Annotated in this window: 446 protein-coding genes, 4 tRNA genes and 3 pseudogenes (1 of these 453 cut by a window edge); 231 read left to right on the top strand and 222 right to left on the bottom strand. The window is 64.1% G+C overall.

What is annotated here, in order from left to right; all coding sequences use genetic code 11:
• Window positions 1-6 precede the first annotated feature (6 nt).
• Window positions 7-618 carry a LysE family translocator gene (locus tag IHE39_RS10090; RefSeq protein WP_184768070.1) on the bottom strand — a complete coding sequence of 204 codons (612 nt, stop codon included), beginning with the start codon at window positions 616-618 and terminating at the stop codon, window positions 7-9.
• Between the two features lie 205 nt (window positions 619-823).
• On the opposite strand from IHE39_RS10090, the gene IHE39_RS10085 reads away from it, so the two are divergent.
• A complete protein-coding gene (locus tag IHE39_RS10085) occupies window positions 824-1,138 on the top strand; it encodes a YciI family protein (protein ID WP_192566368.1) in 315 nt (104 codons plus the stop codon).
• Between the two features lie 72 nt (window positions 1,139-1,210).
• Here IHE39_RS10085 and typA read toward each other — a convergent pair whose 3' ends face one another.
• From typA to IHE39_RS10070, 3 genes are all read right to left on the bottom strand, one after another.
• The gene (typA, locus tag IHE39_RS10080; protein WP_184768072.1) at window positions 1,211-3,040 is read right to left on the bottom strand and encodes a translational GTPase TypA; all 1,830 of its coding nucleotides are present in this window, start codon (window positions 3,038-3,040) and stop codon (window positions 1,211-1,213) included.
• 132 nt (window positions 3,041-3,172) lie between these two features.
• The gene (locus tag IHE39_RS10075) at window positions 3,173-4,132 is read right to left on the bottom strand and encodes a small ribosomal subunit Rsm22 family protein (protein WP_184768073.1); all 960 of its coding nucleotides are present in this window, start codon (window positions 4,130-4,132) and stop codon (window positions 3,173-3,175) included.
• 19 nt (window positions 4,133-4,151) lie between these two features.
• Window positions 4,152-6,206, bottom strand: coding sequence for a M3 family metallopeptidase (locus IHE39_RS10070; RefSeq protein ID WP_192566367.1), 2,055 nt, complete (start codon window positions 6,204-6,206; stop codon window positions 4,152-4,154).
• 131 nt (window positions 6,207-6,337) lie between these two features.
• On the opposite strand from IHE39_RS10070, the gene IHE39_RS10065 reads away from it, so the two are divergent.
• Both IHE39_RS10065 and IHE39_RS10060 read left to right on the top strand, forming a co-directional pair.
• The gene (locus IHE39_RS10065; protein ID WP_192566366.1) at window positions 6,338-6,814 is read left to right on the top strand and encodes a MarR family winged helix-turn-helix transcriptional regulator; all 477 of its coding nucleotides are present in this window, start codon (window positions 6,338-6,340) and stop codon (window positions 6,812-6,814) included.
• Window positions 6,811-8,067 (top strand): multidrug effflux MFS transporter, encoded by a 1,257-nt coding sequence (locus IHE39_RS10060; RefSeq protein ID WP_192566365.1) that lies wholly within the window; start codon window positions 6,811-6,813, stop codon window positions 8,065-8,067. The genes IHE39_RS10065 and IHE39_RS10060 overlap by 4 nt, the downstream gene beginning before the upstream one ends.
• On the opposite strand, the gene IHE39_RS10055 is transcribed toward IHE39_RS10060, so the two are convergent.
• From IHE39_RS10055 to IHE39_RS10040, 4 genes are read right to left on the bottom strand one after another with little or no spacing between them, the layout of a single operon-like run.
• Window positions 8,064-8,468 (bottom strand): nuclear transport factor 2-like protein, encoded by a 405-nt coding sequence (locus IHE39_RS10055; RefSeq protein WP_312880729.1) that lies wholly within the window; start codon window positions 8,466-8,468, stop codon window positions 8,064-8,066. The two genes, IHE39_RS10060 and IHE39_RS10055, sit on opposite strands and share 4 nt — an antisense overlap.
• 27 nt (window positions 8,469-8,495) lie before the next feature.
• Window positions 8,496-9,245, bottom strand: a complete 750-nt coding sequence (locus tag IHE39_RS10050) for a DUF429 domain-containing protein (protein WP_192566364.1) — start codon at window positions 9,243-9,245, stop codon at window positions 8,496-8,498.
• Window positions 9,242-10,147, bottom strand: a complete 906-nt coding sequence (pdxY, locus tag IHE39_RS10045) for a pyridoxal kinase PdxY (RefSeq protein ID WP_192566363.1) — start codon at window positions 10,145-10,147, stop codon at window positions 9,242-9,244. Before pdxY ends, IHE39_RS10050 begins: the two co-directional genes overlap by 4 nt.
• Before the next feature lie 5 nt (window positions 10,148-10,152).
• Window positions 10,153-10,410, bottom strand: coding sequence for a hypothetical protein (locus IHE39_RS10040; RefSeq protein WP_192566362.1), 258 nt, complete (start codon window positions 10,408-10,410; stop codon window positions 10,153-10,155).
• 103 nt (window positions 10,411-10,513) lie between these two features.
• Between IHE39_RS10040 and IHE39_RS10035 the strand changes: the two genes are divergently transcribed.
• The 5 genes from IHE39_RS10035 to ppa all read left to right on the top strand — a co-directional run bounded on the left by IHE39_RS10035 (window position 10,514) and on the right by ppa (window position 14,135).
• Window positions 10,514-11,149 carry a LemA family protein gene (locus IHE39_RS10035; protein ID WP_184768080.1) on the top strand — a complete coding sequence of 212 codons (636 nt, stop codon included), beginning with the start codon at window positions 10,514-10,516 and terminating at the stop codon, window positions 11,147-11,149.
• 180 nt (window positions 11,150-11,329) lie between these two features.
• The gene (locus tag IHE39_RS10030; protein ID WP_192566361.1) at window positions 11,330-12,211 is read left to right on the top strand and encodes a TPM domain-containing protein; all 882 of its coding nucleotides are present in this window, start codon (window positions 11,330-11,332) and stop codon (window positions 12,209-12,211) included.
• Window positions 12,212-12,217: 6 nt separating this feature from the next.
• Window positions 12,218-12,856: a TPM domain-containing protein gene (locus IHE39_RS10025; protein ID WP_192566360.1), complete on the top strand. Its 639-nt coding sequence runs from the start codon at window positions 12,218-12,220 to the stop codon at window positions 12,854-12,856.
• A gap of 131 nt (window positions 12,857-12,987) precedes the next feature.
• A complete protein-coding gene (locus IHE39_RS10020; protein WP_067956474.1) occupies window positions 12,988-13,494 on the top strand; it encodes a GNAT family N-acetyltransferase in 507 nt (168 codons plus the stop codon).
• Window positions 13,495-13,598: 104 nt separating this feature from the next.
• Entirely contained in the window at window positions 13,599-14,135 is a 537-nt protein-coding gene (ppa, locus tag IHE39_RS10015) for an inorganic diphosphatase (protein WP_067956472.1), read from the top strand.
• Between the two features lie 62 nt (window positions 14,136-14,197).
• Here the strand turns inward: ppa and IHE39_RS10010 are convergent, their stop codons facing one another.
• The 3 genes from IHE39_RS10010 to IHE39_RS10000 form a co-directional block, all read right to left on the bottom strand.
• The gene (locus IHE39_RS10010) at window positions 14,198-14,806 is read right to left on the bottom strand and encodes a hypothetical protein (RefSeq protein WP_192566359.1); all 609 of its coding nucleotides are present in this window, start codon (window positions 14,804-14,806) and stop codon (window positions 14,198-14,200) included.
• Between the two features lie 93 nt (window positions 14,807-14,899).
• Window positions 14,900-15,211 (bottom strand): DUF167 family protein, encoded by a 312-nt coding sequence (locus tag IHE39_RS10005; RefSeq protein ID WP_343070085.1) that lies wholly within the window; start codon window positions 15,209-15,211, stop codon window positions 14,900-14,902.
• 8 nt (window positions 15,212-15,219) lie between these two features.
• A complete protein-coding gene (locus IHE39_RS10000; RefSeq protein ID WP_184768084.1) occupies window positions 15,220-15,510 on the bottom strand; it encodes a YggT family protein in 291 nt (96 codons plus the stop codon).
• 455 nt (window positions 15,511-15,965) lie between these two features.
• On the opposite strand from IHE39_RS10000, the gene IHE39_RS09995 reads away from it, so the two are divergent.
• From IHE39_RS09995 to IHE39_RS09955, 9 genes are all read left to right on the top strand, one after another.
• Window positions 15,966-16,041 (top strand) — tRNA-Ala (locus tag IHE39_RS09995).
• Between the two features lie 414 nt (window positions 16,042-16,455).
• Window positions 16,456-17,667 (top strand): ROK family transcriptional regulator, encoded by a 1,212-nt coding sequence (locus tag IHE39_RS09990; protein ID WP_184768128.1) that lies wholly within the window; start codon window positions 16,456-16,458, stop codon window positions 17,665-17,667.
• Window positions 17,667-18,926, top strand: a complete 1,260-nt coding sequence (locus IHE39_RS09985) for a M20 family metallopeptidase (protein WP_192566358.1) — start codon at window positions 17,667-17,669, stop codon at window positions 18,924-18,926. Before IHE39_RS09990 ends, IHE39_RS09985 begins: the two co-directional genes overlap by 1 nt.
• A gap of 36 nt (window positions 18,927-18,962) precedes the next feature.
• Window positions 18,963-20,024, top strand: coding sequence for a substrate-binding domain-containing protein (locus IHE39_RS09980; protein ID WP_192566357.1), 1,062 nt, complete (start codon window positions 18,963-18,965; stop codon window positions 20,022-20,024).
• 62 nt (window positions 20,025-20,086) lie between these two features.
• Window positions 20,087-21,151, top strand: coding sequence for a substrate-binding domain-containing protein (locus tag IHE39_RS09975; RefSeq protein WP_184768131.1), 1,065 nt, complete (start codon window positions 20,087-20,089; stop codon window positions 21,149-21,151).
• Window positions 21,152-21,200: 49 nt separating this feature from the next.
• Window positions 21,201-22,178: an ABC transporter permease gene (locus IHE39_RS09970; protein ID WP_184768132.1), complete on the top strand. Its 978-nt coding sequence runs from the start codon at window positions 21,201-21,203 to the stop codon at window positions 22,176-22,178.
• Between the two features lie 12 nt (window positions 22,179-22,190).
• On the top strand, window positions 22,191-23,390 hold the full coding sequence (locus IHE39_RS09965; RefSeq protein WP_184768133.1) for an alanine racemase: 1,200 nt from the start codon (window positions 22,191-22,193) through the stop codon (window positions 23,388-23,390).
• A gap of 9 nt (window positions 23,391-23,399) precedes the next feature.
• Complete coding sequence (locus IHE39_RS09960; RefSeq protein WP_184768134.1) at window positions 23,400-24,161, top strand: ATP-binding cassette domain-containing protein; 762 nt, start codon at window positions 23,400-23,402, stop codon at window positions 24,159-24,161.
• A gap of 50 nt (window positions 24,162-24,211) precedes the next feature.
• Entirely contained in the window at window positions 24,212-25,243 is a 1,032-nt protein-coding gene (locus IHE39_RS09955; RefSeq protein ID WP_312880732.1) for an SIS domain-containing protein, read from the top strand.
• Window positions 25,244-25,414: 171 nt separating this feature from the next.
• On the opposite strand, the gene IHE39_RS09950 is transcribed toward IHE39_RS09955, so the two are convergent.
• The 12 genes from IHE39_RS09950 to IHE39_RS09895 all read right to left on the bottom strand — a co-directional run bounded on the left by IHE39_RS09950 (window position 25,415) and on the right by IHE39_RS09895 (window position 37,842).
• Window positions 25,415-26,092, bottom strand: a complete 678-nt coding sequence (locus tag IHE39_RS09950) for a class II aldolase/adducin family protein (RefSeq protein WP_192566356.1) — start codon at window positions 26,090-26,092, stop codon at window positions 25,415-25,417.
• A gap of 3 nt (window positions 26,093-26,095) precedes the next feature.
• Complete coding sequence (rhaM, locus tag IHE39_RS09945; RefSeq protein ID WP_184768136.1) at window positions 26,096-26,413, bottom strand: L-rhamnose mutarotase; 318 nt, start codon at window positions 26,411-26,413, stop codon at window positions 26,096-26,098.
• A 13-nt stretch (window positions 26,414-26,426) separates the two neighbouring features.
• On the bottom strand, window positions 26,427-27,716 hold the full coding sequence (rhaI, locus tag IHE39_RS09940; RefSeq protein WP_192566355.1) for an L-rhamnose catabolism isomerase: 1,290 nt from the start codon (window positions 27,714-27,716) through the stop codon (window positions 26,427-26,429).
• Window positions 27,717-27,738: 22 nt separating this feature from the next.
• Window positions 27,739-28,575: a TIGR01459 family HAD-type hydrolase gene (locus IHE39_RS09935; RefSeq protein WP_192566354.1), complete on the bottom strand. Its 837-nt coding sequence runs from the start codon at window positions 28,573-28,575 to the stop codon at window positions 27,739-27,741.
• On the bottom strand, window positions 28,575-29,852 hold the full coding sequence (locus tag IHE39_RS09930; RefSeq protein WP_192566353.1) for an FGGY-family carbohydrate kinase: 1,278 nt from the start codon (window positions 29,850-29,852) through the stop codon (window positions 28,575-28,577). Before IHE39_RS09930 ends, IHE39_RS09935 begins: the two co-directional genes overlap by 1 nt.
• Before the next feature lies 1 nt (window position 29,853).
• Window positions 29,854-30,915 carry a class II aldolase/adducin family protein gene (locus tag IHE39_RS09925; RefSeq protein ID WP_192566352.1) on the bottom strand — a complete coding sequence of 354 codons (1,062 nt, stop codon included), beginning with the start codon at window positions 30,913-30,915 and terminating at the stop codon, window positions 29,854-29,856.
• A gap of 111 nt (window positions 30,916-31,026) precedes the next feature.
• Window positions 31,027-32,133, bottom strand: coding sequence for an autoinducer 2 ABC transporter substrate-binding protein (locus IHE39_RS09920; protein WP_192566351.1), 1,107 nt, complete (start codon window positions 32,131-32,133; stop codon window positions 31,027-31,029).
• 59 nt (window positions 32,134-32,192) lie between these two features.
• Window positions 32,193-33,140, bottom strand: a complete 948-nt coding sequence (locus IHE39_RS09915; RefSeq protein ID WP_192566350.1) for an ABC transporter permease — start codon at window positions 33,138-33,140, stop codon at window positions 32,193-32,195.
• Window positions 33,141-33,150: 10 nt separating this feature from the next.
• Entirely contained in the window at window positions 33,151-34,152 is a 1,002-nt protein-coding gene (locus IHE39_RS09910) for an ABC transporter permease (RefSeq protein WP_184768143.1), read from the bottom strand.
• Window positions 34,149-35,663 (bottom strand): sugar ABC transporter ATP-binding protein, encoded by a 1,515-nt coding sequence (locus IHE39_RS09905; RefSeq protein WP_192566349.1) that lies wholly within the window; start codon window positions 35,661-35,663, stop codon window positions 34,149-34,151. Before IHE39_RS09905 ends, IHE39_RS09910 begins: the two co-directional genes overlap by 4 nt.
• Window positions 35,660-37,069 carry an FGGY-family carbohydrate kinase gene (locus IHE39_RS09900; RefSeq protein WP_192566348.1) on the bottom strand — a complete coding sequence of 470 codons (1,410 nt, stop codon included), beginning with the start codon at window positions 37,067-37,069 and terminating at the stop codon, window positions 35,660-35,662. Before IHE39_RS09900 ends, IHE39_RS09905 begins: the two co-directional genes overlap by 4 nt.
• Complete coding sequence (locus IHE39_RS09895) at window positions 37,066-37,842, bottom strand: DeoR/GlpR family DNA-binding transcription regulator (RefSeq protein WP_184768146.1); 777 nt, start codon at window positions 37,840-37,842, stop codon at window positions 37,066-37,068. The genes IHE39_RS09900 and IHE39_RS09895 overlap by 4 nt, the downstream gene beginning before the upstream one ends.
• Before the next feature lie 233 nt (window positions 37,843-38,075).
• Between IHE39_RS09895 and IHE39_RS09890 the strand changes: the two genes are divergently transcribed.
• Both IHE39_RS09890 and IHE39_RS09885 read left to right on the top strand, forming a co-directional pair.
• Window positions 38,076-40,178, top strand: a complete 2,103-nt coding sequence (locus IHE39_RS09890) for a bifunctional rhamnulose-1-phosphate aldolase/short-chain dehydrogenase (protein WP_184768147.1) — start codon at window positions 38,076-38,078, stop codon at window positions 40,176-40,178.
• Between the two features lie 93 nt (window positions 40,179-40,271).
• Window positions 40,272-41,288 carry an Lnb N-terminal periplasmic domain-containing protein gene (locus IHE39_RS09885; RefSeq protein WP_192566347.1) on the top strand — a complete coding sequence of 339 codons (1,017 nt, stop codon included), beginning with the start codon at window positions 40,272-40,274 and terminating at the stop codon, window positions 41,286-41,288.
• Between the two features lie 5 nt (window positions 41,289-41,293).
• Here the strand turns inward: IHE39_RS09885 and IHE39_RS09880 are convergent, their stop codons facing one another.
• On the bottom strand, window positions 41,294-41,545 hold the full coding sequence (locus IHE39_RS09880) for a hypothetical protein (RefSeq protein ID WP_192566346.1): 252 nt from the start codon (window positions 41,543-41,545) through the stop codon (window positions 41,294-41,296).
• A 124-nt stretch (window positions 41,546-41,669) separates the two neighbouring features.
• Entirely contained in the window at window positions 41,670-42,764 is a 1,095-nt protein-coding gene (locus IHE39_RS09875; RefSeq protein ID WP_184768150.1) for a fatty acid desaturase, read from the bottom strand.
• Window positions 42,765-42,985: 221 nt separating this feature from the next.
• Here IHE39_RS09875 and IHE39_RS09870 point away from each other — a divergent pair, with 221 nt between their 5' ends.
• Window positions 42,986-44,251 carry an AGE family epimerase/isomerase gene (locus IHE39_RS09870; RefSeq protein WP_192566345.1) on the top strand — a complete coding sequence of 422 codons (1,266 nt, stop codon included), beginning with the start codon at window positions 42,986-42,988 and terminating at the stop codon, window positions 44,249-44,251.
• Between the two features lie 28 nt (window positions 44,252-44,279).
• On the opposite strand, the gene IHE39_RS09865 is transcribed toward IHE39_RS09870, so the two are convergent.
• Window positions 44,280-46,262, bottom strand: a complete 1,983-nt coding sequence (locus tag IHE39_RS09865; RefSeq protein ID WP_192566344.1) for an acyltransferase family protein — start codon at window positions 46,260-46,262, stop codon at window positions 44,280-44,282.
• Between the two features lie 212 nt (window positions 46,263-46,474).
• On the opposite strand from IHE39_RS09865, the gene IHE39_RS09860 reads away from it, so the two are divergent.
• Both IHE39_RS09860 and IHE39_RS09855 read left to right on the top strand, forming a co-directional pair.
• Window positions 46,475-47,809 carry a sensor histidine kinase gene (locus tag IHE39_RS09860; protein ID WP_192566343.1) on the top strand — a complete coding sequence of 445 codons (1,335 nt, stop codon included), beginning with the start codon at window positions 46,475-46,477 and terminating at the stop codon, window positions 47,807-47,809.
• Between the two features lie 150 nt (window positions 47,810-47,959).
• Complete coding sequence (locus IHE39_RS09855; RefSeq protein ID WP_434781301.1) at window positions 47,960-48,727, top strand: metallophosphoesterase family protein; 768 nt, start codon at window positions 47,960-47,962, stop codon at window positions 48,725-48,727.
• 3 nt (window positions 48,728-48,730) lie between these two features.
• Here the strand turns inward: IHE39_RS09855 and IHE39_RS09850 are convergent, their stop codons facing one another.
• From IHE39_RS09850 to IHE39_RS31125, 7 genes are all read right to left on the bottom strand, one after another.
• The gene (locus IHE39_RS09850; protein WP_192566342.1) at window positions 48,731-51,109 is read right to left on the bottom strand and encodes a polysaccharide biosynthesis tyrosine autokinase; all 2,379 of its coding nucleotides are present in this window, start codon (window positions 51,107-51,109) and stop codon (window positions 48,731-48,733) included.
• A gap of 171 nt (window positions 51,110-51,280) precedes the next feature.
• A complete protein-coding gene (locus IHE39_RS09845; protein ID WP_184768596.1) occupies window positions 51,281-52,174 on the bottom strand; it encodes a UTP--glucose-1-phosphate uridylyltransferase in 894 nt (297 codons plus the stop codon).
• A 64-nt stretch (window positions 52,175-52,238) separates the two neighbouring features.
• Entirely contained in the window at window positions 52,239-53,189 is a 951-nt protein-coding gene (locus IHE39_RS09840) for a glycosyltransferase family 2 protein (RefSeq protein WP_192566341.1), read from the bottom strand.
• A complete protein-coding gene (locus IHE39_RS09835; RefSeq protein WP_434781294.1) occupies window positions 53,179-54,102 on the bottom strand; it encodes a glycosyltransferase family 2 protein in 924 nt (307 codons plus the stop codon). Before IHE39_RS09835 ends, IHE39_RS09840 begins: the two co-directional genes overlap by 11 nt.
• Window positions 54,099-55,088 carry a glycosyltransferase family 2 protein gene (locus IHE39_RS09830; protein WP_192566340.1) on the bottom strand — a complete coding sequence of 330 codons (990 nt, stop codon included), beginning with the start codon at window positions 55,086-55,088 and terminating at the stop codon, window positions 54,099-54,101. Before IHE39_RS09830 ends, IHE39_RS09835 begins: the two co-directional genes overlap by 4 nt.
• A 26-nt stretch (window positions 55,089-55,114) precedes the next feature.
• Window positions 55,115-56,272 carry a glycosyltransferase family protein gene (locus tag IHE39_RS09825; RefSeq protein ID WP_192566339.1) on the bottom strand — a complete coding sequence of 386 codons (1,158 nt, stop codon included), beginning with the start codon at window positions 56,270-56,272 and terminating at the stop codon, window positions 55,115-55,117.
• A 126-nt stretch (window positions 56,273-56,398) separates the two neighbouring features.
• Complete coding sequence (locus IHE39_RS31125; protein ID WP_353527909.1) at window positions 56,399-56,497, bottom strand: pentapeptide repeat-containing protein; 99 nt, start codon at window positions 56,495-56,497, stop codon at window positions 56,399-56,401.
• Here IHE39_RS31125 and IHE39_RS09820 point away from each other — a divergent pair.
• On the top strand, window positions 56,454-57,869 hold the full coding sequence (locus IHE39_RS09820; RefSeq protein WP_353527910.1) for a polysaccharide pyruvyl transferase family protein: 1,416 nt from the start codon (window positions 56,454-56,456) through the stop codon (window positions 57,867-57,869). The two genes, IHE39_RS31125 and IHE39_RS09820, sit on opposite strands and share 44 nt — an antisense overlap.
• On the opposite strand, the gene IHE39_RS09815 is transcribed toward IHE39_RS09820, so the two are convergent.
• The 8 genes from IHE39_RS09815 to IHE39_RS09780 all read right to left on the bottom strand — a co-directional run bounded on the left by IHE39_RS09815 (window position 57,771) and on the right by IHE39_RS09780 (window position 65,896).
• A complete protein-coding gene (locus IHE39_RS09815) occupies window positions 57,771-59,231 on the bottom strand; it encodes a lipopolysaccharide biosynthesis protein (protein ID WP_192566337.1) in 1,461 nt (486 codons plus the stop codon). The two genes, IHE39_RS09820 and IHE39_RS09815, sit on opposite strands and share 99 nt — an antisense overlap.
• The gene (locus IHE39_RS09810) at window positions 59,228-60,409 is read right to left on the bottom strand and encodes a glycosyltransferase (protein WP_192566336.1); all 1,182 of its coding nucleotides are present in this window, start codon (window positions 60,407-60,409) and stop codon (window positions 59,228-59,230) included. The genes IHE39_RS09815 and IHE39_RS09810 overlap by 4 nt, the downstream gene beginning before the upstream one ends.
• Window positions 60,410-60,448: 39 nt before the next feature.
• A complete protein-coding gene (locus tag IHE39_RS09805; protein ID WP_192566335.1) occupies window positions 60,449-61,528 on the bottom strand; it encodes a glycosyltransferase in 1,080 nt (359 codons plus the stop codon).
• The gene (locus IHE39_RS09800; protein WP_192566334.1) at window positions 61,525-62,892 is read right to left on the bottom strand and encodes a UDP-glucose dehydrogenase family protein; all 1,368 of its coding nucleotides are present in this window, start codon (window positions 62,890-62,892) and stop codon (window positions 61,525-61,527) included. Before IHE39_RS09800 ends, IHE39_RS09805 begins: the two co-directional genes overlap by 4 nt.
• Window positions 62,893-62,956: 64 nt before the next feature.
• Entirely contained in the window at window positions 62,957-63,778 is an 822-nt protein-coding gene (exoK, locus tag IHE39_RS09795) for an endo-1,3-1,4-beta-glycanase ExoK (RefSeq protein ID WP_192566333.1), read from the bottom strand.
• A gap of 127 nt (window positions 63,779-63,905) precedes the next feature.
• Window positions 63,906-64,310: a hypothetical protein gene (locus IHE39_RS09790; RefSeq protein WP_192566332.1), complete on the bottom strand. Its 405-nt coding sequence runs from the start codon at window positions 64,308-64,310 to the stop codon at window positions 63,906-63,908.
• Between the two features lie 4 nt (window positions 64,311-64,314).
• On the bottom strand, window positions 64,315-65,325 hold the full coding sequence (locus IHE39_RS09785) for a glycosyltransferase (RefSeq protein WP_192566331.1): 1,011 nt from the start codon (window positions 65,323-65,325) through the stop codon (window positions 64,315-64,317).
• A gap of 301 nt (window positions 65,326-65,626) precedes the next feature.
• A complete protein-coding gene (locus IHE39_RS09780) occupies window positions 65,627-65,896 on the bottom strand; it encodes an exopolysaccharide production repressor protein (protein WP_192566330.1) in 270 nt (89 codons plus the stop codon).
• 613 nt (window positions 65,897-66,509) lie between these two features.
• Here IHE39_RS09780 and IHE39_RS09775 point away from each other — a divergent pair.
• From IHE39_RS09775 to IHE39_RS09745, 7 genes are all read left to right on the top strand, one after another.
• Window positions 66,510-67,184: a sugar transferase gene (locus IHE39_RS09775; RefSeq protein ID WP_192566329.1), complete on the top strand. Its 675-nt coding sequence runs from the start codon at window positions 66,510-66,512 to the stop codon at window positions 67,182-67,184.
• Between the two features lie 88 nt (window positions 67,185-67,272).
• Window positions 67,273-68,523 carry a polysaccharide biosynthesis/export family protein gene (locus tag IHE39_RS09770; protein WP_246485440.1) on the top strand — a complete coding sequence of 417 codons (1,251 nt, stop codon included), beginning with the start codon at window positions 67,273-67,275 and terminating at the stop codon, window positions 68,521-68,523.
• Window positions 68,524-68,541: 18 nt separating this feature from the next.
• The gene (locus IHE39_RS09765) at window positions 68,542-69,837 is read left to right on the top strand and encodes an O-antigen ligase family protein (protein ID WP_192566327.1); all 1,296 of its coding nucleotides are present in this window, start codon (window positions 68,542-68,544) and stop codon (window positions 69,835-69,837) included.
• 59 nt (window positions 69,838-69,896) lie between these two features.
• Window positions 69,897-70,103 carry a hypothetical protein gene (locus IHE39_RS09760; RefSeq protein WP_184768170.1) on the top strand — a complete coding sequence of 69 codons (207 nt, stop codon included), beginning with the start codon at window positions 69,897-69,899 and terminating at the stop codon, window positions 70,101-70,103.
• A 294-nt stretch (window positions 70,104-70,397) separates the two neighbouring features.
• The gene (locus IHE39_RS09755) at window positions 70,398-70,829 is read left to right on the top strand and encodes a hypothetical protein (protein ID WP_184768171.1); all 432 of its coding nucleotides are present in this window, start codon (window positions 70,398-70,400) and stop codon (window positions 70,827-70,829) included.
• A 187-nt stretch (window positions 70,830-71,016) separates the two neighbouring features.
• The gene (locus IHE39_RS09750) at window positions 71,017-72,258 is read left to right on the top strand and encodes an MFS transporter (RefSeq protein ID WP_184768172.1); all 1,242 of its coding nucleotides are present in this window, start codon (window positions 71,017-71,019) and stop codon (window positions 72,256-72,258) included.
• A gap of 150 nt (window positions 72,259-72,408) precedes the next feature.
• Window positions 72,409-72,864, top strand: a complete 456-nt coding sequence (locus tag IHE39_RS09745; RefSeq protein ID WP_192566326.1) for an SgcJ/EcaC family oxidoreductase — start codon at window positions 72,409-72,411, stop codon at window positions 72,862-72,864.
• A gap of 3 nt (window positions 72,865-72,867) precedes the next feature.
• Here IHE39_RS09745 and IHE39_RS09740 read toward each other — a convergent pair whose 3' ends face one another.
• The 6 genes from IHE39_RS09740 to hemC form a co-directional block, all read right to left on the bottom strand.
• The gene (locus IHE39_RS09740) at window positions 72,868-73,578 is read right to left on the bottom strand and encodes a glutamine amidotransferase (protein ID WP_184768174.1); all 711 of its coding nucleotides are present in this window, start codon (window positions 73,576-73,578) and stop codon (window positions 72,868-72,870) included.
• A gap of 7 nt (window positions 73,579-73,585) precedes the next feature.
• Window positions 73,586-74,065, bottom strand: coding sequence for a tellurite resistance TerB family protein (locus IHE39_RS09735; protein ID WP_184768175.1), 480 nt, complete (start codon window positions 74,063-74,065; stop codon window positions 73,586-73,588).
• 47 nt (window positions 74,066-74,112) lie between these two features.
• On the bottom strand, window positions 74,113-75,684 hold the full coding sequence (locus IHE39_RS09730; protein WP_192566325.1) for a heme biosynthesis protein HemY: 1,572 nt from the start codon (window positions 75,682-75,684) through the stop codon (window positions 74,113-74,115).
• 10 nt (window positions 75,685-75,694) lie between these two features.
• On the bottom strand, window positions 75,695-77,071 hold the full coding sequence (locus IHE39_RS09725) for a COG4223 family protein (protein WP_184768177.1): 1,377 nt from the start codon (window positions 77,069-77,071) through the stop codon (window positions 75,695-75,697).
• 121 nt (window positions 77,072-77,192) lie between these two features.
• On the bottom strand, window positions 77,193-77,909 hold the full coding sequence (locus tag IHE39_RS09720) for a uroporphyrinogen-III synthase (protein WP_192566324.1): 717 nt from the start codon (window positions 77,907-77,909) through the stop codon (window positions 77,193-77,195).
• Window positions 77,910-78,839 (bottom strand): hydroxymethylbilane synthase, encoded by a 930-nt coding sequence (gene hemC, locus IHE39_RS09715; RefSeq protein ID WP_192566323.1) that lies wholly within the window; start codon window positions 78,837-78,839, stop codon window positions 77,910-77,912. It lies immediately after the preceding gene.
• Window positions 78,840-78,937: 98 nt separating this feature from the next.
• Between hemC and tsaD the strand changes: the two genes are divergently transcribed.
• From tsaD to IHE39_RS09690, 5 genes are all read left to right on the top strand, one after another.
• A complete protein-coding gene (tsaD, locus tag IHE39_RS09710) occupies window positions 78,938-80,023 on the top strand; it encodes a tRNA (adenosine(37)-N6)-threonylcarbamoyltransferase complex transferase subunit TsaD (protein WP_192566597.1) in 1,086 nt (361 codons plus the stop codon).
• A complete protein-coding gene (locus tag IHE39_RS09705) occupies window positions 80,020-81,003 on the top strand; it encodes an NAD(P)H-dependent glycerol-3-phosphate dehydrogenase (RefSeq protein ID WP_184768180.1) in 984 nt (327 codons plus the stop codon). The genes tsaD and IHE39_RS09705 overlap by 4 nt, the downstream gene beginning before the upstream one ends.
• Before the next feature lie 76 nt (window positions 81,004-81,079).
• Window positions 81,080-81,376, top strand: a complete 297-nt coding sequence (locus IHE39_RS09700) for a YciI-like protein (RefSeq protein ID WP_184768181.1) — start codon at window positions 81,080-81,082, stop codon at window positions 81,374-81,376.
• Window positions 81,377-81,397: 21 nt separating this feature from the next.
• Window positions 81,398-81,832, top strand: coding sequence for an EVE domain-containing protein (locus tag IHE39_RS09695; protein WP_184768182.1), 435 nt, complete (start codon window positions 81,398-81,400; stop codon window positions 81,830-81,832).
• Between the two features lie 11 nt (window positions 81,833-81,843).
• Complete coding sequence (locus IHE39_RS09690; protein ID WP_343070075.1) at window positions 81,844-82,500, top strand: class I SAM-dependent methyltransferase; 657 nt, start codon at window positions 81,844-81,846, stop codon at window positions 82,498-82,500.
• A gap of 11 nt (window positions 82,501-82,511) precedes the next feature.
• Here IHE39_RS09690 and gcvA read toward each other — a convergent pair whose 3' ends face one another.
• A complete protein-coding gene (gene gcvA / locus IHE39_RS09685) occupies window positions 82,512-83,468 on the bottom strand; it encodes a transcriptional regulator GcvA (protein ID WP_184768183.1) in 957 nt (318 codons plus the stop codon).
• A gap of 134 nt (window positions 83,469-83,602) precedes the next feature.
• Between gcvA and IHE39_RS09680 the strand changes: the two genes are divergently transcribed.
• Complete coding sequence (locus IHE39_RS09680) at window positions 83,603-83,851, top strand: hypothetical protein (protein WP_192566322.1); 249 nt, start codon at window positions 83,603-83,605, stop codon at window positions 83,849-83,851.
• Between the two features lie 139 nt (window positions 83,852-83,990).
• On the opposite strand, the gene IHE39_RS09675 is transcribed toward IHE39_RS09680, so the two are convergent.
• Window positions 83,991-84,458 carry a L,D-transpeptidase family protein gene (locus tag IHE39_RS09675; RefSeq protein ID WP_184768600.1) on the bottom strand — a complete coding sequence of 156 codons (468 nt, stop codon included), beginning with the start codon at window positions 84,456-84,458 and terminating at the stop codon, window positions 83,991-83,993.
• Between the two features lie 211 nt (window positions 84,459-84,669).
• Here IHE39_RS09675 and IHE39_RS09670 point away from each other — a divergent pair, with 211 nt between their 5' ends.
• Together IHE39_RS09670 and IHE39_RS09665 are read left to right on the top strand one after the other, a co-directional pair.
• Window positions 84,670-85,353 (top strand): response regulator transcription factor, encoded by a 684-nt coding sequence (locus IHE39_RS09670; protein ID WP_067956144.1) that lies wholly within the window; start codon window positions 84,670-84,672, stop codon window positions 85,351-85,353.
• A gap of 128 nt (window positions 85,354-85,481) precedes the next feature.
• Window positions 85,482-85,937, top strand: a complete 456-nt coding sequence (locus IHE39_RS09665; protein WP_184768185.1) for a cyclic nucleotide-binding domain-containing protein — start codon at window positions 85,482-85,484, stop codon at window positions 85,935-85,937.
• A 147-nt stretch (window positions 85,938-86,084) separates the two neighbouring features.
• On the opposite strand, the gene xth is transcribed toward IHE39_RS09665, so the two are convergent.
• From xth to IHE39_RS09650, 3 genes are all read right to left on the bottom strand, one after another.
• The gene (xth, locus tag IHE39_RS09660) at window positions 86,085-86,891 is read right to left on the bottom strand and encodes an exodeoxyribonuclease III (protein WP_184768186.1); all 807 of its coding nucleotides are present in this window, start codon (window positions 86,889-86,891) and stop codon (window positions 86,085-86,087) included.
• A 189-nt stretch (window positions 86,892-87,080) separates the two neighbouring features.
• Window positions 87,081-87,740, bottom strand: coding sequence for an outer membrane lipoprotein carrier protein LolA (locus IHE39_RS09655; protein WP_184768187.1), 660 nt, complete (start codon window positions 87,738-87,740; stop codon window positions 87,081-87,083).
• A gap of 118 nt (window positions 87,741-87,858) precedes the next feature.
• Complete coding sequence (locus IHE39_RS09650) at window positions 87,859-90,516, bottom strand: DNA translocase FtsK (RefSeq protein ID WP_192566321.1); 2,658 nt, start codon at window positions 90,514-90,516, stop codon at window positions 87,859-87,861.
• A gap of 252 nt (window positions 90,517-90,768) precedes the next feature.
• On the opposite strand from IHE39_RS09650, the gene IHE39_RS09645 reads away from it, so the two are divergent.
• The 3 genes from IHE39_RS09645 (at window position 90,769) to IHE39_RS09635 (ending at window position 92,574) form a co-directional block, all read left to right on the top strand.
• A complete protein-coding gene (locus IHE39_RS09645) occupies window positions 90,769-91,020 on the top strand; it encodes a DUF1344 domain-containing protein (protein ID WP_083948380.1) in 252 nt (83 codons plus the stop codon).
• Window positions 91,021-91,155: 135 nt separating this feature from the next.
• Window positions 91,156-91,575, top strand: a complete 420-nt coding sequence (locus IHE39_RS09640) for a hypothetical protein (RefSeq protein WP_192566320.1) — start codon at window positions 91,156-91,158, stop codon at window positions 91,573-91,575.
• Window positions 91,576-91,767: 192 nt separating this feature from the next.
• Window positions 91,768-92,574, top strand: a complete 807-nt coding sequence (locus IHE39_RS09635; RefSeq protein WP_192566319.1) for a sulfotransferase family 2 domain-containing protein — start codon at window positions 91,768-91,770, stop codon at window positions 92,572-92,574.
• A 173-nt stretch (window positions 92,575-92,747) separates the two neighbouring features.
• Here the strand turns inward: IHE39_RS09635 and IHE39_RS09630 are convergent, their stop codons facing one another.
• The 3 genes from IHE39_RS09630 to IHE39_RS09620 form a co-directional block, all read right to left on the bottom strand.
• Window positions 92,748-94,133: an ammonium transporter gene (locus tag IHE39_RS09630; protein ID WP_192566318.1), complete on the bottom strand. Its 1,386-nt coding sequence runs from the start codon at window positions 94,131-94,133 to the stop codon at window positions 92,748-92,750.
• A gap of 29 nt (window positions 94,134-94,162) precedes the next feature.
• Window positions 94,163-94,501 (bottom strand): P-II family nitrogen regulator, encoded by a 339-nt coding sequence (locus IHE39_RS09625; protein ID WP_055975214.1) that lies wholly within the window; start codon window positions 94,499-94,501, stop codon window positions 94,163-94,165.
• Between the two features lie 221 nt (window positions 94,502-94,722).
• Window positions 94,723-95,595 (bottom strand): acyl-CoA thioesterase, encoded by an 873-nt coding sequence (locus IHE39_RS09620; protein WP_184768192.1) that lies wholly within the window; start codon window positions 95,593-95,595, stop codon window positions 94,723-94,725.
• Window positions 95,596-95,688: 93 nt separating this feature from the next.
• Between IHE39_RS09620 and IHE39_RS09615 the strand changes: the two genes are divergently transcribed.
• Window positions 95,689-96,951, top strand: coding sequence for a ubiquinone biosynthesis hydroxylase (locus tag IHE39_RS09615; protein ID WP_192566317.1), 1,263 nt, complete (start codon window positions 95,689-95,691; stop codon window positions 96,949-96,951).
• A gap of 142 nt (window positions 96,952-97,093) precedes the next feature.
• Here the strand turns inward: IHE39_RS09615 and IHE39_RS09610 are convergent, their stop codons facing one another.
• Window positions 97,094-97,450 carry a YciI family protein gene (locus IHE39_RS09610; RefSeq protein ID WP_184768194.1) on the bottom strand — a complete coding sequence of 119 codons (357 nt, stop codon included), beginning with the start codon at window positions 97,448-97,450 and terminating at the stop codon, window positions 97,094-97,096.
• Between the two features lie 191 nt (window positions 97,451-97,641).
• Here IHE39_RS09610 and IHE39_RS09605 point away from each other — a divergent pair, with 191 nt between their 5' ends.
• Window positions 97,642-98,067, top strand: coding sequence for an OsmC family protein (locus IHE39_RS09605; RefSeq protein WP_184768195.1), 426 nt, complete (start codon window positions 97,642-97,644; stop codon window positions 98,065-98,067).
• Window positions 98,068-98,160: 93 nt separating this feature from the next.
• Here the strand turns inward: IHE39_RS09605 and IHE39_RS09600 are convergent, their stop codons facing one another.
• Complete coding sequence (locus IHE39_RS09600; protein ID WP_192566316.1) at window positions 98,161-99,135, bottom strand: AraC family transcriptional regulator; 975 nt, start codon at window positions 99,133-99,135, stop codon at window positions 98,161-98,163.
• Between the two features lie 184 nt (window positions 99,136-99,319).
• Between IHE39_RS09600 and IHE39_RS09595 the strand changes: the two genes are divergently transcribed.
• The 4 genes from IHE39_RS09595 to IHE39_RS09580 all read left to right on the top strand — a co-directional run bounded on the left by IHE39_RS09595 (window position 99,320) and on the right by IHE39_RS09580 (window position 102,171).
• Window positions 99,320-99,472: a hypothetical protein gene (locus IHE39_RS09595; protein ID WP_192566315.1), complete on the top strand. Its 153-nt coding sequence runs from the start codon at window positions 99,320-99,322 to the stop codon at window positions 99,470-99,472.
• Between the two features lie 279 nt (window positions 99,473-99,751).
• A complete protein-coding gene (locus tag IHE39_RS09590) occupies window positions 99,752-100,870 on the top strand; it encodes a Glu/Leu/Phe/Val family dehydrogenase (protein ID WP_192566314.1) in 1,119 nt (372 codons plus the stop codon).
• A 331-nt stretch (window positions 100,871-101,201) separates the two neighbouring features.
• Window positions 101,202-101,660, top strand: a complete 459-nt coding sequence (locus tag IHE39_RS09585) for a hypothetical protein (RefSeq protein ID WP_192566313.1) — start codon at window positions 101,202-101,204, stop codon at window positions 101,658-101,660.
• 7 nt (window positions 101,661-101,667) lie between these two features.
• The gene (locus IHE39_RS09580) at window positions 101,668-102,171 is read left to right on the top strand and encodes a MarR family winged helix-turn-helix transcriptional regulator (RefSeq protein ID WP_192566312.1); all 504 of its coding nucleotides are present in this window, start codon (window positions 101,668-101,670) and stop codon (window positions 102,169-102,171) included.
• Window positions 102,172-102,256: 85 nt separating this feature from the next.
• Here the strand turns inward: IHE39_RS09580 and IHE39_RS09575 are convergent, their stop codons facing one another.
• The 7 genes from IHE39_RS09575 to sdhC all read right to left on the bottom strand — a co-directional run bounded on the left by IHE39_RS09575 (window position 102,257) and on the right by sdhC (window position 107,839).
• Window positions 102,257-102,895 (bottom strand): YceH family protein, encoded by a 639-nt coding sequence (locus IHE39_RS09575; RefSeq protein WP_192566311.1) that lies wholly within the window; start codon window positions 102,893-102,895, stop codon window positions 102,257-102,259.
• Between the two features lie 93 nt (window positions 102,896-102,988).
• Window positions 102,989-103,768 (bottom strand): succinate dehydrogenase iron-sulfur subunit, encoded by a 780-nt coding sequence (locus tag IHE39_RS09570; protein WP_184768200.1) that lies wholly within the window; start codon window positions 103,766-103,768, stop codon window positions 102,989-102,991.
• Between the two features lie 10 nt (window positions 103,769-103,778).
• Window positions 103,779-104,228 (bottom strand): DUF3052 family protein, encoded by a 450-nt coding sequence (locus tag IHE39_RS09565; protein WP_192566595.1) that lies wholly within the window; start codon window positions 104,226-104,228, stop codon window positions 103,779-103,781.
• Entirely contained in the window at window positions 104,228-105,088 is an 861-nt protein-coding gene (locus IHE39_RS09560) for a glycosyltransferase family 25 protein (RefSeq protein ID WP_192566310.1), read from the bottom strand. The genes IHE39_RS09565 and IHE39_RS09560 overlap by 1 nt, the downstream gene beginning before the upstream one ends.
• A 97-nt stretch (window positions 105,089-105,185) precedes the next feature.
• Entirely contained in the window at window positions 105,186-107,021 is a 1,836-nt protein-coding gene (gene sdhA, locus IHE39_RS09555) for a succinate dehydrogenase flavoprotein subunit (protein ID WP_192566309.1), read from the bottom strand.
• A 4-nt stretch (window positions 107,022-107,025) separates the two neighbouring features.
• A complete protein-coding gene (sdhD, locus tag IHE39_RS09550) occupies window positions 107,026-107,421 on the bottom strand; it encodes a succinate dehydrogenase, hydrophobic membrane anchor protein (protein WP_192566308.1) in 396 nt (131 codons plus the stop codon).
• A 1-nt stretch (window position 107,422) separates the two neighbouring features.
• Complete coding sequence (gene sdhC / locus IHE39_RS09545; RefSeq protein WP_184768204.1) at window positions 107,423-107,839, bottom strand: succinate dehydrogenase, cytochrome b556 subunit; 417 nt, start codon at window positions 107,837-107,839, stop codon at window positions 107,423-107,425.
• Window positions 107,840-108,255: 416 nt separating this feature from the next.
• Here sdhC and IHE39_RS09540 point away from each other — a divergent pair, with 416 nt between their 5' ends.
• A complete protein-coding gene (locus IHE39_RS09540) occupies window positions 108,256-108,609 on the top strand; it encodes a hypothetical protein (protein ID WP_184768205.1) in 354 nt (117 codons plus the stop codon).
• 18 nt (window positions 108,610-108,627) lie between these two features.
• On the opposite strand, the gene IHE39_RS09535 is transcribed toward IHE39_RS09540, so the two are convergent.
• The 3 genes from IHE39_RS09535 to IHE39_RS09525 all read right to left on the bottom strand — a co-directional run bounded on the left by IHE39_RS09535 (window position 108,628) and on the right by IHE39_RS09525 (window position 112,560).
• Entirely contained in the window at window positions 108,628-109,845 is a 1,218-nt protein-coding gene (locus tag IHE39_RS09535; RefSeq protein ID WP_184768206.1) for a GGDEF domain-containing protein, read from the bottom strand.
• Window positions 109,846-110,010: 165 nt separating this feature from the next.
• The gene (gene leuC, locus IHE39_RS09530) at window positions 110,011-111,420 is read right to left on the bottom strand and encodes a 3-isopropylmalate dehydratase large subunit (RefSeq protein WP_192566307.1); all 1,410 of its coding nucleotides are present in this window, start codon (window positions 111,418-111,420) and stop codon (window positions 110,011-110,013) included.
• A gap of 246 nt (window positions 111,421-111,666) precedes the next feature.
• Complete coding sequence (locus tag IHE39_RS09525) at window positions 111,667-112,560, bottom strand: haloalkane dehalogenase (RefSeq protein ID WP_192566306.1); 894 nt, start codon at window positions 112,558-112,560, stop codon at window positions 111,667-111,669.
• A 67-nt stretch (window positions 112,561-112,627) separates the two neighbouring features.
• Here IHE39_RS09525 and IHE39_RS09520 point away from each other — a divergent pair, with 67 nt between their 5' ends.
• Window positions 112,628-113,104 carry a MarR family winged helix-turn-helix transcriptional regulator gene (locus IHE39_RS09520; RefSeq protein ID WP_210327529.1) on the top strand — a complete coding sequence of 159 codons (477 nt, stop codon included), beginning with the start codon at window positions 112,628-112,630 and terminating at the stop codon, window positions 113,102-113,104.
• On the opposite strand, the gene IHE39_RS09515 is transcribed toward IHE39_RS09520, so the two are convergent.
• The 6 genes from IHE39_RS09515 to IHE39_RS09490 all read right to left on the bottom strand — a co-directional run bounded on the left by IHE39_RS09515 (window position 113,105) and on the right by IHE39_RS09490 (window position 116,360).
• The gene (locus IHE39_RS09515; RefSeq protein WP_192566305.1) at window positions 113,105-113,650 is read right to left on the bottom strand and encodes an MgtC/SapB family protein; all 546 of its coding nucleotides are present in this window, start codon (window positions 113,648-113,650) and stop codon (window positions 113,105-113,107) included.
• A 94-nt stretch (window positions 113,651-113,744) separates the two neighbouring features.
• Window positions 113,745-114,161, bottom strand: a complete 417-nt coding sequence (locus IHE39_RS09510; RefSeq protein ID WP_192566304.1) for a CopD family protein — start codon at window positions 114,159-114,161, stop codon at window positions 113,745-113,747.
• Window positions 114,158-114,487, bottom strand: a complete 330-nt coding sequence (locus IHE39_RS09505) for a DUF3817 domain-containing protein (protein WP_192566303.1) — start codon at window positions 114,485-114,487, stop codon at window positions 114,158-114,160. The genes IHE39_RS09510 and IHE39_RS09505 overlap by 4 nt, the downstream gene beginning before the upstream one ends.
• Window positions 114,488-114,562: 75 nt before the next feature.
• The gene (locus IHE39_RS09500; protein WP_192566302.1) at window positions 114,563-115,198 is read right to left on the bottom strand and encodes a class I SAM-dependent DNA methyltransferase; all 636 of its coding nucleotides are present in this window, start codon (window positions 115,196-115,198) and stop codon (window positions 114,563-114,565) included.
• A complete protein-coding gene (locus IHE39_RS09495; protein WP_192566301.1) occupies window positions 115,195-116,004 on the bottom strand; it encodes an amino acid ABC transporter permease in 810 nt (269 codons plus the stop codon). Before IHE39_RS09495 ends, IHE39_RS09500 begins: the two co-directional genes overlap by 4 nt.
• Entirely contained in the window at window positions 116,001-116,360 is a 360-nt protein-coding gene (locus tag IHE39_RS09490) for a winged helix-turn-helix transcriptional regulator (protein ID WP_246485439.1), read from the bottom strand. Before IHE39_RS09490 ends, IHE39_RS09495 begins: the two co-directional genes overlap by 4 nt.
• 76 nt (window positions 116,361-116,436) lie before the next feature.
• Here IHE39_RS09490 and IHE39_RS09485 point away from each other — a divergent pair, with 76 nt between their 5' ends.
• On the top strand, window positions 116,437-116,820 hold the full coding sequence (locus IHE39_RS09485) for a YybH family protein (RefSeq protein WP_246485438.1): 384 nt from the start codon (window positions 116,437-116,439) through the stop codon (window positions 116,818-116,820).
• Window positions 116,821-116,865: 45 nt separating this feature from the next.
• Here IHE39_RS09485 and IHE39_RS09480 read toward each other — a convergent pair whose 3' ends face one another.
• The 3 genes from IHE39_RS09480 to rplS all read right to left on the bottom strand — a co-directional run bounded on the left by IHE39_RS09480 (window position 116,866) and on the right by rplS (window position 118,955).
• Complete coding sequence (locus tag IHE39_RS09480; protein ID WP_192566299.1) at window positions 116,866-117,663, bottom strand: basic amino acid ABC transporter substrate-binding protein; 798 nt, start codon at window positions 117,661-117,663, stop codon at window positions 116,866-116,868.
• Between the two features lie 157 nt (window positions 117,664-117,820).
• Complete coding sequence (locus tag IHE39_RS09475; RefSeq protein WP_192566298.1) at window positions 117,821-118,336, bottom strand: GNAT family N-acetyltransferase; 516 nt, start codon at window positions 118,334-118,336, stop codon at window positions 117,821-117,823.
• 70 nt (window positions 118,337-118,406) lie between these two features.
• On the bottom strand, window positions 118,407-118,955 hold the full coding sequence (gene rplS, locus IHE39_RS09470; RefSeq protein WP_115730189.1) for a 50S ribosomal protein L19: 549 nt from the start codon (window positions 118,953-118,955) through the stop codon (window positions 118,407-118,409).
• A gap of 356 nt (window positions 118,956-119,311) precedes the next feature.
• On the opposite strand from rplS, the gene IHE39_RS09465 reads away from it, so the two are divergent.
• A complete protein-coding gene (locus IHE39_RS09465) occupies window positions 119,312-120,067 on the top strand; it encodes a sulfite exporter TauE/SafE family protein (RefSeq protein WP_184768217.1) in 756 nt (251 codons plus the stop codon).
• A 73-nt stretch (window positions 120,068-120,140) separates the two neighbouring features.
• On the opposite strand, the gene trmD is transcribed toward IHE39_RS09465, so the two are convergent.
• Together trmD and rimM are read right to left on the bottom strand one after the other, a co-directional pair.
• The gene (trmD, locus tag IHE39_RS09460) at window positions 120,141-120,842 is read right to left on the bottom strand and encodes a tRNA (guanosine(37)-N1)-methyltransferase TrmD (protein ID WP_192566592.1); all 702 of its coding nucleotides are present in this window, start codon (window positions 120,840-120,842) and stop codon (window positions 120,141-120,143) included.
• Window positions 120,839-121,435: a ribosome maturation factor RimM gene (gene rimM, locus IHE39_RS09455; protein ID WP_184768218.1), complete on the bottom strand. Its 597-nt coding sequence runs from the start codon at window positions 121,433-121,435 to the stop codon at window positions 120,839-120,841. Before rimM ends, trmD begins: the two co-directional genes overlap by 4 nt.
• 69 nt (window positions 121,436-121,504) lie before the next feature.
• Here rimM and IHE39_RS09450 point away from each other — a divergent pair, with 69 nt between their 5' ends.
• A complete protein-coding gene (locus IHE39_RS09450) occupies window positions 121,505-122,443 on the top strand; it encodes a tyrosine recombinase XerC (protein ID WP_184768219.1) in 939 nt (312 codons plus the stop codon).
• A 69-nt stretch (window positions 122,444-122,512) separates the two neighbouring features.
• Window positions 122,513-123,583 carry a TraB/GumN family protein gene (locus IHE39_RS09445; RefSeq protein ID WP_192566591.1) on the top strand — a complete coding sequence of 357 codons (1,071 nt, stop codon included), beginning with the start codon at window positions 122,513-122,515 and terminating at the stop codon, window positions 123,581-123,583.
• 33 nt (window positions 123,584-123,616) lie between these two features.
• Here IHE39_RS09445 and IHE39_RS09440 read toward each other — a convergent pair whose 3' ends face one another.
• Window positions 123,617-124,015, bottom strand: coding sequence for a DUF2867 domain-containing protein (locus IHE39_RS09440; RefSeq protein ID WP_343070084.1), 399 nt, complete (start codon window positions 124,013-124,015; stop codon window positions 123,617-123,619).
• Between IHE39_RS09440 and IHE39_RS30610 the strand changes: the two genes are divergently transcribed.
• Entirely contained in the window at window positions 123,959-124,252 is a 294-nt protein-coding gene (locus IHE39_RS30610) for a hypothetical protein (RefSeq protein ID WP_246485463.1), read from the top strand. The two genes, IHE39_RS09440 and IHE39_RS30610, sit on opposite strands and share 57 nt — an antisense overlap.
• Before the next feature lie 48 nt (window positions 124,253-124,300).
• Window positions 124,301-124,651 carry a hypothetical protein gene (locus IHE39_RS09435; RefSeq protein ID WP_192566296.1) on the top strand — a complete coding sequence of 117 codons (351 nt, stop codon included), beginning with the start codon at window positions 124,301-124,303 and terminating at the stop codon, window positions 124,649-124,651.
• A gap of 83 nt (window positions 124,652-124,734) precedes the next feature.
• On the opposite strand, the gene lpdA is transcribed toward IHE39_RS09435, so the two are convergent.
• The 11 genes from lpdA to mdh all read right to left on the bottom strand — a co-directional run bounded on the left by lpdA (window position 124,735) and on the right by mdh (window position 136,495).
• Entirely contained in the window at window positions 124,735-126,141 is a 1,407-nt protein-coding gene (lpdA, locus tag IHE39_RS09430) for a dihydrolipoyl dehydrogenase (protein WP_192566295.1), read from the bottom strand.
• A 26-nt stretch (window positions 126,142-126,167) separates the two neighbouring features.
• Entirely contained in the window at window positions 126,168-126,923 is a 756-nt protein-coding gene (locus IHE39_RS09425) for an SDR family oxidoreductase (protein ID WP_192566294.1), read from the bottom strand.
• Window positions 126,920-127,414 carry a hypothetical protein gene (locus tag IHE39_RS09420; RefSeq protein ID WP_184768224.1) on the bottom strand — a complete coding sequence of 165 codons (495 nt, stop codon included), beginning with the start codon at window positions 127,412-127,414 and terminating at the stop codon, window positions 126,920-126,922. The genes IHE39_RS09425 and IHE39_RS09420 overlap by 4 nt, the downstream gene beginning before the upstream one ends.
• Complete coding sequence (locus IHE39_RS09415; protein WP_192566293.1) at window positions 127,414-128,058, bottom strand: LysE family transporter; 645 nt, start codon at window positions 128,056-128,058, stop codon at window positions 127,414-127,416. Before IHE39_RS09415 ends, IHE39_RS09420 begins: the two co-directional genes overlap by 1 nt.
• Window positions 128,055-128,501, bottom strand: coding sequence for a VOC family protein (locus tag IHE39_RS09410; protein ID WP_192566292.1), 447 nt, complete (start codon window positions 128,499-128,501; stop codon window positions 128,055-128,057). Before IHE39_RS09410 ends, IHE39_RS09415 begins: the two co-directional genes overlap by 4 nt.
• 36 nt (window positions 128,502-128,537) lie before the next feature.
• Entirely contained in the window at window positions 128,538-128,951 is a 414-nt protein-coding gene (locus IHE39_RS09405; protein ID WP_192566291.1) for an MAPEG family protein, read from the bottom strand.
• A gap of 80 nt (window positions 128,952-129,031) precedes the next feature.
• Entirely contained in the window at window positions 129,032-130,285 is a 1,254-nt protein-coding gene (gene odhB, locus IHE39_RS09400; protein ID WP_184768228.1) for a 2-oxoglutarate dehydrogenase complex dihydrolipoyllysine-residue succinyltransferase, read from the bottom strand.
• Between the two features lie 22 nt (window positions 130,286-130,307).
• Window positions 130,308-133,298 carry a 2-oxoglutarate dehydrogenase E1 component gene (locus tag IHE39_RS09395; RefSeq protein ID WP_184768229.1) on the bottom strand — a complete coding sequence of 997 codons (2,991 nt, stop codon included), beginning with the start codon at window positions 133,296-133,298 and terminating at the stop codon, window positions 130,308-130,310.
• 118 nt (window positions 133,299-133,416) lie between these two features.
• Window positions 133,417-134,313, bottom strand: coding sequence for a succinate--CoA ligase subunit alpha (gene sucD / locus IHE39_RS09390; RefSeq protein ID WP_184768230.1), 897 nt, complete (start codon window positions 134,311-134,313; stop codon window positions 133,417-133,419).
• A 4-nt stretch (window positions 134,314-134,317) separates the two neighbouring features.
• A complete protein-coding gene (gene sucC, locus IHE39_RS09385; RefSeq protein ID WP_192566290.1) occupies window positions 134,318-135,514 on the bottom strand; it encodes an ADP-forming succinate--CoA ligase subunit beta in 1,197 nt (398 codons plus the stop codon).
• A 12-nt stretch (window positions 135,515-135,526) separates the two neighbouring features.
• A complete protein-coding gene (gene mdh, locus IHE39_RS09380) occupies window positions 135,527-136,495 on the bottom strand; it encodes a malate dehydrogenase (protein WP_192566289.1) in 969 nt (322 codons plus the stop codon).
• 229 nt (window positions 136,496-136,724) lie between these two features.
• On the opposite strand from mdh, the gene IHE39_RS09375 reads away from it, so the two are divergent.
• On the top strand, window positions 136,725-137,168 hold the full coding sequence (locus IHE39_RS09375) for a GNAT family N-acetyltransferase (protein WP_192566288.1): 444 nt from the start codon (window positions 136,725-136,727) through the stop codon (window positions 137,166-137,168).
• Between the two features lie 152 nt (window positions 137,169-137,320).
• Here the strand turns inward: IHE39_RS09375 and IHE39_RS09370 are convergent, their stop codons facing one another.
• Window positions 137,321-137,998, bottom strand: a complete 678-nt coding sequence (locus IHE39_RS09370) for an outer membrane protein (RefSeq protein WP_184768234.1) — start codon at window positions 137,996-137,998, stop codon at window positions 137,321-137,323.
• A 472-nt stretch (window positions 137,999-138,470) separates the two neighbouring features.
• Complete coding sequence (gene acnA / locus IHE39_RS09365) at window positions 138,471-141,161, bottom strand: aconitate hydratase AcnA (protein ID WP_192566287.1); 2,691 nt, start codon at window positions 141,159-141,161, stop codon at window positions 138,471-138,473.
• Window positions 141,162-141,445: 284 nt separating this feature from the next.
• Here acnA and ccmA point away from each other — a divergent pair, with 284 nt between their 5' ends.
• The 5 genes from ccmA (at window position 141,446) to IHE39_RS09340 (ending at window position 144,817) form a co-directional block, all read left to right on the top strand.
• On the top strand, window positions 141,446-142,057 hold the full coding sequence (gene ccmA, locus IHE39_RS09360) for a heme ABC exporter ATP-binding protein CcmA (RefSeq protein ID WP_192566286.1): 612 nt from the start codon (window positions 141,446-141,448) through the stop codon (window positions 142,055-142,057).
• Window positions 142,058-142,276: 219 nt separating this feature from the next.
• Window positions 142,277-142,942 carry a heme exporter protein CcmB gene (gene ccmB, locus IHE39_RS09355; RefSeq protein ID WP_184768237.1) on the top strand — a complete coding sequence of 222 codons (666 nt, stop codon included), beginning with the start codon at window positions 142,277-142,279 and terminating at the stop codon, window positions 142,940-142,942.
• A 120-nt stretch (window positions 142,943-143,062) separates the two neighbouring features.
• Window positions 143,063-143,227, top strand: coding sequence for a heme exporter protein CcmD (ccmD, locus tag IHE39_RS09350; protein ID WP_192566285.1), 165 nt, complete (start codon window positions 143,063-143,065; stop codon window positions 143,225-143,227).
• Complete coding sequence (locus IHE39_RS09345; protein ID WP_184768239.1) at window positions 143,224-143,799, top strand: DsbE family thiol:disulfide interchange protein; 576 nt, start codon at window positions 143,224-143,226, stop codon at window positions 143,797-143,799. The genes ccmD and IHE39_RS09345 overlap by 4 nt, the downstream gene beginning before the upstream one ends.
• Window positions 143,800-143,923: 124 nt before the next feature.
• On the top strand, window positions 143,924-144,817 hold the full coding sequence (locus IHE39_RS09340) for a bile acid:sodium symporter family protein (protein WP_192566284.1): 894 nt from the start codon (window positions 143,924-143,926) through the stop codon (window positions 144,815-144,817).
• A gap of 128 nt (window positions 144,818-144,945) precedes the next feature.
• Here IHE39_RS09340 and IHE39_RS09335 read toward each other — a convergent pair whose 3' ends face one another.
• From IHE39_RS09335 to dapF, 8 genes are all read right to left on the bottom strand, one after another.
• The gene (locus IHE39_RS09335; RefSeq protein ID WP_184768241.1) at window positions 144,946-145,113 is read right to left on the bottom strand and encodes a hypothetical protein; all 168 of its coding nucleotides are present in this window, start codon (window positions 145,111-145,113) and stop codon (window positions 144,946-144,948) included.
• Window positions 145,114-145,245: 132 nt separating this feature from the next.
• Complete coding sequence (locus IHE39_RS30605; protein WP_343070074.1) at window positions 145,246-145,566, bottom strand: NADPH-dependent FMN reductase; 321 nt, start codon at window positions 145,564-145,566, stop codon at window positions 145,246-145,248.
• A 9-nt stretch (window positions 145,567-145,575) separates the two neighbouring features.
• Window positions 145,576-145,797, bottom strand: coding sequence for an NADPH-dependent FMN reductase (locus tag IHE39_RS30600; RefSeq protein ID WP_246485437.1), 222 nt, complete (start codon window positions 145,795-145,797; stop codon window positions 145,576-145,578).
• 38 nt (window positions 145,798-145,835) lie between these two features.
• Window positions 145,836-146,450, bottom strand: coding sequence for a pyridoxamine 5'-phosphate oxidase family protein (locus tag IHE39_RS09325; protein WP_192566283.1), 615 nt, complete (start codon window positions 146,448-146,450; stop codon window positions 145,836-145,838).
• A gap of 8 nt (window positions 146,451-146,458) precedes the next feature.
• The gene (locus tag IHE39_RS09320; RefSeq protein ID WP_184768243.1) at window positions 146,459-147,112 is read right to left on the bottom strand and encodes a septation protein A; all 654 of its coding nucleotides are present in this window, start codon (window positions 147,110-147,112) and stop codon (window positions 146,459-146,461) included.
• A gap of 3 nt (window positions 147,113-147,115) precedes the next feature.
• A complete protein-coding gene (gene ftsY, locus IHE39_RS09315; protein ID WP_192566282.1) occupies window positions 147,116-148,870 on the bottom strand; it encodes a signal recognition particle-docking protein FtsY in 1,755 nt (584 codons plus the stop codon).
• A 13-nt stretch (window positions 148,871-148,883) separates the two neighbouring features.
• Complete coding sequence (gene mtaB, locus IHE39_RS09310) at window positions 148,884-150,167, bottom strand: tRNA (N(6)-L-threonylcarbamoyladenosine(37)-C(2))-methylthiotransferase MtaB (protein WP_192566281.1); 1,284 nt, start codon at window positions 150,165-150,167, stop codon at window positions 148,884-148,886.
• Entirely contained in the window at window positions 150,167-151,051 is an 885-nt protein-coding gene (dapF, locus tag IHE39_RS09305; protein WP_192566280.1) for a diaminopimelate epimerase, read from the bottom strand. Before dapF ends, mtaB begins: the two co-directional genes overlap by 1 nt.
• A gap of 220 nt (window positions 151,052-151,271) precedes the next feature.
• Between dapF and IHE39_RS09300 the strand changes: the two genes are divergently transcribed.
• Window positions 151,272-151,817 carry a protease inhibitor Inh/omp19 family protein gene (locus IHE39_RS09300; RefSeq protein WP_184768247.1) on the top strand — a complete coding sequence of 182 codons (546 nt, stop codon included), beginning with the start codon at window positions 151,272-151,274 and terminating at the stop codon, window positions 151,815-151,817.
• Window positions 151,818-151,952: 135 nt separating this feature from the next.
• A complete protein-coding gene (gene zapE / locus IHE39_RS09295) occupies window positions 151,953-153,134 on the top strand; it encodes a cell division protein ZapE (RefSeq protein ID WP_192566279.1) in 1,182 nt (393 codons plus the stop codon).
• Window positions 153,135-153,157: 23 nt separating this feature from the next.
• Here zapE and IHE39_RS09290 read toward each other — a convergent pair whose 3' ends face one another.
• Window positions 153,158-153,865, bottom strand: a complete 708-nt coding sequence (locus IHE39_RS09290) for a ceramidase domain-containing protein (protein ID WP_192566278.1) — start codon at window positions 153,863-153,865, stop codon at window positions 153,158-153,160.
• A gap of 200 nt (window positions 153,866-154,065) precedes the next feature.
• On the opposite strand from IHE39_RS09290, the gene IHE39_RS09285 reads away from it, so the two are divergent.
• The 4 genes from IHE39_RS09285 to IHE39_RS09270 all read left to right on the top strand — a co-directional run bounded on the left by IHE39_RS09285 (window position 154,066) and on the right by IHE39_RS09270 (window position 157,410).
• On the top strand, window positions 154,066-154,839 hold the full coding sequence (locus IHE39_RS09285; protein WP_184768250.1) for a DUF1223 domain-containing protein: 774 nt from the start codon (window positions 154,066-154,068) through the stop codon (window positions 154,837-154,839).
• 487 nt (window positions 154,840-155,326) lie between these two features.
• Window positions 155,327-155,713, top strand: a complete 387-nt coding sequence (locus tag IHE39_RS09280) for a DUF2794 domain-containing protein (protein WP_184768251.1) — start codon at window positions 155,327-155,329, stop codon at window positions 155,711-155,713.
• Window positions 155,714-155,866: 153 nt separating this feature from the next.
• Window positions 155,867-156,385 (top strand): GNAT family N-acetyltransferase, encoded by a 519-nt coding sequence (locus tag IHE39_RS09275; protein WP_246485436.1) that lies wholly within the window; start codon window positions 155,867-155,869, stop codon window positions 156,383-156,385.
• A complete protein-coding gene (locus IHE39_RS09270; RefSeq protein WP_192566277.1) occupies window positions 156,382-157,410 on the top strand; it encodes a histone deacetylase family protein in 1,029 nt (342 codons plus the stop codon). The genes IHE39_RS09275 and IHE39_RS09270 overlap by 4 nt, the downstream gene beginning before the upstream one ends.
• A gap of 51 nt (window positions 157,411-157,461) precedes the next feature.
• On the opposite strand, the gene IHE39_RS09265 is transcribed toward IHE39_RS09270, so the two are convergent.
• Window positions 157,462-158,013, bottom strand: a complete 552-nt coding sequence (locus IHE39_RS09265) for a DUF308 domain-containing protein (RefSeq protein WP_184768253.1) — start codon at window positions 158,011-158,013, stop codon at window positions 157,462-157,464.
• A 234-nt stretch (window positions 158,014-158,247) separates the two neighbouring features.
• Here IHE39_RS09265 and IHE39_RS09260 point away from each other — a divergent pair, with 234 nt between their 5' ends.
• Window positions 158,248-160,314 (top strand): putative bifunctional diguanylate cyclase/phosphodiesterase, encoded by a 2,067-nt coding sequence (locus IHE39_RS09260; protein ID WP_192566276.1) that lies wholly within the window; start codon window positions 158,248-158,250, stop codon window positions 160,312-160,314.
• A gap of 12 nt (window positions 160,315-160,326) precedes the next feature.
• Here the strand turns inward: IHE39_RS09260 and IHE39_RS09255 are convergent, their stop codons facing one another.
• The 6 genes from IHE39_RS09255 to IHE39_RS09230 all read right to left on the bottom strand — a co-directional run bounded on the left by IHE39_RS09255 (window position 160,327) and on the right by IHE39_RS09230 (window position 165,421).
• Window positions 160,327-161,190 (bottom strand): SDR family NAD(P)-dependent oxidoreductase, encoded by an 864-nt coding sequence (locus IHE39_RS09255; RefSeq protein WP_192566275.1) that lies wholly within the window; start codon window positions 161,188-161,190, stop codon window positions 160,327-160,329.
• 147 nt (window positions 161,191-161,337) lie between these two features.
• On the bottom strand, window positions 161,338-161,781 hold the full coding sequence (locus tag IHE39_RS09250) for a nuclear transport factor 2 family protein (protein ID WP_184768256.1): 444 nt from the start codon (window positions 161,779-161,781) through the stop codon (window positions 161,338-161,340).
• A 26-nt stretch (window positions 161,782-161,807) separates the two neighbouring features.
• Window positions 161,808-162,713: an NAD-dependent epimerase/dehydratase family protein gene (locus IHE39_RS09245; protein ID WP_192566274.1), complete on the bottom strand. Its 906-nt coding sequence runs from the start codon at window positions 162,711-162,713 to the stop codon at window positions 161,808-161,810.
• Between the two features lie 76 nt (window positions 162,714-162,789).
• Window positions 162,790-164,421, bottom strand: coding sequence for a copper resistance CopC/CopD family protein (locus IHE39_RS09240; RefSeq protein ID WP_192566273.1), 1,632 nt, complete (start codon window positions 164,419-164,421; stop codon window positions 162,790-162,792).
• Window positions 164,422-164,425: 4 nt separating this feature from the next.
• Complete coding sequence (locus tag IHE39_RS09235) at window positions 164,426-164,956, bottom strand: copper chaperone PCu(A)C (RefSeq protein ID WP_184768259.1); 531 nt, start codon at window positions 164,954-164,956, stop codon at window positions 164,426-164,428.
• A gap of 144 nt (window positions 164,957-165,100) precedes the next feature.
• Window positions 165,101-165,421, bottom strand: a complete 321-nt coding sequence (locus IHE39_RS09230) for a hypothetical protein (RefSeq protein ID WP_192566272.1) — start codon at window positions 165,419-165,421, stop codon at window positions 165,101-165,103.
• A gap of 256 nt (window positions 165,422-165,677) precedes the next feature.
• Here IHE39_RS09230 and IHE39_RS09225 point away from each other — a divergent pair, with 256 nt between their 5' ends.
• Complete coding sequence (locus IHE39_RS09225; RefSeq protein ID WP_192566271.1) at window positions 165,678-166,622, top strand: acyl-ACP thioesterase; 945 nt, start codon at window positions 165,678-165,680, stop codon at window positions 166,620-166,622.
• Between the two features lie 93 nt (window positions 166,623-166,715).
• On the opposite strand, the gene amaB is transcribed toward IHE39_RS09225, so the two are convergent.
• Window positions 166,716-168,230 (bottom strand): L-piperidine-6-carboxylate dehydrogenase, encoded by a 1,515-nt coding sequence (gene amaB / locus IHE39_RS09220; RefSeq protein ID WP_192566270.1) that lies wholly within the window; start codon window positions 168,228-168,230, stop codon window positions 166,716-166,718.
• A 562-nt stretch (window positions 168,231-168,792) separates the two neighbouring features.
• Here amaB and IHE39_RS09215 point away from each other — a divergent pair.
• A complete protein-coding gene (locus IHE39_RS09215) occupies window positions 168,793-169,431 on the top strand; it encodes a protein-L-isoaspartate(D-aspartate) O-methyltransferase (RefSeq protein WP_192566269.1) in 639 nt (212 codons plus the stop codon).
• A 4-nt stretch (window positions 169,432-169,435) separates the two neighbouring features.
• Here the strand turns inward: IHE39_RS09215 and IHE39_RS09210 are convergent, their stop codons facing one another.
• The 4 genes from IHE39_RS09210 to IHE39_RS09195 all read right to left on the bottom strand — a co-directional run bounded on the left by IHE39_RS09210 (window position 169,436) and on the right by IHE39_RS09195 (window position 174,382).
• Window positions 169,436-170,011: a GNAT family N-acetyltransferase gene (locus IHE39_RS09210; RefSeq protein WP_192566268.1), complete on the bottom strand. Its 576-nt coding sequence runs from the start codon at window positions 170,009-170,011 to the stop codon at window positions 169,436-169,438.
• 154 nt (window positions 170,012-170,165) lie between these two features.
• Complete coding sequence (locus IHE39_RS09205) at window positions 170,166-170,945, bottom strand: Bax inhibitor-1/YccA family protein (RefSeq protein ID WP_184768265.1); 780 nt, start codon at window positions 170,943-170,945, stop codon at window positions 170,166-170,168.
• 180 nt (window positions 170,946-171,125) lie between these two features.
• Window positions 171,126-173,669 carry an ABC transporter permease gene (locus tag IHE39_RS09200; RefSeq protein ID WP_192566267.1) on the bottom strand — a complete coding sequence of 848 codons (2,544 nt, stop codon included), beginning with the start codon at window positions 173,667-173,669 and terminating at the stop codon, window positions 171,126-171,128.
• Between the two features lie 5 nt (window positions 173,670-173,674).
• Window positions 173,675-174,382, bottom strand: a complete 708-nt coding sequence (locus tag IHE39_RS09195) for an ATP-binding cassette domain-containing protein (RefSeq protein WP_192566266.1) — start codon at window positions 174,380-174,382, stop codon at window positions 173,675-173,677.
• A 64-nt stretch (window positions 174,383-174,446) separates the two neighbouring features.
• On the opposite strand from IHE39_RS09195, the gene IHE39_RS09190 reads away from it, so the two are divergent.
• A complete protein-coding gene (locus IHE39_RS09190; RefSeq protein ID WP_184768268.1) occupies window positions 174,447-175,079 on the top strand; it encodes an arylesterase in 633 nt (210 codons plus the stop codon).
• A gap of 139 nt (window positions 175,080-175,218) precedes the next feature.
• A complete protein-coding gene (gene thpR / locus IHE39_RS09185) occupies window positions 175,219-175,815 on the top strand; it encodes an RNA 2',3'-cyclic phosphodiesterase (protein ID WP_192566265.1) in 597 nt (198 codons plus the stop codon).
• Here thpR and IHE39_RS09180 read toward each other — a convergent pair.
• Window positions 175,719-176,237 (bottom strand): low molecular weight protein-tyrosine-phosphatase, encoded by a 519-nt coding sequence (locus tag IHE39_RS09180; protein WP_192566264.1) that lies wholly within the window; start codon window positions 176,235-176,237, stop codon window positions 175,719-175,721. The two genes, thpR and IHE39_RS09180, sit on opposite strands and share 97 nt — an antisense overlap.
• 49 nt (window positions 176,238-176,286) lie before the next feature.
• Here IHE39_RS09180 and IHE39_RS09175 point away from each other — a divergent pair, with 49 nt between their 5' ends.
• From IHE39_RS09175 to IHE39_RS09160, 4 genes are all read left to right on the top strand, one after another.
• Window positions 176,287-176,583: a 4a-hydroxytetrahydrobiopterin dehydratase gene (locus tag IHE39_RS09175; RefSeq protein WP_184768271.1), complete on the top strand. Its 297-nt coding sequence runs from the start codon at window positions 176,287-176,289 to the stop codon at window positions 176,581-176,583.
• 122 nt (window positions 176,584-176,705) lie between these two features.
• Complete coding sequence (locus IHE39_RS09170; protein WP_192566263.1) at window positions 176,706-177,071, top strand: YkvA family protein; 366 nt, start codon at window positions 176,706-176,708, stop codon at window positions 177,069-177,071.
• A gap of 240 nt (window positions 177,072-177,311) precedes the next feature.
• A complete protein-coding gene (locus tag IHE39_RS09165) occupies window positions 177,312-177,815 on the top strand; it encodes an invasion associated locus B family protein (RefSeq protein ID WP_115730135.1) in 504 nt (167 codons plus the stop codon).
• 78 nt (window positions 177,816-177,893) lie between these two features.
• Window positions 177,894-178,385 carry a GNAT family N-acetyltransferase gene (locus tag IHE39_RS09160; RefSeq protein WP_192566262.1) on the top strand — a complete coding sequence of 164 codons (492 nt, stop codon included), beginning with the start codon at window positions 177,894-177,896 and terminating at the stop codon, window positions 178,383-178,385.
• 6 nt (window positions 178,386-178,391) lie between these two features.
• On the opposite strand, the gene IHE39_RS09155 is transcribed toward IHE39_RS09160, so the two are convergent.
• Window positions 178,392-178,724 carry a DUF1294 domain-containing protein gene (locus tag IHE39_RS09155; protein WP_192566261.1) on the bottom strand — a complete coding sequence of 111 codons (333 nt, stop codon included), beginning with the start codon at window positions 178,722-178,724 and terminating at the stop codon, window positions 178,392-178,394.
• Window positions 178,725-178,868: 144 nt separating this feature from the next.
• Between IHE39_RS09155 and rlmN the strand changes: the two genes are divergently transcribed.
• Window positions 178,869-180,104 (top strand): dual-specificity RNA methyltransferase RlmN, encoded by a 1,236-nt coding sequence (rlmN, locus tag IHE39_RS09150; RefSeq protein WP_184768275.1) that lies wholly within the window; start codon window positions 178,869-178,871, stop codon window positions 180,102-180,104.
• A complete protein-coding gene (locus IHE39_RS09145; RefSeq protein WP_184768276.1) occupies window positions 180,101-180,562 on the top strand; it encodes a hypothetical protein in 462 nt (153 codons plus the stop codon). The genes rlmN and IHE39_RS09145 overlap by 4 nt, the downstream gene beginning before the upstream one ends.
• On the opposite strand, the gene IHE39_RS09140 is transcribed toward IHE39_RS09145, so the two are convergent.
• Both IHE39_RS09140 and IHE39_RS09135 read right to left on the bottom strand, forming a co-directional pair.
• Window positions 180,543-181,184, bottom strand: a complete 642-nt coding sequence (locus IHE39_RS09140; RefSeq protein WP_184768277.1) for a LysE family translocator — start codon at window positions 181,182-181,184, stop codon at window positions 180,543-180,545. The two genes, IHE39_RS09145 and IHE39_RS09140, sit on opposite strands and share 20 nt — an antisense overlap.
• Before the next feature lie 195 nt (window positions 181,185-181,379).
• Window positions 181,380-182,645, bottom strand: a complete 1,266-nt coding sequence (locus IHE39_RS09135; protein ID WP_192566260.1) for a Glu/Leu/Phe/Val family dehydrogenase — start codon at window positions 182,643-182,645, stop codon at window positions 181,380-181,382.
• 339 nt (window positions 182,646-182,984) lie between these two features.
• Here IHE39_RS09135 and IHE39_RS09130 point away from each other — a divergent pair, with 339 nt between their 5' ends.
• The 7 genes from IHE39_RS09130 to IHE39_RS09100 all read left to right on the top strand — a co-directional run bounded on the left by IHE39_RS09130 (window position 182,985) and on the right by IHE39_RS09100 (window position 189,989).
• A complete protein-coding gene (locus IHE39_RS09130) occupies window positions 182,985-184,043 on the top strand; it encodes a dipeptidase (RefSeq protein WP_192566259.1) in 1,059 nt (352 codons plus the stop codon).
• A 38-nt stretch (window positions 184,044-184,081) separates the two neighbouring features.
• On the top strand, window positions 184,082-185,719 hold the full coding sequence (locus IHE39_RS09125) for an ABC transporter substrate-binding protein (RefSeq protein ID WP_192566589.1): 1,638 nt from the start codon (window positions 184,082-184,084) through the stop codon (window positions 185,717-185,719).
• 115 nt (window positions 185,720-185,834) lie between these two features.
• Complete coding sequence (locus tag IHE39_RS09120) at window positions 185,835-186,893, top strand: ABC transporter permease (RefSeq protein ID WP_184768608.1); 1,059 nt, start codon at window positions 185,835-185,837, stop codon at window positions 186,891-186,893.
• Window positions 186,890-187,807: a nickel transporter permease gene (nikC, locus tag IHE39_RS09115; protein ID WP_184768280.1), complete on the top strand. Its 918-nt coding sequence runs from the start codon at window positions 186,890-186,892 to the stop codon at window positions 187,805-187,807. Before IHE39_RS09120 ends, nikC begins: the two co-directional genes overlap by 4 nt.
• Window positions 187,804-188,637 carry an ABC transporter ATP-binding protein gene (locus IHE39_RS09110; protein WP_192566258.1) on the top strand — a complete coding sequence of 278 codons (834 nt, stop codon included), beginning with the start codon at window positions 187,804-187,806 and terminating at the stop codon, window positions 188,635-188,637. Before nikC ends, IHE39_RS09110 begins: the two co-directional genes overlap by 4 nt.
• Window positions 188,634-189,383, top strand: a complete 750-nt coding sequence (locus IHE39_RS09105; RefSeq protein ID WP_192566257.1) for an ATP-binding cassette domain-containing protein — start codon at window positions 188,634-188,636, stop codon at window positions 189,381-189,383. Before IHE39_RS09110 ends, IHE39_RS09105 begins: the two co-directional genes overlap by 4 nt.
• Window positions 189,384-189,548: 165 nt before the next feature.
• A complete protein-coding gene (locus tag IHE39_RS09100; protein WP_184768283.1) occupies window positions 189,549-189,989 on the top strand; it encodes an RbsD/FucU family protein in 441 nt (146 codons plus the stop codon).
• 41 nt (window positions 189,990-190,030) lie between these two features.
• Here the strand turns inward: IHE39_RS09100 and IHE39_RS09095 are convergent, their stop codons facing one another.
• Window positions 190,031-190,813 (bottom strand): IclR family transcriptional regulator, encoded by a 783-nt coding sequence (locus IHE39_RS09095; protein WP_192566256.1) that lies wholly within the window; start codon window positions 190,811-190,813, stop codon window positions 190,031-190,033.
• Window positions 190,814-190,931: 118 nt separating this feature from the next.
• Between IHE39_RS09095 and IHE39_RS09090 the strand changes: the two genes are divergently transcribed.
• The 9 genes from IHE39_RS09090 (at window position 190,932) to IHE39_RS09050 (ending at window position 200,652) form a co-directional block, all read left to right on the top strand.
• Window positions 190,932-191,681, top strand: a complete 750-nt coding sequence (locus IHE39_RS09090; RefSeq protein ID WP_192566255.1) for an SDR family oxidoreductase — start codon at window positions 190,932-190,934, stop codon at window positions 191,679-191,681.
• 13 nt (window positions 191,682-191,694) lie between these two features.
• A complete protein-coding gene (locus tag IHE39_RS09085; protein WP_192566254.1) occupies window positions 191,695-192,579 on the top strand; it encodes an amidohydrolase family protein in 885 nt (294 codons plus the stop codon).
• The gene (locus tag IHE39_RS09080) at window positions 192,576-194,120 is read left to right on the top strand and encodes a sugar ABC transporter ATP-binding protein (protein ID WP_192566253.1); all 1,545 of its coding nucleotides are present in this window, start codon (window positions 192,576-192,578) and stop codon (window positions 194,118-194,120) included. Before IHE39_RS09085 ends, IHE39_RS09080 begins: the two co-directional genes overlap by 4 nt.
• Entirely contained in the window at window positions 194,117-195,112 is a 996-nt protein-coding gene (locus IHE39_RS09075) for an ABC transporter permease (RefSeq protein WP_184768288.1), read from the top strand. The genes IHE39_RS09080 and IHE39_RS09075 overlap by 4 nt, the downstream gene beginning before the upstream one ends.
• 104 nt (window positions 195,113-195,216) lie before the next feature.
• Window positions 195,217-196,164, top strand: a complete 948-nt coding sequence (locus tag IHE39_RS09070; RefSeq protein ID WP_192566252.1) for an ABC transporter substrate-binding protein — start codon at window positions 195,217-195,219, stop codon at window positions 196,162-196,164.
• Between the two features lie 63 nt (window positions 196,165-196,227).
• Window positions 196,228-197,082 (top strand): fumarylacetoacetate hydrolase family protein, encoded by an 855-nt coding sequence (locus tag IHE39_RS09065; protein WP_184768290.1) that lies wholly within the window; start codon window positions 196,228-196,230, stop codon window positions 197,080-197,082.
• 120 nt (window positions 197,083-197,202) lie between these two features.
• On the top strand, window positions 197,203-198,480 hold the full coding sequence (locus IHE39_RS09060; RefSeq protein WP_192566251.1) for an L-fuconate dehydratase: 1,278 nt from the start codon (window positions 197,203-197,205) through the stop codon (window positions 198,478-198,480).
• Window positions 198,481-198,491: 11 nt separating this feature from the next.
• On the top strand, window positions 198,492-199,268 hold the full coding sequence (locus IHE39_RS09055; protein ID WP_192566250.1) for an L-fucose dehydrogenase: 777 nt from the start codon (window positions 198,492-198,494) through the stop codon (window positions 199,266-199,268).
• Window positions 199,269-199,368: 100 nt separating this feature from the next.
• The gene (locus tag IHE39_RS09050) at window positions 199,369-200,652 is read left to right on the top strand and encodes a glycosyltransferase (RefSeq protein ID WP_192566249.1); all 1,284 of its coding nucleotides are present in this window, start codon (window positions 199,369-199,371) and stop codon (window positions 200,650-200,652) included.
• Between the two features lie 28 nt (window positions 200,653-200,680).
• On the opposite strand, the pseudogene IHE39_RS09045 reads toward IHE39_RS09050, so the two are convergent.
• Window positions 200,681-200,869 (bottom strand): annotated as a pseudogene (locus IHE39_RS09045) (hypothetical protein); the annotation flags it as partial.
• 1 nt (window position 200,870) lies between these two features.
• Here IHE39_RS09045 and IHE39_RS09040 point away from each other — a divergent pair.
• Window positions 200,871-201,165, top strand: a pseudogene (locus IHE39_RS09040) (MurR/RpiR family transcriptional regulator); the annotation flags it as partial.
• A 3-nt stretch (window positions 201,166-201,168) separates the two neighbouring features.
• On the opposite strand, the gene IHE39_RS09035 reads toward IHE39_RS09040, so the two are convergent.
• On the bottom strand, window positions 201,169-202,002 hold the full coding sequence (locus IHE39_RS09035) for a helix-turn-helix transcriptional regulator (protein ID WP_192566247.1): 834 nt from the start codon (window positions 202,000-202,002) through the stop codon (window positions 201,169-201,171).
• Window positions 202,003-202,132: 130 nt separating this feature from the next.
• On the opposite strand from IHE39_RS09035, the gene IHE39_RS09030 reads away from it, so the two are divergent.
• The 4 genes from IHE39_RS09030 to ocd all read left to right on the top strand — a co-directional run bounded on the left by IHE39_RS09030 (window position 202,133) and on the right by ocd (window position 205,579).
• Window positions 202,133-203,239: an aminotransferase class I/II-fold pyridoxal phosphate-dependent enzyme gene (locus tag IHE39_RS09030; protein ID WP_192566246.1), complete on the top strand. Its 1,107-nt coding sequence runs from the start codon at window positions 202,133-202,135 to the stop codon at window positions 203,237-203,239.
• A gap of 76 nt (window positions 203,240-203,315) precedes the next feature.
• The gene (locus IHE39_RS09025) at window positions 203,316-203,552 is read left to right on the top strand and encodes a type 2 periplasmic-binding domain-containing protein (protein WP_192566245.1); all 237 of its coding nucleotides are present in this window, start codon (window positions 203,316-203,318) and stop codon (window positions 203,550-203,552) included.
• 51 nt (window positions 203,553-203,603) lie between these two features.
• On the top strand, window positions 203,604-204,524 hold the full coding sequence (rocF, locus tag IHE39_RS09020) for an arginase (RefSeq protein ID WP_192566244.1): 921 nt from the start codon (window positions 203,604-203,606) through the stop codon (window positions 204,522-204,524).
• Between the two features lie 2 nt (window positions 204,525-204,526).
• The gene (gene ocd / locus IHE39_RS09015) at window positions 204,527-205,579 is read left to right on the top strand and encodes an ornithine cyclodeaminase (RefSeq protein WP_192566243.1); all 1,053 of its coding nucleotides are present in this window, start codon (window positions 204,527-204,529) and stop codon (window positions 205,577-205,579) included.
• Between the two features lie 329 nt (window positions 205,580-205,908).
• Here ocd and IHE39_RS09010 read toward each other — a convergent pair.
• Window positions 205,909-205,983, bottom strand: a tRNA-Gly gene (locus IHE39_RS09010).
• A 209-nt stretch (window positions 205,984-206,192) separates the two neighbouring features.
• Between IHE39_RS09010 and IHE39_RS09005 the strand changes: the two genes are divergently transcribed.
• The 4 genes from IHE39_RS09005 (at window position 206,193) to IHE39_RS08990 (ending at window position 208,734) form a co-directional block, all read left to right on the top strand.
• Window positions 206,193-206,705 (top strand): prolyl-tRNA synthetase associated domain-containing protein, encoded by a 513-nt coding sequence (locus tag IHE39_RS09005; protein ID WP_192566242.1) that lies wholly within the window; start codon window positions 206,193-206,195, stop codon window positions 206,703-206,705.
• A 73-nt stretch (window positions 206,706-206,778) separates the two neighbouring features.
• Window positions 206,779-207,747, top strand: a complete 969-nt coding sequence (gene trxA, locus IHE39_RS09000) for a thioredoxin (RefSeq protein WP_192566241.1) — start codon at window positions 206,779-206,781, stop codon at window positions 207,745-207,747.
• A gap of 66 nt (window positions 207,748-207,813) precedes the next feature.
• Window positions 207,814-208,485, top strand: coding sequence for an LON peptidase substrate-binding domain-containing protein (locus IHE39_RS08995; protein ID WP_192566240.1), 672 nt, complete (start codon window positions 207,814-207,816; stop codon window positions 208,483-208,485).
• 21 nt (window positions 208,486-208,506) lie between these two features.
• Window positions 208,507-208,734: a Trm112 family protein gene (locus IHE39_RS08990; RefSeq protein WP_192566239.1), complete on the top strand. Its 228-nt coding sequence runs from the start codon at window positions 208,507-208,509 to the stop codon at window positions 208,732-208,734.
• A 90-nt stretch (window positions 208,735-208,824) separates the two neighbouring features.
• On the opposite strand, the gene IHE39_RS08985 is transcribed toward IHE39_RS08990, so the two are convergent.
• Genes IHE39_RS08985 through IHE39_RS30595 form a run of 3 tightly spaced genes read right to left on the bottom strand, consistent with a single transcriptional unit; the run spans window position 208,825 to window position 214,572 of the window.
• A complete protein-coding gene (locus tag IHE39_RS08985; RefSeq protein WP_192566238.1) occupies window positions 208,825-212,172 on the bottom strand; it encodes an error-prone DNA polymerase in 3,348 nt (1,115 codons plus the stop codon).
• On the bottom strand, window positions 212,169-213,653 hold the full coding sequence (locus IHE39_RS08980; RefSeq protein WP_246485435.1) for a Y-family DNA polymerase: 1,485 nt from the start codon (window positions 213,651-213,653) through the stop codon (window positions 212,169-212,171). The genes IHE39_RS08985 and IHE39_RS08980 overlap by 4 nt, the downstream gene beginning before the upstream one ends.
• A complete protein-coding gene (locus IHE39_RS30595) occupies window positions 213,580-214,572 on the bottom strand; it encodes an ImuA family protein (protein WP_246485434.1) in 993 nt (330 codons plus the stop codon). Before IHE39_RS30595 ends, IHE39_RS08980 begins: the two co-directional genes overlap by 74 nt.
• Window positions 214,573-214,763: 191 nt before the next feature.
• Here IHE39_RS30595 and IHE39_RS08975 point away from each other — a divergent pair, with 191 nt between their 5' ends.
• Window positions 214,764-215,186 (top strand): metallopeptidase family protein, encoded by a 423-nt coding sequence (locus IHE39_RS08975; RefSeq protein ID WP_184768314.1) that lies wholly within the window; start codon window positions 214,764-214,766, stop codon window positions 215,184-215,186.
• Between the two features lie 18 nt (window positions 215,187-215,204).
• Here IHE39_RS08975 and IHE39_RS08970 read toward each other — a convergent pair whose 3' ends face one another.
• Both IHE39_RS08970 and IHE39_RS08965 read right to left on the bottom strand, forming a co-directional pair.
• The gene (locus IHE39_RS08970) at window positions 215,205-215,414 is read right to left on the bottom strand and encodes a DUF1737 domain-containing protein (protein WP_184768315.1); all 210 of its coding nucleotides are present in this window, start codon (window positions 215,412-215,414) and stop codon (window positions 215,205-215,207) included.
• The gene (locus tag IHE39_RS08965; protein ID WP_192566236.1) at window positions 215,411-216,310 is read right to left on the bottom strand and encodes an HpcH/HpaI aldolase/citrate lyase family protein; all 900 of its coding nucleotides are present in this window, start codon (window positions 216,308-216,310) and stop codon (window positions 215,411-215,413) included. The genes IHE39_RS08970 and IHE39_RS08965 overlap by 4 nt, the downstream gene beginning before the upstream one ends.
• A 96-nt stretch (window positions 216,311-216,406) precedes the next feature.
• On the opposite strand from IHE39_RS08965, the gene IHE39_RS08960 reads away from it, so the two are divergent.
• Window positions 216,407-217,576, top strand: coding sequence for an NAD(P)/FAD-dependent oxidoreductase (locus IHE39_RS08960; RefSeq protein ID WP_192566235.1), 1,170 nt, complete (start codon window positions 216,407-216,409; stop codon window positions 217,574-217,576).
• Between the two features lie 1,167 nt (window positions 217,577-218,743).
• Here the strand turns inward: IHE39_RS08960 and IHE39_RS30425 are convergent.
• The 5 genes from IHE39_RS30425 to IHE39_RS08945 all read right to left on the bottom strand — a co-directional run bounded on the left by IHE39_RS30425 (window position 218,744) and on the right by IHE39_RS08945 (window position 222,876).
• Window positions 218,744-219,055, bottom strand: coding sequence for a hypothetical protein (locus tag IHE39_RS30425; RefSeq protein WP_210327528.1), 312 nt, complete (start codon window positions 219,053-219,055; stop codon window positions 218,744-218,746).
• Between the two features lie 4 nt (window positions 219,056-219,059).
• Window positions 219,060-219,869, bottom strand: coding sequence for an RNA-directed DNA polymerase (locus tag IHE39_RS30420; RefSeq protein WP_210327527.1), 810 nt, complete (start codon window positions 219,867-219,869; stop codon window positions 219,060-219,062).
• 21 nt (window positions 219,870-219,890) lie between these two features.
• Complete coding sequence (locus tag IHE39_RS30415) at window positions 219,891-220,334, bottom strand: hypothetical protein (RefSeq protein WP_210327526.1); 444 nt, start codon at window positions 220,332-220,334, stop codon at window positions 219,891-219,893.
• Window positions 220,335-220,612: 278 nt separating this feature from the next.
• Window positions 220,613-221,866: a peptidase T gene (gene pepT, locus IHE39_RS08950; protein ID WP_192566234.1), complete on the bottom strand. Its 1,254-nt coding sequence runs from the start codon at window positions 221,864-221,866 to the stop codon at window positions 220,613-220,615.
• A gap of 149 nt (window positions 221,867-222,015) precedes the next feature.
• Entirely contained in the window at window positions 222,016-222,876 is an 861-nt protein-coding gene (locus IHE39_RS08945) for an alpha/beta fold hydrolase (protein WP_192566233.1), read from the bottom strand.
• 203 nt (window positions 222,877-223,079) lie between these two features.
• Here IHE39_RS08945 and IHE39_RS08940 point away from each other — a divergent pair, with 203 nt between their 5' ends.
• Together IHE39_RS08940 and IHE39_RS08935 are read left to right on the top strand one after the other, a co-directional pair.
• Entirely contained in the window at window positions 223,080-224,096 is a 1,017-nt protein-coding gene (locus tag IHE39_RS08940; protein ID WP_192566232.1) for a GlxA family transcriptional regulator, read from the top strand.
• Window positions 224,097-224,171: 75 nt separating this feature from the next.
• Complete coding sequence (locus tag IHE39_RS08935; protein WP_184768324.1) at window positions 224,172-224,846, top strand: permease; 675 nt, start codon at window positions 224,172-224,174, stop codon at window positions 224,844-224,846.
• 73 nt (window positions 224,847-224,919) lie between these two features.
• Here IHE39_RS08935 and IHE39_RS08930 read toward each other — a convergent pair whose 3' ends face one another.
• Window positions 224,920-225,162, bottom strand: a complete 243-nt coding sequence (locus IHE39_RS08930; protein ID WP_184768325.1) for a YjiS-like domain-containing protein — start codon at window positions 225,160-225,162, stop codon at window positions 224,920-224,922.
• A gap of 187 nt (window positions 225,163-225,349) precedes the next feature.
• Here IHE39_RS08930 and IHE39_RS08925 point away from each other — a divergent pair, with 187 nt between their 5' ends.
• Window positions 225,350-226,135, top strand: a complete 786-nt coding sequence (locus IHE39_RS08925; protein WP_192566231.1) for a DUF2189 domain-containing protein — start codon at window positions 225,350-225,352, stop codon at window positions 226,133-226,135.
• A 58-nt stretch (window positions 226,136-226,193) separates the two neighbouring features.
• Here the strand turns inward: IHE39_RS08925 and IHE39_RS08920 are convergent, their stop codons facing one another.
• On the bottom strand, window positions 226,194-226,652 hold the full coding sequence (locus tag IHE39_RS08920) for a carboxymuconolactone decarboxylase family protein (RefSeq protein ID WP_115730090.1): 459 nt from the start codon (window positions 226,650-226,652) through the stop codon (window positions 226,194-226,196).
• 143 nt (window positions 226,653-226,795) lie between these two features.
• On the opposite strand from IHE39_RS08920, the gene IHE39_RS08915 reads away from it, so the two are divergent.
• Complete coding sequence (locus tag IHE39_RS08915; protein WP_192566230.1) at window positions 226,796-227,668, top strand: sigma-70 family RNA polymerase sigma factor; 873 nt, start codon at window positions 226,796-226,798, stop codon at window positions 227,666-227,668.
• On the opposite strand, the gene IHE39_RS08910 is transcribed toward IHE39_RS08915, so the two are convergent.
• Window positions 227,665-228,243: a LysR substrate-binding domain-containing protein gene (locus IHE39_RS08910; protein ID WP_246485433.1), complete on the bottom strand. Its 579-nt coding sequence runs from the start codon at window positions 228,241-228,243 to the stop codon at window positions 227,665-227,667. The two genes, IHE39_RS08915 and IHE39_RS08910, sit on opposite strands and share 4 nt — an antisense overlap.
• A gap of 310 nt (window positions 228,244-228,553) precedes the next feature.
• On the opposite strand from IHE39_RS08910, the gene IHE39_RS08905 reads away from it, so the two are divergent.
• From IHE39_RS08905 to IHE39_RS08895, 3 genes are all read left to right on the top strand, one after another.
• Complete coding sequence (locus tag IHE39_RS08905; protein ID WP_192566229.1) at window positions 228,554-229,993, top strand: FAD-binding oxidoreductase; 1,440 nt, start codon at window positions 228,554-228,556, stop codon at window positions 229,991-229,993.
• Between the two features lie 204 nt (window positions 229,994-230,197).
• Window positions 230,198-230,539 (top strand): ArsR/SmtB family transcription factor, encoded by a 342-nt coding sequence (locus tag IHE39_RS08900; RefSeq protein ID WP_192566228.1) that lies wholly within the window; start codon window positions 230,198-230,200, stop codon window positions 230,537-230,539.
• Between the two features lie 25 nt (window positions 230,540-230,564).
• Window positions 230,565-231,053, top strand: a complete 489-nt coding sequence (locus IHE39_RS08895) for an SRPBCC family protein (RefSeq protein ID WP_192566227.1) — start codon at window positions 230,565-230,567, stop codon at window positions 231,051-231,053.
• Between the two features lie 113 nt (window positions 231,054-231,166).
• Here the strand turns inward: IHE39_RS08895 and IHE39_RS30590 are convergent, their stop codons facing one another.
• Together IHE39_RS30590 and IHE39_RS08885 are read right to left on the bottom strand one after the other, a co-directional pair.
• On the bottom strand, window positions 231,167-231,574 hold the full coding sequence (locus IHE39_RS30590) for a hypothetical protein (protein WP_246485432.1): 408 nt from the start codon (window positions 231,572-231,574) through the stop codon (window positions 231,167-231,169).
• Window positions 231,564-232,466 (bottom strand): LysR family transcriptional regulator, encoded by a 903-nt coding sequence (locus IHE39_RS08885; RefSeq protein WP_192566226.1) that lies wholly within the window; start codon window positions 232,464-232,466, stop codon window positions 231,564-231,566. Before IHE39_RS08885 ends, IHE39_RS30590 begins: the two co-directional genes overlap by 11 nt.
• Window positions 232,467-232,622: 156 nt before the next feature.
• Between IHE39_RS08885 and IHE39_RS08880 the strand changes: the two genes are divergently transcribed.
• From IHE39_RS08880 to IHE39_RS08850, 7 genes are all read left to right on the top strand, one after another.
• A complete protein-coding gene (locus IHE39_RS08880) occupies window positions 232,623-233,804 on the top strand; it encodes an MFS transporter (protein ID WP_192566225.1) in 1,182 nt (393 codons plus the stop codon).
• Between the two features lie 122 nt (window positions 233,805-233,926).
• Entirely contained in the window at window positions 233,927-234,760 is an 834-nt protein-coding gene (locus IHE39_RS08875) for an aldo/keto reductase (protein ID WP_184768333.1), read from the top strand.
• 211 nt (window positions 234,761-234,971) lie between these two features.
• Window positions 234,972-235,412: a glyoxalase superfamily protein gene (locus IHE39_RS08870; RefSeq protein WP_184768334.1), complete on the top strand. Its 441-nt coding sequence runs from the start codon at window positions 234,972-234,974 to the stop codon at window positions 235,410-235,412.
• Between the two features lie 466 nt (window positions 235,413-235,878).
• Entirely contained in the window at window positions 235,879-236,673 is a 795-nt protein-coding gene (locus IHE39_RS08865; protein WP_192566224.1) for an ABC transporter substrate-binding protein, read from the top strand.
• 79 nt (window positions 236,674-236,752) lie between these two features.
• Window positions 236,753-237,430: an amino acid ABC transporter permease gene (locus IHE39_RS08860; protein WP_192566223.1), complete on the top strand. Its 678-nt coding sequence runs from the start codon at window positions 236,753-236,755 to the stop codon at window positions 237,428-237,430.
• Between the two features lie 30 nt (window positions 237,431-237,460).
• Window positions 237,461-238,591, top strand: coding sequence for an aminotransferase class V-fold PLP-dependent enzyme (locus IHE39_RS08855; RefSeq protein WP_192566222.1), 1,131 nt, complete (start codon window positions 237,461-237,463; stop codon window positions 238,589-238,591).
• 65 nt (window positions 238,592-238,656) lie between these two features.
• On the top strand, window positions 238,657-239,013 hold the full coding sequence (locus IHE39_RS08850) for a potassium channel family protein (protein ID WP_207904364.1): 357 nt from the start codon (window positions 238,657-238,659) through the stop codon (window positions 239,011-239,013).
• A gap of 215 nt (window positions 239,014-239,228) precedes the next feature.
• On the opposite strand, the gene IHE39_RS08845 is transcribed toward IHE39_RS08850, so the two are convergent.
• The 4 genes from IHE39_RS08845 to IHE39_RS08830 all read right to left on the bottom strand — a co-directional run bounded on the left by IHE39_RS08845 (window position 239,229) and on the right by IHE39_RS08830 (window position 243,800).
• Window positions 239,229-240,776 carry a phospholipase D family protein gene (locus IHE39_RS08845; protein ID WP_192566221.1) on the bottom strand — a complete coding sequence of 516 codons (1,548 nt, stop codon included), beginning with the start codon at window positions 240,774-240,776 and terminating at the stop codon, window positions 239,229-239,231.
• Between the two features lie 177 nt (window positions 240,777-240,953).
• Window positions 240,954-241,769, bottom strand: coding sequence for an ABC transporter ATP-binding protein (locus IHE39_RS08840; protein ID WP_192566220.1), 816 nt, complete (start codon window positions 241,767-241,769; stop codon window positions 240,954-240,956).
• Window positions 241,762-242,814, bottom strand: a complete 1,053-nt coding sequence (locus IHE39_RS08835) for a FecCD family ABC transporter permease (RefSeq protein WP_192566219.1) — start codon at window positions 242,812-242,814, stop codon at window positions 241,762-241,764. Before IHE39_RS08835 ends, IHE39_RS08840 begins: the two co-directional genes overlap by 8 nt.
• A complete protein-coding gene (locus tag IHE39_RS08830) occupies window positions 242,811-243,800 on the bottom strand; it encodes a FecCD family ABC transporter permease (protein WP_312880736.1) in 990 nt (329 codons plus the stop codon). Before IHE39_RS08830 ends, IHE39_RS08835 begins: the two co-directional genes overlap by 4 nt.
• A gap of 116 nt (window positions 243,801-243,916) precedes the next feature.
• Here IHE39_RS08830 and IHE39_RS08825 point away from each other — a divergent pair, with 116 nt between their 5' ends.
• From IHE39_RS08825 to leuB, 6 genes are all read left to right on the top strand, one after another.
• Window positions 243,917-244,837, top strand: a complete 921-nt coding sequence (locus tag IHE39_RS08825; RefSeq protein ID WP_343070073.1) for an ABC transporter substrate-binding protein — start codon at window positions 243,917-243,919, stop codon at window positions 244,835-244,837.
• Window positions 244,838-244,933: 96 nt separating this feature from the next.
• Entirely contained in the window at window positions 244,934-245,539 is a 606-nt protein-coding gene (leuD, locus tag IHE39_RS08820; protein ID WP_192566218.1) for a 3-isopropylmalate dehydratase small subunit, read from the top strand.
• 193 nt (window positions 245,540-245,732) lie between these two features.
• Window positions 245,733-246,566, top strand: coding sequence for an Ivy family c-type lysozyme inhibitor (locus IHE39_RS08815; protein ID WP_192566217.1), 834 nt, complete (start codon window positions 245,733-245,735; stop codon window positions 246,564-246,566).
• Window positions 246,567-246,577: 11 nt separating this feature from the next.
• Window positions 246,578-246,958 (top strand): RidA family protein, encoded by a 381-nt coding sequence (locus IHE39_RS08810; RefSeq protein WP_184768344.1) that lies wholly within the window; start codon window positions 246,578-246,580, stop codon window positions 246,956-246,958.
• 14 nt (window positions 246,959-246,972) lie between these two features.
• Entirely contained in the window at window positions 246,973-247,776 is an 804-nt protein-coding gene (locus IHE39_RS08805) for an endonuclease/exonuclease/phosphatase family protein (protein ID WP_192566216.1), read from the top strand.
• A 104-nt stretch (window positions 247,777-247,880) separates the two neighbouring features.
• Window positions 247,881-248,984 carry a 3-isopropylmalate dehydrogenase gene (leuB, locus tag IHE39_RS08800; RefSeq protein ID WP_192566215.1) on the top strand — a complete coding sequence of 368 codons (1,104 nt, stop codon included), beginning with the start codon at window positions 247,881-247,883 and terminating at the stop codon, window positions 248,982-248,984.
• A gap of 65 nt (window positions 248,985-249,049) precedes the next feature.
• Here leuB and IHE39_RS08795 read toward each other — a convergent pair whose 3' ends face one another.
• Entirely contained in the window at window positions 249,050-249,787 is a 738-nt protein-coding gene (locus tag IHE39_RS08795; RefSeq protein ID WP_184768347.1) for a DUF805 domain-containing protein, read from the bottom strand.
• A 304-nt stretch (window positions 249,788-250,091) separates the two neighbouring features.
• Between IHE39_RS08795 and IHE39_RS08790 the strand changes: the two genes are divergently transcribed.
• Window positions 250,092-251,993 carry an ABC transporter ATP-binding protein/permease gene (locus tag IHE39_RS08790; protein WP_192566214.1) on the top strand — a complete coding sequence of 634 codons (1,902 nt, stop codon included), beginning with the start codon at window positions 250,092-250,094 and terminating at the stop codon, window positions 251,991-251,993.
• 19 nt (window positions 251,994-252,012) lie between these two features.
• Here IHE39_RS08790 and IHE39_RS08785 read toward each other — a convergent pair whose 3' ends face one another.
• Together IHE39_RS08785 and IHE39_RS08780 are read right to left on the bottom strand one after the other, a co-directional pair.
• On the bottom strand, window positions 252,013-252,468 hold the full coding sequence (locus IHE39_RS08785) for a hypothetical protein (RefSeq protein WP_192566213.1): 456 nt from the start codon (window positions 252,466-252,468) through the stop codon (window positions 252,013-252,015).
• Between the two features lie 14 nt (window positions 252,469-252,482).
• Window positions 252,483-252,869 (bottom strand): DUF6152 family protein, encoded by a 387-nt coding sequence (locus tag IHE39_RS08780; RefSeq protein ID WP_192566212.1) that lies wholly within the window; start codon window positions 252,867-252,869, stop codon window positions 252,483-252,485.
• A 148-nt stretch (window positions 252,870-253,017) separates the two neighbouring features.
• Here IHE39_RS08780 and IHE39_RS30905 point away from each other — a divergent pair, with 148 nt between their 5' ends.
• From IHE39_RS30905 to IHE39_RS08760, 5 genes are all read left to right on the top strand, one after another.
• Window positions 253,018-253,152 carry a hypothetical protein gene (locus IHE39_RS30905; protein ID WP_280959920.1) on the top strand — a complete coding sequence of 45 codons (135 nt, stop codon included), beginning with the start codon at window positions 253,018-253,020 and terminating at the stop codon, window positions 253,150-253,152.
• 110 nt (window positions 253,153-253,262) lie between these two features.
• Window positions 253,263-254,297, top strand: a complete 1,035-nt coding sequence (locus tag IHE39_RS08775) for an aspartate-semialdehyde dehydrogenase (protein ID WP_184768351.1) — start codon at window positions 253,263-253,265, stop codon at window positions 254,295-254,297.
• A 4-nt stretch (window positions 254,298-254,301) separates the two neighbouring features.
• A complete protein-coding gene (locus IHE39_RS08770) occupies window positions 254,302-254,778 on the top strand; it encodes a GNAT family N-acetyltransferase (protein ID WP_192566211.1) in 477 nt (158 codons plus the stop codon).
• A gap of 72 nt (window positions 254,779-254,850) precedes the next feature.
• Complete coding sequence (locus tag IHE39_RS08765; RefSeq protein WP_184768353.1) at window positions 254,851-256,086, top strand: glycosyltransferase; 1,236 nt, start codon at window positions 254,851-254,853, stop codon at window positions 256,084-256,086.
• 155 nt (window positions 256,087-256,241) lie between these two features.
• On the top strand, window positions 256,242-257,147 hold the full coding sequence (locus tag IHE39_RS08760; RefSeq protein ID WP_192566209.1) for a bestrophin family protein: 906 nt from the start codon (window positions 256,242-256,244) through the stop codon (window positions 257,145-257,147).
• Here IHE39_RS08760 and IHE39_RS08755 read toward each other — a convergent pair.
• The 5 genes from IHE39_RS08755 to ffh all read right to left on the bottom strand — a co-directional run bounded on the left by IHE39_RS08755 (window position 257,138) and on the right by ffh (window position 262,966).
• Window positions 257,138-257,659, bottom strand: a complete 522-nt coding sequence (locus IHE39_RS08755) for a cupin domain-containing protein (protein ID WP_192566208.1) — start codon at window positions 257,657-257,659, stop codon at window positions 257,138-257,140. The genes IHE39_RS08760 and IHE39_RS08755 overlap by 10 nt on opposite strands.
• A gap of 67 nt (window positions 257,660-257,726) precedes the next feature.
• Window positions 257,727-260,261 carry a putative bifunctional diguanylate cyclase/phosphodiesterase gene (locus tag IHE39_RS08750; protein WP_192566207.1) on the bottom strand — a complete coding sequence of 845 codons (2,535 nt, stop codon included), beginning with the start codon at window positions 260,259-260,261 and terminating at the stop codon, window positions 257,727-257,729.
• 332 nt (window positions 260,262-260,593) lie between these two features.
• A complete protein-coding gene (rpsP, locus tag IHE39_RS08745; protein WP_184768357.1) occupies window positions 260,594-260,989 on the bottom strand; it encodes a 30S ribosomal protein S16 in 396 nt (131 codons plus the stop codon).
• A gap of 56 nt (window positions 260,990-261,045) precedes the next feature.
• Complete coding sequence (locus tag IHE39_RS08740) at window positions 261,046-261,372, bottom strand: chorismate mutase (protein WP_184768358.1); 327 nt, start codon at window positions 261,370-261,372, stop codon at window positions 261,046-261,048.
• Window positions 261,373-261,382: 10 nt separating this feature from the next.
• Window positions 261,383-262,966 carry a signal recognition particle protein gene (gene ffh / locus IHE39_RS08735; protein ID WP_192566206.1) on the bottom strand — a complete coding sequence of 528 codons (1,584 nt, stop codon included), beginning with the start codon at window positions 262,964-262,966 and terminating at the stop codon, window positions 261,383-261,385.
• Window positions 262,967-263,358: 392 nt separating this feature from the next.
• Between ffh and IHE39_RS08730 the strand changes: the two genes are divergently transcribed.
• Window positions 263,359-265,062, top strand: a complete 1,704-nt coding sequence (locus IHE39_RS08730; protein WP_184768360.1) for a putative bifunctional diguanylate cyclase/phosphodiesterase — start codon at window positions 263,359-263,361, stop codon at window positions 265,060-265,062.
• Between the two features lie 47 nt (window positions 265,063-265,109).
• Here IHE39_RS08730 and IHE39_RS08725 read toward each other — a convergent pair whose 3' ends face one another.
• Together IHE39_RS08725 and IHE39_RS08720 are read right to left on the bottom strand one after the other, a co-directional pair.
• Window positions 265,110-265,721, bottom strand: a complete 612-nt coding sequence (locus IHE39_RS08725) for a DUF1236 domain-containing protein (RefSeq protein WP_184768361.1) — start codon at window positions 265,719-265,721, stop codon at window positions 265,110-265,112.
• Between the two features lie 125 nt (window positions 265,722-265,846).
• Window positions 265,847-267,085, bottom strand: a complete 1,239-nt coding sequence (locus tag IHE39_RS08720) for a flavin monoamine oxidase family protein (RefSeq protein ID WP_192566205.1) — start codon at window positions 267,083-267,085, stop codon at window positions 265,847-265,849.
• Between the two features lie 167 nt (window positions 267,086-267,252).
• Here IHE39_RS08720 and IHE39_RS08715 point away from each other — a divergent pair, with 167 nt between their 5' ends.
• Window positions 267,253-268,071, top strand: coding sequence for a lytic murein transglycosylase (locus tag IHE39_RS08715; RefSeq protein ID WP_192566204.1), 819 nt, complete (start codon window positions 267,253-267,255; stop codon window positions 268,069-268,071).
• A 131-nt stretch (window positions 268,072-268,202) separates the two neighbouring features.
• On the top strand, window positions 268,203-268,721 hold the full coding sequence (locus IHE39_RS08710; protein WP_184768364.1) for a hypothetical protein: 519 nt from the start codon (window positions 268,203-268,205) through the stop codon (window positions 268,719-268,721).
• 65 nt (window positions 268,722-268,786) lie between these two features.
• On the opposite strand, the gene IHE39_RS08705 is transcribed toward IHE39_RS08710, so the two are convergent.
• The 3 genes from IHE39_RS08705 to IHE39_RS08695 form a co-directional block, all read right to left on the bottom strand.
• Window positions 268,787-269,314, bottom strand: a complete 528-nt coding sequence (locus IHE39_RS08705; protein WP_192566203.1) for a hypothetical protein — start codon at window positions 269,312-269,314, stop codon at window positions 268,787-268,789.
• 4 nt (window positions 269,315-269,318) lie between these two features.
• Entirely contained in the window at window positions 269,319-270,539 is a 1,221-nt protein-coding gene (locus IHE39_RS08700; protein WP_184768366.1) for an argininosuccinate synthase, read from the bottom strand.
• A 125-nt stretch (window positions 270,540-270,664) separates the two neighbouring features.
• The gene (locus IHE39_RS08695) at window positions 270,665-272,968 is read right to left on the bottom strand and encodes a Tex family protein (RefSeq protein WP_192566202.1); all 2,304 of its coding nucleotides are present in this window, start codon (window positions 272,966-272,968) and stop codon (window positions 270,665-270,667) included.
• 194 nt (window positions 272,969-273,162) lie between these two features.
• On the opposite strand from IHE39_RS08695, the gene IHE39_RS08690 reads away from it, so the two are divergent.
• Window positions 273,163-273,519, top strand: coding sequence for a DUF423 domain-containing protein (locus tag IHE39_RS08690; RefSeq protein ID WP_192566201.1), 357 nt, complete (start codon window positions 273,163-273,165; stop codon window positions 273,517-273,519).
• Between the two features lie 3 nt (window positions 273,520-273,522).
• Here the strand turns inward: IHE39_RS08690 and IHE39_RS08685 are convergent, their stop codons facing one another.
• Window positions 273,523-274,935 (bottom strand): helix-turn-helix domain-containing protein, encoded by a 1,413-nt coding sequence (locus IHE39_RS08685; protein ID WP_184768369.1) that lies wholly within the window; start codon window positions 274,933-274,935, stop codon window positions 273,523-273,525.
• 165 nt (window positions 274,936-275,100) lie between these two features.
• Between IHE39_RS08685 and IHE39_RS08680 the strand changes: the two genes are divergently transcribed.
• From IHE39_RS08680 to scpA, 4 genes are read left to right on the top strand one after another with little or no spacing between them, the layout of a single operon-like run.
• The gene (locus IHE39_RS08680) at window positions 275,101-275,682 is read left to right on the top strand and encodes a biotin transporter BioY (protein ID WP_192566200.1); all 582 of its coding nucleotides are present in this window, start codon (window positions 275,101-275,103) and stop codon (window positions 275,680-275,682) included.
• Window positions 275,682-277,214 (top strand): acyl-CoA carboxylase subunit beta, encoded by a 1,533-nt coding sequence (locus IHE39_RS08675; protein ID WP_192566199.1) that lies wholly within the window; start codon window positions 275,682-275,684, stop codon window positions 277,212-277,214. The genes IHE39_RS08680 and IHE39_RS08675 overlap by 1 nt, the downstream gene beginning before the upstream one ends.
• 11 nt (window positions 277,215-277,225) lie before the next feature.
• A complete protein-coding gene (locus IHE39_RS08670) occupies window positions 277,226-279,229 on the top strand; it encodes an acetyl-CoA carboxylase biotin carboxylase subunit (protein WP_192566198.1) in 2,004 nt (667 codons plus the stop codon).
• 8 nt (window positions 279,230-279,237) lie between these two features.
• Entirely contained in the window at window positions 279,238-281,379 is a 2,142-nt protein-coding gene (gene scpA / locus IHE39_RS08665; RefSeq protein ID WP_192566197.1) for a methylmalonyl-CoA mutase, read from the top strand.
• 50 nt (window positions 281,380-281,429) lie between these two features.
• On the opposite strand, the gene IHE39_RS08660 is transcribed toward scpA, so the two are convergent.
• Both IHE39_RS08660 and hemN read right to left on the bottom strand, forming a co-directional pair.
• Window positions 281,430-282,761 carry a UDP-glucose dehydrogenase family protein gene (locus IHE39_RS08660; RefSeq protein WP_192566196.1) on the bottom strand — a complete coding sequence of 444 codons (1,332 nt, stop codon included), beginning with the start codon at window positions 282,759-282,761 and terminating at the stop codon, window positions 281,430-281,432.
• A gap of 72 nt (window positions 282,762-282,833) precedes the next feature.
• Window positions 282,834-284,183: an oxygen-independent coproporphyrinogen III oxidase gene (gene hemN, locus IHE39_RS08655; RefSeq protein WP_192566195.1), complete on the bottom strand. Its 1,350-nt coding sequence runs from the start codon at window positions 284,181-284,183 to the stop codon at window positions 282,834-282,836.
• Window positions 284,184-284,334: 151 nt separating this feature from the next.
• On the opposite strand from hemN, the gene IHE39_RS08650 reads away from it, so the two are divergent.
• Window positions 284,335-285,060 (top strand): Crp/Fnr family transcriptional regulator, encoded by a 726-nt coding sequence (locus IHE39_RS08650; RefSeq protein WP_192566194.1) that lies wholly within the window; start codon window positions 284,335-284,337, stop codon window positions 285,058-285,060.
• Here the strand turns inward: IHE39_RS08650 and IHE39_RS08645 are convergent.
• On the bottom strand, window positions 285,057-285,548 hold the full coding sequence (locus IHE39_RS08645; RefSeq protein ID WP_184768377.1) for a hemerythrin domain-containing protein: 492 nt from the start codon (window positions 285,546-285,548) through the stop codon (window positions 285,057-285,059). The genes IHE39_RS08650 and IHE39_RS08645 overlap by 4 nt on opposite strands.
• Window positions 285,549-285,701: 153 nt before the next feature.
• On the opposite strand from IHE39_RS08645, the gene ccoN reads away from it, so the two are divergent.
• The 9 genes from ccoN (at window position 285,702) to holA (ending at window position 294,889) form a co-directional block, all read left to right on the top strand.
• The gene (gene ccoN, locus IHE39_RS08640; RefSeq protein WP_192566193.1) at window positions 285,702-287,318 is read left to right on the top strand and encodes a cytochrome-c oxidase, cbb3-type subunit I; all 1,617 of its coding nucleotides are present in this window, start codon (window positions 285,702-285,704) and stop codon (window positions 287,316-287,318) included.
• Between the two features lie 10 nt (window positions 287,319-287,328).
• Window positions 287,329-288,060, top strand: coding sequence for a cytochrome-c oxidase, cbb3-type subunit II (ccoO, locus tag IHE39_RS08635; RefSeq protein ID WP_192566192.1), 732 nt, complete (start codon window positions 287,329-287,331; stop codon window positions 288,058-288,060).
• 10 nt (window positions 288,061-288,070) lie between these two features.
• Window positions 288,071-288,220, top strand: a complete 150-nt coding sequence (locus tag IHE39_RS08630; RefSeq protein WP_067955824.1) for a CcoQ/FixQ family Cbb3-type cytochrome c oxidase assembly chaperone — start codon at window positions 288,071-288,073, stop codon at window positions 288,218-288,220.
• A gap of 3 nt (window positions 288,221-288,223) precedes the next feature.
• On the top strand, window positions 288,224-289,087 hold the full coding sequence (ccoP, locus tag IHE39_RS08625; RefSeq protein ID WP_192566191.1) for a cytochrome-c oxidase, cbb3-type subunit III: 864 nt from the start codon (window positions 288,224-288,226) through the stop codon (window positions 289,085-289,087).
• Window positions 289,088-289,262: 175 nt separating this feature from the next.
• A complete protein-coding gene (ccoG, locus tag IHE39_RS08620; RefSeq protein ID WP_184768381.1) occupies window positions 289,263-290,819 on the top strand; it encodes a cytochrome c oxidase accessory protein CcoG in 1,557 nt (518 codons plus the stop codon).
• Entirely contained in the window at window positions 290,816-291,313 is a 498-nt protein-coding gene (locus IHE39_RS08615) for a FixH family protein (RefSeq protein WP_192566190.1), read from the top strand. The genes ccoG and IHE39_RS08615 overlap by 4 nt, the downstream gene beginning before the upstream one ends.
• Window positions 291,310-293,583 carry a cation-translocating P-type ATPase gene (locus IHE39_RS08610; RefSeq protein ID WP_192566189.1) on the top strand — a complete coding sequence of 758 codons (2,274 nt, stop codon included), beginning with the start codon at window positions 291,310-291,312 and terminating at the stop codon, window positions 293,581-293,583. Before IHE39_RS08615 ends, IHE39_RS08610 begins: the two co-directional genes overlap by 4 nt.
• Window positions 293,580-293,720 (top strand): cbb3-type cytochrome oxidase assembly protein CcoS, encoded by a 141-nt coding sequence (gene ccoS / locus IHE39_RS08605; protein WP_184768384.1) that lies wholly within the window; start codon window positions 293,580-293,582, stop codon window positions 293,718-293,720. The genes IHE39_RS08610 and ccoS overlap by 4 nt, the downstream gene beginning before the upstream one ends.
• Before the next feature lie 119 nt (window positions 293,721-293,839).
• Window positions 293,840-294,889 (top strand): DNA polymerase III subunit delta, encoded by a 1,050-nt coding sequence (holA, locus tag IHE39_RS08600; RefSeq protein WP_192566188.1) that lies wholly within the window; start codon window positions 293,840-293,842, stop codon window positions 294,887-294,889.
• 54 nt (window positions 294,890-294,943) lie between these two features.
• Here holA and IHE39_RS08595 read toward each other — a convergent pair whose 3' ends face one another.
• The 5 genes from IHE39_RS08595 to mnmE all read right to left on the bottom strand — a co-directional run bounded on the left by IHE39_RS08595 (window position 294,944) and on the right by mnmE (window position 300,689).
• Window positions 294,944-295,825: a ParB/RepB/Spo0J family partition protein gene (locus tag IHE39_RS08595; RefSeq protein WP_184768386.1), complete on the bottom strand. Its 882-nt coding sequence runs from the start codon at window positions 295,823-295,825 to the stop codon at window positions 294,944-294,946.
• A gap of 33 nt (window positions 295,826-295,858) precedes the next feature.
• The gene (locus tag IHE39_RS08590) at window positions 295,859-296,656 is read right to left on the bottom strand and encodes a ParA family protein (protein WP_184768387.1); all 798 of its coding nucleotides are present in this window, start codon (window positions 296,654-296,656) and stop codon (window positions 295,859-295,861) included.
• A gap of 39 nt (window positions 296,657-296,695) precedes the next feature.
• A complete protein-coding gene (gene rsmG, locus IHE39_RS08585) occupies window positions 296,696-297,328 on the bottom strand; it encodes a 16S rRNA (guanine(527)-N(7))-methyltransferase RsmG (RefSeq protein ID WP_192566187.1) in 633 nt (210 codons plus the stop codon).
• Entirely contained in the window at window positions 297,325-299,199 is a 1,875-nt protein-coding gene (mnmG, locus tag IHE39_RS08580) for a tRNA uridine-5-carboxymethylaminomethyl(34) synthesis enzyme MnmG (protein WP_192566186.1), read from the bottom strand. The genes rsmG and mnmG overlap by 4 nt, the downstream gene beginning before the upstream one ends.
• A gap of 170 nt (window positions 299,200-299,369) precedes the next feature.
• Entirely contained in the window at window positions 299,370-300,689 is a 1,320-nt protein-coding gene (gene mnmE / locus IHE39_RS08575) for a tRNA uridine-5-carboxymethylaminomethyl(34) synthesis GTPase MnmE (protein ID WP_192566185.1), read from the bottom strand.
• A gap of 61 nt (window positions 300,690-300,750) precedes the next feature.
• Between mnmE and IHE39_RS08570 the strand changes: the two genes are divergently transcribed.
• Window positions 300,751-302,769, top strand: coding sequence for a thioredoxin domain-containing protein (locus IHE39_RS08570; protein WP_192566184.1), 2,019 nt, complete (start codon window positions 300,751-300,753; stop codon window positions 302,767-302,769).
• 10 nt (window positions 302,770-302,779) lie between these two features.
• Here the strand turns inward: IHE39_RS08570 and rho are convergent, their stop codons facing one another.
• From rho to hemE, 3 genes are all read right to left on the bottom strand, one after another.
• Window positions 302,780-304,045: a transcription termination factor Rho gene (gene rho, locus IHE39_RS08565; RefSeq protein ID WP_115730026.1), complete on the bottom strand. Its 1,266-nt coding sequence runs from the start codon at window positions 304,043-304,045 to the stop codon at window positions 302,780-302,782.
• Window positions 304,046-304,214: 169 nt separating this feature from the next.
• Window positions 304,215-304,754: a protoporphyrinogen oxidase HemJ gene (hemJ, locus tag IHE39_RS08560; protein WP_192566183.1), complete on the bottom strand. Its 540-nt coding sequence runs from the start codon at window positions 304,752-304,754 to the stop codon at window positions 304,215-304,217.
• The gene (hemE, locus tag IHE39_RS08555; RefSeq protein WP_192566182.1) at window positions 304,751-305,785 is read right to left on the bottom strand and encodes a uroporphyrinogen decarboxylase; all 1,035 of its coding nucleotides are present in this window, start codon (window positions 305,783-305,785) and stop codon (window positions 304,751-304,753) included. The genes hemJ and hemE overlap by 4 nt, the downstream gene beginning before the upstream one ends.
• Before the next feature lie 399 nt (window positions 305,786-306,184).
• On the opposite strand from hemE, the gene IHE39_RS08550 reads away from it, so the two are divergent.
• The 5 genes from IHE39_RS08550 to dnaQ all read left to right on the top strand — a co-directional run bounded on the left by IHE39_RS08550 (window position 306,185) and on the right by dnaQ (window position 309,858).
• Window positions 306,185-307,006, top strand: coding sequence for a pyruvate, water dikinase regulatory protein (locus IHE39_RS08550; RefSeq protein ID WP_067955797.1), 822 nt, complete (start codon window positions 306,185-306,187; stop codon window positions 307,004-307,006).
• Between the two features lie 53 nt (window positions 307,007-307,059).
• On the top strand, window positions 307,060-307,659 hold the full coding sequence (locus IHE39_RS08545; RefSeq protein ID WP_192566181.1) for a Maf-like protein: 600 nt from the start codon (window positions 307,060-307,062) through the stop codon (window positions 307,657-307,659).
• Window positions 307,652-308,491, top strand: coding sequence for a shikimate dehydrogenase (locus IHE39_RS08540; protein WP_192566180.1), 840 nt, complete (start codon window positions 307,652-307,654; stop codon window positions 308,489-308,491). The genes IHE39_RS08545 and IHE39_RS08540 overlap by 8 nt, the downstream gene beginning before the upstream one ends.
• Complete coding sequence (coaE, locus tag IHE39_RS08535) at window positions 308,488-309,078, top strand: dephospho-CoA kinase (RefSeq protein WP_184768396.1); 591 nt, start codon at window positions 308,488-308,490, stop codon at window positions 309,076-309,078. The genes IHE39_RS08540 and coaE overlap by 4 nt, the downstream gene beginning before the upstream one ends.
• A gap of 66 nt (window positions 309,079-309,144) precedes the next feature.
• On the top strand, window positions 309,145-309,858 hold the full coding sequence (dnaQ, locus tag IHE39_RS08530) for a DNA polymerase III subunit epsilon (RefSeq protein WP_192566179.1): 714 nt from the start codon (window positions 309,145-309,147) through the stop codon (window positions 309,856-309,858).
• 64 nt (window positions 309,859-309,922) lie between these two features.
• On the opposite strand, the gene secB is transcribed toward dnaQ, so the two are convergent.
• Both secB and IHE39_RS08520 read right to left on the bottom strand, forming a co-directional pair.
• On the bottom strand, window positions 309,923-310,417 hold the full coding sequence (gene secB, locus IHE39_RS08525) for a protein-export chaperone SecB (protein ID WP_067955790.1): 495 nt from the start codon (window positions 310,415-310,417) through the stop codon (window positions 309,923-309,925).
• Window positions 310,418-310,528: 111 nt separating this feature from the next.
• Window positions 310,529-311,002, bottom strand: coding sequence for an FxsA family protein (locus IHE39_RS08520; protein WP_192566178.1), 474 nt, complete (start codon window positions 311,000-311,002; stop codon window positions 310,529-310,531).
• 216 nt (window positions 311,003-311,218) lie between these two features.
• On the opposite strand from IHE39_RS08520, the gene IHE39_RS08515 reads away from it, so the two are divergent.
• Genes IHE39_RS08515 through IHE39_RS08500 form a run of 4 tightly spaced genes read left to right on the top strand, consistent with a single transcriptional unit; the run spans window position 311,219 to window position 313,970 of the window.
• Complete coding sequence (locus tag IHE39_RS08515) at window positions 311,219-311,929, top strand: Tim44/TimA family putative adaptor protein (protein WP_192566177.1); 711 nt, start codon at window positions 311,219-311,221, stop codon at window positions 311,927-311,929.
• Window positions 311,930-311,950: 21 nt separating this feature from the next.
• Window positions 311,951-313,057, top strand: coding sequence for a murein transglycosylase A (gene mltA, locus IHE39_RS08510; RefSeq protein ID WP_184768400.1), 1,107 nt, complete (start codon window positions 311,951-311,953; stop codon window positions 313,055-313,057).
• Window positions 313,054-313,599 (top strand): Smr/MutS family protein, encoded by a 546-nt coding sequence (locus tag IHE39_RS08505; protein WP_184768401.1) that lies wholly within the window; start codon window positions 313,054-313,056, stop codon window positions 313,597-313,599. The genes mltA and IHE39_RS08505 overlap by 4 nt, the downstream gene beginning before the upstream one ends.
• On the top strand, window positions 313,596-313,970 hold the full coding sequence (locus IHE39_RS08500) for a helix-turn-helix domain-containing protein (RefSeq protein WP_184768402.1): 375 nt from the start codon (window positions 313,596-313,598) through the stop codon (window positions 313,968-313,970). Before IHE39_RS08505 ends, IHE39_RS08500 begins: the two co-directional genes overlap by 4 nt.
• Window positions 313,971-313,979: 9 nt before the next feature.
• On the opposite strand, the gene IHE39_RS08495 is transcribed toward IHE39_RS08500, so the two are convergent.
• The 6 genes from IHE39_RS08495 to hslV form a co-directional block, all read right to left on the bottom strand.
• Window positions 313,980-314,939 carry a DUF1402 family protein gene (locus tag IHE39_RS08495; protein WP_192566176.1) on the bottom strand — a complete coding sequence of 320 codons (960 nt, stop codon included), beginning with the start codon at window positions 314,937-314,939 and terminating at the stop codon, window positions 313,980-313,982.
• Window positions 314,940-315,114: 175 nt separating this feature from the next.
• On the bottom strand, window positions 315,115-316,422 hold the full coding sequence (gene hslU, locus IHE39_RS08490) for an ATP-dependent protease ATPase subunit HslU (protein WP_184768404.1): 1,308 nt from the start codon (window positions 316,420-316,422) through the stop codon (window positions 315,115-315,117).
• Window positions 316,423-316,451: 29 nt separating this feature from the next.
• Entirely contained in the window at window positions 316,452-317,522 is a 1,071-nt protein-coding gene (locus IHE39_RS08485) for a hypothetical protein (RefSeq protein ID WP_343070072.1), read from the bottom strand.
• Window positions 317,522-318,109 (bottom strand): DUF2585 domain-containing protein, encoded by a 588-nt coding sequence (locus tag IHE39_RS08480; protein WP_192566174.1) that lies wholly within the window; start codon window positions 318,107-318,109, stop codon window positions 317,522-317,524. The genes IHE39_RS08485 and IHE39_RS08480 overlap by 1 nt, the downstream gene beginning before the upstream one ends.
• The gene (locus tag IHE39_RS08475) at window positions 318,106-318,627 is read right to left on the bottom strand and encodes a GNAT family N-acetyltransferase (RefSeq protein ID WP_192566173.1); all 522 of its coding nucleotides are present in this window, start codon (window positions 318,625-318,627) and stop codon (window positions 318,106-318,108) included. The genes IHE39_RS08480 and IHE39_RS08475 overlap by 4 nt, the downstream gene beginning before the upstream one ends.
• Window positions 318,617-319,165: an ATP-dependent protease subunit HslV gene (gene hslV / locus IHE39_RS08470; protein WP_184768408.1), complete on the bottom strand. Its 549-nt coding sequence runs from the start codon at window positions 319,163-319,165 to the stop codon at window positions 318,617-318,619. The genes IHE39_RS08475 and hslV overlap by 11 nt, the downstream gene beginning before the upstream one ends.
• Before the next feature lie 191 nt (window positions 319,166-319,356).
• Here hslV and hisB point away from each other — a divergent pair, with 191 nt between their 5' ends.
• The 8 genes from hisB (at window position 319,357) to coaA (ending at window position 324,330) form a co-directional block, all read left to right on the top strand.
• Window positions 319,357-319,956 carry an imidazoleglycerol-phosphate dehydratase HisB gene (gene hisB, locus IHE39_RS08465; RefSeq protein WP_192566172.1) on the top strand — a complete coding sequence of 200 codons (600 nt, stop codon included), beginning with the start codon at window positions 319,357-319,359 and terminating at the stop codon, window positions 319,954-319,956.
• A 2-nt stretch (window positions 319,957-319,958) separates the two neighbouring features.
• Window positions 319,959-320,441, top strand: a complete 483-nt coding sequence (locus tag IHE39_RS08460; protein WP_192566171.1) for a DUF2628 domain-containing protein — start codon at window positions 319,959-319,961, stop codon at window positions 320,439-320,441.
• A gap of 1 nt (window position 320,442) precedes the next feature.
• Entirely contained in the window at window positions 320,443-321,093 is a 651-nt protein-coding gene (gene hisH, locus IHE39_RS08455) for an imidazole glycerol phosphate synthase subunit HisH (protein ID WP_192566170.1), read from the top strand.
• Complete coding sequence (locus IHE39_RS08450) at window positions 321,090-321,383, top strand: DUF1330 domain-containing protein (RefSeq protein ID WP_184768412.1); 294 nt, start codon at window positions 321,090-321,092, stop codon at window positions 321,381-321,383. The genes hisH and IHE39_RS08450 overlap by 4 nt, the downstream gene beginning before the upstream one ends.
• 2 nt (window positions 321,384-321,385) lie before the next feature.
• Complete coding sequence (gene hisA / locus IHE39_RS08445) at window positions 321,386-322,150, top strand: 1-(5-phosphoribosyl)-5-[(5-phosphoribosylamino)methylideneamino]imidazole-4-carboxamide isomerase (RefSeq protein WP_192566169.1); 765 nt, start codon at window positions 321,386-321,388, stop codon at window positions 322,148-322,150.
• A complete protein-coding gene (gene hisF / locus IHE39_RS08440; protein ID WP_184768414.1) occupies window positions 322,147-322,932 on the top strand; it encodes an imidazole glycerol phosphate synthase subunit HisF in 786 nt (261 codons plus the stop codon). The genes hisA and hisF overlap by 4 nt, the downstream gene beginning before the upstream one ends.
• A 79-nt stretch (window positions 322,933-323,011) precedes the next feature.
• A complete protein-coding gene (locus IHE39_RS08435) occupies window positions 323,012-323,338 on the top strand; it encodes a phosphoribosyl-ATP diphosphatase (protein WP_192566168.1) in 327 nt (108 codons plus the stop codon).
• Between the two features lie 29 nt (window positions 323,339-323,367).
• Window positions 323,368-324,330, top strand: coding sequence for a type I pantothenate kinase (coaA, locus tag IHE39_RS08430; RefSeq protein ID WP_184768416.1), 963 nt, complete (start codon window positions 323,368-323,370; stop codon window positions 324,328-324,330).
• A gap of 20 nt (window positions 324,331-324,350) precedes the next feature.
• Here coaA and IHE39_RS08425 read toward each other — a convergent pair whose 3' ends face one another.
• The 4 genes from IHE39_RS08425 to IHE39_RS08410 form a co-directional block, all read right to left on the bottom strand.
• A complete protein-coding gene (locus IHE39_RS08425) occupies window positions 324,351-324,974 on the bottom strand; it encodes an alpha-ketoglutarate-dependent dioxygenase AlkB family protein (protein WP_184768417.1) in 624 nt (207 codons plus the stop codon).
• A gap of 93 nt (window positions 324,975-325,067) precedes the next feature.
• Window positions 325,068-325,583 carry a peptidoglycan-binding protein LysM gene (gene lysM, locus IHE39_RS08420; RefSeq protein WP_184768418.1) on the bottom strand — a complete coding sequence of 172 codons (516 nt, stop codon included), beginning with the start codon at window positions 325,581-325,583 and terminating at the stop codon, window positions 325,068-325,070.
• An 80-nt stretch (window positions 325,584-325,663) separates the two neighbouring features.
• Window positions 325,664-326,101, bottom strand: coding sequence for an alternative ribosome rescue aminoacyl-tRNA hydrolase ArfB (gene arfB, locus IHE39_RS08415; protein ID WP_184768419.1), 438 nt, complete (start codon window positions 326,099-326,101; stop codon window positions 325,664-325,666).
• A gap of 87 nt (window positions 326,102-326,188) precedes the next feature.
• Window positions 326,189-327,799 carry a phosphoenolpyruvate carboxykinase gene (locus IHE39_RS08410; protein ID WP_192566167.1) on the bottom strand — a complete coding sequence of 537 codons (1,611 nt, stop codon included), beginning with the start codon at window positions 327,797-327,799 and terminating at the stop codon, window positions 326,189-326,191.
• Window positions 327,800-328,156: 357 nt separating this feature from the next.
• On the opposite strand from IHE39_RS08410, the gene IHE39_RS08405 reads away from it, so the two are divergent.
• From IHE39_RS08405 to trxA (IHE39_RS08350), 12 genes are all read left to right on the top strand, one after another.
• The gene (locus IHE39_RS08405) at window positions 328,157-328,858 is read left to right on the top strand and encodes a response regulator transcription factor (protein ID WP_109578295.1); all 702 of its coding nucleotides are present in this window, start codon (window positions 328,157-328,159) and stop codon (window positions 328,856-328,858) included.
• A 28-nt stretch (window positions 328,859-328,886) separates the two neighbouring features.
• The gene (locus tag IHE39_RS08400) at window positions 328,887-330,647 is read left to right on the top strand and encodes a sensor histidine kinase (protein ID WP_184768613.1); all 1,761 of its coding nucleotides are present in this window, start codon (window positions 328,887-328,889) and stop codon (window positions 330,645-330,647) included.
• A 3-nt stretch (window positions 330,648-330,650) separates the two neighbouring features.
• A complete protein-coding gene (locus IHE39_RS08395) occupies window positions 330,651-331,097 on the top strand; it encodes an HPr kinase/phosphorylase (protein WP_343070071.1) in 447 nt (148 codons plus the stop codon).
• Between the two features lie 162 nt (window positions 331,098-331,259).
• Complete coding sequence (locus IHE39_RS08390; protein WP_184768421.1) at window positions 331,260-331,661, top strand: PTS sugar transporter subunit IIA; 402 nt, start codon at window positions 331,260-331,262, stop codon at window positions 331,659-331,661.
• Window positions 331,658-331,960 carry an HPr family phosphocarrier protein gene (locus tag IHE39_RS08385; RefSeq protein ID WP_192566166.1) on the top strand — a complete coding sequence of 101 codons (303 nt, stop codon included), beginning with the start codon at window positions 331,658-331,660 and terminating at the stop codon, window positions 331,958-331,960. Before IHE39_RS08390 ends, IHE39_RS08385 begins: the two co-directional genes overlap by 4 nt.
• 151 nt (window positions 331,961-332,111) lie before the next feature.
• The gene (ahcY, locus tag IHE39_RS08380; protein WP_184768423.1) at window positions 332,112-333,512 is read left to right on the top strand and encodes an adenosylhomocysteinase; all 1,401 of its coding nucleotides are present in this window, start codon (window positions 332,112-332,114) and stop codon (window positions 333,510-333,512) included.
• 196 nt (window positions 333,513-333,708) lie between these two features.
• Window positions 333,709-336,258: a sensor histidine kinase gene (locus IHE39_RS08375; RefSeq protein ID WP_192566165.1), complete on the top strand. Its 2,550-nt coding sequence runs from the start codon at window positions 333,709-333,711 to the stop codon at window positions 336,256-336,258.
• 4 nt (window positions 336,259-336,262) lie between these two features.
• Entirely contained in the window at window positions 336,263-337,771 is a 1,509-nt protein-coding gene (gene tsaE, locus IHE39_RS08370; RefSeq protein WP_192566164.1) for a tRNA (adenosine(37)-N6)-threonylcarbamoyltransferase complex ATPase subunit type 1 TsaE, read from the top strand.
• A 36-nt stretch (window positions 337,772-337,807) separates the two neighbouring features.
• On the top strand, window positions 337,808-338,512 hold the full coding sequence (locus tag IHE39_RS08365; protein WP_192566585.1) for a nucleotidyltransferase family protein: 705 nt from the start codon (window positions 337,808-337,810) through the stop codon (window positions 338,510-338,512).
• Window positions 338,509-341,634, top strand: coding sequence for a double-strand break repair protein AddB (gene addB, locus IHE39_RS08360; RefSeq protein WP_192566163.1), 3,126 nt, complete (start codon window positions 338,509-338,511; stop codon window positions 341,632-341,634). The genes IHE39_RS08365 and addB overlap by 4 nt, the downstream gene beginning before the upstream one ends.
• Window positions 341,631-345,155 (top strand): double-strand break repair helicase AddA, encoded by a 3,525-nt coding sequence (gene addA / locus IHE39_RS08355; protein WP_192566162.1) that lies wholly within the window; start codon window positions 341,631-341,633, stop codon window positions 345,153-345,155. Before addB ends, addA begins: the two co-directional genes overlap by 4 nt.
• A gap of 74 nt (window positions 345,156-345,229) precedes the next feature.
• Complete coding sequence (gene trxA, locus IHE39_RS08350; protein WP_067955731.1) at window positions 345,230-345,550, top strand: thioredoxin; 321 nt, start codon at window positions 345,230-345,232, stop codon at window positions 345,548-345,550.
• A 77-nt stretch (window positions 345,551-345,627) separates the two neighbouring features.
• Here trxA (IHE39_RS08350) and IHE39_RS08345 read toward each other — a convergent pair whose 3' ends face one another.
• Genes IHE39_RS08345 through IHE39_RS08325 form a run of 5 tightly spaced genes read right to left on the bottom strand, consistent with a single transcriptional unit; the run spans window position 345,628 to window position 350,737 of the window.
• Window positions 345,628-346,959, bottom strand: coding sequence for a bifunctional folylpolyglutamate synthase/dihydrofolate synthase (locus IHE39_RS08345; RefSeq protein ID WP_192566161.1), 1,332 nt, complete (start codon window positions 346,957-346,959; stop codon window positions 345,628-345,630).
• A 34-nt stretch (window positions 346,960-346,993) separates the two neighbouring features.
• Window positions 346,994-347,917, bottom strand: a complete 924-nt coding sequence (gene accD, locus IHE39_RS08340; protein ID WP_184768429.1) for an acetyl-CoA carboxylase, carboxyltransferase subunit beta — start codon at window positions 347,915-347,917, stop codon at window positions 346,994-346,996.
• A gap of 36 nt (window positions 347,918-347,953) precedes the next feature.
• The gene (gene trpA / locus IHE39_RS08335) at window positions 347,954-348,796 is read right to left on the bottom strand and encodes a tryptophan synthase subunit alpha (RefSeq protein ID WP_184768430.1); all 843 of its coding nucleotides are present in this window, start codon (window positions 348,794-348,796) and stop codon (window positions 347,954-347,956) included.
• Between the two features lie 2 nt (window positions 348,797-348,798).
• Window positions 348,799-350,049 (bottom strand): tryptophan synthase subunit beta, encoded by a 1,251-nt coding sequence (gene trpB, locus IHE39_RS08330; protein ID WP_192566160.1) that lies wholly within the window; start codon window positions 350,047-350,049, stop codon window positions 348,799-348,801.
• A gap of 28 nt (window positions 350,050-350,077) precedes the next feature.
• Entirely contained in the window at window positions 350,078-350,737 is a 660-nt protein-coding gene (locus IHE39_RS08325) for a phosphoribosylanthranilate isomerase (protein ID WP_192566159.1), read from the bottom strand.
• A gap of 289 nt (window positions 350,738-351,026) precedes the next feature.
• Here IHE39_RS08325 and IHE39_RS08320 point away from each other — a divergent pair, with 289 nt between their 5' ends.
• Window positions 351,027-351,938, top strand: a complete 912-nt coding sequence (locus IHE39_RS08320) for a LysR family transcriptional regulator (protein ID WP_246485431.1) — start codon at window positions 351,027-351,029, stop codon at window positions 351,936-351,938.
• A gap of 38 nt (window positions 351,939-351,976) precedes the next feature.
• On the opposite strand, the gene IHE39_RS08315 is transcribed toward IHE39_RS08320, so the two are convergent.
• From IHE39_RS08315 to IHE39_RS08300, 4 genes are all read right to left on the bottom strand, one after another.
• Window positions 351,977-352,735: a M48 family metallopeptidase gene (locus tag IHE39_RS08315; protein WP_192566583.1), complete on the bottom strand. Its 759-nt coding sequence runs from the start codon at window positions 352,733-352,735 to the stop codon at window positions 351,977-351,979.
• Window positions 352,736-352,838: 103 nt separating this feature from the next.
• Window positions 352,839-353,279 carry a DUF2852 domain-containing protein gene (locus IHE39_RS08310; RefSeq protein ID WP_184768433.1) on the bottom strand — a complete coding sequence of 147 codons (441 nt, stop codon included), beginning with the start codon at window positions 353,277-353,279 and terminating at the stop codon, window positions 352,839-352,841.
• 120 nt (window positions 353,280-353,399) lie between these two features.
• Window positions 353,400-354,542 carry a benzoate/H(+) symporter BenE family transporter gene (locus IHE39_RS08305; RefSeq protein ID WP_192566158.1) on the bottom strand — a complete coding sequence of 381 codons (1,143 nt, stop codon included), beginning with the start codon at window positions 354,540-354,542 and terminating at the stop codon, window positions 353,400-353,402.
• A 4-nt stretch (window positions 354,543-354,546) separates the two neighbouring features.
• Window positions 354,547-355,320 carry an alpha/beta hydrolase gene (locus IHE39_RS08300; protein WP_184768435.1) on the bottom strand — a complete coding sequence of 258 codons (774 nt, stop codon included), beginning with the start codon at window positions 355,318-355,320 and terminating at the stop codon, window positions 354,547-354,549.
• A 199-nt stretch (window positions 355,321-355,519) separates the two neighbouring features.
• Between IHE39_RS08300 and infC the strand changes: the two genes are divergently transcribed.
• The 12 genes from infC to IHE39_RS08240 all read left to right on the top strand — a co-directional run bounded on the left by infC (window position 355,520) and on the right by IHE39_RS08240 (window position 365,480).
• The gene (infC, locus tag IHE39_RS08295) at window positions 355,520-356,056 is read left to right on the top strand and encodes a translation initiation factor IF-3 (protein ID WP_109578358.1); all 537 of its coding nucleotides are present in this window, start codon (window positions 355,520-355,522) and stop codon (window positions 356,054-356,056) included.
• 131 nt (window positions 356,057-356,187) lie between these two features.
• Window positions 356,188-356,814: a methyltransferase family protein gene (locus IHE39_RS08290; protein ID WP_184768436.1), complete on the top strand. Its 627-nt coding sequence runs from the start codon at window positions 356,188-356,190 to the stop codon at window positions 356,812-356,814.
• A gap of 209 nt (window positions 356,815-357,023) precedes the next feature.
• Complete coding sequence (rpmI, locus tag IHE39_RS08285; protein ID WP_184768437.1) at window positions 357,024-357,227, top strand: 50S ribosomal protein L35; 204 nt, start codon at window positions 357,024-357,026, stop codon at window positions 357,225-357,227.
• 35 nt (window positions 357,228-357,262) lie between these two features.
• On the top strand, window positions 357,263-357,664 hold the full coding sequence (gene rplT / locus IHE39_RS08280; RefSeq protein WP_184768438.1) for a 50S ribosomal protein L20: 402 nt from the start codon (window positions 357,263-357,265) through the stop codon (window positions 357,662-357,664).
• Between the two features lie 114 nt (window positions 357,665-357,778).
• Window positions 357,779-358,864 carry a phenylalanine--tRNA ligase subunit alpha gene (pheS, locus tag IHE39_RS08275; protein WP_184768439.1) on the top strand — a complete coding sequence of 362 codons (1,086 nt, stop codon included), beginning with the start codon at window positions 357,779-357,781 and terminating at the stop codon, window positions 358,862-358,864.
• Window positions 358,861-359,292 carry an ASCH domain-containing protein gene (locus IHE39_RS08270; protein WP_184768440.1) on the top strand — a complete coding sequence of 144 codons (432 nt, stop codon included), beginning with the start codon at window positions 358,861-358,863 and terminating at the stop codon, window positions 359,290-359,292. Before pheS ends, IHE39_RS08270 begins: the two co-directional genes overlap by 4 nt.
• Window positions 359,289-361,694: a phenylalanine--tRNA ligase subunit beta gene (gene pheT, locus IHE39_RS08265; protein ID WP_192566157.1), complete on the top strand. Its 2,406-nt coding sequence runs from the start codon at window positions 359,289-359,291 to the stop codon at window positions 361,692-361,694. The genes IHE39_RS08270 and pheT overlap by 4 nt, the downstream gene beginning before the upstream one ends.
• An 18-nt stretch (window positions 361,695-361,712) precedes the next feature.
• Window positions 361,713-362,312, top strand: coding sequence for a nucleotidyltransferase family protein (locus IHE39_RS08260; RefSeq protein ID WP_192566156.1), 600 nt, complete (start codon window positions 361,713-361,715; stop codon window positions 362,310-362,312).
• A gap of 57 nt (window positions 362,313-362,369) precedes the next feature.
• Window positions 362,370-362,948, top strand: a complete 579-nt coding sequence (locus IHE39_RS08255; protein WP_210327523.1) for a cytochrome b — start codon at window positions 362,370-362,372, stop codon at window positions 362,946-362,948.
• Window positions 362,949-363,017: 69 nt separating this feature from the next.
• On the top strand, window positions 363,018-363,596 hold the full coding sequence (locus IHE39_RS08250; RefSeq protein ID WP_184768444.1) for a YceI family protein: 579 nt from the start codon (window positions 363,018-363,020) through the stop codon (window positions 363,594-363,596).
• A gap of 90 nt (window positions 363,597-363,686) precedes the next feature.
• Window positions 363,687-364,673, top strand: coding sequence for a Gfo/Idh/MocA family protein (locus IHE39_RS08245; RefSeq protein ID WP_192566154.1), 987 nt, complete (start codon window positions 363,687-363,689; stop codon window positions 364,671-364,673).
• A gap of 108 nt (window positions 364,674-364,781) precedes the next feature.
• Window positions 364,782-365,480 (top strand): spermidine synthase, encoded by a 699-nt coding sequence (locus IHE39_RS08240; protein ID WP_184768446.1) that lies wholly within the window; start codon window positions 364,782-364,784, stop codon window positions 365,478-365,480.
• 27 nt (window positions 365,481-365,507) lie between these two features.
• On the opposite strand, the gene IHE39_RS08235 is transcribed toward IHE39_RS08240, so the two are convergent.
• Complete coding sequence (locus tag IHE39_RS08235) at window positions 365,508-366,617, bottom strand: zinc metalloprotease HtpX (protein ID WP_192566153.1); 1,110 nt, start codon at window positions 366,615-366,617, stop codon at window positions 365,508-365,510.
• Between the two features lie 214 nt (window positions 366,618-366,831).
• Between IHE39_RS08235 and dnaK the strand changes: the two genes are divergently transcribed.
• The 9 genes from dnaK to IHE39_RS08190 all read left to right on the top strand — a co-directional run bounded on the left by dnaK (window position 366,832) and on the right by IHE39_RS08190 (window position 376,233).
• The gene (gene dnaK / locus IHE39_RS08230; protein WP_184768448.1) at window positions 366,832-368,748 is read left to right on the top strand and encodes a molecular chaperone DnaK; all 1,917 of its coding nucleotides are present in this window, start codon (window positions 366,832-366,834) and stop codon (window positions 368,746-368,748) included.
• 168 nt (window positions 368,749-368,916) lie between these two features.
• Window positions 368,917-370,041: an acyltransferase family protein gene (locus tag IHE39_RS08225; RefSeq protein ID WP_192566152.1), complete on the top strand. Its 1,125-nt coding sequence runs from the start codon at window positions 368,917-368,919 to the stop codon at window positions 370,039-370,041.
• 141 nt (window positions 370,042-370,182) lie between these two features.
• A complete protein-coding gene (dnaJ, locus tag IHE39_RS08220) occupies window positions 370,183-371,316 on the top strand; it encodes a molecular chaperone DnaJ (protein WP_184768450.1) in 1,134 nt (377 codons plus the stop codon).
• 98 nt (window positions 371,317-371,414) lie between these two features.
• Window positions 371,415-372,020, top strand: coding sequence for a phospholipid N-methyltransferase PmtA (pmtA, locus tag IHE39_RS08215; protein WP_192566151.1), 606 nt, complete (start codon window positions 371,415-371,417; stop codon window positions 372,018-372,020).
• A 90-nt stretch (window positions 372,021-372,110) separates the two neighbouring features.
• Window positions 372,111-372,707 carry an NADPH-dependent FMN reductase gene (locus IHE39_RS08210; RefSeq protein ID WP_184768452.1) on the top strand — a complete coding sequence of 199 codons (597 nt, stop codon included), beginning with the start codon at window positions 372,111-372,113 and terminating at the stop codon, window positions 372,705-372,707.
• Entirely contained in the window at window positions 372,704-373,405 is a 702-nt protein-coding gene (gene pyrF, locus IHE39_RS08205; protein ID WP_184768453.1) for an orotidine-5'-phosphate decarboxylase, read from the top strand. Before IHE39_RS08210 ends, pyrF begins: the two co-directional genes overlap by 4 nt.
• 79 nt (window positions 373,406-373,484) lie before the next feature.
• Window positions 373,485-373,772 (top strand): DUF1330 domain-containing protein, encoded by a 288-nt coding sequence (locus IHE39_RS08200; RefSeq protein WP_184768454.1) that lies wholly within the window; start codon window positions 373,485-373,487, stop codon window positions 373,770-373,772.
• A gap of 260 nt (window positions 373,773-374,032) precedes the next feature.
• Window positions 374,033-375,304 carry a polyhydroxyalkanoate depolymerase gene (locus IHE39_RS08195; RefSeq protein WP_192566150.1) on the top strand — a complete coding sequence of 424 codons (1,272 nt, stop codon included), beginning with the start codon at window positions 374,033-374,035 and terminating at the stop codon, window positions 375,302-375,304.
• Between the two features lie 299 nt (window positions 375,305-375,603).
• Window positions 375,604-376,233, top strand: a complete 630-nt coding sequence (locus tag IHE39_RS08190) for a transglutaminase-like cysteine peptidase (protein ID WP_184768456.1) — start codon at window positions 375,604-375,606, stop codon at window positions 376,231-376,233.
• Window positions 376,234-376,450: 217 nt separating this feature from the next.
• On the opposite strand, the gene IHE39_RS08185 is transcribed toward IHE39_RS08190, so the two are convergent.
• The gene (locus tag IHE39_RS08185; protein ID WP_192566582.1) at window positions 376,451-377,983 is read right to left on the bottom strand and encodes a YifB family Mg chelatase-like AAA ATPase; all 1,533 of its coding nucleotides are present in this window, start codon (window positions 377,981-377,983) and stop codon (window positions 376,451-376,453) included.
• 371 nt (window positions 377,984-378,354) lie between these two features.
• Between IHE39_RS08185 and IHE39_RS08180 the strand changes: the two genes are divergently transcribed.
• On the top strand, window positions 378,355-379,335 hold the full coding sequence (locus IHE39_RS08180; RefSeq protein ID WP_246485430.1) for a sensor domain-containing diguanylate cyclase: 981 nt from the start codon (window positions 378,355-378,357) through the stop codon (window positions 379,333-379,335).
• Window positions 379,336-379,613: 278 nt separating this feature from the next.
• Window positions 379,614-380,804 carry a CmlA/FloR family chloramphenicol efflux MFS transporter gene (gene cml / locus IHE39_RS08175; RefSeq protein WP_192566148.1) on the top strand — a complete coding sequence of 397 codons (1,191 nt, stop codon included), beginning with the start codon at window positions 379,614-379,616 and terminating at the stop codon, window positions 380,802-380,804.
• Window positions 380,805-381,267: 463 nt separating this feature from the next.
• Here cml and gshB read toward each other — a convergent pair whose 3' ends face one another.
• Window positions 381,268-382,212 carry a glutathione synthase gene (gene gshB, locus IHE39_RS08170; RefSeq protein ID WP_184768477.1) on the bottom strand — a complete coding sequence of 315 codons (945 nt, stop codon included), beginning with the start codon at window positions 382,210-382,212 and terminating at the stop codon, window positions 381,268-381,270.
• A 138-nt stretch (window positions 382,213-382,350) separates the two neighbouring features.
• Complete coding sequence (locus IHE39_RS08165) at window positions 382,351-383,004, bottom strand: TetR/AcrR family transcriptional regulator (RefSeq protein ID WP_192566147.1); 654 nt, start codon at window positions 383,002-383,004, stop codon at window positions 382,351-382,353.
• 105 nt (window positions 383,005-383,109) lie between these two features.
• On the opposite strand from IHE39_RS08165, the gene IHE39_RS08160 reads away from it, so the two are divergent.
• From IHE39_RS08160 to IHE39_RS08130, 7 genes are all read left to right on the top strand, one after another.
• Window positions 383,110-383,751 (top strand): ferric reductase-like transmembrane domain-containing protein, encoded by a 642-nt coding sequence (locus tag IHE39_RS08160; protein WP_192566146.1) that lies wholly within the window; start codon window positions 383,110-383,112, stop codon window positions 383,749-383,751.
• Between the two features lie 191 nt (window positions 383,752-383,942).
• Window positions 383,943-385,286 carry a putative bifunctional diguanylate cyclase/phosphodiesterase gene (locus IHE39_RS08155; RefSeq protein WP_184768480.1) on the top strand — a complete coding sequence of 448 codons (1,344 nt, stop codon included), beginning with the start codon at window positions 383,943-383,945 and terminating at the stop codon, window positions 385,284-385,286.
• Window positions 385,287-385,538: 252 nt separating this feature from the next.
• The gene (locus IHE39_RS08150) at window positions 385,539-386,306 is read left to right on the top strand and encodes an SDR family NAD(P)-dependent oxidoreductase (RefSeq protein ID WP_184768481.1); all 768 of its coding nucleotides are present in this window, start codon (window positions 385,539-385,541) and stop codon (window positions 386,304-386,306) included.
• Window positions 386,303-387,244 (top strand): 2-dehydro-3-deoxygalactonokinase, encoded by a 942-nt coding sequence (locus IHE39_RS08145; RefSeq protein ID WP_192566145.1) that lies wholly within the window; start codon window positions 386,303-386,305, stop codon window positions 387,242-387,244. The genes IHE39_RS08150 and IHE39_RS08145 overlap by 4 nt, the downstream gene beginning before the upstream one ends.
• A complete protein-coding gene (locus IHE39_RS08140; RefSeq protein WP_192566144.1) occupies window positions 387,241-387,876 on the top strand; it encodes a 2-dehydro-3-deoxy-6-phosphogalactonate aldolase in 636 nt (211 codons plus the stop codon). Before IHE39_RS08145 ends, IHE39_RS08140 begins: the two co-directional genes overlap by 4 nt.
• Before the next feature lies 1 nt (window position 387,877).
• Complete coding sequence (locus IHE39_RS08135) at window positions 387,878-388,747, top strand: SMP-30/gluconolactonase/LRE family protein (protein ID WP_192566143.1); 870 nt, start codon at window positions 387,878-387,880, stop codon at window positions 388,745-388,747.
• 176 nt (window positions 388,748-388,923) lie between these two features.
• Window positions 388,924-389,982, top strand: a complete 1,059-nt coding sequence (locus tag IHE39_RS08130) for a D-alanine--D-alanine ligase family protein (protein WP_192566142.1) — start codon at window positions 388,924-388,926, stop codon at window positions 389,980-389,982.
• A 12-nt stretch (window positions 389,983-389,994) separates the two neighbouring features.
• Here IHE39_RS08130 and IHE39_RS08125 read toward each other — a convergent pair whose 3' ends face one another.
• The gene (locus tag IHE39_RS08125; RefSeq protein WP_184768486.1) at window positions 389,995-390,354 is read right to left on the bottom strand and encodes a septal ring lytic transglycosylase RlpA family protein; all 360 of its coding nucleotides are present in this window, start codon (window positions 390,352-390,354) and stop codon (window positions 389,995-389,997) included.
• A 308-nt stretch (window positions 390,355-390,662) separates the two neighbouring features.
• Here IHE39_RS08125 and IHE39_RS08120 point away from each other — a divergent pair, with 308 nt between their 5' ends.
• Both IHE39_RS08120 and IHE39_RS08115 read left to right on the top strand, forming a co-directional pair.
• Entirely contained in the window at window positions 390,663-390,842 is a 180-nt protein-coding gene (locus tag IHE39_RS08120) for a hypothetical protein (protein WP_192566141.1), read from the top strand.
• A gap of 238 nt (window positions 390,843-391,080) precedes the next feature.
• Window positions 391,081-391,455: an SPW repeat domain-containing protein gene (locus IHE39_RS08115; RefSeq protein WP_246470583.1), complete on the top strand. Its 375-nt coding sequence runs from the start codon at window positions 391,081-391,083 to the stop codon at window positions 391,453-391,455.
• A gap of 265 nt (window positions 391,456-391,720) precedes the next feature.
• On the opposite strand, the gene IHE39_RS08110 is transcribed toward IHE39_RS08115, so the two are convergent.
• From IHE39_RS08110 to IHE39_RS08060, 11 genes are all read right to left on the bottom strand, one after another.
• Complete coding sequence (locus IHE39_RS08110) at window positions 391,721-392,212, bottom strand: YbjN domain-containing protein (protein WP_192566140.1); 492 nt, start codon at window positions 392,210-392,212, stop codon at window positions 391,721-391,723.
• A gap of 285 nt (window positions 392,213-392,497) precedes the next feature.
• Window positions 392,498-392,582, bottom strand: a tRNA-Leu gene (locus IHE39_RS08105).
• Window positions 392,583-392,860: 278 nt separating this feature from the next.
• A complete protein-coding gene (locus tag IHE39_RS08100; protein WP_192566139.1) occupies window positions 392,861-393,478 on the bottom strand; it encodes a 2,3-bisphosphoglycerate-dependent phosphoglycerate mutase in 618 nt (205 codons plus the stop codon).
• Window positions 393,479-393,578: 100 nt separating this feature from the next.
• Window positions 393,579-394,388, bottom strand: coding sequence for a 4-hydroxy-tetrahydrodipicolinate reductase (gene dapB, locus IHE39_RS08095; RefSeq protein ID WP_192566138.1), 810 nt, complete (start codon window positions 394,386-394,388; stop codon window positions 393,579-393,581).
• Window positions 394,389-394,420: 32 nt separating this feature from the next.
• Entirely contained in the window at window positions 394,421-396,283 is a 1,863-nt protein-coding gene (locus IHE39_RS08090; RefSeq protein ID WP_192566137.1) for an ABC transporter ATP-binding protein, read from the bottom strand.
• A gap of 51 nt (window positions 396,284-396,334) precedes the next feature.
• Complete coding sequence (locus IHE39_RS08085; protein WP_192566136.1) at window positions 396,335-397,357, bottom strand: glucokinase; 1,023 nt, start codon at window positions 397,355-397,357, stop codon at window positions 396,335-396,337.
• Between the two features lie 26 nt (window positions 397,358-397,383).
• Window positions 397,384-397,767 (bottom strand): methylglyoxal synthase, encoded by a 384-nt coding sequence (locus IHE39_RS08080; protein ID WP_192566581.1) that lies wholly within the window; start codon window positions 397,765-397,767, stop codon window positions 397,384-397,386.
• Between the two features lie 90 nt (window positions 397,768-397,857).
• On the bottom strand, window positions 397,858-398,952 hold the full coding sequence (mepA, locus tag IHE39_RS08075; protein ID WP_192566135.1) for a penicillin-insensitive murein endopeptidase: 1,095 nt from the start codon (window positions 398,950-398,952) through the stop codon (window positions 397,858-397,860).
• Window positions 398,953-399,139: 187 nt separating this feature from the next.
• Window positions 399,140-400,054, bottom strand: a complete 915-nt coding sequence (locus IHE39_RS08070) for an SDR family oxidoreductase (protein ID WP_192566134.1) — start codon at window positions 400,052-400,054, stop codon at window positions 399,140-399,142.
• The gene (gene queG / locus IHE39_RS08065; RefSeq protein ID WP_184768495.1) at window positions 400,051-401,214 is read right to left on the bottom strand and encodes a tRNA epoxyqueuosine(34) reductase QueG; all 1,164 of its coding nucleotides are present in this window, start codon (window positions 401,212-401,214) and stop codon (window positions 400,051-400,053) included. The genes IHE39_RS08070 and queG overlap by 4 nt, the downstream gene beginning before the upstream one ends.
• Window positions 401,195-401,887 (bottom strand): glutathione S-transferase family protein, encoded by a 693-nt coding sequence (locus IHE39_RS08060; RefSeq protein WP_184768496.1) that lies wholly within the window; start codon window positions 401,885-401,887, stop codon window positions 401,195-401,197. The genes queG and IHE39_RS08060 overlap by 20 nt, the downstream gene beginning before the upstream one ends.
• A gap of 160 nt (window positions 401,888-402,047) precedes the next feature.
• Between IHE39_RS08060 and IHE39_RS08055 the strand changes: the two genes are divergently transcribed.
• The gene (locus IHE39_RS08055; protein WP_192566133.1) at window positions 402,048-402,854 is read left to right on the top strand and encodes an undecaprenyl-diphosphate phosphatase; all 807 of its coding nucleotides are present in this window, start codon (window positions 402,048-402,050) and stop codon (window positions 402,852-402,854) included.
• A gap of 47 nt (window positions 402,855-402,901) precedes the next feature.
• On the opposite strand, the gene IHE39_RS08050 is transcribed toward IHE39_RS08055, so the two are convergent.
• The 3 genes from IHE39_RS08050 to IHE39_RS08040 all read right to left on the bottom strand — a co-directional run bounded on the left by IHE39_RS08050 (window position 402,902) and on the right by IHE39_RS08040 (window position 405,307).
• Window positions 402,902-403,669 (bottom strand): TSUP family transporter, encoded by a 768-nt coding sequence (locus tag IHE39_RS08050; RefSeq protein WP_192566132.1) that lies wholly within the window; start codon window positions 403,667-403,669, stop codon window positions 402,902-402,904.
• 14 nt (window positions 403,670-403,683) lie between these two features.
• Window positions 403,684-404,658, bottom strand: coding sequence for a complex I NDUFA9 subunit family protein (locus tag IHE39_RS08045; protein WP_192566131.1), 975 nt, complete (start codon window positions 404,656-404,658; stop codon window positions 403,684-403,686).
• Window positions 404,659-404,848: 190 nt separating this feature from the next.
• Window positions 404,849-405,307 carry a DoxX family protein gene (locus IHE39_RS08040; protein WP_192566130.1) on the bottom strand — a complete coding sequence of 153 codons (459 nt, stop codon included), beginning with the start codon at window positions 405,305-405,307 and terminating at the stop codon, window positions 404,849-404,851.
• Between the two features lie 204 nt (window positions 405,308-405,511).
• Here IHE39_RS08040 and IHE39_RS08035 point away from each other — a divergent pair, with 204 nt between their 5' ends.
• On the top strand, window positions 405,512-405,709 hold the full coding sequence (locus tag IHE39_RS08035; protein WP_184768501.1) for a CsbD family protein: 198 nt from the start codon (window positions 405,512-405,514) through the stop codon (window positions 405,707-405,709).
• A gap of 227 nt (window positions 405,710-405,936) precedes the next feature.
• Here IHE39_RS08035 and IHE39_RS08030 read toward each other — a convergent pair whose 3' ends face one another.
• The 6 genes from IHE39_RS08030 to IHE39_RS08005 form a co-directional block, all read right to left on the bottom strand.
• Window positions 405,937-406,317, bottom strand: a complete 381-nt coding sequence (locus tag IHE39_RS08030) for a hypothetical protein (protein ID WP_067955616.1) — start codon at window positions 406,315-406,317, stop codon at window positions 405,937-405,939.
• A 503-nt stretch (window positions 406,318-406,820) separates the two neighbouring features.
• On the bottom strand, window positions 406,821-407,846 hold the full coding sequence (locus IHE39_RS08025) for an Ldh family oxidoreductase (RefSeq protein ID WP_192566129.1): 1,026 nt from the start codon (window positions 407,844-407,846) through the stop codon (window positions 406,821-406,823).
• 5 nt (window positions 407,847-407,851) lie between these two features.
• The gene (locus tag IHE39_RS08020) at window positions 407,852-408,658 is read right to left on the bottom strand and encodes an ABC transporter permease (RefSeq protein ID WP_184768503.1); all 807 of its coding nucleotides are present in this window, start codon (window positions 408,656-408,658) and stop codon (window positions 407,852-407,854) included.
• The gene (locus IHE39_RS08015; RefSeq protein WP_192566580.1) at window positions 408,655-409,407 is read right to left on the bottom strand and encodes an ABC transporter permease subunit; all 753 of its coding nucleotides are present in this window, start codon (window positions 409,405-409,407) and stop codon (window positions 408,655-408,657) included. The genes IHE39_RS08020 and IHE39_RS08015 overlap by 4 nt, the downstream gene beginning before the upstream one ends.
• 95 nt (window positions 409,408-409,502) lie before the next feature.
• A complete protein-coding gene (locus IHE39_RS08010) occupies window positions 409,503-410,282 on the bottom strand; it encodes a transporter substrate-binding domain-containing protein (RefSeq protein WP_184768504.1) in 780 nt (259 codons plus the stop codon).
• A gap of 70 nt (window positions 410,283-410,352) precedes the next feature.
• Window positions 410,353-411,165, bottom strand: a complete 813-nt coding sequence (locus IHE39_RS08005) for an ABC transporter ATP-binding protein (RefSeq protein ID WP_192566128.1) — start codon at window positions 411,163-411,165, stop codon at window positions 410,353-410,355.
• A gap of 234 nt (window positions 411,166-411,399) precedes the next feature.
• Here IHE39_RS08005 and IHE39_RS08000 point away from each other — a divergent pair, with 234 nt between their 5' ends.
• The 3 genes from IHE39_RS08000 to IHE39_RS07990 all read left to right on the top strand — a co-directional run bounded on the left by IHE39_RS08000 (window position 411,400) and on the right by IHE39_RS07990 (window position 414,446).
• Entirely contained in the window at window positions 411,400-412,047 is a 648-nt protein-coding gene (locus IHE39_RS08000; RefSeq protein WP_192566127.1) for a TetR family transcriptional regulator C-terminal domain-containing protein, read from the top strand.
• Window positions 412,044-413,621 carry a 5-guanidino-2-oxopentanoate decarboxylase gene (locus IHE39_RS07995; RefSeq protein WP_192566126.1) on the top strand — a complete coding sequence of 526 codons (1,578 nt, stop codon included), beginning with the start codon at window positions 412,044-412,046 and terminating at the stop codon, window positions 413,619-413,621. Before IHE39_RS08000 ends, IHE39_RS07995 begins: the two co-directional genes overlap by 4 nt.
• A 117-nt stretch (window positions 413,622-413,738) precedes the next feature.
• The gene (locus tag IHE39_RS07990) at window positions 413,739-414,446 is read left to right on the top strand and encodes an SDR family NAD(P)-dependent oxidoreductase (RefSeq protein WP_192566125.1); all 708 of its coding nucleotides are present in this window, start codon (window positions 413,739-413,741) and stop codon (window positions 414,444-414,446) included.
• A 59-nt stretch (window positions 414,447-414,505) separates the two neighbouring features.
• On the opposite strand, the gene IHE39_RS07985 is transcribed toward IHE39_RS07990, so the two are convergent.
• The 5 genes from IHE39_RS07985 to aroA all read right to left on the bottom strand — a co-directional run bounded on the left by IHE39_RS07985 (window position 414,506) and on the right by aroA (window position 420,475).
• Window positions 414,506-415,648: an alpha/beta hydrolase gene (locus IHE39_RS07985; protein ID WP_184768509.1), complete on the bottom strand. Its 1,143-nt coding sequence runs from the start codon at window positions 415,646-415,648 to the stop codon at window positions 414,506-414,508.
• A gap of 219 nt (window positions 415,649-415,867) precedes the next feature.
• Window positions 415,868-417,565 (bottom strand): 30S ribosomal protein S1, encoded by a 1,698-nt coding sequence (gene rpsA / locus IHE39_RS07980; protein WP_184768510.1) that lies wholly within the window; start codon window positions 417,563-417,565, stop codon window positions 415,868-415,870.
• Between the two features lie 171 nt (window positions 417,566-417,736).
• Window positions 417,737-418,375 carry a (d)CMP kinase gene (gene cmk, locus IHE39_RS07975; RefSeq protein WP_192566124.1) on the bottom strand — a complete coding sequence of 213 codons (639 nt, stop codon included), beginning with the start codon at window positions 418,373-418,375 and terminating at the stop codon, window positions 417,737-417,739.
• A gap of 17 nt (window positions 418,376-418,392) precedes the next feature.
• Entirely contained in the window at window positions 418,393-419,094 is a 702-nt protein-coding gene (locus IHE39_RS07970; protein ID WP_192566123.1) for an SDR family oxidoreductase, read from the bottom strand.
• Window positions 419,095-419,122: 28 nt separating this feature from the next.
• Window positions 419,123-420,475 (bottom strand): 3-phosphoshikimate 1-carboxyvinyltransferase, encoded by a 1,353-nt coding sequence (gene aroA / locus IHE39_RS07965; RefSeq protein ID WP_192566122.1) that lies wholly within the window; start codon window positions 420,473-420,475, stop codon window positions 419,123-419,125.
• A gap of 174 nt (window positions 420,476-420,649) precedes the next feature.
• Between aroA and IHE39_RS07960 the strand changes: the two genes are divergently transcribed.
• Together IHE39_RS07960 and IHE39_RS07955 are read left to right on the top strand one after the other, a co-directional pair.
• Window positions 420,650-421,036: a TIGR02300 family protein gene (locus tag IHE39_RS07960; RefSeq protein ID WP_184768514.1), complete on the top strand. Its 387-nt coding sequence runs from the start codon at window positions 420,650-420,652 to the stop codon at window positions 421,034-421,036.
• 146 nt (window positions 421,037-421,182) lie between these two features.
• Window positions 421,183-421,258: transfer RNA gene (locus IHE39_RS07955), tRNA-Ala, on the top strand.
• A gap of 116 nt (window positions 421,259-421,374) precedes the next feature.
• On the opposite strand, the gene IHE39_RS07950 is transcribed toward IHE39_RS07955, so the two are convergent.
• Window positions 421,375-422,334 carry a heme/hemin ABC transporter substrate-binding protein gene (locus tag IHE39_RS07950; RefSeq protein WP_192566121.1) on the bottom strand — a complete coding sequence of 320 codons (960 nt, stop codon included), beginning with the start codon at window positions 422,332-422,334 and terminating at the stop codon, window positions 421,375-421,377.
• A 174-nt stretch (window positions 422,335-422,508) separates the two neighbouring features.
• Here IHE39_RS07950 and IHE39_RS07945 point away from each other — a divergent pair, with 174 nt between their 5' ends.
• Both IHE39_RS07945 and IHE39_RS07940 read left to right on the top strand, forming a co-directional pair.
• Window positions 422,509-424,596, top strand: a complete 2,088-nt coding sequence (locus tag IHE39_RS07945) for a TonB-dependent hemoglobin/transferrin/lactoferrin family receptor (protein WP_343070070.1) — start codon at window positions 422,509-422,511, stop codon at window positions 424,594-424,596.
• 30 nt (window positions 424,597-424,626) lie between these two features.
• On the top strand, window positions 424,627-425,703 hold the full coding sequence (locus IHE39_RS07940; protein ID WP_192566119.1) for a siderophore-interacting protein: 1,077 nt from the start codon (window positions 424,627-424,629) through the stop codon (window positions 425,701-425,703).
• An 11-nt stretch (window positions 425,704-425,714) separates the two neighbouring features.
• Here IHE39_RS07940 and IHE39_RS07935 read toward each other — a convergent pair whose 3' ends face one another.
• Together IHE39_RS07935 and IHE39_RS07930 are read right to left on the bottom strand one after the other, a co-directional pair.
• Window positions 425,715-426,092 carry a hypothetical protein gene (locus IHE39_RS07935; RefSeq protein ID WP_192566118.1) on the bottom strand — a complete coding sequence of 126 codons (378 nt, stop codon included), beginning with the start codon at window positions 426,090-426,092 and terminating at the stop codon, window positions 425,715-425,717.
• A gap of 82 nt (window positions 426,093-426,174) precedes the next feature.
• Window positions 426,175-427,080, bottom strand: a complete 906-nt coding sequence (locus IHE39_RS07930) for a LysR family transcriptional regulator (RefSeq protein WP_192566117.1) — start codon at window positions 427,078-427,080, stop codon at window positions 426,175-426,177.
• A 117-nt stretch (window positions 427,081-427,197) separates the two neighbouring features.
• On the opposite strand from IHE39_RS07930, the gene IHE39_RS07925 reads away from it, so the two are divergent.
• Together IHE39_RS07925 and IHE39_RS07920 are read left to right on the top strand one after the other, a co-directional pair.
• Window positions 427,198-428,052 carry a pirin family protein gene (locus IHE39_RS07925; protein ID WP_192566116.1) on the top strand — a complete coding sequence of 285 codons (855 nt, stop codon included), beginning with the start codon at window positions 427,198-427,200 and terminating at the stop codon, window positions 428,050-428,052.
• Window positions 428,053-428,152: 100 nt separating this feature from the next.
• Window positions 428,153-428,842, top strand: a complete 690-nt coding sequence (locus tag IHE39_RS07920; RefSeq protein ID WP_192566115.1) for a hydrolase — start codon at window positions 428,153-428,155, stop codon at window positions 428,840-428,842.
• Between the two features lie 107 nt (window positions 428,843-428,949).
• Here the strand turns inward: IHE39_RS07920 and IHE39_RS07915 are convergent, their stop codons facing one another.
• The 3 genes and pseudogenes from IHE39_RS07915 to IHE39_RS07900 form a co-directional block, all read right to left on the bottom strand.
• Window positions 428,950-430,173: an alanine racemase gene (locus tag IHE39_RS07915; protein WP_192566114.1), complete on the bottom strand. Its 1,224-nt coding sequence runs from the start codon at window positions 430,171-430,173 to the stop codon at window positions 428,950-428,952.
• Window positions 430,174-430,221: 48 nt separating this feature from the next.
• Window positions 430,222-432,101, bottom strand: a pseudogene (locus IHE39_RS31230) (ABC transporter ATP-binding protein).
• A gap of 261 nt (window positions 432,102-432,362) precedes the next feature.
• Complete coding sequence (locus IHE39_RS07900; RefSeq protein WP_192566113.1) at window positions 432,363-433,316, bottom strand: LysR family transcriptional regulator; 954 nt, start codon at window positions 433,314-433,316, stop codon at window positions 432,363-432,365.
• 122 nt (window positions 433,317-433,438) lie between these two features.
• Between IHE39_RS07900 and IHE39_RS07895 the strand changes: the two genes are divergently transcribed.
• The 8 genes from IHE39_RS07895 to IHE39_RS07860 form a co-directional block, all read left to right on the top strand.
• The gene (locus IHE39_RS07895) at window positions 433,439-435,370 is read left to right on the top strand and encodes an ABC transporter substrate-binding protein (protein WP_246470586.1); all 1,932 of its coding nucleotides are present in this window, start codon (window positions 433,439-433,441) and stop codon (window positions 435,368-435,370) included.
• A 97-nt stretch (window positions 435,371-435,467) separates the two neighbouring features.
• Window positions 435,468-436,478 (top strand): ABC transporter permease, encoded by a 1,011-nt coding sequence (locus IHE39_RS07890; RefSeq protein WP_246485428.1) that lies wholly within the window; start codon window positions 435,468-435,470, stop codon window positions 436,476-436,478.
• Window positions 436,475-437,347, top strand: coding sequence for an ABC transporter permease (locus IHE39_RS07885; protein ID WP_184768527.1), 873 nt, complete (start codon window positions 436,475-436,477; stop codon window positions 437,345-437,347). The genes IHE39_RS07890 and IHE39_RS07885 overlap by 4 nt, the downstream gene beginning before the upstream one ends.
• 36 nt (window positions 437,348-437,383) lie before the next feature.
• Window positions 437,384-439,060 carry a serine hydrolase domain-containing protein gene (locus tag IHE39_RS07880; RefSeq protein WP_192566112.1) on the top strand — a complete coding sequence of 559 codons (1,677 nt, stop codon included), beginning with the start codon at window positions 437,384-437,386 and terminating at the stop codon, window positions 439,058-439,060.
• 6 nt (window positions 439,061-439,066) lie between these two features.
• Window positions 439,067-440,158, top strand: a complete 1,092-nt coding sequence (locus tag IHE39_RS07875; protein ID WP_192566111.1) for an aminotransferase class I/II-fold pyridoxal phosphate-dependent enzyme — start codon at window positions 439,067-439,069, stop codon at window positions 440,156-440,158.
• 17 nt (window positions 440,159-440,175) lie between these two features.
• Window positions 440,176-440,973 carry a M55 family metallopeptidase gene (locus IHE39_RS07870; protein ID WP_192566110.1) on the top strand — a complete coding sequence of 266 codons (798 nt, stop codon included), beginning with the start codon at window positions 440,176-440,178 and terminating at the stop codon, window positions 440,971-440,973.
• Window positions 440,974-441,182: 209 nt separating this feature from the next.
• Window positions 441,183-442,223, top strand: coding sequence for an ABC transporter substrate-binding protein (locus IHE39_RS07865; protein ID WP_184768531.1), 1,041 nt, complete (start codon window positions 441,183-441,185; stop codon window positions 442,221-442,223).
• A gap of 195 nt (window positions 442,224-442,418) precedes the next feature.
• Window positions 442,419-442,427, top strand: partial view of an ABC transporter permease gene (locus tag IHE39_RS07860; RefSeq protein WP_192566579.1) — the start only. 816 nt of this gene lie beyond the right edge of the window; 9 of the gene's 825 nt are visible here — the first part of the coding sequence; it begins with the start codon at window positions 442,419-442,421; the stop codon falls past the right edge of the window.

Genomic DNA, 442,427 nt, shown 5'->3' with positions numbered 1-442,427 from the left:
TCGCCTTTACCGTGCGGCAATCGCCGCGGCAGCCCCCGCCATCGTCGTCGCGCTCACCCGATTCGCGATTCGCATCGCCCGCGTGCTGCGCAAAAGCTTGCGCGCCTGCGCCGCCGCGAACACCCAGGCAAGGTCGATGGCGATCAGCACCGCCGCCATTGTCAGCGTCAGTTCCATCCAGCCGACAACGGTCACCGAGGCGAGGTCGATGATGGTCGGAAGCAGCGCCAGGTAGAACATCATGATCTTGGGATTGCCGAGCGTCACGGCCATGCCGGCGGCAAACAGCTTGAGCGGGGAGTCCTGGCTCGGCATCTCGCCCTCGCGTGCCTCGACGGGCGCAGTCCACATTTTCCAGGCGAGATAGACGAGATAGGCGACACCTGCCCATTTGACCACGACGAAGGCCATGTGGAACGACTGCGCCACGAAGGCGAGGCCAAACACCGCCAGGGACAGCCAGATCGCCTCACCGATCCACATTGCCGCCAGGAACGGCAGCACGTCGCGGAAGCCCTTCGAAATGACCCGTGCCACGAGCGCGGCAATGGAAGGCCCGGGCGAACCGGCGGCAACAAGCAGAGCACCGGCAAAGATCAGAAGCGAGGTCGGTTCCATCGTCATCCCCGATTGGCTGTTTGCGGAAACTTACGGCATGCGTCGCAACTTGCAACCACCAGCCGAAACGGACGCCTGTGCCATCAACTTTGCGAGATCGGACGTGAAATCAGATTGCCCGTGACCGGCTCTCGGCAAATGAATAGCCCGCGCGCTGGCTTCATGCCGGATGGCCGGCATGTCGGCACGCCATGGAGGAGATGTCATGGCCAAGTTTCTCTTCGTCTATCACGGCGGTGCGATGCCGCAGTCGGAAGAAGAAGGCGCCAAGGTGATGAAGGCCTGGATGGACTGGTTCGGCGCGCTGGGTGCGGCCGTCGTCGACGGCGGCAATCCGGTCGGCAAGTCACAGACAGTCGCCGCCAACGGCACGGTCACCAATGACGGCGGCGCCAATCCGGTCAGCGGCTACTCGGTGGTCGACGCGAAGGACCCCGCCGACGCCGCCCGCATCGCCAAGGGATGCCCGATCCTTGTCGCCGGGGGGTCGGTCGAGGTCGCCCCGATCATCGAGATGTGAGTCTGCCAGTCCGCCGCAAACAAAAAGGGCGCCTCCGGCGGAGACGCCCTTTTTAGGTTCCTGCCGCGAAGCTTATGCCGCGCCGGCGGTCTTCGAGGACTTCTCGAAGCGCTTGCGCTCGTTCGGGTCGAGATAGAGCTTGCGCAGGCGGATGGTCTTCGGCGTCACTTCGACCAGCTCGTCGTCCTGGATCCAGGCCAGAGCGCGCTCCAGCGTCATGCGGATCGGCGGCGTCAGGCGCACCGCTTCATCCTTGCCGGCGGCACGGATGTTGGTCAGCTTCTTGCCCTTCAGCACGTTGACCTCGAGGTCGTTGTCGCGGCTGTGGATGCCGATGATCATGCCCTGATAGACCTTGACGCCGGCGTCGATGACCATCGGGCCGCGATCTTCAAGGTTCCACATGGCGAATGCCACCGACTCGCCCTGCTCGTTGGAGATCAGCACGCCGTTGGTACGGCCGGGCAGCTCACCCTTGTAGGGCTGATAGGAGTGGAACAGGCGGTTCATCACTGCCGTGCCACGCGTATCGGTCAGAAGCTCCGACTGATAGCCGATCAGGCCGCGCGTCGGCGCATGGAACACCAGGCGCTGGCGGTTGCCGCCCGAAGGACGCAGCTCGATCATCTCGGCCTTGCGCTCCGACATCTTCTGCACGACGACGCCGGCATGCTCTTCATCGACGTCGATGACGACTTCTTCGACCGGCTCGAGCAGTTCGCCGTTCTCGTCCTTCTGCATGACCACGCGCGGACGCGACACGGCGAGCTCGAAGCCCTCGCGGCGCATCGTTTCGATCAGCACGGCCAGCTGAAGCTCGCCACGGCCGGAGACGTAGAACGAATCCTTGTCGGCCGATTCCTCGATCTTGAGGGCGACGTTGCCTTCGGCTTCCTTGAGCAGACGGTCGCGGATGACGCGGCTGGTGACCTTGTCGCCTTCGGTGCCGGCCAGCGGCGAGTCGTTGACGATGAAGGACATGGTCACGGTCGGCGGATCGATCGGCTGCGCATGCAGCGGCTCGGTCACGGCCGGGTCGCAGAAGGTGTCGGCGACGGTGCCCTTGGAAAGGCCGGCGATGGCGACGATGTCGCCTGCCTGCGCTTCTTCGATCGGCTGGCGCTCGAGGCCACGGAAAGCCAGGATCTTGGAGACGCGGCCGGTTTCCAGCAGCGAACCGTCATGGTGCAGCACCTTGACCGGCATGTTGGACTTCAGCGTGCCGGATTCGATGCGGCCGGTGATGATGCGGCCGAGGAACGGGTTTGCCTCGAGAATGGTGCCGATCATGCGGAACGGGCCGGGGTGAACCGTCGGCGCCGGAACGTGCTTGAGCACGAGGTCGAACAGCGGCGCGAGGCCCTGGTCCTTGGGGCCTTCCGGATTCTCGGAGACCCAGCCATCGCGGCCCGAACCGTAGAGGATCGGGAAGTCGAGCTGTTCGTCGGTGGCGTCGAGCGCTGCAAACAGGTCGAACACCTCGTTGATGACTTCCTGGTGGCGGCCGTCTGGACGGTCGATCTTGTTGATGACGACGATCGGCTTCAGGCCGACCTTGAGCGCCTTGCCGACGACGAACTTGGTCTGCGGCATCGGGCCTTCGGCGGCGTCGACCAGCACGATCGCGCTGTCGACCATCGACAGGATACGCTCGACTTCACCGCCGAAATCGGCGTGGCCAGGGGTATCGACGATGTTGATGCGGGTATCCTTCCAGTCGACCGAGGTCGCCTTGGCCAGGATGGTGATGCCGCGTTCCTTTTCGAGATCGTTCGAATCCATCGCGCGTTCGGCGACGCGCTGGTTTTCGCGGAAAGAGCCGGATTGCTTGAGAAGCTGGTCGACGAGCGTGGTCTTGCCATGGTCGACGTGCGCGATGATCGCGATATTGCGGAGGTTCATATGTCTACTCGGGAGCGTTGCGGGCACAGCCTGTCGACGCGCCGCGTTTCGTGTGGCCGGGCTCATACAGCTTTTTTCGCAAACGCGAAAGGGGGGCGGGCAAATCGGCTGATTTTCCGAGGACGGACAAGCCTACAAAACGTCGCCCCAGTCGGCCCGACGCGCCGCCTTGAACAGATCTCCGTCGCGCTTGGTCAAAAGCTTTTCCTCGACCGAGCCGTTTTCCAGGCACAGTTTGAGCAGGATCTTCCCCGATCCGCCGCGCGCTGGCGCCAGCACCCGGGCGCGGAATGTTTCAGCCGGCAATCGCGAGGCAGCCAGGAAGATGTACTTTTCGTCTTCCCACGGCACCTCGCCGCGCTTGGTCAGCCGATGCAGCCGCGAGCGCGCCACCCGCCGCGAGAAATGGCACCAGTCGGGTTCGACGATCGGACAGGCATGGCTGTGCGGACAAGGGGCGGCCAGATGCGCGCCAAGCTCGATGAGGCGCGACCGCACTGCCATCATGCGTCGCCAGCCGGCAGGCGTACCCGGCTCGACAACCACCAGCAGACCACCGGTGGCTGCCCACAACCGTTCGACAAGCGCGAGCCCTTCCGCCGGCGACAGCTCGTCCAGCACATAGGCCAGCGTCACAAGGTCGGCCTTGTCGGCCTCGAAGCTCTTGGCGGCATCCGCCGCGCGCCAATCGACATGCGCGACAGCGGAATGCGCCGACAGCGCCAGGCCGACCTTGCGGATCGCCTGGCTCGCCTCGATCATCGTCGCGGAGTCGATCGTCGGCCAGCAATCCGAAGCCGCCCATAAGGCCGTACCGGGACCGGCACCAACGTCGAGCAGGCTTTTCGGCTCGAAGTCAGGCATCAGCTCGGCGGCACTTCCGAGGCTTGCCCGCACGGCGGCAAACGTCGCCGGCAGCCGCGTCGCCAGATAGGCGTTGGCGAACATCTCGTCGGACAGATGCAGCCTGCCATCGCGCAACTCGGCGCGATAGCGGCTCGACAAAGTGTCGGCAGCACGCTGCAGCTCGGCGAGCGGCACGCCTTCCAGCGCCCGGTCGACCGCTGCTCGCAATGCTGCCGGTAGTTCCATCTGCCTGCCCGTCCGCGGCCTAGACGAGGCCGCGCTTTTCCATCATCGCCTCCGGCGACGGCATCTTGCCGCGGAAGGCCTTGTAGAGCTCTTCCGGATCGGCCGAGCCGCCTGCCGCATAGATGTGCTTGCGCAGCTTCTCGGCCATCTCGGCGTTGAACGCGTCGCCCGTCTCCTCGAAGGCAGCGAAGGCATCGGCATCGAGCACCTCCGACCACATGTAGGAGTAGTAACCGGCCGAATAGCCCTCGCCCGAGAACACGTGCAGGAAATGCGGCGTGCGGTGGCGCATGACGATCGCCTCGGGCATGCCGAGCTTCTCCAGTGTTTCCGCCTCGAAGGCGGCGGGCTCCGCCGGCGCGTCGGGACGGGCATGATAGGCCATGTCGACAAGCGCCGACGAGGTGAACTCCACCGTCGCGAAGCCGGCGCCAAAAGTCTTGGCCGCCAGCATCTTGTCGAGCAGCTCCTTCGGCATCGGCTTGCCGGTCTTGTAGTGCAGCGCGTGCTTTTCCAGCACCGCCGGCACCGTCAGCCAGTGTTCGTAAAGCTGCGACGGCAGCTCGACGAAGTCGCGGCTGACCGAGGTGCCCGCCACCGACGGCCAGGTGACATCGGTCAGCATGCCGTGCAGCGCGTGACCGAATTCATGAAACAGCGTCTTGGCCTCGTCGAGCGACAAGAGCGCCGGCTCGCCTGCCTTAGGCTTGGCGAAGTTCATGATGTTGTAGATGACGGGCGTCGAGCCCTCGCCGAGCTTGTAGCCCGACTGCAGCGCGCTCATCCATGCGCCCGAACGCTTCGACTGGCGGGCGAAGTAGTCGGCCAAAAACAGCCCGCGCTTGCTGCCGTCGGCGTTGAACACCTCGAAAACACGCGCGTCGGGATGCCAGGCTGGAATGCCGGACACCTCCTTGAAGGTGATGCCGAACAGCCTGGTGGCGACGTCGAAGCAGGCATCGATGATCTTTTCGAGCTGGAGATAGGGCTTCAGCTCGGCCTCGTCGAAGGCGTATTTCTCGGCCCGCAGCTTCTCCTGGTAGAAACGCCAATCCCAGGCGGCGAGCTTGTCGTTGCTGCCGGCGCTTGCTGCCAGCCGCTGCAGGTCGGCCTCGTCGGCCGCGGCCTTCTCGCGGGCCTTGTTCCACACCGGTTCGAGCAGTTCCATCACCGCCTTGGGCGTCTTGGCCATGGTGTCGTCGAGCTTCAGCGCCGCGTAGCTACCATAGCCGAGCAGCCTGGCCTTTTCGGCGCGCAGGCTGAGTGTTTCGCGCACCACACCGGCATTGTCGGTTTCGCCGCCTGTCTCGCCGCGCCCGGCAAAGGCCTTGAACGCCTTTTCGCGCAGATCGCGGCGCTCGGAAAAAGTCGTGAAGGGTTCATAGATCGAGCGCGACAGGGTTACAGCATACTTGCCCTTTTGCCCGCGCGTCTCCGCCGCCTGCGCCATCGCGCCACGCACGAACTCCGGCAGGCCGGCGAGATCGCCCTCGTCGAGGAACAGCACCCATTCCTTTTCGTCGGCGAGCACATTCTGGCCGAACCTGGCGCCAAGCGAGGCAAGCTCCTCGTTGATTGTTGCAAGCCGCTTCTTGCCCTCGGGGTCGAGCCTGGCACCCGAACGGACGAAGCCTTTCCAGGTCTTTTCCAGCACCCTCAGCGTCTCAGGGTCGAGACCGAGCGCGTCGCGACGCAAGTAGAGGTCATTTATGCGCGCAAACAGCTTGTCGTTCATCGAGATCGCCGAGAAATGCCTCGCCATCTTCGGCGAGATCTCGCGCTCCATCGCCTGGATCGCGTCGTTGGTGTGCGCGCCGGCGCGGCACCAGAAGATCGACGATACGCGGTCGAGCGGCTGGCCCGCCAGTTCCAGTGCCTCGAGCGTGTTGGCAACCGTCGCCTGCTCCGGATTGGCGGCAATCGCCTCGACCTCGGCGGCATGCGCGGCAAGGGCGGCATCGAACACCGGACCGAAATTGCTGTCTTCGATCTTGTCGAATTCCGGCAGGCCAAGCGGCCCGGCCCAATGGGTCAGCGGATGACGCGCGAGATCGATGTTCTGGCTGGCGGACATGGAATGGCTTCCTCGATTGGCATTCGGTTCGGACAGCCTCGATGTAGGGCCGGACCGAAAGCTGTGCAACCGCATTGACTCTCCGCCAACGTCAAACTAAGTAAGCCATATAATAAGGATTACTTACTAAAATGCCTTCGCCCCCTGAAACCGACACGTTTGGCTTCATCGTCAATGATCTCTCGCGCATCATCCGCGCCGAGATGGACCGCCGCACCACCGAAGCCGGCCTCGGCCTCACCACCGGCGAGGGTCGCGCGCTACTCAATGTCAGCCGCACCGGCCCCATCCGCCAGACGGTATTGGCCGAACGTCTCGGCGTTGAAGCGATGACGCTGAGCGGTCTTGTCGACCGGCTCGAAGCCAAGGGTTTTGTCGAGCGCCAGCCCGATCCGGCCGATCGCCGCGCCAAGCTGGTGACCCTCACCGAAGCCGGTTCGACCGTCGTCAGGCAAATCGAGCCGATGGCCGCCGCGATCCGCAGCGAGGCAGCCCTTGGCATCGATCCCGACGACTGGCAGCGCCTTCTGGTTTCGCTACGGGCCGCCCGCGCCAACCTGCTTGCCGTCCGCAGCGATGCGCTTTCTGGCGAGGATGCGGCAGCATGAACATGCGCTCCGACCTAAGCCAGGCGCTCGACCTCGTTGAAACCGCGCCGATCATGAGCGAGCGCCGCGTGTCGCTGATCGGCGGCCTGATGGTCGCCATCGGCCCGATCTCGCTGGCGCTGTTCACCCCTGCCATGCCCGAGATCGTCCAGGCCTTCGACACCACCGAAGCCGCGGTCAAGATGACGCTGTCACTCTATTTCGGCGGCTTCGCCTTCGCCCAGCTGGTCTGCGGCCCGCTCTCCGATGGCTTCGGCCGCCGCCCGATCACGCTCGCCTTCATGGCGATCTATCTTGCCGCAAGCGTGCTGGCGCTGATGGCGCCGAACATCGAAACGCTTGTCGTCGCGCGCTTCCTCCAGGGCGTCGGCGCCGCCGTCGGCGTTTCGGTGGCGCGCGCCGTTGTTCGCGACGTCTTCACCCATGAACGCTCCGCCCGCATCATGAACATGATCGGCATCCTTTTGGCGCTCGGCCCGGCCATCGCCCCCACGCTTGGCGGCCTGACCATGGAGTTGTTCGGCTGGCATGCCATTTTCGTGGTGATGGTGCTGCTCGGCATCGTGGTCATGCTGGTGGCGATCTTTGCCTTGCGTGAAACGGTGACACGCGATCTGAGCCGTATCCGGCCGGCGGCACTTATCACCTCCTACGGCTCCTTGTTCCGCAGCCCCTATTTCGTGCTCTGCTGCCTGGTCATCGCCGGCACGACAGGCGCGATCTATACCCAGGCCACGGTGCTGGCCTTTATCCTGATGGAGCGCGTCGGCCTCACACCGACCCAGTTCGGCGTCGGCATGCTGATGCAGACCGCCAACTTCATGGCAGGCGCAATTGTCATGCGCATCTGCATGAAGCGTTACGGTGCCGCGCGAATGGTGCCGGTCGGCCTGACCTTCGTTGCCATCGGCTCGATCGCCCTGGCCATCTTGCTCAGGTCGTATGAGCCGACCTTCCTGCTCGTCATGGTTCCGGTCGGCATCTATGCCTTCGGCATCGCTATGATCTCACCGGCAATGATGACGGCAGCGATGGCGCCTTTCCCGGAAAATGCCGGGGCTGCATCGGCCATGATGGGCTTTTTCCAGATGGGCGCCGGCATGGTCGGCGGCGCGGCGGCAGCATTGATGGGTGATCCGGTCAACGCGCTCGCTACCGTCATCCCGATCATGGGCCTCATCGCCATCCTGTCATGGCTGGTCTGGCGCCGGCTGCCGGAACCGTCGCTGATGACGCGCCTGAAACAGGCCTAGAAACCGTCGCAGTTCTCGCCGATCGTCATCTGCGTGTTGGCGACGATCACCCCACCCTTAGTGGTGAAGGTTTCGCGCGTCGTCATGTCGTTGTTGGGAAAGTCGTAGCAGGTCCGCACCACGATCGTTTCGCCCATTTCCGTCTCGATCTTGTGGCGGATCTTGGCGCCTTTCACGGCTGCCTGCCATTCGTCCATCGAGGCAATGAACTCGGCCTTGCTCTGGGTCACGCCGATGTCGTCGAGCCTTATCGTCGCATCGTTGGACAGCAATTGCGAAAGCGCTGCCCCGTCCGCCTTGAGCAGCGCCGCATACCAGCGGTCGACGATGTTTTCCTGCGCGACGGCACTGACAGTTACCAGCAGCGCCAGGACCACCGCCATCGTACGAATAGGCATCATCGCACGCCTCCATCTCGGACAGAGGCATTAAACCCAGATCGCGACGGGAATACCATTGATATCGCGCGCCGGCGGCGACGGAAAACTCGTGGTTTGTCCGCGACTGTGCCGTTCGGCGATCAGCATCATCGCGCAGGCGTCGAGGAAATCGTCCGCCGCCGCGCCGCGCGGTGCCGGCTGGTCGAGGAAGCTGCGATCATGGCCGACGCGCGCCAGCAGCGACTTGCGCTCCTCCATACCAGCGGGATTGACGCTGCCCTTGATCTTCTTGGGCAGGCTCATCGCCTGCCCGCCATTGAGCCGCCAAAACGCCACTTCGGGATGCGATTCAATCACCCGTTGGCGCAGTTCGGGCTGCGCCATCATCAGCGCGTCGATCTCGCGGATTTTGGCAAAGATGCCGAATGCCTGGATCGACACGCCGCGCGGCGGCTCAGATGTCTGCATCGCCACCTCGCTCGAGCGCCGATGCGCCGCGTACCATGTATCGAGGTCGGCGAAACCAGCTGAGTCAGCGTGAACCGCCGCCCGTGATGGGATCGAAAAGACGCTCGACTGGCGCTGCCCGAGCAATGGCCGCACCAGTGCTTCCGGCCCACGCCCGCCCTTGGTCGTGAAGTCGGGCAGGCCGATCGGCATGTCGACCGCCACCACCGCATCGTCAGGCATCGCCGCCAGCAAGTCTGCGAAGCTGCCGAAGACCTGGGCCTTGGTCCCGGCGTTGCGGATCACGGCGATCCAGCCGGCCTTGCAGCCGTCGACGCCGGCAACCGTCACGCCCCGGAATCCTGACCGGGTTTTCGGCTCCGCGAGGGATGGATGAGCGTGCGCAGCTCGACCAACGCCATCGGGTGCGACAGGCTTTGGGCATCGGTTTCGAGCTGCAGCTCGTCGCCACCACGCTTGGAGGTGCGTGCCAGGATCTCGTAGACCGCGGCCGTCGTCGACTGCAGCGCCTTGGCAGGGGTATGGCCGGCGAGCAGTCGCGCCAGGAAGACAGCGGCACTGAGATCGCCGAGCCCGTTCGGCGGCCGCTCGACAGTGCGATGTTCGGCCAGCAGCGCCTGCGTCTGGGTAACCAGCATGTTGCCGGTGCCATTGGCCATCAGCGCATGCGCCGAGGTCACCAGCATCGTTGCCGGCCCGAGCCCGAGCGCTGCCGCCATGGTCGCGCGCATGTCGTCGACCTTGGCGCCCGACAGCCACTCCAGCTCATAGCGATTTGGCGTGGCGATATCGGCCAGGGGCAGCAACCGGTCGCGAATGCCGGCAGCCAGGGCCTCGGCAACGTAGAGCCCGCCGGAATCGCCGATCACCGGATCGCAGACATAGAGCGCTTGTGGGTTCTTCGCCTTCACAGTCTCGACCAGCGAAGCCACGGCCTCGACCTGCCCGGCCTCGCCGAGATAGCCCGACAGCACCGCCGCGACTTCCCCCAGCCACGGCGCCCGCTCGAGATCGGCCATGAAGGCGGCGAACTGTTCGGTCGGCGGTACGATGCGTGTCGCGCGGCCATGGCCGGGATGCCACGGCAACATCACCGTCGGCACGGCCCAGACCGGGTGGCCAAGCGTCTCCAGGGCAAACACCGCGGCGCGATTGCCGACCGAACCGCGCGCGACATGGCTCGACACGACGATGACCGCGCGTGGCGCGGCTGTCCCGGCTTCAGATGTCATGGAACTTATCCGCCTCGAACGAGATAATTGATCAGCCACAGCATCAGGCCGACGGTCAGGACAAAGCCGAGGATGCGGCCGATGCGCGTGCCGATATGCTCGATCGGGTCGGCCTTGTCGACGTCGGCGGCGCCGAGGTGCTTGCGCATCTTGTCTGTATTGCGCGACACGAAGGAAGCACCGCCCGGCTCGCTCTCACGCGCAATGCGGTCGAGGATGCGGCGTGATTCCTTTTCGCTGTCGCTGTCTCTTGGCGACGCCATCGTCACAGTTCTCCCGGCATCAGCGCCAAATCAAACGCCGGTTTTCTCCGGCCATGTTTTTCGATAATGCTGTCGCATCAGTTGCTTTGTCGAGGACAATCAGATGCGCATGCAAGCTTCGTCGGCACTTCCTGCTTTCCGCCTGCTCCCGGCTTTCGTCTTCCTGACGATTGTCGTGCCGTTGCTTTCGGCCTGCGGCTACAACACCATCCCGACGCAGGAAGAGCAGGCCAAGGCTGCATGGAGCGAAGTGCTGAACCAATACCAGCGCCGCGCCGACCTCATCCCCAACCTGGTCGAGACGGTGAAGGGTTATGCCTCGCACGAAAAGGAGACGCTCGAAGGCGTCGTCGAGGCCCGCGCCAAGGCAACCCAAGTGACGGTGACGCCCGAAACGCTGACCGATCCCAACGCCTTCAAGGCTTTCCAGGACAACCAGGCCGGTCTCACCAGCGCACTGTCGCGCCTGCTCGCCGTCGTCGAGAACTACCCCGACCTCAAGGCGAACCAGAACTTCCTCGCGCTTCAGGCCCAGCTCGAAGGCACCGAAAACCGCATCGCTGTCGCCCGCCGCGACTACATCGAGACTGTGCGCGTCTACAACACCTCGCTCAAGACCTTCCCCGCCATGATCTGGAATTCGCTCTGGTTCCGCAACCAGCCGTTCCAGAACTTCACCGTCGCCGAAGACAAGCTTGAGGCGCCCAAGGTGAATTTCGGCACGGGCCAGGGCGGGTGAGGACGACAGCCACAGCTGGGCCGCACCGGTAAAGTTGCAGGGATGACCTTGAGCGCGGGCGTCTGGACACTCCCCTCTGGCCTGCCGGCCGTCTCCCCCGCGAGGGGGGAGACGCACGGCCTCTATTCATCGCAAACATTGAACGTCCAGCACCAAGGCCGACGCTGCCATTCTCTCCCCATGCGGGGGAGATGGCCGGCAGGCCAGAGGGGGGTGTTCAAGCACTTCCCTGCGGTTCTCGCACTTCTGCTTCTGCTGTTCGCGGCCCCCGCCTTCGCCGCCGAACTGCCCGCCCTCACCGGCCGCGTCGTCGACAATGCCGGCATCATCGACGCCGCCACCGAAGCCGAGCTGGTGCAGAAGCTTGCAGCATTTGAACAGAAATCCTCCGACCAGATCGTCGTCGCCACCATCCCTAGCCTCGACGGCGAGGAGATCGAACCCTACGCCAACCGCCTGTTCCGCGCCTGGAAGCTCGGCCAGGCCGGCGAGGACAATGGCGTGCTGCTGATCGTGGCGCCTAACGACCGGCGCATGCGCATCGAGGTCGGCTATGGTCTCGAAGGCGTGCTGACCGACCTGCACACCAAGCTGATCATCGAAAACACCATGGTGCCGGCCTTCCGCGCCGGTGATTTCTCGGGCGGCATCTCCAGCGCCGTCGATGACATCGTCATGGTCGTCGAGGGCGAAGGCGCCGAGCTCGAGGCCCGCGCCAAGCGCAACGAGCAGACCGGCATCTCCGGCATGAGCGAAGACGACATCATCTTCTTCGTCTTCATCGCGCTGTGGGCAACCCTGTTTGTCGGCGGCATCGCCATGGCGATCCTGCCGCGCATCTATGGCCGCAAGCTCGGCCCCGGCCGCTACACCTGGCTCGGCATGACCTTCAACTACAACCAGCGCTCGGGCTCGTCGTCAGGCGGCTGGTCCTCGGGCGGTGGCGGCGGAGGCTGGTCCTCGGGCGGAGGCGGCGGTGGCTGGTCCTCGGGCGGAGGCGGCGGTGGCTTTTCCGGCGGAGGCGGCTCCTCCGGCGGCGGCGGCTCTTCAGGAAGCTGGTAGGACGACATGACCCAAACCACGCTCAACGCCGGCGACCACGAACGCATCGCAGCGGCAATCCGTACCGCCGAAGCCGAAACATCGGGTGAGATCTATTGCGTCGTCGCCCACCGCAGCGACGGCTATTTCTTCGCAGCCGCCTTTGCCGTCATGACAGGCATCCTGCTGGTCAGCCTCGCTGCTGCTTTCGCGCTTGAATACTGGTGGGTCGCAGTCCGGCTGCCGCATTTCGTCATCGTCCAGATGCTCGCGCTTGCCGCTGCCTGCGCATTGTTGTGGTCGATGCCCGGATTGCGCATCTGGCTGGTGCCGCGCAACCTGCTCTACCGCGCAGCGCATGACAACGCGCTCAGGCAGTTCTACGCCCGCAACGTTCATCTCACGATGGCGCGCACCGGGGTGCTGATCTTCGTTTCCCTGGCCGAACGTTATGCCGAAGTCGTTGCCGATGCCGGCATCGACGCCAAGGTACCGCAGGACAAATGGGACGGCATTGTTGCCGACCTGATCCGCCATGCCGGCGAAAACCGTCTTGCCGACGGCTTCGTCGCTGCCATATCAACTGTCGGCAACCTGCTCTCGGCGCATTTCCCGGTGTCCGAGCACGATGCCAACGAACTCGACGACCACCTCGTCGAAATCTAGCGCGCGCATCTCCCGGTGAGTCCATTTGGACACACTGCGTCCTGATCTTCATTCCCGATCATGTGAAAGGCCAGCGGCAACGTTCGCGGACACTTTGCAACTGTCGCGACGCGGTTTATGGTTAAAAAACTATGAACACGCTGACGATAGACATCAGGAAAGCCGAACCCCGCGATGCCGATGCCATCGCCGAGGTTCACCATGAGGCTTGGCGCGGTGCCTACTCCGGCATCATCCCGCATCGCGCGCTGACCACCATGATCAACCGCCGCGGCGGCGAATGGTGGGCCAATGCCATCCGCCGCGCCGCGACGGTCCTTGTCATCGAGATCGGCGGCAAGATCGCCGGCTACGCCACGCTCGGCCGCAACCGCGCCCGCGAGCTCAAGCAGCAGGGCGAGATCTACGAACTTTACCTGCGCCCCGAATGCCAGGGCATCGGTCTCGGCAGCCGGCTGTTCGCCGCCGCCCGCCAGCGCCTCGCCGACCACGGCCTCAAGGGCATGGTGGTCTGGGCGCTCGAGGAGAACGACAACGCGCTGGCCTTCTATTCCGGCGCCGGCGGCCGCGACATCGCCGAAGGCGTCGAGGTTTTCGACCACAAGGCGCTGAAGAAAGTCGCTTTCGTCTGGGAATGATCCCCAAGCCAAGCCTTTCGTCGCACGCGCCTGACATCAATATTGCATTGCACACGCGGCCCAAGGCGTTTATCGGGAGGCACCTTTAATTCTGGAGCTTCCCCATGCGCATCGATGCGATTTCGATCGGCAAGAATCCGCCTGAAGACGTCAACGTGATCGTCGAAGTGCCTGTCGGCGGCCAGCCGATCAAGTACGAGATGGACAAGGAAGCCGGCACGCTCGTCGTCGACCGCTTCCTCTACACCCCGATGCACTATCCGGGTAACTACGGCTTCGTGCCACACACGCTCTCCGGCGACGGCGATCCGATCGACGTCCTGGTCTGCAACACCCGCCAGCTCATCCCCGGCTGCGTCATCAATGTGCGCCCGATCGGCGTGCTGGTCATGGAAGATAATGCCGGCCAGGACGAAAAAGTCATCGCCGTGCCGTCGCCCAAGCTGACCCGCCGCTATGAGAACGTCTTCAACCACACCGACCTGCCCGAGATCACGCTGCAGCAGATCGAGCACTTCTTCGGTCACTACAAGGATCTCGAGCCCGGCAAGTGGGTCAAGATCGGCGGCTGGCACGATGCCGCCTATGCCAAGAAGATGATCGTCGAGGCGATCGAGCGCGCCAAGGCCCTCAAGGCCTGAGGCTTCCAGCTTCAAGCGTTTCCGAGCGCATACAGGGCGCGGTTGGCTTTGCCGGCCGCGCCCTAGTTTTTGGTCTTGCCTTGCGAGTCGAACACCGGCATCGGGTCGCCGACCATCACCCTCTCGTCCGAGCCGCAGGCAAAGTCCCGCACCTGTTCGTCGGCAATCTTGCGCGCCAGCTCGTTGGCCTTGGGCTCGCCCGTCGCCAGCACAAGCGCGACGACGCAGCCGTCGGCCTTGCCCGGCTGGCCGACCTTCGCCACCACCAGCACCTCGATTTCCTTGTCCCCCTCTGCGGGGTCCGACTGCACGTACCAACGGCGGATGGTGGCGAACGGGATCACCTTGCCGTCATGGCTCGAAATACGCCACTCGGCCTTGCCGGCATTTCTGTTGAACGTCTCGAAGCTCTGCCAGGGGATGTCGGCGAAATCCGCGGGCGGAAAGCCGTAGAACACGGATACCCGGAGATCGGCTGAAAACACCAGCACCGGATAGCCGCGATATCCCGGGCAGACCATGTTGGCATAATCGCCGTCATCGGCGCCGGCCTTGTCGAAGACCACGCAGTCCGCCTCGGTCCTGGTCTCTACATAGACGCTCGAGATCTCTTCCGCTACGGCCTGGTGCAACGGCATGGCAAGCGCCAGTGCCAAGACAAGCTTCCGCATTCCGGGCCTCCCTCCAAATCGGCGATGCGCGCAACATGCTGCGCGCATGCAACCGGAGTATGTCGCGCCCGAACTGCGCAATCCAGAGCGCGCTCAGCGCCTGGCAAGCTCCGCCATCAGCCTGGCCAGTTCACCAGTGTTGCCTGTGATACGGATGGTCTTCAGCCGCGACGTTGCGCCTGCGACCACTTTTATGGATTTTTTGGGAATGCCGAACTCGGCGGCAAGCAACCTCTCAAGCGCCGCGTTGGCCTCGCCTTTTTCTGGCACGGCGCGCACCCGTGCTGCGAGGTGGCAACGTTCGTCAGCCGCCTGCTCGACACCTTCGATAGCGTCCTTCGAAGAACGCGGCGTCAGCCTGACAAAAAGCTCGACGCCGTCGTCACGCTTTCGGAAGAAGCTCAGTACGTCGCTCAGATGACGAGCGGCGCCACCGTGGTCAGAATGAACTGCCTGACGAAGAACAGTGCGAGCAAAAGGACGATCGGCGAGATGTCAATGCCGCCGAGATCCGGCATCAGGCGGCGGATCGGCTTGAGCGCTGGTTCGGTCAGCCTGAACAGCATGTTGCCGATGGTGCCTACGACCTGGTTGCGCGGGTTGACCACGTTGAACGCATAGAGCCAGGAGAAGATCGCCGAGGCGATGATGATCCACCAGTACAGGTCGAGGGCCAGAATGATGGTCTGAATGAGGGCGAGCATGCCGTTCTCCAATGAATTGCCGACATTTAGCCATTGCACGCCTGAGCGGCAAGCCCCGCGTCGCCGAACCGGCTCCTTCGCCATCCGTCTGCCCCCTTGCCGATGCCTGTCGGCGCAGGGGCTATCCGTCTGGAAGTCCCTCGTGCGGACAACATCGCGCTTCGATCCCGAATGCCCTTCGCGGCAACGGCAGCGCGCTACGCCCATTGCGCGCGGGTCCAATCCCTCAAAGACCCTCGCGGCAACGCCGCTTCACCAGGCTCCCACTGCCCGCCCGCCCATTGTTTGCTGCTCCACTTCAAGTGCTGGCGCCGGCAGCGTCTTGATCACGCGTTGACCGGGACCGCGTCGGCGCCGCGGCGAGTGCGGCGGTCGCGCAAGCGATATCGCCCCTACGTCAACTGCTCGCTTGACAGACGGCTTCGCCCGCCAATAAATGCGGCCATCCGCTGGACGGGGCTGTAGCTCAGCTGGGAGAGCGCGTCGTTCGCAATGACGAGGTCAGGAGTTCGATCCTCCTCAGCTCCACCAGCGGATTTTTTTGGCAAAGCGCCATTTTCCCCTCGCTTGGAATTACCCCGACTTTCCCGCGACCAAGCGCGGAGAGAGGCCTCTCATCAATTACTGGGTACCTGCGGGTACCGTCTCTGCGACCGTTCTTCCGTACCGCTTCGCGAGGCGTACCAAACTGGTCAAGGCCAGTTGGCAGGCGACAATTTGAACCTCTGTAAACCAACGAGACTTCGTCACGGCAATCGCGAAAAATAGGTTGGAATCCTGATTGCATCACGTCAATGGCGGCGCGACCGCGCCGGGCCATACGCAGCGATGTCGGGGCCGCGTGCAGCTCGACCTTCGGCAGGGTCAGCCTGCACTATCCGAGGCAGTTGACTCAAATGCTCGCTCATAATAAGTTCGGTCATAGAACGAATTAAAGAGGCCATCGTGAACGACAGCCTGCGCATCTCGCGAAAGTTTTCCCAACGCTCCGTAATGGAGGCGATCGTCCAGGGCGGGCCGATTTCACGCGCCTCGATCGCCAAGCAGACAGGACTTTCCAAACAGACCATTTCCGAGATCGTGCGCACGCTCGAGCAGGAAGGCTGGGTGCAGGAGACGGGTCGCACCAGCGGCCATGTCGGGCGCACCGCCATCACTTATGAGCTGGTCTATGACGCCGCACACATCGTCGCCGTCGACCTCGGCGGCACCAAGGTGCGAGTGGCGATCACCGACCTCGCTTGCCAGATCTTCGCCGAGGACACTGCCCCCACCGATCCGCGCGGTGGCCAGTTCGTCATCGACCAGATCGTCACCATGACTTTTCAGGCGGCGGCGCGGCAACGCATTGCCCGCAAGAAGATCCGCCTCGCTGTCATCGGCGTGCCAGGGGCGCCAAACAGTGCGACCGGCCGCGTCCTGCTCGCGCCTAATATCACCGATTTCGACAAGATCGACGTCGTCGGCGCGTTCGAAAAGGCATTCGGTTTTGTTGCGATGCTTGAGAACGACGTCAATCTCGCCGTCCTCGGCGAGAACTGGCTGGGACAGGGCCAGGGCATCGACAACCTGGCTTATGTAGCGCTCGGAACAGGCGTCGGCAGCGGCTTGATGGTCGGTGGCCATCTCGTGCGTGGCGCTATCAACGCGGCTGGAGAGATGGGCTTCCTGCCGCTGGGCGCCGACCCATTCGAGCCTGAATCGTTGCGCAGCGGCGCCTTCGAGCGCGTCGTTGCCTCCCACGGCATGGTCGAGCGCTACGCCGCCTTGTCGGGCAAGCGCCTCAGCGTCCCTGCCATCTTCGAGAATGCGCAGGCGGGCGATGCGGCAGCGCTCACCGTTCTCGACGAAACCGCGCGTTACCTTGCCCGCGGCATCGCCGCAATCGCCGCCATCGCCAACCCGGAAAAGGTCATCCTGGGCGGCTCGATCGGACTTCGGCCGGAGATGCTGTCCCGGGTAAAGACCCTTCTGCAGCAGTGTTTCCCCTATCCGATCAATGTCGAAACGGGCGAGCTCGGCTCGCGTGCCGCCATCATTGGCGCAGCCGCCATCGGCCTTGGGCAACTGCACAACACGCTGTTCGGGGTCGACGCGCCTGACGGCCGCATTTCACTGCCGCCGGCAAACATCAGCGCGCTTCGGGAGGCCGTGTAATGGCTCTGGCGAACGATCTCACCTTACGTCTGCAGGGCGCGCTCGACCGCGATGAGGCAATCGCGCTGTTTAGGGGCGCCATCGGACGCGAAAGTATCACCGGCAACGAGGCAAACTTCGTCGCCTATCTCGACGAAAAGATGCGCGCGCTCGGCCTGACCGGCCAGCGCACCGCCGAATTCCTGCCCGGCCGCCCCAACATCTGGGGCGAGCGCAAGGGCGACGGCAAAGGCTCGCGACTGCTGTTCATCGGCCACACCGATACCGTCCATGTAGATGGCTGGAGCGAGCATTGGGCCGGTACCGAACGTGAAGACCCGTTCGCAGCACCTATCATCGACGGAGCAGTCTGGGGGCGCGGTTCGGGCGACCTGAAGGCCGGCATCTGCGCCTCGCTCGCAGCACTTTCACTGCTCGACAAGGCCGGCATCCGCCTTGCTGGCGACGTGTCTTACGCCTTCATCGGCGACGAAGAGAGCGGCCAACCAGGCACCGGCGTATCGGCAGGCATCAAGGATCTTGTCGCGCGCATCGAGACAGGTGAAGTCGCGAAGCCCGATTTCGTCGTCTATGTCGAGCCAACGCGACTTTCGGTCTATCCCGCCCAGATCGGCTTCTTCATCACCGACATCACGATTACCGGCAAGTCGGCCTATTTCGGCGTGCCCGAACTCGGCAAGGACGCGTTGCGCGCTAGCCATGCCGCGATGACAGCACTCTGGAGTCATTCCGACGAGATCGCCGCCCGCACCGAGCACAAGCTGGTTGGCCGCAGCTTCCTGCTGATCACCGGGCTCAGCGGCGGCGGCTACATCGCGGTGCCGGAGCGCTGCACGCTGTCGCTGATCCGCAAGCTGCTACCAGGTGAATCGCTTGATGCAGCAGCAGCAGAGATCGAAGCAACGGTGCGTTCGGCAATCACCGACCCCGAAATCAAGGTCGAGTTCTCCTACCCTGCGGGCCGCGACCACGTGCTGGGCGGCACCGCCGCCGAGATCGATGAAGCCGCCGCCGAGGTCGGCATGCTGTCCGCTTCGATGGCCAGTGCCATGACCGGACGCGGGGTCATCGAAGGCGCGCCGTTCTGGTCGGAATCGCCGTTCTTCGTCAATCGCCTCGGCGTTCCTGCGGTCTACTGCGCGCCCGGCGACATCCGCAACTGCCACACATACGAGGAACACGTCGAGGTGGAGGAATACCTCGCCGGTGTAGTCGGCTTTGCCGCCTTCATGGCCCGCTACTGCGGCGTGATCGAGTGAACTGCCAACCTTAGTGAACCAATCGGGAGAGAGACCATGTTGTTGAAAAATATCTTCGCCGCCGCACTTGCTGGCGGTCTCATGTTCGCCGCCGGTGCGGCATCCGGCCAGACGGTCGGGCCATCAGGTGAAACCGCAACGCCGAGCGTCGATGTCGCGCTGACCGACGCCGATATCGGCGCGCTCAAGGGCAAGGGCTACAAAGCCGCGCTGTTGTGGCACACCTCGTCCGACTTCACCAATGCGGTCTCCGCCGGCGCCAAGGATGAATTCGCCCGCGCCGGGGTCGAAATCGCGGTAACCACGGATGCTGGCTTCGATGCGGCGCGCCAGCGCAGCGACATCGAAACCGCACTCGCTGCCAAGCCCAACGTCATCCTTGCTCTGCCACTCGATCCGGTCACGTCGGCCGAAGCGTTCCGCCAGGCGGTGACCGATGGCGCCAAGCTGGTCTTCCTGTCCAACCTGCCGAGCGGCTACAAGCACGGCACCGACTACGCCTCGATCGTCACTGACGATCTTTTCCAGATGGGCAAGCAGGCGGCCGACGCCCTGGCCAAGTCAATCGGCGGCAAGGGCAAGGTCGGCTACATCTTCCACGATGCCACCTACTATGTCACCAACCAGCGCGATCAGGCCTTCAAGTCGACCATCGAGAAGGACTATCCCGACATCAAGATCGTTGCCGAGCAAGGCATCTCCGATCCCGCCCGCGCCGAAGAACTGGCCAGTGCGATGCTGCTGCAGAACCAGGACCTCGACGGCATCTACGTCACCTGGGCCGAGCCGGCCGACGGCGTGCTTTCTGCTCTGCGCGCCAGCGGCAACAAGACGACCAAGGTCGTGACGCTCGATCTTGCCGAACCGGTCGCTCTCGACATGGTCAAGGGTGGTAACGTCACTGCACTTGTCGCCGACAAGGCCTATGAACTCGGCCGCGCCATGGCCGCTGCCGGCCTGAAGTCGCTGCTCGGCCAGCCGACCCCGGCCTTCGTCGTGGCGCCGGCAATTACCGTTACCAAGGACAACGTCGCCCAGGGCTGGAAGGACTCGCTCAATCGCGATGCGCCGCAGTCGGTTCTCGACGCCGCCAAATGACTTTGCGCCCCGGCGGTGAGCGGTTGTCGCCGGGGCCGTTCATAACAACGGGAGGAATTGCGATGCGTAATGGATTGAGACTGATGGCCTTGCTGGCGACCGTATGCGCCGCCACCAACGCCTTTGCGGCGGATGGCGCCACCACCGGCCCGCATGGCGAAAAACCGACGCCGGCCAGCACCATGGTGCTGACGCCGGACGAGGAACAGAAGATCAAGGACGGCAAGTTCACCGCCGCGCTCGTCTGGCACGAGATGAGCGAATACACCAACGCCGTCAATAGCGGCGCCCAGGATGAGTTCAAACGGCTTGGCGTCGAAGTGGTGGCACAGACCGATGCCGGCTTCGACGGTGCGCGGCAGAAATCCGACGTCGAAACCGTTCTGGCAAAGCAGCCTTCGATCATCGTGTCGCTGCCCGTCGATCCGGCCAGCGCGGCCCCGGTCTACGATGCGGCCCGCAACGCCGGCGTGAAACTCGCCTTCGTCGACAATTCGCCGGCCGGCTATGTCCACGGCAAGGATTATGTGACCATCGTTTCCGACGATCTGTTCCAGATGGGCAACAAGGCCGCGATCGCCATGGCCGAAGCGCTCGGCAGCAAGGGCAAGGTCGGCTACATCTTTCACGACGCGGACTTCTACGTGACCAACCAGCGCGATCAGGCCTTCAAGGCGACCATCGAGCAGGATTATCCGGACATGAAGATCGTCGCCGAGGCCGGAATGGCCGATCCCGCCCGCAGCGAAGAAATCGCACAGGGCATGATCACCCAGCATCCCGATCTCGACGGCATCTATGTCACCTGGGCCGAGCCGGCGCTGAGTGTCATGTCGGCGCTGCGCTCGACCGGCAACACTCACACCAAGATCGTCGCGCTCGACCTCAACGAGCCTGCAGCTCTCGACATGGTCAAGGGTGGCAACGTCGCTGCGCTGGTGGCCGACGAGGCCTACAATATTGGCGTGACCGTGGCGCGGGCCGCTGCCGGATCACTGGTCGGCAAGTCGGCCGAACCGTTCCTGGTGGTCGATTCCCTTGCCGTGACCAAGGACACCGTCGCCGATGGCTGGAAGAAGTCTCTCAACAAGGACATGCCCGCAACGATCGCGGACGCCCTGAAATAACAGCTCTGCAGGGGGAGCCATCCCCCTGCGCCTTCCCGGAGGAAGTACGATGCCCAGCGCCAATACGAGCGCCGCTAGCCAAGCCAACAGCTTCGCCAGCCGTTTCAACCTGCAGCAATATGTCGTCTATTTCGGCTTCCTGGCGATCTTCCTGTTCTTCGCCATCGTGCTGAAGGACAGTGGATTCCTGACTGTCCGCAACTTGTCCAACATCGTGCTGCAGACGGCACCGGCGACGATCATGGCCATCGGCCTGGTCTTTGTCATGTCGGCCGGCGAAATCGACCTGTCGATCGGCTCGACCGTCGCTGTTGCGGCGCTGGCGGCGGCGGTTACGGTCAACGAATACGGTCTTGTCGCCGGCGTGCTTGCCGGCATCGGCGCCGGCTTGCTGATCGGGTTGCTGAACGGCGCGCTGGTCGCCTATGTCAAGCTGCCATCGTTCCTGGTGACCCTGGCAACGATGGGCCTCTTCGCCGGTGTGGCGCGCTCGATGACCGACCTGCGCTCCATTCCGGTGACCGACAGCACGTTTACCGGCTTCTTCGGTTCCGGTGTGTTCCTGGGTATTCCATCACTCATCTGGTGGACGGCAATTGCGGTTGCCGTCGGCCATATCATCTACCGCGAGACCCGCTTCGGCGCCCATGTGCTGGCCATTGGCGACAACGCCCGCGCTGCAAGTGTGTCGGGCATCAGCGTGCCGAAGATGCGGTTGGCCGTGCTGATGATCAGCGGTGGCCTCGCCGGTCTCGCCGGCCTGCTTTATGCGGGTCGCCTGCAGGCTGCGAAATACACGCTTGGCGAAACTGACCTGATGACGGTTATCGCCGCCGTCATCGTCGGCGGCACGCTGCTCAATGGCGGCAAGGGCTCGATCATCGGCGCACTGGTCGGCTCGCTGATGATGGGCATGCTGAATAACGGCCTGATCCTCATGGGCCTGTCGGTTTCCGACCAGATGATCGTTCGCGGTCTCATCATCCTCGCTGCGGTGGCCGTATCGCTGCGCGAAAAATCACGCTGAAGGAAGCTCGCCATGTTTCTCGACGTTTTGCGCCGCCGTAACCCGGCTTTCATCGAAGCTGCGATGGCTTTGCATCAGCAGGGCAATATCCCGGCGAACGCCTATGTGCTCGACCTCGACGCGGTCGAGCAGAATGCGCGCACCCTCAGCAGCGAAGCCAGCAGGCTCGGCCTCAAGACCTTTGCCATGACCAAGCAGGTCGGCCGCTCCAGTTCATTCTGCCATGCGGTCAAGCGCGGCGGCATCGACCGCGCCGTGGCCGTCGACATGGCCTGTGCCCGCGCCACTCACAAGGCCGGCCTGAAGCTGGCGCATCTCGGCCATCTGCAGCAGGTCGCTCGTCATGAGGCGGCGGCGGCGGCCAAAGCCTTTGAGCCAGACTACTGGACCGTTTTCAACCAGACCAAGGCAGAAGAAGCCGCCGCCGGAGCAAATGCCGCAAGCCGCACGCAGGATCTTCTGGCGCGCATCCGCGCCGAGGGCGACACCTTCTATCGCGGTCACGAAGGCGGCTTTGATGCGGCCGATATCGCAGCTGTCGCCGACCGGCTCGACGCACTCGATGGTGGCCGCTTTGCCGGCATCACCACCTTCCCGGCCCTGCTGTTCGATCACGCGACGCGCAAGGTTGTGCCGACACACAATCTTGCGACACTTTCCAAGGCGGCTGAGACGCTTGCCAAGGCGGGACGCAAGGACATCGAGATCAACGCCCCCGGGACGACGTCGAGCGTGATGCTTGCCGCATTGGCCGAGGCCGGCGCAACGCAGTGCGAACCTGGCAACGGCCTGCATGGCACGACTGCGCTGCATGTGATGGAAGACCTGCCAGAGCTGCCGGCGGTGCTCTACCTCACCGAGGTGTCCCATCTCTGCGGCGGCAAGGCCTATTGCTTCGGCGGCGGCTTCTACATCGACCCGATCTTCCCCGACTACGATGTCAAGGCGATCGTTGGTCGGGAGCCAACCACTGCTGCGGTCGCGCTGCGAAGCGTCGAAGTACCGCCGCCCTCGGCCATCGACTACTACGCGATGATCGATGCGGGTGGGCCGAACGCGCCCAAGCCAGGCGACACCGCCGTGTTCGGCTTCCGTGGGCAGGCGTTCGTCACCCGTGCCTATGTCGTTGGCGTCTCAGGCATCTCAAAGGGCGCGCCGAAGGTGGAAACGATCGAGAACGGTTTCGGTGAAACCGCCTCCTGGCCGGTTTAGGAGATGTCCATGACCGCGAACCCAAACGTCAACGCAGCAGCACCCGTTCTGCAGCTGCAGGATATTCGCAAGACCTTCGGCGGCATCACGGCGATCGAGAATTTCTCGCTTGAGGTGCGCCCGGGAGAGATCGTCGCGCTTGTCGGCGACAACGGCGCCGGCAAGTCGACGCTGATCAAGATCATCTCCGGCGTCTACACGCCGACATCGGGCACGATCACCATCGAAGGTGAATCGGTGGCCATGTCGAACGCCACAATGGCCCGCGCGCATGGCATCGAAGTGGTCTACCAGGATCTTGCGCTGGCCGACCAGCAGACCGTCTACATGAACATGTTCCTCGGCCGTGAGCCAGTGAACGGCTTTGGACTGCTCGACCGCCGCCGGATGATCAACGAGACGGAAAAGCTGGTGAAGGAACTCGACGTGCGCATTCCTTCCGCGCACGCTGCGGTCCGTGACCTCTCTGGCGGCCAACGCCAGGGTGTCGCCATTGCCCGCGCCACCCACTGGGCCAGCAAGCTCATCCTCCTCGACGAACCGACCGCAGCACTCGGTGTCGCGGAAACCGCCAAGGTGGAGGAAATCGTGCTGTCGCTGAAGCAGCGCAACATCGGCGTGCTGATCATCAGCCACAGCCTCGACCAGGTGTTCAAGCTGGCAGATCGCATCTGCGTTCTCAGGCGCGGCAAGCAGATCGGCGTTCGCGAGACTGACAAGACCGACAAGAATGAGATCATCGCCATGATCACGGGGCTGCAACAGCATTGACGCAGGCTCGCGAACACGCGGCATCTTCATACTGACAGACGGAGTTTTCGGTGACCCACACCGCCACGCAGATGCTGCGCGAGATCAACGAAATCCCAGGGGTAGTCGAACGCCAGATCAGGGACGGAGCGGCGATCTATCGCGAAGAGGGGCTGCGGCTGAAGCGTGAGCAGCCACGGTTCCTCGTCACCTGCGCGCGCGGCTCATCCGACCAGGCGGTTACCTATTTCAAATACCTCGTCGAGATCGGCATCGGCATCCCGGTCGCTTCGGTTGGGCCGTCGATTGCCTCGGTATTCAATGCCAAGCTGCGATTCAGCGGCGGCGCGTTCCTTACCGTTTCGCAATCCGGCGCAAGCCCGGACCTCGTCAGCCTTCAACAGCGTGCAAGCGCCGGCGGCGCGCACACGGTGGCCCTGCTGAACGTCACCGATTCGCCGGTCGGCAATAGCGCGGCCAGCGTCCTGCCGATGATGGCAGGACACGAGAAGGCGGTCGCCGCGACAAAGTCTTTCGTTGCCTCGCTTGTGGCGCTGGCCAGCGTCGCGGCCTGCTGGACCGAGGATCATGCCCTGCTGGACGCGTTGGCGAGCCTGCCTGAAAGCCTGGCCAAGGCCCTCGAATGCGACTGGAGCGCGGCGGCCCTGCCACTTGCGGCGTCACATTCCCTGTTCACCGTCGCGCGCGGCCACAGCCTGGGCATCGCTGGGGAGGCCGCGCTGAAGTTCAAGGAAACCTGCCGCCTGCACGCGGAGGCCTATAGCGCCGCCGAAGTGCGCCATGGCCCGATCGCACTGGCCCGCGACCGTTTCGCGGCCCTGGTTTTTGCCAATGGCGACGAGACCGACGAAAGCGTCCGCGATGCAGTCGAGGCGATGACGATGGCGGGCGCCAAGGTGTTTGTCGCAGGCGCATCGGCCGGCGGCGCCCACGTCCTGCCGACTGTCTCTGCCCGGCACGCGTTGCTCAACCCGATCTGTCGCGTGGTGAGCTTTTATCGCTTTGTCGAAGCGCTGTCGGTGTCGCTAGGCGAAAATCCTGACGCCCCGGCTTTGCTGAAGAAGGTGACGCAAACAGTTTGACGAGAAAGGCAGCGGGCCTGCGACTAAGCGGTTCTCGGGTGGCCCTTTTAACAAGCATGCCGTCCGCCTTGAGCCATGATGCTTTTGAAGCGCTCTCTCAGGACGAGGTCGTGTCAGGCATCATGAATGCCGGGCAAGACAGCGGAACAAATGATTGTTTCCCGAACGCCCTTACTTCGGCCGTGCAACGTCGTTGGTGCCCTCGGCATCAGGCGCAAGGCCATAGCTCATGCGGCGCATCTGTTCGATGACCCTCTCCATCTCCTCGTCGGACAGGATCGGCGGCTCGCCGAGGGTGAGCGCCTGGACATACATGCGCGACAGCGTCTCGACTTCGATCGCCAGCCACAAAGCATGCTCGAGATTGGTGCCGAGCGAAATCTGGCCGTGCTGGCCAAGCAGGCAGGCGAGCCGGTCCTTCAGCGCCACCAGTGCATTGTCGGACAGCGCCTGGGTGCCGAAGGTGGCATAGCCGGCACAGCGGATGGTGTTTCCGCCGGCAACCCCGGTCATGTAGTGGAACGAGGGAATGGTCTTGTGGTGGCAGGCGAGCGTCGTCGCATAAACCGAATGGCAGTGCAGCACGACACTGATGTCCTCGCGCGCCTTCAGTATGTCGCGGTGGAAGCGCCATTCCGAAGACGGGCGGCGGCCAACATAGGTGCCGTCGAAACTCATCTCGACGATGTCGTCCGGGCCCATGATGTCATAAGGCATGCCCGACGGCGTGATCAGGAAGCCGCCGCTCGATCGCACCGAAAGATTGCCGGCCGTGCCCTGGTTGATGCCGCTCGAATTCATGCGCCGGCAGATCGACACCATCTCGTCGCGCAGTGCCTTGTCAGTCATTGTCTACTCCAGATGAAAAACCCGCTGCAGCGGCACGACAAGCGGCTCGTTGCGGTCGGTGTACTGCATGACGTCGGCCATGAAGTTCCACCAGCGGCGGTTGACTTCGGTTTGCGGCAACCGGTCCATGCTGTGATCGTCGCTGCGGACCAGCGTTGCAAACAGGTGATTGGTCTCGGGATCGAGCCAGATCGAATAGTCTGAGACCCCCGCCTGGCGCAGCGCAGCACTGAGCTCCGGCCAGATCGCGTCGTGCCGCTTCTGGTATTCGGCGGCCTGGCCCGCGTTGAGGACCATGCGGAAGGCGATACGCTCAGGCATGCTCGCTCTCCTATCAGACGATGCCGCCGCCGCCGCTGGCCGATGCCGGACGCTCGGCCGCGACCTTCTGGCGATAGAAGCTGGCACGATAGGCGGCGACCGGATTGATGGCGCCGCCGCCGTTGAGCCGCGCCATGGCAAGGATCGGCTCGACGTCGGTGCGATAGGCTGCTTTCAACGTCTGTGTCGCCATCAGCGCGTCGTTCTCGTCCTGGAAACCTGCGAGTGCCTTGCGGTCGACCAGCAGAGCGCTGGCATAGGCGCGCTGCACCTCGACGGCCGACAGCATCAGGCTTTCGATCGGGTCGGTGACGTTGTGGCTCTGATCGAGCATGTGGGCAGGGTGAAAGTCCTTGGCACCCGAAAGCTCGGCATCGACAAGTTCGTTGAAGACCAGGAACAGGCGGTAGGGATCGATCGAACCGGCATCGAGATCGTCGTCGCCATATTTCGAGTCGTTGAAATGGAAGCCGCCCAACTTGCCGAACTGGATCAGCCTCGACACGATCATCTCGATGTTCACATTGGGGGCATGGTGGCCCAGGTCGACAAGGCAATAGGCCTTTTCGCCCAACTCCTTGGCGATAAGGTAGTTGGTGCCCCAGTCCTGCACGACCGTAGAATAGAAGGCCGGCTCATACATCTTGTGCTCGCTGAACAGCCGCCAGTCGCCTGGCAGTGCTGCATAGATATCCTTCATCGCATCGAGATAGCGCTCGAAGGCGCGGGCGAAATTGACCTGGCCGGGAAAGTTCGAGCCGTCGCCAATCCACACCGTCAGCGCCTTCGACCCCAGTGTCCGACCGATCTCAATGCATTCGATGTTGTGCTCAACCGCTTGCCTGCGAACAGCCGCATCGGCGTGGCTGAGCGAGCCGAACTTGTAGGAGTGCTTCTGGTCGCGAGCGTCGGAGAATGTGTTGGAGTTCATCGCATCGAAGCCAAGGCCGAAGCGCGCCGCGGCCTGCTTCAGCCTGACAGGATCGGCCCTGTCCCAGGGGATGTGCAGCGAAACCGTCGGCGTGGCGCGCGTCAGCTGGTTGATGACGGCGCAATCCTCGATCTTGTCGAACACGTCGCGCGGTTCGCCCTGGCCGGGGAAGCGGGCAAAACGCGTACCACCGGTGCCCACGCCCCAGGACGGGATCGCAACACCGAAAGCCTCGACCTTGCCAAGGATGGCATCAATGGCGATGCCGCGGCGGTCGAGCTGCTCACCAAGTGACGCGTAGTCGGCGCGCAGGGTCTTTTCGCCGACGGCATTGCTCTTTTCGACGACGTCGCCTGATATCATCGTGTCCATCACATCCTCCTCCCGCGCGGCCTCACCACGCAAATGTCCGCACGAGAAAATCGGGCGTCGCCCCGTGCTCGGCGAACAGCTGATCCCGCTCGGCCGGACTGCTCGTTTCCACAACGCCGGTCATGACAAGGGCGGTCCGAAGCCCCGCTCCCTGCCCGCCTGATATGTCGTGCTCGATGCTGTCACCGACACAGACGGCCCTCGTTGGCTCGGGATTGCCCAGCATGTCGAGCGCCGCAGCGTAAATTTCGGGGAACGGCTTGCCGATCCAGGTCACCGCGCCGCCAAGCTCGGCATAGAGCTCGGCGATGCGCCCGGCGCCGAAACGCGGCCCGACCGGCGTCAGCATGATCTTGTCCGGGTTGGTGCACAGGCACTTGGCACCTCGCGCCGCGGCGGGCTGCAGCAGTTGGCGGTAGTGGCCGAGGTCGTGGCGATCGCCTTCGCTGGCCGACAGCAGAACGATGTCGGCCTCCTCGCCCGTCTCGACCATCGTCAGCGGCAGGCCCTCGACCGCCGAGCGGTCGCCGTCGCGGGCGATGAGCAGGCAACGCAGGCCGGCCTCGTTGCCAAGCTGCTTGCGCAGGCGCTGCCAGGCGACTTCGCCCGAGGACAAAAAGTGGTCCCAGCTGCCGGGCACGAAGCCGAGCTTGACCAGCCGCGCCTCATTGGGCGCCGAACGCTTGCCGGAGTTGGACAAAAGCAGCGTCCGCTTGCCGGCCTGTTTCAACTGCACCAGCGCGTCGACCGCTCCGGGATATGGGGTCGTGCCATCATGCAGCACGCCGAACTGGTCGAGGATGAAGACGTCGAAGCGCTCGGCAAGGTCACGGATAGCTGACAGCTGGATGGTCGCCATCACAGGTCTCCCACCGCTTCAAGGCCAATGAGCGCCAGCCGCGCCGCGCCGGCCGCAGCCTCTTGCGAATGCGCGGGCAGGAACGGCACGCCGAGCCGGTTTTCGCGGATCGCCGTCCAGGCAGGGTTCGCCGCGCCGCCGCCGAGGCTGCGCACGGAGTGCAGCGGCGGGGCGCCGAGCTCAGTGAGCCTGTCGTAGCCGAGCTTCTCGATGGCGGAGATGCCCTCGAGCATGGCTTTCAGGAAGCCGGCGTCGCCGGCCGGTCGCGGGGTGAGCCGCGGAGGCCAGAAGGGATCGAGCACCGGAAAGCGCTCGCCCGGTTCCAGCAGCGGATAGAAATCGAGGCCGGTCGGAACGTCCGGATCGATGGCTGCCGACAGCCGCGCGATTTCGTCCGCGGCAAAGAAATGCGCAAGCACCTTGCCGCCACTGTTGGAGGCACCGCCGGCGAGCCACATGCCGTTGATGCGGTGGCTGTAGATACCGAAATCGGGCGCGAAGACGGGCCGGTCGCTGAGCAGCTTCAGCGTCAGCGTCGAGCCGAGCGCGGTGACACCGTCGCCTGGCCTGTCGGCGCCGGTTGCAAGGAATGAGGCACATCCGTCGGTGGTACCGGCGATAATCTCGACCTCTTCGCTGAGGCCGAAGGCACTAGCCATATAAGGTGCGATGGTCTCGAGCGGAGCGCCGGGCGCCACGACGCGCGGTAGCAAGCTCGCCTTGAGCCCGGTTTCGGCGATCCAATCCGGCCAGTGCCGGTCGATCGGATCGTAGCCGGTTTTCAGCGCGTTGTTTTCGTCTGTCGTGCGGAAATGGCCGGCGAGCCGCCCGGCGATCCAGTCCGCCTGGTGCAGAACCTTGACCACGCCGGGTACGGACTGGAAGACCAGCGCCTTGGCCAGACCTGAGGTGGCGCCATGCGCGGCACTTTCGGCCGGGATCACAGCCGCGATACGGGCCAGAAGCTGGGGGGTGCTGACCTTGTCGTCATACATCAGCGGTTCGGCGAGTGGCGTACCCTCGGCGTCGACCGGCAGCAACGTGCCCGACGTGGCGTCGACGGCGATGGCATGGACCCAGGCGCGGTCGACCTGCGACAGCACTGCGTTCAGCGCCGCTTCGACCGCCTGCCACCAGATCTTCGGCGAGCGCGGGTTGGCACCGAAATCCGCGAGCCTTGCTGCGCCCTGCGCCACGATCTCGAATTGGGGCGTCATCGCCACGGCCCGCGCACCCGACGTGCCGAGATCGATGCCGATGGCGAGCGGGACCGTCATTTCAGGCAATCTTCCTGGCCGCGGCCTTGCGAGCCAGGTCCTGCCGGTACTTCTCGGCGTCCCAGTCGGTCAGTTGGAGATGCTCTTCCGCAGTCAACGCCCGCATCGGCGCATTTTCAGGGATGCGCGAAAGAACATCGGCCAGGCAGCGGGCCATCGCATCGGCACCCGGCGTCGCATCGGTGCGCATCAGGACACCCGTGCCGGGAAACAGGATCGACACCGGCGACGTGCCGAGACGCGTCACGACCGCAGCGACGTCTTCGCCATCCCTGGCGGTGACGGAGCCGGTTCCGAGGAAAATCACATGGTCGGGGTAGAGGCTGCCCTTGGCAGCCAGGTTCAGGCTTGCAGGGTCGGTCGCCGCAGCATGAGCGGCATCGGATTGGGGAAGGCGATAGTCGTTGCCTGAGGCGAGTTGGGCGAGCTTTTCGGACCCAAAGGACCGGGCCTCCCGCGCCGGAATCTTCAGCCTCGCCTTGACGTCTTCGAGCAGGGCTTCCGCCCCGGCCACGGTATCGGCTGCAACGACGAGCCCGTGATTGGCAAGGATCAGCACATCGGGCCGCTGGCCACGATGCTCTGAGATGGCGAGCGCCAGCGGCAGGCCTGGCCGTGCATAAGGCACATAAGCCCAATTCAGCCCGTCAAGACGCGGGCCGACCTGTTCGACGCAGTCGCTGCGCACGGCATGGGCGATGGTGTCGACGCAGTGGACGTGCAGCACCACGCGCTGAGGCATCAGCGCATGCACTGTCGTCTCGATGGACGGGCGCAGACCCGAGCTGTTGAGGGCCGAAACGATGAATTGATGTGCCTGCTCGGCAGCGGGATCGATCGCCTCGACAGCAGCAATGAGTGGCGCCATCTCCACCGGCACCATGATGTCGCGCTCGAGCGCATGCGCCAGCCAGGTGCCGGACGCCTTGATCCAGAGCGTGCCGCCGACCTTGAGCGACGTGTTGCCGCCCGCACCCTGTGTCAGCAGCGGATCGCCGCCAATACGGGCCGATACGGCTTTCAGCTGTTCGAGTTCGGCTTGCCAGCCGGCCGCTTCTGGCATGCGAGGGTCCTTTCCAGTTCAGGGGCGGAGCCGGCCGACATACTGATATCAGCCGGCTCCGTGCCTTTCTTGGAGAGACGCCCAAGGCGATGGGCGTCTCCCGCTTCGACCTCAGAAGTCGAAGTTGTTGATGTTGTCCTTGTTGAAGACGGTCGGCGCGCCAAGCAGGATCTCGGAACCGTTGATGACCGAGAGGTCGCCAAGCTTGCCGGCCTTCACCGAGGTTGCACCCGGGGCGAGCGAGCCATCGGCGACGGCACGCAGCACGAAGGCCGCGGCATAGCCAAGGTCGACCGGGTTCCACAGCACAACCGACTTGACGCAGCCGGCGCCGACATAGGGCTTCATCGCGTTCGGCGTGGCCAGGCCGACAACGGCGACGCTGCCGCACTTCTTGGCCTGGGTCACAGCGTCGGCAGCGGCCGGTGTCGCCACGCTGGTCATGCCGAAGATGCCCTTGAGCTCGTCGCCATACTTGTTGATGAGCGTGTTCGACTGGTTGAAGGACAGGATGTTGTCTTCCTGCGCCTCGACGGTCTCGAGCCACTTCATCTTGGGATGGCACTTGGCCTGGTAGGCCTGCATCTCGGCGATCCAGCGCGCCTGGTTGGGCGTGGTGAAGGTCGAAGTGACGATGGCAAAGGCGCCCTCGTCACCGATTTCGGTTGCCATCGAGTCGACCATGGCCTTGGCGATACCGTTGAATTCGGCCTGGTTGACGAACCACTGGCGGGCATCGGGCGACGAATTGGCGTCATAACCGACGACGTTGATGCCGGCGCCGAGTGCCTTCTTCAGCACCGGTGCGATGGCGACCGGGTCGTTGGCGGCGAACAGGATGCCGTCGACGCCGGAGGTGATGTAGTTGTCGATCAGCGTGACCTGGTCATCGATGTTGGCCTTGGATGGACCATCGGTCTTGGCGTCCATCGTACCCATTTCCTTGGCGGCGTCGGCGATGCCCTTTGATGTGGCATTGAAATAGCCGATGCCGACCAGTTTGGGCACGTCGACCACCTTGATCGTCTTGCCCTTGCGGTCAGGCGCATTGGTTGGCTGGCCGCCATCATAAGGCTTGGCGGCGGCAGTCGCCGGCGTGGCATCGCAGGCCAGCGGGTTGGTGGGCAGGTCGTCACCGCCAGTCCAGACGGACTGGGCATGGCTGAGGCTTGTCGAGAAGGACAAGGCCAAGAGCGCGGAAAGTACTACGTTACGCATTCAATCCTCCAATTGATCGTCCGGACACTGTAGAGCGGCAGTGAAGGACGTTGCTCTCCCTAGGTTCGAGTGCCGCTCCTCTCGAAGAGGTTGCTGGCGAGGATCGCCAGGATAAGCACCGCGCCGATCAGCATGATCGTGCCGTCACCCTTGATGCCGGCAAGCGACAGGCCATTCTTCAACGCCTGGATCAGGCAAAGGCCGATGATGGTGCCGATGATCGTGCCGCGTCCGCCAAAGATCGAGGTGCCACCGAGAACCACCGCGGTGATGGCGTCGAGCTCGATGCCGGTGCCCATGTCGGAACGTGTGGTGGAAACGCGGGACACAAAGATCACCGCGGCCACCGCAGCCGCGAAGCCGGAAGCGGTGTAGAGCGCGAGCTTGGTCTTTTCGACTGACAGGCCCGAGAAGCGGCTGGCGACCTCGTTGGAGCCGACGGCATAAACCGTGCGACCCCAGGTCGTGTAGGCGAGGATGATCGAGGCAACGACGGCGGCAAGCAGCAAGATCCACAGCTGCGTCGGCACGCCGAGCACGTCCTTCTGGCCGAGCACGTAGAACCATTCGGGATAGCCGCGCACCGACCGCGCCTGGCTGATGCCTTCAGCGAGGCCGCGATAGAGCGCCAGCGTCGCCAGCGTCGCGATCAGCGGCGGCACGCGGAACCGCGTGATGATGACGCCGTTGACGAAGCCGGCAAAGGTGCCGGCGGCGATCGCTGCCGTTGCTGCCACCGGCAGCGGCAGACCGACATTCTGCCAGAACACGCCCGTCAGGATGGCGGTGAGCCCGAGGATCGAGCCGACCGACAGGTCGATGCCGCCGGTGGCGATGACGAAGGTCATGGCAATCGCGATCAGGCCGATCTCGGTCATCAGCCGGCCCTGGTTGAGCAGATTGTCGACGGTGAAGAAGCGGTCCGACTGGAACGACAGCACGATCAGGACGATGACCAGCAGCAGGGCCAGCAACGTCTCGTGGCGGATGAGGGATCTCAGGTTCATCTTGTCGCCCTCAGCTTCTGCCGCGCCGGCGCAGCATGTCGGCCAGCACGGTCGCCAGGATCAGCAGGCCGATCACGGCGCGCAGCCAGTAGGCCGAAACGTTGACGAAGATCAGGGCCGATCCGATGGTGGCGAACAGGATGGTCGCCAGCGTCGACCCGATGACCGTGCCCGAGCCGCCGAGGATCGAAACGCCTCCGATGACGGCCGCGGTAATGACGGTGAGTTCGAGATTGGGCGGCACCGTCGACTGGATGACCTGCAACTGGGTGGCAAACAGGATGGTGGCCAGGCCGGCAAAGGCGCCGTGGATGACGAAGACGGCGACGGTGCGGCGGGCGATCGGAATGCCGGTCGCAAGCGCGGCCTCGGCATTGCCGCCGACGGCATAGAGCGAGCGGCCGAAGGCGGTGTAGCGCATCCAGAACGCCGCAAGCAGCGTCAGCACGACCATGAACACCAGCGGCACCGGCAATCCGAGGATCTGCTTCTGGGCGATCAGGTAATCAGGCGGCAAGTCGGTGATCCAGGTCCCGCCTGTGACGCTGATCAGGCCGCCGCGCAGGATCGACAGCGCGCCGAGCGTCACGACGATGGATGGTATCCTGGCATAGGCGACCAGGATGCCGATGATGGCGTTGACCGCCATACCGACCAGCACCGGCGCCAGCCAGGCAAACCAGATCGGATAGCCGGCGACCGCAAGCGAACCCGAGATGGTCGCCAGCACGCCGATCAGCGCGCCGACCGAAACGTCGATGTTGCCGGTGACAATGACCATCGCCATGCCGATCGCAGCGACTGCGATGTAGGCGTTGCCGGAAAAGATGGTGGTCAAATTGTTGGCGCTGATGAAGCGCGGATTGACCATCGTCACCACGGCAAACAGGACGACGATGGCGGCCAGCACGACGATTTCCTGGCCGTATTCGGCGAATAGCCGCTTGAAGAAGCCCGGGCGCTGCGGTGCTGCGCGCGAACGGGCGGTCGCTTCGACTGTCGTCGTCATCATGCGGCCTCTCCGGTGCGATGCGCGGTCATGGCGGCGCCGACGCGTTCGGGCGTGGCTTCGGCGCGGGCGATTTCGCCGGTGATGCAGCCGCCGCTGATCACCAGCACGCGGTCACTCATGCCGAGAACCTCCGGCAGTTCGCTCGAAATCATGATGATGGCCACGCCCTGCTTCACCAGCTCACCCATGATCGTATGGATCTCGGCCTTGGCGCCGACATCGACGCCGCGCGTCGGCTCGTCGAGGATCAGCACCTTCGGCTTGGTCTCCAGCCACTTGGCTATGACCACCTTCTGCTGATTGCCGCCTGAGAGTTCGCCGACCGGCTGGCCGATGTTGCGGCAGCGGATGCTGAGCCGCTTGACCGCGTCGAGCGCGCGCTGCGCCTCCTCGCCAGCCTTGATGAAGATGCCCGACGACAGCCGCTCTATGGTCGCCATCGACACGTTCTTGCGGATCGCCATGGCCTTGACCAAGCCCTGCTGGCCGCGATCCTCTGGCACATAGGCAATGCCGAGATCGCGCGCCTGACGCGGCGATCCGATACGAACCACCTTGCCTTCCATGGCGATCTCGCCGGAAGTAGCCGGCGTCATGCCGAACAGGGTCAGCGCCAGTTCGGTGCGGCCGCTGCCCACGAGGCCGGCAATGCCGAGGATCTCGCCGCGTTTGAGTTCGAAGGAAATGTCACGCACGTGGCGGCCATGATTGAGGTTCGTCACCTTAAGCACGGTCTCGCCGATACTGGCGTCCGCCTTCGGAAACAGACTCTCGATCGACCGGCCGACCATCATCGAGACGAGCTGGTTCTCATCGACCTCGCCGATGTCCCTGGTCGCGACATGAGCGCCGTCGCGCAGCACCGTCACGCGGTCGGCCAACGCGAAGATCTCGGGCATACGATGGCTGACATAAACGATGCCGACGCCGCGCTCGCGCAACTGCCGGACCACTGCCATGAGCCGCTGAACGTCGGACTCGACCAGCGACGCCGTCGGCTCGTCCATGATCAGGATACGGGCGTTCTTGCTCAGCGCCTTGGCAATCTCGACGCGCTGGCGCTGGGCGACCGACAGGCTCAGCACCTTGGTATCGACGTCGAGGTCATAGGTGTCGAGCTGGTCGAGCAGATCGCGTGTACGCCGCCGCACCTCGGCCCAGTCAATGATACCGGCGCTGGTACGCGGATAATTACCAAGGAAGACGTTCTCGGCCACCGACAGCTCGGGAAACAACAGCAGTTCCTGGTAGACAGTGGCAATGCCGGCAGCACCCGCGTCGCGCGTCGAGGAAAACTTCAGCTCCTTGCCGTCGACCACGATGGTGCCGGCGTCAGGCGTATAGAGACCCGACATCATCTTGATCAGCGTCGACTTGCCGGCACCGTTCTCGCCCAGCAGCGCATGCACCTCGCCCGGGCGGACGTCGAAGCTCACCTCCTTAAGCACCTTCACGCCGCCGAAGGACTTGGACATGCCGGTCAGGCTGACATAGGCGACAGGACTGCTCATCGGCTCGCCTCTCTCGCATCAGGCTTCACAGCTCTGGCAGCGGCCCGCGCGGCGTCGGCCAGTTCGCGCCAGCTGCTACGGTAAGCCTCGAGACCGGGAATGCGGCCTGCGATGACCGCAACAGTCTCGTCCTTGAATGGTGTCAAACCAAGCGCCTTGAAGGCCAGCGCGGCGGCGCCCGTCGCCGAGCCCTCGCTCATCATCGAGCGCACCACCGTCTGGCTCGGACGCAGCTGCGCCAGCATTGCGGTGAAAAGGTCGATCTTCGCCAGGCCGCCATCGACGACGAGGAGATTTTCCGACTTGATCAGGTCGAGCGACAGGTCGGTCATCATCGCGACGTAGAGGGCGGCGACCGCTGCCCGCTCCTCGCCGGCAACGTCACCACCAACGATATGTCCCCTCGTCTCGGGGAAAGGTCCGCCGGCCGCCCATGAAGGCATGGCAAAGACACCGCGCTCCATCACCCGCTCGACCGCTGCCTGCGAGATCGGCTTGTTCCAGTTGTCGCTGATGAGATCGTATTCGCGACCGCCCATGAAGCGCAGCGACGGCGCCGGCTCGCCGTTGACAGTGACATTGGCGATCATGTCCCGCTCCTGGTCGAGCGCGCCGAGCGGGCAATCGAGATTGATGATGATGACCCAGGTGCCCGTGGAAACCAGCGTGAAGTCGCTCAGCCCGGTCATCCGGTAATAGGCCAGTGCTGCATTGGAATCGTGCACGCCGTTGTGGACGGCAATGCCGCGCGTGCTGCCATCGGCCATGGTGACGCGGGCCTCGCCAACCACGGCACCCGCCGGCGCTATGGCCGGGAAACGGTCGCGCCAGCCGAGCCGTTCGACCAGCGAGCTGAAGTCGCGCTGTAACGGCGCCCAAAGCTGGCTGTGGGCGCCGAGATAGGACCATTCGGCAAGCTTGCGGCCGCTGAAACGCCAGACCCAATATTGTGGATAGCACAGGATCGCTTCGGTGGCGGCAAACGCCTCGGGTTCTTCGGTCTCCAGCCAGTAGATGTGACGGGCGATCGAGAAACCCAGCGGCAGCCAGGGCGTATAGGTTTCGGAGAAGTCAGGCAGGATCGGGTCGATCGCGCCGGCCACCGCGTCGGGCACTTCCTGCTCATAATCGAGGATCGGATGCAGCAGCTCGTTGCCACGCACGAGCGCAAAGGCGCAGCCATGCGCCGAGACCATCAGGCGCGTCACGTCATGGGCTGCTGCGACCTCGGCCAGCTCGTAGTTCATCCAGCCGAAAAGACGCTCGTCGTCGAGCACGCTTCGGCCGTGAAAATCGTGCCATACCGGCTTGGTGCGGCGCTCGTCGAGCAATGTGCCGTCAGGCGAGAACACGAACAGCTTGGAGTTCGTCTTGCCGAGATCGAAGACCGCCAGCGCGCCGCTCATGTCCCGCCCCCGTTGGAAGCGATGCGCAGCGCGATGCCCGCGCTTTCGAGCATCTTGGCGTGCTGGTCGGACAGACCATCATCGGTAATGACCATGGCCAGCCGCGTCAGCGGCAAGGCGACGTTGCGGGCGTGGATCGAAAACTTGCGGCTGTCGGCCAAAACGACGATCTGGTCGGCGTTGTGGCTCAGCTCCTGGATCGAGCGCACCATCAGCGGGTGCGATTCAAGCAGGCCGTCAGGGCTGATCCCCTGCGCGCCGAGGAAAAACTTGGAGGCGTAGAAATTGATCGGCTGCGACGGCGAGTAGATGACCCGGGGCTCGCGGTGCAATTCGCCGCCGGCGAGCGTCAGGCTGCACTTGCCGTGCTCGCCGAGATAACCGGCCAAGGGCATCGAGTTGGTGAACAGCCGCACGTTGCGGTCGGCCAGCTTGACGCCCAGATGGAAGCAGGTCGAGCCGCCGTTGACGATCACCGCATCACCGTCTCCGACCATTGTCGCGGCCAGTTCGGCGATCAGGCGCTTGGGCTCGACGGCAAGGTCGCGGTTTTCGTCATAGGGCCGGGCAAATGCCGTGCCCTGCGCTGCGCCATCGAGAGCGGAGATGCCGCCATAGACCTTGCGGGCGCCGCCCGCCTCATCGATCTTATCGATGTCGCGCCGCACGGTGGCTGCGGAAACGCCGAGATGCTCCTGCAGATCGCGCACCGACGCAAAGGGCCGGTCACGCAAAAGCTCGATGATCTGCCGCTGGCGGACCAGGTCGTTCACGAAAACACCTCCCATGGCTTCGCGAAAAGGCTGTGCCATGAGCTAACTTACGCAAATCGATTTGATGCGCAAGCGAATTGTGATGAAAATTGCTCATACCGCGCTGCAACTAGATCATGATGCGTCGCACAATGATTGAGTTCGATCTTTTTGCGATTGACAAACCGCATGCCTTGGCCTGATTTTACGGCCAAACGAGAGCGGCGCACGATCTCGCGCCGGGAGGACCCGACATGCCCGACACCAACTCCACGCGGCTTGCAAATCTGTGGGACGACGCGACGGCGGCGCCCATGAGCGAGCCGGAGCGCCTGGTCTATCGCTCCAACATCCTGGGCTCGGACAAGCGCGTCACCAACTATGGCGGCGGCAACACCTCGTCCAAGATCAAGCAGAAAGACCCGCTGACGGGTGCCGAAGTCGAGGTGCTGTGGGTCAAGGGATCGGGCGGCGACAGCGCGTCGATCAAGCTCGATGGGTTTGCCACCCTCTACATGGACAAGCTGCGTATATTGAAGGGACTCTATCGCGGCCTCGCGCATGAGGACGAGATGGTCAGCTATCTCACGCACTGCACCTTCAACCTCAACCCACGCGCAGCATCGATCGACACCCCTCTTCATGCCTATGTTCCAAGGGCTTACGTCGACCACATGCATCCCGACGCGATCATCGCAATTGCGGCGGCAAAGGATTCAAAGGCGCTGACCGCCAGGATCTTCGGCGATGCGATCGGCTGGCTGCCGTGGAAGCGGCCGGGCTTTGAGCTTGGCCTATGGCTCGAGAAGTTCTGCCTGGAAAACCCCGCGGCCAAGGGCGTGGTGCTCGAAAGCCACGGCCTGTTCACCTGGGGCGACACGCCCGAGGAGTGCTATACGACCACCATCGACACCATCAACAAGGCGATCGGCTGGTTCGAGAGTGAGACGAAGGGCAAGCCGGCCTTTGGCGGCGCCGCCGCGCAGTCACTGCCGGCTGCCGAACGCCGGGCAATCGCATCGCGGCTGATGCCGCGCATCCGCGGCATGATCTCGCAGCAGGGCGTGCGCAAGCTCGGTCATTTCGACGATTCCGCCGCCGTGCTCGAATTCGTCAATTCGCGGCAATTGCGCGATCTCGCAGCGCTCGGCACCTCTTGCCCCGACCATTTCCTGCGCACCAAGATCAGGCCCCTGGTGATCGATTTCGATCCGGCGAGGCCCGACGTCGATGCCGTGGTCGCGACCCTGCCCAAGGCGCTGGACGACTATCGCGCCGGATACCAGGCCTATTACGATCGCTGCAAGCATGCGGATTCGCCCGCCGTGCGCGACGCCAACGCCGTGGTTTACCTCATGCCGGGCGTCGGCATGTTCACTTTCGCCGCCGACAAGGCAACCGCACGCATCTCGGGCGAGTTCTACGTCAACGCCATCAACGTCATGCGCGGCGCGTCTTCGGTTTCGACCTATGTCGGCCTGCCCGAACAGGAAGCCTTCGACATCGAGTACTGGCTGCTCGAGGAAGCCAAGCTGCAGCGCATGCCCAAGCCTAAATCGCTGGCCGGCCAGGTCGCCTTCGTCACCGGCGGCGCTGGCGGCATCGGCAAGGCAACCGCAGTTCGCCTCTTGCGCGAAGGCGCCTGCGTGATGATCGCCGACATCGACGAGACTGCACTCGCTGCTGCAAACGAAGAACTGGGCAAGGTTTTCGGCCGGGATTTCGTGCGGCCGGTCCAGCTTGACGTCACCGACGAGGCCAGGGTCGCCTCGGCCTATGCCGACAGCGCCGTCGAGTTCGGCGGCGTCGACATCCTGGTTTCGAACGCCGGCATCTCGTCATCGGCGCCGATCGAGGACACCGAACTGTCGATGTGGAACCGCAACATGGACATCCTCGCCAAGGGCTACTTCCTGGTCTCGCGCGAGGCGTTCCGGACATTCAAGCAGCAGCAGATCGGCGGCAACATCGTCTTCATCGCTTCGAAGAACGGGCTGGCAGCTTCGCCCAACGCTGCCGCCTACTGCACGGCCAAGGCAGCCGAAATCCATCTCGCGCGCTGCCTGGCGCTCGAAGGCGCGGAGCATCAGATCCGGGTCAACACGGTCAATCCCGACGCGGTGCTGCGCGGTTCGAAGATCTGGACCGGCGAATGGCGCGAGCAGCGTGCGGCAGCCTATGCGATGCAGCCCGACGACCTCGAGGAGCACTACCGCAAGCGCTCCATGCTAAAGCGCTCGGTGTTTCCAGAAGACATCGCCGAGGCGGTCTACTTCCTCGCTTCCGACATGTCGGCCAAGTCGACCGGCAACATCATCAATGTCGACGCCGGCAACGCCCAGAGCTTTACCCGCTGAACGGCACCTAGGATGCACGCCCTAATATTTGCCGTTCCGCCCTTGTCGCCGCGCGGCTGATCTGCAATCTCCGGATATGAAACCCGTCCGGAGATGGCATTGCGCAGCGTGGGCTTGATCGTTTCGGCCATCGTCCTTGTCGTCGCCATTGCGCTTGCGGCCGCCTGGGCGACGCTGGCGCTGTGGTATCGCCTGCCTGCGCCCGAGCTCGGCAGGGGCCTTGCCGCCGGCCTGTTAGCGCTGCTCGGCATTGCCACCGCCATAGCGCTGTTTAGCCCCTGGCGCCTTCACACGCTGGCGCTGTTCGTCATAGCCTTCGCCGTGGTCATCGTGTGGTGGAACACCATCAAGCCGCCGGAGCACGCCGACTTTGCCCCCGATGTGGCACGCCAGGTCACCGGGGTGCGCGACGGCGACACACTGACCCTGACCAATGTCCGCGACTTCGAGTGGCGCAGCAACACCGACTTTACCGAGCGCTGGACGACACGCAGCTACGACCTGAGCAAGCTCGAGACGCTCGATCTGTTCATGTCCTACTGGGCTGGGCCCAACATGGCCCATGTCATCATGAGTTTCGGCTTCGAAGGCGGCGACCAAATCGCCTGGTCGGTCGAGGTGCGCCGGCAGAACGGCGGCCAGTTCTCGCCGCTCGCCGACCTGTTCAAGGCCAACCCGCTGGTCATCGTCGCCGCCGACGAGCGCGACGTCGTCGGCGTCCGCTCGAACATCCGCGGCGAGGACGTCCAGCTCTACCGGCTGAACGTGCCGCCGAGCCACGCCCAGGCGCTGCTGCTCGGTTATGTCACTGATGCCAACGCGCTGGCCAAGACGCCGCGCTTCTACAATTCGATCACCACCAACTGCACCACCGTCATCTTCAGGATGATGCGCGCCGTCGGCGACGTCACACCCTTCGACTGGCGCCTGATCGTCAACGGCTACCTGCCGGAATACGCCTATGACCGCGGCGCGCTCGACAGCCGCCTTTCGCTGCAGGAACTGCGCGCGCGTGCCCACATCGCCACGCGCGCGTTGGCATCAGGACTGACGCCTGATTTCCCGCAAATCATCCGCGACGGCATGCCCTCGCCGCTTCCGGCCGAATAGCCCGCCTAGAAGTTGGACGTCATGCTGAGCCAGAAACGGCAGCCTTCCATCACAGCGTTGTGCTCCGACGTCACCACCTTTTCGTCCAGCAGATTGTAGCCTGCGGTGTGATGTTTACGCTCAATGGCGGCAAGGCGGGTGAACTTGTCATCCCTTCGCGCCGGCGCCCGAAAGCCGAGCTGCCGACCGGCCTGACCAGCTTCGAATACTGGCGCGCCGTCTGGTTCGGCAAGGCCCGGGACGAGAGCGCCGAACATACGGTCATCGACACGGCGGCCACAGCGCTTCTGACGCTGAACCGGAAGAAGGACATTTGCCGAGGCGCACGACGAAGCCTTGGCGCTCTGGCGCCAGGCTATCGCCCAGACGGAAATAGCGTGGTTATACCCGCGCTTCGGCGAACGTCACCAGGCGCCGGCGATCCTCGCACCACAGCGCGAGATTGATGCAGCCGACACTCCTCCAGAACGTCAGCTTGACGGTCTGGCTGGCATCGCGAAGCTCGGCATTGCTGTCGAAACAGGCCTGCAGTCGGTAGAACGGCACGCGGCTGCACAGATGGTGGATGTGGTGCAGGCCGATCGACCCGGTGATCCACTGGGCTACAGCGGGCAAGGCGTACCACGAGCTGCCACCAAACGCCGCGACATGCAGGTCCCAGGCGTCGCCGGCATCCCAGCGCGTCTCTTCGAACTGGTGCTGGACGTAGAACAGCCAGCCACCGGCCCAGGCGCCCATGACAACGACCGGCAGCACCGCGAGCATCACCGCCCAGCCCGCCAAAAGGACCAACCCGCCATAGACGAGCACCAGCGCCACGTTGAGGCCGCCGGCACTGCGCCAGGCTTCGACGCGCGGAATGGCGTCGTTGTAGGGCAGGCGGTGCATGATCAGGAAGTAGATCGGCACGCCGATGACGATCAGGATGATCGGATTGCGATAGATGCGGTACATCAGCCGCTGGCTGGTGGTCATCGCCTCATATTCGGCCACCGTGCGCGTATCGATGTCGCCGATGCCGCGCTTGTCGAGATTGCCCGAGCCGCCGTGATGCACGGCATGTGCCTTCTGCCACAGCGTGTAGGGCGTGAAGGTGAAGACGCTCAGCACGCGTCCGATCATCCGGTTCGCTTCGCGCGAGCTGGTGAAGGAGCCGTGACCGCAATCGTGCTGGATGGCAAACAGCCGCACCAGGAACGCGGCGCAGACCGGCGCGAGCGCCACCATAAGCAGCCAGCGCCAGCCGCCGAGCACCGGTCCGGCATAGGCGGCGAGCCAGACAAGTGCCGCCCCCATCGCCAGGAACGGCACCAGCGTCACCGCCAGTTCGAACGCCGCGCGGCGGTCGTCTGGGTCGCGAAAGCGATTGCAATGTGATGCAAGCCGGCGAACGAGTGCCTTTTCGGCCGCATGATCTGCAGCCTGGGCAGACCCTGTCGGCAGGTCGTCCGCCTTGGACGACATCAATTTCGTCATTTAGTCCCCGAAATCTCGCTGCCAACTCGGTCAAGCGCGCCATTTGTCCATAATGCGCGGCGCGCGCCATGGCTAGTGGTACAACCGTGGCATATTAGCTGTATCCAGCCTCTATGTACCGCTGGACGCAAATCATGGCGTTTTCCTGTTGAGTGCGCACGCCATTACGTCTTAGGTCGCGCATTAGGGTCAAGGCAGTCAATCAGCCGCAGGGGAACTTCATGGCTTCACTGGAAATTGCAGCCGGCTCGGCCAAATGGACCACCCTGCCAAGCCATCGCCTGTGGCTGCTGCAGCAGGCGGACGCACTGTTTTCCTTCTTCGAGCGCCAGAGCCTCAATCCGCTCGGCGGCTTCCATGACCTCGACGACCGCGGCCAGCCGCTTGCGCCAGGTGCTGTCCCCGGCAAATTCGCCGGTCGCCAGATCCACGTTACCACCCGCATGGTGCATTGTTTCTCGATCGCCCACCTGCTCGGCCGGCCCGGTGCCGACGTGCTCGTCGACCACGGCATGGATTTCCTGTGGAACGGCCACCGCGACGTCGCCAATGGCGGCTATTTCTGGGGCGTCGGTTATGACGGCACGACCAATGACACCAAGCAGGCCTATGGCCACGCCTTCGTTCTGCTTGCCGCCTCCAGCGCTAAGGTCGCTGGCCACCCCGATGCCGACAGGCTGCTGACCGACATCTCGACGGTCCTGTCGGAAAAATTCTGGGAAGAAGACCACGGCGCGGTGACGGAGGAATTCAGCCGCGACTGGCAGCCGCTCGACAGCTATCGCGGCCAGAACTCCAACATGCACCTGACCGAGGCGCTGATGGCCGCCTTCGAAGCGACAGGCGACAACACCTACCTCACCATGGCCGAACGCATCGCCGACCTGATCATCCGCCGCCACTCGGCCGCCGAAGGCTGGCGTCTGCCCGAGCACTTCACATCGCAATGGAAGCTCGATCGCGACTATTCCGGCGACCCGATGTTCCGCCCCTATGGAACCACGCCCGGCCACTCGCTGGAATGGGCGCGGCTTTTGCTGCAGCTGTGGGAACTTGGCGGACGCAAACTCGCCTGGTTGCCGGATGCCGCCAGGAACCTGTTTGGCCAAGCCACGGCTGACGGCTGGGATGTCGCCAAGGGCGGCTTCTACTACACGCTTGAATGGGACGGGACGGCCCGCATCAAGGATCGCTATTGGTGGCCGTGCTGCGAGGCGATCGGAGCGGCTTCCGTGCTCAACGCCATCGGCGGCGACGATGTCTATGAACAATGGTATCGGCGCATCTGGAGCTTCTGCGCGACCCGCTTCATCGACCGCACCAATGGCGGCTGGCACGCCCAGCTCGACAACGATCTCAAGCCCAATGCCGGCCCGTTCTATGGCAAGCCCGACATCTATCACGCGCTCCAGGCCTGCCTGATCCCGCTTCTGCCGACGTCAGGCAGCATCACGCGCGGCCTCAGCACGACAGGCATCCGGCTCTAGCGATCGCCCGCGCCTTGGTCGACGGCGCTCACGGCCAACGCGCCGCCACCTGGTTGCCGAAGATCGCGCGCTGCATCGAGCCAGCCAGCGTCGCCGCATAGGGTGTGGCGATGTGGTGGCGGTCACGAAAGGTCAGCTTGCCGTCGATCATCGCGGGGCATGTCGTTTCGTTGCAGAACAGCTCGGTCAGATCGACATATCTCACGCCACGCAGGCCTGAAGTCGCCGCCTGTTCGGTCTTCGACACCCGCTCGTCGATGGCCTCCTGTCGCGGCGTATCGCAGACACTGCTGCTCCTGCCCTGCCACAACGAGCGCGCCACACAGCGGTCGAGATATGACTTGTGCACCGGAACGTCCCGCAGCAGCACGACCTCGCCGCTTGTCTCGCTCAGAGCTGACAGTGACCTCCTCAGGCCATCGGCCCAGACGTCGCGCGTGACCAGGTGATCGAGGTCGCCATTGACGTCATTTTCGACATAGCTGTAGGAAAACTGCGCAACGATCACGGCATCGGGTTTCAGATCGGCGATTTCCTTCATCGCCATCTGCCGCCATGCATCGCATTCGGAATAGGCCCGCATCAGGCGCACGTTCCATGTCGGCACCGCCGCCACCGAGCAGGATGATTTCAGATAGGTCACCACGCGCCAGTTGTTCGCCTCGGCGATCTTCGCCAGCGGCGTCGACCAGTGATCGGCATGTGAATCGCCAAACAGCACGATCGTCTTGCGCGACTGCGCTGCACCGAGGCTACAGCTGCGCGGTGTGGTCTGCTCCAGGCTTGCGACACAACCGGTGTCGATCTGGCGCGCCGACGACGAGCGCGCCGCGCTTTCGGCAATCCGCTTCTGGTCCGGATCGACGCTGTGTGCCGCAAGCTGGGAGGCGCCATACGACAACGCCACGCCAAGCGACGTCAGCAATGCCGCAAGCCCGAGCGAGCGCAGCGAAACCGCCGAAAGCCAGCCGCTCAGCCGCACCGGGTCCTCGACGAAACGATAGCTGAGATAAGACAGGCCAACCGTCACCAGCAGACACGCCATCCGGCCTGTAAGCGTAAGATCGGGCCACAGGATCGTCGCATAGACGATGACAGGCCAATGCCACAGATACAGCGAATAAGACAGCTTGCCCGTCCATTGGAACGGCGGCAGCGACAGCAAACGAGCCGGCCCCATGGCACTTTGGCGGGCACCTGAAAGCAGCAGCATCGCCGTGCCCGCAACCGGCAACAGCGCGATGAAACCGGGAAAGGGATCGGTTTCCGACACGCTCAGATAGGCGGTGGCGATCAATGCGATGCCGGTCCAGCCCATCGCGGGCGAGAAACGAAAGCCCGACGCCCAGCGCTCGGCCAGACCAAGCGAAACGAGCCCGCCGACGGCGAACTCCCAGGCCCGCAGCGGCGAGAAGTAAAAGGCCCAGGGCTGCGCCACCGACGTCACCCAGGCACTGACTGCGAACGACACTGCAGCAACCAGGCCGAGGATGAGCGCAATGCCCCTTGGGCCCGGCCGCAACCGCATGGCCAGCAGCAGGAACGCCGGCCACAACAGGTAGAACTGCTCCTCGACCGAAAGCGACCAGAAATGCAGGAACGGGTTGCTGGCCGTATCGGCGGCGAAATAGTCGAACGACCAGCGCAGCAGCCACAGATTGATGACGTAGCTCGAGGCAAACAGCGCGCCCTTGGCATAGAGCTGCTGCTCGGATGGCGCCAGGATGAAGTAGCCAGCGACAAGCGTCGCCGCGATCACCAGTAGCGACGCCGGCAAAAGCCGTCGCGCCCGGCGTCCGTAGAAGCGCCACAGATCGACAGTCCCACTGCGACCGATCTCCTGCATCAGGTGCCGGGTGATCAGATAGCCCGAGATGACGAAGAAGATGTCGACGCCGATGAAGCCGCCCGGCAGATCGGACATGCCGAAATGAAAGGCGATCACGCCGCCCACAGCAATGGCGCGCAAGCCCTCGATGTCGGGGCGAAACGACGAAGCGGCTGCCGTCATGTCTTTGCTGCGATGAAAGTGCTGGACATGCCGGGAGGATCGGCGACGCTGTCCGCCGAAACAACTCAAACTATGTTGCAACGCAACATGAAGGCCGCTGCTCGCTCGCCTCGACAACCCACAAAAGAGCTTGGTGGACCCAGACTTGAGCAGCTACGGAACTCATCCCGGCATTCACCGTTAATGCCCTACGGAACCAGGCGGCGGGCCACATGACCAATCGCGAGAATTTGCTCGGCGGGCTGCCGGCCGCGGTCTATACGACCGATGCCAACGGCCTGATCACATATTTCAATGAAGCGGCTGTCGAGCTTTGGGGTCATCGGCCCGAAATCGGCAGGGACGAGTGGTGCGGATCCTGGCGGCTGAGGACAGCGGAGGGCGATCCCCTCGCCCACGGCGACTGCTCGATGGCATTGGCACTGAAACAAGGCCGCGCCATTCGAAATGCCGAAGCCATCGCCGAGCGGCCGGATGGTACGCTCGTGCCGTTCCTCGCCTTTCCGGCACCGACGCGCGACGATGCCGGCAACATCACGGGGGCCATCAATCTGCTGGTCGACATCTCGACGCAAAAGCAGGCCGAGATACAGACCCAACGCCTCGCCTCGATCGTCGAATCCTCCGACGACGCCATCATCAGCAAGGATTTGTTTGGCGTCATCCAGAGCTGGAATGCCGGCGCCGTCAGGCTGTTCGGCTATCGCGCCGACGAAGCCATCGGAAACCACGTCCGCATGTTGATCCCCGATGACCGACAGCAAGAGGAAGACCTCATCCTTGGCAAGGTGCGAAGCGGCGAACGTGTCGACCACTTCGATACGTTGAGACGGCGCAAGGACGGCAGCTACGTCGCGATCTCGCTCACTGTGTCGCCAGTGCGCAACGCCGCTGGCAAGGTGATCGGCGCCTCTAAGATCGCCCGTGATATCACCGAGCGGAAGGAAAGCGAGAGCCGCATCCGCATGCTCATGCGTGAGGTCAACCACCGGGTGAAGAACCAGTTCGCCGTCATCCTTTCGATGATCCGCGAGACCGGCAAGCACACCACGACGATCGCCGAGTTCGACACCCAGATCCGCAATCGCATCATGGCGCTGTCGCAATCCCAGGACCTGCTCGTCGATGGCGACTGGCGCGGCGCGGATCTGGCCGACCTGGTCAGCAATCAGATCCGACCGTTCGCCGCCGAGCGTCGTATCAGGATTTCAGGCGAACCGGTGATGCTGTCGACCATGGCGGTGCAGAACCTCGGCATGGCGTTCCACGAGCTTGCCACCAACTCGGCCAAGCATGGCGCGCTCTCGTCCGAGCAGGGCACTGTCGAAGTCGACTGGACCGCCTCCTCCGATCGTTTTCGATTGAGCTGGAAGGAGACCAACGGCCCAAGCGTTGCCAAGGCCTCACGCAAGGGATTTGGCAGGATCGTGCTCGAGCGCGTCGCGCCGGTGGCGCTGAACGGTGTCGGTCATCTGAGCTTTCAGCCGGATGGCGTCACCTGGACGCTCGACGCACCGCTGGAACTGGTCAAGACGCCAGATTCCTAAAAGCACTGCCGACCCGCACGCCGGCAATTTCCACCGACATTGCCGGCAGCATTCAGGAAACGGAAACGGCTGCCGCGCATTGTGCTGTCTGAAGCACGGTCCGTGCCCGGCGTCGGGACGCCCCCGACATTTTTCTGGCGAGGCTAACGACTGGTCAGCTTTCTGAATTTCCGTTCGCCGAAACAGTCCGCAAGGCGCGATCGGGTCGAACTCGACCTGTCCGATACGGTCGTCTATGCCGTCGGCGACGTCCATGGCTGCTACCAGGAGCTGGCGTCGCTCGAACACAAGATCGTCGCCGACGCTGCCACGCTGCCCGGCCGCAAGCTGATCATCATGCTTGGCGACTACATCGACCGCGGCCCGGATTCGGCCCGCGTGCTCGACCATCTGATCGCGCCGCCGCCGGCCGGCTTCGAACGCATCTGCCTGACAGGCAACCACGAGGCGCAGACGATCGACTATCTCGACGGCAGGCTGTCGCTGGAACGCTGGCTGTCCACCGGTGCCCGCAGCACCCTGTTTTCCTACGGCATCGACGCCGAACATCTCGGCGAACTCTATGGCAGCGACGGCAAGCTCGACGAGCACATACGAGCCACCATCCCGCGCGACCACATCGATTTCATACGCGCCCTGCCGATCATGGCCTATTCCGAGCGCTTCGTGTTCGTCCATGCCGGCATCCGCCCCGGCGTTCCCCTGCTCGAGCAGAAAGACGACGACCTGATCTACATCAGGCAGGAGTTCTTCGAGGCGTCGCGCCGGCTCGACCGCTGGGTCGTGCACGGCCACACGCCGGTCGACCATCCACGCATCGACGGCCGCCGGCTCGACATCGACACCGGCGCCTTCAAGACCGGCCGGCTGACGGCCGTGCGGATCGCCGGCAAGGGTGGCCGGCTGCTGTTTTCGTAAGGCTCAGGTCGCGACCTTCACCTTGGCTTCGCTCTTTTCAACATAGTAGCTCGAATAGCGTTCCAGGAACTGCTCGGAGCCGCCATAAGCGCCGTAGCGCGGCAGCTTCTTCAGGTCGACCTTGTTGAGCACGAGGCCGAGAATCTTACTGGCGATCTGCGGCTCGGCGGCGAGCCCGGAGCGAACCAGCGGACGCGGCGTGGCACCCCATTCGGCGACCAGCACGAAACCGTCGGCCAGCGGCGCGAAGGCCTTGGCATCGACAACCGGGCCAAGCGGCGGCAGGTCGACGATGATGTAGTCGAACGTCGCCTTGGCATCGTCGATGAAGCGCCGCATGCCCGCCGAAGACAGCAGTTCGCTGGTGTGCGAAAAGCGGCCACGCACTACCGCCGGCACGATCGCCATCTTGGTCTGGCGGTCGACCTTAACCACCGACTGCCAGCCCTGGTCGTTGACCACGGCCTCGACGAGACCTTGCTCGGCATCGATGCCGAGGCTGCGGCTGAGCCCCGGATTGCGCAGGTCGGCGTCGATCAGCAGCGTCTTTGCACCATTGCTGGCGATCAGCCCGGCCAGATTGGCGGCTACCGTCGACTTGCCCTCGCCGGGCAGCATCGAGATGACGCCGATAACCTTGCTGGCCGTGTCCTGCAGCACGATGTCGCCGGCGATCTTGGTGCTGCGCAGCGTCTCGGCGAACATCGACGCCGGAGAATCGACGGCGATGCGCATCCTTGCCCGGCGCTTCGCCAGCTCCGCGGCGCGCGACGGCGGCGGGGTGCCCATGTTGGCCGTCTTCGCCGCGTCCTTCCTGTCGTCATTCGAGGCGATGAGCGGCAGATAGCCGAGGAACTTGACCCCAAGTCTTTCGCGCACGTCCTCGGCGGTGCGGAAGAAGCGCTCGTTGAATTCGTTGAGCGCGCCGAAGGCGGCACCCAGAACCACGCCGAGCACCAGCGCCAGGCCGAACACCATAGAAGTTCGCGGGCTCGACGGGCCGCGCGGCGTCGTCGCTTCCGAAATCACCCTGACCTTGGCGATCGGGAAAGAACGTTGCTGCGAGGCCTCCTCGTAGCGCGACAGGAAAGTCTGGTAGAGCGTGCTCAGTGCCGTTGCCTGCTGCTGCAATTCGCGCAGCCGCACCTGCGCCTGGTTGGCGGAGGAATTCTGGCCAGTCGCCTCCGACACGCTGTTGCGCAGCGCGGTCTCGCGCGACTGTGCCACCTCGAATTCGTTGCGGTAGGTCTCCGACAGCTGGCTCAGCTCGCGGAATATCTGGTTGGCGAGGTCAGTCTTTTCCTTGCGCAGGGCCACGGCCTGCGGGTGGTTGGGGCCGAAGCCAGCCGAAATTTCCTGCTCACGCTTCGACACGCCGGCATAGCGCTTCTTGAGCTCCGAGATCATCGGGTTGCCCGCCTCCGCCGCCGACAAGGTCGAGTTGCCGACGGCCGCGTCCGGTCCGCTCTCGACGATGGTGCGGTATTGCTCGTAGCGCGCCCGCGCCTTGGCGGTGTCGGCCTGCGCCAGGATCAGCTGGGCGTTGAGATCGGACAGCTGCTGCTCGGCGATGGTTTCGCCGCGCGCCGCCGCCAGGCCGTTCTCGGCGCGGAACTTCTCAACCTCGAGCGCTGCCTTCTGCGAGCTGGTACGCAATTCCTCGAGCCGGCCCTGCAGCCACACGGCGGCTTTTTCGGTGGCGTCGAAACTCGCATCGAGCTGGTCGGCGACGAAGGCATCGGCATAGGCCCTGGTGATTTCAGCCGCCAGCTTTGGATCGTGCGCGCGGTACGCCATCGAGATGACATAGCTGCGGCCGGAGCGCTCGGCCATGATGTTGGCCTGGAGCATGGCCACGGCCTGCTCCTTACGCGCCGCCTCGGCCATCGCCTTGCGTTGCGCATCGGTGAGCTCGGCACCGCCGGCGATCTCGGGTGCGGAACGGAATACCCCGAGGAAGCCGCGGGCATAGCCGACCAGGGTCGACAGCAGCGATTGCGGCGGCTGCATGAAACCCGGGTTCTGGTCGAGCTTCTGCTTATCCACCACAACGGCGGCAAGCCGCGCCGACTTGATGATCTCGATCTGGGAGAGGATCGCCGCATCGGTCTGCATGTTGACAGGCGTCGCCGAAACCTCGTCGACCATCTTGTTCATGCCCTCGTCGATCAGCACGCGGGTCGATGCGGTGAAGCTTGGCGGCGTCGTCTGGAGATAGACGAGCCCGAGCAGCAGGCCTATGACGGCGCCCACGCCGACCACCTTGGCCTGACGCTTGGCCATGGCCAGCAGGCGTTCGAGATCGATGAAGTCGCTACCCTCCCGCGCGTCCTCGCGAGACGCGGGAAGGCGGTTGCTGAAAGGAAAGCTGGCATAGTTCATCTGCGTTCCAGTTCTTGCCTGAACAGCTGTCGCCGCTGCTCGAAGGGTTCTGGCGCGCAGCCGACTTCAGCTACGCATATACGGTGCCCAAACGGCACGTCATTCAAGGCACTGCCGAAACGCCAATGAGGGCAAGCGACGTCGCTTACCCCCCACCGGCAATCGGTTCGATCAGGCCGCAGCGACGTGATCGTGCTCGGCAACCATCTCGCGGATGGCATCGAGGACGGAGTCGCGAATGTCCGCCCGCTTCAGCGCGAAGGCGACGTTGGCCTGGATGAAGCCCTCCTTGGAGCCGCAATCGAACATCCGGCCGTTGAACGGCCGGGCAAAGAAGGCCTGGCTCGCGGCCAGACGCACCATCGCATCGGTCAGCTGGATCTCGCCGCCGGCCCCGCGCTTCTGCGTGCCCAGCAGATTGAAGATCTCCGGCTGCAGGATGTAGCGGCCGTTGATGTAGAAGTTCGACGGCGCATGGGCCGGCGCCGGCTTTTCGACCATCGCCGTGACCTCGAAGCCCGAACCGACATCGGGGCCCTTGCCGACGATGCCATACTTGTTGGTTTCGCTCGGATCACATTGCTCGACGGCAATGACGTTGCCCCCTGACTGGGCATGCAATTCCATGATCTCGGCCAGGCAGCCGCGCTTGCCGAACGACACCATGTCGGGCAGCAGCAGCGCAAATGGCTCATCGCCGATGATGTCGCGGGCACACCAGACGGCGTGGCCGAGGCCGTGCGGTGCCTGCTGGCGGGTGAAGCTGGTGGCGCCGGGAACCGGCAGCAGGCTTTCCAACGACTTGATCTGCTCGACCTTGCCGGCCTGCTCGAGCGTACCGACGAGTTCGGGATGAAGGTCGAAATAGTCCTCGATGACCGCCTTGTTGCGGCCGGTGACGAAGACGATGTGCTCGATGCCGGCTTCCAGCGCCTCGTCGACGGCGTACTGGACGACGGGCCTGTCGACGACGGGCAGCATCTCCTTGGGCATGGACTTGGTCGCGGGAAGGAACCGCGTGCCGAGGCCCGCCACCGGGATCACCGCTTTCCTGACTTTCTTCATCGTGCCAATGCTCTCGCTCATGTAACTCTCCTCGTCTTGGTCCTCGCCGTTCCGGGCAGCCGCATCATTTGCCGGGGCGGTATGCGAACTGCCTGGTAATCCGGCGCAGCCGAACTTCTATCGGCATCCGCAAATGGCGAACCGCCGCCGGGTCCCCCAGTGCGGTTCTGATCGCCTTGAGTGGCGACCGCTGCTTGATGTGCTCCACCAATGACAGGAATGTGGCAGCCTGCCTGAGGCTGCGGGCGCGTCGCGTGAACGCATTTCGCGCCTGTGGATCGAGCCTATTGGCTGCTTCGAAGGCGGCATCGGCGTGCTGCATCGCCTCGACGTGGTGACGCTCCAGGACCCTTGAGATCGAGCCGCTGCGGACATGATAGGCATAGCCTGCAGCGGGTTCGACGGTGCAGCACCCACCCTTGGCAAGAGCGCTGGCGAGCAGGATGTAATCTTCCCCGATGCGCAACTCCTCGTCGTAGCGAAGATGATGTTCTTCGAGGTAGCTCCTGAGGAAGATCGGCTTCATGTAACCAAAATTGAACGTGGATTCGAAGACGACATTGCCGCCAATGAAGTCGGCCAGCGTGAGATTCGCCAGTTCTTCGAGATAACTTGCGGGATACATCACCTCCGGCGGCGTTCCGTTCTCTCGAATCACTGCGAGGTTGTCGACGGCCATCTCGGCAGAGCTCTGTTCGGCGCGGGAAATCATGGTCGCCAGCCGGCCGGGCAGCACGGCGTCGTCGGAATCGAGCACGGCCACCCAGCGGCCGCGTGCGGCGTCGAGACCGGCATTGCGCGCCCCGCCTGGACCGCGATTCGCCTGAAGCGCCACCACATGCACGCGCGGATCGGCATAGGACCGTGCAAGATCGAGCGTTGCGTCGAACGAGCAGTCGTCGACGACAATCACCTCGACCGTGACGCCTGCTTGCGCCAGGGCACTGTCGATGGCGCGGCCGAGCGTCGCTTCAGCGTTGTAGGCGGCGATGACGAAGCTGACGTCAGGCTGCATCCTGGCCTCCCGCGCTGCCGTAAAGTTGCAGTTCGCATGCGCCGACCAGCCCGCTCAGCACGCCTAAATGCATCACGCCACGCAGCAGGCTGCGGTTGCGGCTGACCGGCTGGAACGCTGTGAGGCCTGCTGCGGTAAAGCAGTAGCCGGCCTTGGCCGAGGCACGAGCCAGTTCTCCCACCCGGCCGACGCCGGACCGTTTTGACGCCAGCAGACGGCCATGCGTCTGCCCGACCCGAAATCGCCTTTTGGCAAGCCATGCGAACGACGCGCGGGCCGACGGCACTGGCTCTTCCACCCAGGCATCGGGCGCATAGGCGATGCGGCCGCCGGCGCCGTGAACCTGATCGAAGAATTCGGTGTCCTCGCCGCCAGACTGGCCGCGCTCCAGGCTGAAACGGCGTCTGGCGATGCTCGGCGCGCCCATGCTGAGCAAGGCATTGCAGGTATAACCGGTGCGGATCTCGCCCTGGACGAACACCGGGTAGGTCGAATGGAAGTCGCCGACCTGCATCCAGCCCGGCGCCCCTGCCCCATAACGCGCCTTGACCGGCCCGAGAACCACATCGGCGTCGGTCGCCTGCGCGGTATCGACGAGCCGTTTCAGCCACGAGCCCGTCGCCTTCTCGTCATCGTCGATGAAGGCGACGAAGTCGGCTGAACTGGCATCGAGGCAGGCATTGCGGGCAAGCGAGATGTTGCGCGCCGGGCAATGGACATATTGGACCGGCAGCGACAGTTCGCGTGCCAGATCCGAAACCAATGGCCGTGCGCTGGGCTCCTCGTCATTGTCGGCGACGATAATGCCGATACGATATCCCTCGGGCAGGTCCATCGCCGCCAGCGAGCGCAGCGTGTCGGCAAGTTCGCGCCGCCTGAAGGTGCAGACGCAGATGTCGATGCTTGGCATCATGCGGCGGCTCGCCGACCTGGCTGGCCGTTCAGCAACTGCAACCAGAAGCCGAGCGACCAGGCAAAATGCATGACCATGGCAGAGACACCCGCCAGCGCCAGCCCGGGATTGCCGGCGCGCCAGGCAAGGGTAATGCCATAACCAAGGCAGATCGCCGCCCAGGCGAGGAACGGCATTGCGAAGATCCAGTGCACGAAAGACAGCAGGGCAAGACACGCCGCCGGCGCCACCATCAGCGGCGCGATCTGCCTAAGCTTGGGGATGACGCGATGCTTCAGCACGTTCTTTGCCCGGCCCCTGCCATAGCCGAGATACTGGCGGAACAGGCCACCAAGTGAAGCGCGCGGGAAATAGGTCATCCGCGTACGCCCGCTCATCCAGATGCGATAGCCGGCCTCGCGCAGGCGATGGTCGAGCTCGGCGTCCTCGTTGTGACTGAAGCTTTCGTCGTAACCTCCAACGTCGCGGAACGCGGCAATGCGGATCAGGGCGTGATGGCCGTGGTCGACCCATTCGCCTTGCGAACCATGCCTGTGCTTGGAGCCCCCGGTTCCCAGCTTCGAATTCTGCGCCGCCGCCGCCGCCTGCTGGACGGTGCCGTTGCCTTCGGTCAGCATCGACACCGCGACCGAGTCAGCCCCGGTTTCCTTCGCCTCTTCGATCAGCTGATCGCAATAGTCGTCAGGATAGCCGCCATGGGCGTCGATGCGGATGAGGTAATCGGTGCCGTCGCCGCAAAGCTCGACCGCGAGGTTGACGGCAGCACTTTGGATACGCGCGGGATTGTCGATCAGCACGACGTTGTCGTCGACTGCCGCAACGCGGGCAACGATGGCGCGCGTGCCATCGCGGCTGCCGCCGTCGGCGACAATGATACGAGCCCCGACCCGCTGTGCTGCCGGCCGAAGCTGGGCCAGAAGACCGCCGATATGGCGCTCCTCATTGAGGCACGGAATGACGATGATGCTGGAGTTGGTCTCGGTCATGCTGTTTGTCTGTGATCCGTTGGAAGTTACGCGGCGATGGCGCGAGCGGTGCCGTTCTCGGCTGCGACGCGTTCGAGCCTCGCCACCAGCGCCTGGCAATCGGAGCGGTCGCAGATCCAGGTCGCCTGGTCGCGGGCAAGCACGCCGGCGCGAAGAGCCGCGTAGCGTTCAGCCGTCATGCCCGAGAACGTTTGCGTCAATGCTGCGATCGACGGCTCGGGAAGCACCAGCCCGATCTGCTGGCGTTCGAGGAAGCTGGCCGTCTCGGTGCCTGCCATGGCGATCGGCACCGTGCCGAAGCGGCAGCCCTCATAGAGCCGGTTGGGCAGAAGCCATGTCGAGTTCTGCCCTTCCTCGAAGAAGTCGATCGCCCATGAGAAATGTACCTGCGAATAGATGTCGGCCATGTCCTCGGGGTTTCGATAGGCACCTCTAAACGCCAAATGGGGCGCGGATTCGACCAGACCATGGAAATCCGGAAACTCCGAAAGTGCCGGACGCCCGCGCATCACAAGCTCGAAGCGGCCATCCGCGCCACGCGTGAAATCGGCCAGCAGTTCGAGCGACTTGCGGCAGCGCAGCGCTCCAAACCAGCCGATCTTCCAAGGTAGCGATGGTACCGGCGACGGCGCCACCTCGGTTCGCGGTTCCAGTTCCAGCAGCTTGTTTTCGACCAACTCGATGGGGGCATCGATCTGGCCGAACCTTTGGAAATAGTGCCTGACGAAGGCCGGCGAACTGGTCAGCAGCAGGCCGACATTGCGTCCGAGCAGCCGCTCGGCGCCGCGCAGGCTCTTGCCCAGAACATCCTCGCGCAGCACCAGCCGGTGGATGTCGAGGCACTCGTAGATAACAGGCGCGGCGGATGAGAATGCGCTGCGGGCACGTTGCGCCAGCGCCAGCATTTCGAGATTGCGGGCGACGATCACGTCGGGAGCGTCGACCGCTTTCAGCGACGCGGCAATGCGTGTCGCTGCCATGGCAACAGCGCCCAGCCGCTGTGCGAAGCGGCCGTCACGCGTATGACCAAGGTCGATCGGTGTCACACCTTCGACGTCTTCGAGTTCCTGCGTCCGGCGGAAACCAGCGAGCGTAACGCGCGCGCCACCGGCCTTGAGCATGATGATCCGTCGACGAACTGCCGGGTCGGAAACATCGTGCACCAGGTACAGAACATGCAGCATGAATTCACGCTCGCAGTTTGGCCCACCGACGACGAGGCTAGTGCAGTCATTGCTGCATCGCAACAATTATTGACTGGGCGCACCTCAAATATTGTTGCGCCGCAAAATAGCCGGGTTAGCCTGTACTTATCTTCCCGACGCGACCAATCCGAGGAGGCAAACGCCGATGAAGACAGCCCCCCTGAAGACAGTCCCTCTGAAGACAGTCCCTCTGAAGACAGTCATTGTCGAAAACACCGTCTGCCTGAACACCGGCGATGCGGCGATCCTGCTGGCCATCAGGCACATTCTCAAGGCGGCCTATCCGGGCGAGTTACGCTTCCAGGTCTTCGACAGCCAGCCCGAAGTGGCATCACGGCTTTATCCCAGTCAGGCCTATCCCGACATCGAGATCCGCAAGCTGTTGGCCGAATCGATCTTCAAATACCCCTATGACGACAACCGGCTGAAAAACCTGGCCAAGCCGATCTACAACCGCCTCGCATTGAGTGCGCTGCGCCACTACGGAAAGAGCCGGGCTCTGGACGAGACGATGTTCAGCGCCGGGGATCGTCGCAGCCTCCAGATGTACCGGCAGGCCGACCTCGTCGTCACCACCGGCGGCACCTACCTGGTCGAGAACTACAACCTCGAACGCCGCCTCAACCAGTTCCGCAGCGACGCCGTCTTCGGCAAGGATCCGGTCTTTTTCACCCAGTCGATGGGGCCGTTCGACAAGGATTACAACCGCCGCGAACTGAAACCGGTGTTCGACCGCAGCCCGCTGATCCTGCTGCGCGACGAGCGCTCGCGCGGTCACCTCGCCGGCCTCGTCGACAATCCCGGCAAATGCCATGTCGTCGCCGATTCGGTGTTCGCGCTTGCCGACAAGGAGCGCATCGAAGCGCTGCTTTCATCAGGCACGCCGCCCCAGCCGACAGGCCGTGTCGGCATTTCGGTGCGGCACTGGAACTACGTCAATGACGGCGCCGACGGCATGCGCCGCTACATGGAGTCGATCCGCGATATCGCCACCGCGCTGGTGCGTGACCATGGCAAGCAGGTGACCTTCGTTTCGACCTGCCAGGGCGTGCCGGAATACGCCCATGACGATTCGAAGACCGCGAAGGCCATCGTCGCCGAACTGGCGCCTGAGATCGCAGCGCAGGTCAGCGTCGATGCCAACTTCCATACCCCCGAACAGCTGATGGAACTGGTCAAGGGCTTCGACTTCGTCATAGCCACCCGCATGCACATGATGATCATGTCGCTGTGCGTCGGCGTGCCGGTGTTGCCGATCGCCTACGAATTCAAGACCCGCGAGCTCGCCAAACGCGTCGGCCTCGCCGACCTTTTGCTCGACATCGACACGGTCACTCCTGAACAAGCCGGCCAGAAGCTCAGAGCCTTCGCCGGCGATCTCGACCGCCTGAGGGTAACCACCCTTGCCGCCGTGCTCGAAGAACATGCCTCGGCGATGTCGGCCTCCGACCTGGTCAGGCCGTTGCTCGCGGACACCTCAGCGGATGTTGCGGGCGATGGTTTTCCAGGCCTCGACAAGGGCGCGGCGGGACTGCGGCACGGCGACCATGAAGGCAAACGCCACCGCGTAGCTTAGGGCTGCAGACGTCAAGGCCGCAACGATGTTGGACTGCCCGGTGAGCTCAACCGGCAGGTAGCCGTAGCCGAACCAGGCGACGGCGGCCGCAACGATCAGCAGGCCCTGCACCATCAAAAAGTCGAGCGCCGAGACCGGGCCGGTTCGCCCGAGCGTCACGGCAAGAACCGGCAACCTGAGCACATAGCCGCTGATCGCGTAGGCCGCAGCGACCCCGACCGCACCCCATTTCAGCCCGACAGCGAATGACAGCACCGTGGTCAGCGCCGAATAGACACCCCAGCGGAACATCGTTTTCGTCTTGCCCTGGCAGATGAAGATCCAGCCCGTCGTGCTCGACACCGGCTGCATCAGGCCGGCAATGCCGAGCCAGGCGAAGATCGGCGCCACCGCCAGCCAGCGCTCGCCAAACAGGATGGCGACAACCGGCTTTGCAGCGATGGTCAGTGCGGCGATGCCGGGGACGGTGATGAAGGCGAGCAGCCAGTTTGTCCTGAGGTAGAGCTCGCGAAAGCGCGGCTTGTCGTCCTGGATACGGCTGAGCAGCGGCACCATCAGCCGCGACAGCGGCTGATTGATGTTCTGCAGCGGAAACAGCAGCAGCTTGTAGGCGCGGTCGTAATAGCCGAGCTCGATCGGGCCGGAGAACTTGCCGATCAGGATGTTGTCGAGATTGCGCGAGAAGAAATTGACCAGGTTGAAGCCAGTGAGATTGGCGCCGAAGGACAGGATCTCGCGCTCGACCTTGACGCTCGGCCTGCCCGGCTTCCAGCGCGTCGCCAGCCATGCGCCAAAGAGCGTCACCACGGCGCCGGCTGCCGGCCCAATCACCAGCGCCCAATAGCCGAGCCCGGCATAGGCAGCAACAATCGCCGCCCCCAGCCCGGCGAGTGCGGTCGCAACGTCATTGATCGCCAGCTGGCCGAACTGCAGGTTGCGGTTCATCAGCGCCAGCGGCAGCGCCGCAAGGCTGCCGAGCAACAGCGGCATGGCGGCGGCAAGCGTAATGCCCGTCATCCTGGCGTCGCCGTAAAAGGCCGAAACCGCCGGCGAAAATGCGGCAATGATCACGGTGCAGATCAGGCCGGCCAGCGCGCTGATCCAGAACACCTGGTTGATTTGGGCTTGGCTGATCTCGGGACGCTGGATGACGGCTTGTTGCAGTCCGAGATTCTGGAACAGCCCGACAAAGGCAATGACCGGCCCAACCGACGCGACAAGGCCAAAATCCTCCGGCGCCAGCATCCGCGCCAGGATCACCACCGAGACGAACTGGATGCCGATCTTGATCGCTTGCGCCGCCGCTGTCAGCGCTCCGCCCCTGAGCGCGATGCGCCCCAATTGCTGGGTTTCGGCGCTCATGCCGCGACCTTGGTTGCCGCGAGGCGATAAAGCGTGTCGGCGAAGGCGTCGTTGAGCCGGACCGAATCGAAATCTTCCTCGACCTTGCGTCGCGCAGCAACCGCGAGGCTTGCGCAGGCACCGGGATTGTCGGCGATCCAGACCAATTTTTGCGCCAGCGCGGCGACGTCCCTTTCGGGTGCCAGCAGCCCGGTCTTGCCGTCCTCGACCAGCTCGGGAATGCCGGAATGGTAGGTGCTGACGACGGTCAGGCCGGCGGCCATCGCTTCCATCAACGCGACCGGAATGCCTTCGAGATCGCCATCTCCCGCCCTGACGCTCGGCAGCACGAAGACCTGCGCCTCGCCCAGCCGCTGCTTGACCTCGGCATGCGGGCGCGGACCAAGGAATGCGACGCGTCCCGAAATGCCAAGCTCGGCTGCCAGCTGTTTCATCGCGTCGAGCAGTTCGCCGCCGCCGATCACCGTGTAGGACCAGTCGATCTCGGGTCGTGCCGCCTGCATCGCCGCCAGCGCGCGCAGCGCGAACTCGATACCCTTCTTCTCGGTGAGCCGGCAGACCGAAATCATCGCCAGCGCATCGTTGCCCTGCTTGGCGCCGCGAAAACCGATCGCCTCGGTATTGACCCCCATGTGATGCACGGCGACCGTGTCTGCCTCAGCCCCAGCCTCGATCAGCGCATTGCGGAAAAAGCCGTTAACCGGCAGCTGCAGCGCGCCTTGCTGAAACACCACCTCATAGCGCGACAGCGTTCCGTCATGCATTGGCGCGCCAACATCATGGCCGTGAAAGATGGTTACCAGGGGGGCTGTGATCCGCCGCTGCTTCATGGCTCTCGCCACGCGCAGGCCGTTGTTGCCGAAATGCGCGACGATGACGTCATATCTAGCGAGCTTGCCGGCAAAGGCGATGTCGAGCGCCGTCGACGCCTTATCCCACAGCCGTCCCGACCATCGGCGCAGCGAGGGACGCAGCGGCCCGAGCGCACCCCACCATTGCTCGACGCCGCCGGGCAGGTTGCGCCAGCGCGGGTCGTCGATGTTGCGTTCCTTGCCGAAGGTCGTCTCGTTGCAGACGACGCCGACCTCGATGCCGCGCGCGAGGCACCCTTCGATCTGGTCGAGCACGAAGGTCTCGGAGAGCGAGGGGAACTTGTCGACGACAAAACAGACTTTCATCGATCCGCTCTCCGGGAATTCGGACGGACTGCTGCCAAGTCAGGCCGCCTTGTTCAGGGCGCGTGCCGCTGCCCGGTCGAGCACGCCCATGAAGGTGGCGAACTGGGCATCTGGCTCAAGCTGCGGGCGCTCGGAAAATACGCGTGCCGCGGCAGACATGCGGTTGTACTCCACCCTGTCGTCCCACAAGCCGCGCACTGTCTGAACCCACTGATCAAGCGGCGCGTCATAATCCAGCACCACGCCGCCACTGCCGATCGCCTCCGGCAATCCGCCGCGACGTGAGCCGATGACGGGGATGCCGCTGCAATGCGCTTCCGAGGCGACGCGACCCCAGGCCTCTTCCCATTTGCTTGGCGCAAGCAGGATCCTGGTGCGGCCATAGACCGTCTTCATGTCGTTGGTCCGGCTTTCGAGCCTGACATTGCCGAGCGGCGCGATGATCTCTTCGATGCGGGTGCGGTGGTCGTCGGCCAGCTTCCAGCTTTCGACGAACAGGAAAGGTATCTCAGGGCATCGCCCGGCAATCCGGACCGCAAGTTCAAAGCCCTTTTCCTCATAAGGGTTGATCAGCGTAACGAACTCGCCCGTCGTTGGCGTGGCGTAGTGCGCCGGGTTGATCGTCGGCGGAATGACCGTCGATTCGATGCCGAAACGCTGCCCATAGGTGCGCGCGGTGAACTCGGAGTTGGCGATGTACAGTGCTGATTTCAGCTCGCTGAGATCGCCGCCCAGTTCATGGAACTCGACATTCCTGAGATAGACGACAAGCGGCACGCCCTGGGCCTCCAGCGCCTTTCCGATCGGCACCGATTTGTGGCACTGCACCACCGCGACGTCGGGTTTCAGCTTCTGGACGGCAAAGCCGGCGGCTTCCCAAGGGAACCAGGCGCGGACCACGGGATAGCCGGGGAACGTATCGATTGCGGCGCGCTGCCTGAGCAGCTTCATCTTGGCGCGCGCCTTGAAGCCGAACATGCCGTCGCCAAACAACGCGGCGAGCACCGAAGCCTCATGGCCATGCGCCCTGAGCTGCTCGACGAGATGGTGCGTGCTCGACTGGACCCCGCCGCTGAATTCGGGCGTATAGCCGTTACCGCCGGCAAAAAGCACCCTCATGCGGCCAACTCCCTTTTTGCCTGGCGGCCCTGCCCGGCTGCTTTTCGCCCAATGGAGACGTATTTGATGCCGTGGCGGGCGACGACTGCCGGGTCGTAGAGGTTGCGGCCGTCGAAGATGACAGGGGTCGCCAGTTGTTCCCTGATCAGCTCGAAGGACGGTGCGCGGAAATTCTTCCACTCGGTGGCGATCAACAGCGCATCCGCACCACGCAGAGCCGCCTCCTTGGTGCCGCAGAGAGTGAGGTCGTCGCGCTGGCCATAGATCTGCTGCGCCTCGTTCATCGCCTCGGGATCGTAGGCCTGGACCTTGGCTCCGGCGGCCCATAGCGCTTCCATCAGTACACGGGCCGGCGCCTCACGCATGTCGTCGGTGTTGGGCTTGAACGCGAGCCCCCACAAAGCAAAGGTCTTGCCCGCGAGGTCGCCGTTGAAATGCGCCTTGAGCTTGTCGAACAGCACCGCCTTCTGGGCGTTGTTGCGCGCCTCGACCGAATGCAAAAGCACCGGCTCGAAGCCGACATCGCCGGCGGTGCGGATCAAGGCACGTACATCCTTGGGGAAACACGAGCCGCCATAACCCAGGCCGGGATAGATGAAGTGGTAGCCGATGCGCGGGTCCGAGCCGATGCCCTTGCGCACCTCCTCGATGTCGGCGCCGAGCAGTTCGGCCAGATTGGCCATCTCGTTCATGAAGCTGATCTTGGTCGCCAGCATGCAGTTGGCGGCATATTTGGTGAACTCGGCCGAGCGCACATCCATCACGATCATCTTTTCGTGGTTGCGGTTGAACGGTGCGTACAGCTCGCGCATCACCGCTTCCGCGGCCTCGCTGTCAGTGCCTATGATGATGCGGTCGGGCTTCATGCAGTCGGCGACCGCCGAGCCCTCCTTCAAAAACTCCGGATTGGAGACGACGTCGAAGCCAAGCTCCTCGCGGCCCCGCAGCTTCAGCGCCGCCAGCATCGTTTCGCGCACCTTGTCGGCGGTACCGACCGGCACTGTCGACTTGGTCACCACGATCTTCGGTCCGGCCATCTCGCGGCCGATGGCGTCGGCCACCGACAGCACGTATTTGAGGTCGGCCGAGCCGTCCTCGCCTTGCGGTGTGCCGACGGCGATCATCTGGATCTCGCCATGGCGAACGGCGAGTGCCGCATCCGTGGTGAAGACGATACGCCCGGCGGCGTGGTTGTCGCGCACCAGCGCCTCCAGCCCCGGTTCAAAGATCGGGATGAAACCCTGGTTCAAGCGCTCGACCTTGGCCGCATCGACATCGACGCAGACGACGTCATGTCCGACCTCGGCCAACACAGCCGCCTGCACCAAACCAACATAGCCAATGCCAAAGACTGTCAGATTCATTCGGTCCGTTCCTGTATCTTGATGAGGTTGAAGCGCGGACGGACCGCGCACTGGAGACTGGCGGTCATTGCAGCGAGCAAGCGACCGAGCCCTCGAACTGACAGGCCTCGCCGGGTGCCGTGTAAGCCACCCTGTCGACTGCCATGGTCACTGGTTCAGTGGGTTCGATAAACCGCCCCATCCATTCGCTGAGCGTTCCGCTTCCCCACAGGCTGAAGAAGATCTTCTGCGGGTTGCTGGGCAGTTGCGATGGCTCAGTCACCTCATGCACGAGCTGGCCGTTGACGTACCAGCGCAGCCGCTCCTTCTCCCAGACGAAGGCATAGTCGTTGAAGCCCTTGTCAGCCCCGCCTGGCACGTCGACGAGCTTCTCGTCGTTGGACTTGCCGCCGACATAAGCATTGACCTGCACCTTCGAAGGATCCTTGGTCAAAACCTCGAAGTCGATCTCGTCATGCGGCTTCTTGTGGACCGGGCCGATATAGGTGAAGAAGGCGGCGTTCAGGCCCGAGCCGGTGCCGGTCTTCATCCGCGCCTCATAGGTTCCGTAGCCGAACCGCTCCTTGGTCTGCACTTCACCGCACGAATAGTCGCGGTTTTTCAACGGCTTCTTCTCGAAGCTCAGGACCAGATTGCCATCGGCGACCTTGACCTGCTCTTTCGACCAGGTGCAGTTCTGATGCTTGCCATTGTCCCAGCCGTCCGAGATGAACCAGCGCGACCCACTCAGCTTGTCGAATGTCTCGACGAAGGACTTGCCGGTGGCCTCCTGGGCCACAGCGCCACTCGAGGTGCCGAGCAGGCCGGCGAGAATGACCGACACTCCCAGCGCAGCGGCACGGCCGAAATGTTGGCTGGGGCTGTAATCCTTGACGTTCGCGTTCATAGCCAGGTCATCCTTGTGTCTTCGCGCCTCCCGCCCGGAAACCGCATTGCCACACCGGCCGGAGATGCCCCCAGCCGGCCGATAAATCCTCCCATCCTCCCGAAAGTCAGGCCCCGTCGCGTCGGGCCTAAAACTGGCGCCGGGCCTCCCCTTGCGCCAAACGTGCCGATGATTCCTCGTCGGTCTTGCGACCTTCATCGACAAAAATGTCCAGTGAATGACGAAGCCCGGAGACGAAATCCTTTTGCCGTCCAAGCACCTCGATGCGGCGCAGGCAAGCCTTCAACGATTCCGTCAGCTGGTCCATCTCGCCCGCCCGCTGCGCGGAAACGGCGGCTGAATTGTCCATGGCTTCGACGAGGAACGCGGCATTGGCCGAGACCGCCTCGTAGCGGCTCCTGATGCCTGTTCGTTCGGCCTCGATACCGGCGGCAAGCTCGTCGAGCGCCCGCGACAACTGCCCGAAACGCGTCTCGTCGGTCTGCCGGTCGCGGTCGGGGCTGCGGGTTCTGAAGGCGAAGATCGATGCCATAGGCCTATCTCGACTTCGCGGCCGAGCCGGCCATCAGGTAGCGCGCGCTCGCAGCACCAGCTTCCATTGCCGAAGGGCGTCGACGGCGCAGCGGCTCGAGCTTGTCGCGTGCCACCCCTTCCACCACGGCCGCAAGATTAGCCGCCGAAGTGACGGCAAAGGCCAACGCGCCGGCAAGCCCCTTGGCAGCCTTGAGATCGAGGAAATGCCGTAGGCGATATTTGTCGCGCACATGCCGCTCATGGCGGCGCAGTACACGCCTTTGTCCGGCTGCCAGCCCCGGAAGCGCCAAAAGGTCGAGATCTGCGTCGGCCAGGCGCTTGAGGTCTTCGGTGCGATGCTGGCCGCTCAGCGAATTGGGCCGGACCACCGCACAGTAGCCGCAGGAACGGATCAGCTTGAAGCGCACGCCGCAAGCCAGGGCTCGGGCGTAGAGCGCATAGTCTTCGCCGAGCCGCAGCTGCTCGTCATAATGGAGGCCGTGCTCGGCGAGCATGGCGCGCCGCATCACCGGCTTGAGGAAACCCAGTTCGCCGCGCCTCGTGCCGCGCCTGGAAATGTTGCCGGCAACGAAACCGGCAAGATCGAGCTCGGTCGGATCCGCGTCGAACTGCGCGACGCTACCCGAAAGCACGTCACGTACCGAGGCGTGTTCGACAAAGATGATGTTGTCGGCGACAATGTCCCAGCCATCGCAGCCCACCAGCTTCGCAAACCGTCCCGGCAAGAAGAAATCGTCGGCATCGAGGATGCTGATCAGCGGTGCTCTCGACTGGCGTATCGCCATGTTGCGCGCAAAGGACGGGCCGCGATTGACGTCCAGTCGCAGCACCAGGAGCCTGCCGCTGCCATCGTCGGCGGCGCGCGCCACGGCCTCGGTCGCATCGGTCGAGGCATCGTCCACGACCACGACCTCGGCCACCTCCGGCTCCAGCAGAGCGGAGGCGATGGCCGTCGTGATCGTTTCGGCTGCGTTGCGCGCAGCAATGATGACACAGACGTCGGATCCGCTCACGTCGGTTGCCTTTCGTCATAGCCCGCCGACGCAAGAGCTATATTGCACCTGCTAACAAGGGAACCCCAACTTTTGTTACGGCGATTCACGCTTGGGTCCCGAATGCTTTGCCGTCGATGGTGCCCGGCAGCGGCTTTCCAAGGTGTACAGACGCGTCGAGTCGATCACGCCAGGTGCCGCTACAAACAGCGGCGACGGCGATACGACATCACGCGAAGAGGCATCTTTTCAGGATCCGAAGGTGAGGAAGGCGGCGGCAATACTGCGCCGGCATGCTTTCTGCAGCCGGGCCTTTGCAGGCCTAGTGCGCGCTGCCTTTGGGTGTCAGGTCGTCGGCTGGAACAGTGGCAGCACCTTCGGCCGCGGTCTTCGCCTTGCCGGTTTCAGCCCGTTTCGGCCCGGCGCGCAGCACCATCGCCACGACGACAAGGAAGTAGCCCACCTGAAGAACAACCGCGCATATCACTGCGCGCAGCAAGATCGTGCCCCAGCCGGCAGCATCCACGTAAGACCACAGCGCCACGACCGCGATGACCATCGCCATGCCGAACACGAATTTGGGTAAAGTCATGTCAGCAGATCGTCAGGCCGGAGACATCGGCACTGATTTCGTCGCCATGTTGCTTGCAACTCCCCTTGCCCTGAAAGCTTCCGCCCACGTCCGTTCCTTCGTTTTGTTTTGATACCGGCGCGGCCCCAGCCGCTCGGCCCGAAGAACGTCAATCCACTATATTGGCCCGCCCAACTGTCAGCAAGCGGAGCCTCTTGTAAGGCGAGTCTAGATTGCGAAGATGAATGCTGCATTGCACCGCCAGACAACGCCCCAAGTCGAAATCATTTTTTGCTTCAACGGCGTTATTTCAGAACATTATGGCGATTGCCGGCTATTCGAACAATATGTTCGTATCTTGCGACGCACATTGCTCAATTGTTAGCAGAACGTTGAAGATGTAATCGTAGGCATTGGCACTCGATTGGGGTGTCCGATTCTGCACACACATAAATCGATTGGACACAAAACTGTCGTATTGAGCTCTTTTTGTGCACGCCATGCACGGTTCTTGGACAACTACTGGCGTAAATATTTCACGCGTCAAAAAAACGTGTGTTGCGGCGCAGCATAGCGACCATATCCTGAGACAGGGCGATTCTGGGGCGATTTATCGACCAATTGGAGTTGCAGCATGAGGGATCTAGCCAAGTCGAGCAGCTTGGAATTTCCACACGTGGCCGCCGACCTTCCTCCGCTCGGTGGCGTGGCCAAGCGCGGATTCGACGTCATCGGTGCAGGTCTCGGGATCGTCGCACTGAGCCCGTTGTTCCTGCTCATCGCCATTTTGGTGAAAGTCTCCGACGGCGGCTCGGTCTTTTATGGCCATCGCCGGATCGGCCGTGGCGGCCGTATCTTCCAGTGCCTCAAGTTCCGCACCATGGTTCCCGACGGCGACGCGGTTCTCGCCGCGCATTTCCGTGACGACCCGGAAGCCAGGGCCGAGTGGGAAGCGACGCGCAAGCTCAAGGACGACCCGCGCGTGACGCGCGTCGGCACCGTGCTGCGCAAGCTCAGCCTCGACGAACTGCCGCAGGTCATCAACATTCTTTTGGGCGACATGAGCATCGTCGGTCCGCGTCCGGTGGTCCGCGACGAACTCGAATATTACGGCAAGGCGGTTGTCTTCTATCTCAAGTCGCGGCCGGGACTCACCGGGCTGTGGCAGGTCAGTGGACGCAACGACGTCTCCTATGACAGCCGCGTGGCGTTCGATCGCCACTATGTCGAGAACTGGTCGCTCGCCGAAGACATCCGCATCATCTTGAAGACGGTTCCGGCCGTCTGCATGTCGCGCGGCAGCTACTGAGCCAGCCGCAATCGGGCAGCACCCCATGTGGGGCGCGCCAGCCATTCGCCGCGGCGTATGCGCCGTGGCACAGGAACGGACAAAACCCTTGAACCACAACGGCTCCCATCCGCGCCAGCGGCGCCTCCTCAGCCTGGGCGGCGGGCTTTGCCTGACCCTTGCCATTTCGGCGTCCATTTCCTCAGCCGAAGACTACAAGCTCGGCACCCAGGACAAGCTGACCATCCGCGTCGTCGAATGGCAGACGGTCGAAGGCGCCTTCCGCGACTGGTCGTCGGTCAGTGGCGAATATACGATCGGGCCGTCAGGCAAGCTGTCCCTGCCTTTCGTTGGCGAGACACCTGCAACAGGCAAGACCACCGCCGAAATCGCCAAGACGATCGGCAAAACGTTGCAGGACAAGTTCGGCCTGTCCGACCGCCCGGAAGCTTCGGTCGAGGTCGCGCAGTTCCGCCCCTTCTACATCTCGGGCGACATCCAGAGCCCTGGCCAGTATGCCTATGCGCCTGACCTCACCGTGCTCAAGGCGATCAGCATCGCCGGCGGCATGCGCCGCGGCGCCGATGGCGCCCGCACCGAACGCGACCTGATCACCGCCGAAGGCAGCCACGCCGTGCTTTCCGACGAGCAGCTCCGCCTGATGGTGACCCAGGTTCGGATCGACGCCGAGCTTGCCGGCAAGACCGAGTTCGCGGCGCCCATGGAGATCGCCTCCTTGCCGGCGGTCGCAGGCATGGTCGCCAACGAGACCGCGATCATGGCCTCGCGCCAGAAGAAGCTGACGCTCAGGCTGCAGGCGCTCGACAACCTCAAGGGCCTGCTCGAGCGCGAAATCGTTTCGCTCGGCCAGAAGTCCGAAACGCAAAACCGCCAGATCGAGCTCGCCAGGAAGGAGCTCAGCGGCATCGACACGCTGGCCCAGAAGGGCCTGGTCGTGAACACGCGGGTACTGTCGAGCGAGCGCTCCATTGCCGAGATGGAAGGCAAGATCCTCGATCTCGAAACCGCCATGCTGCGGGCCAAGCAGGACATCAGCAAGGCCGAGCAGGAAGCGATCGACCTCAAGAACGACGCCGAATCCGAACTGGCGGTCGAGCGCCAGAAGACCGTCGGCGAGCTCAATGCGGTGACGCTCAAGCTCGGCATGCAAAAGGGCCTGATCGCCGAAGCCGGTGGCACCGCACCTGCCGCGGCCGGCGCCGAACAGGCAATCTCCTTTGTCCTCGTTCGCAAGGGCGGCGATGGCAAGAGCAAGGAAATTACCGCCATCGAAGACACGCCCATCCTGCCCGGCGACGTGATCAAGGTCGAGCGGTCGGGTGGCCCGCTCGTCCGGTAGACAGGCGGGTCAGGCGCGATGCGGATCAGGAAATCGTCACTGGTCGATCCCGGCCGCAACACGCTGTATGGCGCGTTTGCGGTCGCCGTCTCTTTCTTCGTCTTCGCCTACTCTTTCCGCATCGGCCAGATCTCGATTCTGATGTATTACGCGGTCTGGCTGCCGCTGGTTTTCGTCGACTACCGCTTCACGCTTGGCCGCCTTGCCCAGTCGCCGCAGCTTTTGGCCTTCGCGCTTTTGGCATGCCTGTCCTATTTCTGGTCCGACGCGCCTGACGTCACCGCCCGGGCGGCGCTGCAATATCTGTCGCATGTCGTCTGCGCCGTCATCGCCGCCCGCGTGATCGATGCGCGCACCTTGTCCATCGGTGCCATCGCAGGCATTGCCGTCATCCTCGCCTATTCCATGGTTTCGGGCGGTTATGTCTATGATGCGCTCGACGGCACCTACAGCTTCGTCGGCGCCTTCGGCTCCAAGAACCAGCTTGGCTTCTACGCCTCGCTGGGCGTGCTGTTCGGTTGCTACTTCGCGCTGTTTTTGACCCGAAGCCGCATCGCCCGCCTCTTTGCTCTTGGCGTCGTCGCCCTTTCGGCCGCGTCGCTGGTGCTGTCGCAATCGGCAACCTCGATGCTCGCCACACCGGCAGCCGTGGCCATGGTCGTCGCCATCGCCGGGCTGGAGGCATTCTCGCCGAGCAACCGCAGGATCTTCTTCGCCGCTGGCCTCGTGCTTGCCGGCACGGCTGTCCTGGCCGCGCTCAATGTCGGTGCGGTCGACATGGTGCTCGGCGCCTTCGGCAAGGATTCGACGCTGACCGGCCGCACCTATCTCTGGCAGCAGGGCATCGATGCCGCAGCCAGCACGCCATTGCTCGGCGTCGGCTACGCCGCCTACTGGGTGCAGGGCTTTTCCGAAGCGGAGCGGCTGTGGAACGAGTTCTACATCACCTCGCGCACCGGCTTCCATTTCCACAACACCTACATCGAGGCGCTGGTGGAAACAGGCTATGTTGGTGCCGTCATGATCGTGGTGCCACTGCTCGCCATCCTCAGGCTCTGCATCATGCGACTGCTGTCTGCGGGCGACTGGACCGAAGCCCTGTTGCAGACAGGCCTGCTCGCTCTTCTGGTCATCCGCTCGTTCTTCGAGGTCGACATCCTCCAGCCCTATGTCATCGGCTCGTTCCTGCTCTATTATTGCTGGGCCCGCGCCAAGGAACCGGTGGCAAAGCGAATGTCCGGTTCGGCACCGGACTGGCGCCTGCATGCCCCTGCCATATCGTCGAACGACCCCGTTCAAGCCGTCCAGCGTTAACGAGGGCCGCCAGCATCGGGCTGCCGGCTCCGGTCCTCTGCCGATTCCCCAGCGACGTCATGGAACTGTCCGTCGTTTCGGGAATTGATTCAGCTGATATTGCTGGAGCCGACACGATGCCGACGCCACTGCAACCACAACGCCCCGAAAAGGGCGAACAGCAGGCAGAATTGTACTTTGTCGCAGCCGTCATGCTGGCGATGGCAACAACGATACTTCACACCAACGCGACCGCCTTCATCCTGGTACTGCATCTCTTGCAGTGACTGGCATCTGGGCAACGAACCAGCCTGCAGCGATGCAGTCCGGGCCGCGATGAGCAGCGAGTCCCGGTGGTCGGAACGTTGCGAGCAACGCCCAACTCGGGAGCCCTCGATGGATTGGACAGACTGGTTTTACATCGCCGTGGTGTTTGGGGCATCAAGCGCGGTCATCTGGATGATGGGGGCGTAGTCGGCTGCGCCGTGGGGCTTTTTGCTTGCACCCTCCATTTTTGCGGAACCGAAGCCGGTCCGGTCGGTTAGTCAGAAGCGCGGGCGGCCAAAATTCGAGAGGAAAAGATGAAACATTCAATCGCCATCGCGATCCTGCTTGCGTCTGCGATGCTGGCAGCACCGGTCGCCGCAGAGGACGCCGTCAGTCCGGCTGCGCAGGTCGATAGCGCCACCACGGCCAGCACCGGCGCCAAGGCCGACCTCGGCACCGTCATGTCGTCGATCGAGGCCAGCCGGAGCACCGCAACGGCGATCCAGGCGATGACGACAGTCGGTAGCGTCCAGATCGCCAAGCTGTCCGACATCGTCAGCGGCAGTGACAAGCAGGCGCTGGACAAGGCAGTGAGCGACAATGAGGCCGACATTACCGGCGTGCAGGCCGCGATCATGGCCAACAGCGCGCTGAAAAAGCAGATCGACGCCCAGACAGTCGACACCTCGGCCATCGTTGCCGCCAGCATCGGCGCCGATGGCGCAGTCACGGTCTTCGTCAGGTAGCAGCCTCGCCAGGACCGAGCGGCGTTGGCCCGGCGGCGTGAAGTGCCGGGCCGCGTTGGCCAGCCGGCCCTAAAAACTTTGATCCAGTGGCATAATTCCACCCCATGGGGCCAAATCTGCGCTATGGCAGCATCCGTCTGCTGGCGCGATCCGGGCCGGCGCCGCAACAGTTGTTTTCGCCCGCCCGATGACATCCGACATAGACACGGCACCCGAACAGCGCTTCGCCGCCTTCCGCCATGGCGCCTTCTCGCGCTACTGGGTAGCACGTTTCCTGGGCACCTTTTCGACCCAGATCATCTCGGTCGGCGTCGGCTGGCAGGTCTATGACCTGACCCGCGACCCATTCGACCTCGGCCTTGTCGGCGTCATCCAGTTCGCACCCGCACTGCTTCTCGTGCTGGTCACCGGCGTGGTTGCAGACCGTTTCGGGCGCAGGCTGATCATGGGCCTCTCCGCCCTTGTCGAGGCCGGCTGCGCCGCGGCCCTGCTGGCGCTGACCTTCCACGGCATGGCAAGCCCTTTGCCGATCTTCGCCGTGCTCGCCGTTTTCGGCATCGCGCGCGCCTTTTTTGGCCCGGCCTCCGCTTCGCTGGTCGCCAATCTCGTGCCGGCGGAGGATTTCGCCAATGCGGTTGCTTGGAACTCCTCGGCTTGGCAGATGGCGACGATCGTCGGGCCGGTCGCCGGCGGCCTGCTCTACGGCCTGTCGCCCGAAGCCGCTTACGGTGCCGCTGCGGTGCTGATGCTTGCATCGACGGCGCTGATCTTCTCGATCCCCCGCCCGGTCCAGCGCAGCGAGACCGACAAGCCGTCGGTCGAGACCCTGTTTGCCGGCTTTCGCTACATCTGGGGCGAAAAGATCGTGCTCGGCGCCATCTCGCTCGATCTCTTCGCCGTGCTGTTGTCAGGCGCCGTCGCACTTCTGCCGGTCTATGCCCGCGACATCCTCGACCTTGGGCCATGGGGCCTCGGCCTGCTCCGCGCCGCCCCCGGCCTCGGCGCGATCGTCGTTGCCGTCTGGCTCGCCGGTCACCCGATCCGCGACCATGCCGGCATCGCCATGTTCGTCTTTGTCGCGCTGTTCGGCGTCGCCACCGCGATCTTCGGGGTTTCGACAATCCCGTGGCTGTCGATCGCAGCCCTGGCCCTGCTTGGCGCCACCGATATGGTCAGCGTCTACATCAGGGAAACGTTGATCCAGCTGTGGACGCCCGACCATGTCCGCGGCCGCGTCAACGCGGTCAACGGCGTCTTTGTCGGCGCCTCCAACGAGCTTGGCGAGTTCCGCGCCGGCACCATGGCCGCCCTCATCGGCACCGCGCCTGCCGTCATCTTCGGCGGCATCGGCGCCATTGCGGTTGCCGGCATCTGGGCCTGGACATTCCCCGCCTTGCGCAAGGTCAGGCGCCTCGACGGACGCCCCTGAACTTTCCAGCCCTTGATGCTTTGCCAGTGTTGCAAATATCGCTACGTATTCATACATTTCTCTACATCGATTGGCGGATTGCGATGCTTGCTCCGCCAGATCGCAGCAAAGACGAACACTATGCGAGCGTCAGAACAGCGTGGAATGACCATGGCCAACGTGGATGAAAACGACCTCGCCTTGATCAACAAGCTGATCTCCGAGGTCGAGCGATCGCAAAACGAGCGCTCCGCCGAGGATTTCCTCGCCCTGTTCCGGCCCGACGCCGTCTGGGTCACCGCCTTTGGCAGGCGTTTCACCAACAAGACCGAGATCGCCGACTTCACCCGCAAGGTGCTGACGCCTGACCTGGGCGACCAGTATGCGCGCTATGACGTCGCCCATGTCACCATGCTGAGCCCCGAGGTCGCAGCGGTGAATGTCCGCCAGCGCCCGATCCACAAGGATGGCAGCCCGATCGCCGGCGAACTCGAGGGCTCACCGCTCTACGTACTGGTCAAGGAAAATGGCCGCTGGATGATCGGCGCCGGCCAGAACACCAAGGTGCAGACGGTGGCGATCGACACCCAGCAGGGCGAAATCGACGCTCGCGATGGCAAGAAATAGGCGTCAGCCCTTTGCCGGCTCGCCGAAGATCCTGACCAGGAATTCGTCGAGCCAACGCTTGAGATGCATGTCCCAGATCAGCCGTCCGCCGAGATGGTCGCGGCCGGGCTGGGCGCCGGGCAACACGAAACGTTCGGCGCCGCGCACCACCCAGCGCTGCATCATCACCCGCGTCAGCTCGGCGTGGAACTGGATGCCCCAGGCATTGTCGCCATAGCGGAAGGCCTGGTTGGGATAGCTGTCGGACGATGCCAGCAGCACGGCATCCGTGGGCAGCGAAAAGCCCTCGCGATGGAACTGGTAGACCATCTCAGGCCAGTGCATCAGCTTGCGGCCCTCCTCCGTCGCCCTGATCGGATACCAGCCGATCTCGACAAGACCCTCGCCATGTCCCTCGACCTTGCCCCCGAGATGGTTGACCAGCATCTGGGCACCGAGGCAGATGCCGAGAAACGGTCTGTTCTCGCTGAGCGGCACGGCCAGCCAATCGGTTTCGCGGCGCACGAATTCATCGTGGTCGTTGGCGCTCATCGGCCCGCCGAAAACCACCGCACCGGCATGTCCGTCGAGTGTCTCGGGCAAATGATCACCGAGCGGTGGCCGGCGAATGTCGAGGTCGAAGCCGTTTTCGATCAGCACATGGCCGACCCGGCCGGCACTCGAATGCTCCTGATGCAGTACCACCAGGATCTTTGCTCGCGCCCTGCCCGGCATCGGCCGCCTACTCGTCCGTTTCGGGTCCGACGAAGCGCTGCGCCTTCTCGGCTGCCTTGCGCTTGGCCTCGACGCGGTCGCGGCCTTCGACGCCGATCAACTCGGCGATGCGCCAGATGGTGTTGTCCTCCATCTCGTGCAACTCGCCATCGGCATAGACGATTTCCCACATCATGCCGATAAAGTCCTTGCGCGCCTGGTCGTCGAGGTTGCGCTTGAGCACGCTGGTAAAGGCGTAGAGATCGATCGCCTCATTGTCGGCCTGCTCGCCGGCCTTGACCAGCCTGTCGAGTTCGGCGCCCGAAATGCCGTAGCTCTGGCTCAGCAGCTGCTTGACCCGCTCCCACTCGACGTCCTGCCGGTCGCCATCGGCGTCCATGACATGATACATCAGTGCTGCCGCCGCGACGCGCGGATCGTCCTCGCGGCTGACCCTCGCTCCTGCCGCCGGCAGGTCCTTCAGAAACGAAATCATGCGTTCGAACATCGTCGAATCCTGTTTCAACCAAGCCTAGATCTAGGCACGAGGGGAAATCAAAACAAACGGAACCGCTTCTGGGCGTTTTCCCGCTCTACCTCAGGATCGACGCCGGGATCGTCGGGCAGACGGATCGGCTCGGCCTTGTCGTCATCGACAAGGGCTTCGATCCCGTCGGGAGCGGGCGGCACCGGCTTCGACGGCTCGACAGCCTTGTCCGGTTCGGCATCGCTTTCGACGATCACGTCGACGATGTCATCGCCAGCCGGTTGTGCCGCGGCAATGCTCGGGATCGACACCCGCTCCGCTGGCTCGTCATCCTGCTCGATCAGATGGCCGAGGCGCTCCTCCGGCGCCTTCCATGCGAAGGCATCCAGCCGGCCGGTGACGGGCGAAAACGGCGCCCAACGCTCGGAGACCACGCCATCCGCCACCCAGGCCGGGTCGCGCGGTGCGCGCACGGCCCGCGACAGCCACTGCCTGACCTTGCCCTGGTCGCCACTCTGCGCTTCCTCGATGTCGGCGAGCAGAAGATAGGCGCCCTCGCGCGGCTGCATCCGCGCCGCAGCCTCTGCCTCGGAACGCGCCAGCTTGTAGTCCTGCGCCTCGAGGGCCGCCCGCGCCACGGCGAGCGAGGATTCCGGATGGTTCTGCTTCAGCGACTGCAGCTTCTTCGCCCGCGCCAGCCGGTCGAGCACGGCATCGCCGGGACGGCCATGGACGTAGAGCTCGGCGATGTCGGGTAGCGGCTCCGCCTTCCACGCTGTTTCCAGCACCTTCGAGCCCTTGCGCACGTCATTCTGGCGAAACAGCGCTTTTGCGGCGACGGTCGCCGCCGGTCCAAACTCCGGCCGCAGCCGGTTTGCCTCCAGCGCTGCCGTCCGCGCCGCGTTGAAGTCGCTTTCAAGCAGCGAGAGCGCCTTGGCGGTCAGCAGCACCGAGCGCTTGTTGTTGGCAACCTCGCGCTCGATCTGGCGCGTCGACTTTTGCGCATCGACGAGCGCCAGCGCCCCATCCCAGTCGCCGCGCTCGGTCTTTTCCTCGAGCGTCGAATCGGCGGCCCAGCCAAGCTGCGGCGCAAGGCCCGCAGCTCGGCCGGCATAATGGCGTGCTGCGGCCCGGTCGCCGAGGCGCTCGGCTTCGAGATAAAGCCCGCGCAGGCCGAGCAGGCGCATCTCGGGATCGTCCAGCATCGCCTCGAACTTCTGCCGCGCCGTATCGTGATCGCCTTCGAGCAGCGACGCCTGGGCATCGAGCAGATGGATCAGCGGCTCCTGGTCCGAGTTGATCAGCTTGGCGGCTTCCTTGTTTTTCTTGCGCGCCAGTGCTGCGTCACCCGCTCCGGCCGCGATCATGCCGGTCGACAGCGCCTGGTAGCCGCGGTCGCGCCGGCGGGCGCGAAAATGGCGGGCAATGGTGAAAGGGCTGTTCCAAACCGCTTTGGTGAGCCACCAGCTCAGCATTGTCGCCGCAACGATGGCGGTGACCGCCACCGCCGCCACCATCAGGCTGACCTTGTACTGGTAGCCGCTGAAGGTCACGACCATGTCGCCAGGACGGTCCGCCAGCCAGGCAAAGCCAAGCCCAAGCGCAAAGACGATGGCCAGATAAAACAGGATACGGATCATCTGGCGCCCCTCATGCCTTCATCGCGCCGGCGACGAGCGTGTCGACGAGCGTTTCGACATCGAGCCGCGCCTTGAGCTTGGCCACGAAGTCGGCGCCCGCAGCCTTGGCCGTGTCGGGCAGCGTGTCGTATTCGGCGACCGCCTTGGCGAAATCGCCCTGGTTGATCGCAACCTCCATGCGCGCCACCGTCTCCGGAACACCGGCACCTTCGACGGAGCCGATCGGGCGCACCTGCACCAGCTGCTCGGCGCTCGATACCAGCCGCTCAAGGATGCCGGCATCCTCGCTGACCGGCTTTGCCGCCGCGATCATCGCGTTCGCTGCCGCATCTGTTTCAGCCACGATGTCAGCACGCGTCGGCACGCCCTTTTCGGCATGCGCCCTGAGTGCGGCCAGTTCAGGCGCTTCGGGAGAAATCGCGGCGAAGGTTTCCAGTTCGGCGCCAAAGCCCGCGCCACGGTCGACAGCCGCCTTGAGCGCGGAAGCGGCAATCGCCAGCGCGATCTTGGGCTGCGACGCCTGCGCCTCGACCTTGGAGGTAAGTGCTGAGACCGACTGCTCCAGCGTCGCGATCTTGCCATCGTCGGCCGCTGCTGCCTCGCCAGCCGACTTCACCGCCGCATCGATGCCGGCGACACGCTCGTTCAGCGCTGCGACCTCGGTCGACGCGCCGCTGTTCTGGCTGAGCGAGGTCACCGCCGTCTCAACCTGCTTGATGCGGCCGTCGAGCGCAGCAAGCGCTTCGCTCGACCCTGCCTGGCTGGCCGAGGATTTCAGCGCCTCGACTTCTGACCTGACCTGCTGGACCGCTGCGGTGAGGCTGTCGACGTCGCCCTTCAGCGCCGCACCGCCATTGGCGGCGGCGCCGAGATCGGCCAGCTGCGACTTCAGCGAGGCGATTTCGGTCCGCATCAGTTCGTTGTCGGCAGTTCCGGCAGCGCCGCCCGGCGCGCCGAGCACACCGGCAAACTGCAGCCCGCCGGCCACGAGCAGCGCGATGGCGCCGCCTGCCAGACCCGGCAGAAGCCCGGAGGCCGACTGACGTCCCTGTGGCGTCGCCGACGGCGCAGCGCCTGCTGCACGCGATCCAGCCGAACTCGACGCGGCAGCGCTTGACGATGCCTCGGCCTTCGGGGTTTCGGCAGCCTTTTCGTTGTCGAAGCTGTAGTCGTAGGAAGCATAGCCGCTGTCAGCCTTGGCCGCTGTTTCCGCCGATCGCATCTCTGCGGCCGCCAGGGCTTCGTCGCCCGTCGTTGCCGAAATCGCCTCGGCTTCCGCTTCAGGCTTGCCCGCTTCTTCGACGCGCGACACGGCGCCGGGTTCCAGCTCGATCGTCACCGGCTCGCGATGCGTCTTTGAATGGCGCGTCTTCGGCGTCTTGACCATGCTTGGGGCTCCGCGATTTCGTTGGCATAGATCCCGCGGCAGATGCGGGGTTCGAAGATCAAAATCAGTAACACCCACCGTCCCGCGAAAAAAGGCCGGTTGATGGCAAGTAGCCGTCCCTTCAGTCCGGATCGCCGAGAAGCGCCAGCAGCGCATCCTCATTCGGGTCGGGTGCGACCTCGACCCGCAACCCGTCGATCATGGCGGCGGCGATGCGCCCGGAAAGGCAAAAACACGTCGCATCCCGCATCAAAAAATCAGCCTCGGCCTGCATCTGCATCAGCGAGCCGAAGGCAGCGGCGGCGCGCGCCGAGTAAACGAGCACCGCGTCGATTGGTTGCCCGCCAAGCTTCTGATGCACGAAGGACGGGGCCGGATTGAGCGCAACCGTGTCATAGGTTTCGATCGGCACCACCCGCATGCCATTGACGCCAAGGCGTCGCTCGAACTCCGGCATCCGCACCCGGCCGCAGAGATAGACGACCGTCGCCTTGCCAAGTTCGATTGACATCATGTCGGCCAGCGAAGCGGCATCGCCCGGCCCTTCATTGACCGACACGAAGCCGGCCTGGCGCGCGCTTTCGGCCGTGCGAGCGCCCACCGCGTGGCACGGCAACCGGCTCAAGCGCTCGATCAGCCCGCTTGGCGCGTGGCGCAGCGCATTGGCGCTTGTCACCGCAATGGCGGTGGCATCGGTTGGGACGCTTTCGCGTGCCACCGGCAGCGGCTGCGTTTCGGAAAGCGGCAGCAGCACCGGTTCGAAGCCAAGCGCCTCAAGGCGCCGCGCGGTGCGGGTGGCGCCGGGTTCCGGCCTCGTCACCAGCACCCGCTGTGCCATCTAACTCCATCCCTCGAAGAACCTGGTGCCGGCCCGTGCCCGCACTTCATCGCCGGCGTTCCGGCCGATGTCGGCGGCGTCCGCCACCCGGCCCTCGGCCATGGCCTCGTGCCACAGCGTACCATCCGGCGTCAGGATAAGCCCGGAGAAAGACAATCTGTCGCCATCGATCTCGGCATATCCGGCAATCGGCGTGCGGCACGACCCGTCGAGGGCCGCCAGAAACGCCCGTTCGCAGGCCAGCGCCTGGCCGGTCGGCCGGTGGTCGATGGCCGACAGCATGGTGGCGACGGCGGTGTCGCCGATGCGGCTTTCGATACAGATCGCACCTTGCCCCGGCGCCGGCGGAAAGGCATCGAGCGGCATCAGGTCGGTGATGACATTTTCAAGCCCGAGCCGCCGCAGGCCGGCATTGGCGAGGATCGTGCCTTGCGCCACGCCCTCGTCGAGCTTGCGCAGGCGGGTCTGCACGTTGCCGCGGAACATCACGACGTCGAGATCGGGGCGCATGCGCCGGATCAGCGCCTGTCGCCTCAGCGACGACGAGCCAACGACCCCACCTTCAGGCAGATCCATGATCGTCGGCGCCGCGCGGCCGATAAAGGCGTCGCGCGGGTCCTCACGCGGCAGGAATGCCGAGAGCTCCAGCCCGTCGGGAAGCTGCGTCGGCATATCCTTGGACGAATGAACGGCGATGTCGATCTCGCCCGCATACATCGCCTCTTCCAGCTCCTTGGTGAACAGCCCCTTGCCGCCGGCCATCGACAGCGGCCGGTCCTGAATGCGGTCGCCGCTGGTCGAAATCGTCACGATCTCGAACGCCTCTTCCGGCAGGACATGCGTCGCCATCAGCCGCGCACGCGTCTCGTGCGCCTGGGCGAGCGCCAGCAGGCTGCCGCGGGTTCCGATTCTCAAGGCTCTAGTTTGCATAGCGCTTGGTCCGTGATAACCCCGCGCTGGCGGGGCGGTCCCGTACCTCCTATCTAGGAAATTACCACCGGGCAATCATGCAGGGTAGCGACCAATTGATCCGTGTTCTGGGCATCGAGACCAGCTGCGACGAAACCGCGGCCAGCGTCGTTGCGCTTGAAGCCGGCCAACCGCCGCGCATCCTGTCGAGCACAGTGTTCAGCCAGATCGAAGAACATGCGGCCTTTGGCGGCGTCGTGCCGGAGATCGCCGCGCGCGCCCATGTCGAAGCCCTCGACGGCATCGTCGAGGCAGCACTCGAGGATTCCGGCGTTGCCCTTGAAGACATCGACGCCATCGCCGCCACTGCCGGCCCGGGCCTCGTCGGCGGGTTGATCGTCGGGCTGATGACGGCCAAGGCGATCGCCGCCGCCGCCGGCAAGCCGCTGATCGCCATCAACCATCTCGAAGGCCACGCGCTGACCGCGCGCCTCACCGACGGCCTGGAATTCCCCTATCTGCTGTTGCTGGTTTCCGGCGGCCACACCCAGATCGTCCTGGTCAAGGGTGTCGGCGACTACCAGCGCTGGGCCACCACCATCGACGATGCGCTCGGCGAGGCCTTCGACAAGACCGCCAAGATGCTGGCCCTGCCCTATCCGGGCGGCCCCAATGTCGAGAAGGCCGCCCAGTCCGGCGACGCCACCCGCTTTATCTTCCCGCGCCCGATGAAGGGCTCGGCCCAGCCCGATTTCTCCTTCTCCGGCCTCAAGACGTCGGTGCGCCAGGCAGCGACCGCCGTGGCGCCGTTGAGCGACCAGGACGTCGCCGATATCTGCGCCTCGTTCCAGGCGGCTGTTGCCGATACGCTCAGTGACCGCGTCAAGCGCGTGCTGGCCCGTTTCCGCGCCGAATTCCCCGATACGGCAGTTCCCGCTCTTGTGGTCGCCGGCGGCGTCGCCGCTAACAAGCAGATCCGCGCCATGCTGGAAAAGCTCTGCGCCAAGAACGGCTTTGCTTTCATCGCGCCGCCGATGGCGCTGTGCACCGACAATGCCGCGATGATCGCCTGGGCCGGCATCGAGCGGCTGCGCGCCGATCTCGTCGAGCCGGACGCATTCGATTTTGTGCCGCGCTCGCGCTGGCCGCTGGACAGCGTGTCAGCACCTGTGGTCGGTTCCGGCAGGCGGGGAGCCAAAGCATGAGCGCATACAAGGTCACGGTTCTCGGCGGCGGCGCCTGGGGCACGGCGCTGGCCCTTGCCATGCTGCGCGCCGGCCATGCCGTCAGGCTCTGGGCCCGCGACAGCGAAAGCGTCGATGCTATCCGCACCGGCACCAACCCGCGTTATCTCCCCGGCATCACCTTCGAAACCGGCATCGCCGCCACCACCGACCTTGCCCAGGCTCTGGCCGGCACCGATTGCGTGCTGGTCGTCACCCCGGCGCAGGCGCTGCGCAGCGTGCTGACCGAGGTCAAGCCGCATATCGCCGAGGACGTTCCACTTGTGTTGTGCGCCAAGGGCATCGAGCGTGACACCGGCCGGCTCCTGGCGGATATCTCCAGTGCCATCCTGCCCGACAATCCGGTCGCGGCACTGTCGGGTCCAAGCTTCGCCACCGACGTTTCGCGTGGTCTGCCAACCGCCGTCGTCGTTGCTTCAGAGGACGAGGCGCTGGCCTCAGCACTTGCGACGCGCTTCTCCGCTGCCAACCTGCGCTGCTATTCCAGCGACGATCTGATCGGCGTCGAAATCGGCGGCGCGCTGAAGAACGTCTTCGCCATCGCCGCCGGTGCCGTCACCGGTGCCGGTCTCGGCGCCTCGGCGCAGGCAGCCCTCGTCACCCGCGGCTTCGTTGAGTTGCGCCGCATCGGCGCTGCCTTCGGCGCCCGGCCCGAAACGCTGATGGGCCTGTCCGGCCTCGGCGACCTGATGCTCACCTGCTCGTCGGTGCAGTCGCGCAACTTCGCCTATGGCGTGGCGCTCGGCAAAGGCGAGGAACTCGCCGGCCGCCCGCTCGCCGAAGGCGTCGCCACCGCCTACATCGCCGCCCGCCTGACCCGCGAGCGCGGCATAGAGGCGCCGATCATCGAGGCCGTCGCCGCCCTGCTCGACAACGCCATCACCATCAACGAGGCCGTCGCCGGGCTGATGACCCGTCCGCTGCGCGCCGAAGCAGACTGAACCACTACAGCGCCGCGTGTCCTTTGGGCACGCAAAGGACGCTGTATCACTCATGCACCAGGAGGACGCTACAACGATGCTTTTCGCACTGATCTGCAAGGACAAGCCGAACCATCTCCAGGTCCGCCTCGACGCGCGGCCCGACCATGTTGCCTTCCTCAACGAGCTCAACGCCAAGGGCGCGCTGAAATTCGCCGGCCCCTTCCTCGACGCCGACGGCAAGCCGGACGGCTCGCTGGTGGTCATCGAAGCGGCCGACGCCGCGGCAGCCCAGGCAATCGCCAGCACTGATCCCTACGCCAAGGCCAGCCTATTCGAGAGCGTCGACATCCGGCCGTGGAACTGGGTGTTCAACAACCCGGCCAGCGCCTGAACTGCATCTAGAGGGGACGACATGAGCGAGAAGAAATACTGGCTGTTCAAATCCGAGCCGTTCAAATTCTCATTCGAGATGCTGAAGGCCAAGGGCAAGGACGGCACGCAGTGGGACGGCGTGCGCAACTACCTCGCCCGCAACAACATGCGCGCCATGCAGATCGGCGACCTGGGCTTCTTCTACCACTCCAATGAGGGGCTCGAGGTTGTCGGCATCGCCGAGGTCTGCGCGCTCGCCCATCACGACACAACGACCGAGGACCCGCGCTGGGAATGCGTCGACATCCGCTACCACAGCCCGGTCCCCAGGCCCGTCACCCTTGCCGACGTCAAGGCCAATCCGAAGCTCGAAAAGATGGCGCTGGTCACCTCGATGCGCCTGTCGGTCCAGCCGGTGACGCCTGACGAGTGGCAGGAAGTCTGCCGTATGGCCGGGCTCGACAAGGCGCCGTGACGACGGGTTCGGTGACAAGGCTCACGCCCGAGCGCGCGGAAACCTTCATCCGCGCCAACACGGCGCTGATGCGCCCCCCGCATGTGCCCGAGGTAGCGCTCCATCTCGCCGACGAAGCGCATGACCTGTGGCACCGAACCGAAGAGCAGCTGGCCGAGATCGGCCTGCCGCCACCTTTCTGGGCCTTTGCCTGGGCCGGCGGCCAGGGTCTGGCCCGCTACGTGCTCGACAATCCCCAAACCGTTGCCGGCAAGCGCGTGCTCGACTTCGCCTCCGGCTCCGGCCTCGTCGCCATATCAGCGATGCATGCGGGCGCCTCTTCCGTGGTGGGCGCCGACATCGACCCGTTTTGCGAGGCCGCGATCCGCCTCAACGCTAAGGCCAACGCTGTCACAGTCGATTTCACCGGCACCGACCAGGTCGGCCATGACGATGGCTGGGATGTCGTGCTTGCCGGCGATGTCTTCTACGAAAAGCCCTTCGCCGACCGGCTGGTGCCGTGGTTCGAAGCGCTCCGGGCACGCGGCGCCGACGTGCTCGTCGGCGATCCCGGCCGTTCCTACCTGCCCAAGGATCGTCTGGAAAAGCTCGCCACCTACGAGGTGCCGGTCACCCGCGCGCTCGAGGATGCCGAGGTCAAGCGAACCACCGTCTGGCGGTTCGCCTGACCGTCACTTGCCTATGACGACCTGAAATCGTCCCAGCTGCGCCGTGTCGGATCGGACTGCGGGTTGTGGACTTCGTTCAGCAGCCAGTCCTTGAAGGCCACGACCCGTGCATCGTTGGCCGATGCGATCGGATAGACCAGGTGGTAGGCAAACTCCCGCGCCACCTTGATGCCCAGTTCGAACGGCCGCACCAGCCGCCCCTCCGACAGGTCGTTGGCCACCATGGCGAAATCGGCGAGCGCCACCGCGCTGCCGTCGAGCGCTGCTTGCACCGCATCGGATGAGGTCGTGAACACCACCGAGCGGCTGTCGTCGAAATCGTCGACGCCGGCAGCGGCCATCCACATGCGCCAGTTCGGCCAGGTCACGCCCTGCTGCGACCATTCGATGTGTACCAGCGTGTGGTGGAAGAGATCGCGCGGCTCGCGCAGCGGCGGCCCCGATGCCAGCAGGGCCGGGCTGCACACCGGGATGATGATGTTGTCGAACAGCCGGTCGGCGCGCAGGCCGGGATATTTGCCGGTGCCGAAACGGATGCCGACATCGACATCGTCGAGGTCGAAATCGCGCACCTCGTAGCTGATGTCGAACCTGAGATCGATGTCGGGGTGGAGCTTGCGGAAAGCGTCGATGCGCCGCATCAGCCACTTGGCCGCGAACTGCGCGTCGAGCGTCACCTTCAGCAAAGCCGTCCCGCGCGTCATCTTGCGGGCCCGCGACACCGCGCGGTTGAGCAGGTCAAGCGCATCGACCGAGGCGTCGACCAGTGCTGATCCCGCTTCGGTCAGCCGGATCGTGCGGCTGGTGCGGGTGAACAGCACCACACCGAGTTGGTCCTCGATTTCCTTGATCTGGTGGCTCACCGCCGCGGGCGTCAGGCCGAGTTCGTCGGCGGCGCGGGTGAAATTGAGATGCTTGCCGGCGGCAGCCAGCGTTCGCAAAGCACGTGTCCCAGGTACGAAGCGCATTGCCGGATCTTCAAATTTGGCTTGAAGGTCGAGAAAGAACTACTCGTTTCTCTTTTGCCTTTCAAAGCAGCATCATGAGCCCAGTTCAACCAATGTCAAACCGGATTTGATGTCCGGACGAAACGGAACCGACCATGTCTACCGCTGTCTTCAGAACCACCTATGTCCAGCCGTCCCGGCTGCAGCCGGTTTTCGATTGGTTTCGCCACATGAAAGCGGCGCTCAACGTGCCGGTGCAAGATGCGGCTGACCTGTCCGAGCACTATCGCCGCGACACCGGCATCGCCAGCACGGACATCGCCAAGGCCATCGACGCCGATCTCGGCCGCCTCGGCCTGCTCGACATCGGCTGGCAGCAGCCGCGCCGGCACAACCATCGCTGACCCCCATCTCCCAAGCTCACTCTGGGAGCACGCTCGGCCCGAGGATCATGTCTCCCGATCTTCGGGCCGCTTTCTTTGCAGCGCCTGGGCCCACCGATACGGTCCCTTCCGAAACCGGACCGCGATCCTGGCGACGCGGCTAGCGCACCACCTTCAGCACCGTGCGGCGTGACAGCTGCGGCAAAAGCCGCGCCATCACCCTTGCCGTCACCGCGACGCAGCCTTGTGTCGGCGTGAAGCCCGGCCGCGCCAGATGAAAGAAGATCGCGCTACCGCGCCCGCGCAGCCTGGGCCGGATGTTCCAGTCGAGCACCAGGCAGGCGTCGTAGAGCGCGTCGTCGCGCTTCATCCGCTCATGGCTTGCGCCATAAGGAATCTTCACCGGCCTGTTGTAGTTGCGGTCGTCTGGCACCTCGCACCAGCCGAGATCGGCGCTGATCGGGCTCATCGGCAAGCGGCTTCGCCCCGCCACGAACTGGTCGCGGCGAAAATAGCCCGACAACAGGCGCATTGCGGCCAGCGGCGTGCCACCATCACCCTCGCGCTTGTTTGCGGTAATGCCGCCGCGCCCGAGCGCGCAGGGAAACACCAGCCCGCCGACCTGCATCAGCCCCTTGGTCGGGTCGCCGGGCTTGGCCCGCACGACAATTGTCGAAATGCCATTTCGCAAAAATGCGCCCGCCCCAATTACGCCTTTGATTTTTCTTGTATGATCGCCTTGCGGAACAAATCACTACCGCTGAAAGTTGTGGCGACCAGCTTCCGCATTCGATTGCCGCGGTCAACTGAATACTGATTTTGAAACAACGGATTGATCCATGACCTCACGCACCATCCTCATCGTCGACGATGACGACGATCTGCGCAGCACGCTGGTCGAACAGCTGGCGCTCTACGAGGAGTTCGAAGTCCTTGAGGAAGCGACCGCCGCCAAGGGCGTCAACGCGGCGCGCGCCGGCCTCATCGACCTGCTGATCATGGATGTCGGCTTGCCCGACATGGATGGGCGCGAGGCGGTGAAGATCCTGCGCAAGGGCGGCTACAAGGCGCCGATCATCATGCTGACCGGCCATGACACCGATTCCGACACCATCCTCGGCCTCGAGGCCGGCGCCAACGACTATGTCACCAAGCCGTTCCGCTTCGCTGTCCTGCTCGCGCGCATCCGCGCCCAGCTGCGCCAGCACGAGCAGAGCGAGGACGCCACCTTTTCGGTCGGGCCCTACACCTTCAAGCCGAGCCAGAAGCTGCTCATCGACGCGCGTGGCGGCAAAGTCAGGCTGACGGAGAAGGAAGCCTCGATCATCAAGTACCTCTACCGCGCCGACCAGAAAGTGGTGACCCGCGACGTCCTTCTCGAGGAAGTCTGGGGCTACAATTCGGGAGTCACGACCCACACGCTGGAAACCCATGTCTACCGGCTCCGCCAGAAGATCGAGCGCGATCCTTCCAATGCGGAAATTCTTGTGACAGAAAGCGGCGGATACAAGCTGGTCCCCTGACTGGTTTGCTGAATCGGCCCGAAAATCGACTTTGGTTTTCGGGGGGATAAGCGGATTATGTTGTTAGTTTGGAACGGGGAACCGGCTAACAACAGGGAGGGGAGCCAGTCTGAGAAGTCGGGGACATAATGGCGCTGGATGACGACATCCGCATCCTGTCCGGCGTGAGGCTGTTTGAGGGCTTCACACAAGAACAGCTGCGTTTGCTGGCTTTCGGTGCGGAGAATGTGAACCTCCCCGCCGATCGCAAGCTCTACCGCGAGGACGACGAGGCCGATTCGGCCTATGTCGTGATATCGGGACGTATAGCGCTTTATCGCGAGGTTGACGGCGTGCGCGCCGAAGTTGGCACTGCCGGTCCCGGCTCGATGCTCGGCGAGCTCGCCCTCATCGCCGACACCAGGCGCCTGACCAGTGCGGCCGCGGCCATCGATTCGGAAATCATCAGGCTCAACCGCAAAATGTTCCACCGCATCCTCGAGGAATATCCCGAGGCCGCTGCCCGGCTGCACCAGCACATTCTCGAAGACCTCCAGGACATGCTCGCCCGCATCGAAAGCCTGGCGCCGAGATTCGGGAAGTAGCGGCAGTCGGCCTCGCTTCTGGGCGAGCGCCGGTTCCCGCCTCCGATTTGCATCGAATCCGGTTTGCCCTTTGCTGCTAGGTTTGCAGCGTCACGGCAAGGCTGAGCTCACAGATAGTCGGGCCAATGGAGTGGCCTCACCTGCTTCTCAGTCCAGATCAAACCGCGCGATGACAGGCACGTGATCCGACGGCCGCTCCCAGCCGCGTGCGGCACTCAGGATTTCGATGCCCGTCAGCCTTGGCGCGAGATTTGCCGACGACCAGACATGGTCGAGCCGGCGGCCGCGGTTGGAGGTCTCCCAGTCCTTGGCCCGATAACTCCACCAGGTGTAGATCTTCTGGTCGTCGGGCACGTTGAGCCGCATCAGGTCGACCCATTCGCCAGCCTTGCGCATCGCTTCGAAATTCTCGGTCTCGACCGGTGTATGGCTGACGACGTTGAGCAGCTGCTTGTGCGACCAGACGTCGTGCTCCAGCGGCGCAATGTTGAGGTCGCCGACCAGCACCGAGGCCGAGTTCTCGTCATGGTCGGCGCGGATTGCGTTCATTTCCGAAACGAAGCCCAGCTTGTGGCGGAATTTCGGGTTGATCTCGACGTCGGGTTCGTCGCCGCCGGCCGGAACGTAGAAATTATGCAACACGACCTTCTTGCCGCCGGCATCGAACCGAACCGACAGGTGCCGGCTGTCGTCGATCTCGCAGAAGCGCCGCTTCTCCACGATCTCCAGCGGGCGCCGCGCCACCGTGGCGACGCCGTGGTAGCCCTTCTGGCCGTGGAAGGCGATGTGCTCGTAGCCGATCTTGCGGAACGCCGCCGACGGAAACTGGTCGTCCGGGCACTTGGTTTCCTGCAGGCACAGCACGTCGGGCGCGTATTCGGCGAGCAGCCGCTCGACCAGCGGCATGCGCAGGCGAACGGAGTTGATGTTCCAGGTGGCGATGGAAAAGGGCATGGCGAGTTCCGGCACGAAGTTGCGGCGGAACCTGCCAGCATGGCCCCGCGATGACAAGGCGCGATGCCTGAAGCGGCGCTCGCGCCGCCGATGTCCACAACTAAGCCGCGCAGGTTCAACGCAACACGCTGCCTGATACTCGCCCTGCCGCGTCAGATGACCGGCAGGTTGGAGCTAGCGAGCGGCCTCTTAGTCGTTCTTCTTTTGCGCGTTCAGCTCGCGGTTGAGCTTGTAGTCGATCTTGAAGGTATCGCCGGGGAAGGAACCGCCCTGCTTGACGTTGAACACCATCACGGTGGTGTCCTTGCCCTGCGCGTCGGTGATCGTCCACTGGCGCAGCTCATAGGTCTTGGGGTCGAACATCATGGTGATGGTCGAGTTGCCGAAAACCTGCTTGTCGGACAGTTTGATGGTGGTCAGGTCGTCCTCTTCGGTGACGCTCCTGACCTTGTTGCCGCTGAGGTCGATACGTTCGTCAAGCAACAGCTTCAACGGCGTCTTGGACAGCGGATAGAGGTCGGAGGTACGCATCTTCGAGTTCAGGATGACCACCGACTGGCCGTCGGAGATGACCTTGAAATTGGACGGCGCCTCGTAGTTGAAGCGGATCTTGCCGGGGCGTTGTAGGAAGAACTTGCCGCCCGTCTGCTCGCCGCGCGGGCCAAACTGCACGAACTCGCCCGACATCGAGCGCACGCTCGAGAAGTGGTCGGCGATGCGCTGGGCGGCATCGGAGCCTTGTGCCTGGGCCGGGCCGTTGAGACCAATCAGCGGCGTCGCGCTCAGCGCGATCGCGGCCGCGAAGCCGAGCAGGCGTCGGCGGGTCGGGGTGCGGATGTCGTCGTTCATGCCGGTTACTCTCTCATTCCAGTTCGACGGTTGTATCGGCACTTAGTAGGGCTGAAGTTTGACATGGTTCACGGCCTCGCGCCTTGAACGCGAAAACGTGATCGCTGGTTCCCCTATCCTACATCTTGTCGTCTTCTGTCGGCACCAGAATTTCGCGCTTGCCGGCATGGTTGGCAGCACCCACGATGCCTTCCTGCTCCATCCGTTCGATGATCGAGGCGGCGCGGTTGTAGCCGATGCCGAGCCGGCGCTGGATGTAGCTGGTCGAGGCCTTGCCGTCGCGCAGCACCACGGCCACCGCCTGGTCGTAGGGATCGTCCGAATCCTCGAAGTTGCCGCCACCGCCATTGCCGCCGCCCTTGCCCGACGGCTCGTCGTCGTCTTCGCCATCGTCCTCGGTGATCGCGTCGAGATATTCCGGCACGCCCTGCAGCTTGAGATGGGCGACGACCTTCTCGACCTCCTCGTCGGCGACGAACGGGCCGTGGACACGCTGGATGCGGCCACCGCCGGCCATATAGAGCATGTCGCCCATGCCGAGCAGTTGCTCAGCGCCCTGCTCGCCCAGGATGGTGCGGCTGTCGATCTTCGACGTCACCTGGAACGAGATGCGGGTCGGGAAGTTGGCCTTGATGGTGCCGGTGATGACGTCGACCGACGGGCGCTGGGTCGCCATGATGACGTGGATGCCGGCGGCACGGGCCATCTGCGCCAGCCGCTGGACGGCGCCTTCGATATCCTTGCCGGCGACCATCATCAGGTCGGCCATTTCGTCGATGATGACGACGATGTAGGGCAGCGGCGCCAGATCGAGATTTTCGGTCTCGTAGATCGCTTCGCCGGTCTGGCGGTCGAAGCCGGTCTGTACCGTGCGCGAGATCTGCTCGCCCTTCTTCTCCGCCTGGCTGACACGCGCGTTGAAGCCGTCGATGTTGCGCACGCCGACCTTGGACATCTTGCGATAGCGGTCTTCCATCTCCCGCACCGTCCACTTCAGCGCCACCACCGCCTTCTTCGGGTCGGTGACGACAGGCGTCAGCAGATGCGGGATGCCGTCATAGACCGAAAGTTCGAGCATCTTCGGATCGATCATGATCAGGCGGCATTCCTGCGGCGTCATGCGATAGAGCAGCGACAGGATCATGGTGTTGATCGCCACCGACTTTCCCGAGCCGGTGGTGCCCGCGACCAGCACGTGCGGCATCTTGGCGATGTCGACTATGACCGCCTCGCCGTTGATCGTCTTGCCGAGCGCCAGCGCCAGCTTCGACTTGGTCGTCTCGAAGTCGCGGCTTGCCAGGATCTCGCGGAGATAGACGGTTTCGCGCTTGGCGTTGGGCAGTTCGATGCCGATGGCGTTGCGTCCCGGAACAACCGCGACGCGGGCGGCGATCGCGCTCATCGAACGCGCGATGTCGTCGGCAAGGCCGATGACGCGCGACGACTTGATGCCGGGTGCCGGCTCGAGCTCGTACAGGGTTACGACCGGGCCGGGCCGGACATGGATGATTTCGCCCTTGACGCCAAAGTCCTCGAGCACGCCTTCGAGCAGGCGCGCGTTCTGTTCGAGGGCGTCCTTGGACAGCGACGCGTCGCGCACCACGTTCTTGGGCTCGGCCAGGAAATGCAGCGACGGCATCTCGAAGGTCTCGGCGCCGATCAGCGTCGTCTGCGCCTCGCGCTGGACGCGGGCGCCCGGTGCCGGCCTAGGTGCTGGTGCTTCGACCCGTGCGGCGGGCGGTGCCCCGTTCGCCGGTGAGCGGAAATTCTGCACCTGGGCGTTGGCGCCGCGGCGCGGTTCCGCCGGCATGTCCATGTCGTCGTCGCCAAAGACATCCTGGTCGTCGGGGTCGATCGAGACGGCGCGCTCCTGCGACACCATCTGGGCGAAGAATTCGGGCTCGACCCGGGCACGGCCGCCTGTCGTGACGCGCTGTTCGGCGCGCTCGGCCGATTCGACGCGCTCGGCCGCTTGCCGCCACGCGCTCTCGCGCTTCACCGGCGGCATGTCGTAGCCCTCCAGCTCGCGGCGCTTGGCGGCGCGGCGGCGCATCCAGGCCTTGGCCGACAGCCACCAGTGGGTGATGGCGCCAAGCGCCAGCACACCTTCGTTTTCGTCCTCGTCCTCATCGTCGAAGCTGGCGAAATCCTGCTCGCGCATGTCGGGCTTGGGCTTGGGATTGACCACCGCAAAGCCGTTTTCGCGGTTGAGCAGGCCAGCACCGAAGGCAAACAGCCAGATCGCCGGTGCGATCAGCAGCACGCCGATGACGGTGGCGATCAGCCCGGTTGGATAACCGCCGATGAACAGTCCCGGCACCTTGAGCACCATGTCGCCGAACACACCGCCGAGACCGGTCGGCAGCGGCCAGGTCGGCGGCGCACCGACACAGCCGGCGATCGCGGCACCAAGCAGTGCCGAGCCGAACCAGACAAGGCCGCGCTTGGGCATGCGGTCGACGCCGCGCGCCGTCACGAACAGCACGCCCCAGAACACCGCCGGCATCAGGGCAGCAACCGAAGCCAGCCCAAAAAACTGCATCGCCAGATCGGCGAACACCGCGCCCGGATAACCCATGGCGTTGGTGACAGGATTGTCGGTGGCATGGCTGAAGCTTGGATCGGCGACATTCCAGGTGCCAAGCGCCGCGAGCCCGAAGGCGACAAGGGCGAACAGGCACAGACCCGCCGCGCGGCCTGCTTGCCGTCGCGCGAATGCCTGAATGCCGTGCCCCGTCTCGGTCAGCGCGAGCGGTGAGGAAACCCCAGAACGCATGCCTCGTCCCCGTCCATTGATGCCGTGGCCCGCATGCGGACGCATCACGGGCAGATTCGGTCGTCAGACTATCGGGGCGAAGGTTAAGGCGGCATTAAGGTTAAGCCATTGTTCACATGGCAGGCACGCGACCGCCTCGTCGCGTCCCGGGAAAGCCTCGCCGCAGCCGTCCGGCAGCGGTATTTTTGATGCAACCATCCCACCGCTTTGGCGTTGGTTTTGCCGGAAGGGACTCAAACCAGGAGAATCAGAATGAGAAAGCTCATTTTGGCTTTGGGAGCCGCAGCACTGATGGCAGGCGCAGCATGGGCTGCTTCGGCCGATGGCGTGGTCAAGGAGTTCAACAAGGACACCCGGGTCATCACGCTGGAAGACGGCAAGACCTACACCGTTCCTGCTGATGTCGCGCTGCCGGCCGATCTGGCGGCAGGCATGAAGGTATCGATCACGGTTGCCGACGATGACGCAACCAAGGTCACGGCGGTGATGACATCGGCGATGTAACCCGTCCATCTTACGGACATGAAAAGGACCCCGCCCCACTGGGCGGGGTTTTTCCGTTGCGGGGTCAAAACAGGCTTGCCGCAGAGGCGGCAGCGCCATAGTTTTCAATATTAGACAAACCTAATGGAGGCAGCGATGAAGCACCATAGCATCGAGCAACTGCAAGCCTTCGCCGACGTCCAGCCGCTCACCCCCTATTTGCCGATGACGCGCACCGAGCGTCTCGAGCGCTGGGCGAGGCTGCTTGAAGACCAGCCCGACCGGCGCCTGGGCACGCTTTCCGGCACCGAATATGCCCCGCGCGCCGAACGGCTCGCCATGCGGGTACCGGGCTCCCCCATCTCGGTGGCATTCGAGGATCCTGCCTTCCGGGCAGCAGGCCTCGGCGACGACAGCTACGGCGAGGCCAAGCGTTTCTTCGACCTGTCCGACCGGCAGTTGCACAACATCGTTTGCTATTGCCATTTCGGCGATGCGGTCAGGGGCGCAAGTGCGGCCCGCCGTGTCCGCGCGGCGATCAGCATGTGGTCACGTATCCGGGCATTCTTCGCCTGACACGCGCAACGTCGTCGCTGTCGACCTGAGCATCCCTTGCGTGGGCCCGGCTCGCCCGGGCCCCGATCCGGTTTGGCGTCAAACGATAGACACATTAGAAACATTGAATGTTCGAATCGCTGTTCCGGCATCGCCCTGCCGGTATGGCAACGTCGCGCTTCTTTTTCGCATCAAGCCACAGCCAGGAGCCAGATGCCGACAGGACTGAGATTTTTCAACGCCACTTATTATCCCGTGCCCAAAAGCGGCAGCAGCAGCGTCAAATACCTGCTCATGCAGGTTGCCGGCCAGCACGAAGGGCTCGAAAACCCCGATGACGACGTCCACCACCACCTCGGCACCAGTCTGGTCGATCCGTTTCGGCCGCTGCACAACGCCGATGCCAAGCCGTTCACGATTGTCAGGGATCCGGTCGAGCGACTGCTGTCGGCCTATTTCGACCGTGTCGTCAAAGCCGGGAACCTGACCGGCGACCAGGCCGACTCCGACATGGCGCGCCAACTCGGCCTGTCGCTCGAGCCCGATCTCGAGACCTTCATCCTCAGGGTCGAGGACTACTGCCGCATCTCAGACGATGTCCGCTTCCACGTCGCCTCGCCGCGCTATTTCCTCGGCAGCAACCTGTTCTTGTTCGACAGGGTGTTCCGGCTGGAGAAGGTAGACCAGGTCGCCGCCTACATCAGCGACATCGTCGGCCAGACCGTCTCGATGCCGCATATCCACGTCTCCAGCCGCCCGGCTGGCCCTGCCGACCTGTCCCAGGCGGCGCTGGCCAAGGCGCTGCGCTTCTGCCGTTACGACTATGCCTTCCTCGTCGATCTGTACGATGCGGGCCGCTGGGGTACCATTCCGGGCGGCACGCGCCGCGACCCCTCGACCCTCAGCGTCTATCGCGACCCGGCGAAATACGAAAACGCCAGCTATCCCCGCACGCCCCGCAATCTCGGCAACTTCCTGCGCAAGCGCCCGCTCGACCCGGCATTGCCCAAGCCCGACTGAACTCAATTCCAAACAAAAAAGAGGCCCGGATTGCTCCGGGCCTCAAAGCGCAGCTGCCTTTCGAGCGGCCACGACGGGATTTGGGAGGATGGTGCGCGGCCGGTGATCTGGCCGCGCGTGCCGGAGCATGTCCCCCCGGGGAGTGGGGGAGAGGGGTCATGCTCCAACTGGCATCACGAGTGGTAGGCCACTTCGCCGTGCGAGGTCAGGTCGAGGCCCTGGCGTTCGGCTTCGACGGTCGGGCGCAGGCCGACCACCAGGTCGACCAGCTTGTAGAGCACCAGCGAACCGATGCCGCACCAGATGACGGTCACCGACACGGCGAGGAACTGCGTCCACACCTGGGCGCCGACCGACATGTCGCCGTAGCCGATGCCGCCGAGGCTCTCGGCATTGAAGATACCGGTGCCGAGCGCGCCGACGATGCCGCCGACACCATGGATGCCGAACACGTCGAGCGAGTCGTCGTAGCCGAGCTTGATCTTCACCACCGCCACGAAGAAGTAGCAGATGACCGAAGCGATCGCGCCGAGCGCGATGGCGCCGACCGGGCCGACGAAGCCGGCAGCCGGGGTCACTGCGACCAGACCGGCGACCATGCCCGAGGCCGCTCCCAGCATCGAGGCCTTGCCGCGTGCGACCACTTCGATGATCACCCAGGCGAGGATCGCGCCGGCAGTCGCGGTGAAGGTGTTGATCATGGCAAGTGCAGCACCGCCATTGGCTTCCAGGTTGGAGCCAGCATTGAAGCCGAACCAGCCGACCCACAGGATCGAGGCGCCGACCATGGTCAGCGTCATAGAGTGCGGCGCCATGTTGTCCTTGCCGTAGCCGGTACGCTTGCCGATCACCAGCGCGCCGACAAGGGCTGCGATGCCCGCATTGATGTGCACGACGGTGCCGCCGGCGAAGTCGAGCGCGCCCCAGCCATAGATCAGGCCGTCCGAATCCCAGACCATGTGGGCGATCGGGAAGTAGACGAAGGTGACCCACAGCGCCACGAACAGCAGCACGGCCGAGAACTTGATGCGCTCGGCAAAGGCGCCGACGATCAGCGCCGGCGTGATGCAGGCAAAGGTCATCTGGAAGACGATGAAGACGTATTCGGGAATGACGACGCCCTTGGTGAAGGTCGCTGCCATGCTTTCAGGCGTCACGCCGGCAAGGAACGCCTTGCCGAGGCCGCCCCAATATGGGCTCGGCGCGTCGCCGAAGGCCATCGAGTAGCCCCAGAACGTCCAGATCACGATCACCAGTGCGACGATCATCGTGCACTGCATCAGCACCGACAGCATGTTCTTGGCGCGCACGAGGCCGCCATAAAACAGCGCCAGGCCCGGCAAGGCCATGAACAGTACCAGCAGCGACGAGGTCAACATCCAGGCGACGTCGCCCTTTTCCATGACGTCGGCAGGTGCCGGGGCAGCAGCCGCTGCGGCATCGGCCGCGGCAGGTGCGGCTTCCTGGGCGAAGGCCGCGACCGTTCCCAGGGCGGCGAGCGCGAGCGTGCCGACAAGGGCCGAGCGCGCCGCCGTCTTCAATAAGGTTGGAATTTGCATTGAGGTCTCCATGAGATTGGTTGGCCTGCTCAGAGCGCGTCGGTGTCGGTTTCGCCGGTACGGATGCGCACGGCCTGGTCGATGCCGAAGACGAAGATCTTGCCGTCGCCGATCTGGCCGGTCTTGGCGGCCCCGGTGATCGCTTCGACCGCCTTGTCGACGAGGTCGGTGGAGACGGCGACTTCGATCTTGATCTTGGGCAGGAAACTCACGGCATATTCGGCGCCGCGGTAAATCTCGGTATGTCCCTTCTGCCGCCCGTATCCTTTGACTTCGGTGACGGTCAGGCCCTGGATGCCGACATTGGTGAGCGCTTCGCGCACCTCGTCGAGCTTGAACGGCTTGATGATAGCCATCACTATTTTCATCAGGTTTCACCCCTTGCTGTTGCGGGTCCCCCGCGTTGCAGACGTCGCTGGCGGACCCGAAAGCCACCAGTGAGTGACCTAGGCTATTCAAGCTCCGTGCCAGTTTGACTTGGGGTAATCTAAGCTACTGAAATTACAGGGTAATGCCTTGCAGACAGGCAGCATCCTTCGCAGGTGCAGCAAAGCATCTGCTTAGATAATGTGCAAAATCCCTAAAATGCCTATTTCGTAGGCTTCGTGCGCAGGCGGATCAGCCCTTCCTGTGCCACCGAAGCGACCAGCGTGCCGTCCTGGGCGTAAAGCGCGCCGCGGGTGAAGCCGCGCGAACCCGAGGTCGAAGGGCTGTCCTGGGTGTAGAGCAGCCAGCCATCGAGATCATGCTCGCGGTGGAACCACATGGCGTGGTCGATGCTCGCCGCCTGAATGTCGGGATCGAAGATGCCGCGGCCATGGGCAAAGGTTGCCGTATCGAGCAGCGTCATGTCGGAAAGATAGGCAAGTACAGCGCAGCGCAGTGCCCGGTCGTTCGGCACCGGGCCGGTCAGGCGGATCCACACCTTCTGCAGCGGCGCCAGCTTGTCGCGGCTCGAATAATGCTCGGCATAGACCGGCCTGAGCTCCAGCGGCCGCTCCTTGGCCCAGAACAGCCTGATCTGCTCGGGTACGTGGGTGGCTTCGGCCAGCAGCTCGCGCTGCGACTTCAGCTGCTCGGGCGGCGGCACGTCGAGCGGCATTGGCATCTGGTATTCGAGCCCGACCTCGTCGACCTGGAACGAAGCCTCGAGCGAGAAGATCGCATGGCCGTGCTGGATCGCCACCACGCGCCGCGTGGTGAAGCTGCCGCCGTCGCGAATGCGGTCGACCTCGTAGACGATCGGCACGGTGATATCGCCGGGCCGCATGAAGTAGCCATGCAACGAATGCACGTGCCGGTCGGGCTCGACGGTACGCTGTGCCGCCACCAGCGCCTGGGCGATGGTCTGGCCGCCAAAGACGCGCTGCCAGGCGACCTGCGGGCTGCGACCACGATACAGGTTGTGTTCCAGCTTCTCGAGATTGAGAATGCTCAGAAGCTCTTGTATTCCGGCCGGCATGCTTTCCCCTTTTCGGGACGAAGTATACCCCGGTTTCCAGCAGGAAGCCCCCGTCGAGTCAAGGCGGGTAGCCTAGCCGTAAAGGACGCCGCCATGGTCACGCGCGAATCTGACGACAACAAATCGACGCAGCTCGACGTGCTGGTCGCCGGCGCCGGCTATGTCGGCCTCGCCACCGCCGTGTCGATCAAGCAGGCGCGGCCCAACCTGCACATCGCCATCGTCGACGCGGCCCCGGCCGAGGCCTGGCGCAAGGATGGCCGCGCCTCGGCGATTGCGGCCGCCGCCTGCCGCATGCTCGACCAGCTCGGCTGCTGGGCCGAGATCGCGCCCGAAGCGCAGGCGATCAACGACATGATCATCACCGATTCTAAGAGCGCCGATCCTGTCCGCCCCGTCTTCTTGACCTTTGACGGCGAACTCGAAGCGGGCGAACCCTTTGCCCACATGGTCGAAAACAAGCTGCTCAACGGAGCCTTGCGCCGCCGTGCCACCGAGCTCGGCATCGACATCATCGAAGGCGTCGCCGTCCAGGCCTTCGAGGCCGGCATCGCCGGTGCCAAGGTCCACCTCGCCGACGGCATCAGCATCGACACCCGCCTGCTCATCGCTGCCGACGGCGTCAACTCGAAGCTGCGCGACATGGCCGGCATCAAGACGGTGCGCTGGGAATACGGCCAGTCCGGCATCGTTTGCACCGTGGTGCACGAGCGCCCGCATGAGGGACGCGCCGAGGAACACTTCCTGCCTGCCGGTCCCTTTGCCACCTTGCCGCTCAAGCCGACCAGGGATGGCGTCAACCGCTCCTCCATCGTCTGGACCGAACGCACCGAAGATGCCAACAAGCTGGTGTCGGGCGACCCCTTCGTCTTCGAGATCGAGCTCGAACAGCGCTTCGGCCTCAAGCTCGGCGAGATCCGCGTCGAGGGCAAGCCGCGCGCCTGGCCGCTCGGCCTGACACTGGCGCGTGCCTTCGTCGCGCCGCGCTTCGCGCTTGCCGGCGACGCCGCCCACGGCATCCATCCGATCGCCGGCCAGGGCCTCAATCTCGGCTTCAAGGATGCGGCAGCGCTTGCCGAAACCATCGTCGAGGCCGACCGGCTCGGCCAGGACATCGGCGCGCTCGACGTGCTCGAACGCTACGAACAATGGCGCCGTTTCGACACCGTGCGCATGGGCATCACCACCGATGTGCTCAACCGGCTGTTTTCCAACGACATCGCCCCGATCCGTGCCATCCGCGACATCGGTCTCGGCCTCGTCGACCGCGTGCCCCGCCTCAAGGATTACTTCATCCGCCAGGCCTCGGGCCTGACAGGCGAAACCCCGCGTCTGCTCAAGGGCGACGCGATCTAGCCCCGGACCTGAGCTAGGCCAGCCGCCACACTGGCTGGCGCAGCACCATCTTGCGCCGCTCCGGCGCCGTCCGGCTCCGGTCATCGATGTCCGCCCCAAAAGGCAAACCGAACGCCCAGAGTGGAAAGGTCACTTCGCTCCTTCAGGAGCCTGGAATGTCGTAGATCGGCCGCACCTCGACCTTGCCCATAGCCGCCAGCGGAATGTGCGACGCGATCTCCAGCGCCTCTTCCTCGCTCTCCGCTTGGATCATGACGAAGCCGATCAGATGCTCCTTGGTCTCGGCGAACGGCCCGTCAGTCACCAACCCCTTGCCGGAGCGACGCATCACGGTCCTCGCCGTATTCACCGACTGCAGCGCCTCGGCCACGATCAGCTTGCCCTTGGCTTCAAGCTGCCTGTCATAGGCCAGCGAGTCGGCATCGAGCTTCTCCTTCTGCTCGGGCGACAGCGTCCCGAACACACCTTCTTCGAGGTAGACCAGGCAGACATATTTCACCGATGCTCTCCTTGGTTGGACCGTGCACGCCTCAAGGACGTCCGTCGCGACGACAAGCAGACATTTCCGCAAGAGACTTTTTTCGCATGGCGCGGCTTTCCTGGCGACGGGACGCTGGCAGGCGCGCGAGGCAGCGCTATAGTCTCACCCGGTTGCCGCACCTGGCCCCGTCAGAAATCATGGAGAACGTCATGAACCACAGCGCCAACGCCGTCTGGAAAGGCAATCTGAAGGAAGGTTCGGGCACGCTCAATACCCAGAGCGGCGCGATCAAAGACCAGCCCTACTCGTTCAAGGCGCGCTTCGAGGACGAAACCGGCAAGTCCGGCACCAATCCCGAAGAGCTGATCGCCGCGGCGCATGCCGGCTGCTTTGCCATGCAGCTGTCGCACTTCCTCGCCGAGAACGGCACGCCAGCCGACAAGCTCGACGCCAAGGCAGTCGTGACGCTCATTCCCGGCACCGGCATCACCGAGAGCGCGCTGACGCTCGTCGGCACCGTGCCCGGCATCGACAATGCCAAGTTCCAGGAACTCGCCGCCAAGGCCAAGGAAGGATGCCCGGTGTCCAAGGCGCTCGGCGCGATCAAGGTCTCGCTGACCGCCAGCCTCGCCTGACCAAGACTCGGCAGGGCGCCGGGCGCACATCGGCCCAAGGGACGCGTGCGCCCCTTTGGAAAGCACGATGCGTCACCCGGCGCCGTCGCCGCTTCAGGCAGCCAGCCCTTCGGCGCGCACCTCGGATGGGGTTGCGTCGAAGCGTCGGCGAAACACCCTGTTGAAATAGGACAGGTCGTTGAACCCGGCTTCATAGGCGATTTCGGTGATGCTGCGTTGCGCCCACGAGGGATCAGCCAGCATGCGGTGCGCCCGCTTCAGCTTCTGGCCGAGCGCGAACTCGGTGAATGACAATCCCTCGCTCTCAAACAGCTTCCTGACATAGCGCGGCGACAGCTTGTGCTCGGCGGCGATCGCCTCGGCCGACAATCCGCGCAGGTCGCCCCGCCCTGCGATATCAGACTTGATCGCCGCCAGCCTGGCGGCGCGCAAGCCGCGCCCCAACGCCACCTGCTCGGCATCGCGTTCGGCCCCCAGCGTCAGCGCCGTCAGGTCGAGCAGATGGCTTGCCACCATGCGCGCCATATTGCCCGGCAGCGGCTCGTCCAGCTTCTGCAGCGCCGTCGCGTAGGTGATCAAAAGCTGCATCGGGCCGTGGCTGATCGGAATCGGCCGCATCATCATCCTGGAGACGTCGCCAAGCAGCGGCTGCAGGGCCTTCCTGTCGAATCGCAGATTCACATAGGTGAAGCCGGGGCGCGTGACGTTGGCGCCGACCCGTCCACCGGGCACGAACATCGCGCAGCCGGGACGGATGCTTTCCTCCTGGCTGCCGACCTGCATATGGCTGCCACCTGACAGCGCCGCCAGCAGGATCACGTCGTCATTGTCGATCATCTCCTTGGCAATGCCGACCCTGATCGGCGAGGCCGTGCCGGTGGCGATGCCCACGCCAGGCAGCAGCCGCACTCGCATGTCCATATGGATGGGCGAATCGCCCACCGGATCGAGATCGGCATTGAGGATGGTGCGGCCATAGACCTCACGCAGCACGGCAAGCCGTTCCTGCGCTGGAAGGTCGTCTGTCAGCACGCGAAAGGAGGCGTTCTGCCCGTCAGGATTCGTCATTGGCCTACTCAACAATACACAACCAAGGCGGGCAGGCGCTCTTTCTATTTCGCGCAGATGAATAGGTCAAGCCGTACCGCCAAGACCCGAAGAAGGGGCCGCGCAGTCCAAGAACGGCATCGCCCGCCCGTCTAGTTTGCGCTCGCGAATCGAAGTGGTCAGTCCAGCAAACGAGGTAACGGACATGTACCGCCTGCAGTTCTGGAAGACGTTCACCGCACTTGTCGCGGCCGGCTTCAACCCGCGTGCCTTCCTCGCCCCGATGGCGCTCGGTGGCAAGCTTCCCGAACCGGCTGAGCCCCGCCAGCCGAAAGAGACCAGGGAATCGGAGGCCTGATCCGACAAAGCAGGCCTTGAAGCGCCGGCGTCTATCGCCGTCGGCCGACGGAGTCTGGCTGCACGGAATGCCAGGGCAGTGGCATTCCAACCAGTCGGCAGGCCGGGCGCGTGGGGGGCAGACCCGCGTCCGGCCACCTTTCGCGCGTCGGTTTTGCGTTTGTTGCGCGGCAAAGCGGGCGGGCGCAATGCGCGGTCGCGGCGCGCCCCGTCTTCGAAACCAAAAATCGCTGAAAATGTTTAGCTTCCGAGGGGACCAGCGCACCCGGGAGGAACCCTCATGCTGAACGTCCTTGAACCGCGCAACCAGAAGCTTGCCGGTGCGACCACACTCGAAATCACCGACATCACCGCAGACGTTGTCAATCTCGACGGCTTCGACAAACACGAGCAGGTCTGGCTCGGCCGCGACACGGCGCGCGGGCTGACCGCCATCGTCTCGATCCACACCACCGTGCTCGGCCCCGCTCTCGGCGGCACCCGCATCTGGCCGCACAAGAGCTTCGAGGCCAGCGTCATCGACGCGCTACGCCTGTCGCGCGGCATGACCTTCAAGTCGGCCATCGCCGGCTTGCCGCTCGGCGGCGGCAAGGCGGTCATCATCGCCGATGCCAAGACCGAAAAAACGCCCGCCATGCTCGAGGCCTATGCCGAGATGCTCAATACGCTGCAGGGACAGTACATCACCGCCGAGGACGTCGGCATGACGCTCGCCGACGCCGACTTCCTCGCCGGGCGCGCGCCCAATGTCAGCGGCACCACCAAGGGCGGCAGCGGCAACCCCTCGCCCTTCACCGCCGAAGGCACCTTCGTCGGCCTCAAGGCGGCACTGCGCCACCGCACCGGCAGCGACGATCTCGCCGGCATCCGCGTCGCCGTCCAGGGCCTCGGCTCGGTCGGCTGGTCGCTGTGCCAGAAGTTCCACGCCGAGGGTGCCGTGCTGACCGTCTGCGATCTCGATGCTATCAGGACCACCCGCGCCGCTGCGCAGTTCGCTGCCACCGTCGTCGAAGGCAATGCAATCATTTCAGCCGACGTCGACATCTTCGCGCCCTGCGCGCTGGGCGGCATGCTGTCGACCGACACCATTCCGTTGCTCAAGGCAAAGATCGTCGCCGGTGCCGCCAACAACCAGCTGGCGACAGCCGAGGACGGTCAGCGCCTTGTCGAGCGCGGCATCCTCTACGCCCCCGACTACGTCATCAACGCCGGCGGCGTCATCAACGTCGCGGCTGAAATGGCTGATGGCGGCTACGATGTCGCAACCGTAACCCCACGGGTCGCTCGCATCGCCGACACGCTGAAGGCGATCTTCGAGCGCGCCGACCGCGAAGGCCGCACCACCGATGCGGTTGCCGAGGCGATGGCGCGTGAGATCGTCGAAGCGGCAAGGAAGTAGCCGTTCAGCTCCCTCCTCCCCGTTCACGCGGAGGCGGTGTCGGCAGGCTAGGGGCCGCACTACCCTCTGCGAACAACACCCCAATCAAAACGGCCCGGCTGCTTCCGCAACCGGGCCGTTTTTCATTCCGACGATCACCAAGTCGCACGACCTTCGACAGGTCTCCGGCGGCACCGCCGCCCGTCTTTCAGAGCTCTCCATTCCGACCGTGATGCGAAGGGTTCATGCCAGCGGCGAAAAGCACGCGAGTCCCCTCTGCCATCATATATCTTGATTATAAAGATATTAGATGATAGAGACAATCTTCTGCTCCCCTTCAGAGGCTTCTGCCATGCTCTCATTTCCGCTCATCTTCACCGGCCTAACCGCCGCGCTCGCCTTGATGTCCATCGGCGGCGGCCTCTATGAATTCTCGGTCGTCGACCCGGTCTGGCCCGAACGCCGCGACCTGATCCAGCCGGATCTCGGCGGCCTGTCGCGCCGCCGCTTCTGGATCCCGGCGCATACCGCCTTCGAGATCGCCCTGATCGTCACGCTGGTTGCCTGCTGGTCGATCCCCGATGCGCGCTTGTGGCTGATCATCGCACTCGCCGCGCACCTCGTGATGCGTGTCTGGTCGGCTTTCGATTTCATCCCCAAGGCGCTTGCCTTCGAAAGGCTGACGTCCACGGCGATGGATCAGGACGCCGCCCGGCGCTGGGCGCAGCGCAGCAGGCTGCGCCTGCCGCTCGATCTGGTCGTTGGCTTGTCGATGCTGTTGGCTTTCGCCACCGTCATCCGGTCGCTATGAGTAGCGGATGCAAAACGACGCGTCCTCCCACCACGACCTCATCGCCGCGCTCGACCGCGAGATGCGGCGGATGGGCGCGCAGAACATCGTCACCAGCCAGACGGTGGCCGATCGCTTCGGCCTGCACACCACCGATCTCGAATGTCTTGATCTGCTGTTCATGCGCAAGGCCGCGACTCCCGGCGAACTCGCTGCCGCCACCGGGCTGAGCTCAGGCGCGATGACCGCCCTGCTCGACCGGCTCGAACGCGCCGGCTACGTCGAACGCCAGGCCGATCCAGGCGACCGGCGCCGCGTGCTGCTGCACATCAAGGCGGAGGCGATCAAGCCGATCGAAGCGGTGTACGGGCCGATGCAGGCGCGCATGCAGCAGCTGTGGGCGGGCTACAGCCAAGCCGAGCTTGCCACCATCGTCGATTTTCTCAAGCGCAGCACCGACCTCGCGGTCGCTTGCGTCGAAGACATGCGCCAGGATGCGACGGCCCCGAAGCGCGGGCGGCGCAAGGGCTAGAGTCTACGCATTAAGAAAAAAGCCGGGCATGCATCCGGCATTGCTGGCGCGAGGCGTTGGCCCCACTTGCACCAGAAGGCATAGACTACCCACCGACTGCGTCGAGCCGCGCCTTGAGTGCTGCCACTTCCTCTTCCAGAAGCCGGACGCGCTCCTCGAGTTCCGAAACGGCGGGGGTGGTGGCGCTCGGCGCTCGGCTTGGGGTGAGTGCTGCAGCATCGACATCTCCCGCCAAAAGATGCGCGAAACGATCCTCGCGCTGGCCGGGTGCGCGGCCGATCTCCTTGACCAGCGCCGGCCGGCGGCCGATCAGCATGTCGAGTTCGCCACGCAGGGCGTCAGCATCGGCGAAATTCGCCATGCGTTCGGTGCGGGCGAGCAGTTCGTAGACTGTCTGCGGTCCGCGCAGCAGCAGCATGCCGATCAGTGTGCTCTGGTTGCGCGTCAGCGAGAATTTCTGCGCCATCTGATGTTCGTAACGCTCGACGCGCGAGGCGAATTGCTGGCGCGCCAGCCCCTTTGCCTGCAACGTGCCGAGCGCCCGGGCGATGTCGGCGACCTCAAGCGCCATGACCGGCTCGCGCGACGTCTTCTGATTGGCGGCGGCGACCAGCGCATTCGATGTCATCGGATAGACATCGGGCGTCAGTTCCTTCTTCTCGATCAGGCAGCCGAGCACACGCGCTTCGACCGGGGTGAGATGGGGAAGGTCCGTGTCCGTCATGTCAGCTATTACCTCAGACCAGGCGCTCGACCGTCATCTTGTTGATCTCGGCTGCCGCAACACCGCAAGCGCAGCCAAAAACCGATCACCAAGCTAAACCCGGCGCTCCACCATCATCTTCTTGATCTCGGCGATCGCCTTGGCCGGGTTCAGACCCTTCGGGCAGGTCTGGGCGCAGTTCATGATCGTGTGGCAGCGATAGAGCCGGAACGGATCTTCGAGATTGTCGAGGCGTTCGCCCTTGGCTTCGTCGCGGCTGTCGATCAGCCAGCGATAGGCCTGCAGCAGCGTTGCCGGACCGAGATAGCGGTCGCCGTTCCACCAGTAGCTCGGGCACGAGGTCGAGCAGCAGGCGCACAGGATGCATTCATAGAGGCCGTCGAGCTTCTGGCGATCCTCGTGGCTCTGCAGCCACTCCTTCGCCGGCTCCGGCGACACCGTCTTCAGCCATGGCTCGATCGAACGGTGCTGGGCGTAGAAGTTGGTGAGGTCGGGCACCAGGTCCTTGACGACGGGCATGTGCGGCAGCGGGTAGATCTTCACCGCGCCCGAAATGTCGTCGCAGCCCTTGGTGCAGGCCAGCGTGTTCGAGCCGTCGATGTTCATCGCGCACGAGCCGCAGATGCCTTCGCGGCAGGAGCGGCGCAGCGTCAGCGTCGGGTCGATCTTGTTCTTGATGTAGAGCAGCGCGTCCAGCACCATCGGGCCGCAATCGTCGACGTCGACGAAATAGGTATCGATGCTCGGGTTCTCGCCATCGTCCGGCGACCAGCGGTAGATCCGGTACTCGCGCAGGTTGGTGGCACCTTCCGGCTTCGGCCAGGTCTTGCCTTGCTTGATCTGCGAGTTCTTGGGGAGTGTTAGTTCGACCACGATCGGTTCCTCACAGCTTGGCGCGCAGTTCCTTGCGGATGACGAGCTTGAGCCCGCTCCACACGGTGTCCACGGCACAGACCTTTACGTCCACCAGCCCTTTAGGCAGCACGACGTCGCGAATGACATCCTCGGTGATGTCGGTGGCGATCTTCGACGCCTTCTTGGGCCAGGAGATCCAGACAGCGCCGTCGGGCGCGATCATCTTCTTGAATGTCTCGACATGGGCTTCGAGATCGGCGCGCTTGCCGGTGAAGGCATGAACGATGTCATGTTTCTCGCCCGCCGCACCAAGTTCTGCCCAGTTGGTCAGCGCCGTCGCCGCGAAGTCGCGCGCCGTAGCCAGGCCGCCGAGATCATCCGGCAGGTTCACGAACACCACGCTCTGGCCGTCCTTGAGGCCGAGCTTGGCCGCCAGCGGAACAGCCGAATATCCGGCATCTGGCAAGGTCGCGGCCATCATGCTGCCGCTCCTGTCGCCTGCCGGCGCATCTGCTGGCCAACGTCAGCCGGCGACCACGGCGCGGTGTAGACCTTGAGCAGCGACAGCGGCGAACCGTGCACGGCATTGAGCCATAGCTTGATCCTGAGCGTGCCGCGCACCAGGCCCTGCTGCAGGAAATGGAACGGGTCGCGCCGCTTGACGTGGCGGTGCGGCGTGCGCAGCTCGCCCATCGTCGTGTCGGCGCCGGCCTGAACGATCAGCCACGGCGAGGTGTGCATCACGTCGCAGCCATGCAGGCCCGGATTGGAAATGAAGTCGTCTACCGGCACGGCAAGCTTGCCGGCCCTGGCGAGCAGCTTTTCAGCTGCCTTGCGCGTCACCAGATAGCCGGCGCCGCCGGAAGACGGGCGCAGCGAGCGGACAAGCTTAGCGCGTCCAAGATCAGCCACCGGCACAGACAGTCTGCCGCCGCTCCGCACAAGCCCTTCCATCTTGACGATGTCGAAGGCGATGCCACTGGCAAGCAGCCGCCGCATCGTCTCGGCAAAGCCGTCGAGCGGCACGGCGTCGTCTTCCAGGATCACCGCATGATCATGGCCCGATGCCAAAAACGCCTTCAACGCCAGCATGTGGCTGGCAAAGCAGGCTTCCTCGACGAGCGCGAACATGCGGTGGCGCAGCGGGTTCCAGCCGATGCCGTTGGGCGGCATGGACAATTCCTGGCCGCGCACGGCAAGCACGTCATCGGCCTTGCGCACATCGACAGCGGTGACGCGTTCGAGTGGCCACGGCATCGCGCCGAACAGCCGCTGGATTTCGGCCCAGCGATGCGGCGAACGGTCGAGATTGATGGCGAAGAAGCCGAGTTCGCTCATTGCCCGCACCTCAGACAATGACAGGCGCGCGCGCAAGCCTGGAAGGCCGTTGCCGGCCCTCCAGCTTGCCAGACACTGCGCCATGCCTCGACCATGGCTAGTACACCCGTGCCTTCGGTGCGATCTTGGCCAGGGAGATGCCGCCGTCTTCTTCCTTGAGCAGCGGCTCGGTGTGAACAGGACGATAGGTCAGCGTCACCTCGCCATCCTCGGCGACATGGGCCAGCGTGTGCTGGCGCCAATTGACGTCGTCGCGGGCCGAGAAGTCCTCGCGGGCATGCGCGCCGCGGCTTTCCTTGCGCGCTTCGGCACCGTAGACGGTGGCGATCGCGTTCGACATCAGGTTTTCGAGCTCCAGCGTCTCCACCAGGTCCGAATTCCAGATCATCGATCGGTCGAAGACCTTGATGTCCTTCATCTCGCCCCAGATCTTGGAGATGCGCTTGCAGCCCTGCTCCAGCGATTCCTGGGTGCGGAACACGGCTGCGTCTTCCTGCATCGCCTTCTGCATCGTTTCACGCAGCACCGCCGTCGGCGTGCCGCCATTGGCGTGCCGCAGGCGGTCGAAGCGGTCCATGATCTTTTCGACCGATGCCGCGTTCGGAGCCGGGATCGGCGCGTTGCGGTCGACAACTTCGCCGGCGCGGATGGCGGCGGCACGGCCGAACACCACCAGGTCGATCAGCGAGTTGGAGCCGAGACGGTTGGCGCCATGCACCGAGGCGCAGCCGGCTTCGCCAACGGCCATCAGGCCGGGCGACACGCGGTCTGGATTGCCCTTGGTCGGGTTCAGCACTTCGCCCCAGTAGTTGGTCGGGATGCCGCCCATGTTGTAGTGGACCGTCGGCAGCACCGGGATCGGCTCGCGGGTCACGTCGACGCCGGCGAAGATCTTCGCCGATTCCGAAATACCAGGCAGCCGCTCATGCAGCACCGCCGGATCGAGATGGTCGAGATGCAGGAAGATGTGGTCCTTGTTCTTGCCGACGCCGCGACCGTCGCGGATTTCCAGCGTCATGCAGCGCGAAACCACGTCGCGCGAAGCCAGGTCCTTGGCCGACGGGGCGTAGCGCTCCATGAAGCGCTCACCCTCGGAGTTGACGAGATAGCCGCCTTCGCCGCGTGCTCCTTCGGTGATCAGGCAGCCCGAACCGTAGATGCCTGTCGGGTGGAACTGCACGAACTCCATGTCCTGCAAGGGCAGGCCGGCGCGCGAGGCCATGCCGCCGCCGTCGCCGGTGCAGGTATGGGCCGAGGTCGCCGAGAAATAGGCGCGGCCATAGCCGCCGGTCGCCAGCACCACCATCTTCGCCGAGAAGCGGTGGATGGTGCCGTCGTCGAGGTTCCAGGCAACGACACCGGTGCAGGTACCATCCGGCTCCATGATCAGGTCGAGCGCAAAGTACTCGATGAAGAATTGCGCATTGTGCTTCAGCGACTGGCCGTACAGCGTGTGCAGGATGGCGTGGCCGGTGCGGTCGGCGGCAGCGCAGGTGCGCTGCACGGGCGGGCCGTCGCCATAGTTCATCATGTGGCCGCCGAACGGGCGTTGGTAAATCTTGCCTTCCTCGGTACGCGAGAACGGCACGCCGTAGTGCTCGAGCTCATAGACGGCGGCAGGCGCTTCACGCACCAGATACTCCATCGCGTCGACATCGCCGAGCCAGTCAGAGCCCTTGACGGTGTCGTACATGTGCCACTGCCACGAGTCCGGGCCCATGTTCTGTAGCGATGCGGCAATGCCGCCCTGTGCCGCGACCGTGTGCGAGCGGGTCGGGAACACCTTGGTGATGCAGGCCGTCTTCAGCCCTTGCTCGGCCATGCCGAGCGTGGCGCGCAGGCCAGCACCGCCGGCGCCGACAACGACGACGTCGAACTTGTGATCGACATAAGTATAGGCGGAAGCTCCGCTGGTCTTGCCGTCCTTGGCCACCGTTTCAGCCTCCAAATGCAAGTTTGAGCAGGGCGAAGAGCGAGGCGACGCCGACAGCTACGGTAAAGAATGTATTGAACATGATGAGCGTCACCTTGAGCAGCTCGCCATGGACGTAGTCCTCGATCACGACCTGCATGCCCAGGCGCATGTGATAGAGGCCCGAGACCAGTACCAGCGCCAGCACCAGCGAAACCAGCGGGTTGGCGAGCGAGGCGCGCACGGCCGCAAAATCGGCACCGTTGAGGGCGATCAAAAAGCCGACGAAAAACAGCATCAGCGGGATGTTGGCGACGGCGGTCAGGCGCTGGCGCCAGAAATGCTCGGTGCCCTCGCGGGCCGAACCCAGGCCGCGGACCTTGCCGAGTGCCGTGCGCATGTCGTTGTTCGAGCCGCTCATCTTATGCTCCCCGCACCATGTAGCCGACGATCCAGATCGCCGCCGTCAGCACCACCGAAGCGATGAGCGTCGCCCAGGCGAATTTCGAGGCGGTCTGCTTTTCGAGCGCCGCACCCGTATCCCAGACCAGGTGACGAAGGCCGCCAAGCATGTGCAGCATCAGTGCCCACGTGTAGCCGAGCAGGACGAGCTGGCCGATCCAGCTGCCGAACACCCAGCTGACGAATTCGAAATAATGCTCGGAGGTCGCCGCCGCGATCAGCCACCAGGCAACCAGCAGCGTGCCGAAATACAGCGCGCAGCCGGTGATGCGGTGCAGGATCGAGGTCGTCATCGTCACCGGCGGACGATAGATGGTCAGGTGCGGCGACAGGGGCCGCGCACGCGATGTGGCTTGGGTTGCTTGTGATTTGCTCATGGCTCCCCCGGTCTGCATCCGAGCGTGGCTATCTTTGAATACGGCGCCGCCGCACCGTTTTTGCGACGTCGGAACTGCGCGCTTTCTAAAGCTCTTTTTGCACCGCGTCAAAGTCGGAAAACCGTTCTGGCGCACCTATTTAGTCGCATCACGGCTTCAATCGATTGAACAAATGCCGCCACTACCCCAGTGGGTGAGTCGTCTCGAAACATGCCTGCGGAACAGGCAATGACGGCATCCCCCATTGGGACGATATCAGGCTACCCGTTCGTTGACGCGGGCAAGGCTGCCGACGCGCCTGGCAACGAAAAATTAACCATGTTTGTTAATCTTTTCCGCGCAAACAGGCGCCAAGCCTTAACAAAGATTAAGAAACCGTTAATCTCCCGTTTCGATCGAACAGGGAGATTTGTCCGATGCGCTCCACACTGGCTTTGACCGCGGCTGCGTCTCTGATGCTTGCCGCCGGCATGGCGCTCACCTCTCCGGCGGCGGCCGGCGGCAGCCATGATCGCGTCTATGCCGATTCTTTCGGCAACCTGATCGTCGAAAGCACCACCGGCTACAAGCGCATCATCGTTGGCGAAGGCGCATCGGCCCGCAAGCTTGCCGCCTACACCGGCTCGACCGGGCCGAAGGTCATCTATCTCGACGGACCGGACCGCAAGGCAACGCACTGCTACCGTCCGCCCATGCTGCTCAAGGGCCGCAGCTACATGTATGGCTTCTCCGAAGGCGAGATTCCACAGCCCGGGCTGGTTTGCCGCTAAGCCTCGGCATCGTCGCGGCTACCTGCTCGTTGGCTTGATGCCGAATGGCACGACGGTCGAATCCGCAAACAGCTGCACAGTTCCCCACACCCGGACGCAGTCGCGCCCATCCTTCTTGGCCTCGTAGAGGGCAGAGTCGGCCCGCACCATCAGCTGGTCGATGCTTTCGCCGGCAACCAGCTCGGCAACGCCGAAGCTTGCGGTGAAGCGGCAATCGGCCGGCAGGCCATCGATCGGCATGCCGGAGAATGCCGAGCGCGCGCCTTCCGCGAACAGCCGCGCCGACGCCAGATGCGCGCCCGGCAGGATGATGGCGAATTCCTCGCCGCCGATTCGGCCGGCAACGTGATGCCCGGCCATCGATTCGCGGATGAAGCGGGCGAAGGATTCGATGACACGATCGCCCGACGCGTGGCCGTAGCTGTCGTTGATCGACTTGAAATGATCCAGGTCGGAGATGACGAGCGTGATCGGCAGCCCCTGACGTACCGCGTCGCGCATCGCGCTGGCCGCCCGGCGCTGGAAACCGCCACGGTTGAGCAGGCCCGACAGCGCGTCGGTTTCCGACTTCTGCGTCGCGTCGAGCAGGATGTCGCGCACCAAGATCACCAGCAGCATCAGCGCGATCGACAGCGCGAACACCGTGCCAAGCGCCTGCGAGATCATTGCATAGGTGCTCTGGAGATAATGATGCGGGTCGGAGCCCGGACCACCGACGGCAAGCGCTAGATAAGGCTTTGAGAAGAACTGCAGCGCGCTCGCCAAAAGCACGCCCGCCAGCACGTAGTCGAACTGGCTGAGCTGCCGGCGCGAACGCAGGATTGTCGCCGCGCCGACCGCCTGCGCGATGGCATAGGGCGTCTGGTAGGTCATCATGCGCAGCAGTGAATCGCGTGGAAAGCTCTGCGTGGCAAAGACGGCGATCGTTGTCAGGACGAGGAACGCCGCCATTATCCGCCACGCCGGCTGCGCCTCGTAGCGGCTGGCCAGTCCAATGTTCATGATCAGCAGCGTTACCAGGAAGGCGACGAAATTGGCGGTGACGATGAACCGCGTGTCCGCAAACATCGGGATCGCGAATTCGGTGCCGATATAGACAATTCCGGTGAGATAGCAGAGCGCGAACCAGCGCGCCGGGATGCGCCGCTCGTCATAAAGCGCAATCGACATGAAAGCGCCGGCCAGGAGGCCGGCAACGAACACGTTGATCGCAAGAATGAACTCCGCACCAGACATCGTCGACCGCAGTCTCCTTCGCGCGGATGACACCACAAGCCGGCGAAAAAGACGTTAACGCGAGGCACGAAATGCGGGCGATCCCCAGCACCTGAAACGACAAAGGCGGCGGAGCAGTTGCTCCGCCGCCTTGTCTTTTTCCATCGCCGGCATGCCGGCCCGCTGTCAGTGCCAGTCGCGAATGTCGACGAAATGCCCGGCGATCGCCGCAGCGGCGGCCATGGCCGGCGACACCAGATGGGTGCGGCCCTTGAAGCCCTGGCGGCCTTCGAAGTTGCGGTTCGAGGTCGAGGCGCAGCGCTCATGCGGCTTGAGGCGATCGTCGTTCATCGCCAGGCACATCGAGCAGCCCGGCTCGCGCCAGTCGAAGCCGGCGGCAACGAAGATCTTGTCGAGGCCTTCGGCTTCCGCCTGTTCCTTGACCAGGCCCGAGCCCGGCACGATCATCGCACTGACGGTCGAGGCGACCTTGCGGCCCTCGACGACCTTGGCAACGGCGCGCAGGTCTTCGATACGGCCGTTGGTGCATGAGCCGATGAACACGCGATCGACCGGAATGTCGGTGATCTTGGTGCCGGCGGTCAGGCCCATATAGTCGAGCGCGCGCTTCTTGGAGTTGCGCTTGTTCTCGTCCTCGATGATCTCGGCGTCCGGCACCACGCCGGTGATGGCGACGACGTCCTCGGGCGACGAGCCCCAGGTGACGATCGGCGGCAGCTTGGCCGCGTCGAGCACGATCACCTTGTCGAAATGCGCGCCGTCGTCGGTGTGCAGCGTCTTCCAGTATGCGAGCGCCATGTCGAAGGCCTCGCCCTTGGGTGCGCGCGGCTTGTCCTTGACGTAGGCATAGGTCTTCTCGTCGGGCGCGATCAGGCCGGCGCGGGCACCGCCTTCGATCGACATGTTACAGACCGTCATGCGGCCTTCCATCGACAGTGCGCGGATCGCCTCGCCGGCATATTCGATGACGTAGCCGGTGCCGCCGGCGGTGCCGATCTCGCCGATGATGGCAAGCACGATGTCCTTGGCCGTGACGCCATCCGGCAGCTGGCCGTCGACACGCACCAGCATGTTCTTGGCCTTCTTTTGGATTAGCGTCTGGGTCGCCAGCACATGCTCCACTTCCGAGGTGCCGATGCCATGCGCCAATGCACCGAAAGCACCGTGCGTCGAGGTGTGGCTGTCGCCGCAGACAATCGTCATGCCCGGCAGCGTGAAGCCCTGCTCGGGGCCGACGATGTGGACGATGCCCTGGCGCTTGTCGTTTTCGGAGTAGTACTCGACGCCGAAGTCGGCCGAGTTCTTGGCCAGCGCTTCGACCTGAATACGGCTTTCCTCGTTCTTGATGCCGTTCTTGCGGTCCGGCGAGGTCGGCACGTTGTGGTCGACGACGGCCAGCGTCCTTTCGGGGTGGCGTACGGTACGGCCGGTCATGCGCAGGCCTTCGAAGGCCTGCGGGCTGGTCACTTCGTGCACCAGGTGGCGGTCGATGTAGAGCAGGCAGGTGCCGTCGTCCTGGCGGTCGACGACGTGGTCGTCAAAGATCTTGTCGTAGAGGGTGCGCGGTGCGCTCATGGCTTTGGATCCGTCGATATGAACAAGGGGAAGGCTGAGGGGCGCGCCGCAGGCCCGTCGGCTCGGCGCAAACGACTAGATGAGTCGGCTGGTCAGCGCGCCTGAAATCCGGGCAAAGAAACGCGACGGCAGGCGCTTATGGTCCTGCAGCACGAAACCCTTGTAGGCCGGATCTCCAAAGAGTTCTTCCATAAGCGGCTCAATACCAATCTTTTGACGTTCCGGCAATCGCAAGCTCACAAGCTGCTACGCCGTGCGTGACAGCGCCGGGGCTGCCGCGCGCAGCCTGTGCCTGTCGGCCCAGCGCGCAATGGCGGCCGCAATCGCCTCGGGTTGGTCCTCAGGCGCCGCATGCCGTGCCGGGCCGCAGCTCTCGATCTCGAGGCTGGCGATGTTCTTAGCGCACCAGGCAACCATCTCGGGCCCGATCATCAGCGTCTCTGCCGATCCCTCGAAGGTCAGCAACAGCTTGGGCACGTCGCCGCTCACGGCCAGCCAGCGGTCATAGGCCGTAATCCGGGCAATGACGTCAGCCGGTTCGCCCTCGATCGGCATGGCGCGCGGCCAGGCGAGCAGTGGCCGGCGGCTTTCGCGCGTCGGATAAGGCTTGCGGTAGACGTCAAGATCCCTGTCGCTCAGCCCGTTGAGCACCGTGGCGCGCAGGGCGAACTCGATGAAGAAGTTCTCGTCCAGAACCTTGGTCTCGCCAGTTCCCGCCCCGCGCAGCGCCTCGTAGCGCGGCCTGGCACCGCCAGGGAAATCGGCCCATGTCATCGGCCGCACGATAGTTTCCATCACCGCGATCCCACGCACGCGTCCGGGATGGCGCGCCGCCCAGTCGAAGGCCAGCGCTCCGCCCCAGTCGTGGCCGACAAGCACCACTTCCCCCAGCCCCATCGCTTCGAACCAGGCGTCGAGATAGCGGGCGTGTTCGTCGAACGTGTAGGCGATGTCGGGTTTGCCCGAATTGCCCATGCCGATCAGGTCGGGCGCAAGGCAGCGAGCGCCGTCGCCGATGCCGGGCAGCACGTTGCGCCACAGATAAGACGAGGTCGGATTGCCATGCAGGAACACGAACGGGACGCCATGGCCAACGGCCACATAGGAGATGCTGGAGTTGAGTACGCTGATTTCGGGCATCTGGCTTTCCTTTACACCAAGTAGTAAGGTACCTGTCTAATATCAATTAGTCAGGCACCTGTCTATCTTGAAAGATACGATCCCGGAAAATCCGCCGCTCGGCCTATTGTTGCGCCTTGTCCACCAGCATTGGACGCAAGCTGTCGACAATAAACTTGATGCCGCCGGATTCGGCGACATCCGCCCGCCGCACGCCAACGTATTCACCTTCACTCCGCCCGAAGGCATCCAGGTCAGCGAGCTCACAAAGCTCGCCCATGTGCGCAAGCAGACAATGACCCAGGCGGTCGAGGAGCTGGAGAAGCTAGGCTATGTCGAGCGCCGGCCCGATCCCAACGACCGTCGCGGCCGCCTGGTCTTCCTCACCGAACGCGGCAAGGCCGTGCGGCCGATCGCTTCCGCCGCCGGGCGCAAGGTCGACGCGCGCTGGGCCGAGCTCACCAGCCCGGAGGAAATGGAAACGCTGCGCCAGGCACTCAAGCTGCTGTTCGAAAAGGTGCGGGACGACGTACCGACCCGCCTGGGCGGCGAAGCCCAAGGCTGACTAGCCCGCCTTGCCCCTGGCCGGCTTGCGCGCCCCGGGCTTTTCGTCGCGCTTGTCCTCGCTCAGGTCGAACTTGACCTCGAACCTGTGCAGCAGGCCGAGCACGCAAAGCGCAAGCAAGGTGACGAAGGCGGCGATCTGCCAGAGGCCGAGCCCGGCGGCAAGGCCGATGGCGCCCGCCAGCCACATGCCGGCCCCCGTCGTCAGTCCCTGCACCTCGCCTTTGCTGAAAAACACCACACCGGCAGCGAGGAAAGCGACGCCTGCGGTCACCGCTTCGACCACGCGGATAGGATCGACCTTGGCGCCGTCCTTCAGCACCTCGGGTCCGAACATCGGCGCATGCACGATCTCGATGGTCAGCAGCGCGAAGGTCGCCGCCGCCACGCAGACCAGGATGTGCGTCCTCAAGCCCGCCGGCCGGTTGCGCCATTCACGCTCAAAGCCGATGGCCGCGCCGAAGGCGGCCGCCAGCAACATGCGCGCGACGATGACGGGAAACGAGGTGTAGGTCGTATGGCCGAATTCCTCGACGAGTTGTTCCATGGGGCCCTCATTCTGGTTCGGCCCCCAACGCGCCATGGCAAGGCTGGTTCCCCTGCGCGGCCTGCAAAGCGCGCCGAAACGCCCCCCGCCTGCCTCAGAACGGCTTGACGATCGCCAGCCCGACAATGCCGAGCAACAGCAGGCAAACGAGCCAATGCAGCTTCAGCACGATGGCTGCCGGCTTGGCCAGCCTCGCGCCGGCGAGCTGCCGCAACTGGCCAGACAGCACGCCGTGCAGGCCCGACATCGCCACAACGAGCGCCAGCTTGGCGTGCAGCCAGGCATCGCCGAAATAGCCAAGGTCATAGGCGAGATAGAGTCCCAGCGCCCACACAGCCATCATCGCCGGAGTCGCCAGCGCCGAGAAACCGACCCGCAGTTGCGCCGCCTGCCGTGAATCGATGCCACCGTCTGCCGCCATCCGCGACAATGCCAGCGGCACGAAGATCATGCCCGACAGCCAGACCACCATCGCCACGACATGCAGGGACTTGATGACGAGATAGCTCATTGGGCGGCTGCCTCGTTCGCCACCCTGGCGGCCAGGTAGCGATCGTTGATGAAGGTGCCGAAAGGCACGAGGCAGGCAAGGCCGGTGCGTAGCATCTCCTTGGGCGACCAGCCGCCGCCGGAGAAATTGTCGACCAGGCAAACGACGTAGAAGACGAAGGCGAGGCCGTGGACCGGCCCGGCCGCGGTGACGATCGCGGGATAGCCGACCAGATGTTTCATCGGCACGGCGAACAGCACAAGGAAGATCAGGGTGCTTCCTTCGAACAGGCCCGCGAGACGCAGGCGGGAGAGTGGATTGGCGAGGGTCTTGCGAATGGTTTCCATGGCGCGAGATTTGTCCGAGCCATCGCCGCCCGCAATCGTCCATCCGGTCGCAGAGGCCGAATGACGCGCGACATATCAGACAACCCTGAATATATACGCCTTGACCAGCACATCCGGCTCGGCCACCGCAAAGGCCCGGAAAGTGGGGCTTTCCTCGATCGCCCGCCATTTGCCCTCGGCTTCTAGCGCGGCAAACTTCCCGCGGAACCCGCCTGTTTCCAGCACCACGTCGCGCACGGTGAAGATGACGAAGCCACCCGGCTGCGTGATCCGCACCAACTCGTCGAGGCTGGACGCCGGTGCATGGCCCGCGGTGAACACGCCCGTCGAGAAGACGGCGGCGAAATGCCCATCGACCCACGGCAGCGGCCCGCCCAGAGCGGCCTGCGTCAGCGCCTTGTAGCCGCCCCGCGCCCGCGCCAGGTCGAGCATCTCCTCGGAAAGATCGAGCCCTTCGATGTCGCCATAGCCCAACGCCTGCAGATACGGCCCCGACAGCCCGGTGCCGCAGCCGGCGTCGAGCAGCGGCCCTTCGCCTTTTGGCACATGGCGTGCCACCCACGCCGCGATCGCGAAGGGCAGGCAGTAGCCGAGGGCTGCCGTCTCGGTGTCATAGCCATTCGCCCAGGCCGCATAGGCAGCTGTCAGTTCCGTCTCCGTCGCTGCCGCATAGACCATGTCGAGCGCGGTCTTGTCGGCATCTCCGGTCATGGCGTGAAATCCCTCCGCATCCGCCGCTCCAGTGCCCTCAGGCTGAGCGACAGCCCGACGGTCAGCAGCAGGTAGACATAGGCTACGATGGAATAGGTTTCAAAAAAACGGAACGAGCCCGAGGCATAGACCTTGGCCATCTGGGTGATGTCGGCGACGCCAAGCACCGATACCAGTGAAGAATCCTTCACCATGGCGATGAAGTCGTTGCCATAGGGCGGCAGGATGGTCCTGAACGCCTGCGGCCAGACGATCAGCCGGAAGCGCTGGGTGCGCGAAAGCCCGAGCGCCTTCGCCGCCTCGATCTGGCCGACATCAACAGCCTGGATGCCGGCGCGGAAGATCTCGGCGATGAAGGACGAATAGGCGATCGTCAGCGCGAAGATCGCCCGCCACAACAGCGAGAAGTCGCGCACCTGCATCGGCTCGACCAGCCCGGCCGACTGCAGCGGGATGGTCAGCCAGTTCCATGCCGCGACGAAGGCCGGCGCGCCGACGAAGGCGATCCAGAACAGCAGCACCAGGATCGGCAGCCCGCGGATGATCTCGACATAGAAGCGCGAGACCTGACGCAGCACCTTGGAGTTGGACAGGCCGAGCAGGGCGATGAACAGACCCAGCGCCGACGCCATGGCAAAAGCGACGATGGTGACGAAAAGCGTCACCCAAAGCCCTTTGACCAGCGTCGACAGAATCTGGCCGTAGACGTCGCTGGCCGCGATCGTCACCGCCGAAACGACCCCGATCGCCACGGTGGCCACCAGCCACCATGGAAAGTCGTCCTTCTTGCTCCGGTACCGGCTCATGCCGCGTCCTGCCGCGGCCCGGCGAAGGAATGTGGCAGCGTTTCGAACTGGTCGAGAAGGGCGACGACCCGGCGGCCGGCCGCCGTCAGCGAATAGACAACGCCGCGCGGGAAGGCGGCGGTAGCATTGCGTTCGACAAGTCCGCGCAGCAACAGACCGTCCAGCCGCTCCGACAGCACCTTGGCGGTGATGCCGGGCAGCCGTGCCATCAGGTCGCCATGCCGCCTCGCCCCCACCGACAGCTGCCACAGCACAAGCGCATTCCAGCGGTGCCCGAGAAAGGAAAGCCAATCCTCGACCGGGCACACCTCCGGCCGCCGTGGCATCGGCACCTCGCGCTCGCTGGTCGCGGTCATCTCTGCACTCATTCCAGGTACCCGTTTGGATAGTTCTGAGACGGCATGTTTTGGTCGCCGAAACAGGAGAAAGCCAATGTCATTGAAAGTCTACCGGCCTGCCGACATGAACGAAACCTTTGCCGCCATCCGCAACAGCGGCGACGTCGGGGCTCTGCTGGCGCTGTTTGAGGAAGATGCCTGCCTGCTGGTCGATGCCAGCGGTTCCGGCTTTGCCGGCAAGGCCGCGATCGCAGGGGAGCTTGAAAGGCTCGCGCGCATGCCGGGCACGATGACGTCGACAAACACCTTCTGCGTCGAGCATGGTGACCTTGCGCTGCTGCGCGCCGATTTTGCAATCGTCAATGAGGAAGGCTTTACCCTCTATTCCGGCTCCACAGCCGAGATCGTGCGCAGGCAGACAGACGGCACGTGGCTCTATGTCATCGACCACGCCGGCGCCAGCCGCTACGGCACCTAGCCTGCAGCTTGCCGTCTCCGCTGCGGGGCGGAGACGGCAGCGCAATCACTGGCCCATCTTGTAGTCGAGGAACCACTTCTTGTTCAGCGCATCGAAGGTGCCGTCCGCCTTCAGCGCCGCGATTGCCTGGTTGATCGGGGCGACGAGGTCGGAACCCTTCTTGAAGATGAAGCCGAAATCCTCGCTGCCCAGCGGCTGGCCCACCACCTTGAGCTTGCCTTCCGAGGCATCGACATAGCCCTGGGCCGCGACGCTGTCGGTCAGCACCAGGTCGACGTCGCCGGCCTTGAGCGCCTGCACGGTGGCGCCGAAGGTCTCGAACAGTTTGATGCGCGGGTTCTGCTCGTTGCCATCGAGGATCTCGTAGACGGCGGTGTAGAACGGCGAGGTGCCCGGCTGCGCCGCGATCAGGCCGTCCTCGAGGGCGCCGAAGCTCTTGGCGTCGGTGAAGCGGGCCTCGTCGGCACGCACCAGCATGAACTGCTGCGAACGCATGTAGGGATCGGAGAAGTCGACCTTCTCCTTGCGCTCGTCCTTGATGGTGATGCCGGTCATGCCGACCTGGTACTGGCCGTCCGATACCGCCTGGATCATCGCGTCCCAGCTGGTGTTCTGGTACTCGATCTTGAAGTTCAGCCGCTTGGCGATCTCGTCCATGGCGTCATATTCCCAGCCGATCTGTTTGCCGGTCTTGGGGTCGATGAACTGCAGCGGCGGATAGGCGTTCTCGGTCACCACGACGACCGATTTGCCGCCGAGGTCCGGCAGGGTCTGGGCCATGACGGCAAAGGGCAGAAGCACGACGGCCAGCGCGCCGGCCAGCGACAGTTTGAAATTCGACATGATGCGTTCCCCGAAAACACAAGACCGGCGGCGCCGGTCGATTTGCGCCAGACTTTAGCCGTCCCAAGCCTGCTTGCAAGCATGGACGATGCGCTGGCACAGCTGAATGCACTGTATCTGTTTCGCTTTAAGCGTGTTTGCGAAACAAACTTCGGCGTCAGCCGCGCGGCTGGTAGATCAGCAATTGCTCGTCGTAAAACACCCCGTCGACCAGCAGCGCTCTCGGCTCAACGCCATAGCTGACGAAGCCGAGACCGAGATAGAGTCGGAGCGCCGGCGCATTGTCGGCGATCACGTGGGCATGCAGCGCAAGGCCACGTGTCGTCGCGTGGTCGATCACCTGCCGCACCAGCGCCTGAGCAGCACCGGTGCCGCGCCAGTCGGGGTCGACATAGACGCCATACATCGCACCCTTGTGCCGCGTCTTGCGTCGCTTTTCGGCAATGAACGTCGCCACGCCAACGAGCGCGCCGGAACCAAACACGCCGAACACCGCATCGGGTTCGGCCAGGCTTATCCGCACCTCGAAATCGACATCGCTAAGATGCGCCTCGTCCTCCGGGCTCGAGCTGAAAGCCAGCGGCGCGTTTTCAAGCGCAGCAAACCGCAGCTTGCGATAGGCAGCGCCCTCACCCGGCATCAGCCGACGCACGACGAAATCCCGCGAGCTCACCCCCAACAAATCCTCCCCAAATGCAAAAGGGCGGCCGAAGCCGCCCTTTCGAAAACCAGTGTGCCGGAAATTACTCGGCTGCGGTCTCAGCGGCTGCTTCAGCTGCCTTGGCGGCCTCGGCTGCTGCCTTCTTCTCGGCGGCTTCCTGGGCGGCCTTCTCGGCGGCCAGCGCCTGGGCTGCTGCAACCTTCTCGGCTTCGATACGGGCCTTCTCGGCGACCAGTGCTGCGCGCTCGGCGTCGTTCAGCTTGCGGGCGCGGACGCCGGTGTTCTCGACGATACGAGCCGACTTACCGCGACGATCGCGCAGGTAGTACAGCTTGGCGCGACGCACCTTGCCGCGACGGACGATCTCGACGCCCTCGATCATCGGAGAGTAGACCGGGAACACGCGTTCCACGCCTTCGCCATAGGAGATCTTGCGGACGGTGAAGTTTTCCTGGAAGCCCGAGCCGGCGCGGGCGATCACGACGCCTTCATAGGCCTGGACGCGGGTACGCGTGCCTTCGGTGACGCGCACCTGGACACGAACGGTGTCGCCGGGCTGGAATTCAGGCAGGGTGCGCTTGGCTTCGATCTTGGCGGCCTGTTCGGCCTCGAGCTGGCGGATGATATCCATCTCAAAAATCCACTTCTTGTTCTTCCGACAGCCAGAGCGCCCAACGCTCGCCTTGCAGTTCCAATGACCGCTCGGTTATGCCTTCTTCCCTCGCGGGTCTTCTGGCAGGGGCGACTACACCGTCACTGTTGACGGGTCCGGTCGATTATTCGTCCGGTTCGGGCGGGCACATACCGCTATTTCGGTCATTTGTCACGCCTTTGCCGCTTCTTTTTTACGCGTCTGGCGTGCTGCGGCATCGATATGGCTGCCAAATCCACCTTGGACCACCCGGCCGCCATCGGCAAGCCATGGCTTGCATCATTCGCAAGGGCTTCCTACAGACCGGGCCAACATAGCAGCAAGGCAGGCAGCCCGTGTCCCTCATCGCAGTCGGCATCCTTTTCATCGCAGGCTTCCTGTCGGGCGTCGTCAACGCCATCGCCGGCGGCGGCACCTTCCTGACCTTCGGCGCCATGACCATGCTCGGCGTCCCGCCGATCTCGGCCAACGCCACCTCCTCCATCGCCCAGTTCCCCGGCTACATCACCTCGACCTGGGCCTACATCGACGACATCAGGTCGATGTGGCGCGGCGCCATCGCCTTCGCCGTCATCTCGGCGGTGGGCGCACTCGCCGGCGCGCTGATCCTGCTTTCCCTCGACAACGTCGCTTTCGGCGCCCTCGTCCCCTGGCTGCTGCTCGCCGCGACAGCCCTGTTCGCCGCCGGCCCCTGGCTGCGCCCGAAAAAGCTGGCCGAACGGCCCGAAGGCGCACCGGCAACGCTTGCCGGCCGTGTCGTTCAGTTCTTCACCTCGATCTATGGCGGCTTCTTCGGCGCCGGTATGGGCGTGATGATGCTCGCCACCCTCGGCCTTACCGAAGGCGGCGACTATCACCGCCTCAACGCGCTGAAGAACATGCTCTCCATCGTCATCGCCGCCGTCGCCATCGCCGTCTTCGCCTCCGGCGGCGTCGTCGCCTGGACGCATGCCGCGATCATGGTGCCGGGCGTGGCACTCGGCGGCTATGCCGGCGTCTGGACCGCGCGCCGCGTACCGCAAGGCATCGTCCGCGCCCTCGTCGTCGCCATCGGCCTGTTCCTGGCGTTCTACTATTTCACGAAAGGCTGAGGCGTCGCCGCTTCTACCTTCTCCCCGTTCACCGGAAGAAGGTGCCGGCAGGTGAATGAGGGGCGGCGCACCCCTAAAGCTTCTTCTTCACCCGCCCGACCCAAAGGTCTGGCCGCCGCGCCTCGGTCAACTTCTCCGCCTCGGCGCGGCGCCATTTGGCAATCTTGCCATGATTGCCCGAGGTCAGCACCTCTGGAATGGCGCGCCCCTCGAACTCCTGCGGCCGCGTGTAGTGCGGGTGCTCGAGCAGCCCACCCTCAAAACTCTCTTCCTCGCCCGACACCTCGTTGCCCATCACACCGGGCAAAAGCCTGACGACGGCATCGAGCAACACCAGCGCCGCCGGCTCGCCGCCCGAGAGAATAAAGTCGCCGACGGAAATCTCTTCCAGCTCGCGCGCGTCGATGACGCGCTGGTCGACGCCTTCGAATCGTCCGCACAGGATCATTGCACCCGGACCTGCCGCGAGCTCGCGCACCCGTTCCTGTGTCAGCGGCTTGCCGCGCGGGCTCATCAGGATGCGCGGGCGCTCGTCACCTTCTGATGAGGCATGGTCGATCGCCTTGGCCAAAATGTCGGCGCGCATCACCATGCCGGCGCCGCCGCCGGCTGGCGTGTCGTCGACCGTGCGGTGCTTGTCGGTGGCGAAGTCGCGGATCTGCACCGCCTCCAGCGCCCAGTCGCCGCGCTCCATCGCCCGCCCCGCCAGCGACAGCCCCAGCGCTCCCGGAAACATCTCGGGATAGAGCGTGAGCACCGTGGCGCGGAACATCAGCGATTGCCCCCGGCGTCCTTCGGTCCGCGCGGGCGCTTGTCGAACTCGCCATCGGAGGGCGCGTCATCGTCGTCTTCGTTCTCGACAAGCCCGGCTGCCACCGTGTCGATGGCAACGAATCCACCTGGCACATCGACCACCGGCACCGCTGCCTGTGTGAACGGGATCAGCACCCCCTTGCGGCCCTGATACTGGATTTCCAGGATGTCGCCGCCGCCGAAATTCTGCACGGCAAACACCTTGCCGACCGGCTCGCCATTTTCGTCGCGCACAACAAGCCCAACGAGATCGGCATGATAGAACTCGCCATCGTCGCCATCGTCAGGCAGCGCCGAACGGTCGACGAACAACTCGGTGCCGGTCAGCGCCTCGGCCGCGTTGCGGTCGGCAACGCCCTTGAAGCGCACCACCACCACCTCGTTGGCCGGCCGGATTGCGGCAATCTCGAAGGCGCGCCCATCCTTGGCGTAAAGCGGGCCATAGTCGGCCAGGGCCAGCGGGTCACCGGTAAAGGTCTTGACGCGCAACTCGCCCTTGATGCCATGGGCGGCGCCGATCACGGCCATCTGGATAGGGTTTTGGGGTTTGGCCATTGCCTGCTTCACTGCTTGCTAACTTCACTGGTTCAACACTGCCATATTCCAATCGGACGCCGAGTGCCAATGCAGGAATTCCTCATCGCCGCAAAACCCGACCTGCAATCGGCCCGCGAGGGCTGGCTGAAGTCGCTTGCCGGCGAGCGTCGCCTTTCTGCTTCGACCGTCGACGCCTATGAGCGCGACACACGCCAGTTCCTGCAATTCCTCACCGGCCACAATGGCGGTGCGCCCGGCATTTCCGACATACGCGACCTGCGCCCAGCCGATCTGCGTGGCTTCCTTGCCTCGCGCCGCGCCGACGGCGCCGGCGCCCGCACGCTCGGCCGTGGCCTTGCCGGCGTGCGCTCGCTGCTGCGCTTTCTCGAACGCCAGGGCCTGGTCAATGCCGCCGGCTCGGCCGCGCTGCGTGCGCCGAAGCAACCGAAATCGCTGCCCAAGCCGCTGACGGCGGTCGATGCCAAGCGTGTCGTCTCGGCTGGCGAACAGCTTGCCGAAGAGCCATGGATCGCCGCCCGCAACGCCGCCGTGCTGACCCTGCTCTACGGCTCGGGCCTGCGCATTTCCGAAGCGCTCAACCTGTCCGGCGCGGAGCTGGCGTCATCAAATGACACCGTGCTGCGCATTTCGGGCAAGGGCGGCAAGACCCGCCTGGTTCCGGTCCTGCCCGTAGCACTCCAGGCCGTCGCCGAATACCGCAAGCTCTGCCCCTATCTGCTGAGCGCCGATGGTGCGTTGTTTCGCGGCGCGCGCGGCGGCCAGCTCGACCCGGCGATCATCCAGCGCGAGATGCGCAAGATGCGCGCAGCGCTCAACCTGCCAGACACGGCGACCCCGCATGCGCTGCGCCATTCCTTCGCCACCCACCTGCTCGGCCGCGGCGGCGACCTGCGCACCATCCAGGAACTGCTCGGCCACGCCTCCCTGTCGACGACCCAGATCTACACCGGCGTCGACACCGCGCGGCTGCTCGAGATCTACGAGGCGGCGCACCCGCGCGCCTAGCCCCTGCGACCCGACAATTGTCACCACGGCATTAACCGTTTTGCCGCTTTTGGCCGCTATACCATGGCCATGACACGTTTCGTTGCCTTTGCCGATCGCGCCTCGCTGTTGTCGCTGAAGCTGCTTGCAGCGCTCAACGTGCTGTTCTTCATCCTGTTTTTCGGCGCAGCCTTCCTGCTCGCCTCCAAGGCGCAGGCCGCTGCACCTGTCTGCACCGGCTCTGACATGCTGGCCGAGCTGCAGAACAGCGACCCGGCACTACTCGGCAAGATCGAGGCAGAGGCAAAGAAGACGCTCAACGGCCAGGGCCTGTTGTGGAAACTGGAAACGCCGGGCCGGAAGCCGTCCTGGCTCTACGGCACCATGCATGTCACCGATCCGCGCGTTACCAGCCTTCAACCGGCGGCGCAAAAGGCCTTCGACGCCGCCCACACGCTGGTCATCGAAACCACCGATGTGCTCGACCAGCAGGCGATGGTCGCCAGCCTGATGAAGAAGCCCGAGCTGATGATGTTCACCGACGCCACCACGCTGCCGTCGCTGCTGTCGCCGGAGGACGCCAAGGTCGTCAACGCGGCACTCGAGGCGCGCGGTATCCCGCCCGCCAGCGTCACCAAGATGAAGCCGTGGATGCTGTCGGCGATGGTCGCCCTTCCGGCCTGCGAGCTTGCCCGCAAGTCCGGCGGCGCGCCGGTGCTCGACATCCTGCTGGCACAGCAGGCCAAGGCTGCCGGCAAGGAGGTCAAGGGCCTCGAAAGTGCTGCCGACCAGCTCTCCGCGATGGCGTCGCTGCCTCTCGAATTCCACATCAAGGGCCTGGTCGAAACCCTCAAGCTCGGCGACCGCATGGACGACGTCATCGAAACGATGGTGGTGCTCTACCAGCGCGGCGACACCGGCATGTTCTGGCCGCTGTTCCGCAACGCGCTGCCCAGTGCAGCGGGCGACGAGCAGAGCTACGCCGCCTTTGAGGAAGCGATGGTTACGACGCGCAACAAGACCATGGTCGAGCGTGCCGAACCGCTCATCAATGCCGGCGACGCCTTCATGGCCGTCGGCGCGCTGCACCTGCCCGGCCCCGACGGGCTGGTCGAGCTGTTCCGCAAGGCAGGCTACACCGTCACGTCAGCCGATCGCTGAATTTTACCGCGCGCCCGTCTGGACGCACGGTTGCTACGGCTTGGCGGCCCGCGCCAGCATCGCCGGCACGATAACCTTGTGGAACGGCATCACGGCGCAGAGATAAGCCCGCCCCAGCAGATTGTGCGGCTTGACCAGCGTCGTGGCGCTCACCTCCTGGCGGCCGTCGCCAAGCTCCTTCAATTCGACAAGCAGGCGGAAATCGAGATGGCGGTCGTCCAGCCCGAGCACCATCCGCCGCTCCGACTGGCTCAGCACCGGGAACATGCCTTTCCGCTCCAGTTCCGGCGCAAGGTCTTCGTCGCGCGTCTTCAGCCCGAACGGCCTGACCAGAAGGTTACGCAGCGCCATCAGAGCACCGATCCAACGCGGCCGATGGCGGAAAACCCGCTCGGCGGCGGTCCCGACATCGAGGCGCTGACCACGGACCACCACCGCGAAGCTGTCGGTAAAACTCGCGCCGGGCAGGATTTGCTCGGCATGGGACAGGACAGGCACCACGGGCATGTTTTTGGCCTCGGCTCGCTGCAATTTGATCGAGCCTATTCCTCTTTCCCGGGCTTGGCGGCGTGGCGAAACGCCGCCACCCCGGATCTTCGTTTCGACAAACTGATCTTCGTTTCGAAAATTTCACGTCAATGTGAAACCGAAACGCCCTTCGCGCGTTGATTGCGATGTTCACGCAATGATTGCGGAGCGCAGCTGAGGGAGATCTCAATGGTGAACAATCCAGATCCAGGACGCCCAGCCGGCCAGTCGAGCATGGGCAGCACATGGCTGATAGCCATCATCGTCGTGCTGCTCGCCGCGGTGGCCTATTATATCTTCGGTCCCAAGACCGCGGAAGCACCGGCACCAGCTGAACCGCCGGCAGCGACAGAACCGGCCCCCGCACCAGCTCCGGCCGAGCCTGCACCGGCACCGTCGGGCACCATGGCGCCTGCACCTGCCGAGCCTGCGCCCGCACCAGCTCCGGCTGAGCCCGCACCTGCCACTCCGGCTCCGGCCGAACCCGCGCCTTCGGGCGGCGGCACCACGGCACCGGCCCCGGCACCATCAGGTGGCTAACGGCTAAAGCTGAAAAAGCAAACGGCCCGCTCACCGAGCGGGCCGTTTCACTTTGGTTCGCACGGATCGAAAAGATCCGCCGATTACATGTGAATCGGCTTGAAGAAGGTGGCGAGTGCCGCTTCCTTGACCGCTTCCGACATGGTCGGATGCGCATGGCAGGTCCGGCCGAGGTCTTCCGACGATCCGCCGAACTCCATCAGCACTGCCGCCTCGTGGATCATCTCGCCGGCACCGAAGCCGACGATGTGAACGCCAAGCACCTTGTCGCTGTCCTTGTCGGCCAAAACCTTGACGAAGCCGTCGGTGTGCAGCATGGCGCGCGCCCGCCCATTGGCGGTGAATGGGAACTTGCCCGCCTTGTAGGCGATGCCCGCCTTCTTCAGCTCTTCCTCGGTCTTGCCGACCGAAGCGACTTCGGGGCTGGTGTAGACCACGCCGGGAATGACGTCGTAGTTCACATGGCCGGCCTGGCCGGCGATGATCTCGGCAACCGCAACGCCTTCGTCCTCGGCCTTGTGCGCCAGCATCGGGCCGACGACGACGTCGCCGATGGCATAGATGCCGGCAACGTTGGTGCGCAGGTGGCCGTCGGTCTTGATCCGACCGCGCTCGTCCATCTCGACGCCGGCTTCCTTGAGGCCGAGGCCGTCGGTGTAGGGCCTGCGGCCGGTGGCGACCAGCACGACGTCAGCCTCGATGGTCTCGGCGGCACCGCCCTTGACCGGCTCGAAGGTCACAGTCGCGCCCTTCTTGGCCTTGGCGACACCCGTCACCTTGGAACCGAGCTTGAACTCGAAGCCCTGCTTGGCCAGCATGCGCTGGAACTGCTTGGCGACGTCGCCGTCCATACCGCCCAGGATGGTGTCGAGATATTCGACCACGGTTACCTTGGCGCCGAGGCGCGCCCACACCGAGCCGAGCTCGAGGCCGATGACGCCACCGCCGACAACCACCAGATGAGCAGGCACCTTTTCCAGCGACAGGCCGCCTGTCGACGAGATGATCACCTTTTCGTCGAAGGCAACGTCGACGCCCGGAATGCCGGCAACGTCAGAGCCAGTGGCGATGACGATGTTCTTGGTCTCGATTTCCTGCGTCTTGCCGTCGACACCGGTGACGCCAACCTTGCCGGCGCCGAGCACTTTGCCGGTGCCCTGGAAACTGTCGATCTTGTTCTTCTTAAACAGGAACGACACGCCGTTGACGTTGGCGGCGACAGTCGCATCCTTGTGCGCCATCATCTTCTTCAGGTTCATCTTCGGCGTGCCGACCTCGACGCCGAGCGCGTCGAACGAATGCTGCGCCTCGGCCAGCATCTCGGAGGCATGCAGCAGCGCCTTGGAGGGAATGCAGCCGATGTTCAGGCAGGTGCCGCCGAAGGTCGCGTTCTTCTCGACCACGGCGACCTTCAATCCGAGCTGTGCTGCCTTGATGGCGCACACATAGCCGCCTGGGCCCGATCCGATTACGACGACGTCATATGCCATTGTCCTGTCCTTCTCCTGGGGCGCGCTCAGCGGCCGCCGCTCACGTTCAAAATTGAGCCCGTCGTATATGATGCCTCATCCGACAAAAGCCAGATGACGGCATGGGCAACTTCTTCAGCCTTGCCTTCGCGCTTCATCGGCACCAGGCCGCGAATGGCGGCAATCCGGTCCGGCTGTCCGCCCGAGGCATGGATTTCGGTGTCGATGATGCCGGGCCGTACCGCGTTGACGCGCACGCCCTCGGTTGCAATCTCCTTGGCAAGTCCGATGGTGAAGGTGTCGATCGCGCCTTTCGAGGCGGCATAGTCGACATATTCGCCGGGCGATCCAAGGGTCGCTGCCGCCGACGAGATGTTGACGATGGCGCCACCAGCACCGCCATGCAGGCTCGACATCCGCTTGACCGCCTCGCGGGCACACAGGATCGAGCCCACGACATTAATGCGCATCATGCGCTCCAGCCTGAAGGCGCTCATCTCGTCGACCCGCGCCTTCATGTCGACAACCCCGGCATTGTTGACGAAGGCGTCGAGCCGGCCATAAGTCCGGTCGACCTCGGCGAACATTCCAAGCACGTCGGCCTCGTTGCCGACATCGCCCTTGATCGCGATCGCCTCGCCACCCGATGCCTTGATCTCGGCCACCAACGCGTTTGCCGCGGCTTCGTTCGACGCATAGTTGATGGCAACGTGGTAGCCGGCCTTGGCAGCCAGCCGGCAGGTGGCGGCACCGATGCCGCGGCTGCCGCCGGTTACCAACAGGACTTTTCCCTGAGCGCTCATTCCTGGCACCCCTTCAGCTCGAACACGTCCCACGGCACTTTGGAGAAGCCTTGGGGACCATAGGCAGCGGATGTCCTGAGCCCGTGGCCCAGGTCGGAGAAGATCAGCTTCTTCGGCGCAGCAGCCGCGATCCGCTCACGCGGCAGAAGCCCGACATTGCCCTGTTCGTCGACGCTGTAGATCACGCCTTGCCACACCGTGCAGGCTTCGATCTCTTCGCCGGTCACATCGCCCTCGGGGCATTGGTGCATCAGCATGCCATTCGGCCGCGCCACGTCCTGCGACCACATCACCACGCCGTCGAGCACGATGGAATTGTCCATCACCATCTTGAAGCTGTTGGTCACGGTTGCCGATTCCAGCGTCGGCCGGAAGTCGATCTCGGCGGCGCCGTCGCGGTCGCCATAGACGGCAAGCTCGATCGGGCATGCCGCTTGGGCCGTCGTCGCCGACAGCACCGCAATCACAGCGATCAGCGCCTGAAACCGCATCAGCCGGCCTGCACGGTGGCGAGCTTCACGCCAAGCCCGATGAAGATCATGCCGGTCACCTTGTTGAACCAGCGGCCCCAGGCAACGAAGCGCTCGCGCACCGAGGCCATGGTGAAGAACATCGACACGCGGACGAACCAGGCGATCAGCACCACCGCCATCAGCAGGCCGTAGACGCCCTTCACCGCGGCCGGTGTTTCGTGGCTGACCATCGCCGTGAACAGGGGCAGGAAGAACAACACGGCCTTGGGGTTGAGCGCGTTGGTGACGAACCCCATCAGGAAGCAGCGCAGCGCCGAAATTGCCCTGGCCTCGCCGCCGCCTTCCTGAACCTCGACCGACGCCATCTCCATCGGCCCGGCGCGAAGCGCCTTGATGCCGAGATAGAGCAGATAGGCCGCACCGGCCCACTTGATCAGCGAAAACAGCAGCAACGACTTCGACACGATCAGCCCGATGCCCAGGATGGTGTAGCTGACATGAAACAGCAGTGACACGCCTATGCCGAAGCTGGTGATGATGGCGGCACGGCGGCCATGCACCACGCTCTGGCGCACCACCATGACGAAGTCGGCGCCCGGCACCACCATCAGCACGGCGAAGACGGCCATCAGGCCGGCGAATTCGAACACGTATTGCGTCATGCCTTGTCACTCCCCACCGACACGTTGCCCAACGGCGCATTGAAAGCCCAGACATGACCGAACGGGTCCTGGATCTTGGCGTAGCGGGCGCCCCAGAACATGTCGTCGGGCTGCATCACCACCTTTGCGCCGGCGGCGGAGGCACGCTCGACGGCCTGGTCGACCTGGCCGGGCAGCTTCAGGTTGATGTTGACGGTCACCGAGGCACCACCGCGGGTCAGCGGCGACAAAACGTCGGCGCCGAACTCGGGGAACTCGTCGTGCAGCATCACTTCGCCGCCGAACATCGCCAGGTTGGCATGCAGCACGCGTACCCCATCATCGGCCATCTGCTCGAAGGTCTCGACCGCATCGAACGCCTTTTCGTAGAAGGCGATCGCCGCCTTGCCGTCCTTGACGCAGAGATGCACCTGGATTGCGGGAATGTCGGGTTCAAAAGCCATGCGACCGTCTCGTTTCGGTTTCTTCAGGCAGCGATCTTACGTCATCAGGCGCACGACCATCAGGACCAGCCCGCCGATCGAAACGAACCAGACGATGGTGCGCAAAACGGGAACGCCTCCGACATAAAGTCCGGCATAGAGCAGGCGCGCGAGAATCCAGGTCACGGCGCCGACGGCACCCAGCTCACCGGTCTTGCCTGTCACCGCCAGCGCCAGCGCAAGTGCGATGAAGGCGGGATAGGTCTCCAGCATGTTGTCGAGCGACCGCTTGAGCCGCCCCGAGATCACGCTTTTCGAGGCGAGGCCCTCGTCACGCGAGCTCAGCAGGTACTTGATGTTGAAATCGCCGGACAGGTCGAGCGACAGGGCCTGCACCAATATGTGCACGATCAGCAGCACGACACTCCAGCCCAGGACCCAGATTTCCGTCGACGCTGCCGCGGCTTCCATCGCCCCTCGCATTTTGAGGCTCTAGACCTTTGCCGACCAGAGCAGGTGCCCGGTAATCCGGGCACCTTTCCTCGGTTGGATCAGAGGTCGAGAACCAGGCGTTCGGGATCTTCCAGGCTGTCCTTGACGCGGACCAGGAAGGTCACGGCTTCCTTGCCGTCGACGATGCGGTGATCGTAGGACAAAGCGAGATACATCATCGGGCGGATGACGATCTGGCCGCCGACCACGACCGGACGGTCCTGGATCTTGTGCATGCCCAGGATGCCCGACTGCGGCGCGTTCAGGATCGGCGTCGACATCAGCGAACCGTAGACGCCACCATTGGAGATGGTGAAGGTGCCGCCCTGCATGTCGGCGACCGACAGCTTGCCATCGCGCGCGGCGAGGCCGAGGCGGCCGATTTCCTTCTCGATCTCGGCGATCGACATCTGGTCGGCATCGCGCACGACAGGAACCACCAGGCCCTTTTCGGTGCCGACGGCAACGCCGACATGGGCGAAGTTCTTGTAGATGATGTCGGTGCCGTCGATCTCGGCGTTGACGGCAGGGATTTCCTTCAGCGCATGCGTCACCGCCTTGGTGAAGAAGCCCATGAAGCCGAGCTTCACGCCGTGCTTCTTTTCGAAGACGTCCTTGTATTTGGTGCGCAGCGCCATCACCGCGCTCATGTCGACCTCGTTGAAGGTGGTCAGCATGGCAGCCGTCGATTGCGCCTCCTTGAGGCGGCGTGCGATGGTCTGGCGCAGCTTGGTCATCCGCACGCGCTCTTCACGCGGCGCATCGGAAACGCTCGAGGGAACGCGGGCGACGACCGGAGCAGCGACAGGGGCTGCGGCAGGAGCGGAAATGCCCTTGGTGATGGCGTCGAGCACATCGCCCTTCAGCACCTGGCCGCGCTTGCCCGAGCCGGCGACCTGGTCGACCGACAGGTTGGTCTCGGCCAGCAGCTTGGCGGCAGCCGGTGCCGGCGGCATCTTGCGTTCTTCGATCGGCGGCGAGCCGGCAATTGAAGCGGTCTGTGCGACAGCTTCCTTGACGCTCGAGGCCGAGGCCTGGGCGACAGCTGCCGGCTTTGCGGCTGCAACAGCGCCGTCGCCGGCACCGATGGTGCCGAGCAATGCGCCGACGCCGACAGTCTCGCCTTCCTTGACGGTCAGTTCGACCAGCACGCCGGCCGAAGGTGCCGGCACCTCGATGGTGACCTTGTCGGTTTCGAGTTCAACCAGCGGCTCGTCGACGACGATCACGTCGCCGGCCTTCTTGAACCACTTGCCGATCGTTGCCTCGGACACGGATTCGCCGAGGGTGGGGACACGGATTTCGGTAGCCATTTTTTGCCTGTCCGTTCTTTGGTTATTCGCCGAGGGCGTCGTCGAGGAACGCCTCGAGTTGTGCCTTGTGCTTGGAAGCCAGGCCCGTCGCCGGAGAGGCGGCGGCCGGACGGCCGGTGTAACGCACGCGCTGGTGCTTGGCGTCGATATGGGCGAGCACCCATTCCAGATACGGGTCGATGAACGACCACGCACCCATGTTCTTGGGCTCTTCCTGGCACCACACCATCTCGGCATTGCGGAAGCGGCTGAGCTCGGTGATCAGCGCCTTGGCCGGGAACGGATAGAGCTGCTCGACGCGCAACAGGTAGATGTCGTCGATGCCGCGCTTCTCGCGCTCCTCGTAGAGGTCGTAATAGACCTTGCCGGCGCACAGCACCACGCGGCGGATCTTCGAATCCTTGACCAGCTTGATCGGCTCGTTGCCGAGATACTGGGCGTCGTCCCACAAAAGGCGGTGGAACGAGCTCTCGCCCGAGATCTCCGACAGCGAAGACACGGCGCGCTTGTGGCGCAGCAGCGACTTCGGCGTCATCAGGATCAGCGGCTTGCGGAAGTCGCGCTTCAGCTGCCGGCGCAGGATGTGGAAGTAGTTGGCCGGCGTCGTGACGTTGGCCACCTGCATGTTGTCTTCGGCGCAGAGCTGCAGGAAGCGTTCGAGGCGTGCCGACGAATGCTCCGGACCCTGGCCTTCATAGCCGTGCGGCAGCAGGCACACGAGGCCCGACATGCGCAGCCACTTGCGTTCGCCAGACGAGATGAACTGGTCGAACACCACCTGCGCGCCATTGGCGAAATCGCCGAACTGCGCTTCCCAAAGCGTCAGTGCCTTGGGCTCGGCGAGGCTGTAGCCGTATTCGAAGCCGAGCACGGCCTCTTCCGAGAGCATCGAGTTGATGACCTCGTAGCCGGCCTGTGCTGCCGACAGGTTGTTGAGCGGAATGTAGCGCGTCTCGTCCTTCTGGTCGTACAGCACCGAGTGGCGCTGCGAGAACGTGCCGCGCTCCGAATCCTGGCCCGAGAGCCGGATCGGATTGCCGTCGAGCAGGATCGAGCCGAACGCCAGGGCTTCCGCCGTCGACCAGTCGATGCCTTCGCCCGATTCGATCATCTTGCGGCGCGTTTCGAGGAAACGGCCAATCGTCTTGTGCGCCTCGAAATCGGCCGGCACCTCGGTCAGCTTCTTGCCGATTTCCTTCAGCGTCTTGACCGGTACCGCGGTCTTGCCGCGGCGCTGTTCGTCCTGGTTGTCGGCGGTGCGCAAGCCGGACCAGGCGCCATCAAGCCAGTCGGCCTTGTTGGGCTTGTAGGCCTGGCCGGCCTCGAACTCAGCTTCGAGATGGTCGCGCCAGTCAGCACGCATCTTGTCGAGTTCGGCCTGGGCCATCAGACCCTCGGCGATCAGCTTGTCGGCATAGGTCTGCACCGTGGTCTTATGGGTGCGGATGTTGCGGTACATGATCGGCTGCGTGAACGCAGGCTCGTCGCCTTCGTTGTGGCCGAAGCGGCGGTAGCAGAACATGTCCACGACAACAGGCTTGTGGAACTTCATCCGGAATTCGGTCGCGACCTTGGCCGCGAACACCACCGCTTCGGGATCGTCGCCGTTGACGTGGAAGATCGGCGCTTCGATCATCTTGGCAACGTCGGACGGATAGGGCGACGAGCGCGAGAAGCGCGGGTTCGTCGTGAAGCCGATCTGGTTGTTGATGATGAAGTGCAGCGTGCCGGCGACGCGATGGCCGCGCAGGCCAGACAGGCCGAGGATTTCGGCGATCACGCCCTGGCCGGCAAATGCCGCATCGCCGTGCAGCAGCAGCGGCATCACCTTGGCGCGCTCTTCCTGCGGCACGATCTCGCCACGGGCACGACCGAACAGCTGGTCCTGCTTGGCGCGCGCCTTGCCCATCACGACCGGATCGACGATCTCGAGGTGCGAGGGGTTGGCGGTCAGCGACAGGTGGACCTTGTTGCCGTCGAACTCGCGGTCCGACGAAGCGCCGAGGTGGTACTTCACGTCGCCCGAACCTTCGACGTCGTCAGGCGCGTAGGAGCCGCCCTTGAACTCGTGGAACACCGCGCGATGCGGCTTGGCCATGACGTTGGTCAGGACGTTGAGGCGGCCGCGGTGGGCCATGCCGAGCACGACCTCCTTGAGGCCGAGCGAACCGCCGCGCTTGACGATCTGCTCGAGCGCCGGGATCAGCGACTCGCCGCCGTCGAGGCCGAAGCGCTTGGTACCCTTGTACTTGACGTCGATGAACTGCTCGAAGCCCTCGGCCTCGATCAGCTTGGACAGGATCGCCTTCTTGCCCTCGGGCGTGAATTCGATCGCCTTGTCCGGCCCCTCGATGCGGGCCTGGATCCACGCCTTCTCCTCTGGATCGGAGATGTGCATGAACTCGACGCCGAGCGTCGAGCAATAGGTGCGCTTCAGGATCTCGAGCATCTCGCGGATGGTCGCGTATTCGAGGCCCAGCACGTGGTCGATGAAGATCGGACGGTCGTAGTCGGCGTCAGTGAAGCCATAGGCCTCGGGCGACAGCTCGTTATAGTCCTCGAGCGGCTTGGCGATGCCGAGCGGGTCGAGATTGGCGTGCAGGTGGCCGCGCATGCGGTAGGCGCGGATCATCATGATGGCACGCACCGAATCGCGCGTCGCCTGCAGCACGTCGGCCTTGGACGGTTCAGTGCCGGTTACAGCGACCGCCTTGTCCTTGACCTTCTTTTCGATCAGCTTCTCGACCATGCCCCAGTTGCCGTCGAGCGCGGAAACCAGTTCGCCATTGGCCTGCAGCGGCCAGCTCGGCGTCGACCACGAGGCGCCCTTGGCGTTCTTGCGGATGTCGCCGGCGTCGTCCTTCAGCGCGCCGAAGAAGTCGCGCCATTCGGGATCGACCGCTTCAGGGTCGTCGAGATAGGCGGCGTGCAGCGCCTCGATATAGTCGGCATTGCCGCCATAGAGGAACGAAGTGAGGGAAAATTGGTCGTTGGCCTGATCTGATCGTGCCATTTTGTCCTGCGGAGCCTCTGGCTCCTCTCCTGTTTTGAAGGGAGTAGGGCAGTAAGCAGTAGGGCAATGATCTGAATTCCCTGCTACCTTACTGCCCTGCTCCCCTATTCACTTGGCCTTAGCCCTTGATCGCCTCGACCAGCGTGGTGCCGAGACGTGCCGGCGACGGCGACACGCGGATGCCCGCTGCCTCCATGGCCGCGATCTTGTCTTCCGCGCCGCCCTTGCCGCCGGAGATCACGGCACCTGCGTGACCCATGGTGCGGCCTTCCGGTGCGGTGCGCCCGGCGATGAAGCCGGCCATCGGCTTCTTGCGGCCGCGCTTGGCTTCGTCGATGAGGAACTGCGCTGCGTCCTCTTCGGCCGAGCCGCCGATTTCGCCGATCATGATGATCGACTTGGTCTCGTCGTCGGCCAGAAACATCTCGAGCATGTCGATGAATTCCGTGCCCTTGACCGGGTCGCCGCCGATGCCGACAGCCGTCGACTGGCCGAGACCGGCATTCGTCGTCTGGAACACCGCCTCATAGGTAAGCGTGCCGGAGCGCGAAACAACGCCGACCGAACCCTTGCGGAAGATGTTGCCCGGCATGATGCCGATCTTGCACTGGTCGGGCGTGACGATGCCAGGGCAGTTCGGGCCGATCAGGCGCGACGTCGAGCGGTCGAGACGCGCCTTGACCTTGATCATGTCGGAGACCGGGATGCCCTCGGTGATGCACACGATCAGCGGGATCTCGGCGTCGATCGCCTCGATGATCGCAGCGGCAGCGCCTGCCGGCGGCACATAGACCACCGACGCATTGGCGCCGGTCTTTTCCTTGCCTTCGGCAACCGTCGAGAAGATCGGCAACGGCACGGAGCCGTCCCACTTCTCGCCACCCTTCTTGGGGTGGATGCCGCCGACCATCTTGGTGCCGTGATAGGCCAGCGCCTGCTCGGTGTGGAACGAACCGGTGTTGCCGGTCAGGCCCTGCACCAGGATCTTGGTGTTCTTGTCGATGAGAATGGACATTGGCTCAGTTTCCCTTCACCGCAGCGACGATCTTCTTCGCCGCGTCGTCGAGGTCGTCGGCGGAAACGACGTTCAGCCCGCTCTCGTTGATGATCTTCTTGCCGAGTTCCGCATTGGTGCCTTCGAGGCGAACCACCAGCGGAACCTTGAGCCCGACTTCCTTGACGGCAGCGATCACGCCTTCGGCGATGATGTCGCACTTCATGATGCCGCCGAAGATGTTGATCAGGATGCCCTTCACGGCCGGATCGGCGGTGATGATCTTGAACGCCGCCGTCACCTTCTCCTTCGAAGCGCCGCCGCCGACGTCGAGGAAGTTGGCGGGCTCGGCACCGTAGAGCTTGATGATGTCCATCGTCGCCATGGCGAGGCCGGCACCGTTGACCATGCAGCCGATGTTGCCGTCGAGCGCCACGTAAGCGAGGTCATACTTCGACGCCTCGATTTCCTTGGCGTCTTCTTCGGTGGTGTCGCGCAGCTCGAGCACGTCGGCGTGGCGGAACAGCGCGTTGTTGTCGAACGACACCTTGGCGTCGAGCACGCGCAGGCGGCCGTCCTTCATGACGATCAGCGGGTTGACCTCGAGCAGGCTCATGTCCTTGTCGACAAACGCCTTATAGAGGATCGGAAACAGGCTCTCGCCGTCCTTGGCCGCCTCGCCCGAAAGCTTCAGCGCGCCGTTCAGCGCCTTGAGGTCGTCAGCGGTGACGCCCTTTTCCGGGTCGATGGCAACCGTGATGATCTTTTCCGGCGTGTCGTGGGCAACGGCCTCGATGTCCATGCCGCCTTCGGTCGAAACCACGAAGGCAACGCGGCCGACCGAGCGGTCGACGAGGATCGACAGGTACAGCTCGCGGTCGATGTCGGCGCCATCTTCGATGTAGAGGCGGTTGACCTGCTTGCCGGCCGGGCCGGTCTGCTTGGTCACCAGCGTGTTGCCGAGCATTTCCTTGGCAAACGCCACGACTTCGTCGACCGACTTGGCGAGACGCACGCCGCCCTTGGCGTCGGCGGGCAGCTCCTTGAACTTGCCCTTGCCGCGGCCGCCGGCGTGGATCTGGCTCTTCACGACGTAGAGCGGACCCGGCAGCGCCTTGGCGGCTGCTTCCGCTTCCTCGATCTTGAACACCGGCACGCCGTCAGCGACGGGAGCACCGAAACCCTTGAGCAATTGCTTGCCCTGATATTCGTGGATGTTCATGCGCGTTGTCCCTTACTTCTTGGCGAGGTTCGGCGCGATCGCGACGCAGGCCTCGCACAGGCCCTTCACCGCGTCGACCGACTTTTCGAACATCTTCTGCTCGGCCTTGTTGAAGTCGAGCTCGATGATGCGCTCGACGCCGCCGGCGCCGATCACCACGGGCACGCCGACATACATGTCCTTGACGCCATACTGGCCCGACAGGTGCGTCGCGCAAGGCAGCACGCGCTTCTTGTCCTTGAGATAGGCCTCGGCCATCTGGATCGCCGACGAGGCCGGCGCGTAGTAGGCCGAGCCGGTCTTGAGCAGGCCGACGATCTCGCCGCCACCCTTGCGGGTGCGCTCGACAATGGCGTCGAGCTTGTCCTGGCTGGTCCAGCCCATCTTGATCAGGTCCGGCAGCGGAATGCCGGCAACCGTCGAATAGCGCACCATCGGCACCATGTCGTCGCCGTGGCCGCCCAGCGTCATGGCGCTGACGTCTTCGACCGAAACCTTGAACTCTTCCGACAGGAAGTAGCGGAAGCGTGCCGAGTCGAGCACGCCGGCCATGCCGACGACGTGGCTCTTGGGCAGGCCCGAGAACTTCTGCAGCGCCCACACCATGGCGTCGAGCGGGTTGGTGATGCAGATGACGAAGGCCTTGGGGGCATACTTCTTGATGCCGGCGCCGACCTGTTCCATGACCTTGAGGTTGATGCCGAGCAGGTCGTCGCGGCTCATGCCGGGCTTGCGTGGCACGCCGGCGGTGACGATGCAGACATCGGCACCCTCGATGCCGGCATAGTCGTTGACGCCGGTGTAGCGCGAGTCGAAGCCGTCGACGGTCGAGGACTGGGCGATATCGAGGCCTTTACCCTGCGGGATGCCTTCGGCAATATCGAACATGACCACGTCGCCGAGGTCCTTGAGGCCGATCATATGGGCGAGCGTACCGCCAATCATGCCGGAGCCGATGAGGGCTATCTTGTTGCGTGCCATGAAGGAATTTCCCTTTGCCTGTAACGACGCCGTGGCGGCGGGGTGGAGTAGGTTTGGGCCAGAGAGGCCGCGGAAATGCAGCCAGAAATAGCGGCTCGCAATAGCTCCGTGGCCAAAAAAATTCAACCGATTATTTTGACCTCAACTTTTTCAATCGGTTAGAAACAACGGGATTTACGTAAACGTCAAAGTTTTGTGACGCCTTTACGAAGAAAAGGTGAAGACCGCGATGCCGCCCATCGAAATCCGTAGGCTCCGGCCGGTCGACGAACACCTGCTCGACAATGTCGCCGACGACGTCTTCGACGAGCCGGTAGATGACGCCCGCCTGAAGGCCTGCCTCGCCTCGCCAGGCCACCTGCTCTTCGTCGCCCTCGATGATGGCCAGGTTGTGGCGCAGGCCGCCGGCATGATCCACCGCCATTTGGACAAGCCGACCGAGCTTTATGTCGACGAGCTCGGCGTCTCGCCGGCCTGGCATCGCCGCGGCATCGCCAACCGGCTGATGGACGCGCTGTTCGCCGCCGGCCGCGAGGCCGGTTGCGAGGAAGCATGGCTCGGCACCGAACTCGACAACATCCCCGCCCGAGCCCTCTATGAACGACGCAAGGAGCCGGTTGAACCGGCGGAGACATTCGTCATGTATGTCTACGACCTGCGCGACGACGCTTGAGGTCGCGCCTCGCCGGATCACTCGACCTGACGTGGAGAGCTTTTCCGCAGCACGGCATTTCCGGCACGCAGGCTGCCTGCCCCTCAAGCATCCCTGATCAAACAAAAAGCCCGGCGCAAGGCCGGGGCTTGGGTTGGCGTAGGTGCCAATGCTCAGAACTTGTAGGCGAGGCCCAAACGAACGTCGTGCGTCGTAAGCTCCGCCGTCGCAAACGACGACAGGTCGAAATCGCCGAAGTCGGTGTAGCGGTACTCGACGCGGCCGATCAGATTGTCGGTGAATGCGTATTCGACACCGGCACCGAGTGTCCATCCCACCATCGTGTCGCCAACGATCGGGCTGATCCTGATGCCATCGTCGATGGCGTGGACATTGACGTCAGCGAACGCGACGCCGCCAGCGATGTAAGGCAGCAGGCGATCCATCGCGTAACCCAGCTTCAGGCGCGCCGCACCCGACCAGTTGAGCTCGTACACATCGCCAATGACCGGTGGTGGCAAGGGCGTGCCTGATCCATCATACGCCTGCCCGAAACCATCGGCATTGCTCCAGGCAAGGTCGGCTTCGATACCGATCACGACCTGGTTTGCCAGCTGATGATAGTAGCCCGCATAAACGCCGCCAAGCCAGCCAGCGACATCCGGCTTGCTCGTCCAGCCGGTTTCAGCCGAAGTCCGCCCATTGCCCCAGAGATGGCCGGCTTGGACGCCGACATAGCCGCCGGTCCAGATGAAACCCTCGGCCGGCTGCGCCGGTGTGGCATCCGCACCCACCGCCGCACCGGTGGACACGGCAAGCAGCCAAGCTGCCCCAAGCGTCATCAACCTCATCGAACCTGCTCCTTCGTCGATTTCGACCCGCGACAACGGGGTCCTTCAGGTCGGCAGATGTCCCGGCAACAGCCGTCCGGACAATACGGCAGATGGCGTATTTCGACGTGCCGTTGATGGCATCGACTGGCGTTCGGTGGCTGCCAACCGCACCCGCTTCCGCGTTGGCCGCCCGAGCCTAGACTCCGCAGCGGCTGCCTTCCGCTCGGCTGGTTCGGCTGAATGATCGCCTTGCCATAGCGGTTAAGTGAGTGGGGATGGAGTTTCCACGTCTTCGCATTTTTCGGCGCTGCCACGATTGGCTATCTTTAAGCGTCGCGAAATTTGCCTGACGAGTGCCGCGCCCCGCTTCCCGAAGCTTTCACGAGCAATGGCCAAACCGGAAACGGGGCATGGCCAGGCGTGCCCCAACAAGAAAAACCGCCGGAGCTTTCGCCCCGGCGGTTTGTTTCACATGAATCGTGCGTCGAACTTATGCGGCGAGGTCGCGCAGCACGTACTGCAGGATGCCGCCATTCTTGTAGTAGTCGAGCTCGTCAAGCGTATCGATGCGGCACAGGATCGGAACGTCCTTCACCGAACCGTCGGCGAAGGTGATCTTGGCGACCATCTTCTGACGCGGCTTGATCGTCTCGAGGCCGTCGATCGTCACCTGCTCGTCGCCCTTGAGGCCGAGCGTCTTCCACGACGTGCCTTCCTCGAAGGTGAACGGGATGACGCCCATGCCGACCAGGTTCGAGCGGTGGATGCGCTCAAACGACTGGGCGATGACGGCGCGAACGCCGAGCAGGTTGGTGCCCTTGGCAGCCCAGTCGCGCGACGAGCCGTTGCCGTACTCGACGCCGGCAAAGATCACCAACGGCACGCCTTCGCTGCGGTACTGCATCGCGGCGTCATAGATCGGCAGCTCTTCCTTGCTGGGGTAGTGGAAGGTGTAGCCACCCTCGCGGCCGTTTTCGCCGAGCATGTGGTTGCGGATGCGGATGTTGGCGAAGGTGCCGCGCATCATCACCTCGTGGTTGCCACGACGCGTGCCGTACTGGTTGAAGTCGGCAACGCCGACGCCGTTGTCGGTCAGGTACTTGCCGGCAGGCGAAGCCGCCTTGATCGAACCGGCCGGCGAGATGTGGTCGGTGGTGATCTTGTCGCCGAACAGGCCAAGCACGCGCGCGCCCTCGATCTTGCCGATCTGGCCCGGCTTCGAGCCCATGCCGACGAAGTAGGGCGGGTTCTGCACATAGGTCGACTTGTCGTCCCAGGCATAGGTCTGGCCTTCCGGCGCCTGGACGTTCTGCCAGTTCTCATCGCCCTTGAAGACGTCGGCATATTTGCGGGCAAACAGCTCGCGGGTGACGTTTTCGGCGATGAACTGGTCGATCTCGACATTGGTCGGCCAGATATCCCTGAGGAATACCGGGTTGCCGTCGCGGTCTTCACCGAGCGGCTCTGATGTCAGGTCCTTGGTCACCGAACCGGCGAGCGCATAGGCAACGACCAGTGGCGGCGAAGCCAGGTAGTTGGCCTGCACGTCGGGCGAGACGCGGCCTTCGAAGTTGCGGTTGCCCGAAAGCACGGCCGCACCGATCAGGCCCTTGTCGTTGATGGTCTTGGAGATCGGCGCCGGCAGCGGGCCGGAGTTGCCGATGCAGGTCGTGCAGCCGAAGCCGACGAGGTTGAAGCCGATCTGGTCGAGCTCCTTCTGCAGGCCGGCCTTTTCGAGATACTCGGCCACCACCTGCGAACCAGGCGCCAGCGAGGTCTTGACCCACGGCTTCTGCTTGAGGCCGATGCGGTTGGCGTTGCGAGCCAGAAGGCCGGCACCGATCAGCACGCTCGGGTTCGAGGTGTTGGTGCAGGACGTGATCGCCGCGATCACCACGTCGCCATGGCCGAGATCGAAGTTTTCGCCTTCGACGGCGTAGCGCTTGGCGGTGTCGACGGTCTTCTTGTACTCGGCTTCCAGAGCGGTCGCGAAGCCCGAGGCGATGCCTTCGAGCGGGATGCGGCCTTCCGGACGCTTCGGGCCGGCCATCGACGGGACAACCGTTTCCATGTCGAGCTCGAGCAGGTCGGTGAAGACTGGATCGGCCGACGAGGTGTCGCGCCACATGCCCTGCGCCTTGGAGTATTCCTCAACGAGCGCGATGCGGTTTTCAGCGCGGCCTGACATGTTGAGGTAGCGGATGGTTTCCACATCGACCGGGAAGAAGCCGCAGGTCGCACCATATTCCGGCGCCATGTTGCCGATGGTGGCGCGGTCGGCCAGCGTCATGTTGGAAAGGCCGGGGCCAAAGAATTCGACGAACTTGCCGACGACGCCCTTCTTGCGCAGCATCTGGGTGACGGTCAGCACCAGGTCGGTGGCAGTGACGCCTTCCCTGAGCTTGCCGGTCAGGCGGAAACCGATGACCTCGGGCAAAAGCATGGAAACCGGCTGGCCGAGCATCGCGGCTTCCGCCTCGATGCCGCCGACGCCCCAGCCGAGCACGCCCAGGCCGTTGACCATGGTGGTGTGCGAGTCGGTGCCGACGCAGGTGTCGGGATAAGCGGTGGTTTCGCCGTCTTCGGTGTTCGTCCACACGGTCTGGGCGAGGTATTCGAGGTTGACCTGATGGCAGATGCCGGTGCCGGGCGGCACGACGCGGAAGTTGCGGAACGCCTGCTGGCCCCACTTCAGGAACTTGTAGCGCTCTTCGTTGCGCTCATATTCGAGCTCGACGTTGCGGGCAAAGGCCAGCGGGGTGCCGAATTCGTCGACGATGACCGAGTGATCGATGACCAGGTCGACCGGCACCAGCGGGTTGATCTTCTGCGGATCGCCGCCAAGCGAGGCAAGGCCGTCACGCATCGCTGCCAGGTCGACGACGGCGGGAACGCCGGTGAAGTCCTGCATCAGCACGCGCGCCGGGCGGTAGGCGATCTCGACGCCGGCCGTGCCCTTGTCGGTCAGCCAGCCGGCAACTGCCTGGATGGCTTCCTTGGTGACGGTGCGGCCGTCTTCGTTGCGCAGCAGGTTTTCCAGCAGCACCTTCATCGAATAGGGCAGCTGCGAGATGCCGGTCAGGCCGTTCTTCTCGGCCTCGATGAGGCTGTAATAGACATAGTCGGTACCTGCCGCGGTAAGGGTGCGGCGGCAATTGAAACTGTCGAGTGATTTGGACACGTGCGATCCATCCTTGTCTGTTCAACCTGAAAGGGAACGGACTCCGATGGGCATGCAATCACGCGCAAAGGTGCGGGTACGGCCATTTCCGCTGTCCGGTCCCAAGCAACCCGAGCCGTTCAAGGCGGCGCGTGCGCTGGTTCGGCGCAAATTCTGTTTCCATGCCGACCGCTGGCATGGTCGAGTGGCATATAGAGAATTTATTGGAATAGTTCTAGACGGAGATTCGCCTATTTTGCTGCGAAGCAAAGCGGCAGCGACATGGTCTCGGCGACGGGGGAAGAATGCGGCTTATCGCCGAAAATCTCAGCGGGGAACGTGGTGGCGAGGCGGTTTTCGACGGCATCGGCTTCGTGCTTGCTGACGGCGAGGCACTTGTCGTCACCGGCCCCAACGGCTCGGGCAAGTCGACCTTGCTGCGCGTCATCGCAGGGCTCCTGCCGCACAGCCACGGACGAATCGCTTTCGAGGGCGACAGCGAGGCGTTTCCGACGGTTGCCTCGGCCTGTCACTATCTCGGCCACCTGAACGCGATGAAGTCGGCCCTGACCGTGCAGGAGAACCTCGAGTTCTGGCGCGACTTCGCTGGCGACGGCCAGCTCGGCGTCTCGGACGCACTCGAAGAGGTCGGCCTCGGCGGCCTTGGCCACCTGCCCTTCGGCTATCTCTCGACCGGCCAGAAGCGCCGCGCCGCCATCGCCAAGCTGCTCATCAGCCATCGCCCGGTCTGGTTGCTCGACGAGCCGACATCTGGCCTCGACAAGGCATCGGATGCGCGTTTCGCAGCGTTGATGCAGGACCATTGTGCCGCCGGCGGAATCGTCGTCGCCGCAACGCATTTGCCGCTCGGGCTGCAGGGCGTGAAGACGCTGGAGATGGGGCGGGTGTATGTCTGAAAGCACTGCGCTCTTTCGCACCCCCCTCTGTCTTGCCGGACATCTCCCCCGCAGGGGGGGAGATCACACTGTGGGCCGGTCGTTGCCAATCGACAACTCTGCAGGAGTTCCGGCGAGGCTGAAGCTGCCAATCTCCCCCCTTGCGGGGGAGATGTCCGGCAGGACAGAGGGGGGTGGGCAGGAACACCATTTCTCCGCGCACATCTATGGAGGGCATCCATGCTAGCCCTCTACCTCCGCGATCTCAGAATGGGCGTCCGCGCCGGCGGTGGCGCCTTGACGGGCGTACTGTTTTTCCTCGCCGTCATCGTCACCATCCCCTTCGGTGTCGGCCCCGACCTCAACCTGCTCGCCCGCATCGGTCCGGCGATACTGTGGATCGGCGCACTGCTCGCCAGCCTGCTCGGCCTCGACCGACTGTTCCAGGCCGACCGCGAGGACGGCTCGCTCGACCTGCTGCTACTCAATGCCGACCGGCACATGCTGGCGCTGACGGTGCTGATCAAATGCCTGGCGCACTGGACCGCGAGCGTGCTGCCGCTGGTTATCGCCGCCCCGTTGCTTGGCCTGTTCATGAACATGGAGCCTGTCGGCATCGCAGCTACCGCACTCACCTTGCTCGTCGGTACGCCGGCCATCGTCTTCATCGGCGCCGCAGGCGCCGCCGTCACCGTCGCCCTGCCGCGCGGCGGCCTGCTGATCTCGGTTCTGGTGCTGCCGCTGGTCATCCCCGTGCTGATCTTCGGCGTCACAGCAAGCTATGGCGCGGTCAACGATCCCGACCCGTTCACCCCGCCGTTCCTGATTCTGTGCGCGCTGACCATGTTTCTCGCCGTCATCGGCCCGCTGGCGGCGGCGGTCGCCTTGCGCTCGGGCACCGACTGATCACGATCACTTCAACCGCCACGGTGCGGCGCGGCGTCCGATTGCATCGCCGCTGGCCCGCCGTTAAGTGAAGAGAATGCTCGGAAACAGCGACATGACCAAGTCTTGCCAGGGTGCCCGATGAGCGCGCACGCCCTCTATGTCACCGCCGCCTATGGCATCTCAGCGCTTGCGATCGCCGGGCTGATCCTCTGGATCCTCGCTGACCAGCGCGCCCGCAAGCGCGAAATGGCCGAGCTCGAAGCCGCCGGTCACCGCCGTCGCTCGGACAAGGCAAAGGCATGAGCTTCGAAAGCCAGAAGCCGGCGCGGCCGCGCAGGATCTTCGTCCTGCTGCCGCTGCTGATTTTCCTGGCGCTCGCCGGCCTGTTCCTGGTGCAGTTGCTGTCCGGCCGCGACCTGACCGCCGTTCCATCGGCGCTGATTGGCCAGACCGCACCCAAGACCGAATTGCCGCCGCTCGAAGGCCTCTCGTTGCCCGGTCTCAACTCGGCCGAGTTCACCGGCAAGGTGACCCTGGTCAATGTCTGGGCATCGTGGTGCGCGCCGTGCCGCGAAGAGCACCCGGTGCTGCTCGAACTGTCCAAGGACCAGCGTTTCTCGATCGCTGGGCTGAACTACAAGGACAAGCCGGAGAATGCCCGCCGCTTCCTCGGCGATCTCGGCAATCCGTTCAAGGCCGTCGGCGTCGACCAGAATGGCCGCACCGCGATCGACTGGGGCGTCTATGGCGTGCCCGAGACGTTCCTCGTCGGCAAGGACGGCAAGGTCGCCTTCAAGCATGTCGGGCCATTGTCGCCGGAGGCGGTCACCGCCACGCTGATGCCGGCGATCGAAAAGGCGCTCGCCGCACAATAATCGCCTGATATGACCGACCTTTCGCGACAGGTGCGAATCGTCTGGATTTGCACTACGTTTTCATACAGCCGCTGGGGAGAGGCACGCCGCAACGGCGCGGCAAGCGGCTGTCGGGGAGGCGTAAATGCAAGACAGTTCCGCGCTCATCATATTTCTGCCGCTGGCGCTCGGCGTCATCATGCTCGGCCTTGGCCTGTCGCTGACGACAGAGGATTTCCGCAACGTTCTGCAAAAACCCAAGGCGGTGCTCGTCGCATTGCTCTGCCAGACCGTCATCCTGCCGCTGGCCTGCCTGGGCATCGTCTATGTCTTCGGCCTCGAGCCGGCGCTGGCGGTGGGCATGATGCTGCTCGCGGCAAGCCCGGGCGGCACCTCGGCCAATCTCTACAGCCATCTGGCCGATGGCGACGTGGCGTTGAACATCACGCTGACGGCGATCAATTCGGCGCTGTCGATCCTCACGCTGCCGCTGATCGTCAACTGGTCGCTGGCGCATTTCATGTCGGGCGACCAGGCGATTCCGCTGCAATTCGCCAAGGTGGTGCAGGTGTTCGTCATCGTGCTCGGGCCTGTGCTGATCGGCATGTGGCTGCGCAGCCGCTTCCCGGCCTTCGCCGACCGCATGGCGCGACCAGTGAAGATCTTTTCGATGCTGTTCTTGTTTGCGGTGGTTGCCGTGGCACTTGTCCAGGAGTGGGAAACGCTCAAGGCCTGGGGCCCGATCGTCGGCCTCGCTGCACTTGCCTTCAACCTCGTCAGCCTCGGCGTCGGCTATTTTGTCCCGCGCGCCGCTGGCGTCGAAAAGCGCCAGGCAACCGCGATCGGCATGGAGATCGGCATCCACAATGGCACGCTGGCGATCGCCATCGCACTCAGCCCGCTGTTGCTGAACAACGCGACGATGGCGGTTCCGGCAGCGATCTACGGGCTGATCGCCTTCATCACCGCGGCGATCTTCGGTTATTGGCTGAAGCGGTCGCATGCCCGCGCGGCGGCGGCGACAACGCCGGCGCACTGAGCCGAAGCAGACAGCTTCAGCGACGCCGCCAACAGAAAAGGCGCTTGCGGCATGCCCTTGGGGTGCCCTCGCGCCTTGTCGCAACGGCCGGTCAGATACCGGCCGGCCTGATATATAGCGGCTAGGTCTTAGCCGTAGACGTGCTTGTATGCCTGGTACAGCATCTCGCTGCGGTCGGCGCGCATATCGGCCAGGTCGCGGCCGGAGAAGCCGTCGATCTCGGCGACGAGGCGCTTGTAGTGCTTGCGCTTGGAAGCGCTTTCGCGGGCACGGCTCAGAAGGTTGTCAAAAAACATGGCAGGTTCCTTTCATCGCGCCGCAAGATGCGGCGAAAACTGACCTCCCTGATCAATCTGATGATGACATAGGAACTGCTGCGCCGCAAAATAAGATGCTGCATCGCAGCAATGCGCGGCACGCATAACGGGTTAACAAGCGCTAACAAAGCTGGAAAACGCCGACAGCGTGTTCCGCATCGATGCGATGTTCACGGCATCCGCGAGGATATCATCCATCTCCTGGGGCGTTTTGCCCAGCAGCGTGATGGTCAGGTCTGGTCCATCGAAAAGGTCGAAGGACATTGTCTTCATGATCTCGGCAAGGGCGGCACGGGCAAATTGCGATCGCGGCGAGGCATGTACCTGCATGGCGGGTTTGCCGACGGCGGCATCACGTGAAACCAGCCAGTCCAGCGCATTCTTCAGTCCGCCCGGCACACCATGGGCGTATTCGGGACAAGAGACGATCACACCATCGGCTCACGTAATGGCGTCGATGAGCGCTGTCGCCTCGCGTGGCGTGCGCCCGCCCTGGTCATCGGGCCCGTACTCGTCATCGGGATTGAAAATCGGTAGGCGGCCAAGACCGTCATAGACGCTGACACGGCAACCCGGTGGCGTGTTGCGCGCCAAGGCAGCAATAAGCGCCCGGTTGGAGGAGACGGCGCGCAGGCTGCCTGAAATGGCAAGGATGTCGATCAAAGCAAGGGGACCACCGGACGAATCGTGTCCGGCGCACGTTACCACATGGTCTTGCGGTAGGCCTCGTCGAGCGAACGGTCGAGCGCGTCGGCATTTTCGGCCAGCGCCAGATGGTCGCGCAGGATCTGTCCGAGCGTCGGCAGGCTGCCGCGATCGGGCCAGGTGGCTGGCGCCCACAGCTCGGAACGCATGAACGCCTTGGCGCAGTGCATGTAGACCGCCTTGATGGCAACGACCATGACGGTAACAGGCAGCTTGCCCTCGGCGGCGAGCTTTTCGCGCAAGGCCGGGTCGGCGGTAAGGCGCGCCTCGCCATTGATGCGCAAGGTCTCATTCATGCCGGGTATGAGGAACAACAGACCGACAGCCGGGTTGACCAGGACGTTCTCGAGCGTGTCGAGCCGGTTGTTGCCGGGTCGGTCGGGAATGGCGATGGTGCTGTCGTCGAGCACGGCAACGAAGCCCGGCTTGTCGCCCTTGGGCGTGACATCGGCATTGCCCTTGTCGTCGGACGAGCCCACGAGCACGAACGGGCTGCGCGCCAGGAAACTTTTGGCGTGTTCGTCGAGGCGGCGAAGTTCCTTCTTCACCGCGCCATCGCCCGGCGCCCGGTAATGCTGGCGCAGCGCCTCGCGGTCGGTGATGAACTCCATGATGCCCCCTATTTCGACGAATGGTCGTCCAGCGAATGGCGCATGATGAGCGGCATCTGGCTGAAAGTGAAGAGCAAGGTTATCGGCATGATGCCCCAGACTTTGAACGCCACCCAGGTATCGGTCGAAAATGACCGCCAAACAACCTCATTGACCACGGCAAGAAACAGGAAGAACAGGCCCCAACGGAAGGTCAGCTTGCGCCAGCCTTCGGCATCGAGGCGAAAAGCCGAGGCAAAGACATAACCGAGCAGCGACTTGCCGAACCACAGGCCGCCAAGCAGGATCGCGCCGAACAGCGTGTTGACGATCGTCGGCTTCATCTTGATGAAGACGTCGTCCTGCAGATAGAGCGTCAGTGCGCCGAAGACGAAGACCACCACGCCCGAGACCAGCGGCATGATCGGCAGCGAGCGGGTCAGCAGCCACGATGCGATCAGGGCTGCAGCGGTTGCCGCCATGAACAGGCCGGTGGCGATGAAAATCGGCCCGCCGAGTTCGGCCAGTGCTGGAAACTTCTGCGCCAGCCATTCGCCGCGCGCATTGGCGAAGAAGAACACGACCAGCGGCCCGAGTTCCAGCACCAGCTTGAGCAGCGGGCTGACGTCTTCCTTCTTGGTTGTCGGGTCCGAGGGATCGCGTTCGAGGATCGGTGCATTCATAGGTCAGGCGACTCCTGCGATCGCCTTGGCGAAATCGCTTGCCGAAAAAGGTTCGAGATCGTCGACCTGTTCGCCGACGCCGATGAAATAGACCGGCAGTTTATGTTTGGCGGCGATTGCGACCAAAATACCGCCGCGCGCCGTGCCATCGAGCTTTGTCATCACCAGGCCGTTGACGCCGGCGATGTTGCGGAAGATCTCGACCTGGTTGAGCGCGTTCTGGCCGGTGGTGGCGTCGACCGTCTGCAGCACGGTGTGCGGCGCCTCGGGGTCGAGCTTGCCGAGCACGCGCACGATCTTCTCCAGCTCGGCCATCAGCTCGGTCTTGTTCTGCAGGCGCCCGGCCGTGTCGATGATCAACACGTCCGAGCCGGCCTCCTTGGCCTTTTCGAAGGCGTCATAGGCAAGGCCGGCGGCGTCGGCGCCGAGCTTGGTCGCGATGACGGGAGAATTCGTGCGTTCGCCCCAGATCTTGAGCTGCTCGATCGCCGCGGCGCGGAAGGTGTCGCCGGCAGCCAGCATGACCGACAGCCCGCCTTCGGTCAGCTTGGCCGCCAGCTTGCCGATGGTCGTGGTCTTGCCGGTGCCGTTGACGCCGACAACCAGGATGACATGCGGCTTGTGCGACAGGTCGAGCTCGAGCGGCAGCGCCACCGGCTTCAGCACCTTCTCGACTTCGACCGCCATGATCGAGCGGACCTCGTGGTCCGACACATCCTTGCCGTAGCGGCTGGCAGCCAGCGCGTCGGTGACGCGCAAGGCGGTTTCGACGCCGAGATCGGCACGGATCAGCACGTCCTCGAGGTCCTGCAGCGTGTCTTCGTCGAGCTTCCGCTTGGTGAAGATGCCGGCGATGTTGCCCGACAGCTCCTTGGACGAGCGCGACAGGCCCTGGCGCAGGCGCTGGAACCAGCTTTGCCGCGGCGCAGGCGCCGCCACTTCCACGACCTCGGCCTTCTGCTCGACCTTCTTCTGGACGGTGACCTTGCCGGCGGACGGCTTTGGCTCCGGTGCAGGTGCTGGCTGCACGGGCTCCACGGGAGCGGGTACGACAGCTGCAGGCTCGGAAACGGTTTCGCGCAGCGCGGCAACCGGCTGCTCTGCCTCGACCGCTGTTGCTACAGGCTCAGCCACTTCGGCTGGCGCAGGTTCCTCGATGACAGGGTCGACAGGACGTGCCTCAGCCACAGGCTCTGCCGGCTGCAGCGCTTCGACGACGGGTTCTTCGACAACCGGCTCCGTTTCAGGGGCGCGCATCGCCGGCTCCGGCGCCGCGGGCACCGGCTGGGCGGGGATTTCCTCGGGCAGTTCGGGCGTCGACGGCTCCGTCGCCGGGACCGGAGCTTCTGCTGGCGCGGGTTCGGGCTCAACAGGGCTTGGCGCAGGCGTCGGCCGCTCGGCAGGCTGCTCCGGCTCGGGCACCGGAACGTCCGGTACGGGCTCGGGCTTTGGCTCTTCCTGCGGTACGGGCTGCGGTGTGGGCTCGACCGGCGCCGGTTGCTCGGCTGGCTTGGGCTCGGGAACGACCGGTGGCGCGGGCGGTATTACCGGTGCAGGTTCCGGCTTCGGCTCCTCGACGGGCGCGGCAGGCGCATCGGCGACAGCAGGCGCTTCCGCAGCAACCGGGATTTCCTCGGCCGGCTTGAGCGCTTCCAGCGCATCAAAGTTCAGCGGCGGCAGGACCTCGTCCTCGGCCGGCTGCTCGACGGCTTCCTTCCTGCCGAAGGAAAAGACTTTCTTGATGAACCCGAATGCCATGCGGTCGCTTTCGTCAGGCCGCGCGCGCGGCGGCCGGTGCCGCTGTCAGCCGCTCGCCGTCATGCCCGGCGATGTCGACCTCTATGATTTCGCCCGCAGCACCCTGATCGAGCGCAACCAGCGTAAAGCCTTCCGTCCGCCCGAGCCCCTCGCGCTCGACAAGCACCTGCTGGCGCGAGCCCTTGAGGCTTTCGAGGTGGCGCTTGTAGGCGGCATCACCAGTGCCGCGCAGGCGTGCGGCACGCTGCTTGACGATGTCGCGGCGAACCTGCGGCATGCGCGCAGCGGGCGTGCCTTCGCGGGGGGAAAACGGGAAGACGTGGAGATGGGTCAGCCCGCACTCCTCGACGATACGGATCGAGTTCTCGAACATCTCGTCGGTCTCGGTCGGGAAGCCGGCGATGATGTCGGCGCCGAAGACGATGTCGGGGCGCAGCTTGCGCACGTCAGTGCAGAACTGGATCGACTGGTCGCGCAGGTGCCTTCGCTTCATGCGCTTCAGGATCATGTCGTCGCCCGACTGCAGCGACAGATGCAGATGCGGCATCAACCGCGTATCGGTAGCGACCGCTTCGAGCAGGTCCTCGTCGGCCTCGATCGAATCGATCGAGGAAAGACGCAGGCGACGCACATCCGGCACCTGGCGCAGGATGGTCTTGACCAGCTTGCCCAGGCGCGGCGCACCGGGAAGATCGGCGCCATAGCTGGTCATGTCGACGCCCGACAGCACGACCTCGGCATAACCGTTGCCGGCCAGGCGCTTGATCTGCTCGACAACCGCACCCATCGGCACCGAACGCGAATTGCCCCGGCCATAAGGGATGATGCAGAAGGTGCAGCGATGGTCGCAGCCGTTCTGCACCTGGACGAAGGCACGCGCCCTGCCCTCGATGGCGTCGACCAGATGGCCGGCCGTCTCGCGCACCGAAAAGATGTCGTTGACGCGGGCCTTTTCGAAATCGTTGACGCCGAAGTCGGGCAGCGCCCGGTAATTGTGCGCCTTGAGCTTTTCCTCGTTGCCGAGCACGAGATCGACTTCCGTCATATCGGTGAAGGCGGCCGGATCGGTCTGCGCGGCACATCCGGTAACGATGATGCGCGCGTCGGGGTTCTCGCGCCGCGCCTTGCGGATCGACTGCTTGGCCTGGCGCACGGCTTCGCTTGTTACCGCGCAGGTGTTGAAGATCACGGCGCCGCCCTTGAGCTCGTCGAGCCCGGCGGCCTTGGCCTCGCGCTTCATCACCTCGGATTCGTAGGTGTTGAGGCGGCAGCCGAAGGTGACGACATCGACCGCCATCAGGCGACGTCCTGCTGCTCGCGGCGCCACGTGCCGCTGGCCGGATCGAAGCTGCCCGAGAATTCCCATTCGGCCGGGCCGGTCATGACGACGTGGTCGTCGGCGCGCCAGTCGATCTTGAGCACCCCACCGCTCGGCACGGTGACCGTGACGGTGCGGCCAGTGCGGCCGGTGCGGGCGGCGGAGACGGCCGCGGCACAGGTCGCCGAGCCGCAGGCCAGCGTCAGGCCAGCACCGCGCTCCCAGGTGCGCAGGTTCAGCGACTCGCGCGACGTCACCTGGGCGATCGAGATGTTGGCGCGCTCGGGAAAGATCGGATGGTTTTCCAGCAGCGGGCCGAAACGGTCGAGGTCGTAGGACCAGACGTCCTCATCGACCCAGAAGATGGCGTGCGGATTGCCCATCGAGGCGACCGAAGGCGAGTGCAGCACCGGCGCGTCGATCGGCCCGATCTGCAGCTCGATGGCGCGCGTGTCGCGGAACTCCTCGGCCAGCGGAATATCCTGCCAGCCGAAGCGCGGCATGCCCATGTCGACTGAGATCAGGCCGTCCTCATGCTCTTCGGCGTTGAGGATGCCGGCGACAGTCTCGAAGGTGAATATTTTCTGCCCGGTCTCGGCGGCCAGCGCCTGCACGACGCAGCGCGTGCCATTGCCACAGGCCTGGGCGTGGGTGCCGTCGGAATTGATGATCTCGATATAGTTGACCGTGCCCGGCGTGCGCGGATCATGGATCGCCATGATCTGGTCGAACTTTGTCGCCGGATCGGCCGCCAGCGCAAGCGCCGCGGCCGGCGTGACGCGGTCGGCACGGCCGCGCATGTCGGCAACGATAATGTCGTTGCCGAGCCCGTTCATCTTGGCGAAAGGGGCCTCAATGGCCATGGTCGGTAAGTCTCGCGGCTGTTTGGGGCCTATATGGCGGAAACATCGTCGAATTACCAGTCTCGCGGCACGCAGGCTTATTGAGACAATTTTGCAACAATTTCAGATGCAAACCCTATTTTAACCATATCAGGTTGAAATTCTGCCAACTTCGCCGCTTTAGAGGCGAACTGTCGATCGCGCGGGGGCGCCCCCAGAACTGCCCCACGGAGGGAATGCAATGGCTTTTTCGAAAACCGGCCTGCTGGCCGCATCGCTGGTGGCGCTTCTGGCGGCTGCCGGCTGTAACAGCACGCGCCTTTCGTCGATGGACACCCAGCCGGCCCCGCTGCCCGCGGCACCTGCCGGCACGGTGACCAGCGGCCAGTTGCCACCGCCCTCGGCGCCAGGTGCCGCCGCCGGCGCCTCGCAATTCCCGGCTGCCCCGCAGCAGACCCAGGTCGCGGCCCTGCCCGCCGACGGTGGCGCTGCCGCCGCCAACGCACCCGACATTACCGCAACCAGCGTGGCTGGCGTGTGGAGTGCATCGGTTTCCGGCCAGAGCTGCAAGGTGGCGACGCCGCAGACCAAGTTCGGCCAGGGCTTCCGCGCCGGCCCGCTGCGTTGCCCGGCTCCGATCGACGGCGTCAAGTCGTGGAACGTCGCCGGCAAGCAGCTGACCCTGTTCGATGAAGCCGGTTCGCCGCTGGCCAGGCTCTATTCCTCGGGCGAAGGCCGCTTCGACGGCCAGACCTCCAACGGCCTGCCGATCTCGCTCAACCGCTAGGCATGACGCCGAAGATCGGATTCGATTTTCGGAACAGGATCATGCATAGGGTTCAGCTGTTGTTGTGGCCTTCGCGCGTCCGACCGGACGCGCGGCAAAGCACATCAGACGTTCTTGTTCGTGCCAGAGTGAGCCATGCACCTGCGTGACGGCCTCCAGACCCATGTGACCGTCAGGCAGCGCTACGACCATCTGGTCGAGCTGGGCAGCATTCGCCGCGATCCGGCGCAGCTTGTCATCGTGGCCGCGCTCGACAGGCTGATCGACGAGATTTCCGACAAGAGGCTGGCGCGCAAGTCGAGCGCGCTCGGCTGGCTGTTTGCTAAACGCAAGCCGCAGCGCGAGCCGGTGAAGGGCCTTTACGTTCATGGCGGCGTCGGCCGTGGCAAGACCATGCTGATGGACATGTTCTTCGAGCTGGTGCCGGTAAAGCACAAGCGCCGCGTCCACTTCAACGATTTCATGGCCGATGTGCACGACCGCATCCAGAAACAGCGGGCAGCACGCAAGAACGGCACCTCGCGCGACGACGACCCGATCCCGCCGGTGGCGGCGGCACTGGCCGAAGAAGCCTGGGTGCTGTGCTTCGACGAATTCTCGGTCACCGACATCGCCGATGCGATGATCCTGTCCCGGCTGTTTTCGGCGCTGTTTGCGCTCGGCGTCGTGCTCGTCGCCACCTCCAACGTCGCGCCCCGTGATCTCTATCGCGACGGCCTCAACCGCCAGCTGTTCTTGCCGTTCATCGGCATGCTCGAGCAGAACACCGCGGTGCTCAATCTCGATGCCGACACCGATTACCGGCTGGAAAAGCTCGACCGCGTGCCGGTTTACATCAGCCCGCTGGGCGAGGCTGCCGACAAGGCGATGGACAAGGCCTGGGCAAAGGTGACCCACGGCGCCGCCGCTGAACCGGCCACTGTCGCGGTCAAGGGCCGCAAGGTCGCCGTGCCGGCCGCTATCGCCGGCTGCGCGCGCTTCAGCTTCGCCGATCTGTGCGAAAAGCCGCTTGCCGCGCGCGACTATCTCGCGATCACCGCGCACTACAAGACCATCTTCGTCGACCATGTGCCCGTCCTGGCAGAAGCCAACCGCAACGAGGCCAAGCGCTTCATCCTTTTGGTCGACACGCTCTACGATCAGCACATCAGGCTGGTGATCAGTGCTGCGGCCACACCCGACAAGCTCTATGTCGCCAAGCGCGGCCACGAGGCTTTCGAGTTCGACCGGACGTCGTCGCGGCTGATCGAGATGCAGGGAGCCGAATGGCTCGACGGCTGGGCCGAAAAGCACCCCGAGCCGGCGGTATCTGCCTAAGCGGACAAGGCTTGCTGCGCGGTTTAGTGCAAGGCGCCGACGGCCGCCCTTGTGGTCGCGCGAGACTGCGGCCCCGGCCAGGCATAGCGCGTGGTTGCGGCCATAAGCACGCCGAGCATCAGCCCGTTGAGCAAATGCCACATGAAATGCGAACCGATCGGCAAGGCATCGCAGACCAGCGGATCGATGACCCTGAAGGTGACCGAACCCAGGAAGATCACCGCGGCAGCGATGTTGTACCAGCCGGCGCGGCTGCCATTGGCGATGACCACGCAGCCGAAGAAGATAAGCGCCAGGAACGGCGGCAGATAGCCGGTGGTGCCATTGGAGGCGACGCGCAACCAGTCCGGCACCATGTAGGTGACGAAACCGACAACGATGTAGAAGCCGAAGAAGATCAAAAGCGCCCTCGGCCACGCCATGCCGGCGAAACGGCGCAGGTTGAACAACGTGTAGGCGAGCGTGAAACCGGCGATGGGCAGGATATCGGCCCATTTGGTCGCCTCGGTGGCAAAGGTGTGGAATAGCGTCGAGCCGATGCCGATCGCCACCACCCACCAGCCCAGCACCTCGGCGAAAGTACCGGCATTGCGCCGCCGCGCCTCGTAGACACCCCACAGGCCGGCAGCGAAGAAGGCGAGATTGCTTACCGCATTGAACGGTTCGGCCCACAGACCGATGTCAGTGCGCTCGCAATAAAGATCGAGATGTTGGCTGAACTGCTCCAGCATCACCTTGCCTCACCAGAGCCCAATTCTACCGCCACGTCGCATTTTTCATAATAGTAATTTGTCCCGTCAGGCTGACGCAGCGGAAACTCCACTTGTTGAAAATTTCACCGCAACGTGACTTCCCGTTGAATGGCGCTTCTGCCACATATTTCAGCAATTACAAAAAAGCCGGTTCCGCCGGCTGAGGATCTGGATCGGTCATGGAGTTTCGCAGATATTTTCGGCTGGCAGCCGTGGCGCTGGCCTTTGCCGGGTTTACCGGCGCAACGCATGCCGACTCGACAGCCAAGGCACCCGTGCGCCCGCTCGGCGTCATCGAACTGTTCACTAGCCAGGGCTGCAATTCCTGCCCGCCGGCCGACGAGCTGTTTGCCAAATTCGCCGCCCAGGACGACATGGTCGCGCTCGCCTATCACGTCACCTACTGGGATTACCTCGGCTGGCAGGACGAACTCGGCAGCAAGGACAACACCGACCGGCAGTATGCCTATATGCGCGCTTTCGGCGCGCGATCGGTCTACACGCCCCAGGCCGTCATCAACGGCCGCACCCATGTCAACGGTGCCAAGAGCGAGGATGTCAACGGCGCGCTCGACAACCTTGCCAAGACCGGCCAGGGCATGAATGTCGACCTCAAGGTCACCGACAATGGCGATACCTTCACCATCGAGGTCGGTGCCGCCAAGGGCCCGGCCAGCCCCGCCCATGTGGTGATCGTGCATTACCAGCCACCGCAGATGGTTGACCTGCAGAAGGGCGAAAACAAGGGCCGCAGCGTCACCTATTGGAATGCCGTGACCGACCTGCACACCGCCGGCATGTGGCACGGCCAGACGCAGCGGTTCGAGCTGCCCAAGAGCGAAGTGGAAAAGAAAGGCGGCTGCGCCGTGCTGTTGCAGGCTGTCGGCAAGGACGGCGTGCCCGGCCCGATCCTCGGTGCTGCCGTGGTGCGCAAGCCGGCCAAAGCGATGTAAAGCAAAAAAGCCGACGCAGGCTTGTGACCAGACGTCGGCTTCAGATTTTGGGATCGTCGCACCTGGTCCCTGAAAAGGAACCGAGGTTGGTTCGATCCGACTCTAGCCCGTGGGCGGGGGGCTTGGGGTTTACGAGCCGGTGCCGGACCGAACCGTCTCAGGCAACGAGGGTAAATTCGTCGGACAATGGGGCGTCAGCGCGGATAAAAAACGGCAGGAATGTGGCGAGTCATCACCAATTCCGACAGTCTGTCTCGCAAACGTTACCGCAACGGCAAGCTGGCCTACACTCTTCATACAAGCTCTGCTTCGCTGTGCCGGGTTGCAATTCGGGTGCGAATGCGCGATTCTTACCGCGCCGCGCGTCCCACCTGGACGCGCAAAGGACGCTGTAACAGTTTGAGTCTGTGCATGATCCTTTCCGAAAATCGTTTCCGATTTCGGGGTCATGCACGAGCCGAGGTCATGTTCTGCAAGGGAACGATTGATGACTGATCGCGGTGCTGGGGCGGAGGATGGCGAGACATCCGCAGTTTTGATCCCGCTCCATGAAGCCCGTCGGGAGCGCCAGGAACTCCCGGTGGCATTCGAGAGACGGGAGCTCGACCAGATTCTCAGGCTCTATGGACGCATGGTTGCCGCCAACGAATGGCGCGACTACGCCATCGACCATCTCAGCGACCGCGCCGTCTTCTCGGTCTTTCGCCGCACCAGCGAAACACCGCTGTTCCAGATCGTCAAGGATCCCAGGCTCGCCCGCAAGCAGGGCGCCTTCTCGGTCATTGCTGCCGGCGGCCTGATCCTCAAGCGCGGCCACGAACTGGCGCGCGTGCTCGGCGTCTTCGACAAACGCCTGAAGGTGGTGGAAGCCTAAGCCGGCCACATCGACCGACGCGAAGCGCCAAATGCCGCTGCCAGAGCCAGCATCGGGCCATGATGCCACGATGCTTGCGCCAGAGGCTGAATCTCCCTCCCCACCTGCTGCCCCGATGCTATCAATTCCGTGACTGAATGCGGAATGGCATTGATGGGCACCACAAGCACCGAGCCAGCCGGCGTCGCCATCCGGCCAGCGACCTCAGGCGATTCGCCATTGCTGATGAAGGCGATCATCGGGCTTGCCGAACATGTCGGTGAGGCCAATGGCGTCGCCTGCACCGAAGACGACATCAGGCGCTTCGGCTTCGGCGAGAACCCGGCCTTTCAGGCTGTCATCGCCGAGGTGAACAGCACCTTCGCCGGCATGTGCCTGTTTTTCCCTGTTTTTTCGACCTGGTACGGCCGCCCCGGCGTCTTTGTGCAGGACCTGTTCGTCGACGAGCAGTTCCGCAGCCTCGGCATCGGCGAACGGCTGTTGCGCCATGTCGCCGGGCTCTGCCGCGACAACGGCGGCGTCTATATGCGCCTGGCGGTCGACAACGCCAACACGCGTGCGCATCCCTTCTACACCAGGCTCGGCTTTGCCTGGACGAATGACCAGAGATCCTACATTGCCAGCGGACCAACATTTGCGGCGCTGAGCGAAACGACCGGGGAGCCGAAATGAAGACCTTCTATGCCGATGAGCAGAAGCGCCACGACCCCAAGGCTTTCCTGTCGATGGGCGCGCAAAGGTCCAATCCTGAGCGGCCCGAGCGTGTCGAGCGCCTGCTTGCTGGCGCCCGCGCGGCCGGCTCGACGATCCACCGCCCGGCCAGTTACGGCCTCGGCCCGATCGCCGCGGTCCACACGCCTGAATACATCGAGTTCCTGACCCACATCTTCGAACGCTGGCAGCGCATGGAAGGCGCATCCGCCGAAGTGATCCCCAACATCCATCCGTTTGCCCGCAACGGCTCGTACCCGGCGGGTGCCGCCGGCCAGGCCGGCTACCACATGGCCGACACCGCCTGCCCGATCTCGGCCGAAACCTTCGACAGTGCCTGCTGGAGCGCCTGGAGTGCGGTTGCCGCCACCGAGGCGGTGCTGTCGGGCGAGCCTGCCGCCTATGCGCTGTGCCGTCCGCCCGGCCACCATGCCTTTGCCGACGTTGCCGGCGGCTTCTGTTTCTTCAACAACTCGGCCATCGCAGCGCAGCGGCTGCGGGCCACCGCCTCGCGCGTCGCCATCCTCGATGTCGACCTGCATCACGGCAACGGCACGCAAGGCATCTTCTACAACAGGGCCGACGTGTTGACCGTGTCGCTGCATGCCGACCCGAGCCGCTTCTACCCATTCTTTTGGGGTCATGCCGACGAACGCGGCGAGACAGCGGGCATCGGCTACAACTACAACCTGCCCTTGCCACGCAAGTCAGGCGATGCCGAGTTCCTGGAAGCGCTCGACCACGCTATCAGCCGCATCCTGGCCTTCGCGCCCGACGCACTTGTCGTGGCGCTCGGGCTCGACGCCTTCGAAGGCGATCCGTTCGGCGGCCTGTCGGTGACCACGCCGGGCTTTGCGCGCATCGCCGAAGCGATCGCCCGGCTCGGCCTGCCGACCGTCATCGTGCAGGAAGGCGGCTATCTCTGCGATGCACTTGGTGACAACCTGACGGCATTCCTCACCGGCTTTGCCGGCGCATCGGCCTGAAAATCGGAACGATTCTCAGAAAGCACGATGCGCACATGCAACTTTTACTGATCAGCGCGCCGCGCGAATGCTCCAGGCGCGGTAGAACAGCACCAGCGCATAGGCGATCATCAGGATCATGGCGATGCGCAGCAGCGTTGCCGCACTGCTGAGCGGCACGAACATCAATGCCAGGCCGAAGGCGGCATAGACCGCGCCGCCGACAAGCGTCGGCCACAGCCGCGTCTGCCGCTCGCTGTCGAGGAAGCTCGATGCCATCTCGATCAGGCCGACAAGCAGGGCCAAAAGGCCGACGATCCATGTCAGCGCCGACAAGGTGAAGATGCTGGTCAGCAGTCCGCTGGCTATGACGATCACGCCTGCGGCAATCGACAGCAGGTTGCGGACCAGCCCGAGCGTCTGGCCGGTGGTGCGTGGCGGCGAGCGGTCGAGCGTCACCAGGCCCAGCACGCCGTCGACGAGCAGAAGCCCGCCGCCGACAAGCACCAGCAACTGCACCGCCTGTGCCGGATAGAAGAAGGCGACCAACGCCGCCGCCGCAATCAGAACTCCCCGCAACGCGGTCAGCGTCGCGTCGAACCGCTTGGTCTTGCCCTCGGCCATGCCCTGCTCCTTTGACTGAGACAACCATTTGTCGAAGAAATGCGCGCGGTTCGCAACTACGTTGCAGTCACCCGGCCATCGGCACGGACACCTCGCGGCCGGCGCGCAGGCCTTCGCGTGATACGCGCACCGCGTGAACAAAAGCGTTCCTAAATTAGGAATTTCTTTCATCTTTCGGGATGAGACTTGCCCAGGGCCTGACCGGACAGTCTCGGCGGGCATGGGGGCGTGGCAATGTTCAAGGTCATTTCCTGTCTTGCTTACGAGCATGACTATTCGTTCGTCGTGGTCGCCGCGATTGTCTGTATTGCCGGCGCGGCCATGACTATTCGGCTTTTCGAGCGCGCCTCTCGTCTCTCAACCAATGCCCGCTCCTCTTGGATCATGCTTTCCGGCATCGCCTGTGGAGCCGCGATCTGGACCACCCATTTCGTCGCCATGCTCGGCTTCGAGCTGCCTTTCGAGGCGGCATTCGATCCGCTTTTGACCATCGCCTCGCTTGTCATCGCCATCGCATTCACCGCCGCCGGCCTACATCTTTCGGCGAGTCCGCCCCGCGGACTACCTGTCGAGACAGGTGGCGCGGTGATCGGCGCAGGCGTGGTTGCCATGCATTTCACCGGCATGCGCGGTTTCGAGATCGCCGGCCGTATCGAATGGGATGCCAACCTGGTCGAAGCATCGATCCTGTTTGCCGTGGCCTTTGGCGCACTCGCCATGCATCTGGCAGCGCGGCAGCGTATCCGCTACGCCAAGCCGCTGTCGGTCGTTGCCCTGGTGCTCGCCATCTGCGCCATGCACTTCACCGCCATGGGCGCTGCCACCATCGTGCCCGATCCTTCGGTGCCGGTGCCAACCAAAGTGTTTTCGAGCGAATTCCTGGCCGTGCTGGTGCTCGCTACAATGGCGATCATCGCCGGGCTGACGCTTTATGTGATGGATGCCAAGTCGCAGCGCGAGTTGGTCGACAGCTTCCGCCACGCCGCCCAGCACGACCCGCTGACCGGCCTGCCCAACCGCGCCTTCCTGTCCGACAATCTGCCTGACATGCTCAAACGCAGTGCGGCCGCCGGCAAGGAAGCCGCTGTCATCGTCGTCGATCTCGACCGCTTCAAGGAGATCAACGACGTCCACGGCCACAACGCCGGCGACATGCTGCTGCAGACGGTAGCCAACCGCCTCAAGATCCTGACCGGTCCCGGCGAACTGGTGGCGCGCGTCGGCGGCGACGAGTTCATTGCGGTCAAGCAGGGTATCTCAAGCAAGGAAGAGGTCGACCGCTTCGTGATCCGGCTGATTTCAGGCGTGCTCGACCCGATACAGAACAAATCCAAGACCCTGTCCGTCGGCGCCAGCATCGGCATCAGCCTGTTCCCGCATCATGCAAGCGATGCCGACGAGCTGATCGGCGCCGCCGACCTTGCCATGTACCGCGCCAAGCGCGCCGTGACCGACAAGGTCTGCTACTACGACCGCTCGATGGACGAAGGCCGGCGTGAGCGCAGCGCGCTGGCGATGGAACTGCGGCACGCGCTGGAGCGCGACGAGTTCGAGCTCTATTACCAGCCGCAGCTCGACATGAAGTCCGGCGAGGTCACCGCCTATGAGGCGCTGTTGCGCTGGCACCATCGCGAACGCGGCCTGGTGGCGCCGGAGGAATTCATCCCGATCGCCGAGGAGAACGGGCTGATCATCCCGATCGGGGAATGGGTGCTGAAGACCGCCTGCGCCGAGGTTGCCGGCTGGCGCAAGCCCTACAAGGTTGCCGTCAACATCGCCGCGGCCCAGCTCGTCCAGGCCGACCTGCCCAAGGTCGTGCACGAGACCCTGCTCTCAACCGGCCTCTCCGCCTCGCGCCTTGAGCTCGAGATCACCGAAGCCAGCATCATCGAGGACCGCGACCGTGCCCTGCACGTGGTGCGCCAGCTCAAGGCGCTCGGCGTCACCATCGCCATGGACGACTACGGCGTCGGTTATTCCTCGCTGTCGACGCTGCAGATCTTCCCCTTCGACCGGGTCAAGATCGACCGCTCCTTCGTCGAGGACGTCGCCAATGACAGCGCAGCCGCAGCTATCGTCAGGGCGACGATCCTGCTTGCCAACGACCTGCGTATCCCCGTACTGGCCGAGGGCGTGGAGAAGCGGGAGAATTTCGAATTCCTGCGCGCCGAAGGCTGCACCGAGATGCAGGGCTTCCTGTTTGGCCGGCCGCTGCCGCTGTCGGAGATCGCAACCCTCGTCGGCCGCAACGAAGTTCCCGGCAACATGCGTTCGGAATTCACCCGCTCGAGCGCAGCCTGAGGCCGAGATGCCTTAGCGCGCCTCCGGCCGGGGCGTGTAGCCATCGGACAGGATCACCGGCAGATGCGTCCAGACATCGTTGGTCATGCGCATCCAGGCACCGGCGGCAAGCACGCCGCCATCGACGTGGATCGTGGTACCCGACACCCAGCCTGACAGGACGTCGGACGCCAGGAACAGCGCCGCACCGGCCGAATCCGACCCTTCGCCGAAGCGGCCGATCGGAAACCAGCGCTTGAGGTGTTCGAGATTTTCGGGCGGCACGCGCGGCGTCGCCACGATCTGCGCCGAATTGGTGGTCTCGGGCGCGATGGCATTGACCCGAATGCTGTGCTGGCCAAGCTCGACGGCGAGGCTCTGGGTGAAGCCGGTCACCGCCGCCTTGAAAGCCGAATAGACCACCGTCGTCGGGATGCCGCGGAAGGCCTCGATGGTCGAGACGTTGATGATGCTGCCGCCTTGTCTGCCCGCGCGCATCAGCGGGATTGCCGCCTTGCTGACGTGGAACATGTGCAGCAGATTGATGTGATAGAGCGCACTCCATTCGTCCTCGGTCGACTGCTCGAACGGCGTCTTGAAGCCGAGATAGTCGCCGACATTGTTGACCACCACGTCGAGTCGGCCACAGCGTTCGCGCACCGCCTCGATCAGGCGTGCGACGTCATCGGCCTTGCGCACGTCGGCCTCGACGACGAGGTGATCGGCGCCCAACGCATCGCGCACCGAAGCCGCGCGGGCGGCATCGATCTCGGCGACCACGACCTTCATGCCGGCACGGGCATAGAGTTCCGCGGTGGCGCGGCCAATGCCTGCGCCGCCGCCGGTGACCAGCGCCACCTTTCCGGCAAGGCCAAGGATGGAGATTTCGTCGGGCATTTTGTCCTCCGCAGTCTGTGTCTATGCTTGGCTCGATCCGGATTCAGGTCAGGCCGAGCCGAAACTGATGGAATTCGAGAACCGGAGCGGAGCGCCCATTCGGCCCGTGCGCACCGCAAGCGCAGCCCGGCCTCACCTGAAGCCACGCTAGCTCGCTGCGTCCTGCGCCTCGTATGTGTGGGTGCCGACGACCACCAGCTCGCGGCGCGCAAGGCGCCAACCATCCGGGGTGCGGACAAAACGATCCTGATAGCGGATGGTCATCTCGTAGCAGAGGTAACGGCCGGCCGGATCGCGGAAGTAATGGCGGGCGATGCAATATGTCTCGCCTTCGGCACCACCCTCGACTGGCTTGACCGCCTGGTTGAGCACGGCATGGAAGGTCTTGAGATAGCGGCTGGCGACCATCGCCGGAATGCCGCGAAGCTGCGCCAGGCCTTCGAAGGTTCCGCGCGGCGCGATGACGGCGCCATCAGCGGTGAACTGTTGGGCGAGCAGGTCGCCATCGCCGGTGTCGACGGCATAGGCGTAGCGCTCCGACACCCGTCGCAACGCTACCTCCATCAGCAGGTCCGCCTGATTGTCCGCCATGGCTTCCTCCTCCGAGAAGCGTTGCGCTACTGGCCCGAAACCTGGGCGAAGACCTCGCGCACCGCCCGCTGCACGTCGTTGCGGCGATAGCCCAACAGCTTGGTCTCCTCTGCATCCGGTTCGTAGGCGAGGATGTTGCCCCGGCCCGGCACAATGAACATGTCGGGCAGCAGCGGATGCTCCTCATTGCGCTCCTCGACCCGCTGCGGATTGCCGACGGCATCAAACAGCGACTGGAAATACTGCTGGAAGGTCAGGTTTTCGTCGCCGACAAGATATGCCTTGCCGCTCTCGGCGCGCTGGAACGCGCCCCAGATCGCTTCGGCCAGCGACTGTACAGACATGTAGTTGGTGCCGCCCGGCGGGGCGAAGATTGGCAGCTGCGTCTCGCCGCGGGCATAGGCCATCAGCGTCTCGTAGCGTTTGGTCGGAAGGCCCTCGACATAACCTACGATCGACGGCGGGTTGAGCGTCGAGACGTTGAAGTCGTCGGTCGCGAGCGCACGCACGCCCTCGTCGGCCAGGCTGCGGCCGCGCACATAGGCGTTGGTGTCGACGAGATCGGGCATGACCTGGTGGTAGTAGCTGCCGATATGAACAACGCGGCGCACGCCGGCCTTGCGCGCCAGCTCGACGAAGGTCGGCACGCCTTCGATCTGCATCTTGGTCCAGAACTCGTTCTCGTCGACGCCCTTGGGCAAATGGCGGATGTCGTTGCCGGCGGCAAACAGTATGCCGTCGAAGGGCGCGAGGTCCGCGGCCGAAAAATCGCCCTTGGTGTAGTCGCCATAGATGGTCGGATAGGTGGCCATCGCAGTCGATTTGGGCGCCGGCTTGCGTGCCGCCAGCACCACCTCGTTGCCCTGCGCCTTGAGATAACCGGCAGTGTGGCCGCCGATCATGCCCGTTCCGCCAATGATGAGGATTTTCATGCGCGCACTCCCGGGCATTTCGCAAATAGTGCCCGGACGATAGGCGGCGTTAGCGGTGTGGCATCGTCCGTATCGACTACCAGCCGGTGGCAGGACGGATCGCAACTTCGCCGTTCAGCGTTGCCGCTCGACCCGCCGATATGTCGACGTCGATGGCGACGGTCCAGGTACCTGCTTCTGGCAGCTCGAGGCTGTCGATGCGCCAGGTGCCATCGCCGGGCTTGTGCGCGACGGCGCTGATCTCGGCGAAACCGGGCTGGCTCAACCTCAGCGTCACCCCGCGCGCGTCGAGCGGGCCGAAGTCGCCCGTCATCACCATGATCGAGGCGCTGACTGTGCCGGCATGGCCAGGACTTATGGCGACATCGGCCATCGCTTCCGACGTGTGAATGTGGATCGCGGCGGGCTCCGCCGCTTCAACGGCCAGCACGCGTGGCGGCGGCGTGAAGCGGAAGCCGGCGACGAGACCTAGGATCGCCACCATCAGCAGCGTCTCGACCACGATGTTGCGCACCAGCCAGCGTTGCGCATCTACTTGTTCGGCCAGCGCTGGCTTGGTCAGCCGCCAGCGGTTGAAGCCGGCCAGCGCCAACAGCAGTGCGGACAACCCGAGCTTCAGGCTGAGCAGTTGGCCGTAGCTGGTGTACCAGAGCGCCAGCGGCGTCTCGACCTGGACGATCGCCAGTACCAGCCCGGCGGCCATGAGCGCCGCAACGATGCAAGGGATCGCCGTCGAGAACCGGCGCAACGCCGCCTCGGCGCTTTCGCCGCCTTGGCGCCAGGCAAACGCCAGCGGCAGAAGCGCCCCGGCCCAGAAAGCGATGCCTGCTCCATGCACGAAGACCATCGGCCGCGTCAGCCATTGCGGCGCGGCGGCGCTGGCATGGCCGCTGGCGGCGAGTGCCGCGCCGACGCCGACAATGCCGGCAAGCGACAGCCAGCGCGACAGGTTGGCATCGGCTGCAAGTGCCAGCAATGCGAGCGACAAGGCCATGAAGGCGATTGCCGCGGTGAAGCCGTAGCTGGTCGCTGATGCAGCCTGCCAAGCCATGGCGCTGCCGAACATGTTGAGCGGCGCGCCGAGCGCATCGAGCCCTTGCAGCCCAAACGAGACCGGAGCCGCGACCAGACCCGCCGCAAGCAGCCCGCCAATGGCGCCGATGCCATAGTGTTTGCCGCCAGCCAGCCAGGCAAGCGCGAACGTACCGCCGACGCCAAAGAACAGGCCGAGATAGAGCACAAGCCTGGCGCTCCACATGGCGAAGCGCAGCGCGCCGTCGTTCAGCTCGGGCGCCGCAGGTGGCGTGGCACTGGGGCTGCCGATGGAAAATGTCAGAATGCCGGAGACGGGGTGGCCGTCGGAAGACACGACTCGCCACGAAACAAGGTAGGTGCCTTCGGTCGTCGACGCGGGCCAGGCAATGGCCAGCTCTGCACCGACGGCCCTTGCCGCCAGGCGCGTCGAGCTGCCGTCAGGCGCGAGCAGGTCGACAACAAGCGGCGTCACCACCTCGCTGAAGCCCAGCCGCGCCTCTGTCGGCGCGGCCTGGACGACGCTGCCCTCGACCGGCGTCGAACGCAGCAGCGAGGCGTGGGCGTTCGCTGTCGCCGTCGCCCCGAAGAAGGCGATGCTGGCGAACACGAACGCACACAGACGGACAAGCAGGCGCGCGCCGTCGCTAGACTGGGAAAAAGAACGCGCGCCCATGATGTCAGTGGCCCGAATGGTCCTGGCTCTGGCCGCCCATCTTGTCGGCCTGGAACTCGACAGTCACGGTGCCGGCCTTTTCGAAGGTCAGCGTACCCGAGAATTTGTCGCCCTCCTTCACCTGCGCCTTCAGACCGATGAACATGATGTGATAGGCGCCCGGCTTGAGCGCGACTTCACCGCCGGCCGGGATTTCGACACCGCCGGTCACCTGGCGCATGGTCATCACACCCTTGGCGTCGACCGCCATCTCGTGGATCTCGGCCTTCTCGGAAACATCCGACTGGACCGAAACCAGACGGTCCGGCTGGCTGCCGTTGTTCTTGACGCTGAGGTAGCCGGCAGCGACCTTGGCGCCGGCCGGCGTGGCCCGCGACCAGGGATGGCCGATCTCGAGATCACCTGCCTTGAAGCCATGGGCGAGCAGCTGAGGGGTCGAAGCAAGCAGCAGCAGCAGCGCAAAGACGGCAACGCTGAGGCGCTCCTCGAAGCTGCGGAAAAGCGGGCGCGAAGAAGCGCGAACGGAATGGGTCATGGAAGACTCCTGTGTCTTGAAGCAGCGCCGACGCATGCGGCACAAAGTAAGCTGAATGGAGAGATGTCATCCGGCTGCCGGCGGAGCAATTGCAGGAAAAGCGACGCGGCTTTTCGTCTGGAATTGCGTCGGAAGCCTTGGCCGTCAGGCCAGCGGCGGAGCGCGCGGATTGCCGGGGTCGTGCTTCGGCGGAGCGGAGAGATCACGCCTTGATACAGGCAGCTGAACCGCCGCGTGGCTTTGCAGGTCGACGGCAAGGGCAGCACCTTCGGGCGGCGACGCCAGCGCCGTCGAAAACATGTTGCAGCCGAGCGTGCAGCATTCGGTCATACCTGCGTGGTCGCTGTTGGCGGGTGCGGTGTGACCGCTGCTGCTGGTGATGCAGAGCGGATTGCCGAAGATGTCGAGCGGCGGCGTACCCTGGCCAAGCGCCAGCGCACCGGCCACCGTCTGAAGGACGAGCATCAGCGCCGCGACAAGCGCGACCCCGAACCCAATTCCCTTGCGGCGAAATCCGACCAAGCGTCGCGACCTTTTCTTCGAGCGGCCACTGATAGCATCGATGGCACGAAAGCGAAAATAGACCACGCTGCGACAAATTCTTTGATCTGGCACCGCCATGCTGCCGAAAGCCACGTCCCCGCCTTGCCTCGTCCGATGCGACGATGAGCAGGCGCGCTGCAGCCGCTAGGCCTGACCGGAAAAACATGAGGAGAAGGGCATGACGGCAGGCATGTCGGGTCTGCGCGATGTCTGGCGCGGCGGCGTCGCCACCTGGGAATGCGACGAGATGGGCCACATGAACACGCGCTTTTATGTGGCGCGCTGCTTGGAGGCCGTCGCCATGCTGTTCGGCCTTGCCGGCCTGCCGCGCCTGTTCGCGCCAACGTCGGAGACGACGCTTTCCGTCAGCACCATGCATATCCGCTTCCTGCGTGAGGCGAGGGCCGGCACGTCGATGCATATCTCGGCCGGCTTCACCGCCATCGGCGGCGACACGGCCGAAATCGTCGCCATGATGTTCGACAGCGCTTCGGGCGACTGCGCCGCGACCTTCCGCTTGGGGCTCGGCCATGTCGCCATTGCGGACCGCGCTTCACGCCGATGGCCCGAAGCCTTCGCCATGCGCATTATGGCCGACCTCCTGGAAACGCCGAAGCTGGCGCTGCCACGCAGCGTTGGCGAGCTCGCATCCCTCACGACCGCATCGGGCCAGCGGGCGCAAGAATTCGGCCTGCCAGTTCTCGGTCAGGGCGCGGTGCTGCAGCCGTCCTGCGACCCGTTCGGACGCATGCAGCCGCATGTCTTCGTCGCAGCCATGGCCGACAGCGTCCGCAACATCATCACGCCACTGCGCGAGCTTTGTGCCAATCACAGCGACCGAGGCGGACCACATTTCGGCGCTGCAGCACTCGAATTCCTGATCCGGCTCGACGACATGCCAGCCAATGGCGATTGTTGGGAGGTGCGCTCCGGCCTCGCCCGCACCGACAGCCGCACGATGAACATCGTCAACTGGATGCTCGACCCGGTCTCCTGCCGCGCCTTCGGTTCGATGGAGGTGGTGGCCATCTGCTTCGACCTGGAGACACGCAAGCTCATCCCGATCGCGCCCGCAGCGCAGGCCGAGTTGGCAGGCTGGATCGTTCCCAACCTCGCGCTCTGAACCATGAACAAAAACGCCGCCCGCTTATGCGGACGGCGTTTGAAGTCAGGCGGCTGCGGCGTGGCCGATGCCTCGCCGCAGTCGGCGTCGTGCTCAGTCGATGTCGAAGCTGACGCCCTGGGCGAGTGGCAGCGCCTTGGAGTAGTTCACCGTGTTGGTGGCGCGGCGCATGTAGGCGCGCCAGGCGTCTGAGCCTGATTCACGACCGCCGCCGGTTTCCTTCTCGCCGCCGAAGGCGCCACCGATCTCGGCGCCAGAGGTGCCGATATTGACGTTGGCGATGCCGCAGTCGGAACCCTCGACCGACAAGAAGCGCTCGGCTTCCTGCAGGTCAAGCGTGAAGATCGACGACGACAGGCCAGCACCGACGGCGTTGTGTTGCTCAAGCACCTGGTCGAAGTCGGAATACTTCATGACATAGAGGATCGGCGCAAAAGTCTCTTCCAGCACCGGACCGACCTGGCCGGGCATCTCGACCAGCGCCGGCTTGACGTAATAAGCGCCGTCATGGCCCTGGTCGACACGGGCGCCGCCGGTAATAGTGCCGCCGCTTTCGGCTGCGTGCTTCAGCGCCTTTTGCATGCCGTCGAAGGCGGCCTTGTCGATCAGCGGGCCAACCAGCGCCGAGCTTTCCAGCGGGCTGCCGACCGAGACGCTGTCATAGGCCTTCTTCAGGCGCGGCACGAGCTGGTCGTAGACGCTGTCATGGACGAACAGCCGGCGCATGGTGGTGCAGCGCTGGCCGGCGGTGCCCATGGCGCCGAAGGCAATGGCGCGCAACGCCATGTCGAGATTGGCCGAAGGGCAAACGATGCCGGCATTGTTGCCGCCGAGCTCGAGGATGGCACGGGCGAAACGCTTGGCCAGGCGCGGGCCGACGTCGCGGCCCATGCGGGTCGAGCCGGTGGCTGAGACCAGCGGCACTTTGGGATGATCGACAAGCACCTCGCCGACGGCGCGGTCGCCGATGAGCAGCTGCGACAGGTTTGCCGGTGCGTCAGTGCCGAAGCGTTTGGCTGCACGCTCGAAGATCGCCTGGCAGGCAAGGGCGGTCAGCGGCGTCTTTTCCGACGGCTTCCAGACCACCGAGTTGCCGCAGACAAAGGCAAGTGCTGCATTCCACGACCATACGGCGACCGGGAAGTTGAAGGCCGAGATGACGCCAACGACGCCGAGCGGGTGCCAGGTCTCCATCATGCGATGGCCGGGACGCTCGGTGGCGATCGTCAGGCCATAGAGCTGGCGCGACAGGCCGACGGCGAAATCGCAGATGTCGATCATTTCCTGGACTTCGCCGAGACCTTCGGACGGGATCTTGCCGACCTCGATCGACACCAGACGGCCGAGATCGGCCTTTGAGGCGCGCAGTTCCTCGCCGAGCAGGCGCACGAGCTCGCCGCGCTTGGGTGCCGGCACGTTGCGCCAGGCCTTGAAGGCGACATCGGCCCGTTCGATCGCCGCACCCGCCTCGGCAGGCGCGATCGACTTCAGCGCACCGATCTCATCGCCCGTCACCGGGCTGCGAACGATAAGGTCGCCGCCGCTGAAAGCAGTTGTGGCAACGCCGAGCCGTTCGAGAAGGGCAGCGGATTCGCTGGTCACGTTCATGCTGAATTCCTTTCCTCGTTCCTCACCCGCCCTCGACGGTTGGTGCATGGATGTTCATGCGCCGCCGAGCCGGGGCATTGTTTGGTTTCTCCACGGACCTGGCCGGGAAACGCTTGGCAATGGCTATAGCCCGATCGGCCACCCGAGCGCCACAACGGCGATCGCGGCAGGCATCCTGTCCGGCTGTTTCGCCTGACGTGGTCTATCGGCGCGCGGTGCGTGCGGCCGGGCAGATATCGATGTGTGGGGGAGGGCAGAAAAAACAACACCCGCCGGGGGAGGAGGTCCGGCGGGTGTCGTATTTGTGGCCAGCGTCTGGGAGGAGGTAGGCGCTGACCTATTCGTCGGAAACCTGGGAGGAGGTAGGCCCGACAAATTCGATGACCCATATCTAGCTCCGGTGAGCCGTGATTTAAAGTGTTGATATTGCATAGGAGCTTTGCGTTTTGTGCAATGCAACAAGAGCCGTCGCGCTGCAGCATCAGGCAGACGCTACGGCAGGTGCCGCGAGCCGGGAACCTTGCGCCCCTGCCCGGGTTAATGCGCAACGGCAGGCAGAGCCATGATCAACTACCAGGCAGCGCGCCTCAGCATGGTGGACTACCAGATCGCCCGGCGCGGCATGACCGACCTGGCGGTGCTGGAAGCCATGAAAGCCGTGCCGCGCGAGAAATTCGTACCAGAGGCCCTGCGCGACCGTGCCTATGACGACACAGCACTTCCCATCGACAACGACCAGACGATCTCCCAGCCCTACATCGTGGCGCTGATGAGCTGGGCGGCAGAGCTGAAAGGCGGCCACAAGGTGCTGGAGATCGGCACCGGTTCAGGTTACGCGGCAGCCGTCATGGCCAGGCTTGCCGGGCGCGTCGTCACCATCGAACGCATCGCTTTGCTGGCCCAGACCGCCAGGACGCGGCTGCACGGGCTCGGCTACGCCAACATCGAAGTCATCTCAGGCGACGGCTCGGCAGGCTGCAAGGCCGAGGCACCGTTTGACGCGATCCTGTCGGCGGCGGGTTCGCGCACCGTGCCGCCAGCCTGGAAAAAACAACTGACGGTCGGCGGCCGGCTGATCATGCCACTCGGTCCGTTCGGCGATCAGCAACTGGTCAAGATCGTGAGGAAAACCAACAACGACTACGCGCAGAAGACGTTGGTTGCGGTGCGTTTCGTGCCACTTGTCGGCGGAACACTCTGACTGCTCAACCCTTGCCGCCTCTGGCCACGAAACGCCGCTCGGGCATCGAACCCGGATCTGGTGGCAGCGTCGCACCGCCATTCAGCGCCAACTGCATGAACACGGTGTCGAGCCAGCGGCCATGCTTGTAGCCCGAGCCTTCCATCCGTCCGGTGTGGTGAAAGCCGAGCTTTTCATGCAGCCGCACCGAGGGACTTTCCGCATGGCCGTCGCCGATCACGGCGATGATCTGGCGGAAGCCGAGCGCCGTCGATTCGTCGATCAATGCCTGCATGAGTGCCTTGCCGATGCCCGCGCCCTTGGCTTCCGGCGCGACATAGATCGAATCCTCGACGATGAAGCGATAGGCAGGACGCGCCCGGAACGGGCCGGCATAGGCATAGCCCAAGATAACGCCGTCACGCTCGGCGACGAGATATGGGTAACCGCCCTCCATCAGCGCTTCGAAGCGGGTGCCCATCTCGGTGCGCGTCGGCGGCTCCAGCTCGTAGCTCGCGGTGCCGTTATGCACCGCGTCGGCATAGATCTCGGTGATCCGGTCAAGGTCGGTTGGCAGCGCGTGCCGTATTGTCATGCTCATTTTTTAGGCAGTCCATTTTTCTGCCTCCATTAGAGCAAAGCCCGGCACAAATGAAAAGGGCGGCCATTGGCCGCCCTTCGAAAGTCTGATGGTCCAGGCTTAGAGCGCCGCGTGTCACCTGGACACGCAAAGGATGCTCTACACTTGAATCCGCTTATTCGCGGTTGCCCAGGAACGACAGCATGAACGAGAACAGGTTGATGAAGTCGAGATAGAGCGTGAGCGCGCCCATGATCGCCTTGCGGCCGGAGACGAGCACGTCGTCGCCGTCGAAATACATCTCCTTGATCTTCTGCGTATCGTAGGCGGTCAAGCCCGCGAACACCAGCACGCCGATCGCCGAGATGGCGAACTGCAGGGCAGGTGACTGCAGGAAGATGTTGACCACCATCGCGATCAGCAGGCCGATCACGCCCATGGTCAGGAACGTGCCCATGGCAGTCAGGTCGCGCTTGGTCGTGTAACCGACCAGCGACAGCGCGCCGAAGGCGGTTGCCGTGATGAAGAAGGTCTGGACGATGCTGGCGCTGGTGTAGACCAGGAAGATCGACGACAGCGACAGGCCCATCAGGCCGGCGAAAACCCAGAACGCGGTCTGCGCGCCCGAGACGCTCATCGACTGGATGCGGGCGCTCAGGAAGAACACCATGCCGAGCGGTGCCAACATGACGACCCACTTCAGCGGCGAACCATAGAGCGCGACACCGAGGCTGGTCAGCATCTTGCCGTTGCCCATCGTGGCGACAGCGGTGGCCGGATCGTTGGTGGTCGCCAGCATCATGGTGCCGAGCGCTGCGAGACCGGTGATGACCAGGCCAAGCGCCATAAGGTTGTAAACCTTGAGCATGTAGGCGCGCAGGCCTTCGTCGATCGACGCGTCGGTGCGGCTGCCTGCCGTCGCCATGCGCGTCTGGTAGTTTCTAAAGTCGGACATGGTTTCCTCTGTTGCTTCTGCCCCGTCGGGTGTCAGGCCGAGACCCAGGCGCCGCTGGCGGGACTCCAGCATGCCTCCGCCGAAATATGATGTTTCTTTCAGGCCTAAACAAGGCCCGTTACGCGTTGAAACCGGCTGTGAGCGCACATTCTCATACAAATGTCGTTGAAGTCCAGCCCATTACTCGCTGCGCAGCACTGGTGCTGCCTTGTGGCCAAGCACGCGCCAGGTGCCGACGAGGCCGAAGCCGACGGTCAGCACCAGGGCGAAGACGATCGTCGCCACCGCGACCTCGGGCAGGAAGGACGACGGCAGCGTCATGATTCGGGCAACGACAAACCAGGCGGCGACGCCGCCGGCGGCGAGCGCGAACACCGCAGTGGCGAGGCCGATCAGCATGTATTCGAGCGAAAACGCCGATATCAGCGTCCGCCGTGTCGCCCCCAGTGTCTTCAGGATGACCGCGTCATGGACCCTGGCACGGTTGCCGGCGGCAAGCGCGCCGGCCAGCACCAACACCGAGGCGATCAAAGCCACGCCGGCGGCGGCGCGGATCGCCGTGCCGAGCTGGGCGACGAGCCGGTTGACGACGTCGAGCGCGTCCTTCACACGCACCGTGGTGATGGCCGGATAGTTGCGCGTCACCGAATTGAGGATCGCCGATTCCTGCACGGGGGACGCCTTGTCTTCGGTCAGCGTCGCCAGCCAGCTATGCGGCGCACCGGCGAATGTGTTGGGCGAAAACACCATGACGAAGTTGATGCCCATCGATTCCCACTGCACTTCGCGGAAATTTGCGATCTTCGCCGTCACGTTGCGGCCGAGAACGTTGACCGTCACCATGTCGCCGAGCTTGAGCCCGAGCTCACCCGCCTCCTGCGCCGAGAAGGAAACCAGCGGCTCGCCGGCATAGTCCGCCGGCCACCACGTGCCTTGCGACAGCGTCGAATTTTCGGGAAGATTTTTGGCATAGGTCAGGCCGCGATCGCCGCGTAGCACCCACGCGCCCTCCGGCGGCACGTTGAGTTTCTGCACGTCGGTGCCATTCAGTGCCATGACGCGGCCGCGCAGCATCGGCACGCGGACCAGCTTGCCGCCTGGCGCCTCGGCCTCGACCAGCCTTGCGAAATCATCGACCTGATCGGGCTGGATGTCGACGAAGAAGAAGTTCGGCGCCCGTTCCGGCAGACTACCGGCGATCTGGCGGCGCAGATTGCCGTCGATCAGCGCCAGCGTCACCAGCAGTGTCAGTCCAAGGCCGAGCGACAGCACCACCGACGGCGTCAGCGCACCGGGCCGGTGGATGTTGCCTATGGCCAGCCGAAGTGCCGTTGAACGCACGCGCGGGCTCCGGCGCGCCAGCCACTGCACAGCACTTGCCACGGCACGCAGCACCAGGAACGAAAAGATCGTCGCGCCCACGAAGATGGTGGCGATGCGGCGGTCGCCGGCGAACCAGATGGCAAGCAGCGCCAGCACCGCAGCGATGCCCAGGGCCGTCGCGATGTAGACCAGCCGCGGCAGGCCACGGCCTTCGAAACCCATCTCGCGGAACAGCGCGGTCGCCGGCACGTCACGGGCGCGGCCGAGTGGCAGGATGGCAAAGGCGAGCGTCACCAGAATGCCGAACAGCGCCGCCATGGCTAGCGCCGTCGGATAGACGCCGGCCTCCGCCGGCACCGGGATGACCGACTGGAGCGCCGCACTTGCGGCAAACGGCATCAGCGCGCCGAGCACAAGGCCGACGGCGATGCCGACTGCCGCTATCAGCAGGATCTGGATCAGGTATACCGACAGCACGAAACCACCCGACGCACCGAGGCTCTTGAAGGTGGCGATGACGCCACGTTTGCCGTCGAGATAGGCACGCACGGCATTGGCCACGCCGACGCCGCCGACTACCAGCGACGTCAGCCCGACCAATGTCAGGAACTGGGTGAAACGCTCGATGTTGGCCGACAGTGCCGGTGCTGCATTGCTGCGGGTGCGCACGCTCCAGCCGGCCTCGGGGAATTCTCCATTCGCCCGCTCGCGCACGGCGGTCACCTCGGCCTCGCTCGCGCCGACCGGCATGCGGACCTTGTAGGCATGCTCGACAAGGCTGCCCGGCTGGATCAGACCGGAGGCGCTGAGGCCTTCCATCGACACCAGCAGGCGTGGCGCGAAGCCGAAGCCGTCGGAGACCGCGTCGGGTTCATTGACGAGCTTTGTCCTGAGCTCGAAGGTCGTGCTGCCGAGCTTGATGCGGTCGCCGAGCTTCAGGCCGAGGCGTTCGAACAAATGGTCCGGTGCCGCCGCGCCAAAAACGCCCGAACGCTCGGCGAACAGTTCGTCGCGCGGCAACGCCGGCTCGGTGACCAGCGCGCCGTAGAGCGGGTAAGCGCCATCCACCGCCTTGGCCTCGACCAGCGACTGGTCGGAGCCGTCCTCCAGCCGCGCCATCGAGCGCATTCCGGCATTGTGCGAAACGGTGCCGAGGCTTTCGAGGAAGGTCTTTTCCTTGTCGGTCGCTTCGCGCTGGATCAGCTGGAAGCGGATATCGCCGCCCAATAGCGCCTGGCCTTCGCTGGCCACGCCGGCGGTGATGGCGCGGGCTACCGAGTTGACCCCGCCAATCGCCGCGACGCCAAGCGCGATGCAGGTAAGGAAGATCAGGAAGCCGCGCAAGCCGCCGCGCATTTCGCGCGAGGCAAAGCGGAAAGCCAGAGGCAGGTCCTTCAGCATGGGCGTTATGCCCGCACTTTTTCGGCCAGCGGCGCGACCGTAGCCGTCTCGATCCGCCCCGAACGCATCGCCACCTGGCGGTCGCAACGGGCGGCAAGCGCGGGATCGTGGGTGACCAGCACCAATGTCATGGCGCGTTCGGCAGCCTTTGCGAACAGCAGGTCGGCGATCTGCCGCCCCGTCGCCTGATCGAGATTTCCTGTCGGCTCATCGGCGATAAGGATACGCGGCTCGGGCGCCAAAGCGCGTGCGATCGCCACGCGCTGCTGTTCGCCGCCCGACAGTTCACCCGGATAATGCGTCACCCGATCGGCAAGGCCCACGGCCGCAAGCTCCCGCGCGGCAATGTCAAAGGCATCGCGCTTACCGGCCAGTTCGAGCGGCACGGCGACGTTTTCCAGCGCCGTCATGTTAGGGATCAGGTGGAACGACTGGAATACGATGCCGATGTTGCGGCCACGAAACGCGGCGATCTGGTCCTCGCTGCGGCCGTTGAGCAGCTCGCCGGCGATCTTCACCGTACCGCCATCGACCCGTTCCAGCCCAGCCAGAACCATCAGCAGCGTCGACTTGCCCGACCCCGAGGGACCAACGATACCCGTCGCCTCGCCGGCTGCGACATCGAGGCTCACGCCCTTCAGCACATGCACTGACGAAGCCCCCGTCCCCAGCGTCAACGACACGTCTCTCAGTTCGATGACTGCTTCTGTCACGGCAAATCTGTCCTATATGAAAATGAAAGAGGCGCGAATTTCTCCGTCATATGGGTTTTGAGACATGGCATTGAAACATCTGATCTTCGCAATCTTTGCCGCCTCTCTTGCCTTTTTCACGACCATTGCCCCTGTCAGGGCCGAACCACTCAAGATCGTCGGCTTTGGCGACAGCCTGATGGCCGGATATGGCCTCAATCCTGGCGAAAGCTTTCCCGAAAAGCTTGAAAAGGCGCTACGCAACAATGGTCACGATGTCGTGATTACCAATGCCGGCGTTTCGGGAGACACCACGAGCGGCGGCCTGTCGCGCCTCGACTGGTCGATCCCCGACGGGACACAGCTGGTGATCCTGGAGCTCGGCGCCAACGATATGCTGCGCGGCATCGACCCGGCACTTGTCGAGCAGAACCTCGACAAGATGCTTGCCCGGCTCAAGGAGCGCAAGATCGAGGTGCTGCTGGCGGGTATGGTGGCCGCACCCAATCTCGGCCACGCCTACGCCGAACAGTTCGGCACGATCTATCCGAAGCTGGCCGAGAAGTACGGCGCCACGCTCTACCCGTTCTTCCTCGACGGTGTCGCCGGCGATCCGAAGCTGTTGCTGGAAGACGGCATGCACCCGACCGCTCAGGGTATCGACCGCATGGTCGAAAAGGCACTGCCGACGGTCGAGAAGGTCATTGCCGGCAAATGAACGCCGCAATGCAGCTGTGCAACACATAAGGTTTCGTTGCGTTGTCGAAACAGCAAGAGCTGAACAAAGCACTTGCCGAGCACGGCGATCGATGATTCGCTGAGCTTACGAATTGCGATTCGAGGAAGGGAGCCTGGCCATGCCGCGTCTTTTCACCGCCCTCGAAATTCCGCGTGATGCCGCCTTATCGCTGTCGCTGCTCAGGGGCGGCCTGTCAGGCGCCCGCTGGATCGACGTCGAAAACTACCACCTCACCTTGCGTTTCTTCGGCGACATCGAAGGCCATGTCGCCGACGAGATCGTCGAAGCACTCGACCGTGTCGACCGCCCCAGCTTCCAGCTCACGCTTTCGGGTGTCGGCGCCTTCGGGCAGAAGAAGCCGCATTCCATCTGGGCCGGGGTCATTCCCTCGCCGGAGATGAACGCACTGCAGGCCGAGATCGAACGCATCAGCAAACGCCTCGGGCTGCCATCCGACCCGCGCAAGTTCACGCCGCATGTCACGCTGGCGCGGCTGCGCAACACCAGCCCACTCGATGTCGCGCACTATCTTTCGGCACGCGGCAATTTCGCCACCGTGCCCTTCCGCGTCGGCCGCTTCGTGCTGATGTCGTCGCGCGACTCGGTCGGCGGCGGACCCTACATCGTCGAGGAAGCCTGGCCGCTGAACGGCGTCGACGCCCGCGCCGCAAGCCGGTCGGCAAGTGCTTCGGAAGCATCGCGGATCATGCGGTAGACCGCCGAAAACCCGTCTTCCCCGCCATAATAGGGATCGGGCACGTCGCGTGGCCCGCCCACGGCCTGGCCGAGAAAAAGCTCGACACGTTCGGCTGAGCCAGCCGGAGCCAGCGACCTGAGATCATCGACATTGGAACGGTCCATGCCGAGTATCAGGTCGAAACGCTCGAAATCGCGCGCCACCACCTTGCGTGCCTGCTGCGCCGTAATGTCGATGCCATGTTCGGCCGCGACCGCGATCGAACGCGGATCCGGCGCCGATCCGGCATGCCAGCCGCCGGTACCCGCCGAGTCGATGGTGTACTCGCCATCGAGCCCGCGTTCGGCAAGCACGGCTCGAAACACGCCCTCGGCCAGCGGCGAACGGCAAATATTGCCGAGGCAAACGAACAGAATTGATTTTACCGGCTTCTCGCTCATCGATCCCGCGCTATGCTGGTGAACACTTCGCATATCACGGGAGCATGAAATGGCCAGAGAGAAACTTGGACAACAGGAGCTGAAGGTAGCGCTCGATGCGCTCGGTGGCTGGACACTTGCCGCCGACGGGCTGTCGATGTCGCGCAGCTTCGTGTTCAAGAATTTCAGCGAGGCCTTCGCCTTCATGACCCGCGTCGCCATGGCGGCGGAACAACTCGACCACCATCCCGACTGGTCAAACGTCTACAAGACAGTCGACGTCACGCTGAATACCCATGATGCCGGCGGTCTGACCGAACTGGATATCAAGCTGGCAAAGCGGATGAACAGCTATTTCGGTTCCTGAGCCCGGCATCTTGCAGCGGAGGACGAACCTTCCCACATCTTTGGCTGTGCATTGGCGTGGTGACCGAAGACGGCTACCGGCAAGCGTCAAAAGATAGAGTTCGGGCAAAGGAGATTGTCTGGATGGTGAAGTTCCCCGGCTTTGACAGCTTTCGCGGCACAAACGATGCTCCGGCAGGCGAAGCCGAGGTGCGCGAGAAATTCTGGCGCACCGCCAAGCGTGCTGCTCGCCACGTGCCTTTCATGGAAGAGGTGGTGGCGGCCTATTATTGCGCGCTGGACAAGGACACGCCGCTGCGGGCCAAGGGTATCCTTCTGGCCGCGCTCGGCTATTTCATCCTGCCGGTCGACACCATCCCCGACGTCATCCTGGGCCTCGGCTTCACCGACGATATCGCCGTGCTGACCGCGGCGATCACGGCAGTTCGAGCGCACATGACCCCGGCCCACCGCCTTGCCGCGAAGGAAGCGCTGTCGCAGGACCAGTGACCGCGCTGCCCCCGCTTGTTTCATCTTGAAACGAAAAGTCAAACTCTTGCCGTTTTCGTGGTTTTCAACCACGTCAGGGACAAGGGCCTGTCCACCACAGGCAGTTCGGCGGGGTTCCACGCGGTGAATGTCCTTTCTGAAAGACGTTCACCCTTTGGTAACCCAGATTAAATCAAAATGAAGCGAACGGGCGGGCGCGCAGTCGGCCTGCCCCGCTCCATTTGAGGTACAGGAAAAGCGATGCGCGGTTTGATAGCTACAATTTCGGGTCTGGTGCTTGCAGTGTCGGCAATGCCGGCGCTCGCCCAGTCGGCGACCAAGATCGGCCAGCACAACGCCTGGGGCACCTACAGCTACCAGGCGCAAAACGGCAAGGTCTGCTACGTGCTGACGGTACCGACCGACAAGCAGCCGCCGACGCTTGACCATGGCGACATGTTCTTCTTCGTCAGCCAGCGCCCCGGCCAGAAGGTTTCCTTCGAACCGCAGTTCATTGCCGGCTACAATTTCCAGGAAAATTCAAAGGTCTCCGTCACCATCGGCGACAAGAGCTTCTCGATGTTCACCAAGGGCAAGTCGGCCTGGGTCGAGAATGCCGCCGAGGAGCCGGCGCTGATCGCCGCCATGAAGGGCGGCACGGACATGAAGGTCTCGGCCAAGTCAGGCCGCGGCAACCCGACCAATTACGTCTTCTCGCTCAAGGGCATCTCGGCGGCGCTGACGTCGATCACCACCTGCAAGTAAGCGCAGGCGCGAGACAGGTTTCGAAAGCCGGGCGCTCCGATCGCCCGGCTTTTTTGCGCGCAGAGCCGGGGTCTGAAGATGCACAGGATCATCGACGGCACCACAACCCATGTCGACCGGGCGGCGATGATCTGGGCGCGGGCGACGGCTTTCCGCGACTATGATCTCGACATCGCTTCGCTGGACGAGGCCCGCCCGGTCATCGCACGGGTGCTGACGTGTTCGCCGCACGCCTTGCTTGCCATAGCCGAAACCGCTGACGGGACCACTGTTGCCTTTGGCGCCATTGCACCGATGCCGGGCGCGGACAGCGTGGCAGAACTCCACTATTTCGGCGTCGAACCCGACCATTGGGGCAAGGGCGCGGCAGCCGAACTGCTGAGCGGTATCGCGGCACTGCTTCGCGAGCGCGGTTTCGCGGCCGCCGAGCTTGCGGTCTATGCAGACAACGATCGCGCCATCAGGCTCTATGAGCGCCTGGGCTGGCGTCGCCTGGGCGAACCAGTGCCGCACCAACGCAGCCGCCGCCTGGAGCAACGCTACCGGCTGGCGCTGGATCCAACGGGCTGAAGCTCCCTAGGATACTGCCGGGCGGCTCAGCGCATCGAACAGCCCCGAAGCCCATTGCGGCGCAATCAGCCAGACCGCCAGCGCGGCGATGGCGACGGCATGCAGCACGACGATCGCATAAAGCCTGCTGCGAAACGGCTCCTTGCGGGTCTTGTGGCGGAACAGGTGCTGCGCCGACAGCGCACCCAGGCTGCCGCCGGCGAAGGCGAGCCACAGCAGGGTTTTTTCGGGAATGCGCCGGGAGCCGGCGCGAGCCAGGTGCTTGTCGCGCCAGAAGGCAGCGAACGCCGCAAGATTGACGGCGAGCACCACCAGGACGACGTTGAGGATGTTGCTCATCCACCCAGCATCCCGGCCAATGCCTAACAGAACGCAAAGCTACGGCACAAATGCATGGCCGCCAAAACGTGACGCGGCGACAGAGCTATGATATGTCGCCCCAAAATCCTACATTTGCCGCGATATCAACCTAGCTGAGCACGAATGACCCTTTCGCTCGACCTCACCACCGATGCTACCCGCGACGCGTTGCGCGCCCGTGCGGCTGCGCCCGTCAAGGGCGAGCTGATCGGCCTCACCCGCGAGGAGCTTGCCGAAGCGCTGGTAAGCTCCGGCGTCGTTCCCGAACGCCAGGCCAAGATGCGCGTCCAGCAGCTCTGGCACTGGCTTTATGTCCGCGGCGTCTCCGACTTCGCCGACATGTTCAACATCTCCAAGGACCTGCGCGCCGAACTCGCCAAGCACTTCACCATTGCGCGGCCCGAGATCGTCGAGGAGCAGATTTCCTCCGATGGCACGCGCAAGTGGCTGTTCCGCTTTCCGCCGCGCGGTGCTGGCCGTCCAGTCGAGATCGAGACCGTCTACATTCCCGAGGAAGGCCGCGGCACGCTGTGCATCTCGTCCCAGGTTGGCTGCACGCTGACCTGCTCGTTCTGCCACACCGGCACGCAGAAGCTGGTGCGCAACCTGACGGCGGAAGAAATCCTGACGCAGCTGATGACGGCGCGTGACCGGCTGGGCGACTTCCCGCACCGCGACACCCCCGCCGGCGCCATCGTACCGGCCGAGGGGCGGAAAATCTCCAACATCGTCATGATGGGCATGGGCGAGCCGCTCTACAATTTCGAGGCGGTGAAGAAGGCGCTACTGATCGCGTCCGACGGCGACGGCCTGGCACTGTCGAAGCGGCGCATCACGTTGTCGACCTCGGGCGTGGTGCCGGAAATCTTCCGCACCGGCGAGGAGATCGGCGTCATGCTGGCAATCTCGCTGCATGCCACCAACGACGATCTGCGCGACCTGCTCGTGCCGATCAACAAGAAGTACCCGCTCAAGGATCTGATCGAGGCCTGCCGCTCATATCCCGGCCTGTCCAACGCCCGCCGCATCACCTTCGAATATGTGATGCTGAAGGACGTCAACGACAGCCTTGAGGACGCCAAGGCGCTGGTCAAGCTGCTCCGGGGTGTGCCGGCCAAGATCAATCTGATCCCGTTCAATCCCTGGCCGGGTACCAACTACCAGTGCTCGGACTGGGAGACGATCGAGAAGTTCGCCGACTACATCAACAATGCCGGCTACGCCTCGCCGATCCGCACCCCGCGCGGCCGCGACATCCTCGCCGCCTGCGGCCAGCTCAAGTCTGAATCCGAGCGCATGAAAAAGACCGAGCGCCTGGCGCTCGAAGCGATGATGATTGCAGGACACGGCGAGGCGTGAGCCGCGTCCTGCTCTATCTCGGCAAGTTCGCCCACATGGTGCTGGGCTATCTCGCGGCGTCGCTGGCTGCCAGCGCCTTCCTCAACGTGGTCTTCCTGGGCGTCGCAGGCCTCATCTCTGCCGAGATACCACCTGAGGTGGCGAGCGGCTCGATGGTCTTCACTATCCCCTTTGTCGCGCTTTTCGTCGCCTACTTCGCCTTCGTGCCGGCAATCGTCGTCATGCTGCTCGCCGAGTTGCTCGGCAAGCGCGACTGGCTGTTTTACGCACTTGCCGGCGGCTTCGTCGCATTGGTGTTCATCGGCTTCGCTTACCAGAGCGGCGAAGGCGGCTTCGCCTATCGTGATCCGCTCTGGCCGGTTTCGATCATCGGCAGCGGCCTGATCGGCGGCATCGCCTACTGGTTCATCACCGGCCGCTTTGCCGGTGCGCTGCGGCCTACTTCGCCTGCGCCGTAAGGATTTTCAGCGCGAAGGCCGAGAACACACCGGCGAACAGATAATCGACGATGCGCGTTACCTTGGGGCTCTTCCTGAGCAGGCCGGCGAACCTGTCTGCCGCGATCACCATCGGCGCCGTCACCGGCAGCGACAGGATGATGAACATCGCGCCGAGGAAAAACAGCTTGCCCGGCGCATTGGTGTCGTGAGCCGACACGAACTGCGGCAGGAAGGTCATGAAGAACAGGATGATCTTGGGGTTGAGCAGATTGATGCCGAGCCCGGTCGCCCAGTTCTGGAACACCGAGCGCGGCGCCCGCTTGGTGGTGTCGGGCGAAAACGCCGAGCCCTTGGCGATCGCCTGGAAGGCGAGCCAGACGAGATAGCCGGCGCCGACGATCTTGAGCGCCATGAAGGCCTGCGGCGAAGCGACGATCAGCGCCGACAGCCCGAGCGCCACCAGCGTGGTGTGGAAGACGATGCCGGTCATCGCACCAGCCATGCAGGCAAAGCCCGCCTTGCGGCCTTCCGACAACGCCCGGCCGACGAACAGGGTCATGTCAGGCCCTGGCGTGATCGCGATGATGAAGGTTGCGATCGCGAACTGGATGATGGTCGACCAATCGGGAATGAAAGACATTGTCGGGCCGCCGGTTCTGCCTCAAGGGCAAGGTTGTGGGGGATTTCAGGTAACAGCCCTAATCGTACCAATTCCGCGCTTCAACCGGAAAATGCAGGCCAGAGCGCCGTGTGGCCGGTTGGACGCACCCAGGACGCTCCGGACCATTGAATCTGCCGCCGGACCATTTCGATCCGGCGGCATGGCTCATTTGGATCAGCTGGCGAAGTAGTTCTGCGTGCCGTGCGCCTCGATCGCTTCGCCGAGACGGGCGAGTGCATGGACGTAAGCTGCGGTGCGAACCGAGACGTCCTTGACCTTGGCCACGTCCCAGATCGCGCGGCCCTCGCGCTCCATGATGGTGCGCAGGCGGTCGTGGATCTCCTCGACCGGCCAGTAGTAGCCCTGGCGGTTCTGCACCCATTCGAAATAGGAGACGGTGACGCCGCCGGCATTGGCCAGGATGTCAGGCAGGACGACGACGCCCTTGTTTTCTAGGATCGCGTCGGCTTCCGCAGTGACCGGGCCGTTTGCCAGCTCGAGCACGATCCGCGCCTGGACGCTGTCGGCATTGTCGATGCGGATCATGTTTTCCAGCGCCGACGGCACCAGGATATCGCAGTCGACGCCGACAAGCGCGGCACCGTCGAGCAGTTCATGGCCGGCGTGGCCGGCGGTGGTGACGACCGAACGGCCGCTGTCCTTGGCAACGAACAGCCGGTCGAGGTCGAGCCCGCCGGCGGCCTGTACCGCACCTTCGGAATCGGACACGGCAACGATCTTGTGGCCATCCGAAGCAAGCAGGCGAGCGATATGCTGGCCGGCATTGCCGAAACCCTGCACGGCGATGCGCAGGCTGCCCTTGAGGCCGAGCTCCTCGGCAAGATGGCGCACGAGATAGAAGCCGCCGCGCGCGGTGGCGTCGCCACGGCCGAGCGAACCGCCCAGCGCCAGCGGCTTGCCGGTGATGACGGCGGGCGAAGCCTGGCCGACGATCTGCGCGTATTCATCGGCCATCCAGCCCATGATCATCGAGTTGGTGTAGACGTCGGGCGCCGGGATGTCGCGGTCCGGGCCGATGATGCGGGCGAAGGCCTGGATGTAGGCGCGGGACAGCCGCTCCAGTTCCGCCTTCGACAGCTGGCGCGGATCGACCTGCACGGCACCCTTGCCGCCGCCATAGGGCAGGTTCATGACAGCGCATTTGAAGGTCATCCAGAACGCCAGCATCTCGACCTCGTCGGCGCTCGAATCCGGATGGAAGCGGATGCCGCCCTTGGTCGGTCCGCGGGTGTCGTCGTAGCGGCAGCGCCAGGCGATGAAGGATTTGCGCGAGCCATCGTCCATGCGGATCATCAGGCGGGCTTTGGTGGTCTCGCGGGCGAATTTCAGTTTCTCGATCACGTCGGCATCGACGTTGAGATGTTTCGCCGCCTCGTCGAGGCGCACGAGTGCATGATCAAGAAGACTGACTTCTGACATATCTGGATTTCCTGTGGTGATTGGCAATGAGCCGGCAGCTACGCCGCGGGCATTCACTCGCCTGCATAAATATTCACCACAGTTCAAGACCGAAGAAGGTCGCAGCTCTTCCGCGAGGTCAGGTGCAGAACAGCCTTTGGCCCGATAGCACAGCCGATTGCTTACATTTCCGCCGCCAAATGCGGCCGTCGAAGCCGAATGGTCCAGGCCAAGATTCCTTTTGGTCCTGCCTGGCCGCGCGAAGCGGATTTGCGGCATCGGCATGAAGCACGCCGCAGCGGACAGGTTGACTTGCCCTGTCGCGCATCATCCAACTGCCGCCGCAGACAGGAGTAGGTGATGCAGGCAGTTTTCGACGGCCACAACGACGTACTTTACCGGTTGTGGAACAACGCCGCCAAGGGCGCAGACCCGGTTGCGGAGTTCATCGAAGGCACCAGGCAGGGCCACATCGACATGCCGCGTGCCCAGAAGGGCGGCCTCATCGGCGGACTCTGCGCCATCTACATCACCTCGGCCAACATGCCCGACGAGCAGCGAGACGAGAACGGCCACTATGCCATTCCGCTGTGCAAGCCGCTCGAACGCGCGCCATCGCTCGACATTGCGCTCGACATGGCCTCGATCGCCTTCAGGATCGAGCGCGCCGGCGGCTGGAAGATCTGCCGCACAGGCACCGACATCGACGCTGCGCGTACCGAAGGCAAGTTTGCAGCCGTGCTGCACATGGAAGGCTGCGAGGCGATCGACGCCGATCTCGCCGCACTCGACGTGTTTTATGCCGCCGGCCTGCGCTCGCTCGGCCCTGTCTGGAGCCGCAACACCGTCTTCGGCCATGGCGTGCCATTTGCCTTCCCGTCGAGCCCCGACACCGGCCCCGGTCTGACCGAAGCCGGCAAGAGGCTGGTCAAGGAATGCAATCGCATCGGCATCGCCATCGACCTGGCCCACATCACCGAAAAGGGCTTCTGGGACGTGGCCAAGCTCAGCGACCAGCCGCTGATCGTCAGCCACTCCAACGTTCATGCGATCACGCCGATCAGCCGCAACCTGACCGACAAGCAGCTTGCAGCGGTGCGTGAGAGCAACGGCCTTGTCGGCCTGAACTTCGCCGTCACCATGCTGCGCGAGGACGGGCTGAAGAGCGTCGACACGCCGCTCTCGGACATGATTCGCCATATCGACTATCTCGTCGAGCATGTCGGCATCGATGGCGTGGCACTCGGTTCGGACTTCGACGGCGCCACCGTGCCGGCCGAGATCGGCGATGCCGCTGGCCTGCAGAAGCTCGTTGCCGCCCTAAGCGCTGCGGGCTACGGTGACGACGATCTGGCGAAAATCTGCCGTGACAACTGGCTGAGGGTCTTGCGCTCGGCTTGGCACGAAGCGGCGGCCTAACAACAAATAATTCGTCAACCTGGGGAACTGAAAAAATGATGCTTGGTAAAATGAACGGACATTTCCGTCTGATGCTTGCTGGCGCCGCCCTGTCGGTCATGGCGCTTTCCGTACCCGCGCTGGCAGCGACGCCGGCCGACACGCTGGTCCAGGCCTGGGCCATCGACGACACCATCACGCTCGACCCGGCCGAGTCCTTCGAGCTCAGCCCGGCTGAATTCCTCGGCAACGCCTATGACATGCTGGTGCGCCTCGACATCAACGACACCACCAAGGTGCGCCCCGGCGTCGCCGAAAGCTGGACCGTCTCCGACGACGGCCTGGTCTATACCTTCAAGCTCAAGGCTGGCCTGAAGTTCGCCTCCGGCAATGCGATCACCGCCAAGGACGTCGCCTGGTCGTTCGAGCGCGTCGTCAAGCTCGACAAGAGCCCGGCCTTCATCCTCACCCAGTTCGGCCTGACCAAGGACAACGTCACCGAAAAGGCCAAGGCCGTCGACGACAGCACCTTCGTCTTCACCGTCGACAAGTCCTATGCGCCGTCCTTCGTGCTCAACTGCCTGACCGCCACCGTCGGTGCCGTGATGGACAGCAAGCTGGTGCTCGAGCATGTCGCCCCGGTCACGCCGACCGACGACTACAAGTTCGACAACGACTTCGGCAATGGCTGGCTCAAGACCGGTTATGCCGGCTCGGGTCCGTTCAAGATCCGCGACTGGCGCGCCAACGAAATCCTCGTGCTCGAGCGCAACGACAACTACTACAACGACAAGCCGGCGCTTGCCCGCGTCATCTATCGCCACGTCAAGGAGAGCGCGACCCAGCGCCTGATGCTCGAAGCCGGCGACATCGACGTTGCCCGCAACCTCGAACCTGGCGACCTGGAGGCGATCTCCAAGAACGCCGAGCTGACCACCACCAGCGCACCCAAGGGCACGGTCTACTACATCAGCCTCAACCAGAAGAACCCGAACCTGGCCAAGCCCGAAGTGCGCCAGGCGCTCAAATATCTGGTCGACTACGACGCCATCGGCTCGACCCTGATCAAGGGCATCGGCGAAATCCGCCAGACCTACCAGGCCAAGGGCGTGCTCGGCGCGCTCGACTCCAACCCGTTCACCTTCGACGTCGCCAAGGCCAAGGAGCTGCTGGAGAAGGCAGGGCTGAAGGACGGCTTCACCGTCACCATGGACGTGCGCAACACCCAGCCGGTCACCGGCATCGCCGAATCCTTCCAGCAGACCGTCGGCCAGGCCGGCGTGAAGCTCGAAATCATCCCCGGCGACGGCAAGCAGACCCTGACCAAGTACCGTGCCCGCAACCACGACATGTATATCGGCCAGTGGGGCATGGATTACTGGGATCCGAACTCCAACGCCGAGACCTTCACCTCCAATCCCAACAACGCCGACGACGGCACGGTGAAGACGCTGGCCTGGCGCAATGCCTGGGACGTGCCCGAACTGACAGAGAAGACCAAGGCGGCCCTTCTGGAGCGCGACAACGACAAGCGCGCCACCATGTACAAGGAGTTGCAGCAGGCAGCTCTCGACACCAGCCCGTTCCTGCTGATCTTCCAGCAGACCGAGGTTGCGGGCCTGCGCGGCAACGTCAAGAACTACAAGCTGGGGCCGAACTTCGATTCGAACTTCGTCGCACCCGTGACCAAGGATTGATTCTGCAGCGCCGCGCGTCCTTGGACGCGCAAAGGACGCTGTAACAAATGAGTCCGTGCATGATCCCTTCTGAAAAACGGGGGTCATGCACAATAGGATCAGTCCTTTGAGCACGATGGAAAACCAGACCTCGGCGAGGCGCGCCAACAAGCGCGCCTCCGCCATTCTCAAGGCGGTCGCCAGTTTTGTGGTGATCGTGGCAACGACCTATCTCGGACTGTTGGCGGTGACCTTCTTCATCGGCCGTGTCGTGCCGATCGATCCGGTGCTGGCCATCGTCGGCGACCGGGCGCCTGCTCATGTCGTCGAGCGCACGCGTGAAGAGATGGGCTTCAACCTGCCCTACTACCATCAGTTCTATCTCTATGTGAAAGGCGTGTTGTCAGGCGACTTCGGCACCTCGGTGCTGACCACCAACCCTGTCATGGCCGACATCCGCCGCGTCTTTCCGGCGACGATGGAACTCGCCACCGTCGGCACCATCATCGGTGCGGCACTCGGCATTCCACTTGGCGTGCTCGCCGCCGTCAAGCGCGGCAGCCTTGCCGACCAGGTCGTGCGCATCATCGGCCTGATCGGCTATTCGGTGCCGATCTTCTGGCTCGGCCTTCTGGCGCTGCTGGTATTCTACGCCCGGCTCGGCTGGACCGCCGGCCCCGGCCGCATCGACGTGGTGTTCGAATACACCTTCACGCCGATCACCGGCTTCTATCTGCTCGACGCGGTGCTCAACCGCGACTGGGCGGCGTTCAAGGACATCTTCGCCCACATCATCCTGCCGGCGTCGCTGCTCGGCTATTTCTCGCTCGCTTACATCAGCCGCATGACGCGCTCGTTCATGCTCAACGAACTCAGCCAGGAATACATCGTGGCGGCGCGCGCCAAGGGCCTGTCGGAAACCCGCATCATCTGGGGTCACGCGCTGCGCAATGCCGCGGTGCCGCTGGTGACGGTCATCGCCCTGTCTTATGCCGGCCTGCTCGAAGGCTCGGTGCTGACCGAAACGGTCTTTGCCTGGCCAGGCCTTGGGCTCTACATCACCAACTCGCTGCAGAACGCCGACATGAACGCGGTGCTGGGCGGCACGATCGTCATCGGTTCGGTGTTCATCGCGCTCAACCTGCTCTCCGACTTGCTCTATCGCCTGCTCGACCCAAGGACGCGGATCCGATGAGCGACACAACAATGACCCGCCGCGAATGGCTGCTCACCGACCGTCCGCAGTCACGCCTGCAGGCTCGGCTCGGCCGCGCCTATCTGACCTGGAGCCGCTTTGCCGCCAACAAGCTGGCGGTCATCGGCCTCGGCATCATCCTGCTGCTGTTGTTCGTCGCCGCTTTCGCGCCGCTGCTCGCGCCCCATTCGCCCTATATCGGCGACCTCAAGAACGCCCGTCTGTTGTCGCCCAGCGCCACCAACTGGCTCGGTACCGACGACCAGGGCCGCGACATCCTCTCGCGCCTGATCTACGGCTCGAGGCTGACCTTGCAGGTCATCGTGCTGGTGGCGATCATCGCAGCCCCGATCGGCCTGCTGGTCGGCACTGCCGCCGGTTACGCCGGTGGCTGGGTCGATGCGGTGCTGATGCGCATCACCGACATCTTCCTCGCCTTCCCCAAGCTGGTGCTGGCACTGGCCTTTGTCGCAGCCCTTGGGCCCGGCATCGAAAACGCTATCATCGCCATCGCTTTGACCTCGTGGCCGCCTTATGCCCGTATCGCCCGCGCCGAAACGCTGACCGTGCGCAACTCCGACTACATCGCGGCGGTCAAGTTGATGGGCGCCTCGCCGATGCGCATCGTGCTGCGCCACATCATGCCGCTGTGCATCTCCTCGCTGATCGTCCGCGTCACGCTCGACATGGCCGGTATCATCCTGACCGCCGCCGGTCTCGGCTTCCTCGGTCTCGGAGCCCAACCGCCTCTGCCCGAATGGGGCGCGATGATCGCCTCGGGCCGCCGCTTCATCCTCGACCAGTGGTGGGTCGCAGCCGCCCCCGGTGCCGCGATCCTCATCGTCAGCCTCGGCTTCAACCTGCTTGGCGATGGCCTGCGCGACGCGCTCGATACACGCAGCGGTGGCCAATGAGCACGTTGCTGCATGTCGACGACCTTCGCGTTTCCTTTCCCACCCGCACCGGCGTGGTCGAAGCAGTGCGCGGCGTGTCCTTTTCGCTTGGCCAGGAGCGGCTCGGCATCGTCGGCGAGTCCGGCTCCGGCAAGTCGCAGACCGGCCGCGCCATCATGGGACTGACGCCGCAGCAAGCCGAGATCAGGGCCAGCCGGCTCGAATTCAGCGGCATCGACCTGCTGAAGGCATCCACTGCCGAGCGCCGGGCGCTGCGTGGCAACCGCATCGCCATGATCCTGCAGGACCCGAAATACTCGCTCGATCCGGTCATGACCATCGGCCGCCAGATCGTTGAGACGCTGCGCACGCATGAGAAGATCGGCAAGTCGGCAGCCCGCGAGCGCGCGCTCGACATGCTGGCTGCCGTGCAGATCCGCGACCCCAAGCGCGTCTACGACCTCTACCCGCACGAAGTCTCGGGCGGCATGGGCCAGCGCGCCATGATCGCCATGATGCTGATTGCCGGTCCGGAACTTTTGATCGCCGACGAACCGACTTCGGCGCTCGACGTCACCGTCCAGCTCGACATATTGCGCATTCTCGACCGCCTCGTCATCGACCGCGGCATGGGGCTGATCTTCATCTCGCATGATCTGCGGCTGGTCTCGACCTTCTGCGACCGGGTCATTGTCATGTATGCCGGCAAGATCGTCGAGGAACTGAAGGCCTCGGAACTTTCGCAGGCGAAGCACCCCTACACGCAAGGCCTGCTCAACTGCATGCCCAAGATCGGCTCCGACCGGCACCCGCTGCCCGTGCTCGACCGCCAGCCGGAGTGGTTGCTGTGACCCCTGCACTCTCGATCGACAAGCTGCGCGTCGTCTATGACGACTTCATCGCGCTCAAGGACGTCAGCCTCACCGTTTCCCAGGGCGAATCCTTTGGCCTCGTTGGCGAATCCGGCTCGGGAAAATCGACGCTGCTGCGCGCCGTCGCCGGTCTTGCGCCGGTGGCTTCGGGCACCATCGACGTCGCCGGCAAGCGCCTGGGCAAGACCCGCGACAAGGCATTCTACCGCCAGGTGCAGATGGTGTTCCAAGACCCTTATGGGTCGCTGCACCCGCGCCAGACCGTCGACCGGCTGCTGCTCGAACCGCTCGACATCCACGGTTTCGCCGACACCGAAAAGCGCATCCAGCGCGCGCTCGACGAGGTCGGCCTCGGCTCCGGCTTCCGCTTCCGCTATTCGCACCAGCTGTCCGGCGGCCAGCGCCAGCGTGTCGCCATTGCCCGCGCGCTGATCCTCGAACCGTCGGTGCTGCTGCTCGACGAGCCAACCTCGGCGCTCGACGCCTCGGTGCAGGCCGAAGTGCTGAACCTGCTCGAACAGGTGCGCCGCGACCGCAAGCTGACCTTTGTCATGGTCAGCCACGACCTCGGCGTCATCACTCATATGTGCGAGCGGCTGATGGTGATGCAGGGCGGACAGGAGGTCGAACGGCTGGACGCCGTCGACCTCGCCACGCGCAACGTGGCGCAGACCTACACCCGCAACCTTCTGGTTGCGAGCGAAGGTTTCGTCCGCGACGCCTAAGGCGTTACGGAAATGCGGAAGCCCGTTTCCCGCGCTTCCGCGAAAGGCGAAAATGCCAAATGGACAGCTTGCGCGCGGAAACACTTGCCTGCAATTCTGGAGCGGAAATTATGGCAGTCAGGGGCGGCCGCCCCTCATCCGCAACCCGCATCTCAGGTGACAAAAATGCTCCTTGGCATCGATCCGCTGCTTGGCCCCGACGTGCTCTACGTGCTCCGCGCCATGGGCCATGGCGACGACCTGATCATCGCCGACGCCAATTTTCCGGCCGATGCGATGGCGAGGCAGACCGTGTTCGGCCGGCCGCTGCGCATCGACGGCGACATCGTCAGCGTCATGAAGGCGGTGCTGTCGGTGATGCCTGTCGACACCTTCGTCGACGACGCCTTCGGCCGCATGGAAGTCGTCGGCAAGCCGGACGAGATCCCCGACGTCCAGCGTGAGGTCGGAAAGCTGATTGCCGGCACCGACACCAAAATGGTCGGCATCGAGCGCTTCGCCTTCTACGAACGCGCCAGAAAGGCCTATGCGGTCATCCAGACCCAGGAGCGCCGCTTCTATGCCGACTTCGCCGTCCGCAAGGGCGTGGTACCGCCTGACGCTTAAGACATTTGCGGTTGACGTAGAGCTGCCCTAGCCAAAGATACCTAAGACAGCGACAGCTTCACCGCCACGTCCTTAAGCAGGGCCAGCGTCTGGTCGATATCGGCCTGCTTGTCGTCGAGCCTCTGGATGTAGGGGCAGGTCAGCACGGCGATGGCGTAGCCGTCGGGTGACAGGATCGGCACCGAGATATCCTCGATGGCGCGCATCTGCTGGCTCGGTCCGACACGGTGGCCCGCCTGGCGGTAGGCTTTCAGCACCGGCTCCAATTTGTCCCGCGCGTCGGCCATGGCAGTGCCTTCCCAGCGCATCGCCAGCTCCGACTGCGCCTGCCCGTCCAGGAAGGCGAGCAGTATGTGACCGGAACTGGTGGTCAAAAGCTCGATATGGGCGCCGATGCGAATGCCGAACTCCCAGTTGCCGGGGCAACTGGCGTGGGCGACGACGATCGCGGCGCCACCTTCGGGAACGACGAGATGGCAGGATTGCCCGGCTTCGCTGGCAAAGGCGTCCATCAGCGGCAGCGCGCGGGCGACAAGGCGGCGCACCGGCGGGTGGCGATGGGCGAGGATGAACAGCTTCATCGTCAGGGCGTAGCGATCGCCTTCAGGTGATCGGCTGACATAGTCGCGCGCCACCAGCCGTTCCAGCATGCGGTAGACTTCGCTCGGCCCGCGGCCCATCGCCTTGACGATCTCGGCTCGCGTCAGCCCGCCCGGCTGCTCCGAAAGCAGCTCCAGAATATCGAGCCCCTTGTCCAGCGCCGGCGCCCGGTAGCGCTCATCCTTGTCCTGGTCGTTCGCGGCATTGATCGGCCGTTTTGGCATCGCTCGAAATCCTCCCTCGTGACCGGCCTCGCATTTCCCCATTGCAAGGTTGGTTCATTTATGAATAGTATGTTCGTATATAGACAGACGCAAGCAGTTTGCTGGGAGGGCAACGGTTATGCGACTAAGCGGGAAACGCATCTTCATTTCCGCCGCCGCCCAAGGCATCGGGCGCGCCAGTGCGCTGGCCTGCGCCGCTGAAGGCGCCCATATCATCGCCACCGATATCAATGCCGAGGCGCTGGCGGCACTTGCCGCCGAAAGCGACCGTATCGAGACCCATCGTCTCGACGTCCGCGACGGCGCAGCAGTCGCAGCCTTCGCCAAACAGCAGGCACCGCTCGACGGGCTCTTCAACTGCGCCGGTTTCGTCCACAACGGCACCGTCATGGACTGCAGCGACGAAGACTGGGATTTCAGCTTCGACCTCAACGTCAAGAGCATGTACCGCACCACCAAGGCGTTCCTGCCCGGCATGCTGGAGCAGTCGGAAAAGACAGGAAGCGTCGCCATTCTCAACATGGCGTCGATGGCCTCGTCGATCAAAGGCTTTCCCAACCGCCTGCTCTACGGCGCCACCAAGGCGGCGGTGATCGGCTTCACCAAGGGCATGGCCGCCGACTACATCCGCCGCGGCGTGCGCTGCAACGCGCTGTGCCCCGGCACCGTCGACACCCCGTCGCTGCGTGGCCGTATCGCTGCCGCTGCCGATCCGGTTCAGGCCGAGAAGGACTTCATCGCCCGCCAGCCGATCGGCCGCCTGGCGACCGTCGACGACATCGCCCCGCTGGTCATCTACCTGTTGTCTGATGAATCGCGCTTCGTCACCGGCCAGGCTGTCCTGGTCGACGGCGGCGTCACCATCTAGGCGGGCGACGGCCATGATCGAAAGGATCGACGGCCACTGTCATTACTGGGCGCTCCAGCGCGGCGACTATGGCTGGTTGACGCCTGATGCGCCCCATCTCGCGCCGATCTATCGCGACTTTGGCGCAGCCGAGATGCGCCCGCTGGCCGAGGCGGCCGGCATCGCCAGGCGCATCCTTGTCCAGGCCGCCCCGACAGAGGCCGAGACGCAATTCCTGCTCGACCAGGGTCGTGACGACGAGGCTGTCGCCGGCGTCGTCGGCTGGGTTGATCTGTCGGCGGCCGACAGCGCGGCCGCACTCGACCGCTTTACTGTCGATCCGCTGTTCAAGGGCGTTCGGCCGATGCTGCAGGATCTCGAAGATGTTGATTGGATCATCACCCGCCCGCATCCGCAAGCCATCGCGGCGCTCAAGCGCCTTGGCCTGCGATTCGATGCACTTGTCATGCCGCAGCATCTCCAGGCGCTGCGCCGTTTCGTGGAGACACATCCCGATCTACCCGTCGTCATCGACCATGCCGCCAAGCCCGCCTTCGCCGCTCCTGCCGACGATGCGCGCCATGCCTTGTGGCGGTTCGGCATGGCTGAGCTTTCAGGCCACACGCAGGTTTATTGCAAGCTGTCAGGGCTGCTCACCGAACTGCCGGTTGAGCTCCGTACAACGACCAAGGCTGCGGCTGAAGCGCTGCGCCCCACCCTTTGCAGCCTGCTCGACTGGTTCGGGCCGGATCGCCTGATCTGGGGCTCGGACTGGCCGGTGCTGACGATAGCGAATCCCTTCGCCTTCTGGGACGAAGTCACGGCCCGCCTGTTCGATGGTCTTGGCCAGCGCGAGCGCGCGGCCATCCTCGGCGGCAGCGCGGCCCGCTTCTACGGCATCGAGGGAGGTCACGCATGACCGCCCTCGTCATCATGAAGGACATCGGCAAGTCGTTTCCGGGCGTGCGCGCCCTGCACAATGCCCAGCTTGAGCTGCGCTCGGGCGAGGTCCATGCCTTGATGGGCGAAAACGGCGCCGGCAAGTCGACGCTGATGAAGATCCTCGCCGGCATCTACCGGCGCGACGCCGGTGAAATCCTGCTCGACGGCAAGCCCGTCGAGATCAACTCGCCGCGCCAGGCCCAGGATCTCGGCATCGGCATCATCCATCAGGAACTCAACCTGATGCCGCATCTGACGGCGGCGCAGAACATCTTCATCGGCCGTGAGCCGCGCAAGGCCGCCGGCCTGCTGCTCGACGAGGCCAGGCTGAATGCCAATGCGGCGGAAATCTTCGCCAGCATGCACCTCAAGCTCGACCCGCGCACGCCGGTCGGCGGCCTGACAATTGCCCGCCAGCAGATGGTCGAGATCGCCAAGGCCCTGTCCTACCGCTCGCGCGTGCTGATCATGGACGAGCCCACCGCGGCGCTGAACGACGCCGAGATCGCCGAGCTTTTCGCCATCATCGACAGGCTCAAGGCCGAAGGCGTCGGCATCGTCTACATCTCGCACAAGATGGACGAGCTGAAGCGCATCGCCGACCGTGTCACCGTGATGCGCGACAGCGAATATATCGGCACGGTTCCGGCCGCCGAAACGCCTGTCGACAAGATCATCTCGATGATGGTCGGCCGCGCGCTGACCGAAGAGCACCCCGACATACCGGACCACGCCACTTCAGAGGTCGTGCTCGAGGTCAAGCACCTCAATCGCGGCACGGTCATCCGCGACGTCAGCCTTTCCGTCCGCAAGGGCGAAATCCTCGGCTTCGCCGGCCTGATGGGTGCGGGCCGCACCGAGGTCGCCCGCGCCATCTTCGGCGCCGACCGCCGTGACAGCGGCGACATCTACATGCATGGCAAGAAGGTCGACATCCGTATCCCGCAGGATGCGGTGCGCGCCGGCATCGGCTATCTCTCCGAGGACCGCAAGCATTTCGGCCTCGCCACCGGCATGGACGTGCGCAACAACGTCGTGCTGGCCAGCCTCGCCCGCTTCACCGGCCCCGGAGGGCTGCTCAGGGAAGCAGCCATGCACGACGTGGCGGCCCGCTACATCGACCAGCTCGCGATCAAGACCCCGTCCGACCGGCAGGAAGTGCGCCTGCTCTCCGGCGGCAACCAGCAGAAGATCGTCATCGCCAAATGGCTGCTGCGTGACTGCGAGGTGCTGATCTTCGACGAGCCGACGCGCGGTATCGATGTCGGTGCCAAGAACGAGATCTACAAGCTATTGAATGCGCTGGCCAAGCAGGGACGCGCCATCATCGTCATCTCGTCGGAACTGCCCGAAGTGCTCAGGCTTAGCCACCGCATCGCCGTGATGTGCGAAGGACGGCTGACTGGCATTCTTCCCGGCGGCGCCACCCAGGAAGAGATCATGCATCTGGCGACACTTCGCGGCGACACCGCCAATCACAACAAACAATCCAAGCCGGCAAAGGGAGAGGCCAAATGAGTGCATCCGCATCCACAGCAAGCGTCTCGATCGGCTCGAAATTCTCCGGCGCCCACAGGCTGCTCGCCTTCGCCAGCCTGATCATCCTGATACTGGTATTCAGCCTCGCCTCGCCCAATTTCATGCAGACCTCCAACATCATCGCCATCCTTCAGGCGACGTCGGTCAACGGCGTGCTGGCGATTGCCGCGACGCTGGTCATCATCACCGGCGGCATCGACCTGTCGGTCGGCACGCTGATGACCTTCTGCGCCGTCATTGCAGGCGTGGTGCTGACCTTCTGGGGCATGCCGCTCGGGCTCGGCGTGCTGGCCGCCATCGTCGCCGGTGCTGCCAGCGGCACGCTGTCGGGCACCTTCGTCGCCAAGCTCAAGATCCCGCCCTTCATCGCCACGCTCGGCATGATGCTGATCCTCAAGGGCCTGTCGCTGGTCATCTCCGGCACCCGGCCGATCTATTTCAACGGCACGCCCGGCTTCACCCAGATCTCGCAGGGCTCGCTGATCGGCTCGGTCATCCCCGGCCTGCCGATCCCCAATGGCGTGCTGATCCTGTTCCTGGTCGCGATCGCCACCAGCTTCATCCTCGAGCGCACCATCCTTGGCCGTTTCACCTTCGCGCTCGGCTCCAACGAGGAGGCCGTGCGGCTGTCGGGCGTCAACACCGACCGCTGGAAGATCGCCGTCTATGCGCTTTCCGGCAGCATCTGCGGCATCGCCGGCCTGCTGATCGCCTCGCGCCTCAACTCGGCCCAGCCCGCGCTCGGCCAGGGCTACGAGCTCGACGCCATCGCAGCGGTGGTCATCGGCGGCACATCGCTCTCCGGTGGCCGCGGCACCATCATCGGCACGCTCATCGGCGCGCTCATCATCTCGGTGCTCGCCAACGGGTTGCGCATCCTTTCGGTCGCCCAGGAATGGCAGACCGTGGTCACCGGCTCGATCATCATTCTCGCCGTCTACACCGACATTCTGCGGCGCCGCAGGCTTTGAGGAAGCTTGCTTCGCGCAGCGCCGTCGTGCTGCGCCAACATCAAAAAGAGAGCGAAAACGCTCCACCAGCAACGATCAACAACCAAGGTTCAATCGGAGGAAACATGTTCACCAGACGCACTGTGCTTGGCGCCCTCAGCGCCATGACAATCCTCGGCTACGGCTCGACCATGGCAATGGCCCAGGACAAGATGTACATCCCGCTCATCTCCAAGGGCTTCCAGCACCAGTTCTGGCAGGCCGTGAAGGCGGGCGCCGACAAGGCCGCTGCCGATCTCGGCGTCGAAGTCACCTTCGAAGGCCCTGACTCGGAAACCCAGGTCGACCGCCAGATCGACATGCTGGCGGCTGCCCTTGCCAAGAAGCCGGCGGCGATCGGTTTTGCCGCCCTCGACAGCCAGGCCGCCCTGCCGCTGCTGCAGCAGGCCAAGGACGCCAAGATCCCGGTCGTCGCTTTTGACTCCGGCGTCGAAGGCGATATCCCGGTGGCGACAGCCTCGACCAACAACATCGCCGCCGCTGCCCTTGCCGCCGACATGATGGCCGGGCTGATCGGCGATGAAGGCAAGGTCGCGCTCGTCGTGCACGACCAGACCAGCCGCACCGGCATCGACCGCCGCGACGGCTTCGTCAACCGCATGAAGGAAGCCCATCCGAAGGTCGAGATCGTCGCCATCGAATATGGTGAAGGCGATCACCTCAAGTCGACGGAGATCACCAAGGCGATCCTGCAGGCCAACCCCGACCTCAAGGGCATGTTCGGCGCCAACGAAGGCTCGGCCATCGGTGTCGTCAACGGCGCCAAGGAACTCGGCCGCCAGCTGGTGATCATCGGCTACGACTCGGGCGCCCAGCAGAAGCAGGCGATCCGCGACGGCCAGATGGCCGGCGCCATCACCCAGAACCCGGTCGGCATCGGCTACAAGACTGTCGAAGCGGCGGTCAAGGCAGCCAAGGGCGAAGCCGTCGAGAAGAACATCGACACCGGCTTCTACTACTACGACAAGACCAACATCGATCAGCCCGACATCGCAGCCGTGCTGTACGACTGATCCTGCAACTGTCCCCGGAGGCGGTTCGCCGCCTCCGGCTTCTTTTCCAACAAGGTGATCCAGATGAAACTGCTCCGCTACGGCCCCAAGGGCAACGAAAAGCCCGGCATCCTCGACACGTCCGGCCGCGTCCGCGACCTCTCCGGCCTCGTCGACGACATCGCCGGCGACACCCTTTCGCCCGAGGGCCTGGCCCGCTTGCGCGCCGTCGACATCGAGACGCTACCGCTCGTCGCCGGCACGCCGCAGCAGGACCTGCGCCTCGGCGCCTGTGTCGGCCGCATCGGCAAGTTCATCTGCATCGGCCTCAACTACGCCGACCATGCCGCCGAAACAGGTGCTGCCATCCCGGCCGAACCCATCGTCTTCAACAAGTGGACCTCGGCCATCGTCGGTCCCGACGACGACGTCGAAATCCCGCGCGGCTCGGTCAAGACCGACTGGGAGGTCGAACTCGGCGTCGTTATCGGCAAGCCCGGCCGCTACATCGACGAGGCCGACGCGATGGGTCACGTCGCCGGCTACTGCGTCGTCAACGACGTTTCCGAGCGCGAATACCAGATCGAGCGCGGCGGAACCTGGGACAAGGGCAAGGGCTGCGACACCTTCGGCCCGACCGGCCCCTGGATGGTGACCGCTGACGAGATCGCCGACCCGCAGGACCTCAAGATGTGGCTCGACGTCGACGACAAGCGTTTCCAGAACGGCTCGACCAGGACCATGATCTTTTCGGTGCAGCAGGTCGTATCCTATCTCAGCCGCTTCATGAGCTTGCAGGCCGGCGACGTCATCTCCACCGGCACGCCGCCCGGTGTCGGCCTCGGCCAGAAGCCGCCCGTCTATCTCAAAGCAGGCCAGACCATGACCCTCGGCATCGAAGGCCTCGGCACCCAAAGGCAGCGCGTCGTCGCCGCCTGAACCCTTTGGGGCGAGATGACCTCTCTTTGGGCCATCTCGCTCCGAGCACTCGTTTCAGTCGCCTGATCTTGTCCGGAAAGTCTGCAACTTTTCGGGATCATGCAGTGAGGACCCACGACCATGACCAGAATCATCGACATGCGGGTGCTCGACCTGCGCTTCCCGACTTCGCAGCATCTCGACGGTTCCGACGCGATGAACCCGGACCCCGATTATTCGGCCGCCTATGTCATCCTGAAAACTGACGCGCCCGGCATCGAGGGCCATGGCCTGACCTTCACCATCGGCCGCGGCAACGAGATCTGCTGCGCGGCGATCGAGGCGATGCGCCATCTTGTCGTCGGACTGGAGATGGACAAGGTCACGTCAGACATGGGCGCCTTCTGGCGCCATGTCACATCAGACAGCCAGCTGCGCTGGATCGGCCCCGACAAGGGCGCGATCCACCTCGCCACCGGCGCTGTCGTCAACGCCGTCTGGGACATCTGGGCCAAGCTGGTTGGCAAGCCGGTGTGGAAGCTGGTCGCCGACATGTCGCCAGAGGAGCTCGTGCGCTGCATCGACTTCCGCTACATCACCGACTGCATCACCCCAGACGAAGCACTGGCGATGCTGCGCGACAAGGCGCCGGGCAAAGCCGAGCGTATCGCCACCCTCGAGCGCGAGGGCTACCCTTGCTACACCACTTCGGCCGGCTGGCTAGGCTATGGCGACGAGAAGCTGCGCCGGCTGTGCCAGGAGGCGGTCGATGCCGGTTTCAACCACGTCAAGCTGAAGGTCGGCCGCGACAAGGCTGACGACATCAGGCGCCTGCGCATCGCCCGCGAGGTGCTCGGCCCCGACCGCCAGCTGATGATCGACGCCAACCAGGTCTGGGAAGTCGGCCAGGCCATCGACTGGGTACGCGACCTCGCCTTTGCCAAGCCGTGGTTCATCGAGGAACCGACAAATCCCGACGATGTCGAGGGCCACCGCAAGATCCGCGAGGGCGTGGCGCCGGTTCAGGTCGCCACCGGCGAGATGTGCCAGAACCGCATCATGTTCAAGCAGTTCATCATGCGCGGCGCCATCGACGTGGTGCAGATCGACTCCTGCCGTCTCGGCGGCGTCAACGAGATCCTCGCCGTGCTCTTGATGGCGGCGAAATACGACCTGCTCGTCTGCCCGCATGCCGGCGGCGTCGGCCTGTGCGAATATGTCCAGCACCTGTCGATGATCGACTATGTCTGCATCGCCGGCACCCGCGAGGGCCGCGTCGTCGAATATGTCGACCACCTGCACGAGCACTTCAAGGAACCCTGCGTGGTGCGCAACGCCGCCTACATGCCGCCAATGGCGCCCGGCTTCTCGATCGAGATGAAGCCGGCGACGCTTGAAGATTTCCAGTTCAAGGGCTGAGGGCGACGACAATGGACCTCGGGCTGAAGGACAAGGTCGTCATCGTCACCGGCGGCGGTGCGGGCATCGGCGGCGCGGTAACGCTCAGCCTTGCCGCCGAGGGCGCCATTCCGATCGTCTTCGGCCGCAGCCAACTTGCCGAAGACTTTGCCGCGAAACTCAAGGCAGCATCGCCACGATCGATGTTCGTTCAGGTCGAACTGATGCACGATCCTGAAATCGGCGCGGCGATCGAACAGGTGGCCAAAACCTTCGGTCGCATCGACGGCCTGGTCAACAATGCCGGCATCAATGACGGTGTCGGCCTCGACGCCGGCCCGGAGGCCTTCCGCGAGTCGCTCGAGCGCAACCTGATCCACTATTACACGACCGCGCATCACTGCCTGCCGTGGCTGAAGAAGGCGCATGGCTCCATCGTCAACGTCTCGTCCAAGACCGCACTCACCGGCCAGGGCAACACCAGCGGCTACACCGCCGCCAAGGGCGCCCAGCTGTCGTTGACGCGCGAATGGGCGGCGGCCCTGCGGGGCGACGGTGTCCGGGTCAACGCCGTCATTCCGGCCGAAGTGATGACGCCGCTCTACGAGAAGTGGCTCAAGACCTTCGACGATCCCGAGGCGCGGCTAAAAGAGATCACCCGCCGAATCCCGCTCGGGCAGCGCATGACGACGGCAGACGAGATCGCTGACACCATCATCTTCCTGCTCTCCGACAAGGCGAGCCACACCACCGGCCAGTGGCTGTTCGTCGACGGCGGCTACACCCATCTCGACCGCGCGCTGGATTGACGCCCCCCACCCAGCTTGTTGCCAAGGTTCGCATGCCGTGCGATGTCCAAAGCCATTGCAAGAGCGCCTGCCCCGCTCAGCCTTTGCCGGGGAATCGTGAGTGCACAATAAGCTGGACGCGCTGTCGGTTGAGACGTCAGCATCTGATTTAACGCTGGGCGGGCTTTCGCTCGACGAGCTTGCGCCCGAGCCGGTGAGCTATCCGCTCGTCTCTTTCATCATCCGCAACTGGAACTACGCCCGTTTCGTCGGATCGGCGATCCGTTCGGTTCGCAACCAGACTTATCCCAATTTCGAGGCCATCGTCGTCGACAACGGCTCGACCGACGGCAGCCGCGCCGAGATCGAGGCGGCGATTGCCGACGATCCGCGGTTTCGCACGATCTGGCTCGACGAAAACCTCGGCGCGCTTGCCGGCGCACTGAAGGGCCTCGATGTCGCGCGCGGCGATTTTGTCACCTTCGTCGATTCCGACGACTATCTGCTCGCCGATTTTGCCGCCATGCATGTCCAGGCGCATCTGGCGCTGCCGCGCGGTGTCGCGTTCACATCAAGCGCCGTGATCGAGATCGATGCCGAGGGCGCGGTATTGGGGAGCGGCCTGAGGGGATTGCAGCTCGAGACCCGCAACGGCGGCCTGCGAAGCCCGTTCCTGGTGCTGCGACTGTCAGAAGTCAGCCGCGCGCAGTTCGACCAACTCGACCGCAGCATCGTCGCACATCCGCCCACCGAAAATGGCTGGCTGTGGTCGCCCGGCACATCCAACATGTTCCGTCGTTTTCTGATTGAAACGATCCGGCCGCGCGCCAAACCGGATCTCATGTTCGGACTTTCGGCGGACGGCCATTTTTGCCGCCTCGCTCACGTACTCAGCGGGTCGGCCACGATCGCCATGCCATTGTCGGCCTATCGGCTGCATGGCGACAACTTCTTTGCCGGCAACCCGGCCCTGGACGGCGTGGTGGATGTCTCTGGTCCTGCGAGAAAATTCTTCCCGGCGCGCCGTCGCGAGGCGATGCGTGTTCTGGTCGAGGATGCGACGTCGTTTTCGGCCAGCATGGGGGCGTGGCGCTTCTGGTCCGCGATCGCCCAGGTTCTCGACAGCAACGGCGCCTCTTCGGTGCAGGTCTTCGAAGCACCCGAGGCCCAGGCAATCATTGCCGAAAACCTGGCTTTGCTGTTCACGGCATTCGGCAAATGGAGCACCTTGCGCAAGTTGCGGGAGCTGATGTCACGACGCGCATTGCAGGCCATTCTCCGCGCAGCCGACCAAGGTCCTGTTGCCTATGCGCCGCGCATGGTCGGCATCGAGATTTCGATGTTTGAAGCCAGGTTACGGCGCAAGCGCCGCGCCAAGGCCACGAGGCGGAAACAGCGAACGTAAGACGCCCGCAAGCCGGGGCGGCTTGATCTCAAGCCGGCACCGGCGACAGCGTCCCCGAACCTGCCGGCAGCAGCCCGAGCACGCGTTCCATGGCGCAGGGAATCGGCGCGATGATCGGTGTGTCGAACATCGGCTGCAGCTGCTCGGCCGCCTGCCCGAGCGGGCCGCCGCCAATGATCACGGCTTCCGCTCCATCCAGCTCGATGCATTCGCGCACCATCGACGCCGCCGTCGAGGCGATGCTGTCCAGCCGCAAGATCTGGGGTGCTTACCTTTCGCAGCAGCCATCCTTTCGCCGACTATTTCCAGTGGCAGATGACCCTGGTGGTGGAAAGCATCGTCGCCATTCCGGGTGGCGGCCAGACGCTGGCGCCAGCTCCGCTGTTCAACCACGTCTCGGCGATGGCCATCTGCCACCTGCTCGCCACCCGCGCCATCAAGCGCTCGGGCGCCGCCGGCCGGATCCGACTCCGGGGCATCGAAACCATCGGCGACACGCTCGAGGAACTGTAACCCTCAGCTTGCCGGCATGTGTTGGCGCACATGCTCGAGAAAAAGCGACAACAGCTCGGCCTGGGTCGAGATACCAAGCCGCTCATAGGCATGCTTGCGGTGGGTCTTGACCGTGGCGCGGGTGATGTCGAGGTGGGCTGCGATCGAATCCGACGAATGCCCGCGCAGCACCAGCACCACCACCTCGCGCTCGCGACTGGTCAGCAGATCGGCGCCGAAGCTGCCATAGGCCGCCTCGGCCCAGCCCGCATCCCCTTGAGGCCGCTCGACGGCATGCCGCGCCTTGATGCGTTGCCAGTGCTGGCGAAAGCTCGACTCGATCAGCGGCAGTACGGCGTTGAGCCTTGCGATCGCAGCGTCATCGAAGCTCCTCGCTTTGGAGCTGTAGATGCCGATCTCGGTCGTCTCGCCCACGCCGAGCGCCACCGCGATATCGATTTCCTCGAGGCCGCGCGGCCAGTCCCTGGTGACGTAGCCGATCTCCTCCGTCTCCGCGATGATGATCTCGTAGGAGCGGTAGACCTCGCTCTGCAGGTAGTGGTCGGGTGCGAGATCACGGATGCGGTAGACGCCTGAGGCGATGCCCTTGAGATGGCTTTGGTAAAACGGATTGAGCAGGTAGGTCTGCGCCAGATATTGCCTCAGCCCGTTGCGCGCCTGTTCTCCCTTGAAGTCATCATGGATGTGCAGCGGCGGCTGGCTGCCGCGATAGACCACGATCGCGATCATGTCGAAGGCGACGTGGCTGCGCATCCAGCCGGCAAGGCGCAAGGGGAACTCCGGTGCGCCGATGGCACTGACCAGTTCCGCCACATCGCGATAGTCGTCCTGCGGCATGCGCCTGCTGCGTCTCCTGTGTCCGCAAACCTCCTCCCCTGGGAGGATGGCTCACTGTAGCGATCCTAGCTTACGCTATTTGCCGACACGATCGCAGCGGCTGTGTGCTGTGGGACAGGAGAGCGCGAAGATGAATTACGCCAGGATGGTAATCGAAAAGGAAGCGCCGGAGGAATATGGCTACGACCGTATTCGCTACAATCTCTCGGAAAGTTCGATCGCCGACCAGAAGCTGTCCGAGATCGGCCTGTCTTTGCCCGACCTGACGCTGTTTTATGGCGAGCATCGCGGCGACAAGGCCCTGCGCGAGTTGATCGCCGGCCAGGATGCCGGGCTGTCAGCGGACCAAGTCCTGGTCACCGCAGGCGCTGCAGGCGCCTTGTTCATCATCGCCACCAGCCTGCTGTCCGACAAGGACCACCTCGTTGTGGTGCGGCCCAACTACGCCACCAACATCGAGACGCCGCGCGCCATCGGCTGCGCCATCAGCTACATCGATCTCGATTTCGACAAAGGCTTCGCGGTCGATCTCGCCGAAGTCGCCGCCGCCCTGCGTCCCAACACGCGCTACATCAGCGTCACCTGCCCGCACAATCCGACCGGCACCATCATGAGCCGAGCCGATCTCGACGGGCTGATCGCCATTGCCGAGCACCACGGCTGCTATCTGCTTGTCGACGAGACCTATCGCGACCTGAGCTATGGCCAGCGCCTGCCCGCCGCCGCATCGCTCAGTCCACGCACCATCAGCGTCTCGTCGCTGTCCAAAGCCTTCGGCATCCCCGGCATCCGCATCGGCTGGCTGGTCACCCAGGACGCCGAGCTCTACGAACGGTTTCTTGCCGCCAAGGAACAGATCGGCATTTGTGGCAGCGTCATCGACGAGGCCATCGCGCGTGCCATGCTCGAGCGCCGCGACGATTTCCTTGGCGCGCTGATGCCCGAGATGAAGCTGCGGCGTGACATCGTCCAGCAATGGATCGACCGCGAGCCGCTGGTCGAATGGGTCAGGCCGGAAGGCGGCGTCGTCGGCTTTCCCCGGTTCAATGTCGGCCCCGATTTCGATCTCGACCGCTTCTACACCGGGCTGCTTGAAAAGCACGGCGCCTATGTCGGCCCAGGCCACTGGTTCGAGATGCCGCGCAACCACTTCCGCGTCGGCTTCGGCTGGCCGACCGAAGCGCAGCTCAGGAGCGGGCTCGAAGCCATTTCCACAGCCCTGCGCGACCAGAACTGACCGTCAGCTCGAACTCCGGTCCATCGCACCGAGCTGCTGCACATGTTCGACAAAGCGCGCCTGTACCTGCACAAGCATGGTCTTCGACACCGACGAAGCCTCTATCGACGCTTGCCTCAGCGGCCTTGGCGTCGCCCAGGCCAACACCGCCTTCGTGACATCAGCGCTTGAGGCCGGCACCATCAGGCATCTGTGCCCGTCAGTGGACGCCACGCTCGGGGCATATTATGCGGTGGTGCATGCGCGCTCGAACGTTACCGATGCCTTCGTTGCCTGGCTCAAGAGCGAGGGCGAAGCCGGACATCGCCGTTAGGGCGCAACCATAAGACATTGCCGGGCTGCAGCCCGCCGAGGAGAAGTTGAGATGCATTGCCGGATAATTGGCGCACCCATCCAGGAAGGTACCGACCGCAGGGGCTGCGACATGGGCCCCAGCTCCTTGCGCACCGCTGGCCTCGTCGAGGCGCTCGTCGAGCTCGGTCATTCCGTCACCGACATGGGGCAGGTGGTGCCCACGCCAAAACAGGAGCTGGCGCACCCGAACAAGGCGTTGAAAGCCCTGCCCGCGATCGCGGCCTGGACTGCCGCCCTGGCCGACGCCGCCTACCAGATGGGCGCCGATGCGATGCCGATCTTCCTCGGCGGCGACCACAGCATGTCGGCGGGCACGGTCAGCGGCATCGCCCGGCGCGCGGCCGAACTCGGCAAGCCACTGTTCGTGCTCTGGCTCGACGCGCATCCTGATTTCCACACCCTCGACACCACGACCAGCGGCAATCTGCATGGCGTGCCGCTTGCCTATGCCAGCGGCCTATCCGGCTTCGAGGGCTTTTTCCCGACGCTTCGGGCCAAGGTCAGCCCGGAGCGTATCTGCGCGATTGGCATCCGCAGCGTCGATCCGGCCGAGCGTGTCGCGCTCGCCGAGGCCGGCGTCGTCGTCCACGACATGCGAGCCATCGACGAGCACGGCATCGCGCCGCTGCTGCGCGCCTTCCTCGAGCGCGTCGCGGCCGAAGGCGGCTTGCTGCATGTCAGCTTCGACGTCGACTTCCTCGACCCGGCGATCGCACCGGCCGTCGGCACCACCGTGCCCGGCGGAGCGACCTTCCGCGAGGCGCATCTGGTCATGGAAATGCTGCATGACAGCGGCCTGGTCACCAGCCTTGACCTTGTCGAGCTGAACCCCTTTCTCGACGAACGCGGCCGTACCGCAACGCTGATGGTCGACCTGACGGCGAGCCTGATGGGCCGCCGCATCATGGACCGTCCGACCCGGAGTTTCTGACCATGACCGAAAAACTGAACGTCGTTCCGTTCGTCAGCGTCGACCACATGATGAAGCTGGTGTTGGCGGTCGGCGTCGAGCGCTTCCTGACCGAGCTGTCGGCCTATGTCGAAGAGGATTTCCTGCGCTGGGAGCAGTTCGACAAGACGCCGCGCATCGCCTCGCACAGCCATGACGGCGTCATCGAGCTGATGCCGACAAGCGACGGCCACCTCTATGGCTTCAAATACGTCAACGGCCACCCCAAGAACACCCGCGACGGTCGCCAGACGGTGACCGCCTTCGGCGTGCTCGCCGATGTCGGCAACGGCTATCCGATGCTGCTGACCGAAATGACCATCCTGACCGCGCTGCGTACCGCAGCGACCTCGGCGGTGGCAGCCAAATATCTCGCACCCAAGGGTGCCGACACCATGGCCATCATCGGCAATGGCGCCCAGTCGGAGTTCCAGGCCCTAGCGTTCAAGGCGTTGCTTGGGGTGAACAAGCTCAGGCTCTACGACATCGACGCCTCGGCCTCGCGGAAATGCCAGGCGAACCTGGCGGACATGGGTTTCGACATTGTCATCTCGGACAACGCCCAGGACGCTGTCGAAGGCGCCCACATCATCACCACCGTCACCGCCGACAAGCAGCTGGCGACGATCCTGACCGACAACATGGTCGGCACCGGCGTACACATCAACGCCGTCGGCGGCGATTGCCCCGGCAAGACCGAACTGCACAAGGACATCCTGCTACGCTCCGACATCTTCGTCGAATTTCCGCCGCAGACCCGCATCGAGGGCGAGATCCAGCAATTGCCCGCCGACCACCCCGTCATCGAGCTGTGGCAGGTGATGGCAGGCAAGGCGCAAGGCCGCAGTTCGAGTGCACAGGTGACGCTGTTTGATTCGGTCGGCTTTGCCATCGAGGATTTCTCCGCCCTGCGCTACGTCAGGGACAAGCTGATCGACACCGGCCTGTTCGAGGAACTCGACCTGCTCGCCGACCCCGACGAGCCGCGCGACCTGTTCGGCATGCTGCTGCGCGCTGCCAAAGCGTCGGCCGCCTAGCTGGAATCGTCACCTCGCCAATCAGACTGCCAGGCGTTCGGCGCCACTGGCCCTGGCGTCTGTCGACGGGCTGCGACACGGCACGCTATCTTCTACGTTCGGCCTGCAGAGGGTGTGCTGGGTTCTGGGCCGGCCGCGCCGCAACCGCGATATTGATTCTGTTGCGCTTCGGGCGCCAGACGCGAAATTAGCGGCCGCGGTGACGACACGGCCATTTGCCGTGGACCAAGCCATTCGTCGAGGACAAGCTGCATTGAAGCGTCGCGGTTTCACCGCGGCCCTGAAACGACGAAGGCCGCGGTAAACCGCGGCCTTTTTCGTGGGATATTTGGAGCGGGTGAAGCGATTCGAACGCTCGACCCCAACCTTGGCAAGGTTGTGCTCTACCCCTGAGCTACACCCGCTCGCCGCGGCTCGTCGCCGCAACGGCTGCTATATGGCCGAAGCTCGCGGCGAATGCAACAGGGAAAAACCGCTCTTTTTTGAACTTTTTTCCGCAACACCCGCGAATCCCATATTTCCCTTCGGGAAGTACATGCCAGCCCCAAGCCGGACTTGTGCAGAAAGCCGGCTTTGCCCATAAACCTTGCGCACGGCAATTTCCGGAGCTGCGATGACCGCCTCGACGACACCCAAGATCCGCGCCGAACTGCTCGCCTTTCTGGCCGAGCTCGGCATCCCAGTGACCACCCACGACCATCCGCCGCTCTACACCGTCACCGATTCGCAGGCGCTGCGCGGCACCATCCCCGGCGGGCACACCAAGAACCTGTTCCTCAAGGACAAGAAGGACAGCTTCTTCCTGGTCACCGTCGATGAGGAGGCGACTGTCGACCTCAGGCAGATCCATCACCTGATCGGCGCGTCGGGCCGGGTCTCCTTCGGCAAGCCCGAGGCGCTGATGGAGTTGCTCGGTGTAGTGCCAGGTGCTGTCACCGTCTTCGGGCTGATCAACGATGCTTCGGCCAGGGTCAAGCTGGTGCTCGACGCCACCTTGATGGAAAACGCCGTGATCAACGCCCACCCGCTGACCAACGAGGCGACAACCTCGATTGCCAATGCCGATCTGCTGCGATTCGTCGAGGCAACCGGCCATGATGCTGTTATCTTGAAAGTCTCTGGCTGATCGCCACATGGTTGGCTGACAGCCGCGCAGCCTAACAGGGCGCATGCGAGAACGACATACCGGAAGAGTGAAGATGAGCAACGAAAGCAATCCCTTCGGCGGCATGAGCAGCCAGTACGCCACCAACGTGCAGTTTGGCGCGGCACCCGCCAATGACGCTGCACCTGCGGCCGATCTCATCAAGGACACGACGACCGCGGCCTTCACAGCCGATGTGATCCAGGAGTCGCGCAAGCAGCCGGTGCTGGTCGACTTCTGGGCGCCGTGGTGCGGCCCGTGCAAGCAACTGACCCCGGTGATCGAGCGCGTCGTCCAGGCCGCCGGTGGGCGGGTGAAGCTGGTCAAGATGAATATCGACGACCATCCCGCGATTGCCGGCCAGCTCGGCATCCAGTCGATTCCCGCCGTCATTGCGTTCAAGAACGGCCAGCCGGTCGACGGTTTCATGGGTGCCGTGCCCGAAAGCCAGATCCGCGACTTCATCGACAAGATCGCCGGCAAGGATGGCGGCCAGCCGCAGATCGCCGAGGCGCTTGCAGCCGCGACTGAAGCGCGCGAGGCCGGCGACCTGCAGACGGCGGTGCAGATCTATGACGCGGTGCTCGAACAGGCGCCCGACAATGTCGACGCCATTGCAGCGCTTGCCGACATCCTGTTCGAGGCCGGCGACATCGACGGCGCCAACGAAGTGCTGGCACGCGCACCCGAAGACAAGAAATCCACCCCGGCACTGGTTTCGGTCCGCGCCAAGATGGCACTCGCCGAAGAGGCGGCGGCACTTGGCGATTCAGCCGAGCTCGAACGCAAGCTGGCGCAGAACCCCGGCGATCACCAGGCGCGTTTCGACCTCGCCATGATCCAGAACGCCAAGGGCCAGCGCACCGAGGCGGCCGACAATCTGCTCGCCGTCGTCAAGGCGGACCGGACCTGGAACGACGACGGTGCCAGGGCACAACTTCTCAAGCTGTTCGAGGCCTGGGGCTTCACCGACGAGGTGACGCTTGCCACAAGGCGCAAGCTGTCGTCGCTGCTGTTTTCGTAGGCGCTGCGACAAAGCGGCCTTGCGTTTGGTTGCAGCCACCCCAGATGAATAACAGCTGAGGACAAGATGCAGGCAGGAAACGCGCACTACCGGCTCGACAGCGATCTGCCGACAACATTGGCAGTGTTCCCGCTGACGGCCGCCTTGCTGTTGCCAGGCGGGCGCATGCCACTCAACATCTTCGAGCCGCGCTATCTCCAGATGATCGACGACGCGATGTCCGGCTCGCGGCTGATCGGCATGATCCAGCCTTCGCTCGACGGCAATCTGCGTCCCGATGGCGAGCCGGCACTCTGCCCGGTAGGCTGTATCGGCCGCATCACTTCGCTCGCCGAAACAGGCGACGGCCGCTACCTGATCTCCCTGCAAGGCGTTTGCCGCTTTCGCATCACCCAGGAGCTGTTGGTCAAGACGCCGTTCCGGCAGTGCAAGATTGCCTCGTTCGCCGCCGACCTCAACGAGGACAAGGCCGGCGCGGAAGTCGACCGGCCGGCCTTGCTCAAGGCTTTCCGCACCTACCTCCAGGCCAACGAACTTGAGGCCGACTGGGAAAGCGTCAGCCGCGCCGACAATGCCATCCTGGTCAATGCGCTGTCGATGATGGCACCCTACGGTGCCGCCGAAAAGCAGGCACTGCTCGAAGCACCCGACCTCAAGACCCGCGCCGAGACGCTGATCGCGATCACCGAAATGGCGCTGGCGCGCGAGAACGAAGACTTCGGATCGAGCCTGCAATAGGTGGCCGGCCAGGAGAGCTGAATGGTTGAGGCCAACAAGCGCGATATCGACGTCAAGCTGCTCGAACTTTTGGCTTGCCCGCTGACCAAGGGGCCGCTGAAGTGGGATGCCGAGCGCGGCGAACTGGTCTCCAGACTGGCACGCCTCGCCTATCCCGTCCGTGACGGCATTCCGGTCATGCTGCCCTCCGAGGCGCGGCAGATCCTCGACACCGAAACCACACCCAAGAACGCCCCGCCGACGGACTAACTCACGACACCGAGCCGGAAGCGATTTGGTGATCCTGCGCCTCTCAAGGCGCCGCAGTGTTTGTTGCGCCCGAGTTCGCCAACTCCTCCTTCATTGAAAATTGCGCCCCTTGGGCATGACGCTGCTGGCCTTGCGGGCAAGCCGCTCATAACTCTGGGTAACACGCGGATCTTTTGCTGCTTTCTCCGCAGCGCTTTGCCGCGCTCCATTGGCCAGGGCGGGCGCGACCTGAGCATCGGCTGACGCCTGCAGCTCTTCCGACATCGCCGCCAGCCAATGCGTCAGGTCCTCCATCTTGTCGGCGACAATATGGATCACGCCCGATTCCGCCTGCAGCTTGCCAGTGACCCGGATGAACTTCGACCCCATGACGACAGGCCGGAAACGCTCGAAGACGCGGGCCCAGACGATGATGTTGGCGACCGAATTCTCATCCTCCAGGGTGAGGAAGATGGCGTTGCCCTTGCCCGGGCGCTGGCGGACCAGCACCAACCCGGCCACCGAGACGCGCCGGCCATCAGGCACCTCGGGCAGGCGGCCATTCGGGGTGATGCCGGCCTTGTCCAGCCGTTGCCGGAGGAAGGCCACCGGATGTGCCTTCAGCGACAGGCCGAGCGAACGGTAATCGTGGATGACATGCTCGCCGAGCGGCATGGCGGGCAGATACATCTGCGGCTCGCTGTCGGGCAAATGAACCTCTGGCTGGTCGAACAAGGGCAACATCTCGGCGGCACTCTTGCCGTCGAGCGCGCGCACCGCCCATAGCGCCTCGCGCCGGTCGAGTTCGATCGAGCGGAAGGCATCGGCCTGGGCAAGGAGCTCGATCTCGCCGACGTCGAGACCGGAGCGCAGCCAGACATCGCGCACCGAGACGTAACCCTTGCCTCGCCGTTCGACGAAGGTTTCCATCCTCTTTTCGCCCAGCCCCTTGATCTGGCGGAAGCCCAGCCGCACGGCGCGGCTTGTCTTGATGACCTCGCGCATCTCGGCGTGGCGGGCACGGATGCGCCTGGGATCGAAGCCGGAGCGTTCGAGCGTGCAATCCCAGTCGGAGCGGTTGATGTCGACGGCCCGGATCTCGACGCCATGATCCTCGGCATCGCGGACCAGTTGCGCCGGCCGGTAAAAGCCCATCGGCTGCGAGTTCAGGATCGCAGCACAAAAGACATCTGGGTAATAGGCCTTGAACCAGCACGAGGCATAGACAAGCAGCGCGAAGGCGGCGGCGTGGCTTTCGGGAAAGCCGTATTCGCCAAAACCCTCGATCTGCTTGAAGCAGCGCTCGGCGAAGTCACGCTCGTAGCCCCTGTCGACCATGCCCTTGACCATGCGGTCGCGGTAATTGCCGATCGTGCCGGTGCGCTTGAAAGTGGCCATGGCGCGCCTGAGCTGGTCGGCCTCGCCAGGCGTGAAACCGCCGGCAACGATGGCGATCTTCATCGCCTGTTCCTGGAACAGGGGCACCCCCAGTGTCTTGCCAAGGATGGCCTCGAGCTCCTTTTTGGGGAAATCAACCTTTTCCTTGCCCTGCCGGCGGCGGAGATAGGGATGCACCATGTCGCCCTGGATCGGACCTGGTCGGACGATCGCCACCTCGATGACGAGGTCATAGAATTCGCGTGGCTTGAGGCGCGGCAGCATCGACATCTGGGCCCGGCTCTCGATCTGGAAGACCCCGAGCGTGTCGGCGCGGCAGATCATGTCGTAGACCTTGGGATCCTCCGGCGGCAATGTTGCCAGCTCGAGCGGGCGGCCATGCCGGTCGCGTTCGTCGTAATGAGCCTCAAGCAGTTTGAAGGCCTTGCGCAGGCAGGTCAGCATGCCGAGCGCCAGCACATCGACCTTCAAGATACCGACGGCATCGAGGTCGTCCTTGTCCCACTCGACCATCTTGCGCTCGTCCATCGCCGTCTTGACGATCGGCACGATCTCATCGAGCCGATCCCGGGTGATGACGAAGCCGCCGACATGCTGGGACAAGTGGCGCGGAAACCCCATGATGCCGTTGGCATGTTCGATCACATGCCTGGTCACCGGATCGGCCTTGTCGAGCCCGCCTGCCGTCGCTTCCTTCTCGCCGAGCTCGGACGAGTACCAGCCCCAGATCGAGCCCGACATCGCCCCCCTGACATCGTCCGACAGGCCCATCGCCTTGGCCACCTCGCGCAGCGCCGAACGGCCGCGATAGGTGACGACGGAAGCCGCAAGCGCGGTGCGCTTGGCGCTGTATCTTTCGTAGATGAAGGCGATGACCTCGTCGCGCCGCTCATGCTCGAAGTCGACGTCGATATCCGGCGGCTCGCCACGTTCCTCGGAAATGAAGCGCTCGAACAGCACATCGACGATATCGGGTCCGACATCGGTGATACCTATGCAGAAGCAAATGACCGAATTGGCCGCCGAGCCACGTCCCTGGCAGAGGATATCCCTGGAGCGGGCGAACTGGACGATGTCGTGCACGGTGAGGAAATAACGGGCGTAGTTGAGCTTTTCGACGATGGCGAGCTCATGCCGGATGATGCCTTGGACCTTTTCCGGCACACCGTCGGGATAACGTTTCTTCGAGCCTTCCCAGGTCAGTCTTTCCAATTCCGCCTGTGGTTCGAGGCCCGATTCCGTCGGTTCGTCGGGATAATTGTATTTGAGCTCCTTCAGCGAGAAATGCAGGCTTTCGGCGAAGCGCAACGTCTCGGCAAGGGCTTCCGGATGCCGCTTGAAAGACCGGCTCATATCGGCAGGGCCCTTCAGATGGCGTTCGGCATTCGCCTTCAGCTCGAAACCGGCCTCGGCAACAGGCACGCCGAGGCGGATCGCAGTCAGCACATCCTGCAGCGGGCGCTGGCCAGGCGCATGGTAGAGCGCGTCATTGGTTGCCATCAGCGGCACGCCTGCCATGGCGGCCATAGCGGCGGCCTGCTCGATCCTGAAGCGGTCGTCGCCGCCAAAATTCGGTGCGACCGCCAGCCACAGAGAGGCACCGAACCGCGCCTTGAGACTGCGTAGAAACACGACATCAGTTTCCGTGGCCGCCGTGACGTCGGGCAGGACGGCAAGCGACAGCAGATCGCCCCATTCGAAAAGATCCTCCCGGTAGAGACGCGGCGCACCTTTTTCGCTTTCATCACGGGTATTGGCCTGGGTGAGCATGCGGCACAGATGCCCCCAACCCTTGCGGTCTTGTGGATAAGCGAGCATGTCGGGCGTGCCGTCGGCAAAAACCAGGCGGCAGCCGGGATGGTAGGCAAGTCCCTCCGTATCGGCCATCTTCCAGGCGCGCACGGTGCCCGCCACCGTGTTGCAGTCGGCAAGGCCGATCGCAGAAAGCCCCAGGAACTTCGCCGCGATCACCAGCTCTTCCGGTGCCGAAGCACCGCGCAGGAAAGAGAAATTCGACTGGATGCCGAATTCGGCATAGCTGGCAGCGACGGCCATGTTCATGCGAAGACCCCATGCAGGAACCAGCGCGGAACCGCCTTCGCGCTGTAGAGGCCCTGCCGGTAGAGCCAGTATCGACGGCCCTCGGCGTCCTCGATGCGGTAGTAGTCCCGCGTCGGCGCATCCGCGTCCTCGCGCCACCATTCCGGCGCGATGCGCTCGGGACCTTCTGCCCGAGCCACGCGATGCAGCGCCCGGCGCCAGCGGAAATTGAGCGGCGGGCCATCAGGAATCTCGGTCGCGGGAACGTCGATGGGTTCGGGTTGCCGGAACAGGCGGATGGGACGATCGGCCTGTCGAGGCCGCCCGCCGGCTTGTCGCACCTCCCTCTTCGGGCGCCCGGCCAGGCCTTTGCGCGCCTCCTCCTGGGCATATGGTCGTACCGGCGCGGCACGTTCCGGCAAATGACTTTCGACAGTGGCAGGTTCGAGCACCGCGGCTTCGCCAAGGCGCGCACCGATGCGATCGGCAAAGATCGCCAGCTCCTCGCCGCCATCCTCGACCTCGCCGGCAAGGTCCCCCTGGCGGGCGTCGAAGCGGGCGGTCGACAGCGCGGAGAGACGCACGAGGTCGAAGCCGTAGCCGGCATCGATGCCCTCGCCAAGCGTCGCCAGCCGCTCATGGAACAGCCTGCGCACCAATGTCGGTTCGCGGATGGGACGCGAGGCCCCGACCGTTATACGGCTGACCATGCCGTCAACCCTGAACAGCAGGAGTTCAAGCGCCCGCGCACCTTCCTCCCGGCGTTCGAGATCGACCTTCAGCGTGGCGGCCAGCAGGCCGATCAGCCTCTCGATGTCGTCGATGAGCGACAGCGGGTCGGCAAAATGGCGCTCGACCGAAAGGGCAGCGACCGGCAGGCGTGGCGAGATCGCCTCATCGAGCCGGCCCAACGCCTGGTCGAGGCGCTCGATGAGCTCAGTGCCGAAGCGGCGGACAAGCGGTGCCCGCGGCCCGTCCATGATCGCGCCGACCGTGCGCAGCCCCACGCTTTCGAGGCTGGCCTTCGTCCTGGCATCAATCCGCAGCGCCGCCAGCGGCAGGCGGGCAAAGAAATTGCGCTCGCTGCCCGGAGCCAGAATATGGCCGGTGGCGAAACGGGCAGCCGCCCACGCCGCGCCCGGGGTCGAGGCAAGACCGGCGCGCACGTCGAAACCCTGATGGAAAAAGCGGGCCATCAGATCGGCGAGCAGGGCCTTTTCGCCACCGAAGAGGTGAGCGCAGCCGGTGATATCGAGGAACAGCCCATTTTCTCCATCGATTGCGACCAACGGGGTGTAGCGGTCGCACCAGTCGGCAAGGCCTTCGAGCAACCGGCGATCGGCCTCGGGATCGGCTTCGACGACGTCGATGTCGGGATGCATGGCGCGCGCTTCGGCAATGCCCATGCCAGGCCGCAGCCGGAGCGTCTCAGCCCGTGCGTCGAGGCCGGCGATGCGCTGGGTGTTGCTCTCGCGATGGCTTGTTACCAGCGGCTTCGCCAACTGCGGGCTTGAACGCCAGGACCGCCCCAGCCTGCGCCGGAGGATGCGCTCGGCCGCGAGATGAGGAAACCACAGCGATACGATTCTCTGAACCGTCTCTTCGTTCTGCGAGGGTGTGTGCATCGGGGTTCCATTCCACAATGAAGCTGCCGGGGAGAGCCGTGCGGCTCTTGCCGATCTCGACAGCGAAAACAGGTGCGCCAATCGAACCGGCCAGCGGCCCAAGAAGCGTTTGCCGCAAGGTGGCCGGCGCAGGTGTGACGACCAGCCGGACGGGCGCTGCCGTCGGCTCCGGCGCGGCCGACTGGCGCAGCAGAAAGACGGGCCGGCCGCTGTCCTGCGCCCGGCGGTGCAGACGGCGCGTCGCCGTGAGGTCGACGCTGCGTGGATTGCCGCGCAGCTCGACGACGACGGCCGCGATCTCCACGATGCGGGCGGCCTCCTCGGCGATCCAGAGCACGTCGGCTGCTTTCGGCGCCTCGGCAAGCAACAGGCTTTCGGCTGATATGCCAAAGAAGCTGGCGAGGCCCGGCGCGTAGGGATGCCCCGCCTCCCGGAACATCTCTGTCGTGCCGACCCACAGCACCAGATCCCTGGGCCGCGACCGCTCCTTCAGCATGCCGCTGACAAGACAGAGAGCGAGCCCCGCAGCCGCACCGGCATTACGGGTTTCGGTGCCATGGATCTCGATCAACGCCGCCTTCGGCAAGCCACCGCCGAGCACCTCGTCGAGCCGCTCGACACCAGTCGGCAGGAAGAAGTCACGCGGCGAGGCGTGGCCGTTGCGGCGGACCAAAAGCCCCGCAACCGGCTGGCCGTCAGCAGGCGAGACCAGCCTTTCGGCCAGCGTTCCCTCGATCTTCGCTATCTTCTGGCGCAAGGCAAAAACGACATCCCGCGCCACGGCGCTGGTCGCCATGTCGATCTGCTTCCTGTAATTGTTCCTGTTATGTTCCTATAGATTCCAGAGGCGCTGGGGAGAGTCAAGCCGATTCAAGGAGAATTTATTCCTCTCCCGTCCTCTCGCCGTCGCCGCTAAATTGTCGCCCGAGCGGCAAAGGCCTCGTAAGCGAGGCGGCAAAGGGCTATATGCCCCCAAAAGGACAAAGAATGGCCCGCATCTACAAGACCCGCGCCTGGCACGACCAGCTTTCGCCCTCTATCGAGGAGCTGGAGTTGCTGGCGCTCGAATCCTATGCGCATCTGCCGGAGGAGTTTCGCCAGCTGACCGGCGAGGTCGTCATCCTGCTGGCCGAATTCCCCACCGACGAGATCATGGACGACCTGTCGCTGGAAACGCCGTTCGACCTGCTCGGCCTGTTCGAGGGCCGCGGCATCGCCGAGCGCTGGAACCCGCAGACCGGCGAAGGCCCCAACCGCGTCACGCTCTACCGCAGGGCGATCCTCGACTACTGGGCCGAGAACGAGGAGACGCTGGGCGACATCGTCACCCATGTGCTGATCCACGAGATCGGCCACCATTTCGGCCTGTCCGACGAGGACATGGAGCGGCTGGAGGAAGCCGCCGAATAGCGGCAGCCACCCCAACGATCAGTAATCGCTGAGCTTGGTGACGCCGGCTTCGTAATCGTGGCCTTCGACATCCTTCACCACGGCTTGGCCGCAACGCATCGTCTTGGTCTCGGCGTCGAACGAATAGGTCGGCGAGCCGAACAGGTGCCAGCCCTTGTTCACCGCAGCCGTGACCTTGTGGCAGAAGGTGGCGTCGTCGGGGCCGGTCAGGAAGCGGTAGAGTTTCATTTCTCGTCTCCGGTCATCTCAGCGATCATTGCCGCACGCGCCAGCACCTTCTCGGCCTGGACCAGATGCAGCCGCTCAACCATCTTGCCGCTGAGCGAGATTACACCTGAGGAGGCGGTGTCGGGAAGCGCGAAGGCCTCGACGACGGCCCGCGCTTCGGCAAGTGCTTCGGCTGAGGGCGAAAACGCTGCGTTGGCAGGGCCGATCTGTGCCGGGTGGATGACGGTCTTGCCCGAAAAACCCATGGCGGCGGCCTCGCCGCACTCCTGGCCAAAGGCGTCGAGATCGCGGAAATCGTTGGAGACGCTGTCAAGCATGTCGACGCCGCCGGCGCGGGCGCACAGCACCATCTGCATCAGCCATGGCTGGAGATAGCGGCGGTCGGGCGTGAGCTTGACGCCGGTGTCCTTGGCCAGGTCGTTGAGCCCGGCGATCAGGCACGACAGCCGTGCCGCGGGATCGCGGCCGAGCTCGGCGATGGCCGCCAGATTGACCAGTGCGCGTGGCGTCTCGATCATCGCCCACAGCTTCAGCGTGTCGGGCGCGTCGGCCTCGTCGAGCACGTCGTTGGCCTCGAGCAGGTCGCGCGGCGTCTCGATCTTGGGCAGCACCACGCCATCGGTGGCCCAGCCGCCGGCAGCCGCGAGATCGTCCGTACCCCACGCGCTTTTCAGCCCATTGATGCGCACGACATATTCGCGCGCACCGGCCGGCCGTGCGGCGAAGAACTGGGCCAGCCTGTCGCGTGCCGCCGCCTTGTGCTCGGGCAGCACGGCATCTTCCAGGTCGAAGATGACCGTATCGCAGGCAAGCTGCGACAGCTTGGCGATCGCCTTTTCGTTGGTGGCGGGCACGAAAAGCACTGAGCGGCGCGGACGGGGGACAGAATGTGACATCTGGACTTCTTGCCCGGCAATGCTGGTCCTTGCAAGGGCTTGCCCGGCGGTGGCGTAACTGCTTTTGTCCTCCATCACAGCAGACGGGAACACTCCATGGCACGCTACGACGTGGTCATCACAGGCGGCGCGATCGTCGGCAGCTCGATCGCCTATTATCTGCGCGAGGAGGGTTTTACCGGCTCGATCGCGCTGATCGAGCGCGACCCGCAATTCGCCCATGCCGCGACCACATTGTCCTGCGCCTCGATCCGCCAGCAATTCTCGATCCCCGAAAACATCCGCCTGTCGCAGTTCACGCTCGGCTTGTTCCGGCGGCTGAAGGACGAGTTCGGGTCCGACGCCGACATCGGTTTCCGCGAGGGCGGCTACCTGATCCTCGCCGGCGACAACGGCCTGCCGATCCTCAGGGCCAACCACGCAGCACAATTGGCCGAGGGCGCCGACATCGTGCTCGAGAATGCCGAACAGCTGCAAAAGCGCTTTTCCTGGATCTCGACCGAGGGCATCTCCGCCGGCGCCTATGGGCTGACGGGCGAAGGCTGGTTCGATGCGCATGCCATGCTCGGCCTGTTTCGCAAGGCGCTGAAGACCAAAAACATCGACCTGATCACATCAGAGGTCACCGGCATCGAACGTCAGGGCAACCGCATTGTTGCCGTCACCCTCGCCAGCGGCGAGCGTCTGGAGGCCGGCACGCTGTTCAACGCTGCCGGGCCGAACGCCGGCAAGGTCTCCGCCATGGCCGGCATCGCGCTGCCGGTCGAGCCACGCAAGCGCAACGTCTTTGTCTTCGAAGCGCGGGACAAATTCGCCGACATGCCGCTGATGGTTGACCCGAGCGGCGTCTATGTCCGGCCCGAGGGTTCGGTCTACATCACAGGTGGGGCCGAGAACGAGGACGGCGAGTTGGCCGCCGACATCAAAGATTTCAACCCCGACTGGGGGCTGTTCGAAGAGGTGATCTGGCCGGTGCTGGCAACCCGCGTGCCGGCCTTCGAGGCGATCAAGGCGACACAGGCCTGGGTCGGGCATTACGACTACAACGCGCTCGACCAGAATGCCGTCATCGGCCCGCATCCGGAGGTTACAAACTTCGTCTTCGCCAACGGCTTTTCCGGCCACGGCCTGCAGCAGGCCCCGGCAGTGGGCAAGGCGCTGGCCGAGCTTCTGGTCCATGGCGGCTACCGCACCATCGACTGCTCGGCCTTCGGCTACCAGCGCGTCGCCGAGGGGCGGGCATTTCGCGAACTGAACGTGATCTAGGGTTTGGCCCTGCCTCATCCTGAGCTTGTCGAAAAATGGGCGCAATACGCCTTGCACCCCACCCTCTATCCCTCCCCACAAGGGGGAGGGAGGATATCGGTGCCACCGCCTGTCCACTCACCCCCTCTCCGGTCGCTTCGCGGCCACCTCTCCCCCACTTTGTGGGGGAGAGGAACCGAGATTCTGTGAAGCCGCATCTGTTCGCGCGGCCTCCGCCCTGTGCAACCAGCGCCGAGATTCCGCCCACACGCTTGGCGATCCCTCGCCCCCACGCAGTGGGGAGAGGTGCCGCGCGCAGCGAGGCGGGGGTATTTTCCATCCCGCCCTTTGACCGGGACCCGCGTTGCCACCCCTAACGTCCTGCACCGAAATGCGCTTCGCGACCGTCATGGCATGGATCCCCGTAACCCTGCGCGGCTTCGCCGCTTCGGGCACGAGGATGACGAGGAAGGGGCGTTGCCGCCAAACGCGAACGTTGGCGATTGTCGAGAGCACCACGAGGGCGAAGAGACTCGGAATGAGGGCTTGTGAGGGCACCAAGGCATCCGTCATCCTCGGGTCGGAGCACGAGCGCAGCGAGTGCGGAGATCCCGGGGATCCATGCCGCGACAGTCGTGAAGCCCATTTCGGTGCAAGCATGCCCCGTCCATTCGCCTTGGCTGTTTCATGGCGAAAACCTTTCGTTCGGACGAGCGCATGGTTTGCGTTCCCGGCACACCGCGGCCAGCCGGGTTTGCCTGGGAAGCTGACGCATGGGGGCGCCTTCTTCTGTATTCTGAATGCGGCACGCCGCCGCCAGTGCTCTTGCCCCGCCCTCATGCCGTTCAACGCATTTTCGCGTCGGCTGGCGGGGCCTTGACCTGAAGGGATTTGCCCTCCGCTATGGCTCCGGGCGTTCGTCATTCGAAAAGCCAAACCATTGGCTTTTCGTCCGCTTTGCGGACCATTCCTCACCCCAGCAACGCCAACGTTAGCGCCGCCGGCCAAGCCCCCTCACCTGATAACCCGGTGCGCACCAGGTTTCCCTTGACGGAGATGGGCTGATCTTAAGCTTGGCTTTTGGGGCGTGGATAAATCGGGTGAAAGTTTTTTTAAGGGAAGCGGGAACAAGGAGTTGGGGAAAACCAAGACCGTATTTTATGCAACAGCGACCTTGGAGATAAATTGTTAATATTCAGTAATGTCAATTCCTCGCATCGCCTCGAATAGAAGCTTTATTTCCACGTTATCGCGCTTTCTGACCTGTCGTTGTTTTTGCACAAAACTACGCGAAGTCTGGATATTTCTTGCATGATCATAGAAGATGACTTTTCGATCAACCATTGGCTTGAAGAATGGCTTCGCCATCAGGCCTTTCTTGTCGGAAAGCCAACCATGACGAAACCCTTCATAGGCCAGTAGCCATGTCCAATCAGAAAGCACGCTCTCTTCAGATATTCGTGTTTCCCAATTATCTTTTGGAAGCGTCCCGAGTCCCATCCCCTTAGCCTTCATGTCCAGAAGAATGAGCGCGATAGCACTGGCCTTTTTCGAGATTTCTCTCCGCAAGATGCACGAAACGCTCACCAATCCGCTTTGCAGATACGCTCTTCGTATGGTGCTGTAAGTTCAAGATAATTCGACAAATGCGATCCATGGAATTCGGGGCGACAATAGACGCCTTCAGGAGGAACGACTCCATGGCTTCAACATCGGCCCTACCTATCTGTGAATTCTCTATCACAGATAAAGCATAGTTTATTACTGGTTCCGAACCGTAGTCGGCCTGAAGCCGCAGGCACATGTTGAGGAATTCTCGAAGCCTTGCCCCTCTCAAGGCACCCGGCCGATGAGAAAGGAATGCGCCAATCTCCGATATCCAAACAGCTTGCTGAGTAGCAACTATGTGTTGAATCGACGTCTTACTGCCATTAATATCAAGCCCATACGAACGGTAGAGACCGCTAATAGTTGATAGAACTTTTTCAGCTGCCTCCAGGGTCCCCACCCCAACTGCCCAATCATCTTGTAAGCGATCCACTGAGCCGGGCAGGAGGCTGCTGTAATGGCCTTTGAAATCGGCATCGATTCGAGCCGAAATAATCTCGGCAATAATTCGCGATGTCTCTGGGCCAATTGGTATCCCAATTGTCTGATTGCGATTGCAAGAACGAACCAAGACATCGAGGCGGTCGGCAAAAGAACCATCGTAGTACCCCATGCGTTGCTTGACACGCTCCTTGCCATAGGCTGCCCAAGGGATCGAATGAGTATAAATCGAAGGATAAAACCGCGAAATATCAGTTTTTACCAACCAATCTGATGTGGCTTCGAGCTATGATTTTTTGGCTCTATGCATAGCAAAATTTATGCCTTTGATAGAACGCTCATATTTTTCTGATACACGAATATCGTCTTCAGAAAACTCCTGGCGTGAAAGCCATTTCTGAACCGGCCTCCAATTATTTGACAATTCGGCAGCAATTAGCGCTTGCGCAACCGGGTGCGTGAGGTGGATATTTCGCCTCTCATACCCCCGTTTGGGTTTTGATATGACTTCGGCCTCGGCGCTCTTCAGCGAATATGAATACGCGTTGCTTCTCTTTTTCTTGCAAGGGGTCTTTCCCATTGCTTTCTTGGAAAAAACCTTGCGACTCTCCCATTCATTGAGAATGTCTGGAGAGTGAAGCCCAAAATCTGCGGTAGTGAACGTGGGCGGCAGCTCCCGCGGAAAATAGCCCTTGGTAAGCAACGCCTTCTGAATATTCGTGCCTGACATACACTTACTCAAAAATTAGCTTCCGGTGAGAGATATTATTCGCTCGCCCCATAGGAATGCGACGAGCGAAGACCTAAACAAGATTATGAAGTGCACTAGGAGAATTAATGCTTAACAAGAAAGTTGCGTTCATCGTGGGCGCTGTCGGCACCGGGAAATGGTTTTGCGCCAGAACCCCGTAACATCATTGGAACCGCCTACACAATTTCGAAGCCCAATGTGGAGGCAATAGCCGTCGAGTTAAAGAGCTCTGTGGGACCAGCGATCGATATGCTCCCCTACGCCCTCTCCTCCCACACCCTCGCCAGCTCGACGATCGTCTTCACCGCCTTTTCCATGTCCTGGCGGCTGACCCATTCGAGGGGGGAGTGGAAGGCGTGGCCACCGGCGAAGATGTTGGGGCAGGGCAGGCCCATAAAGGACAAACGCGAGCCGTCGGTGCCGCCACGGATGCTGCCGCGTACCGGCTCCATGCCGGCGCGGCGGACGGCTTCAAGGGCGTTTTCGACGATCTCGGGGTGGCGGTCGAGCACCACCTTCATGTTGCGGTACTGCTCCTTGACCGTGAAGGCATAGGTCGAGCCGGGATAGGCTTTCAGAACGTCGCTGACGATGTCTTCGAGCATCTGTTCCTTGGCAGCGAGGCCCGCCTCGGTGAAGTCGCGCACGATCAGGCTGAGGGAAGCCTTTTCCATCGAGCCCGACAAAGCGGTGGGATGGACGAAGCCCTCGCGACCCTCGGTGGTTTCGGGCGCAAGATCCTTCGGCAGCCGGTCGACGATGGCGCCAACGATCTTGATGGCGTTTTCCATGCGGCCCTTGGCAAAGCCGGGATGGATGGCGACGCCCGAAATGGCGATCTCGACACCGTCGGCTGAAAAGGTCTCGTCTTCGATATGGCCTGCCGTTTCGCCGTCCATGGTGTAGGCGAATTTGGCGCCGAGCTTGGCGAAGTCGACCTTGTCGACGCCGCGGCCGATCTCCTCGTCGGCTGTGAACAGAAGCTTGACCGCGCCGTGCTTGATGTCGGGATTGGCGATGAGCAACTGAGCTGCCGTCATGATCTCGGCGATGCCGGCCTTGTCGTCGGCGCCGAGCAGCGTCGTGCCGTCTGATGTGACGATGTCGTTGCCGATCTGGCTGGCGAGTTCGGGGTGCTCAGCGACGCGGATGACCTGCTGCGGGTCGCCCGTGAGCCGGATGTCGCCGCCGGCATAGTTGCGCAGGATCTGCGGCTTGACGTTGGTGCCGGTGAAATCGGGCGCGGTGTCCATGTGCGAACAAAAGCAGATGACCGGCACCTGCTTGTCGGTGTTGGCAGGCACCGTGGCATAGACATAACCGTGCTCGTCGAGATGGGCGTCGATCAGGCCGATCGCCAGGAGTTCGTCGACGAGCAGGCGGCCGAGGTTCTTCTGCTTCTCCGTCGAAGGCTGGGTCGGCGAGCTTGCGTCGGACTGGGTGTCGATGACGACATAGCGAAGGAAGCGGTCGAGCACAGTGTCGGTCGTGGCGGTCCTTGTCTCGGTCATGGGCGGGCTCCAATGCATCGGCGATGCACTGCTATAGCCGCCGCGACGGGTGCCGTGAACGGGTTTCGCGCCTGCTACGGCCGCTGTCCGCGCGATCGGCACGCTCTGGCCCAAGAGGCGCCCGGCGGACCGGGCGCCTCAAGGCAGCCTCAGCGAGGTGCCGAGCTGTTCTTGACGATGGCCGGGATGACAATGCCCCAGTCGTCCTCATGCAACTCGTGGCCGCCGCCATCGACGACGACATATGTCGAGCCCTTGACCGCATCAGTGATCGCCTTGCCGTGGACGATCGGGAAGATCGGGTCGGCGGTGCCGTGGATGACCGTAAACGGCACGTTCAGGCCGGGCAGCTTGCCCTTCACCGCCTCGCCGCCGGTGAGCATGAAGTGGTTGGTGGCCGAGAGGTAGCCGCCGGAGCGGTCGTAGTCGCGCTCGATGAAGGCGAGCGTCTTCGCCGCATCATGCGGATGGGCAGTGCTTGCGATCACGCGGGCCTCGCCGGCGATGAACCCGGTCGCCTGGGCGCGGTCCGACCAGTCGACGCCTTCGCCCGTCGCGGCGTGCTCCATGTAGGTGGGTGTGGGTGGCGGCAGGTCGCGATCGAGGCCGATGGGCGTCGTCGAGACAAGGGTCAGCGAGGCGACGCGACCGGGCTCGGTCAGCGCCAGGATCTGGGCGATCATGCCGCCGAGCGACATGCCGACAACATGGGCCTTGGCGATGCCGTAGGCGTCGAGCACGGCAACAGCGTCCCTGGCCATGTCGTCCATCGTGTAGGGCGGCTTGCCCGGCGCATATTTGGTCGACAGGCCGGTGTCGCGGTTGTCGTAGCGGATGACATGGCGGCCGCTGGCGGCGATCTGACGGCAAAAGGCGTCCGGCCACCACAGCATCGAGGCCATGGCGCCCATGATCAAAAGCATCGGCGGCGCCGACGGGTCGCCAAAGGCCTCGGTGACGATCTCGACGCCATTGGCGCGAACGGTCCTGGTGGTGGTTTCGCTGGCCATCGCCTTGCTCCTTCGGGTTACGCTAGTTGCGGCCGTCGCTGCTGCCAAGAGCAGGAACCGGCGCCGGCTGGTTGTGGTGATGCGGGACATTCCCATCTCCTTGACGCCCGGATGGGCGGCTTGGGGCAGACATTATGAGGGTCTGGGTTGTCTCGCGAGAGCGAGACTGGACAAAAACGAGGCATTCGTGCCACTCATCTCGCATGAGCCAGCACACCCAACCTGTTCGCGTCAGCCTGCTTGCCTTGCCCCAGACGACGCCGGCGGCAGTGTACGGGCTATATGAGGTGCTGTCGGCGGTGGGCTCGATATGGGACCGCCTGACCGGGCAGCAGACAAACGCCCGCCGCATCGTGCCCGAAATCGTGGCGCGGCAGAAACAGACCTTTACCTGCGCCATAGGCACGTCGATCGAGCCGCATGCGACGCTGGCCGAGGCCGCCGGCTGCGACGTGGTGATCGTCACCGACCTGGCGCTGCCGCTCGACTGCGATGTGGCTGCCGGGTGGGGCGAAGAGATGGCATGGGTGCGCGAACGGCTGGCGGCAGGCGCAACCGTGTGCTCGGTCTGCACCGGCTCGATCTTCCTCGCCGAGGCCGGCTTGCTCGACGGCAAGGACGCGGCCTCGCACTGGATCGCCGCCGACATCTTCCGCGACCGCTATCCCCTGGTGAAGTTCCGACCCGAACGCATCGTCTGCGACATGGACCCCGAGGGACGGCTGATTACCACTGGCGGTGCCTCGTCGTGGGAGAATCTGGCGCTGCACCTGATCGCCCGCCACTGCGGCAAGGAGGAAGCGGGCCGCATCGCCAAGGTGTTTCTGCTCGGCGACCGCAGCGACGGCCAACTGCCGTTTTCCACCATGGCCAAGCCGAGGCGCCACGAGGATGCCGCCATCGGCAGCTGCCAGGTCTGGATCGCCGACAATTATGCCGCCGCCAACCCGGTGACGCGCATGGTCGCCGAAAGCGGGCTGCCGGAGCGCACCTTCAAGCGCCGCTTCAAGGCTGCGACCGGCTACACGCCGGTGGACTATGTCCAGAGCCTGCGCATCGAGGAGGCCAAGCAGATGCTGGAGGCCACCGCTGAGGCCACCGACGCGATCGCCGAAACCGTCGGCTACGAGGACCCGGCATTCTTCCGCCGGTTGTTCCGGCGTCATACCGGCATTACGCCGGCGCAGTACCGGCAGCGTTTTCGCCTGACGCGACCCTAGCGGCCGCCCGGCCCTTCCCTTCACCCGGTCCCGCCGTCATCATGCCGCGCGGACCAGCCTGCGGAGGAGCGACGCATGGACTTCATGCGACTGCTGAAATCGATCGAGGAACTGCTCTACGAGGTCGTGTCGTGGCTGCTGTTTTACCCGCTGACCATGTGGCGGGCATTGCGCGATCCCGACAAGATGATGCGCTACGCCAATGTCGAGCTGTCCGACGACGTGGACGAGCAATACCAGGACACGATGAGCCCGCCGATGTTCCTGCTGCTGACGCTGCTGATCGTGCACGGCCTGGAGCTCGGCTTCATCAACGATCGTTCCTGGGTGGCACCGTCGATGCTCGCCAGCGACTCCAACCTTCTGATCTTTCGCGCCGTCATCTTCAGCGTCTTCCCGCTGCTGATGGCGGTGAAGCTGTTGCGCTTTCGCGGCGCCCGGATCGACCGGGCAACCTTGAAGCCGCCGTTCTACAGCCAGTGCTATGTCGCCGCACCCTTCGCCCTCGGCGTCAGCCTGGCGGGCGTGGTGTGGCGCGTCCACAACAGCACCGCCAGTGTCGCGGCGCTGTTGCTGCTTATCGCCGCCATCGTCTGGTACGTCTCGGTGGAGACGCGCTGGTTTGCCCGCAATCTCGATCTTGGTCTTGGTCGCGCGTTGCTCAGCGTCGTTGTCACCGTGCTGCAAGGTGCAGCAGCCATGCTGATCGTCGGCATGGCCATCGCCCTGACGCAGGTGTCGGGGACTTAGCGTAACGGCATCGCCGTCGCGGCATGCCGGCCCGGCGGCCGCCACCCCGCGACGTGTTGCCCGCGACGGTTCGTTATCGCATCGTCTGCAGCTTGGACATGAGACCGGCCTCGACCTCGAGGCTGGGAATGGCATCAACAGCAGGATAGCCGATGTCCTTCATCTGCTCCGGGCTGAGTGCCGCGATGATCCGCCGGCTCTGGGCACGGCGATACCACATCTCGGCTGCCGTGATACGGCGTGCAGTTGCCTGGAGAAACCGTATCGTCAGATCCGCCGTCTGCTGTCCGTGGCTGGAATGCACTGAGTAAGCCATCTCGGCCTCCCGTCTACTGACATGACCCGGCGAGCTTGCCATGCAGGCGTGAGTGCAGCGTGTTCGACGCGTGAACGAGACGTCTAATGCGGAAGCACTCCCGCTTGATCTCGATCAATGCGGGAAGTCGCGTTGCCACGCACATAGATCGCTGCGGTCGGATGCAGCGCGGGGCGAGGGAGGACGAATGGCGGATATGGACACCTACGCCAGGCGCCCGGCTAGGCCGCCGGAAGTGCGCGCACTGACCGTAGCCGACATCAGGCAGAGCCTGGCGGAGGGCGCCGCCGACTTCGCGCGGAGCCCAGGCATCGGGCTCGCCATTGCGCTGGTCTTCGTGGTGATCGGCTTGGCAATTACAACGTCCCTGCTGGTGCTGCACGCCCCATGGCTGATCTATCCGTTCGCGATCGGCTTCCCGCTGGTCGGGCCCTTCGCCGCCGTCGGCTTCTATGAGGTAAGCCGCCAGATGGAGGCCGGGCACCAGCCAACGCTTGGAGAGGTCCTCAACGTGATCTGGGCCCAGCGCCGACGCGAAGTGTCGTGGATGGCCTTCGTCATGCTGTTCGTGTTCTGGGTCTGGATGTACCAGATCAGGCTGCTGATGGCGCTGATTCTCGGCCGCATGTCCTACGCCACGCTCGACCGCTTCGCCGATCTTGTGTTGACCACCAACCAGGGCTGGATCTTCCTCGGTATCGGCCATATCGAGGGCGCGGCACTGGCGCTGGTACTGTATTCCATCACTGTCATCTCAATCCCCATGCTGCTCGACCGCGAAATCGACTTCGTCACCGCCATGCTGACCTCGATCCGCGCGGTGCTGGCGAGCCCGCTTGTCATGCTCGGCTGGGGCCTGGTGGTGACGGTTGCGGTGTTGGCAGCCTGCGTGCCCTTTTTTCTCGGCCTCCTGGTGGTGCTGCCGGTGCTGGGGCATGCGACCTGGCATCTTTATCGCCGCGCGGTGGTTTAGCGTACCTGTCCCTCACCCTTCGACAGGCGCAGGATGAGGGAGCGCACGACGTGGATCGTCAGTTCCAGGCGGCTCCCGCGACCTGGCGAACTGCGGCATTGAGGCGGTTCCAGACGTTGATCAACGCGATGGTCAGAAGCAGCGCCGAGATCGCCTTTTCATCATAGTGGCTGACAGCCTCTTCCCAAACGTCGTCCGGCACCGGGTCGGACTTGTCGGCGACGCGGGTGACGGCTTCGGTGAGCGCCAGCGCGGCACGCTCTGCCGGCGTGAACCATGGCGTGTCGCGCCACGCGGCGACGGCGAAGATGCGGTCGTCCTTCTCGCCAAGTTTCCTCAGTTCGAGCGAATGCATGTGCACGCAGACGCTGCAGCTGTTGATCTGGCTGGCGCGCAGATGGACCAGCTTGCGCGTCACCTCGGACAGGCCGTCCTTTTCGGTCGCCTTGTTGAGCGCAAACAGCGCCTGCATGGCATCGGGAAGCAGGATGGCGGGGTTGGTCATACGAGCTTGCATCGGAATTCTCCTCGAAATTGCGTTCTGTTTTCGGCTTTGCGCCTGATGATCTTGACGCCGCTGCCCTTGAGCCGGTCTCGTGTCACATCGGCCGGGATTCGTTCGTCATGGCCATGACGGAACGCCAGCAAGGAATGTGACGGATGAACGAAGAAATTTTTCTGGCCGAGCGATTTGCCGCCAATCGCGGCCATTTGCGCGCCGTGGCCTACCGCATGCTGGGCTCGGCCAGCGAGGCCGAAGACGCGATGCAGGAGACCTGGCTGCGCCTGGCGCGCTCCGATGCGCGCGAAATCGACAATCTGGGCGGCTGGCTGACGACGGTCGTGGCGCGCGTCTGCCTGGACATGCTGCGCCAGCGCAAGTCGCGGCGCGAGGACGCGCTCGACATGGAAGGGCCGGACGAAGTGGCCGACGAGACCGCCGGTATCAACCCCGAGCACGAGCTGGCCATGGCCGACGCCGTCGGACTGGCGCTTCTGGTCGTTCTGGAGAAGCTGGCGCCGGCCGAGCGCATCGCCTTTGTGCTGCACGACATGTTCGACCTGTCCTTCGACGACATCGCCCCCATCGTCGAGCGCACGCCAGTTGCAGCACGGCAACTGGCGAGCCGGGCCCGGCGTAGGGTCCAGGGCAGCGACGAGGCGCGTGCGCCAGACCGGACACGCCAGCGGCAGGTGGTCGACGCGTTTCTTGCGGCATCGCGCGGCGGCGATTTCGCCGGCCTGCTGGCCGTGCTCGACCCCGATGTTGTGTTCCGCGCCGACGCCGTGGCTGCGCAGCTGGGCGCGGTGGCCGAACTGCGCGGCGCGCAGGCCGTGGCGCAAAGCTTCAAGGGCCGCGCACAAGGCGCGCTGCCGGCACTTGTCGACGGCGCCATCGGCCTTCTGGTCGCGCCGATGGGCAAGCTCCGCGTCGTGCTGATGCTCAAGCTCGACGGCGAAAGGATCGTCGGCATCGACGCCATCGCCGATCCGGATCGGCTGGGGCAACTGGATCTGGTCTTGCTCGATTAGCCGGCGAACAGCCGTTCGGCCAGGAAGTCGACAAAGGTGCGCGTCTTGGGTGCAAGGTAGGGGCTGGCAGGCCAGAGCGCGTGCATGATGCCGCGATTGTCGAGGAATGGCTCAAGCACAGGCACCAGCGTCGCCGCGGCGAGCTGGTGCCTGACGGCATAGTCGGGCAGGCGGGCGATGCCGAAACCCTGTTCGGCAAGATGGATACGCGCCTCGATCGTGCTGGCGATGGCGGTCGCCGGCAGGTCTAGATCAAGCAACGCCGCCTCGCGCAACAGGGGCCATGGCTCCAGCTTGCCGGTGACCGGATGGCGATGGTGCAGGCAAGCGTGGGCCAGAAGCTGTTCCGGCGTTTCCGGAACTCCGGCGCGGGCGAGATAGGCTGGCGCGGCGACAAGCAGATGACGGAACGTGCCGAGCTTGCGGCTCATCAGCCTGGAGTCGGCGGGTTTGCCGGTGCGGACCACGACGTCAAAACCTTCCTCGATGACATCGACGAGCCGGTCAGTGAAATCGAGCTCCAGCCGGATTTCGGGCCAGGCGCGCATGAAGTCGGCGATGACTGGCAGAAACAAGGCGCCTGCGACGGGCAGGCTGACGCGTAGCGGCCCGCGCGGTGGCGCGCTTGCGACAGCTCCTCTTCAGCCGCTTCGAACTCGCCGGCAATGCGGCGGCAGCGCTCGAGAAACAGGCTGCCTTCCGCAGGACTGGGTTTCGTTACGGCAAGGCGCGAAGGCGACCGGCACGGTTCGGGCAGCGACGCCGCGTGCCCATCACTTTTCCGCAACAGGGCCGCGCTTGTTCTTGTCCATCGAACGGCTCAGGCGCACAATCGACGGCTTGCGGTGCAAGAGGAGGCCTTTTCTCTGTTCGGAGGAAAGCCCCATGAACGACCTCAACCTGACGACGCTGGACGGTGGGCTGGCGACCGTGAGCGCGCCCGTGCTCGATGCCTTTGCAGCAAGCCTGCGTGGCCATGTGCTCAATGCCGGCGATGCCGGCTACGACGAGGCCCGCACCATCTGGAACGCCATGATCGACCGCCGCCCCGGCCTTGTCGTGCGTTGCGTCGGCGCCAGCGACGTCATCGCCGCGGTCAAGTTCGCTTGCGAGTACAAGCTGCTCGTCTCCGTGCGCGGCGGCGGCCACAACATCGCCGGTAGTGCCGTCTGCGACGGCGGCCTGATGATCGATCTTTCCCAGATGAAGTCTGTGCGGGTGGACCGCGTGGCGCGCCGTGCCTGGGTCGAGCCGGGCGCGATCCTCGCCGATGTCGACAAGGAAACCCAAGCGTTTGGCCTTGCAGTGCCGACCGGCATCAACTCGACAACAGGCATATCGGGGCTGACCTTGGGTGGCGGCTTCGGCTGGACGACACGCAAGCTCGGCCTGACCATCGACAATTTGCTGTCGGCCGACGTGGTGACGGCGGATGGCGACCTGGTGCGGGCAAGCACGGCCGAGCATCCCGACCTGTTTTGGGCAATACGTGGCGGCGGCGGCAATTTCGGTGTTGTCACCGCCTTCGAATTCAAGCTGCACAAGCTGGGCCCGCAGGTGCTTTCGGGGCTCGTCGTGCATCCCTTCGACGAGGCCAAGCCGGTACTTCGGCAGTATCGCGAGGCGCTTGAGGATGCGCCCGACGAACTGACCTGCTGGACCGTGATGCGGCAAGCGCCGCCGCTGCCATTCCTGCCGGCGCAATGGCACGGCAAGGAGGTGCTGGTGCTGGCCATGTGCTGGTGCGGCGACCTCCAGGCCGGCGAGAAGGCGACCGCCGCCCTGCGCGGCATCGGCCAGCCGATCGTCGACGTCGTCGGGCCGAACCCGTTCGCCGGATGGCAGATGGCGTTCGATCCGCTGCTGCAGCCCGGCGCACGCAACTACTGGAAGAGCCACGACTTCATCGAGCTGGCGGACACGACCATCGACATGCTCGACAACGCGATACGCGCCCTGCCGGGGCCGGAATGCGAAATCTTCGTCGGCCATGTCGGCGGTGCCGCCGGGCGGGTGGCGACCGATGCGACGGCTTTCCCGCAACGCAGCTCGCATTTCGTCATGAACGTGCATGCGCGCTGGCGCGAAGCCTCGATGGACAAGGCCTGCATCGGCTGGGCCCGCAACGTCTACGAGGCGACACGGCCCCAGGCCGTCGGCACTGCCTATGTCAACTTCATGCCGGCCGACGAGGCCGACCGGGTCGAGGCGGCCTATGGCGCCAATTACAGCAGGCTGCTCGAGGTGAAGCGCAAATACGATCCCGACAACCTGTTCCGCATGAACCAGAACGTTCACGCCAAGAAGACGCGCAAGGCGGCGTAAAGAGCCTCTTCCCTCAAGGGGAGGATCATGGGCGGGGTGAACCCGCAGCAACGCCGGGGGGCTTTGCTGCGAACTGTATCCCTCCCCACAAGGGGCAGGGAGGCGTCGATGTTGCGCCGGCCTTTTCAGCCGATTTCGAACCTGGCTGGACGCCAGCGTTCATCGGATATATAACCTTCTTGTTATGAACAAAGAGGGTTTGAAATGACGCCGTCCGAACGTCTAGACGCCACCTTCACCGCACTGGCCGATCCGACGCGCCGGGCGATCCTGGCGCGGCTGATGTCGGGCGAGGTTTCGGTGATGGAACTGGCCGAGCCTTTCGCTATGAGCCAGCCGGCGATTTCCAAGCACCTCAAGGTGCTGGAGCGCGCCGGGCTGATCTCGCGTGGCCGCGACGCCCAGCGCAGGCCATGCCGCATCGAGGGCGAGGCGCTGGCCGAGGCGACCGGTTGGCTCGACGAATACCGCCAGGTCTGGGAGAGCAACTACAAGCGCCTGGACATGCTGCTCGCCGACCTGCAGGCGAACCAGGGCAAGGCCTGAGACCGCGATCGAGGGAGAAGAACAGATGAGCCACCGACTGGAAGTGACCACGCCGAGCGACCGCGAAATCGCCATGACGCGTATCTTCGACGCGCCGCGCGACCTGGTGTTCGACTGCTGGACGATCCCAGCATTGCTGAAGCGCTGGATGACCGGACCGGATGGCTGGTCGTTCGCCGTCTGCGACATCGACCTGCGCGTCGGTGGCCAGTACCGTTTCGTCTGGCGCCATGAAGATGGCCGCGACATGGGCATGACCGGCACCTACCGCGAAGTGCTCCGGCCCCAAAAGATCGTCAGCGTCGAGCTGTTCGACATGGACTGGACCGACGGCGAGGCGCGCTCGACCCTGGTGCTGACGGAAAAGGATGGCCGCACGATTTCGGTCAACACCGTGCTCTACAGTTCACGCCAGGCCAAGGACGGCGCCATCGCCATCGGCATGGCCAAGGGTGTCGAGGCCGGATACGACAGGCTCGACGGCGTGCTGGCCGAACAGGTGGCGGCGAGGTAATTCCTGGGCTGTCGGTCGGCAATTTAGTCCCTGGACGGGTCCCGAGACCCTTCGGATAGGCCTATCCGGCAAGCCAAGGGCGAGCACCCGCCAAGCTCTGGGCGGACAAACGCTCAGCGGCAGACACGGCGATAGATGTTGCCGTACAGCTCGATCTGGCAGCTCGACTTCATCACAGGCACTTCGGGTCGCGGCACCTGCGGCACCACGATCTGGCGATCCTGTTCACGCAAGCGCTGTTGTTCGGCCTGGAAGTCGATGCGGCCCTGCCGGCTCTGCAGGATCTGAAGCTCGTTGATCCGGCCTTCGCGGGCCAGCTGGTGGCGGTCCGGCTGGCCGGGCAGATCGATGGCATGAGCCTGCATCGGGCCGGCAAGCAATATGCCCGCCACGACCAAAGCCCTCTTCGATCTCACCATCTTCATCACCAACACATTCATCACCACACATTCCCGCGCGAAAACCCCGCACCTTGCCAAGGTAGTGCGCATATCCGCCGAAACAATGGCGTCAGCCGACACGCGTCTTGTCGGCGAGGAAATCGATGAAGGCACGGATGCGCGCGGCAAGATGGCCATGGCCGGCAAACAGCGCGTGAATCATCTCGATGTCTTCGGGATTGTAGGCTTCGAGCACCGGCACCAGCGTTCCGGCGTCGATGTCGGCCTGGACCTGGAACTGCCCGCTGCGGATCAGGCCGACGCCGTCGAGGCAGAGCCGGCGCAGGCTCGGGCCATTGTTGGCGAGCAGGTTGCCACCGATACGCTGGGCGAAGTGCTCGCCGGTCTCGGCGTCGCGAAAGATCCATTCGTCACGGTTGCGCAGGAAGTTGAAGCGCAGGCAGTTGTGGCCGGCGAGATCGGCCGGCCTCTGGGGCACGCCGCGCTTTTCCAGATAGGCCGGCGAGGCAACGACGACGCGCCGGATCTCCAGGATCTTGCGCGCCTTGAGCGATGAATCGCGCAGCTTGCCGGACCGGATGGCGACATCGGCCCGCTCTTCGTAGAGATCTATGACGCTGTCGGTCAGTGACAGGTCGAGCTCTACCTCGGGGTAAAGCGCCAGGAATTCGGCCATGTGCGGCACGACATGGCTGGCGCCGAAGGCGACCGAGGCGCTGACCCGGAGCGGCCCGCGCGGCACCGCGTTGGCGCCACCAGCGACGATGCGCTCGGCCTCCTCGATCTCGCCGAGGATGCGGCGTGCGCGCTCGAGATAGACCTCGCCTTCCGGAGTCAGCTGCAGGCTGCGCGTCGAGCGCACCACCAGCCGCGTGCCCAACCTGTCTTCGATGCGGGTGATCAGCTTGCTGACGGCCGAGGGCGACAGGCCGAGCTGCCGGCCAGCAGCGGAGAAGCTCTTGAGCGAAACGGCCCGGACGAAAACCTCCATCTCACCGGCGCGATTGTCCATGGCTTGCCTCTTGTGAATCAAATTCACAAGTATTGATCTATCATCCGATATTATTGCGCAAGTGCCCTCGCCCCATATTGCGGCCACGGATCAACCGCGGCCAAGGCCGCCCCCTTTCAGCTGTGCCCGCCATCGCGGGCGGGAACGGTACACGACATGCCTTTAGCCATCTTCGCGCTCACCATCGCGGCCTATGCGATCGGCACGACCGAATTCGTCATCGTCGGCCTGTTGCCGACGGTGGCCGAGGATCTCCACATCACCCTGCCGCTCGCCGGCCTGATCGTCAGCGTCTACGCGCTGGGCGTCACCTTCGGCGCGCCGGTGCTGACCGCGCTCACCGGCCGGATCGAGCGCAAGCCGCTGCTGCTTGGGCTGATGGCGCTGTTTGTCGTTGGCAACACGGCAGCAGCGCTGAGCCCCAGCTACGAGCTGCTGCTCGTCGCACGCGTGCTGTCGGCCTTTGCGCATGGCGTGTTCTTCTCGGTCGGAGCGACGATTGCCGCCGACCTCGTGCCGGAAAACCGCCGCGCCTCGGCGATTGCCATGATGTTCATGGGCCTGACGGTGGCGATCGTCACCGGCGTACCGCTCGGCACCTTCATCGGCCAGACCTTCGGCTGGCGCGCCACCTTCTGGGGCGTGTCGCTGCTCGGCGTCATCGCCTTCGCCGGTATCGCTGCCCTGCTGCCTTCGACCCTGAACAAGGCGGCACCGTCGAGCCTGCTCGACCAGGTCCGCGTGCTGGGCTCGGGCCGGCTGCTGCTGGTCTTCGCCATGACCGCGCTCGGTTATGGCGGCACCTTTGTCACCTTCACCTACCTTGCCTCGATCCTCGAGCAGGTCACCGGCTTCCAGGCCTCGAGCGTCAGCCTGATCCTCGTGCTCTATGGCCTCGCGATTGCCATCGGCAACATCGCCGGCGGCCGCATCGCCGACCGCAACCCGGTCAAGGCGCTGACCGTGCTGTTTGCGCTGCAGGCCGCCGTACTGGTGCTGTTTTCGTTCACCGCCGTGTCGCCGCTATGGACGCTGGCGACGCTTGCCGGGCTCGGCTTCCTGTCTTTCGCCAATGTTCCGGGCCTGCAGCTCTATGTCGTGCAACTGGCCAAGGAACACCGCCCAGGCGCGGTCGACGTCGCCTCGGCGCTGAACATCGCTGCCTTCAATCTCGGCATCGCACTTGGCGCCTGGATCGGTGGCGTGGTTGTCGCCTCGCCGCTCGGCCTTGGCGCCACGCCATGGGTGGGTGCCGTGCTGGTGGCCGGCGCCTTCGTGCTGACTGTATGGAGCGGCGCGCTCGACCGGCGCCAGGAACCACTGTGCCAACCGGCCTAGGATGCCGGCTTAAGATGCCGGCTTAAGATGATTGACCCGCTTCACTCCCGACCTACCTAAAGAGCGGAGCCATCCGCCCGAATTTCCTCCCCCGCCCCCAATTTCCTCTCAAGGAGAACATCATGAAATTCGTCACCGCCAATGGCGCGACAATTCCGGCCCTGGGCTTCGGCACCTTCCGCATGCCCGGCACTGAGGTTCTGAAAGTGGTGCCCGAGGCCATCAAGCAAGGGTTCCGCCATATCGACACTGCCCAGATCTACGGCAACGAGGCCGAGGTCGGCGAGGCGATCGCCGGCTCGGGCGTAGCGCGTTCGGACATCTTCCTGACCACAAAAGTCTGGGTCGACAAATACCCGCACGAGGCGTTCGCGAGATCGGTCGACGAGAGCCTGAAGAAGCTTCGCACCGACCATGTCGACCTGTTGCTGCTGCATTGGCCGAACGACCAGGTGCCGCTGGCCGAGCAGATCGGCACCCTGAACGAGGTCCATAAGGCCGGCAAGGTCCGCCACATCGGCGTCAGCAATTTCAACACCACGCTGATGGCCGAGGCGGCGAAACTGAGCCGAGCGCCACTGGTCACCAACCAGGTCGAGTATCACCCCTATCTCGACCAGACGGCGGTGCTCGAAGCGGCGCGCAAGGCCGGCATGTCTGTTACCGCCTACTACGCCATGGCCGACGGCAAGGTGATCTCCGATCCCGTGCTGAAGCAGATCGGCGCCAGCCACGGCAAGACGGCAGCACAGGTGGTGCTGCGCTGGCTGGTGCAGCAGGACGGCGTCGTGTCCCTGACCAAGACGGCGACGCTGTCGCGCCTGCCAGAGAATTTCGACATCTTCGATTTCGAGCTTTCGGCAGACGAGATGGCCTCTGTCCACGCCCTCGCCATGCCGGGCGGGCGCATCGTCAGCCCCGGCGGCCTGGCGCCGGCATGGGACAAGGCCGCCTGAGCCCGGCTACAGGGCGCGCCCTCATTGACGGCGCGCCTGCTTCTTCCTATCTGATGGCGGTCAAGGGCGGGAAGCCCCTGCCGCCCGCAGCCGCAAGGCATGGTGAAGCTTCCTTCAGAACATTCGTTTCCCTGTCGATGCGACGGCCGAAGCGGCAATGCGGGCTCCCGACTTTCACCACGCCGTTCGCGCATCGCGAAGGAGCGAAACCATGACCACAGGTCAAGACTACAAAACCAATGCCCGCAGGCTGCGCGACGCGCTCGCTGCCGATGGCATCGCCATCAGCCACGCCAAGGCGCTTGAACTCGTCGCCCGCCAGGAAGGTGTGCGCGACTGGAACACGCTGGCCGCACGTCCCAACGACACCAAGCCCGAACAGGCCGCCGGTGGTGTACCCTTCGCCGTCGGCGAGACGGTGTCGGGCACCTTCAACGGCAATCCGGCCAAGGGTCGCGTCATCGGCCTCGAAGAGACGATCAAGCCGGATCTCTGGCGCGTCACCGTCGCCTTCAACCCGCCGGTGGATGTGTCGACCTCGAAGCTGTTTTCGGCGGAGCGACGCCGCATCCAGATGGTCGTCGGCGCCGATGGCCGCTCGCGCCGGCTGACCGGCACCGAGACAGGGGTGATGGCGCTCAACCGCGCCTGACGCCTAGCACCCTCTCCGCATCAAGCGGCCGTGGATCGTCAAAGCGATCCGCGGCCGTTTTCGTTTGGGCTGAGTGGCGGCGTCCATCGCGCCGCGGCAGCGCCAGGCGCACGTCACCTCCCCAAGGCGCCATACCAACAACCATCTGGACGAATTTAAATGCATATGCAAATATCTAGCCGAGGAGGATGGAGGAGGTACGGGGGGTAAGTTCGAATGTTATGCGCTTGCGCATGAGCAGTGATGGTTCGCGTCGAGCACGCGCCAAAAACCATCACACGCATACAAGACAAGGCGCAGGCCACCTGGAAGCCATGTCGGTGAGCCGCAGGGATCGCGGTTGTGCCGGCGACGGCCTGGATCTCCACCTCCATATGCCTATGCATACTTACATGCTTGAAACAGCTGCCATGACTGGCCACTACATCGCCTGTCATCGTCAAACAGATCAAAGGGAGGAAGAAAATTGGCATTCTCTAAACTAGCGGCCGGCATCGCCCTGGCCTTCACGCTTGCACTGTCGGCACCGGCCGGCGCCCAGGAAAAGCTCGTCGTCGGCGCCTATCCGGCCAATCCGCCATGGGAGTTCAAGACCGAGAGCGGCAGCTTCGAAGGCTTTGAAATCGACGTCGCGACCGAGGTCGCCAAGCGCCTTGGCCGGCCCGTCGAATTCCAGGACATGGGTTTCCAGGCCTTGTTCGCCGCCTCGAGCTCGGGCCGCATCGACTTCGCCATCTCGTCGATCTCGGTCAACAACGAGCGCCTGCAGAACCAGTCGTTCACCCAGCCTTATTATGACGGCGACGGTACGGTCATCGGACGCGAAGCGTCGACGATATCAGGGCTCGACGGGCTCAAGGGCAAGGTCATCGGCGTCGTCGCCGGCACGACAGGCGAAGCCTGGGCCAAGGAAAACACCGAAAAACTCGGCTTGGCCGAAGTGCGCAGCTACAACGCCCAGCAGGACCTGCTGCTCGACATCCAGGCTGAGCGTGTCGACGGCGGCGCCGGCGAACTTGCTGGCTTCCAGTATGCCATGACCAAGACGCCGGGCTTCAAGGTGCTGGTGCGCATTCCGACCGGCGAGCGTTTCGCCATGATGGCGCGCAAGGATCACCCTGCCATCGTTGCCGCCAACGACGCTGTGTCGGCGATGAAGGCTGACGGGACGATGGCCGCGATCCACAAGAAGTGGTTCGGCGTCGATCCGGACGCGGGCACCAGCACGACCACCGCAATGCCGCTGCCGAAAGCCGAGTGAGCCAACGGCTCCACCCGCAAACCGTTGAAATGACGCTGCGGCCATCCGAGGCCGCGGCGTCCTGCTCCCGGACCCCGCCATGGACCTGATCACCACCTTCTTCAACTGGGACATACTGGTCCGCAGTTTTCCGATGCTCATGCGTGGTGTCGGCAATACCATCCTGCTCGGCGTCGCCAGCATCATCTTCGGCGGCGCAGCCGGGCTGCTTGTCTGCCTGATGCGGCTCTACGGGCCGAAGCCGGTGCGGCTGTTCGCCATTGCCTATGTCGATTTCCTCCGGGCAATGCCGATCCTGGTTTTGCTGATCCTGATCTATTACGCGCTGCCCTTTGTCGGCATCCGCTTTTCGTCCTTCACCGCAGCAACGCTGGCGCTGTCGCTGGTGCTTTCGGCCTTCACCGCCGAGGTCTGCCGCGCCGGCATCGAAAACGTGCCCAAGGGCCAGTTCGAGGCGGCTTCGGCGCTGGGCATAGGGTTCTGGACGACGATGCGTACGGTAATCCTGCCGCAGGCGCTGCGCGTCATCATCCCGCCGCTGACCAGCAACTGCGTCTCGATCTTCAAGGACACAGCGCTCGCCTCGGTCGTCGCCATGCCCGACCTGCTGAAGCAGGCGACCGATGCGCAGGCGCTGATGGCCAACCCGACGCCGCTGATCGGCGCCGCCGCCATGTATCTCATCTTCCTATTGCCATTGGTTAGACTGGTGAGCTTTCTCGAAGAACGCGGCAAGCGCCAGATGACGGCACGCTGAGCCCCTGACAGCCATACGGAATTCTCAACGATGAACACGCCAGACGGCTCCGCCTATTTCCTCTACCACTCGATCGGCATGTATCCCGGCAAGGCCGAAGCCATGGCGGCCGGGCTTGCCGATTTCGCCGCGAGCTGGGGCGCCTTCGACGACGGCCAGTGGATGCGGACACTCAGCAGGCGCCAGCGTTTCATCGAGCTGTGGAGCGAGCTGATCGGCGCGCCCAAGGGCTCGCTGACCTCGGCCGAAAACGTCACCACCGCCCTCTACAGTCTGATCGGTGCGCTGCCTGGCCACCATCTCGCCGGGCGCCGCGTGCTGGTGACGGCCGACTGTTTCCCAAGCCTGCACTTCCTGCTCGCCGGTCTTGCGCCGCGCTTCGGCTTTACGCTCGACACGGTGCCGTTGCGCGACGGCGAAGCTTGGGTCCACGACGACGATGTCATTGCCCGATGGGGCGAGGAAGTCGGCCTGGCGCTTTTGACCCAGGTGACGTCGACCGCCTCGCATCGCTGCGACCTCGATCGGCTGGTGGCCCATGGCCGCAAGATGGGTAGCCTCATCGGCGTCGACATCACCCAGGGCGTGGGGCTGATCCCCTACAAGGTCGACACGCCGGCCGTCGATTTCACCGTGTCGACGACGCTGAAATGGCTGTGCGGCACGCCGGGCGCCGGCGTCATCCATGTCGCCGAGCCGCTGCTGAGCCAATGCCGGCCGGAACTGCGCGGCTGGTTCAGCCAGGACAACATCTTCTCCTGGGGCCTCGACGCCTTCGCTTATGCGCCAGATGCCCGCCGCTTCGACCACGGCACGCCGTCGGCGCTGGCCTGCATCGGCTCGGTGCCAGCGCTGGAATGGCACGCAGCGCAGGACAAGACAGCACTGCTCGCGCATAATCGTAAGCTCGGTGCTGCGATCATCGCGCGGGCCGACGAGATGGGCCTGACGCTTGCCAGCCCGCGCGACGACAGCCGGCGCGGCGGCAGCATCATGTTGCGCCTTCCCGCTGAGACCGACACGGCGACGGTCGTCAACGGCCTGCGCCAGCGTGGTGTTTTCACGGATTGCCGTGGCCGCATCTTGCGCCTTTCACCGGGCACGATCACGACGGCGGCGGGCATCGACCGGCTGTTCGCCGGGCTCGGCGCGCTGCTGTAGCCAGCTGCCGCACTGGACGGGAGCCGACCGGCTTGCTTTGATGCCCGTCTGGGCGGAGGCAAGCCATGGACCGGCACCCCAAGAAGCACCATGCAAGATGGCATCTGACCTCGCTTGCACGTGGCATGCGCGATGCGTTCGCCGATCCACAGGTCCGAACCTTGCTGGTCGTTACCTCGACGCTTGTCGCGGTGGCGTCCGTCTTCTACGTCTGGATTGAAGGCTGGAGCTATCTGGACGCAATCTACTTCTCGGTCATGACCCTCGCCACCGTCGGTTATGGCGATCTTGCGCCGCACACGGCGCTCGGCAAGCTCTTCACCATCTTCTTCGCTTTGGTCGGCATCGGGCTATTCGTCGTGCTGTGCTCGTCCGTCGCCAAGCAGATCATCTTTCGCGTCACCGACGACGAAAACGATTAGAGCGCGACAGTGAGCCACCGGCTTCGGTGCCAGCTTGTCGCCGGGTCGACAATGAACAGCATGATCAGCACCGCCGGGATTGGCCGGCCGAGACCTGCTGCAGTGGCAGCCACGCCGCCGCGATCGGCACCGGCACCGCCATGCTGTGCAGTACCAGCCTGATCACCTGCCGATGCTCATTCCCGGCCCCTCTCCGTCACGGGCTTTTCTCGGGTCTAGAGCAGCCATTCGATGGGCAGCCAGCCGAACACCGTCACCATCAGCCGCTTGACCGCCGAGGCGTTCGGTTCGTCGTCGAAGGTGACGACAGGCTTGCCGGGTTCGTCCTCCGCCCACTGCATGCCGCCATCAGGCCGCAGCGAGACCCGATAGGAGCCAGCGGCGACCTTGGTGTCGAAGCCCTGCGCCATCGCCTTTGCGATGGACGGGCTGCCGATAAGGAAACCCATCTCGCAATTGAGCAGCGCCGAGCGCGGATCAAAATTGAACGAGCCGATGAAGACCCGGTCGCCATCGGCTGCGAATGTCTTGGCATGCAGGCTGGCGCCCGAGGAGCCGGTCAGCGAAAGCTCGCGCTCACCCTTGGCCGCTTCACCGACAGGCCTCAGTTCGAACAGCTCGATGCCGTCTTCCAGCATCTCCCGGCGGTATTTCGAGTAGCCGGCATGGACCATCGCGACATCGGTGGTTTCAAGCGCGTTGGTCAGGATCCGCACCTTGGCTCCACCCTTCACCAGCCCGGAGAAGTAGTCGACGCCAGCCTTGCCCGGCACGAAGTAGGCCGAGACGAGGTCGAGACCCTGCCGCACCGGCCCGACCACCTCGGCCAGCCGGCTGATCATCAACTGGTCCTTGCTGGCCTTGCCTTCGCCCTTGATCGGGTCGTCGACCACCAGCTTGACGTCGACCCATTCGAGATTGAGCCCGCCGCCGCGCAGCTTGTTGTAGGCCGGCGCGTCAGGCCTGACGAAGTCGGCGGCGGCGGGACGCTTCGACGCTTCGTCCGTTCCTTCAAGGAACGCAGCCAGCGTGCCGGCGGACGGATCGACGATCTGGTCGGAGGCGAAAACAGAGCCGCTGTTCCAGTAGAGATCGAAGGCCTTCGATGTGTCTTCGACCACAGCACCGGCACCAAGCACGTCGAGATCGAGATAGAACGTGCCGTCGCCGACCTTGAAATATTCGTCGCCGATGTTGCGCCCGCCAACGATGGCAGCGACACCGTCGACGATGAACGACTTGTTGTGCATGCGCCGGTTCATGCGGAAGAAGTCGAAGGAGTAGCCGAGCAGCTTGGGCGACCGGATCATCGAGGGATTGAACAGGCGGATGTCGAAATTGGGCTGCGCGTCGAGCGCGGCCACCGTCGGGTCGAGCCCAGGAATGCCATTGTCGTCGAGCAGAAGCCTGACGCGGACGCCGCGCTTCGATGCCTCGTAGAGCGCCCGCAGCAGCAGGCGGCCGGAGGTGTCATCGTGCCAGATGTAGTACTGCACGTCGATCGAGCGCTGGGCGATGCCGGCGAGGAACAGCCGGCTGGCAATCGCGTCATGGCCCGCGGCGATCGGCAGGACGCCGCTCTTGCCGGGATTTTCGGCGCTGCCTTGCGCGACCATCCTGGCAAGGGCGCTGTCGGTGACACCAGCCAGGGCGGTTTCGGCAGGCCGATCCTTGATCGACGGCAGCGGAAACAGCAAGCGGGCGACTACGACGGCGGCGGCTGCAACCAGCAGCAGGGCAAGCACTGCCTTGATCAATCTCATTCGGCCCGTCCTCGCCTGATCGTGTGAATTGCGCGTCGGTCTTCAGCCCCCACCACCTGTTAAAGCGCGAGGATGCCCCCGGTGACAAGTCGCGGTTGCAAATGCGTAGCGCGGCAAGCCCCAGAACGGGGTTCGCGGCAGGGTGGCGTTTGTTACCTGCCGAAGCAGAGATCGGACTCAGCTTTGCGGAGCCGCTCCGAAGCGCGGCGACGAATTGCGGATCGGAATGCACAGCGGCCGCTGGTGCACCGGATCCTCGATGACCCGACAGCTGATGCCGAAGACGTCCTCGATCAGCTCTTCCCGCATCAGCTCGACAGGGGCGCCATCGGCTACCATGCTGCCGTCCTTCATGAACACCAGCCGGTCGGCATAACGCGCCGCGAGGTTGAGGTCGTGCAGCACCAGCACCACGGTGCGGCCATGCTCGCGATTGAGTCGGGTGACGAGGTCGAGGCAGTCGATCTGGTGGGCCATGTCGAGATGGTTGACCGGCTCGTCGAGGCAGATGATGTCGGTCTCTTGCGCCAGCACCATGGCGATCCAGACGCGCTGCAACTGGCCGCCCGACAGCGAGCCGAGCCTGCGCTCGCTCAGATGGGAAACGCCGGTGCCGAACATCGCCGCCTGGATGGCGTCGGCGTCGGCAGCACTCCATGGCTGCAGCATGGTCTGGTGCGGATAGCGGCCGAGCCGGACCAACTCCTCGACGCTCATGTCGTCGGGCGCCGACGGGCTCTGCGCCAAAAGGCCGATGTGGCGTGCCAGCTCCTTTTCCTTGAGACCCGAGATCGGCATGTCGCCGAGCCGGATTTCACCCGATTTCGGCTGGTGCAGTCGGCGTATGGCGCGCAGCAAAGTCGACTTGCCGCAACCATTGGGACCGGCAAGCACCGTGACCTTGCCCTTGGCGATGTCGAGATCGACGGCACTGATCGCGGTCGCCGCGCCATAGGCGATGGTCAGTGCCTTGACGCTGATGGCTTTATCCATTGGTGCTCCCTCTGCGCAGCACGAGGTAGAGGAAATAGGGCGTGCCGATGACCGCAGTGACGGTGCCGGCAGGCACTTCGGTCGGCGCAAAAAGCACGCGCACGATGAGATCGGCGCCGATCAGCATGATGGCGCCCAAAAGGAAGCTGGCGGCGATGCCGGCGAGCACCGGGCGGCCGACGATCAGCCGCGCCAGATGCGGCGCCATCAGGCCGATGAAACCGACACCGCCGGCGAAGGCGACGGCAAGTGCCGTCAGCGCCGAGGCGAGTGCAAACACCAAGATGCGGAACACCGGCAGGTTGAGGCCGAGGCCACGCGCCGAGACCTCGTCGAGATCGGTCGGCGGCAGGCGACGCGCCACCGCGACGACGCCGACCATGGCGATGGCGAGGCCGATGGCGACGACCTGGACCTCGCCCCAGTTGATCTCGTTGACCGCACCGGCAAGCCAGCGGCTGGCCTGGGTGGTGCGGTAGATCGGGCCGACGATCATCAGGATCAGGGTCGCCGCCTTGCAGACCGCGCCCACGGCGATGCCGAACAGCAAAAGCCGAACCGCCGACGAGGCCTGTTGGCCCGAAAGCAGGAACACCGCCGCGATGGCCAGGCTTGCGCCGATCATCGCCGCCATCGGCTGCCAGACGATGGAGGTGACGAGCGAATTGCTCTCGTCGGACAGCAGCGCCAGGAAGATGACGACGCCCAGGCCGGCGCCGCCGATGACGCCGAGCACACCGGGCGAGGCCAGTTCATTGCGAGTCACCTTCTGCAAAAGGTAGCCGGCAACGGCCATGGCGCCGCCGGCAAGGGCAGCGATGGCAACCCGCGGCGCCCGCAACTGCAGCACCACGACGCGCTCGCCGCGTGCACCCTCGCCCATCAGGATTTCGACGACGCGTCGCGGCTCGATCCAGGTCGAGCCGAAACCGACCCCGCACAGCGCAAGCACCACGGCGACAGTCGCGATGATGCCGACGGCAACCCAGGCGCGGCGGTTGATACGGGCCAAGGCCGGCGACAGGCGTGGAGTCAGAAAACTCATGCCGCGCGCCTCCTGAGCAGGACGAGAAGCAGGCAGCCGCCGACGATCGCCGTGACGGCGCCGACCGGCGCTTCGCGTGGGAAGATGACAAAGCGGGCGAGGATGTCGGCCAGCGTCGTGTAGACGGCACCGACAAGGGCTGCGGCGACGATCTGCAATCGATGTTCGAGGCCGACAAGGGCGCGCGCCGCATGCGGCACGACGAGGCCGACAAACAGCACCGGCCCGGCCATCGCCACCGAAGCGCCGCTGAGCAGTGCCACCGAAACGAAGCTCAGCCCACGCACGACGCCAAGCGGCACGCCGAGCCCGCGCGCCGTGGCATCGTCGGTCTGCAGGATGTCGAGCGAGCGGGCGAGGTAGAAGGCGATGCCGCTGCCGACCAGCACGAAGGGCAGGCCATTGAGCGCCAGGTTGAGCTTGCGGTCGGCGAAGGAACCGGCGAGCCAGAACAGCAACTGGTCGAGCATCGTCTCGTTGACCGTCAGCACGACATTGACGAAGCTGTCGAACAGGCCAGCGAAGGTGACACCGACAAGCACGATCCTGAGCGGCGAGATGCCGCCGGCAGCGGCAGCGAGGCCAAAGACGAGCATGCTGGTGGCCAGCGCACCCGCAGCCGCCGCCACCGACAGCCCGGGCAAGGATGCAACACCGAACAGCCCGCTCGCCATGACCACGGCGAAGGCAGCACCGGCATTGAGGCCGAGCGTGTCGGGCGAGGCGATGCGGTTGCGCGCGAGCGTCTGGACCAGCACGCCAGCTATGCCGAGTGCTGCGCCAACGAGCGGCGCCATCAGCGCCCGCGGCAGACGGAGGTCACGGATCACGACATGCGCTTCGCTGCCGTCGAAGGCGGTCACCGCCCGCCAGATCTCGCCGGGCGAATAGAGGCGATAGCCAATCGCCAGGCTGAGATACATCAGGATGAGCAACAGCACCGCCAGCCCTGAGAACAGCGCGCGCCGACCGATGCGCTGATGCACTCGGATGCTCGTGTTCGACGAAGCGAGGGGCACGCGGCAGCCTTAATATGATCTTGACAGTCAGGGTTTGTTCTGACCCTTTGCCAAACCTTCTTGTCCCCGTCAAGTTTGGAGCCATGAACATGAAGCTCTTCGCCAAAGCCGCACTCGGCCTCGCAATGGCCGCCTTTGCCGCCAGTTCAGCCTTCGCCCACGAAGTGAAACACGCCATGGGCGTGACCGACGTGCCCGAAAATCCGCAGCGCATCGTGGTGCTGACCAATGAAGGCACCGAAGCCATGCTGTCGCTGGGCTTCAAGCCTGTCGGCGCCGTGCGCTCCTGGACCGGCTCGCCCTGGTACAAACACATCGCCGACAAGATGGACGGCGTCGAGGTTGTCGGCGAAGAATCGGCAGTCAATCTCGAGCTGATCGCCGGCCTGCAGCCGGACCTGATCCTCGGCAACAAGACGCGCCAGGAAAAGATCTACGACCAGCTCTCGGCGATCGCCCCGACGGTCATGTCGGAACGCCTGCGCGGCGACTGGAAGGTGAACTTCGCGCTCTATGCCGATGCGCTCGGCAAGAAGGCCGAAGGCGAGGCACGACTCAAGGCGTTCGACGACAAGGCGACCAAGCTTGGCGAGACGCTCGGCGACAGGAAGGCCGAGAAGGTGTCGTTGATCCGCTTCATGCCGGGCCTGACCCGCATCTACTACAAGGATACCTTCCCCGGCATGATCTTCAGCCAGATCGGCATCCAGCGCCCCGCCATCCAGGACAAGCCAGGCTTCGCCGACGACGTCACCAAAGAACGTATCCCCGAATTCGACGGCGATCACCTGTTCTACTTCGTCTACGAGACCGGCAACGGCAAGGCGAGCAAGCAGTCGGAAGAATGGCTGTCCGAACCGCTGTGGCAGAGCCTGCCGGTGGTGAAGGCCGGCAAGGCCGTCGCCGTGGACGATGCGGTGTGGAATACGGCGGGCGGCGCGATCGCTGCCAACCTGCTGCTCGACGACATCGCCCGCGTCTATGGCGTGACGTCGGCGAAGTAGCCGGCTTCCCCAGCGTCGAAACGCTTTGATTCCCGGCCAAGCTTGTGTAAAGCGGGGCAAGCCAAAATCCCCGCAACAGCCAGACGGGCAAAAGCCATGGAAAAATTCACCAAGCTCACGGGCGTCGCTGCCCCCCTGCCGATCGTCAATGTCGACACCGACATGATCATCCCCAAGGATTATCTCAAGACGATCAAGCGCACTGGCCTTGGCACCGGGCTTTTCGCCGAAATGCGCTACCATGAGGATGGTTCGGAAAACCCCGAATTCGTGCTCAACAAGCCGGCCTATCGCAAGGCGCAGATCCTCGTTGCCGGTGACAATTTCGGCTGCGGTTCGTCGCGTGAGCATGCGCCGTGGGCGCTGCTCGACTTCGGCATCCGCTGCGTCATCTCGACGTCGTTCGCCGACATTTTCTACAACAACTGCTTCAAGAACGGCATCCTGCCGATCACCGTCAGCCAGGAAGACCTCGACAAGCTGATGGACGACGCTTCGCGCGGCGCCAACGCCACCGTTTCGGTCGATCTCGAAGCCAAGGAAATCCGCGGCCCCGACGGCGGTGTTGTCGCCTTCGACCTCGACGATTTCCGCCGCCATTGCCTGCTCAACGGCCTCGACGACATCGGCCTGACCATGGAGAAGGCGAAGTCGATCGACAGCTACGAGAAGAAGGCTGCCGAGAACCGCCCCTGGGCCTGATCTCGATATTCGGCCAGTCGACATTCTGAAAAGCCCCGCCCGACACGTTCGCGGCGGGGCTTTTTGCTGGAACAATCGGCTCCGGCTGACAGGCCAGCTGTGCCATGGCATGGTCGCGCCTCGGGATTCGGAGCGCGCGCAGGCCAGGGCCAGCCGCTCCGCGACATCGCAGGCCGATCTCCAGGAGCAGACCATGAAATCGCACGCCCTCCTCGCTACATTCGCGCTGGCGTTGACCATCTCGACTTCGGCGCTGGCGCAGGACAGCAAGCCGCAGACGATCCCGTTCGAGGGCGGCAACTTCACCATCGTCGAGAACGCCGAAGGCGAGAAGGTCGTCGCCTACGAGGGCAAGGAGATTGCCAGGAACTATGTCGCCTTCCACGACCGCACGGTCGAGGTGAGCAACACCAAGGTGGCGATCTTTGCCCTCGGCGACGGTGGCAATGCATGCGGCCCGGCGACGGTGTTGGCGTGGAAAACTGACGCCGGCATCCAGTCTACGGTGGTCGGCGACGGTGAATGCGGTACACCGCCCGCCGCCGCAACCAGCGACACGCTCTACTTCGTGCCCTACCTGCTTCCCGGCACCAAGTCCCCGGTCCGCAAATGGTCGCTGGACGACGGTCTGACCGTGGCTGGTGAACTGGCTTTCACGCCGCAACCCGGTACGACATGGGCCGACCTCAAGGCTCAAACGGTCGTCTACCCCGTCGACTTCTTTGACAACGCCGAGCTCTACGAAGCGGCAAGCGCCATGCTGGGCGACCAGATGGAGGCCGTTGCGCTCGGCCTTTCGGTATCGGGCGGGCCGGAGAAGACCGCTTCAGGAATTGTCGTCGCTACGGGCTGCGTACCCCATGCCTGCGGCATCAACGATTCCTTCATTGGCATCGATGCCAAGGGCAAGAAGCTCTACTTTGCCAGGCAGGGCGAAACGTCTGAACCCCGGACCTGGCCGGCGCTGGCCGAGTGGCCGGTGGAGGTGAAGGACGCGATGACCAAGGCGTTCGCGCCGCAACAGTGAGGAAATCCGACATGCGCAAGCTGATTTCTACAGGTTCGCCCTTCGAAAAGACCGCCGGCTACTCGCGCGCCGTGGTGCAGGGCGACTGGTGCTTCGTCTCAGGCACAACCGGCTACGACTACGCCACCATGACCATGCCCGAGAGCGTCGAGGCGCAGACCCGCAATTGCCTGGCGACCATCGCCAAGGCGCTTGCCGACGGCGGCTTCGAAATGGCCGACGTGGTGCGCGCGCACTACTACATCACCGACCAGGCCTATGTGGATCTGGTGTTCCCGATCCTCGGCGAGACCTTCGGCGACATCCGCCCGGCGGCGACGATGATCGTCTGCCAGCTCAACAAGCCCGAGATGAAGATCGAGATCGAGGTCACCGCGCTGAAGCGCGCGTGACATAGGGGGACCGTTTGCGCATCCTTTCGCTGAATGGCTGGGGCGGCAGGCTCGGCGAGGAGCTGGTTTCCTACATCAAGGGCGCCGACCCCGATGTGTTCTGCCTGCAGGAGGTGACCAACACACCCGACGCGGCGTCGCCATGGTTGATCTATCGCGACGGCGGCGCGGAGCTGCCACAGCGGGCGAACCTGTTTGCCGAGGTGGCCGGGGTCCTGCCCGGCCATCAGGCCTTCTTCTGTCCCGCCGCGCGAGGGCCGCTCCATCACGGCGACAGCGCGTTTCAGTCGGAGTGGGGACTGGCCACTTTCGTCAGGCGCTCCCTACCTGTCATCGGGCAGGTTCAGGACTTCATCCACGGCGCCTTTTCGGCCGATGGCTTTGGTGAACACCCGCGCTCACGCAACGCCCACGCCGTCAGGCTGCACGACTATGCGACGCGGCGGACGACATTGATCGTCCATCTCCATGGCCTGCGCGAACTCGACGGCAAGGGTGACACGCCCGCCCGCAACACCCAGACCACAAGGCTGATCGAACTGATCGACAGGGTACGGCACCAGCACGACGGGCTGGTGGTATGCGGCGATTTCAACGTGTTGCCCGAAAGCAGGATGCTTGCGGCGCTGCGCGACATCGGGTTGACCGAGCTGGTGACGACGCGCGGCTTCATCGACACGCGCACCTCGTACTACAGCAAGACGCCCCGCTTCGCCGACTACATGCTGGTCAGCGATAATGTAGGCGTGCGTCGCTTCGAGGTCGTGGCCGCGCCCGAGGTCTCCGACCACCGCGCCCTGCTGCTGGAGATCGGGTAGTCGCACACCCGACAATTCAAGAAATCCGCGCCTTTCTCGCTTGCACCGACGTCCCGCCGAGGTTAGCAAGACCGCGGTTCACGCATCTTTCGGAAAGGCTTTCCATGGCGACGCGCAATCTTCTTCTCCTGCCCGGCGACGGCATCGGCCCCGAGGCCATGGCCGAGGTCCGCAAGCTGATTACCGCAATGAACGAGAAACTCGGCACCGGCTTCGCCACCGAGGAAGGCCGCGTCGGCGGCTCGGCCTATGACGCCCACGGCCAGGCGATCTCCGATGCGGACATGGCCAAGGCAATGGCGGCGGACGCCGTCCTGTTCGGCGCCGTCGGCGGCCCGAAGTGGGATGCGGTGCCTTATGAAGTGCGCCCCGAAGCCGGCCTGTTGCGCCTGCGCAAGGACATGGAGCTGTTTGCCAACCTGCGTCCGGCGATCTGCTACCCCGCGCTCGCCTCGTCATCCTCGCTGCGACAGGAAGTTGTCGAAGGCCTCGACATCCTGATCGTGCGCGAACTGACCGGCGGCGTCTATTTCGGCGAGCCCAAGCAGATCATCGACCTCGGCAACGGCCAGAAGCGCGGCATCGACACCCAGGTCTACGACACCTTCGAGATCGAACGCATTTCGGGCGTCGCCTTCGAGCTGGCGCGCACGCGCCAGAACCGCGTGACGTCGATGGAAAAGCGCAACGTCATGAAGTCGGGCGTGTTGTGGAACGAGGTGGTGACCGCCACCCACAAGGCCAAATACGCCGACGTCAAGCTCGACCACATGCTCGCCGACGCCGGCGGCATGCAGCTGGTGCGCTGGCCCAAGCAGTTCGACGTCATCGTCACCGACAATCTTTTCGGCGACATGCTGTCGGACGTCGCCGCGATGCTGACCGGCTCGCTCGGCATGCTGCCTTCGGCCTCGCTCGGTGCGCCGGATGGCGTGACCGGCAAGCGCAAGGCGCTCTACGAGCCCGTGCATGGTTCGGCGCCTGATATCGCAGGCCAAGGCATCGCCAATCCGATCGCCATGATCGCGTCGTTCGCCATGTGCCTGCGTTATTCGTTCAACATGGTGGCCGAGGCCGACCGCCTCGAAGCGGCGATTGCCGCAGTGCTCGACGACGGCCTGCGCACCAAGGACATCATGTCTGAAGGCAAGACCGAAGTCGGCACCACCGCAATGGGCGACGCGATCATCGCGAAGTTCTTCGCCTGATAGCAGGTCGATGAAGCGAAAACGGCGCCCAAGCGGCGCCGTTTTCTTTTGTGTTTGTGGAATTTCTAAGCGGCAGGCACGTAAGGCGGAGGAACCCTCACCCCCACCGGTACCGGCCCCCACTTGTTCTCGTGCTTCTGCGACGGGATCAGGGTGAAGACGAAAATGATCAGGCCGCCGACATAGGGCAGCAGGATCAACAGATAGAACCATCCCGACAGGCCGAGATCGTGAATGCGGCGGATGGTGACGGCGATGCTGGGCAACAGCGTTGCCAGCAAGAACAGGCCGGGCAGCGCAAAGCCGGCGATCGGCTCCTCCATGCCGGCATCGAGCCTGCCAAGCGCGCCGTCGATACCGAAACCGACAGCCGCCAGCGCGACAGCCGAGATCGCCCAGAACAGATAATAGCCCCAATATTCCTTGCGCCGGGCGCGAGCCCGGAAGCTCGCATAGTTCGTGGTGATGGCGCGCCAGAAATATGACCACAGCCCGGTCGAGGTCGGCCCCGCTTCCGCGGCCATCCCGTTGAAGGAAGGCGTTTGCTGGTCGGAGCCCCGGCGGCCGAATTGCGGCACGGACGGCGCGGGCTTCGCAGCCACCTGCTGCACGCCGACCAGCGCGTGGATCGCAAACACATCGCGCGCCTGACTGCCGCTCGGCTGGAACTCGATCTGAGTGCCCTTGCCCGGAACCGTGGAGCCCCTCAGATCCTCGCGGGCGAAGGTGTAGCGGTTGCCATCGGCCCCGGCAATGAAGCCAAAACCCTGGGTCTGGTCGTAGTGGAGCACTTCCCCGCGCATCTGTCGTCCCCGTGAATCGCGAGGCAGACAGTGTTCCAACTTCCCTTGCGCCGCAAGCTCCAGTTGCCGCCTAAGCGGGGCATTGGAGCCGGCTGGCGAGCGTTGCCCTCACGCAACGCTCGCGGCGCATTGATTAGCCGGTAACCATATGTTGACTGTGAAATGCTCAACTCATGTTACCCTTCGATAGGCAAAGGGCATGGGGTAAGAAACTGTGATTCGGGTCGACAGACCTCGATATCCATCGCTGAACAGATGGCGTCGCGGCGCCGCTAGGCCGCCTCCCCTGACGCCGGTTTCGGCGATGCGTAGCTTCTGGGGCCTGATGCGGGCCTACTGGCTCTCGGATCGCTGGAAGGAAGCCTGGGGGCTGACGCTGGTGATCGCCCTCCTTACCGCACTTTCCAGCAAGGCCAGCGTGTGGATGGCCGAAGCATCAGGCGAACTGGTCAATTCGATCGCCTTTTTCCACGATCCGGCCAACATGGCGCCGCTGGCGTCGCTGCTGACCAGTGCTGGTACCTTGCTTGTTCTGGTCGTGATCAAGGATGCAGGCTTCATCGGCATCCGGCACCTCTTTTCCACCACCTTGCATCGCAAGTGGCGCGGCTGGCTGAACAATCGCTTCAGCGCCGCCTTGCTCGACCCCAATCACACCCATTTCCACGTCCAGCACCATGGCGGCTCCGGAGACGGTCCGGGGATGGCGCCCGACAATATCGACCAGCGCGTCCAGGATTCGATCAAGGGCATGACCGGCGGCGCCATCGGGCTCGCCATGGGTGTGATGGGCGTCACCACATCTTTGTTCTTCGTCGGCCAGAAGCTGCTCGAAACCTCGACCGTGGTGCCGGGGCTGGAAGTCCTCGGCCCTTATGGCAGCGTCATCCTGGCCTTTGCCGCCGTTGCCGCCTATGTGCCGCTCAATACCTACATCGCCATGAAACTGGGCGGCGTGATGGAGCGCCTCAGCATCCGCATGCAGCAGGCCGAAGGCAGCTACCGCGGCGAACTGACGGTGCTGCTGCGCCGCAGCTTCCACGTCGCGGCATCCCATGGCGAGAGCGTGCAGCGCTCGATGCATGACCGGCTCTATCTCGACATCGACAAGACCTGGTCGCGCCTCAACGTCGTCAATGCCGGCTACATGTCGTTTGAATCGATCTACGGCTTCATCGCCGCGCGCATCGTCGCTTACGGGCCGGGACTCGTTCCCTACATGCACGGCAACATCAATCTGAAGGGCTACATCACCGGCGCCGAACTGGTGAATTCTCTGATCAGCCAATGCTCGTGGTTCATCCAGGTGATGCCGGCGATCGCCACGCTCAGGGCCAACAGCGAACGCGTCACCGATCTCGCCAAGGCAATCGAAAATGTCCAGAAGCCGCCGGCATTCTATGCCGCCACCGGCCAGTCGGAATTCAGCTATGGCAGCCAGAACGCCCTGTTCGGCCTGACAGTCCGCAATCTCGAATTGATGCATCAGGGCCGCGAGGCCAGCCCATTCCTGACGGTTGCCAATTTGCGCTTCCGCCGTGGCGAATGGACGTTCGTGTCGGGCCAGTCCGGATGCGGCAAGACCTCGCTGGTCAAGGCGATCAACGGGCTGTGGCCATACGGCCGTGGCGCCATTGTCTTTCCCGAAGGCATCAGGTCGTTCTACGCCACCCAGGACGTCAAGCTACCGCAGGTCTCACTCAAGCAGTTGGTCTGCCTGCCCGACCATCCCGGCAACCATTCCGAGGCGAAGGTCGCGGTCGCCATGCACAAAGCCGGCCTTGGCGACTTTATCGAGCATCTCGACGACGAAACCCGCCAGGGCAAGAGCTGGGACCAGCTTCTGTCGGGTGGCCAGAAGCAGAAGCTGGTCGCCGCCCGTATCCTGCTTTTGCAGCCCGGTCTGCTGTTCCTCGACGAAGCGACCGCGGCACTCGATCTCGAGGCCAAGATCGCTTTCCACCAGGTGATCAAGGACAATTGCCCCGGCGTGACGGTGATCAGCGTCATGCATGAGGCAGTGCCGCCGAAATCGGCACTCGGCGCCGAGTTCTACGACAGCATCCTCAGCATATCAGACGGTATCGGCTCGAAGAAGGCGCTGGCCAGCCTGCCGGCCGAACTCACCACGCTTCTCGCCCAGCCCCAGCCGACAGAAGAATGGCCGCCACTGCGCTTCCCGCGCGTCCGGCTGAAGGAAAAGTAGGTCGGCACCGCAAGCGCGCTCACAGAAAGCCGATGAAGCGGCCGCACAACAGGGTCGCACACCAGAGCACGATCGACAGCAGCGCTAGAAAGCGCAACGCGAGGCCATGTCCCTGCTTACCGCTTTCGACAGCGGCAAAGACAACAAAATTGGTTCCAGCCAAAGCGATCAGCGCCATCTTGGCCAGGAAGACCGGCAGCTGCGCGTAATGCGACGCCCGAACGGAAAACAACAGAAGCCCGCTCAGGGCAGCCGCCCCAAAGGCGAGCAGGGCGACCTTTCGCATCAGCACCATGAACGGGCGTTCGGGCAGCGTGCGAAGAGCGCCGAGAATGCGCAGGTCGAGCAGCGTGACCGACGTCAGCAGCGCGCCTATAGCGGCGATATGCACGGCGTTGACGACCGGATAGGCGACGAAGGAAGCCTTGAGCAGTCTGACGAAGGTCAGCTGCTCGATTACCTGGAAAGGCTCCATCAGCGCGCGCCCACTCAGCTCGGCGGCACGCGGTCCGAATAGACGTCATAGGTCTTGCCGTTGACGGTGATCCGGACGGCCTTCATGCGCCTTTCGGTATCGTCGCGCGAGCGGTTGCCGATCGCCACGACCTCGTCGCCTTTTTTGGCCACCTCATCGGTGAAGCCGGCGGCGATGGTCCGGGCCGGCGGCGCCAGTTCCACCCGCCAGATGTCGCCTTCGACATCGACGTCGAGTGTCGCATGGGGATTGCCGATATAGATGTCGGCGATGGTGCCCGTGAGTTCGAAAAAGCCGTCTTGGGTCCAGGACCAGCCGTGATGGGCGAGCGCCGGCAGGGTGAACATGGCCAATGCGGCAAGTGCGCCAGCAAGGTGGAAGCGTTTTGACAGGATTTCCATGGGTTCCTCCGTCATCGATCCGCGGCGAAGCCTAGGTTGCCCGCGACAAAGGTCAAATCACATCAGCCGGAGCCAGGCGCTCTGCTTCGTTCCCGATTGACTCTCCATGCAAACCGGATAAAAGCGGCGGCGAACAGGGATCCCTCCGATGCGCGGCCTCTTGATGGCGCTTTTCGCATTCGACTTCCCCGGCCACGATGCCAACCATCGTGCCGGGCGCGGAACCGCGTCCCTGCTTTCGACCAAAACCATGGCCAAAACCACCACCACCAAAACGGTGTGATCTCCCTTGGCCTGCTCACCCTCTCCCGGGTCCGGCCCGGGGGATGAAGCCCGCAACGGCCAGCGGGTTTTCTCCAAAAAGCGAGCGGAGAGGGACAGGAGATTTTCGATATGGGTTTCAAGGTTGCAGTCGTCGGCGCCACGGGCAATGTCGGCCGGGAAATGCTCAACATCCTCGAGGAACGCGGCTTTCCGGTCGATGAGATCGTCGCCCTTGCGTCGCGCCGCTCGCTCGGCACCGAAGTGTCGTTCGGCGACAAGACGCTGAAGGTCAAGGTTCTCGACACCTACGACTTCTCCGACACCGACATCTGCATCATGTCGGCCGGCGGCAACATCTCCAAGGAATGGTCGCCCAAGATCGGCAAGCAGGGCTGCGTCGTCATCGATAACTCGTCGGCCTTCCGCTATGACCAGGACGTGCCGCTCATCGTTCCGGAAGTGAACCCTGACGCGATTGCCGGCTTCACCAAGAAGAACATCATCGCCAACCCGAACTGCTCGACCGCCCAGCTGGTCGTGGCGCTCAAGCCGCTGCATGACGCGGCCACCATCAAGCGCATCGTCGTTTCGACCTACCAGTCCGTTTCGGGCGCCGGCAAGGAAGGCATGGACGAGCTGTTCACCCAGACCCGCGCCGTCTTCGTTGCCGACCCGGTCGAAGCCAAGAAGTTCACCAAGCGCATCGCCTTCAACGTCATTCCCCACATCGACGTCTTCATGGATGACGGCTCGACCAAGGAAGAGTGGAAGATGGTCGCCGAGACCAAGAAGATGCTCGATCCCAAGATCAAGCTGACCGCCACCTGCGTGCGCGTGCCGGTGTTCATCGGCCATTCGGAAGCCGTCAACATCGAGTTCGACAAGCCGATCACCGCCGATGAGGCGCGCGACATCCTGCGCGAGGCGCCGGGCTGCCTGGTCATCGACAAGCGCGAGGACGGCGGCTACGCCACCCCTCTCGACTCGGCCGGCGAAGACGCCACCTACATCTCGCGCATCCGCGAAGACCAGACCATCGACAACGGTCTGTCGATGTGGATTGTCTCCGACAACCTGCGCAAGGGTGCGGCCCTCAACGCCGTCCAGATCGCCGAGCTTCTGGTCGAGCGCGGCCTGATCTCGCCGAAGAAGAAGGCTGCCTGACGACATGCCCGATGTCGTGCTGCGTCCGGCGAAGGCCAGCGACGCAGCCGACATCGCTCGCATCCTGAGGGCGGCGCTCGCCGCCTTCGACTGGATGCCGCAGATGCACACGCCTGACGAGGACCTGCGCTTCGTCCGGCACGTCCTGTTGGCCAAGCAGCACGTCACCGTTGCAACGGTCGAAGGAAAGATCGTCGGCTTCGTCGCCGTCAGGAATGAGTGGATCGAACAGCTCTATCTCGATCCAGCCTGGAACGGTCGCGGCATCGGCAACAGGCTTTTGCGTCACGTGACGGTTGGAATGACTCACGTGAAACTTTTCTGCTTCCAAGCCAACAAAGGCGCGCGTCGTTTCTACGAACGAGAAGGCTTCGTTGCCGAAGCCTTCGGCGAGGGCTCGGCAAATGAAGAGGGCTTGCCTGATATGCTTTATGTCCGCCACAACATGCCGGCGGCAGAGGCCAACTCCCTCCAAGGTTGATTCCGGACATTGCTTCGATAGACTGGGCCCTTCGCACCGGAGGCGGTGGGCCGAGCTACCGGAGGCAGGACGATGGCGCGCGATAGCCTCGACGCCAGCGACAGCACCCGTCAGGCCGACGGCAACCGGCCGCTGCGGGTCCTGATGACGAATGCCGCTCTTACCGGCCGCAGCGGCACCGAAACGCTGGTGCGCGACATGGTGCTGGCGCTGCGCAGGCGTGGCCATTCGGTAACCGCTTTTGCCCCGATCGTCGGTCCTGCAATTGGCGAAATTCGCGCTACGGGTTCACCGGTGGCAACGTCGCTGTCATCACTCGAAGCCCCCGATATCATTCACGGCCACCACACCGGCCCCACCATTGCCGCGCTTGCACGCTTTCCCGGAACACCCGCCATCTTCGTCTGTCACGACTTCAGCAGCGAATTGGATGCGCCCCCCATTCATCCCAGGATCAGCCGCTATCTCCATGTGCGGGCCGCATTGCGCGGCAGGCTCGTGGATGAATGCGGGATCGAAGCATCGAAGGTAAAGTTCTGGCCAAACACGATCGACCTCCAGCGTATTGGACCAGCCGCCCTGGCTCCGGACAGGCTGTCAACCGCGGCGATCTTTGCCCATCCGGGAACCATTCCCTTCACCGGCATGATCGCTGAAGCCTGCAAGCGCCATGGCATTGGCTTTCGCGGCGAACTGATCGGCAAGGCGGCGTACGACGTCGTCAACCGGCTGGACGGGACGGACCTCGCATTCGCCAGCGGCCGCATGGCGCTCGAAGCCATTGCGCGGGGCTGCGCCGTGATCAATGTCGACCGTTTCGGCGCCGGCGGCCTCGTGACGATGGACAGGTTTGCCGATTTTGCGGCGGTCAACTTCGCCTATGGCGCGCTGTCCGACGCGGCATCGCCCGACCTACTCGATCGCGAAATTGCACGCTACAGCGCGGAAGATGCCATGGCGGTCACCGAACGCGTGCGGCGCGACTTCGCCAGCGACAAAGGCGCAGAGCAACTGGAAGCGGTCTATCGCGACGTGCTTGCGGAAAGATCATGGCCGAGGCGCGAGGCCAACGAGGACGAACGGGCGATGGCCGCGATCATCGAGCGATTCCTGCAGCAGAAGCGGATCTATGACCGCAGCTTTCTCAGATTGCGCGAGGGTCTTGGCCCGAGCGAGGAACTGCAGTTCCAGATGGGTGAACTGGCGAGCAGGACAGCCGAGCTTTCCGAAGAGGTGCGCCGGCTGAGGCGGGGCGGCCTCCTTCGCCGGCTGCTCGACAAGCTGACAGGACGAACCTACGAGAACTGACCGGCCTGACACAGGCGCGCCTCTCCACCACGCAAGGTGATGCCGCCCGCCTGCTTGCTCAGACAATTCGACGCAATCGCCATCCAGGTCACGAATGGAGGTGACACCGGCACGCGCGGCGGCGCACTATTCGGCACAAGGAGGTACCACGCCGCATGATCGTTCGCCCGCGCACCAACCTGCTGAAGCTGTTCTTCGTCATGCGCGGTTCCGTGGTGCCGCGCATCCTGCCGCAGATCCTGGGCTTCGCGCTCTACGGCGCTGCGGTGGTTGTCGCGATCAAGCTGCTCAAGCTCGATCTCGGCGATGCCGGCGTGGCGCCCTTCGCGCTGCTTGGCGTCGCGCTTTCCGTCTATCTCGGCTTTCGCAACAACGCTGCCTATGACCGCTGGTGGGAGGCCCGCAAGCTGTGGGGCCAGCTCGTCTTCGAGATCCGCAACCTGTCGCGCGCCGCGACAGCGATGATCTCCGACCGCGACGAACTCAGGCCGCTCTTGATGGATTCGCTGGCCTTCTGCCACTTCCTGCGCGGCGAACTGCGCCGGGTCGACACCAGGGAGGCCGCCCGTCCCTTTGTCGGCGATGCCGTCGACGAAATTCATGCCGCCGCCAACAAGCCGGACGCAACCATGCGCAGGATGGGCGAGAAGATCGGCGCGCTCAAACGGGCGAACGTGCTGGAGGCAATGGATTTTCGCATCCTCGACGAGCGGCTGGCAGCGATTTCAGCGCTTCAGGCCGGCTGCGAGCGCATCATGGGAACGCCCCTGCCCTTCGCCTACACGCTGTTGCTGCAGCGCACCGCCTACATCTTCTGCCTGCTGCTGCCCTTCGGGCTGGCGGGCTCGGCCGGCTGGGCGACGCCGCTGTTCACAGCGCTGATCGCCTACACCTTCTTCGGCCTCGACGCGCTTTCGGAAGAGTTGGAAGACCCCTTCGGCATGGAAGCCAACGACCTCGCCCTCGACGGCCTGTGCCGGGTCTGCGAAATCTCGGTGTTCGAGGCTCTGGGCGAAACGCCGCCGCCGATGCTGCCGGCGGAGAACTTCTACTATTCCTGAGGCAAGGGCCGCGATGCGCTCGCGTCGATGCCTTGCCAGTACTCCATCGTCGACGCCTTGTCGTAACCTTCTCCGGTCAGGCGGACGCAGACCCGCCCAGATTCCGGATAGACGATGACATCGTTTGGGTTGCGTTCGCCGATGATGAGATAGCGGCACGGCGCATCGGTATGGTTGAACAACGAGTGCCCTACCTTCTGCCCCGCCGGGAAACAGACATAGTCGCCGGCCTTCATGATAAAGCTGCGCGCACCCAGCTTCAGTGTCAGCGCCCCATCCAGGATGTAGGCATGCTCCTCCTCAAGCATGTGATAGTGCGACGGGTTCGACTCCTTGCCGGGCGCCAGTTCTTCCAGCGCGACACCGACATGGTCGCCGCCGCCAAAGCTTGACAGGTGGCGGAAGCTCGATCCAAAGCGCTCGCCATGCGAAAAGGCCTCGAGCGGCGCCGTTTCAGCGGTAAAAGGTTCGGAGACGCCGTCGGCATTGACTGCGGAAATCTTGTCGGACATGGCGGTTCCTCGGCGACCTCGCTCCAGCATAGGTGGCGCAGCGATACGGAGGGGTCAAGCAGACCGCCTAAGCCACCTGAACCTTGTTGCCACGGTAGCTCGCGATGATCTCTGCAGCGCCGGCGCCATCGACCGGCGGGCTGAACAGGAAGCCTTGGATCTCGCCGCAGCGCTCCTGCCTGAGCAGTTCGAGCTGAGCGCCGGTTTCAACGCCCTCGGCGGTGGTGTCGATGCCGAGATTGGCGCCAAGACCGATGATCGCCCGCACGATCGCCATCGATTCACGGCTCGAGCCGATGTCGCGGACGAAAGAACGGTCGATCTTTAGCCGGCTGAATGGAAAGCGCCTGAGATAGCTCATCGACGAATAACCGGTGCCGAAGTCGTCGAGCGCAATGCGCACGCCGATCTCCTTGAGTCGCTGCAGCACGGCGAGATTGGCCCCGGTATCGGCCAGAAGCACGGATTCTGTGATCTCGATCTCCAGACGCGCCGGGTCGAGCCCGGACCTGGCGATCGCCTGGCCGATGGTCTCGGCGAAATGGCCCTGGCGGAACTGCACCGCCGAGGCGTTGACGGCAATGACGAGGTCTTCCGGCCAGGTGGAGGCGCGGCGGCAGGCCTCGTCGAGCACCCAGCGCCCGATCGCCTCGATCATGCCGGTTTCCTCGGCGAGCGGGATGAATTCCGCCGGCGAGACCATGCCGCGCCTGGGATTGCGCCAGCGCACCAGCGCTTCGAAACCGCGCAGCGCGCCCGTCTTCACCGAGATGATCGGCTGGTAATGCAGCTCCAGCTCGCGGTCGAGATCGGCGCAGCGCAACTCGAATTCGAGCTCGCGGCGGTCGCGCATCTCGGCGTCCATCTCCGGTTCAAAGAAGTGGAACGCGCCCTTGCCGTCACGTTTCGAGCGGTAGAGCGCCAGATCGGCGCATTTGAGCAACGTGCCGGCCTCGCGGGCATCGGCTGGCGCGATCGCGGCACCCAGGCTGGCGCCGATCGCGAGCTTGTGTCCCTCATAGAGGTGTGGCTCGCTGATTGCCTGGATGATGCGCTTGGCCAGCGTCTCGACATCGGCGCGGCTGAGCGCGCCGCGCAGCAGGATGGCGAACTCGTCGCCGCCCAGCCGGGCGACAAGATCACTGCGGCGCAGGAGCTTGCGGATTCGGTCCGCCGTTTCGACCAGCAGGGAATCGCCGGCGGCATGGCCCAGCGTATCGTTGACGGCCTTGAAGTCGTCGAGGTCTACAAGCAGCAGCACGAAGGGTTGGTGCCCGGCGACTGCTGTCGCCACCGCCTCTTCGATCTCCTGCGAGAAGGTCGTGCGGTTGCCGACACCGGTCAGCGGGTCGTGGTGGGCGAGGAATGAAATGCGGTCCTCGGCGCGCTTGCGCTCGGTAATGTCGACGATCGTCGACAGCGTCGCCGGCGCGGTGCCGACCTGAATGTTCCTGGCATACTCGATGACATCGAGTTCGCTGCCGGCGGCCGTGCGGTGGCGCACATAGCGCTCGCCAGAGGCCGGCAAGCCGACGACGTCGGGCTCCAGGTCGGCGATGCCGAGCGCCAGGAACTCGCCGCGGCCGCGGCCATAGAGGTTGAGCGCAGCAGTGTTGACGTTCAGGAACGCGCCGCCATCGACCTGGCGCACATACATCGGCACCGGATTGTCGTCGAAAAGCGAGCGAAACAGCGTTTCGCGGTTCCGGATCTCGCGTATGTCGGTCAGGGTCACCGCCAGCAGGCCATCGGTCTCGGCGACGCCGACCTGCAGCGAAACGGTTTCGCCATCAAGCTGGTACTCCAGTTCGAGCGACGGCGCGGCCACGCCATGCGCGCGGGCAACGCCGCATTCGTCGAGCAGGCGTGACAGGCCGCGGGCGGCGTTTGACTGCGACAGCAGCCTGAAGCGCATGTCTTCGGCCGACACGCCGAGAAAGCGCGCGGCGGCGTTGTTGATGCTGAGGACCTGGTAATCCCGCGCCTCGGCCCCGGCGGAATCGAGCGCGCTGAGCGCCAGGATACCCTCGTCGGTCGAGTTGATCAGCAGGCGGGCGAGATCGATCTGGCTTTTGCGCGGCCGGGCAAAGACGAGGAAGTACTCGCCCGGCCAGCGGCATGACAGCGGCAGCGCCAGAACCTCGACAGCGGAGACCATGCCGTCGATGATCGAACGGCACAGCGCCAGCCGCGGGCGGGCCGCCGGGCGGGCAAGTTCGATCGCGCCTGATATGGCGCGCTGGAAAGGGAATGGCAGCACAGAGAGTACGGCTGCGGGCTCGCTCAAGCCGGCAATGGCGCTGAAGCGCGGCCCAGCCCGCAGGATGAAGCTGTCGGTGCCGGGCTGGAGGCGAACCACGGCCATCTCGTCGGCGAAGCGGCCGACGCTGCCGAGTGCCAGCTCTTCATAGGGCGGCAGGGCGCCGTCGATGCAGGCCGCCTGCCAACGCCGCTGCACCAGCCTGACGTCGTCGAATTCGGTGGCGATGTCGCTCGAACCGTCGCCATTGGCGCTTTGCTCAAGCGGGTCGGGCGCTGTCATCTCGTCGCCTTGCCACTTTCCTCTCCGCATCGCCATCAGCATCACGTCGTCACCTGCCATTGCGCAACGCCATGCGCTCGGCCGCCCGACCTTCGTCGGGCGTCGACACAGCGTCGCATCGATTTCAGCACATGCCGAAGCGGGTTCGGCGCGACGGCGCGGCATCATGCCTGCGCGGTGCTCTTCGCCAACGCGCCATCACCGGCAACCTAGCCGGCGCGGGCTTACCGCTTGCTTAAGCGGAATGTCATATAAATGTCATGAACTTAGCCGGAAGCAGCGATGGCGCCGCGCAGCCCGGGCTTGGTCGGGAAAGGGCTCGAAACCGGCCCCTGAAACGCAAAACGGCGGACCTTTCGGCCCGCCGTCCTGTACCGCCAAAATAGCGAAAATTACTCTGCCGAAGCTTCGGCAGCCGGAGCGGCAGCAGCGGCAGCGATGGCAGCGGCGGCGTCGTCCTGGGCCTTCTTGAGGGCAGCCAGACGCTCCTGGGCCTTCTTGCCCGGCTCGCCCTTGGTCGGATTCGAGCGGGTTTCGCGCTTGACCAGGCCGGCCTCGTCGAGGAAGCGGGCAACGCGGTCGGTCGGCAGCGCGCCGTTCGCCAGCCAATGCTTGACGCGGTCGCCGTCGATCTTGACGCGGTCGCCGTCCTTGGGCAGCAGCGGGTTCCAGGCACCGATCGCCTCGATGAAGCGGCCGTCGCGCGGGCTGCGGGCGTCAGCGATGACGATGTGGTAGTAGGGGCGCTTCTTGGAGCCGGCACGAGCCAGGCGGATCTTAAGGGACATTGTCTTACTCCTGAATAGTTCTGTCTTGGGTTTGGTATGTTCTGCTTATTCCGCCTTCAGGCGGAGGTGGTCCTGTCTGAGCCGCCATTTCGCTCGGCGGCCAGCATTTCGTGGTGTCTGATCACCTCGCGGATGATGAAGTTCAAGAACTTCTCCGCGAAATCGGGGTCGAGATGCGCATCGTCGGCAAGGCGCCGGAGCCGCGCGATCTGGGTCTGTTCGCGTGTCGGATCGGCCGGCGGCAGACCATGGGTCGCCTTGAGCACGCCGACTGCCTTGGTGCAGCGGAAACGCTCGGCCAGCATGTGAATCAGGGCGGCGTCGATGTTGTCGATCGAAGCGCGCAGTTCCTGGAGCAGAGCCTGAGGATTGGTGTCGGTCATTCAGCGCTCCTCACTTCTTCTTGCCAAGGCCAGGCAGGCCGCCGCCGAGACCCGGAAGCTTCATGCCGCCGGGCAGGCCGGGCAAACCACCGCCCATACCGGGCAAGCCGCCGCCGGGGAGGCCCTTGAGCCCGCCACCGAGACCGGCGGCTTCCGCCTGCTTCTGCAAGGCCTCGAGCTGCTTGGGGTCCATCTTGGACAGGTCCGGCATGCCGCCCATTCCACCCATGCCGCCGAGGCCCATCTTGGAAGCCAGGCCGCCCATCATGCCGCGCATCAGGCCACCGCCCTTGCCCTTGCCGCCCATGGCTTTCATCATGTCCGCCATCTGGCGGTGCATCTTGAGCAGCTTGTTGATCTCGGCCGCATCGGTGCCGGAGCCCGCCGCGATGCGCTTCTTGCGCGAGTGCTTCAACACGTCGGGATTGGCGCGCTCGGCCTTGGTCATCGACGAGATGATGGCGATCTGGCGCCCGAACATCTTGTCGTCCAGGCCAGCGGCGGCCATCTGGTCTTTCATCTTGCCCATGCCCGGCATCATTCCCATGATGCCGCCCATGCCGCCCATCTTCTGCATCTGGCCAAGCTGGTCGGCGAGGTCGTTCAGGTCGAACTTGCCCGACTGCATCTTCTTGGCCATCGCCGCGGCTTTTTCCGCGTCGATGTTTTCGGCAGCCTTCTCGACCAGCGAGACAATGTCGCCCATGCCGAGGATGCGGTCGGCGATACGCTTGGGATAGAACTCCTCAAGCGCATCCATCTTTTCGCCGACGCCGATCAGCTTGATCGGCTTGCCGGTGACGGCGCGCATCGAAAGTGCTGCACCGCCGCGGCCATCGCCGTCCATGCGGGTCAGCACAAGGCCGGTGATGCCGACACGGTCGTCGAAATTCTTGGCGAGGTTGACGGCGTCCTGGCCGGTAAGCGAGTCGGCTACGAGCAGGATTTCGTGCGGGTCCGACACCTTGCGGATGTCGGCCATCTCGACCATCAGCGGCTCGTCGATATGGGTGCGGCCGGCGGTGTCGAGGATGACGACGTCATGGCCGCCTAGCTTGGCTGCCTGGACGGCGCGCTTGGCGATATCGACCGGCGACTGGCCGGCGACGACGGGAAGGGTAGCGACCTTGGTCTGCTCGCCAAGCTGGCGCAGCTGCTCTTGCGCAGCCGGGCGGCGCGTGTCGAGCGAGGCCATCAGGACCTTCTTGCCCTGGCGCTCGGTGAGGCGCTTGGCGATCTTGGCCGAAGTCGTGGTCTTGCCCGAGCCCTGCAGGCCGACCATCATGATGACGACCGGCGCGGGCGCGTTGAGATCGATGGCGACGCCTTCGGAGCCGAGCATCTCGACCAGCTCGTCATGGACGATCTTGACGACCATCTGCCCGGGCTTGATCGACTTCAGGACCGCGGCACCGACGGCCTTTTCACGCACCTTGTCGGTGAACGAGCGGACGACTTCCAGCGCTACGTCGGCTTCAAGCAAGGCACGGCGAACCTCGCGCAGGGCTGCCGAGACGTCGGCTTCCGACAGTGCGCCACGGCCGGTCAGGCCGTTCAGGATCGATCCAAGCCGCTCTTGCAGCGATTCAAACATTCGACTTCCCTTCTCTCAGCCAACCGGTGTCGAACCGAGAGGTAATGCCTCCGCGCGCCTGATCCAAACCAAAAAGCACCCGGGGGCGCACTGCGCTGCCGGGTGTTGGCCTCCGGGATCGTATATTAGCCACTAGGGCGTCCCGGTCGGCCGCTCGGAGTGAAACTCGTCGCGGAATTTGTCGGCTGTAGACAGGAAAATGGCCAGGGAGTCAAGGCAAAGGCCGCGGGAGCGAGATTATTGGGGGATTCTCAGTCGAAAATCAGCGGCTGTTAATACTTCCCTGCTATCATCCGCGCCATCCGGGGGGATACATGTACTATTTTAGAGTCTTCTACCACCATGTGTGATCAACGGGTTGATCCGCATAAATTATGGACGGTGGTGGCTTCATGACCCCGACCGCAGACGCCTCGCCGCTTGCCGGCTTTGTCGAGAACATCGAATTCGCGCTGGTGGTCATCGATGCCGGCCGCAACATCTCCTTTGTCAACAAGTCGGCCGAGCGCATGTTCGGCTATGACAGAGCCGAAATGGTCGGACAGACGCTCGACCTGATCATTCCCGCTCGCTTGCGCGGCGCCCACAATGCCGGAATCGCCCGTGTTGGCGCTGGCGAACCGTCGAAGCTAAGCGGCAAGACCGTCGAGGTTTCGGCCTTGCGCCGCGACGGCTCGGAGTTTCCTATCGAACTGTCGCTTTCCGTCTGGCAAGGACCGAATGGCGTATCGATGGGCGGCATCATCCGCGACATCTCCGAGCGCAGGCAGCGCGACATGCGGCTGCATCGCCTGGCGCATCAGGATACGCTGACCGGCCTGCCCAACCGCCTCCAGTTCGACATGCAGCTCGAGGACGCGCTTTCGAAAGGCGAGGCGACCGGGCTGCTGCTTGTCGACCTCGACGGCTTCAAAAAGGTCAACGACACGCTCGGCCACGCCACCGGCGACACGCTGCTGCAGGCACTTGCAGTGCGCCTGCCTGCCGCGCTCGACGCCAATGCGATGGTGGCGAGGCTCGGCAGCGACGAGTTCGCAGTGCTGTTGCGCGGCATCGACAAGCCTGCGGCGGTCGCGGCGGCGGCAAACAGCTTGCTGCATTCCTTCGAGCAGCCCTTCGAGATCGGCGATCACCTGCTCAAGCTCGGCGTCAGCATCGGCGGCGCGGTCGCGCCCCGCGACGGCGCAGAACCGGAAGAGCTGATGGCCAGCGCCGACCTGGCGCTCTTCCGCGCACGCCAGCAGGGCAGCAGCTATCGCATATTCGAACCGGGCATGCGCAATGCGGTGGCGGTGCGGCGCGCTCTGCAGGACGAGCTGCTGCGCGCCATCGGCGCACGCGAGTTCGTGCTGCATTACCAGCCACAGGTCTGCCTTGAGTCCGGCAAGGTGCTGGGCGCCGAGGCGCTGCTGCGCTGGAACCATCCGTCGCGCGGGTTGCTCGCGCCTGCCGACTTCCTCGCCGTGCTCGAAACCCATTCCGGGGCGCTGACCGTGGGCAACTGGATTCTCGAAGAAGCCTGCCGGCAATCGGCCAAGTGGCGTGCCGACGGATTTGCCCCGATCACCATGGCCATCAATCTGTTCGCCGTGCAGGTCAATGCCGGCAACCTGGCGGACACGGTGACCTCCACGCTGTCGCGTCATGGCTTGCCGGCTAACGCGCTGGAACTCGAAGTCACCGAAACCATCGCGCTCGACTATGAGGAGCGCACGCTGGCGCCGTTCCGCAAGCTCGGCAAGGCAGGTGTCGGTCTCGCCTTCGACGATTTCGGCACCGGCCACGCAGCACTCAGCACCATCAAACGCTTCCCGCTCACGGTGCTCAAGGTCGACCGCAGCTTCGTCCGTGACATGTTGCGAGATCCGCAGGATGCGGCGATCGTGCGCGCGGTGCTCGGCATGGCCAGGGACATGGGGCTGTCGGTTGTAGCCGAAGGCATCGAGACGAGGGCGCAGGAGGCGGCGCTCTACGCCATGGGCTGCCGCGTCGGCCAAGGCTACCTCTATTCCAAGGCGCTGCCGGCGAGCGAGTTCGAACGCATGCTGAAGCAGGCCGAGCAAGTTCCTGAAAAGGCACCGGCGATCCGGTTCTAGTCTAGCTCCGGCCGCCGGGCAGTTCGCCCAGCGACCGGCAATTAGGTCTAGCGCACGACATAGACCACGCGCCGCGTCGACGGCTCGACCAGCACGGGCTGGCCGTTCACATAGACATAGCGGTATTCGTAGTCGGGAATCTCGGTCAGCTCGACAGTGTCAGGCAGTCCGGCGCCGACGACGACTTCGCCGTCGAGATAGACCGGCTCGATCCGGTTGTCGGTCACATAGGTGCGCACCGCGCCGGGCGGCTCGATGGCCGGCATGGTATCGCCAGCGACAATCGCTCCCGTCGTGCCGTCGATGACGACGTCGCCAGCGCCACCGGCGGCGGGCGGGTCAACGACAATCACGCCGGAATCGGCCGGGCGTGCGGAGAGAGCGATCTGCTGACCGCCAAAATCACCGACCAGATAGTCGGAATAGACCCAGCCATCACCACCGGAATCGGCAACACTGCACCATTTGCTGCTTTCAAGGCAGCCGCGGAGTGTCGTGCCTTGCCCCGCGCCGATGACACCGATGACAGGATACTGCGGTCCCGGGCCGGCGCGGACATTGAGATCGGTCGCCGCCTGCACCGCAACGTCTGCGAATGACGGGCCGGAGAAGGCGAGAAGGGCGCCCGCAACGGCGGGCAACAACAGTTTGGTTTTCATCTTTTCGCTCCGTTTTCTTGGTCCCTCAGGGAGCGAAAACGGCGTGGACAGGCATCAGTTCCTGATGAAATGGCCCGCAACGCTCACGAATTGTGGCAGATTGACGCTTGCGAGCGCGGCGGCCCTCAGTGTGCCATGAGCTGAGAAACGATCGCTCGCGCCACCGCTTCGCCCGACAGTCGAGCGCCGCCGCAGGTCTGGATCAGCGGTCCCGCAAGGTGCTCGCCGGCGAAGAATATGCGCTCACCGACGGGATGCATCAGTATCGACCGCGCTTCGGCGCGACCGGGACGGGCGGCGGCGTAGGCGCCCCTGACATAGCGTTCCGCCCCCCAGTTGGTCATCATGGCGCGGCCGACATGCCTGCGCGTGTCGTTGCCGAAGATCTCGCACAGCCTGTCGGTGGCGAAATCGGCACCTGCGGCCTCGCCGGCAGCCGACAGCTCCCAGGCGAAATCGCCGCCGACGAAGCCGACCATCAGGTTGAGATCGAAGGGAAAGCTGAGGAAATAGATGTCGTGGCGCGCGGCACGTTCGACAAGGAGGTCGTCGAAGGGCTTGAGCCCAAGGCGGCTGCCTTTGATTTCGACAGGGAGCTTGGTCAGCATGCCCATCGGCAGGTCGAAAAAGGCTGTCATGTAGCTTTCCGGCAGCGCCGGCGAAAAGGCGATCTCTTCGAAGGCCAGCACCGCCGGCGATGCGGTCACGATCACCGCATCGGCGCGCAGCACCCCGCGATCGGTGTGACAGCTGACGCCCGAGCCATCCCAGTCGATCCGGCGCACCGGCGTGCCAAGCTCGACTGGCACGTCGGCACCGAAACGCGCAACGAGCGTGCCATAACCCTCTTTGGTGAAGTAATTGGGATCGAGGTCGGCGGCATTCCTGAAGTCAGCGATGGATATTTCGTCCTCGTCGGTGCCGAAATCCATCGGTCCGCAGAAGGTGGCTGCGGCGCGCGACGAGCGTCCCTTGGCCAACAGAGCGCCAAGCCGGTCGTCGGCATTGTTGTGGCCTTCGAGCAGAACGGTCATGGCGGCATCGGCCGCCTTGACGGCTGCCTCCTCGGCCTCACTCGCCTTGCGGTTGCGGTAATAGAGGTGGTCGATGTTCATGTCGTGATGATGCATCGTCCACCCGGCGGCCTGCGCTTCAGGGAAATAGGGGTTGCGGTCAGCCGCATGCAGCCAGGCACAACCGATGTCGAAGGGCACACCGAAGTGTTTGTTGCTGGTCCAGGCGCGACCGCCTATGCGATCCATGGCTTCCAGCACTTTGAAGCTAAGTCCTGCCCGGCGAAGCGCTTTTGCCGCCGACAGACCCGCGGACCCGGCACCGACGATCACAACATCGACATCTTCCATGGTTTTTCCCCGCTCTCGCCATATTCACCGCTTGATCGTATGCGAGTTTTTTGCCACCTGCCATTGCAGGCAGATGGGGACGTAAACGCCTTCTTAACGATGACAAGAGAGCGTGGGGCTGGCAACATCCCTCCCAGGGGCATTGATTCAGGCATCAGGAGAACGGCATGGCATTATTTGCCAAGGTGAAGACTTTTGCTGCAGCCTCCGCCATGCTGGCGGCTATGGCTGGCGGCGCATATGCGGCGGAGTGCGGCAACAACGCGGGTGGCTTCGAAGCATGGAAGGCAGCCTTTGCCGACCAGGCGGCGGCGAACGGCATCAAGGGTAACGCGCTCAGCGCCCTTGCCAAGACGACCTACGCCACCAAGACCATTTACGCCGATCGCAACCAGAAGAGCTTCAAGCTCTCGCTCGACCAGTTCATGGCCAAGCGCGGCGGCAAGGCGATTGCCTCCAAGGGCAAGACCATTAAGAAGCAGAACGCGGCGCTGTTCCAGAGCATCGAAGCCCGCTATGGCGTTCCGGCCGGCCCGCTGATCGCGATCTGGGGCATGGAAACCGGCTTCGGCGGCTTCCTGGGCAACCAGCACACGCTTTCGGCCGTCGCCACGCTCGCTTATGACTGCCGCCGTTCGGAATACTTCACCGACCAGCTCTATGCGGCGCTCAAGCTCGTCCAGAGCGGCACGCTGGCGCCCAACGCCATCGGTGCTGCCCACGGTGAAATCGGCCAGACCCAGTTCTTGCCGGTCAACGTGCTGAAGTACGGCGCCGATGGCGACGGTAACGGCAAGATCGACATGGTCCGCTCCAAGGCTGACGCCCTGGCCTCGACCGCCAACTTCCTGCGCGGCCATGGCTGGAGCGCCGGCGCCGGCTATCAGCCCGGCCAGGCCAATTTCGGCGCGCTGCAGGGCTGGAACGCGGCCAGAGTCTATCAGCAGGCGATCGCCATCATCGGCGCGGAAATCGACGGCAACTGACGCCTGATGACCTGACACAACCCTGTCAGGAGACATCGGCGGCGCACTGGCAAAGCCGGCGCCTCGGACGCAGAATGACCAAAGCCCGGTGGTAACATCGGGCTTTTTTCAATGCGGACGAGGATCTTGTCATGAACAGCCAGAGCGGCCTGCCCGCCGATCTCTCGCGCTTCGGCAATGTCGAAGGCTACACCCACTACCCCAAGACGGTGACGCCGGGGCTGCCGGCACCGGCAGGCGGCGGCCTGCTTAAATGGTACGATATCTCAGAAGCAGCAACGCCGGTGACGTCAGAAACCAGCGCGCTGGCCCAGCGTTTCCTCGCGGCCGAGACGGCGACCGGGCGGCTCAATCTCAAGGGTGAGCTTGGCTTCGTCATATTGCACCGCTGCGGCGGCGATTTCCATTTCCTGCTGGTGAGTTCGTGGCGCAATGCCAACGAGATGTGGGAAACAGTCTACGCCAAGACATCAGACGCGCCCGATTTCGCGCTGTTTGCGCTGCCAGGGCCGCACCGCGCAACCTTCTGCGTCTGGGAACTGGCTGCGGTGAACCATGAGAGGCTGGCCTTCAACCGCTACCTCTATTCGGCTCGCGACGATGCCGCCAAGCGGGTTTATCTTGGCGATGTGTATGAAGGCGGGGCCTAGTTTTCTCTGCTCATGATCTGCGAGGGGAAAGCCGGCATCGGCTTTCCCAGGAAGCGGCAGGCCTTCTACTTGATGTCAAGCACGTAGGAACATCCGGCCAGCACCTTGCCGGGATGGGTCTCGACCGTGGAGACATTGAGGCTGATACGCGTCGCCAGCGTGACGCTCTCGGAGGTTTCGGTCTTTTCCGAGACGACCTTTTCGCCCAGGAACTTCTGCGGCGTGGCAAGCATCGGCGCGATGCCAAGCTTTTTGGCGAGGTCGGGCGCGCTGAGCCCGTCCAGCACGGCCATCGGCCCGCTGGAGGTGAAAACGATGGTGCTCGTTTTCATGCCAAAGGCGGCCAATGGCTTGACCAACTCATATTGCGACAGGAAGGGATTGCCGCTGTCGACCGCGCGCCAGCCAAGCGTGCTGGCGGCGTCTGGCTCGCCCGCCAGCCACAGGGCAAAACTGGTGTAGGCGGGCGCATCGGTCCGGCACTCGACCAGCGCCGGCAAGTCCAGCGTGGCCGGGTCGAACTCCTGTGCGGCGGCTGGCAAGGCTGCCGCCAGCAAGCCGAAGGCGGCAGCCTGTGCGATCACTGGTCGCATAGGGTCAGCGACGGTTCCTGGCCGCCAGCGTGCGTAGACGCAGCGCGTTGAGCTTGATGAAGCCGGCGGCGTCCTTCTGGTCGTAGGCGCCCTGGTCGTCCTCGAAGGTGACCAGCTTGTCGGAGTAGAGCGACTTCGCCGACTCGCGGCCGATGACCATGACGTTGCCCTTGTAGAGCTTGAGGGTCACTTCGCCCTCGACGTCCTTCTGGCTGAGATCGATCGCCGCCTGCAGCATCTGGCGCTCCGGCGAGAACCAGAAGCCGTAGTAGATCAACTCGGCATAGCGCGGCATCAGCTCGTCCTTGAGGTGCGCGGCACCACGGTCGAGCGTGATCGACTCGATGGCGCGGTGCGCCTGAAGCAGGATGGTGCCACCGGGGGTCTCGTAGACGCCGCGCGACTTCATGCCGACGAAGCGGTTTTCGACCAGGTCGAGGCGGCCGATGCCGTTGTCGCGGCCATAGTCGTTGAGCTTGGCGAGCAGCGTCGCCGGCGACAGGCGCTCGCCGTTGACCGACACGGCATCGCCCTGTTCGAAGCCGATCTTGATGACAGTCGCCTTGTCGGGCGCAGCCTCGGGCGAAATCGTGCGCATGTGGACGTATTCGGGCGCCTCGACGGCCGGATCTTCCAGAACCTTGCCCTCGGACGAGGAGTGCAGCAGGTTGGCGTCGACGGAGAAGGGGGCCTCGCCCTTCTTGTCCTTGGCGACCGGGATCTGGTGCTTTTCGGCGAAGTCGAGCAGGTCGGTGCGGCTCTTGAACTCCCAGTCGCGCCACGGTGCGATGATCTTGATGTCGGGGTTGAGCGCATAGGCCGACAGCTCGAAGCGGACCTGGTCGTTGCCCTTGCCAGTGGCGCCGTGCGCAATGGCGTCGGCGCCGGTCTTGCGGGCGATGTCGACGAGGTGCTTGGAGATCAACGGCCGGGCGATCGAGGTGCCGAGCAGGTAGACACCTTCATAGACGGCATTGGCACGGAACATCGGGAAGACGAAATCGCGGACGAACTCCTCGCGCACGTCCTCGATGAAGATCTCCTTGATGCCGAGCATCTCGGCCTTCTTGCGCGCCGGCTCAAGCTCCTCGCCCTGGCCGAGATCGGCGGTGAAGGTAACGACCTCCGCATTGAGCTCGGTCTGCAGCCACTTCAGGATGATGGAGGTGTCGAGGCCGCCGGAATAGGCGAGCACGACCTTCTTGACGTCTTTCCACTTGGACATTTGAGCACGGCACCTTTTTCAAGCGGCCGGCTGAGGCCGCGTTTCCGGGGCTTTCTAAGCAGGAACGGGCAAGCGGGCAAGGGCGATCATGCCGCTTGAGCAGCAGCGTGATCGCCCAGGCTTGCCTACTTGCGCTTCATCGCCTCGAGCAGGGCGGCGCCGAACGCGCCTTGCTGGTCCGACTTGTTCGGCTGCGGCTTCGACGAGGCGAACTTCATGTCGCGGGCCTTGGCAGGGGCGGCCGAGCGGGGAGCGGCCTCGCCGCCATCCTTGCGCATGGTCAGCCCGATGCGCTTGCGCGGGATGTCGACCTCGACGACGCGGACCTTGACCACGTCGCCGGCCTTCACCACCTCGTGCGGATCCTTAACGAACTTGTCGGCCAGCTGCGAGACATGGACGAGGCCATCCTGATGCACGCCGATGTCGACGAAGGCGCCGAAGGCGGCGACGTTGGTGACCGTGCCTTCGAGCAGCATGCCCGGCTTCAGGTCCTTGATGTCGTCGACGCCGTCGGCGAAAGTCGCGGTCTTGAAGCCCGGGCGCGGATCGCGGCCCGGCTTTTCCAGCTCGGCGATGATGTCGCGCACCGTCGGCAGGCCGAAACGCTCGTCGACGAAGGCGCGGGGATCGATTGCCTTGAGGGCTGCACTGTCGCCCATCAGCTGGCGCAAGTCGCGACCGCAGGACGCCACGATCTTCTTGGCAACGCCATAGGCTTCAGGATGCACCGACGAAGCGTCGAGCGGTTCCTTGCCGTCGCGGATGCGCAGGAAGCCGGCGCATTGCTCGAAGGCGCGCTGGCCAAGACGCGGCACGGCGAGCAAATCGCGGCGCGTGGCAAACGCGCCCGAGGCGTCGCGATAGGCGACGATCGACTCGGCCAAGGACGGCCCGAGGCCGGAAACGCGAGCGAGAAGGGGAGCGGACGCCGTGTTGAGATCGACCCCGACTGCGTTCACCGCGTCTTCGACCACCGCTTCCAGCGAGCGGCCGAGACGATACTGATCAACGTCGTGCTGGTACTGGCCGACGCCGATCGATTTCGGCTCGATCTTGACCAGTTCGGCCAACGGATCCTGCAGGCGGCGTGCGATGGACACGGCACCACGCAGCGACACGTCGAGATTGGGAAACTCGGCGGCAGCAGTCGCCGACGCCGAATAGACCGACGCGCCGGCCTCGCTGACGATGACCTTGGTCGGCTTCGGCGCCTGCATGTCCTGAAGCATGTCGGCTACGAGGCGCTCGGTCTCGCGGCTGCCGGTGCCGTTGCCGATGGCGATCAGCTCGACCTTGTGACGGATGATCAACCGGGCAAGCTCGGCCTGGGTGCCGCGCACGTCGTTCTTCGGCGGGAAGGGGTAGACTGTGGTGGTGTCGAGCACCTTGCCGGTGGCGTCGATGATTGCAACCTTGACGCCGGTGCGGATGCCCGGGTCAAGACCCATGGTGGCGCGGGAGCCGGCAGGGGCTGCGAGCAGCAGGTCCTTGAGGTTGCGCGAGAAAACGCGGATCGCCTCTTCCTCTGAAGCCTCGCGCAGGTCGCGCATCAGGTCGAGCGAAAGCGACAGCGAGAGCTTCACTCGCCAGGTCCAGCCAGCGACCTGCATCAGCCACTGATCGCCCGGCAGGGTCGCGCCGATCTGATAGGCGGCGGCGATCATGCGCTCGACCGGCTTGACCGGCGAAGTGTCGTCGGCGTCGATCTCGAGGTCGAGCGACAGGAAATCCTCGTTGCGGCCGCGCAGCATGGCCAGCGCGCGGTGGCTCGGCACATTGGCCCAGCGCTCGGAATGGTCGAAATAGTCGGCGAACTTGGCGCCGGCGTCCTGCTTGCCGTCGACGACACGGGCACGCAGCACAGCGCGTTCCTTCATGTGGGTGCGCAGGCGGCCGAGCAAGTCGGCGTTTTCCGAAATGCCCTCGGCAACAATATCGCGCGCGCCTTCGAGTGCGGCCTTCACGTCGGCGACCTCGCCGGCAACAAAGGCAACGGCAAGTTCGGCCGGAACCTTGGAGCGGTCGGCGAGAATGGCTTCGGCGAGCGGACCGAGACCGCGTTCCCTGGCGATCTCGGCCTTGGTGCGGCGCTTCGGCTTGTAGGGCAGGTAGATGTCCTCGAGCTCGGCCTTGGTGGTGACGGCGGCGATCCGGATTGCCAGGTCATCGGTCATCTTGCCCTGGCCGATGATCGACTCGACGATTGTCGCACGCCGCGCTTCAAGTTCGCGCAGATAGGCGAGGCGCTCGGACAGATCGCGCAGCTGGGTGTCGTCGAGGCCGCCGGTGACTTCCTTGCGGTAACGCGCCACGAAAGGCACGGTCGCGCCTTCGTCGAGCAGTCCAACCGCCGCTATGACCTGCTCCGGCTTCGCGTTGATTTCGGCTGCGATGATCGCAGCGATTTTCCTGTTGTCGCCAGCCATGGAAATCCTGGTGCCTGTTGAACGGTGCGCGAACATAGTGACTGCCGGGCAGAACGCCAAACGGCCATTCAGCCCCGCCTGTTCAAGGTCCACAGGAAAGCGGCCATCCTGCGGCAATCGGCGCGCTTGGCCAATGAACCTTTTCGCCAAGCCGAAGCTATATGCTACCGCCAAGCGAGGACGGGAGCGAGCGAATGCAGTTTGACAGGGTTCTTTTCATGTCCGGCGCATTGTTTGGCGCTGTGGGCGTCGCGCTGTCGGCGGCGGCGAGCCATGGCGGCGGCGTCAATGTCGCAACGGCAGCGAACTTCCTGCTGTTTCACGCCCCAGCACTGATCGCGCTGTCGCTGGTCGTTGCCGGCGGCAGGCTTCTCCACTTCGGCGCAGCCGTGCTGCTGGTCGCGGTCCTGATGTTTTCAGGCGACCTTCTGGCGCGCGATTATCTTGGCCAGCGGCTGTTCCCCTTCGCAGCACCCATCGGCGGCACCGGCATGATCCTGGGCTGGCTGATGCTTGCGGTGGGCGGGCTGTTCGCGCGCAAGAACAACTAGAAGCTAGCCGATCCGATAGGGAAGGGGATGGCGGACATCCCGGTCGATCACCAGCTTGCGCTTGAGCGGCGGCACGGCACGCTGCTGGCAATTGGTGCGCTCGCAGATACGGCAAGATATGCCGATGGGGTCGAAGGCGGTCTTGCTGCCAAGCTCCAGTCCGTCAGCATAAACGAAGTCCTTGGCATAGGCGACCTCGCAGCCGAGCGCGATCGCATAGCGGCGATGCGGCGCGTTGAAGCCGCCACCACCTTTGGAAATCTCGGTGGCGACGCAGAGATAGCGCGCGCCGTCGGGCGTCTCGGCCAGTTGGCGGATGATGCGGCCTGGCGTCTCGAAGGCCTGGTGCACGTTCCACAGCGGGCATGCAGCACCAAATCGGGCAAACTGCAGCTTTGCGGCGCTATGGCGCTTGGTGATGTTGCCGGCACGGTCGATGCGGGCAAAGAAGATCGGCACACCCTTGTGCCCCGACCGCTGCAAGGTGCTGAGGCGATGCGCGACCTGCTCGATGCTGGCGCCGAAATGCGCCGCCATCAGCTCCAGGTCGTGACGTAGCTCGCCGGCAGCGCGCATAAAAGCCTGGTAGGGGAGGGTCAGCGCCCCGGCGAAATAGTTGCGCAGCCCCATCTTGCATATTTCCAGCGCCTCACTGGTGCGGAAATCGGCCGCCCGCGCAATCTGCGCTACCTCTGTTTCCATCTCCATCTCGGCGATCTGGAAGGCGATCTGGAAGCTGCGGGTGGCAAGCGGCGAATAAGGGTTGAGGAACAGCACACCTGACTTGGCATCGAAGCGCCGGAGCGCGTCATCATCGACTTCGGCACGGGCGATCCGCACCCCATGCCGGCTGTCCAGATGCGCCGCCAGCGCCGCATAGCTGTCGCGCTCGCCAATGCCGAGTTCGCCAGCCAGCCGCTCGGCCGCGACGTCCAGGCCATGGATATAGTTGTCGACGAAGTGGAAAAAGTCGCGCACTTCCTCGTAAGGCGTCGGCTCGGTCAGGCCGATGCTCTTGCCGAGTGTGTCGTCGAGGCTGGCAAGCTGCTCGCTGTTGCGGCGATAGGCCTGGTGAGCCGAGATCAGCGCGCGGGCAAACCCCGGCGCGTTCTGCGTCACCAGCTTCAGCTCCTGCAGGTTGGGCACATAGTTCTCGAACAGCGGATCGCTGAGCGCCTCAGACAGAGCCGACAACAACCGGTCGCCATCACCTTGCGAAATCTCGGTGATGTCGATCTGGAACTTTTCGGCGAGCGCCAGCAGCACCGAGGCCGAAACCGGGCGCTGGTTGTTTTCGATCTGGTTGAGATAGCTGGTCGAGATGCCGATACGTTCGGCGAAGCTCGCCTGCGTCGCCTTGTTGGCGTCGCGCAGCTCGCGCACTTTGCGGCCGATATAGAGTTTGCGGGTCGCCATGTTTGCAATTTCGCAATTTACATTGTTCGAATTTGTATATTACGCTTTCGCACACTTTCAACTGTTTTCCTGCGCGCGCCACGGGGCTATTGCGCCAACTTCGCTGCTTGCCGCTGACGCGGCGAGAGGCCATTGTTTTCAAACTCGTAGCGCGGGAGAAAGCTCATGACGCTCTACCAAGCCGTCGCCGACAGGCCAACCAGCCGGCTCAGCACAATGGATGTCGTTGCCGTCGTCGCAGGCTCGCTGCTTCTGACGCTGTCAGCCAAGGTCCAGGTTCCGTTTTATCCCGTACCGATGACCATGCAGACGCTTGTGGTGATCGGGCTTGGGCTGGCGCTTGGTCCGGCCCGCGGCGCTGCCGCGGTCGCGCTCTACCTGATGCAAGGCGCGCTTGGCCTGCCGGTTTTCGCCGGCACGCCGGAAAAAGGCATCGGCCTCGCCTACATGATGGGGCCAACCGGTGGCTATCTCCTGGGCTATCTGCCCGCTGCATTGCTCGCCGGCTGGCTGGCCGAGCGCGGCTGGGACCGCAACGTCTTTACCGCAATGCTTGCAGCGCTGCTTTCGGGCGCCATCATCTACGTGCCCGGCCTGCTCTGGCTCGGCTCGGTCATCGGCTTCGACAAGCCGGTACTGGCCTTCGGCCTTTACCCCTTCATCCCGGGCGACATCGCCAAGGCCGTGCTTGCGGCCATCGCCTTCCCAGCCGCCTGGAAGTGGCTTTCCACAAGGGGCATGAACTGATGCGCGCCGTTCTCGAACAGCTTGAAGCCCGCCGCGCCGAGGCCCGCCTCGGCGGTGGCCAGAAGCGCATCGACGCCCAGCATGCCAAGGGCAAGCTGACGGCGCGCGAACGCATCGACGTCCTGCTCGACGAAAGCTCCTTCGAAGAGTTCGACATGTATGTCACCCACCGCACCACCGAGTTCGGCATGGCCGAGCAGAAGGTGGCCGGCGACGGCGTCGTCACCGGCTGGGGCACCATCAATGGCCGCCTGGTCTATGTCTTCTCCCAGGACTTCACCGTGCTCGGCGGCTCGCTGTCGGAAACCCATGCCCAGAAGATCTGCAAGATCATGGACATGGCGGTGCGCAACGGCGCCCCTGTCATCGGCCTCAACGATTCCGGCGGCGCCCGCATCCAGGAGGGCGTGGCCTCGCTCGCCGGCTATGCCGACGTGTTCAAGCGCAATGTCGACGCCTCCGGCGTGGTGCCACAGATTTCGGTGATCATGGGCCCTTGCGCCGGCGGTGCCGTCTATTCGCCTGCCATGACCGACTTCATCTTCATGGTGCGCGACAGCTCCTACATGTTCGTCACCGGGCCGGACGTGGTGAAGACAGTCACCAACGAGATCGTCACGGCGGAAGAACTCGGCGGCGCGCGCACCCACACTTCGAAGTCGTCGGTCGCCGACGGTGCCTATGAGAACGACATCGAGGCGCTGGAGCAGGTGCGCCTGCTGTTCGACTTCCTGCCACTCAACAACCGGGAGAAGCCGCCGGTTCGGCCGTTCCACGACGACCCGGCGCGGCTGGAGAAGCGTCTCGACACGCTGATCCCCGACAGCGCGGCCAAGCCCTACGACATGAAGGAGCTGATCCTGGCCATCGCCGACGAGGGCGATTTCTTCGAGATCCAGGAGGCCTTCGCCAAAAACATCATCACCGGCTTCATGCGCATCGAGGGCCAGAGCGTCGGCGTCGTCGCCAACCAGCCGATGGTGCTGGCCGGCTGCCTCGACATCGACTCCTCGCGCAAGGCAGCACGCTTCGTACGCTTTTGCGACGCGTTTTCGATCCCGATCCTGACTTTGGTCGACGTGCCGGGCTTCCTGCCGGGAACCGCACAGGAATATGGCGGCGTCATCAAGCACGGCGCCAAGCTGCTGTTCGCCTATAGCCAGGCGACCGTGCCCATGGTCACGCTGATCACCCGCAAGGCCTATGGCGGCGCTTATGACGTCATGGCGTCCAAGCATATCGGCGCCGACATCAACTATGCCTGGCCGACCGCTGAGATCGCGGTGATGGGGGCCAAGGGCGCGACAGAGATCCTGTACCGCTCGGAACTCGGCAATCCCGAAAAGATCGCCGCGCGCACCAAGGAATACGAAGAACGCTTCGCCAATCCCTTCGTCGCCGCCGAGCGTGGCTTCATCGACGAGGTGATCATGCCTCATTCGTCGCGCCGCCGCATCGCCCGCGCCTTCGCCGCCCTGCGCGGCAAGAAGGCCGAAGCGCCGTGGAAGAAGCACGACACGATTCCCTTGTGAGCAGGCCAGACATGTTCAAGAAAATCCTCATCGCCAATCGTGGCGAGATCGCCTGCCGGGTCATCAAGTCGGCCCGGAAACTGGGTATCGCAACGGTCGCGGTCTATTCCGACGCCGACCGCGAGGCGCTGCATGTGAAGATGGCCGACGAGGCCGTCCATATCGGGCCAGCACCGTCGAACCAGTCCTATATCGTCATCCAGAAGATCATCGACGCGGTGCGCCAGACGGGTGCCGATGCGGTGCATCCCGGCTACGGCTTCCTGTCGGAGAACTCGAACTTCGCCGAGGCGCTGAAGGCCGAGGGCGTCGCTTTCATCGGGCCGCCCCCGGTCGCGATCGAGGCGATGGGCGACAAGATCACCTCCAAGAAGATCGCGGCGTCCGCCGGCGTGTCGACAGTGCCCGGCCATATGGGCCTGATCGAGGACGCCGATGAGGCGGTGAAGATCGCCAACCAGATCGGCTATCCCGTGATGATCAAGGCCTCCGCCGGCGGCGGCGGCAAGGGCATGCGCATTGCCTGGAACGACGCCGAGGCGCGCGAAGGCTTCCAGTCGTCAAAGAACGAGGCGAAATCGTCGTTCGGCGACGACCGCATCTTCATCGAGAAGTTCGTCACCCAGCCGCGCCACATCGAGATCCAGGTGCTGGGCGACCAGCACGGCAATCTGCTTTATCTCGGCGAGCGCGAATGCTCGATCCAGCGCCGCAACCAGAAGGTCATCGAAGAGGCACCATCGCCCTTCCTCGACGCCGAAACCCGCAAGGCGATGGGCGAGCAGGCCGTGGCCCTTGGCAAGGCGGTCGGCTACTTCTCGGCCGGCACCGTCGAGTTCATCGTCGATGGTGACAGGAACTTCTACTTCCTCGAGATGAACACCCGCCTGCAGGTCGAGCATCCGGTGACCGAGCTGATCACCGGTATCGACCTGGTCGAGGAGATGATCCGCGTCGCTGCCGGTGAGAAGCTGCGTTTAACCCAGGACGACGTCAAGCTGAACGGCTGGGCGATCGAAAGCCGGCTTTATGCCGAAGACCCATACCGGAACTTCCTGCCGTCGATCGGCCGGCTGACCCGCTACCGGCCTCCGGTCGAGGGCAAGCGCGACGATGGCTCCATCGTCCGCAACGACACCGGCGTGTTCGAGGGCGGCGAGATCTCGATGTATTACGACCCGATGATCGCCAAGCTGTGCACCTGGGCACCCGATCGTCTGACGGCTGTCGAGGCGATGGGCCGGGCGCTCGACGATTTCGAGGTCGAAGGTATCGGTCACAATTTGCCATTCCTGTCGGCGGTCATGGACCATCAGCGTTTCCGCGACGGACGGCTGACCACTGCCTATATCGCCGAGGAGTTTCCCGACGGCTTTTCAGGGGTGGCGCCTGATGAGACCGACGCCAGGAAGCTGGCGGCGGTCGCCGCCCTGATCAACCAGTTCACCCAGCGCCGTGGCGCGCAGATTTCCGGATCGCTGGCCAACCACCAGCGCCCCATCGGCGCCGACTGGGTCGTCACCCTTGCCGGCTTCTTCTTGCAGCTGCGTGTCAGGGACGGCGCCGACGGCACGGTCGTCGAGTTCGACGACGGCACGGCACTTGCGGTTTCGAGCGACTGGATGCCCGGCCACCTGCACGCCAACTTCGCCGTTGCCGGCACGTCGATTGGCGTCAAGGTTTCGCGCTCCGGCACCGGCTGGCGCCTGCGCTGGCGCGGCATGGATGTGGTGGCGCATGTGCGCAGCCCGCGCGTCGCCGAATTGGCGAAGCTGATGCCCGTCAAGCTGCCGCCCGACACCTCGAAGATGTTGCTCTGCCCGATGCCGGGCGTGGTGACGTCGATCCTGGTCAAGCAAGGCGACACCGTCGAGGCCGGCCAATCGCTGGCGACAGTCGAGGCGATGAAGATGGAAAACGTGCTGCGCGCAGAGCGCAGGAGCACGGTCAAGCGCGTGGCGGCAACTGCGGGCGAAAGCCTCGCCGTCGACGAGCTGATCATGGAGTTCGAGTGAGGTGTAACATGACTGACCGCCCGACAAAGGACGACTGGCGCAAGCTCGCCGAGCGCGAGATCAAGGCGTCTCCGGACACGCTGACCTGGAACACGCCCGAAGGCATCGACGTCAAGCCGCTCTACACCGCCGACGACCTCTCCGGCATTGACAATCTCGATTCGTTGCCGGGCATCGCGCCATTCCTGCGCGGGCCGCGCGCCACCATGTACACCGGCCGTCCCTGGACGATTAGGCAATATGCCGGCTTCTCGACGGCGGAGGCGTCCAACAACTTCTACCGCAAGGCGCTCGCCGCCGGTCAGCAAGGTGTTTCGGTGGCGTTCGACCTCGCCACCCATCGCGGTTATGACTCGGACCATCCGCGCGTCGAAGGTGATGTCGGCAAGGCCGGCGTGGCGATCGATTCCGTCGAGGACATGAAAATCCTGTTCGACGGCATCCCGCTCGAGCAGATCTCGGTGTCGATGACCATGAACGGCGCGGTGATCCCGATCCTCGCCAGTTTCATCGTCGCCGGCGAAGAACAGGGCGTGTCGCGCGACAAGCTGTCGGGGACCATTCAGAACGACATCCTCAAGGAGTTCATGGTCCGCAACACCTATATCTACCCGCCCGAACCCTCGATGCGCATCGTTGCCGACATCATCGAGTACACGGCGAAGGAGATGCCGAAGTTCAACTCGATCTCGATCTCCGGCTACCACATGCAGGAGGCCGGCTCGACGCTGGTGCAGGAACTCGCCTTCACGCTCGCTGATGGCCGCGAATATGTCCGGGCAGCACTGAAGAAGGGCCTCAATGTCGACGAGTTCGCCGGTCGGCTGTCGTTCTTCTTCGCCATCGGCATGAACTTCTTCATGGAAGCAGCCAAGCTGCGCGCCGCGCGGCTGCTATGGTCGCGCATCATGACCGAGTTCGAGCCGAAGAAAGCGTCGTCGCTGATGCTGCGCACCCACTGCCAGACCTCTGGCGTGTCGCTACAGGAGCAGGACCCCTACAACAACATCGTGCGCACCGCCTTCGAGGCGATGTCGGCGGCGCTGGGTGGCACGCAGTCGCTGCACACCAACTCCTTCGACGAGGCGATTGCCTTGCCGACCGAGTTTTCGGCGCGCATCGCCCGCAACACCCAGCTGATCCTCCAGCACGAGACCGGCGTGACCAAAGTCGTCGACCCGCTTGCTGGTTCCTATTATGTCGAGAGCCTGACCAACGACCTCGCTGAAAAAGCCTGGGCGCTGATCGAGGAAGTCGAAACCATGGGTGGCATGACCAAGGCAGTCGCCACAGGCCTGCCCAAGCGCATGATCGAGGAGGCGGCGACACGCCGCCAGGCCGCCGTCGACAAGGGCGACGAGGTCATCGTCGGCGTCAACAAGTACCGGCTCGAGCAGGAAGACCATCTCGACATTCTCGAGATCGACAACTCCGCCGTGCGCCTGTCGCAGATCGCCCGCATCGAGCGCACCCGGCGCCAGCGCGATCCCGGCCGCGTCGACGCGGCACTGGCGGCACTTGAGAAGGTGGCGCGCAGCGGTGAAGGCAACATGCTGGCCGCAGCCGTCGAGGCATCACGGGCACGTGCGACTGTCGGCGAGATTTCCGACGCCATGCGGCGCGCCTTTGGCGACCATGCCGCCGTGCCGGAAGTCGTCGAAAACGTCTATGGCAAGGCCTATGACGACGAGCCGGAATTCCAGACGCTGGTTGCCCGTCTTGATCAGTTTGCCACGGCACTTGGCGAAAAGCCGCGCATCATGGTGGCCAAGCTCGGCCAGGACGGCCACGACCGCGGCGCCAAGATCATCGCCTCGGCCTTCGGCGACATCGGCTTCAAGGTCATTGCCGGGCCGCTGTTCCAGACCCCGGGCGAAGCCGCAGACACGGCGATTGCGTCCAGGGTCCACGTCGTCGGCATGTCGTCTTTGGCCGCCGGCCACAAGACGCTCGCCCCGCAGCTTGTTGCGGCGCTGAAGGCCAAGGGCGCCGAAGACATCATCGTGGTGGTCGGCGGCGTCATCCCGCGTCAGGATTATCAGTACCTGCTCGACCATGGCGTCGCGGCCGTCTTCGGTCCCGGCACCAATGTGCTCGACGCGGCTGGCGCCGTGCTCGACCTGATGGAAGGCAAGCGCCGAAACCAGTAGGCGCCGCACCCAACGAAAAAGGCCCGCTCGCGCGTGCCTTTTTTTGTTTTTCAGACCGCCTTGCGCCCGATGGAGACGTATTTGATGCCGTGGCGGGCGACGACAGCCGGATCGTAGAGGTTGCGGCCGTCGAAGATGACAGGGGTCGCCAGTTGTTCCCTGATCAGCTCGAACGACGGTGCCCTAAAATTCTTCCACTCGGTGGCGATCAGCAATGCATCCGCACCACGCAGCGCCGCCTCCTTGGTGCCGCACAGGGTGAGGTCGTCGCGCTGGCCATAGATCTGCTGCGCCTCGTTCATCGCCTCGGGATCGTAGGCCTGGACCTTGGCGCCAGCCGCCCATAGCGCTTCCATCAGCACACGGGCCGGTGCCTCACGCATGTCGTCGGTGTTGGGCTTGAAGGCCAGGCCCCACAGCGCAAAGGTCTTGCCCGCGAGGTCGCCGTTGAAATGCGCCTTGAGCTTGTCGAACAGCACCGCCTTCTGGGCGTTGTTGCGCGCCTCGACCGAATGCAAAAGCACCGGCTCGAAGCCGACATCGCCGGCGGTGCGGATCAAGGCACGCACATCCTTGGGGAAACACGAGCCGCCATAACCCAGGCCGGGATAGATGAAGTGGTAGCCGATGCGCGGGTCCGAGCCGATACCCTTGCGCACCTCCTCGATGTCGGCGCCGAGCAGTTCGGCCAGATTGGCCATCTCGTTCATGAAGCTGATCTTGGTCGCCAGCATGCAGTTGGCGGCATATTTGGTGAACTCGGCCGAACGCACATCCATCACGATCATCTTTTCGTGGTTGCGGTTGAACGGCGCATAGAGCTCACGCATCACCGCTTCGGCAGCCTCGCTGTCGGTGCCTATGATGATGCGGTCGGGCTTCATGCAGTCGGCGACCGCCGAGCCTTCCTTGAGGAATTCCGGATTGGAGACGACGTCGAAGCCAAGCTCCTCGCGGCCCCGCAGCTTCAGCGCCGCCAGCATCGTTTCGCGCACCTTGTCGGCGGTACCGACCGGCACTGTCGACTTGGTCACCACGATCTTTGGTCCAGCCATCTCGCGGCCGATGGCGTCGGCCACCGACAGCACGTATTTGAGGTCGGCCGAGCCATCCTCGCCTTGCGGGGTGCCGACGGCGATCATCTGGATCTCGCCATGGCGAACGGCAAGCGCTGCATCGGTGGTGAAGACGATACGCCCAGCGGCGTGGTTGTCGCGCACCAGCGCCTCCAGCCCCGGTTCAAAGATCGGGATGAAACCCTGGTTCAAGCGCTCGACCTTGGCCGCATCGACATCGACGCAGACGACGTCATGCCCGACCTCGGCCAACACAGCCGCCTGCACCAAACCCACATAGCCAATGCCAAAGACTGTCAGATTCATTCGGTCCAGATCCCGTTCGCGCCCGTGCGCTTTGCACGCGCTTGATACAGGAATTTGACCGCGCGTAGAAGTTCAGACGGCGATCGAGTGGCGCGCCGTGCCCTGGCCGAGATAGGCATCGAAGGCAGCCGCGATCGACCGGAGGAAAGGCTTGCCACGTTCGGTGACGACAAAGCGGTTGCCGGCGCACACGAAGACACTGTCACGATCGCCAGCGGCCAGCAATTCGGCCTCGGCGATGACAGCGCGCGCCGGCTCGCCAAAGCGAGAAAGCAACTCGCAGCGTGAGAAGGCGAAATCGCACATCAATCGCTCGATGAGCCAGGCGCGCATGCGGTCGGCATTGGACAGCGCGAAACCGCGCACGGTGGCCAGCCCGCCCGCCAGCACGCGGCGCTCATACTCACCGGTTGCCGGCATGTTCTGGACGTATCCATGCGGCAGAAGCCCGATCGACGAGGCGCCGAGCCCGATCAGCGCATCGGCCCGATCGGTGGTGTAGCCCTGGAAATTGCGCCGCAACGTGCCGGAACGCGCGGCGGCGGCGAGGCTGTCGCTCGGCAGCGCGAAATGATCCATGCCGACGGCTTCGTAGCCGGCGGCCAGGATGAGTTCGGCCGCGGCCGCTGCTTGCTCCAACCGTGCCACGGCGTCGGGCAGCGCCGCATCGTCGATCATCGTCTGGTGCTTCTTCATCCAAGGTACATGAGCGTAGCCGAAAAGCGCGATCCGGTCGGGCCGCAGCGACAGCAGCTTTTGCGTCGTTACGACGATGCCTGCGAGCGTCTGGTGCGGCAGGCCGTAGAGCATGTCGAGATTGACGGAACTCACACCACGGGTGCGAACCGCGTCGACAACGGCCTTGGTCTGCTCGAAGCTCTGTTCGCGGTTGATCGCCTTTTGCACGCGCTCGTCGAAATCCTGGACGCCGAGGCTCGCGCGGGTCATGCCGATCGATGCCAGCGCGTCGAAGCGCGTCTCGTCCATGTCGTTGGGATCGATCTCGACGCTGATCTCGGCATCGCCGGCGAAGCTGAATTTCTCGCGCAGCCTGGCTCCAAGTGACATCAGATCCGTCGCCGTCAGCATCGTTGGCGAGCCACCGCCAAGGTGCAACGCACGGATATTTAGCCGGCTTCCACAAAGCGACGCGACCGTGTCAATTTCGCAGTTCAAGGCCGCCAGATATCGCGCGACCGGGTCGTAGCGCCGCGTTTGTTTGGTATGGCAGGCACAGAACCAGCACAACCGGTCGCAATAGGGGATGTGCACATAGAGCGACGCATTCGCCCCCTTGGGCAACGCGCGCAACCAGCCGCCATAGGTCGTCGAAGACACCGCCGCGTTGAAATGCGGCGCGGTCGGATAGCTGGTGTAGCGCGGCACCGGTGCTGCGTATTTCTCGACGAGTTTCCTGTCCATGATCGTCTCCGTCAACGGCCGAAGCATGCGACGGAGACACCGGCATCGCCTTGACCTGGATCAAGCGGCGCCGTGCGATGGACACAATGACACGGTTCCTTTTGCCGGACCCGGTCCCTAGATTGGGCAAATCGGAGTACTGGACGAAGAAATGGCCATTCGCCAGGACATTCACAATTCGGAGATCCCTGCGCTGTGCCGCGCCTGCGAGGCGCGGCATCGCGGCGTTTGTGGTGCACTGACGCCGGAGCAGCTTGTCGAGCTCAGCCGGCACACAACCAAGCGCAAGGTCGAGCCAGGCACCGTGCTGGTATCGGACAGCGATACGATCGACAGCTACGCCAACGTGCTGGCCGGCGTCGTCAAGCTGACCAAGACATTGCCCGATGGCCGCCAGCAGATCGTCGGGCTGCAGTTTGCGCCTGATTTCATCGGCCGTCCGTTCAAGCAGGAAAGCTCGATCACTGCCGAGGCCGCGACCGCCGTCCGCGTCTGCGCCTTCCCCAAGACCTCGCTCGACCGGATGATCAGCCAGGCACCGGAACTTGGCCACCGGCTGCACCTGCAGGCGCTCAACGAACTCGACGAGGCGCGCTACTGGATGCTGACGCTCGGACGCAAGACGGCTGCCGAGCGCGTTGCCTCCTTCCTGCACCTCATTGCCCGTCATGGCGACCCCGAGGCGGAGAGCGAAGGCGAAATCAGCTTCGACCTGCCGCTGACCCGCGCCGACATCGCCGATTTCCTCGGCCTGACCATCGAAACCGTCAGCCGCCAGCTGACCAAGCTGCGCAAGGACGGGTTGATCGCGGTCGAAAACAACCGCCACGTCACCGTCTTCGACGTCGACAAGCTGGAACGCCGCGCCAACATCTAAGTGCTGATGTATCCAGGCGGTGCCAGCAACGCGATGACATGGTCGCGTTCGAAGGCGACGTGCCGGCGTACCGCGCCGAAATAACCGCGCAGCATGAAGCCGAGCATCTCGGGGTTATCAGCCACGCCATGCCGGGCGGCGAACCGTAACGCATCGCGCAGCTCAGCAGCAGAGCCCTCATCTTCAAGATGTTCGTTCTTCAGCCTTTCGACGGTCTTGTCCGCCTCGGCGCTGTTTCCCAGGCGCACGCAAAAATACGGAAAGATCCGCCGCTCCTCGAACCGGTGGATCTTCGCCATGGTCGGGCCAAGCGCCCGTGCCGTCAAAAGGCAGTTGCGGCGGTCGAGACCATTGGGCAGCGAATCGGCGATCTCTTCCAACCGGTCGCATAAAGCGAGTTCGGCCGCATGCGCGTGCCGCATGATCGCAACGGCATCGCGCACCGCCACATCCTGCCAACCGGTCTGTGTGTCGTCGGGCGCAGTCATTGTCTTTCGAAGTTCCCCTTTGACGCCAAGGCTGGGCTGACACGGCCGGCTTGACCTTGATCCAGATCAAGGCGCGGGCCGCCGATGTCATGGATGTGTGCGGCCTGGCGCCGGCATGAATTTGCGGCGCGCGACCATCGTCGGGGATCGCTTATGAAATACGGAAACGAAATCATCCTGCTGGCATTGGCGGCCTTTGCCGCCCTGCTCGGCGCCGCCTTCGCGCAGGACAGCCAGTTCGGCGCCCATATGTGGGTGCTGTTCTTCGCCCTGGTTGCAGGCGCAATCGTCTTGCTGCGCACCAGCAACTACGCGCCGGTCGATATCCTCGCCGAGGACAAGTCGCCCTACATGGATGGGCCAATACGCTACGGCGTCGTCGCCACCGTGTTCTGGGGTGTCACCGGCTTTCTGGTCGGCGTTGTCGTCGCAGCCCAGCTGGCATTCCCCGACCTCAACATCGAACCCTGGCTCAACTTCGGCCGGCTGCGCCCGCTGCATACGTCGGCTGTCGTCTTCGCCTTTGGCGGCAACGCGCTGATCGCCACGTCCTTCTACGTCGTCCAGCGCACCTCGCGGGCGCGGCTCTTCGGCGGCAATCTCGCCTGGTACGTGTTCTGGGGCTACCAGCTGTTCATCGTCATGGCGGCGACCGGCTATCTGCTCGGCATCACCCAGAGCCGCGAATATGCCGAGCCCGAATGGTATGTCGACATCTTCCTGACCATCGTCTGGGTCGCCTATCTCGTCGTCTTCCTCGGCACGATCCTGAACCGCAAGGAGCCGCATATCTATGTGGCCAACTGGTTCTATCTCGCCTTCATCATCACCATCGCCATGCTGCACGTGGTCAACAACCTGGCGGTGCCAGTGTCGTTCCTCGGCTCGAAGAGCTATTCGCTGTTTTCGGGCGTGCAGGACGCGCTGACGCAATGGTGGTACGGACACAACGCCGTCGGTTTCTTCCTCACCGCCGGCTTCCTCGGCATGATGTATTATTTCGTGCCCAAGCAGGTCGATCGCCCTGTCTATTCCTACCGGCTCTCGATCATCCATTTCTGGTCGCTGATCTTCCTCTACATCTGGGCCGGTCCCCACCACCTCCACTACACCGCTTTGCCCGACTGGGCGCAGACGCTTGGCATGGTGTTTTCGATCATGCTGTGGATGCCGTCCTGGGGCGGCATGATCAACGGCCTGATGACGCTGTCGGGCGCCTGGGACAAGATCCGTACCGATCCGATCGTGCGCATGATGGTGGTTGCCATCGCCTTCTACGGCATGTCGACCTTCGAAGGCCCTGTGATGTCGATCAAGGCGGTTAATTCGCTCAGCCACTACACCGAATGGACCATCGGTCATGTCCATTCCGGCGCGCTTGGCTGGAACGGCATGATCACCTTCGGCGCCATCTACTTCCTGGTGCCGCGCCTGTGGGGCCGTGAACGACTCTATTCGCTGCGCATGGTGACCTGGCACTTCTGGCTCGCCACGCTCGGCATCGTTGTCTACGCCGCGGTCATGTGGGTCGCCGGCATCAGCCAGGGCCTGATGTGGCGCGAATACGACGAGCAGGGCTTCCTGGTTTATTCCTTCGCCGAAAGCGTCGCGGCCATGGTGCCCTACTACGTCGTCCGCACCATTGGCGGCCTGATGTACCTCGCCGGCGCGCTGGTCATGGCCTGGAACGTCTTCATGACGATCCGCGGCCACCAGCGCCAGGAAGAGCCGATGCCCGCGGCTGCCCCCGTCCTCCAGCCTGCGCAGTAAGGAGCCCGACATGGCACTGCTCGACAAACACAAGACCATCGAGAAGAACGCGACGCTGCTCCTGGTTGGCACGCTGCTGGTCGTCAGCATCGGCGGCCTGGTCCAGATCACGCCGCTGTTCTACCTCGAAAACACCATCGAGAAAGTCGAGGGCATGCGGCCTTACGCGCCGCTGGAGCTGGCCGGGCGCAACATCTACATCCGCGAGGGCTGCTACACCTGCCATAGCCAGATGATCCGGCCGTTCCGCGACGAGGTCGAGCGCTACGGCCACTACAGCCTGGCTGCGGAGTCGATGTATGACCATCCGTTTCAGTGGGGGTCGAAGCGCACCGGCCCCGACCTCGCCCGTGTCGGTAACCGCTATTCCAACGAATGGCACGTCCAGCATCTGGTCGAGCCGCGCTCGGTGGTGCCGGAATCGGTCATGCCGAGCTACGCCTTCCTCAAGGAAACACCGCTGGCGGTAAAGACCATCAGCTACGACCTGATCGCCAACAGCCGCGTCGGCGTGCCCTACAGCGACGAGATGATCGCCAGTGCCGAGGCCGACATCAAGGCGCAAGCCGACCCCGACGCCGACACCTCGGGTGTGGTGGCACGCTATCCCAAGGCCAAGCTTGGCGATTTCGACGGCGATCCGGCAGCGCTGACCGAGATGGACGCGCTGGTCGCCTACCTGCAGATGCTCGGCACGCTGGTCGACTTCTCGACCTACGACCCGGCCACCGGCTACCGCTAGGAGATTTGTCATGGACTACACGACGTTGCGGCATTTCGCCGACAGCTGGGGGCTGCTGGCGATGACGGTCTTTTTCATCGGCGCGGTGCTGTTCGCGCTTCGCCCCGGCGGCAAGCAGGCCGCCGAGCGTGCCGCGCAAATTCCGCTCAAGGAGGATTGATCTGTGGGCGAAAAGCATATCGACGAACTGTCCGGCGTCGAGACCACCGGACACGAATGGGACGGCATCACCGAGCTCAACAACCCGATGCCGCGCTGGTGGCTGTGGACCTTCTACGCCACCGTCGTCTGGGCACTGGCTTACACCATCGCCTACCCGGCCTGGCCGATGATCAGCTCGGCGACGACAGGCGTGCTCGGCTATTCCAGCCGTGCCGACGTCAAGAACGAACTCGCCGCAGCCGAAGCAGCCAAGAGCGATTATATCGAGGCGGTGAAGTCGAACAGCGTCGGTGATATCCTTGCTGACGACAAGCTGCGCCAACTCGCCACGGCCGCCGGCTCGGCCGCCTTCAAGGTCAATTGCATCCAGTGCCACGCCTCCGGCGCGCAGGGGTCACCCGGTTTCCCCAACCTCAATGACGACGAATGGTTGTGGGGCGGCAGCATCGACCAGATCTACAAGTCCATCGCGCATGGGGTCCGCTTCGACGGTGACGAGAACACCCATGCGTCCGAAATGCCGGCTTTTGCCGACATTATCGAGCCGAAGCAGGTCAACGAGGTCGCGGCCTATGTCGCGAGCCTGTCGGGCACCGCCGACACGCCCGAACTGGCAGCAGCCGGCGCCAAGGTGTTCGCAGACAATTGCGCCGCCTGCCACGGCGACAACGCCAAGGGCAACAAGGAGCTGGGCGCGCCCGACCTGACCGACGCCATCGCGCTCTATGCCTCGGGGCAGGCCGCCATTGTCAGTCAGGTGCGCCATCCCAAGCATGGCGTGATGCCGGCCTGGGGCGCCCGGCTCGGCGACGTCAACGTCAAGGAACTCGCGATTTTCGTCCATTCGCTCGGCGGCGGCGAATAACCCTCCATCGCCGCAGGGTAACGGACGAAGGGCGGGGAGAGGCTCGGCAGCGATGCCGGGCCTCTTTTTTCGCACTCGCTTCGGCTTGACCTGAATCAAGGCCGACCGCCGGCGATTACGGCAAAGCAATAGCGACGCTGCCGAACCCATGGCGTGCGTGCCGCAGGAGACGAGAATGCTTGACGACAGGGAAGTGGAGAGGCTCGAGGTCGAGGCGGTCAACTCCGCCAGGATCCGCCAACCACTCTACACCGCGCGCCAGAAGGTCTTTCCCAAGCGGGCTTCGGGCCAGTTCCGCCAGTTCAAATGGGTGATCATGCTGATCACGCTCGGCATCTACTATTTGACGCCGTGGCTGCGCTGGGACCGCGGTCCCTATGCGCCAGACCAGGCGGTCCTCCTCGACATCGCCAACCGCCGTTTCTACTTCTTCGCCATCGAAATCTGGCCGCAGGAATTCTTCTACGTCGCCGGCCTGCTGGTCATGGCTGGGATCGGGCTGTTCCTCGTGACATCGACAGTCGGCCGCGCCTGGTGCGGCTACACCTGTCCCCAGACGGTGTGGGTCGACCTGTTCCTGGTTGTCGAGCGCGGCATCGAAGGCGACCGTAACGCCCGCATCAAGCTAGACAGCGCGCCGTGGTCGCTCACCAAGCTGTGGAAGCGCATCGCCAAGCACGCGATCTGGCTGGTCATTGCCGTTGCCACCGGCGGTGCCTGGATCTTTTACTTCGCCGACGCGCCCAGGCTGCTCGGTGCGTTCGTCACCGGTCAGGCTGAACCGGTCGCCTACATCACCGTCGCCATCCTCACCGCCACCACTTACGTCTTCGGCGGTCTGATGCGCGAGCAGGTCTGCACCTACATGTGCCCGTGGCCGCGCATCCAGGCGGCCATGCTCGACGAGAACTCGCTAACCGTCACCTACAATGACTGGCGCGGGGAACCGCGTTCGCGCCATGCCAAGAAGGCATTGGCCGAGGGGCTTTCGGTCGGCGATTGCGTCGACTGCAACGCTTGCGTCGCCGTCTGCCCGATGGGCATTGACATCCGTGACGGCCAGCAACTCGAATGCATCACCTGCGCGCTCTGCATCGACGCCTGCGACGGCGTCATGGACAAGATCGGCAAGGAGCGCGGCCTGATCTCCTACGCCACGCTCGCCGACTACCAGTCCAACATGGCGATCGCCACCGACCGCGGCACGGCGACCATCGATCCCGCTCGTGTGCGTGATGCCCAAGGCAAGCTCGACAAGGGCATTTCGCATTTCCACATCCGCAGGCTCCTGCGCCCGCGCACCTTCGTCTATGCCGGCGCGTGGAGCCTTGTCGGCCTTGGCCTGCTGGCAGCGCTGCTCAGCCGCGACCGGCTCGACATCAACGTGCTCCAAGACCGCAACCCGCAATATGTCGTCCTGTCCGACGGCTCGATCCGCAACGGCTACACCGTCAAGCTGCTCAACATGGTGCCTGAGCCGCGTAGCTTCGAACTCAGCATCGAGGGCCTTCCCGGTGCGGTCATGAGCGTCGTCGGCATCGACCAGCGTGAGACGCGCTCGATCACCATCGATGCCGAGCCCGACAAGCTCAAGACCGTCAGGGTCTATGTCCGCCAGCCGCGCGAGCAGCTTGGCCAGGGACAAGGCTTCTCGTTTGTCGTCGTCGACAGGGCCGGCGCCGAGCGGGATGTCTATGCCGCAAAGTTCAACGTTCCGGAGATAGCAAGATGAGCACGCGCGCCATTCAGCCGAAAGCCTTCACCGGGCGGCACATGCTGGCCATCATGGTTGCCTTCTTCGGCGTCATCATCGCCGTCAACCTGCTTATGGCGACCTTTGCCAGGACGAGCTGGACCGGCCTCGTCGTACAGAACACCTATGTCGCGAGCCAGCAGTTCAACGAACGGGTCGCCAAGCAGCGCGCACAGGCAGCACTGGGTTGGGAAGGCAGACTCACTGTTGCCGATGGCGAGATCAGCTACAGCCTGGCCGACGCCACCGGTACCGCGGTCGCGGTTGACAGCGTGACCGCTTCCTTCCGCCGCCCGGCCTATGAAGCCGAGGATTGGCAGGTGGCGCTGCAGCGCCGCCCCGACGGCGCATTTTCGATCGTCACGCCCTTGCGCGACGGCATCTGGATCGTCAGCACGGAAGCCACTGTTGCGAACCACCAGCCGTACCTCGAGGCACGTCGCATCGTCGTCTCCGATGGAGCGCTGAAATGAACTGCTGCGGTCCCGATGCCGAAATCGCCCTCAGCCTCAACCCTGCTGCCGCAAGCGGGCCGGCGCGCGAAGAACTGCTGCTTGCGAGCCGCGTCCAACCCGGCAGGATCAGGCAGGTCGAGCTTTCCGTCCCGGGCGTGCATTGTGGCGCCTGTATCGCCAACATCGAAGCAACCCTCGGCAAGCTCGACGGCGTCGAGCACGCACGCGTCAACCTGTCGACCAGGCGCGTGTCCGTGCGCTGGCGCGACGAAACCGGCGTGCCGCCCATTTCACAAGCCCTGGCAAGGCTCGGCTACGAAAGTCACCTGTTCGACCAGGGCACCGATGACAGGGACGAGACGCTGGCCGAACTGATCCGCGGTCTCGGCATCGCCGGATTTGCCGCCGGCAACATCATGCTGCTGTCAGTGTCGGTCTGGTCCGGCGCAACCGACGCGACGCGTGACCTGTTCCACTGGATGTCAGCACTCATTGCCCTGCCCGCCCTCGCTTTTTCCGGCCGCATCTTCTTCCGCTCGGCCTGGGGTGCGTTGCGCAGCGGCCGCACCAACATGGATGTGCCGATCTCCATCGGCATCCTGCTCGCCTTCGGCATGAGCCTTTACGACACCGCCAACAGCGGCCCCCACGCCTATTTCGATGCTTCGGCCTCGCTGCTGTTTTTCCTTCTGATCGGTCGCACGCTCGACCACGTCATGCGCGAACGGGCCCGCGTCGCCGTCAAGGGCCTGGCCCGCCTTGCCGCCCGTGGCGCGACCGTGCTGCAGCATGACGGTGCCAGCACCTATCTGCCGGTGCAGGAGATCGAGCCGGGCATGCAAATCCTGCTCGCAGCCGGCGAGCGCGTGCCGGTAGACGCCAGGGTGGTCAAGGGCCGCTCCGAGCTCGACTGCTCCATCGTTTCCGGCGAAAGCGATCCGGTTGCCGTGGAGTCAGGTGCGTGCGTCCGCGCCGGCACGTTGAACCTGACCGGGCCGCTGACCATCGAGGCGACGGCCAAGGCGCAGGATTCTTTCCTTGCCGAGATGACACGCCTCATGGAAGCCGCCGAAAGCGGCCGCGGCGGCTATCGCCGCATCGCCGACCGTGCTGCTGCCCTTTACGCGCCCATCCTCCATTTGACCGCCTTTATGACTTTCGTCGCCTGGATGATCGCCGATGGCAACTGGCATCAGGCGATCACCATCGCCATCGCCGTGCTCATCATCACCTGCCCCTGCGCGCTGGGCCTGGCGGTGCCGATCGTGCAGGTCGCAGCCGCCCGGCGCCTGTTCGAGAACGGCATCATGGTCAAGGACGGCGGCGCGATGGAGCGGTTGGCCGAAATCGACACTGTCGTCTTCGACAAGACCGGCACGTTGACGCTCGGCATGCCCCGATTGACCAACACCCACGAAATGCCGGCCGCTACCCTGTCGCTGGCGGCCGCGATCGCCCTGCATTCGCGCCATCCGATCTCGAGGGCGCTGGCTGAAACCCAGGCTGGAATGCCGGCAAGGGAATGGCGGTTCGATAGCATCGAGGAAGTGCCCGGCTTCGGCCTCGAGGCACGGCTGGGCGCCAATACCTATCGGCTCGGCCGCGCCGCCTGGGCGCTCTGCAACGCTGCTGCCACCCCGGGCACCGTGCTGTCGAAGAACGGCGAGGAGCTGGCTGCCTTCGCCTTCGAGGATCGGCTGCGGGCCGGCGCCACCGAGGCGGTGGCTGAACTGCGTCACAAGGGACTTGCCGTTGAGATCATCTCCGGCGATCGGGCCGAAGCGGTCGACGCGGTGGCCAGGGCGCTCGGCATCACGACGTCTTCAGCCGAAGTCCTGCCGAGCGGCAAGGTCGATCGCCTGGACGCACTCAAGGCGGCGGGCCGCAAGGTACTGATGGTCGGCGATGGCCTCAACGATGCGCCAGCGCTTGCCGCAGCCCATGTGTCGATGGCACCGGCAAGTGCTGCCGAAATCGGCCGCAGCGCCTCCGATTTCGTCTTCCTGCGCGAAAGCCTGGCTGCCATTCCGCTCACCTTGGCGACCGCGCGCAACGCCAAAAAGCTGATCCGCCAGAACCTGGTTCTGGCCATTATCTACAATGCCATCGCCGTACCGATCGCACTGTTCGGGTACGTCACGCCGCTGATCGCCGCGCTCGCGATGTCCGGGTCATCGGTGATCGTGATCGCCAACGGGCTGCGGCTCGGCGCCGGCAAATCCCGCAAGGCCAACTGGACAAGGGACGCCGCCAAGGCGTTTCCGACCAAGCAGGTCATGGCGTCATGAGCGGCCTGCTGGTTCTCCTGCCCATTGCGCTCTTTCTTGGCGGGCTCGGCCTCGCGGCCTTTCTCTGGTCGCTGCGCAGCGGCCAGTATGAAGACATGGACGGCGCCGCAGCGCGTATCCTGATTGACGACGATTGAGCCTTTCCAGTGTTCCCATCCGCGTCGGCGCCCGGGGGACTGCCGGCCGCTTTCGCGGCAATACAACTGACAGGACAAAAATGCTGCGGCCCCCCAAACGCCTGTGCTAACAGAGCGGCATGGCGCAAAAGAAAGCTCACGAGGTCGATTCCTGGCTGAAACGCCCCGCTGCCGAGGCGGTGATCGTGCTCATCTACGGCCCCGACCGCGGTCTCGTTTCCGAGCGCGCAGCAGCCTTCGCCGCCAAGACCGGCCTGCCGCTCGATGACCCCTTCTCCGTGGTCAAGATCGACGCCGCCGATATCGAGCGCGACAGTGGCCGCCTTGTCGACGAGGCGCGCACGGTGCCGATGTTTTCGCCGCGCCGGCTGATCTGGGTGCGCAATGCCGCTGCCCAGAAGAGCCTTGCCGACGACGTCAAGGCGTTGGCCGGCGACCCGCCGCGCGATGCGATCATCCTGATCGAGGCGCAAGACCTCAAGAAGGGCGCGCCATTGCGCACCATCGTCGAGGGTGCCTTCGCCGGCATGGCCCTGCCTTGCTATGGCGACGAGGCGCGCGATATCGAGGCCGTGATCGACGACGAACTGCGCGCGGCTGGCCTGACGATGGCGATGGACGCCCGCAACGCGCTTCGCCGCAGCCTGGGCGGCGACCGGCTGGCAACGCGCGGCGAAGTCCAGAAACTGACGCTTTACGCCATGGGACGTGGCGAAATCAGCCTCGACGACGTCAAGGACATGACCGGCGACGTCTCGGCACTGTCGCTGGACGATGCCATCGATGCGGCCCTTGGTGGCAACATCGCCGAATTCGACGCGGCCTTCACCAAGCAGTGCCAGACCGGCAGCCAGGCAGCACAGCTGCTGGCGACAGCCACCCGCCACCTCCAGAACATCCACCTGATGCGCGGCGAGATGGAAAGTGGCGGCCGAAATGCCGCAGCAGTCGTCGCCGCGGCGCGCCCGCCGGTGTTCTTCTCGCGGCGCCGCGCGGTGGAGCGAACCTTGTCGAGCTGGAGCGCAGCTGCACTGACGCGCGCGCTGACGCGGCTGCAGTCGACAACACTGCAGACCCGCCGCAGGCCGGATCTTGCGGTTGCCCTGGCGCGTCAGGCGATGCTCGGCATTGCCGTCGAAGGCGCTCGTCTCTCTTCAGGCCGGCGCTGAACGCAAAAACGCCGGCGCAAGCCGGCGTTTTCAGGCAAGAATCAATAGAATCAATTACATATGTTCGCTTTTCAGGCGGCGGCACAGGTCGTCGAGCTGTTCCAGCGAGCGATAGGCGATGCGCAGTTCACCGCCCTTTTCCTTATGCGCGATCGAGATCTTCATGCCGACGACGTCGGTCAGAAGCTTCTCCAGCGCGATCGTATCGGGGTCCTTCTCCGCCGGCCGCGACGGCTGCTTTTCCAGCAGCGCATCAGCTGGAAGCTGGGCCAGCGCCTCGGCCTGCCGCACCGACAGGCCCTCTTCGACGATCCGTTGGGCGAGGCCAGCCGGGTCCTGAGCCGTAATCAGCGCGCGGGCATGGCCAGCCGACAATTCCCCATTGATCAGCATGTCGCGAACCACATCCGGCAGCTTAAGCAGCCTGAGCGTGTTGGCGACATGGCTGCGGCTTTTGCCGATGACCTGGCCGAGATCGGCCTGGGTATAGTTGTGGTCGTCGATCAGCTGCTGATAGCCCATCGCCTCTTCAATGGCGTTGAGATCGGAGCGCTGGACGTTTTCGATGATCGCGAGTTCGAGCGCGGTACGGTCATTAACATCGCGAACGATGACCGGGATCTCGTTGACCCCTGCGCGCTGCGCTGCGCGCCAGCGCCGTTCGCCAGCGATGATCTCGTAGCGGCCAGCCTGGGCGGCAGGCCTGACGACAACCGGCTGCACCAGCCCATGCTCGCGGATCGACTGCGCCAGATCGGCGAGCTCGGCTTCGCCGAAATGGCGGCGCGGGTTGCGTGGGTTCGGACTGACAAACTCGATAGGCACGCGTCCGTCTGCCGGGGCCGCCGGCTTTTCCGGTACAACTGGCTTGTCCATTTCGCCGATCAGGGCGGCAAGTCCTCGGCCTAGGCGCTTTCTGGAAAGGTCTTCGTTCATGTCTAGTCCAGCTTGTTTCGAGTCCGAATCGATTTATGCGGCCCGGAGTTTACGTTCGCGCCTGATGACTTCCGAGGCGAGCTGCAGATAGGCCTGGCTACCGGAGCATTTCAGGTCATAGAGGATCGCCGGCTTGCCGTAGGACGGCGCTTCCGAAATGCGCACGTTGCGCGGGATCACCGTGTCGTAAACCTTTTCGCCCATATGAGCGCGCACGTCCTCGACCACCTGATTGGCCAGGTTGTTGCGGCCGTCGAACATCGTCAGCACGATGCCCTGGATCGTCAATTCAGGATTGATCGACCGACGCACTTGATCCACCGTTTCAAGCAACTGGCTCAGGCCTTCGAGCGCGAAGAATTCGCACTGCAATGGCACCAGTACCGAATCAGCTGCGGCCATCGAATTCAGCGTCAACAGATTGAGCGAAGGCGGGCAATCGATCAGCACATAGCTGTAGCCGGCAGCCCGCTCCGAAGACGCCCGCAAGGCGTTACGCAGCTTCAGCACGCGATCCGGTGCCGAGGCGATTTCCATTTCGATTCCAAGCAGATCGAGCGTCGACGGGATGATCGACAGGCCGGGCACTGCCGTTTCCATGGCCGCCTGTTCGATCTCAAGCTCGCCGGTCAGCACATCATAGGACGACACGCTGCGATCCTTGCGGTCGATGCCGAGACCCGTGCTGGCATTGCCTTGCGGATCGAGGTCGATGATGAGCACGCGCTCGCCGATCGCCGCAAGCGCGGTCGCCAGGTTGATCGCGGTCGTCGTCTTGCCGACGCCGCCCTTCTGATTGGCGACAGTGATGATTCTAGGTGTGATCTTCATGGCTCGACTGCTGTTTTCCGTTTCGTCACAGCCCCGCAGCTAGGCGCGGCGCAGGTTCCGAATCTCGAGAATGACACCTTGGGTGTCGGTCAGGCTCCCGTGTTCTACCAGATCGAATCTCCACTGGTGAGCGCTATCTTCGATTTCCTGGCGGTAATCCCGGCCTTTGTGGAAAAGCGCCACGGTACCCGCCTCCAACCAAGGCGCCGACAGTTCCAGGAGCAGCGGTAGTGGTGCAAGCGCGCGCGCACTCAATATCTCGGGGGCATTGATCACGTCGTGAACATCCTCGATGCGCTTGGAATGAACCTTGGCTGGCAATCCCAGTTCACCGACAACGGCCTGCAGGAACCCGGTCTTCTTGCGGTTGCTTTCCACCAGATCGATGGTCGCACCCGGCCGTTCAGCAATCATCAAACCAATGATCAGTCCGGGAAAGCCGCCGCCCGACCCGATGTCGAGCCATTTCTGGCTGTCGCCACCTAGCTTCACGATCTGGGCGCTGTCGAGGATGTGGCGTTCCCAGACCTCATTGAGCGTCGACGGCGCCACAAGATTGATACGCTGCGCCCATTTTCGGAACACAGTCTCGAAGGCTTTCAGCTTGTCGAATGTTTCACGTGAAACGGGACCGGCTACTTCTTGCAACCGGGCATAGGCGTCATTGTTCAAGCGGCGCCCCTACGTGACTGAGCTTCTGAATTGCGTACATGGGCAAGGATGATGGCCAAAGCCGCTGGTGTCATGCCTTCGATCCGCTGCGCTTCGGCCAGCGAACGCGGCCGACGCATCTGCATCTTCTGCTGGAGCTCGTTGGAAAGGCCAGGAACCGACTCAAAATCAAGCGCTTCCGGGATCACCCTCTCCTCTTCCTTTAGCATCAGCGCCGCATCGTCCTTCTGCCGGTCGAGGTAAACAGCATATTTTGCTTCTGTTTCAATGGCTTCCGCCGTCTTACCGTCGACGGAAGCGAGTTCTGGCAATATCTTAACAAGTTGCTTGAACTCGATGTTGGGGTAAGCCAACAGCTCATAAAGCGATCGCTTGACGCCGTCGTGGTTGACCTCGAGGCCATGGCGGCGCGCCTCGTTGGGCGACAGCCTGAGCGATTGTGTCATTTCTCGCGCAGCCTCGACGCGCGATGTCATCGCGCCAAATCGCTTCTCGCGCTCAGCAGAAGCAATGCCCAGTTCAATGGCAAGCGGCGTCAACCGCTCGTCGGCATTGTCGGCGCGCAGCGAAAGCCTGAATTCCGCACGCGAGGTGAACATGCGATACGGCTCGCTGATGCCGCGGCTGGTGAGGTCATCGACCATGACGCCGATATAGGCATGGGCACGGCTCAGTATCAGCCCTTCCCCGTTGCCGGCCAGGCGCGCGGCATTAAGTCCGGCAAGCAAGCCCTGGGCGCCGGCCTCTTCATAACCTGTGGTGCCATTGATCTGTCCGGCGAGGAAAAGACCACGAACGCGCTTGGTCTCCAGCGTCGGCTCCAGCTCACGCGGGTCGATATGGTCGTATTCGATCGCATATCCCGGCTGCAGCATCACCGCCCGTTCCAATCCGGGGATCGATTTCAAGATCTCCAGCTGGACATCCTCGGGCAAGGACGTCGAAATCCCATTGGGATAGACAGTGTGATCGTCGAGCCCCTCCGGTTCGAGGAAGATCTGGTGTCCTTCCCGGTCGCCAAACTTGACGATCTTGTCCTCGATGGATGGGCAATAGCGTGGCCCGACACCTTCGATGGACCCGGAATACATCGCCGACCGGCCGAGATTGTCACGAATGATGCCGTGGGTCGCTTCAGTCGTTCGTGTAATGCCGCATTCGATCTGCGGATTGCTGATCCTGTCAGTGAGCAGCGAAAACGGAACCGGATCCTCGTCGGCTGCCTGCGTGTCGAGCGACGCCCAGTCGATCGTGCGGCCGTCGAGCCTGGGCGGCGTGCCGGTCTTCAACCGGCCAAGACGCAATCCGGCGCATTTCAGTGTCTCCGACAAGCCCAGTGACGCCTGTTCGTTCATCCGGCCAGCTGGAAACTTGCGTTCGCCAATATGGATCAGACCGCGCAGGAACGTGCCTGTCGTCAAAACCACCGCTGCGCAGGAGAGCAGCTGGCCGTCGCCCAGTACAACGCCGCTCAGTCGGTCATTATCTATAGTGAAATCAGATACTTCTGCCTCGAGAACCGTCAGGTTCACTTGCTCCGATATCGCCTGTTGCATTGCCAGGCGATAGAGCTTGCGGTCTGCCTGGGTGCGCGGGCCGCGCACTGCCGGTCCCTTGCGACGATTGAGCAAGCGAAACTGGATGCCGGCGGCATCGGCGACACGGCCCATGAGGCCGTCAAGCGCATCGATCTCGCGAACCAGGTGGCCCTTGCCCAATCCACCTATTGCCGGATTGCAGGACATGACGCCGATCGTATCGCGACGAAGCGTAACAAGCGCAGTTTTGGCGCCGGTGCGTGCCGCAGCCGAGGCCGCTTCGCAACCGGCATGGCCTCCACCCACCACGACGACGTCGTAGCTTTCACTCATCACAGTCTCCAGGAAACATTTGGCGAGACAGATGTCTCCATCTCCGCCTCATGTCAAGAGAATCGCTGCGGTGGTGGTTTCACGTGAAACAACCCGGCCGGGCGGTGGGGAGTCAATGCCGATGTTTCACGTGAATCCTCGGAATCCACCGTCTTAATGTTTCACGTGAATCACTTGCCGATACAGAACTGTGAAAAGATGACATCGAGCAAATCCTCGACATCGACAGCGCCGGACAGTTTGCCGATCCGGTCGCTCGCCAGTCGCAGGTTCTCCGCCTTCAACTCCAGCATGACATCTGAAGCCGAAAGTCCAGATTCCAGATAGCCGCGTGCGCCGTTGAGCAGCTCAACATGGCGCAGGCGCGAAGGCAGGACGTCGCCGCGCTGGCCGACCGCTGCGGCTGCGCTCGCGCCGATCAATTTGATCAGCTCGTCAATGCCTTCGCCATTCGTGGTGGAAATGGTCAGGGCATAGCGCTTGTCCACGGCGGCATCCTTGAGCCTGTCCTGTTTGGTGCCGATCACTACCACCGACGCATTCGCAGGCAGCTGCGGTTCGCCGGGCTCTGACATATCCTGCAGAAACAGCACCAGGTCTGCCGCGTTGGCGCGTTCCTTCGCACGCTCGATCCCGATGGCTTCAACTTTTCCGGCGGGTTCACGCAGCCCGGCGGTGTCGGTAATCCGCACCTTTAGCCCGCTGATGTCGAGCACTGCCTCGACCAAGTCACGGGTTGTGCCGGGCTCGTCGGTGACAATCGCAGCCTCACGCTGGACCAGCGTGTTGAGCAGACTCGACTTTCCAGCATTCGGGGCGCCGAGAATGACCACATCGAAGCCATCTCGGATCATCTCGGCTTTGCTGTAGCCGTCGATATGCCGGTCGATCTCGGCTATCAGCAAGCGAACGTCGTCCCAGACCTGGGCGGATACCGAGCCCGGTACGTCGGATTCGTCGGAAAAATCCATCTCGGCTTCAATCATCGCGCGCGCGTGGATAAGCCGCTTGCGCCACGCGAGGTAGAGTTCACTTTGGGCTCCCGCCGAGTTCATCACCGCGAACTGGCGCTGCGCCTCCGTCTCCGAATTGATAAGATCGGCAAGCGCTTCGGCCTCCAGCAGGTCCATTTTACCGTTGAGAAATGCACGCCGGGTGAATTCACCGGCCTCGGCCTGCCTGAAACCGGGCAGTTTGCCGATCTCCTCGAGCAATGCCGCTACCACCGCCCGACCGCCATGAACGTGAAACTCGCCGCAATCTTCCCCCGTGAAGCTTTGCGGGCCCGGAAAAAACAGGGTTAGCGCTTGATCGATCTTGCGTCCGTCGGGTGCCGTCAGCGGGCCATAGTGCGCGCGACGCGGCTGCGGCACTGCCCCGGCAATCGTTTCGAGGGCGAATCGGACATGCGGCCCGGAAATCCGGATGATCGCGACGCCTGACGGGAGGTGCCCGCTTGACAATGCAGCGATCGAATCGGTGAATAGCATTTGCCGGTCTCTTGGAAGCGCCCTAGGTTGACGCCTCATATCACTGTTTTGGGCACGCCACATGCTTCCGCAAGAAAACCTGCTTCGAGACGAAGGTAGCCCATACCTCCGCCAGCATGGCGACAACCCGGTGTATTGGCGCCCGTGGTCGCCAGCCGCATTGGCCGAAGCGGCACGGCTCGATCGGCCGATCCTGCTTTCTGTCGGTTATGCAGCATGCCACTGGTGCCATGTCATGGCCCATGAGAGCTTCGAAAATGCCGAAGTCGCTGAGGTCATGAACCGGCTCTTCGTCAACATCAAGGTCGACCGCGAAGAACGGCCTGATATCGACCAGATCTACATGGCCGCACTTGCCAGCATGGGCGAACAAGGCGGGTGGCCGCTGACGATGTTCCTGACCCCCGATGCCAAGCCGTTCTGGGGCGGAACCTATTTTCCGCGCGAAGCACGCTACGGACGGCCGGGCTTTATCCAGGTCCTCAATGCGGTCGACGCTGCATGGCGCGGCAAGCGCGCCAGCATCCTGCAAAGCGCCGGCGAGCTTGCCCAGCATGTCGGCAAGCGCCTTGGCGGCACAAGCGCACCTGGACAGATCACGACCGAGACGGCAAGAACGCTGGCCTCAGGCATCCACGACATGATCGACCGTAATCTCGGTGGGCTTCGCGGCGCGCCAAAATTCCCGAACGCGCCTTTCATGCAGACACTGTGGCTGTCCTGGCTGCGCACCGGCAACGAGCAGCACCGTGATGCGGTGACCGAAAGCATGGCGCATCTGCTTAAGGGCGGCATCTACGATCATGTCGGCGGCGGGCTGGCGCGATACTCGACCGATGCGCAGTGGCTGGTGCCGCATTTCGAGAAGATGCTCTACGACAACGGCCAGCTCATCCGCCAGGCGAACTGGGCCTATGCCACAACTGGCAATGAACTGTTTCGGGTACGAATCGAAGATACGATCGGCTGGCTGCTGCGCGAGATGCGCCTGCCCGAGGGCACGTTTGCGTCCACCCTCGATGCCGACAGCGAGGGTGAAGAAGGCTTGTTCTATACATGGACGGACAAACGCATAGCCGAAGTGCTCGGCAACGATTCCCCCATGTTTTTCAAATACTTCACGATCACGAAGCCAGATGCCTGGGAAGGCGATCCGATCATCCACCAAGATGCGGCCCAAAGCGCGCAATCCGTCGAAGATCGCACGCTGGTTTCCAGCCTGACGTCACGCCTGCTCGACGCGCGACAAAAGCGCGTTCGCCCCGGCCGCGATGACAAAGCCCTCACCGACTGGAACGGTCTGGCGATCGTGGCGCTGGCAGAGGCTGGTCGAAGCCTTGGTCGCGACGACTGGGTAGCGGCGGCGGCGGGTGCTTTCACAGCAATTTTGGCTTCTGCAACGCCTGAGGGCCGATTACCGCATTCCAGCCTGGGCCAAAAGCGACTCTATCCGGCCCTGTCGAGCGATTATGCGGCGATGATCAACGCTGCCATCGCCCTGTTCGAGGTGAAAAGGGATGCGCGATATCTCGAACACGCCGCCCACTTGCTGAAAACGCTCGAAACCTGGCACGCCGATGCCGACCGTACCGGACATTACCTGACCGCGTCAGACAGCGCTGATGTACCAATGCGCATCCGTGGCGACATCGACGAAGCGATCCCATCGGCAACCAGCCAGGTTATCGAGGCCGTGATACGCCTGGCCAACATCACTGGCGACATAGCGTTGCAACAGCGTGCCTGGACAATCGCCGAGCACGCCGCCGGCCGCATCCAGAGCCAGCAATATGGCCAGGCCGGAATCGTTAACGCCTGCGTCCTGGCGCTTGAGCCGTCGAAGCTGATTGTCGTCGAAGATCCAGCACAGCCAATGCTTGTTTCGGTAGCGAATCGTAACCCGGATCCGCGCCGTGTCGACATATTCGTCAGTCTCGGCGAGGACACCACGCGCGCCAAACTCCCCGGCGACATCCTGCCAGACACGAAAAAGGCCGGCGCATATCTTTGCACCGGCCTCATCTGTCTGCCTGTAATCAGCGATCCGGCGAAGCTTGAAGAAGCGCTTCGCCGCCGCTGATCGGCCTTCGTCAGGTATTCATCGAGTCGAAGAAGTCGGCGTTGGTCTTGGTCTGCTTCAGCTTGTCGATAAGGAACTCGATCGCATCGGTCGTTCCCATCGGCGCCAGGATACGGCGCAGCACGAAAATCTTCTGCAGGTCCTGACGCGCGACAAGCAGGTCTTCCTTGCGGGTGCCGGACTTGAGGATGTCCATCGCCGGGTAGATGCGCTTGTCGGCGACCTTGCGGTCGAGCACGATTTCCGAGTTGCCGGTGCCCTTGAACTCTTCGAAGATGACTTCGTCCATGCGGCTGCCGGTATCGATCAGCGCGGTGGCGATGATAGTCAGCGAACCACCCTCTTCGATGTTACGGGCGGCACCGAAGAAGCGCTTCGGGCGCTGCAGCGCATTCGCATCCACACCACCGGTCAGAACCTTGCCGGATGACGGCACGACGGTGTTGTAGGCACGACCGAGGCGGGTAATCGAATCGAGCAGGATGACGACGTCGCGGCCATGTTCGACAAGGCGCTTGGCCTTTTCGATGACCATTTCGGCGACCTGGACGTGGCGAACGGCCGGCTCGTCGAAGGTCGAGGACACGACCTCGCCCTTCACCGAGCGCTGCATGTCGGTCACTTCTTCCGGACGTTCGTCGATCAGAAGCACGATCAGGTAGCATTCAGGGTGATTGGTGGTGATCGAGTGCGCAATATTCTGCAGCAGCACGGTCTTGCCAGTACGCGGCTGCGCCACGATCAGGGCGCGCTGGCCCTTGCCGAGCGGCGCCACCAGGTCGATGACGCGCGGCGATATGTCCTTGGTGGTCGGGTTTTCGACTTCCATCTTGAGCCGCGAGGTCGGGTACAGCGGCGTCAGGTTGTCGAAGTGGATCTTGTGACGGATCTTTTCGGGATCGTCGAAATTGATGGTGTTGACCTTGAGCAGCGCGAAGTAGCGCTCGCCTTCCTTGGGGCTGCGGATCGGGCCTTCGACCGTGTCGCCGGTCTTCAGCGAAAAGCGCCGGATCTGCGACGGGGAAATGTAGATATCGTCCGGACCCGGAAGATAGTTGGCGTTGGCCGAGCGCAGGAAGCCGAAGCCGTCCTGAAGCACTTCAACCACACCATCGCCGATGATCTCGATATCCTGGCCGGCCAGCTTCTTGAGGATCGCAAACATCAGTTCCTGCTTGCGCATGACGCTGGCATTTTCGACCTCGAGCGACTCGGCGTAAGCGATCAGCTCCGGCGGCTTCTTGTTCTTGAATTCGGCGAGTTTTGTTTCCTGCATGGACGGACTCTGAGCGTGGAGAATTGGGGAAATTGGCTATCGGCGTTTTGCGATAAGTGCCGGGCGCGGCCAGGGAATGAAAATGGGGCGGCGCATGGCAGGAAGGAAGAACAGCCTTTTAGCCCTCTCGAAACGAAAGAGCAAGGCGCAGTCCAGCAAATTTAGGAACTCAAAAAGGCTTTACAACCACCAGTATGACAATGACGATCATCAGCAACGTCGGGATCTCATTGACCATGCGCCAGTAGCGCGAGGGCTTTTGATTGCGGTCCTCGGCAAAACGCCGGACCGACGCTGAGAGGTAGCCGTGCACGCCTGAAAGCAGCAGCACCGCAGCCAGTTTGGCGTGCAGCCAGCCACCGGCGAAGTCGAAGCCTTTCCAGGCCAGCCACAGCCCGAACACCCAGGTGACAATCATCGCCGGATTGATGATAGCGCGCAGCAGCCGACGCTCCATCACCTTGAAGGTCTCGGATTGCACCGACCCTTGCTCTGCTTCCGCGTGATAGACAAGCAGGCGCGGCAGATAGAGCATGCCGGCCATCCACGAGATCACGGCGATGACATGGATCGCCTTGGCCCAGGGATAAAAACCATCCGGGGCGGCGAGGAAAAGTGTGGTCGTCAGCACAACCAGGACGACGATGGCAATGACGGCTCGCCTGGCCGCCGTTCCACTGCTCGAAGGGCCCACGCTCTGACCGCTCATTGCCCTGATGCCTTTCGCACCTGCCGAACCATAGCCTCGACATGCGCCACCGGGGTTTCGGGCGTGATGCCGTGACCAAGATTGAAGATCAGTGGACCAGCGCTTAGCGCCTTCAGTATGGCGTCCACGCCCTCTTCCAGCGCCTTGCCGCCAACGACCAGCCTGAGCGGGTCGAGATTGCCCTGCACGGCTCCTCCGGCCTGCAGGCGCTGCCCCTGGCTCAGTGGCACCGTCCAGTCGAGGCCAAGGCCGGTGACACCGGTACGCTGCCGGTAGCTGTCGAGCTGGGCGCCTGCCCCTTTCGGGAAGCCGATGATCGGAACATCGGGATAGACCGCGCGGACCTTACGCACGATTTCAGTGACCGGCTTGACACAGCAGGCCTCGAACGTCGCCTCGTCGAGCACACCCGACCAGGAATCGAAGATCTGTACGACGTCGGCGCCGGCTTCGATCTGGCGGATGAGATAGGCAGCCGAATGGTCGGCGAGGATCTGCAGCAGCCGCGCCATTGCTTCCGGTTCGCGATAGACGAACAGCCGCGCCGGCGCCTGATCCGGCGTGCCATGCCCGGCGATCATATAGGTCGCGACAGTCCACGGCGCGCCACAAAAGCCGATCAGCGTCGTCTTCTCGGGCAGTTCTCGACGCAACCGGCGCACGGTTTCGTAGACCGGTTCGAGATTCACGTGAAACTTTTCGCCGTCGAGCGCTGCAACTTCGTCCGCGGCGATCGGCGTCATCAGCGGTCCACGGCCCTCTTCGAAGCGCAGGTCGCGACCAAGCGCATGCGGAACGACGAGAATGTCCGAGAACAGGATCGACGCATCGAAGTCGAAGCGTCGAATCGGCTGCAGCGTCACCTCGACGGCAAAGTCGGGGTTGTAGCAGAGATCGAGGAAGCTGCCGGCCTTCTTCCTGGCTTCGCGATATTCCGGGAGATAGCGGCCTGCCTGTCGCATCATCCAGAGCGGTGGAACCTCGAGGCTCTCGCCTTTGAGCACTTGGAGCAGGGCGCGTTTCGCGGGCATCAGGTCTGCCTTTCCTTGAGCCTTCTATAAACAAAAATTTATTCTGAAGGATTCTTCTAATTCTTAGAGTCTGTTGGAATCGAGAATTACGACCTGTCCATAGGCGGCCCTAGATATCCACTTGTCATAGTGACGCGCGGCCGTTTTCGCCAGCGGGGAAAACTTCGGGCAGCAAGCGGATTCGTCGATTTGAATCAGGATTCTAGCCGAGCACGTGGCCGGTGCTGATTCTGTGGACAGCCGGGGACTAAAAAACTATCCCCACAATACTCCCCGCCGCTGAATCGAAACAGACAGCAGGGCGAATTGTGGACAAGTCGGCATCTGATACAGTCGCGCCGACCGCTTCGGGCCGAACTGCCCGTTTATCCACATTTGACCACAGACCAGGCGCCTGCTGTGAACAAACCCCAAAGCTTCTTCCATCTGCACCTGATTTCCGACGCCACCGGCGAAACACTTCTGGCGGCCGGGCGCGCGGCTTCGGCGCAATACAAGGACGCGCGCGCGATCGAGCACATCTACCCGCTGATCCGCACCGAAAAGCAGCTGATGAAGGTGTTCGACGACATCGAGGAAGAGCCGGGCATCGTGCTTTACACCGTCGTCGACCAGCACCTTGCCGGCATCATCGACAGTCGTTGCGCGTCGATGGGCCTGCCCTGCGTGTCTGTGCTCGAGCCGGTGCTGTCGGTGTTCCAGTCCTATCTCGGCGCACCGGCCGGCCGTCGTGTCGGTGCCCAGCATGTCCTCGACGCCGAATATTTCCGCCGCATCGACGCGCTCAACTTCACCATGGAGCACGATGACGGCCAGCTGCCTGCCGACATGGAGCAAGCGGATGTCGTACTGATCGGCATATCGAGGACGTCCAAGACACCGACGAGCATCTATCTCGCCAATCGCGGTATCAAGACCGCCAACATCCCGATCGTGCTCGGCGTGCCGGTGCCCGACAGCCTGGTCAAGGCGGAGAAACCGCTGGTCGTCGGCCTGATTGCCACCGCCGAACGCATCTCGCATGTGCGCCAGAACCGTATCCTCGGCACGACGATGGCCTTCGACGCCCAGGAGTACATCGACCGCGCCTCGATCACCGAAGAGCTGGCTTATGCGCGCAAGATCTGTACCAAGCACAACTGGCCGATGATCGACGTCAGCCGCCGTTCGATCGAGGAAACGGCCGCCGCCATCGTTGCCCTGCGCAACAAGAGCCGCTAGGACCGAAAGCACCCAGCAACGCCGCCTGCGCGGTTCGTTTTCAGGCAAAGCCAGTGACCGAAAAACTCATTCTTGCTTCCGGAAGTCCCTTCCGCAAAGCCATGCTCGAAAATGCCGGCGTGGCCGTCGATGCGATCCCGGCCGATCTCGACGAACGGGCACTGGAAGCGCCGCTGGCCGAAAGTGGTGCGACGCCCGAAGAGGTAGCCCTGGTACTGGCCGAGGCCAAGGCGGTTGCGGTCAGTGAAGAGCATCCCGGCCGCTTGGTGCTCGGTTGCGACCAGACGCTGTCGCTCGGCGACGAAGTGTTCCACAAGCCGGAAGACATGGAAGGCGCGCGCCGGCATCTGCTCAGACTTTCGGGCCAGACCCACCAGCTCAACAGTGCCGTGGTGCTGGTACGTGACGGCGAAACCTTGTGGCGTCACGTTGCGATTGCATCGCTGACGATGCGCGAGCTCGATCCGGCCTTCATCGGCCGCCACCTTGCCCGCGTTGGCAACAAGGTGCTGTCGAGCGTCGGCGTCTACCAGATCGAAGGCGAAGGCATCCAGCTGTTCGAAAAGGTCGAGGGCGACCATTTCACCATCGTCGGCCTGCCGCTGCTGCCTGTCTTGGCCGAGCTGCGCGAGCTCGGGGCCATCGATGGCTGAGCTGAAGGCGTTCGTCTGCGGTCACCCGATCGCGCATTCGCGCTCGCCGATGATCCATGGCCATTGGCTGAAGAGCTACGGCATCGACGGCAGCTACACCGCGATCGATGTAGCCCCAGCCGATTTTGCGGCGTTTGTCGGTGGGCTTGCTGCTGCAGGCCTGCGCGGCGGCAACGTCACGATCCCGCACAAGGAGGCTGCCTTCGCCACAGTCCAGCGTCGCGACGAGGCTGCCGAGCAGATCGGTGCGGTCAATACCGTGTGGCTCGAGGACGGTGTCCTGTGGGGCGGCAACACCGACGCCTATGGTTTTGCCGCCAATCTCGATCATCTTGCGCCCGGCTGGGCCACCAATGGCGATGTCGCCGTGGTTCTGGGTGCCGGCGGTGCGTCGCGGGCGATCGTCCACGCGCTCAAGCAGCGCGGTTTCACCGACATCCGCGTCGTCAACCGCACTGTCGCGCGTGCCGAGGAACTTGCCGATCAGTTCGGCGACGGCGTCAGCGCGCATCCACAGGCGGCGACCGCCGAATTGCTTGGCGATGCGTCCCTGCTGGTCAACACGACGGCACTTGGCATGCACGGCAATGAGGGCCTGCCCGCCGATCCTGCCACCCTGCCCGATCACGCCATCGTCACCGACATTGTCTATGTGCCGCTCGAAACCCCGTTGCTCGCCGCAGCCAGAGCGCGTGGGCTGAAGACCGTCGATGGGCTCGGCATGCTGCTGCACCAGGCCGTTCCTGGTTTCGAACGCTGGTTCGGCCGCAGGCCCGAAGTGACAGCCGAACTACGCAACCTCATCGTCGCCGACCTGGGCGCCAAGAAATGATCGTCCTCGGGCTGACAGGGTCGATCGGCATGGGCAAGTCGACGACGGCGAAGATGTTCACTGACGCCGGCGTTCCGGTCCACGATTCCGACGAGGCGGTGCATCGCCTCTATGCCGGCCAGGCAGCCCCCTTGATCGAGGCGGCGTTCCCGGGAACGGTGAAGCAAGGCGTCGTCGACCGCACCGAGCTTTCCCGTCATGTGCTGGGCGATGCCGTGGCGCTGAAGAAGCTCGAGGGCATCATCCATCCGCTCGTTCGTGCCGACGCCAACGCCTTTCTCGAGCGCAGCCGCGCAGCCGGGGCTGCTATCGCCGTGCTCGATATCCCGCTTCTGTTCGAAACCAACGGCCGAGGCCGCGTCGACAAGGTGGTGGTGGTCACTGCGCCGGCTGACGTCCAGCGCCAAAGGGTCCTGGCGCGGCCCGGTATGACCGAACAGAAATTCGAGGCGATCCTCGCCAAGCAGGTTCCCGACGCTGAAAAGCGCAAGCTTGCCGACTACATCGTCGACACTGGCAATGGGCTTGAGCCGGCGCGGGCTGCTGTTGAGACCATCATTGCCGATTTGACGGTGGGAAAGCCCTAGCCTGGCGAATCGCCGCACTTGTTCGCCGGCTGTCCGGGAGGGCATGCTGGCGGCAAGGAGAATCACGTGCGCGAGATCATTTTCGATACGGAAACCACCGGCCTCGACAACCGCGAGGATCGCGTGATCGAGATCGGCGCGATCGAGATGATCAACCGCTTCCCGACCGGTAATACCTTCCACAAATACATCAACCCGCAGGGACGGCAGGTCCATCCCGACGCGCAGGATGTACACGGCATCTCGAATGCCGACCTCGAGGGCAAGCCGACCTTTCCCGAGATCATCGACGAATTCATCGATTTCATCGATGGCGCCAAGCTTGTCGCGCATAATGGCACCTTCGATCTTGGCTTCATCAACGCCGAGTTCGCCCGGCTCGACCAGCCCGCCATCGACGCGGGCCGGCTGATCGATACTCTGGCGCTTGCCCGCCGCAAGCACCCGATGGGGCCGAATTCGCTCGATGCGTTGTGCCGGCGCTATGGCATCGACAACAGCCGCCGCACCAAGCACGGCGCCCTGCTCGACTCCGAGCTTCTGGCCGAGGTCTATATCGAGCTGATTGGCGGCAAGCAGTCGGCGCTGGTGCTGGAGAGCTTTTCGTCGGCCAATGGCGGCGGCAACACCAGGCAGATCGAGATCGTCGTCGCCGTGCGGCCCGAGCCGTTGCCGCCTCGCCTCAGCGAAGCCGAACTTGCCGCCCACGACAAGCTCGTCGGCGGCCTTGGCGAAAAGGCGCTTTGGGCCAAGCTGCTTTCATCAGCCGAGCCGAACTGAACCCCAACGAAAAAGCCCGGCGCTGGGGCCGGGCTTTTGACTGATAACGCTTGAAGGCGCGGTCTTAGCTGACCTTGACCTTGGAAGCGGCCTGTTCCTCGGCGATCTTCTGCTGGAACATCTGGGCGAAATCGATCGGGTCGAGCATCAGCGGCGGGAAGCCACCATTGCGGGTTGCTTCGGCGATGATCTGGCGCGCGAACGGGAACAGCAGGCGCGGGCACTCGATGAAGAGCAGCGGCAGCATGTGCTCCTGCGGGAAGCCGTCGATGCGGAACACGCCGCCATAGACCAGCTCGACGTTGAACAGCACGTCCTTGTCGAAGGCGGCTTTCGCGCTCAACGTCAGGTTGACGTCGAACTGCTTGTCCGTCATCGGATTGGCGTTGACGTTGACGTTGATGTTGATGCCGGGAGCCTTGTCGCGGCCACGCAGCGAATTCGGAGCGCCGGGGCTTTCGAAGGAGAGATCCTTCACATACTGCGCCAGCACGTTGAGCGTGGGCTGCTGTGCGTTACCGTTGCCGTTGGCGCCTTCCGGCGCTTCATTCGTGGCCATTAGCCCATGTCCTCTTGGCTTGGCCGCAACGCGGCCCGGATTGGAATCCGCGGTTGGCTAGCACGCTCGGCATGCCAAGACAAGGTTTTGCCGGTGTTGGAAGCCCCTCGACTACTCGTCGCGGATCGAGCGCCACGGCGAATTCGGGTTGGGCTGGCGCGTGAAGTCGTCCTCGTCGAGGTCGATGGTCTTGCCACCGGCCGGGCCGCCGCGGCGCGCAAAGCCGCCGAAGTCGGTGCTGAAGCGCACCCGCTTGCTCAGGAAGCGCCAGGCCAGCGCCCGCACCGGCGGCAGGAACAGCAGGATGCCGACGATGTCGCTGATAAAACCGGGGATCAGAAGCAGGATGCCGGCAAGCACGATCATCGCGCCATTGGCGAGTTGCTTGGACGGGTCGCGGCCGGCGTCCATTTCGGTGCGGATCCGGGTCATGACGCCAAAACCCTGGACGCGCAGCAGGATCGAGCCGACGATGCCGCTGAGCAGGATCAGGCCGATGGTCGCAAGCACGCCGATTTCGCTGCCGACCACCACAAAGCCGGCAATCTCGAACAAAGGCAGGGCAAGGAGCAGGAGGGGCAGCATGAACAGCGTCGATCCGTCCGGTTTGAGTTGACGTGACCGCCAGATGCGGTCACAGGCATAGTGCATACATCTTTAGATAGGGCGCTGCGCCTTTAATTTGAATGATCGGCGCATGCGTTCTATATGCAAGGCTAACGGGCGCGGCACAGATGCGGCGCCGGCGAATGGCACATAAGCTGGCTTCGGCCGCGAACAAGGGACGGATCGGCAGAAGATATGGAATTCTTCGATTTCGGCACGATTTTCTTTCTGATCGCAGCGGTGGTGATCTTTTTCCAGCTGCGCAACGTGCTTGGACGCCGCACAGGCAATGAACGTCCGCCCTTCGATCCTTACACCGCAGCTCGCAACAAGCCTCAGGACGCCAATGGCAAGCCCGAGAATGTGGTGTCGCTGCCGCAGCGCAAGCGCGTCGCCGGTGAGCCGGCTGAAGACGCCTATGTCGCCATCGACGCTTTCGCCAAGCCGGGCACCGACCTGAACAAGGGCCTGCGCGCCATCAAGGACGCAGACGCCTCGTTCGAACCCAAGGTTTTCGTCGAAGGCGCCAAGATGGCCTACGAGATGATCGTCATGGCTTATGCCGACGGCGACCGCAAAACGCTGAAGAACCTGCTTTCCCGCGAGGTCTTCGACGGCTTTGTCGCCGCAATCGCCGACCGTGAGGGCCGCTCGGAGAAGATTCAGTCTTCCTTCGTCGGCATCGACAAGGCCGATATCGTCTCGGCCGAGATGAAGGGCGGCGAAGCCCATGTCACCTTGCGCATCGTCAGTGAGCTGATCTCGGCGACCCGCGACAAGGCCGGCGAGGTCATCGATGGCGATCCGGAGACCGTGGCCGAGGTCAAGGATGTCTGGACCTTCGCCCGCGACACCCGTTCGCGCGACCCAAACTGGAAGCTTGTCGCCACCGAGGAAGAAGACTGATCCGCGTGGCGGGCGAAGCCCGTGCTGCTCTCGCCCGCATTCACCCCGGTCGGTTTCGCCGACCTGCCCGGCTGGCATGAAGATGACCAGCTGGCTGCCTTCGAGGCCTTTCGCCGTTCTGCCTTCCACGTCCTGACCAAACCCTATCGCAGCGGCGCCCTTGGCGTTGCTTTCGACGCTTTTGGCCCGGCCTATGATGAAGCGCGCGAACGGCCGACGGCGAACAGCATCGAAGCCCGAGCGTTCTTCGAGCGCCACTTCCAGCCCGCTTTTGTCGCACCGGAAGGCCGCGAGCACGGTTTTGTCACCGGTTTCTACGAGCCCGAGGTCGAAGCGTCACCGATCAGGACCGAGACCTTTAGCGTGCCGCTGCTGGCGCGCCCGGCCGACCTGATCGACATCGATGACCAAAACCGCCCGACCGGCATGGATCCCTACCTCGCCTTCGCCAGGCTGACGGCCGAGGGGCTGGTCGAGTATTTCGACCGCCCGGCGATCGAACAAGGCGCACTGGCTGGCAAGGGACTGGAGATCGCCTGGGTTAGCGGCCGCGTCGATGCGTTCTTCGTCCACGTCCAGGGCGCTGCGCGGTTGAACATGACCGACGGTTCGCTGCGTCGCGTCACCTATGCCGCCAAATCCGGCCAGCGCTTCACCGGCCCCGGCGGAATTCTCGCCGAAATCGGCGAGATCCCGCTCGAAAAAGTAACGATGCAATCGATCCGGGCCTGGTTCAAGGCCAACCCCCACCGCGTCGACGAAATCTTGTGGCGCAACCGCTCCTACATCTTCTTCCGCGATGCCGAGGTCGATGATCCAGCATTCGGTCCGATCGCCGCGGCAAAGGTGCCGCTGACGCCGGGCCGCTCGGTCGCCGTCGACCGCCTGCTCCATACCTTCGGCACCCCGTTCTTCATCGCAGCGCCCAAACTGCTGGCATTCGGCTGCGAGCCCTTCGCCCGGCTGATGATCGCCCAGGACACCGGTTCCGCGATCACCGGCCCGGCGCGTGGCGACCTGTTTGCCGGTTCCGGTTTCGAAGCGGGCGAGATCGCCGGTGTCGTCCGCAGCGACGCCGATTTCTTCGCGCTGCTGCCGAAGCCCCTGTTTGCCGGTGAAACGTCATGAGCCCACGCCGCGACGGCAAGCTGAGCGACGAAGAACGCGTTTTGTGGAACGTCATCGCCCGCACCACCTCGCCGCTCAAAGGCAGGCGGGCGGTTGAAATCCCCGAACTGCCGGCACCTGTCGTTGCCAAGCCGGACCCGACACCCGCCAAGGCGGTGCCTGCGCAAGTGGCAGCACCCGCGGCTGCGCCGAAGCGGCAGTATGTTGCTCATACGCTCGATGTTCCAACGCGCGACAAGCTCTCCAAGGGCCGCCTGCCGATTGAAGGCCGCGTCGACCTGCATGGTATGACACAGGACGAAGCCTATTCGCTGTTGTATGCCTTCCTGAGCCGGGCGCATGCCGGTGGCCTGCGCTACGTTTTGGTCATCACCGGCAAGGGCAATTCGAAGGGCGGCGACGGCGTTCTGAAGCGCATGGTGCCGGCCTGGCTGGACACCGCGCCTTTCCGCATGCTGATTTCGAGCCAAGACCATGCCGAGCGCCACCATGGCGGTTCCGGTGCGCTCTACATCAGGATCAGGCGGAGGCTCGGTGCATGACGCCGCTCGGCGAACGCATCCGCGAGCTCAGGCGCGAGCGCGGTGTCAGCCAGAAGGACATGGCAGCCAGCATCGGCGTCAGCGCGGCCTATTTGTCGGCGCTCGAGCATGGCCATCGTGGCGTGCCGACCTGGGCGATGATCCAGAAGATCATCGGCTACTTCAATGTCATCTGGGACGATGCCGAGGAGCTGCAGAAACTGGCCGAGGGCTCGCATCCGAGGGTCGTGGTAGACACAGCAGGGCTGTCGGCGGCGGCAACCGAGCTCGCCAATCTGATGGCCGAGGCGATCGACGAACTGAACGATGCCGAACTTTCGGCACTGAATGCTCAGGTCCGCGAGGCGATCGCGCGCAAGAAGCGCAGGTAGTTCAGCGACCTAGAACAGCGCCTCAAGTTCGGTGAGGCGGTCATTGACCAGCCAGCCGTAATAGTTCTCTTCAGGCAGTTTTGCCGGCTCGCCGGCGGACAAGCGCCGCTCGTTCTCGGCTTTCAGCGCATAGGCACGCGCTTCGGGGCTGCCGACATTGTACAGCGTCGCCGTCAGGCCCGGATTGCCCGAGATATCGAAGCCGGCGATGTTCCTGTAGGCGTCGATCGATGTCTTCAGCGTCGCAGCCACGTATGGCAGCGTCAGGTCGGGATCCATGATCGTCTTGTAGACGGCATTCGGGTCGCGCTCGTCGAGCCTGGGCAGGCCGGAGACCTTGTGGACCTCGTCGCTCATCTGCAGCGCGGTCAGCGGATTGAGCTGGCCGATGCCGAAAGTCTGGCCGGCATAGAAGGGCTGGAAGAAAGTGGCGCTGAAGCGGTCGTTGGGGAAGCTGGTGCTGCCGACAGTCTTGCCACGGAACGACTGGTTCCAGACGCGCTCGCGGCATTCCCACAAGTCGTAGCTGCCCGACTTTCCGGCGCAATCTGCGAACTCCGGACGCTTGATGAAGTCGGAGATGTCCTCGCCTTCATAGGCGAAGGTGAGCTTGCTGGAGAGGTAGGATACCGCCTTCACATAGTAAGTCTGCAGCCGGTCGTAGGCATCGACATTGTAGGTGTGCTCGCCGACGATGGCGCCGACGATGTGCATCGGGTCGATGCCATAGGCGCGCGCCATGGTCTTGATCTTGCCGCGCAGCTCGGTGTCGTTCTGCAGCAGCGCGTAGACCTTGCGGTATTTGGCATCGAAGGTGGTCTTGCCGGCCTTGGTGCGCTTGGACGAGGCACCCGGCACGTCGGGTTGTTCGGCATGGACATTTCCAGCCGCGACAATGGTCGCCGCCGATGCCTGCGGAACGGCGAAGGCTGCCGCCAGGAGAAATGCCGAGAAAAATACGCGTTTCATATGCTGCTGCTTGCCCAAGCTCTGTCAGGGCAAACTAGGAAATGCCCCAGGCTTAGTCGAGGATATTGTCACCGCACGGCCGCGAAAGGTGGCCGTATGGAACCAATAGGCCACACGTCTTGCCCTGACGGCAGGGCAAGGCCGGCCCGTTTGGCGAGCCGGCCGGTGCCGATACCTAGAGGATGAAACGCGACAGGTCGGTGTTCCTCGACAGGTCGCCGACATGCTTTTGCACATAGGCGGCGTCGATCGTCACCGACGTGCCGTTGCGGTCCGGCGCGTCGTAGGAGATCTCGTCGAGCACGCGCTCCATCACCGTCTGCAGCCGCCGCGCGCCGATGTTCTCGACGCTGGCGTTGAGGTCGACGGCGATGCCGGCGAGCGCATCAATGGCGTCGTCGGTGAACTCGAGATTGACGCCTTCGGTTTGCATCAGGGCGATGTACTGCTTGATCAGGCTGGCTTCGGTCTCGGTCAGGATGCGAACGAAGTCGTTCTTCTCCAGCGCGCGAAGTTCAACACGGATCGGCAGGCGGCCCTGCAGCTCCGGCAGTAGATCCGAAGGCTTGGAGACGTGGAAGGCACCCGAAGCGATGAACAGGATATGGTCGGTCTTCACCTGACCGTATTTGGTCGCAACCGTCGTACCTTCGACCAGCGGCAAAAGATCCCGCTGAACGCCTTCACGCGATGGACCGCCTGAGACGTCGCCGCGGGCGATCTTGTCGATCTCGTCGAGGAAGACGATGCCTTCGTTCTCGGTCACTTCGAGCGCTCGGCGCACCACCTCGTCCTGGTCGAGAAGCTTGTCGGACTCGTCGCCGATCAGAAGCGCGTAGGATTCCTTGACGGTGGTCTTGCGTGTCTTGGTGCGCTGGCCGCCCATCGCCTTTTGCAGCATGTCGTTGATGTTGAGCACGCCGATGTTGCCGCCGGGCATGCCGGGAATGTCGAAACCGGGCATGCCGCCATTGCCGGTGTCGGCGACCTGGACCTCGATTTCCTTGTCGTCGAGATCGCCGTCGCGCAGCTTCTTGCGGAACGAGTCGCGTGTCGCCGGGCTTGCCGTTTTGCCGACGAGGGCTTCAAGCACGCGTTCCTCGGCGTTGACATGGGCACGTGCCTTGACGTCCTCGCGCATCTTTTCGCGCACCAGTCCGATGGCGATTTCGACCAGGTCGCGGATGATCTGCTCGACGTCGCGGCCGACATAGCCGACCTCGGTGAACTTGGTCGCCTCGACCTTGACGAACGGCGCGCCGGCCAGCTTGGCCAGGCGGCGCGAGATCTCGGTCTTGCCGACGCCGGTGGGTCCGATCATCAGGATGTTCTTGGGCATGACCTCTTCGCGCATCTGGCCTTCCAACTGCTGGCGGCGCCAGCGGTTGCGCAGGGCGATGGCCACGGCGCGCTTGGCGTCCTTCTGGCCGATGATGAAGCGGTCGAGTTCGGAAACGATCTCGCGGGGGGAGAATGTGGACATGTCGATACTCTCGAATATTCAGTTGGGGCTTATGTATGGGCTGGAAGCCGGCGCGCAAGGGCGCCAGGCAGCAGTGACAGAAGGGTCCGGCGCAGCGCATGCCAGCCGGCACTGAGCAGCAGCACCAGCGCACCGAGCACCAGCATGGTCAACGGCACGACGCTGTCCGACAGGCCCGCCTTGACGACCAGGGCGCCAAAGGCGAAGCCGGCATAAGACAGGCCCGAAACGAGGATCGCGCGTCTGTCGACGACGAGCGCGACCAGCGCCAGCCCGACGAAGATCGCAAGGATGCTCCACGCCGAGACGACGTCCGAGCCGCCCTCGCCGACGAGGCCGCTGATCAGCGGGTGCACGATCAGCGGTGCTGCCAGCATGTGCAGCCAGAACGCGATGTCGGTGCGCCGTGTGAGGCGCTGCGGATCGCTCAGGTCGAAGCGCATGGCGAGGGTGAATACGGCCAGCCCGCAGGCCAGCAGCAACGGCTTGGCTGCCTGCTCGGCGAAATCCGGCAAGACCATGAAAAGAACCCCGACGGCCGAGGCGACAAGGGCTGCTACGCCGGCTGCGATCGTCACCGGCACCCGGAAACGCCGGTAGTGCAATGCGGTTGCAGCGGCGGTCGCAAGTCCGGCGACAACGATCGGAAAGCCACCGTGGTTGCCGAGACCCATGCCGAAGTTGAGGTTGGGGTTGAAGGCTTCCGCAACCGTCGAAAAGACCGCTCCCGCATAGACAAGAAGCAACGCGATGCTGGGCAGCGCCATACGCTGCCGTCGCGTGAAATACTCGGCCAGAAGCCAGCTCGTCACGGCGATGACGGCGAACATGCCGGTGTTGCCAATCATGTCACTGGAGAAGTAGCCCAGGGCGCCGAGAAACAGTCCCAGGCCGATGGTCACGAAGATGTCGCTGAAGCCGCTGATGAAGCGAAACTTCTCGTCGTCATGGGGTTCGGCGTCGAATGCCGGCGTTCTGGCCCGTTCCAGTTCGCGCAGCCCTTCCGCCTGCTCGGAACTCACCAACCCGTTCGCTATGGCGGAACGCAGAGCGTCGGGCGATATGGCAACCGTTTCTGGCGCTGTCGAAAGCTTGTTCACTATAGCGTCCCCGCCTGCCACTGCCTGACCGCATCGAACGGATGGACAAGCATGATGACGTTGAGCGTCAGGTTGTCACGGATGACGTAGCCGACGCCGATTTCAAAGAAGATGGCCAGCGCAACGACGCTCCAGACCGGAAGCCGCGCTGCCATGACAAAGCCTAGCACCATGGCCAGTGTATCGAACACCGAGTTGAGGATGCTGTCGCCGTAATAGTCGAGGGAAATGGTGCCCTCGCGGTAGCGATTGATGATGAAGTCGCTGTTTTCGACAAGCTCCCACGCCACCTCGATGCCGACAGCAACCGCCAGGCGGAACCCGAGCGAGCTCTTCGGCATAAGCCAGGTCAACAGCGCATAGAACAGAAAGCCGTGTATGATGTGCGAGAAGGTGTACCAGTCGGAGATGTGCTGTGAGTTCTCCGAACTTTGCACCACACCGTGCCACAGCTTGACCGTACCGCATTCGCAGATCGGCGTCCGCCCCATCCAGTAGAGCGCCGCTGCTTGCCCGGCGATGAGCAGCGCTGCAATCAGCAGCCACCAGCGCTCGCGCTGCACCGCCGCGTCCTGCTCCAAGCTCACGCGTCGAAATCCTCCACGTCGGCTTCACGGGCCATCATCAGTGCCGGACCATACTCGGATGTCCGCGTGTCGAAGGCCACGAAGCCGGCCTTTTCATAGGCCCGTATCGCCCGCTTGTTGTCGGGGTGCGGGTCGATGATCACGCGCGGCACGCCCTCCTCGAACAGCTCCTCGACGAACTGCGCAAGGATCGCCGAACCATGGCCCTTGCCGACCAGACCCGGCACGCCGATCGTCAGGTCGACGCCGAGCGTGCCGAAGGGCTGGTCCTGATAGGGATGGTCGTCCTCCATATGCGGATCGTAGCTCTGGAGGTAGCCGATCGGCTTGCCGTCCAGTTCGATGATCAGCGGCTCGACCGAGATGCTGTCGATGTGTTCCTTGATCTGGGCGATCTCGGTCTCGGGATCGTCCCACCATTCGGCGACGTGCGGCTCGGCCAGCCATGCCTTGATGACGGGCAGGTCGGCCTTGGTGACCGGGCGGAAGTCATACTGGGCGGCTGCCTCACTCGGCATCGAGCGTTTCAATCACGAAGCTGTGGTTGGTGTAGACGCAGATGTCGGCGGCGATCTGCATCGCCTTGCGGGCGATCTCCTCGGCGTCCTTGTCGGTGTCCATCAACGCGCGGGCTGCGGCGAGTGCATAATTGCCGCCCGAGCCGATGGCCATGACGCCGAACTCCGGCTCCAGCACGTCGCCAGTGCCGGTCAGCGCCAGCGACACGTTCTTATCGGCCACCAGCATCATCGCCTCGAGGCGGCGCAGGTAGCGATCGGTGCGCCAGTCCTTGGCGAGTTCGACGCAGGCGCGTGTCAGCTGGTCGGGATACTGCTCGAGCTTGGCTTCGAGCCTTTCGAGAAGCGTGAAGGCGTCGGCGGTGGCGCCGGCAAAACCGGCGATCACATTGCCCTTGCCGAGGCGGCGGACCTTGCGGGCATTGCCCTTCATGATGGTCTGGCCGAGGCTGACCTGGCCGTCGCCGGCGATGACCACCTTATTGCCCTTGCGCACGGTCACGATGGTCGTGGCGTGCATGCTCTGTTCATTGGACATATGTTGCTCCGTGGCGCGCGGCCCCTCTTTGGCAGCTTGCGCGTTACGAGTGGAAGTTGGCGTCTTATGTATGACGCGGCGCAAGGAATGCAAATCCGCGCGCCTATCGACGAAATGCCCTTTCCCAGCGATTGGCAAGCGGCCGATCATGCTGTTATTAGGCTGACGTTTTACAGGACAAGGACCCGCCAATGGCCCCCCGTTCCGCCGAAGTCAGCCGCAAGACCAAGGAAACCGAGATCTCCGTCTCGGTCCATGTCGATGGCACCGGCCGTTCGGAAATGTCGACCGGCGTCGGCTTCTTCGACCATATGCTCGACCAGCTCTCCAGGCATTCGCTGATCGACATGAAGGTCACGGCCAAGGGCGACCTGCACATCGACGACCACCACACCGTCGAGGATTGCGGCATCGCCATCGGCCAGGCGCTGTCCAAGGCTCTGGGCGAACGCCGCGGTATCATGCGCTATGCCTCGATTGACCTCGCCATGGACGAGACGTTGACGCGCGCCGCAATCGACGTGTCGGGCCGGCCGTTCCTGGTCTGGGACGTGACGTTCTCGGCGCCCAAGATCGGCACCTTCGATACCGAGCTGGTGCGCGAGTTCTTCCAGGCGCTGTCCCAGAATGCCGGCATCACGCTGCACGTCACCAACCTTTACGGCGCCAACAACCATCACATCGCCGAAACCTGCTTCAAGGCAGTGGCGCGCGCATTGCGCATGGCCCTTGAAAGCGATCCGCGCCAGCCTGACGCAGTACCCTCGACCAAGGGCAGCCTGAAGGGATAGCCATGGCCATCCATGTCGTCATGGAGCCGCCTGTTTCGGCAGGAAAAAACGCTTCGGAAGGTGCCGTCTTCGTCCGCGACGGCTTTTATTTCTTCGGCTTCATCGCTCCGCTGCTGTGGATGCTGTGGCACCGTCTCTGGGTTCTGGCGGCGGTGACTTTTGCCGTCACCCTCGCTTTGGGCGCTGTCGGCGAATGGAGCGGGCTGATCGCAGCCGTGCCGCTTCTGTCGCTGCTGATCTCGCTCTATGTCGGGTTGGAGGGCGGTGCACTCAGGGTCGCTGCGCTTCGCCGTGCCGGCTGGCGCCAGTGGGGCGTGATCGAGGCCGACACCATCGAGGCCGCCGAATTGCGCTACCTCTACGCCGCCGACGACGTGGCTGAAGAAAAGCTGTCGGCGCCGATGACCATCGCGCCGACTGCGGCCCCACGCCAACCGCCCTCAGGCGCCGCCCTCGGCCTCCTGCACTATCCCGGAAGAAACTGACATGCGCGTTGCCATCATCGACTACGGTTCGGGCAATCTGCGCTCGGCGACCAAGGCCTTCGAACGCGCCGCCCGCGAGGCCGGCATCGCGGCCGAGATCGAGCTCACCGCCGATGCCGAGCGGGTGCGGTCGGCTGACCGCATCGTGCTTCCAGGCGTCGGCGCCTATGCCGATTGTGCTCGCGGCCTTGGCGCCGTCGAAGGCATGTGGGAGGCGGTCGAGGAGGTCGCCATCCGCAAGGCGCATCCCTTTCTCGGCATCTGCGTCGGCATGCAGCTGATGTCCGAACGCGGGCTGGAAAAGACCGTTACCAACGGCTTTGGCTGGATCGCGGGCGACGTCAAGGAGATCACGCCGACCGACCCGACGCTGAAGATTCCGCAGATCGGCTGGAACACGATTCACGTGAAACATGCCCATCCGGTCTTCGACGGCATCACCACCGGACCCCAGGGCCTGCACGCCTATTTCGTGCACTCCTACCATCTCGATGCGAGCAAAGAAAAAGAAGTGCTGGCCACCGCCGATTATGGCGGCCGGGTCACCGCTGCGGTGGCGCGTGACAACCTTGTCGGCACCCAGTTTCATCCCGAAAAGAGCCAGGCGCTGGGCCTCGCTCTCATTGCCAATTTCCTGAGGTGGAAGCCATGACGACGAAGAAGGGCTACTGGATCGCGATGATCGAGATCACCGACCCCGAGGCCTATCCCGCCTATGTCGCCAGCAATGGCGCGGCAATCGCTCCATACGGCGCCAAGCTGATCGTTCGCGGCGGCCGTCACGACGATCCCGAGGGCCCGACCGGCAATCGCCATGTCGTCGTCGAGTTCGAGTCCTACGAGCAGGCGGTGGCCTGCTACCACTCGCCGGAATACCAGGAAGTGGTGAAGCTTCGCCACGCCGCCTCCATCGGCAAGTTCGTCATCGTTGAAGGCGTCTGAGCATGATCCTTTTCCCCGCCATCGACCTCAAGGATGGCCAGTGCGTGCGCCTCAAGCTCGGCGACATGGACCAGGCGACCGTCTACAACGATGATCCCGGCGCCCAGGCGAAAGCCTTCGAGGACCAGGGCTTCGAGTGGCTGCACGTGGTCGACCTCAATGGCGCCTTCGCCGGCGAGAGCGTCAATGGCGCGGCGGTCGAGGCAATCCTCAAGGCGACGAAGAACCCGGTCCAGCTCGGCGGCGGCATCCGTACGCTCGCCCATATCGAGGGCTGGCTGGACAAGGGCCTCGCCCGCGTCATCTTAGGCACGGTGGCCGTGCGCAATCCTGAACTGGTCAAGGAAGCTTGCCGTAAATTCCCCGGCAAGGTCGCCGTCGGCATCGACGCCAAGGGCGGCAAGGTTGCCGTCGAGGGCTGGGCCGAAGCCTCCAGCCTCGGCGTCGTGGAGCTTGCCAGGAAGTTCGAGGGTGCCGGCGTCGCAGCCATCATCTACACCGACATCGACCGCGACGGCGTGCTGGCCGGCATCAACTGGGATTCGACCATCGATCTTGCCGAGGCGGTGTCGATCCCGGTCATCGCCTCCGGCGGCCTCGCCTCGCTCGCCGACATCGTGCGCATGACGATGCCCGATGCCAAGAAGCTCGAAGGAGCCATCTCCGGCCGCGCGCTCTACGACGGCCGCATCGACCCGGTCCAGGCTTTGGCGATCCTGCGCGGCGAGTTGAAGCCAGAGCCGGGCCTGTTCGAGGAGCGGCCATGACCCTCAAGGCCCGCGTCATCCCCTGCCTCGATGTGAAAGATGGTCGAGTAGTGAAGGGCGTACAGTTCGTCGATCTGATCGACGCCGGCGATCCGGTCGAGGCCGCCAAGGCCTATGATGCGGCGGGTGCCGACGAACTCTGCTTCCTCGACATCACCGCCTCGTCCGACAACCGCGAGACCATTTTCGACGTCATCGCCCGCACCGCCGAGCAGTGCTTCATGCCGCTGACGGTCGGTGGTGGCGTGCGCCAGGTCGCAGACATCCGCAAGCTGCTTTTGGCCGGGGCCGACAAGGTGTCGATCAACACGGCGGCGGTGAAGAACCCATCCTTCGTCGCCGAGGCCGCCGACAAGTTCGGCAACCAGTGCATCGTCGTTGCCATCGACGCCAAGAAGGTTTCAGCGGCGAACGAGACCGATCGCTGGGAAATCTTCACCCATGGTGGCCGCGAGCGCACCGGCATCGACGCCGTCGAATTCGCCCGCAAGGTCGTCGACCTCGGCGCCGGCGAAATCCTGCTGACCTCGATGGACCGCGACGGCACCAAGATCGGCTACGACATCGCATTGACCCGTGCTGTGGCCGACGCGGTGCGCGCGCCGGTCATCGCCTCAGGTGGCGTCGGCAATCTCGACCACATGGTCGCTGGCATCCGCGACGGCCATGCCACCGCCGTTCTCGCCGCCTCGATCTTCCATTTCGGCACCTACACCATTGCCGAGGCCAAGGCACACATGGCAAAAGCGGGCTTGCCGATGCGGCTCGATCCCATTGGTTGATTAGCATGATCCCGAAAAGTGGAAACCGGTTTTCGGAAAAGATCATGCTACAACAAATAGATAGACTGCCGAGGCCCAGATGAGCGCATTCTCCCTTTCCGATCTGGAAAAGATCGTCACTGAGCGCGCCCGCTCGGGCGATGCCAGTTCCTGGACCGCCAAGCTCTACCAGTCGGGCATGGAGCGCGCGGCCAAGAAACTTGGCGAAGAGGCGGTCGAGACCGTGATCGCCGCGGTCAAGGGCGACGATGGCGCCCTCGTTTCGGAAAGTGCCGATCTCCTTTATCATTGGCTCGTCGTGCTGGCCGTCGCCGGCATTCCGATGACTGACGTGATGGCCGAGCTGGAGCGGCGCACCTCGCAGTCCGGAATTGCCGAAAAGGCCTCGCGCAACAACGAAGTCTGACCCCAGTCAGGACCTGCAGGGAAGATTCGATGGATCAGCTCGCGCCGACGGACAAATATTCCCCCTACTGGTTCTTTTCCGCCGAGCATTGGGCGGGCTTTGGCGCCGACATGTCGATGACATTGACCCAGGACGAGGTTGGGCGGCTGAGCTCGATGTATGAGCCGATCGACCTCGAGGAAGTCCGCCGCATCTACCTGTCGCTGTCGCGACTGCTGTCGGCCCATGTCGAGACCAGCCAGCAGCTGTTTCGCCAGCGCCAGCGCTTCTTCAACTCGGAGAAGAAGGGCACCAAGACCCCCTTCATCATTGGCATGGCCGGCTCGGTCGCCGTCGGCAAGTCGACCACCGCGCGCATCCTGAAAGAGCTGCTGACCCGCTGGCCGTCGAGCCCGAAGGTCGATCTCGTCACGACGGACGGCTTCCTCCACCCCAACGAGGTCCTGCGCCGCGACAATCTGATGGAGCGCAAGGGCTTTCCCGACAGCTATGACGTCGGCGCGCTGCTGCGTTTCCTCTCGGCCATCAAGTCGGGCCAGCCCAATGTCCGCGCCCCTGTCTACTCGCATCTGACCTATGACGTCATGCCCGGCGAGTTCGTCAGCGTCGACCGCCCCGACATCCTGATCTTCGAGGGCATCAACGTGCTGCAGCCGCGTGAGCTGCCCAAGGATGGCAAGTTCGTGCCGTTCGTCTCCGATTTCTTCGACTTCTCGATCTATATCGACGCCGACGAGCAGATCATCCACGAGTGGTACATCGACCGCTTCATGCGGCTGCGCGAGACCGCCTTCCGCAATCCGCAGTCCTTCTTCCACCGCTATTCACAGCTGTCGGAAGATGCGGCACGGGCGATTGCCGAAGGGCTCTGGGCCAACATCAACCTGAAGAACCTGCGCGAGAACATTCTTCCGACGCGCCCGCGCGCCGACCTGATCCTCAAGAAGGGTGCTGGCCATCTCGTCGAAGAAGTGGCGATCCGCAAGCTTTGAGGATTCGACCCGATCGGCGGTTACACTGCGGCCGGCTTCGTCACCCGCCGAAGCGTCAGGTTGATTCGCCCGCCCTGCTTCAACAGCGCCGAGGTCATCGGATAGACGCGGTCGACGCCATGGAAGGCGAGCCGCCCCTCCCCGCCCAGCACCACAACGTCGCCGCTTTCAAGCCGGAACGACACCGAGCGGTCGTCTCGCCTGACACCGCCGACGCGGAACAGGCAGGCGTCGCCCAGCGACACCGAGACGACAGGGGCGTCGAACTCGCGTTCGTCGCGATCCTGGTGCAGGCCCATCTTGGCAGTTTCGGTGTAGAAATTGACCAGGCAGGCTTCCGGCGGATGCGGATAGCCCGCAACTTCGCGCCATAGACCCAGCAGCGCCTCGGGGATTTGCGGCCATGGTTCGCCGCTGACCGGATGGGTCGGCTGGTAGCGATAGCCGCGCTCCTTGTCGGTGACCCAGCCGAGCGAGCCGCAATTGGTCATGCGCACGCTCATTTCCTTGCCGGTTTTCGGCATGGCGGGCGTGTAGAGCGGTGCTGCCTTCACCACCTCACGGATGCTTTCGACAAGCTTTTCCTGCGCCTCGCGGGTGAGGAAGCCGGGCATGTGGCGGACGCCTTTGGGCAATACGAGCACGGATACCTCGCCTGAATTGGCCGGCCACAATGCCACCTGAAAAGCAAAACGGCGACCCGAAAGCCGCCGTTCCGCATCGAATGAGGTTTCGGATCAGGCCGTCGCGATATCGGGGATACGCAGCACCTGGCCGGGATAGATCTTGTCGGGATGCGACAGCATCGGCTTGTTGGCCTCAAAGATGACGGTGTATTTCGACGCCTTGCCCTTGCCGTACTGGGCTTCGGCGATCTTCGACAGGTTGTCACCCTTCTTGACCGTGTAGAATACCGGCGCCTTGGCCGGTGTCGCCGCCTTGACCAGTTCGGTCATGTCGACATTGCCGTCGAGCTTGAGGCCCGAATCCGGCGCCACGACTTTCAACTCATCGGCCTGCACCTTGGACACACCAAGCGTGTTGCCGACGGCGATAACAGCCTTTTCGAAAATCGACTGGTCCTTGACCACGCCGGTCAGCACGGCGGTGTCGCCCTTGACCACGACCTGTACGTTGTCCGTGCCGAGCTTGTGCGAGTCGAGTTCCTTCTTCAGCGTGTCGGCGCTCGGCGCCTCATCGTCGCCGAAACCAAGCTTCTTGCCGACATTCTTGACGAAATCGAACATGCCCATTCGTGGTCTCCCTTGCTGTGGCAGTTGCCGGAGATTGGCACCTGCAAAACCAAAATGGAAGCAGGATCAGTACTTGGGATCTAATCGCCGTCGACTCGCCCGCGCAGCTTCTTGACTGTCGAGCGGCCGGACTTGGTTTTCAACCTGCGCTCGACCGAACCCTTTGTCGGCCTGGTCTTCTTGCGCGGCGGCGGTGGTGGTTCGGCGGCCTTGGCGACGAGCGCGGTGAGCCTGGCGCGGGCATCGGCGCGGTTCTGCTCCTGCGTCCGGTAGCGCCCGGCCTCGATGACGATGACACCGTCCTTGGTCGCGCGCTGGCCGGCGAGCTTGATGGTGCGCTCGCGCACCCGCTCGGGCAGCCCCGGCGCGTTGGCCGCGTCAAAGCGCAGTTGCACGGCGGTTGCCACCTTGTTGACGTTTTGGCCGCCGGGTCCCGAGGAGCGGATGAAGTTTTCCTCGAGGTCATCGGGATGGATGACCACGTCGTTGGCGATGAAAATCTTGTCGTCGGCGCTCATGCGCCAAGTCATGCCGTGTAGCTGCTGAAAAGAAAAGGCCCGGCGGTGAACCGGGCCTCGTCGAAGTGCTTGAGACGATACTGCTCCTTATTCGGCGGCGTCGAGCACCTGCGGGGCAGCACCCAGCACGGTCGCGTCGACATGGCTTTCGAACTTGCCGAAATTTTCGACGAACATCGACACCAGCTTCTTGGCCTGGCGGTCATAGGCAGCGGCGTCGGCCCAGGTCGAGCGCGGGTCGAGGATGCTGGCGTCGACGCCGGGCACCGAGACCGGTACGGCGAAGCCGAAATTCGCATCGGTGCGGAACTCGACCGAGTTCAGTGAGCCGACGAGCGCTGCCGACAGCAGTGCGCGCGTCGCCTTGATCGGCATGCGCGAACCGGTGCCATAGGCGCCGCCGGTCCAGCCGGTGTTGACCAGCCAGCAGTCGACATTGTGCTCGGCGATCAGCTGACGCAGCAGGTTGCCGTATTCCGAGGGGTGGCGCGGCATGAAGGGCGCGCCGAAGCAGGTCGAGAAGGTCGCTTCTGGCTCGGTCACGCCACGCTCGGTGCCGGCGACCTTGGCCGTGTAGCCCGACAGGAAGTGATACATCGCCTGGGCGGGCGTCAGCTTGGCGATGGGCGGCATCACGCCGAACGCATCCGCCGTCAGCATGATGATGTTCTTGGGATGGCTGGCCTGGCCGGTGGCGCTGGCATTGGGGATGAAGTCGAGCGGATAGGCGCAGCGGGTGTTTTCGGTGCGCGAGCCGTCGTCGAAGTCCGGCACGCGGTTGTCGTCCAGCACGACATTCTCGAGCACTGTGCCGAAGCGTTGGGTGGTGGCGAAGATCTCCGGCTCGGCCTCGGCCGACAGGCGGATCGTCTTGGCGTAGCAGCCGCCTTCGAAGTTGAAGATGCCGTGCGGGCCCCAGCCGTGCTCGTCGTCGCCGATCAGTGTGCGCTTGGGGTCGGCCGACAGCGTCGTCTTGCCGGTGCCCGACAGGCCGAAGAACACGGCGGCGTCGCCGTCGGGGCCTTCATTCGCCGAGCAGTGCATCGGCATCACGCCTTTGGTCGGCAGCAGGTAGTTGAGCGCGGTGAACACCGACTTCTTCATCTCGCCGGCATAGGCGGTGCCGCCGATCAGCACGATCATGCGGGTCAGGTCGACGGCGATCACGGTTTCGCTGCGGGTGCCGTGGCGGGCCGGGTCGGCGCGGAACGAAGGCAGGTCGATGATCGTCATCTCGGGCACGAAGGCGGCGAGCTCGGCTTCCGTCGGACGGATCAACAGGTTGCGGATGAACATCGAGTGCCAGGCGAATTCGGTGACAACACGTGTCGGCAGGCACAGCGTACGGTCAGCGCCGCCGATCAGGTCCTGCACGTAAAGGTCCTTGTCGGCAGCCTGGGCCAGGAAATCGGCGTGCAGCGCATCGAATTGCGCCCGGCTGATCGGCTTGTTGTTGTCCCACCAGACATGGGCTTCGGTGTTTTCGTCGCGCACGACGAACTTGTCCTTGGGCGAACGGCCGGTGTGCTGGCCGGTTTCGGCGACGAGTGCGCCATGGGCGGTCAGGCGAGCCTCGCCGCGGCGGATCGCTTCTTCGGTGAGAAATGCAGCGCCAAAGTTGTAACGGACGGTGCCCGACGTTTTGAGCCCTGCCGTTTCGATCCCGCAGGCGGGATTTCGCTTACCGGTTTCGGTCATCTAGTGAAGCCTCGTAGCCATGACGCTGTGTCCGGTCTACGGGCCGGACGCCGCCGTCCCAACGGGACTGAGGCAGGCTGAAACAGAAAAGGTCAGCGATTTCAAATCATTAATCGATTTAAAAATTTTGAAATTTATCTAAATCGTTTAAAAGATGGGGAACGGTGCGGCGACCCATACAAGATCGGCGGTTTTTTGTTCGAGCTTTGGCGTCGCCGCCCCATATAAGGCAGGCACAAGGCATGGCGGTTGCGCTCCCCGCGATCGGCGGCTATGCCACATTTTGTACCTAATTTGTCCTGCACAAGCCCTGCTCGAAGCAGGAAGGGACACCGGCTCATGAGGGAGCAGCAGGAAATGGCAACGATCGCGCTTGTCGACGACGACCGCAACATTTTGACATCGGTTTCGATCGCACTGGAGTCCGAGGGCTACCGTGTCGAGACCTACACGGATGGTGCATCGGCGCTCGAAGGGCTGGCGGCGCGTCCGCCGAACCTCGCCATCCTCGACATCAAGATGCCGCGCATGGACGGCATGGAGCTTTTGCGCCGGCTGCGCCAGAAGACCGACCTGCCGGTGATCTTCCTGACCTCCAAGGATGACGAGATCGACGAGCTCTTCGGTCTCAAGATGGGCGCCGACGATTTCATCCGCAAGCCGTTCTCGCAGCGCCTGCTTGTCGAGCGCGTCCGCGCCGTGCTGCGCCGGGCAAGTGCCCGCGAAGCTGCCACCAAGGCGCCGACGCAGCAGGCCCGGTCGCTCGAGCGTGGCCAACTGGTGATGGACCAGGAGCGCCATACCTGCACCTGGAAGGGCGAGCCGGTCGTCCTCACCGTCACCGAATTCCTGATCCTGCACTCGCTGGCGCAGCGCCCCGGCGTGGTCAAGAGCCGCGACGCTCTGATGGATTCGGCTTATGATGAGCAGGTCTATGTCGACGACCGCACCATCGACAGCCACATCAAGCGCCTGCGCAAGAAGTTCAAGGCTGTCGACGACGACTTCGAGATGATCGAAACCCTTTACGGTGTCGGCTACAGATTCCGCGAAGCGTGATATCGGCGAGGGCTGAGATCACATGGCGATGGACGCAGAGATCAGGAAGCCGGCGGCCGCCTCCAAGCGGCCGCGCGGCCGCCTGCTGTTTCTCGACCGGACCCGCATCCGCCTGAGCCGCCTGCTCGGCCACTACTTCTTTTCGAGCCTGACCCGCCGCATCCTGTTCCTGAATCTCGCCGGCCTTGCAGTTCTGGTCGCCGGCATCTTCTATCTCAATGCGTTTCGCGGCGCGCTGATCGAAGCGCGCGTCGAAAGCCTGATGACGCAGGGCGGCATCATTGCCGGCGCCATCGCCTCGTCCGCCACGGTCGAGACCGATGCCATCAGGATCGACCCTGAAAAGCTGCTGGAGCTGCAGGCCGGCGAAAGCCTCGGGCCTGGCACCGACCAACTCGACAGCCTCGACTTCCCGATCAATCCGGAGCGCGTGGCGCCGCTGCTGCGCCGCCTGATCTCGCCGACCCGGACGCGCGCCCGCATCTACGACCGCGACGCCAACCTGTTGCTCGACTCGCGCCACCAGATTCTGCGCTACGACCTGCCTCCGGTCGAGGAAGAAGAGCCGACGCTGATCGAGCGGGCACAGAAGTTCGTCTTCGACTTTTTCGTCGACTCCTCGCTGCCGGTCTACAAGGAGCAGCCCGGTGGCAATGGTGCCGCGTTCCCCGAGGTCGTGCAGGCACTGACCGGCGGGCCGGCGACCATCGTCCGTGTCAGCGAGCAGGGCGAGCAGATCGTTTCGGTTGCGGTGCCGATCCAGCGTTTCCGCGCCGTCCTCGGCGTGCTGATGCTGTCGACTGAAGGCGGCGACATCGACAAGATCGTCGCTGCCGAGCAAAAGGCCATCCTGCGCGTCTTCGGCGTCGCTGCGCTCGTCACCGCCATTTTGTCGATGCTGCTGGCCTCGACCATCGCGACCCCTCTGCGCCGGCTGTCGGCCGCTGCCAATCGCGTGCGGCGCGGCGGCAAGAACCGCGAGGAGATCCCCGATTTCTCCGATCGCCAGGACGAGATCGGCAACCTGTCGGTTGCCGTGCGCGACATGACCAATGCGCTTTACGCGCGCATCGAGGCGATCGAGAGCTTTGCCGCCGACGTCAGCCATGAGCTCAAGAACCCGCTGACCTCGCTGCGCAGTGCCGTCGAAACCTTGCCGCTCGCCAAGAACGAAAATTCGCGGGCGCGCTTGATGGAGGTCATCCAGCACGACGTGCGCCGCCTCGACCGGCTGATAACAGACATTTCCGACGCCTCGCGTCTGGATGCCGAACTGGCCCGCGAAGACGCGAGCAAGGTCGACCTCAAGAAGTTCGTCGGCGATCTGGTTGCGGTGTCACGCGAGACCGGCCGTCACAAGAAGCCGGTCGAGATCGAATTCAATCCGGCCAAGCTGCCGGCCGGCGTGAAGAACTACAATGTCGCCGGCCACGATCTGCGCATCGGCCAGGTCATCACCAACCTGATCGAAAACGCCCGCTCCTTCGTGCCCGACGATCATGGCCACATCGCCATTTCGCTGGCGCGGGTCGGCAAGTTCAACGTCATAACGGTCGAGGACAACGGTCCCGGCATCCGCGCCGAAAACATCGACCGCATCTTCGAACGTTTTTATACCGACAGGCCTGCCGGTGAAGCCTTCGGCCAGAATTCGGGCCTTGGCCTGTCGATCAGCCGCCAGATCGTCGAAGCCCATGGCGGCACGCTGACGGCCGAAAACATCACCGGCACCAAGCCGGGCGAACTCAAGGGCGCGCGTTTCATCGTCGCCTTCCCGGCCGAAAGCTGATCCGTGCAGCCGATCAACATGCATGCCACGGCGATCGTGCTCGGCGAGCGCGGTGTGCTGGTGGCCGGTCCGTCTGGCTCCGGCAAGACCGCGCTGGCCATGGCGCTGGTTGAAAGGTTCCGCGCGGCCGGCCGCTTTGCCAGGCTCGTGTCGGACGACCAGGTGTTCCTTTTGGCCCATCAGGGGCGGCTAGTCTGCCATGCGCCTGCAACAATCGCCGGCCTCGTCGAAGTCAGGGGTCTCGGTCCCGTTCCTGCCGAATATGAGGCAGCCGCAGCGATCGACCTGCTTGTCAGGCTTGTACCAGTCAATGAGGTCGAGCGTTTTCCCGAGCCTGCAAGTGAGCTTCTTCTGGGTTGCAGAGTGCCTATGGCTATGCTCGCCGAGCGCGAAATCACCTCGACCATACCCGCCGTACTCGCGGCGCTCGGCGCCTGGTTTTTGGCCTGAGCCTGCCCAACATTTTTGCTGCATTGCGTCAAAATGGCATGTCGTGCCGTAAATTGGGGCTTGTAAACGCCCTCGCCGTCGACAAGATAGCGCTCCCGCCCCCAAGGAGGCGGCAAAAATACTGCGCGGCTGTGAAAGGGCCATGACGGGAGCCATGACAGAATGATCGGACTCGTGCTTGTGACGCACGGTCAACTGGCTGAGGAGTTCCGCCATGCCGTGGAACACGTCGTCGGACCGCAGGAAAATTTCGAGACCGTCTCCATCGGCGCCGATGACGATATGGCCCAGCGCCGCAGCGACATCATCGATGCGGTCGCCCGCGCCGACACCGGCACCGGCGTCGTCGTCTTGACAGATATGTTTGGCGGCACGCCGTCGAACCTCGCCATCTCGGTGATGGAAGCCGGCCGCGTCGAAGTCATCGCCGGCATGAACCTGCCGATGCTGATCAAGCTGACCAGCGTGCGCAAGGCCGACAATATGCCCGGCGCCCTCGACGAGGCGCAGGCGGCAGGCCGCAAATACATCAACGTTGCAAGTCAGGTGTTGAGCGGCAAATGAGCGGCATGCCCTACTCGCCCGAGAAGGGCCACCTCGTCAGGGACCTCGCCATCGTCAACCAGCGCGGCCTGCACGCGCGCGCTTCGGCGAAGTTCGTCCAGATCGCCGGCGAATTCCAGGCCTCGATCAGCGTCGAGAAGGACGGCATTTCGGTCGGCGGCACCTCGATCATGGGCCTGATGATGCTGGCCGCCAGCCCCGGCTGCACGATCCGGGTGACCGCCAGCGGTCCCGAAGCCGACCAGGCGATGGAAGCGCTTGCGACCCTCGTCGCCGCCCGCTTCGGCGAGGAGTGCTGATCGCCGGGCATCAATCCAGCGACATGCACGAATAAAGATTTCTTTATGTCCCATTGTCGATGACGGCCCGATCTGGTAGTCAGGCCGATCTTTCGCGCGCCCTTTCAAGCCTCCCGCTCGGCGCGCAGTAAAACAGGAATCGGAGCAAGCCATGACGGGTAGCAAGGATTATCTGGTCGCCGACATTTCGCTCGCCGGCTGGGGTCGCAAGGAAATCGAGATCGCCGAAACCGAAATGCCGGGCCTGATGGCCTGCCGCGAGGAATTCGGCGAAGCAAAGCCGCTCAAGGGCGCGCGCATTTCCGGCTCGCTGCATATGACGATCCAGACGGCCGTGCTGATCGAGACGCTGAAGGAACTCGGCGCCGACATCCGTTGGGCCTCGTGCAACATCTTCTCGACCCAGGACCACGCTGCCGCGGCAATCGCCGAAACGGGCATCCCGGTCTTCGCCGTCAAGGGCGAGACGCTCGAGGAATACTGGCAGTACACCGACCAGATCTTCCAGTGGACCGACGGTGGCGCCACCAACATGATCCTCGATGATGGCGGCGACGCCACCATGTACATCCTGATCGGCGCCCGCGCCGAAGCCGGCGAGAACGTGCTGTCCAACCCGGGCAGCGAGGAAGAAGAGATCCTGTTTGCCCAGATCAAGAAGCGCATGGCCGAAACGCCGGGCTTCTTCGCCAAGCACAAGGCCGCCATCCGTGGCGTCACCGAAGAGACCACGACCGGCGTCAACCGTCTCTACCAGTTGCAGAAGAAGGGCCTGCTGCCCTTCCCGGCGATCAACGTCAACGACTCGGTCACCAAGTCGAAGTTCGACAACAAGTATGGCTGCAAGGAATCGCTGGTCGACGGCATTCGCCGCGGCACCGACGTCATGATGGCCGGTAAGGTTGCCGTCGTCTGCGGTTATGGCGACGTCGGCAAGGGCTCGGCAGCCTCGCTGCAGGGTGCCGGCGCCCGCGTTAAGGTCACCGAAGTCGACCCGATCTGCGCGCTGCAGGCAGCGATGGACGGCTTTGAAGTCGTGACGCTCGAAGACGCTGCTCCGTCCGCCGACATCGTCATCACCACGACCGGCAACAAGGACGTCATCACCCTCGACCATATGCGCCTGATGAAGGACATGGTCATCGTCGGCAACATCGGCCACTTCGACAACGAAATCCAGGTTGCTGCTCTGCGCAATCTGAAGTGGACCAACGTCAAGCCGCAGGTCGACATGATCTCCTTCCCCGACGGCAAGCGCATGATCCTGCTGTCGGAAGGCCGTCTGCTCAACCTCGGCAACGCTACGGGCCATCCGAGCTTCGTGATGTCGGCGTCGTTCACCAACCAGACGCTGGCCCAGATCGAACTCTGGACCAAGCCCGGCCACTACAAGAACGAGGTCTATGTGCTGCCCAAGCACCTCGACGAGAAGGTCGCGCGCCTGCATCTCGACAAGCTTGGCGCCAAGCTGACCACGCTGAGCGATGAGCAGGCGACCTATATCGGCGTCACGCCGAAGGGTCCGTTCAAGCCGGAACACTACCGCTATTAACCATAGCGAATAAACATACCACATATTGAAGCCGGGCGATTGACTTTCGCCCGGCTTCTCTTTTTGCGCAAACGCCTTCTTCACGGCGATTCGCCTACCGGGTATTGTGACGTGATTCGTCACGCGCCCGTCCTCGGCGGGATTATGGGGGCGCTTCAGGGCGGTCTCGCATTCAGGCGGCGGAGAGGAACAAGACATGCCGGGGGAATACCCGCTTCCAGCGGGACAGGCCGTTTCCGGCGGCCACCAGGATTCGCAGATGGCCCGTTCCAGCGGCAGGTGGCAGACCATGCGTCGGCTCGGCGGCCGCGCAGCTGTCGTCCTGCTTGGTGCCAGCGCTCTTTGCACGCCTTTCGGTTTCGCCCATGCCCAGCAGGCATCAGTTGCCGGCCTGCCGGTGAGCACGGCGGAAGTCATCCAGCTTGCCATGTTCGTCGGCGTGATGGGTGCTGCCCTGATTTCCGCCATAGCGCTGATCCGCGAAAAGGGTCGCATCAGCGCCGAAAATGCCGAGCTGCGCGGGCGTGTCGCCGATCTCAATGCGTCGCTGCAGCGCTCGGAGGCCCTGCTCAACCTGCGTGACCAGCGCGTCATCGTCTGGGCCAACGAAAACAAGAAGCCCGAGCTCGTCGGTTCGCTGCCGATCGAGACCGGTGCGCCGGATGACCGTGCCGCCTTCCTCGGCTTCGGCCGCTGGCTGATGCCGCGTTCGGCTGCAGCACTCGAAAACGCCATCGCCGCCTTGCGCGACAGGGGCACCGCTTTCGAACTGATCGCCGAGACCCATGCCAATGCCGCGCTCGAGGTCCATGGCCGCAAGAGCGGCGCCCATGTCATCGTCCGCTTTGTCTCGATTTCCGAGGCGCAGCGCGGCCAGGCGCGGCTGAAGCTCGAAAACCAGCGCCTGAGTGCCGAATACGAGACGCTGATCGGCCTGATGGACGCCATCGACATGCCGTTCTGGATGCGCGATGCCGACGGCCGCCTGAAATGGGTCAACAAGGCCTTCGCCAAGGCCGTCGAAGCAGTGGATTCGTCCGCCGCAATCCGCGACGGCAAGGAGTTCCTCGGCACCCAGTCGCGCGAGGCTATCGTCCAGCAACACCAGACGCGGCCGCTGTTCCAGCAGACGCTTTCGACCGTCATCGACGGTGACCGCAAGATGTTTGCCGTCACCGACGTGGTCGGCAAGGAAGGCTCGGCTGGCATTGCCGCCGACATGAGTGCCGCCGAGGCCATCCGTGAAGAATACAGCCTGGTCGTGCGCAGCCACGCCGATACGCTCGACCAGGTCGCCACCGCGGTTGCCACCTTCGACGCCGGCCAGAAGCTGCGTTTCTACAACAACGCCTTCCAGAAGCTCTGGGACCTCGACGCCGGCTACATCTCAAGCGCGCCCGACAATGCGCTGCTGCTCGACCGCCTGCGCAGCGAACGCAAGCTGCCGGAACAGCAGGAATGGCGCCGCTGGAAGGAGAACCTGTTGTCGGCCTATCGCGCCGTCGACCCGCAGGAGCATCTCTGGCACCTGCCCGATGGCCGCACCATCCGCGTCGTTGCCAATCCGCAGCCCAAGGGCGGCGTCACCTGGGTATTCGAGAACCTGACCGAGAGGATCGATCTCGAAAGCCGCTACACCACCGCGGTGCGTGTCCAGAGCGAAACCCTCGACAACTTGGCCGAAGGCGTCGTCGTCTTTGGCCCCGACGGCCGTATCCGCCTGTTCAATCCAGCCTTCGGCCAGCTCTGGGGCGTCTCGCCGGATGCGCTACGGCAGAGCACGCATATCTCGGCCATCCGGGCAGAATGCGACACGCGGGCCGAGAAAAGCCCGTGGGGCGATTTCGTTTCCGCCGTCACCGGCTTCGACGAACGCAGCGACCGTCATGGCCAGACCGAGCTCAAGAACGGCTCGGTGCTGCAACATGCGGTCATCCACCTGCCCAATGGCCAGGTGATGCTGACCTTCGTCGACGTCACCGACAGCGTCAATGTCGAGCGCGCGCTGAAGGACAAGAACGAGGCGCTGCAACGCGCCGACCAGATCAAGAACGAGTTCGTCCAGCACGTGTCCTACGAGCTGCGCTCGCCGCTGACCAACATCATCGGCTTCACCGAGCTGTTGTCGCTGCCCGGCACGGGGCCGCTGTCACCGCGCCAGCGCGAATATGTCGAGCATATCGGCTCGTCGTCGGGCGTGCTGCTGACCATCGTCAACGATATCCTCGACCTGGCCACCGTCGACGCCGGCATCATGCAGCTCGATATTTCGGAAGTTCATGTCGATCGCGCCATCGAGGCCGCCGCCGAACTAGTCGCCGACCGGCTGGAGGAGCACTCGATCAAGCTCGCCATCGAGGTCAAGGGCGCGCCCAAGAGCTTCAATGGCGACGAGACCCGCGTGCGCCAGATTCTCTACAATCTGCTCAGCAACGCGGTGAACTACGCACCAGCGGCGAGCACCATCACGCTCGCTTGCCGCCAGCGTGCCGAAGGCATTGAATTCTCCGTCCATGACGATGGCCCGGGCGTGCCGCCCGAAGTGCTCGACACCATGTTCCAGCGCTTCGAATCCCGCGTCAACGGTGGCCGCAAGCGCGGTGCGGGCCTTGGCCTGTCGATCGTCAAGAGCTTCGTCGAACTGCATGGCGGCACGGTCCGCATCGACAGCGGCAAGGATCTTGGCACCACGGTGATCTGCCTGTTCCCAGACGTGCCCGCTGGCGTCCGGGTCGCGGCGGAGTAGGCCCTTGGTCACGGCCAGATCGCTGGAACGATTCCTGCCCGACGAGGCCGCGACCACGCAGCTGGGCGAGGACCTCGCCATGGCGGTGCTGCCGGGCGACGTGTTCCTGCTCGATGGCGACCTCGGCGCCGGCAAGTCGACACTGGCGCGCGGCCTGATCCGCACCCTGGCCGGCGATCCGGCGCATGAGGTGCCGAGCCCGACCTTCACGCTGGTCCAGAGCTACGATACGCCTGTTGCCGTTCATCATTTCGACCTCTACCGCCTGTCTTCATCAGATGAGCTGGAAGAGCTCGGTTTCGACGAGGCGGTAAGCTCCGGTGTGGCGCTGGTCGAATGGCCCGAACGGGCCGCCGAAGCGATGCCTGATACCAGCCTGCGGATCGCGTTTCAGCATGAAGGCGACGGCCGCCGCGTGACCATTACAGGCGATGGTCCGGCGTTCGGCCGCATTGCTCGCTCGCTGGCCATGCGCGATTTCCTCACGGCTTCAGGTTGGGGCGAGGCTCATCGCGCGCGTTTCATCGGCGACGCCTCGGCCCGCGCCTATGAGACGGTGACACTGGAAGGCCATGCGCCGCTGGTGCTGATGAACTCGCCGCGCATGGTGCTCGGCCCGCCTGTCCGCGACGGCAAGCCTTATGCTGAGATCGCCCACACCGCCCAGACCGTCGCCGCCTTCGCCGCCATCGACAAGGCGCTGGCTTCGGGCGGCGTCACCGTGCCCGGCATCGTCGCCCAGGACCTCGATCAGGGCTTTCTGCTGCTCGAGCATCTCGGCGAAGGCGCCTTCCTCGATCCGGACGGCAAGCCGGTCGCTGCGCGCTACGCCGCCGCGGCGGAACTGCTGGCAATGATTCACGGGAAACACTGGAACAACCGGCTCGAGGTCGCACCCGGCGTCGTCCATCAGGTGCCTCCCTTCGACCGCGACGCGCTGATGATCGAGGTCGATCTCCTGCTTGCCTGGTACGTGCCGGCGGTCACCGGCGCGCCGGCATCGGATGCGCTGCGCGACGGCTACCATGCCGCCTGGAATGCCGCCTTCGACCGCCTCGCCGACAAGCAATATGGCCTCGTGCTGCGCGACTATCATTCGCCCAACATCATCTGGCGCTCCGATCGTCTCGGCCATGACCGCCTCGGCATCGTCGATTTCCAGGACGCGCTGATCGGCCCGGTGGCCTACGACGTTGCCTCGCTCGCCATGGATGCGCGGGTCACCGTGTCGCCCGACATCGAGCGCAGCACCGTCGATGCCTATGTCGCGGCTCGTCGTGCTGCGGGCGGCTTCGACGAGGCCGCCTTCCGCGAGGCCTATGCCATCATGGCGGCGCAGCGCAATTCGAAGATCCTCGGCATCTTCGTCCGCCTCGACCGGCGCGACGGCAAGCCGCAATATCTCAGGCACCTGCCGCGCATCAGGGACTACCTGCACCGCTCTCTTTCTCACCCGGCACTTGCAGAACTGCGCGACTTCTACCGCGACAACCGCCTGATCGAGGAGTTCTGACGCGTGAGTGGGCCTGCCAAAAACCCCTCCGTCGCCATGGTTCTCGCCGCCGGCCTTGGCAAGCGAATGCGGCCGATCACCGATACGATGCCCAAACCGCTGGTGCGGATATCAGGCAAGACCCTGCTCGACTGGGGGTTGGACAGCCTTGCCGAAGCGGGCGTCGAACGGGCCGTCGTCAACGTCCACTACCTGCCCGACCAGATCGTCGAGCACGTCGCTTCCCGCCACGCGCCACGCATCGAAATCTCCGACGAGCGCGACGGGCTGCTCGATTCCGCCGGCGGCATCGTCCGGGCGCTGCCTAAGCTTGGCGCAGCACCGTTCTATATCGTCAACGCCGATACCTTCTGGATCGACGAAGGTGAACCGAACCTGACCCGCCTCGCCCTTGCCTGGGATGCCGGCCGCATGGATATTCTCCTGATGCTGGCGGACCTGAAACAGGCGACCGGACATTCCGGTAGCACCGACTTCCTCGTCGCGTCCGACGGTACGTTGCGCCGTGCCAAGGGCGCGCCCGAAGGCCTGATCTATGCCGGCGCGGCGATCGTCCACCCGCGCCTGTTTGCCGCTGCCGCCGAGGCGCCGCACTCGCTCAACCGCTACTTCGACGAGGCCATCGCATCCGGGCGGCTCCATGGCATGCGCATGTCGGGCAGCTGGGTCACCGTCGGCACGCCCGATGCCATTGCACCCGCCGAGGCAGCGGTGAAAAGGGCATTGGCGGAGGCGTTATGAGCGGCCGCGCGTCGCCACGCGTCTTTTCCATACCGCCCGGCACCCCCTTCCTGCCGACATTGGCGGCATCGCTGCTCGACGGCAGCTTGATACCCGACTTCCGCTTCGACGGCGATCCGCTGGCGCTGGCCGACGTCACCATCTACGTGCCGACGAGACGTGCCGCGCGCGCCTTGCGTGGCGTCTTCGTCGACGCCGGCGGTGGCAGCTCGGCGATCTTGCCTGTCATCAAGCCGCTCGGCGAATTCGACGAGGACGAGGCAGCGTTCGAGGCCGAAGGTGCCGGTGCGCTCGACCTCGCGCCGCCGGTTTCGGCCACTGACCGCCTGCTCTTGCTTGCGCCCCTGGTGCGTGCCTGGAAGCGTCGCCTTCCCGCCCATGTCGCTGCCTTGTTCGAGGAGGAGATCGTCGTGCCGGCATCGTCCGCCGACGCCATCTGGCTGGCGCGCGATTTGGCAGGACTGATAGACGAGATCGAGACCGAAGGCTCCGACTGGTCACGGCTTGCCGGCCTGGTGACGGGCGAGCTGTCGGGCTGGTGGCAGGTGACGCTCGACTTCCTTTCCATCGTCACCGGCGCCTGGCCGGAAATGCTGAAGGAGCGCGGCCAGTCCAATCCTGCCGCGCACCGCAGCGCGCTGATCCGCCTCGAAGCAGAGCGGCTGAAGCGCAATCCACCCCACGGGCCGGTCATAGCGGCGGGCTCTACCGGCTCCATCCCGGCCACCGCCGAACTGCTCGCAGCCATATCGCGCCTGCCGCGCGGCGCGGTTGTGCTTCCGGGGCTGGATGCTACGCTTGACCAGCGCGCCTACGAGACGATCAGTGAGATCGGCGCCAGGGCCTCAGTGCTCGGCCACCCACAATACGGTCTCGCCAAGCTGATCGGCAAGATCGGCATCCTGCGCGACGACGTCGACGAACTGGGCGCACCGACCCGCGCCATGGTCAGGCGCGCGGCCATCGTCGGCGAAGCGCTGCGGCCCGCGGAAACCACTGACGCCTGGGCTGAAAAACGCGGCGCCGTCGACGATGCCGAGATTGCGGATGCCTTCGCCGGCGTCACGCTGCTCGAAGCCGCGCATGAGCGTGACGAGGCGGCGGCGATCGCGATTGCGCTTCGCCAGGCGGTGGCGCAGCCTGGCCATCGCGCGGCACTTGTCACCAGCGACCGCAGCCTTGCCCGCCGCGTCGCCGCCGAGCTTCGCCGCTTCGGCATCCAGGCCGACGATTCCGGTGGCGTGCCGTTGGCCAATACCCCGCCAGCCGCACTTTTGCGTACCATGCTCGCAGCCGCCTACCGCCCGGGCGATCCGGTGGCGGTGCTGTCGCTGCTCAAGCATCCGCTGCTGCGCCTTGGCCGCGAGCGTTCGGCGGTCCGGCGCGCAGCCGAAACCCTCGAACTCGTCGTTCTGCGCGGCGGCGTCGGCCGGCCTGATGTCGCCGGGCTCGCCGAGGATTTCGAGGCCCGATTGACCAGCATGGGTGGCGCATCGCGCAAACCGTTCTGGTTCGACCGCATCAGCGCGCGCCGCATCGAGGAAGCCCGCGACATCGCCAACAAGCTCGTCACTGGCCTGGCGCCGCTGGTTGCCTTCCGTGGCGACGCGCAGGTCGAACTGGCTGCGGTCATCAGGGCGACCGTCGCGGCGCTGGAAAATATCGCGCGCGACGAGCATGGCGGTCTCGGCACGCTCTATGCCGGCGATGCCGGCGCCAAGCTCGCCGAATCGCTGCGTTCGCTCGTCGCGGCGCAGGCGTCGTTCAGCTTCGCCGCTGCCGAGTGGCCCGATGTCATGGATGCGCTGGTGGCGCCCGAGGCGGTCAAGCCGGCGCAAGGTGCCGACCGTGCCATTGCCATCTGGGGTGCGCTCGAAGCCCGCCTGCAAACGGTCGATACGTTGGTCATCGGCGCTCTCAACGAAGGCAGCTGGCCGCGCAAGGCCGAGGCCGACCGCTTCATGTCGCGCGTCATGAAGACCGGCATCGATCTCGAACCGCCGGAACGCCGCATCGGCCTTGCCGCCCATGATTTCCAGATGGCGATGGGCGCGAAGAATGTCGTCTTGTCGCGCTCCGCCCGCTCGGGCGACGCGCCCGCCGTGCCATCGCGCTGGCTGCAACGCCTGCTCACCTATGTCGGCCCCGACCATGCAGCGGTGTTGCGAAAACGCGGCGAAAGCCTTCTCCACTGGGCGCGCGCGCTCGATGCCGGTGCAAAGACCGATTTCGCCTCCCGTCCCGAGCCGAGGCCGCCGGTGGAGGTCAGGCCGCGCCGCTTCAGCATCACCGAGATCGAGACACTGCGCCGCGACCCTTATGCCGTCTATGCCAGGCGTATCCTTGGCCTGTCGGCGATCGACCCGCTGGTGCGCGATCCCGGCGCCGCCGAGCGCGGTACGCTGTTCCACGACATCCTGCACCTGTTTTCGTCTGCTATCGTCGATCCGCGCGCGCCCAATGCGTTCGATGCGCTGATCGCAGCCGGCCGCCACTGCTTTGCCGAAGCAGCCCTGCCCGCCGATGTCGAGGCCGTCTGGTGGCCGCGTTTCGAGCGCCTGGCGGTCAACATCCTGGATTGGGAGCGCAGCCGCGCCGATGCGGTGGCATCCCGCCACGCCGAGGAAGGTGCTTCGGCCGTCGAGGTCGGGCTCAGCGGCGTAACGCTGTCCGGCCGCGCCGACCGCGTCGACCTGCTCGCCGGCGGCATGGCCGATATCCTCGACTACAAGACCGGATCGTCGCCGTCCAAGGCGCAAGCGCATACGCTGATCTCGCCGCAGCTGGCGCTCGAAGGCGCGCTTTTGCGGCGCGGCGCCTTCCGCGAGCTTGGCAAGCGAGAGCCCTCGCAACTCGCCTTCATCAGGTTGAAGCCGAATGGCGAAGTGTTCGAGGAATCGATCCTCGAGCACAACCGCAAGCCCAAATCGGCCATCGAACTGTCGGAAGAAGCCTGGACCCGGCTGGAACAACTGCTGCTGCACTACAACGATCCGACGACGGGCTATCTCTCGCGTGCCCTGCCCTTCCGCGAAGGCGAGACCGACGGCGACTACGACCATCTCGCCCGCGTGCTCGAATGGTCGGCCGGCGGCGATGGCGGTGCGGAGGGCGAGGAATGAAAAAGGCATTCTTCGTCCCTACCGAAACCGCCGAGCGCCAGACGCGCGCGTCCGATCCGGCCAATTCGGTCTGGGTGTCGGCCAATGCCGGCTCGGGCAAGACCCATGTGCTGTCGCAGCGCGTGATGCGGCTTCTGCTGCGCGGCACCGATCCCTCGAAAATACTCTGTCTAACGTACACGCGCGCGGCCGCCGCCAACATGTCGAACCGCGTCTTCTCCAACCTGTCCGAATGGACAATGCTGCCCGATGCCGAGCTTGCCGGGCGCATATCGGCCCTCGATGGCGCGCGGCCCGATGCGGCCAAGCTGCGTCGAGCCAGGCGGCTGTTTGCCGAGGCACTGGAAACGCCGGGCGGGCTGAAGATTCAGACCATCCACGCCTTCTGCGAGTCGGTGCTGCACCAGTTCCCGCTTGAGGCCAACATCGCCGCCCATTTCGAAATGCTCGACTCGCAGATGGAGGCGACTTTGTTCGCCACCGCGCGCCGCGACATGGTCACCGGTGCCGGCGAGCACAATCCCGAACTCGCCGAAGCTTTCGCCAAGGTGCTGGAGCGTGGCGGCGAGGCCGGGCTCGATGCGCTGCTCGCCGAGATCGTGCGCAAGCGAGACGGACTGCGCGCCTTCATCGCTCAGGTTCAAGATCTCAACTTCGAAGCGCTCTACCAAGAGTTCGGTTTCTCGCCCGGTGACAGCGCCGAAGCCATCGCTGCTTCGATCTGGCCGCTGCCCGGTTTTGAACCCGTCTTCTTCAACGACTTCGCTGCGGCCGCCGAGGCGACCGACGCGCGCAGCGTGCTCAACAACATCCTGCCCTACGCTCGTCTCGCCTATGCCGAAGCCGACCCGATCCGCCGGCTTTCGCTTCTGCGCGGTGCCTTCCTCAAGGCCGACGGTGATCCCTACAACCCGTCGAGCGCCTTCAAGAAGGCGCTGCTCGACCGGCTGCGCGATCTTCCCGAGCGCTATGCGGCGACAGCAACTGCCATCACCGAGGCGGCCGACCGGCTCGCTCATTTCCGCATGCTGGAGGCGACGCAAGCGGCGCTGACCATCGCCGACTGGCTGATCGCCCGCTACGAACGGCTGAAGACCGGGCGCGGCTTTCTCGACTTCAACGATCTCATCACCCGCACCGTCAACCTGCTGGCGCGTCCCGACGCGGGCCCCTGGGTGCAGTACAAGCTCGACAAAGGCATCGACCACATCCTGCTCGACGAAGCACAGGACACCAGCCCCGACCAGTGGGAAGTGGTGAAGCGGCTGGCAGAAGAGTTTTTCTCCGGCTTCAGCGCCCGCGACAATGTCCACCGCACGGTCTTTGCCGTCGGCGACGAAAAGCAGTCGATCTATTCGTTCCAGGGCGCGGCACCTGAATCCTTCGACAATTCCAAGCATGAATTCGCCGGCCGTATCCGTGATGCCAATGCGCGTTTCGAAGACGTCACGCTGACCTGGTCGTTCCGCTCGACCGACGACGTGCTGTCGGCCGTCGATCGCGTGTTCGAAGACAGCAGCGTCCGCCGTGGCGTTACCCGCGCGCCCGAGCCGCCGAGCCACAAGGCGATCCGTACCGGTGCGGCAGGCTATGTCGAGGTCTGGCCCTCCGTCGGTGCTGATGCGGTCGACGAGCCCGACGACTGGCGCAAGCCCATCGACCACGCCCATGCGCCCGCCGTTGTCGTCGCCGAGCAGGTAGCGGCCACCATCCGCAAATGGCTCGACGAGCGCGAGGTCATCGAAGGCACGGGAAAACGCCTGCGCGCCGGCGACGTCATGGTGCTGGTGCGCAAGCGCGACCGCTTCGTCCACGCCCTGTCGCGGGCGCTGAAGCGCCGCGACATTCCCGTTGCCGGTGCCGACCGGTTGAGCCTGCCCGGCCACATCGCGGTCAAAGACCTGATCGCGCTCGGCCGCTTCCTGATCCAGCCGGAGGATGACCTGTCGCTGGCCGCCGTCCTGCGCAGCCCGATCTTCGGCCTGTCGGAAGATGCGCTGTTTGTGCTTTCGGCCAATCGCGGCAGCGGACGGTCGTTGATCGCTTCGCTGCGCGATCAGACCGATGCGGCATTTGCCGAGGTTGCCGCAACGCTCGAGGCCTGGGCGACGGAAGCTGCATTCCGCCCGATCTTCGAGTTCTATGCCGGCGTTCTCTCGGGTGGCCCCAACCGCGACGGTGTGCGCCGGAGAATGATCTCGCGCCTCGGCCAGGAGGCCGGCGACATCCTCGACGAGTTTCTCAACTTCTGCCTCGCCGAGGAGCGCACCGGCCTGCCTGGCCTCGAATCCTTCCTGTCGACGCTCGAAAGTGCTGGCCCCGAGATCAAGCGCGAGATGGACCAGACGCGTGACGAGGTCCGCATCATGACCGTCCACGCCGCCAAGGGCCTGGAGGCACCGGTCGTCTTTCTCGTCGACAGCGGCTCGGCCCCGTTCAGCGACCAGCATCTGCCGCGCCTGATGCCGTTCGTCGCGCAAGGCCGGCACTGGCAGGGCAAGGGATATCTCTGGCGTGCCGGAGCCGAAGTCGCCAACGCCTTCTCCAAGGGTGCCAGCGCGCTGGCCCGCGATCTCGCCGACGACGAGTACCGGCGCCTGCTCTATGTCGGCATGACGCGTGCCGAGGACCGGCTGGTCGTCTGCGGCTATCACGGCAAGCGCCAGCCCGGCCTCAACACCTGGCATTCGATCGTCAGCCGCGCGCTCTCGGTGGCTTCGGAGAGCGAGGAGCGCAGCCATCCCGTCATATCAGACAGGATCGTCCATCGTTTCCGCGTCACGCCATTGCCCGCAGCGCCCCTGTCGGCACCGGAACCGACGGCCGGCGACAGTCCGCGCATCGAACCCTTGCCCGACGGCCTCTATGCCACCCCGCCACCCTTCGACGACCTGCCGCGGCCGCTGTCGCCGTCGGGCGCTTCGGCGCTGATCGAGGAAACACAGGAAGCCGTCATCTCGGGGCGCTCGCCGGTGCTCGATGCCGAAGGCGAACCGGGCTTCGCCATCGCCCGCGGCTCGGCCCTTCATAGGCTGCTGCAGATGCTGCCGCGCCTTGACCCGGAAGCACGCCAGTCCGCCGCCGAGCGCTACCTCGCCCGTACCGGCCGCGACTGGCCGGAAGCGGAGCGCGCCGCGGCCCTGGCGTCCGTCCTTTCGGTCCTTGACGACCCACGGTTTTCGCCCCTGTTTTCGCCGGCCTCGCGCGCCGAAGTGTCGGTGATGGGCAGCCTTGATGTCAGGGGAAAGCCGCGTTCGGTGTCGGGCAAGATCGACCGCCTGGCGGTTACCGACAGCGAGGTCCTGATCGTCGACTACAAGACCAACCGGCCCCCGCCCGCCTCGTTCCAGGAGGTGCCGAACGCCTATGTCGTGCAGCTTGCGCTCTACCGCGCGCTGCTTCAGCCGCTCTATCCCGGCAAGACGGTTTCCGCCGCACTGCTGTTCACCGAGGCGCCGCGGCTGGTCGCCGTGCCGGCCGTGGCGATGGATGCCGCCCTTGTTCGACTCACCCAAGCGTGACACAACGGGTGCTTGACCAAGGGGCCGCGCACTACCACATATGGCGCGACAGACAACTCCAAGAGGACCTCATCATGGCCACCGTCAAGATCGACAACAGCAATTTCAAGTCCGGCGTACTTGAGGCCAAAGAGCCGGTGGTCGTCGATTTCTGGGCCGAATGGTGCGGCCCCTGCAAGATGATCGGTCCGTCGCTCGAAGAGATTTCCAACGAGCTCGCCGGCAAGGTCAAGATCACCAAGGTCAACATCGACGAGAACCCCGAGATCGCCGCCCAGTTCGGCGTGCGCTCGATCCCGACGCTGATGATCTTCAAGGACGGCGAAGTTGCCGACATCAAGGTCGGCGCGCTGCCCAAGACAGCACTGTCGCACTGGATCAGCGGCAACGTCTGATCGCCCGTATCTTTCCAATTGAAAAAGCCCGGTTTTGGCCGGGCTTTTTTGTATCTCGAATAGGCTGCTGGACGGCCTCAGGTCGGTGGCGTTCCGTTTGCCGCCAGCACCTCGCCCGCCAGATAGAGCGAACCGCCGATCAGGATGCGCGGTGCCGGCTCGTTCTCGTCCCAGGTATCGCGCAGCAGCATCAGCGCATTGGCGACCGAGCTCACCGGCTCGGCCGACAGGCCGGCCTCGGTAGCGCGCACCGCCAGTTCCTCGTTGGGAACGCCGGCGTCGCTCATCGTCACCGGCACGGTGTAGACATGGCGTGCCATGCCATGGAACGGCCGGAAATAGCCGGTCTGGTCTTTGGTGTTGATCATGCCGGAGATCAAAAACAGCGGCCGCGGGAACTTCTCTTCCTGCTCGGTCAGTGCTTCGGCGATGACGGTGCCGGCGCCGGGATTGTGGCCGCCGTCGATCCACACCTCAGCACCCTTCGGCGCCAGGGAGGTCAGCGCGCCCTGCGGCAGGCGCTGCATGCGACCGGGCCAGGCGACCGACGCCATCGCCTTGTCGGCGGCGCGCTCGCTGATCGGAAAGCCGGCCGCCTTGACCGCGGCGATCGCCGCGGCGGCGTTGGCGAACTGGTGACGGCCGGGCAGGCGCGGCGGCGACAGATCCATCAAGCCGGTCTGGTCCTGATAGATCATCCGGCCGTTTTCCTCGAAGGCGACGAAGTCCTGGCCATAGACCTCGAGTGGGCAATTCAACCGCTCGGCGGTGTCGATCAGCACCTGCTGTGCCGCCTCGGTTTCCTGCGCGCCGACGACGACAGGGCAGCCGCGCTTGATGATGCCGGCCTTTTCGGCGGCGATCAGCTCGACCTTGTCGCCGAGATAGGCCTCGTGGTCCATCGACACCGGCATGATCACCGAGCAGGCCGATCTCTTGATGACGTTGGTCGCGTCGAAGCGTCCGCCAAGCCCGACCTCGATGATGCAGACGTCGGCCGGATGCTCCGAAAACAGCACGAAGGTGACGGCGGTGAGGATTTCGAAGACGGTGATCTTCTCGCCGGCATTGGCCTTGCCGACGCGGCGCACCGCATCCGCCAGCACGTCGTCGGCGACGAGCTTGCCGCCGCCCGGTGCTGCCAGCCGGTAGCGCTCGTGCCAGTTCACCAGATGCGGCGAGGTGTGCACGTGCACCAATAGCCCCTGGGCTTCGAGCAGCGCGCGCGAGAAGGCGGCGCACGAACCCTTGCCGTTGGTGCCGGCGATGTGGATCACCGGCGGCATGTGATCTTGCGGATTGCCGAGCCTTTCGAGCAGCCGCGAGATGCGGTCGAGCGAAAGGTCGAAGCCCTTCGGATGCAGCGCCAAAAGGCGCTCGATTTCGAGATCGGCTTCGAGCGTGGTCATGGCATTTCCTCGGGCGCTACGCTGCTGCGTCGGATCAGGCCTGCGGGCGGCGTTCCGGTACGGGTACGACGGGCGGCAGGATCTCGGCTTCGACAGCCTTGGCTGCCACGGGCGCCTTGGTCAGGATCTTGAGCAGGTTGGCAACCGTCGACTTCATTTCGAGCCGCGACACCACCATGTCGACCATGCCGTGGTCCATCAGGTACTCCGAGCGCTGGAAGCCCTCGGGCAGCTTTTCGCGGATCGTCTGCTCGATGACGCGTGGGCCGGCAAAGCCGATCAGTGCGCCCGGCTCGGCGATATGCACGTCGCCCAGCATCGCATAGGAGGCGGTCACGCCACCGGTCGTCGGGTTGGTCAGCACCACGATGTAGGGCAGGCCGGCTTCCTTGTGCCGGTCGACCGCGACAGTCGTGCGCGGCAGCTGCATTAGCGACAAGATGCCTTCCTGCATGCGTGCGCCGCCGGAGGCGGCGAACAGGATCATCGGCCGCTTCTTCTCGAGCGCGACCTCGAAGGCGCGGATGATGGCGTCGCCCGCGGCCATGCCGAGCGAACCGCCCATGAAGGCGAAGTCCTGCACGGCGACGACTACGGGCAGGCCCTCGATCTTGCCGGTACCCGACAGGATCGCGTCTTCCATGCCGGTCTTGGTCCTGGCGTCCTTCAGGCGGTCGACATAACGCTTCTCGTCGCGGAACTTGAGCGGGTCGACCATCACCTTGGGATTGTCGATCTGCTCGTAGCGGCCTTCGTCGAAGAAGAAGCGCAGCCGCTCCTTGGCCGAAATCTTCATGTGATGGCCCGAGGACGGGATGACGTACTGGTTTTCCTCGAGGTCCTTGTGGAACACCATCTCGCCGCTCTCGGGATCCTTGATCCAGAGATTGTCGGGCATTTCCCGGCGGCCAAGCATCGAGTTGATCTTGGGGCGGACGTAATTGGTAATCCAGTTCATGGCAGTGGTCCTCTTCGAGCCCAGGACATGGGGTATTTATTGGGCGGGAGCAAGGCGTGCGGCGCGAACGCCTTGGGACAAGCCGGTGACCAGCGTTGCCACGGCTTCGGCCGGATCGGCGGTCTTTTCGCCCTTTGGCCCGATGACATTGGCAACAGCATTGACGATCGCCGTGCCGACAACCACGCCGTCGGCCGATGCGCCGATGGTGCGTGCCTGCTCGGCGGTCTTGACGCCGAAGCCGACGCAGACGGGCAGGTCGGTATGCGACTTGATGCGCCGGACAGCCTCGGCGACCTTTGACGTGTCGGCAAGGGCCGATCCGGTGATGCCGGTCATCGAGACATAATAGACGAAGCCCGACGTGTTCTCGAGCACCTTGGGCAGGCGCTTGTCGTCGGTCGTCGGCGTTGCCAGGCGGATGAAGTTGATGCCGGCCTTGAGTGCGGGGATGCACAGCTCGGCGTCCATCTCCGGCGGCAGGTCGACGATGATCAGGCCATCGATGCCGGAAGCGACCGCGTCGGTGAGAAAGCGGTCGACGCCGTAGATGTAGATCGGGTTGTAGTAGCCCATCATGACGATCGGCGTGTCGTTGTCGCCGGCGCGGAATTCGCGCGCCATCTCAAGTGTCCTGGCCAGTGTCTGGCCAGCCTTCAGCGCGCGCAGGCCGGCAGCCTGGATCGCCGGGCCGTCGGCCATCGGGTCGGAAAACGGCATGCCGAGCTCGATGATGTCGCTGCCGGCCTTGGGCAGCGCCTTCATGATCGACAGCGAGGTCTCGTAGTCGGGGTCGCCGCCCATGAAGTAGGTCACCAGTGCGGGGCGTCCCTCGGCCTTCAGCTTCGCCATGCGGCGGTCGATGCGGGTGGTCGTCATGATCAGATCTCCATGCCCAGCATCTTGGCCACCGTATGCACGTCCTTGTCGCCGCGGCCCGACAGGTTGACGATCATCACCTTGTCCTTGCCCATCGTTGGCGCGACCTTGACCGCATGCGCAATGGCATGGGCGGATTCGAGTGCCGGGATGATGCCTTCGACCTTGGTGGTCAGCTGGAACGCCTCGAGCGCCTCGTCGTCGAGGATCGGCACATAGTCGACCCGGCCGCTGTCGCGCAGCCACGAATGCTCGGGGCCGACGCCGGGATAGTCGAGACCGGCCGAGATCGAGTGGCCGTCGAGGATCTGGCCATCGTCGTTCTGCAGCAGGTAGGTGCGGTTGCCGTGCAGCACGCCGGGCTTGCCGGCGCTCATCGAGGCGCAATGCTCGATGCCGTCGAGGCCACGGCCGCCGGCTTCGATGCCGACGATCTTGACGCTGCGGTCGTCGAGGAAGGGATGGAACAGGCCAATCGCATTCGAGCCGCCACCGACGGCAGCGACGATCATGTCGGGCAAACGCCCTTCCTGTTCGAGGATCTGGGCGCGCGCCTCGGTGCCGATCACCGACTGGAAGTCACGCACGAGCTCCGGATAGGGGTGCGGGCCGGCGGCGGTGCCGATCAGATAGTAGGTGTCGTGCACATTGGTGACCCAGTCGCGCAGCGCCTCGTTCATGGCGTCCTTCAACGTGCCGTGGCCGGCACTGACCGGGCGCACTTCGGCACCCAAAAGCTTCATGCGGAAGACGTTGGGCTTTTGCCGCTCGACGTCGGTGGCGCCCATATAGACGAAACAGGGGAAGCCGAAGCGGGCGGCGACGGTCGCCGACGCCACGCCATGCTGGCCGGCACCTGTTTCGGCGATGATGCGGGTCTTGCCCATGCGCTTGGCAAGCAGGATCTGGCCGAGGCAGTTGTTGATCTTGTGCGAGCCGGTGTGGTTGAGGTCCTCGCGCTTGAAATAGATCTTGGCGCCGCCGCCGAGGCCCTTCGCTGCGGAAACGTCACGAAGATGGCGGGTCAGGCCTTCGGCGTAATAGAGCTTGGAGGGCCGGCCGGCATAATGGGTCGACAGGTCACTCAACTCGGCCTTGAAAGACGGATCGTTCTTGGCCTCGTCCCAGTGGCGCTGCAGGTCGAGGATCAGCGGCATCAGCGTCTCGGCGACGAAGCGGCCGCCGAAAATGCCGAACATGCCCTGCTCGTCGGGACCGGTGCGGAAGGAATTGGGCTCAGTCGGCTGGTTCATGGCCGATCTCCTTGCGGCTGGAGGCTGGTCAGGCGGCGCTGCGGTCGCTCGCTGCCCGGACGGCCCTGAAGAAATTTTCGATCAGCGCCGCTTCCTTGACGCCCGGTGCGCTTTCCACGCCCGAGGAAATGTCGATGCCGGGCGGATTCGCGAGCCTGAGGGCGTCGCCGATATTGGCGGCGTTCAAGCCACCGGAAAGCATGTAATCGACGGAGGCGTCAAGGCCCGCCAGCAACCGCCAGTCGAAGGAAACGCCATTGCCGCCGGGCAATTCGGACCCTGCGGGCGGCTTGGCGTCGAAAAGCACCCGGTCGGCGACACCGCCGTAAGCTGCGATCGCGTTCAAGTCCGCTGCCTCGCGGATCGAAAAGGCCTTCATCACGGGCAGGCCGTAGCGCGCCTTGACCTCGGCCACGCGCTCGGGCGTTTCCTTGCCGTGCAACTGCAGCATGTCGGGTTTAACCGCCGCCACGATCCCGTCGAGGAACGCGTCACTGGCATCGACGGTCACGGCAACTGCTTGCGCCCGGCCCTTCGCGGCCTCGCGCAGCCGCCCGGCTAGCTCAGGTGAAACGTTGCGCGGGCTCTTGGCGAAGAAGATGAAGCCGACATGGCTCGCGCCATTGTTTAGCGCGGCGTCGAACGTTTCGGCGGTGCTGAGGCCGCAGATCTTGATGTCGAGTGCCATGGGCCGGAATTGGCACGAAAAGGCGGCGAAGTCGAGAACAGCTTGCGAAACGCAAGCGTCAGCCAGTGACTGACAGCGCCGGCAGATCCAGAAATGGCCTTGCGGCGCTCATCTACAGCGATCGCCCGGAAGTGGTCGTGGTCGATTGGCTTGCGGGACGACGGACTTGATTCAGGCGGTTCGGGATGCATGGCCGATCCTCGGTGAAGACATGCCGAGGAACTATCATTTCCACGAATTCGCATAATCAGCTAGATTGTCGATGCATTCATGACTTGAGATCACGAATATGGCTTCATCGGATGATATGAAGGCGTTTGTGCGCGTCGTCGACCAGGGCTCCTTCGCCAAGGCGGCCGAAGATCTGCGCGTCACGCCGTCGGCGCTCTCAAAACTTGTGTCGCGTCTTGAAGACAGGCTTGGCGTCCGGCTTCTGACGCGCACGACGCGCCGGCTGGCGCTGACCTCAGAGGGATCGCAGTTCCTTGAGCGGGCACGCGAAGTGCTCGAACTCATCGACCTGGCCGAGGCCGATGTCCAGTCCGCGCGGGCGAAGCCGAAGGGGCTGCTGCGCGTCAATTCCAGCACCGGCTTTGCCAGGCAGACCTTGCTTCATGCGGTGCCGGAGTTCCTCAGGCGCTATCCCGAGGTTTCGGTCGACCTGACCCTGACCGACCGGCTGATTGACCCCGTCGCCGAGCAGGTCGATATCGTCATCCGCGGCAGCCCGACATCGGGCTCCGACATGGTGGTACGCCAGCTGGCCGAGGGGCGCCGCCTGATCTGTGCTGCGCCTTCCTATCTGACACGCGCCGGCACGCCGCGCTCAGCCGCCGACCTCGCGGGCCACAACTGCATCCCGCTTTCGGGTCAGTCGGCACCGACGACATGGCCGCTGGCGAGCGAAAACGGTGTCGTGCGCTTCCAGCCCTCGGGCAATTTCAGTTGCGACAATGTCGGCATGTTGTTCGACCTTGCGATCGAGGGCCACGGCATCGTCCGCCTCGCCGATTTCGTCGTCGGCCAGGCTGTGCGCGAGGGGCGGCTCGTCGAGATCCTTGGAGACATCAACCGCTCGGATACGATCTCGCTCTGGTGCCTGATGCCCAAGGGACGCTTCCGCTCGCCCCGTGTGCAGGTGTTCTTGGATTTCATGGAGGCGTGGTTGAGGGGCGAGCAGCGAATAGTGAGTAGCAAATAGTGGATGGCGACGAGGCTGGCTCGGGGAGCGCTACTCCCTCATTCGAAAACGATCGCCTGCAGTGCACCGCCATTGCGCTTGAGCCAGGCCTTGCAGCGCTCGGTGTCGGGGCAGAGTTCTTCGCACAGTTTCCAGAATTTCGGGCCGTGGTTCATCTCTCTGAGATGCGCGACCTCGTGGGCGACGAGGTAATTGATGACGGGCGTCGGCGCCATCATGATGCGCCAGGAGAACGACAGCACGCCATCCGAGGTGCAGGAGCCCCAGCGGCTGGTCGTGTCGCGGAAGCGGATCGCCTTGGCGCGGCGGCCGGCGGCCTCGCAGTGCCTGGCCACCATCGCCTCGATGTCGCGCTTGGCTTCTCGCTTGAGGAAGTCGGCGATGCGGCGTGGCAGGTGCTTCCGGTCGCCGTAAACAACGAGCGTCGGCCCGTTTTCGTCCTGCGACTGGCGCACGGTGCCGCGCGTACCGCCCTCATGGACGATCAGATGGGGGGTGCCGCGAATGGGGATCTTGATGCCGGGTCGCACCTGTGGCCGGTCCGGCACCTTGGCAAGTCGCTGTTCGAGCCAACCCTGGTGACGGTCGAGGAAACGGTCGACCTCGCCCTGGCGCAGGCCGGGCGGCACGGTAATCCGCAGGCCGCGGCCGCCGGCGTCGATGCGCAGCGTCAGCCGACGTGCCCGGTCGTTCTCGACGATCCTGAGCGGCAGCGTGCGTCCGGCAACGACATGATCCCGTTCCAGGACGGGTGCCGGCGCCGGCTTGGTCAGCTTGCGGAAGAAGCCAAAGGACATGGTGGCGAGACTAGATGATTCGAGTGACATCGGCGCAATAGAAACGGCGCCGCGTTCACGGCGCCGTTAGCATTCAACGGTTCGGGCAACGGTTCGGTTGGCCTCAGTCGTCAAGCAGGCCCGACTTGCCGCCCTTCTTGGGCGTAACGGTCGGGGCCGTCGGCTTGTGGCGGTTGGCCATGAAGCGGTCGAAGTCGTCCTGGTCCTTGGCCCGGCGCAGTTCGCGGGCATAGGCGTCGAATTCGTCGCGCATCTCGTCGAGCTTGCGACGCTCTTCGTTCAGGCGCTCGAGTTCCTTCTCGCGCCAGTCGTCGAAGGCGACGTTGCCGGTGTTTGCGCTGGCCCGGTAAGAAGCCTTGCGGCAGCCGGCGAAGACGCCGTCGGTCGCACGGTTGACGTCGCGCTTGAAACCGTCAAGCCGGTCGCCCCAGATGATGTAGGCAAGCATGGCGAGGCCGAGCGGCCAGAACACCATGAAGCCGATCACCATCAACGCGATGGTTGCCGGCGTCCAGGCCGGACGGATCAGTGCAGTCGTGTTCATAGTAGATTGCCGTTCCTTTGTTCGAGGCAGCCAGGGAAAAAGCTGCTCCAAACGACATGGGAAAGCAAAAATGGCGATTCAAGACGGTGTCGGCCAAAACCGGACAAAGCCTTGCGAATCCTAGCCTTTTTTGAGGCTCTCGAGCACCAGCACGACAAGCCCGGCGACCAGCCCCCAAAAAGCCGAGCCGATGCCGAGCAGCGTCAGCCCCGAGGCGGTGACCACGAAGGCGATCGTCGCCGCCATGCGATGATGCTCGTCCTTGAGTGCAATGGCGAGTGCATTGGCCAGCGACGAAACCAGCCCCAGCCCCGCCACCAGCACGATCAGGCTCGGCGGCAGCACGGCGAACACCGCCACCAGCGACGCGCCGAAAGCGGCGAAGACCAGATAGGCAAGCGCATAGAACGGCCCGGTCTTCCAGCGTTCCTTCATGTCGGGATGCACATCGGGGCCGGTGCAGATCGCGGCCGAGATCGCGGCCAGGTTGGTGGTCGAGGCGCCGAACGGAGCCGACAACACCGAAAACAGCCCGGTGACCCCGATCAGCGGGCCGGGTTCGGGATTATAGCCCGCGGCACGCAGCACGGCGAGGCCCGACAGGTTCTGCGAGGCCATGGTGACGAGGTAGAGCGGCAGCGCCAGGCCTATGGTAGCGGTCAGCGTGAACTCTGGCGCGATCAGCGTCAGCGTCGACAATTCCGGTACGGGCAGGTTGCCGACACGGCCGGTGAGGAATGCCGCCAGCCCGCCGCCGACCAGCACCACCAGCACCGACAGCGCTGGGTTGTACAGCCGGACCAGGAAAAACGCGCCGATCAGCGGCAGGATCAGCCACGGGTCGGAGGGCACCGCCTTGGCGGCATTGATGGCGAAGGTGACGACGATACCGGCCAGCATGCCCGAGGCCACCGAGGCCGGGATGCGCGAGATCAGCTGTGTCAGCGGCTTGATCAGCCCGGTCAGCACCAAGAGCACGCCGGCAACCAGGAATGCACCGACGGCCTCGTTGATGGTGAAGCCGCTGCTGGCAGCGATCAGCGCGGCGCCCGGCGTCGACCATGCCGAGATAACCGGCATCTTCGTTCGCCAAGACAGCCAGGCCGTCTCGAAAGCCATGGCCAGGCAGATGGCGGTGACCCAGCTTGCGGTCTGGATCTGCGTTGCGCCCACGGCGTCGGCGGCGGCGACGATGATGGCGAGCGTGCTGCCGAAGCCGACGATGGCGGCGACGAAGGCCGAAATCGGGATCGAGATGCGCATCGGTTCAGCCAACCCGCGCGATGGTTTCGCCGACCGCGCGTGTCAACAGCTCTAGGTCCTCCGGCCGCGACAGGCGGTGATCGCCGTGCGGCACCAGCGACAGCGTCGCGTCGTCGGCGGGCAACAGGCTCATCAGCTTGAGTGCGTGGCTGTGCGGCACGTCGGGGTCGGCAAGACCCTGGATGATGTGTACCGGACAGTGCGTATGGATCGGCCCTGTCATGACCAGGTTCTTCCGTCCGTCTTCGATCAGCGCACGGGTGTAGATGTAGGGCTCCGGCGAATATTGCGACGGCTCCTCGAAATAGCCCTGCTCGGCAAGGTCCCGGCGCTGCGCCTCGGTCAGTTCAGGCTCTATCAATTCGGCGGTGAAATCGGCCGCCGGCGCAAGCAGCACGAGCCCGGCGACGCGGTTGCCCTCGCCTGCGGCGTTGAGCTCGGCATTCATGCGCAGCGCGATCCACGCGCCCATCGACGAGCCGACCAGCACCTGCGGCCCTGTCGTGAACTGGCGGAACACGGCAAGGCTCTCGCCCAGCCATTTCGAGATCGTGCCGTCGGCGAAGGCGCCACCGCTTTCACCGTGACCCGAGTAGTCGTGGCGCAGGAAGGCGCGACCTTCGCCTGCTGCCCAGCCGCCTAGCGTCTCGGCCTTGGTGCCGAGCATGTCGGATTTGTAGCCGCCGAGCCAGACGACGCCCGGCGAGGCGCCGGCCTGATGACGCAAGGCGATGCTGATCCCGCCGACGTCGATGAACTCTGGTGCGCTTGCAGTCATCTCAAATCCCCTTGGCAGGGACTTGTGGCACAGCCGGCCTGATGCGGAAAGTGCCCCAAGAATCGTTCTTTTGGGGCAGTTAGCATGCGCACAAGCAGGTGATTTGTTGCGAGTGCTGTGTTATTGACTTCGCCCGCGCGCTACCCACATTGGCGCGTCAGACATTCAACAACGTCAATGGCTCGAGGAGACCACGACCATTCGCAGACCTTTTAAAGCAGCCGCGCCTACCAAGGACGGCCCGCGTTCCAACCGTGACATCCGGGTTCCCCGGGTCCAGCTGATCGACGTCGACGGTTCCAACCGAGGCGATGTTTCCATCAACGACGCACTCCTGGCCGCCGAAGAGGCAGGCCTCGATCTCGTAGAAATTTCCCCCAACGCCACGCCGCCCGTCGTCAAGATCCTTGACCTCGGCAAGCTGAAATACGCCAACCAGAAGAAGGCGGCCGAGGCGCGCAAGAACCAGAAGGTCATCGAGATCAAGGAGATCAAGATGCGCCCGAACATCGACAGCCATGACTACGAGACCAAGATGAAGGCGGTCCGCCGCTTCTTCGAGGAAGGCGACAAGGTCAAGCTGACGCTGCGCTTCCGTGGCCGCGAAATGGCGCATATGGAACTCGGCATGCAGCTCCTCAACAAGGTTCGTGAGGAAACCGCCACCATCGCCAAGGTCGAAGCCGAGCCCAAGCTCGAAGGCCGCCAGATGATGATGGTGCTCGCGCCACGTTGATGCCGCTTTGCGCGGCCAACGGGACGCGCGATGCACTTCTGCCCCGGCATTCGCCGGGGCGACATTCTTCCTTCTCAAGGGTGCCGAACGGCTGACCTGCCCGTGCAGGGACGGCTGGCGGCTGGGCTGGCATGAGTAACAACGGTATGTCGGGGCTGGGCCGATACCAGAGCATGCGCCGGCTCGTGCTGGCCGCGATGGTCGTTGCGATGTTTGCGGCGTTGCTGTTCGGCCAGTCGACCTTTCCGCCCGATACCACCGTGCACGAGGTCGTCGAGATGGTCGGCATCCTGCTGATCTTCCTCGGCATCGTCGGTCGCTTGTGGTGCACGCTTTATATTGGCGGGCGCAAATCGGGTGAGGTCGTCACCGGCGGTCCGTATTCCATCACCCGCAATCCGCTTTACGTCTTTTCGACGCTGGCCGCCGCCGGCGTCGGCGCGCAGATGGGCTCGATTGTCGCGACAATCGGCTTCGCGGCCCTTTGTGCCGCCGCCTTTCACATCGTCATCCTGCGCGAGGAACGGCACCTCGGCGAACTGTTCGGTCCCGCATACCATGCCTATGTCGCCAGGGTGCCGCGCTTCTTCCCCAGGCTCTCGCTCTATCAGGAAGGCGAGACGGCCAGCTTCCGGCCCAAGCTGCTGCTCAACACCTTGCTCGATGGCCTTGTGTTCCTCGTCGCGCTGCCGGTGTTCGAGCTGATCGACCATGCCCAGGTCACGGGCGTGCTCCCAGTGCTGTTCCGCATACCCTGAACCCCAGAGATTCATTGCAATTGCTGCATTTGCGGGTGTTGCGCATTGCGCGGCTTCCGCGTATATAGCCGCGTCCCAGAACCGCCCGGCAGGGCATGCCGTGGCGGTTTCATTTGCTTTTCGGGCTTTGGTCGGCCTGAAAACAACAACATGAAGGGATTTCGCAGCACTTTCGGGTGCCGAGAAATCCTGAAGAACGGAGTAGCAAAATGCCCAAGATGAAGACCAAGTCCGCGGCCAAGAAGCGGTTCAAGATCACCGCGACTGGCAAAGTCCTGGCGGCTGCCGCTGGCAAGCGCCATGGCATGATCAAGCGCACCAACAAGTTCATTCGCGATGCCCGTGGCACGATGGTTCTGGCTGAACCGGATGCCAAGAAGGTCATCAAGAATTTTCTGCCGAACGGCCTCTGAGCCCGGCCTGGACAGCGTTATAAGGAGATCATGACATGGCACGTGTAAAAAGAGGCGTTACCGCCCACGCCAAGCACAAGAAGGTTCTCGAGCAGGCCAAGGGTTTCTACGGCCGCCGCAAGAACACCATCCGCATTGCCAAGCAGGCGGTGGAAAAGTCGAAGCAGTACGCTTACCGCGACCGCAAGAACCGCAAGCGCAACTTCCGCGCCCTGTGGGTCCAGCGTATCAACGCAGCGGTCCGCGAGCACGGCCTGACATATGGCCGCTTCATCGACGGCCTGAACAAGGCCAACATCGAGATCGATCGCAAGATCCTCTCCGACATGGCAATCCATGAGCCGCAGGCATTCGCCACGCTCGTGGCCAAGGCCAAGGTTGCTCTTGAATACCTCAAGAACACCACCCCGAATGCTTTTGAAAGCGCTGTTGCTTAACCAGCGCCTTCCCAAGCATCACAGACTTGATTTGGGAAACCCGCGCTGGCACGGCTGGCGCGGGTTTTTCTTTGCCGCAACGAAGGGCCGCTAGGGCCGCAACGGAACTGGACCATGAGCGATCTTGAAACTCTCGAACAATCGCTGCTGAGCGACATCGCTTCCGCCGCCGACGAGCAGGCGATCGAGGCGGTGCGCGTCGCAGCCCTCGGCAAGAAGGGCTCGGTCTCGGAGATGCTGAAGACGCTCGGCGCGATGAGCCCCGAGGAGCGCCAGACCAAGGGGCCCGTTATCAACGGCCTCAAGAACCGCGTCACCGATGCGCTGACCGCCCGCAAGAGCGAACTGCGCGACGTCGCCATCAATGCCCGCCTGATCGCCGAAAAGGTCGACGTCACCTTGCCGGTGCGCCAGTCTCCGGCCGAGCGTGGCCGCATCCATCCGATCAGCCAGGTCATCGACGAGATCGCGGCGATCTTCGGCGATCTCGGCTTCGCCATAGCCGAAGGTCCCGATGTCGAGACCGACCACTACAATTTCACCGCGCTGAACTTCCCCGAGGGACATCCGGCGCGCGAGATGCACGACACCTTCTTCTTCCCGCCTGACGCCAATGGCGAGCGCAAGCTTTTGCGCACCCATACCTCGCCGGTACAGATCCGCACCATGGAGACGCAGAAGCCGCCGATTCGCATCGTCATCCCTGGAAAAACCTACCGCCAGGATTCAGACGCGACGCACTCGCCGATGTTCCATCAGGTCGAGGGCCTGGTGATCGACAAGACCGCCAACATCGCCAACATGAAGTGGGTGCTGGAGGAGTTCTGCAAGGCGTTCTTCGAGGTGCCGTCCGTCAAGATGCGCTTCCGTCCGTCGTTCTTCCCGTTCACCGAGCCGAGCCTCGAGGTCGACATCCAGTGCGACCGTTCGCGGCCGGGCGAAGTGCGCTTCGGCGAAGGCAACGACTGGATGGAGATCCTCGGCTGCGGCATGGTTCACCCGAACGTGCTGCGCCATGGTGGCCTCGATCCTGACGAGTACCAGGGTTTTGCCTGGGGCATGGGCATCGACCGCATCGCCATGCTGAAATACGGCATGCCCGACCTGCGCGCCTTCTTCGACGCCGATGTGCGCTGGCTTCAGCATTACGGCTTCCGCCCGCTCGACATCCCGACGCTGTTCGGTGGCCTGAGCGCATGAGTGAAGCCGCCGACCGATATGCCGGTGCGGTGACCTTCGCTTTTGGCGACAGCCCGGAGCTCGCCGACGAGCTGTTGGCGCTGGTGCTGTCGGGCCGCAAGACCGCGACCTGCGGTGCGTTGCGCGATTACGGCGGCGACGAGCCGGTGCCTGAGGTCGGCCGCCGCGACGTCGTGCTCGATGGCCAGGGTCGGCGCGCCGCGGTCATCGAGACAGTCGAGGCGATCCAGCGTCGCTTCGACGAGGTCGATGCCGAGTTTGCTGCCGCCGAAGGCGAGGGCGACCTGTCCTACGAATATTGGCGCGAGGCCCACGAGGGCTATTTCGCCCGCAATGGCGGCTTTTCGCCTGACATGATTTTGGTTTGCGAGCGGTTCCGGCTGGTGGAAGTGCTCGACCGCAACGACACGAAACGAGTGAACCCATGAAATTCACCCTCTCCTGGCTCAAGGACCATCTCGACACCGACGCCTCGCTCGAGCAGATCGTCGAGCGGCTGACCTCGATCGGCCTCGAAGTCGAATCCGTCGACGACAAGGCGGCACTCAAGCCCTTCGTCATCGCCAAGGTGCTGACGGCAAGCAGGCATCCTGACGCCGACAAGTTGCAGGTGCTGACCGTCGACACCGGCGACGGCAAACCCGTCCAGGTCGTTTGTGGCGCGCCTAATGCGCGGGCCGGCCTGATCGGCGCCTTCGCCGCTCCCGGCGCCTACGTTCCCGGCATCGACGTCACGCTGTCGGTCGGCAAGATCCGCGGTGTCGAAAGCCACGGCATGATGTGCTCCGAGCGCGAACTGCAGCTGTCGGACGAGCACAACGGCATCATCGACCTGCCGGCCGATGCGCCTGTTGGCACGTCCTTCGCCACCTATGCCCAACTCGACGATCCGGTCATCGAGATCAACCTGACGCCCAACCGCCCCGACGCCACCAGCGTCCATGGCATCGCGCGTGATCTCGCGGCGAGCGGGCTCGGAAAATTGATTTACGGCGCCGTGGAGCCGGTTGACGGCGAGGGCGCTTGCCCGGTCAAGGTTTCGATCGAGGCGCCGGAACTGTGCCCCGGCTTCGCGCTCCGTCTGGTGCGCGGTGTCAACAACGGCCCCTCGCCAAAGTGGATGCAGCAGCGCCTGCTCGCCATCGGCCTACGCCCGATCAATGCGCTGGTCGACATCACCAACTACGTCACCTTCGACCGTGGCCGCCCGCTGCACGTCTTCGATGCCAAAAAGGTCGCCGGCAATCTGGTCGTTCGTCGTGGCCGCGACGGCGACAAGGTCATGGCGCTCGACGGTCGCGAATATGTGCTGACACCTGAGATGTGTGTCATCGCCGACGACAATGGCGTCGAGTCGATTGCCGGCATCATGGGTGGCGAGCATTCCGGTTGCGACGAAAACACCACTGACGTGTTGATCGAATCCGCTCTGTGGGACCCGATCACCACGGCCCGCACCGGCCGTGCACTCGGCATCATCACAGATGCACGCTATCGCTTCGAGCGTGGCGTCGACCCCGAATTCATGGTTCCGGGTGTCGAGCTGGCAACCAAGCTGGTGCTGGAGCTCTGCGGCGGTCAGCCGACCAAGACCGATGTGACAGGTTATGCTGGCTACACAGCCAAGGTGGTTTCCCTGCCGCTTTCCGAGATCAAGCGCCTGACCGGCATCGAAGTGCCGAAGGCCGAAAGCCTCGCTATCCTGACCCGTCTCGGCTTCATGCCGAAGGGTGATGGCGACGTCGTTGATGTCACCGTGCCGTCCTGGCGTCCCGATGTCGATGGCAAGGCCGATCTGGTCGAAGAAGTCATGCGTATCCACGGTGTCGATAACATCGCGCCGCAGCCGCTCGGCGCGCATGACGCCGTCAATGGCAAGATCCTGACCACGCTGCAGATCCGCACCCGCTCGGCTCGGCGCGCGCTCGCCGTGCGTGGCATGATGGAGGCCGTCACCTGGTCGTTCATCCCGGCCAAGCATGCCGAGCTGTTCGGCGGCGGCCAGGACAGCCTCAAGCTATCGAACCCGATCGCCTCGGATATGTCCGACATGCGGCCTTCGCTGCTGCCCGGCCTGATCGCCGCTGCCCAGCGCAATGCCGATCGTGGCCTCAGCGACGTCGCATTGTTCGAGGTCTCCGGCGTCTATGAAAACGACACGGCCGAAGGCCAGCGTCGCGTCGCCGCGGGCGTCCGTCGCGGCACCGCCAAGCTCGAAGGTTCGGGTCGCAACTGGTCGGGCAATTCAGGCAATGTCGGTGTTTTCGACGCCAAGGCCGATGCCATCGCTGCGCTCGAAGCCTGCGGCGCACCTATTGACCGGCTGCAGATCGAGATTGGCGCGCCGGCCTGGTACCACCCGGGCCGTTCCGGCGTGATCAAGCTCGGCCCCAAGGTCGTGCTCGGCACCTTCGGCGAGTTCCACCCCAGGACGCTCGAAGGTCTCGACGTATCGGGCCCGCTCTGCGGCTTCGAGGTCTATGTCGATGCCGTTCCCGAGCCCAAGGCCAAGCCGACCAAGACCAAGCCCAAGCTCGAACTTTCGGCCTTCCAGGCGGTCAAGCGCGACTTCGCCTTCGTCGTCGACAAGGCCGTCGAGGCCGGCACGCTGACCCGCGCCGCACTTGCCGCCGACAAGAAGCTGATCACTGCCGTTTCGGTGTTCGACATCTTCGAAGGTGCCTCGCTCGGCGAAGGCAAGAAGTCGATCGCCATCGAGGTGTCGATCCAGCCGGTCGAAAAGACCTTGACCGACCAGGATTTCGAAGCACTTGCCGCCCGCATCATCGACAACGTCAAGAAGCAGACCGGCGGCGTGCTGCGCAGCTGACCATCCTTGGGGTGCGGCATGGAGCATCTGCGATATAAGGGCCTGCCGTTTGAAGACCAGCGGCAGGTCCTGCTCGACATTCTCCTCGCCGACCCGATCGTCCGTCCCGCGCTCGCTGCGGCCGACAAGCTTGACCTGCCGCAATGGATGCTGGTTTCCGGCGCGCTCTACAACAGCGTCTGGAACCGTCTGACCGGCCGTCCTGCCGGCCACGGCATCAAGGATGTCGACCTGTTCTATTTCGACGGTTCGGACCTCTCCTGGGAGGCCGAGGACGCTATCATCCGCCGAGGCACTGACGCCTTCGCGCATCTGCCGCTGCCGGTCGAGATTCGCAACCAGGCCCGCGTCCATCTCTGGTTCGAGGATCATTTCGGTTCGCCTCGCGCCCCGCTCGGCTCCAGTGCCGAGTCGCTCGAACACTTCGCCTCGCGCACCCATGCCGTCGGCCTCGCCCTTGTCGATGGCACACCGCAGGTCTGGGCGCCGTTCGGCCTCGACGACATTTTCGCCTTCCGGATCACGCCCAACCATCGCAACGACAACCGCGCCACCCATGAGGCCAAGGGCCGGCGCGCCAGGCAGATGTGGCCGGAGGTCACCGTCTTCGACTGGTAGGCGCCTGTTCCGGGACGAATTCCGCCCCAGATTCGTTGTGCGACCGAGGTGGCGTCGATGCTGCGCAACACCAACACCCGCTACGGCTGGGCCGCGATCGTCCTTCATTGGCTGATCGGGCTGATCTTCATCGGCCAGTTCGTGCTTGGCTGGACGATGGTGCGCATGACCAGCCAGCGCACCGCCTTCGCGCTGATCCAGCTGCACAAATCCTTCGGTTTCCTGCTGCTCGGGCTGGTGCTCGTCCGCATTGGCTGGCGGCTCGCCAATCCGAGACCTGAGCTGCCCGGGGAGGTCGGCCCGGTCGAGCGCCGCGCGGCCCCGGCCGTTCATTTTCTGCTCTACGTTGCACAGCTCGTGGTGCCGCTGTCGGGGTGGGTGCTGGTGTCGGTCTCGGTGCTCGAAATCCCCTCGGTGCCGTTCAACCTGTTCGTCATGCCGCATCTGCCGCTCGGCATATCCGAGCAGGCCGAGAATCTCTGGATCTTCGGCCACAAGTGGCTGGCCTATGCCGCGATCGCCCTGGTCGTGCTGCACATTCTGGCGGCCTTTCGCCATCATTTCTGGCAGCGCGACGTCGTGCTGGCCAGGATGATTTCGCCCTTTTTCGCAAGCCGGACGCGAAAGCCGGAATAGGCGCAGCCGCCAGTTCGTTTGTCTCGGTGCGCGGCTGCGACGGGCCGTGCCATCAGGGAGTATGGTGACATGTCTTTGCGTGTTCTTGGCGTTGCAGCGCTCGTTGCGTTCGGGCTTGTCGACAGCACCGCCTCGGCGGTGGCGCTGTCCGATGCCGCCGGGCGCTATGCCATCTCCAGCAGCGGTTCGAGCATCCGCTTTGCCATCGGCAAGATCGGCGGCGGCGGGCTCGCCGGCGCCTTTGGTCAGTTCAAGGGCACGATCCGCATCGACGGCGGCGATATCGGCCGCTCCAAGGTCGACATCACCATCTTCCCCGACAGCGTCGGCACCGGTCAGGGCCGCATCGATGCGTTCCTGAAGTCGGACGCCGTCTTCGACGTCGCCAATTCGAGCCAGATCACCTTCCGCTCGACCAGCGTACAGCGCACCGGCGAAAATTCGGCCGTCATCACCGGCCAGCTGACGGCGCGCGGCCACACCAACACCGAAAAATTCACTGCCGAGCTGCAAGGCATGAAGGGCGGGCAGATCCGCTTCCATGTCAGTGGCAAGGTGTTCCGCTCGCGCTACCAGATGGATGTCGGCACGCCGATCTATTCCAACATCGTTGCGTTCGACATGGAGTTCAGTGGGCGTCGCGGCTGAGCCAGATAGGCTCTGGCATTTGGCGGCCGCTTCCGCCAATCTCCTGAAGCGGCCACCAGGCCAGCTTTTCCCTTTGTGCTCGGAGGCCAGATGTTTCGTTGGGGCGTACTTTCGACAGCCAAGATCGGCCGCGACCAGCTGCTGCCGGCGATCGCCGATTCCGACAATGGCGTGGTGGCAGCCGTCGCCAGCCGCGACGTCGGCAAGGCCCGGGCGCTGGCCGACCGCTTCGGTGCGCCGCATGCCTTCGGCTCTTATGACGAGCTGCTCGCCTCCGACATTGTCGACGGCGTCTACATCCCGCTGCCGACCTCGCAGCATCTCGAATGGGCGGCCAGGGCGGCCGAAGCCGGCAAGCACGTGCTGGTCGAAAAGCCGCTGGCGCTGAATGCCCAGGACATCGCGCCTCTGATCGCCATCCGCGACCGCAAGAAGGTGGTCGTCGCCGAGGCTTTCATGGTCACCTACCACCCGCAGTGGCTCAAGGTACGCGACCTGATATCAGCGGGTGCGATCGGCAAGCTCAAGCATGTCCAGGGCGCGTTTTCCTATTTCAACGTCGACCCCAACAACATGCGCAACCAGCTCGATCTCGGTGGCGGCGCCCTGGCCGACATCGGCGTCTATCCGACGGTGACGACGCGCTTTTCCACCGGCAAGGAGCCGCACCGCGTGCAGGCGAGCATCGAGCGCGACCCGAAATTCGGCACCGACATCTATTCCAGCGTGCGCGCCGACTTCGGCGATTTTGAGCTGTCCTTCTACCTGTCGACCCAGCTCGCCAACCGCCAGCTGATGGTCTTCCATGGCGACAAGGGTTTCATCGAGGTTCACTCGCCGTTCAACGCCGGGCTCTACGACCATCACCGCGTCGAACTGCACAATGCCGGCCACAATGAAGCAACCGTGTTCCGTTTCCCCGGTGCGCAGCAGTATCGGCTTCAGGTCGAGACCTTTGTGCGCGCAGCGCAAGGTGGCAAGGATCACGTCTTTTCGCTCGAGGAGTCGGTGCTCAACCAGAAGGTCATCGATGCCATCTTCCGCGCCGGCGAACATGATGGCTGGGAGGCGGTTTAGGCCGCCAACCCTTCGGGCCAACCCGCTGCCGGCAGGGCGAAGGCTGTCGTTTGCGCCGTGCCGTGCTAGGGAGCGCCGCATGATGTCCCACAGCGAAAGCCAGCGCCGATGATTCCCTGGATCGTACTCGACACCGCGAAGATTCCTGGCGGCGGCGAACTGCGCCTCAAGCAGCGCGGCACCGAATTCTCGATCATGCTCGGCTCCAACGAGCTGATGAACAGCCGCCTCAGCGGCTCCGAGGAGGCACTGGCGAAATTGGCCCACGAGCGTATCGGTGGCCGTTCCAAGCCGAAAATCCTGATCGGCGGCCTTGGCATGGGCTTTACCCTGCGCGCCGCACTTGCCCTGTTCGGCAAGGATGCCCGCATCGTCATTGCCGAACTGGTGCCCGAGGTTGTCGCATGGGCGCGCGGGCCGATGGCCGAGCTGTCCGCAGGCGGCCTCGACGACCCGCGCGTCGAGGTGGTGGTGGGCGATGTCGGCAAAGTCATCCGCGATGGCATGGGCACCTATGACGCGATCCTGCTCGACGTCGACAATGGCCCCGAGGGGCTGTCGCGCGACGCCAATGACAGCCTCTACAACTACACTGGCCTCTATGCGGCGAAGACCGCGCTGAAGCCGGGCGGCGTGCTGACGGTCTGGTCGCAAGGACCCGATAAGGCGTTTTCGCGACGCCTGCATGAAAGCGGCTTTGTCACAGACGAGGTCAAGGTCCGCGCCAGCACCAAGGGCAGCGGCGCCCGCCATGTCATCTGGGTCGCGGCGAACGCCGCGCCTGCGGGGTCGAAGGGACGAAGGTAAGGGCGACGTCACCCTGATCAGGGCAAATCACCACCACACGCCGCCGCGCGTGACCCGGATGCGCGGGCGACCACTGTCGGGCGGGTTGAGTGGAGCCTCGCAGGCCGGGCGCGAGTCGTCGGCGAAGTCGGAGTTGGCGGCGTTGATGAAGCCGCGTGCGCCTTTCAGATAGGGGCCGGGACGGGGGCGGATCCGGGGGATGATCGACGGGCGCTGGACATGCGACACGACAGGCTCGGCGGCTGCAACAAGCGCGTCAGGTGTCTCGCTGGTCTTCAGCGCCTTGAGCCGGGCGACGCGATCGGCGGTCAGCGGATGGGTGCGCAGCACCGAGGGGTCGGGGATGCGACCGCTGGGCAGCAGGATGTTTTCCCATACCCTGCCCTGGGCACGTTCGAGCTTGGTCAGTGCCGAGGCAAGCCCATCGGGATCGCCGGTGAGCGAGGCGGCACCCAGATCGGCGTCGAATTCGCGGGTGCGCGACAGCGCCATCTGCAACAATCCGCCGATGGTGGGTGCGGCCAGCAGCACCAGCACCGCCAGCCATGGCACCTGGGTGCCGAAGCCGCCGGCAAAGCCGAACAGGTTGAGGAACAGCGACACCAGCCCGACTGTCGACATGAACGAGGTGAAGCGCGACACCATGTCGGCGAAGGCCATGACCTTCACGTCCTCATGGGCGATGTGGCTGATCTCGTGCGCCAGCACTCCGGCCAGTTCGCGCGGCGTGAGGTTGCGGGCAAGCGCATCGGTGACGGCGATCGCCGCGTCGTCGCGGCGGCCGACGGCAAAGGCGTTCATCATCTTGGAGGGGATGACATAGAGTTTTGGTACCGCCGGAAGCTCGGCGCGGCGGGACAATTCCTGGACGATGCGGAAGCCGGCGGGAAAGTCGGCCGCGTTGACCTCCCTTGCCTTGTACATCGACAGCACCATCTGTGGGCTGATGCGCCGCACCGCCCACATCGAGATGGCGCCGAAGAAAAGCGCATAGAGCAGGCCGGTGCTGCCGGCAAAGGCCCAGGCGGTGACCGCGAGCAGGAGCAGGCTGCCGGCCCCGAGCAGCCATGTTTGCAGCATATTCACTGCACGGTTGCGCCGGTGCTCGAAAAGGTTGATGGATTGAAGCTCGCTCATGTCCCGAATATGAGCTTGCCACAGGCTTTTGCCGAGTCCCCTGCACGGAAAGTTGCAGAACGCTTGCGCTGTCAGGAGCCTGTTCTTATATACGCCGCAACACCGCTTCGGCCCGGAAAACCGGTGTCCGGGGCGGCATATCGAGTAAACAGGGGCTTTCGTCGGAACGCCTTTATGGGTCCAGAGAGCCTGCTTAGCGGAGAGAAGTAGTAAAATGGCAAAAGTTATCGGCATCGACCTGGGAACGACCAATTCCTGCGTCGCCGTCATGGACGGCAAGGACGCGAAAGTCATCGAGAACGCGGAAGGCGCGCGCACGACCCCTTCCATTGTCGCCTTCAGCGGCGACGGCGAGCGTCTCGTCGGCCAGCCGGCCAAGCGCCAGGCGGTTACCAATCCTGAAAACACGGTTTTTGCGGTCAAGCGCTTGATCGGCCGCCGTTATGACGATCCGGTCACCGCGAAGGACAAGAAGCTTGTCCCCTACGAGATCGTCAATGGCGACAACGGCGATGCCTGGGTTGAGGCTGGCGGCAAGAAGCAGTCGCCCAGCCAGATTTCGGCGATGATCCTGCAGAAGATGAAGGAAACGGCGGAAGCCTATCTCGGCGAGAAGGTCGAGAAGGCCGTCATCACCGTTCCTGCATACTTCAACGACGCACAGCGTCAGGCCACCAAGGACGCCGGCAAGATCGCTGGCCTCGAAGTGCTGCGCATCATCAACGAGCCGACTGCTGCGGCCCTCGCCTATGGCCTCGACAAGACCGAAGGCAAGACCATCGCGGTCTATGACCTTGGCGGCGGTACCTTCGATATCTCGGTTCTCGAAATCGGCGACGGCGTGTTCGAGGTCAAGTCGACCAACGGCGACACCTTCCTCGGCGGCGAAGACTTCGACATGCGCCTGGTCGAGTACCTGGCGGCCGAGTTCAAGAAGGAACAGGGCATCGACCTTAAGAACGACAAGCTGGCCCTGCAGCGTCTCAAGGAAGCTGCTGAAAAGGCCAAGATCGAGCTGTCGTCGACGACCCAGACCGAAATCAACCTGCCCTTCATCACCGCCGATGCGACGGGTCCGAAGCACCTGACGCTGAAGCTTTCGCGCGCCAAGTTCGAGCAGCTGGTCGACGACCTCGTCCAGCGCACGATCGAGCCGTGCAAGGCGGCGCTCAAGGATGCCGGCCTGAAGGCTGGCGAGATCGACGAAGTGGTTCTGGTCGGCGGCATGACCCGCATGCCCAAGATCCAGGAAATCGTGAAGCAGTTCTTCGGCAAGGAGCCGCACAAGGGCGTCAACCCCGATGAGGTGGTTGCTCTCGGTGCCGCCATCCAGGCCGGCGTTCTGCAGGGCGACGTCAAGGACGTGCTGCTGCTCGACGTGACCCCGCTGTCGCTGGGCATCGAGACGCTGGGCGGCGTGTTCACCCGCCTGATCGAGCGCAACACCACGATCCCGACCAAGAAGAGCCAGGTCTTCTCGACGGCTGAAGACAGCCAGTCGGCGGTGACCATCCGCGTCTTCCAGGGCGAGCGCGAAATGGCCCAGGACAACAAGATGCTCGGTCAGTTCGACCTCGTCGGCATTCCGCCCGCACCGCGCGGCGTGCCGCAGATCGAAGTGACCTTTGACATCGACGCCAACGGCATCGTCAACGTCTCGGCCAAGGACAAGGGCACCGGCAAGGAACACCAGATCCGCATCCAGGCATCTGGCGGCCTGTCCGACGCCGACATCGACAAGATGGTCAAGGACGCCGAGGTCAATGCTGACGCCGACAAGAAGCGCCGCGCGCTGGTCGAGGCCCGCAACCAGGCCGAAGGCCTGCTCAACAGCAGCGAAAAGTCGCTGAAGGAATATGGTGACAAGGTTACCGAAGCTGACCGCACCGCGATTTCCGACGCGATCGCAGCGCTGAAGACCGCGACCGAAGGCGACGATGCAGAGGCGATCAACGCTAAGTCGCAGGTGCTTGCCGAAGCTTCGATGAAGCTCGGCCAGGCCATGTACGAGGCCTCGCAGAAGGAAGCGGCTGAATCCGATGCCGCTGCCGATGCGGCCAAGGACAGCGACGTGGTCGACGCCGATTTCGAAGAGATCGACGACAACGACGACAAGAAGAAGTCGGCCTGATCGGTTCGACATCCAGTCCAGCGGAAAGCCCGGCCCTCGCGCCGGGCTTTCTTTTTTGTCCGGAATACTGCTGTCGACAGCGTTTAAGCATAAGGAAAGAAAGTACAGGCAGGCTGGGATCGAGATCGGCTGAGCGTTGACCTCAACCGCGCGGTGGTGGAGGGCGGCATGCACTTCAGGACACTCGAAGTCTGGCGGCTGGCGGCGGCCCTGACCGTCATGATGTGGCATTTCCTGCGCTATGCGCCGCCCGGACACGAGGCGGCGAGCAACGCGCTCTACCGGCTGATGCCGCTGATGGAGATGTTTTTCATGATCTCCGGCTTCCTGATCATGCTGCGTTATGCCGACACGCTGATGACCGAGCCCGGATCGTTCCGCCGCTTCATCGTGCGCCGCCTCGCCCGCCTCTATCCGCTCTACCTGGCGACGTTGCTGTTTTTCTGCGTCGTTGCGCTGGCGCTGCATTTCGGCTGGGTACAGTCGCAGCAACCCGAGCGTTATGCCTGGACGGCACTACCGGCAAATTTGATGCTGGTCCAGGCTTGGGGGCTGACCGACAATCTGACCTTCAACTATGTCAGCTGGACGCTGTCGGCCGAATGGTTCTGCTATCTTGCTTTGCCGGTCATCGTGCTTGCCTATCGCCGCCATGGCATGTGGGGGCTGGCGGTGGTGGCGGCCTCCGCCGTCACCGTGCTGGAATTCGCGGTGATGCTGGGTTGGATCCCGTTTCCGAGCTGGCTCGAGGCCAACACCTGGGGCGCCTATCGCGCTTTCGCCGATTTCGCGCTCGGCGCGATGGTGGCGGTGGCGGTGCGCGACTCCAGGCTCACGCTGTCGAGCCACCTGCCCGGCTGGCTGGTTTTTGCCCTGGCGATCGCCGCCATGGCAACGCAGCAGAACGCCTATGTCATCGTGCTGTTGCTGGCGGCGGCGACGTTCCTTGCCGCCCTTGCCGAACGCAACAATCCCGACGGCGCGCTTTATCTCAAGCCGCTGCATCCGCTCGGCCGGGTCTCGTTCGGCATCTACATGATCCACCCGGTCATCGAGACGCTGCTGCTGGCCCTGGTATGGCGCAAGCTGGTCGAACCGCTCGAGGTGGTTGGCTTCTACACCTTCTGGCTGGTGCCGGCGGTGACCGTGCTGGTGGTGGCAATGGCCTCGGACCGCTACTTTGAAGGGCCGGTGAGCCAGTATCTCAATGCCCGATTGGGTGCCGAGAAGCCCAAAGTCGCTCGGCAGCGCATCGCCTCAGCGGCCCCAAGGCCACAACGGCTGCAAAATTAGCCGATTTTCTGCCGAAATCTGCCGCTTCGGCCGCCCGGCCTATGGCATACCGGCGCATGGTTTACTAAATCGGGGCCTATTACCACCGATGGCGCAAACGCGATTGCTCGCGCCGAGGCAGTGACCAGACAGCGGGAAGATATGAAAGCTGATTTCTACGAAACGCTGGGCGTCCAGAAGGGCGCTGACGAGAAGGAGCTCAAGTCGGCCTTTCGCAAGCTTGCCATGCAGTTCCACCCCGACCGCAATCCGGGCGATGACGCGTGCGAGCACAAGTTCAAGGAAATCAACGAAGCCTACGAGACGCTGAAGGACCCGCAGAAGCGCGCCGCCTATGACCGCTTCGGCCACGCCGCCTTCGAAAATGGCGGCATGGGCAATGGCGGCGGCCAGGGCTTTGGCGCCGGCGGTTTCGCCGACATCTTCGAAGACATCTTCGGCGACATGATGGGCGGCGGGCGCCGCCGCTCCTCGGGTGGCCGCGAGCGCGGTGCCGACCTGCGCTACAACATGGAAATTTCGCTCGAGGAGGCCTTTGCCGGCAAGACCGCGCAGATCCGCGTGCCGACCTCGATCCTGTGCACCGAATGCGCCGGTTCGGGCGCCAAACCAGGCACCCAGCCGGTGACCTGCTCGATGTGCCAGGGCCACGGCAAGGTGCGCGCAAGCCAGGGCTTCTTCTCGATCGAGCGCACTTGCCCCCAATGCCAGGGCCGCGGCCAGACGATCAAGGACCCGTGCGGCAAATGCGCCGGCCAGGGTCGCGTCACCGAAGAGCGTTCGCTGTCGGTCAACATCCCTTCGGGTATCGAGGACGGCACCCGCATTCGCCTCGCCAATGAAGGTGAGGCCGGTCTGCGCGGTGGTCCTTCGGGCGACCTCTACATCTTCCTGTCGGTCAAGCCGCACGAGTTCTTCCAGCGCGACGGCGCCGACCTCTATTGCAAGGTGCCGATCTCCATGACCACAGCCGCCCTTGGCGGCTCGTTCGAGGTGGCGACGCTCGATGGTACCCAGACGCGCGTGAAGGTGCCTGAAGGCACCCAGAACGGCCGCCAGTTCCGCCTCAAGGGCAAAGGCATGCCGGTGCTGCGCCAGCCGCAGATCGGCGACCTCTACATCCAGACCGCCGTCGAGACGCCGCAGAGCCTGACGCGCCGGCAGCGCGAGCTGCTCGAGGAGTTCGAGAAGCTTTCCTCGACCGAGAACTCGCCGCAGTCGAGCGGCTTCTTTTCGCGCATGAAGGACTTTTTCGAGTCCTTCGGCGATAAATGAGGATGTTTCTGCCGTAACGGAAATTGAGCCAGCTTTGTGCTTGCGCTGAGCCACTTAGCTGTTATTTCTCCCCCAGCAGCGGTGAGGAGATCGAAGCGATGCCACGCGGTTCCGGATTGCGCAAAACCCTTGCGGCCAAGTTCGATGACGAGCTGAAGTTCTTCAAGGGCTGGATCGATAAGCCCAAGGCCGTCGGTTCGATCGTGCCGACAAGCTCGGTCACCGCCAAGCGCATGGCTTCGGTGGTCAACACCCGCTCGGGCCTGCCGGTCCTCGAAGTCGGGCCCGGCACCGGCGTCATCACCAAGGCGATCCTCGCCCACGGCGTGAAGCCGGAGGATCTCTACACGGTTGAATATTCAGCCGATTTCGTCCAGCACCTGCGCCGCCTCTATCCGCGCGTCAACGTCATCGAGGGCGACGCCTTCGACCTCGACAACACGCTCGGCGACAACAAGGACCTTGTCTTCGACTCGGTCGTCTCAGGTGTGCCGCTGCTCAACTTTCCGGTCACCAGCCGCGTCGCCTATCTCGAGGGCCTACTCAAGCGCATCCCGGCCGGCCGGCCGGTGATCCAGCTCACCTATGGCCCGAAGTCGCCGATTCCGCCGGGCCTCGGCAACTACACCGTCGAGCATTTCGACTTCATCATCCGCAATATTCCGCCGACGCAGCTTTGGGTCTATCGGCGCGCCAAGCACTGAGTGCTGCGGCCTTGATTTGGCCGGCTGATCGCCCCTATACCGTCGCCACGATGTTGGGTGCGCCTTGCCGGGCGTGCCACAGGATGGATGATGCCGCTCGTTCCCAGAATCCTCGTCTTTGCCGGTTCGACAAGGACCGGCGCCTATAGCGGCCGCACGGCCGACATAGCGCAGAAGGAACTGGCGCTGCAGGGCGCCGATGTGACGCGCATCTCGCTCGCTGACTATCCGCTGCCGATCATGGACGAAGACCTCGAAGAGCGCGACGGCGTGCCCGAAAACGCCGTCAAGCTCGCCCGCCTGATCGACATGCACGATGCGGTGCTGATCGCGACCCCCGAATATAATGGCTCGATGCCGCCGCTGCTCAAGAACGCCATCGACTGGATAAGCCGCGTGCGCAACGACGGCGGCAGGCGACTGCAGCCTTATGCCGGCAAGCTGGTGGCGATCTGCTCGTCCTCCGACGGTCATTTCGCCGGCATCCGCAGCGCCACCCATCTTCGCGCGGTGCTGTCGCACATCCAGATGGAAGTGATTTCACCGCAGGTTTCGGTGCCGCATGGCGGCGAGGCCTTCGACGACGATGGCGACTTCCGCGAGGAGCGCCTGCGCAAGGGCATGCAGCGGCTGTGCCATGCGCTGATCGAACGAGCCACCATGATGTCGCGAAGGGTAGAACCATGAGCAGCATAGACACTATACGCGACCGCCTGATCGTCGGTCTCGACCTGCCGACCGTCAAGGAAGCGGAAAGGGCGGTACGCGAACTCGAAGGCACCGCCAGTTTCTACAAGATCGGCTACCAGCTGGCCTTTGCCGGCGGGCTCGATTTCGCCCGCGAGCTGGCCAGCGGCGGCACCAAGGTTTTCCTCGACATGAAGCTGCTCGACATCGACAACACGGTGGCCAAGGGCGTCGAGAACATCGTCAAGATGGGCATGACCATGCTGACGCTGCATGCCTATCCCAAGGCGATGAAGGCGGCGGTGGAGGCCGCCAGGGGCAGCGACCTGTGCCTGCTTGCGGTGACGGTGCTGACCTCGATGGACGAGAAGGACATGATCGACGCGGGCTACGAATACGACCCGCACACGCTGGTGCTGCGCCGCGCCGAACAGGCGCTCACGGCAAAGATGGGCGGCATCGTCTGCTCGGCCAGCGAAGCCTCCGCCGTGCGCCGCATCGTCGGGCCCAACATGGCCGTGGTGACGCCGGGCATCCGCCCTTCCGGAAGCGACCATGGCGACCAGAAGCGTGTCGTTACCCCGGCTGACGCCATGCGCAACGGCTCGAGCCACCTTGTCGTCGCCCGTCCGATCGTCGGCGCGGTTGACAGGAAGGCTGCAGCCCAGGCTATCCTTGAGGAAATGGCAAAGGCCTAAAATTCTGCTGTGACGGACGCCTGCCGCGGTTTTCTCCGCTTCAGCGAATTTTGGAGACGTCGCAGCCCGGGAGGAAAAAATGACCAAGGCTTACTGGATCGCTCGTGTCGATGTCCGAGACCCCGAGGGCTACAAGGGTTACGTGGCTGCCGCAAAGCCGGCCTTCGAACGCTTTGGCGCCAGGTTCGTCGCCCGTGGCGGTGCCCACGAGGCCGTCGAGGGCACCGGCCGGGCGCGAAACGTCATCATCGAGTTCGCCTCGATGGAGGATGCGCGCAACTGCTACTTCTCGCCGGAATACCAGCACGCCAAGTCGATCCGCCAGCAGTTCGCCGATGGCGAAATCATGCTGGTCGAAGGCATCTAGCACCGTCGCAAAGCCCTGATTTGTGCTGGCGCGTGCCCGCGGGCCTGATTCGGGGTCTTGCGGCGCTGCACAACGTCAAGACCGGCCGATGCTGAGCCGGCGGCGCCATTGGAAACGGATTTTCAACAGCTTGGCCTAAACAATGACCCTGTTTCGTGCCGAATGAGATATTGCATCGCAGCAGATGTTTGTTAACTTCGCTGCATTGCATGACGGGCCTCCGGCCGGCTCGCCTCCCCGAATGGCCGTATGAGGACATCATGTTTTACCAGCTCTATGAAACGACCCATGCTGCGTTGCAGCCGGCGCGCGCCTATGCCGACGCGGTCAAGCTGTTCTATTCCAACCCGCTCAATCCGTTCTCGCACATGCCGCTGGGCCGCTCGGTCGCCGCGATGGCAGAACTGTTCGAACGCACGACGCGGCGCTACGGCAAGCCGGCCTTCGGCCTCGACAAGACGGTGGTCAACTTCCAGCCGGTGGCCGTGTCCGAGAAGATCACCTGGTCGCGGCCATTCTGCAACCTGATCCATTTCGAGCGCGACCTGCCCGCCGGCCGTCGCCCCGACCCCAAGCTGCTGATCGTGGCGCCGATGTCGGGCCACTATGCGACGCTGCTGCGCGGCACCGTCGAGGCGATGCTGCCGCATGCCGACGTCTACATTACCGATTGGACCGACGCCCGCATGGTGCCGGTGACCGAAGGCAAGTTCGATCTCGACGACTACATCGACTATGTCATCGACATGTTCCACGCGCTTGGACCAGACACCCATGTGATGGCGGTGTGCCAGCCATCGGTTCCGGTGCTCGCCGCAGTGGCCGTCATGGAGGCGCGCGGCGACCGTTTCGCGCCGTCGACCATGACGCTGATGGGCGGACCGATCGACACGCGTCGCAACCCGACCGCCGTCAACGAGCTCGCCGAGAAGAAGAGCATCGAGTGGTTCCGCGACAACGTCATCATGCAGGTGCCGTGGCCAGCACCCGGCTTTGCCCGCGAGGTCTATCCGGGCTTCCTGCAGCTGTCGGGCTTCATGACCATGAACCTCGACCGCCACATCATCGCCCACAAGGACTTCTTCATGCACCTGGTGAAGAACGATGGCGACGGCGCCGAAAAGCACCGCGAGTTTTATGACGAATATCTGGCGGTGATGGACCTGACCGCCGAGTTCTACCTGCAGACCGTCGATACGGTGTTTGTGCGTCACGCTCTGCCCAAGGGCGAGATGACCCATCGCGGCCAGCTGGTCGACACGACGGCGATCCGCAACGTAGCGCTGTTCACCGTCGAGGGCGAGAACGACGACATTTCAGGCCTTGGCCAGACCCAGGCCGCGCATGAGCTGTGCGTCAACGTTCCCGACGAGATGAAGGCGCATTACATGCAGCCGGCGGTCGGCCATTACGGCGTCTTCAACGGCTCGCGTTTCCGCGCCGAGATCGTGCCGCGCATCGTCGACTTCATGACGAGCTATGGTGCTTCCGCGCGCAAGGCGGCCAAGCCGCGTCTGGTGCGCCAGGCCTGACGGCCGACTGCCAGCCAGTCTCATCTTTTCCACAGGCAGGGCCCGGTGCATGCGCCGGGCCTTTCTGCGGGGTGGGCGTGCATCGAGGGACACGGCACCCTAACTCGTTGAATTCGTGCGGCGTGCCTGGAGAAAGCCGGCTCCGGTCGTTGGACGGCGGTGCTGCACCTCTGTTGCACAATTATCGCTTGGCCGCCGCTGCGGTAACCATGTCTGCAATCTGCCGCTCGCTTCGATTGACTCTGCCCGGTCAACGATCTTAACGTTTTGTTAACGATGTAAAGGGGCGAGCGGGGCAGATGATTTCCGCGGCAGGCGTACGGCGCGCAGCGGGGCGCGCTGGTGTGTTTTTCGGGCTGACGGCTGGCGCTGTCTTGTCCGTCGGCGCCACCTTGGCCGTGGCCCAGCCGATGGCCACCGGCGGCCTGACCTCGCAGCCGATCGGCCATTATGATTTCTGTCGCCTCAACCCGGCCGAATGCTCGATCAAGGAGCGCGATGCCGGCCCAGCACAGATGACCGGGGCGTTGTGGCGCAAGATCGTTGCCGTCAACATCGCCGTCAACGCGGCGATCAAGCCGATGAACGACATCGACATTTACGGCCGCGACGAAGTCTGGACCTATCCCGACAATGGCGAAGGCGACTGCGAGGACTACGTGCTCGAAAAGCGCCGGACGCTCAGCCGCGAAGGCATCTCGCTGTCTGACCTGCTGATTACGGTCGTGCGCAAGCCCGATGGCGAAGGCCATGCGGTGCTGACCGTGCGCACCTCGAAGGGCGACTTCGTGCTCGACAATCTCACCGACTCCGTGCGCCAGTGGGACGAGACCGGCTACAACTATCTCAAGCGCCAGTCGGCGGAGAACACCGGCCGCTGGGTGACGATCCGCGAAGGCCAGACAACGATGGTCGGCTCGGTCAGGTAGGTTTCTTCCAGACCTTGCGCCGTCGCCTGTTGCGCGAGCGCCGGCAAGCGGCCTAACGATGCAGCGATGACCGGGCGCAACGACGCCGATTTCCGCCAGCGCTACGGAAGCGGTCGGCGCTTGTCAGCTATTCGCTTCCTTGCCGATCTTTTATTGCCTCCCTCCTTCCCCGGGCGATGGCCTGAACATGGTTTTGTGCGCGCGGCGCTCCGCCCCCTTACGCCGCCTGCGCAATGCGTTCTGCGCTGATGCGGTATGAAATCGCCTCGGCGAGATGGATGCGGCCGACAGTCTCGTTGCCGTCGAGGTCGGCCAGCGTGCGCGCCACCTTGAGCACGCGGTGATAGGCGCGGGCGGAAAAACCAAGCTTTTCGCTGGCGTCGCGTAGTAGCGACAGCCCGGCGGCGTCGGGCGCGGCGATATCTTCGATCAGGCCGGCGGCGCATTGCGCGTTGGTGGTGGCGCCTGACGCCCCATGGCGTTCGAGCCGCTCGCGCTGGATGGTGCGGGCCCGGGCAACACGCAAGGCGACATCGGCGCTGGCTTCAGACCTGCCGCCGCGGATGAGGTCGGAGGCCGAGACCGCCGGCACCTCGATGCGCAGGTCGATGCGGTCGAGCAGCGGACCGGAGATGCGCGCCTGGTAGTCGGACTGGCAGCGCGTGCCGCGCAGGCAGCGATAGCCGGGCTCGCCGGCCATGCCGCAACGGCACGGATTCATCGCCGCGACGAGCTGGATCCGGGCCGGATAGGTGATGCGGTGATTGGCGCGCGCGATCATGCATTCGCCCGCTTCGAGCGGCTGGCGCAAGGAATCGAGCACCTGCGGGGTGAATTCGGGGAATTCGTCGAGGAACAGGACGCCATGATGGGCGAGCGACACCTCGCCCGGCCGCGCCCGCACGCCGCCGCCGACCATTGCCGCCATCGAGGCCGAATGGTGCGGCGCGCGGAACGGCCGCCGGTCGGTGAGCTTGCCTTCGGCAAGTTCGCCGGCGATGGAGGCGATCATCGACACTTCGAGCAGCTCCTTGGGCGACAGCGGCGGCAGGATCGACGGCAGCCTTGCCGCCAGCATCGACTTGCCGGCGCCGGGCGGGCCGACCATCAAGAGATTATGGCCGCCGGCGGCAGCAACCTCGAGTGCCCGCCTGGCGCTTTCCTGGCCCTTGATGTCGGCGAGGTCGGGCAGGTCGCGCGCCGCGGCGCGGATGCCCGGTTCGGGGCGCGACAGCACCTGGGTGCCGCGAAAGTGGTTGGCGATGGCAATCAGGCTGCGCGGTGCCAGGATGTCGATGCCGGCGCCGGCCCATGCTGCTTCCGGTCCGCTGGCGGCGGGGCAGATCAGCCCCTTGCCTTCGGCATTCGCCCCGATCGCCGCCGGCAATGCCCCTGCTACCGCCGAAATCGTGCCGTCGAGCGACAACTCGCCGAGCACGACATAGGCGGCGAGCGCATCGCTGGGCAACGCGCCGATTGCCGCCATCAGTCCAAGCGCAATCGGCAGGTCGTAGTGGCTGCCTTCCTTGGGCAGGTCGGCCGGGGCGAGGTTGACGGTGACCTTCTTGGCCGGCATCGACAGGCCGGAGGCGTGCAGCGCCGCCTGCACCCGTTCGCGGCTTTCGGCCACCGCCTTGTCGGGCAGGCCGACGATCTGCATGCCGACCTTGCCCGGCGCCACCATCACCTGCACGTCGACGGGAACCGCCTCGATACCCTGGAACGCGACAGTGCGCACGCGCGAAACCATGCTGCTCTCCCTGTAGCGCAGCATGCCCTTGAGGACGTACGGATGCGCTGCGGCAATTTCATGCACGTTGGTTCTAATCGGCAGGCGGCCCTTCGCCTGCGTCAAGCCGTTGAAGTCTCAAGCCAAGACAAGCATAGATTGCAGAAGCATGCAAGAACAATTCAAGAACATTCGCTCTGGTGCAGCTTGAGTTTGGGATGCGTTAACCCTAGCGCGCGCTGTGGTGCCGCCACGGCATTAGAGAGAGGGAATATTAAGCGCTGCCGCGCGAATGTGGTACCGGCAACAGGGGGCAGCCGATCCAAACCATGCGCAGTCCGTCATCGCGACGCATACGGCGGCGGGCCGTTCTCAGGGACCGCGACGCAGGCATGATCGCCGGGCTCGAGGCAAGGCTTGAGGCGCAGGCCGCGTTGATCCGCGAGCAGGCCGCCTCGCTGGCGCACAGCCAGAAAATCTTCGACCGCGCCTCGGCCGCTGCCCGCATCGGCGTGTGGCAATGCAATCTTGCCGACCAGGCCCTGCTATGGACCGACGTGGTCTATGACCTTTTCGACCTGCCGCGCGACGCAGCGCTTGACCGGTCGGAAATCGTCAAGTGCTACACGCCGGCCTCGGCCGCCGAGCTGCACGCCAAGCGCAGCAAGGGAATAGCGGAGCGCACCGGCTTCGGCCTCGACGCCGAGATCGTGACCGCCAAGGGCAACCGCCGCTGGATCCGCATCACCGCCAGTGTCGAATGCGAGGACGGCGTGGCCGTGCGCATCTTCGGCATGAAGCAGGACATCACCGAAGAGAAGATCCTCGCCGACCAGACCCGCTATCTCGCCGAATACGACGTCATGACCGGGCTTGCCAACCGCAGCCTGTTCCAGTCGAAGCTGGCAGAGCTGACGGCTCCTAGCCCTGACCAGCCCGCGCTCGGCGCGCTGCTGCTTGTCGATCTCGACGGCTTCAAGCAGATCAACGACACTTTTGGCCATATCGCCGGCGACGAGTGCCTCAAGGAAGTGGCGCGGCGCCTGGAGGGAGCCTGTGTCGGTGTCGATCTCGTCTCGCGCATCGGCGGCGACGAATTCGCCGTGCTGGTGGGGCCGGGGCTCGATCTCGCGAAGATTTCGGAACTTGCGCGCGACATCATCGACAGGCTGGGCAGGCCGGTCGGCCATGGTGGCCGGGCGTTGAAGCTCGGCGCCTCGATCGGCATCGCGTTGTATGAAGAATGCACGCCGTCGGAACTGCTGGTGCGGGCCGACACGGCGCTGTATGCGGCCAAGTTCGCCGGCCGCAACACCTTCCGGATGTTCAAGGCTACCGAAATGAGCGGCGTTCGCAACCCGCGCGCCGCCTGAGGCGACAGGCTTGTCCCTGACGGCATGGGCTGGTATTGCGACCGCGAGCCGTCACGGGCGCTGATATTCGCGAGACATGAACATGGGCACAGCCAAGTCCGCAGACATATAGGCCGCAACGACACCTAGCGTTGTTGCGGCGCCCTGCCCCTCATTCAGAGATCATAGGCCTGTCCAGCGCGGCTGCCGGAAATCGTTTCCGGTTTCGAGCCGATGCATTGGACAAACGAAGTGGCAGATCGCCGCCAGATGAAATTCATTTGTGCGGATGAAAAGTCATGCCCAATCGAAACTCCCTCCCTTCGTGGAGCTACTCCCTGCGCGCGGCACTGCTGCTGATGGCGCCTTTCGACATCCTGGCCTCGCTGGCCATGGACATCTACCTGCCGGTGGTGCCGGCGATGCCTGCAATCCTCGGCACGACGCCGGAGGTCGTCCAACTGACGCTGAGCCTCTACATGATCGTGCTCGGGCTCGGGCAGGTGGTGTTCGGCCCGATCTCCGACCGGATCGGCCGGCGACCTGTGCTGATATCGGGCGCGCTGTTGTTTGCGGCAACCTCTTTCCTGCTTGCCGTCACCTCGTCAGCGCCGCTGTTTGTCGTCCTGCGCGTCATCCAGGCGCTGGGCGCCTCGGCGGCACTTGTCGCCACCTTCGCCACGGTGCGCGACGTCTATGCCGAGCGGCCGGAAAGTGCCGTCATCTACGGCCTGTTCAGCGCCATGCTGGCCTGCGTGCCGGCACTCGGGCCGATCGCCGGCGCGCTGATCGCCCATGGCCTTGGCTGGCGGGCGATCTTCGTTACTCTCGGAATCCTGGCCCTGGCAGCGATGCTGAACGCGCTGCCACGCTGGCATGAGACGAGGCCAGAGGCGACGGTCCAGTCGCCTCTGGCCTTCCGGTCGATCCTCAAGAGCCCGACCTTCCAAGTCTACACTTTGGGCTTCAGCGCGGCGATGGGTGCGTTCTTCGTCTTTTTCTCGACGGCGCCGCGCGTGCTCATCGACTGTGCCGGTTTCTCCCAGCTCGGCTTCAGCCTCGCCTTTGCCACCGCGGCGGTGGCGATGATCGTGACCACACGCTTCGCCAGGCTGTTTGTGGCACGCTGGGGCATAGCGGGAAGCCTGGCGCGCGGCATGGCGATGCTGCTCATCGGCGCCGTGCTGCTCGCTCTCGGACAGCTATTCGCCGCGCCGTCGTTCCTCACCTTCGTCGTGCCGATGTGGGTGATCTCGGCAGGCATCGTCTTTGCCGGCGCGGTGACAGCGAATGGAGCGCTGCGGGACTTCGGCGACGCGGCCGGCACAGCCGTGGCGCTCTATTTCTGCGTCCAGAGCCTGATCGTCGGCGTCGTCGGTACGCTGGCGGTGCTCATGCTTGGCGGCGACACGGCCTGGCCGCTCGCCGCCTATTGCACCGCCATGGCCCTGGTGACGCTGGCCGGCCTTGGCTGGCTCAAGGCACGGTAGCCTGTAGTCGGGGCGGTCCAGTCAGGCCCGCTTCGCCGCGTCCCGGTGCTCCGGGGCGCGGCCCTTGAAGCGTTGCTGCCTGTCGATTTTCCGGTACGCCAGAGTACCTGGCAGACTTGGCCGAAGCTTCATCGATCAAATGCAGTCAGGCGAAGAAGGTTGCCTGTCATTTTGTTGCAGACGCAGTACTTCGTTGTACGGCGTCTGCACGCATGGAAGCTCATCTCTCGCTGGGGAGCATTGTCGCCCGTTTCCGGCGGATGCCATTCGCACGGTGGTAGGTGCAGCGGATACGGAAGAGACTGCGGGCCACATGCGCAGGCCCTCGCCCAACAAGCGGACTGTCGGTTCCAAACAGAACAGAATGGCGGCAGGGGTCCATAGCCGCGCCCAGGTCGAACGTGGCAGGCTGTTGGCCGGACAGGGCGAAAAACGTTGCTGAGGTGGAACGCCAGAGGAGCGGCTACTTCCCCCGCTTGCTCTCCACCGCGTCCCAGAATAGGGCGGCGATATCGGCGCCGCCGAACTTCTTGACCTCGCGGATGCCCGTCGGCGATGTCACGTTGATCTCGGTCATGTAGTCGCCGATGACGTCGATGCCGACGAGGATGAAGCCGCGCTCGCGCAGCGACGGGCCGATGCGGGCGCAGATCTCGCGCTCGCGTTCGGTCAGCTCGGTCTTCTCGGCGCGGCCGCCGGCATGCATGTTGGAGCGGGCGTCGTGCTCGGCCGGCACGCGGTTGATGGCGCCAACCGGCTCGCCGTCGATCAAAATGATGCGCTTGTCGCCCTTGCGTACGTCCTTGAGGTAGCGCTGGACGATGAACGGCTCGCGGAACATCTGGCCGAACATTTCGAGCAGCGACGACAGGTTCCGGTCGGCCTCGTGCAGGTGGAAGATGCCCGCACCGCCATTGCCGTAGAGCGGCTTGACGATGATGTCGCCGAACTCCTTGCGGAAGGCTGCCACCTCCTGCGGGTCCTTGGTGATCAGCGTCTCCGGCATCAGGTCGGCGAATTCGGTGACGAAGATCTTTTCGGGGCTGTTGCGCACCCAGGCCGGGTCGTTGACGACCAGCGTCTTGGGGTGGATGCGCTCAAGGATGTGGGTGGTGGTGATGTAGTTCATGTCGAAGGGCGGATCCTGGCGCAGCAGGATCACATCCATCTCCGACAGGTCTGTGCGGATCGGGTTGCCGAGGGTGAAGTGGTCGCCCTTGATGTCGCGCACTTCGAGCTTCTCGACGCGGGCGAAAACCTTTCCGTCGCGCATCGACAGGCGGTCTGGGGTGTAGTGGTAGAGCTCGTGGCCGCGCCGTTGCGCTTCCAGCGACAGCGCAAACGACGTGTCGCCGGCGATGTTGATGGTGGAGATGTGGTCCATCTGGACGGCGATCTTGAGGGCCATGGAGGTCTCCGGCGCGGCTGGTCTGGTCACGCAACCTGATACCCGGTTGCGCTGCGGTGACGAGGATGTAGCAATTTGCCGGCCTTATGCAATGGCAGCGGGTGCGAACAAGTTCGCTCGATCCGCCCGCTGGCCGTGCTACGCCCCGGCACGCCCCGTTGCTTGGCGGCCGCCGATCATGTCGATGAACAGATCGACCGCCTCGGCCATCGCCTGCCCGGCCGGCTTTTCGACGTGCCATTCGGTGAAATGGCCGTCGATCCACATCCGGCACAGGCCGTAGATGAAGGCGCGGGCCGACAGCATCAACGCGTCGGGGTCGAGGGCCGGAGAAATCCGGCCGCCCGCCTGGCCGCGGGCGATCAGGTCGAGCATGACAAGGCGGATCGCCTCGGTTTCGCCCGTGAGTTTCGGCGAGCCGTGGAAGTCGATGAGCGTGCGTGAGGCGATGACCTCGAAATGCGTCGGATTGGCGAGCGCCCAGGCGAGATAGCCGCGCGCAATGGCGCGCAGTCCTTCCACCGGGTCTGCGTCCCCGGTCGCCTCAAGCTCCTGCTGTACCGACAAGGTCAGGCGCCCCATGGCCTGCTCGGCCACCGCCGTCATCAATGCCGTCTTGTTGGCGAAGTGGCGAAAGGGGGCCGCAGGCGAAACGCCGGCGCGCTTGGCCGCTTCGCGCACCGAGACGGCGTCGACGCCCTTCTCCTCGATCAGCGCGATGGTGGCAGCGATGAGCTCCTCGACGAGGTTGCCGTGATGATAGGCCGCGCGGGTGCCGGGAGATTTCATCATAGCCCCTTACTAGCGGTCGGCTGGCTGGAATGTAAACGGCGTAAACATCGGCTTGACAGTTCTCCGCAATTCAATGTAATCAGTGCTTACATGGGAGAAGAAAACATGCGAGCATTGCCTGAAAGCGCTTCGGCCTGGCCACCGAATGGCTGGAGGCTGACCGCGTGGCTCGGCGCCGGCGTACTGGCAGCATGCGCCGGAGCCGTCAGCCTTGCAGGCGATCCGGTCGACGGCACGCGCATGGTGATCAGGTTGACCGCGCGCAGCTCGCTCATGCTGTTCGTGCTCGCCTTCACCGCTTCGAGCCTGGCGCAGCTCTGGCTCTCGGCGATGACGCGGTGGATCAGGGCGAACCGACGCTATTTCGGCCTGGCTTTCGCCTTTTCTCACGGCGTCCATGCCGCCGCCATCATCGCGCTGTCGCAGCTTGATCCGGTGCTGTTCGACGAGTTGACGGCGCCCGCCGCCTTCATCGCCGGCGGCACCGGCTATCTCGCCATCGTATTGATGGCCGCGACATCGTTCGCCCGGACGGCCGCGGCGATCGGGCCGAAGGCCTGGCGCATCATCCATACCGGCGGCGCCTGGTTCCTGGCCGTCTTCTTCGTTGTCAATTTCGGTCGCCGCGCGGTGCTCAGGCCGGAACTCTACTGGCCTTACATGGCGCTAATCCTCGCCGCGATCGCGCTGCGGCTGGTCGCACACTTCCGTAACCGCAAACGCGACGCGGCGACCCAGGGCGCCTAGCTGCCGTCTCGTCCGTTTCACCGCTACCCGGTTTTGGTGGGCTGCGCCAGGCGGCGCCAGAAGACGGCCGCTGAAACCGGTTTCGACGCCGTGTCAAAATACGGACGGCAAGCTGATCGAATACAATTCCTAAACGCTTTGCTGGCACTGTGCTGCAACAGTTTCAAATATTAGCAGAACAGAGACAAAGCATGCCCATCGGCGTCAGCCATTCGGACAGGGAAACGGCGGACCTGGCCTTCACCGACACCTTGACCGGCCTCGGCAACCAGCGGCGTTTCTTCGACAAGGTCGAGCGGCTGATCGGCGACCGCGCCGAGGACCCCGCGCCCTTCACCGTCGGCATTCTCGATCTCGACGGCTTCAAGCCGATCAACGACCTGTTCGGCCATCGCGCCGGCGACGACATCCTGATTCAGGTGGCGATGCGCCTGCGCGCCGCCTGTGACGGCTATTCGGCGGTGGCGCGCATCGGCGCCGACGAATTCGCCTTCCTCTACCCGCTGGTGTTTTCCGAGGACGCGGCGGCCGAAAAGGCGCGCATGCTGATCGAAATCCTGTCAGCACCTTACGACGTCGGTGAACGCACGGCGCGCCTGTCGGCGTCGGTAGGCTGCTCGCTGTTCCATTCGAGCGACGACACCACCGAGACGCTGGTGCGCAAGGCCGAGACGGCGCTGTATCACGCCAAGCGTTCGGGCCGTGGCCGCGTCGTGGTCTATACCCGCGAGATGGAAGAGGCGGCCAAGCGCGTTACCCGCATCGAGCAGGCGCTGCGCCGTGCCGTCGCGGCCGGCGATGTCGCGCCGCATTTCCAGCCTATCGTTGATCTCAACAGCCGCCGCACCATCGGTTTCGAGGCACTCGCCCGCTGGACCGACCGCGACCTCGGCTTCGTTTCGCCGGCCGTGTTCATTCCGATCGCCGAGGAGCGCGGCATCATCGGCCCGCTGTCGCAGCTGGTGCTGCGCAAGGCAGCCGAAGCGGCGCGCAGCTGGCCCAAGGAAATGTTCCTGTCGTTCAACCTGTCGCCGTCGCAGCTGGTCGACCAGAACACCGGGCTGCACATCCTGTCGATTCTCGAGCGCACCGGCTTCGACCCGCGCCGCCTCGAGATCGAGATCACCGAAACTGGCCTGATGACCGACCCCGCCTCGGCAGAAAAGATCGTTGAGGATCTGCGCCGCGTCGGCATCCGCGTCTCGCTCGACGATTTCGGCACCGGCCAGTCGTCCCTTGGACGCCTACGCGAATTCCGCTTCGACAAGCTCAAGATCGACCGTGCCTTCGTCGCCTCGATCCTCGAGGACCGGCCGTCCGAGCACATCATCCGCGCCATCCTGGCGATGTGCGAGGGCCTGGGCATGGACGTGGTTGCCGAAGGCATCGAGATGGAAGCGCAGGCGGAACGGCTGACGCAGTTCGGCTGCGCCGGCGGGCAGGGCTATCTGTTTGGCCGTCCGGCCGACGCCGATGCCACGCTCGGCTATCTCCGCGAGGCCCATCGCGGCGCGACCTTCGCCCGGGCGGTTTGACGTCCATTTCCTGACATGGCGCACGGGCGTCGCGGTGCCGGCGGTGTACCCCGCAGCGAACGCAAATCGCTGTGGCCCGGCGCCGATGTTTGCGCGATCGCCTATCCTTCGGCGAGGTGCTGAACCGAGCTCCGATTTTTCCCCAAGCGTCGCACGGTCTTTTCCGAAAACCGGTTCCCACTTTTCCCGTTCATGCTCTATTACGGAGGCGTGTCCGCTTTGGGGGAAGCGGGCGAGGCGAGGGGAAAGATCATGATGCCAACGGCACGATTTCCTGATCTCGAAGGCCAGTCGGTGCTGATCACCGGCGGCGGCACCGGCATCGGTGCGTCGCTGACCGAGGCGTTTGCCCGACAGGGCGCGAAGGTCGCCTTCATCGATATCGCGCTCAAGCCGAGCCAGGAGTTGTGCGACGAGATCGAGCAGGCGACAGGCAACCGGCCGCTCTATCTGCGTGCCGATTTGCGCGACATCGCCGAACTGCGCCGCGCCGTTGCCCGCGCCGAGGCCGAGCACGGCCCGGTGACGGTGCTGGTCAACAACGCTGCCAACGACGTACGCCACGAGGTGGCTGACGTCACGTCAGAGAGCTGGGACGAGAACCAGGCGGTGAACATCAAGCCGCATTTCTTCACCGTCCAGGCGGTGGCCCCCGGCATGGTCAAGGCTGGCGGCGGCTCGATCATCAATTTCAGCTCGACCTCCTACATGCTCAACATCGGCGCCATGCCGGCCTATACCGCGGCGAAGGCTGCGATCGTCGGGCTGACCAAGGGGCTCGCCGGCCGCTATGGCCCCGACAACATCAGGGTCAACGCGGTGGCGCCGGGCTGGGTCATCACCGAGCGGCAGCGCGAATTGTGGGTCAGCGAGAAGTCGCTCAAGGCGCACATCTCTCGCCAGTGCATCAAGCGGATGATGCTGCCGGAAGACATGGTCGGGCCGGTGCTGTTTTTGGCTTCCGACGCTTCGAAAATGCTGACGGCCCAGACGCTGATCGTCGATGGAGGCATCCTTTGAGCACCACGCCAACAATAGCGGCGGTCGATTGGGGCACGACGAGGCTGCGCGTCTGGCTGCTCGATGCCAAGGGTGCTGTGCTGGACGAGCGGCGCAGCGACGAGGGCCTGCTGACGGCGCAGCACAAGGGCTTTGCCACAGTGCTCGACCGGCAGCTGCAGGACATGGGCGCCGCAACGGATCTGCCAGCCATCGTCTGCGGCATGGCCGGCGCCCGCCAGGGCTGGGTCGAGGCGCCTTATGTCGACGTGCCGTCGTCGTTGGGCGATATTCTGGGTGCCGCAGTGCCTGTTCCGGGCGCCGGCCGCGATGTCCGCATCGTGCCGGGACTGGCGCAGCGCGACCCGCGCGCGCCCGATGTCATGCGCGGCGAGGAGACCCAGCTTGCCGGCATCGCCGGCCTGATCGGAACGGGCAGCCATCTCGCCTGCATGCCAGGCACGCATTCGAAATGGGTGGCCGCCGAGGGCGGCGCCATCAAGGGCTTTGGCACCTGGCCGACCGGCGAAATGTTTTCGGTGCTGGCCCAGCACTCCATCCTGCGCCACTCGATCGGCGACAAGCCGGCCAAGGTGTCGCCGCACAGTGAGGTGTTCCGCGAGTGGTGCCGCCAAGCGCTGTCCGACGGCGACATCGGCGCAAGGTTGTTCGGTATCCGCGCCTCGGGCCTGCTCTCGGGGCTCGGCCAGGACGATGCCGCGGCAGCACTTTCGGGCCTGCTGATCGGCGCTGAGGTTGCCTCGGCTGTCAGGCGCTTCGGCCGGCGCGAAGCACCTGTCGTGCTCGTCGTCTCGGGTGCGCTGGGCGCGCTCTATGCCGAAGCGATGCGCCTCGACGCCATCGCGGTGACGATTGCCGACGCTGATCAAGCCGTGCTGGCTGGCCTGGTGGCCGCTGCCCGCCGGAATGGCATGCTGGCTGAAGGAGTGGCCGAATGAACGCGACCGCACCGTTCCCCGAGCTTGGCCGCGGGCTGGTTGCCATCTTGCGCGGGCTGAAGCCGGAGGAGGCGCTGGATGTCGGCCGCGCCGTGTTCGATGCCGGCATCGAGGCGATCGAGGTGCCGCTTAATTCGCCTGACCCGTTCCGCTCCATCGAGATCCTGGCCAGGGCGCTGCCCACAGCACTCGTCGGCGGCGGAACGGTGGTGTGGGCCAAGGATGTCGACCGGCTCAACGATGCCGGCGGCCGGCTGCTGGTCAGCCCCAACATCGACGCCGAGGTGATGGGCCGCGCGGGCGTGCACAAGATGGTGACGATGCCCGGCGTGTTCACGCCGACCGACGCGTTCCTGGCCTTGCGGCTGGGCGCTTCGGCGCTGAAGTTTTTCCCGGCGAGCGTGCTCGGGCCGGGCGGCATTTCGGCGATCCGCGCCGTGCTGCCCAAGGAGACGCGGGTCGGCGTCGTCGGCGGCGTTTCGGAGATCGATTTCGCTGCCTATGCCAAGGTCGGCGTGCAGCTGTTCGGCCTGGGGTCGAGCCTCTACAAGCCCGGCATGAGCGCTGCCGATGTCGGCGAACGTGCCCGGGCGGCGGTGGCCGGCTGGGATGCCATCGGCAAGGACGCCTGACATGGCAGCCACGATCCTGTCCGACGAGGCTTGCGAACTGGGTGAGGGCCCGACCTACGATCCGGCCACCGACACGCTGTACTGGTTCGACATTCTGAACAGCCGGCTGCTGGAAAAGAAGCTTTCGGGCGGGCAAACGCGCATCCACCAGCTGGATGAGATGGCGAGCGCGATTGCCACGATCGATGGCGAACGGCAGCTGTTGCTGACGGAAACCGGACTGCATGTCCGCGACATGGCGAGTGGCAAGCTTGTGCTCCATATGTCGGTCGAGGCCGCCAATGCCGGCACCCGCTCGAACGACGCGCGCGTGCATCCGTGCGGCGCGCTGTGGTTCGGCACCATGGGCAAGACGGCCGAAGCGGGCGCCGGCGCGATCTACTGGTATTTTCGCGGCGAACTCAGGCTGCTGTTTCCGGCGATCAGCATTCCCAATTCGATCTGCTTCAGCCCTGACGGCAAGACCGCCTACTACACCGACACGGCGGTCAACCTGCTCTATCGCCTCGACTGCGATGCCGACACCGGGCTGCCGCTCGGCGAGCCGAAACTGTTCGTCGACCGTCGCGGCGGCAGGGGCGACATCGACGGCTCGGTCGTCGACCGCGACGGGGTGTTGTGGAACGCCAGCTGGGGTGGCGGCCGTGTCGATGCCTATGCGCCCGACGGCAGGCTGCTGCGCAGCGTGCCGGTGCCGGCGGTGCAGACGTCGTGCCCGGCCTTCGTTGGTGCTGCGGCCGACCGGATGGTGGTGACGTCGGCCGCCGAAGGCATGAGCGCCAAGGCGCGCCGGGCCGATCCGCATGCCGGCAAGACCTTCCTGCTCGACATCAAGGTCAACGGCCGGCACGAGCCGAACGTTCTGATCTGAGGGCTCGTTTGCAAATTGCCCTCTGCTGGGGCTGCGGTCTTCCAGCCGGCGTGCCGCTGTCGCCGGGACGATGGCAACAGGTCGGTTTTCCGGCAAGTCCGGGGCATCCCGGATGTCATTGTCTGCATCAGGCGAGGCGCTTGGCTTCGTCTGCATGACAGCAGGAAACGTGCCCGATGGCCGGACAAAGACCGACGCTCATTCTCGTCCACGAGCCGGAGCGCGCCTGTTTAGAGCACTTGCTGGCCGACGGTTTCTCGCGCCAGGCGGGGATGGAGATTTCGTCTTATCTGGCTCAGTCGACCGACATGGATCCGGAGTTCTGCGCCCTCGCCGATGCGTGCACCGAGCGCGGACTGGACTTCCGCGCCGTCGTGCTGGACGACGCGGCCACGGTGCTGGCATCCGCAGACCGCTCCACCAGCCTGGTGTGGACGCTGACCGACGGCATTGCCTATTTCCGCGGCGGAGCGTCGCCTGCGCTTGCCCGGCTCAACGGCTTGAGGACCATCGGTGCCGACGACAGTCTGTTTGCGCTGTGCCAGGACAAGTTCCGTGCCGGTGCTGTGCTCACAGCACTCGGTCTGCCGGTACCGGCAGCAGGCCTTTTGCGCGGCGGCGACTGGCTGGTCGAGCCGCCGGCGTCTTCGTCCGGCTATTTCGTCAAGCCGAACCGGCTCGGCGCCAAGATCGGCATCTGGGCGGACTCGCGCATCGGCAAGGCTGGGGATGCGCTGGCTCTTGGGCTCCGGGTCTTCGATGCCTATCGCGACGACGTCATCGTCCAGCCCTATGTCGCCGGCCGCAACGTGCGGGCGAGTTTTCTGGCGGTCGATCCCAAGGTCGGGCCCGAGGCGCTCGGCATCGTCTTCGTCGATTCAGGCGGCGATTTCCAGACCATGGCCGACAGCATGGCGCTGTATGGCGACACCGGCATGGCAGCCAGGCAAGCGGGCCAGTATGTCGAGCCGGAACTGGTGCAGGTGGCGTCGCTGCAACCGCGTGCCGCCGAAAAGATCAGGCAGGTCGCCGTCAAGCTGATGGCAGGGCTTGGCCTGCGCGACGTCTTCTCGCTCGACTTCCGCGTCGAGGCAGACGACACCGTGCACCTCATCGAATTCGAGGTCTGTCCGGGTCTGCCCTGCTTCGATTTCCGTGCCTATTGCCGGACAGAGTGGCAGCTCGGCCTTGTCGAGGCGATGGCCGAGACGGCGGCGCGACGGCTGATGAGGTAGAGGCTGTTCGCCTCAGCTCGTCCGCTGCATGCAGACGGCGGTATGTCCGGACCTGATGAAGCCGATCTGCTGGGCAGCACCCTTGGACAGGTCGAGCACGCGCCCCTTGATGAACGGGCCGCGGTCGTTGATGCGGACGACGACGCTCTTGCCGTTCTTCTGGTTGGTCACGCGGATCTTGGTGCCGAAGGGAAGCGAGCGGTGCGCTGCGGTCATGGCCGATGGGTTCATGCGTTCGCCCGAAGCCGTCTTCGAGGTCAGCGCATACCAGGAAGCCTTGCCGCACTGGGCGGAGGCGGTGCCGGTAAGGGCAATCATCATGCCGGCGGCGAGGGTGGCCGCCGCGATCGCGGGCTTGGCGCGGTTCTTCATCTTCTGATTAACGCTCTGTTGATAAACACACGGAGCGGTTTCAACCTAAATGTGGCAGTGAATGCGGCAAGCATCGGGCAGTTCCGAGGCGAGCGCACACGTTTGGAGTCTCAAGGTAACAGTTTGTCAGGCCTGCATGACTCACTGAGAAGGAATATCTTCATATTTGCGAAGCGTATGCCGAGATCATTGGAAAATCGCAGGAACCGCTACTGCCGGAAGACTGCTTGAGAGTACTTGCAGGGAAAAAGAAATATCAAGAAGCAGGCGGACGTTGTGAAGATAATCGACATGGAGTCGTCTTCGAGATGAAGTTATTGGCAAACATCGTGGCAGCACTCGCGCTCGCCGTCGGCGCCGTCTGGATCCTGCAAGGTGCCGGCCTGCTCGGCGGCAGCTTCATGACAGGGCGCACGGAATGGCTCTGGATCGGGATCGGGATCGCGTTGGCCGGTTGTGCCGCGCTGTTGTGGCTGAGGCGGAGGTAGGCGACAAGTGCTGGTACCCATGGCCGGTGCCCTGAAATGGCGCGCATGCGTTGCGGCCCCGGACTGGCTGAGGTCTGGACTGGCGCTGACTACACGCTCCTGTGCATTGAACTTGTTGCGTTTTTTTGCGATAATGGCACCAGTGCGAGAACGCCCGACTGAGGAGTTCGACTAGCACGCACATATCCTCACGGGCGCTCGAGCTTAACTCGAACGTAGCCTGAGAGGATTTTTCGTCATGGCAACGCTTAACGTAATGGAGCCCCTCGGGCTCACCACGCACCGGCGCTGGGAGGACATCGTGTCGATGATCCTCGGCGCCGCGATCATCGTGTCTCCGATGTGGTTTGGCGTAACCGAGATGCCGACAATGATGGCCGTAACCGCGCTCGTTGGCGCCGCGATCGTCGTGCTTTCCGGATTGCAGCAAATCTTCCTGCGGCGCTGGGAGGAGATCCTGACGCTGTTCGGCGGCGTCTGGATGGTCGTGCAGCCTTTCGTCTTGGGATATGGCGGCACGCTGCGCAACTGGCACATCGGTCTCGGCATCGCGGTGGCGGTGCTGGCAGCCCTTGAACTCTGGCAGGACCGCAACCGCAGCCTCGAGGCATAACAGCGGCGAGACACAGGAGAGGGGGATTTTTCCAGGCGGTCGTGAAGCCAGTCGCGATCCCGGTGACCGGCGGTGTCCTGGACACGACGTCAGACTCGCAGCTTCAAGCGCGGCCTCAGTACGGCATCCTGCGCGTAAAAGCGCCCGGAACTCAGCATTTCGCCCAGTTGCCGTGGTGAGGCCCTGACCAGCGCACCGCCTGCGCGCTGAAGCGTGCCAGTTCATGCTCCGGGGCATGCAGTCTGGCGTCCCTTGGCCGGCTCGCTCAGCGCCAGCCGATGTAGGTGGTGAACTCGGCCATCAGCGTGTCGAAGCGCTCGAGGTTCTGCGACAGGTTGGCGGATGAGACGCCGCCGCCGCAATCGATCAGGTAGTCGAAATAGGTGTTTTCCTTGTCGTTGGAGGCGCGGCCGGCAACCTTCTTGTTGTTCCATTCGAGCGCCTTGTCCTGCATCGCCTTGTCGGTCTTGAAGCTGCTCTGGAACTGCACGCGCCGGCACTTCTGCGGCTCGGCGCCCTCGCAATTGTAGAGATAGACCCAGAAGTTCATGCCGGAGGCCTTGGAATCGATGACCGGCAGGTTGTCGCTGTCGACGCCGACCTTGGCCTGATATCCGGCCTTGATCATGATGTCGCCGAACTCCGCGACGGTTACGCCTTCGACGACGGCCGGCGTGGCCTGAGGCTTGTCTTCCGCCCTTACTGCCGTGCCGGCAGTAAGGGCCAGTGCAGCGGCAAAAAGGGCAAAGCGCAGCATCGGCATGCTCCTCGACAAGGTTGTGCATTAATATTAGCACAACCTGATATTAGCATCGAGCATGGGGCAGCGGGAAGCTGACCATTTGGGCGATGACCGAGAGTGCCAGTTGAGGGATGGTGAGGGTCGGGCGGCTGGCGGCTCGTACGCCGATGCCGACGCCGGACCGCTGGCGGCGGCGTGGCGGGGCTGGACACTGCCAAAATCCAGGCAATAAAAAAGCCCGGCGAACCGGGCTTTTTTTGAGTGTTTCTCGACAGCTTGGGGCTGTCTGAAACAGGAAACTGGTGCCCAGAAGAGGACTCGAACCTCCACGCCTCGCGGCACACGGACCTGAACCGTGCGCGTCTACCAATTCCGCCATCTGGGCTGGTGGCGGTGATGTAAGCGGGCGAAGCGACTGTGTCAACGCGCTTTTTCAGCTTTTGCCGACGAATGCTGCGGCAGGCCACAAATGTCGCAATCAGGTACGGAGCCTGACGTAGGGGCCGGCTGGCTTTCGAAGTCGGCGAAGGGGAGCCGCGCGTGCACGGCTCCCAAATGCATGTCCCGAAAATCGCAATCGATTCTCGCTGGGCATCATGCAAGGCATTCAAAATGCCTCGGCGTCCGTCGCGCGCCCGATGGGACGCGCGGCGCTGCAATGGCTCAGGCCAGCACTTCCTTGGAAGCGACGGTCGAATCGGCGTTGAGCTTGTAGACGATCGGCACGCCGGTCCCGAGCTCGAGCTTGACGATGTCAGGCCCGGAAATGCCTTCAAGTGCCATGATCAGGGCGCGCAGCGAATTGCCATGTGCTGCGACCAGCACCGTGCCACCGGAGAGGACGTGCGGCTGCATGTCGTGCATATAGTAGGGCCAGACGCGCGCGCCGGTGTCCTTCAGGCTTTCGCCGCCGGGCGGCGGGGTGTCGTAGGAACGGCGCCAGATGTGGACCTGCTCCTCGCCCCACTTGGCGCGGGCGTCGTCCTTGTTGAGGCCGTTGAGGTCGCCATAGTCGCGCTCGTTGAGCGCCTGGTTGCGGACCGTCTTGAGATCGCTCTGGCCGGTGGCGTCGAGGATGTGCTGGCAGGTCTTCTGCGCGCGCATCAATGCCGAGGTGAAGGCGATGTCGAACTTCAGGCCGCGCGCCTTGAGCTTCTGGCCGGCGGACTTGGCTTCGGCGGTGCCCTGTTCGGTCAGGTCGACATCGCGCCAGCCAGTGAACAGGTTCTTGAGGTTCCATTCGCTCTGGCCATGACGGACGAGCACGAGAGTACCGGACATTTTTGCTCCCTTGGGTGAGGACTAGGTGGTTGGATGGGATATGTTCTGTTGGTGCATGATCCTATTCCGAAAATCGATGCCGATTTTCGGTGTCGTGCAACTAAAGCCCGAGCACGTCGCGCATCGAATAAAGGCCAGGCTTGCGGCCATGCGCCCACAAGGCTGCCTTGACCGCACCGCGGGCGAAGATCGTGCGATCCTCGGCGAGATGCGACATGACGATGCGTTCGCCGGTGCCGGCGAGAATGACCGAATGCTCGCCGACCACGGAGCCGCCGCGCAGCGCGGCAAAGCCAATCGTGCCCGTCTCGCGCACGCCGGTGTGGCCGTCGCGGACGCGGACGCTCTTCTCGGCGAGTGCGATCTTGCGGCCCTCGGCGGCGGCCTCGCCGAGCAGAAGTGCCGTGCCCGATGGCGCATCGACCTTGTGGCGGTGGTGCATCTCCACGATCTCGATGTCGAAATCGTCGGGGCCGAGCGCCAGTGCGGCCTTTTCGACCAGCACCGACAAAAGGTTGACGCCGAGGCTCATATTGCCCGACTTGACGATGGTGGCGTGGCGCGCGGCGGCGGCGATCCTGGCATCGTCGTCGGCCGAGCAGCCGGTGGTGCCGATGACATGGGCGATGCGCGCCTGGGCGGCATAACCGGCGAACTCGACGGTCGCAGCCGGCACGGTGAAATCGAGCACGCCGTCGGCCTTGGCGAAGGCTGCCAGCGGGTCGTCGCTGATGGCGACATTGATGATGCCGATGCCGGCGAGCTCGCCTGCGTCCTTGCCGAGATGCGGCGAGCCGGAACGTTCGATGGCGCCGACGACGCGGACGCCTTCCATCGTGTGCACGGTACGCAACAGCACCTGCCCCATCCGGCCGGCGGCGCCGACAACCACAAGACCCATCTCGCTCATTTCAAGCTCCCTGAAACGGCACGCGCATGCCGCTACGCTACTATTGCAGTCTCGACAGTATCGTCCACCAGTCCAAGTGCTGCCTCATCGTGCAGATTGTGGAAGCGGGCGTAGATGCTGTTCTGGTCGGCCATGAGGCCAGCATGCGTGCCTTGTTCCACCAGGCGTCCCTGCTCCAGTACCACGATATGGTCGGCATTGATGACCGTCGAGAGGCGATGGGCGATGACGATGGTGGTGCGGCCCTTGGTGGCGCCGGCAAGTGCTGCCTGGACACGTGCCTCGGACTCGTTGTCGAGCGCCGAGGTCGCCTCGTCGAGCAACAGGATCGGTGCGTTGCGCACCAAAGCGCGGGCGATCGATACGCGCTGGCGCTGACCGCCGGAAAGGGTCGAGCCACTTTCGCCGACGGGCGTGTCGTAGCCCTCGGGCTGCTCGCGGATGAACTCGTCGGCGAAGGCCTGTCTGGCGGCGTCGCGGACATCCTCGTCGGTCGCGTCGGGGCGGCCATAGCGGATGTTGTCGGCAATGGTGCCTTCAAACAGGTAAGGGTGCTGCGAGACATAGGCGATGGACTGGCGCAGCGAGCGCTTGGTGACGCCTGATATGTCCTGGCCGTCGATGACGATGTGGCCGCTGTCGAGGTCGTAGAAGCGCTGCAAAAGCGCGATTAGCGTCGACTTGCCGGCGCCCGAGGCGCCGACGATCGCCGTGGTCTTGCCGCCGCCGGCGGTGAAGCTCAGCTCGCGCAGGACGGGGATGTCGTCGCCATAGCCGAAGGAGACGTTGTCGAAGCGGATTTCGCCCTCGCCGACATGGATGACCTTGGCGTCCTTGCTGTCTTCCTGGCGCGGCTCGGTGTCGAGGATCTCGTAGAGCATGCGGGCATTGACCAGCGCTGCTTCGAGGCCGACCTGGGTGCGGGCAAGGCGGCGCGCCGGATCGTAGGCGAGGATGAAGGAGAAGATGAACGAGATGATGTTGCCCGGCGGCTGCATGTCGACGGCGGAACGGTAGCCGGCATAGCCGATGATGCCGGCAAAGATCGCGCCGCCGAGCATCTCGGTAACAGGCGAAAGACGCTCCGACACTCGGGCGATCTTGTTCGATCGCGCCTCGACGTCGCCGATCAGGCCATCCATGCGCTTTGCAAGTTGGTCCTCCATGGTGAAAGCCTTGACGATGGCCATGCCCTGGACGGTTTCCTGCATCGAGCCGAACAGGCGAGCGCCAACCAGGATGGCATCGCGGTTGAGGCGGCGCAGCCGGTGCATCAGATAGTTGACGGCAAAGACCAGCGGCGGACCGATCAACAGGACCAGCAGCGACAGCATCGGATCCTGGTAGATCATCACGCCGACAAGCACGACCAGCGAAACGGCATCGCGGGCGATCGAGGTGACCAGGATGTTGAGCAGGTCGCGCACGCCGGCCACGTTCTGGTTGACCTGAGCGATCAACTGGGCCGAGCGCTGTGACGAGAAGAAGTCCATGCCGAGGTTCATCAGGTGGTCGAAGATACGACGCTGATAGCGGGCAATGAGATTGTTGCCGACCTTGGCCAGGACGACCGCCTGGCCGTAGGTGGACAGGCCGCGGATGACAAAGGCGGCGAAGATCGACAGGCTGATCAGCACGATCAGGTCGGCGCGGCGCTCATAGAAGACCAGGTTGACGACGTCGCGCATGACCCATGCGAGGAAGCCGGTCGTGGCAGAGATGGTGAGCAGGAAAAGCGCGGCGAAGCTGTAGTGCCAGACGTAGTCGCGGCCGTTCTCGGCGACGATGCGCTTGATGACGCCCACAATTTCGCTGCGCGCGGGTGTGGGCGTCTGGATTGGATCGATGGTCAAACAGGCAGTCCTGTCGCTACTTGCGGAAACTGCGCCCCTCATAAAGCATGACGCTGCGAGGGGAAACCGCCATTTGCCGCAAGCGTGCCGCGGTCAGGCCCGCCAGCGCCGGTCGCCGGTCTCGATGCCGAAGAGATCAGGATTGCGGGCATAGGCGGCAAGCCCGGCAAGGGCCGCCAGCGGGTGGGTGATGACATAGACCGGCATCGAGGCCATCAGCTCGTGGTGCGGGGCCTTGTCTTCGAAGGCCTCGCGGAAATTGCCCTGTTTGAGCGCCGGCACGATCTTCTGGGCGATGCCGCCGGTGAGGAAGACACCGCCCTTGCTCTTGAACACCAAAGCGAGGTCGCCGGCGGTGCGGCCAAGGCAGGTGACGAACAGGTCGAGCGCCTCGACGGCGACGGGATCGCTGCCATCGAGGGCTGCGGCCGTGACCTGCGCCGGCTGGGTTAGGGTGGGTGTCTTGCCGTCGGCCCTGGCGACGGCGCGGTAGGTGTTGACGAGCCCGCGGCCGCACAGAATCTGCTCGCCCGAGATACGGCCATCCAGCTTTTCGATATGCGGAAACACCTCGAAGTCGCGCTGGGAACGCGGACCGATGTCCATGTGGCCGCCTTCGCCGGGAATTGGAATCCAGCGCCCGAGCGCGTGGATCAGGCCGGCAACGCCAAGGCCGGTGCCTGGCCCGAGCACGACGCGGCCGGCGCCTGGTTCAGGCTCGCCGCCGCCGATCTTTTCCATGTGCTCGTCGCCGAGCGCCACGACGGCGAGCGCCTGGGCCTCGAAATCGTTGAGTACGAGGATGTCGACGAGGCCGAGCGTCGCAAACATCTGCCGGGGACGCACCACCCAGGGGCAATTGGTAAGCGCGATCTCCTCGCCCTCGACAGGCCCCGCGACGGCCAGCACCGCCGAGTGCGGGCGCACCGGCGCACCGTCGAGTACGGCCAGGATGGCGTCGTCGATGGTGGCGTAGCTGGCGGTCTGGACAATGCGCGGCTCGCCTGCATCCTTGTCGGCGCTTTCGACGATGGCGAAGCGCGCATTGGTGCCGCCGATGTCGCCGATCAGGATCGGAAAAGGGAGGGCGTGCGCCTGCTCGCTTGGATGTGACATGCCCGGTTTCGTCCCCACGTCGGCGTTCAGCCGTTCTCTTGGTTTTCCAGCATGATCTCGGCCGTCGCCCGATTCAACGCCATGGGAATGTCGTAGACGATGGCGAGCCGCATCAATGCCTTCACATCGACGTCATGCGGCATCGGCGTCAGCGGATCAACGAAGAAAATCAAAAGGTCGATCTTGGCCTCGCTGATCAGCGCGCCGATCTGCTGGTCGCCGCCGAGCGGACCGCTTTTCAGCGGCGTCAGGTTGAGGTCCGGGCAGGCCGCCAGAATGCGCTGGCCGGTGGTTCCGGTGGCGACGATATGGCAGGTCATGAGGAAGTCGATGTGATCGCTGGCGAAGGCGACAAGGTCGTCCTTCTTCTCGTCATGGGCGATCAGCGCGAGACGCAATGCAGGGGTCAATGGAGGGCTGCCATCACTATCTAAATCGTTTGAAATCCATAGACCGATTTCCAGCGATTTGGAAGCGCCGTGGCGCACCCTCCAGTCGCATCACTTGTTGGCGGGGCGCGGGCGCGGCAGCGGGATGTCGACCGAAGGCCGCGGCGCGAAGGCATTTGCCGCCGCAGGCGTGCCGGGATCGGCGATGACAGGCGTGTCTGCCACTGACGGAGCCTGGGGTGCCGGCGTTGCCGCATAGTCGCTGCCGCCGGGGCCATGGTAGGTGACGGCGGCTTCCGAGGCCGGCGAGGGTGCGTCGAGCACGGCGCGGCATGCCTTGGGCAGGCTCGACATCGTCATGATGTCACGCGCCCTCGGCTTGGCCGGGCCGGTTGCCGGACGCCATGGCTCCTCGGTGAACCACCAGGCCAGCGACTTGTCGCAGCCGTCGCCGCGCGGCGTGGCATCCTGTTCCTTGCAACCCTGCGAACCCGGCTGGCAGCCTATGCGGACATGGAAATGATAGTCGTGGCCCCAGAACGGACGAACCTTGCGCAGCCAGGAGCGATCGCCGGTGACGGTGTCGCAAAGCTTCTTCTTGATGCCCGGATTGACCAGGATACGCTCGACCTCGGGGTAGCTCGCGGCGCGCTCGAGCAGGCGCGTATGCGCCGGCGTCCAACGCTTCTCGATGACGCGATGGGTCTTTTCGTTGACCATCGACACGGCACTCATGTTCTCGCGCTCGGTCGGCGACAGCCGGTGGTCAGGCATCGGCGTCAGCCAGATGTCGGCGTCGAGGCCGATCTGGTGCGAGGCGTGGCCGGTCAGCATCGGCCCGCCACGCGGCTGCGAGATGTCGCCGACGAGCAGGCCGGGCCAGCCGTCCTGGGTGGCTTCCCGCGACAGCTTCTCGATCAGCGCGATCATCTTCGGATGGCCCCAGCGCCGGTTGCGCGACAGCCGCATCGCCTGCCAGGTCGGGCCGTCGGTGGCGATCGCGATGCCACCGGAGAAACAGCCCTTGGAATAGAAGCCATAGGAAGCGGGCGCGATCGCGGCCGGCAGCTTCTTGCCGCCGAACAGGTCCTTGGCAAGCTCCGAGGCGCTGGCCGCCTGGATGTCGAGACCGACGAGGCCAAGGGTGGCGGCCGCCATCAGGAGCCGTCCCGCCTTGCCAATAAATTCGCTGAAAAATGCCGTCATGGAACCCGATCCTCTCAGCCAGCTTGGGCTGCCGCGGTTACCGAAGGGTAAATTTCAGCACCCGTACCGCGGTCATTTCGTCCAGAGCCCCATTCCGATTGAACCGGAATGGGGCTCTGTCTCTTGGTGGCAGCAGCATGATCCCGAAAACCGGTTGCCACTTTCCGGGATCATGCTCTGCCTCGGCTCAGCCCTGCCTGATCGGGCTGCGCCTGTCGCCTTCGCCTTCGCCGCGCCAAGTGCCGTGCGCCCACATGCTGTCCAGCGCCTTGCGATAGTCGGGCATGCCGAACGTGAAGCCGAGCGCCTTGATCGCGGTATTGGCGACCCGTTTGTTTTCGCCATAAAAGGACCGCGCCATGGGCGAAAGTTGGGCGGTCTCGAAAGGAATTTCGGGCGGCGGCGCAACACCCATCTTTTCGGCCGCATAGGCGACAACGTCCTGCGGCGGCGCCGGCTCGTCGTCGGTGATGTTGAAGACCCCGCCATAGTCGCCCTCGGCGAGGAACCACAGAGCGCCTGATATGTCTTGGACATGGATGCGGTTGAACACCTGGTCCTTCTTGACCAGCCGCTTGGCGGTGCCGTTTTCGAGATTGACGAAGGCGTTGCGGCCCGGGCCGTAGATGCCCGACAGGCGCAGGATCGCAACCGGGCGAGCGATCTGTTCGCCAAGCTCGTGCCAGGCCTGCTCGGCGGCGAGCCGCATCGAGGAACGGCCCGGTTTCGGCCGGCATGTGGCGGTCTCGTCGATCCAGGCGCCGCCATGGTCACCATAGACGCCGACGGTCGAGAGATAGCCGATCCAGCGCAGCTGCGGCATGCCGTGGATGATCGCCTCACGGGCGGCATTGAGCACCGGGTCGCCATCGTCGCCGGGCCCGGCTGAGACGACGAGATGGGTGGTCGCGGCCAGTTTGGCCCTGATCTTAGGCGTCAGATGTCCATCGAAGACGAAGGGCTCGATGCCGGCGGCTTCGAGGCCGGCGACCTTTTCCGCCGAGCGCGTCGTGCCGGCAATGCCAACGCCCTCGGGGCGTTGACGTGCGAAAGCCTTGCCGGAATAGCCGGCGCCGAAAATGAAGAAATTCTGCTCGGTCATGCCTGCGTCCGCGATGGTTCGACTTGGGTGAGCGCGGCCTGCCACTCCGCGATCACGTCCTGTTCGGTTTCGACCTTCAGCGCCTGTTGCGCAAGAGCCGAAAATGCCTCAGTGCCCGCCAGCCGAGACATGGCCCAGACGGCAGCACCCCGGACCAGCGGCGAGGCGTCCGAGAGCAGCACTCCGCAGGGTTCGGTCAGCGTGGTGTCGGCGGAATTGCCCGCGGCGACCAGCACGTTGCGGATAAAGCGGTCGCGGCCGATGCGCTTGACCGGCGAACCGGAGAAGAAGGTGCGGAAGGTCGCGTCGTCGAGCGAAAGCAGTTCGGCGAGGCGTGGTTCGCGCAGGTCGTCGCGGGCAGCCAGCTTCTGCTCCGATGCCGCCTGGGCGAACTTGTTCCATGGGCAGGCGGCGAGGCAGTCGTCGCAGCCATAGATGCGGTTGCCGATCTTTGGGCGGAATTCGAGCGGGATCGGACCCTTGTTCTCAATGGTCAGGTAGGAGATGCAGCGCCGGGCATCGAGCCGGTAGGGGGCAGGAAAAGCGTCGGTCGGGCAGGCGTCGAGGCAGGCGCGGCAGGAGCCGCAATGGTCGATCTCAGTGTCGTCGGGTGCGATTTCGGCGGTGGTGAAGATGGTGCCGAGGAACAGCCAGGAGCCGAACTCGCGGCTGACCAGGTTGGTATGCTTGCCTTGCCAGCCGAGACCGGCAGCCTCGGCCAAGGGCTTCTCCATCACGGGTGCCGTGTCGACGAACACCTTCACGTCGCCGCCGGCACGGGCGACGATCTTGCCGGCGATCTCCTTCAGCCGACCCTTCATGACATCGTGATAGTCGCGGTTGCGGGCGTAGACTGAGATCGCGGCGCGGTCGGGCCGGGCCTGGAGCGCGCGTGGGTCGCAGTCGGGGCCATAGTTCATGGCGAGCACGACGATCGAGCGCACCTCTGGCCAAAGGGCGGAGGGCTCGCTGCGCCGCTCCAGCGTTTCGGCCATCCAGGCCATGGAACCGTGCAGGCCTTCATCGACGAACTGGGCGAGGCGGGCGGGAGCGAGCGGGATCGCGTCGGGGCGTGTGACGGCGACGGCGGCAAAGCCGGCGCGGCTGGCTTCGCGCTCGATCAGCTGGCGCAGCGCGCTCTCAGAAATCGAGGTCCGCATAATGCGATGCCGGGGTCAGCCCGCGGACCCGGTCCGTGAGCAGGGGCCGGAAGGACGGGCGCGACTTGACGCGCGTGTACCATTCGCGCGCCGAGGAATATTCGCGCCAGTCGATCTCGCCGAGATAGTCGAGCACCGAAAGCGATGCTGCGGCGGCAAGGTCGGCATAGGTGATGCGCGCGCCGGCGAGCCAGTGGCGCGTGCCGGCAAGCCAGTTGGTGTACTTCATGTGCTGGCGGATGTTGGCCCGCGCGGCACGGATCGCCGCCGAATCGGGCGAACCGCCGCCGGCAGCTTCCGGCATCAGCGGCTTGAGCACGCGTTCGCGGACGAGGTGCCGGGTCACTTCGCTTTCGGTCTTGGTCAGGTACCAATCGGTCAGGCGGCGGATTTCGGCGCGTTCCATCGGGTCTTCGGCGAACAGCCGGCGCTCGCGCTTCAGCACGCCGCGGGTCTCGTCGATATATTCGGATATGATCATCGCGCCGACGATCGGCACGTCGCCCTCGGCGAGCAGGACGGGCAGTGTTCCGGCCGGATTGAGCGACAGGAACTCCTTGCGCCGCGTCCACGGCTTCTCTTCGATCAGCGCCAGCTCCTCGCCATATTCGCCGAACGCCAGACGGACGAAACGGCATGTGGCAAACATCGGGTGGTGGAAAAGCGTCAGCATGGTCCTGCGAAATTCGTGATCGATGGCGCTCTGGCGAATCGCCTGATGCGTCGCTAGAGCTTCGGGGCCCGGCTTGCCGGGCTTCTCGGGCGACCCGACCTATAGGGTGAGTTCCGCCGCATGACAAGCAATCGCGCATGAACGCCTCGCGGGGATGGGAATGGATAGCCAGACAATCATCGATGCACTGCTGCTCGGCCTGCTCGAGGGCCTGACCGAATTCATCCCCGTGTCCTCGACCGGCCATATCCTGCTCGCCGGGCATTTCCTGGGCTTCAACTCGACCGGCAAGACCTTCGAGATCCTGATCCAGCTCGGCGCGATCCTGGCGATCCTGTCGGTCTATGCCGCCAAGTTGTGGCAGATGCTGACGACGCTGCCCTCCGACCCGAAGACGCAGCGTTTCGTCGCAGGCATCCTGATCGCCTTCCTGCCGGCCGCAATCGTTGGCGCTTTGGCGCATGATTTCATCAAGACGGTGCTGTTCGAATCGCCGCGGCTGATCTGCGTCATGCTGATCCTCGGCGGCCTGGTGCTTTTGTTCCTCGACAAGCTCGACCTCAAGCCGCGCTATGGCGACGTCACCAATTTCCCGTTGTCGGTCTATCTCAAGATCGGCCTGTTCCAGTGCCTGGCGATGATCCCCGGCACCTCGCGCTCGGGCGCCACCATCGTCGGTTCGCTGCTGATGGGCGTGGAAAAGCGCGCGGCGGCCGAATTCTCGTTCTTCCTGGCAATGCCGACGATGGCTGGCGCCTTCGCCTACGACCTCTACAAGAACCGCGACATCCTTTCGGCGGCCGACCTGCCTGTCATCGGCATCGGCTTCCTTGCCGCCTTCTTCACCGCCTTGTTCGTGGTCAGGCACCTGCTCGATTATGTCTCGCGCAACGGCTACGCGCTGTTTGGCTGGTGGCGCCTGCTGGTCGGTGGCGTCGGCTTGTTCGCGCTGATGGTCTGGGGCTGAGCCTTTTTCCCTTCTCCCCGCAGAGGGGGAAGGGAAGCGTGCGCTCGTCAGCCCAGCCCCATCAGTCCGCGCCTCAGCAGATCGAGCGCCAGCACCGTGATGGCGATTTTGAACCATTTGCGGAAGCTCTCTTCCGGCATGCGTTCGAGCAGCCTGGTGCCGTAGACGGTGCCGAGATAGCCCGAGACGATCATCGCGCCGATCAGCGGCAGCCAATCCGAGAAGGCGAAGCCGGCAAGGCTGAAGACGACGATCTTGAGCCCATGCTGGGCGACCATGCCGGCGGCATGCGTTGCCACCAGCGCCTTGCGGTCATTGGCGAAGAACTGCGCAAACAGCACCGAGACCAGCGGCCCGGTGGCGCCGACAAGCATGCCGATCAGCGCGACGACGACGCTGCCGATGGCGAGCCCGGTGCGGGTCAGCTTGTCGATGCCGGGGATCTTGGCCCAGGTGATGGCGATGACGAAGGCGCCGAGCACCAGCTTGAGCCAGGCGTCGGGCAACTGGATGACGACGAAGGCGCCGATGACCGCACCGACAACGGAGCCGGCGATGAAGGGGGCGGCGACGTCCATGCGCACATTGGCGCGCTGGTGCCAGGCGCGGCCGGTGTTGGAGCCGAGCTGCACCGCGCCATGGACGGGAATGAGGGCGGCGACGGGCACGAACAGGCCCATCAGCGTCAGCATGGCGATGCCACCGCCGACGCCGAAGGCCGCGGTCAGCGCCGAGGTAAAGGCGCTGGCGACGATGAGGATGACCCCGATGAGCGGATCGAGTCCCTGGGGCAGGAGGGCGGCGAGGGCGTCCACGCGCCCTCAGCCGGTCAGGCTTCGGTCCGGCGGGTGAACTGGCCGGCGGCGCGGTAGCGCCAGAGATAGCTCGGCAGGATCGACGCGGTCGACTTCGGCGCGATGCCGACGGTTGCGATGGTGCGGCCTTCGTCGATGGCTGCCTTCGACACGACATTGTCCGAACGCAGCAGCAGGACCTGGTCCTTGGTCAAGAGCGGATTCGGCAGCATGCCGAGGATCGAGGCCTGCAGGTTGGCGATCGACCACGGCACCGGCACCAGCGTGCGCTTGCGGTCGATGACCTCGAGCATCTGTTCCATGCACTGCTTGAAGCTCAGCACCTGCGGGCCGCCGAGCTCATAGATCGAGCCACCCTTGACCTTGCCGTCGACGGCACGCGCGACCGCCTCGGCGACGTCGGCGACATAGATCGGCTGAAACCGGGTCTCGCCGCCGCCGATCAGCGGCAGCACCGGGGAGAAGCGCGCCATGTTGGCGAAGCGGTTGAAGAACTGGTCCTCGGGGCCGAAGACGATCGACGGGCGGTAGATCACCGCGTTCGGCAGCGTGTCCATAACCGCCTTTTCGCCGCGTGCCTTGGTCTGGGCGTAGAGCGATGGCGAGTTGGCATCGGCGCCAAGCGCCGAAACGTGGGTCAGCGAGGCGCCGACGGCGCGCGCTGCCTCGGCGACGGCACGGGCGCCGAATTCCTGCACCGTCGAGAAACGCTGGCGGCCGCCTTCATGCAGGATGCCGACGAGGTTGACGACGTGCGAGGCGCTCTGGACGGCGCGGTCGACCGACCAGCGCACGCGCAGATTGGCCTGCACGGGCTGGATCTGCCCGACATTGCCGAGCGGCTGCAGGTGGAAGGCGAGATCGGGCCGGCGGCAGGCGACGCGCACAAGATACCCGCGCTTGGCCAGCGCCCGCACGACATGGCGGCCAAGGAAGCCGGACCCGCCGAAAACGGTCACGAGTTGCGGGGTCTGCAGAATTTCAGTCATCGCTGGCTCCGGTCGCCAAAAGGGGCAGGGGATGTAGCGTTTCTTAGCCCGTTTCGCGAAAAAGGCAATCATCGAGCGACTGCGCGGAGCGGCCCGCGCCGATCTGGCGCGGGCATGCGGCTTGCCTTGGGAGGCAGGGTTCAAAGCATGATCGAAATCCGGTTTCCGGAAACGATCATGCGGTCACAAACTAGAACTCGCGGCCGAGGCGCGCGTCGACAGAGTGGCGGTTGCCGCCGCGGATGACGAAGAACAGGAAGATCGCCGCCCAGATGATCGACTTCTCGGCGCCCTCGTAGCCCTGGCCCATGGTGATCCAGTGGAACCATACGGTGACCAGCAGCACGAACAAGGCGGCGAAGGCGGCCGGACGCGTGAACAGGCCGATGGCGATCAGGATGCCGCCGAAGAACTCGGTGCATGACAACAGCAGCGACCAGAAGGCGCCGGGGTAGAAGCCGAGGCCTTCGACCATCCCGGCCGCGCCGAACGGGTCGGAGATCTTGCCGAGGCCGTGAATGACAAGGGCGCCGCCGGCGACGAGGCGCAGGATCGTTTCGGCGGAATCGTGGAAGTTCTGGTAAAGGCCGCGGAGCGCGGGAATGAAAAGTCGGCGGCCGGAATTTTCGGTCGTCAGGGTCAAGGACATGTCTCCGTTTGCGGGGCTATGCACGGTTGAAATATTGCAATGCACCAACGCCGCGAAGCCTGGGTCACGGTCAAGTCAACAAGGATTGATATAAAGATGATTGACAAAGTCAACTTTTAAAAATGTCGGAACCCGACCGGCGTGGGGGCGTTCATCCCCCAGTGCGGCGCTCCTGTCGTGCCAATCCCCGAAAGGAGAAAAGCAATGAATTGGAACCAGATCGAAGGCAATTGGGAGCAGTTCAAGGGCAAGGTGCAGGCCCAGTGGGGCAAGCTGACCGACGACGATCTCGACGTCATCAAGGGCAAGCGCACCGAACTCGCAGGCCGGCTCCAGGCCCGTTACGGCAAGGCGCAGGAAGAAGCCGAAAAGGACATCGACGGCTGGCTCTCGCGCCACTGAACCGTCTTTCGCAACGTGCTGCGGGCCGATCGCCCGCGCAAAGCCCCGCCGGCGCGCGGGGCTCTTTCATGTACGGTTTTTTCACTTGCGAACGCAGAAAACCCCGCGCGAAGCGGGGTTTTCCGGATGGCAGCGATGCGGGCGACCGACGCCCTGCGAGGCCGTCGCCTCGTGCTGGGGCAATGATCTGAAAGCCGGTTCAAGCCTTTCGGATCATGCCCAAGGCATCAGGAGGGTTCCCGGCAGGTCTTGCCACCCCAACCCTGTTGGCCCGACATGTTGCCACCTGCGGCCTTGCAGTCCTGGATGAACTTGGTGTTGCAATCCGGGAACTTGCTCGAGCCGTTCTTGCAGTACTTGTCTTCCGTGGCGCCGCCGTTACCCGACGATGCCTTGCCGCTCGGGCCGGACGGCTTGTCATTGTCGGGAGCATCGGAGATGTCGCCGGGACCCGAAGGGCCGTTGCCGCCGGGTGCGTCGGAGATGTCGCTCGGACCCGACGGGCGGTCGCCGCCGCCCGGGCCAGCCGAGAAGCTGGCGGCGTTGGCGCTGCCGATGGCACCGGCAAGCAGCAGGACAGCGGTCAGGATGGTGATCTTGGTCTTCATGGTCATATTCCCTTTTCGAGGTTGCGTTTCGGGGCCGCGGAAACGCTCTGGTTTCCACGTCGGAACGATCTTTCGGTTTGGGTTCCCCCCGGTTGATCGGGCGAGCTCACCTCGCCCTGGACATGACTGGGTCGCAGCGGCTGCGGGAAAGGTTCAAAGGGGGTTCGAATTATTTTCGCGGGGGTTCGTACGTGGTTCTAGACCGCAGATAATCTCATGAAGGTCACGGCATGGATCCCCGAGATCTGCGCACTCGCTGCGCTCGCGCTCCGACCCGAGGATGACGGATGCGGAGGGGCTCAGCGCCAAACGCCAACGTCTCCGACAGGCGGCACGTTCTCTGATTAGCGGGAGCGTCTCCTCCGGCCGTCATCCTCGTGCCCGTAGCGGCGTCAGCCGCGAAGGGTCACGAGGATCCATGCCGAGACGTTGAAGCCGCGCTGCGGTCCAGGCTTGCTGGTCCGGTGGTTTCGTTCTGAAAAGGGGTCGAAAACGCTCCCTGGTCAGTCTGCCTGAGGTGCGGCAAACCCCGAGATACGGGCGTGAACAGCTGATGGCACGGTGATCCCTTCCACCTCCGAACGGGCCCGGGCGGCAGCCTTGGCCGGGCCGGGGATGTGGACGTGATACTGGTCCGACAGCCGGTCGAGCTGTTCGCGCATGCGGGTTTCGAAGCCGGGGTCGAACAGTTTTGGGTCGAAGGCGACGATGAACAGCCCGGTACCGGGCGTCTGATGGCCTTCCGTGATGGACGGCGCATCGATCGACCAGTTGGCACCGGAGACACCGGCCGCAAGCACCTCGACCATCAGCGCGACATTGGCACCGCGCGCGCCGCCGAAGGCGAGCAGCACGCCCTTCATCGCCTTTTTGGAGTCGGTGGTGGGCTTGCCCTTGGCGTCGAGCGCCCAGCCCTCGGGGATGGCCTCGCCGGCTTCGGCCGCCTTGCGGACGTTGACGAAGGCGGTGGCGCTCGACGACTGGTCGATGACCAGAGGCGGCCCGTCGGCGGCGGGTGCGGCGAGCGAGATCGGGTTGGTGCAATAGACCGGCTTGGTCGAGCCAGAGCCGGCGACCAGCGCAGGGCCGTTGGTGGCGGCGAGCGCGACGAGGCCGGCCTCGGCGAGGCGGCCGGTGAAATAGCCGAGCGAGCCGCAGGTGTAGGCATTCTTTTGCGAAAAGACGGTCACGCCGAACAGCCGCGCGGCCTTGGCGATTTCATCGAAACTACGGTCGAATCCGGTGTGGGCGGCACCGCCTTGCCCGTCGGACAGGTAGATCGCCAGCGCCGGGCGGGTGACGACCGGCTCGGCCTTGCCTTTGATGCGGCCGGCCTCGAGCGCTTCGAGATAGTCGACATAATGCGACAGCCCGACGCTCGCCTGGCCATCGGCTTCCGCCGCAACGGCGGCGAGCGCGATCGAGGTCGCCATTTCCTCACTGGCGCCGGCGCCGACGGCGGCCGAGATGCAAAGCGTGCGTGCCTCGTCGAGGCTGAGCGTGACCGTTTCAGTTTCTGTCTGCGGCATGGGCTTCATCCCAGTCTGGACGGAATTTTCGCCTCCAGCTTGCGGAAGCCGAAGACGAGAATGCCGGTGATGATCAGATAGATGAGGGCGAGCAGCAATAGTGGCTCGTAGACGATGAAGGTGTCCTGGCGAACGCGCGAGGCCACCGCGTAGATGTCGATGACGGTGATGGTGGCGACAAGTGGCGTCGCCTTGAGCTGCAGCACGGTCTCGCCTGCCAGCGTCGGCAAGGCGCGATGGATCGCCTGTGGCAGCCAGATGCGGCGGAAACGCTTCCATGGGCTCATGCCGAAGGCACGCGCCGCTTCGAGTTGGCCCCTTGGCACACCGGCAAAGGCGCCGCGCATCACCTCGCCCTCATAGGCGGCATAGGACAAGGTCAGCGCCACCACGGCATAAGGCCAGGCCTGCCTCAGGATCGGCCACAGTTCGGATTGCCTGATCCACGGATATTGCGGGAACAGCGAGCCGAGGCCGTAATAGAGCAGCCACAGCTGCAGCAACAGCGGCGTGCCGCGAATGACGGTGCAGAAGGCTTTTGCCGGCCAGGCCAGCCAGAACGGACCGGCAGCCTGGGCAAGTCCGAGTGGCACGGCGAGCATGAAGCCGAGCGTCACGGTGACGACGAGGATCCAGATGGTTCGCCAGATGCCGAGCAGCGCCAGGTCGTAATATCTCGGCAGCCACTCCCAGCGCATGAACAGGGCGGCCGAAAGCACGAGTGCCGCGGCGATGGCGATCAGCACGATGCGATGCGGCTGCAGCCACTCCGAGCGGGCGGGTGCCGGCTGGGTCGAGGCGGCGGCGCTCATCGGCCGGTCTCCGCGACAGGCGGCATGCCGCGCCGGGCCCAGCGCTCGATACGGCCGATGATGACGTTGGAGAACAGCGTCAGCAGCAGATAGAGCACGCCGGCGGCAACGAAGAAGGTGAAATAGGCCTTGGTGGTGGCCCCGGCCTGGCGGGTCTCCTGGGTCAACTCGTTGAAGCCGACGACAGCAAGCAAGGCGGTGTCCTTGGTGGCGATGAGCCAGAGATTGGCAAGGCCGGGAATGGCGAAGGGCAGCATCGCCGGCAGAGTGATGCGGCGAAGCATCTTGCCCGGCGGCATGCCGTAGGCGCGCGCCGCCTCGATCTGGCCCTGTGGTATGGCCAGGATGGCGCCGCGGATGACTTCGGTGGCGTAGGCGCCCTGGACGATGCCGAGCACGCCGATGCCGGCGGCAAGGCCCGATATGTCGACGGGGGCGTAGCCCAGGCCGTCGAGGGCGCGGTTGATGAGGTCGGTGCCGGCGTAATAGAGCAGCAGGATCAGCACCAGTTCGGGCACCGCGCGCACGACGGTGGTGTAGACCTCCATCAGGTCGCGCACGATCGGACTGCCATAGAGCTTGCCCCAGGCACCCGCGATGCCGATGGCGAGACCGAGGCTGAAGGCGCCAACGGCGATCTGGACGGAATTGGCGAGCCCGCGCAGCAGGTTGGCGCCCCAGCCGGGCGGCGAAATCGCCAGCAGTTCGACGGCGCTTGTCTGCAGCAGCGGGTTCAGCAGGTGCTCGATATCTCAAGTCCTTTGCATTTCAGGTCGTTCAAGATTTCCCCCTCACCGGACACGAAGCGGCCGGTGAGGGGGTAGGCAACCTCACCTAGACCTGTTCACTTGCCGTAGATGTCGAAGTCGAAATATTTCTTGGCGATCTCGGCATATTTGCCGCTGTCGCGCAGCGACTTGATGGCGGCGTTGAACTTGTCCTTCAGTTCCGTGTCGCCCTGGCGCAGGCCGACGCCGACGCCCGGTCCGAGGATCTCGACGTCCTCGGCGACGTCGCCCTTCATGTCGCAGCAGGCCTTGCCGGCATCGGTGGCAAGAAACGTCGCCAGCGACAGCGAGTCCGCCTGCACCGCGTCGACGCGGCCGGCGGCGAGGTCGGCCTGGGCTTCGTCCTGGGTCTGGTAGATCTTGATCTCGGAGGCCACGTCGGCGAAGTGCTTCTTGGCGTAGGCCTCGTGCACCGTCGACACCTGCACGCCGATGATCTTTCCCTTCAGCCCTTCAGGGGTGGCTTCGAACTTGGCATCCTTGGAGCCGATGATGCCGGCCGGCGTGTTGTAGTACTTGTCGGAGAAATCGATCGACTTCTTGCGCTCGTCGGTGATCGACATCGAGTTGATGATGGCGTCGATCTTCTTGGAGTTGAGCGCCGGGATCAGGCCATCCCACGCTGTCATGGTGACCTCGCATTGAAGCTTGGCCTCGGTGCAGAGAGCCTCGATCATGTCCATTTCCCAGCCGCTCCATTTGCCGGAGGCGTCGGGCGAGGCGAAGGGCGGATAGGGCTCCGGCGCCATGCCGACCTTGATCGCCTGGGCGCTGGCGCTTCCGGCGCTCAAGCCGAGGACCAGGGCCAGGGCCGCTGTTGCAAGCAGTGCTTTCATGCTTTCTCTCCCGTTTTCGTTGTCTTGTCGTTCCCGTGATTTCGTCCGTCGATGTCGTCTTCGAATTGCGCTAGCCGATGCTGCGGATGAATTGCTTGAGGCGTTCCGACTTCGGTGCGCCGAAGATCAGTTCGGGCGGGCCTTCTTCCTCGACCATGCCGTTCCAGAGATAGATCACATGCGTCGCCACCTCGCGGGCGAACTTCATCTCATGCGTCACCAGCACCATGGTACGGCCTTCGCGGGCGAGGTCGCCAATCACCTTGAGCACCTCGCCGACAAGTTCGGGGTCGAGCGCCGAGGTCGGCTCGTCGAACAGCATGACGCGCGGCTGAACCGCCAGCGCGCGTGCGATCGCGGCGCGCTGCTGCTGGCCGCCGGAAAGATAGGCCGGGTAGACGTCGCGCTTTTCGGCAAGGCCGACGCGGGCGAGCAGTTTCTCGGCCTCGACGATGGCGTCCGCGCGCTTGATGCCCAGCACATGCACCGGTACCTCGATGACGTTTTCCAGTAGCGTCATGTGACTCCACAAATTGAAGCTCTGGAACACCATGCCGAGGCGCGAGCGGATGCGCTCGATCTGGCGGCGGTCGGCGGGAATGCTGTCGCCGAAACCGTTGGGCTTGAGGCGGATCTCTTCGCCATTGACCCGGATGATGCCGCTGGTCGGGTTCTCCAGGCAGTTGATGCAGCGCAGGAGCGTCGACTTGCCCGAGCCCGAGCCGCCGATGATTGCCACCACCTCGCCGTCGCGCGCCGACAGCGACACGCCCTTCAGCACATGCAGCTGGCCGAACTTCTTGTGCAGGTTCTCGACATGGATGGCTTCGGCGGCGACGCCGTTGGTCGGGGCAGGGTGATGGGCTGCATCGACCGCAGCCATCAGCGACGGCCCCGGCGTTTGAACGTTTTCCCGTCAGCTGGCAATCGGCTGCTCATGGTCGCGTCGTGATGTTCCCCTGGGCGGTGAGGATGGACCCTTCTGCCTTGCGGCGTCAACGGCACCAAGTCCCGCTTCTTATGCGCCCATTACGGCACTTGCGACGTTGTTATGCAAGTGTATAAATATTGCGAAGAGCCGGCTTCGGCGATTTTCTCTCAAGAGGCGAAGGTAGGCATGGCAGTCGCTGCGCGGAGAAAATTCCGCCGCGAAGGCGAGGAGCGCCGGCGGCAAGACCTGATCGAGGCGACGCTGGATTGCGTCGCCGAAAACGGGCTGCAGGGAGCAACGGTCAGGGCTATCGCGCTGCGCGCCGGCGTCACCGCCGGGCTGATCCGGCACTATTTCCCGGGCAAGGAAGAGCTGCTGCAGGCAGCCTACGCGACCACAATGGGGCGTATGACCGAGCTCGCCAAGACGGCACTTGCGACCGTCGAGGAAGGACCACGGCAAAGGCTCGCCGCCTTCGTTGCCGCCAGCCTCGTGCCGCCGGTCATCGACGTCAGGACCTTCTCCATCTGGGCGAGCTTCATCGGCCGGGCCGGATCGGACCCGGCGCTGGGCATGGCGCACCGTGCTGGCTATCTCGGCTTCCGTGACGAGGTCGAGGCGCTTGTCGCCGAGGTGCTGGCCGACGCCGGCCGACAGGCGAGCGCAGGCGAATTGCGCCGGCACGCCATCGCCATCAACGCGATCATCGACGGGCTGTGGGTCGAGGGCTGCCTCGCCGGCGACATGTTCGCCAATGGCGAGCTGGCCGAGATCGGCATCGGCTCGGTCGAGGCAATGCTGGGTTTGAGATTGCGGCAAGGAGACGTGTCATGACGACGATCGGCGAAGCGCTCATCGACCTGCTGGAAGCCCATGGCGTCGACACGGTGTTCGGCATTCCCGGCGTGCACACGATCGAGCTCTATCGCGGGCTGGCGCGCTCGAAAATCAGGCATGTCACGCCTCGCCACGAGCAGGGCGCCGGCTTCATGGCCGACGGTTATGCCCGCGCCTCGGGTCGACCAGGCGTGGCCTTCGTCATCACCGGGCCGGGACTGACCAACACCATCACTGCGATGGCGCAGGCGCGCGCCGATTCCGTGCCGATGCTGGTGATCTCGGGCGTCAACGCCCGCGCCACGCTCGGCAAGGGGCTGGGCTACCTGCACGAGCTGCCCGACCAACTGGGCATGATGCAGAAGGTAGCGCTGTCGTCGCGGCGGGTGACTGAGGCTGCCGAGCTGCCGGAGGCGATATCGGAGGCCTTCGAGATCTTCGCCACGCGACGGCCGGGGCCGGTGCATATCGAGATCCCGCTCGACGTCATGCCGCTGCCGGCTGCCGGCCTCAAGCCATTGGCAAGGCGCGCCGTGCCGGAGCTGGCGGATGAGGCGGCGATTGCCGAGGCGTCGCGTTTGATCCGGGCCGCAAGCCGCCCGCTGATCCTCGCCGGCGGCGGCGCGAAACGGGCGGAGGCGGAACTCAAGGCGCTGGCCGAAGCTGTCGATGCGCCTGTGGCGACCACTGCCAACGGTCGCGGACTGATGCATGGTCACCCGCTCAACGTGCCGGCGAGCCCGAGCCTCAAGGCGGTCAGGGCGCTGATGGCCGACGCCGATCTGGTCATCGCCGCCGGCACCGAGTTCGGGCCGACCGACTACGACATGTATGGCGACGGCGGCCTGGTGCTGCCGAACAACCTGATCCGCATCGACATCGACGCTGGCCAGCTGGCGCGACGGCCTGCGGCGGTTTCGGTCCGTTCGGATGCCGGTGCCGCACTCGCGCGGTTGGCAGCGGCAATGGTCGGCGGGCGAGGCTTGTGGGCAGGCGCGGCGCGGGCCAAAGCGACGCGGGAAGCTGCGTGGGCGGAGATCGGGCCAGCGATGCAGGCTCAGGTGAGGGCGGTCGAGACCATCCGCGACGCGCTGCCGGGGGCGGTCATCGTCGGCGACTCGACCCAGCCGGTCTATGCCGCCAATCTCTATTACGACCACGATAGGCCGGGCGGCTGGTTCAACGCGGCGACCGGTTATGGCGCGCTCGGCTTCGGCCCGCCGGCGGCGATCGGCGCTGCATTGGCCGTGCCGGATGCGCCTGTCGTCTGCCTCAGCGGCGATGGCGGTTTCCAGTTCACCTTGCCCGAACTCGGCGCGGCGTTCGACGCGCAAACGCCGGTCATCTTCGTTGTCTGGAACAATCGCGGCTATCGCGAGATCGAGATCTCGATGCTCGATGCCGGCGTGGAACCCGTCGGCGTGTCGCCGGTGCCGCCGGATTTCATGCTGATCGCACAGGCCTATGGGCTTGCGACGCAGCGCCTGCACGACGTCGGCGCGCTCGGCGGTGCATTGAAGAAAGCCCGCTCGACGGGAAAACCCTGTCTGATAGAACTCACCGTCGAATAGGCCGCGCGTCGCGGCCAGAGCATTTTGCAGCCGGGTGGAATCACCTGGATGCAACCGCAACAATGAGATGGAGTGGCAGTCCGGCTTCAGCCGGGCGCGCGCTCCAGGGAGTCGAGCATGACCAAGAATTTCGAGGGCCGGCACGTCGTTGTATCGGGCGCAACAGGTGCGCTGGGCGCGGCCGTTGCCAGGTATCTGCTGGCCGAGGGCGCCATGTGCCATTTGCCGATCAGCCGGAAGACGGCGCCTGATGGGTTCGAATTCTCGGGCCAAGACCGGGTGTGTATCGCCACCGGCGTGGACCTGACCGACGCCAAGGCCGTGGACGCCTTTTACGATGCCATTCCCGATCTCTGGGCCTCGATCCATTCGGCCGGCGGCTTCGACATGGGGTCGATCGACAAGGTCGATCCCGGCCAGTTCGGCCAGATGATGGACATCAACGCCAGGACCGCCTTCCTGTGCTGCCGTGCGGCAGCGCGCGGCATGATCGCCGGCAAGGCCGGCGGCCGCATCGTCAACGTCTCGGCCCGCGCCGGCATCGAGCCGCGCAAAGGCGGCGGCATGGTTGCCTATGCGGCAAGCAAGGCAGCGGTTGCGGCCTTGACCGTGGCGCTGGCGGAAGAGCTGAAGGGTGCCGACATCCTGGTCAACGCGGTGGCGCCGTCGACGCTCGACACCAAGACCAACCGCAATGACATGCCCAAGGCGGATTTTTCGAAATGGGTCAGCCTGGAAGCGGCAGCCGCGTCGATCGCGCAGCTTGCCTCGCCGGCCAATCTGGTCACCAGCGGCACTGTGGCTGAGATCTACGGACGCGCGTAAGGGCAGCACCCGAGCATTCAGGCAGTGACCGGGGTCGCCGTTGGCCGATCCCGCCGCGCCTACTGCGTCAGCAGGCCGCCATTGGGTACGCCAAGCAGCTTGGCCGGCAGGTAGATGACCAGCGAGGCCGCGCCCTTGATGACCTGGCCGCCGTCGGCGAGGATCGTTTCGGCCGGCGCGCCCTCGCCCCTTTCGGTGACGTCGTTCATCAACCCGCCTTGGGTGGTCAGGGCCATCAGCGTCGGCGAGCTGGCGAAGACGCCATGGCTGCCGCCGTCGAGATTGGATGTGTCGAGCACGGTGATGTTTTCGGCCTGGAGGGCGGCGACGTCGGCACCGGAGCCGACGCGCGGATGGCCGCCGGTCAGACCGCCCGACAGGTTGAGCGCCTTGTCGCGCTTCGACACCAGGATCATGAACGGGTTCGGCAGCTTGTCGATGTCGCGCAGCTGGCTCTGGAACACGTCGATATCGATGTCGGGTGCGGCCAGCACGAGGCCGCTGATGCGGCTGATGTATCTGTCGCGGCCGCTCAGCGACAGGCTGCGCAGCGCCTCCATCACCACATAGCTGCCCATCGAGTGGCCGACGAGAACGATGCGCTTGGCCTTGGTGCGCGCGGCGATCTCGATGGTGTCGGCAAGGCCGTCGCGGCTGTAGGCGGCGCTGTCGCGGTCATAGACGTAAAGTGGCAGCGAGCCGGCCGACGGCCAGGCGTAATGCAGGGCGACCGCCTTGACCTTGTAGTCGTGGACGATCTGGGCGTTGCGGAAGATGCTGTCAGCGAAGTTGTTGTTGTAGCCGTGGACGAAGATGAAGATCTCACGCTCGGCCTCGGGGCGCCGCATCAGGTCGGCGTCAAGGGCTGCGACGAACTGCGCCTTGTCGTCATAGGGCTGGAAGGTGCGGGCGATGAAGTTGCGTTCCGGGCTCGGGGTGCGGCTCGTGCTTTCGACCTCGCCGGCGACATGCGTCTTGGGGATGCCGATTTCGAACTTGGCGAAGTTGAGCTGCTTGGCGCGTTCCGCCGAATAGGGCAGCGACAGGTCGTTCGACCGGGCGCGCATTGTCGAGACGTAGATCTGCACAAGGGAAGCGGATTCGCCCTGCTTGCCGTCATTGAGGCCGAGCACGGCGCGGCCGCCACAGCCGGACAGCACCAGCATCACGAAAAAGACGGTCAGAAAACGCAAACTGGGCATGGGCAGGCTCTGAACGCGGGCAGCAGGTTCGCGATTAATGAGCAGCAATTCCCCGTTACGGCAACCTTGGACAAGCCGATCGTGCCCGGCCCGGAAGCATTCGGATGTGGCGTGAAGCATTCCGGCATCACTTCGGGCCTGCCGGCGCAAGTCGCCAAAGAAAAACCCCGCCGGATCGCTCCGGCGGGGTCTTTCAATTCACGACAGCGAGCTGTTGGCTCAGTTGTTGCGGTTCTTCAGGGCTGCGCCCAGGATGTCGCCGAGCGAAGCGCCGGAGTCGGTCGAGCCGTACTGAGCGACTGCTTCCTTCTCTTCAGCGATTTCCAGCGCCTTGATCGAGACCTGCAGCTTGCGGGTCTTCTTGTCGAAGGCGATGATGCGGGCGTCTACCTTCTGGCCGACGACGAAGCGCTCGGGGCGCTGCTCGTCACGGTCACGCGACAGATCCGAACGCTTGATGAAGCTCTCGATGCCGCTCTCGACGAGACGGACTTCGAGGCCACCATCCTTGATGCCGGTGACTTCGCAGGTGACGACGGCGTTCTTGCGCAGTTCGCCCGAGGTCGAAGCTTCGCCGACCGCATCCTTGCCGAGCTGCTTGATGCCGAGCGAGATGCGTTCCTTGTCGATGTCGACGTCGAGAACCTGAGCCTTGACCATGTCGCCACGGTTGTACTCTTCGATGACCTGCTCGCCCGGACGGTTCCAGTCGAGGTCGGACAGGTGCACCATGCCGTCGACGTCGCCGTCGAGACCGATGAACAGGCCGAATTCGGTCTTGTTCTTGACTTCGCCTTCGACTTCGGTGCCGACCGGGTGGTTACGGGCGAAAGCTTCCCACGGATTCTCGAGCGTCTGCTTGAGGCCGAGCGAGATGCGGCGCTTGGCCGGATCCACTTCGAGCACGACCACGTCGACCTGCTGGGTGGTCGACAGGATCTTGCCGGGGTGCACGTTCTTCTTGGTCCACGACATTTCCGAAACGTGGATGAGGCCTTCGATGCCCGGCTCGAGCTCGACGAACGCACCGTAGTCGGTGATGTTCGTGACGGTGCCGGTGATCTTCTTGCCGATCGGGAACTTGGTGCCGATGTCCGACCACGGATCCGACTCGAGCTGCTTCATGCCGAGCGAGATGCGGTGGGTTTCCTGGTTGATGCGGATGATCTGCACCTTGACCGTCTGACCGATGTTGAGGATTTCGGTCGGATGGTTGACGCGGCGCCATGCCATGTCGGTGACGTGCAGCAGGCCGTCGATGCCGCCGAGGTCGACGAACGCACCGTAGTCGGTGATGTTCTTGACCACGCCTTCGACAACCTGGCCCTCTTCGAGGTTCTGCACGATCTCCGAACGCTGCTCGGCACGGCTCTCTTCGAGAACGGTGCGGCGCGACACGACGATGTTGCCACGACGGCGATCCATCTTGAGGATCTCGAAGGGCTGCGGGTTGTGCATGAGCGGGGTGACGTCGCGGATCGGACGGATGTCGACCTGCGAACGCGGCAGGAAGGCAACAGCACCGTCGAGATCGACGGTGAAGCCGCCCTTGACCTGGTTGAAGATCACGCCTTCGACGCGCTCACCCTTGGTGAACTTCTCTTCGAGCTTGACCCAGCTCTCTTCGCGGCGAGCCTTGTCGCGCGACAGCATGGCTTCGCCAAGCGCGTTTTCGATGCGCTCGACATAGACCTCGACGGTGTCGCCGACCTTCAGCTGGCCGTCCTTGGCCTTGGCGCCGAATTCCTTCAGCGGCACGCGACCTTCGACCTTCAGGCCGACGTCGATGATGGCCATGTCTTTTTCGATGGCCGTGACGATACCCTTGACGACCTGGCCTTCGCCCGAATGACCGTCCGAGAAGGACTCTTCGAGCAGGCTCGCGAAATCGTCGCGGGATGGATTAGCTTGTGACATTGGATCTCCTGGTGCGTCCCGGCTTGCGGGAGCGGCGCCGTGGGTTAGCGTTGCGTTGGCCTGCCAACATCCCGGGCAATAAGCCCTTGGCCGCCCAAAGCGGCAAATCGGCGCAAGAAGAATGCGGACAGGTCGGTTAAGTGGCGAAACCCTGAGGCTTCAGCCGTGCCTTCAACTTCCAAGGACCCGATCAACGATATCCCTGGCTGCGGAAAACGCGGCTTCTATATCCATTTCTGACGTATCGAGCAAGTGCGCGTCGTCGGCGGGCCTGAGCGGGGAGTCGGCGCGGCCGGTGTCGCGCTCGTCGCGGCGCACGATATCGGCAAGGATACCGGTGAAATCGGCGCTGCCGCCATTGGCCTCGATCTCGGCCAGACGGCGCTGGGCGCGGACCTCGGCACTGGCTGTGACATAGAGCTTCACGTCGGCATCGGGGCAGACCACCGTGCCGATGTCGCGGCCGTCAAGCACTGCCCCTTGCGGCGCCTTGGCGAATGAACGCTGCTTGTCGACCAGGATCTTGCGCACCTCGGGTATCACGGCAACCTTCGAGGCCGCCTCGCCGACGGCGTGCGCCGACAGCACCTTGCGGTCGAGATGGCCGAGATCGACGAGCTTCGCCGCCTCGATGGCATGCGCCACGTCGTCGAGCGGCCAGCCCTTTTCGATCAGCATGTGGGCGACGGCGCGGTAGGTCAGCCCGGTGTCGAGCAAAGCGAGGTGGTAGTAATCGGCGAGCCGGCGCGCCAGCGTGCCCTTGCCGGCGCCGGCGGGACCGTCGATGGCGATGGTGATGGAGGTCGGCATGGCTTTGCGCGGGCCCCTTAGACGCCGCGCATCAGGCCGCCGTCGACCCTGAGGCTCTGGCCGGTGATGTAGGCAGCGCCCTCCGAGGCCAGGAAGGCGATGGTCGCTGCGATCTCCTGGGAGGTGCCGTAACGCTGCATCGGCACACCAGTACGGCGCTCGTCGGTCTGCGGCAGGCTGTCGATCCAGCCCGGCAGCACGTTGTTCATACGGACATTGTGCGGGGCATACTGATCGGCGAAGAGTTTGACATAGGCGGCAAGGCCCGCGCGTGCCACGGCCGAGGTGGGGAACATCGAGGCCGGTTCGCCGACCCAGGCGGTCGAGATGTTGACGATGGCGCCGCCCTTCTGGGCAACCATGACAGGTGCGACAAGCCGCACGGCTCGGACGACGTTCATGAAATAAACGTCGATGCCGGTGTGCCACTGCTCGTCGGTGATCTCCAGCAGCGGTGCACGTGGCCCATGGCCTGCGCCGTTGACCAGCGCGTCGATGCGGCCCCATTTTTCCATCGTCAGCTCGACGAAGCGCTTCAGGTCGTCGTTCGACTGGTTGGAGCCGGTGAAGCCAAGCCCGCCAAGTTCCTTGGCCAGCGCCTCGCCCTTGCCGGAAGAGGACATGACGGCGACGGAATATCCGTCGGCCGCCAACTTCTTCGCAGCCGCAGCACCCATGCCGCTGCCGCCGCCGACGATCATCGCTACTTTGTTGGTCATAAGCTTGCTCCTCGGTTGCGTTGCGGTGTTAAGCGGCGGTCTGGTCGATCTCCGCCCCGAGATCGGCCATAAGGCCCATGAATTCCGGGAAGCTTGTGGCGATCATCGCCTGGTCGTCGACGGTGACGGGTTTTTCTGCGGCCAGCCCCATGACCAGGAAGCTCATGGCGATGCGGTGGTCGAGATGGGTCTTGACGGTGCCGCCGCCGAGGCCCTTGCCGCCGGGCACACCGCGGACCGAAAGCGTCGTCTCGCCTTCGGTGCAGTCGGCGCCATTGGCTTCGAGCCCGCGGGCGACGGCCGCGAGACGGTCGGATTCCTTGACGCGCAGCTCTTCAAGGCCCTGCATCAGGGTTTCGCCCTCGGCGAAGCAGGCGGCGACAGCGAGAACCGGATATTCGTCGATCATCGACGGCGCGCGCTCGGCCGGGACCTTGACGCCCTTGAGCTCGGAACCGCGGACGCGCAGGTCGGCGACGTCCTCGCCGCCGGCATTGCGGCGGTTGAGGATCTCGATCGAACCGCCCATCTCGATCAGCGTGGTGATCAGGCCGGTGCGGGTTGGGTTCATCAGCACGTTTTCGATGGTGACGTCGGAACCCGGTACGATCAGTGCCGCGACCAGCGGGAAGCCGGCCGAGGACGGGTCGCCGGGCACGGCGATGACCTGGCCGGTGAGCTTGCCCTGGCCTTCGATGAAGATGTGGCGGACGCCCTGCTCGTCGGTCTGGACCTCGATGTTGGCGCCAAAACCCTTGAGCATCTTTTCGGTGTGGTCGCGGGTCATCACCGGCTCGATGACGGTGGTGATGCCTGGTGTGTTGAGACCGGCGAGCAGCACGGCCGACTTGACCTGCGCCGAGGCCATCGGCACGCGGTAGCTGATCGGGGCGGCCTGGCGCGGGCCACGCAGCGTCAGCGGCATACGATCGCCGGGGGAGGCGTTCAGCACCTGCACGCCCATCTGGCGCAGCGGATCGAGCACCCGGCCCATGGGGCGGCCCGACAGCGAGGCATCGCCGATGAAGGTGGTTTCCATGTCATAGGTGCCGACCAGACCCATGGTCAGGCGCGAGCCGGTGCCGGCATTGCCGAAGTCGAGCGGCGCTTCAGCCTGCAAAAGCGCGCCGTTGCCGGTGCCCTTGATGACCCATTCGTCGCCGCGCTTTTCGATATGCGCGCCCATCGCCTTCATTGCGTCGCCGGTACGCATCACGTCTTCGCCTTCGAGCAGGCCGGTGATGCGGGTTTCGCCGGAGGCGAGGCCGCCAAACATGAAGGAGCGGTGCGAAATCGACTTGTCGCCTGGTACGCGGGCGGTTCCAGACAGGGATTTCGACTTCCGGGCGACGGCCGGCTGTGGCACAGCTTGATGCGACATGGTGGTTCCTCGTGCGGGACGCCCGCGAAACCGGGCTTTCCCAATGATTGCGGCGGTGTCGTAGCATCGATTGTCGTAACGGTCATCCCCCATTGCCCCTGCCGGGGGATTTGGCTTTGACAGCGCCACAAACTGCGGCTAAGGGGACCAAAATCGAGAAAGACGAGGCCTGACGTGGCGAAATCCGAACTTGGCACAAAACGCATCGACCCGGAGACGGGCCGAAAGTTCTATGACCTGAACAAGGACCCGATTGTTTCGCCCTATACGGGCAAGACCTATCCGCGTTCCTACTTCGACGATGGCAAGATTGCCGCCATCCTCGAGGAAGAAGAGGAAGTCGAGACCAAGGAGCTCGACGCCGAAGAGGAAGGCGCAGAAGTCGTGTCCCTCGAGGACGCCGACGAAGAGGCCAAGGGCGCCGACGACCTGCCGGATCTGGACGACGACGATGTCGACCTGGGCGACGATGACGACGACACCTTCCTTGCTGACGAGGAAGAGGAAGACGACGACGTCTCCGACATGATCGGCGTCGGCGACGACGACGACGAGATCTGACACGGCTTTTCGGGCAACCGAAAAAAAGGTTTCGATCAAGGCTTGCCAAGGGTCGAATGCGGCGCTAGAAGCCGCCAACAACACCGGCGCGGACGACAAATTCGCGCCGACCTTCGCCGGAAACGGCGCCCGGCCTAGGCCGGTGTGGGGCCATAGCTCAGCTGGGAGAGCGCCTGCATGGCATGCAGGAGGTCAGCGGTTCGATCCCGCTTGGCTCCACCAAATTTCTCCAGGTCAGCACGTTAGAAAAAATGGCGAAAACGGCCGCTTTGCTGCCTCTCTGTCCGATTTGGTTCCTCTAGAGATATCCAGGTCCTGACCGTACCGGCGGCATTCGTTCAGTTGGCTGGCGTGCCGATTTCCTCAGGATAAAGCGCCTCGGCCAGATCGCGCACGGCTTCCGCTGTGCGTGGACCGAAGCCGATCATGTAGGCGCCATCGAGCACGACCAGCGCGCGGTTGGCGGCGGCTGGCGTGGTGCTTAGCGCCGGGATGGCGAACACCTGCTCCGGCGTCGGGCCGCCATTGCCGTCGCCCATCATCAGGATGACGTCGGGCGCCATCTCGACCAGCTTTTCCTCTGATGCCGCCTTGTAGCCGTTGACCTCGCGCATTGGATTGATGCCGCCGGCATAGCCGATGATCGCATTGGCTGATGTGCCGGCGCCGGCGGCGGTCAGCTTGATCAGGCCGTGGAAGAAGATGACCTTCTTGCGATTCGCCGGAGCAACCTTGGCGGCGAGGCTTGCCGCGGCGTCGAATTCTGCGGTCACTTTTGCCGCCAGCGCCTTGCCTTCTTCGGTCTTGCCGAGCACCTCGGCGACCAACGCAATCTTGCGCACGATGCCCTGAGGCGAATTGTCCTCGGGCACAAGCACGATCGGCACGGCCAGCGACTTGAGCACGTCGACGGCATCGGGCGGGCCGATGTCCTCGGCTGCGATGATGAGGTCGGGCGACAGCCCGGCGACGCCTTCCGCCGACAGTTTGCGACGGTAGCCGACATTGGGCTTGCTGCTGGTCGCCGCCGGAAACTTGCTGCCCCGATCGAGCGCGACGATGCGGTCACCTGCGCCGAGCGCGTAGACGATCTCGGTCACGTCGGAGCCAAGTGTCACGATACGCTGGCCGCCGGTGACGCTGACCTGCATTCCCGTGGCATCGACGACAGTGCCGGCCGCCGCCAGCGTGGTGAGCGATGCAAGCAGCAGGCAAAACAGGGCGGTGCGTGCGATGGCGCGCGAGCGGAACAAGGATGGTGGGCTTGCCAGGAACCTGAAGGGCTCTGCACGGTCCATGTCGTCTGTCCTGTCCTAAAGGCTGCGGCAATGATTTAACTTGACTAACATAATCAAGTTTAATTACTCAAGCCCATGACGCGGGGGCCAGATGCCCTGCCGTCGAGCCAGCTTGGTGCGGCACCTGCACATTCAGCCAGCAATTCTGTCGCGTGGACGATTTGGGGGCTTGAAGTGACGACGTTCAGAAATTTCCTTGTTGCCGGCACGGCACTTGCGGTCATCGGCAGCGGGCAGGCGTTGGCGCAGCAGCCCTTGAAGATCCAGCCGGCAAGCACAGAGGTTCCGCCGAAGAAGCCCGCCGTCACCCTGCTCGACAGGATCGTCATTTCGGCCACCATGCTGAGCGAGGCGGTGATCGACGCGCTGGCACCGGTCAGCACGGTTGACGACGAACAGCTGTCGCGGACGCAAGCCTCGACGGTCGCGGACATCTTCCGGACCACGCCCGGCGTTGCCGCATCGATGAACGGTGACGATCCGGCGACATCGATCAACATCCGCGGCCTGGAACAGTATGGCCGTGTCGTGGTGACGCTCGACGGCGCGCGCCAGGACTACTGGCGGGTCGGCCATGGCTCGGGCTCGTTTTATGTCGAGCCGGAACTGCTCAAGGAAGCGACTGTCATCCGCGGCCCGGTGTCGAACGCCTATGGTTCGGGCGGCATCGGCGGCGTGGTCTCGTTCCAGACCAAGGACGCCGGCGACTTCCTCAATGGCGACGAACGCTGGGCACTCAGCGAGAAGCTGGGCTACGAATCGAACGGCCGCGGCTTCACCACCAGCACGACCGGAGCCTATCGCTTCGGCGACGGCGCCGACGTGATCGGCAACCTGATCTACCGCAGCCGCGACGCCTACAAGGACGGCAATGGCGCTGCCGTGCCGTGGACCGGCGAGGACGTGTTGAGCGGCTATCTGAAGACGACGTTGCGCCCGGTCGACGGCCACGAACTGAAACTCGGCGCCATCCTGCAGAACTACGAGGACATCGTCTCCGGCTCGTCAGGTTCGACTTCGCCGACGCTGAGCCGCTACAACGCCGACACCACCAACCAGACCTACAGCGCCGGCTATACCTACTTGCCGGACGACAATCCCTATGTCGATCTCAGCGTCAATTTCTACCACAACCGCACCCGCGCCGAGCAGACGCAGATCTGGCCGGCTTCGCAGATTGGGAAGTTCCGCTACTATGACGTCGCGACGACTGGCGTGAATGCCAGGAACTCGTCGCGCTTTGACGCCTGGGGGCTGAAGCACACGCTGACCTACGGTGCCGACTACTACTATCTGAACGGCGATTCCAAAGAGGCACATTTCGGCTCCGGAACGCAGCGCGGCTATGGAGGCTTCCTGCAGTGGCAGGGCGATTACAGCGACTGGCTGCAGGTCATCACGGCAATTCGCTACGACGGCTACCAGCTCGACGGTGAGACAAAAACGAAGCCGGTGCAGGAAGCTTCGCTGAGCGGCAGCCGCTGGTCGCCGCGCATCACCGTGGGCGTGACGCCGGTCGAGGGGCTGCAACTTTACGGCACCTATTCGGAAGGCTATCGCGCCCCGGGCCTGCAGGACGTGTTTCGCGGCGGTGGCGCGCATGGTTCGCCCGACGCCTACACGCCGAACCTGCTGCTGCAACCGGAGACGGCGCGAAGCTGGGAAGCCGGCGTCAACCTCAAATATGACGACGTGATGGTTGGCGGCGACACGCTGCGCGGCAAGCTGAACGTCTTCCATACCGATGTCGACGACTATATCGACGTCAACCTGACGGCAGCGCGCATGGCGACCAACATTGGTGCGGCGCGGCTGCGCGGCGTCGAGACCGAGGCGATCTACGATTTCGGCTGGGGTTTCGTGAACGGCACGGCCACTGTTACCGACGCCAAGATGATGAGCGGGATCTATGCCGGACAGACGCTGAACAACACACCGCTTGAGCGCTTTTCGATGACGTTCGGCGTGCGGGCGCTGGACGACCGGCTGACGATGGGGGTGCAATATCTCAGCGTCGGCGAGATCACCCGGACCAGCCGCACCAATCCGACCATTCCCGGCATCGTCTCCCCCGGCTTCAACATCACCAACCTGTTCGCCAACTATGCGGTCAACGACAATCTGCGGCTCGATGCCGGCATCGAGAACCTGTTCAACGAGGCCTACACCGACCCGCAGAGTTCGTGGTCGACGTCGGCTGCGACCAAACAGGGCAAGGGCCAGACCTTCAAGATCAGCCTGATCGGCCGCATCGGCGGCTAAATCCATCCTGCAAACCGGACTTGAACTGCCATGACCGAACTTCAATCCCGCGCCGAACTGCAACTGCAGCTCTCACCCGACCAACTGCAAAAGATCCGTGACCGGCTGGAAAGCTTCGACGCGCGCTCAAGCGAAGAGGGCGAGGCCGTCAATTTCCGTTTCGTCTTTGGCGAAGCGTCGCTTGTCATGCCCAAGGGCGCGCTGATCATGCGGGCCAGGTCGCCGCATCCCGACGGGCTCGCCCGGCTCAAGGACCTGATGGCGACGTCGGTGGAATTCTACGCCAGGGACAGCCAACCGCGGATCGTGTGGCAGGGCGACCTGTCCGGCCGGGGCGAACTGGAGCAGTTTCGCGAGGCGACCGTCATCGACACGATGGATCTTACCCCGCACATGAAGCGTGTCAGGCTCAAGGCCCGGAACCTCGCACGCTTTGCGTCGTTTGGCGGCCTTCACATCCGCATGCTGTTTCCCACTACCACTGTGCCCGATCCGGTCTGGCCGGTGCGCGGCGACAACGGTCTGGTGCTGTGGCCCGACGAAGAGAGGCGGCCGCCGGCGCGGGTCTACACCATTCGCCGGCTCGACGTTGCGGGCGGGCATTTCGACGTCGATTTCCTGATCCATGAGGGCGAGAATGTCGGCTCGAACTGGGCTTCGGCCGCGCGCAAGGGCGACAGGGTCGGCATCATGGGCCCGCTCGGTCGGCCGTTCAGGCCTGCGGCGTGGTTTGTCATGGGCGCAGACGAAACCGGCCTGCCTGCGGTAGGGCGGATGCTCGAAAGCCTGCCGGCCACGACGCGTGGCATCGCCTTCGTCGAGGTTGCCGACGAAGGCGAACGTCAGCAGATCGACCATCAGACCGGGGTCGAAGTGAGGTGGCTGTACCGCAATGGCGTGCCCGGCGGTGAAAGCACAGCCCTTGCGAATGCCGTCATGTCGGTCACCTGGCCTGAGCAGGGAACGAGCTTCGGCTGGTTCGCTGCCGAAGCCGACGCGGCAAAGCGCGTGCGCGATCACTGGCGCAGCGACATGGCGCTGGGGCGCGACCAGACGATTGCCTCGGCTTACTGGACACGCGGCGATGCTGGAACGATGGCAGGGTGATAACAGTCGATTCATGAACCTGCGGCAGTTGCCTTGCCGTCGGTGTGTGAGCGGCACTTGCGCTTTCGGGTGGCGTCGATGGCGGCCTGCTCCTGGCGCAAGCCGTCGATCTTCGCGGTCTGCCTATCCTGGATGGCGCCGACGGCCCTGTTGCCGACCGGCGCCCAGGCTGGAACGTTCCACTGGCCGACCGTACCGCGGCTGATGGCGGTGCGCGAAATACTTGAAGCAGTCGTGCCCATGACGACATCGAGCTCGGCGCAGGTCATGGCATCGTATTTCAGTGGATCGACCGGCCCGAGCGAAGTCGGCCGGGATGCGCAGCCTGCCGTAGCGGCCAACGCGAGGACCAGGACGGCCCGCGCTGAAGCAAGGATGATTGCCTTCATCGCTCCAGACTAACAACACGGCCAGGCAATTGGAACCGGGCTGCCTCCGATACGCAGCTGCGCCCAAGGCCGGCACGTGTGCCTATTGTGGGTGTTGGTACTCTTTCGCGATGAAATCGAGCAGGGCGCGGACGGATGGCAGCAAGCCGCGTCTTGAGGGGAAGACAGCGTGGATGATGCCGGCGGGCGGTGTCCAGTCGGGCAGCACGTCGATCAACATACCGGCGGCAAGATCGTCGCCCGCCACCATGCGCGGCAGCTGGACGAGGCCGGCTCCGGCGAGCGCCGCCAGCCGCAGCGTGACCATGTCTTCGGTGACCAGGCGGGGCTGGTGCGCGATCTGCACGGCTGCACCATCAGGCCCTTGCAGGCGCCATTCATGGTCGCGGTGTGTCGGGCCCCAGGCTAGGCTAGGCAGCTGGGTCAGGTCGGCAGGCACGGCGGGCCGTCCGTGCTTTTCCAGCAGTTGCGGACTTGCCACCAGCCGCTGCGGGCTTTCAGCCAGCACCTTCATCACCAGGTCGCTTTCCTCCAGTGGCGGGAAGCGCACTCGGATGGCGATGTCGAAACCTTCGCGGATGACGTCGACACGCCGGTTGGTGCTTTCGAGATGCACCTCGACCTTGGGGCACTCGGCCATGAAGCGGGCGATCATCGCGCTGACCTGGAAATAGAGCACCGAAGACGGACAGCTCAGGCGCACCACGCCTTGCGGCGCGGCCCGCGAGCGCTCGATGACTTCCTGGGCGGCGTCCGCCTCGGTCAGCATGGCAACGCAGTGGCGGTAGTATTCCATGCCGATCTCGGTCACGGCGAAGCGGCGCGTCGAACGCTGAATCAGCCGGACGCCGAGCCGTTCCTCGAGCAGGCCGATGCGGCGGCTGAGCCGCGAACGCGGCATGCCGAGCTGGCGTGCAGCACTGGCAAAACCCTGTTGGTCGACCACCTGGACGAAGAAGTAGAGGTCGTTGAGATCCTGAAATGCCATTGATTGTCCTCCTGATAGGACAGTGTGGCCGGATATTGCCGCCTACTGCTCGGTTTGTCCTGCACATATTCTCATGGCCAACGCAACGCTTCTTCAGGCAATGCAAGGAGAAACACCATGAGAAAGCTACTTGGGATCTACAGCAGCTCGCGGCCACATTGGGTCGGCGATGGATTTCCCGTCCGCTCAGTGTTGTCGCAAGGCACGCTCGGCCAGCATGTCAGCCCGTTCCTGCATCTCGACCTGGCCGGCCCCGCCGACTTCGCGCCGGCGACGCGGCCAAGAGGTGTCGGGGCTCATCCGCATCGCGGCTTCGAGACCGTCACCATCGTCTATCAGGGCGAGGTCGAGCACAGGGATTCGACCGGCGCCGGTGGGCTCATCGGTCCCGGCGACGTGCAGTGGATGACGGCGGCGGCCGGCATCCTGCATGAGGAGTTCCACTCGCAGGATTTCACCCGCAAGGGCGGCACGCTCGAGATGGTGCAGCTGTGGGTCAATTTGCCGGCCAAGGACAAGAACGCCGAGCCCGGCTACCAGACCCTGCTGGCGCGGGACATTCCCGAGATCAAGCTGCCGGAAGATGCGGGAACGATCCGCGTCATCGCAGGTGAACTCGAAGGCCACAAAGGGCCGGCACGGACCTTCACGCCGATCAATGTCTGGGACCTCGCCCTCAAGCAAGGTGGTGCGACGGAACTCGACCTGCCGAAAGGCCATGCCGCCAGCCTGATCGTCATGCGCGGCCGCATCCGCGTCAATGGCGAGGCCGTTCGTGAGGCGCAGCTGGCCCTGCTCGACCGCAGCGGCAGTGTAAAGGTCGAGGCCGATACCGAGGCGCTGGTGCTTGTCCTCAGCGGCGAGCCGATCGACGAGCCTGTGGTCATGCACGGACCCTTCGTCATGAACACGGCCGACGAAATCCACCAGGCCATGGCCGATTTCCAGAGCGGCCGTTTCGGCGCGATCTGACCGCCGGCACTTTCCCGGGCCAAACCGGTTCGGCTCTCCTGCCCGCGTGCTGCGTGGGCAGTCCCGGGCGCACGCCCATCACCACCTGAAAGGAAACGTCATGAGCACCAACGCAAATATTGCCAATTTCAACGGCCAGCGGCCGGTCATCGACCCCCACGATGCCGTGCTGCTCCTCATTGACCACCAGAGCGGCCTGTTCCAGACCGTTGCGGACATGCCGATGCCGGTGCTGCGCAACCACGCCGCCGCGCTCGCCAAGATGGCGACACTGGCGAACATCCCCGTCATCACCACGGCTTCGGTGCCGCAGGGCCCGAACGGTCCGCTCATTCCCGAGATCCACGAGAATGCGCCGCACGCCACCTATGTCGCCCGCAAGGGCGAGATCAATGCGTGGGACAATCCCGACTTCGTCGCCGCGGTGAAGGCGACCGGTCGCGGCACGCTGATCATCGCCGGCACCATCACCAGCGTCTGCATGGCCTTCCCGGCGATCAGCGCGGCCTATGACGGCTACAAGGTCTTCGCTGTCGTCGATGCGTCGGGCACCTATTCGAAGATGGCGCAGGAGATCACCCTTGCCCGCGTCGTCCAGGCCGGTGTCGTGCCGATCGATACGGCGGCTGTCGCTTCCGAGCTGCAGCAGACGTGGCACCGCGACGATGCACAGGAATGGGCCCAGATCTACACCAGGATCTTCCCAGCCTACCAGCTGCTGATAGAGAGCTATCTCAAGGCCCAGCAGGTCGAAAAAGACCACGAGCAGCTGGACTCGGTGCGGGCCTGACCGTCCGCTAGCGATGGCGGCCTGGCGCCGCCATTCACCGAGCGCCATGAGCCGCAGGCGAAACTCCGCGCCTGTGGCTCATGGCCATTTCCGTCGATGCGCGGCCCTCAGGTCTGGCAGCTGCGGGCGTTGACCGGCAGCGTTTCCGCCTCGCCTTCGTCGCGGCGAAGGACGAAGCGGTCGAAATTGGCGATGGTGGCGCAGGAGTGGTTGGGGAAGACCCTGACGCGGCTGCCGAGCGGCAAGGTTCTGCCCGAAACCGGGACGAAGCCGTGCTCTTCCGACATCCGTTCGAGCGTCCAAACGCCGGCGTCGCTGCCGCCTTCGGCGCCGATGACGATGCCGAAGCCGTTGCCGCCCATGCCATGGGCGCCACGATCGGAGCTCATGGTCTTCGAGCCTGCATCGATGATGAAATGCGTGTCGTTGGAAGCAACGACACGGGCGACGACCGACAGCGCCAGATCGTCGGCACCGCAGATGCCGAGGCGAAGGGCTGTGCCATCGAGGAAGACGTAGTTGCCGGGACGGATGCAGTCGACCGCCTGGAGCGGGGCGCCGAGGCAGGTCGGCGTTGCCCCGACCGACAGGCAAGGTACGGCGATACCCACATTCCTGAGCTCGTCCGCTAGGCCGGCAAGTGCTGCCGCCTCGTTGCGGGCAACCGCGGCAAGGTTGTCCGGATCGGTGGCGGCATAGGAATGGCCGGCATGCGACAGCAGGCCGGCGAAGTGCAGGCCAGGTGCCGCGACAATCTTCTGGCAAACGGTAATCGCCGCCGGGTCGTTCGGCTTCAAGCCGACGCGGCCGAGGCCGACATCGACCTTGAGGAATACGCCGATTTCGACGCCGTGGCGCGTGGCGGCAGCGGACAGCGCGTCGACGCCGGTTTCGCTCGCGGCGATGGTGCGCAGCTCGGTGCCGTGCACCTTTACCGCCGGCAACAGGCGGTCGAGGGAATCGGCATTGACGATCGGGTAGGCGATGATGACCGAGGGTATGCCGGCCTCGACGAAGACCAGCGCCTCGCTCGGTTTTGAGGCGGTGATGCCACGGGCGCCGAGCGCCAGCTGTCGCTTCGCCAGATCGACGCTCTTGTGCGTCTTGACGTGCGGGAACATGACGAGGCCTGCAGCGTCGGCGCGGGCCTGCATTGCCTGCATGTTCCTGGCGAGACGCGTCTCGTCGACCTCGACATAGGGCGTCGGACGTTCCGCTGCTGCCGGACGCCTGAGGCCCTCGATCTTCAGCTGCGCCTGCGTTGCGGCAATGTCGGGGGTTGTGCTGGCGGACACCGGGGCGTCCGCCAACGACAGGTTTGAAGTGGTCATTTTGGAAATGCTCTGATTTGAAACGAGGAACTCTTGATAGGGCCGCCGTCAGCCCGCCGCCACCTGTCTTACGTAGTGGGTGGATGAGATCTGGTGCATCGGCAGCTCGACGGGCACGAAGTCGGGCGCGCGCATGGCACTCGGGATTTCGTCCGACATCGGCAGACGTCCCTCCGGCCGGCGTGTCGGGTCGGCGACGGGAACAGTCGACAAAAGCTTGCGTGTGTAGGGGTGCTGCGGGTTGTTGAACACCGAGCGGCGGTCGCCGATCTCGACGATTTCGCCGAGATACATCACCGCGACACGATGGGCGATGCGCTCGACGACAGCCATGTCGTGGCTGATGAACAATAGCGCGATCTGCATGTCGCGCTGCAGGTCCATCAGCAGGTTGATGACCTGGGCCTGGATGGTGACGTCGAGCGAGGCGACGGCCTCGTCGGCGACGATCAGGCGCGGGTTGAGCGCAAGCGCCCGGGCAATGCAGATGCGCTGGCGCTGGCCACCGGAAAAGGCATGCGGATAGCGTTCGAGATGCTCGTGCGACAGCTCGACCTTGGCCAGAAGCTCGGCGGCGCGGGCGCGCATGGTTGCGGTCGAGCCGACCTTGTGGACGCGCATCGGGTCGATCAGCGACTGCTCGATGGTCATGCGCGGATTGAGCGAAGAGAACGGGTCCTGAAACACCATCTGCGCCTGGCGGCGGAACCGCGCCACGACCTGGCGCGGCGCGCCGATCAGTTCGATGCCGTCGAAGCGGATCGAGCCGGAGCGCGGCTTGTCGAGCTGCATCAGCGAGCGCGCGACTGTGGATTTGCCGCAGCCCGACTCGCCGACGAGCGCCAGCGTTTCGCCCGGGAAGATGTCGAACGAGACGTTCTCTACGGCATGGACACGACCCGAGACATGGCCGAACAGGCCGGCCTTGAGGTCGAAGCGGGTTACCAGGTTGCGGACTTCGACGAGCGGCTGGCGGGTTTGCTGCACGGGAGTGGATGCGTTCATTTGCCAGCCTCGGCGATCTGGCGCTCGGGTTCGAACACCAGCAGCGGGAATTTTTCCGGCGCATCCTTGTCAGCCATGCTGCCGAGGCGCGGCACGGCCGAGATCAATGCGCGGGTATAGGCGTGTCTGGGCTTGGCGAAGACGTCGTAGACGGTTCCCGTCTCGACGATCTCGCCCTTCAACATGACACAGACCCGGTCGGCGACCTCGGCGACGACGCCCATGTCGTGGGTGATGAACAGCACCGACATGCCGATCTCCTGCTGCAGCGCGCGGACAAGATCGAGGATCTGGGCCTGGATGGTCACGTCGAGTGCTGTCGTCGGCTCGTCGAGGATCATCAGCGACGGCCGGCAGGCGAGCGCAATGGCGATCATGACGCGCTGGCGCATGCCGCCGGAGAGCTGGTGCGGGTATTGGTCGAGCCGGCGTTCGGCGTCGGGCACGCGCACCAGCTTGAGTGTGTTGAGCGCGATCTGGCGCGCCTGCGTCGGCGTCTTGCCCTGATGGTGGACGACGGCCTCGGCGATCTGGTCGCCGACGGTGAAGACCGGGTTCAGGCTCGACATCGGATCCTGGAAGACGATCGACATCTCGGAACCACGGAGTGCTTCGACCCGCTTGTCCGACAGCTTGGCGAGGTCAGCGACCTTGCCGTCCTTGAGCCGCATCAGCACACGTCCGCCTGTTATGGCGGCACCGTCATACTCGGTCAGCCGCATGATGGTCATCGCCGTCACCGACTTGCCCGAGCCGGATTCCCCGACCAGCGCCACCGTCTCGCCGCGCGAAATGGTGAAGGAGATGCCGCGCACCGCCCGGAAGCTGGCGCGGGAGCGGACGGCGAAGGAGACCTCGAGGTCCTCGACCGCGAGGATGACATCCTCGGGCAGTTCTGGCGTGGAGGACTTGGCAGGGATCATCGGCACATGGACCCGGTTTCAGCGACGAGACGTCGTGTCGGGGCATCGAACGCAACGGTGCCGCGTTCTGTCAATAGGGCGGACAGGGGATGACGACACACCCCAGGGCGGTCAGGCGCGGACAGGGCCGTGCTGCGCCGGCGCAAAAGTCAGGGAAATCAACGCTTCCCGATTGAGGTGGCCAAAACTATGCGTGCCGCGCATTGCATCGCCTGTCTTCGCATATCGTGCCCGGAGAACGATTCGGGGCATGTCGATGGGTCAGGCGGCGTCGAGGGCAGCTTCAAATGCACTTTTGTACTGGGGCAGTTCCGCACATTCCTTCAGGTGCTGCCAAAGTGCATCACTGTCGTGGCTGCCAGCGCCGGCCCTCCTGAAGATCCTGATCTCCATCTCCAGCGACATCTGCTGGCCGCCGATCTGCACGAGCTGGCCTTGCCTCATCGCCTCGGCGACACAGATCTGCGGCAGCCAGGCGACGCCGCGGCCGGCGACCGCCATGTGCTTCAGGCCGTCGGCAAGTGCTGACTGGTAGACGGTGCTGAGGTTGAGCGGCCGGCGCCAGCGCGACTGGATCAGCGTCGCCAGCTTGCCGATGTAGCCGTCGCTCCAGGAATAGGCGAGGTAAGGAATCTCGGTGCTCTCAGGCACGTCGAGGTCGAACAGCGCCCTGCCGTTGTCGTCGGTCCCGGATACCAGAACCAACCGATCCTTGCCGATTAGCAGGGTTTCGAAGGGTCCGCCCTCCAGGACCGGCGGGCCGTCGGGGTGGACATAGGTGATGCAGAAATCGCACTGGCCCGAGCACAGATGGTCGACGCTTTCGAGGAAATCGGCCGCGTGCATGCTGGTGCGCAAGGGCATGCGCGAGATCAGCGGCGAGCTGATCCACTTCGGGAAGAAATACATCGCTAGTGTGTGGAGCGAAGTGAAGGTGAGCATCGCCGAGCTTTCGCCGGCGACGTTGCGGCAGTCGGTACGCAGCCGGTAGGCCTCGCGCACCAGCCGCTGGCAGCCGGAAAGGAACATGTTGCCGGCCCGCGTCAGCTGCACCGGATAGGTGCTGCGGTCGATGAGGTCGGCGCCGATCCAGCTTTCCAGCGATTTGATGCGGCGGCTGAAAGCCGGTTGCGAAATGTTCCGCGCGGTGGCCGCCGTGGAGAAATTGCGCGTCGCGGCGATTTCCAGGAAATCTTCAAGCCATTGCAGTTCCATGCCGGCCCTCATGCGTGTTTTGCATAGTCCATCCTATCTACACATTGGACAGACCGGCAAGCGCTCTTCTAGCCTTTCCGTAACGAGAAGAAGAAAACTTCCTCCGCCATCAGAAGGGAACGATGATGAAACTAGCCTTAGCGCTGGCTATGGGTATGGGGCTTGCCGTCGCGGCTGCACCTGCCATGGCCGAGACAAAGAACCCCGGCACATTCGTCTTCATGTGGACCGACGACATCCAGTCGTTCGATCCCGCCTACATCGCCAACACGCCGAGCTCCTACGGCGCGCTCAATATCTACAGCCGCCTGCTGAACTTCAACGGCTCGAAGATTTCGGAGTTCGTGCCGTCGCTGTCGACGGAGGTGCCGTCGCTGGAGAACGGCCTGATCAAGCAGGGCGACGACGGCTCGGTGACCTACACCTTCCCGATCCGCAAGGGCGTGTTCGCTCACAAGGTCGGCGTCAAGGGTGCCGATGGTAAGATCACCTGGGAGTATTACGACAAGCTGACAGACGCCCAGAAGGCGGCGATCGAGCCGGGCTACGGCCAGATCACGCCCGATGACGTGCGCTATTCGCTGCTGCGCGCCATCCTGCAGGGCCAGTCCTGGATGTCGAACGCGATCACCGAAGTGATCACCGCCGGCAAGTACACCGACATCGCCAAGTGGGTGGAGACGGAAGGCAAGGTCAAGTCGTTCGCCGAGGCCAGCCCCGAGACGCTGCGCGCGGTCTATGACCAGCTGGCATCGCAGATCGTCGTCGATGGCGACAACGTCGCCCTCAAGCTGCCCAAGTCGTTCCCAGCGACGCTCGGCGTCATCGCGCTGCCGTTCGGCACCTCGGTCCTCGACAAGGAATGGGTCGCCTCGGTCGGCGGCTGGGATGGTTCGGGCGACAGCTGGAAGGCGCATTATCGCCCCGAGCTTGGCGCCAACCCGCTGTTTGCCGAGGAGAACGGCACCGGTCCGTTCATGCTCGAGGAGTGGGATCGCACCGACCGCCGCATCACGCTGAAGCGCTTCGACAACTATTTCATGGGGCCGGCCAAGCTCGAGCGCGTCGTCATGCGCACCGTGCCGGAATGGACGACGCGGCGCCTGCAGCTTCTGTCCGGCGATGCCGATTTTGTCGCGGCTCCCGTCGAGTTCATCGACGAGCTCAGCAAGACCGAGGGCGTCAAGGTCATCGACGGCCTGCAGAAAGTGTTCTCGCGTGGCGTCTTCTTCGCCTGGCCGCTCGACGACAACGACAACCCGGCGATCGGCAGCGGCAAGCTGGACGGTGCCGGCATTCCGCCAGACTTCTTCGGCGATATCGACGTGCGCAAGGGCTTCAACTACGCCCAGAACTACGACGCGCTGATCAACCAGGTGCTGCTCGGCAAGACGGTGCAGTCGCGCGGTCCGACGGTGCGTGGCATCATGGGCTATCGCGCCGATTCGCCCGTCTACAGCTATGATCCGGCCAAGGCCGAGGAGCACTTCAAGAAGGCGTTCGGCGGCAAGCTCTGGGATGTCGGCTTCACCTTCACCGCCTATGTGACCGAGGGCAACCCGCAGCTGACGGCAGCCTTGTCGGCGCTGCAGATGGGCCTGTCGCGTATCAACCCGAAGTTCAAGATGCAGATCCAGGCGCTGCCCTGGGCGTCGGTGTCGGACAAGCTCAACAACCGCGAGAAGCCGGCAGCCCCGCTGACGGTGATGGGCTGGGGCCCAGACTATTCCGATCCGGGCGGCCCGCTCGGTGCGGCCAGCTACTATCTCTCGCCCACCGGCCTTGTCGGCGGCATGGCCGGGAAAGGTTACCGCGACCTGATGGCTGAGAAGTTCAAGCCTCTACTGGATGAGGCCTGGGCCTCGAACGATCCGGCCGTGCGCGAGCCGATCTACGCCAAGCTGCAGGAGATGTCCTATGACTACGCCACCACCCAGTTCCTATGGGAGGATTTCGGCTACGTCGTCACCCGCAGCAACATCGACGGTTATGTCGACAACATGATCCTCTACGGCGCCTGGGACTTCTATCCGGTGACCAAGGCCAACGACTGATTGGCTCCGGCACGTCGGGCCTGCCCGGCGTGCCTCTTTTCGTATCCCTGAAACCGGAATCCGTGGACCCGTGCTGAATTACGCCCTCAGACGACTGATGATGCTGCCCATCGTCCTGTTCGCTCTGTCGTTGATGATCTTTGCGCTGCAGATGTCGTTGTCGCCGACGCAGCGCCTGGCGGCCTATGCGCCGTCGCCCGACTTTCTCAAGGGCGGCCAGGAGAGCATCCGCAGAATGATCGAGCAGTACGGGCTGAACGACCCGTTCTACATTCAGTACGGCCGCTGGATCGGCGGTGTGCTCAGCGGCAATCTCGGCTGGTCCGAGACGGCCCGCCAGCCGGTGTCGACGGCGCTGATGTCGCTGTTTCCGGCGACGCTGGAACTGGTGGTTCTGGCCTTCATTCCTTGCCTGCTGCTTGCCGTCTTCCTTGGTTCGCGCGCCGGCATCTATCTCAACCGCTGGCCCGACCACGTCATCCGCATCTTCACCATCCTCGGCTGGTCGTTTCCGGTCTATGTCTTCGGCCTCTTGATGCTGCTGATCTTTTATTCGGCGCTCGACTGGTTCCCGCCCGGCCGTCTCAGCCAGTGGGCGCAGACGATCGTCACGTCAGGTGATTTCGTGCGCTACACCGGCGCCAATACGATCGATGCGATCCTCAACGGCAACTGGGCGGTGTTCATCGATTCGCTCCGCCATCTCGCGGCACCCGTCATCACGCTGACCTATGTCAACGTCGCCAGCATGACGCGGGTGATGCGCACCTCGATGCTGGAGACGCTGCGCCAGGACTATGTCCGCACCGCCCGCGCCAAGGGCCTGCCGCGCCGCGTGGTCGAGCTCAAGCATGCCCGCCGCAACGCATTGCTGCCGGTGGCCACCATCGCCGGCATGGAACTGGCCGTCATGATGGGCGGCGTCGTCATCACCGAGACCATCTTCGACTATGCCGGCCTTGGCCAGTTTGCCGCCAAGACCGCGGCCAATCTCGACTTCCCGGCGGTCCTGGGTTTCGGCCTCTATTTCGCGGTGGTTCTCGTGGTGATGAACCTGATCGTCGACCTGATTTATCCGCTGCTCGATCCGAGGGTGAAGACACAATGAAAGTTCTTCGCTACCTCGCACGCAATCCGGTCTCGCTGGTGGGCGTCCTGATCCTGCTCGCCTTCGTGCTGATCGCCATCTTCGCACCGCTTCTGGCGCCGCCGCAGAGCTTCCAGCTGTCGCCCTACGACACGCCGCGCGCCGGCTTCCTGGCAACGCCGATGCCGCCGTCCAGCGACGCGATCTTCGGCACCACCCAGGGCCAGTACGACATCTTCTACGGCGTCGTCTGGGGCACACGCACGGCCTTCAAGATCGGCCTCGGCGTCGTTGCCATCTCGGTGCTCGTCGGCACGGCCATCGGGGCGGTCGCTGCCTATTATGGCGGGCTGGTCGAGGACGTCCTGATGCGCATCGTCGATGTCTTCATGGCGGTACCGTTCCTGATCGCCGCGATGGTGCTGACCGCACTGCTCGGCAAGGGTATCTGGCCGATCACCATCGCACTGACGACCTTCGGCTGGATGAGCTACGCCCGCATCGTACGCAGCGAGATCCTGCGGATTCGCGAGATGGACTACATCCATGCAGCGCGGGCCTACGGCGCGAGCGATCTCAGGCTGATCGTTTTGCACATCCTGCCCAATGCGATGTTCCCGGTGCTGGTGCTGGCGACCATGGCCACCGGCTCGATGGTGCTGTCGGCGTCCGCCTTGAGCTTCCTCGGCGTCGGCACCGAAGAGGGCTACGCCGACTGGGGCCAGTTCATCGCCTATTCGCGCAACTGGATCGTCGGCCAGCCCGGCAACCCGTTCCAGTTCTGGTACACGCTGGCGTTCCCAGGTGCCGCCGTCTTCCTGTTCGTGCTGTCGTGGAACCTCGTCGGCGACGCGCTGCGCGACATGCTCGACCCACGCCATTCCCATTGAGACCCCGCCATTTTTTGAGACCTAGGAGCGTTTGCCATGCCTTCCCTGTCTGCTGCCTCCGTTGAGCTGTTCGAGGACCTGATCCGCTACGAGGTCGAGGACAAGGCGATCCCGTCGATCTCCTATGCGCTCGTCGACCGTGACGGCGTTCTGGCCGAGGGGCACATCCAGCGTAGCGATCGCCACTTCGACATGCGCGAGGACACCTGCTTCCGCATCGGCTCGATCACCAAGACCTTCACCTCGCTGGCGATGATGCAGCTGGCCGAGAAGGGGCTTGTCGACATCGACGTCGATGTTTCGACCTACCTGCCCGGCTTCCACCCGATCAACCCCTTCGCCGGCGCCGAGGGCGGTGCGAATGGTTCGGTGATCAGCCTGCGCAAGTTGATGACCCATACCTCGGGCCTGGTGCGCGAACCCAAGAGCGGCCACTATCTCGACGCCACCCGGCCGCCGCTCGAAGACACAGTCAACGAGCTCGCCAACTCGACGCTGAAGCAGGATCCGAGCATCGGCATCATGCATTACTCCAACGCCGGCATCGCCGTTGTGGGGCGGGTCATCGAGGTGGTGACCGGCCAGAGCTATTCCGACTACGTGTCCGAAAACATCATGAAGCCGCTCGGCATGAACCAGTCGTCCTGCGGCATGGCGCCTGGCATCCGCGAACGGCTCGCGCCGGCAGACATGTGGACGCTGGACGGCGACACGCCGGCGCCGGTGTTCAGCCTCGGCGGCTCGCCGGCGGGCAACATCTTCTCCACCACCGGCGACATGGCGCGTTACGTCCAGTGCCTGTTGCGCGGCGGCTTCAATGCCGAGGGCACGTCGATCATCTCGCCGGCCTCGCTGCGCGAGATGTGGACGCCGTTCGGCAAGCGCCCCGACAGCCTGGACAAGTCGATGGCCGGTTACGGCCTGTGCTTCGGCGCCGGCGAGGTCGATGGCTGGGAGTCGGTAGGCCATGGCGGCGCGGTCTATGGCTATGCCTCGCACATGCTGATCCTGCCCGGCGCGGGCATCGGCGTGCTGATGTTTGCGACGCTCGATTTTTCCAACCAGATCGCGTCGCGTCTCGGCGTCGACGGCCTGCGCATAGCGCTGTCCGAACGCAAGATGGGCAAGCCGCTGCAGCGCGTGCAGCGTCCGCCTGTCATTGCCGACGAGCAGTTCAAGAGCCTGCCCGGCTACTATCGCGACGACGTCACGCAAGAGGTCGTCGAGGTCAAGGCGAAGGCCGGCAAGCTCTATCTGATGGGCGATGGCGTACCGCTGCAGATCCGCCCCGTATCAGGCAAGGACTTCGTCATCGACGGCCGCATCTATGGCCGCGGCGCGGGCTACGCCCACATGGACCTGTCCTTCCCCGAACCCGGCAAGCTGGTGTGGAAGGATGCCAGCTGGACGCGCATCGAGGCGCCCGCCGACGAGACGGTTCCCGACGAGATCAAGCCGCATCTCGGCGAATACGGTCCCGACTTCAACATCACCTATCTGAGCTACAGCCATGGCGGGCTGAAATGCCTGATCGAGTATTTCTGCACCCACAGTTGCGAGCCGGTGGAGGCAGGGCGCTTCCGCATGCATGGCAAGCTCTATGAGGACGAAATCCTGGAACTGGATGCTGTCGACGAGGCCGGCAAGCGCGGCATTCGTGTCGGACCGATGTTCCTTGAGCGCCGCGCATCCTCCCAAGCGGCGGCGGCCTGAGCAGGCATGACCGTCCCCTTCAAGATGGAATCGCCTGTTGGCGCCCGCATGGTCATCGGCGGGCGCGAGGTCGACTATTATTGCGGTACCTCCTACTTCTGCCTGCATGGCCACCCCGAGGTGATCGACGCGGCCTGCACTGCTACCAGGCAGTACGGCATGGGACCGGGCACGCTGGCGCACATGCAGGTCTATGCCGACCTGCAGGAGCGGCTGCGCCAGTGGTTCGGCACCGAAGAGGTCGTCTACATGATCTCGGGTTACACCAGCCCGATGGTGCTGCTGCAAGGGCTGCGTGAGGATTTCGATGTCATCTTCATCGACGCGGCGACCCACTACAGCACGCGCGATGCGATCCCGACGCTCGGCAAGCCGGTGCATGAATTCCGCCATGCCGACGCCGGCGATCTCGCCGAACAGCTGTCGCGATATGTCGGGGCGGGGCAACGGCCGGTGGTGCTGACCGACGGCGTGTTTCCATCCTCCGGCCGGCTGGCGCCGCTCAACGACTTCAGGCAGGCGATGGCGCCCTATGACGGCGCGTTGCTGTGCATCGACGATTCCCACGGCGTCGGCGTGCTGGGGGAAAGCGGACGCGGCTCGCTGCAGCATGCCGGGCTCGAAGGCGCGGGCAACTTCCTCGCCGGCACGATGAGCAAGGCGTTCGGGGCGCTTGGCGGGGTTGTTCCGAGCGATGTGGCCTTGGCCGAGAAGATTACCCGCAACGCCATGATCATGCGCGGCGCTTCGCCGGCCCCGCCCGGGCTGGCGGCTGCCGCTGCTGCCTCCTTGCGCATTCTGCAGACGACGGACAGGCGCGTCAGGCTGGCGCGCAATGTCAGCCACATGCGTGGCGGCCTGCGCGGTCTCGGCTTCGAGGTTGCTGACACGCCGGTGCCGATCGTCACCATCAAGGGTGTCACCGACCTCGCGCTATTGCGCGACCGCCTCGCTGAGCGCGACATCATCGTCCGGGTCCAGCAACCGGGTGGCTACTCCGACGCCTCGGATGTGCCAAGCATGCGGCTGGCCGTGTTTTCCGAGCATTCCCCCGACCAGATCGACCGGCTGCTGCGGTCGATGGCTGAACTTCTCTAAAACCGAGGATCATGATCATGAAGGTGTTCATCAGCGCCGACATCGAAGGCACCGCCGGCATCACCGTGTGGGACGAGGCCCGCAAGGGGCATGCCGCTTATGACGAGTTCCGCGAATACATGACCGACGAGCTGGTGGCGGCCTGCGAAGGCGCCAAGGCCGCCGGTGCCAGCGAGGTGCTGGTCAAGGATGCGCATTCCACCGGGCGCAACCTGATCCTGTCGAAGCTGCCGGCCTATGTCAGCATCGTCAGGGATTGGAGCGGCCATCCCGACATGATGATGTTCGGCATTGACGACAGCTTTTCGGCGGCCCTCTACACCGGGTACCACAACAAGGCCGGCACCGACACCAATCCGCTGGCGCACACGCTGACCGGCACCGTGTCGCGTCTGCTGATCAATGGGGAGGTGGCATCCGAATATACTCTCAACGCTCTGTGCGCCGCGCGCTATGGCGTGTCGTCAGTGTTTCTTTCAGGCGATGCCGGCATGTGCGCCGAGGCCAAAGTGCTTGTACCGCGCATCGGCACCGTGGCGACCAGCGAGGGTTTTGGTCCGGCGACGAAGTCGCTGACGCCGAAAGCCTCGGTCGCGGCCATCCGCGCTGGCGTCGAGGAGGCGCTGTCGCGCGACCTGAAAGCATGCCTGCCGAAACTCGCCGACAGCTTCGAGCTGGTCGTCGAATATACGACCCCGATCGAGGCCTATCGCGGCAGCTGGTATCCCGGCGTCGAGCATCCGGCCCCGCGCACGCTGCGCTTCCGTGCCAAGGACTTCTTCGAGATCCAGCGCGCCATACGCTTCATCGTGTAGGGGCGCAGGCGCGCGCCAAGACCGGTGACGCGATCGACGAAAAGGCCCGGCAAACAGCCGGGCTTTTTTTGTCATCCGCCTCAGGATTCGGCAGATTATGATGTGCGTTGCACAACATTTGGAGTTGCACCTTAGCTGCCACGAAAATAGGCTGAATTGTCCCTCCGTGCGCCCGCAGGTGCCAGGGCGTCAAACAACAGAGGCTTTCCATGACACGACTTCACACCCTTCTCGCGGCTGGCGTTGCTGGCCTCGCGACGACGCTCGTCGCCGCGCCGGCGCTCGCCCAGGGCAAGACGCTGACCATCTCCTGGTGGGGCTTCAACGGCGACAAGCTCGACGAGTACATCGTCAAGCCGTTCAAGGAGAAGTGCGGCTGCGAGATCGTATTCGAGACCGGCAACAATGCCGACCGCCTCAACAAGATCAAGATTCGCAACGGCGAGGGTGTCGACGTCGCTTACTTCACCGACGCCTATTCGCAGATCGGCATCAAGGAAGGCCTGTTCCAGCCGATCGACAAGTCGAAGGTGCCGAACCTCGAAGGCCTCTACGATCTCGCCAAGGCACCGCAGGGCGAATTCGGCCCGGCCTACACTATCGGCCGCGTCGGCGTGATCTACGACACCGCCAAGGTCAAGGCGCCGGTCACCTCGTGGAACGATCTGTGGAAGGAAGACTTCAAGGCGTCGCTGTCGTTGCCGGGCATCACCACCACCGCTGGCCCGATGGCCGTGATGATCGCCGCCACCCATGCCGGCGTCGATCCCTTCACCGATACCGACGGCGCCTTCAAGGCGATCGAGGCGCTGAAGCCGAATGTCGTCAAGAACTACAACACCGGCTCCGAGCTGGTGAACCTGTTTTCGACCGGCGAGATTTCGGCCTCCGTCGCCCAGGATTTCACGCTGGCCCAGATCCAGGCCGCCGTGCCGACCGCCGCATGGGCGAACCTCAGCGACGGCGCCATCGCCACGCTGAACACCATCAACATCCCCAAGGGCGCTGCGAACGTCGAACTCGCCCACGAGTTCATCAACTTCGTGCTGTCGAAGGAAGTGCAGCAGAAGACCGCCGAGAATGGCGTCGATGCGCCTGTCGTCAAGGCCGTCGAGCTGACGCCGGAACAGGCCAAGCTGTGGACCTACGGCGCCGACATGATCGCTTCGCTGAAGCAGGTCGACTACGAGAAGCTCAACTCGGCCAAGACCGACTGGGTCGATCGCTGGAATGAAGTGTTCGGCATGTAATCGCCATCAGGGGCGGGAAGGCATGGCTTTCCCGCCCGCCATTGTGTGCCTGGGGCCACGCCCTAGGCATTTTCTTGCCGCTGCCGCAGCCCTTGCGGCATTCTGCGCCTTTCGCGGCCGCCCGATGAAGGGTAGCACGCCGCAACAAGATCTCCCGGACGCCATCTGTTCGTGGAAACTGGAAGAGATTTCATGCTGAAACGC

Origin of the sequence: Aminobacter carboxidus, from assembly GCF_014863355.1 — a bacterium.
Classification (GTDB): domain Bacteria; phylum Pseudomonadota; class Alphaproteobacteria; order Rhizobiales; family Rhizobiaceae; genus Aminobacter; species Aminobacter carboxidus.
The sequence above is the reverse complement of the archived record's forward strand: the minus strand, read 5'-3'. Positions and strand labels throughout refer to the sequence as shown.

What these genes read in the sequence shown, in the direction of transcription:
- IHE39_RS10090 (WP_184768070.1), bottom strand. Translation starts at nt 618, where the DNA reads ATGGAACCGACCTCGCTTCTGATCTTTGCCGGTGCTCTGCTTGTTGCC.
- IHE39_RS10085 (WP_192566368.1), top strand. Translation starts at nt 824, where the DNA reads ATGGCCAAGTTTCTCTTCGTCTATCACGGCGGTGCGATGCCGCAGTCG.
- typA (WP_184768072.1), bottom strand. Translation starts at nt 3,040, where the DNA reads ATGAACCTCCGCAATATCGCGATCATCGCGCACGTCGACCATGGCAAG.
- IHE39_RS10075 (WP_184768073.1), bottom strand. Translation starts at nt 4,132, where the DNA reads ATGGAACTACCGGCAGCATTGCGAGCAGCGGTCGACCGGGCGCTGGAA.
- IHE39_RS10070 (WP_192566367.1), bottom strand. Translation starts at nt 6,206, where the DNA reads ATGTCCGCCAGCCAGAACATCGATCTCGCGCGTCATCCGCTGACCCAT.
- IHE39_RS10065 (WP_192566366.1), top strand. Translation starts at nt 6,338, where the DNA reads ATGCCTTCGCCCCCTGAAACCGACACGTTTGGCTTCATCGTCAATGAT.
- IHE39_RS10060 (WP_192566365.1), top strand. Translation starts at nt 6,811, where the DNA reads ATGAACATGCGCTCCGACCTAAGCCAGGCGCTCGACCTCGTTGAAACC.
- IHE39_RS10055 (WP_312880729.1), bottom strand. Translation starts at nt 8,468, where the DNA reads ATGATGCCTATTCGTACGATGGCGGTGGTCCTGGCGCTGCTGGTAACT.
- pdxY (WP_192566363.1), bottom strand. Translation starts at nt 10,147, where the DNA reads ATGACATCTGAAGCCGGGACAGCCGCGCCACGCGCGGTCATCGTCGTG.
- IHE39_RS10040 (WP_192566362.1), bottom strand. Translation starts at nt 10,410, where the DNA reads ATGGCGTCGCCAAGAGACAGCGACAGCGAAAAGGAATCACGCCGCATC.
- IHE39_RS10035 (WP_184768080.1), top strand. Translation starts at nt 10,514, where the DNA reads ATGCGCATGCAAGCTTCGTCGGCACTTCCTGCTTTCCGCCTGCTCCCG.
- IHE39_RS10030 (WP_192566361.1), top strand. Translation starts at nt 11,330, where the DNA reads ATGCGGGGGAGATGGCCGGCAGGCCAGAGGGGGGTGTTCAAGCACTTC.
- IHE39_RS10025 (WP_192566360.1), top strand. Translation starts at nt 12,218, where the DNA reads ATGACCCAAACCACGCTCAACGCCGGCGACCACGAACGCATCGCAGCG.
- IHE39_RS10020 (WP_067956474.1), top strand. Translation starts at nt 12,988, where the DNA reads ATGAACACGCTGACGATAGACATCAGGAAAGCCGAACCCCGCGATGCC.
- ppa (WP_067956472.1), top strand. Translation starts at nt 13,599, where the DNA reads ATGCGCATCGATGCGATTTCGATCGGCAAGAATCCGCCTGAAGACGTC.
- IHE39_RS10010 (WP_192566359.1), bottom strand. Translation starts at nt 14,806, where the DNA reads ATGCGGAAGCTTGTCTTGGCACTGGCGCTTGCCATGCCGTTGCACCAG.
- IHE39_RS10000 (WP_184768084.1), bottom strand. Translation starts at nt 15,510, where the DNA reads ATGCTCGCCCTCATTCAGACCATCATTCTGGCCCTCGACCTGTACTGG.
- IHE39_RS09985 (WP_192566358.1), top strand. Translation starts at nt 17,667, where the DNA reads ATGGCTCTGGCGAACGATCTCACCTTACGTCTGCAGGGCGCGCTCGAC.
- IHE39_RS09980 (WP_192566357.1), top strand. Translation starts at nt 18,963, where the DNA reads ATGTTGTTGAAAAATATCTTCGCCGCCGCACTTGCTGGCGGTCTCATG.
- IHE39_RS09975 (WP_184768131.1), top strand. Translation starts at nt 20,087, where the DNA reads ATGCGTAATGGATTGAGACTGATGGCCTTGCTGGCGACCGTATGCGCC.
- IHE39_RS09970 (WP_184768132.1), top strand. Translation starts at nt 21,201, where the DNA reads ATGCCCAGCGCCAATACGAGCGCCGCTAGCCAAGCCAACAGCTTCGCC.
- IHE39_RS09965 (WP_184768133.1), top strand. Translation starts at nt 22,191, where the DNA reads ATGTTTCTCGACGTTTTGCGCCGCCGTAACCCGGCTTTCATCGAAGCT.
- IHE39_RS09960 (WP_184768134.1), top strand. Translation starts at nt 23,400, where the DNA reads ATGACCGCGAACCCAAACGTCAACGCAGCAGCACCCGTTCTGCAGCTG.
- IHE39_RS09950 (WP_192566356.1), bottom strand. Translation starts at nt 26,092, where the DNA reads ATGACTGACAAGGCACTGCGCGACGAGATGGTGTCGATCTGCCGGCGC.
- rhaM (WP_184768136.1), bottom strand. Translation starts at nt 26,413, where the DNA reads ATGCCTGAGCGTATCGCCTTCCGCATGGTCCTCAACGCGGGCCAGGCC.
- rhaI (WP_192566355.1), bottom strand. Translation starts at nt 27,716, where the DNA reads ATGGACACGATGATATCAGGCGACGTCGTCGAAAAGAGCAATGCCGTC.
- IHE39_RS09935 (WP_192566354.1), bottom strand. Translation starts at nt 28,575, where the DNA reads ATGGCGACCATCCAGCTGTCAGCTATCCGTGACCTTGCCGAGCGCTTC.
- IHE39_RS09930 (WP_192566353.1), bottom strand. Translation starts at nt 29,852, where the DNA reads ATGACGGTCCCGCTCGCCATCGGCATCGATCTCGGCACGTCGGGTGCG.
- IHE39_RS09925 (WP_192566352.1), bottom strand. Translation starts at nt 30,915, where the DNA reads ATGCCAGAAGCGGCCGGCTGGCAAGCCGAACTCGAACAGCTGAAAGCC.
- IHE39_RS09920 (WP_192566351.1), bottom strand. Translation starts at nt 32,133, where the DNA reads ATGCGTAACGTAGTACTTTCCGCGCTCTTGGCCTTGTCCTTCTCGACA.
- IHE39_RS09915 (WP_192566350.1), bottom strand. Translation starts at nt 33,140, where the DNA reads ATGAACCTGAGATCCCTCATCCGCCACGAGACGTTGCTGGCCCTGCTG.
- IHE39_RS09910 (WP_184768143.1), bottom strand. Translation starts at nt 34,152, where the DNA reads ATGATGACGACGACAGTCGAAGCGACCGCCCGTTCGCGCGCAGCACCG.
- IHE39_RS09905 (WP_192566349.1), bottom strand. Translation starts at nt 35,663, where the DNA reads ATGAGCAGTCCTGTCGCCTATGTCAGCCTGACCGGCATGTCCAAGTCC.
- IHE39_RS09900 (WP_192566348.1), bottom strand. Translation starts at nt 37,069, where the DNA reads ATGAGCGGCGCGCTGGCGGTCTTCGATCTCGGCAAGACGAACTCCAAG.
- IHE39_RS09890 (WP_184768147.1), top strand. Translation starts at nt 38,076, where the DNA reads ATGCCCGACACCAACTCCACGCGGCTTGCAAATCTGTGGGACGACGCG.
- IHE39_RS09885 (WP_192566347.1), top strand. Translation starts at nt 40,272, where the DNA reads ATGGCATTGCGCAGCGTGGGCTTGATCGTTTCGGCCATCGTCCTTGTC.
- IHE39_RS09880 (WP_192566346.1), bottom strand. Translation starts at nt 41,545, where the DNA reads ATGTTCGGCGCTCTCGTCCCGGGCCTTGCCGAACCAGACGGCGCGCCA.
- IHE39_RS09875 (WP_184768150.1), bottom strand. Translation starts at nt 42,764, where the DNA reads ATGACGAAATTGATGTCGTCCAAGGCGGACGACCTGCCGACAGGGTCT.
- IHE39_RS09870 (WP_192566345.1), top strand. Translation starts at nt 42,986, where the DNA reads ATGGCTTCACTGGAAATTGCAGCCGGCTCGGCCAAATGGACCACCCTG.
- IHE39_RS09865 (WP_192566344.1), bottom strand. Translation starts at nt 46,262, where the DNA reads ATGACGGCAGCCGCTTCGTCGTTTCGCCCCGACATCGAGGGCTTGCGC.
- IHE39_RS09860 (WP_192566343.1), top strand. Translation starts at nt 46,475, where the DNA reads ATGACCAATCGCGAGAATTTGCTCGGCGGGCTGCCGGCCGCGGTCTAT.
- IHE39_RS09850 (WP_192566342.1), bottom strand. Translation starts at nt 51,109, where the DNA reads ATGAACTATGCCAGCTTTCCTTTCAGCAACCGCCTTCCCGCGTCTCGC.
- IHE39_RS09845 (WP_184768596.1), bottom strand. Translation starts at nt 52,174, where the DNA reads ATGAAGAAAGTCAGGAAAGCGGTGATCCCGGTGGCGGGCCTCGGCACG.
- IHE39_RS09840 (WP_192566341.1), bottom strand. Translation starts at nt 53,189, where the DNA reads ATGCAGCCTGACGTCAGCTTCGTCATCGCCGCCTACAACGCTGAAGCG.
- IHE39_RS09835 (WP_434781294.1), bottom strand. Translation starts at nt 54,102, where the DNA reads ATGATGCCAAGCATCGACATCTGCGTCTGCACCTTCAGGCGGCGCGAA.
- IHE39_RS09830 (WP_192566340.1), bottom strand. Translation starts at nt 55,088, where the DNA reads ATGACCGAGACCAACTCCAGCATCATCGTCATTCCGTGCCTCAATGAG.
- IHE39_RS09825 (WP_192566339.1), bottom strand. Translation starts at nt 56,272, where the DNA reads ATGCTGCATGTTCTGTACCTGGTGCACGATGTTTCCGACCCGGCAGTT.
- IHE39_RS31125 (WP_353527909.1), bottom strand. Translation starts at nt 56,497, where the DNA reads ATGACTGTCTTCAGAGGGACTGTCTTCAGAGGGACTGTCTTCAGGGGG.
- IHE39_RS09815 (WP_192566337.1), bottom strand. Translation starts at nt 59,231, where the DNA reads ATGAGCGCCGAAACCCAGCAATTGGGGCGCATCGCGCTCAGGGGCGGA.
- IHE39_RS09810 (WP_192566336.1), bottom strand. Translation starts at nt 60,409, where the DNA reads ATGAAAGTCTGTTTTGTCGTCGACAAGTTCCCCTCGCTCTCCGAGACC.
- IHE39_RS09805 (WP_192566335.1), bottom strand. Translation starts at nt 61,528, where the DNA reads ATGAGGGTGCTTTTTGCCGGCGGTAACGGCTATACGCCCGAATTCAGC.
- IHE39_RS09800 (WP_192566334.1), bottom strand. Translation starts at nt 62,892, where the DNA reads ATGAATCTGACAGTCTTTGGCATTGGCTATGTTGGTTTGGTGCAGGCG.
- exoK (WP_192566333.1), bottom strand. Translation starts at nt 63,778, where the DNA reads ATGAACGCGAACGTCAAGGATTACAGCCCCAGCCAACATTTCGGCCGT.
- IHE39_RS09790 (WP_192566332.1), bottom strand. Translation starts at nt 64,310, where the DNA reads ATGGCATCGATCTTCGCCTTCAGAACCCGCAGCCCCGACCGCGACCGG.
- IHE39_RS09780 (WP_192566330.1), bottom strand. Translation starts at nt 65,896, where the DNA reads ATGACTTTACCCAAATTCGTGTTCGGCATGGCGATGGTCATCGCGGTC.
- IHE39_RS09775 (WP_192566329.1), top strand. Translation starts at nt 66,510, where the DNA reads ATGAGGGATCTAGCCAAGTCGAGCAGCTTGGAATTTCCACACGTGGCC.
- IHE39_RS09765 (WP_192566327.1), top strand. Translation starts at nt 68,542, where the DNA reads ATGCGGATCAGGAAATCGTCACTGGTCGATCCCGGCCGCAACACGCTG.
- IHE39_RS09760 (WP_184768170.1), top strand. Translation starts at nt 69,897, where the DNA reads ATGGAACTGTCCGTCGTTTCGGGAATTGATTCAGCTGATATTGCTGGA.
- IHE39_RS09755 (WP_184768171.1), top strand. Translation starts at nt 70,398, where the DNA reads ATGAAACATTCAATCGCCATCGCGATCCTGCTTGCGTCTGCGATGCTG.
- IHE39_RS09750 (WP_184768172.1), top strand. Translation starts at nt 71,017, where the DNA reads ATGACATCCGACATAGACACGGCACCCGAACAGCGCTTCGCCGCCTTC.
- IHE39_RS09745 (WP_192566326.1), top strand. Translation starts at nt 72,409, where the DNA reads ATGGCCAACGTGGATGAAAACGACCTCGCCTTGATCAACAAGCTGATC.
- IHE39_RS09740 (WP_184768174.1), bottom strand. Translation starts at nt 73,578, where the DNA reads ATGCCGGGCAGGGCGCGAGCAAAGATCCTGGTGGTACTGCATCAGGAG.
- IHE39_RS09735 (WP_184768175.1), bottom strand. Translation starts at nt 74,065, where the DNA reads ATGTTCGAACGCATGATTTCGTTTCTGAAGGACCTGCCGGCGGCAGGA.
- IHE39_RS09730 (WP_192566325.1), bottom strand. Translation starts at nt 75,684, where the DNA reads ATGATCCGTATCCTGTTTTATCTGGCCATCGTCTTTGCGCTTGGGCTT.
- IHE39_RS09725 (WP_184768177.1), bottom strand. Translation starts at nt 77,071, where the DNA reads ATGGTCAAGACGCCGAAGACGCGCCATTCAAAGACGCATCGCGAGCCG.
- IHE39_RS09720 (WP_192566324.1), bottom strand. Translation starts at nt 77,909, where the DNA reads ATGGCACAGCGGGTGCTGGTGACGAGGCCGGAACCCGGCGCCACCCGC.
- hemC (WP_192566323.1), bottom strand. Translation starts at nt 78,839, where the DNA reads ATGCAAACTAGAGCCTTGAGAATCGGAACCCGCGGCAGCCTGCTGGCG.
- IHE39_RS09705 (WP_184768180.1), top strand. Translation starts at nt 80,020, where the DNA reads ATGAGCGCATACAAGGTCACGGTTCTCGGCGGCGGCGCCTGGGGCACG.
- IHE39_RS09700 (WP_184768181.1), top strand. Translation starts at nt 81,080, where the DNA reads ATGCTTTTCGCACTGATCTGCAAGGACAAGCCGAACCATCTCCAGGTC.
- IHE39_RS09695 (WP_184768182.1), top strand. Translation starts at nt 81,398, where the DNA reads ATGAGCGAGAAGAAATACTGGCTGTTCAAATCCGAGCCGTTCAAATTC.
- gcvA (WP_184768183.1), bottom strand. Translation starts at nt 83,468, where the DNA reads ATGCGCTTCGTACCTGGGACACGTGCTTTGCGAACGCTGGCTGCCGCC.
- IHE39_RS09680 (WP_192566322.1), top strand. Translation starts at nt 83,603, where the DNA reads ATGTCTACCGCTGTCTTCAGAACCACCTATGTCCAGCCGTCCCGGCTG.
- IHE39_RS09675 (WP_184768600.1), bottom strand. Translation starts at nt 84,458, where the DNA reads ATGCAGGTCGGCGGGCTGGTGTTTCCCTGCGCGCTCGGGCGCGGCGGC.
- IHE39_RS09670 (WP_067956144.1), top strand. Translation starts at nt 84,670, where the DNA reads ATGACCTCACGCACCATCCTCATCGTCGACGATGACGACGATCTGCGC.
- IHE39_RS09665 (WP_184768185.1), top strand. Translation starts at nt 85,482, where the DNA reads ATGGCGCTGGATGACGACATCCGCATCCTGTCCGGCGTGAGGCTGTTT.
- xth (WP_184768186.1), bottom strand. Translation starts at nt 86,891, where the DNA reads ATGCCCTTTTCCATCGCCACCTGGAACATCAACTCCGTTCGCCTGCGC.
- IHE39_RS09655 (WP_184768187.1), bottom strand. Translation starts at nt 87,740, where the DNA reads ATGAACGACGACATCCGCACCCCGACCCGCCGACGCCTGCTCGGCTTC.
- IHE39_RS09650 (WP_192566321.1), bottom strand. Translation starts at nt 90,516, where the DNA reads ATGCGTTCTGGGGTTTCCTCACCGCTCGCGCTGACCGAGACGGGGCAC.
- IHE39_RS09645 (WP_083948380.1), top strand. Translation starts at nt 90,769, where the DNA reads ATGAGAAAGCTCATTTTGGCTTTGGGAGCCGCAGCACTGATGGCAGGC.
- IHE39_RS09640 (WP_192566320.1), top strand. Translation starts at nt 91,156, where the DNA reads ATGAAGCACCATAGCATCGAGCAACTGCAAGCCTTCGCCGACGTCCAG.
- IHE39_RS09635 (WP_192566319.1), top strand. Translation starts at nt 91,768, where the DNA reads ATGCCGACAGGACTGAGATTTTTCAACGCCACTTATTATCCCGTGCCC.
- IHE39_RS09630 (WP_192566318.1), bottom strand. Translation starts at nt 94,133, where the DNA reads ATGCAAATTCCAACCTTATTGAAGACGGCGGCGCGCTCGGCCCTTGTC.
- IHE39_RS09625 (WP_055975214.1), bottom strand. Translation starts at nt 94,501, where the DNA reads ATGAAAATAGTGATGGCTATCATCAAGCCGTTCAAGCTCGACGAGGTG.
- IHE39_RS09620 (WP_184768192.1), bottom strand. Translation starts at nt 95,595, where the DNA reads ATGCCGGCCGGAATACAAGAGCTTCTGAGCATTCTCAATCTCGAGAAG.
- IHE39_RS09615 (WP_192566317.1), top strand. Translation starts at nt 95,689, where the DNA reads ATGGTCACGCGCGAATCTGACGACAACAAATCGACGCAGCTCGACGTG.
- IHE39_RS09605 (WP_184768195.1), top strand. Translation starts at nt 97,642, where the DNA reads ATGAACCACAGCGCCAACGCCGTCTGGAAAGGCAATCTGAAGGAAGGT.
- IHE39_RS09600 (WP_192566316.1), bottom strand. Translation starts at nt 99,135, where the DNA reads ATGACGAATCCTGACGGGCAGAACGCCTCCTTTCGCGTGCTGACAGAC.
- IHE39_RS09595 (WP_192566315.1), top strand. Translation starts at nt 99,320, where the DNA reads ATGTACCGCCTGCAGTTCTGGAAGACGTTCACCGCACTTGTCGCGGCC.
- IHE39_RS09590 (WP_192566314.1), top strand. Translation starts at nt 99,752, where the DNA reads ATGCTGAACGTCCTTGAACCGCGCAACCAGAAGCTTGCCGGTGCGACC.
- IHE39_RS09585 (WP_192566313.1), top strand. Translation starts at nt 101,202, where the DNA reads ATGCTCTCATTTCCGCTCATCTTCACCGGCCTAACCGCCGCGCTCGCC.
- IHE39_RS09580 (WP_192566312.1), top strand. Translation starts at nt 101,668, where the DNA reads ATGCAAAACGACGCGTCCTCCCACCACGACCTCATCGCCGCGCTCGAC.
- IHE39_RS09575 (WP_192566311.1), bottom strand. Translation starts at nt 102,895, where the DNA reads ATGACGGACACGGACCTTCCCCATCTCACCCCGGTCGAAGCGCGTGTG.
- IHE39_RS09565 (WP_192566595.1), bottom strand. Translation starts at nt 104,228, where the DNA reads ATGGCCGCGACCTTGCCAGATGCCGGATATTCGGCTGTTCCGCTGGCG.
- IHE39_RS09560 (WP_192566310.1), bottom strand. Translation starts at nt 105,088, where the DNA reads ATGAGCGAACTCGGCTTCTTCGCCATCAATCTCGACCGTTCGCCGCAT.
- sdhD (WP_192566308.1), bottom strand. Translation starts at nt 107,421, where the DNA reads ATGAGCGGCTCGAACAACGACATGCGCACGGCACTCGGCAAGGTCCGC.
- sdhC (WP_184768204.1), bottom strand. Translation starts at nt 107,839, where the DNA reads ATGAGCAAATCACAAGCAACCCAAGCCACATCGCGTGCGCGGCCCCTG.
- IHE39_RS09540 (WP_184768205.1), top strand. Translation starts at nt 108,256, where the DNA reads ATGCGCTCCACACTGGCTTTGACCGCGGCTGCGTCTCTGATGCTTGCC.
- IHE39_RS09535 (WP_184768206.1), bottom strand. Translation starts at nt 109,845, where the DNA reads ATGTCTGGTGCGGAGTTCATTCTTGCGATCAACGTGTTCGTTGCCGGC.
- leuC (WP_192566307.1), bottom strand. Translation starts at nt 111,420, where the DNA reads ATGAGCGCACCGCGCACCCTCTACGACAAGATCTTTGACGACCACGTC.
- IHE39_RS09525 (WP_192566306.1), bottom strand. Translation starts at nt 112,560, where the DNA reads ATGCCCGAAATCAGCGTACTCAACTCCAGCATCTCCTATGTGGCCGTT.
- IHE39_RS09515 (WP_192566305.1), bottom strand. Translation starts at nt 113,650, where the DNA reads ATGGAACAACTCGTCGAGGAATTCGGCCATACGACCTACACCTCGTTT.
- IHE39_RS09510 (WP_192566304.1), bottom strand. Translation starts at nt 114,161, where the DNA reads ATGAGCTATCTCGTCATCAAGTCCCTGCATGTCGTGGCGATGGTGGTC.
- IHE39_RS09505 (WP_192566303.1), bottom strand. Translation starts at nt 114,487, where the DNA reads ATGGAAACCATTCGCAAGACCCTCGCCAATCCACTCTCCCGCCTGCGT.
- IHE39_RS09500 (WP_192566302.1), bottom strand. Translation starts at nt 115,198, where the DNA reads ATGACCGGAGATGCCGACAAGACCGCGCTCGACATGGTCTATGCGGCA.
- IHE39_RS09495 (WP_192566301.1), bottom strand. Translation starts at nt 116,004, where the DNA reads ATGAGCCGGTACCGGAGCAAGAAGGACGACTTTCCATGGTGGCTGGTG.
- IHE39_RS09490 (WP_246485439.1), bottom strand. Translation starts at nt 116,360, where the DNA reads ATGACCGCGACCAGCGAGCGCGAGGTGCCGATGCCACGGCGGCCGGAG.
- IHE39_RS09485 (WP_246485438.1), top strand. Translation starts at nt 116,437, where the DNA reads ATGTCATTGAAAGTCTACCGGCCTGCCGACATGAACGAAACCTTTGCC.
- IHE39_RS09480 (WP_192566299.1), bottom strand. Translation starts at nt 117,663, where the DNA reads ATGTCGAATTTCAAACTGTCGCTGGCCGGCGCGCTGGCCGTCGTGCTT.
- rplS (WP_115730189.1), bottom strand. Translation starts at nt 118,955, where the DNA reads ATGGATATCATCCGCCAGCTCGAGGCCGAACAGGCCGCCAAGATCGAA.
- rimM (WP_184768218.1), bottom strand. Translation starts at nt 121,435, where the DNA reads ATGGCCAAACCCCAAAACCCTATCCAGATGGCCGTGATCGGCGCCGCC.
- IHE39_RS09450 (WP_184768219.1), top strand. Translation starts at nt 121,505, where the DNA reads ATGCAGGAATTCCTCATCGCCGCAAAACCCGACCTGCAATCGGCCCGC.
- IHE39_RS09445 (WP_192566591.1), top strand. Translation starts at nt 122,513, where the DNA reads ATGACACGTTTCGTTGCCTTTGCCGATCGCGCCTCGCTGTTGTCGCTG.
- IHE39_RS30610 (WP_246485463.1), top strand. Translation starts at nt 123,959, where the DNA reads ATGGCGGAAAACCCGCTCGGCGGCGGTCCCGACATCGAGGCGCTGACC.
- IHE39_RS09435 (WP_192566296.1), top strand. Translation starts at nt 124,301, where the DNA reads ATGGTGAACAATCCAGATCCAGGACGCCCAGCCGGCCAGTCGAGCATG.
- lpdA (WP_192566295.1), bottom strand. Translation starts at nt 126,141, where the DNA reads ATGGCATATGACGTCGTCGTAATCGGATCGGGCCCAGGCGGCTATGTG.
- IHE39_RS09425 (WP_192566294.1), bottom strand. Translation starts at nt 126,923, where the DNA reads ATGAGCGCTCAGGGAAAAGTCCTGTTGGTAACCGGCGGCAGCCGCGGC.
- IHE39_RS09420 (WP_184768224.1), bottom strand. Translation starts at nt 127,414, where the DNA reads ATGCGGTTTCAGGCGCTGATCGCTGTGATTGCGGTGCTGTCGGCGACG.
- IHE39_RS09415 (WP_192566293.1), bottom strand. Translation starts at nt 128,058, where the DNA reads ATGACGCAATACGTGTTCGAATTCGCCGGCCTGATGGCCGTCTTCGCC.
- IHE39_RS09410 (WP_192566292.1), bottom strand. Translation starts at nt 128,501, where the DNA reads ATGGCTTTTGAACCCGACATTCCCGCAATCCAGGTGCATCTCTGCGTC.
- IHE39_RS09405 (WP_192566291.1), bottom strand. Translation starts at nt 128,951, where the DNA reads ATGGAAGCCGCGGCAGCGTCGACGGAAATCTGGGTCCTGGGCTGGAGT.
- odhB (WP_184768228.1), bottom strand. Translation starts at nt 130,285, where the DNA reads ATGGCTACCGAAATCCGTGTCCCCACCCTCGGCGAATCCGTGTCCGAG.
- IHE39_RS09395 (WP_184768229.1), bottom strand. Translation starts at nt 133,298, where the DNA reads ATGGCACGATCAGATCAGGCCAACGACCAATTTTCCCTCACTTCGTTC.
- sucD (WP_184768230.1), bottom strand. Translation starts at nt 134,313, where the DNA reads ATGTCCATTCTCATCGACAAGAACACCAAGATCCTGGTGCAGGGCCTG.
- sucC (WP_192566290.1), bottom strand. Translation starts at nt 135,514, where the DNA reads ATGAACATCCACGAATATCAGGGCAAGCAATTGCTCAAGGGTTTCGGT.
- mdh (WP_192566289.1), bottom strand. Translation starts at nt 136,495, where the DNA reads ATGGCACGCAACAAGATAGCCCTCATCGGCTCCGGCATGATTGGCGGT.
- IHE39_RS09375 (WP_192566288.1), top strand. Translation starts at nt 136,725, where the DNA reads ATGCCGCCCATCGAAATCCGTAGGCTCCGGCCGGTCGACGAACACCTG.
- IHE39_RS09370 (WP_184768234.1), bottom strand. Translation starts at nt 137,998, where the DNA reads ATGAGGTTGATGACGCTTGGGGCAGCTTGGCTGCTTGCCGTGTCCACC.
- ccmA (WP_192566286.1), top strand. Translation starts at nt 141,446, where the DNA reads ATGCGGCTTATCGCCGAAAATCTCAGCGGGGAACGTGGTGGCGAGGCG.
- ccmB (WP_184768237.1), top strand. Translation starts at nt 142,277, where the DNA reads ATGCTAGCCCTCTACCTCCGCGATCTCAGAATGGGCGTCCGCGCCGGC.
- ccmD (WP_192566285.1), top strand. Translation starts at nt 143,063, where the DNA reads ATGAGCGCGCACGCCCTCTATGTCACCGCCGCCTATGGCATCTCAGCG.
- IHE39_RS09345 (WP_184768239.1), top strand. Translation starts at nt 143,224, where the DNA reads ATGAGCTTCGAAAGCCAGAAGCCGGCGCGGCCGCGCAGGATCTTCGTC.
- IHE39_RS09340 (WP_192566284.1), top strand. Translation starts at nt 143,924, where the DNA reads ATGCAAGACAGTTCCGCGCTCATCATATTTCTGCCGCTGGCGCTCGGC.
- IHE39_RS09335 (WP_184768241.1), bottom strand. Translation starts at nt 145,113, where the DNA reads ATGTTTTTTGACAACCTTCTGAGCCGTGCCCGCGAAAGCGCTTCCAAG.
- IHE39_RS09325 (WP_192566283.1), bottom strand. Translation starts at nt 146,450, where the DNA reads ATGGAGTTCATCACCGACCGCGAGGCGCTGCGCCAGCATTACCGGGCG.
- IHE39_RS09320 (WP_184768243.1), bottom strand. Translation starts at nt 147,112, where the DNA reads ATGAATGCACCGATCCTCGAACGCGATCCCTCGGACCCGACAACCAAG.
- ftsY (WP_192566282.1), bottom strand. Translation starts at nt 148,870, where the DNA reads ATGGCATTCGGGTTCATCAAGAAAGTCTTTTCCTTCGGCAGGAAGGAA.
- mtaB (WP_192566281.1), bottom strand. Translation starts at nt 150,167, where the DNA reads ATGGCGGTCGATGTCGTCACCTTCGGCTGCCGCCTCAACACCTACGAA.
- dapF (WP_192566280.1), bottom strand. Translation starts at nt 151,051, where the DNA reads ATGGCCATTGAGGCCCCTTTCGCCAAGATGAACGGGCTCGGCAACGAC.
- IHE39_RS09300 (WP_184768247.1), top strand. Translation starts at nt 151,272, where the DNA reads ATGGCTTTTTCGAAAACCGGCCTGCTGGCCGCATCGCTGGTGGCGCTT.
- zapE (WP_192566279.1), top strand. Translation starts at nt 151,953, where the DNA reads ATGCACCTGCGTGACGGCCTCCAGACCCATGTGACCGTCAGGCAGCGC.
- IHE39_RS09290 (WP_192566278.1), bottom strand. Translation starts at nt 153,865, where the DNA reads ATGCTGGAGCAGTTCAGCCAACATCTCGATCTTTATTGCGAGCGCACT.
- IHE39_RS09285 (WP_184768250.1), top strand. Translation starts at nt 154,066, where the DNA reads ATGGAGTTTCGCAGATATTTTCGGCTGGCAGCCGTGGCGCTGGCCTTT.
- IHE39_RS09280 (WP_184768251.1), top strand. Translation starts at nt 155,327, where the DNA reads ATGACTGATCGCGGTGCTGGGGCGGAGGATGGCGAGACATCCGCAGTT.
- IHE39_RS09275 (WP_246485436.1), top strand. Translation starts at nt 155,867, where the DNA reads ATGGGCACCACAAGCACCGAGCCAGCCGGCGTCGCCATCCGGCCAGCG.
- IHE39_RS09270 (WP_192566277.1), top strand. Translation starts at nt 156,382, where the DNA reads ATGAAGACCTTCTATGCCGATGAGCAGAAGCGCCACGACCCCAAGGCT.
- IHE39_RS09265 (WP_184768253.1), bottom strand. Translation starts at nt 158,013, where the DNA reads ATGGCCGAGGGCAAGACCAAGCGGTTCGACGCGACGCTGACCGCGTTG.
- IHE39_RS09260 (WP_192566276.1), top strand. Translation starts at nt 158,248, where the DNA reads ATGTTCAAGGTCATTTCCTGTCTTGCTTACGAGCATGACTATTCGTTC.
- IHE39_RS09255 (WP_192566275.1), bottom strand. Translation starts at nt 161,190, where the DNA reads ATGCCCGACGAAATCTCCATCCTTGGCCTTGCCGGAAAGGTGGCGCTG.
- IHE39_RS09250 (WP_184768256.1), bottom strand. Translation starts at nt 161,781, where the DNA reads ATGGCGGACAATCAGGCGGACCTGCTGATGGAGGTAGCGTTGCGACGG.
- IHE39_RS09245 (WP_192566274.1), bottom strand. Translation starts at nt 162,713, where the DNA reads ATGAAAATCCTCATCATTGGCGGAACGGGCATGATCGGCGGCCACACT.
- IHE39_RS09240 (WP_192566273.1), bottom strand. Translation starts at nt 164,421, where the DNA reads ATGGGCGCGCGTTCTTTTTCCCAGTCTAGCGACGGCGCGCGCCTGCTT.
- IHE39_RS09235 (WP_184768259.1), bottom strand. Translation starts at nt 164,956, where the DNA reads ATGACCCATTCCGTTCGCGCTTCTTCGCGCCCGCTTTTCCGCAGCTTC.
- IHE39_RS09230 (WP_192566272.1), bottom strand. Translation starts at nt 165,421, where the DNA reads ATGCTCGTCCTTCAGACGGTGGCCGGTGCGCTGGCGCTTGGCCAGGGT.
- IHE39_RS09225 (WP_192566271.1), top strand. Translation starts at nt 165,678, where the DNA reads ATGACGGCAGGCATGTCGGGTCTGCGCGATGTCTGGCGCGGCGGCGTC.
- amaB (WP_192566270.1), bottom strand. Translation starts at nt 168,230, where the DNA reads ATGAACGTGACCAGCGAATCCGCTGCCCTTCTCGAACGGCTCGGCGTT.
- IHE39_RS09215 (WP_192566269.1), top strand. Translation starts at nt 168,793, where the DNA reads ATGATCAACTACCAGGCAGCGCGCCTCAGCATGGTGGACTACCAGATC.
- IHE39_RS09210 (WP_192566268.1), bottom strand. Translation starts at nt 170,011, where the DNA reads ATGAGCATGACAATACGGCACGCGCTGCCAACCGACCTTGACCGGATC.
- IHE39_RS09205 (WP_184768265.1), bottom strand. Translation starts at nt 170,945, where the DNA reads ATGTCCGACTTTAGAAACTACCAGACGCGCATGGCGACGGCAGGCAGC.
- IHE39_RS09200 (WP_192566267.1), bottom strand. Translation starts at nt 173,669, where the DNA reads ATGCTGAAGGACCTGCCTCTGGCTTTCCGCTTTGCCTCGCGCGAAATG.
- IHE39_RS09190 (WP_184768268.1), top strand. Translation starts at nt 174,447, where the DNA reads ATGGCATTGAAACATCTGATCTTCGCAATCTTTGCCGCCTCTCTTGCC.
- thpR (WP_192566265.1), top strand. Translation starts at nt 175,219, where the DNA reads ATGCCGCGTCTTTTCACCGCCCTCGAAATTCCGCGTGATGCCGCCTTA.
- IHE39_RS09180 (WP_192566264.1), bottom strand. Translation starts at nt 176,237, where the DNA reads ATGAGCGAGAAGCCGGTAAAATCAATTCTGTTCGTTTGCCTCGGCAAT.
- IHE39_RS09175 (WP_184768271.1), top strand. Translation starts at nt 176,287, where the DNA reads ATGGCCAGAGAGAAACTTGGACAACAGGAGCTGAAGGTAGCGCTCGAT.
- IHE39_RS09170 (WP_192566263.1), top strand. Translation starts at nt 176,706, where the DNA reads ATGGTGAAGTTCCCCGGCTTTGACAGCTTTCGCGGCACAAACGATGCT.
- IHE39_RS09165 (WP_115730135.1), top strand. Translation starts at nt 177,312, where the DNA reads ATGCGCGGTTTGATAGCTACAATTTCGGGTCTGGTGCTTGCAGTGTCG.
- IHE39_RS09160 (WP_192566262.1), top strand. Translation starts at nt 177,894, where the DNA reads ATGCACAGGATCATCGACGGCACCACAACCCATGTCGACCGGGCGGCG.
- IHE39_RS09155 (WP_192566261.1), bottom strand. Translation starts at nt 178,724, where the DNA reads ATGAGCAACATCCTCAACGTCGTCCTGGTGGTGCTCGCCGTCAATCTT.
- rlmN (WP_184768275.1), top strand. Translation starts at nt 178,869, where the DNA reads ATGACCCTTTCGCTCGACCTCACCACCGATGCTACCCGCGACGCGTTG.
- IHE39_RS09140 (WP_184768277.1), bottom strand. Translation starts at nt 181,184, where the DNA reads ATGTCTTTCATTCCCGATTGGTCGACCATCATCCAGTTCGCGATCGCA.
- IHE39_RS09135 (WP_192566260.1), bottom strand. Translation starts at nt 182,645, where the DNA reads ATGTCAGAAGTCAGTCTTCTTGATCATGCACTCGTGCGCCTCGACGAG.
- IHE39_RS09130 (WP_192566259.1), top strand. Translation starts at nt 182,985, where the DNA reads ATGCAGGCAGTTTTCGACGGCCACAACGACGTACTTTACCGGTTGTGG.
- IHE39_RS09125 (WP_192566589.1), top strand. Translation starts at nt 184,082, where the DNA reads ATGCTTGGTAAAATGAACGGACATTTCCGTCTGATGCTTGCTGGCGCC.
- IHE39_RS09120 (WP_184768608.1), top strand. Translation starts at nt 185,835, where the DNA reads ATGGAAAACCAGACCTCGGCGAGGCGCGCCAACAAGCGCGCCTCCGCC.
- nikC (WP_184768280.1), top strand. Translation starts at nt 186,890, where the DNA reads ATGAGCGACACAACAATGACCCGCCGCGAATGGCTGCTCACCGACCGT.
- IHE39_RS09110 (WP_192566258.1), top strand. Translation starts at nt 187,804, where the DNA reads ATGAGCACGTTGCTGCATGTCGACGACCTTCGCGTTTCCTTTCCCACC.
- IHE39_RS09100 (WP_184768283.1), top strand. Translation starts at nt 189,549, where the DNA reads ATGCTCCTTGGCATCGATCCGCTGCTTGGCCCCGACGTGCTCTACGTG.
- IHE39_RS09095 (WP_192566256.1), bottom strand. Translation starts at nt 190,813, where the DNA reads ATGCCAAAACGGCCGATCAATGCCGCGAACGACCAGGACAAGGATGAG.
- IHE39_RS09090 (WP_192566255.1), top strand. Translation starts at nt 190,932, where the DNA reads ATGCGACTAAGCGGGAAACGCATCTTCATTTCCGCCGCCGCCCAAGGC.
- IHE39_RS09085 (WP_192566254.1), top strand. Translation starts at nt 191,695, where the DNA reads ATGATCGAAAGGATCGACGGCCACTGTCATTACTGGGCGCTCCAGCGC.
- IHE39_RS09080 (WP_192566253.1), top strand. Translation starts at nt 192,576, where the DNA reads ATGACCGCCCTCGTCATCATGAAGGACATCGGCAAGTCGTTTCCGGGC.
- IHE39_RS09075 (WP_184768288.1), top strand. Translation starts at nt 194,117, where the DNA reads ATGAGTGCATCCGCATCCACAGCAAGCGTCTCGATCGGCTCGAAATTC.
- IHE39_RS09070 (WP_192566252.1), top strand. Translation starts at nt 195,217, where the DNA reads ATGTTCACCAGACGCACTGTGCTTGGCGCCCTCAGCGCCATGACAATC.
- IHE39_RS09065 (WP_184768290.1), top strand. Translation starts at nt 196,228, where the DNA reads ATGAAACTGCTCCGCTACGGCCCCAAGGGCAACGAAAAGCCCGGCATC.
- IHE39_RS09060 (WP_192566251.1), top strand. Translation starts at nt 197,203, where the DNA reads ATGACCAGAATCATCGACATGCGGGTGCTCGACCTGCGCTTCCCGACT.
- IHE39_RS09055 (WP_192566250.1), top strand. Translation starts at nt 198,492, where the DNA reads ATGGACCTCGGGCTGAAGGACAAGGTCGTCATCGTCACCGGCGGCGGT.
- IHE39_RS09035 (WP_192566247.1), bottom strand. Translation starts at nt 202,002, where the DNA reads ATGCCGCAGGACGACTATCGCGATGTGGCGGAACTGGTCAGTGCCATC.
- IHE39_RS09030 (WP_192566246.1), top strand. Translation starts at nt 202,133, where the DNA reads ATGAATTACGCCAGGATGGTAATCGAAAAGGAAGCGCCGGAGGAATAT.
- IHE39_RS09025 (WP_192566245.1), top strand. Translation starts at nt 203,316, where the DNA reads ATGGTCTTCGACACCGACGAAGCCTCTATCGACGCTTGCCTCAGCGGC.
- rocF (WP_192566244.1), top strand. Translation starts at nt 203,604, where the DNA reads ATGCATTGCCGGATAATTGGCGCACCCATCCAGGAAGGTACCGACCGC.
- ocd (WP_192566243.1), top strand. Translation starts at nt 204,527, where the DNA reads ATGACCGAAAAACTGAACGTCGTTCCGTTCGTCAGCGTCGACCACATG.
- IHE39_RS09005 (WP_192566242.1), top strand. Translation starts at nt 206,193, where the DNA reads ATGACCGCCTCGACGACACCCAAGATCCGCGCCGAACTGCTCGCCTTT.
- trxA (WP_192566241.1), top strand. Translation starts at nt 206,779, where the DNA reads ATGAGCAACGAAAGCAATCCCTTCGGCGGCATGAGCAGCCAGTACGCC.
- IHE39_RS08995 (WP_192566240.1), top strand. Translation starts at nt 207,814, where the DNA reads ATGCAGGCAGGAAACGCGCACTACCGGCTCGACAGCGATCTGCCGACA.
- IHE39_RS08990 (WP_192566239.1), top strand. Translation starts at nt 208,507, where the DNA reads ATGGTTGAGGCCAACAAGCGCGATATCGACGTCAAGCTGCTCGAACTT.
- IHE39_RS08985 (WP_192566238.1), bottom strand. Translation starts at nt 212,172, where the DNA reads ATGAACATGGCCGTCGCTGCCAGCTATGCCGAATTCGGCATCCAGTCG.
- IHE39_RS30595 (WP_246485434.1), bottom strand. Translation starts at nt 214,572, where the DNA reads ATGGCGACCAGCGCCGTGGCGCGGGATGTCGTTTTTGCCTTGCGCCAG.
- IHE39_RS08975 (WP_184768314.1), top strand. Translation starts at nt 214,764, where the DNA reads ATGGCCCGCATCTACAAGACCCGCGCCTGGCACGACCAGCTTTCGCCC.
- IHE39_RS08970 (WP_184768315.1), bottom strand. Translation starts at nt 215,414, where the DNA reads ATGAAACTCTACCGCTTCCTGACCGGCCCCGACGACGCCACCTTCTGC.
- IHE39_RS08965 (WP_192566236.1), bottom strand. Translation starts at nt 216,310, where the DNA reads ATGTCACATTCTGTCCCCCGTCCGCGCCGCTCAGTGCTTTTCGTGCCC.
- IHE39_RS08960 (WP_192566235.1), top strand. Translation starts at nt 216,407, where the DNA reads ATGGCACGCTACGACGTGGTCATCACAGGCGGCGCGATCGTCGGCAGC.
- IHE39_RS30425 (WP_210327528.1), bottom strand. Translation starts at nt 219,055, where the DNA reads ATGGGACTCGGGACGCTTCCAAAAGATAATTGGGAAACACGAATATCT.
- IHE39_RS30415 (WP_210327526.1), bottom strand. Translation starts at nt 220,334, where the DNA reads ATGTCAGGCACGAATATTCAGAAGGCGTTGCTTACCAAGGGCTATTTT.
- pepT (WP_192566234.1), bottom strand. Translation starts at nt 221,866, where the DNA reads ATGACCGAGACAAGGACCGCCACGACCGACACTGTGCTCGACCGCTTC.
- IHE39_RS08945 (WP_192566233.1), bottom strand. Translation starts at nt 222,876, where the DNA reads ATGGCCAGCGAAACCACCACCAGGACCGTTCGCGCCAATGGCGTCGAG.
- IHE39_RS08940 (WP_192566232.1), top strand. Translation starts at nt 223,080, where the DNA reads ATGAGCCAGCACACCCAACCTGTTCGCGTCAGCCTGCTTGCCTTGCCC.
- IHE39_RS08935 (WP_184768324.1), top strand. Translation starts at nt 224,172, where the DNA reads ATGGACTTCATGCGACTGCTGAAATCGATCGAGGAACTGCTCTACGAG.
- IHE39_RS08930 (WP_184768325.1), bottom strand. Translation starts at nt 225,162, where the DNA reads ATGGCTTACTCAGTGCATTCCAGCCACGGACAGCAGACGGCGGATCTG.
- IHE39_RS08925 (WP_192566231.1), top strand. Translation starts at nt 225,350, where the DNA reads ATGGCGGATATGGACACCTACGCCAGGCGCCCGGCTAGGCCGCCGGAA.
- IHE39_RS08920 (WP_115730090.1), bottom strand. Translation starts at nt 226,652, where the DNA reads ATGCAAGCTCGTATGACCAACCCCGCCATCCTGCTTCCCGATGCCATG.
- IHE39_RS08915 (WP_192566230.1), top strand. Translation starts at nt 226,796, where the DNA reads ATGAACGAAGAAATTTTTCTGGCCGAGCGATTTGCCGCCAATCGCGGC.
- IHE39_RS08905 (WP_192566229.1), top strand. Translation starts at nt 228,554, where the DNA reads ATGAACGACCTCAACCTGACGACGCTGGACGGTGGGCTGGCGACCGTG.
- IHE39_RS08900 (WP_192566228.1), top strand. Translation starts at nt 230,198, where the DNA reads ATGACGCCGTCCGAACGTCTAGACGCCACCTTCACCGCACTGGCCGAT.
- IHE39_RS08895 (WP_192566227.1), top strand. Translation starts at nt 230,565, where the DNA reads ATGAGCCACCGACTGGAAGTGACCACGCCGAGCGACCGCGAAATCGCC.
- IHE39_RS08885 (WP_192566226.1), bottom strand. Translation starts at nt 232,466, where the DNA reads ATGGACAATCGCGCCGGTGAGATGGAGGTTTTCGTCCGGGCCGTTTCG.
- IHE39_RS08880 (WP_192566225.1), top strand. Translation starts at nt 232,623, where the DNA reads ATGCCTTTAGCCATCTTCGCGCTCACCATCGCGGCCTATGCGATCGGC.
- IHE39_RS08875 (WP_184768333.1), top strand. Translation starts at nt 233,927, where the DNA reads ATGAAATTCGTCACCGCCAATGGCGCGACAATTCCGGCCCTGGGCTTC.
- IHE39_RS08870 (WP_184768334.1), top strand. Translation starts at nt 234,972, where the DNA reads ATGACCACAGGTCAAGACTACAAAACCAATGCCCGCAGGCTGCGCGAC.
- IHE39_RS08860 (WP_192566223.1), top strand. Translation starts at nt 236,753, where the DNA reads ATGGACCTGATCACCACCTTCTTCAACTGGGACATACTGGTCCGCAGT.
- IHE39_RS08855 (WP_192566222.1), top strand. Translation starts at nt 237,461, where the DNA reads ATGAACACGCCAGACGGCTCCGCCTATTTCCTCTACCACTCGATCGGC.
- IHE39_RS08850 (WP_207904364.1), top strand. Translation starts at nt 238,657, where the DNA reads ATGGACCGGCACCCCAAGAAGCACCATGCAAGATGGCATCTGACCTCG.
- IHE39_RS08845 (WP_192566221.1), bottom strand. Translation starts at nt 240,776, where the DNA reads ATGAGATTGATCAAGGCAGTGCTTGCCCTGCTGCTGGTTGCAGCCGCC.
- IHE39_RS08840 (WP_192566220.1), bottom strand. Translation starts at nt 241,769, where the DNA reads ATGGATAAAGCCATCAGCGTCAAGGCACTGACCATCGCCTATGGCGCG.
- IHE39_RS08835 (WP_192566219.1), bottom strand. Translation starts at nt 242,814, where the DNA reads ATGAGTTTTCTGACTCCACGCCTGTCGCCGGCCTTGGCCCGTATCAAC.
- IHE39_RS08825 (WP_343070073.1), top strand. Translation starts at nt 243,917, where the DNA reads ATGAACATGAAGCTCTTCGCCAAAGCCGCACTCGGCCTCGCAATGGCC.
- leuD (WP_192566218.1), top strand. Translation starts at nt 244,934, where the DNA reads ATGGAAAAATTCACCAAGCTCACGGGCGTCGCTGCCCCCCTGCCGATC.
- IHE39_RS08815 (WP_192566217.1), top strand. Translation starts at nt 245,733, where the DNA reads ATGAAATCGCACGCCCTCCTCGCTACATTCGCGCTGGCGTTGACCATC.
- IHE39_RS08810 (WP_184768344.1), top strand. Translation starts at nt 246,578, where the DNA reads ATGCGCAAGCTGATTTCTACAGGTTCGCCCTTCGAAAAGACCGCCGGC.
- leuB (WP_192566215.1), top strand. Translation starts at nt 247,881, where the DNA reads ATGGCGACGCGCAATCTTCTTCTCCTGCCCGGCGACGGCATCGGCCCC.
- IHE39_RS08795 (WP_184768347.1), bottom strand. Translation starts at nt 249,787, where the DNA reads ATGCGCGGGGAAGTGCTCCACTACGACCAGACCCAGGGTTTTGGCTTC.
- IHE39_RS08790 (WP_192566214.1), top strand. Translation starts at nt 250,092, where the DNA reads ATGCGTAGCTTCTGGGGCCTGATGCGGGCCTACTGGCTCTCGGATCGC.
- IHE39_RS08785 (WP_192566213.1), bottom strand. Translation starts at nt 252,468, where the DNA reads ATGGAGCCTTTCCAGGTAATCGAGCAGCTGACCTTCGTCAGACTGCTC.
- IHE39_RS08780 (WP_192566212.1), bottom strand. Translation starts at nt 252,869, where the DNA reads ATGGAAATCCTGTCAAAACGCTTCCACCTTGCTGGCGCACTTGCCGCA.
- IHE39_RS30905 (WP_280959920.1), top strand. Translation starts at nt 253,018, where the DNA reads ATGCGCGGCCTCTTGATGGCGCTTTTCGCATTCGACTTCCCCGGCCAC.
- IHE39_RS08775 (WP_184768351.1), top strand. Translation starts at nt 253,263, where the DNA reads ATGGGTTTCAAGGTTGCAGTCGTCGGCGCCACGGGCAATGTCGGCCGG.
- IHE39_RS08770 (WP_192566211.1), top strand. Translation starts at nt 254,302, where the DNA reads ATGCCCGATGTCGTGCTGCGTCCGGCGAAGGCCAGCGACGCAGCCGAC.
- IHE39_RS08765 (WP_184768353.1), top strand. Translation starts at nt 254,851, where the DNA reads ATGGCGCGCGATAGCCTCGACGCCAGCGACAGCACCCGTCAGGCCGAC.
- IHE39_RS08760 (WP_192566209.1), top strand. Translation starts at nt 256,242, where the DNA reads ATGATCGTTCGCCCGCGCACCAACCTGCTGAAGCTGTTCTTCGTCATG.
- IHE39_RS08755 (WP_192566208.1), bottom strand. Translation starts at nt 257,659, where the DNA reads ATGTCCGACAAGATTTCCGCAGTCAATGCCGACGGCGTCTCCGAACCT.
- IHE39_RS08750 (WP_192566207.1), bottom strand. Translation starts at nt 260,261, where the DNA reads ATGGCAGGTGACGACGTGATGCTGATGGCGATGCGGAGAGGAAAGTGG.
- rpsP (WP_184768357.1), bottom strand. Translation starts at nt 260,989, where the DNA reads ATGTCCCTTAAGATCCGCCTGGCTCGTGCCGGCTCCAAGAAGCGCCCC.
- IHE39_RS08740 (WP_184768358.1), bottom strand. Translation starts at nt 261,372, where the DNA reads ATGACCGACACCAATCCTCAGGCTCTGCTCCAGGAACTGCGCGCTTCG.
- ffh (WP_192566206.1), bottom strand. Translation starts at nt 262,966, where the DNA reads ATGTTTGAATCGCTGCAAGAGCGGCTTGGATCGATCCTGAACGGCCTG.
- IHE39_RS08730 (WP_184768360.1), top strand. Translation starts at nt 263,359, where the DNA reads ATGACCCCGACCGCAGACGCCTCGCCGCTTGCCGGCTTTGTCGAGAAC.
- IHE39_RS08725 (WP_184768361.1), bottom strand. Translation starts at nt 265,721, where the DNA reads ATGAAAACCAAACTGTTGTTGCCCGCCGTTGCGGGCGCCCTTCTCGCC.
- IHE39_RS08720 (WP_192566205.1), bottom strand. Translation starts at nt 267,085, where the DNA reads ATGGAAGATGTCGATGTTGTGATCGTCGGTGCCGGGTCCGCGGGTCTG.
- IHE39_RS08715 (WP_192566204.1), top strand. Translation starts at nt 267,253, where the DNA reads ATGGCATTATTTGCCAAGGTGAAGACTTTTGCTGCAGCCTCCGCCATG.
- IHE39_RS08710 (WP_184768364.1), top strand. Translation starts at nt 268,203, where the DNA reads ATGAACAGCCAGAGCGGCCTGCCCGCCGATCTCTCGCGCTTCGGCAAT.
- IHE39_RS08705 (WP_192566203.1), bottom strand. Translation starts at nt 269,314, where the DNA reads ATGCGACCAGTGATCGCACAGGCTGCCGCCTTCGGCTTGCTGGCGGCA.
- IHE39_RS08700 (WP_184768366.1), bottom strand. Translation starts at nt 270,539, where the DNA reads ATGTCCAAGTGGAAAGACGTCAAGAAGGTCGTGCTCGCCTATTCCGGC.
- IHE39_RS08695 (WP_192566202.1), bottom strand. Translation starts at nt 272,968, where the DNA reads ATGGCTGGCGACAACAGGAAAATCGCTGCGATCATCGCAGCCGAAATC.
- IHE39_RS08690 (WP_192566201.1), top strand. Translation starts at nt 273,163, where the DNA reads ATGCAGTTTGACAGGGTTCTTTTCATGTCCGGCGCATTGTTTGGCGCT.
- IHE39_RS08685 (WP_184768369.1), bottom strand. Translation starts at nt 274,935, where the DNA reads ATGGCGACCCGCAAACTCTATATCGGCCGCAAAGTGCGCGAGCTGCGC.
- IHE39_RS08680 (WP_192566200.1), top strand. Translation starts at nt 275,101, where the DNA reads ATGACGCTCTACCAAGCCGTCGCCGACAGGCCAACCAGCCGGCTCAGC.
- IHE39_RS08675 (WP_192566199.1), top strand. Translation starts at nt 275,682, where the DNA reads ATGCGCGCCGTTCTCGAACAGCTTGAAGCCCGCCGCGCCGAGGCCCGC.
- IHE39_RS08670 (WP_192566198.1), top strand. Translation starts at nt 277,226, where the DNA reads ATGTTCAAGAAAATCCTCATCGCCAATCGTGGCGAGATCGCCTGCCGG.
- scpA (WP_192566197.1), top strand. Translation starts at nt 279,238, where the DNA reads ATGACTGACCGCCCGACAAAGGACGACTGGCGCAAGCTCGCCGAGCGC.
- IHE39_RS08660 (WP_192566196.1), bottom strand. Translation starts at nt 282,761, where the DNA reads ATGAATCTGACAGTCTTTGGCATTGGCTATGTGGGTTTGGTGCAGGCG.
- hemN (WP_192566195.1), bottom strand. Translation starts at nt 284,183, where the DNA reads ATGGACAGGAAACTCGTCGAGAAATACGCAGCACCGGTGCCGCGCTAC.
- IHE39_RS08650 (WP_192566194.1), top strand. Translation starts at nt 284,335, where the DNA reads ATGGCCATTCGCCAGGACATTCACAATTCGGAGATCCCTGCGCTGTGC.
- IHE39_RS08645 (WP_184768377.1), bottom strand. Translation starts at nt 285,548, where the DNA reads ATGACTGCGCCCGACGACACACAGACCGGTTGGCAGGATGTGGCGGTG.
- ccoN (WP_192566193.1), top strand. Translation starts at nt 285,702, where the DNA reads ATGAAATACGGAAACGAAATCATCCTGCTGGCATTGGCGGCCTTTGCC.
- ccoO (WP_192566192.1), top strand. Translation starts at nt 287,329, where the DNA reads ATGGCACTGCTCGACAAACACAAGACCATCGAGAAGAACGCGACGCTG.
- IHE39_RS08630 (WP_067955824.1), top strand. Translation starts at nt 288,071, where the DNA reads ATGGACTACACGACGTTGCGGCATTTCGCCGACAGCTGGGGGCTGCTG.
- ccoG (WP_184768381.1), top strand. Translation starts at nt 289,263, where the DNA reads ATGCTTGACGACAGGGAAGTGGAGAGGCTCGAGGTCGAGGCGGTCAAC.
- IHE39_RS08615 (WP_192566190.1), top strand. Translation starts at nt 290,816, where the DNA reads ATGAGCACGCGCGCCATTCAGCCGAAAGCCTTCACCGGGCGGCACATG.
- IHE39_RS08610 (WP_192566189.1), top strand. Translation starts at nt 291,310, where the DNA reads ATGAACTGCTGCGGTCCCGATGCCGAAATCGCCCTCAGCCTCAACCCT.
- ccoS (WP_184768384.1), top strand. Translation starts at nt 293,580, where the DNA reads ATGAGCGGCCTGCTGGTTCTCCTGCCCATTGCGCTCTTTCTTGGCGGG.
- holA (WP_192566188.1), top strand. Translation starts at nt 293,840, where the DNA reads ATGGCGCAAAAGAAAGCTCACGAGGTCGATTCCTGGCTGAAACGCCCC.
- IHE39_RS08595 (WP_184768386.1), bottom strand. Translation starts at nt 295,825, where the DNA reads ATGAACGAAGACCTTTCCAGAAAGCGCCTAGGCCGAGGACTTGCCGCC.
- IHE39_RS08590 (WP_184768387.1), bottom strand. Translation starts at nt 296,656, where the DNA reads ATGAAGATCACACCTAGAATCATCACTGTCGCCAATCAGAAGGGCGGC.
- mnmG (WP_192566186.1), bottom strand. Translation starts at nt 299,199, where the DNA reads ATGAGTGAAAGCTACGACGTCGTCGTGGTGGGTGGAGGCCATGCCGGT.
- mnmE (WP_192566185.1), bottom strand. Translation starts at nt 300,689, where the DNA reads ATGCTATTCACCGATTCGATCGCTGCATTGTCAAGCGGGCACCTCCCG.
- IHE39_RS08570 (WP_192566184.1), top strand. Translation starts at nt 300,751, where the DNA reads ATGCTTCCGCAAGAAAACCTGCTTCGAGACGAAGGTAGCCCATACCTC.
- rho (WP_115730026.1), bottom strand. Translation starts at nt 304,045, where the DNA reads ATGCAGGAAACAAAACTCGCCGAATTCAAGAACAAGAAGCCGCCGGAG.
- hemJ (WP_192566183.1), bottom strand. Translation starts at nt 304,754, where the DNA reads ATGAGCGGTCAGAGCGTGGGCCCTTCGAGCAGTGGAACGGCGGCCAGG.
- hemE (WP_192566182.1), bottom strand. Translation starts at nt 305,785, where the DNA reads ATGCCCGCGAAACGCGCCCTGCTCCAAGTGCTCAAAGGCGAGAGCCTC.
- IHE39_RS08540 (WP_192566180.1), top strand. Translation starts at nt 307,652, where the DNA reads ATGGCTGAGCTGAAGGCGTTCGTCTGCGGTCACCCGATCGCGCATTCG.
- coaE (WP_184768396.1), top strand. Translation starts at nt 308,488, where the DNA reads ATGATCGTCCTCGGGCTGACAGGGTCGATCGGCATGGGCAAGTCGACG.
- secB (WP_067955790.1), bottom strand. Translation starts at nt 310,417, where the DNA reads ATGGCCACGAATGAAGCGCCGGAAGGCGCCAACGGCAACGGTAACGCA.
- IHE39_RS08520 (WP_192566178.1), bottom strand. Translation starts at nt 311,002, where the DNA reads ATGCTGCCCCTCCTGCTCCTTGCCCTGCCTTTGTTCGAGATTGCCGGC.
- IHE39_RS08515 (WP_192566177.1), top strand. Translation starts at nt 311,219, where the DNA reads ATGGAATTCTTCGATTTCGGCACGATTTTCTTTCTGATCGCAGCGGTG.
- IHE39_RS08505 (WP_184768401.1), top strand. Translation starts at nt 313,054, where the DNA reads ATGAGCCCACGCCGCGACGGCAAGCTGAGCGACGAAGAACGCGTTTTG.
- IHE39_RS08500 (WP_184768402.1), top strand. Translation starts at nt 313,596, where the DNA reads ATGACGCCGCTCGGCGAACGCATCCGCGAGCTCAGGCGCGAGCGCGGT.
- IHE39_RS08495 (WP_192566176.1), bottom strand. Translation starts at nt 314,939, where the DNA reads ATGAAACGCGTATTTTTCTCGGCATTTCTCCTGGCGGCAGCCTTCGCC.
- hslU (WP_184768404.1), bottom strand. Translation starts at nt 316,422, where the DNA reads ATGTCCACATTCTCCCCCCGCGAGATCGTTTCCGAACTCGACCGCTTC.
- IHE39_RS08475 (WP_192566173.1), bottom strand. Translation starts at nt 318,627, where the DNA reads ATGCCGAGTGAGGCAGCCGCCCAGTATGACTTCCGCCCGGTCACCAAG.
- hslV (WP_184768408.1), bottom strand. Translation starts at nt 319,165, where the DNA reads ATGTCCAATGAACAGAGCATGCACGCCACGACCATCGTGACCGTGCGC.
- hisB (WP_192566172.1), top strand. Translation starts at nt 319,357, where the DNA reads ATGGCCCCCCGTTCCGCCGAAGTCAGCCGCAAGACCAAGGAAACCGAG.
- IHE39_RS08460 (WP_192566171.1), top strand. Translation starts at nt 319,959, where the DNA reads ATGGCCATCCATGTCGTCATGGAGCCGCCTGTTTCGGCAGGAAAAAAC.
- hisH (WP_192566170.1), top strand. Translation starts at nt 320,443, where the DNA reads ATGCGCGTTGCCATCATCGACTACGGTTCGGGCAATCTGCGCTCGGCG.
- IHE39_RS08450 (WP_184768412.1), top strand. Translation starts at nt 321,090, where the DNA reads ATGACGACGAAGAAGGGCTACTGGATCGCGATGATCGAGATCACCGAC.
- hisA (WP_192566169.1), top strand. Translation starts at nt 321,386, where the DNA reads ATGATCCTTTTCCCCGCCATCGACCTCAAGGATGGCCAGTGCGTGCGC.
- hisF (WP_184768414.1), top strand. Translation starts at nt 322,147, where the DNA reads ATGACCCTCAAGGCCCGCGTCATCCCCTGCCTCGATGTGAAAGATGGT.
- IHE39_RS08435 (WP_192566168.1), top strand. Translation starts at nt 323,012, where the DNA reads ATGAGCGCATTCTCCCTTTCCGATCTGGAAAAGATCGTCACTGAGCGC.
- coaA (WP_184768416.1), top strand. Translation starts at nt 323,368, where the DNA reads ATGGATCAGCTCGCGCCGACGGACAAATATTCCCCCTACTGGTTCTTT.
- lysM (WP_184768418.1), bottom strand. Translation starts at nt 325,583, where the DNA reads ATGGGCATGTTCGATTTCGTCAAGAATGTCGGCAAGAAGCTTGGTTTC.
- arfB (WP_184768419.1), bottom strand. Translation starts at nt 326,101, where the DNA reads ATGAGCGCCGACGACAAGATTTTCATCGCCAACGACGTGGTCATCCAT.
- IHE39_RS08410 (WP_192566167.1), bottom strand. Translation starts at nt 327,799, where the DNA reads ATGACCGAAACCGGTAAGCGAAATCCCGCCTGCGGGATCGAAACGGCA.
- IHE39_RS08405 (WP_109578295.1), top strand. Translation starts at nt 328,157, where the DNA reads ATGGCAACGATCGCGCTTGTCGACGACGACCGCAACATTTTGACATCG.
- IHE39_RS08400 (WP_184768613.1), top strand. Translation starts at nt 328,887, where the DNA reads ATGGACGCAGAGATCAGGAAGCCGGCGGCCGCCTCCAAGCGGCCGCGC.
- IHE39_RS08390 (WP_184768421.1), top strand. Translation starts at nt 331,260, where the DNA reads ATGATCGGACTCGTGCTTGTGACGCACGGTCAACTGGCTGAGGAGTTC.
- IHE39_RS08385 (WP_192566166.1), top strand. Translation starts at nt 331,658, where the DNA reads ATGAGCGGCATGCCCTACTCGCCCGAGAAGGGCCACCTCGTCAGGGAC.
- ahcY (WP_184768423.1), top strand. Translation starts at nt 332,112, where the DNA reads ATGACGGGTAGCAAGGATTATCTGGTCGCCGACATTTCGCTCGCCGGC.
- IHE39_RS08375 (WP_192566165.1), top strand. Translation starts at nt 333,709, where the DNA reads ATGCCGGGGGAATACCCGCTTCCAGCGGGACAGGCCGTTTCCGGCGGC.
- IHE39_RS08365 (WP_192566585.1), top strand. Translation starts at nt 337,808, where the DNA reads ATGGTTCTCGCCGCCGGCCTTGGCAAGCGAATGCGGCCGATCACCGAT.
- addB (WP_192566163.1), top strand. Translation starts at nt 338,509, where the DNA reads ATGAGCGGCCGCGCGTCGCCACGCGTCTTTTCCATACCGCCCGGCACC.
- addA (WP_192566162.1), top strand. Translation starts at nt 341,631, where the DNA reads ATGAAAAAGGCATTCTTCGTCCCTACCGAAACCGCCGAGCGCCAGACG.
- trxA (WP_067955731.1), top strand. Translation starts at nt 345,230, where the DNA reads ATGGCCACCGTCAAGATCGACAACAGCAATTTCAAGTCCGGCGTACTT.
- IHE39_RS08345 (WP_192566161.1), bottom strand. Translation starts at nt 346,959, where the DNA reads ATGACCACGCTCGAAGCCGATCTCGAAATCGAGCGCCTTTTGGCGCTG.
- accD (WP_184768429.1), bottom strand. Translation starts at nt 347,917, where the DNA reads ATGAACTGGATTACCAATTACGTCCGCCCCAAGATCAACTCGATGCTT.
- trpA (WP_184768430.1), bottom strand. Translation starts at nt 348,796, where the DNA reads ATGACGACCACCCGCATCGACCGCCGCATGGCGAAGCTGAAGGCCGAG.
- trpB (WP_192566160.1), bottom strand. Translation starts at nt 350,049, where the DNA reads ATGAACCAGCCGACTGAGCCCAATTCCTTCCGCACCGGTCCCGACGAG.
- IHE39_RS08325 (WP_192566159.1), bottom strand. Translation starts at nt 350,737, where the DNA reads ATGGCACTCGACATCAAGATCTGCGGCCTCAGCACCGCCGAAACGTTC.
- IHE39_RS08320 (WP_246485431.1), top strand. Translation starts at nt 351,027, where the DNA reads ATGGCTTCATCGGATGATATGAAGGCGTTTGTGCGCGTCGTCGACCAG.
- IHE39_RS08315 (WP_192566583.1), bottom strand. Translation starts at nt 352,735, where the DNA reads ATGTCCTTTGGCTTCTTCCGCAAGCTGACCAAGCCGGCGCCGGCACCC.
- IHE39_RS08310 (WP_184768433.1), bottom strand. Translation starts at nt 353,279, where the DNA reads ATGAACACGACTGCACTGATCCGTCCGGCCTGGACGCCGGCAACCATC.
- IHE39_RS08305 (WP_192566158.1), bottom strand. Translation starts at nt 354,542, where the DNA reads ATGCGCATCTCGATCCCGATTTCGGCCTTCGTCGCCGCCATCGTCGGC.
- IHE39_RS08300 (WP_184768435.1), bottom strand. Translation starts at nt 355,320, where the DNA reads ATGACTGCAAGCGCACCAGAGTTCATCGACGTCGGCGGGATCAGCATC.
- IHE39_RS08290 (WP_184768436.1), top strand. Translation starts at nt 356,188, where the DNA reads ATGAGTAACAACGGTATGTCGGGGCTGGGCCGATACCAGAGCATGCGC.
- rpmI (WP_184768437.1), top strand. Translation starts at nt 357,024, where the DNA reads ATGCCCAAGATGAAGACCAAGTCCGCGGCCAAGAAGCGGTTCAAGATC.
- rplT (WP_184768438.1), top strand. Translation starts at nt 357,263, where the DNA reads ATGGCACGTGTAAAAAGAGGCGTTACCGCCCACGCCAAGCACAAGAAG.
- pheS (WP_184768439.1), top strand. Translation starts at nt 357,779, where the DNA reads ATGAGCGATCTTGAAACTCTCGAACAATCGCTGCTGAGCGACATCGCT.
- IHE39_RS08270 (WP_184768440.1), top strand. Translation starts at nt 358,861, where the DNA reads ATGAGTGAAGCCGCCGACCGATATGCCGGTGCGGTGACCTTCGCTTTT.
- pheT (WP_192566157.1), top strand. Translation starts at nt 359,289, where the DNA reads ATGAAATTCACCCTCTCCTGGCTCAAGGACCATCTCGACACCGACGCC.
- IHE39_RS08260 (WP_192566156.1), top strand. Translation starts at nt 361,713, where the DNA reads ATGGAGCATCTGCGATATAAGGGCCTGCCGTTTGAAGACCAGCGGCAG.
- IHE39_RS08255 (WP_210327523.1), top strand. Translation starts at nt 362,370, where the DNA reads ATGCTGCGCAACACCAACACCCGCTACGGCTGGGCCGCGATCGTCCTT.
- IHE39_RS08250 (WP_184768444.1), top strand. Translation starts at nt 363,018, where the DNA reads ATGTCTTTGCGTGTTCTTGGCGTTGCAGCGCTCGTTGCGTTCGGGCTT.
- IHE39_RS08245 (WP_192566154.1), top strand. Translation starts at nt 363,687, where the DNA reads ATGTTTCGTTGGGGCGTACTTTCGACAGCCAAGATCGGCCGCGACCAG.
- IHE39_RS08240 (WP_184768446.1), top strand. Translation starts at nt 364,782, where the DNA reads ATGATTCCCTGGATCGTACTCGACACCGCGAAGATTCCTGGCGGCGGC.
- IHE39_RS08235 (WP_192566153.1), bottom strand. Translation starts at nt 366,617, where the DNA reads ATGAGCGAGCTTCAATCCATCAACCTTTTCGAGCACCGGCGCAACCGT.
- dnaK (WP_184768448.1), top strand. Translation starts at nt 366,832, where the DNA reads ATGGCAAAAGTTATCGGCATCGACCTGGGAACGACCAATTCCTGCGTC.
- IHE39_RS08225 (WP_192566152.1), top strand. Translation starts at nt 368,917, where the DNA reads ATGCACTTCAGGACACTCGAAGTCTGGCGGCTGGCGGCGGCCCTGACC.
- dnaJ (WP_184768450.1), top strand. Translation starts at nt 370,183, where the DNA reads ATGAAAGCTGATTTCTACGAAACGCTGGGCGTCCAGAAGGGCGCTGAC.
- pmtA (WP_192566151.1), top strand. Translation starts at nt 371,415, where the DNA reads ATGCCACGCGGTTCCGGATTGCGCAAAACCCTTGCGGCCAAGTTCGAT.
- IHE39_RS08210 (WP_184768452.1), top strand. Translation starts at nt 372,111, where the DNA reads ATGCCGCTCGTTCCCAGAATCCTCGTCTTTGCCGGTTCGACAAGGACC.
- pyrF (WP_184768453.1), top strand. Translation starts at nt 372,704, where the DNA reads ATGAGCAGCATAGACACTATACGCGACCGCCTGATCGTCGGTCTCGAC.
- IHE39_RS08200 (WP_184768454.1), top strand. Translation starts at nt 373,485, where the DNA reads ATGACCAAGGCTTACTGGATCGCTCGTGTCGATGTCCGAGACCCCGAG.
- IHE39_RS08195 (WP_192566150.1), top strand. Translation starts at nt 374,033, where the DNA reads ATGTTTTACCAGCTCTATGAAACGACCCATGCTGCGTTGCAGCCGGCG.
- IHE39_RS08190 (WP_184768456.1), top strand. Translation starts at nt 375,604, where the DNA reads ATGATTTCCGCGGCAGGCGTACGGCGCGCAGCGGGGCGCGCTGGTGTG.
- IHE39_RS08185 (WP_192566582.1), bottom strand. Translation starts at nt 377,983, where the DNA reads ATGGTTTCGCGCGTGCGCACTGTCGCGTTCCAGGGTATCGAGGCGGTT.
- IHE39_RS08180 (WP_246485430.1), top strand. Translation starts at nt 378,355, where the DNA reads ATGATCGCCGGGCTCGAGGCAAGGCTTGAGGCGCAGGCCGCGTTGATC.
- cml (WP_192566148.1), top strand. Translation starts at nt 379,614, where the DNA reads ATGCCCAATCGAAACTCCCTCCCTTCGTGGAGCTACTCCCTGCGCGCG.
- gshB (WP_184768477.1), bottom strand. Translation starts at nt 382,212, where the DNA reads ATGGCCCTCAAGATCGCCGTCCAGATGGACCACATCTCCACCATCAAC.
- IHE39_RS08165 (WP_192566147.1), bottom strand. Translation starts at nt 383,004, where the DNA reads ATGATGAAATCTCCCGGCACCCGCGCGGCCTATCATCACGGCAACCTC.
- IHE39_RS08160 (WP_192566146.1), top strand. Translation starts at nt 383,110, where the DNA reads ATGCGAGCATTGCCTGAAAGCGCTTCGGCCTGGCCACCGAATGGCTGG.
- IHE39_RS08155 (WP_184768480.1), top strand. Translation starts at nt 383,943, where the DNA reads ATGCCCATCGGCGTCAGCCATTCGGACAGGGAAACGGCGGACCTGGCC.
- IHE39_RS08150 (WP_184768481.1), top strand. Translation starts at nt 385,539, where the DNA reads ATGATGCCAACGGCACGATTTCCTGATCTCGAAGGCCAGTCGGTGCTG.
- IHE39_RS08140 (WP_192566144.1), top strand. Translation starts at nt 387,241, where the DNA reads ATGAACGCGACCGCACCGTTCCCCGAGCTTGGCCGCGGGCTGGTTGCC.
- IHE39_RS08135 (WP_192566143.1), top strand. Translation starts at nt 387,878, where the DNA reads ATGGCAGCCACGATCCTGTCCGACGAGGCTTGCGAACTGGGTGAGGGC.
- IHE39_RS08130 (WP_192566142.1), top strand. Translation starts at nt 388,924, where the DNA reads ATGGCCGGACAAAGACCGACGCTCATTCTCGTCCACGAGCCGGAGCGC.
- IHE39_RS08125 (WP_184768486.1), bottom strand. Translation starts at nt 390,354, where the DNA reads ATGAAGAACCGCGCCAAGCCCGCGATCGCGGCGGCCACCCTCGCCGCC.
- IHE39_RS08120 (WP_192566141.1), top strand. Translation starts at nt 390,663, where the DNA reads ATGAAGTTATTGGCAAACATCGTGGCAGCACTCGCGCTCGCCGTCGGC.
- IHE39_RS08115 (WP_246470583.1), top strand. Translation starts at nt 391,081, where the DNA reads ATGGCAACGCTTAACGTAATGGAGCCCCTCGGGCTCACCACGCACCGG.
- IHE39_RS08110 (WP_192566140.1), bottom strand. Translation starts at nt 392,212, where the DNA reads ATGCTGCGCTTTGCCCTTTTTGCCGCTGCACTGGCCCTTACTGCCGGC.
- IHE39_RS08100 (WP_192566139.1), bottom strand. Translation starts at nt 393,478, where the DNA reads ATGTCCGGTACTCTCGTGCTCGTCCGTCATGGCCAGAGCGAATGGAAC.
- dapB (WP_192566138.1), bottom strand. Translation starts at nt 394,388, where the DNA reads ATGAGCGAGATGGGTCTTGTGGTTGTCGGCGCCGCCGGCCGGATGGGG.
- IHE39_RS08090 (WP_192566137.1), bottom strand. Translation starts at nt 396,283, where the DNA reads ATGAGGGGCGCAGTTTCCGCAAGTAGCGACAGGACTGCCTGTTTGACC.
- IHE39_RS08085 (WP_192566136.1), bottom strand. Translation starts at nt 397,357, where the DNA reads ATGTCACATCCAAGCGAGCAGGCGCACGCCCTCCCTTTTCCGATCCTG.
- mepA (WP_192566135.1), bottom strand. Translation starts at nt 398,952, where the DNA reads ATGACGGCATTTTTCAGCGAATTTATTGGCAAGGCGGGACGGCTCCTG.
- IHE39_RS08070 (WP_192566134.1), bottom strand. Translation starts at nt 400,054, where the DNA reads ATGACCGAGCAGAATTTCTTCATTTTCGGCGCCGGCTATTCCGGCAAG.
- queG (WP_184768495.1), bottom strand. Translation starts at nt 401,214, where the DNA reads ATGCGGACCTCGATTTCTGAGAGCGCGCTGCGCCAGCTGATCGAGCGC.
- IHE39_RS08060 (WP_184768496.1), bottom strand. Translation starts at nt 401,887, where the DNA reads ATGCTGACGCTTTTCCACCACCCGATGTTTGCCACATGCCGTTTCGTC.
- IHE39_RS08055 (WP_192566133.1), top strand. Translation starts at nt 402,048, where the DNA reads ATGGATAGCCAGACAATCATCGATGCACTGCTGCTCGGCCTGCTCGAG.
- IHE39_RS08045 (WP_192566131.1), bottom strand. Translation starts at nt 404,658, where the DNA reads ATGACTGAAATTCTGCAGACCCCGCAACTCGTGACCGTTTTCGGCGGG.
- IHE39_RS08040 (WP_192566130.1), bottom strand. Translation starts at nt 405,307, where the DNA reads ATGTCCTTGACCCTGACGACCGAAAATTCCGGCCGCCGACTTTTCATT.
- IHE39_RS08035 (WP_184768501.1), top strand. Translation starts at nt 405,512, where the DNA reads ATGAATTGGAACCAGATCGAAGGCAATTGGGAGCAGTTCAAGGGCAAG.
- IHE39_RS08030 (WP_067955616.1), bottom strand. Translation starts at nt 406,317, where the DNA reads ATGAAGACCAAGATCACCATCCTGACCGCTGTCCTGCTGCTTGCCGGT.
- IHE39_RS08025 (WP_192566129.1), bottom strand. Translation starts at nt 407,846, where the DNA reads ATGCCGCAGACAGAAACTGAAACGGTCACGCTCAGCCTCGACGAGGCA.
- IHE39_RS08020 (WP_184768503.1), bottom strand. Translation starts at nt 408,658, where the DNA reads ATGAGCGCCGCCGCCTCGACCCAGCCGGCACCCGCCCGCTCGGAGTGG.
- IHE39_RS08010 (WP_184768504.1), bottom strand. Translation starts at nt 410,282, where the DNA reads ATGAAAGCACTGCTTGCAACAGCGGCCCTGGCCCTGGTCCTCGGCTTG.
- IHE39_RS08005 (WP_192566128.1), bottom strand. Translation starts at nt 411,165, where the DNA reads ATGGCTGCGGTCGATGCAGCCCATCACCCTGCCCCGACCAACGGCGTC.
- IHE39_RS08000 (WP_192566127.1), top strand. Translation starts at nt 411,400, where the DNA reads ATGGCAGTCGCTGCGCGGAGAAAATTCCGCCGCGAAGGCGAGGAGCGC.
- IHE39_RS07995 (WP_192566126.1), top strand. Translation starts at nt 412,044, where the DNA reads ATGACGACGATCGGCGAAGCGCTCATCGACCTGCTGGAAGCCCATGGC.
- IHE39_RS07990 (WP_192566125.1), top strand. Translation starts at nt 413,739, where the DNA reads ATGACCAAGAATTTCGAGGGCCGGCACGTCGTTGTATCGGGCGCAACA.
- IHE39_RS07985 (WP_184768509.1), bottom strand. Translation starts at nt 415,648, where the DNA reads ATGCCCAGTTTGCGTTTTCTGACCGTCTTTTTCGTGATGCTGGTGCTG.
- rpsA (WP_184768510.1), bottom strand. Translation starts at nt 417,565, where the DNA reads ATGTCACAAGCTAATCCATCCCGCGACGATTTCGCGAGCCTGCTCGAA.
- cmk (WP_192566124.1), bottom strand. Translation starts at nt 418,375, where the DNA reads ATGCCGACCTCCATCACCATCGCCATCGACGGTCCCGCCGGCGCCGGC.
- IHE39_RS07970 (WP_192566123.1), bottom strand. Translation starts at nt 419,094, where the DNA reads ATGACCAACAAAGTAGCGATGATCGTCGGCGGCGGCAGCGGCATGGGT.
- aroA (WP_192566122.1), bottom strand. Translation starts at nt 420,475, where the DNA reads ATGTCGCATCAAGCTGTGCCACAGCCGGCCGTCGCCCGGAAGTCGAAA.
- IHE39_RS07950 (WP_192566121.1), bottom strand. Translation starts at nt 422,334, where the DNA reads ATGGACCGTGCAGAGCCCTTCAGGTTCCTGGCAAGCCCACCATCCTTG.
- IHE39_RS07940 (WP_192566119.1), top strand. Translation starts at nt 424,627, where the DNA reads ATGACCGAACTTCAATCCCGCGCCGAACTGCAACTGCAGCTCTCACCC.
- IHE39_RS07935 (WP_192566118.1), bottom strand. Translation starts at nt 426,092, where the DNA reads ATGAAGGCAATCATCCTTGCTTCAGCGCGGGCCGTCCTGGTCCTCGCG.
- IHE39_RS07930 (WP_192566117.1), bottom strand. Translation starts at nt 427,080, where the DNA reads ATGGCATTTCAGGATCTCAACGACCTCTACTTCTTCGTCCAGGTGGTC.
- IHE39_RS07925 (WP_192566116.1), top strand. Translation starts at nt 427,198, where the DNA reads ATGAGAAAGCTACTTGGGATCTACAGCAGCTCGCGGCCACATTGGGTC.
- IHE39_RS07920 (WP_192566115.1), top strand. Translation starts at nt 428,153, where the DNA reads ATGAGCACCAACGCAAATATTGCCAATTTCAACGGCCAGCGGCCGGTC.
- IHE39_RS07915 (WP_192566114.1), bottom strand. Translation starts at nt 430,173, where the DNA reads ATGACCACTTCAAACCTGTCGTTGGCGGACGCCCCGGTGTCCGCCAGC.
- IHE39_RS07900 (WP_192566113.1), bottom strand. Translation starts at nt 433,316, where the DNA reads ATGGAACTGCAATGGCTTGAAGATTTCCTGGAAATCGCCGCGACGCGC.
- IHE39_RS07895 (WP_246470586.1), top strand. Translation starts at nt 433,439, where the DNA reads ATGATGAAACTAGCCTTAGCGCTGGCTATGGGTATGGGGCTTGCCGTC.
- IHE39_RS07890 (WP_246485428.1), top strand. Translation starts at nt 435,468, where the DNA reads ATGATGCTGCCCATCGTCCTGTTCGCTCTGTCGTTGATGATCTTTGCG.
- IHE39_RS07885 (WP_184768527.1), top strand. Translation starts at nt 436,475, where the DNA reads ATGAAAGTTCTTCGCTACCTCGCACGCAATCCGGTCTCGCTGGTGGGC.
- IHE39_RS07880 (WP_192566112.1), top strand. Translation starts at nt 437,384, where the DNA reads ATGCCTTCCCTGTCTGCTGCCTCCGTTGAGCTGTTCGAGGACCTGATC.
- IHE39_RS07875 (WP_192566111.1), top strand. Translation starts at nt 439,067, where the DNA reads ATGACCGTCCCCTTCAAGATGGAATCGCCTGTTGGCGCCCGCATGGTC.
- IHE39_RS07870 (WP_192566110.1), top strand. Translation starts at nt 440,176, where the DNA reads ATGAAGGTGTTCATCAGCGCCGACATCGAAGGCACCGCCGGCATCACC.
- IHE39_RS07865 (WP_184768531.1), top strand. Translation starts at nt 441,183, where the DNA reads ATGACACGACTTCACACCCTTCTCGCGGCTGGCGTTGCTGGCCTCGCG.